Source organism: Haloarcula sp. MBLA0163 (assembly GCF_055632435.1).
In genome coordinates, this window is sequence record NZ_CM145745.1 from 2,990,682 (window position 1) to 3,319,941 (window position 329,260).

Sequence of the window (329,260 nt, forward strand, 5' to 3'; positions counted from 1 at the left end):
CTCCGGACGGTGTCGTTCGTCGACGCCCCCGGCCACGAGACGCTGATGGCGACGATGCTGTCGGGCGCGGCCATCATGGACGGCGCCGTCCTCGTCGTCTCGGCGACCGAGCCCGTCCCGCAGGCCCAGACCGAGGAACACCTCTCGGCGCTGGACATCATCGGCATCGACAACATCGTCATCGCCCAGAACAAGGTCGACCTCGTCGACGAGGAGCGGGCGATGCAGAACTACGAGCAGATACAGGAGTTCGTGGAGGGGACCGTCGCGGAGGACGCCCCCATCGTCCCCATCAGCGCCCAGCAGGAGGCCAACATCGACCTCCTCATCGACGCCATCGAGCGCGAGATTCCGACCCCCGAACGGGACCCCGACGCGGACGCCCGGATGATGGTCGCCCGCTCGTTCGACATCAACCGTCCCGGCACCACGTGGGAGGACCTGCTGGGCGGCGTGCTCGGCGGGTCGCTCGTCCAGGGGAAGCTCGAGGACGACGACGAGATAGAGCTCCGCCCCGGCCGCGAGGTCGAGGAGGGCGGCAAGACCGAGTGGCGACCCGTCACCACGGACGTCCGCTCGCTGCAGGCCGGCGGGGACTTCGTCGACGAGGTCACGCCCGGCGGTCTGCTGGGCGTCGGCACGGGACTCGACCCCTCCATCACGAAGGGCGACGCGCTGGCCGGCCAGGTCGCCGGCCCGCCCGGCAGCCTCCCGCCGACCCACGAGCAGTTCACGATGGACGTGGACCTGCTCGAACGCATCGTCGGCGACGACGGCGGCGAGGTCGAGGAGATATCGACCGGCGAACCGCTGATGCTCACCATCGGCACCGCCACCACCGTCGGCTCTGTCACCAGCGCCCGCGACGGCGAGTGTGAGCTCGCCCTCAAACGGCCGGTGTGTGCCGAGGCCGGTGCGAAGATAGCTATCAACCGGCGTGTCGGGGCCCGATGGCGACTCATCGGCGTCGGCACGCTGCGTGGATGATAGTCCTGGACACGAACGCGCTCATGATGCCGGTCGAATGTAACGTCCGCGTGTTCGAGGAGCTCGACAGGGTGCTGTCCGGGGCGGCCGACCGCGACTACGTCGTCCCCCGGGCAGTCCGCGACGAACTGGAGAAACTGGCCGACGGCGCCGGCAACGAGGCGACGGCCGCCGGGGTCGGACGGGACCTGCTCGAACGGTGTTCGGTCGTCGATACCGAGGCCGACTACGCCGACGACGCCGTCCTCGAACTCGCCACGCGACCGGACGCGACACACGCGGTGACGAACGACAAACCCCTCAAACGCCGCCTGCTCGACGCAGGCGTTCCAGTAATTAGTTTAAGGGGCCGGAACAAACTCGGTATCACTCAACCATAATATGTACAAACGGGTACGCCTACGCGATACGGTCGAAGTGCCGCCACGCCACCTCGCGGACGTCAGTCCGGGGATGGTCAAGAAGCTCCTGCAGGACAAGCTGGAGGGCCGGATGGACGAGGACGTCGGCAGCGTCGTCTCCGTCATCGAGGTCCACGACATCGGAGACGGGGCCGTCCTGCCGAACAAGCCCGGCGTCTACTACGAGGCCGAGTTCGACGCGCTCACCTTCGACCCGCAGATGCAGGAAGTGGTCGACGGGGAGGTCGTCGAGGTCGTCAACTTCGGGGCCTTCGTCGGCATCGGACCGGTGGACGGGCTGCTGCACGTCTCCCAGATCTCCGACGAGTACCTCGCCTACGACGAGGAGAACCAGCAGCTCGCCTCCCGGGAGTCCAACCGGACGCTCACCGTCGGCGACGCCGTCCGGGCCCGCATCGTCACGAAGAGCATCGACGAGCGCAACCCCCGCGACTCGAAGATCGGCCTCACGGCCAAGCAGGTCGGGCTCGGCAAACACGGCTGGCTCCAGGAGGAGCGCGAGAAACGGGAAGGCACGGCGGAAGTCGGTGATAGCTGATGGCGGACCGACTCGTCTGCCGCGACTGTCACCGGGTGCAGGGCGCCGAGATAGAGAGCCAGTGCGAGGCCTGCGGTGGCACCTCGCTCACCGAGGACTGGGCGGGCTACGTCGTCATCGCCCACCCCGAGCAGTCCGAGATCGCACGGGAGATGGAAGTGACCGAACCGGGCCAGTACGCGCTGAAAGTCCGCTAACGTGTCCGACGTCGTTCTCGAACTGCCAGACGCGTTGCGCGCGGACCTCAAGGAGCCGATGGGACGGCTCTACACCGACCCGGCGGCGTTGCTGGCCGACGCGGGCGACCCGCTCGTCGCCGTCGGCGACATCGTCACCTACCACCTGTTGGAGGCGGGCCGGGTCCCGGACGTGGCACTCGTCGACGAGCGCACCAAACGCTCGGCCGTCGACACCGAGGTCACCGCCGCCATCGAGGGGTTCGACCGCCGCGTAGACGTCGCCAACCCGGCGGCGACGCTCACTGGGGCGCTGCTCACGGCACTGCGCGAGGGACTCGACAGCGGCGCGACGACCCTGCTGGACGTCGACGGGGAGGAGGACCTCGCGGCGCTGCCGGCCGTCCTGGCGATACCCGAGACCGGGAGCGTCGTCTACGGTCAGCCCGACGAGGGGATGGTGCTGGTCACGCCCGACGAGGCGACACGGGAGCGAGTGCTGTCGCTACTCGACCGGATGGACGGCGACACAGAAGCGGCGCTCGACGCGGTGCGGTAGCTACTCGGGTCGCGGGACGCTGAGGTTCTGCATCTGTTCGTCACACCGGTCGCAGGTCACCGTCGAGAGCTCGCTGCAGAGTCGTTTCCCGCAGGACGGGCACTCGAACAGTTGCTCGTCGTCGTCACAGGGTGCTGGGTCTGACCATCGTGGCATCCGTGTGGCTGTATGGTCAGTCTGCTCGCTTAAGCCTTGTTACCACGTCACAACAGTGAACGCATGTCCAAGAAAACTGGACGTACGGTCACTCCAGCACGTGGACGTGGCGGACGAGCGACCGGTGGACCCGTCGCTCGAACCGTTCGACGACGGTCCAGCCGGCGTCGCGGGCGGCGTCGCCCCAGTCCCGGTCGGCGACCAGCACACAGCGCGGTGCGACGCGGTGGGCCTCGGCGAGCGCACCGGAGACGAGGGGGCGCAGTTCGCCCTCGATGCGCGACTGTCTGCCGTACGGCGCGTCGAAGACGACGGCGTCGGCCGCGTCGTCCGCCAGCGGCAGTCGGGCCGCGTCCGACCGACAGACGTCCCAGCGGCCGGCCTCGGGGTAGGCCGTCCTGTCGGGGTGGCCCTCGCCGTCCAGCGCGTACGCGAGGTTCTCGCGGGTCCCCCGCACCATCTTCGCCTGTGCGTCGCCGCCGACCACGCGCGCGCCGACCAGCCCCGCCTCCAGCAGGATACCGCCGGTGCCACACATCGGGTCGACGACGGTGGCCCCGGGCCGCGCGCCGGCGACGTTGACCAGCGCGCGGGCCTCCAGCGGGTCCATGCTCCCGGGCTGGAAGAACGGCCGGTTCGTGGGCTGTCGGTCGCCGAAGTCCCGGACGCTCGCGAGGTGTTCCCACCCGAGCGCACAGCAGGCCTCGCCGGCGCCGGCCTCCTCGTCGCCGGCCGGGTCGGCGAAGTACGCGTACAGCGTGTGGTCGGGCGCGTCGAGGTCGACGGCGAACCCGCGATCGGTGAGGACGCCGCCCAGCGCCCGCTCCGCGCGCTGGGTGTCGACCCCCGAACTCGCCCGCACGTCGACGGCCCGCACGGCCACGGTCCCCTCGCGGTCGAGGCTCGCGGCGTCGAGCAGCGCCCGCGCGCTCTCGACCGTCGGGTCGCCCGTCCCCACCAGTTCGCAGGCCCGGTGGGTGAACGCGAGGTGTCGCGCGCGCGCCGTGACGCCGCGCGCGGTGGCCAGTCCCGGCGCGAGCGTGGCGACGTCGCTGGCCGCGCTCGCGGCCTCCGTGCGCGCGAAGGCGTCGTCCTGTCCGCCTAGTTCGAGGACGTACACGCCGGTACCGTGCGTCCGTGCCGGTAATAGCGTGCCGGTCGGTGGCCGTCACGCACCCCTACTTAGGCCGAAGTAATCAGCTCAGCGACGTTTTAGCTGTGCGACCTGTCAGTCGATGCCATGAACCTTTATAAGCCTTAAATACGTGATTTAAATCGAGACATGGTTGACCCCAAGGAGACCATCAACATCGAAAACGTCGTCGCCTCGACCGGTATCGGCCAGGAGCTCGACCTTCAGAGCGTGGCGATGGACCTCGAGGGTGCCGACTACGACCCCGAGCAGTTCCCCGGACTCGTCTACCGCACACAGGACCCGAAGTCCGCGGCGCTCATCTTCCGTTCCGGGAAGATCGTCTGTACGGGCGCGAAGTCGACAGACGACGTCCACCAGAGCCTGCGCATCGTCTTCGACAAGCTCCGCGACCTGAACATCCAGGTCGACGATGACCCGGAGATCGTCGTCCAGAACATCGTCACGTCCGCGGACCTCGGTCGGAACCTCAACCTCAACGCCATCGCCATCGGCCTCGGGTTGGAGAACATCGAGTACGAGCCCGAGCAGTTCCCCGGCCTCGTCTACCGCCTCGACGAACCCGACGTCGTCGCGCTCCTCTTTGGCTCCGGCAAGCTCGTCATCACCGGCGGCAAGAAGCCCGAGGACGCCGAGGAGGCCGTCGACAAGATCGTCTCCCGCCTCGAGGAGCTCGGCCTCCTCGACTAGGGACCCGCCGCGGGACCGTCTACGCAGTCGGGAACACAACGCATTAGCGACGCCGCGACCAACCACGGGTATGCTCCAGGCCGGTACGCCGAGTCTGACCGGCGGCGGCGTCCTCGCCGTCGTCGTCACCCTGTTGCTCACCTGGTTGTTCTACGCCATCACACTCCATCTGGCAGCGACGTTCTTCATCGGGGAGACGCCGAGCCAACTGGCCGCGAAGGCCGCCATCGTCCCCACCGTCGTCTCCCTCCTGCTCCAGCGGTGGGGCGTCGAGTCGGGCTTCGTCTCGCCCAGCGTCGGCGTCCTCGTCGTCGTCGCCGCCACGTTGCTGGCCGACGGCATCGCCATCAGTTCGGTGTATCGACTGTCGACCCGGTCGACCGCGCCGCTGGTCGCCCTGCACTTCGCCTTCGCGGCGGTGCTCGGGTTCGCGCTGAACAACATCTTCGGGCTGGTGTAGATGCGAGACAACGACCGCGCCATCGTGACGTTCACCGGGCTGGCACACGGCCTCGTCCACACCTACGAGCTCTCTATCCCCATCTTCGTCGTCGTCTGGCTCACCGAGTTCCCCGTGACGACGGCGCTGCTCGGGACCGTCGTCGCCGTCGGCTACGGCCTGTTCGGTGCGGGCGCACTGCCCGGAGGCGTGCTCGCGGACCGCTACGGGTCGAACCTGCTCGTGACGGCCTGTCTGGTCGGGATGGGGGCCTCCTTCCTCCTGTTGAGCGTCGCCCCCGGCGTCCTCACCATCGCCCTCGCGCTGGGGCTGTGGGGGCTGGCGGCCAGCGTCTACCACCCCGCGGGGCTGGCGCTCATCTCCACCGGCGTCGAGGAGCGGGGCACCGGCTTCGCCTACCACGGGATGGCCGGCAACGCCGGCATCGCCCTGGGGCCGCTCCTGACCGCGCTCCTCCTGCTCGCGTTCGACTGGCGCGTCGTCGCCGCCCTGCTGGTCGTCCCGGCCGTCGCGGCCGTGGCGTACGCGCTCACCGCGGAGTTCGACGAGACGGCGGCGGTCAGCACCGACGGGGGCGAGGCGAGGGACGGCGACGACGGCCCGCCGGCCTCGGTCGGCGAGTTCCTCGCGGACAGCCGCGCCCTCTTCACCACGGGCTTCGCCCTCGCGATGCTCGTCGTGACGACGAACGGCCTGTTCTACCGCGGGACGCTGACGTTCCTGCCCGACGTCCTCGGCGGCTTCCTCCCACCCGTCACCGAGTTCGTGCGGGTGTTCGAACCCGGGAGCCCGCTGGCCGAGGAGTTCGACCTCGCCTTCTACCTGTACTCGGGCCTGCTGACCGTCGGCATCGCCGGCCAGTACGTCGGCGGGAAGCTCACCGACCGCATCGAGACGACGACCGGGCTCGCGGCGGTGTTCGGCGGCCTCGCCGTCGTCGCCCTGCTGTTCGTCCCCGCCGCCGAAGCGGGGCTGGCGCCGCTGCTCGCGGTCAGCGTCCTGCTGGGCTTCCTGCTCTTCACCCTCCAGCCGCTGTATCAGGCCACCATCGCCGAGTACAGCCCACCCGGCGACCGGGGGCTCTCCTACGGCTACACCTACCTGACGAACTTCGGCGTCGGCGCCGCCGGCGCGGCGATATCGGGCTATCTCCTCTCGGCCGTCGGCGTGAGCGGCACCTTCCTCGGCCTGGCCGCCTTCCCCGCGCTGGGGCTCGTGTTCGCGGTGACGCTCTGGCGACTCGACGAGTAGGGCCGGCCAAACAGTTTTCAGCGCCAGCCACCGGGTTCGTCTATGGACAGCAAGCCGAACCTGGACCGGTTCACCTCCCGTCGGTCGACGGCCTACGGGACCCGCGGCGTCGTCGCGACGAGCCAACCACTCGCCGCCGAGGCGGGCATCGACGTCCTGCGCGAGGGCGGGAACGCCTTCGACGCGGCGGTGGCGACGGCGGCGACGCTGAACGTCGTCGAGCCGATGAGTACGGGGCTGGGCGGGGACGCCTTCGCGCTCTACCGCACCGCCGACGGCGACGTGGGCGCGATGCGGGCCTGCGGCGGCGCGCCGGGAGCCGCGACGCTGGACACCGTGCGGGAGCGCGTCGCCGACCGCGAGGGGTGTGCCCCCGACGAGGCCGAGATGCCCGACCGCGGCCCGCTGGCGGTGACGGTGCCCGGCGCGCCCCGCGGCTGGGAGGCCACCGTCGAGCGGTTCGGGCGCCTCTCGATGGACGCCGTCCTCGACGACGCCGTTCACTACGCCACCGAGGGGTTCCCGGTGAGCGAGGTCATCGCGTCGGCGTGGGCCCTCTGCGAACCGGAACTGCGCAACGACGCGGCCCGCGAGCAGTACCTCGTGGACGGCGAACGAGCGCCCGAGGTGGGCGAGCGGGTGCGCCTGCCGGAACTCGGGTCGACCCTCGAGACGCTGGCCGCGGAGGGCGCCGACCCGTTCTACGAGGGCGCTATCGCCGACGCCATCGCCGAGACGGTCCAGTCCGAGGGCGGCCTCCTCGAGCGCTCGGACCTCGCCGGGTTCGAGGTGGAGTACCCCGACCCCGTCTCGACCACCTACGGCGGGAGCGAGGTGTACGAACTCCCGCCGAACAACCAGGGGCTCGTCGCGCTCGAGGCGCTGAACATCGCCGAGGCCGTCGGCGTCCCGGAGACCGAGGACCCCGTCGAACGGACCCACCTGCTGGCCGAGGCGACCAAACTCGCGTTCACCGACGGCCACCACTACATCACCGACCCCGAGTACGAGGACGTGCCGCCCCTGGAGTCGAAACAATGGGCCGAACAGCGGGCCACGGAGGTCGGCCCGGAGGCCATCGAGAACGCGGAAGTCGGGATGCTCGACTCCCCGGCCGAGGACGCCGACACCGTCCTGCTGACCGTCGCCGACGGCGAGGGCAACGTCGTCTCCTTCATCAACTCGCTGTTCAACGGGTTCGGGAGCGGCCTCGTGGCGGGCGAGACGGGCCTCACCCTCCAGAACCGCGGCGCGTCGTTCGCGCTGGACGCCGACCACCCGAACGTCGTCGCACCGGGCAAGCGGCCGTTCCACACCCTGATTCCCGGCCTCGCGCGCTTCGGCGACGACGACTGGGCGGCCTTCGGCGTGATGGGCGGGTACATGCAACCGCAGGGCCACGTCCAGGTGCTCTCGAACCTGCTGGACCGCGGGCTGCCGTTGCAGGCGGCGCTGGACGAACCGCGCTGGCGCTACTGCGAGGACGGGACGCTGGCGACGGAGGCCCGCTTCGACGAGGACGTGGCCTCGAAACTCGCCCGCCGCGGGCACGAGGTGCGCGTGGACGTGCCGCTGTACTTCGGCGGGGCACAGATAGCGCGGTACGAGGACGGGACGCTCTCGGGGGCGACCGAACCGCGGAAGGACGGCACCGTCGACGTGTTCTGAGCCGGCTCAGGTCACTCGACGAGGCGCTCGATCTCGGTGACGAGGACGTCGCTCGCGCCGACGCTCTTGAGGTCGTTGATGGTCTCGAAGACGGCCGACTCCTCGACGACGGCGTGGACGGCCACGTCGTCGGCGCCGGCGATGTCCATCACCGTCGGCCCGCCCATCCCCGGCAGGACCTCCTTCACGTCGTCTAAGGCGTCCTCGGGCGCGTTCATCATCAGGTAGCGCTTGTCCTCCGCGGAGAGCACCGACCCCAGCGCCATGTCGACCTGCTGGACCTTCTCGGCGTCGGCGGTGTCCTCGCGGGCGAACAGGCGCACGGAGCTCTGGAGCACCTCGGCGACGACTTCGAGGCGGTTCATCCGCAGGGTCGTCCCGGTGGAGGTGATGTCGACGATGCCGTCGGCGATGTCGACGTGGGGAGTCAGCTCCGTGGCCCCGGAGACCTCGGTGATGGCGACGTCGACGCCCTGTTCCTCGAAGAACCGCCGGGTGACGTTCGGGAACTCCGTGGCGACCCGGCCCCCCTCGAAGTCGGCGACGGAAGTGACGTCGTCGTCCTCTGGCGCCGCCAGCACGAGGCGACAGCGGCCGAAGTCGAGGTCGCGCAGGTCCACGAGGTCGACCTCGGCCTCCCGCACCTGGTCCAGTCCGGTGATGCCGATGTCGGCGGCGCCGTCGGCGACGTACTCCGGGATGTCGGCGGCGCGGGCGTAGAGGACGGTGACGTCGGGGTCGACCGTCTGGGCGTACAGTTGGCGGTCGGCCCCGTCGACGAGGTGGAGGCCGGCCCGTTCGAGTAGTTCGACGCTCGGGTCGTGCAGGCGGCCCTTGTTGGGGACGGCGATGCGCATACCCACTCTCCCACCCGGCGGGCCAACTGTCTTTCCCTCGCGGGTCACGCCCGATGGGGGAGCGCGAGGTAGGCCACCGCCGCCAGCGCCGTCAGCGCGGCCATCAGGTAGAACGCGGCGTCGAACAGGCCGGCGTCCGCGAGGAGGCCGACCAGCGTCGACCCGAGCGACCCGACGGCGAAGAAGGCGGAGCGCAGGAGGCCCCAGCCGGTCCCCTGCACCTCGTCGGGGAGGACGTCGACGATGTAGGCGTTCGAGAGCGGCCCGGCGCTCATGCGGATGCCGACGGCGGCCGCGCCGGCCGCCAGCGCGAGTCGCCCCCCGAGATGTGGCAACAGCGCCAGCGGTACCGCGCTCACGAGCGCCACCGCGGTCAGCACCGGCGGCGACCCGTAGCGGTCGGCCAGACGGCCGGTGGCGAACTGGGAGACGGCGCCGCCGACGAACAGCGCCGAGAGAATCGCGCCGGCGGTGGACTGGTCCAGCGTCTTCACCGTGACGAGGTACGTCGTCAGGAACGCCGTCGCCGCCTGGAAGACGAACAGCATGACGGTCGCGCCGGCGACGGCCAACAGGAGCCGCCGCTGGCGAATCCCGGCCAGCGCCGCCCGGAGGTCCTCGCGGAGTCGGCGCCCGTCGGTCGCCGTCGGACGGTCCGAAATCGAGAGCCAGAGGGCGACGGCGACGACCAGGAAGAGTGGCGCGACCCCGCCGAGCGCGACGCGCCAGCCGTACCGGGCGGTGGCGACGCTGGCGACGAACGGGAGCGCGGCGGCGCCGACGGAGCCCGCAGCCATCACCGCGCCGAAGGCGGTCCCCTCGTTGGCGTCGAACGTCCGCGAGAGGACCGTCCCCCGCGTGGGCCCGTACAGCCCGGTCCCGAGGCCGAACGCGGCCGTCGCCAGCAGGAAGAGGGCGTAGGTCGCCGAGACGAAGTACGCCAGCAGGCCCGCCCCCGAGAGGACGGCCGCGGCCACCAGCAGGGTGCGCTCGCCGACGCGGTCGATGAGCGCCCCCGTCGGGAACTGCATCGCGGCGTAGGTGAGCCACAGCACCGTCACCGCCAGCCCCGCCGCCGCGTTCGAGAGGCCGAACTCCTCGCTGATGGCCGGGAGCACCGCCGGGACGACGAACCGCATCCCGAGGACGAGGAACCACCCGGCCGCGACGGCCCCGAGCAGTCTGCCGGGATGGCCCTCGCGGAGGCCGCTGACGGCGCGACGCACGGTGTCGGTGACGACCATCGGAGTACGAGTCGAACGCGCCGGACCGGTAAGACGGTGACGGAGTCGGCGACCGCGGACCCGGCCGAACTAAGACCGGGGCCACCCAACCCCGGGCCATGAGCGAACTCCTCGTGAGCGGCGGACGGGTCCTCCGTCCGGACCTGACAGTCGAACGCGCCGACATCCTCGTCGACCAGCGCGCCGGCGAGATACTGGCCGTCGAACCCCCCGGCGAACTGTCCGGCGACGACGAACTCGACGCCAGCGACGGCCTCGTGCTGCCGGGACTGGTCAACGCCCACACCCACGTCGCGATGACGCTCCTGCGGGGCTACGCCGACGACAAGCCGCTGGACGCGTGGTTGCAGGAGGACATCTGGCCCGTCGAGGCCGAACTCACCGCCGAGGACGTCCGCGTCGGCGCGGAACTCGGCCTCGTCGAGATGGTGAAGTCGGGGACGACGGCGCTCTCGGACATGTACTTCCACGTCGACGAGATAGCCGAGGCCGTCGAGCAGGCGGGCGTGCGGGCGGTGCTGGGACACACCGCCGTCACCGTCGGGAAGGACGACGCGGGCGCTCGCGCCGACGTGCAGGAGAGCCTCGACGTGGCGCTGGAACTCGACGGCGCGGCCGACGGCCGGGTTCGGACCACGTTCCAGCCCCACAGCCTCACCACCGTCGGCGAGGAGTACCTGCGCGAGTTCGTCCCCGAGGCCGTCGAGGCGGGCCTGCCGATACACCTCCACGCCAACGAGACCGAAGACGAGGTCGAGCCACTCGTCGACGACCACGAGCTGCGCCCGCTCGAATACGCCGACGACGTCGGGCTGCTCGGCGAGGACACCTTCCTCGCGCACTGCGTCCACGTCGACGAGACGGAGATAGACCTGCTGGCCGAGACTGGGACCGGCGCGGTCCACTGCCCGGCCTCGAACATGAAACTCGCCAGCGGGATGGCGCCGGTCCAGCGGCTGGTCGACGCGGGCGTCACGGTCGGGCTGGGCACCGACGGCGCGGCCTCGAACAACGACCTCGACATGTTCGACGAGCTGCGCGACGCGGCGATGCTCGGGAAACTCGCGGCCGAGGACGCGGGCGCCGTCGCCGCCGAGACAGCCGTCCGGATGGCGACCGAGAACGGCGCCGACCTGCTGGGGTTCGACGGCGGCCGCGTCGAACCCGGCGCGAACGCCGACCTCGCGGTCCTCGACCTCGACGCGCCCCACCTCACGCCGGCCCACGACCTCGTCTCGCACCTGGCCTACGCCGCCCGCGGGAGCGACGTCCGACACACCGTCTGTGACGGCGACGTGCTGATGCGGGACCGTGACCTGACGGTGTTCGACGAGGCGGCGGTCCGCGAGCGAGCGAGCGAGCACGCGGCGGCGCTCGTCCGACGGGCCGAGGAGAGTTAAACGTTCAGAGCAGGCTTTGAACCGTATCGGTCGTTCTACGCCGGTATATTCGAACATGGGAATCGGACTGAACGGTGTGAACGAGAGGGGGGTTTAGAGGGGTATCCGGTGAACGACTGGTACGTAATGCGAAACAAAGTGATTGCCCTCCTCACGGTCGCCGCACTGTTCGGCGCTGCGCTCGCGCCGGCGGCGGCCGCCGCCGACACCGCCGACGAATCGCTCGCCGTGACCGTCACACAGGACGACGACGTGACCGTCGAAGTAACACGGAACGGCTCCACGGTCGAGAACGCGACGGTGACCGTCGCCGCCGTCAACGACAGCTACGCCGGGTCCGGAAGCTACGAGACGGACGCGAACGGCACCGTCGCGCTCCCGACGCCCGACGAGCGCGTGAACGTCACCGTTACCGCCAGCGACGACGACGGGACCGCGGCGACGACGGTCGAGCTCGACCCCGACTTCGAGGTCGACGTCGAACAGAACCGTGACGTCGTCGTGACGGTCACGCGGGACGACGCCGCCGTCGAGAACGCGACGGTCAACGTCAGCACGCGCGAGGCCAACAGCGACTACGACGGCGCCGGGAGCTACGAGACCGGCGAGAACGGCACCGTGGTCCTCCCGACGCCCGAGGACGACGAACCCGTCACCCTGACCGTGACCGACGGCGAGACCGCCGAACTGAACGTCACGCTGGTCGACGGCATCGACGTCTCGGCGGCCCAGAACGACGACGGGACCGTCACCGTCGACGTGACGCGCAACGACACCGCCATCGAGGACGCCAACGTCTCGGTCTCGACCGACGGCAACGCCACCTACGAGGGGACCGGCGACTACGAGACCGACGCCGACGGCGAGGTGTCGCTGGCCGCCCCCAGCGAGAACGTCACCATCGAGGTGAACGCCAGCGCCGACAACGCGACCGACTCCACCACGCTCGCGCTCGACTACGTCAACCAGACCGCCGAGGACGAGGAGTTCGCCGGCGTCTCCGACTTCGTCCACTACCTGCTCGAGAACGGTGCCACCGGCATCGGCCCGGAGGTCTCCGAGTACGTCACCCAGAACAACCCCGGGAACGCCCCCGACGACGCGGGCCCGCCCGAGGACCGCGGCCCTGACGGGGACGACGAGGACGAGACCGAGAGCGACGACGAGGACGAAGCAGACGACGAAGACGAAGAGGAGACCGAAGACGAAACTGAGGACGCCGAGACCGAGGACGAAGAGCCCGAGCAGGACGACGACGAGGATGCCGACGAGGACGGCGAGAGCGGACCGCCGGACCACGCGAACGGGAACGCGAAGGGCCGATAACCGAGCGCCTTCGGTAGCGTTTTAGGAACTCTCCGCTTTCTGTCGGGCATGACCACGCCCATTTCGGAGCGACTCGACGACGTCGAGGCGGCCCGCGAGTCGGGCCGGCGGAAGATGGACTGGGCAGCACAGCACATGCCCATCTGTGCGTCGCTGCGCGAGGATTTCGAGGCCGACCAACCCTTCGCGGGCGAACGCATCGGCATGGCGATGCACGTCGAGGCGAAGACGGCCATCCTCGCCGAACTGCTGGCGAAAGGCGGCGCGGAGGTCGCCATCACCGGCTGCAACCCGCTCAGTACGCACGACGACGTCTCGGCGGCGCTGGACGCCGTCGAGGGCGTCACCTCCTACGCCGAACGCGGCGTCGACGACGAGGCGTACTACGCCGCCATCGAGGCCGTCATCGACCACGAGCCCACGATCACGGTCGACGACGGGATGGACCTCGTCGCGGCCATCCACGAGGACTACCCCGAACTCGTCGACACCATCGTCGGCGGGTGCGAGGAGACGACCACCGGCGTCCACCGCCTGCGCGCGATGGACGAGGACGGCGAGCTCGACTACCCCGTCTTCGCGGTGAACGACACGCCGATGAAGCGCCTGTTCGACAACGTCCACGGCACCGGCGAGTCCTCGCTGGCGAGCATCGCCATGACGACGAACCTCTCGTGGGCCGGCAAGACCGTCGTCGTCGCCGGCTACGGCCACTGCGGCAAGGGCGTCGCGAAGAAGGCCAGCGGCCAGAACGCCGACGTCGTCGTGACGGAGGTCGAACCTCGCCGCGCGCTGGAGGCCCACATGGAGGGGTACGACGTGATGCCGATGGCCGAGGCCGCTGCGGAGGGTGACGTGTTCATCACGACGACGGGCAACCGGGACGTCATCGTCGAAGAGCACTTCGAGGAGATGCAGGACGGTGTCCTGCTGGCCAACGCCGGCCACTTCGACGTGGAGGTCGACCTGGACGCCCTCTCGGAGCTGGCCGTCGACACCTACGAGGCCCGCGACGGCGTGCAGGCCTACGAGATGGAAGACGGCCGCCGCCTGAACGTCCTCGCGGAGGGGCGCCTCGTCAACCTCGCGACGCCCATCGCGCTGGGCCACCCCGTCGAGGTGATGGACCAGAGCTTCGGGATTCAGGCCGTCTGCGTGCGTGAGATGCTGGAGAACGGCGACGCCTACGACGCCGGCGTCCACGACGTGCCCGACCGACTCGACAAGGAAGTCGCGGAGATCAAACTGGACGCGGAGGGCGTCGAGTTCGACTCGCTGACGGACGCGCAGGCCGAATATATGGACTCCTGGCAGCACGGGACGTAGGGCGGACCACGAGCGCAGCGAGTGGTCCGCCAGATGCACAGCGGGGAACGCAGTGGCCCGCGAGCAGGAGCGGTATCCGAGCGAAACGAAGATATCGGGACACGCGCAGCGGCGACCGCGGGAACCCGCGAGCAAGAGCCGAGAACGTCTTTTCTAAGCCGCCTACGCTGCCACGGCGGCGTCGCTCGTCTCGCTCTCATCGGACTCCTCGTCGATGACGTCCTCCAGCCAGCCGCCGCGCAGGAAGAAGGCGGCGCCGGCGACGGCGGCGGCGACGTTGGAGGCGGCGATGCCGTACCACGCGCCGGGCGCGCCCATCCCGACCACGACGACGAGCGTGGCGGCGACCACGATGCGGAAGCCCCACAGCGTCAGCAGGCCCAGTCCCATCGAGAGGCGGGTCGACCCGGCGCCGTGGAACCCGCCGTTTATCATGTGGAAGACGGCCATCACGGCCCACGTCGGCGCGACGATGCGGAGGAACGCCGTTCCGTGGTCGACGACGGCGGCGGCGCCCTCGCCGGTGATGAACACGCCGACGATGGCCGGCGCGAACCGCGTGACGACGAGGCTGGCGAGGAGGAACACCGCGACGAGGATGCCGCTGGCGAGGAGGACCGTCCGACGGGCGCGGGCGCGCTTCCCGGCGCCGAGGTTCTGGCCGACGACCGTCTCGACGGCCATCCCCATCCCTATCATCGGGAGCCACACCAGCGACGTGAGGCGGCCGCCGATGCCGTAGGCGGCGACGGCGTCCGACCCGACGAGCGCGACCAGGGCGGTCATCACCGTCACCGACAGCGCCTGCGTGCTCGTCTCGACGCTGAGGGGCGCGCCGACGCCGACTATCTTGCGGATCTCCGGCAGGTCGGGCCGGAGGTCCGACAGCGAGAGTTCGATGCCGACCCGGCCCGAGAACAGCAGCCACAGGCCCACGGCGGCGGCCAGCCCGCGCGAGACTATCGTCGCGATGGCGGCGCCCTCGACGCCGAGGCCGGTGAAGCCCGTCGCCGCGAGCGCGCTCGCGGCGACCCCCTCCAGTCCGAGCCACGCGAACAGGGGGTTGTCGGCGAAGCCGAGGATGAGTATCGGGTCCAGCACGACGTTGAGCGCGACGCTCCCGACCATCAGGTACATCGGGGTCTTCGTGTCGCCCCAGCCGCGCAGGAGCGCCTGGAAGACGAAGAATCCCAGCATGAAGTACAGGCCGAGGAAGACGTAGCGCGTGTACGTGACGGCCATCTCGTGGATGGGCGTGCCGGCCTCGGTGCCGATGACCTGCAACAGCGTCGGGGTCAGGAGGTAGCCGACGACGGAGATGGCCACCGAGAGGGCGGTGACGAACACCAGCGTCTGGCCGGCGACGTGGCTCACGCGGCCGTCGTTCTCCGCGCCCGTGTGCTGGGAGATGAGGATGGTGCCGGCGCCGGTCATCCCGCCGCCGACGCTCACCAGCAGGAAGACGATGGGCCACGAGAAGGAGAGGGCGCTCACGGCGTCCTGCCCCAGACGGCCGACCCAGAAGGTGTCGGCGAGGTTGTACAGCGTCTGGAGGAGTTGCGTGGCGACCAGCGGGGCGGCCAGCGCCAGCAGGGGCCAGAGGAGGGTGCCCTGCGTGAACCGCTCGGACTGCTCGCTCGTCGCCGTCACCGCCGACACCTCCGGGGAGGGAGAGAGAAGGGGACCGACATGGTACTGACTGGTCGGTCAGTCAGTATAGCCGTTCCGTGAGTCTGTTACACTCCCCCACACAACCGATTTAGTCGGCGGTAGCGGCCGCCTCGTCGTCCGACCGGTCGTCCTCGTCGACGACGGACTCGTCCCAGTCGCCGACGAGGAACCAGACGCCGACGAGCGCCGCGGCGGCCACGTGTGAGACGGCGATGCCCCACCAGACGCCCGCCGCGCCCATCCCGACGACGGTTATCAGGACGAGCGTCGGCGGGATGCGGAAGAGCCACTGCGAGGCGACGGAGAACCCCAGCGCCGTCCGCGTGCTGCCGGCCCCGCGGAACGCGGCGTTCAGGAGGTGGAAGAGGCCCATGAACACGTACGTCGGGCCGATGACGCGGAAGTAGTCGGCGCCCATCGCCAGCACCTCTGGCGCGGTCTTGCTCACGTCGAAGAACAGCGCGACGATGGCGGCGGCGAAGGCGTAGGCGCCCAGACTGGCCAGCAGGAAGACGCCGCCGCCGAGGCCCACCGCCAGCAGGACGGCCCGCCGGGCGCGGCCCGACTGGTCGGCCCCGAGGTTCTGGCCGACGGCCGTCTCGACGCCCTGTGCGAGGCCCACCGCCGGGAGGTAGACGAGCGTGTTGATGCGGTTGCCGACGCCGTAGGCCGCGACGGCGTTCGTCCCGACCATCGCCACGAGGACGGTCATCCCGGTGTAGGCCAGCGAGTCCGCCGAGCGTTCGAGGCCGGCGGGGCCGCCGACGTCGAGAATCTGCCGGACCGTCTCGCGGTCCGGAGCGAGGTCCGACAGCGAGACGGCGAACCCGAGGCGGCCAGAGAAGAGGAGCCAGAAACCGGCCAGTGCGGCCCCGCCCCGCGAGATGACGGTGGCGACGGCCGCCCCCGCGACGCCCATCCCCGAGAAGCCGGTCAGCCCGTACAGCGTCGCTTCGAGGCCGCCCAGACCCAGCAGCGAGAAGACGACGTTGCCGTCGAAGCCGAGGACGAGGAACGGGTCCAGCACCGCGTTGGCGACGACGCTCCCGAACATGAGGTACATCGGCGTCCTCGTGTCGCCCCACCCGCGAAGGATGGCCTGGAACGCGAACGCGCCGAACATGAACGCCGTCCCCGCGAACACGATGCGGGTGTACTCGACGGCCATCGCGTGGATCGCCGTCCCCGATGTCGTCCCGATGTACGGCAGGAGCGTCGGCGCGAGGAGGTAGCCCGCGACCGACAGGAGCCCCGAGACGACGGCGGTGACGGCGATGGTCTGGCCGGCGACGGCCCGCACCCGGTCGTCGTTGCCGGCCCCACGGTGCTGGGAGACGAGGACGGTGCCGGCGACGGTGAGCCCGCTCCCCAGCGAGATGGTGAGGAAGATGAACGGGAGCGAGTAGGTCAGCGCCGCCACGGCCCCGTCACCAAGTCGGCCGACGACGAACGTATCGACGAGGTTGTACGCGACCTGCAGGAGCTGTGTCCCCACGAGCGGCAGGGAGAGGGCGAGCAGTGGCCCCAAGAGCGGCCCCTCTGTCAGGTCGACTGAGCGGTCGGTCGCTGGCACGTGGCGGGGTCAAGGATATACGAGGTGATAATTCATCGGGATTCGAGGCGGGGCGGAACGGGGATTTTATTCGGCCACACGCGCAACGCCAGTCCATGCAGCCGCTCCACGCACGCTACCCGTTCCTCGCCGCCGCCCGCGAGGCCGTCGAGGCCGCCGCGGTCGACCTCGGTGAGGTCGTCGCCACCGACGAGGCGGTCACCCAGCGTGCGCTGGAGCGGGTCGAACACGCCATCACGGACGGCACCGTCGGCGAGCCACACCGCCGGACCCGCGTCGAACTGCTGTCCTATCCGGTGGCCCGCGTCCTCGTCTCGCTGGTCGACCAGCACGTCTGCACCCGCAAGTACGCCCGTGCGGAGGCCGAGACGGCCCGCGAGCGGTTCAGCGAGGAGTTCGAGGCGACGACGGAGTTCAAGTCGACCCAGAGCGAGCGCGTCGAGCTGCGGGACCTGCTGGCGGAGTTCGACCTCGCGGCCGCGGTCGACGAGGCCGAGACGGGCTACTGGGTCGACGTCGGTGCGTACCTCGACCTGGCGGCCGACCAGCGGGGCGACCAGTGGCGGTTGGTCAACCGACCGCTGGCCGACGGCCGCGTCCGCATCGCCGCCGAAGAACTGCACGTCCTGCTGAAACAGGCCATCCGGCACCGCGTCGCCGACGGGCTGCCGTTCGACGTGCCCGACGCCATCGCCGACGAACTCGACGAGGAGGTCGAGCGACTACAGGAGATACTCGCCGAACTCGACCTGACCCGGGAGATAGACACCGTCGTCCCCGAGATGTTCCCGCCCTGCATGCAGGCGCTGCTGGACAAGGTCCAGAAAGGCGACCACCTCGAACACCACTCGCGGTTCGCCATCGCCGCCTTCCTCACCAGCATCGGGATGACGACCGACGAGATCGTCGACCTCTTCCAGGTGAACCCGGGGTTCGGCGAGGAGGCCACCCGCTATCAGGTCGACCACATCCGCGGCGACACGAGCCCCACCGAGTACTCGACGCCGGCGTGTTCGACGATGGTGTCCTACGGCGACTGCGTCAACAAGGACGACCTCTGCGAGCGCATCTCGCACCCGATGGCCTACTACGAGCAGAAGTTGGACGACGCCGAGGACGACGAACTGGTCGACTGGCGCGAGGAGAACGGCGAGAGCGGCGAGGACGAGGCCGACGCTTAGAACTCCTGTCGCTCCATCCAGATGCCGGCGGCGAGCATCACGACGATGAACAGCCCGATAGCGCCGATTATCGCGATGCCACCCTGGTCTGTGAGCCCGCCGTTGCTGGAGTAGTTCAGCGAGACGAAGACGGCGGCGGCGACGAACGTCACGAGCGCGATGGCCGAGACCACTATCTGCACGATGGCCTCCCGGTCGATTTCCATGTGGCGCGATATCGGTGGCCCGGCCAAAAGGGTGTCGAAGCGGCCCCAGACGACCCACACAGCGGCGTCCTGGCCGAGACGTTTACCTCCGTGGAGGCCCTACGTTTCCACTGGACACACCGAGAAACACAGCCGTGTCCGCCCGCTATGACACTCATCGAGCCATCCGCCGACTCGGAGCGCACTGCACTCGCACCGGACCCCAGCAAGCTCGACTCCCGGGCCGTCCGGGCCTGGACCGAGCGCATGGCCGTCCGGCCGCGCGACGGCAGCACCTACGCCGTCACCTCCGAGAGCGGCCACACGTACCTCGTCGACCTCGCAGACCGCTCCTGTACCTGTCCCGACCACCGGATCCGCGGCGAGCAGTGCAAGCACCTGCGCCGCGTCGCCATCGAGATCACGGCCCGCCGCGTGGCGCCGCCGGGCCACGAGCGCGCCCGGTGTGACGTCTGTGGCGACGTCACGTTCGTCCCCGAGGCCGTCGACCCACCGCACCTCTGTGACCGCTGCCGGGTGTCGCCGGGCGACGTCGTGGTCGACCGCGAGACGGGCGACAGCCTCGTCGTCGCCGACGTGGCCGACGAGCGCGCCGACGAGTACGTCATCGCGGCGACCGGCCGGACCGTCGCCGCCCACGACACCAACGAGGGCTACCCCGAGGACGACGTCGTGGTCGAAGTGACGTACCTCGCGGACGCGACCCGGCGGGACGACCCGCGCCGGTACGCGTTCCCGTACAGCCGGCTCTCGCGGACGGACCAGCAACTCGTCGAGTGAGGGCGGCGTCTCGTGCCGCTCGGGGGCCACGGCCCCGTCGCGTCCCTCGCTACTCGAGCATCGCCGCCGCTTCCTCCTTCTCGAGGTCGCCCCGCTCGAACGCCGAGAGGACGTCCAGTACGGCCTCGTCGGGGCCGTCGTCGGCCACCTCGTCCAGCGTGACCTTCTCGGAGTGGCCGACGAACTCCTCGAAGTCGGTGCCCTCGGAGAGGGCTTTCTCCTTCTTGACGCGGTAGTTGCCGCCGTCGGTCGTGTAGAGGTCCCCGGGGTGGAAGAAGTACCAGTCCTCGCGGTCGAAGCGGACGCCGATGCGGGGTTTCGCGCCGAAGTTCCGCGCGAAGAAGAGCAGGGCCTCGACCTCCTCGCCGGTCAGGTAGATGGGGGCGCCGGCGCTGGATTTGGCCTCGATGGCGTAGAACGTCTCGCCGTCGCCGGTGAGCACGTCCGGCAGTTCTCGCTCGGTGGCGCTGCCGCTGGCCGGCGCACGCATCACCGCGAACCCGGCCTCGTCCAGCGCGTTGACCAGCTCCCGCTCGCGGCGGTCCCCCTTCGCGTTCGAGTTTGCCATTGCCCGGTGGTAGGCCCTCCGCGGTAAAACCGTTCAGGTCCGTCGTTCATTCCGTTCATCCGCCGGCGAGCGGCTGAACGAACGGGCCTTTATATGCAATGGCAGTCCCGACGGTGGGTATGGACAGACGGACATTCATCACCACGACCAGCGCGCTCGGAGCCACGTTCGTCGCCGGTTGCGGCGGGACGGGTGGCGGCGGGGGGACCGACGGCGGCGCGACCGACAGTGCGACGACGGCCGAGTCGACGACCGGGACGTTCCGGTTGCTCGTCAGCGACCGGCCGGCCGCCATCGGCGACTTCGACTCCCTCGACGTGACCTTCGACGAGGCACGCGTGTTCAGCGCCGAGTCGGTGACGGAGACTGAGACCGAATCCGAAACGGAGACCGACGAGGCAGAATCGGAGACCGACGAGAACGTCGAAGCCGACGAGGCAGAATCGGAGACCGACGAGAACGTCGAAGCCGACGAGGCAGAATCGGAGACCGACGAGACCGACGAAGCCGACGACAGCGACGACGACGAGGGCAGCTTCGAGGTGTTCGACCTCGACGACCCGACGGTCGACCTGACGGAGGTCGTCGGCGACAAGGCCGTCGGCGTCCTCGACGGCGAACTGGAGGCCGGCCGGTACGCGAAGGTCGAGCTCTCCGTCTCCGACGTCGAGGGCATCGTCGACGGCGAGACGGTCCCGGTGAAGGTCCCCAGCGAGAAGCTCCAGATCGTCAAACCGTTCGAGGTGACCGCCGGCGAGGGCGTCGAGTTCGTCTTCGACATCAACGTCGTCAAGAAGGGGCCCAACGGCTACAACCTCCTGCCGGTCATCAGCGAGAGCGGTGTCGCCGGCGAGGACGTCGAAGTGGAGGAGGTCGAGGCGTCCTCGGACGCCGAGACGGGTACGGCGACCGACGGTGGCACAGAGACGGCCGTGGCCTCCGAGACCGACGACGGGGCCGCCGGCGAGTCTGGCAACCGGACGCAGGGACAGTCCGGGAACTGAGTCAGTCCTCGGCTCGCGACTCTATCTCGCGGATGATGGCCTCGTTCTCGCCGCCGTCGCTCCGGATGGCCTTCGCGTAGCGCTGGTACTCCTCGGGGGAGACCTGCACCGTCTTCGACTCGCCCTGGTGGGTGAGTTCCAGCCGGACCATCCCCTGAGGGTTGTTCCGGGCGCGGAAGCTCGCCATCGCGGTGAAGACGAACCAGAAGGCGAGGCCGGCCCCGAGGAAGTACGCCATCGTCGTCTCGAAGGCCATCGTCTCGGCCCCGGTCGTCCAGCGGCCGGGGTACGCCCGCTGGAACAGGGCGATGCCGACCAGACAGAGGCCGGTGCCGAGGACGACGCCGGCCTGTTCGCGCTTCGACGAGGGGAGGACGGCGACGACCGAGAGGAACATCGCGGGGATGCCCAGGCCGCCCAGCGTCCCGGCGAGTTTCTCGGCGGCCCGGAGGTCGTTCGCGCCGAAGACGGCCGACAGCGGCGTCGTCACCACGAGGATGGCGACGACGACGGCCAGCGCTCCCAGGACGCCGAGGGCGGCGCCGGCGTAGACGCGGCGGGGGTCACGCCCCGCGAAGCGGGAGTCACCGCCGTATGCGTCTCCGAGACTCTCCATGCCTCTCCGTTCGGTCTGCCCCCACAAAACGATACGTCAGACGCGCGTCGGACCCGAGACGGCCGGAGCGGCGGTCTCAGGGGCCCACGGACCATCGCGGGCGTCGGGCGTCACCCGCGTTCGCCGGCGACGTTACTCGCTCTGGATGCGTGGCGCGAGCATGTACGTCACGCGGCCCTCGCCCTCGGCGAAGTTGAAGTGCATCTTGACGGGGAACTCCTCGCCCAGTTCCATCTCGACCTCGGCGTCCTTCGGGATGGCCTTGTTCATGTTCTTCAGGTAGTCCAGCGAGAACAGCGAGTGGGCGTTCCCGGCGGTGAGGTCGATGAGGTCGTCCCGGGTGAGTTCGAGGTGGACGTCGTCGGTGTCGCCCTCGGCGTCGACGTAGAACAGTTCGTCGGTGGCGTCGACCCCCAGCGCGATGTGGTCGCTGACCATGTCGGCGGCCGTGACCGCGCGGTTGATGTCCTTCCCCTCGATGACGATGTGCGCCGAGAGGTCGAGGTCAGGGAGGTCCGGTTCCTGCCGGATGGAGTCGGGGTCGATGAGGGCCAGCGTGTACTCCAGCCCGTCGATGGCGATGTGGAGTTTCCGGGTCTCCTCGTCGAGTTCGAGGTGGACCAGCTGGCCGGCGTCGGCCATGCCGGCGATGTCCTCGAGCCGCGAGAGGTTGACGCCGATGAGACCGCCGTCCGTCTCGTAGGACTCGAAGGCCGCCGCCTCCAGTCGCAGGTCGACCATCCCGACGTTGGCGGGGTCCACCGCCCGAATCTCGAGGCCGTCCTCTTCGAGGTGGATCTTGCACTCGTCCACCAGCACGCTCACTGAATCGAGAGCCGACTGGAGCGTGTCCGCACTCACGATGGCGTTGAACATCTTGAACCGGGCTACGCCCCCATGCATTAAAAAGTCCCTCATTGACTCCGCGTGCGCGTGCGACCCTCGGTGTGCCCGACAGCGGACCCACACCCGAGGAGCGGTCGGGGCGCCGACCCGGACCGGCGAGGGAGTCGCTTGTATTTGCAAGCCATCGCCTCAGGGGCACGGCGGCCGACGTCGTCGACACGATGACGGCACCGGACGGAGCCTCGAACGCGTACTCCCGACGGGCAGTGCTGGGTGCGAGCGCGTCGGTTCTCGGCGGGTCGTTGCTCGCGTCCACCAGCGCGTCGGCACGGACGACGACGAAGGCGGTCGTCGCCGACGGGTCGGAGGCGGGCGACCTGACCGGCTTCTTCGTCCACTTCGGACAGACGACGGACCCCGTCGAAGCGCAGACGGCGACCGACTGTGCGTTCGCCGACTGGCCCGACGACGAGACGACGGCCTACGACGCGACGCTCATCGACCGTGCGAGACCGGACTACGAGCAGTACGAGCGGTCGGTGTACGTCCCCGACTCGACCGACTTCCAGCCGGGGTCTCTGTACGTCGTCAACTCACAGGAACGGTGTACGACCGGCTACGTCGGCGTCCGACTCGTCCAGCTCGGTTCGCGACAACTCGAAGCCGCCGTCAGCGGCGACGCCGCGACGGCGACGAGCGGCGGGAGTGGCGCAGGGTTCGGCGTGCTCGCGGCGCTCCTGGCCGCACTGGGCGTCGGTGCCCACCGTGGCAGACGGGACGACTGAGACGGGTCGCAGCCCGGCGCTCAGACCTCGGGCTGGAACACGTCGGGGTTGGCCTCGCCCTCGCGGTTGATGACCGCCATCATGCCCTTGCGGGCGACCCGGGAGAGGGCGTGGTCGACCAGTTTGATGGGGCCGGGCACCTCGGCGTGCAGGGTCGCCACGACGGTCGACCCGGGCTTGACCGGCGTCGTCTGGACGAACCGGTGGGGGTCGCTGGCGATGGACCCCTGGGGCCAGACCTCGTCCCAGACGGAGCCGATGGGGTGGAAGCTGGAGTCGAGGTTCGGGCCGCCGACGGCGAAGTACACCCGGGCCGTCTCACCGGTCCGCATGCTCGGGACGCCGTAGCCGTCGGGCGTGATGGCGTACTTCTCGCCGTTCATGAGGACGTAGGTCGGGTCCTCGGCCTGCATCGCCTCCATGTCGAAGTCGTGGTGGCCCTTCTCGCCGGCCTCGCCCTTGGTGTAGAGTTCGTGCTGACCGAAGTAGAACTCGTGGTCCACCTCCGGCAGGCCCTCCTTCGGTTCGACGAGTATCATGCCGAACATCCCCGAGGAGATGTGCATGTCGAGGTTCGGGACCGCACAGTGGTAGATGAAGCTCCCGGGGTAGGTGGCCTTGAACCGGAAGGTCTTGGTCTGGCCGGGGGTGACCATCGACGCCTCGGCGCCCCCGCCCGGCCCCCGCACGGCGTGGAGGTCGACGTTGTGGGGCATGGAGTTGCTCTCGTCGTTGGTGATGGTCAGCTCGACGGTGTCGCCGCGGCGGACCCGGATCATCGGCCCGGGGATCTGCCCGTCGAAGGTCATGTACGTGTACGTGACGCCGGGTTCGACCTCGGCGACCTGCTCTTTGGTCGTCATCTCGACCGACACCGTCTTCGGCGTCGAGCGGTCGATGGGGTCCGGGATGTCGGTCGGGTCGGCGGCGATACGGTCGACGTCGGTCGGCTTGGCGGGGTTCATGCTTGGCTCCTGTGGGGTGGTCCGTTCGGTCGGCTGTTCGGTCTCGGCACCGGGAGCACCGGCACAGCCCGCGATGGCTGCCGTACCGACGCCCAGCGCCTGCAGCACGCGGCGCCGCGTCGCCGTCGGGATGGATGACATGAGTGGGACCTCCGTTACAAGTGTATCTCTGCCCCGGACACACATATACCAGAAAGGGGACTCTCAGGACCTGAGACGGGTTCTCACGGCGTAGGAAGACGAGTGAACGTGTTCGGGTGAGGAAGGGGACCCAGGCTCAGCCCGCCGTGGCGGCCGACCCGCCCGCGGTCGGGTCCCTGTCGGTGTGGCCGCCCAGGACGGCGTTGACGACGGCGCCCAGCAACAGGACGACACCGCTGAAGTACAGCCACGTGAGCAGCAGCATAATGCCGGTGAGGACGCTCACCCCGCCGCCGCCGGTGGCGAGGACGACGTACACCTGGAAGAGCCCCTGCAGGAGCGCCCAGCCGACCGCCGAGACGAGGACGCCGGGCAGCACCTCCCGGGCCGTCACCTCCGTGTTCGGGAAGACGTAGTACATCGGGAGGAACGCGACGACGAGGCCGGCCGCCAGCACCAGCGGGAACAGCACGCCGAGGACGGGGACCTCGGTGGCGACGGCGCTGAACGCGGTCGTGACCGCCACGGTCGCGCCGACCGAGAGGACCAGCGAGACGAGGACGACGACGCCGTCGCGGAGTTGCTGGACGAGCGAGCCGTCGGCGTCCACCTCGTAGATCTCCTCGAAGGCGGTGTCCAGCCCCCGGAAGAGCTTCAGCGCCCCCCAGACGAGGACGACGACCCCGACGAGCGAGGAGGGGCCGGCGCTCCCGGCCCGGCTCTGGAGGAGTCGGTCGATGAACTGGCCGATGACCGGCGAGACGTTCGCCGAGACGAGCGCGAGGAAGCGCTGTTCCCAGCCCGCGCCGACGAGCGCGAGCGCGAGGACGACGAACAGCAGGAGCGGGACCAGCGAGACGAACGCGGTGTACGCGATGCTCCCGGCGAGGAACGTGACGTTCTTCTCGCTGAACTCGGCCCCGACGGTGCGGAGAACCGACGTGACGTCCGCGGTGGAGACCATGCCCCTCGGCGTTGGGTCTCGACGTGGAAAAGGCACGTCGTCGCGGTCGATGCCGACGCCGGGGACGCGATTCGGCACGCCTTTCCGCGTCGGCCACCTCGTCCTTGTATGACCGAGACGACGTGCGAGACAGCCTCGCGACGCGTATCACGCCGGACGGTGACCTGACCATGTCCGGGAAAGACGACTACTACAACCGCGCCAAACAGGAGGGATACCGGGCCCGCTCGGCCTACAAACTCCAGCAGCTGGACGAGACGGCCGGGCTGCTGGGCGAGGGCCGCACCGTGGTCGACCTCGGCGCCGCCCCCGGCGGCTGGCTGCAGGTGGCCGCCGAGCGCGTCGGCGAACGGGGCACCGTCGTCGGCGTCGACCGCCAGCGCATCGACCCTCTCGAGGACCCGGCGCCCGCCGTCGAGTACGTCCGCGGGGACATGACCGAGGCCGACACCAAAGCCGAGATCCGGGACGTTGTCGGCGGCGACGCCGACGAACTCGGCGGTCCCGTCGACGTGGTCCTCTCGGACATGGCGCCGAACATGACCGGCGAGTACGACCTGGACCACGCCCGGTCGGTCCACCTCGTCAGGCAGGCCTTCGAGGTGGCGACAGACCTGCTCGGGTCGGGCGGGGACTTCGCCGCGAAGGTGTTCGACGGACAGGACCTCGAGGACCTGAAGGCCGACATCGAACCGGAGTTCGAGTACGTCCGGGAGGTCCGGCCCGACGCCTCGCGTGACTCCTCCTCGGAGCTGTACCTCGTCGCGAAACACCGCCTCACGGCCCCCGTCCGCGAGGGCGAGGTGGTCGAGGTGACCATCGAGGACGTCGGCGACGAAGGAGACGGCATCGCCAAGGTGGAGAACTTCACGCTGTTCGTCAGCGGCGTCGAGGAGGGTGAGACGCTGGACGTGCGCGTCGACGACGTGAAACCGCGGTACGCGTTCGCGCAGCCGGCCGAGTGAGCGGCACCTACTGGACCGCCGGCGTTGCCTCGTCCTCGATGCCGGCCAGCGCGACGACGGCGTAGACGAACGGCGTGTCCAGCAGGGCGATGAGCAGTTTCAGGAGGTACTGCCCGACGACGAGCGACAGCGCCGCCGACAGCGGGACGCCCTGGAAGAGGATGAACCCCACGCCGATGAAGATGACCGTGTCCACCAGTTGGCTCGTGGCGGTCGACCCGACGTTCCGGAGCCACAGCGCCTCGCCGTCGGTGGCGTCCCGCAGCGCGTGGAAGACGAACACGTCGAGGTTCTGACTGACCACGTACGCCGAGAGGCTGGCGGCGACGATGCCGGTGCTCGCCGCCAGCACGTTGCGGAACGCCGCCGGGTCGACCGGCTGGGCTTCGGCGGGCAGGCCGGGGGCGAGGATGGTGCTCCAGACCAGCGCCAGCAGGACGAAGTTCATCAGGAAGCCGACGTTGACGACGACGGTGGCGGCCCGGCGGCCGTACAGTTCGGCGTAGCAGTCGGAGGCGAAGAACGTCAGCGCGTAGGCCAGCGCCGCGCCCGGGAGGACGAGCGTCTCGCCGGCCACGGGCAGGGAGAACGGGAGGTCGAACGCCAGCAGTTTCGACGCCGTCACCTGCGAGACGACCAGCGCCGTCACGAACAGGGCGACGAGGCCGACCCGGACCGGGTGCTCGCCGCTACTGCTCATCCTCGAGTCGCCCCTGTCGCTCGTCGATGTCGTCCAGTATGTCGAGCGTCTTGCGGACCGAGGCGCGGATGGCCTCGCTCCGGTTGACGAACTTCCCCTCTTCGCCCACGTGGGCGTCCAAGTCCTCGAGAAGCTCCGCGGGCACCTCGACGCTTATCTTTGGCATATTCACAGAATACCGACACCGCCGCTTAAATCGGTCGCCTCGTCGCCTCAGTCGGCCGGTTCGCTCCGACCCTTCGGCGTCCGCCGGCCGCCGAGCGTGTACACCCAGAGGATGCCAAGCCCCAGCAGGTAGGCCGCCGCCGTCGGGATGCCGACGATGAACATCGTGAAGATGCCGTTCGGCGAGAGGACCGCCGAGAGGGCGACGATGCCGATGACGACCTCGCGCCAGCGCTCGTACATCAGGTGGAACGGGACGATGCCCGCGCGGTGGAACAGGAACATCGTCACCGGGATCTCGGCCAGCAGGCCGATGCCGATGGTGAGGAAGAACACCAGCCAGCCGAACTTGCTGATGCGGTAGGCGATGACCATGTTGGCCTGCAACTGGTCGTAGGCGATGGCCGAGATGGTCATCGGCGCGACGTAGAGGAACCCGAGCAGGCTCCCGCCGATGAGCGCCGCGAACAGCGTCCCGCCCCAGACGAGGAGGACGTCGCGGTCGCCGACGACGAGGCCGCGTTCGCGCATCGCCGGCCACGCGAAGTACAGCAACAGGGGCACCACCGAGATGGCCCCGAGGATGGTCGAGAACTTCACGATGAACACGAGGTGTTCGACCGGGTGGAGCGTCACGATGTTGACGCCCTCGGCCATCCCCTCGGGGAGGCGGCTGACGAAGACCCGCTGGATGCGGCCGATACCGCCCTGGTAGAGGAACAGGAACGCCGCCGAGAGGACGACGCCGAACACGCCCAGCACCCAGAACGCCTTCGAGGCGATGGCGTCGAAGATGAAGCGGATGTCGTAGTAGTAGCCGCCGATGTCGTCCTCGGTGGTCTCGTCGTCGGTGAAGGCGTTGACCATCCCGGCCGTCGTCGAGGTGAGGACGTCCTCCTCGGCGTCCGACTCGGCCTCGCCATCGGCGCTCTCCGTGGCCCCGCCCTCCGGCCCGTCGTCCTCGTGGGCCATGTCCCAGCGGTCGAGGATCAGCTGGGCTTTCTCCTGGTTCTCCTCGGAGAGGGCGCGGTCGGCGTGGGCCAGCGCCTCCTCCTCGGTCATCTCCTCGAAGGCCTCCGGCGGGGCCACCTCGATGGCCGAGGCGCTCAGCTCGTCGACGTCGATGGCCGTCGGGTCGCCGTGGCGACGGCCGGGCCCGACCGCGTTCTGGTCCAGCGCCTGCAGGACGTGGTAGTAGACGACGGCGACGGTCGCGAACGACCCGAACACCGCGGCCAGCAGGACGGCCGTCCCCTCGACGGAGAGGCCGAACAGCTCGGGGCGGGCGAGGTCCCCGGTGAGCCGGGTCGAGTACTGCGCGGCGACCGCCTCGACGGCCTGTACGTACTGGAACGCGCTCGTCGTCAGCACGTAGTAGGTCAGCCCGCCGACGAGGACGGCCGCCCCGAGGACGGTGTTCCAGTGCTCGACGGCGACCCGGCGGGTGCTGACGAGGTCGCTGGAGCGTTTGACCGTCACCGCGAGCTTCGAGAGCGCCAGACTCAGCGCGTAGAGCCCGCACAGCGGCGCGGCCCACATGATCTGCGTGAAGGGGTCCGGCGGCGAGAACAGCGCGCCGAACCCGAAGATGGCGATGACGGCGTAGCGCCACTTGTCGCGGAACGTCTCGTAGGGGACGATGCCCGTGTACGAGAGGACCGTCATCAGCAGCGGCAACTGGGCGGCCAGTCCGAACGAGGCCGCCAGCAGGAAGACGAACTGTGCCCACTTGACGATAGAGTACTGGGGCACGAACCCCGCGGCGTCGGCGTTGCCGGCGAGGAAGTTGAACATCAGCGGGAAGAACAGTTCGTAGGCGTAGGCGACGCCGGCGGCGAACAGGCCCAGACTGATGACGACGAACAGCGCGCCCTTCCAGAGCGGGATCTTCTCGGCGGGCCACCACCCGCGGCGTCGCAACCCGTCGCGGCCGAAGTAGATGAGCAGGGGGACCGACATGAGGATGCCGACGACGGCCCCTATCTTCACCTGGAGGAGGATGACGTCGAAGGGGGTGACGGCGACGATACTGGTCGCTTCCTGCGTGGTGAGGTCCATCTGGGAGTACAGCAGGTCCTGTTTGAGCCGTTCCCAGGCCCCGTACTGGAGGGCCAGGATGGTCCCCATCATCCCGACGACGAAGACGATGAACACCTTCTGGAGGTGGGTCTGGGCGGTGCTGAGCATCGCACCCAGCGTCGCACGGCCACTCTGGACCGTCTGGACCGTGTCCTCGTCGATTGCACTCGCCATCGTCCGTGAGGGTAGCCGATTCTGCGTTATCAATTTGTTCATCACACGGGCGCGTTCACGGGCCGAGCGCGGCCGCTCGAAAAGAAAGTTTACAACCACCAACCGCCAAACCGCTTCCAGATAGATGGTGGACGGGGACGCAGACGACGACCGCCCACGGCCCGAGGACCCGGTCCTGTCCTCGGACGACCGGAGCGACAGCGACGTCCACCAGGCGGACCGCGACCGCGGCTCCGCCGGCCGCCCCGACCAGATGGGGCCGGCAGAGCGCGATGCGGGAGCCGACGGCTCCCAGGACGACGGTACCGACGACACGGGCGGCGTCAGTGCGCCGGGGGACAGGCCGGTCGGGGGCCACGAGACGACGGCGGGCGCCCACGGCCTCCCGGGGCCGACCAGAGGGGGCCTGTTCGACCGCGACCCGGACGAGATCAGCGCCGCGACGCCCGCCGACGTCCCGACGGACTGGGGCATCCCGGCGACGCCGTCGCCGACCGGGGCCACCGGGCCCGGTGACCCGGGGTACGACCCCGACGGCGAGGCGGGCATCGGCGGCGCGCCTGACGACCAGGAGATGCCGCTGGCCGACCACGTCGAGGAGATGGCGACGCGGCTGTTCATCGTCGTCGGCGTGATGGCCGCCGTCGCCGTGCTGACCCTGCCGGCGTCGGACGAACTCATCAACTTCCTCTGGTACTCCTTCCTCGACGGGCCGGCCGAGGCGTGTGGCCAGTTCGCCGTCGACGCCCAACCCGGCGGCGAGAGCACCGTCGCCGGCGCGGACTGCCCGCACGTCTACAGCCCGCTCGCGCTGATCCTCGCGCGCCTGAAGGTCGCGTCGTTAGTCGGCTTCATCGCCGCCTTACCGGTGTTCGTCTACGAGACGTACCTGTTCATGCGCCCGGGGCTGTACCCCCGCGAGCGGCGCTACTACCTCGCGGCGGTCCCGACGAGCCTGGTCCTCGCGGCCATCGGCGTCGGCTTCGCGTACTTCGCGGTGCTGCGGGCGATGTTCGACTACTTCATCACCTACTCCGACCGGGCCGCCGACCTCGCCTTCGGCCTCGGGGAGACGTTCAACCTCATCATCCTGATGCTGGGCTTCTTCGCGCTCGTCTTCCAGATTCCGCTGTTCGTGATGCTCGCCATCATGATGGGCGTCACGACGAGGCGGTGGCTGGTCGACCGGCGCCTCTACTTCTGGGGGGCGTTCGCGGCCATCGCGTTCGTCTTCAGCCCCGACCCGACGGGGATGGCGCCGCTGATGGTCGCCGTGACCATGATCGGGCTCTTCGAGGGGACGCTCCTCCTCCTGAAGTGGACCGGGAGCAGTTCGCCCGTCCCGACCGCCGAGGACCTCGCGAACCGGCGGCCCTACGCCTACGCCCTGTTCGCGCTGGTCGGCTACGTCCTCAGCCCCGCGCCGGTGCCGACCGGCTACTACGGGCAGCTGCCCGCGAGCGTCACGGGCGCGCTCGCCGAGGTCGGGCTGGCCCCGCCGATACTCGTCGGCGGCGGTCTCATCGTGCTGTTCGAACTGACCGCGTACGTCAACAAGAACTACTACGGCAGCGTGAGACTGTGGCGCGGCCTCCGGACGGCCCGCCTGCCGGTCTGGGCGGTGGCCATCGTCGTCGGCTACCTCTCCAGTCCCGACCCGACGCTGTTCCGACTGGTGAACCAGTTCGGGCTGGCGACGACGGCCGCCGCGGGCGTCGCCGTCGCACTCGTCGTCCTCTTCGAGGGGAGCCTGCTGGTCGCACGCTACCGCCGCGGCGACGACGCCGGTGGCGAGAACGCCGTCGAGGCGCGGGAGTGAGCGGTCGTGGCGACCGTCCTCGTCGCGCGACACGGCGAGACGCACTGGAACCGCGAGGGGCGGGTGCAGGGGTGGGCCCCGACGCGACTCACCGACCGCGGCCGCGAGCAGGCGCGGGCGCTGGGGGCGTGGCTCGCCGACGAGCGGGCGGTAGACCGTCTCGTGACATCCGACCTCCGGCGGACCCGCGAGACGACCGAGCGGGTGCGTGAGACGGCAGCGGGACTGCCCGACCCGACCGTCGACGGCGCGTGGCGCGAGCGCGGGTTCGGGGTCTACCAGGGCTTTCTGGCCGAGACGCTGTTCGAGCGCCACCCCGACCACGACCCCGAGGCGAGCGTGTCGTCGCTCGACGCCGCGCCGGAGGACGCCGAGAGCGTCGAGGCGTTCTGTGACCGCGTCGCGTCGGCGTGGGCCGACCTGCGGGCGACGGTCGGCCCGGACGAGACGGTGGTGCTGGTCACGCACGGCGGCGTCGTCAAGGTGCTGCTCGCCGCGGTGACCGAGCGCTCGCTGGACGCGACCATCACCGCCCACTCCCCGCCGAACTGCTCGGTGACGGAGCTACGGCTGGACGGGTCGGGCGCGGAACTCGTCGCAGAAGGCGTGCGGCCGTGGCGCGAGTGAGCTACTCGGCGGTCGGGTAGTCGGCGTCGAAGACGTTCGCGACGACGTCGTCCTCGTCGTCCTCCTCTTCCGGGCTGACGCTCCCGGTCTGGTAGCCGTGGAGGTCCAGCGTCACGTGGTCGAACCCGCAGTCCTCGACGTGGTCGCGGGCCGCCCGGACGAAGTCGGGGTCCAGCGCCGTCTCCAGTTCGTCCTCGCCGACCTCGATGCGGGCCAGCCCGTCGTGGTCCCGGACCCGGAACTGCTCGAAGCCCCACGTCCGCAGGAGCCGTTCGGCCTTCTCGACGCGGGAGAGGCGGTCCTCGGTCACCTCGAGCCCGGTCGGGATGCGCGAGGAGAGACAGGCCATCGAGGGCTTGTCGGCCACCGAGAGGTCGTACTCGCGGGCTATCTCCCGGACCTCCGCCTTCTCGATGTCCTGTTCCAGCAGAGGGGAGTAGGCGTCGAGTTCGTCGACGGCCCGGAGGCCGGGCCGGTGGCCCTCGCCCACGTCGGAGGCGTTGGTGCCGTCACAGACGACGTCGATGCCGAGTTCGCGGGCGCGGTCGTACATGGCGCCGAGCCGCATCGAGCGGCAGTGGTAACAGCGCATGTCGTCGTTCTGGACGAACTCGTCGCTGTCGAGTTCTGAGAACTCCACGATCTCGTGACGGATGCCGATCTCCTCGGCGACGCGGGTGGCGTCCTGGAGTTCCTCGGCGGGCAGGGTCTCTGACTTCGCGGTACAGGCGACGGCGTCGTCCCCGAGGGCGTCGTGGGCCAGCGCCGCGACCACGCTCGAGTCGACGCCGCCGGAGAACGCGACCACCACGCCGTCTCGCGACGCGAGGTCCTCGCGGGCGGCAGCCATCTTCTCCGCGACAGCGGACATAGCGACGACTACTGGGTCGACGGTCAAAACGGCTTCGTGTCGGGTGTCAGCTACCCACCGGTGAAGCGGTGGGCTTGCCGGTGGACTCCCGAGTCTCGCGCTGCCAGTGGAACGCCCCACACCCCTCCCTTTCTAAGAAGGGGCTTTCTCAGGAGACGTTCCAACTGGGAGTCGGAGGGACTCGTTCAGCATCCCCGACTTCGGGGCTGGCTGACAGACAGCCCGTCTCACCGACCACTTCAGGGTCTATGAGACGTATTTTGGCTTCGTGTTGAAGTCACGTACCGTTGACGTGCTTCCTCCCACGGCTGAACCGTGGGCTTCCGCGCTGTATCGCTGTGACGACCGCCTGCCGGAGACACGAGACATTTACCGTCGCCTCGGGAACACCCGGACGATGCCCTCCACCAGTCAGCGTCTCGCCGCGGCAGCGGTCGCACTCGCGGTCCTGCCGGGCGTCGCCGCCGCACAGCAACCGCCCGACCAGGTCACCCTGTCGCCGCTCGCACAGTTCGTCGCGGCCGGCGGGTACAGCCTCGTCGTCGGCGCCATCCTCCTCGCTGCTGCCCCCGACTGGACCGGCACCGCCGTCGACGACATCTTCGCGGACCCCGGGGTCGTCGTCGCCACCGGCACGCTGGGGTATCTCGCGGTCATCGTCGGCCTCGTCCTGCTGGCGCTGACCATCGTCGGCCTCCTGATAACCATCCCGGGCCTGCTCGCGCTGCTCGTCGTCGCGCTGGTGGGGACGCCGCTGGGCGCGTACGCCGTCGGCCGGTGGCTCACCGGCGTCGGCGGCGTCGACGACCGCTGGGCGGCGCTGGCCGTGGGTGCCGTCGTCGTCGGTGCGGTCAGCGCCGTCCCCGTCGTCGGGGACCTGCTGAACGCGCTGGTCGCCAGTCCCGGTATCGGTCTCCTGCTGCTGCGCGGGAAGGCCGGTCTGCTGGACTGAGGGACGGCGACAGGGCCGCCGAACGAGCGGAGCCTTCTTGCCGCCGACCCACGGAGTGCGGATATGGACATGACACGTCGCCCCCGACGGCTGCGGACCGACGGGGTTCGCCCGCTGGTACGAGAGACCGAGGTCTCGGCGTCGGACCTCATCGCGCCCGTCTTCGTCGACGCGACGGCGGACGAACGGGTCCCCATCGAGACGATGCCGGGCCACGAGCGCGTCCCCGTCGAGGAGAGCGTCGCCCGCGTCGAGGAGGTCCTCGAGACCGGCGTCGAGGCGGTTATGGTCTTCGGCATCCCGGAGTCGAAGGACGAACGCGGGAGCCGAGCGTGGGCCAGCGACGGCGTGGTACAGACGGCGGTCCGGCGAATCACCGACGAGACGGACGCCTACGTCATCACGGACGTCTGCCTCTGTGAGTACACCGAGCACGGCCACTGCGGAGTGCTGGAGGAGACGGCCGCGTCGGACCCGGACCTCACCGTCCGCAACGACGAGACGCTGGACCTGCTGGGGAACGTCGCGGTCAGTCACGCACGCGCGGGGGCCGACATGGTCGCGCCGTCGGGCATGATGGACGGGATGGTCGGCGCCATCCGCGAGGCCTTGGACGAGGACGGCCACACCGAGGTACCGGTCATGAGTTACGCGGCGAAGTTCGAGTCGTCGTTCTACGGCCCCTTCCGCGACGCCGCCGACGGCGCGCCGGCCTTCGGCGACCGGCGACACTACCAGATGGACCCCGCGAACGCACGCGAGGCCCGCCGGGAGGTCGAACTCGACGTCGAACAGGGGGCGGACGTGCTGATGGTCAAGCCGGCCCTGCCGTACCTAGACGTGGTCCGCGACGTGCGAGAGACCTACGACCACCCGGTCGCCGCCTACAACGTCTCCGGCGAGTACGCGATGCTGCACGCCGCCGCGGAGAAGGGGTGGCTGAACCTAGAGGAAGTCGCCCACGAGTCCCTGCTGTCCATCAAGCGGGCCGGTGCCGACCTGATTCTCACCTACTTCGCGGAGGACGTGGCCGACCGGCTCTGAGTGCGGCGGCCCCGCGACCGACCACTCCGTTCGTCGGTATCTCACCAACCGTCCAGTGACGAGTGCCGACAGTAGACGCGCGTCCAGAGCGGGCGGTATCGGGAGCGCGCGCAAGCGAAACCGGCCGGTTTCGGCCCGTTCGGCCGGATTCGCGGTCGACATTCGTCCAAAATCCCGGCAGACAGCTGCCGAGTTTCTTGACGGAGAACAACCTTATATCCATAATATCATACTGTAATCTGGACGGTCGTCTACCTGTTACCCCTGAATCTTCGATTTCATAAACCCAATCCTTATGTAGTGTTGTTGCCAGAGATTTCTCCGTGAACGAGTTGACAAAGACGGCACCGAATACGATAAAGTTGGACGTTCAAACGCAATAACCACAACACGATACAAATCATGGTACTCGAACCTCTGCAAACCTCACCGGAAACGCTCGAAACGTTGGTCACGGGAGTCAACCTCCTGTGGGTACTCGTCGTAACGTTCCTCATCTTCTTCATGCACGCCGGCTTCGCCATGCTCGAGGCGGGGCAGGTGCGCTCGAAGAACGTCGCGAACCAGCTCACGAAGAACCTCCTCACGTGGTCGGTCGGGGTGTCGGTGTTCTTCCTCATCGGCGCGGGCGTCTCGTCGCTCGTCGGCGGTAGCGGCTTCTCGCCCGCCTTCGTCGCCGAGAACCCGAACGACTGGGTCGGCTGGCTGTTCGGCGCCGTCTTCGCGATGACGGCGGCGACCATCGTCTCCGGCGCCGTGGCCGGACGCGCGAAGCTCCGCGCGTACGTCACCTACACGTTCCTGCTGGCGGCGGTCATCTACCCGGTCGTCACCGGCATCACGTGGGCCGGCGCCTACATCAGCTTCGGCGGCGCCGCCTTCCACGACTTCGCCGGCGGCATGATCGTCCACGGCATGGGCGGCATCGCCGGCCTCACCGCCGCCTACGTCCTCGGCCCGCGCATGGGCCGGTACAACGAGGACGGCTCGGTGAACGTCATCCCCGGCCACTCGCTGACCTTCGCCGTGCTGGGGACGCTCATCCTCGCGTTCGGCTGGTACGGCTTCAACGTCGGCACGGCCGCGAGCGTCTTCGTCTTCACCGACGGCTCGCTCCAGCTCGGCGCGTTCTCCTACGTCGGCCGCGTCGCCATGACGACGACCATCGCGATGGCCGCGGGCGCCATCGGTGCCGCCGCCGTCGCGTGGGCGAAGACCGGCAAGGTCGACACGCTGTACGTCGCCAACGGACTGCTCGCCGGTCTGGTCGGCATCACCGCGATTCCGGACACCACCTCGTGGTGGGGCGCCTTCCTCGTCGGCGGCCTCGCGGGCGCACAGCTCCCGCTCGTGTTCAGCTTCGTCGAGAAGCGCCTCCAGATCGACGACGTCTGTGCGGTCTTCCCGGTCCACGGGAGCGCCGGCGTGCTGGGGACGCTCATGTTCCCCTTCGTCGCGGCCGAGGCACCCGCGGGCGGTATCGTGAACGCCTTCATCGCACAGGTCATCGGCGTGGTCGCTATCGCCGCGTGGACCATCGTCGCGACGGCCGCGGTGTGGGGCGTCCTCAAGGCCATCGGACAGGCCCGCGTCACGCCCGAACACGAGCAGGAGGGCCTCGACGTCAGCGAACACGGCGTCGAGACCTACCCCGAGTTCGGCTCCGGCGACAGCGTGGTCGCCGACGGTGGCATGGTGAGTGAGAGCGTGCGTACTGACGGAGGTTCCAAAGATGACTGAAGACACGGACATCAAGATGGTTGTCGCAATGGTTCGACCGGACAAGCTCGGCGACGTCAAGCAGGCGCTCGCGGAAGTGGGCGCGCCCTCGCTGACAGTCACCAACGTCTCCGGCCGCGGCTCACAGCCCGCGAAGAAGGGGCAGTGGCGCGGCGAGGAGTACGTCGTCGACCTCCACCAGAAGGTCAAGATAGAGACCGTCGTCGCAGACATCCCCGCCGACGAGGTCGTGGAAGCCATCGCCGAGGGCGCCCACACGGGCGAGAAGGGCGACGGCAAGATATTCGTCATCCCGGTGGAGGACGCCTACCAGGTCCGAACAGGCAAGACGGGCCCAGAGGCAGTCTGAGCGGCACGCGATGGTCGACGACATCGACAGGCAGGTCGTGAACGCTCTGCTCCGGGACGGCCGGGCGAGCGCTCGTGACGTCGCCGCCGAGACCGGCGTCGCGGCCACGACCGTCTCGCGCCGGATGGACCAGCTGGTGGAGTCCGGCGTCATCGAGGAGTACACGCCCCGACTCGACTACCAGGAGCTGGGCTACGAGGTCACCGCCGTCTTCCAGCTGTCGGTCGACGGCAGTGGTCTCGTGGACGTGACCGAACGCCTGCGCGACCTGAAGAACATGGTCGCGGTGTACGAGGTCACGGGCAGCCACGATATCGTCGCCGTCGGGAAGTTCCGCGACACGAACGAGATGAACGCCCGCATCAAGGACCTGCTCACCGACCCGGACGTCGAGAGCGCGTCCACCTCGGTCGTGCTGAACACCGTCCGCGAACACGAGCAGTTCCCGGTCGACGACACCGACGCGTAGTCGGGCCGTCGGGGCCGCCCTTTCTCCCACTTTCAATACTGCCGAGCCCGTGGCTCGCCGTCCGCCGTCGGTTCGCCCACGGCGCTACCGTCGACGCCGGTGCCAGCCAGTGTGCGGTGGCGTTAAGCCGGTCGCGCCGTTCGAGTGGGTATGGGCCTGCAAGTCGACGTGCGGAAACTCGACCTCTTCAACCAGATGGCCAAAGAGGGGTCGGGGACCGTCGCGGACAACCTCGGCCAGCTGACCGGTCTGAACGCGTCGGTACACACGTCACAGATCAACTTCCTCGACATCTCGGACGTGAAGACCCACATCGGGAACGAGCGACAGGTCGGCATCTTCGTCGAACTGAACGAGGCGCCCTACGGCTACGTCCTGTTCATGCTCGACCCGGCCGACAGCAAGCGACTGGCCGGCGCGATGATGGGCGGGATGGGCGACCCGAGCGACGGCGACGGCTTCTCCGACATGGAACGGTCGGCCATGCAGGAGATCGGCAACATCATGACCTCGGCGTTCATCGACGGATGGGCGAACGTCCTCGATACGACCATCGACATGGGGACGCCGAACTTCGTGTACGGCCCGGCGAGCGGCATCGTCGACAAGATGGGCGGGTGGCCGGAGTCGGAGTTGGTCTTCGTCATCGACTCCCAGATTACCGTCGAGGACGGCGACCTCGGGATGACCGTCTACACGTTCCCGGAACTCGAGTCGCTCGTCGCGCTCATCCAGGACATCGACGCCGACACCGACGTGGCCGTGGATACGAACGCCGGCGACGTGCTGTAGTCAGTCGTCGAGGTGCTGCTCGCCCCAGTCCTGCAACGCCTCGATGGCCGGCGCCAGCGCCTCGCCGTCGTCGGTCAGCGAGTACTCGACGCGGACGGGGCGGTCGTCGACGACGGTCCGGTCGACGACCGCCGCCGCCTCGAGGTCGGCGAGCGTCTCCGAGAGGACCTTGTTGGTGACAGCGCCGATGTCGTCGGCCAGCTCGCCGAACCCCATCGGTCCGCGCGCGAGCAACCGGTGGACGACGACCGGGTGCCACTTGTGCCCCAGCACGTCCACGGCGCAGGTCAGGCCACACCACGGGTCGTCGACACACCACGACGCCGCACAGTCGGTGTCCGAGCGAGTGTCGCTCATACGGTCACTACGCCGGCCAGCGACCAAAAGGACCGGGACGGGTTTCCGTACGGTAACCCGGTTTCTAGCGTCGTACAGTCGTTTTACGGCCCGCCGGACCCACGTTCGACGCGTGTACGTCGACATCGAGTACTGTGTCCCCTGTGGACTCCGCGACAGCGCTATCGACCTCCAGACGGCATTGCTCGACGAGTACGGCCGTGACCTCGACGGCGTCAGCCTGACGCCGGGCCACGGCGGCGTCTTCCGCGTGACCGCCGACGGCGAGACGGTCTGGGACAAGGACGAGGCCGGCGGTATCGACGTGGACGCGATACTCGCCCGCGTCGGCGAGTGACAACGCCCAACTGGCCGGCCCACCCACGTCGAGACGTGTCTCTCGCCGACGTCGTCGAAGAGTACCTGCTGGGGTGGGTCCTGCTGGCCGTCGCCGTCGGCGTCCTCGTCCCGGGGGTGGCCGTCGTCACGCGGGCCGCGACGCCGATGCTCGCCGTGATGGTCGGGAGCGTCTCGCTGACGCTGTCGGCCGACCGCTTCCGAGCCATCGACCCCCGGCCGTTGGCGACGACGCTTCTCGCCCACCTCGCGATGCCGATAGTGGCGTTCGGCCTCGCACGAGCGCTCTCGCTGTCCCCGGCCCTGACCGTCGGATTCGTGCTGCTGGGGGCGGTGACGCCCGAGCTCGTCACGCCGACGATGACCGAACTGGCCGGCGGGAACACCGCCCTGTCGTCGGTCGTCCTCGTGGTCGCGGGCGTCGGGAGTACCGTCGTCGTCCCCGTCGCCACGGGGCTGTTCGCCGGCGGCGTCACCGTCGACACGTGGCCCGTCGTCGAACAGTTGCTCGTCGCGGTCGTCGGGCCGATGGCGCTGGCTATGGCCGTCCGCGCGCGGTTCCCGGTGCGAGTCAGCGCACGCGAGGACGTCTACCCGGCCGTCTCGGCGGTGATGGTCGTCCTCGTCATCGGGGGCGTGACAGGAGCCAACGCCGCGCTGTTGCGGAGCGACGGCGCGGTCCTCGCCGTGGTCGCGGCCGGGGCGCTGGCACTCAACGGCGTGGGGTACGGCCTCGGATGGCTCTCGACGAGTGGGAGCGACCGCCCGACCCGCATCGCCGGCGCGCTCTCGGTGGGGATGCGCGACTTCGCCGTCGCGGCGGCGCTGGTCGTCGCGGCGGGGTTCCCGCCGGACGCCGCGCTGCCGGCCGTCGTCTTCGGCGTCGTGGAGATGGCGACGAGCGCGGGGCTGGCGCGGTGGCTCTGAGGCGAGCGAACGCAGAACGAGCCGACGGGGGTGACAGTGGACACGAACAGGTCCCCCGTCGGGGTGCCGACTCCGGGCCGGCGGCCGCGGGTAGTAGCTCGGCGGTCGAACGACGGCCGCTGGCTACTCTACGAGTTCCGGTGCCGCGTCGTAGGCCACCGCCTGTGTGCGGGACGCCGCCTATTCGACCCGCTGCTCGTCCGTCTCGGACATGGTCAGTCGTCCGCCGACAGCGGTTCGCCGCTGGCGTCCGTCGGCGCCGGGCTCTCGCCGTCGTCGAAGGGGTACCACGACTGCTTCCCGTCGGCCAGACAGGGGTCGGTGTACCCCTCGACCTCGTGGGGTTCGGCCAGTTCCACGATGGTCTCGTGACCGGTGGCGTCGACCCACTCGCCGAAGGTCTGGCCCTCCGAGCGCAGCGCCGCGTACGCCTCGACGATGTTGGCTATCATGCCGGGCACCTCGTCGGCGGGCACGCGCTGGCGCACCCACTCGATGAACGAGGGGTCCTCGCCCATGCCGCCGCCGACGCCGACGTCCATCGCCTCGACCATCTCGCCGTCCTTCCGGGCGCGCATCCCCTGCAGACCGATGTCGGCGGTCATCGCCTGCCCGCAGTCGGCCGTACAGCCCGAGAAGTGCATCTTGATGCGGTCGACGTCGTCGGGCACCTCGACGTTGTCGCCCAGCCACCGCAGGAGGCGGGCCATCCGGGCCTTCGTCTCGGTGAGCGCGAGCGAGCAGAACTCCGTCCCGGTACAGGCCATCGCGCCCTGCACGAACGGGTTCGGCTCCGGCGAGTACGTGTCGAGCAACGGTTCGTTCAGCAGGTTCGCGAGGTTCCCGTCGGGCACGTCCATGATGAGGGGGTTCTGCCGGCGGGTCAGTCGCACCTCCCCGGAGCCGTAGGCGTCGGCGAGGTCGGCCAGTTCGACGGCGTCCTCGGCCGGGAGGCGACCGACGGGGACCGAGAGGCCGACGTAGTTCTTGTCGTCTCGCTGGTCGTAGACGCCGACGTGGTCGTGGGCGCCGTGCTTCGCGTTCTTCCCGGCGTTGTACGTGTACTCGCCGCGGAAGTCCGTCCCCGCGGTCTCGAACTCGAAGTCGAGGCGGTCGGCCAGTTCCTCGCGGATGGCGTCGGTCCCGTGTTCGTCGACGAAGAAGCGCGCGCGGTTCTTCGACCGGTTCTGTCGGTTCCCCGCCTCGTGGTAGAACTCGACGAAGGCCCGGACCGTCTCGACGGCGTGGTCCGGCCGGACGAACAGGTCCAGCGAGCGGGCTTCGCGCGGTTCGCGGCCGCCGAGGCCGCCGCCGACGCGGACGTTGAACCCCTCGACCTCCTCGCCGTCGATTATCTTGTGGGCCGGTTCGAGGCCGATGTCGTTGATGGCGTCCTGCGCACAGCCCTGCCGACACCCCGACACCGAGATGTTGAACTTCCGGGGCATGTTCGCGAGGTCGTCGTCCCCGCGGATCGTCTCCTGGATCTCGTCGAGGATGGGGCGAGACTCGACGTACTCCTCGGCCTTGCCGGCGACCGGACAGCCCGAGATGTTGCGCATCGTGTCCCCGCCCGCGGAGCGAGAGGAGACGCCGACGGCCTCGAGCTTGTCCCAGATTTCCGGGATGTCTTCGAGTTTCAGCCAGTGCAGTTGGATGGACTGGCGGGTCGTGAGGTCTATCCAGCCGTTGCCGAACTCGGGGTTCTCCGCGGGACCCCTCGCGTAGTCGCGGGCGACCTCGCCGATCGTTCGGAGCTGTTCGGGCTCCAGCACCCCGCCGCAGTTGGTGAGCCGCATCATGAAGTACGACTCCTGTCCGCCGCGGTGGTGGAAGACGCCCCAGAACTTGAACCGCGAGAACCACGCCTCGCGCTCGTCCTCGGGGATGGACTCCCAGCCCCGCTCGGCGAACTCTTCGAGCTTCTCGCGTACCTCGTCGCCGTACAGTTCGCCTTTGACGTCCTCTTTCTTGTGTGCCATCGTCAGACTCCCTCGGTTACGAAAGTTCGTTTACTTTTGTCGTGCATATATTGTCGAACGTCCGCTAATTCACGTTTTGGCGTTGTATCCAGAACCCTAAAACGGTAGTCCTTGACAAAACCGCCATTACAATCGCTCCGGCGGACGACCGTCCAGAACGCCCTCGCGGGTACGGCGTGAGGACGCCGACTTTGACGAACGTAACATTCACCTCCTTGGGGCGGACGACCGTTCAGAACCGCTCGGGTGTGACGGACCCGGGACGGGACAGGGAGCGACGCGCGAGGACGGCGACTACGGGACGGTCACGTCGACCGCGACTCGGCGGCTCGCAGGCCGGCGCGCGTGTCGATGTCGCTGACGGCACGCGCCGGCGCGGGCCCGGGCACGACCGTCATCGTCAGGCGGTCGAGCAGGTCCCTGAGCGCGCCCGACCCCAGACCGAGCGTGGTGTCCGCGGCCTCGACGGCGGCCCGCGTGTCGTAGACGGCCGCCAGCGGTCGGAGGCGACCGCCGATACGGGGGACGGCACCGTCGCCCTCGCTGGCCTCGAACAGCCGGTCGGCCAGTCGCGGTCGGACGAAGGGCATGTCACAGGCCGTGACGAACGTCTCCTGCCCGCGAGCGACCCGGCAGCCGGCGCGGACCCCCGCGACCGGGCCGCCGTCGGGAACCGGGTCGACGGCGAGGCGGTAGTCGTGCCCGTCCAGCGCGTCCGCGATGGCCGCGCGCTGTCCGCGCCGGCAGTTGACCACCACCTCGTCGACGGCCGGTGCGACGCGGTCGACGACCCGGCGGACGAGCGGCGTCCCGTCGAGTTCGGCCGTCGCCTTGTCGTCGGCACCGAAGCGGGTCGAGTACCCGCCCGCGAGGACGACGCCACTGCGCATCAGTCGTCCCCGGACGCCACCGTCTCCGTCGCGCCGCTGTCGCCGACGAAGCCGGCCGTGTTGGCGACGCTCGCTATCTCCGGGCGGAACACCCACGCGGCCAGCAGGACGATGGGAACCATCGACGCCCCGACGATGGAGTAGCCGAGGTGGAGGTTCGCCAGCCACGGCGCGGAGTAGACCAGCGGGTAGAGGATGCCACCGACGGTGCCGACGCCGCCGACGACGCCCGCGACGGCGCCGGAGCTGTTGGGGAACATCGAGGGGACCATCGCGAAGATGGAGCCCTCGGCGAAGGCACAGGCCGTGCCGACGAGGAAGCCGACGACGACGGCGTTCAGCAGGACTCCGGAGAGCCCGGCCAGCGTCATCCCGAACATCGTCACGACGATGAAACACAGCGTGACGAACGTCCACTGCTCGCGGTAGCGGCCGTGGAAGAACGGCAGGATGTCCAGTTCCTTGCGGGCGAGCACGTCGCTGACGTAGCCGCCGATCGGCCGGAGCAGGCCCGCGGCGATGGAGAAGGTGGCGGCGAACGTGCTCGCGAGCACGAGGTTGTTCTGGTCGAACGCCTCGCGGTAGTAGGTGGCGAGCCAGCCGTTCATCGACAGTTCGAGGCCGAACGACATGATGTACGCCAGCGCGAGGACGACGGTGCCGTAGCGCGTGGCCGTGTGGATCCAGTCCTTGAAGCTCGCGTTGTCCTTCGTGGCCTGCCGCTTCTCCTCGCTCTTGGCGGCCTCACCGAGCGCGTAGTACGCGACGGCGAGGAGGATGGAGACGATGCCGGTGTAGAAGAAGGCGGCGCGCCAGTTCGTCGAGAACAGCGGGCCGCTCCAGTCGCTACCGAACACGCGTGGGAGGACGAGCGCCCCGCCCGCGGCCCCGGCGTTGCCGACGCCAGCGTAGATGCCCTCTGCCAGCCCGAGGTTCTCCTCCTCCCACCACTCGGCGACGTGCTGGATGCCGATGACGAACGTGATGCCGGCCGTCGCGACGATGATGCGGGTGGCGAAAAAGAGGGAGTACGTCTCGATGAACGCGCTCGCCATCGAGAACACGCCGACGTAGGCGAGCACGATGGCGAAGATGGTCGGGGCGCCGAACTTATCGGAGAGCCAGCCGGTCAGCATCCGACCGAACGGCGCCATCCAGATGGCCGAACTCGCGAGGATGCCGATCTCGGCCGTCGTCAGGCCGAACTCCTCGGCCATCGGCCCCGTGAACGGGGCGAAGGAGAACCAGATGAGGAAGGAGAAGTTGAACCCGATGGTCGCCAGCAGCAGCGTCCGGTACTTCGTCATCCGGATCAGCCCCATCGGCCCACCTCCGCGGACGTGGTCAGTTGCCCACTGCCGGCCAAGACTGCTCGTACATCATGAACTTTTGCGCTTTTTTCTCCTACGTTCGCACACATTGATACAGAATGGCGTAACGAACGCGGCATAATAACCCTACCCGTTTACAAAATCGTAACTTTTCGGCTGTGCGCGCACATCCCACCAATCCGGTGGTCGGTGTCCCCCTGGGACGAGCGTTTTTTGCCAACACCGGCGGAGCCGGTGCCGCGACTGTGCAATCGTCAATCCGTCGCGGCGGCGGCGCAGGTTCTCGGACGCGGCGGAGTGCTCGATATCGGCCGTTGCACTCGCTCTCGGGCCGTACCGGGACATATACTCGGTGCCGCGAGTGCCGATATTTTCGGGCAACGAAAGCGTTATTCGTACAGTTGTACGAGACTAGAACCGATAAATCGCCGTCGATAGCGCGCACTTATGAGAGAAGACAGGAGAGGTCCGGCAGAATAATGTACGTACGTCAATCGCAACTTCGACGCACCGACGTCGACCGTCCGGAGGCCCGGCGCCCGCGGCCGGACCGAGTGAGGACCCGTTTCGACAGATGACCTACTGGAAACCGACGACGTGTATGCGGTGTGCGGTCGGCTGTGGCCAGCAGCAGCGCGGCGTCGACGAGGGGTACGGCGTCGACAAGGTACGGGGCGACTACGACCACCCGGGGACCAGGGGACTCGCCTGCGAGCGCGGCATCAGGGAGACGGCGGACCCGGCTGGCGAGTGGCTCACGGAGCCGCTGGTCCGTCGCGGCGACACGCTCAGACCCACGTCCTGGGAGACGGCGCTGGGCCTCGTCGCCACGGAGCTCATCCAGGCGATAGCCGAGGACCCTCACTCCGTGGCGGTCCTCGGGAGCGGCCAGCAGACCAACGAGGCCGCCTACGCCCTCGGCAAACTCGCCCGCGGTGGCATCGGGACGAAACACTTCGACGCCAACACGACGCTGTGCATGTCCTCGGCGGTGGCCGCGTACTACGACGCCTTCGGGAGCGACGCCCCGCCGCCGACCTACGACGACGTCCCCGAGGCGAGGACACACGTCGTCTGGGGTGCGAACCCGGCCGCGGCCCACCCCGTGCTGTACCGCTGGATTCTCGACAGCGCCGGCGACGACGACAGCCGGCTCGTCGTGGTCGACCCAGTCGAGAGCGAGACGGCGGTCGACGCCGACCAGTTCGTCCAGCTCGAACCCGGGACCGACCTCGAACTCGCCCGGGCGGTCCTCGCCCACGTCGTCGACACCGACGGCGTCGACCGGGCGTTCGTCGACGCCCACACCGACGGGTTCGACGAGTTGGTGGCGTCGCTCCCGGACGTCGACGCCGCGGCGAGCACGGCCGGCGTCGACACCGACGCGGTCGAGACGCTGGCCGCGGCGTTCGCCGACCCGACGCTGCTGTACTGGGGGATGGGCGTCAACCAGAGCGCCAGCGGGACCGACGCCGCGCGGATGCTCGTCAACCTGTGTCTCGCGACGGGCAACGTGGGTCCGGGGTCCGGCCCGTTCTCGCTGACCGGACAGGCCAACTCGATGGGGGCGCGCGTGGTCGCCTCGAAGGACACGTGGCCCGGCCACCGGCCGTTCACCGAGCGGGAACACCGGGAGACCGTCGCCGAGGCGTGGGACGTCCCGCTCGGTCGGTTGCCCGAGTCGTCCGGGCCCGGCCCGGTCGGCATCGTCGACCAGATGAACCGGGGCAACGTCGACATCTGCTGGACGGTCGCCACGAACCCCGTCGCGGGGATGCCAGACGCCAGCAACGTCGCGCGCTCGCTCGAGGACGTCTTCCTCGTCGCACAGGACGCGTTCCGTTCGGAGACGGTCGAACACGCCGACGTCGTCCTGCCGGCGGCCACGTGGGGCGAGACGGAGGGGACGACGATGAACATGGAGCGGCGCGTCTCCAGGGTGACCGCCGTCAGCGACGTCGTCGACACCGTCCGGCAGGACCTCGACATCATCGCCGCCGTCGGGAACCGCGTCGACGACACCCTGTTCCCGGACCCGACGCTGGACCCCGAGGCGGTGTTCGACGAGATCCGCGACCTCACCGCGGGGACGCAGGCGGACTGCTCGGGCATCACCTACGACCGCCTCGACGCGGAACTGGCCGTCCGGTGGCCGGCCCCGGACACGGCCACGCAGGGCGGCTACCGGTACTACGACGACGGCGACTGGTCGTTCCCCACCGACTCGGGCAACGCGCAGTTCAGGGCGGCGACGTTCGACGGGCTCCCGGAGCCGACCGACGCCACCTATCCGCTCCTCCTGACGACCGGCCGCCGGGCCGAGGCGTACAACACGGGCGTTCGGACCCGCACGGAGAGCGGTGGGGTCCCGACGGCGCGCATCCACCCCGAGACGGCCGGCCAGTACATCGACCTCCTCGACCGTGGTCGGACCGTCGTCGAATCGCGCCGGGCGCGCGTGACCGTCGACCTCGCGCCGGACGACAGCATCCCGCCCGGCGCCATCTGGATGGACGTCCACAACCCCGCGGTCAACGAACTGACTCTACCAGTCGTCGACCCCGAGTCGAACGAACCGAACTACAAGCAGTGTGCCGTCAGGCTGTCGTCGCCGGACACCTCCACGACGGTGACCCGAAACGGCCTCCCTCGGACGGGGACGTACGGCGACGACTGAGCGGTCGCCGTCCGTCGCCGCGTGACCGAGGCGTCGAGTCAGTCGGCCGCCGCCGGCGGCAGTTCGACGTCGGGTGCGCCCAGACGCACCGCACACTGCTTGAAGTGCGGTTCCTTCGACTGCGGGTCCCGTTCGGAGAGGGTCAGCCGGTTGGTCGCCGGGTGGTGGATGGGGAGCCACACCATCCCGCGCGGGACCCCCTCGTCCTCGTCGACGAGGACCGTCGCGGACCCGCGCCGGGAGGTCACCGTCAGGCGGTCGTCGACGACGCGGTCGGCGTGGGCCGCGACCGTCTCGGGATGGATGCGGGCCACGAGGTCACCGGCGACCCCGCCGCGCGAGCGGACGCCGGTGTTGTACCCGTCGGCCTCGCGGGCGGTGGTCAGGGTCAGCGGGTAGTCGTCGTCGGTCGGTTCCGGCAGGTCGCCCTGCCGGCCGGTCGAGAACTGGGCGTTGCCGCTCGCGGTGGGGAACGCCCACGACTCCGCGCCGTCCGCTTCGGCCTCGTAGTACCGGTAGCCGCCCGAACTCTCCGCGTCGGGGGCGGGCCAGCGCACGGCGTGGGCGTCCTCTAAGCGGTCGTAGGTGATGCCCGAACAGTCCGCGACGGTGCCCTCGGTGAGTGTCGCGAACTCGTCGAAGACGTCGCTCGGGTCCGGCGACGTGCTCTCGAAGAGGCCGGGAAACAGGCGGGACCCGATGGTGGCGACGATGTCGAGGTCCTGATGGACGCCGCTGGGGACCGCCGTCGCCGCGCGGACCCGCGAGATGGTCCGCTCCATGTTCGTCGTCGTCCCCTCCGACTCACCCCACGTTGCCGCGGGCAACACCACGTCGGCCAGTCGGGTGGTCTCCGTGTGGAAGGCGTCCTGTGCGACGAGGAAGGTGTCCGCGAGCGTCTCGCGGGCGCTGTCGGCGTCGGGCATCCCCGCGACGGGGTTCGTGGCGACGGCCCAGACGGCGTCGGGGTCGGCTTCGAGCATCCCGACCGGCCCCGGACCGGTGTCGTCGGGCAGCCGGTCGACCGGGACGTCCCAGTGGTCCGCGACGGCCCGGCGGTGGTCCGGGTCGCCGAAGGCGCGCTGGCCGGGCCAGGACCCCTTCGAGGAGCAGATTCGGGTGCCCATCGAGTTGGCCTGCCCGGTCAGCGAGAACGGGCCGCCGCCCGGCCGGAGGTTGCCCGAGGCCAGCGTGAGGTCGACGAGCGCGCGGGCCGTCTCGGTACCTTGCACGTGCTGGTTGATGCCCATGCCCCAGTACAGGAGGGCGCGCTGGGCCATCGCGTCGGCCAGCAGGTCGACCGCGGCCATCTCGACGCCGGCCTCCTCGGCCGCCTCAGCGGCGGTCGGCAGCGTCGCCAGCAACTCGTCGAACCCGTCGGTCGCCTCCGCGACGAACGCCTCGTCGACGCGGTCCGTCTCGACCAGTCGCGCGAGGACGGCCCGCGCCAGCGCGAGGTCCTTGCCGGGGTCGGGCGCCACGTGGTGGTCGCTGTTCTCGGCCGTCTCCGAGCGTATCGGGTCGACGGTGAGCAGTTCGACGCCCTCGGCGTCGGCCGCCTGTCGAATCCAGCGGAACATCACGGGGTGGGCGACGGCGGGGTTGGCTCCCCAGACGACGTGCCGGTCGGCGTCCTCGATGTCGGCGTACGTACAGGGCGGGGCGTCGCTCCCGAACGCCTTGTAGTACGCCGTCACGGCACTGGCCATGCATAGCGTCGTGTTGGCGTCGTACAGTCGGGTGCCGAAGCCGCCGCGAGCGACCTTCCCGAGGGCGTAGGCGGCCTCGTTGGTCTGCTGGCCGCTCCCGAGGACCGCCACGGAGTGGGGGTCGTTCTCGTGGGCCACCCGCAGGCCCTCAACGGCGCGGGCGAGCGCCACGTCCCACGTCGTCTGGCGCAGCTCGCCGTCGTCGCGGACCATGGGCCGCGTGAGCCACTGGCCGTCGGGGTCGCGGCTCTCCTGGATGCCGCGAGCACAGGCCAGGCCCTGATTGACCGGGTGGGCGGCGTCGCCGCGCACCGTGTCGATGCCGTACCCGATGTCGGCGGCCCGGTGCATGTGCCCGCAGCCGACCGCACACCGCATACACGTCGTCGGGACCCAGTCGCTCATGCGCCATCACGCGCCCGCTGGGCGCACGGCCGTCCGACCGGGACCGAGAGACAAACACGTTCGGCAAACATTTCTCTGTGTATCCGAAAGGTGAGGCAATACAAAACGCTATCTCTTGACGAAATTCTATCTTTCACGAATTTCAGACAGTGTTCGTCCAGTACCAGTAGGCCGGACGGCGTGACCCGTCAGGTTCTTTCTGACAGCGTTCGAACCCCGCGCCATGAACCACGAGCAGTCGCGAGCGCTGTACGACCGCGCGCTGTCGGTGATGCCGGGTGGCGTCAACTCATCGGTCCGGGCCGTCCGCCCGTACCCGTTCTTCGTCCAGAAGGGCGACGGCGGCCACGTCGTCGACGCCGACGGCAACCGGTACATCGACTTCGTGATGGGGTACGGCCCCCTCCTGCTGGGCCACGACATGCCCGAACAGGTCCAGTCGGCCGTCCAGCGACACGCCGCCGAGGGGCCGATGTACGGCGCGCCCACCGAGGTCGAGGTGGAACTCGCTGAGTTCGTCACCCGCCACGTCCCCAGCGTCGAGATGGTGCGGTTCGTCAACTCCGGGACGGAGGCCACCGTCTCGGCAGTGCGACTCGCGCGCGGGTACACCGGCCGGGACAAGATCGTCGTGATGCAGAGCGGCTACCACGGCGCCCAGGAGTCCACGCTCGTCGAGGGCGAGGGCGACCACACCCACCCGTCGAGTCCGGGCATCCCCGAGAGCTTCGCCGAACACACGCTGACGGTGCCGTTCAACGACCCCGAGGCCGCCCGCGCGGTGTTCGACGAGCACGGCGACGACATCGCCGCCGTCCTCACCGAACCCATCCTCGGGAACTACGGCATCGTCCACCCCGTCGACGGCTACCACGAGACCCTCCGGGGCCTCTGTAACGACCACGAGTCCCTGCTCATCTTCGACGAGGTCATCACCGGGTTCCGCGTCGGCGGCCTCCAGTGTGCACAGGGGAAGTTCGACGTCGACCCGGACATCACCACCTTCGGCAAGATAGTCGGCGGCGGGTTCCCCGTCGGCGCCATCGGCGGCAAGAGCGAGATAATCGAGCAGTTCACGCCCGCCGGCGACGTGTTCCAGTCCGGCACCTTCTCCGGCCACCCGGTGACGATGGCGGCGGGGCTGGAGACGCTGCGGTATGCAGCCGAACACGACGTATACGACCACGTGAACGGACTGGGCGAGCGGATGCGCTCGGGCCTGCAGGACATCCTCGAGGACCAGGCCCCGGAGTACAGCGTCGTCGGGACGGACTCGATGTTCAAGGTCGTCTTCACGCGCGACGGGCCCGATACCTTCGAGGGTCACTGCGAAGCGGGCTGCCAGCAGCGGCCCGAGTGTCCGCGCTACGACCACTGCCCGAAGGACGGCAGCGACGTCAAGCAGGCCGAGACCGAGCGGTGGGAGCGCCTGTTCTGGCCCGCGATGAAAGACCGGGGCGTGTTCCTGACGGCGAACCAGTTCGAGTCACAGTTCATCTGTGATGCCCACACAGCGGAAGACGTAGACGATGCCCTCGAAGCGTACAAAGAGGCGATATGAGGTGAGCGACGACGACATCGCCCTCTCGGAGAAGCGGATGTACGGGGAGAAACGGCCCGAGACCCACGCCTACGTCGCGTCGGGCCTCGGGGTGACCCGGGTCGAGACGGCCGGCGGACAGGTCGGCCGGTTCAGCCTCGAACGGCGCTGTACCGCCCGGGACGTCGCCGGCGCGAACGGCGAGGTGGCCGTCGCCACCGACGAGGCCGTGCTGGTCTCGACCGCGGACGGGTTCGCCCCGACCGGGTTCGGCCCGGCGACGGCCGTGGGCTACGAGGCCGACGGGTTGCTGGCGGCGGGCGACGGGCGCGTCGCCCGGTACGCCGACGGCGAGTGGGTGAGACTGGGGGCCGTCGACGACGTGCGGGCCATCGACGGCGACCTGCTGGCCGCCGAGAGCGGCGTCTACCGCCTGCCGGACTGCGAGCGGCTGGGCCTCGCGGACGTGACCGACGTGGCACCGGGCTACGCCGCCACGGCCGACGGCCTCTACGCCCGCGACGGCGGCGAGTGGACCGAGGTCCGGTCGGGCCGCCACGGCGCGGTGGCGAGCGACGGTGCGCGGACCCACGCGGCGGACGACGACAGCCTCTCCGAACTGGTCGACGGCGACTGGCGAGCGTGTGACCTCCCGGTGCGCGAACGGGTCGTCGACGTGACCTACGGCCAGGACACCTACGCGATCACCGAGGACGGCACCTTCCTCGTCGACACCGCCGACGAGGCCACCGCCGACGGCCGCGGGGGGTGGCGCCAGCGCTCGCTCGGCGTCCCCGACGTCGTCGGCGTCGCCGTGGCCTGACGAACGTCCTTCCTGCTGGCGCGACAGCCGGGGGGTTCAGCCGCCGAAACAGACGGCCACGGACAGCAGTCGACACAGCCGACCGGGCGGACCGAAAGGGGCGACGTGCTCGGCGACGCAAGCACTGGAGCGAGTGCAGCGAGCGCATGGTTCGAGAGCGCGCCGCTCTGTCGTCGTCTCGAGACGCTCTGATTTTCGGAGACAGCGAGGCGCCCGAGTCGAGCGCGTCGGGGCTGTCCGGCGGATACGCTCGACAGCGCCGGTACGTGCCAGAACCACCCGTACGAGCCCGAGAATCGAAAAGCGGTTTAGCCCGGCCAGCCACCCCTCGCACATGATTATCCCCGGGGCGGACACACAGGCGTTCGCGGCGGCGCTGGCCGAAGAGACGGGCGAGCGACTGGGGCGGGTCGAGTACGAACGGTTCGCCGACGGCGAACACGTCGTCCGTGTGCCTGAGGCCGTCGCGGGCGAGCGTGCCGTCGTCGTCGCCTCCACCGTCGATAGCGACGCGCACGTGCAGGTGCTCCAGTTGCAGGACGCGGTCCGCGAGGCCGGCGCCAGCGAGGTGGTCACGGTCCTGCCGTACATGGGCTACGCGCGACAGGACGAGGCGTTCCGGGCGGGCGAACCGGTCTCCTCCCGGGCGATGGCGCGGGCCATCTCGACGGGCACCGACCGCGTGCTCACCGTCAACCCCCACGAGCCGTCGGTGTGTGACTTCTTCGACGTGCCGACGGCCCACGTCGACGCCGCCGGCGTCCTCGCGGACCCGCTGCCCGAGGACCTCGCGGACCCCCTCTTCCTCTCGCCCGACGAGGGCGCCATCGACCTGCCGATAACCGCCAGAGACGCCTACGGCGAGGGGGAGGCGGACTACTTCGAGAAAGAGCGCGACTACGACAGCGGCGAGATAGAGATCACGCCGAGCGACGCGCCCGTCGCCGGTCGGGACGTGGTGCTCGTCGACGACATCATCGCGACGGGGTCGACGATGAGCGAGTCCGTCGAGGTGTTGAAAGAGCGGGACGCAGGGCGCGTGTTCGTCACCTGCGTCCACCCGATGCTGGCGAGCAACGCACTGACGAAGCTCTCCGCGGCCGGCGTCGAGGCCGTCTACGGCACCGACACCCTGGAGCGCGTGGTCAGCGAGGTCAGCGCCGCGCCCGCCGTCGCCGCCGAGCTCTGACTACCACTGGGCCAGTCCGGCGCGACCGTGCCGGAGGGTGAGGATACCGAGGAACGCCGCGACGCCGGTGAACGCCGCCGCGGCGCCCAGATAGAACACCCACTGCATCCCGACGTTCGTCGTCAGCCAGCCACCGGCGAGCGGCGCGAGGACCGACCCGGGCCGCCACACCAGGTCGCGGACGCCGAAGCTGGAGGCGACGCCGCTGCCGCTCCCCTCGTCGGCGAACAGCGCCATGCTCGCGGGTTCGCGAAGCGAGTCGGCGACGCCGAGGAGGCCGTTCAGCGCGACGAGCGGGAGAAACGCCGGCGAGAGGTTCCCGAAGTAGGGGAACACCGCCGGCAGCCCCAGCGCCGCCCCGATGGCCGGGGTGAACGGGACGACGAGCGCCACCAGCCCGTAGCAGAGGCCGCCGACGAAGACGAAGCGGGCGCGACCGAAGCGGTCGGAGAGGCCGCCGGTGTAGGGCTGGACGAGCATGTTGGTGAACTTCTCGGCGGCGAGGACGACGGCGACGGCCGTCGCGCCGTGTACCGCCGCGTTGTAGCCCAGCCCCCCGCGAGCGGCCGCCACGCCGGCGAAGATGGGCACCCACGTCCGGACGAGCGTGACGGCGACGGCGTACTGCGCGCGGAAGCTCGTGATGGTGAGGACGCGGCGGTTCAGCGCGAGGTCGGTGAACGCGAACCCCTCGGTGGTCGTCTCGTCCGGGTCGACCCAGACGAGCACGCCGAGGAAGGCGAGGCCGCTGATGGCCATCAGGAGGCCGAACACCGCGTCGAAGCCGAACGTGTCGTACAGGATTCCCGCCGACAGCGACCCGCCGATGGCCGCCGCGAATCGCCAGGAGTTGGACATCCCGATGGTGGTCCCCCGTTCGCTCTCGCGAGCGAGCTGGCCGACCAGCGCTAGCCCGAGGAGGCCCGCGACGGTGGCGGCGACGCCCTGCAACCCGCGGACGAAGACGAACCCCCAGCTGGACCCGACCAGCGGGAACAGGCCGTAGACGGCGGTGGCGAGCGCCAGCCCCACCAGCAGAATCGTCCGCTTGTCGAACCGGTCGCCCAGATACGACACCGGGACGACGGTGCCGGCCTGTGCGAGCGTCAACCCCGTGGCGAACATCCCGAGGACGACCCCCTGCGGGTCCAGCAGGTCGATGTACGTCGGCAGGAGCGTCAGCAGCGTCACGATACCGAACGAGTTGGCGAAGCGAGTGAAGAACAGCGCCTGCAGTTGCCGTCGGTCTGTCACTGCCCGGTAGCAGTCTGGTCCCAATCAAACACGTTACGGTCTGGCGAAGATGTAACCGCGAACACGACGAAACAAAAGCGAGCGACAGCTCGGCCCGTCAGTTCTCCGGCAGGTCGACAGCACCGACCTGTTGCATGAGGCCGAGCATGTCCGGCTGGACCCAGCGTTCGGCTATCTGGTCGCCCTCGAAGCGGGTGAACACCATGTTCTCGATCTCGACCTCGCGGTCCGTCGCCGGGACGCCCATGAACTCGCCGACGTGTCGCCCGCGCAGAGTCAGCCGCATGGCGACAGTGTCACCTTCGGCTACGATGTCCTCGACCGTCGCCGAGAAGCCCTCGAACGCCCCGCGGACGCCGCGCATCTGTGCTTTCAGGTCTTCTCGGCCCCGCACCGTTCCCAGCGGACTGCGATCGACGACGTCCTCGGTGCAGATGTCGTCGATACGGTCGATGTCCCCGTTCGTCGCGACGTCCTCGGGGAACTGGCGTGCGATGCGCTTCTCCTCCTGTAGTGGTGCTGTTGCTGCCATCGGTGTCTCCGTGCGCTCTGTGCGACGTGTCCCCCCGGACTGCGTGACTTCGTAGTGAGCGCTACGTACTACTACGTCGTGCGAGACGGTAGCAGTTGTTACCGGATGCTCACGGTGACTGCTCCGAGAGCGTCGCCGAGGGGAGAGCGGCGGGTCAGTCGGACGCTTCCGCCGCCGTGGCTCGCGGCTCCCGTCAGTCGCCGCTCGCCTGTTCCGAGGCCTCCCGTTGGTCGGCCTCGCAAGGCGAAATGGCTATCTCCATCTCGACGCCTTCGACGTCCCACGTCTTGCGGTGGCCGTCCTCGACGTCACCGAACTCGTCGGCGCGGACCTCCTCGGCGACGAGGGCCTCGTGCTCGCGGACCAGCGAGTCGACGCGGTCGTCGGCGATAGCGAGGTCGACGACGATGCGGGCCTCGATGTCCAGTTCGAGGTCCTTGCGCATCTCCTGGACCCGGCGGATGACCTCGCGGGCGTACCCCTCGCTCTCGATGTCCTCGGTGAGCGTGGTGTCGACGTAGACGACGCCGCCGCCGTCCAGCGCCGAGAACTCGGTCCCGGTGACGCCGTCGGGCGTCTCGCGGCGGAACTCGACCATCTCGTCGGTGAGTTCGACAGCCTCCCCGAGCGCGTCCTCGACGGCGGCCTCGAGGGCGTCGAGCGAGGGCTCGTCGAGGCGGGCGTCGTTCATCGCGTTCATCACGCGGCCGGCGTCGTCACCGAACGCCGGGCCGAGTTCGCTCATGTCGGCCTCGGCCGAGTAGTGGAGTTCCCCCCACGCCTCGTCGGGGCCGACGACATCGACCGTGCGGGCGTTGAGGCGGTCGCCGACGATGGCCGCCTGTGCGCGCACCGCGTCGGCGACGGCGTCGCTGTCGGTGTCGACGACGACCCGCGTGACCGGCCAGCGGAGCTTGCGCTCGGCCTGCTGACGGGCGTTCGACCCGGCCTCCTCGACCTCGCGGACGACCTCCATCTCGTCTTCGAGGGCGGGGTCGTGGAGGGCCTCGGTCGGGTCGGGCCAGTCGCACATGTGGACGGTCGGGTGGCCCGCGTCGCCGGTCAGCGAGCCGTAAATCTCCTCGGCGACGAACGGCGTGAACGGGGCGAAGAGGGCGGCGACCTTCTCCAGCACGCGGTAGAGCGTGGCGTAGGCGGCCTGTTTGGAGTCGCTGTCCTCCTCCTCCCACATCCGCTCGCGGACGACCTGGATGTAGAAGCGGGAGACGTCCTCGACGACGAAGTCGAGCAGTTCGTGGGCAGCCTTGTCGTTCTCGAAGGCCTCCATGTGTTCGGTCATCGCCTGCTCGACGCTCTGCAACCGGGAGAGAACCCACTCGTCGGCGAGTTCGAGGTCCTCGCGCACAGACTCGACCGTCGTCGTCTCGGGGTCAAAGCCGTCGGCCCGCATGTACGGCAGCGGGAAGCGGGCGACGTTCCAGAGGATGTTGAGGCGGCGCTGCATCTCCTGGGTCTCCTCCCACGAGAAGTTCATGTCCTCGCCCTGTGCGGTCACGGAGAGCAGGAACAGGCGCATCGGGTCCCGGCCGTGCTTCTCGATGACCTCGTGGGGGTCGATGAGCACGCCCTTCGACTTGGACATCCCGCGGCCGTCCGGCATGTTGGCGTAGCCGTGCATCAGCACCTCCTCGTACGGCGATTTGCCGGTGGCGGCGGTGGACATGCCGAGCTGGGACCAGAACCACCCGCGTGTCTGGTCGTGGGCCTCCATGATGAGGTCGGCGGGCCACAGGCGCTCGAAGTCCGCCTCGTTCTCGGGGTAATCGAGGGTGCCCCACGTCGCCACCGAGGAGTCCAGCCACACGTCGAAGACGTCGCCGACGCGGCTGTAGGTGGTGCCGTCCTCCGTGATGGTGAGGTCGTCGACGGTGCCCTTGTGCAGGTCGACCGTCTCGGGGTCGACGTCCTGGTCGACCCGCTCGGCGAGTTCCTCGCGGTCGCCGACGACGATGGCGTCGTCCATCGACCCGTCCCAGTCGTCTGGGAGCCAGATGGGGATGGGGATGCCCCAGTAGCGCTGGCGGGAGACGTTCCAGTCGGGGGCGTCCTCGACGAAGTCCCGGAAGCGGTTGTCCCGGGCCCACTGCGGGTGCCACTCGCTGTCCTCGATGTTGTCGAGCAGTTCCTCCTTGATGTCGGTGACCGTGATGAACCACTGGTCGGTGACGATGCGGACGATGCCGGTGTCACAGCGCCAGCAGTGGCCCTCGTTGACGGTGTAACCAGACTCGCTGGCCAGCAGGAGCCCCTTCGCGTCGAGGTCGGCGACGACGTCGTCGTTGGCGTCCCGGACGAACGTGCCGGCGTACTTCCCGCCCTGTTCGGTGTAGACGCCGTCGCCGCCGACGGGACAGAAGATCTCGAGGCCGAGTTCCCGGCCGCGCTCGAAGTCCTCCTCACCGTGGCCCGGCGCGGAGTGGACCAGCCCGGTCTGGTCCTCGGCGTCGACGTAGTCGGCGGTGTACACCTGTCCCGACCCCTCGCCGCTGGCGTGGTCGGGCACCTCCTCGGCCAGCGGGTGGTCGTACTGCCAGCCGACCATCTCCTCGCCGGTGACCTCTTCGATTACCTCGTAGTCCTCGTAACGGCCCTTCGAGAGGACGTCCTCGACGCGGGGTTGGGCGACGTACAGGACCTCGCTCTCGCCCTCTTTCTCGGCGCGGACGCCCTGATAGGTGACCTCGCCGTCGACGGCGACGAAGGTGTTGGCGGGGATGGTCCACGGCGTCGTCGTCCAGATGACCAGCGACCCCTCGCGGTCGGCCAGGGGGAACTTCACGTAGATAGACGGCTTGCCGACCTCCTCGCGTTCGACCTCGTTGTTGGCGATGGCGGTCTCACAGCGGGGACACTGGTTGATGGAGCGCTGGCCCTGCTCGACGAGTCCGCGCTCGTGGGCCTTCTCGAACCCCCACCACGCGGCCTCCATGTACTCGGGGTCGACCGTCTTGTAGGGGTCGTCCCAGTCCATCCAGACGCCGAAGTCCTGGAAGTCCGTCTGGAGGCCCTCGAGTTGCTCCTCGGCGAAGGCCTTGCACTCCTCGATGAAGTTCTCCTCGCCGAACTGCTCGATGTCCTTCTTGTTCTCGAAGTCCAGGCGCTCCTCGACTTTGGTCTCGATGGGCAGGCCGTGCATGTCGTAGCCCGGCCGGTCCGTGACGTCGTAGCCCCGCATCCGCAGATACCGGATGTAGAGGTCCTTCAGGGTCTTGTTCCACGTCGTCCCCATGTGGGCGGCCCCGGAGGTGTAGGGCGGCCCGTCGACGAAGAAGAAGTCCTCGCCGTCGGCGCGGTGCTCTTTCGTCTGCTCGTAGGCGTCGACGTCGTCCCAGTACTCAAAGACCCCGTCCTCGATCGACTCGGGGTCGTACTGGTCGTCGACCGCGGCGAACCGTTCCATATCGGTCACATTCGCCGCCGGCATTAAAGGGCAATCGGTTGTCAGCGTGGCCGTCGGCCGTCAGCGCTCGCGCTTGAGCAACAGGCCGGCGGTCTGGCCGCTGTTCTCGGTGATGGGGGCGACGACCTCCCACCCCTCGGCGCCGAGTTCGTTCAGTCGGTCGACGGGGACGCTGCTCCCGCCGAACATGCCGGTGTCGACCTCGAACAGTCTGTACTCGTAGGAGGGCATACGTCCACGGGTCCACGCGGCGGCCATACCAGTCTTGTGGCGGCGTCGCCCGGCCGTGCGAGATGAAAACACAATTAGTCTCTCCGTCTCGTCCGGTTGACTAGAGACTATGGTACGTACGTGTGTCATCGGCTGCGGAAACATGGGCAGCGCCCTCGTGAGAGGGCTCTACGCGTCGGGGAACCACTCGGTCGTCGCCTGCGACCTCGACCCGGACGCGCTGGCCGCCGTCGCCGACTACTGCGACGCGACGACCGACGACGTCGGCCGGGCCGAGGACGCCGAGGTCGTCTTCCTCGCGGTCAAGCCGGACATCGTGGAGGCGGTGCTGGACGAACTCGACCTCTCGGCCGACCAGACGCTCGTCTCCATCGCGGCCGGCGTCCCGACGGCGTTCGTCGAGGCCCGGACCGACGCGCGGGTCGTGCGCATCATGCCGAACCTCGCGGCCGAGACGCGGGACATGGCGGCCGCGGCGACCGGCGAGGTCACCGACGAGGTCCGCGAACTGCTGGACGACGTGGGCGAGTTCGCCGAGATCGAGGAGGCCCAGATGGACATCGCCACCGCGGTCAACGGGAGCGGCCCGGCCTTCGTCTTCTACTTCATCAAGGCCATGACCGAGGCCGGCGTCGCCGGCGGACTGGACCACGAGGAGGCGCAGGTGCTCGCCGCCCAGACGTTCAAGGGCGCGGCCGAGACCGTCCTGCAGGACGACCGCACCGCCGACGAGCTCATCGACGCGGTCTGTTCGCCCAACGGGACGACCATCGAGGGGATGGAGGTCCTCTGGGACAGCGACGCCGACGCGGCGCTGGCCGACGCCGTCGCGGCCGCGGAGCGGCGCTCGAAGGAACTGGCGGCCGCGTTCGAGGATGACTGAGCGCGTCGACGGCGCCGCGCTCTCCCGCGCCCGCGAGCAGGCCGCCGCGGCCGAGCGCGTCATCGTCAAGGCCGGGACGAACTCGCTGACCGACGCGGCGTCGAACTTAGACGACGCGAAGCTGGACAAGCTCGTCGACGACATCGAGGCGCTGCTGTCGCGGGGCAAGGAGGTCATGCTGGTCTCCTCGGGGGCCGTCGGCGCCGGCATCGGCCGGGTCGACCACGACACGGAGACCGTCGAGAAGTCACAGGCGCTCTCGACGGTCGGCCAGAGCCACCTGATGCACCGCTACACGGAGAGCTTCGCCCGCTACGACCGCAAGGTCGCCCAGATACTCATCACGGAACACGACCTGGAGAACCCCGAGCGGTTCACCAACTTCCGCAACACCGTCGAGACGCTGCTGGACTGGGGTATCGTCCCCATCATCAACGAGAACGACGCCGTCGCGACCGAGGAGCTCCAGATAGGCGACAACGACATGATATCGGCCTCCATCGCCATCGGCATCGGCGTCGACCTGCTGGTGACGCTGACCGACGTCGGCGGCGTCTACACCGGCAACCCGAAGGAGGACGAGGACGCCGAGCACATCCCGGTCGTCGGCGAGAACTACGGCGAGGTCGAGGACGTCGTCACGGCGAGTTCGACCGGCGGCTTCGGCGGCATCCAGACGAAGGTGCGCGGCGCGCGCGACGTCAGCGAGCACGGCATCCCCGCCATCATCGCGGAGTCGACGGAGCCCGACGTCCTCCGGAAGGTCGCCGAGGCGGAATCGGTGGGCACAATATTCGTCCCCATCAACGGTGAGACAGATGACTGAGACGACCGAGCGACAGGTGACCGCTGCACAGTCCGCGGCCCTGCGGCTGGCCAACGTCGACGCCGCCGAGCGCGACGCCGCGCTCGCGGCCATCGCCGACGCCATCCGCGACAACAGCGACGCCATCCTCGCGGCCAACGAGGAGGACGTCGCGGCCGCCGAGGAGATGCTCGCCAAAGGCGAGTACACGCAGGCGCTCGTCGACCGCCTGAAACTCGACGCGGGCAAGCTAGAGAGCATCGCCGAGATGGTCGAGTCCGTCGCCGAGCAGGACGACCCGCTGGGGGAGACGCTGGCGGCCCGCGAACTGGACGAGGACCTCGAACTGTACAAGGTCGCGGTCCCCATCGGCGTCGTCGGGACCATCTTCGAGTCCCGGCCCGACGCGCTGGTCCAGATAGCCGCGCTCGCGCTGAAGTCCGGCAACGCCGTCATCCTGAAGGGCGGCAGCGAGGCCAGCGAATCCAACCGCGTCCTCTACGAGACCATCGTCGAGGCGACGGCGGACCTCCCCGACGGCTGGGCGACGCTCATCGAGGCCCACGAGGAGGTCGACGCCCTGCTGGAGATGGACGACAAGGTCGACCTCGTCATGCCGCGCGGCTCCTCGGAGTTCGTCTCCTACATCCAGGACAACACCCAGATTCCCGTGCTGGGCCACACCGAGGGGGTCTGTCACGTCTACGTCGACGAGGCCGCCGACCTCGGGATGGCCGAGGACGTCGCCTTCGACGCGAAGGTGCAGTACCCGGCGGTGTGCAACGCCGTCGAGACGCTGCTCGTGAACGACGCCGTCGCCGACGAGTTCCTCCCGGAGATGGTCGCGCGCTACCGCGAGGCCGGCGTGACCCTGCGCGGCGACGCCGCGACCCGCGAGGTCGTCGACGTCGACCCCGCGACCGACGACGACTGGGAGACGGAGTACGGCGACCTCGAGCTGTCCATCAAGGTCGTCGACGACGTCTACGAGGCCGTCGACCACGCCAACACGTTCGGCTCGAAGCACACCGAGTCCATCGTCACCGAGGACGCCGAGGCCGCCGAGACGTTCATGACCGGCATCGACGCCGCCAGCGTCTTCCACAACGCCTCGACCCGCTTCGCCGACGGCTACCGCTACGGCCTCGGCGCCGAGGTCGGCATCTCGACGGGCAAGATTCACGCCCGCGGCCCCGTGGGGCTGGAGGGCCTGACGACCTACAAGTACTACCTGGAGGGCGACGGCCAGCTCGTCGCCACCTACGCCGGCGACGACGCCCTGCCGTTCACCCACCGCGAGTTCGACGGCGCGTGGCGTCCCGGCCACCTGTCCGACGAGTAGCGTGCCACGGTTCCCTGACGACGGGGCGCGACACGCACTCGCCGCCGACTGTCGCCGCTGTCCCGCACTCGCTGAGAGCCGCGAGTGCATCGCGTGGGGCAACGGCCCGCTGGACGCCGAGGTCGTTGTGGTCGGTGAGGCCCCCGCCGCGGGCGACCCCGACGCCGAGCAGTGGCGCGGCGGGAACCTGACCGGGATGGCCTACACCTCCCGCGCGTCGGGCCGGAAGGTGCGCGACCTGCTGGCCGACGCCGGGTTCGGCCACGAGGACTGCTACTACACGAACGCGGTGAAGTGCCACCCGCCCGGGAACCGTGACCCGACCGCCGAGGAGCTGGCGAACTGCCGGCCCTACCTCGTTCGGGAGGTCGAGACGGTGGCGCCGCGGGCGGTCCTCACCACCGGGCGACACGCCACCGAGACCGTGTTGGCGCTGGACGACGACGCGCTCGAGGGCTTCCTCGACAGCGTCCTCGCGCCGTTCGAGAGCGCCGCGCTGGGCCGTCCGGTGGTGCCCCTGTTGCACCCCAGCTACCAGGAGGTGTGGCTCTCGCGGCTCGGCTACGACTACGAGGAATACGCGACGGCGCTCGGCGACGCCGTCGCGGACGTTCGACCCCCGAAGGACGACGGGGACTGACCGGCGGGACAGCGCCGCATCCCGACCGCTCTTTTCGAGGGCTGTGGTGGCGTTCCACGACCGCTCACGGACTGAGCCGGCGGCTCACTCCGCCGGCGGTACCGTCGCCTGATGGTGCCCGGCGACCGCCTCGGGGTCCAGCCTGACCGCGAGTACCTCGGCGGTGACCGTCGTCTCCTCGTCGGGACCGAGTTCGCACCGGACCGTCGTCCGTCGACCCACCTCCCCGTCGACCCACGCCGCGAGGTGGACCGGGCGGTCCAGCGGCGTCGGCCGGCGGTAGGTCACGTCCAGTTCGCCGGTGACGTAGCCGATGCGCGGCGCGCTGCCGAGCGGGCGGTCCTCGGCGCGGTACGCGAACGTGATGGCCGTCCAGATGGCGTGACAGTCCACGAGCGAGGCGATGTGGCCGCCGTACATCACGTTCGGCGCGCCGGCGTTGAACAGGTCGTCGGGCCGGACGGTGGCGACGAGGCGCTCGCCGTCGGCCGAGAGGTAGCTCTCGAGGTGCAGGCCGGCCTCGTTGGCCGGGCCACAGCCGTAGCAGGTGAGGTCGGGCCACGAGTGCTGGACCGGGTCGGTTCGGGGGTCGAACGAGTCGTCCATGCACGCTAGTCGGTGCGGCGACACATCACTCTGCGTGGGTTTCCGCGCGCCGGTCGGGGAGCGACGACGCGCCAGTCGAACGCTCGGTCCGGGCGGTAGCCCACGTCGTCGCGGGCCAACCTTGATGTGAAAACCGGACGACTACACGGGCATGGACGACTGCATCTTCTGCCAGATAGTCGCCGGCGACATCCCGAGTCGAACCGTCTACGAGGACGACACCGTGCTGGCGTTCCTCGACGCGAACCCGCTCGCACGGGGCCACACGCTGGTCATCCCGAAGGCCCACCACGAGCGCGTGGGCGACATGCCGGGCGACGTGGCCGAGGCGGTGTTCGCGGCGGTCAACGACCTGACGCCGGCCGTCGAGGCGGCCGTCGACGCGCCCGCCAGCACCGTCGCGTTCAACAACGGCGAGGAAGCGGGCCAGGAGGTCCCCCACGCTCACTGCCACATCGTCCCGCGCTTCGCCGACGACGGCGGCCGGCCCATCCACTCGCTGTTCGGCGACCGACCGGAGCTCTCGGACGACGAACTGGACGACATCGCGGCGAACATCGGCGACGGGGCCTGAGTCAGCGGACGACCAGCGCCTCGTCGGCGGCGGCGACGGTCGCGCGGTAGCGGTCGAGTCGGTCCCGGGAGAGGTAGCCGTCCGCACCGACGAGCGGCCGGTCGGGGTCGACGACCGCGGACCCGTGGACGCCAGCGCTGAGGACGACGTTGCCGTCGCTCTCGACGCGTGCGAGGTGGAGGTAGACGGCGCTGGGGTCCGCCCCGGCGAGGACGCCGGCGTGGGTCTCCATCGCCACCGAGTCACCCAGCATCGTCGTCGTCCCGCTGCCGAGTCGGGTCGGCCCGCGTGCCCACTCGACGCCGCCGTCGCCGACGCCGGCCGAGACGAGGAACGGCTCCGCTCGGCCGTCGGTCGCCAGGTCGGAGAGGCCCACGGTCGCGAGCGTGTCGAGCGACTGGCCCGCGACGCTGGCGACGGGCGTGCTGAGGACGGCCAGACCGAGCGGTGCGGTGGCCGGTGCGGCTCCGCGCTGTGTCCCGGCCGCCGAACGGGTGTCCGTGACCGTCGTCCCCGCGGATTCGAACAGTCCGGGCGAGAAGCCGACGTCGCCGGGGAGGTGCAGTACCCCGGTCGGCGAGAACGTCCCGTCGGGCACGAACACCGACCGCGGGAACGAGGCCGGGAGGTCGGTGCGCGTGGCGGGGTGCCCGTTCGTCGCCATCGAGAGGACCACGTCGTCGGGGAACAGCGGGCCGTCGGGCCAGAACACCGAGTCCGGCCACGAGAGCGACGGGGGAGCGTACACGCCGCTCGGATAGAGCGGCGACTCGGGGACTCCGGCGGTGTCGGCGCCGCCGACGGCGGCCGGCGCGGTCGGGAAGAACAATAGCACACCCCTAGGCGAGAGGTCGGCGTCCGAGTCGACGACGGTGAAGGGCTCGGGGACCGGAGAGAGCGGCTCGGCCGGGAAGAACAGCGCCAGCGACTCCGGGTTCAGCAGCGACCCCGAGAGCGGAGCGCCGTCCGGGAAGAACGTCTGGTCGCGGAACAGGTCGCCGAGCGACGCGGCGAGTACCTGCCCCCCGGCGGCGAAGAGCGCGTCGGGGACGAACGTCGACTCGGGGAACAGCGTCTCGCCCGGGACGTACGCGAACGGGACGCCGCGCTCCCGGTCGGCGAAGACGACGACGCCGGCGTCGGCTATCCTCCCGTCGGGACCGGCCGCACCGAGTCCGCGAGCGTCCGTGCCGAGGACCGTCCGCGTCCGTTCGGAGTCGACCACCGAGACGCCCGCGTCGAAGAACACGTCCGCCGGAGCGGCGACGTACGCCGCGTCGAGGGGCGCCCCGGCCTCGAACGGGTGCGCCCCGGTCCCGCCGCTCTCGACGCCGGCCCCCGGGAACACCGCCACGGTCGACCCCGTCCCCTCGTCCGGCGGTGTCCAGTGCCGGTCAGGGAACCACCCGGCGTCGACGTCGAACGCCGCGCGCGGGAAGAACGCCGAGTCGGGGACGGAGACGCCGCCGCCGGCGGCCACGAACCGGTCCGCGGAGACCGCCGAGCGGTGGACGACCGCGAGGACCCGGTCCGCCGCGAGTCCCGTGTCGGACAGCGCCCGCTCCGGGGCGAACAGGACCACGCCGCGCGGGTCGACGACGCCGTCCCGGAGCACCGGGAGCGTGCCGCCGACCGTGCCGAACGCCGTCGCTGGCGCGGCGAGCAGTCGGTCTGACGACGCGCCACAGCACCGGAACAGGAGCGGTGCCGGCGGGCCCACGGACGACGTCTCGCCGCCGGTCCGTGCGTACACCGAGCGGAAGCTCTCGACCGTCGCCGTGACGTCCCGCCCACCGACGGTCCCCTCGACCGCCCGTCGGCGCGACTCCTCGGCGACCGGGGAGAACCCCAGCGACGACTGCGCCGCCGCGGGCAACACGACGGGGTCCGCGACGAACGCCCGCCCGGTGAGGCTCCCGCACCCGGCGAGCGCCGCAGTCGTGGCTGTCAGTCCCAGCGTCCGGAGCAACGCACGCCGGTCCCACAGCGCACGACCGCCGTCCCGTGTCATGCAGCCACCTAGTAGGTCGTACGTAACGCCGCCGGACAGCATAACTATTTTCGTCGGCCGAGCGACTGAATTTCAGTCCGGTTCGTCTAGAACTTTTTATTTCGTCGCGCGGGAGAGTGGTCGTATGGGGTGTCCGACACTCGCACTCGCAGGGGTGACCGGTGGCGCCGGGACGACGAGAACCACGGTCGAGATGGCGGCGACGCTGGCCCGCGCCGGCCGGTCGGTCGCCGTCGTCGACGCCGCGTTCGCCACGCAGGGACTGGCGACGCACGTCGAGGGGCGACTCGAGGCCGACGTGACCGCCGTCGTGACCGGAGAGGCGTCGCTCGGCGAGGCGCTGTACGACGCCGGGTACGACGTCCCCGGTCGGGTCGCGTTCTGTCCCGCACACGCGCCGTTCGAGCGCCTCGCTCGCGCGAAGACGGCCGACCACGCGCGGGCCTTCGAGACGGTCGTCGACGACGCGGCCGCGCGGTTCGACCACGTCCTGCTCGACGTCCCGCCGGTCGCGGCGAACCAGTCCGTCGCGGCGCTGACGACCGCCCGACGCCGGGCGCTCGTCGTCCCGGCGACCCAGCGGGGGCGGGACCTCCTCCCGCGACAGCAGGGCCGGTGTCGCGACCTCGGCGCGCCGGCGGACGCCGTCGTCGCCACGCGGACCGACGCCGACGGGGCAGTTCCCGTCGAGGCCGCCGACTACGCGGTTCCGGCCGCCGACCCGACCGCGCCGGTCCCGACGGCGCTGGACCCCGAGTCGGCCCTCGCACCGGCCGTCGCCGGCGCCGCCGAGGGACTGCTGGACGCGGCCCTCGACCTCGAGTTCCCCGACGAGGGGTTGCTCGACCGCGTCGGCCCCTAGAGGTCCCGGAGCGGCACGACCACGACCGGTCGGTTCACGCGGGCCAGCAGGTCGGTGACCGTCGTCCCGACACCGTCGGCCCCCTCGGTGCCACGGTTCGCGCCGAGGACCACCACGTCGGGGTCGTGGTCGTCGACGGCCGCGAGCAGTTCCGTGACGGGGTCGCCCGCTCTGGTCTCGGTCGTCGGCATCGCCGCCGCGAGGCGCGACCGAGCGACGTTGGCGGCGTCGCCGGCGTCCCGCGACGGCGCGTCGGGTTCCCTGACGCCGACGACCACGACGCTGTCCTCGCTGGGGTCGAGACGGTCCTGCAGGTAGTCCGCGGCCGCCGCGGTGACGTGGACCGACGACGCGCCGACGAGATAGTCAGTCATACCCGTAGGTTGGGCGCGGGTGGCTTCGGCGTTTCGGGGTCGCTTCCCGTCGGTCGCCGCCACACCACCGGTCTGTGGGACCGACAGCCGTCGGTCCCCCGCTACCCGACGAACTTACATACGCCGCCCCCGCTACCGTAGCGCGTGCGCGTCGAGAACAGTTTCATCGGGGTCGACGGCGTCGGCGAGAAGACAGAGCGGTCCATCTGGGAGCAGGGGGTCACCCACTGGGACGAGTTCGACCCCGGCGTCGTCGGCGGGAAGCGCGGGGACCGCATCCAGCGGTTCATCGACGAGGGGCGCGACCACCTCGACGCGGCCGACGTCGCCTTCTTCGACGAGCGGTTCCCCAACAGCGAGCAGTGGCGCCTCTACGAGACGTTCCGCGACCGGGCGTGTTTCTTCGACATCGAAACGACGGGGCTGGACGAACGGCGCAACCAGGTGACGACGGTGAGCCTCCACCAGGACGGCGACACGGAGACGCTCGTGGCCGGCGACGACCTGACCGCCGAGAACCTCCGGGCGGCGTTCGCCGACGCCGACCTGCTGGTGACGTTCAACGGCAAGCGCTTCGACGTCCCCTTCCTCGAAGCGAACTTCGACGTCGACCTCCAGCGCCCCCACCTGGACCTGATGTACACCTGCAAGAAGATCGGCCTCTCGGGCGGGCTGAAGCAGGTCGAGCAGGATATCGGTATCGAGCGCGACCGGCCGGACATCTCCGGGCGCGACGCGGTCCGCCTCTGGCGGGAACACGAGCAGGGCCGCGACGGGGCCCTGGAGACGCTGGTGTCGTACAACCGCGAGGACACCGTCAACCTCCGGACGCTGGCCGACGAGGTGACGGGCAGCCTCCACGACGACGTGTTCGTGGGCTAACTCAGACGTCGGCGGGGTCGGCCTCCGGCGCGGTGTCGGCGGGCCGCAGCAGGTGGGCCCGACCGGCGAGGAAGCCCAGCAACAGGCCGGTGAAGTGCGCGACCAGCGCGACGCCGGGGTTGGCCGTCAGCAGGGTTATCGCCGCCGCGAGGACGCCGCCCAGCGCCAACTGCGCGCGGGCGGGGAGTTCGAACCCGCCGACGACCGTCTCGGTGAAGCGGTTGGCCGCCAGCAGGTAGCCGAAGAGGCCGAAGATGGCGCCGCTGGCCCCGAGGACGCTGACGCTCGACGGGATGCCGGGGAGCAGCGGGCCGAGCGTCCCGACGAGGGCGACCTGTGCGACCCCGGAGAGTGCGCCGACGGCGACGAAGAAGCCGTGGAAGCGCGCGCTGGTCGTCGTCCGCTCCAAGAGGAGTCCCGCGAGCGCCAGCGCCGCGGCGTTGGCGAGCAGGTGCGAGGGGCCGGCGTGGGCGTAGACGCTCGTGACCAGCGTCCACGGCCGGTCGAGCAGCGGGTTCGACAGCGCGAAGAGGTGGCGCTGGCGGGCGACGAGGCCGACGACCTGCTGCAGCGCGAACGTACCGAGGACGAGGAGCAGCGTCACGAGCGTCGGGCTCTCGGCGGGACGGCGCATGGCGTAGTGTTGTCGAGCAGCGCACAAGAAAGGTCCGGGTACCCCGGTCGTCGGAGTCCAGAACGCATACGTGACCGCGTACCGTTCCGTCACACATGTCCGACATCAGCGAGACGCTCGCCGACGCCTTCGGGGAGGAGACCGACGCAGACACCGCGGCGGCCGCCGCCGAGAACGTCGCCGCCTTCGCCGAGCAGTACGACGAAGACCTCACGGCCGACGCCGTGCTGGAGACGTTCGCGGACGCCCCCTACGACGGGTTCGAGCGCCGCTTCAACTGGCTCGTCGGCGAACTCGCCGCCGCGAACGACGACTGCACCGACTCCCGGGAGTTCCGCCTCGACGGGTTCGGCGACCTCGCCGCGGACCCCGAGATCGGCGCCTGAGGGATGGACGGCGGGACGTACACGCTCGTCCTCGAACGCGACAGCGGCGGGACCGTCCCGGTGGGTTCGCTCGGCGACCTGTCGCTGCCGGCGGGGTGGTACGCCTACACTGGGAGCGCGCTGGGGGCCGGCGGGTTCTCGCGGGTCGACCGCCACCGCGCCGTCGCCAGCGGCGACAACGACGCCCGCCACTGGCACGTCGACTACCTGCTGGGCGACGACGCCACGCGGGTCGCCACCGTGGTCACGACCCGCGCCGACGTGGAGTGTGCCGTCGCCGAGCGCTTACAGGCCCACGGCGCGACCGAGTCGGTGCCCGACTTCGGCTGTTCGGACTGTGGCTGTCGCTCGCACCTGGTGTGCAGCGATACGCGAGACACGCTCCTGACGGCCGTCGAGACGGCCCACGCCGCGGTCGACGACTGACTACCCGACGACCTCGTAACCGGCGTCCGCGATAGCCGACGCGAGTGCGTCGCCGTCGACCGCGCCGCTGGTCTCCACGACGAGGGTGTCCGCCTCGTGGTCCGCGGTGGCCGCTTCGACGCCGGCGACGCCGAGGACGGCGCCCTCGACCGACTCCTCGCACCCTGTGCAGGACATGCCACTCACCGAGAGCGTCTGTTGCTCCATAGCCGCCGATAACGACTGCGGGGAAAAAACGGCTTGGCTCCAGCGCGTCGGCACCGCCGAACGGGTGCCGGACTCAGCAGTCCGGTGGCACGACGTGCGTCGTCGGCGGTTCGCCGTCGGGGACTGCGAGGAACAGCGCGTAGGCGACCGTTCGCTGCGTGTCGCTCGGGTTCCGCGCCACTTCCTCGTGGCCGCCGGGGTCGACGAACGCCTCGCCGGCCGCGTAGGTGTGGGTGGTGCAGGTGTGTGCGAAGACCACGTCGAGAGTCCCCTCGGCGACGTTGACGACGACCGGTCCCGGGTGGGTGTGCCAGCCGGTCGTCCCGCCGGGTTCGAGGGTGACCCGAGCGATGACGATGGTCGATGGGTCGCGGACGAACGCCGCTTCCTCGCCGCCCTGTTCGAAGGTGACGCCGAGCGCCACCCCTACGTCGTCGGTGAACGTCGCGTGCGGGGCGAGCACGTCGACGCTCAGCCCTTCTGGCTGGTCGACCTGTCCGCCCTCGGTCTGCCCGTCGTCCGTCTGCCCGTCGTCGGCCTGGGCGGCGGCGCCGCCGGTAGCGGAGAGCGCGAGCGCGCCGGCGCCGAGTTTCGCGGAATCGGAGAGGAAGTCGCGCCGCAGGAACGGCAGGGCCCTGAAGCGGTCCGTGCCGGTGTCCCGGTCGGACGAGTCGGTCCCCGTCTGTGTCGGTGGTCCGTCGTCTCGTGTCATGGCATGTTCCGGGCGAAGACGCCCGTCTAGAGTCCCGCGACGGTCGAGCGTAGTTATGTGCCGGCAGAGACACCACCGTCGGAAGTTGGCACACGGTACCAATCGACAAGCCCCCGTGACCGTCGCTAAGGCGGGGTTACCGTGGCCACGAGGGACACCGCGACCGACGACCGGAATCCGGGCGGCCGCGTCGGCTTCCGCTCAGGAGATGTGGATGGCCGGCTTGTTGGGCCGGGCTTTCCGCGCCAGTTCGTCGTCGCCGTCGGCCCGCCGCACCATCACGTCGGCGCCGAACTCGTCCTCGAACAGCCACGCGGCCTGCGAGAGCACCTCGAGTTCCCGGTCGCCGTCGACGACCGGTTCCAGGCCCGCACCGTCGTCGGCGAGGCTGGCGGCGTAGTCTGCGGCGGCGTCGCCGTGGGCCTGTATCGCCGCCTCGCCCATGATTTCGCCGACGACGGCGTCGCCGGGGTCGGCGTCCTGCGCGATGCCGTAGGCCCGGTACTTCCAGTCCTCGGCGACCACCACCTCGATCTCGTCGGGGTCCGCGATGTCGACCACGTCGGTGATGTCGCGCACGTCGTCGAGCGTGGTCCGGACCAGCTGGCGCTCGATGCGGAAGTCCGCGACGTCCCGTAACGATTCGGGCCACGGCGCCTCGACGACGAGGCCGTCCTCGTCGAGCAGGTGCCACAGCTCCTCGGCGAGGTAGGGCGCGATCGGCGCGACCAGTTTCGTCAGCACCCGCAGACCCCGGCTGTACGCGAAGCGGTAGGGCGTGTCGTAGCCCGCGTACCGGCGGAGCAGGCGGGCGAACCGCTGGAGCTCGCCGACGACGCGGTGGAACCGGAACCGGTCGTACTCCTCGGTGACGGCGGCGATGGTCCGGTCTATCTCGCGTTCGAGGTAGGCGTCGTGGGGGGCGCTCTCGGTGCGCGTCTCCAGCCCCGCCGTGTACTCGTCGACCATCCCGTAGAGGGTCTGCTGGAAGTCGTAGGCCGCCGAGACGTCCTTGACGGTCCACTCGAAGTCCTGTGCGGGGTGGGCCGCCGAGAGGACGAACAGCCGGGTCGTCTCGGCGCCGTACTCGTGGGGCGCGACGGCGTTGCCCTTCGACTTGGACATCTTCTCGCCGCTGTGGAGCACCGTCCCCTGATTGATGAGGCGGTCGACGGGTTCCCGGCGGTTCAGCAGGCCCAGGTCGGCGAGCGCACGGGTGAAGAAACGGATGTACAGCAGGTGGAGGACGGCGTGTTCCTCCCCGCCGACGTAGACGTCGACCGGGAGCCACTCGTCGGCGGTCTGCTGGTCGAACGGGGCGTCCTCGAAGTGCGGCGAGAGATAGCGCAGGAAGTACCACGAGGAGTCGACGAACGTGTCCATCGTGTCCGTCTCGCGGGTCGCCTCGGCCCCACAGTCGGGGCACTCGGTCCGCTTCCACGCCTCGGCGGCGTCCAGCGGGTTCCCCGTCGTCTGGACGTACTCCGGCAGTTCGACGGGCAGGTCCTCGTCGGGGACCGGCACCCGGCCGCAGTCCTCGCAGTGGACCATCGGAATCGGGGTGCCCCAGTAACGCTGGCGGGAGATGAGCCAGTCCCGCAGGCGGTACGTCGTCGCTTCGGCGGCGGCGTCGTTCTCCAGCAGCCGGTCACGGGCGGCCGTACTCGCGAGGCCGTCGTACGCGCCGCTGTCGGTGAGCATCCCGTCGTCGGTGTAGGGCTCGTCGGGCAGGTTCGTCCCGGTGCCGTCGACGGGTTCGACCACCTGTTCGACGGGCAGGTCGTGCTCGGTGGCGAACGCGTGGTCGCGCTCGTTGTGGGCGGGCACGCCCATGACAGCGCCCGTGCCGACGTCGTCCAGGACGTAGGCGGCGACGTAGACCGGTATCTCATCGCCGGTGTACGGATGCGTGGCAGTGAGGTCCGTCTCGACGCCGCTGAGGCCGGCGTCGTCCGTGCTGGCGACCGACTCGACGTACTCCGCGACGCGCTCGTCGTCCTCGGCCAGTTCGCGGACCACCTCGTGGCCCGGGGCGAGCGCGAGGTACGTCGCGCCGTAGACGGTGTCCAGCCGCGTGGTGAAGGCGTCGACCTCGTGGCCGTCGACGTCGAAGGTGACGCGGGCGCCCGCCTGTCGCCCGATCCAGTTGCGCTGGCTGTCGCGGACGCCCTCGGGCCACCCGTCCAGGTCGTCGAGGCCGTCGTACAGTTCGTCGGCGTAGTCGGTGATGGTGAGGAACCACTGGTCCAGCTCGCGCTGTTCGACGGCGGTGCCACACCGCCAGCAGACGCCGCCGTGTGAGTGGTCGTGGCCGCCGTCGGCGTCCGTCTCGACCTGCGCGTCCGCGAGGACGGTCTCGCAGTCCGGACACCAGTTGACCGTCGCCGAGTCGTAGGAGACGAGGCCGGCCTCGTGCAGGCGGGTGAACAGCCACTGGTTCCAGCGGTAGTACTCGGGGTCGCAGGTGGTTATCTCCCGAGACCAGTCGTAGCCAAAGCCCATCTCCTCTAAGTCGCCGCGCATCCGTTCGATGCAGGCCCGGGTCCAGGACTCGGGGTCCGTGTCGCGCTCGTAGGCCGCGTTCTCGGCGGGGAGGCCGAAGGCGTCCCAGCCCATCGGGTGGAGCACGTCGTCGCCGGCCATCCGCCGGTACCGGGCGTAGGCGTCGGTGATGGCGTAGTTCCGGATGTGGCCCATGTGCAGCGAGCCGGAGGTGTAGGGGAACATCCCCAGCACGTAGGTCGGGTCGTCGGCGTCGTCGGGGCAGTCGTAGACGCCCTCCCGGTCCCAGACGTGCTGCCAGTACTCCTTGACCCGTGCGTGGTCGTAGCGGCGCGACATTCGATACCTCGGAGTGGGACGGCGTGACACATGAGTGTTCGGCTAGCAACGACGGATTGCGGGGCCGTCGAGACCGGTGCGGCGCCCCGCCAGCACGGCTCTGTGCCGGCCGAGCGACGGCACCGACGTCGGCCTACTCCTCGCCGGACTCGTAGTACTCGCCGGCGGCCTCCGGGAGGCGCGTCTTGCCGACGAACGCGAGGACGACGACGACGGCGACGAACGGGATGGTCTGCACCAGCGAGTCCGGGAAAGCGTAGAGGTCCGTCGTCTGGAGGCGCAGCTGGACGGCGTCTAGCCCGGCGAACAGCGCCGTCGACAGCAGCGCGCCGACCGGGTTGTAGTTCCCGAAGAGATAGGCGACGATGGCGATGAACCCCTTCCCGTTGACCATCGTCGGGCCGTTGCCGGTGAACTGGCCGATGCTGAACGCCAGCGACGCGCCGCCCATGCCGGAGAACGTCCCCGACAGCAGGACCGCGGCGTACCTGACCCGCGAGACGTCGACGCCGGCGGTGTCGAGCGCCTTCGGGTTCTCGCCCGCGGCCCGCACCCACCGGCCGAACGTCGTCCGGTTGAGGGTGTACCACCCGACGGCGACGGCGAGGAACATCAGGTAGACGGCCGGCGAGGCGTCGAACAGCGCCCCGAAGAAGGGGAGGTCGGACAGCACCGGTACCGTGATGGTCCCGAGCGTCCCGACGCTGTCGGTGTTGGGTCCGCCGTAGATGACCTGGGACCCGAACGGCGCCAGTCCGAGCGCGATGAGCCACACCGCGAGCCCGGCGATGATCTGGTCGGCCCGGAACTCGATGCAGACGACGGCGAACAGACCGGCCAGCGCCGTCGACGCGACGACGGCGACGAGGTAGCCCAGCCACAGCGACCCCGTCAGGTCGGCGCCGAACACCGCGGTGAACGCCGAGATGATGAGCAGCCCCTCCAGGCCGATGTTGATGACGCCGGACTTCTCCGCGAAGATGCCCCCGATGGCGGCGAACACGATGGGGACCGAGAGACGGAGCGTGGCGGCGAGCGTCGAGGCGGAGACGAGGATACCGAACAGGCGCCCGACCTGCGAGTCGGGCGCGACGGCGGCGGCGACGCCGAGCGCCAGGACCACCAGCGCCGCCACCCCAGCGACGAGGAGACGCCCGGAGGGGCGCCCGTCCAGCAGGTCAGTCATCCGCGCCACCTCCGACGGGGGTCGCCCCGGGCTCGTCATCGCGGGCGGCCAGTCGGCGACCGATCAACCGGAAGAACTCCGGCATGGCGACGAAGAGGATGATGAGCCCCCGGAGGACGCCGACCAGTTGTGGCGGGACGTTCGTCGCGAACGCGACGACGGTCGACCCGGACTTGAGGACGCCGAACAGCGCCGCCGCGAAGACGACGCCCAGCGGGTTGTTGCCCGCCAGAATCGAGACGGTGATGCCGTCGAACCCGTAGCTCGGGACGCCGGTCTGGAACTTGCCGAGTATCATCATCACGTAGACCGCCCCGCCGACGCCGCCGATGGCGCCCGACAGCGTCAGCGACGCGACGATGGTCCGGGCGGCGTCGACGCCGCCGTACTCCGCCGCGGTGGGCTGGATACCCGCCGTCCGGAGGTCGTAGCCGAAGGCGGTGTACGCGAGCAGGTAGTACAGGCCGCCCACGAAGACGAAGGCGAGCAACAGCGCGAACAGCGAGAAGTCGGTTCGCGGGTCGAACACGACCGACGGGAACTGCCCGACCTCGGGCAGCGGCGGCGTCTGGTTGGCCTGACTGTTGGGGTCGCCGAACGGCCCCGTCACCAGATACCGCGTGACCAGCACCGCGACGAAGTTGAGCATGATGGTCGTGATGACCTCGTTGGCCTCCGCGTAGGCCTTCAGCGCGCCCGGTATCGCCCCGTACGCGCCGCCGCCGACCGCGCCCGCCGCGACGCCCAGCGGCACCAGCAGAACGGCCCCGAGGCCGCCGCTCAGCAGCGGGGCGGCCCACAGCACCGTCAGCGCCGACAGCAGGCCGCCGACGACGAGCTGGCCCTGCGTCCCGATGTTGAAGATGCCGGCCCGGAACGCGAGCGCCACCGAGAGGCCGGTGAACACCAGCACCGTCGTCTCCCGGAGCGTGAGCGCGAACTGCGGGTTCAGCGGCGACCAGCCGCCGGACAGCGGGTCGCCCAGCGCCCCGAGGAACAGGCGGTCGAAGACGAAGAACGGGTCGTAACACAGCGTCGTCCCGCCCATCGTCAGTACGGGGTCCCGGCAGGTGGCGACGAGGCCGGCGACGAAGACGATGACCGTCCCGACGAACACCGACAGCGCCAGCGCCGAGGCGGCGATGAGCACCCGTTCGCCCGCCGACGTCTGCCCGAGGGCGATGAGTCGTCGGCGAGCGGTGTCGACCCACTCGCGGTCGGCGTCGCTCATCGGTCGGCGCCTCCGTCCGTGGGCGTGGCCCGCGGGACGTCGTCGGGTCGCTCGCCGGCCATCAGCAGGCCGAGTTCCTCCTCGGTGACGGCGTCGGGGTCGACGACGTCGACGAGGTCACCCTCGTACATGACGCCGAGACGGTCCGAGAGCGACGTGACCTCGTCGAGTTTCGAGGAGACGAGCAGGACGCCGACCCCCGCCGCTCGGAGCGCGTCGATGCGGTCGTGGATGAACTCCATCGACCCCACGTCGACGCCCCGCGTCGGGTGAGAGGCGACGAGGACGGTCGGGTCGCGGGCCAGTTCCCGGCCGACGACGAACTTCTGCTGGTTCCCGCCCGAGAGGTCCTCGGCCGTCGCGTCGGCGTCCGGTGGTCGGACGTCGTACTCCTCGACGATGGACTCGGCGTGGTCGCGGGTCCGCTCCCAGTCGATGCGGCCGGCGTTGGCGTAGGGCCGGCTGTGTTGGCTCCCGAGCAGCCCGTTGCTCACGAGGTCGAAGTCCATCACGAGGCCGCGTTCCTGCCGGTCCTCGGGGATGTAGGCCATCCCGGCCTCGATTCGGTCCCGGCGGCTGGCGTCGGTGACGTCGGTCCGGTCCAGCGCGACGCCGCCGGACCGCACCCCGCGGAGGCCGGTGATGGCCTCGACGAGTTCCGACTGGCCGTTGCCGTCGACGCCGGCGATACCGAACACCTCGCCGGCCCGGACCGAGAACGAGACGTCGTCGACGGCCCGGACGCCGCGGCCGTCATCGACGGCGAGGTCCGCGACGCGGAGGCGTTCGTCGCCGACCTCGGCCGTCCGGCGGTCCACGTCCAACAGGACTTCCCGGCCGACCATCAGCTCGGCCAGTTCCTCGCGCGTGACCGCGTCGGCGTCGACCACGCCGACGTTCTCGCCGCCGCGCAGGACGGTTATCTCGTCGGCGGCGGTCATCGCCTCGCCGAGCTTGTGCGTGATGAAGATTATCGTCTTCCCCTGTGCAGTGAGCTCCTCGAACACCGAAAAGAGGTCCTCAACCTCCTGTGGCGTGAGGACCGCTGTCGGTTCGTCGAGGATGAGGACGTCCGCGCCCCGGTACAGCGCCTTCAGTATCTCGACGCGCTGCTGGACGCCGACGCCGATGTCCTCGACGATCGCCGTCGGGTCCACGTCGAACCCGTAGCGGTCGGCCAGCTCGCGGACCTCGCGGTCGGCGCGTTCGCGGTCGACGGTCAGTCCGAGCCACTGCCGCGGCTCGTTGCCCAGCGTGATGTTCTCGGCGACGGTCATCGGGTCGACCAGCATGAAGTGCTGGTGTATCATGCCGACGCCGGCGTCGATGGCGTCCCGCGGCGAGTCGAACTGTCGGGCCTCGCCGTCGACGACGACGCGGCCCTCGTCGGGCTGGTACAGGCCGTAGAGGACGTTCATCAGCGTCGTCTTGCCGGCCCCGTTCTCGCCCAGCAGCGCGTGGACCGTCCCCCGCTCGACGGTCAGGTCGACCTCGTCGTTGGCGACGACGCCGGGGAACCGCTTCGTGATGCCATCGAGGTGGACGGCCCTGCTCATTATCGGGAGTCGTCGAGACGACGACGCTTCAAGCTAGCGAAGCGGGTCACGACACCTGGTTGGGGTCGGTCGGCACGGATATCTCGCCGGCGATGATGTCCTCGCGGGCCGTGCTCATCTCGTCTTTGATCTCCTGTGGGACGTCGCCGCCGAGGTCCTGTCCGTAGACGGCCTCGACGCCGTTCTGTTCGAGGCCCAGCGCGTTCGTCTCGCCGCCCGCGAACTCGCCGTCGACGACCGACTCGACGGCCGAGTAGACGGCGTTGTCGACGCGCTTGACCATGCTCGCCAGGATGACGTCGCTGTAGGAGGACTTCGTGACCGACTGGTCGCGGTCGACGCCGATGGCGAACCGACCGGCCTCCTGTGCGGCCTGGAAGACCCCGGTGCCGGTGTTCCCGGCCGCGTGGTAGACGATGTCCGCGCCGGAGTCGTACATCGAGATGGCCGCCTCCTGCCCCGCGGCGGGCTTGTTGAACCCGCCGGCGTAGGCCGTCTGGACGTCGACGTCGTCGCTCGCGTACTTCACGCCCGCGGTGAAGCCGGCCTCGAACTTCTTGATGAGGTCGGACTCGACGCCGCCGACGAAGCCGACGTTCGTCGAGTCGCCCGCGGTCGACCCCGCGCCCGCCGAGAACGACATCGTCGTCAGTCGGCCGGCCATCAGGCCCACGAGGAACGACCCCTCGTGTTCCGCGAAGACGTAGGAGCCGACGTTGGATGCGTCGACGACGGAGTCGACGATCATGAACTGCTGGTCGCCGTACTGGCTGGCGTTCTCCGTCAGCGCGTCGGCCTGCAGGAAGCCGATACAGCAGACGAGGTCGTAGTCGGGGTCGCCCGACTGGGCGTACTGCTGCTGGAGCGTCCCGAAGTCCGACGTCGACTCCGGCTGGGACTCGTCGTAGGCGATGCCCAGTTCCTCCTCGGCCCGGACGATGCCGGTCTGGGCCTGGTCGTTGAACGACCCGTCGCCGAGGCCGCCCGTCGCGTACACCATCCCGATGCGCGCGGCGGCGTCGCTGCCGCCACCGCCACCGATACAGCCGGCGAGGCCGGTCGCAGTTGCGGCACCGAGGCTCCCAAGTAACGTCCGACGCGAGAGTTGCATGCTCTACGAGGTGCGGGCACGGCCGTTAAAGACTTCGGTGGGTGCAGTTTCCGCGCGCCGACGTCTATATAGACGGCCGCCGCTCCGCCGGCGAGGCCGCCACCACCGTCTCACCGTCGCGGGAACGTTTATCGGTCGTGCCCGTGAACGCTCGACAATGAGTACGACGCGACTGCACCGGGAGGGCTGAGTCGTCGGTGGCGGGACTCGTCTTCTGGGCACTGGTCGTCCTGGCGACGCTCACCGGCCTCGTGACCGCGTGGGCACTCGGTGCCAACAGCAACTCGCCGCCCTTCGCGCCGGCCATCGGCGCCAACGCCATCTCGACGATGCGGGCGGCCTTCCTCATCGGCATCCTCGCGGCGCTCGGTGCGCTCACACAGGGCGGGAGCATCTCCGAGACGGTCGGGGCCGGCCTCATCGGCGGCGTCCAGATAACGTCGCTGGCGGCGACGGCGGGCCTGCTGACGGCGACGCTGTTCATGGCCTTCGGCGTCTACAGCGGCTACCCCGTCCCCGCCGCGTTCGCGACGACGGGGGCGATGATAGGCGTCGGCCTCTCGCTGGGCGGCACGCCCGTCTTCGACACCTACCAACGCATCGCGACGTTCTGGGCGCTCGTCCCGCCGGTCTCCGGCGGCCTCGCGTACCTCACCGCCACCATCCTCCGCCGCGACGACATCCCCGAGACGGTCGGCGTCCCGCTGCTGGCGGCCGTCGTCGGCGGCATCGTCGCCAACGTGGAGTTGAGCGTCATCCCCGCCCCGGCCGACGCCACGCAGAACTCCATCGCGGGGTTCGCCGCGATGCTCGTCCCCCTCCCCGGCGTCGTCGTGGTCGTGACGGCCCTCGCGGCGGCGGCGAGTTTCCTGTTCATCCGCCGGCGCACCCAGCAGTCCGTCGACAGGGGCATCAAGACGTTCCTGGTCGTCCTCGGGAGCGTCGTCGCCTTCTCCAGCGGCGGGAGCCAGGTGGGGCTGGCGACCGGTCCCCTGGAGAACCTCTACCGGGTGGAACTGGGCCTGCCGGGCCTCCTGTTGCTCGGGCTCGGCGCCGTCGGCATCCTCGGCGGCGCGTGGATGGGCGCCCCGCGTCTGTTGCAGGCGACCGCCCGCGAGTACGCCCAGCTGGGGGTCCGACGCTCCATCGCCGCGCTCGTACCGGGCTTCATCATCGCCCAGACGGCCATCGCGCTGGGCATCCCCATCTCGTTCAACAACATCATCATCTCCGGCGTCATCGGCGGCGGCCTCGCCGGGGGGTCGGCGGGCGTCTCCAGACGGAAAATCGGGGTGACGATAACGTTCTGGCTACTCACGCTCGTCAGCTCGGTGGCCGTCGGGTTCGCCCTCTACCGGGCGTTCGCGACGGTGCTGGCCTAGCGGACGACGGTCACCGTCACCGGCGCCTCGCCGACGACGGCCGTCGCGACCGTCCCCAGCAGTCGTCGCGCGAGTTCGTTGCGCGTCCCGCCGTGACCGCCCATCACTATCTGGTCCACGTCGTTCGCGGCGGCGAAGTCGAGAATCGTCTCGGCGGGGTCGCCCGTCTCCACCGCCGTCTCGACGGTACGGTCGGCGTCGGCGGCGCGGCGTTCGGCCTGCGCGACGAGGCGGTCGGCCCGGTCCATCGCCTCCGAACGGCGCTCCTCGCCCGGTTCGAGGATGCCGCCCTCGCTCATGGCGGTGTCGAGCGGCGCGACGACGTTCAGCACCGTGAGCCGACAGTCGAAGGTCTCCAGAGCGTGGACCAGCGCCTCGTCGGCCAGCGGCGAGCCGTCGAGGGGGACGAGGACGTGTTCGGGCGCCATACCCCACCTCGTGTGTGCAGCGACAAGTAGCCGGGTGGTGACGGCGCCGTCGCTCGCGAGTCGGTGACCGGAGGAGAGTAGTCCATCCTGGATTCGAACCAGGGTCGAAGCCCCCAGAAGGCTTCAGGATTGGCCACTACCCCAATGGACTGTTGCACTCCTCTGTAGCCATCGGTCCCTTGTAAGCGTTGCGCGATTGAGCGGGGTTGCGAAACGACAGCAGGGGTCACAGCGACTTCTCGTAGAACAGCAGCGTCGCGTCGGCCGCGTCGACGTACTCCCGCCCGACGCGCTCGTAGCCGTGGTGTTCGTAGAAGGCCACGGCCGCCGACTGGACGAGCGACGTGTCGAGTTCGACGCGCTCGAAGCCGCGCTTCCTGGCGCGGGCCTCCAGGTCGTGGAGGAGGCGGGTGCCGTAGCCGGACCGCTGGTGGGCCGGGGCGACCCGCATCCGGCGGAGGACGACCGCCTCGGTCGCCAGCTCGTGGGGCTGGAAGCCGCCCATCGCGACGACGTCGCCGTCGCGGCGGCCGACGAGGAACTCCCCGCCCGAATCGAGGTACTCGCCGGGAACGTCCCGCAGGTCGGCGTCGGGACGGGCGAACGCCTCGTCGTAGCCGCCGGCGTCACGGAGCGCACGCTCGTGGAGGTCCCGGACCGCGTCGGCGTCGGCCGGGTCGAACCGGCGGACCGTGAGGTCGCTCACGGCGGCTGTTCGGCCAGCCGACACTTCAACGGGGGTGACAGCGGCAACCGTCACCGCCGGAACATCGACACGGCTTTGCCACGCTGGCCGCCCATGTCGGGTATGTACGTCGGACGCTTCGTCGTCGTCGGCCCCGAGGTAGGCGCGTATCGGGTCTCCTCGCGGTCGTTCCCGAACCGGCAGGCAGTACAGCGAGACGGTACGGTCACCGTCGAACCGACCCCGGACGCACCGGAGACGGACAACCCCTACATCTCCTACAACGGCGTCCGGGTCACCGAGCGCGGTGCCGTCGTGGGCAACGGCTCGCACGTCGACCCCATCGCCGAGAAACTCGAGCTGGGCTACCCCGCGCGGGACGCGCTCGCCGAGCCGCTCCTCGCGCTGGACTTCGAGAAGGACGACTACGACACGCCCCGCATCGCTGGCATCGTCGGCGTCGACGGCGACGACCCGACGACGACCGCCGAGGGGCCGGGCGCGGTCGTCGGCACCGTCCGGCGGGACGCCCTCATCGTCGAGGAGGTCACCGAACCGACGCTGGTGGCCACCTACGAGGAGGACAGCCCGACGGCGTTCGACCTCTCGGCGACGGCGGCCGACGCTGCCGCCCGCGAGGTGTACGACCACGAGTTCGAACACGCCGTCTGTGCGGCCGGCGTCAGCGGCGCGGCCGGCGAGTTCGACGTCTCGGTGTACAACGGGGAGTGAGCACCGACGGCGGTGTGCGATAGTTGGCGCGGTGCTGACACTCAAGACCCCTCACCCGTTAGGACCACACGATGAAGGTAGGCGTTCTCTCCGACATCCACGGCAACCGGGTGGCGCTGGCCGCGGTGCTCGCGGACATGCCGCCGGTCGACCGGCTGGTCTGTGCGGGCGACGTCGTCGGGTACAACCCGTGGCACGCCGACTGCGTCGACGCGATGCGGGGACTGGTAGACGGCGCGGACTGGCCCGACGCCGAGGTGCCGACGGTGATGGGCAACCACGACCGGGCCGTCGCGGCCACGACCCCCTTCGCGTTCAACGGGATGGCCAAGGCCGGCGTCGACCACGCCCGTGAGCAGCTCGACGAGGCGCAGCTCGACTGGCTCGCGGGCCTCCCGGACGAGCGTCGGGCGTGTGACGGCCGGGTGAAGCTCGTCCACGGCCACCCCGACGACCCGGACCACTACACCTACCCCGACGAGTTCGGCCCGGACCTGCTGGGCGAGGAGGACGTCCTCGTGATGGGCCACACCCACCACCAGCACCACGAGGTGTACGACGACGGCGTCGTGATGAACCCCGGGAGCGTCGGCCAGCCCCGCGACGGCGACCACCGCGCGGCCTACGCCGTCCTCGACCTCGACGCGACGACCGTCGAGGACCGCCGCGTCGAGTACGACACGAGCGAGGTCATCCACGCCGTCGAGGACGCCGGCCTCCCCCGGGAGATCGGCTTCCGACTGACGCAGGGGCGGTAGGCCGGGAGCGAGCGGCCGCGACGCTAGTCGGTGTCGCGCAACCGAACGCCGTCGAGGACGCCGGCGTGAGGCGGCTCAGAAGGTGCTCTGTACCAGTTCGAGCGCCTGCTCGCGGTCGTCCCACGGGACGAACACGGAGACGGACGTCGCGGAGGTGACGACGTCGTAGAGGTGGATGTGCGCTTCGGCGAGCGGTTGGGTGACGCGGTATGGCAGCGCGTGTTCGCTCGGGTCGCCGCCGGTGACGCGGATGACGGCGATGTCGTCCTCGACGGTGACCGACGAGAGGGTGTCGTCGTCGACGATCTCGTCGTGGAGCAGCGCCTCCACCTCGTCGGCGTCCTCGGCGTCGACGTAGAAGGTCAGCGAGTCCATCCCCGAGGAGTTGGCCTCGATGTTGATGCCCTCGTCGCCGATGGCGCTGGACAGTTCCGCGAGGATGCCCGGGCTGTTGCGGATGGCGCGCCCGGCGACGGTGACACAGGCCAGCGGTTGCTCCTGCAGGTCGATGAGGTTCTGGAACTCGCCCTCGATGGAGGTGCCGCCGGTGAGCAGGTCGCCGTGCTGGTAGTGGGTGACCCGCACCCCGAGGTCGGCGTTCTTGTACGACAGCGCGGAGGGCGCGACGACCTCTGCGCCGCGGAAGGAGAGCGACCGGAGCTCGTCGACCGATATCTCGCCGACGTTCCGGGCGCCTTCGACGACGCGCGGGTCGCCCGTCATGACGCCCTCGACGTCGGTGACGATGACGACCTCGTCGGCGTCCATGTAGTTGCCGAGCATCACCGCCGTCGTGTCGGAGCCACCGCGGCCGAGCGTCGTCACGTTGCCCTCGTGGTCCTCCGCGAGGAACCCGGTGATGACCGGGACGACGTCTTTCATCTGGCCGGCGAGCGCGTGGGCGCGCTTCCGCGTCTCCTCGACGTCGACCTCGCCGTACTCGTCGGTGATGATGGGCCAGTCCTCGCTGCCGGGTTCGAGGAAGACCGCCTCGATGCCGCGGGCCGCGAGCGCGCCCTTGAGCATCCGGACGGAGGTCCGCTCGCCCATCGAGACGATTTCGGCCCGGTCCTCGTCGGCGGCGTCGTACTCGATGCCCTCGAGGAGTTCGTCGGTCGTGTTGCCCATCGCCGAGGCGACGACGCCGACCTCGTGGCCCTGCTTGACCGCGGCCGCGATGGAGTCTGCGGCCCGGTTGATCCGGTCGCCGCTGCCGAGGCTCGTCCCCCCGAACTTCGCGACTACGCGCATCGTACCACCTGCGCCGTGCGTGATTGAGTCATGCCCCCGCGTTCGCCGTCACTCGGGATAACTGTGTTCATCTGCCCCGATTCGCGGCCCGGATGGTACTGTCCGACACACCGTTTATTTGCGTGGGGCACACAGTCACAGGCATGGAGATACGTGACGCCGTCGAGGCCGACGCCGGGCGTCTCGCCGACCTCGCGGACAGTCCGCCGGACGTGATGCGCAACCTCGTCCACGACCGGACGGTACGAGTGGCCACGAGCGGGGCGGCGGACGGCGAGAGCGGGGCCGAAGAGGGTGACGGCGAGGCCATCGTCGGGTTCGTCAGCTACGACGCCAAGCGGGGGACCGTCCACGTCACGCAGCTCGCGGGGTCGGCCGACGCCTGCGAACGGCTGCTCGACGAACCGATCGCCTTCGCCGAACGGGAGCACATGAACGTCGAACTGCTCGTCCCCGACGGCGAATCCGCCGTCGAGTCGGCCGTCGAGGCCACCGGGTTCACACGCACGGGACAGGGGCCCCGCTTCGAGGGGCGACCGACGGCGCGGTACCGGCTCGAACCCGGTCGCCCGGAGCAGTAGCCCCGAGGCGACGCAGTGCGCCCGACGGTGACGGTCCGCTCACCGTCCTCGTCGCCGTGGTCGGCCTCCTGTTTCTCGCCCCCTCGGGTGGGCGCTGGCCGTGTTCGTCGTCCCCCAGCGCGGCGCTCGGCGGCGCCGTCGACGGCGCGGCGACGACCGACAGGACTGCACGAGGGGTCTGACGGGCGACCGGCGTCTCAGACGTCGCCCGTCGGCACCTGCAGTCGCCAGCCGACCGCCCCGAGCAGGCCGAACCCGTAGGCGTTGAGCGAGCCGTGGAGCGCCACCATCGTCGCGATATCCAGCCCGAGGTCCACGCCACCGAACCTGGCGACGCCGTACCCCAGCGCCAGCGCCATCGACGCCGGGAGCGCGAGGGCCGACCCGCCGAGCAACAGTCCCTGCACTCCCGACCGGGCCGGCGCGACCCGGGCGAGGACGTACCCGCCGAACAGCGCGACGGCGGCGGTGAAGCCGCCGACGGCGACCACCTCGACGAGCGGCGAGGCGGAGATGCCGACGGCGACGACCGCTGGCCCGACCAGAATCGCGCCGACGAGGGCCGCGAACGGCCCGGACGGCGGCGACAGGACGCGGCCCGTCAGCCCCACCACCACCGGGAGGACGAACCCGGCGTAGTGGAAGTGGACCGCCGTCAGGAGGACGATGGTCCGGCCGAACCAGAACGTGAGGTCCAGCTGGTACAGCAACAGCGCCACGGCGCCGACCGAGATGTACGCGAGGCCGGCGTCGACGGCCGTCTCGGGCAGTGCGAGGCCGCCCCGCAGTCGCGTGCGAGCGACGGCGGCGACGCCGAGGAGGCCGGTCACGAGGAGCCACGGCGCGGCCAGCGCGGTGGCGGCCACCCGCCCGACGGGGAGCGCCAGCGACGCCGTGAACAGGACGGCACCGACCGGCTGGAGCCAGACGGCGGCGCGGACGAGGGAGCCGACGACGCCCTCGAACGGCGGCCTCGCGGCCATGCCGACGCCGAGGGGGACGAGGACGAGCGGTGCGAGCGCGAGGGCGCGTTCGACCGGTCCGAGCCCCCCGAGGACTACCGCCGCGACCCAGACCAGCGCGCCGGAGCCGGCGCTCAGGTCGGTCACGGCGATGCCGGCCACGGTCGGTCGCGACGCCGCGGCCGCCGCCGTCGACCCCCGACCGACCGCCCCGGTCATCGCGGCGGGAGCGTCGGGAGGTGGCGAATCGGGCGGAGGTCCGCCACCTCGTCTCGGCCGGTCAGTTCCTGCGTGAACGACCCGCGGTAGCTGAGGACGTGGCCCGCGAGCGCGTTCTCGACGGTGGCGAGGACGTAGTAGCACTCGCCGGCCTCGTCGTAGCGGTCGCGTACCTCCACGTCGGCGACGAGGGGGCCGGGAAGGCGGACGTAGCGGTCCCCCCAGTGGACCCACTGGCGGCCGGCCTCGACGACCAGCGCGCCGTTCTCGGCGCGCGGGTGGAGTTCGGTGGCGATCGGGCCACCCCGCCCCAGGAAGTCGAGCAGTCGCTCGCCGTCGCCGTCCCACACGGTCACGGAGTCGAAGCGTCGGGTCTTGCCGTCGAACTCGAAGGCCCGGCGGGTCGTCATCGCCTCGCGTCCGTCGAGCTCGTAGCCCACCGTCGTCACCGAGAACGGGACGTCGTGGCCGGCCTCGGGGAACAGCATGTCCTGGGCCGTCATCGCGTACAGCGCCGGGAGGACGTGCGTGCCGCGGGCGATGTCCATCTCGCCGCGACCGACCGTGACCCCGTCCTCGGGGCCGATGCTGTACCGCTCGCGGACCTTCGGGTGCAACTCGTCGGCCGCCTCGCCCAGCGCCCGTTCGTAGACGCCGGTCATCGGTTGCCCCCGTGACGAACGGTGGTCCTCGACGCGGTGCGACCCAGTGTAGGGCGGCGGAACCCGACCATACCGTCTCGACGTCCGTCCCCCGGGAAGTAAGCACTTCCCGTGCCTGCCTCGCGGCCGACGGTCGCTCGTCGGTCGCCGCGCTCCGGGGTTACTCCTTCGAGCGGAGTTTCCGGTAGAGGTACGCGACGCCGAGCCCGCCGGCGATCAGTGCCGGGACCAGCGGCGAGTCGGCGGCCTTCGACGTCTGGCGGCGAACCGTCTCGGCGACCGAGGAGGAGGCGCCGATGTGCTCCAGGATGGCGTCGGTGTCGTTGGGCACCGGCTCGGGCTCGGCGCCCGCCTCGGCGGCCGCGTCTGGGTCTTTCAGCAGGTGGCCCGTGGTCAGGCAGACGACGGACTCGTCCTCGGTCACGACGCCCTGCTCGCGGAGCTTGCGCAGGCCGGCGATAGAGGCCGCGGAGGCGGGTTCGACGCCGACGCCCTCGCCAGCGAGGTCGCGCTGGGCCTCGGTTATCTCCTCGTCGGAGACGGCGACGGCCGTCCCACCGGTCTCGCGGATGCCCGGCAGCGCCTTCGGGGCGTTGACGGGGTTGCCGATGCGGATGGCGGTCGCGCGGGTCTCGACGTCCTCCCAGCGGCGGGTCTCGTCGTGGCCCTCCTCGATGGCCTCGACCATCGGGGCGGCGCCCTCGGCCTGGGCGCCGGTGATCTTCGGCACCTCGTCCTCGGTGATGGCGCCGGCCTTGACGAGTTCGCGGAAGCACTTGTACAGCGCCGCGGTGTTGCCGGCGTTGCCGACCGGCAGGACGATGCGGTCGGGGTACTCGCCGTAGTCCGCGTAGTGCTCCTCCATGATCTCGAGGCCGATGGTCTTCTGGCCCTCGAGCCGGAAGGGGTTCAGCGAGTTCAGGAGGTACGCCTCGCCGCGCCCCGCGAGGTCCTGCACGCGGTCGAGACACTGGTCGAAGTTGCCGTCGACCTCGAGGATGCGGGCCTGGTGGAGCGCGGCCTGGGCGATCTTCCCGGCGGCGACCTTCCCCGCGGGCAGGAGCACGAGCGTCTCCATCCCGCCGCGGGCGCCGTAGGCAGCCAGCGCCGCCGAGGTGTTCCCGGTCGAGGCACAGGCGAGCCGGTCGACGCCGACCTCCTTGGCGACCCGGACGCCGACGGTCATGCCGCGGTCCTTGAACGACCCCGTCGGGTTCATCCCCTCGTGTTTGACGCGCAGACTGTCGACGCCGACCTCGTCCTCGATACGCGGGACCCGGTGGAGCGGCGTGTTCCCCTCGGGGAGGGTGACGCCGACGTCGAACGGCAGGGCCTCGTGGTAGCGCCAGACGCCGGAGCCCTCGCCCTCGAAGTCCTCGAAGGTGGGGAGGTCGGCGTAGCGGACCTCCAGCAGGCCGTCGCAGTGGTCGCAGGTGTAGCGAACCGCGTCGAAGGGTGCGAACGACTCGCCGCACTCGATACAGGCGAGCCAGACGCCGTCGTCGGCCGCCGACGGCACGTCGTCGGTGAGTTGCAGGTCAGCCATTGTTCGACGTGATGGTCCGCCCGGGCAAAAGTCGGACGGTTACGGCCAGCGAGGAATCGGGTGGCTGAGCCGGCGATGACCGCGTTCTCGAGGCGCTCAGACGTCGGTCGCGTCGAACTCGTCGATGCGCTCGTGGACGGCCGCGGTCCACTGGTCCAGCGTCTCGTGCATCAGCTCGCGGGCGTCGTCGAGCGGCGTCGCGGTGTACTGGTAGACGTGGCCGCCGCCGTCCAGCAGCCGTCGTTCGCGCTTCGCGAGCCCCTTCTCGCGGAGCGTCGACAGCGAGCGGTTGACGTTCGAGCGGTCGCGGTCGAGTTCGGCGGCGAGTTCCTCGACGGTGCTGCCCGGGGTGTCTAGGAGGGTCCGATAGGTCCGGACCTCGTGTCGCTGGACGCCGAAGACGCAGGCCATGACCTCGTCGAGCGACGGCTCGTCGTCGACCATGAGTTCGCGGAAGGCGTCGGGCGCTGGGTCGATTGCCATGTACCGACGGATAGGCACGCGCCACGCATAAACGGAGCCGTTACCTGTGGCTCACCGGGTGAAACCGGCGTCACCGGTCACTGCTGTCCGTACCCCTGTCGCTCGAGACAGGTCCGCATCTCCTCGCGCGAGTCGTGTTTGTGCAGCCGGGTCGGCGTGTCACAGTACCAGACGCCGTCGTAGCGCAGCGTCACCTCGTGGGCCTCGCCGAGGAACTGCGTGCGGACGACGACCCGCCGGCCGTCCTCGAGCGCGTCGAGCAGGGTTTCGACCTCGGCTTCGCCGGCGTCGACGACGAGTGGGTCCATCGCGTGCCGGTACCAGCGCCACGGGCTTATACTGTCGGGGGACCGAGCCTGCTCCCTCGGCCGGCGTGAGCGAGTGTGTGACACACAGCCGCACGACCGGGGAACAGGTATCCGTCCCGGCCGCTCCTCGTATCTAACCGTTGCCCGTCGGTGTGTCGGCGCCACGCTGGCGAGGTACCGCTATGCCCTGCAGTCAGGTAGCACGGGACACGATGCACGACAGACGCACGGTCCTCGCGGGGACGTTCGGCACGCTGGCGGCGCTGGCCGGGTGCCAGGGCCTCGGCGGGACCGACTCGACGTCGACAGAGACGGCGACGGACGCCTCGACCGGGACACCGACGGGGACGGCCACAGAGACCGGCAGCGGCAGCGACATCGACTACGGCGGCTGGTTCGCCGACACCAGCAACTTCGACGGGACCGTCGACGCGCGCGGGCAGTCGTCGGTCGCCGTCGCCGTCGGCGCCGAGGGCAACGGCGGCGCGTTCGCGTTCGACCCCCCGGCGGTACACGTCGACCCCGGCACGACGGTCGTCTGGCAGTGGACCGGCGAGGGCGGGAGCCACAACGTCGTCGCCGAGGGCGGGGGCTTCGAGAGCGGCGACCCGGTCGGGGAGGCCGGGGCGACCTACGAGCGGTCGTTCGACGGGGAGGGCGTCCACCTGTACTTCTGTAACCCCCACCGCTCGCTGGGGATGAAAGGCGCCGTCGTCGTCGGGGACCCGTCGGCGGGCGGCGAGGACGGGACGGCCGCCTACGACTTCGGCGCGGCCACCTTCGACGCTTACTGGTACTCGCTGTACAACATGAGCACGAACATCGCCATGAGCGGCAACGGCGTCCCGTTCCCGCTGAACGACCAGATGGAGACGCTGGCGGCGGAGCGCCTCCCCGCGATGCTCGAACGCGCGGCGGTCGAGCGCCCGCCCATCACCGACCCGAACCTCTCGCTGGCGGCGTTCACCGAGGGTGACCCCCACTTCACCCAGCGGCCGGTGTTAGAGGACGACACCGGCCGACCCGACGCGACGACGCTGGCGTGGGACAAGGGCCAGTCCTCGGGCGTCGTCTCCCCCTCGTCGGTGGGGTGGACCCACCTCAAGGGCGTCACCTGGGCGAAGAACTTCCAGAAGCACTTCGACCGCCTGCCGACGGAGATGGCCCCCCGCTTCCGGGCGCAGTTGCTCTCGACGCTGGCACAGGTCGGCATCAACGCGGCCATCATCTCGGGCGGCTCTCGGGGGAACGGCGCGCTGACCCACGGCGACACCTTCGAGTTCCGCTCCGAGTACCGGCCCAGCGCGGGCGAGATCGTCGACGACACGCGCCGTCCGCACCACCACGCCGCGATGACGTGGTTCCTCGCGGACATGGCGAGCCTGGCCCGGAACGGCTGGTTCGGCTACGTGAACCCGCGACCGCTGCTCCCGGAGGAGTCCGGGGCCGACGCGGTCTTCGACTCGCCGGTGGGCATCCAGGAGATAGCCGACGGCGTCGCGGAGGCGACGATGGACCTGTTCAGTCCCGCCGACGTGGTCCGGCAGGAGTCGACCCGCTCGGTCGGGCTGTTGCTCGGTGCCATCGGCTACTACGGCCCACAGGCCGGGAGCGACGACCGGCGCTCGGCCGCCGCCGACTACGCGAACGGGCTGGCCGACGCCGTCCGGTCGAACCTCGCGGGCAACGGGAAGGTCCAGAACGGCGCCCCGAACCAGGCCGCCACGCAGGGGGTCGTCACCCAGGGGCTGCTGTGGGCCTCCCAGCTCGACGGCGTCGACCACGCCGACCTCGCCGGCGACGTCTACGGCTACATGGTCGACGAGCTGTGGGACGACGACGCGGGCACGTTCGCCTCCGGACGCGGCGACGCGACCTACACGTTCTCGGCTCGCGACGCCGGCGACGTCACCGGCGGGCTGAACGCCGCCGACGCGGTGCTGGGCGACGGCGACGCCCGGCCGCTGTTCGCACGGTTCTTCGACAGCACGTTCAACACCGGCCGCCTCCAGCGCGCCCAGCGGCCGCCGTCGGTGAGCCAGTCGAAGGCGAACGAACCGCCGCTCCCGCCGGCCGCCGGCGGCGAGTTCGGACAGGCCGCCGTCTACAACGGGGCTGTCCAGTACGACACCGACACCGGCACGTGGACCGTGACCGACGACCGGTTCTACACCGGCGAGGCGCTGTATCTGGCCAACCAGGACATCTGGGTCGGCAACTGGGGCGGTGACTTCTACCAGGGGCGCGGGGTCCCAGGTCAGAGCGACGAACCGCCGAACTGAGCCGCGCCCGCCACCGGGCGTCGAGCAGGCCGGCGTCCGGGACGTACGGTGCCAACTGTTGGCGAACGTAGCGAAAAGGGTAGCGTTTCGGGTGGAGCCGGACGATTCAGGGACCGCCACTCCCGTGGTAACTATTGGCGAACGTAGCGGAAAGGCCACCGTTTCGGGTGGAGTCGATGGGTTTACTCGCCGCCGAGTTCGTGAGCGAGGGTTGGCCGGAGCCACGCTCGTCGGCACAACGTCTAAGCCCCGTTCGGACGGGGTGTCACGTATGACGAACGCGACACTCTCCGGAGAGACGGTGCTCGTCACGGGCGCGAGTGCGGGTATCGGCGCGGCGACGGTGCGGCGCGTGGCCGAGGACGGCGCTGACGTGGCGTTGCTCGCGCGGCGCGAGGACCGGCTGCGCGACCTGGCCGCCGAGGTGGCAGAGACCCACGGCGTCGAGACCCACGTCGTCCCGGCGGACGTGAGCGACTCGGCGGCGGTGGCGGCGGCCGTCGAGTCCACCGCCGAGACGCTCGGGTCGCTCTCGGGCGTCGTCGCCAACGCCGGCCTCGCCCGCGGGAGCGACGTCGAGACGATGACCGACGAGGCGTTCGAGACGATGCAGTCCGTCAACGTCGCCGGCGCGTTCTACACCGCCCGCGAGTCGCTCCCGCACCTCCGCGAGACGACGGGCAACCTCGTCTTCATCGGCAGTTTCGCCGGACAGTACCCCCGGCCGTTCAACCCGGTCTACGCCGCCACGAAGTGGTGGGTCCGCGGGTTCGCGATGAGCCTCGCGGGACAGGTCGGCGGCGACGACGTGGGCGTCACCGTCGTCAACCCGACGGAGGTCCGCTCGGAGTTCGGGAGCGAGGAGGGGACGCCCTTCGAGGAGCGGTTCGACCCCGGCGAGGTGACCGAACCCGAGGAGGTGGCCGACGCCGTGGCGTTCGCGCTCTCGCAGGAACCGCCGACGACGGTCAACGAGCTCGACGTCTACCGACGCGACAAGTTCGGCGGGTTCTAACCACCGGTTTGGCACTCGTCGGTGTCACCCGGCCCCCCAGCGGAGTGGTTTTGGTCATTCGGCCGTATTTTCGCTCTCTGAATGGTCGTTCGTGTTTTTCTGAGAGTTTTTCCGATGGTTCGAGCTAGTGTGTGCCACAGAATGTTTAATACCTAGCACTGCAATCCTCCGACCGTCGAGAATGTCATCCAAGTCCCTCACGACGGCGCTGACGCTGTACCGCAGCGAGACGTACACGCTGGAGCAGGCCGCCGACTTCAGTGGGCGGTCGACCGGCGAACTGGCCACCGCGCTCCGGTCGCGCGGTATCGCCGTGCGCGAGGCCGACGAGCAGTCGCTCCCGGAACGCGTCGGCAGATAGAGCCGCCCCGCTCACGGTAGCGCGCGAGCGTGGTGAGAAGTAGTCGCTCGCTACGCGCCGTCGTTCGCTAACCACGCCAGCAGCCCCTTCTGGGCGTGGAGGCGGTTCTCCGCCTGGTCCCAGACGACGGCGTTGTCCGACTCGATGACCGCGTCGGTGACCTCCTCGCCGCGGTGGGCGGGCAGGCAGTGCATGAGCATGCGGTCGCCCAGCAGGTCCGTCGTTATCTGGAAGCCGTCGAAGTCGTCCAGTTTCTCGTGGCGGCGGTCCTCCTGCCCCATGCTGACGAAGACGTCCGTGTAGACGACGTCGGCGCCGTCGACGGCCGCCTCGGGGTCGGTGGTGGTCGCGGGCGCCTCGCCGACCTCGGCGGCCCGGTCGAGCACCGCCTCGGACACCTCGTACCCCTCGGGCGTGGCGACGGTGAGGTCGATACCCGTCATCGCCGCGCCGAGCACGAACGACTGGCAGACGTTGTTACCGTCGCCGACCCACGCCACGTCCACGTCGAACCCGTCGAACTTCTCGCGGATGGTCAGCAGGTCGGCGAGCGTCTGACAGGGGTGGGCGTCGTCGGTCAGCGCGTTGATGACCGGCACGTCGGAGTAGGCGGCCAGTTCCTCGACGTCCTCGTGGTCGAAGACGCGGGCCATCACGAAGTCGACGTAGCGGGCCAGCGCCCGCGCCGTGTCCTTGACCGGTTCGCCGTGGCCCAGGTGGATGTCGTCGGGCCCGAGGAACAGGGCGTGCCCGCCCAGTTGTGTCATCCCCGTCTCGAAGGAGACCCGCGTCCGCGTCGAGGGCTTCTCGAATATCATCCCCAGGGTCTGCTGGTCCAGCAGGTCGTCGTACGCGTCGGGGTCGGCTTTGATCTCGGCCGCGCGAGCGAGCACGGCGGACAGTTCGTCGGTCGTGAGGTCGTCGACGTCGAGCAGGTGCATGGTTACAGGAGGCGTTCGGTGACGTCCGTGAGGACGCCGACCGCGCGGTCGTACTCCGCGAGGTGGAGGTGTTCGTTCGGCGCGTGGTCCAGGTCGGAGTCGCCGGGGCCGTAGGTCGCCATCGGGCAGTCCCACGCCTTCGCGAAGACGTTCATGTCGCTGGTGCCGGTCTTGCGGAGCAGGGTGGGGTCGCCGCCGTGCTGACGGATGGCGGCCCGGAACGCCCGCGCGACGCTGGTCCGGGGGCTCTGCATCACGGGTTCGACCCGGTCGTCCCAGTGGACCGTGCCGTTGGTGAGGTGGCCGTCGGCTATCTCGCGAATCTCGTCGGTGGTGTACTCCGGGGGGACCCGTAGCTGGACGTCCATCGTCGCCTCCACCGAGAGGCCGTCCTCGGAGATGCCGCCGTCGATGTCGACGGGCTTGCAGGTCACCCGCTCGAACACCGGGACCCAGTCGTCGGGTTCGAACTCGTCCTCGACGGCGGCCCACCAGTCGATGGCGTCCTGGATGGCGTTGTTCTCCGGGCGCGAGGAGTGGCCGGACTCGCTGGTGGCGACGTAGGTGCCACCGAGGAGGCCGCGGTACCCCAGCGTGATGCCCTCCCAGCCGGAGGGCTCGCCGTTGACGACGGCGTCCGGTTCGGCGTCGCGGTCGGAGACGAGGTACTGGGCGCCCCGGGAGTCGACCTCCTCGCCGACGACGCCGACGAAGGAGGCCCCGGTGCGGACGGCCGCGACGGCCATCGAACACAGCGGCCCCTTCGCGTCGACGCTGCCGCGGCCCCACAGCACGTCGCCCTCGTCGGTCTCCTCGATGCGAACCGGGATGTCGCCTGGTACGGTGTCGATGTGCGACGTGAGGAGGACGCCGTCGTCGGCCGGCGCGCGCACGTTGCCGACGTCGTCTATCCACACCTCGCGGCCGTGGGCCTCGAAGAACGCCACCAGGCGTTCGGCGGCCTCGCGCTCCTCTGGGGTGACAGAGGGGATGCGCACGACGTCTTCGAGCAGGTCGCGGGCCTCGGTGTCGGCCTCCTCGACGGCCGCTTCGCTCATCCCACCACCTCTGCCATGGCCTCGACCACCTCGTCGGCGTGGGCCTCGTCGATGGTCAGCGGCGGGAGCAGTCGGACGACGGTCCGGCCCGCCGGCAGGGCGAGGACGCCGTGGTTCAGAGCCAGTTCCTTCAGCGCCTTGTTCGCGCCGCGGCCGACCTCGACGCCGATCATCAGGCCCTCGCCGCGGATGTCGCGCACGTCGTCGCCGATGGCCGCCGCCAGTTCGGTCTGGAGGTAGTCACCGACGACGGCGGCGTTGCCGGGGACGGAGTCCTCGATGAGCGTCGAGACGGTGGCGCCCGCCGCGGCGGAGATGACCGGGCCGCCGGAGAACGTCGAGGCGTGCGAGCCGTAGTTCTCGGCGATCCAGTCCCGGCACAGCGTCGCGCCGACGGGGAGGCCGTTGCCCAGCCCCTTCGCCGCGGTTATCATGTCGGGGGCGACGGCGGCCCGCTGGGAGTTCCACAGCGCGCCGGTCCGGCCCATCCCGGTCTGGACCTCGTCGAAGATCAGCGCCGCGCCCGCGTCCTCGGTTATCTCCCGGGCGGCGTGCAGGTACTCGCGGGCGGCGGGGTTGATGCCGCCCTCGCCCTGAACGGGTTCGACGATGAACGCCGCGGTGTCCTCGTCGACGGCGTCGTCGAGTGCCTCGGCGTCGTCGTAGGGGACGAACTCCACGTCGCCGATGAGCGGTTCGTAGGGCTTCTTGTACTTGTTCTTCCACGTGGTGGCGAGCGCCCCCATGGTGCGGCCGTGGAAGCCCTGCATCGTCGCGACGATCTTGGAGTCCCCCGTCGCCGAGCGCGCGAACTTCAGCGCCGCCTCGTTGGCCTCGGTCCCGGAGTTACAGAGCCACGTCTTGTCGATTGGGTCCGGGGCGGTGTCGGCCAGCAGGTCGTACAGCGCCGTCCGCTCGGCGTTGGGGTAGGACGCCTGTACGTAGGTGAGCCGCTCGAGCTGCTCGGTGACCGCGTCCTGGACGGCCGGGTGGCCGTGTCCCAGCGGGACACAGGCGTAGGACGCGCCCATGTCGAGGTACTCTGTGCCGTCGTCGCCGTAGACGTAGGCGCCGTCGCCGCGCTCTATCTGGATGGGTTTCTCGTTGAAGACGAATCCGCTCATTGGTCAGCCTCCTGAACTGCGCTCGCTTGCACGTGTGTCCCGTCGCCGGAGAGCGCCGAGAGAATCGGGTCGTCGGCGTTCGCGTCGGCCACCACCACTTCGGGTGCACCGCCGGCGAGCGCCTCCTCGGCGGCCATTATCTTCCGGCCCATGAACCCCTCGGCGGCGGCTTCGAGGGCGGCCCAGTCGTCGCCCGTCTCGACGGACTCGATGAGCGTCGAGGGGTCGTCGGGGTCCTCGTAGACGCCCTCGACGTCCGTGAGGAGGACGAGCGTCGCGTCGAGTTCGCCCGCGATGGCCGCCGCTGAGCGGTCGGCGTCCGTGTTGACCGGGATAATCTCGTCGTCGTCCTTCCCGGCCATCGGCGGCGCGGCGACGGGCGTGTAGCCGTCGGCGAGCAGCGACCGCAGGAGGTCGCCGTTGACCTGCTTGATGGTCCCCGAGTGGTCGCCGCGCTTTATCTTCTTCTTGCCGTCCTCGACGACGCGGACCGCGGACTTGCGGGGACCGTAGAGCAGTTTCCCGTCCACGCCGTTCAGCCCGACGGCGTCGACGCCCTCGCTCTGGAGCCCCGCCACGAGCTGCGTGTTGAGGTGGCCGAAGGCCATCTCGAACACCTCCATCGTCGTCTCGTCGGTGAAGCGGCCGACGACGCCGCTGGGCGTCTCGACGTACTCCGGCTCGATGCCGAGTCGCTCCAGCGTCTCGTCGACCTTGGTCGAGCCGCCGTGAACCACGACGACCTGCTCTCCGTCCGCTACGAGTGATGCCACGTCCGCGAGCGCCCCCGCTGGGTCGACCGCGCGAGCGCCACCGACTTTGATAACTACTGTCATGAAAACTACGGTCAGGGGTTACGGTGCGCCGACGGGGTGGAGGCCCTGGAACTCCAGTCCCGCCGTCTCCTCGATGCCGAGGGCGACGTTGGCGGCGTGGACCGCCTGTCCCGCCGACCCCTTCATCATGTTGTCGATGGCCGAGAAGACGACCAGCCGCTTGTTCGCGGGGTCGAGTTCGAAGCCGACCTCCGCGCGGTTCGTCCCCGCGACGGCCTTCGGTTCGGGGTAGCGGTAGACGCCGCCACCGCCGGCGACGAGTTCGACGAACGGTTCGTCCTCGTACTGGCCGCGGTAGGCGCCCCAGAGGTCGCCCTTCGAGACCGGCCCGTCGGGGAAGACGTGACAGGTCGCGCTCGCGCCGCGGACCATGTCCACCGCGTGGACGGTGAAGGAGACGTCGACGCCGAGGAACTGCTGGATCTCGGCCTCGTGACGGTGGCCCGTCGGGGCGTAGGGGCGGACGACGCCCGAGCGCTCGGGGTGCGAGGAGGCCTCGCCGCCGCCGGCCCCGCCCTCGCTGGACCCGACCTTCACGTCGACGACGATCTGCTCGTCGCCCGAGAGCACGCCGTGTTCGAACAGCGGGAGCAGGCCCAGGATCGTCGCCGTGGCGTTACAGCCGCCGGAGGCGACGAGGTCCGCGCCTTCGAGGTTGTCGCGGTTGAGTTCGGGCAGTGCGTACTCCGACTCGGCGAGGAGTTCGGGGCGCGTGTGCCCGTCGTACCACTCGTCGTACTGCGCCTCGGAGTCGAGGCGGAAGTCCGCCGAGAGGTCGACGACCGTGTCGGCGGCGTCCTGGAACCGGTCTATCTGCTCCATCGAGACGCCGTGGGGCGTCGCGGCGAACAGCACGTCCACCGATTCGAGGTCCTCCGGCGAGGAGAAGCGCAGGTCCGAGTGCCGGAGGTTCGGGTGCTGGTGGCCGACGGTCTTGTTCTCCTTCGAGCGGCTCGTGGCCTGCGCGAGTTCGAACTCGGGGTGGCCGTCGAGGATGCGCAGGAGCTCCCCGCCGGTGAACCCGGAGCCGCCGACGACGCTGGCGGAGTAAGTCATGCCGTGACCTCCGCGTCGCTCTCGCTCGCCGCCTTCGATTCGAGCCAGTCGACGACCGCCGCGGGGACGTCCACGTCGGTGACCTCGTTGAGCGCCTTGAACTCGACGGTGTGGTTGACCTCGTGGACCGTGTAGTCCTCGAACTCGCCGGTGTCGGCGTCGTAGCCGACCTCCATCAGGTCGACACCGAGCAGCCCGCCGCCGACGGCGTCGGAGGCCTTCTCGACCAGTTCGAGCGCGCGGTCGTCAAGTTCGAAGGTGTCGGTCTCGGCGCCCTTCGCGGCGTTGGTGAGCCAGTGGTCCGAGGAGCGGACCATCGCCGCTATCGGCTCGCCGTCGACGGCCAGCACGCGGATGTCGCGGCCGGGCTTGTCGACGAACTCCTGGACGTAGAATATCTTGTGCTCGTAGTGGCCCAGCGTCTCCTTGTGCTCCAGTATCGCCTCGGCGGCCGAGCGGGAGTCGATCTTCGCCATCAGGCGACCCCACGACCCGACGACGGGCTTCAGCACGCAGGGGTAGCCGAACTCCTCGATGGACTCCAAGGCGGCGTCCTTCGTGAACGCCACGTCGGTGTCGGGCGTCGGGACGCCCGCGTCGACCAGCGCGAGGCTGTTTTTCACCTTGTCCGCGCAGGTCTCGGCGACCTCGGGGCCGTTGACGACCGGCACGTCGTAGGCCTCGGCGAACTTCGTCGCGTAGACGCTGCGGGAGGTGGCCAGACAGCGGTCGACGACGATGTCGAGGTCCGCGAACGACTCGGGGGCCTCGCTGATGTTGAACTGCTGTTTGCGGACGTCTATCTTCACTACCTCGTGGTCGCGGTCGCGCAGTTCCGAGAGCAGGAGCTTCTCGTCCCGGCGGATGCGCGAGTAGAGTATTCCGACTCTCATGCTGTCTCCTCCGTGTGCTCGCGGGTCGCGGCGTCAGGGGTCACGGGCGACGCGACGGGCCGCGCCACCGCGGCCACCTCACTCACCCCAGTCCTCTTCGAGCTCGGGTGCGCTGTCGAGCTCGACGGGGTCGGTGCCGACGACTTCGAGTTCGGCACCACAGGTGGCACAGTCGACTATCTCTCCGACTTCGAGGGTGTCGTGCAGGGAGACTTCCGCCCCGCACTCGATGCAGTCTGCCATTGTACCTCTCTCTCGCGGCCGCACCCACTTAAAACCTCCGAACTTATCAGAATAGAATAGTAACGCACACTACCGCCTAACGCCGTCTAAATCCATTATACCGCACGTGGCTGATTTCCGTATCAGATTTGTGGTACAATCGCCCCCGACGGGGCTCGTCGTCGCTCACACATAGCGGTCGACCTCCGAGTGTCGGCGTTCGTGTGCGCGCTCGACGGTGTCGGCGGCCGTCTGGACCGCCTCGCCGTGGCCGGCCAGCACCTCCTCGGCGACCGACAGTTGGTCGGTGACGGCCGCCGGGGCCGGGCCGCCGCGGGAGTCGCGCATGGCGACGCTCTCGGCGGGGTCGAGCGCGTCCTCGACGGCCTCCCGGTCGACGTACGCCGAGAGCGGGTCGCCGAGGACGTCCTCGGCGACGGCCGAGATGGCCTCGTAGTCCGGGGCGTCCTCCTCCGGACCGAGACCCGCGGCCACCTCGGCGACGACCTCGTGGGCCGTGCGGAACGGCACCCCAGCCATCGCCAGCAGGTCGGCGACGCCGGTCGCGGTGGCGAACCCCTCCGTCGCGGCGGCTTCGAGCGTCTCGGCGGGCCAGTCGGCCGTCGCCACCGCGCCGGCGGCGACCTCGACGCTCTCGGTGACGCTGTCGATGGCGTCCCACGCGTGCCGGCCCGCCCGCTGTAGGTCGCGGTTGTACGCGCGGGGCTGGCCCTTCAGGTTCGTCAGCAGGCCGTTCAGCCCCGCCGTCGCGTCGCCGGTACGACCACGGACGAGTTCCAGCGTGTCGGGGTTCTTCTTCTGGGGCATGATGGAACTCGTGGAGGCGTAGTCGTCGTCGAGTTCGACGTGGCCCTTGCTGGCCATCACGACCACGTCCTCCGCGAGCCCGGAGAGCGTCGTCGCCAGCGTCGCGACGGCACCCGTGACCTCGACGAGGAAGTCCCGTGCGGCGGAGGCGTCCATCGAGTTCTCCGCCACCGAGTCGAAGCCGAGCAGTTCGGCGGTCCGCTCGCGGTCCACGTCGAACGGCGTGCCCGCGAACGCGGCCGACCCCAGCGGGTTCTGGTTGACGCGCTCGTAGGCATCCAGCAGGCGCGCGGTGTCGCGCTGGAGCGCCTGTTCGTAGGACAGCACCCAGTGGGCCACCGTGGTCGGCTGTGCGGGCTGGAGGTGGGTGTAGCCGGGCATCACCGTCTCGCGCTCCTCGCGGGCTACCGCGAGCAGCTGCTCGCGGGCGCCGACGACCGTCTCGAGGAGTTCGAGGACGTCCTCGCGCAGGCGGTAGCGGATGCAGGCGGCCACCTCGTCGTTGCGCGAGCGGGCGGTGTGCATCTTCCCGCCCTCGGGGCCGACGCGGTCGATGACCGCGCTCTCGATGGCCTCGTGGACGTCCTCGCCGTCCGGCAGTTCGGCGTGCCCGGCCGCCTCGACGTCGTCCAGCGCCGCCAGTATCTCGCCGGCCGTCTCGCGGTCGACGACGTCCTGCTCTTCGAGCATGACGAGATGAGCGCGGTCGACCGCGAGGTCGGCCGCGAAGATGCGCTCGTCGTCGGCGAGCGAGGAGAGGAACGAGCGCGCGGGGCCGCCCGCGAAGCGGTCGCGGCGGACCACCGTCTCGTCGTCGGCGTTCCCGTCGTGGTCCTCCCCGTCGCTCATCGGCTTACTCCTCCGTATCCTCGCCGTGGTCGTCCTCGCTCTCGCCGCTCCCGTCGGGGACGGCCGTGCCCTTCTTCGCGTTCTCCAGGATGCCGTTGGCGAGGCGGGACTGGAAGCCGTGGTACTTCGCGACGCCGGTGGCGTCCTGCTGGGTGATGCCGCCGGTGACGTCCTCCTCGTCGAAGGAGGCCGCGGACTCGCTGTAGACGGCGTAGTCCGACTCGCGGGAGACCGGACGGCAGTGCCCGCCTTCGAGCTTCACGGTGACGGAGCCGGTGACGCGCTCGTTCGTGTCGTCGATGAACGCCTCGAGCGCGCTCACGAGCGGCGCGTCCACGAGGCCCTCGTAGGCCTTCTGGGACCACTGCTGGTCGACCTGCGCCTTGAACGCGCGCTCCTCCTGGGTGAGGACGAGGCCCTCGAGCGCCTCGTGGGCCGTCAGCAGGACGGTGGCCGCGGGGTGCTCGTAGTTCTCGCGGACCTTCAGGCCGAGCATGCGGTCCTCCATCATGTCCGTGCGGCCGATGCCGTGGGCGCCGGCCTGCTCGTTGAGCTGCTGGACGAGTTCGACCGAGCCGAGGTCCTCGCCGTCGACGGCGACCGGTTCGCCGGCTTCGAACTCGACGTCGACGAGTTCGGCGTCCTTGCCCGAGGGGTTCTCGGTCCACTTGTAGATGTCGTCCTCCGGGATGGTCGAGGGGTCCTCGAGTTCGGAGCCCTCGATGGAACGGCTCCAGAGGTTCGTGTCGATGGAGTAGCGGCCGCCGTCGCCGCCCTCGACGGGGAGGCCCTTCTCCTGGGCGTACTCGTTCTCCCACTCGCGGGTCAGGCCGAGTTCGCGCACCGGGGCGATGACCTCCATGTCCGAATCGCGCCAGATGGCCTCGAAGCGCAGTTGGTCGTTGCCCTTGCCGGTACAGCCGTGGGCGATGCCGTTACACCCCTCCTCCTCGGCCACCGAGAGGATGGCCTTCGCGATGACCGGGCGGGCGAGCGCGGTGCCCAGCGGGTAGCCCTGGTAGTCGGCGTTGGCCTTGACGGCCTTGAGACAGAGGTCCGCGAACTCCTCTTTCGCGTCGACGACGTGCTGCTCGACGCCGAGCGCCTCCGCGGTCTCCTCGGCCTCCTCGAACTCGTAGTCGGGCTGACCGACGTCGACGGTGACGCCGATGACCTCGTCGTAGCCGTACTCCTCTTTCAGCAGCGATACGCAGACTGTCGTGTCGAGCCCGCCGGAGAAGGCGAGCGCGACGGTTCCGTTTCCTTCTGGCATAGGTGTGTACTGTGTGGGTTCCGTGGTGTGACTGTCGGTTTGGACTGACACGCCGGACAGCCGACCGGCGGTGCTCGGAGTCGAGACGGACCGTGAAACGAAGTGAGGATAGTAGTGGGCCTAGCAGAGGGCCCGTCGTCGTCGCCGTCGCGGAGTAAAGCGGACGGACGCCCCGCTGGTGGCGGCGAGCACACCGGTGACGAGGGTCCGCGTCATGTACCAGTGGCTACTGTCGGTTTCGTACTAATAGCTTCCGTGTTGGAGAAGGCGTGTCTAGCAGTCACACGGTGACCGTTGCCGGGCCGTCGTCAGTAGTCGCCGTCCGGCGAGGGCTCGGTCTCGTTGGTCGCCGTGGTGTTGGTGTCTGGCAGGTCGCCGGCCGCTGCCTCGACGGTCGTGTTGACCGTCGTGTTCACGGTCGTCTCGGTGTCGGTCGTCTCGGCGTCGACCGTGTCGGCGCCCGTCTCGTTGCGAGCGCCGCGGTCCGCTCGGTCGTCGGGGCGGCGGTCCTCGGCCGGACCGACGCCCTCGCCGACGTCGTTCCCGGCGATGCTACGGGCGATCTCGGCCACTTCGGGGCCGGTCAGCTCCTCGGAGCGCTGGGCGAGCGACCGGACGGCGTCCATGTCGACGCCCTCCGCCTCGAGCGCCTCGGCGGGCAGGGTGCTCGCCGTCTCGTTGTTCTGGGTGGCCAGTCGCTGGGCCGTCCGGGTCTCGGCGTGGAGCTGGGCCATCCGAGCGCGGTACTCGCCCTCGCTCATCGACCCGTTCTCGCGGGCCTGCTGGAGGGCGGCCTTGCGCTGGCGGAGTTCGTCGAGGCGGGCCTCCAGGTCGCCGGCCTCCTCGGCGACGACGGCGGCGCGGGCGGCGTCGGTGTTGGCCTTCGCGACGCTGATGCCGTAGGCGCGGGCCTCGACCTCGCCGCCGAGTTCGGCGCCCTGCACGCCGACGGCGCCGGCGAACTGCGCGCCGGGGGCGACGGTCGCGTTCTCGCTGCGCTGTTCGGTCTGGGTCGACGTCTCCTGTGCCATCGTGGCCGCTGGCACCGCGGCCAGCGCGCTCGTCACGAGCAGGAGCGCCAGCAGTGCCGGAGTGGCTCGTCTCATCGTATCCACTGCTTGGCCCCATACCCACGTATAAACCCCACACCGTCAGCCCGGTTCGTCGCCGATTAACTCGGATTAAACCGCCAGATGACGGCGTCGTACCCCGTCATCGGGGGGTGAAACGCCGGAACGTTTATGAACTGTCGTTCTCGTCGCCGCCGTTCGTCTCGGTCACGTCCGTATCGGGGAGGGTGACGACGTTCTCGCGGCCGATGCGGAACGTCTCCAGTTCGTCGTCATCGCGGAGGCCGCCGATGACCTGGCTCGTCTTGGCGTCGGTCCAGTCCAGCCGGCTCGCGACCTCCTGCTGTTTGATGCGGCCGCCGTTCTCGTTCAGCAGTTTCAGCACCTGCTCCTCGTTGCTGAGCAGGTCCTCGGGGGGAGCGGACGCGCCGTTGCCGGCGGCCCCGGCGCTGGCGGCGTCCCCGGCGGCGTCGGTCGCGTCGTCGGTCGTCGGCTGCCCCGGCGCCTCGCCGGCCGTCGACGGCTGGACCGTCTCGTCGGCCTCGCGGTCGCCGCCATCGCCGCCGTCGTCACCGGTGAGGAGCCCCGACCGGCGCGCCCAGTACGCGGCCCCGACGAGGACGAGGACGACCAGCACCGCCCCGCCGAGGAGCGCCGTGTCGGGGCCGCCGTCGCCGCCCCCGCCGCCCGACTGCGCGAGGACGACCCGCGGCTCGTCGGTGCCGAACTGCTCTTGCCCACGCCACGTCGCCGACGTGTTCGACCGGTCGTCCGGTCGGGGCGTGACGCTCTGGGCGCCGTAGCCCGCCGGCCACGACAGCGTCAGCGACGTCTCGCTGTCGAGAAAGAGACCGGAGAGCGCGTCGCCGGCGGTGATTCGGCCGTCCTCGGTAGCGGCGAAGTTCGTCCACCGGAAGCGGTAGGTGACGACGCCGTACGTCTGGCCGAACGACTCCTGCGTGGCCGCGACGCTGACGTTCTCGATAGCCATCTGTCGCCCGGTCGCGTTCTCGGCGGCGCGGGCCGTGCCGGCCATCCGGTCGCCGAACCGGTCGGTGTAGGCCGTCTCGTCGGCGCGGATGTCGGCCTGTAGCTCCTCGAAGGCCTGCGTGTCGTTGTCGGTCTCCAGCCGGATCCGGTAGGCGACGGTCCACTGCGCGTCGCCGTCGGCCTGCACGTCGGCGGTCATCACGACCACGTCCGGGTCGACCGACTGCTGGGAGAGACCGCCGAAGGCGGCGCCCGCCGCCGTCGGGGTCAGCATCGCGGTCACGAGCAACAGAGCGACCAGTAGGCTACCGATTCGTCGCATTCTGTCGGCAGTTTATGCTCGGCGACAATATGACTTGTTGCCGAGCGCTGGCCACAACTGGTTTCACCCGCCGACGGGAACCGGGAGGCATGAACCGCGGGAAGATCGACGTCGACACGCTGCTGAAAGTACTGCTCGTCCTCGTCATCGTCTGGATCGGGCTGGAGGTCCTCGAAGGCGTCCTCGGCGTCCTCGGGTGGTTGCTCGGGCCGCTCCAGCCGGTGCTGGGCATCGCGCTCATCGTCCTCATCGTCCTCTACCTGACCGACCGCCTGTAGGACCGCGCCCCTTTTCCCGACTGCCCGACTCGCTAGCGGCGTGTACAGCCTGAACGTCGCCCTGCCGTCGTCGGTGACGGCGCTCGCGGGCCGCCTCGCGAGGGAACTGCCGCGTGCGCAGGCCCGCCCCCGCGGCGAGCACACGCTGGTCGCCAAGCGACTGGGGGGCGGCGACCACGCGGCCTACGCCCGCATCGAGGGGCGCGCCCGGGACGCTCTGCGGGGGACCGACCCGTTCGCGGTCCGAATCACCGGCCTCGGGCAGTTCGAGTCGGCGGTGACCGGTCCCTCTCCCGTCGTCTACCTCGCCGTCGAGAGCCCCGGTCTCCGGGCGCTCCACGAACGGCTCTGTGCCGAGTTCGACCCCGTCGAGGGGATGGAAGGCGACGCGTACGTCCCGCACGTCACCGTGGCGCGGGGCGGCGACCCCGCGGCGGCCGACCGACTATGCGACCAGGAGATAGACCCTATCGAGTGGACCGTCGAGGAACTCGTCTTCCACGACGCCGACCGCGGGCAGTCGGTCAGTCGGGTCTCTCTGCCGGCGTAGGGGGCTGCGAGTCAGGGCGGTACGTTTTTGCCGTCGCCTACCGTCGCGTTCCAGTATGGATTATCGGGAGGTCGACACCGCCTCGGAGTTCGTCTGCCGACTGGACCACGGCGCCGACTGGCGAGCGCAGATAGAGTCGTTCGCCGGCGACGAGGAGATCGACGCGGCCTTCTTCTACGGCCTCGGCGCGGTACAGGACGCCGAGATATGGTTCTACGACCAGGACCGGACCGAGTACGACGCCATCACCTTCGACGAACCGCTGGAGGTGGCCGCGTGCGTGGGCAACGTCTCGTGGCTGGAGGGCGAGCGGTTCGCACACACCCACGCCGTCCTCTCGCGACCGGACGGCGAGGCGCTGGCCGGGCACCTGAACGGCGGCACGGTCTGGGCGGGGGAACTGTACGTCCGCGCGTTCGACACCCACCTCGAACGCGACCACGACGAACCGACGGACCTGGACCTCTGGGAGCTGTAGATGCGCGAGGCCGACGAACAGTACTTCGAGACACTCGAGACGGAACTCGAGTCGGCGATGGACGTCGCCCGGCGCGCCCGCCAGCGCGGCGGCGACCCCGAGCCCGAGGTGGAGATTCCGACCGCGCGGGACATGGCCGACCGGGTGGAGAACATCCTCGGCATCGAGGGCGTCGCCGAGCGAGTCCGGGAACTGGAGGGCGAGATGTCCCGGGAAGAGGCCGCCCTCGAGCTCGTCGACGACTTCGTCGAGGGCACCGTCGGCGACTACGACACCCGCGAGGGGAAGGTCGAGGGCGCCGTTCGGACCGCCGTCGCCCTCCTGACCGAGGGCGTTGTCGCCGCGCCCATCGAGGGCATCGACCGCGTGGAGCTGCTGGAGAACGACGACGGGACGGAGTTCATCAACGTCTACTACGCCGGTCCCATCCGCTCTGCGGGCGGGACCGCACAGGCCCTCTCCGTCCTCGTCGCCGACTACGCCCGGGCGCTGCTGGGCATCGACCAGTACAAGGCCCGCGAGGAGGAGATCGGCCGCTACGCCGAGGAGATAGACCTCTACGACAAGGACACCGGCCTCCAGTACTCGCCGAAGGAGAAGGAGACGAAGTTCATCGCCGAGCACATGCCCATCATGCTGGACGGCGAGGCCACCGGCGACGAGGAGGTATCGGGGTATCGGGACCTCGAACGGGTGGACTCGAACTCCGCCCGCGGCGGGATGTGTCTCGTCCTCGCGGAGGGCATCGCGCTGAAGGCCCCGAAGATACAGCGGTACACCCGCAATCTGGACGAGGTCGACTGGCCGTGGCTGCAGGACCTCATCGACGGCACCATCGGGAAAGACGAGGGGGGCGAGGCCGACGAGGCGGCCGCGGTCGACGCGGGCGACGACGCCGCGAGCGAGAGCGAGGGCGACGGTGACGAGAGCGACGACGGCGAGGAGGCAGCCGGCCCGCCCCGCGTCGACCCCGCGAAGAAGTACCTCCGGGACCTCATCGCCGGCCGGCCCGTCTTCTCGCACCCCTCGAAGTCGGGCGGGTTCCGCCTGCGCTACGGCCGGGCGCGCAACCACGGGTTCGCGACGGCGGGGGTCCACCCCGCGACGATGCACCTGGTCGACGACTTCCTCGCGACCGGGACCCAGATAAAGACCGAACGGCCCGGGAAGGCGGCGGGAGTCGTCCCCGTCGACACCATCGAGGGGCCGACCGTCCGGCTGGCCAACGGGGACGTCCGGCGCATCGACGACGCCGAGGAGGCCCTCGAAGTCAGGAACGGGGTCGAGAAGATACTCGACCTCGGCGAGTACCTCGTCAACTACGGCGAGTTCGTCGAGAACAACCACCCGCTGGCCCCCGCCTCCTACACCGTCGAGTGGTGGGAGCAGGACTTCGAGGCCGCCGGGGCGGACGTGCAAGCGATGCGGGACAGCCCGTCGGTCGACCTCGCGGACCCCAGCGCCGAGGAAGCGCTGGAGTGGGCCAGCGAGTACGACGCGCCGCTCCACCCGAAGTACACCTACCTCTGGCACGACGTGAGCGTCGAGCAGATGGCGGCGCTGGCCGACGCCGTCGACGACGGGCGGGTCGCACACACCGACGGGGCGGTCGTCGAGGGGCCGGGTGGCACCGCCGCCGACGGCGACCTCGTCCTCCCGCGGACCGACGACGCAGAGACCGCCCTCGAGCGGTTGCTGGTCGAGCACACCCAGGAGGAGGACCGCCTGGTGGTCCCCGACTGGCTCCCGCTGGTCCGCACGCTCGGTTTCGACCGGTCACTGGAGCGGGCGTGGACCATCGACGACCTCTCGGACCGCGCGAAGACCTACGGCGAACAGGAGGCGGCCGACGCCATCGGCTACGTCGACGACGAACTGGGCGAGGAGGCGGGTCGGAACGCCGTCCTCGCGGTCGACGAAGTGTCGCCCTTCGAGATACGGGAACGGGCCCCGACCCGCATCGGCAACCGGATGGGCCGACCCGAGAAGTCAGAGCGCCGGGACCTCTCGCCGGCGGTCCACACGCTCTTCCCCATCGGCGAGGCCGGCGGGGCCCAGCGCAGCGTCGCCGACGCGACCAAACACGCCGACTCGATGAGCGAGACGCCGGGCCGGGTCGAGGTGGAGGTGGCCCGCCGGCGCTGTCCCGACTGCGACACGGAGACCCACGAGGCCCGCTGTCCGGAGTGCGACGCCGTCGCCGAGACGGTGTACGTCTGCCCGGACTGCGAGGCCGAGGTCGAACCCGACGAGTCCGGCCGCGCGGAGTGTGACCGCTGTGAGACGCTGGCCTCGCCCACCCAGTACGCGGAACTGGACGTCCGGGAGATATACCGCGACGCCCTCCAGCGCGTGGGCGAGCGCGAGACGGCGTTCGACACGCTGAAAGCGGTCAAGGGGCTCACCTCCGAGGAGAAACTGCCCGAGCCGATGGAGAAGGGGATTCTGCGGGCGAAACACGACGTCTCGGCGTTCAAGGACGGCACCGTCCGCTACGACATGACCGACCTGCCGGTGACGGCGGTCCGACCGGCCGAACTCGACGTCGAGCCCGACCGGCTGCGCCACCTGGGCTACGAGACGGACATCCACGGCGACCCGCTGACCCGCGCCGACCAACTGGTCGAACTGAAGGTGCAGGACATCGTCCTCTCGGACGGCGCGGCCGACCACATGCTCCAGACTGCGGCGTTCGTCGACGACCTCCTGGAGCAGTACTACGGCCTCGAACCGTACTACGAGTTCGACGACCGCGAGGACCTCGTGGGCGAACTCGTCTTCGGGATGGCGCCCCACACCTCCGCGGCGACGGTCGGCCGTGTCGTCGGGTTCACCTCGGCGGCCGTCGGCTACGCCCACCCGTACTTCCACGCCGCGAAACGGCGGAACTGCTTCCACCCGGAGACGCGCCTCTGGCACCGCGGGGAGGACGACGAGTGGGCCTATGGCACCATCGAGGAACTGGTCGAACCGCGGCTCGACGACCCGGCGACGGACGACTTCGGGACGCTCACGCAGGACCTTGACGGCGACCTCGCGGTGCCGTCGCTGGGGGCGGACGGCCCCTGCCGCAGACCGGTCGAGGCCGTCTCGAAACACCCCGCGCCGGACCACCTCGTCCGCATCGAGGTCGGCGACCGGACGCTGCGGGTCACCCCGGACCACACGATGCTCCGGGCCGGGGCCGACGGCGTCGAGGAGGTGCCGGCCAGCGACATCGACGTCGGCGACGACCTGCCGGCCTACGACGGCGGCGAGACGACGATGACCGGCGCGGGGGCGGCCGTCCCGGTGACCGACGGCGCTGGGGTCCCGACGGACTCGGTGAGCGCTGTCGAGTACGAGCGAAGCGACGTCGACCACGTCTACTGTCTCACCGTCGCCGACACCCACCGGGTCGCCGTCGAGGGCACCTACGTCGGCCAGTGCGATGGCGACGAGGACTGCGTGATGCTGTTGATGGACGGCCTGCTCAACTTCTCGAAGTCCTACCTCCCGGACAAGCGCGGGGGCCAGATGGACGCTCCCCTCGTCATGTCCTCGCGCATCGACCCGAGCGAGATCGACGACGAGGCCCACAACATGGACATCATGGAGCGGTACCCCCGGGAGTTCTACGAGGCCACCCGCGAGCTGGCCGACCCCGCGGCGGTGGAGGACATCATGAAAATCGCGGAGGAGACGCTGGGCACCGACCGCGAGTACACCGACTTCCGGCACACCCACGACACCACCGACCTCGCGGCCGGGCCGGATCTCTCTGCGTACAAGACGCTCGGGTCGATGGAGGAGAAGATGGACGCCCAGCTCTCGCTGTCCCGGAAGCTCCGGGCCGTCGTCGAGTCCGACGTCGCCGAGCGCATCATCGAGTACCACTTCCTGCCGGACCTCATCGGCAACCTCCGGGCGTTCTCCAGACAGGAGGTCCGGTGTCTGGACTGCGGGGAGTCGTTCCGCCGGATGCCCCTGACCGGCGACTGCCGGGAGTGTGGCGGCCGGGTGAACCTCACCGTCCACGAGGGGTCGGTGACGAAGTACATCGACACGGCCATCCGGGTCGCCGACGAGTTCGGCGCTCGCGACTACACGAAACAGCGGTTGAAGATTCTCGAACGGTCCATCGAGTCGGTGTTCGAGAACGACCACAACAAGCAGTCCGGCATCGCGGACTTCATGTAGCCCGGCCTGCGCTCTCAGGCCGCCGCCGACCGCATGACGGGCGTGTGACGACCGTCCGATGGGTGCTTTTGACGGTCGACACCAATCGTGGTGTGTGACCACACGACCCACCCAAGTGGCGACGCCCGAGTCCGGGTCGGACGTCGACCGCACGTCTATCGGGGCCACCCCGACGAGCATCGCGCAGTTCGAACTGACCGTCCTGTACTGTCGCATCGCCGCGCTGGAGGCGGCGCTCGAGTCCGAACGCGAACGCCGACGGGCGGTGGTCGAGCGGTACGAGCGGTTGCTCGACGAGCGCTGATCACCGGGTGGACGCGTCTCGGACCTCGAACCGTGCGCCGCCCGTGTCGCTCTCGGCGACCGCCACCGACCACCCGTGTGCCTCCGCGATGGTCTCGACGATGTAGAGCCCGTACCCCGTGCCGTCCTCGCTGTCGGTGTACCCCATCTCGAACACGGCCTCGCGGTCGCCTTCGGGGATGCCGGGGCCGTCGTCGGCGACGTAGAACCCCTCGCCGTCCGGGAGCATCCCGACGGTGACGGTGACCGGGGCGTCGCCGTGGCCACCGTCCTCGACGGCGTCGCCGGCCGGGGCTCGAGTGCCCGTCGAGCCGTGCTCCACGGCGTTCCGGAGGAGGTTCTCGAGGAGTTCGACCAGCCGCGAGGCGTCGGCCTCGACGGTGCCGAGGTCGGCGGTTCGGACCGCGAGACGGTCGGTGTCGACTGAGGTGCGGGCCTCGTCGACGGCGGTCGCCAACTGGACGGTCGTCGTCTCGCCGACGGCCTGGCCCTTCTTCGCGAGCGTCAGCAGTTCCTCGGTCAGCTGGGCCATCCGGTCGAGGGCGTCGTCTATCTTGTCGAAGTGCTCCGGTCGCGGGTCCTCTCTGGCGAGTTCGGCGTGGGCGTCGGCGACGGTCAGCGGGTTCCGCAGGTCGTGGCTGACGATGCTGGCGAACTCCTCCAGTCGCTCGTTCTGGCGTTCGAGGTCGCGCTCGCGTTCGGCCCGGTCGAGTGCGGCCTCGACGTTGGCCGCGAGGATCTCCGCGAGGTCCAGCGTGAACTCGTCGACGGTCCCCTCCCCCGTCGTGACGCCGAAGACGCCGTGGTCACCCACGGGGATGAGGGCGGCGGCGGGCTCGTCGGCGGCCGTCCACTCGACCGTCGCGTCGGCCCCGTCGGCGGTGACGAACAGCGTCTCGCCGCGGTCGAAGGCCCGGTCGTACCACCCCGCGTACTGGTCGTATATCTGCCCCCCGTCGTCGGGGTCGACCGGGCGGAGGGCGCCGCCGTCGGCGTCGACGAGGGCGACCTGTACCCGCGGGAGCGCCGGGATGTCCTCGGCGATGGCGACGGTCACCTCGCCGATCTCGGTCCGGTCGCCCGCCCGCACGAGGTCGCGGCTGGCCTCGTGGACCGCCCGGACCATGTGCTCCTGTCGCTTCTCGTCGGTGACGTCCCGGGCGCTGCCGACGATACCTATCGGGTCGCCGTCGGCGTCGAACCGGGGCGCTTTCGCCGTGTTGACCCAGCGACTGCGGCCCTCGATGTCGACGTAGTGTTCGACCTTGTGCAGCATCGGTTCGCCGGCGGCCATGATGCGCTGTTCCTCCGCGTAGAGGTCGTCGGCGAGGTCGTGCGGGAGGAGCTCGTAGTCGGTCAGCCCGACCAGTTCGTCCCGGTCGAAGTCGTACTCGCTGGCCGTGACCGCGCTGGCGTCGACGAACCGGCCGACGTCGTCCTTGACGAACAGCTGGTGGGGGAACGAGTCCAGTAGCGAGTCCAGCAGGTCGGGGTCGGACTGAAAGTGTGTCTCGCGGCCGGCGGCCTGCCTGACCCGGCGGACGATGAGTTCGGGGCGGTCAGCCGTCATCGTCATCGCGGCGTCGGCGTTCGCCTCGATCACCCGGTGGGTGAACGCCCGCGTCGTCGTCGCCATCGACCCGATGTCGTGGCCGTAGACGGCGACCGACACGTCGGGACGGGCGTCGGCGAGCGCGTCCAGTTGGGCGAAGGCGTCGACGGCCGGGTGCGACGCCGTCGCCGGCGCGTGCAACAGGACACAGCAGTCCGCCGTCGCCGGCACGTCGGCCACGGTCTCGACGGTCGTGACCGCCACGTCGTCGGCCCCCCGGAGCGCGCCGACGACCGGGTCGAGTCGCCCGTCCGGGTCGACGCAGGTGACCGCCAGCGGGTCGGGTCCGGTCATCGTCCCTCCAGGCCGGTTATCTCGAACCGGACGTGGTCGCCCTCGGTGTCGACCGCGGTCACGTCCCAGCCGTACGCTTCCGCGATTGTCGAGACGATGTACTGGCCGTACTGCGTCCAGTCCTCCGTGTCCAGCGGGGACGCGGCCAGCGGGTCGCCCGCGGCGTCCGGCGTCGTCCGCTCGGCGTGTTCGATGTAGAGCCCGCCCGCGCCCAGCGACCCGACGCGGACGGTCGGGTCGTTCGCCGCGCGTTCCAGCAACACCCAGAGGAGATTCTCGAACAGCTCCTGCAGGCGGTCGCGGTCGGCGACGACGGTGCCGGGGTCCTCGAGCGTCAGCGTCGCCTCGCCCGTGTCGACGGCGCTCCACGCGGCGCCCGCGAGGGTCGCGACGTCGACGGGGACCCGGTCACCGACGATCTCGCCCCGTCTGGCCAGCGTCAGGAGCTCGTCGACGAGGCGGTCCATCTGGTCCAGCGCCGTGTAGATGCGGTCGACGTGGTCGGACTCCTCGTCCAGCAGCTCCGTGGCGCCGAGCGCGACCTGCAGCGGGTTCCGCAGGTCGTGGCTCACCATCGTCGTGAACGCCTCCAGCCGTTCGTTCTGTGTCTCCAGCTCGCGTTCGTGTTCGCGCAGTTCCTGTTCGCGCTCGGCCCGGTCCAGCGAGGCCTCGACGGTCGCCGCGAGCACGTTCGCGAGGTCCAGCGTGAACTCGTCGACGCTGTCGTCGGGCGAGAGCCCGAGCGCGCCGTGGTCGCCCAGCGGTAACACCACGACCGCTATCTCGGCCGGGTCGGCGCCGTCGGTCCGCGTCGTCCGCCCGTCGGGCCCGGTCGTGACGTACTGCGGGTCCCCCGTCTCGAAGGCCCGCCAGAACCAGCGCTCGTGGGCCTCGAACAGGGCGGGGCCGTCGTCGTCGACGTCGACGGGCGTGAGGCGGGTACCGTCGTCGAGGACCACCTGTGCCGACGGGAGCGCATCGATGTCCGCGGCGAAGGCGGCCGTCAGCCGGCAGATGTCGGCGGCCGTCTCGGTGCGCATCAGGTCGCGGCTCCACTCGTTGAGCGAGGCGACGAGCTCCTCTCTGCGGCACAGGTCCGTCACGTCGCGGGTCCCGCCGACGATACCGGTCACCGCGCCGTCCTCGTCGTACCGCGGGACCTTCGTCGAGGACACCCAGCGGTCCTCGCCGTCCTCGACGTAGTGCTCGACGACGTTCACCTGCGGGTCGTCCTCCTCGCGGATGCGCCGCTCCTGTTCGTACAGCGCGTCGGCGAGGTCCGGGTGGAACAGTTCGTAGTCGGTCAGTCCGACCAGCTGGTCGCGGTCGTACCCCTGTGGCTGGGTCGTCTCGTGGCTCCCGATGGCGATACGGGAGCTGTCATCCTTGACGAAGACGTCCTCCGGGTAGTGCTCGAAGAAGTCGGCCAGCAGCGCCTCGGGCGGGTCGAAGGAGCGCTCGTCGGTCGCCGCACAGCGGAAGCGACGGGCCAGCAGGTCGGCGCGTTCGGGCGGGACGTACACGGCGTCGGCGGCCCCGGCCGCGAGAGCGTCGATGGCCACGTCGGCCCCCGGGAAGCCGACGGCGTACAGGACGACCGGGCAGTCGACGGCGGCCACCGCCGTCTCGACGCCGGCGACGCCGTCCCGTTCGGGCGCCGTCGTCTCGTCGTGTGCGACGACGACGAGGTCGTAGGCGTCGGTGTCGGCCTGTTCGAGGGCGGCGGGGCTCTCGACGTGGTCGACGTCGAACCCGCGTTCGGCGAGGACCGCCCGGACCGCGCCGAGTCGCTCGTCGTCGGCTGCCAGGACCCGGACCTGTCGGCTGTCGTTCGTGTCCATCCCACCAACTCGTTACCCGAGAGAGATTAGCGGAACAGATAACGGTTCCCCAAAAGATTCAGAATCGAGAACGGGCCTACGCGTCGCCGAGCGCGACGTACGTGGTCTCGATGATGCGGCCGTCCTCGGCCAGGCGGTCGAACACCTCGGCCGTCGGCGGTTCGTCGAGGTTGTAGACGGACATGGCTTCCCCGCCGATGGTCTCGCGGCCGTTGAACATCCCCGCGATGTTGATGTTCGACTCGCCCAGCACGGTGCCGATGAAGCCGATGGTACCCGGTTCGTCCTTGTTGCGGACGACGAGCATGTGGCCGTGGGGCACCGCTTCGATGCGGTGGTCGTCGATGCGGACGATGCGGGACTCCTCGCCCCCGAACTGGGTCCCACAGACAGAGACGGACTCCTCGCCGTCGGAGACGGTGACCGTGATGAGGCTCTGGTAGTCCTCGGCGGCGCTCGTCTTCGACTCGGTGACGTTGATGCCGCGTTCCTTCGCGACCTGCGGCGCGTTGACGGCGTTGACCTGGATGTCGGAGGGCGCGAAGACCCCCTCCAGCGCGCTGGCGGTGACGTACTCGACGTCCTCGTCGGCGATGTCGCCGGCGTAGGTGACCTCGACCTCGGACATGTGGCCGTCGAACAGCTGGACGGCGATGCGGCCCGCCGTGCTCGCCAGTTCGAGGTACGGCTCGACCTGTTCGAAGGTGGCCCGGTCCAGCGACGGCGCGTTCAGGGCGTTGGCGACCGGTTCCTCGTTGAACGCGGCGATTATCTGGTCGGCCGTGGAGGTGGCGACGTTCTCCTGTGCGGCCTCCGTGGAGGCGCCCAGATGGGGCGTGACGATGATGTCCTCGACGTCCAGCAGCGGCGAGTCCTCGGGGAGCGGTTCCTCGCCGAAGACGTCCAGCGCCGCGCCCTTGAGGACGCCGTCCTCGACGGCCTCGGCCAGCGCGGGCTCGTCGATGATGCCGCCGCGGGCGCAGTTGACGACGTAGCCGCCCTCGAGCTGGGCGAGCTCCTCCTCGCCGATCATGTTCTCGGTCTCTGGCGTGAGCGGCGTGTGGATGGTGACGAAGTCGGCCTTCTTCAGACACGCGTCGAGTTCGTCGACGAGTTCGGCGCCGAACTGCTTGGCGCGCTCCTCGCTGATGTAGGGGTCGAACGTGACGATGTCCATGCCGAGGTTGCCGAGCCGCTTGGCGACCTCCTGACCGACGCGGCCGAAGCCGACGACGCCCAGCGTCTTCTTGTTGACCTCGGTGCCGAGGAAGGCGCCCTTCGCCCACTCGCCGCCCTTCAGCCGGTCGTGGGCCTGCGGGATGGAGCGGGCGGTGGCGAACGCCATGGCGACGCTGTGTTCGGCGGCGGCCCGGACGTTGCCCTCGGGGGCGTTGGCGACGATGACGCCGTGTTCGGTGGCGGCGTCGATGTCGATGTTGTCGACGCCGATGCCGGCCCGGCCGACGATGACGAGTTCGGGGGCGGCCGAGAGCACCTCGTCGGTGACCTCGGTGCCCGACCGGACGATGAGCGCGTTCGCGTCGGCCACGGCGTCCAGCAGCGCGTCGCCCTCGACGTCGTAGGCTGTCTCCACCTCGTGGCCCGCCTCACGCAGCCGTTCGAGGCCGGCGTCGGCGATGGGGTCCGTGACGAGTACCTTCATATCGAGTGGAACCGAGTCAGCGTGTATAACATTTGTTTTCTCGTCCCGGAGACGAGGTGGCCGGCGGGCCGTAGTCGTATAAACACCTGTAGTATCGAACACCACCGTTCTTGTGAGGGCGACTCGACCGGTCGCCGACGCCCGTTACACATATGTTGTAAAACCTCAACGTTTATTCAATCAGTCTCCCAACACCCGCCCATGACAGGCGACCGCACGGCGCTGACCAGACGCCACCTGCTCCTCTCCGCGGCGGTGGCGGGACTCGCCGGGTGTCCCGGCGAGGCCGACGAGACACCACCGACCGACGACGGGGTATCGACGGCCACCGACGGCGGGACGCCGACCGGTACGGGACCCGGCGTCGCGGACGCGCCGCAGGCGGCCGTCGACGGGTCCCACGCGCCGGGCCCGCCCGTGTTCACGAGCGTCGGCGAGACGGTCCGAGCGCCGGAGTTCGCCGGCGTCGAGAGCAACCTCGCGCCGTGGCACCCCGACCGCGACGGCGCCTACGCGTGGTCGGTCGTCGACGCGCCGGCGGGGAGCGAGGCGACGGTCGGTGACGGGGCCGCCGTCGAGTTCGAACCGGACGAACCGGGCACCTACACGCTGGAACTGGACGCCCCCGACGGCTCCCACGCGCTCACGGTCCGGGCGTTTCCCCGACAGACGGCGGGCGGACCCCGGCCGACGCTCACCCTCTCGGCGGACGACGAGCCGGGCAGCGACGAGGTACTGCTCCGCGCGGACGCTCGTGCGCCCCCGAGCAGCGACGAGTCCGACGACGCCCTCACCGTCGAGTACGTAGTCGACGACCGGGACCGGGACGCGTTCGACGGGTCGCTCGCCGTCGAGGGTCGTGAGGCACGCCTCAGCCCGGTGGACCTGTCGGAATCGGTCCGAATCCACGCGGCCGCCGCCGGACGGACCGGCCGGAGCGTCACCGACACCGTCCGGGTGGACCCGGACGGGACGGTCCATCACCCGACGGAACCGCCGGCGTGGGCCGAAGACGCCGTCGTCTACGAGATATTCGTCCGGCGGTTCGGCGCGGACGTCGACTTCGAGTTCCTCGAGTCGAAGGTTGCGTACCTCGACTCGATGGGCGCCGACGCGGTGTGGCTGACGCCGATACTGGACGCCCACAGCCACCGGGACGAGACCCAACCGGGCGGGCCCCACGGCTACGACGTCATCGACTACTTCGAGACGGCCGACGCGCTGGGGTCCCGCGAGGCCTTCGAGTCGTTCGTCGACGCGTGCCACGAGCGAGACATCAAGGTGATATTCGACCTCGTGGTGAACCACACCGCCCGCGAACACCCCTACTTCCAGTCCGCGGCGGCCGGCGAGGACGCCCCGTTCCGCGACTGGTACCGCTGGGAGGGCGACGAGGCCCAGTACTACTTCGGGTGGCGCGGCATCCCCGTTCTGGACTTCGACGAACCCGCCGTCCGGTCGTGGGTGCTGGCCGTCGCCGAGGAGTGGGCCGAGGTGGTCGACGGCTTCCGCTGTGACGTGGCGTGGGGGATTCCACACAGCTTCTGGAAGGAGTTCCGTGCCCGCATCAAGCGCCAGCACCCCGACTTCCTCCTGCTGGGCGAGTGTGTGCCGTGGGAGGACGACCATGCCGACTTCGCCGAGGACGAGTTCGGCCTCCACTACGGCGAGGGGCTGTTCGAGACGCTCGGCGCGATAGGGGCCGGCGAGGAACCGGCCGGCGCCCTCCACGACGTGACGGCGTGGCGTCGCGACGCCGGCTACCCCGACCACGTCGGCCTGCTGAACTACGTCGAGAACCACGACACGGACCGCTATCTGGCCGGGGCGAGCCGGGGTGCACAGATGGCCGCCGGCGCCGCGACATTCACGCTCCCCGGCGCGCCGATGGTCTACTACGGACAGGAGACCGGCCTGACGGGGATGCGCGAGCAGATGAACTGGGACGACGCCGACGAAGGGTTGCGAGCGTTCTACCGGAACCTCGCAGACGTGCGCCACGCGGAACCCGCGCTCCAATCGGATGCCGACGTGGTGCCGCTCTCCGTCGCGCCCGGGACCGACCGCGTGACCGGGTACGCCCGCGAGGCCGACGGGCGACGGGTCCACGTCCTCCTGAACTTCGGCGAGGAGCCCGTCGAGGTGGCCCAGCATCCGGCCGTCGCCCGGACCGACCGCATCACGGGTGCGGACGTCGGCACCGACGACGGGGCCGTCGCCGTCGACGCGGCCGTCGTCCTGCGGGCCGACGCACTCGCCGGTCGGGGGGCGCCGCTGGCGACGTTCTCCGACCCCGGGGGTGACGCCACCGCGCCGGACGGGACGCCGGCGTCGGCGCTGGACCTCCGGGGACTCGACGTGTACGAGGGCGACGACGCCCACCAGTTCGTCTGGTCGTTCGAGCGGCTGCCCGAGGACGGTGCGAGCCAGCACCTCCAGCTGTACCTCGGTGACCCCGACGCCGACGGCGGGACGACGGCCACCCGGACGGGCGTCGACGCGTCGCTGGCCGACCCCGCGCAGTATCGGGTCGTCGTCACGCCCGAGACGGCCGTCCTCGAGGCGAGCGACGGCGAGCGGGTGGCCACCCTCGACACCCACGTCGTCGGCGACCAGATTCGGGTGGACGTACCGGACCGGTACCTCCCCGCGGACCCGCGTGACCTGCGGTTCGCGGCGCTCGTCGCCGGCTACGACCCCGACGCGCCCGGCGACGTGGCCCGGACCGGCGGGTCGAACGTCGCGGACCTGCTGGTCGGCCCGCTGGACGACGAGTCCGCGGTCCGGTCCGGTGCGGGCGCGACGCTGCCGTCCGTCGCCGTGTCGACCGGCGTCGGGAACCGCCTGCTCGGCGCCGACCTCGTGGCCGCGTGGGACGACCCGACCGGTGACGACCACGGCCCCGGCACGTACACATACCCCGACTCCTCGCGGTGGCCCGACGGGGCGCTGGACCTCACCCGGTTCGCCGTCTTCGAGGGCGAGGACCGCTACCGCGTCCAGTTCGCGTTCCGCGGTCCCGTGGAGACGGACGGACCGGGGAGTCGGCCCCAGCACCTCCAGCTGTACCTCCGCTATCCCGATGCGAGCGGCGGCGCGACGGAGGCCCGCGAAGGCGTCGGCGCGACGCTGGCGGCCCCGTACCACAGGCGGGTCGTCGCGAGCGAGACGACGACGGCCGTCGAACGGTCCGACGGGACCCTCGTCACCGACGACGTGACCGTCGACACTATCGACGGCACGCGAGGCCTCTGGCTGTCGCTGCCGAGAGCCGCGGTCGGCGACCTCTCGACGACCGAACTCGTGCCGCTGGTGCTGGGCAACGCCCTGACCGGGACCGGCGGCGTCGCCCGAATCGAGCGCGAACGGGACGTGCGGGACTTCGGCGGCCGCGAGTCCGAGCGCCAGTCGAACGTCGTCGACCTGGTGACGCCCGACGGCGTGGACCAGTCCGAAACGCTGGCCGCCGACGGCGAACCGCCCTCGATACCGCTACTCGACTTCGGGAGCGGGACCTGACCGTCCGCGGCCCGACCGGGCGCCGCGGACGTGCGACCCAGCGACGGCTACGGGGTGCGTACGGCGAAAAGGTGAGATCGTCGGGTCGAACCGCGGTGACCCGGACCGCGCGTTACCGCCACTCCGGCAGCGAGGCGGCGTCTACCAGCGGGAGTGTCATATACGCCTCGTCGGTCGAGACGTCCGCGATGACGAACGTGTCAGTCGTGCCTTCCTCGACGGAAGCCATAACCTGCGTGTCCTCAGCAACCTCCGCTGGGGCAACCGTGTCCGGCTCCATGCATGACAATATGTAACACCCATATATAAACGTAGCGAAATCCCCAGAAGGAGTCGGGCCGACTGTCAGACATCTGTCTGCCGCATGTTGGTTTTCTGTCCCTTCTATCGTCCCGGCTGTCGGCAGGATATCCGGTTCCCGTCTGGTGGTTGGTCGCGCCGTTCGGTGGGGCCGTCGACGGTACGGCCAGCCTACCGGCTCGGTCGGGTAACGCATGTGAACGTATCCGTTCGTGAGAAGGACGAGCGGGGGCGACGTCGGCCCGGACCTCGCCCGCACGGAGGGTGCATCGGCCCGGCGTCCCGCCGGCACGCGCCCTCGCCGAGGGGGCGGCGTCGGGGGGTGAAAACGGTGGATGTTAAGGACTTAGTAGGTGCGGGCAGGAAGTTTTGGCAGTATGAACGTCGCAGACGCCATGACGCCGCGCTCGGAGGTCGTCACGGTCGAGATTCCGGGCACCCGTGACGACGTGCTGGAGTACCTCCAGGAGCGGGCTTTCTCGTCCGTCCCCGTCATCAAAGAGACCGACGACGGCGAGGAGTTCCGCGGACTCATCTCGCGGGACGCCCTCATCGACCAGCCCGACGAGGACCAGTTGGCCCTGCTGGTCGAGGAGGTCCCGACCATCGGCGCCGAGGCCACCATCCAGGAGGCCGCCGAGCTGATGCTCACCGCGGGCGAGCGCCGCATCCCCGTCGTCGACGGTCGCCTCGAGGGTATCGTCACCATCACCGACGTGGTCCACGCCATCGCGAACGGCGACGTCGACGGAAGCGCCGTCGTCGGCGACCTCGCGCGCAGCGACATCAACTGCATCTACGTCGAGACGCCGCTGACCGTCGCCGAGCGCGAGCTGTCCCACGCCGAGGTGCCCTACGGCGTCGTCCTGGACGACGAGGGCGAGATGACCGGCATGCTCACGGAGGTCGACATCATCGAGGTGGCCCGCGTCGTCGAGGGCGAGGACGACACCGGCGAGTCCATCGCCAACGAGGACGACGAGTGGGCCTGGGAGGGCATCAAGGCCGTCGGCGGCCGCTACATGCCCACCCGGAACGTCGAGATCCCGGCCGAACCCGTCCGCGAGTTCATGACCGCCGACGTGGTGACGGTGAGCAAGCGCCTCACCGCCGAGGAGGCCGCCCAGTTGATGATAGAGCACGACATCGAACAGATTCCGCTCGTCGCGGGCGACGAGCTCGACGGCATCGTCCGCGACGTCGACCTGCTGGAGGGCCTATGAGCGAGGGCGAGCGCCTGACGGAACTGGCCAAGCGCCGGGGCTTCTACTTCCCCGCCGCCGGCGCGTACGGCGGCGCGGCCGGCTTCTGGACCTACGGCCCGCAGGGTGCGGCGCTGAAGTCGAACGTCGAGGAGGCGTGGCGCGACCGGTTCGTCGTCCGGGAGGGCCACCAGGAGATCTCGGCCCCCGACGTGATGCCCGAACCCGTCTTCGAGGCGTCGGGCCACCTCGACGGCTTCGACGACATGATAATCGAGTGCGCCGAGTGTGGCGCGACCCACCGAGCGGACCACCTCGTCGAGGACAACACCGACATCGAGGAGGCCGAGTCCCTTCCCAACGAGGAGGTCATGGACATCATCGCCGACCACGACATCGCCTGTCCGTCCTGCAACGCCTCGCTGGCCGGCGAACCCGTCGACAACTTCAACCTGATGTTCGAGACGAACATCGGGCCGGGCACCTCTTCGCCGGGCTACCTCCGCCCGGAGACGGCACAGGGCATCTTCGTGGAGTTCCCGCAGCTCTCTGAGTACGCCCGCAACCAGCTCCCCTTCGGCGTCGCCCAGATCGGGAAGGCCTACCGCAACGAGATTTCCCCGCGGAAGTCGCTGGTGCGCGTCCGCGAGTTCACGCAGGCCGAACTCGAGCACTTCGTCGACCCCGAGACGGACGACCCGCCGCTCTCGGAGGTCGAGGACGTCACCCTGCCGCTGTACGCCGGCGAGAGCCAGCAGGCCGACGACGGCGACGTCGAGCACCTGAACGTCGGCGAGGCCGTCGCGGACGGCGTCGTCACGAGCGACTGGGTGGCCTACTACCTCGGCGTCGCGAAGGGGTGGTACGAGCGCATCGGCGTCGACATGGACCGGTTCCGGTTCCGCCAGCACCTGCCGGGCGAACTCGCCCACTACGCCTCGGACTGCTGGGACGCCGAGGCCGAAATCGACGGCGACTGGATAGAGATCACCGGCTTCGCCTACCGGGGCGACTACGACCTCAAGAAGCACGCAGAGCACTCCGGCGAGGACTACACCGTCTTCAAGCAGTACGACGAACCGGTCACCGTCGAACGGCCGACGGTCGACCCCGACATGAGCTACCTCGGCCCCGAGTTCGGCGGCGACGCCCAGCGGGTGGCCGACGCGCTCGCGGCGCTGGCCGAGCGGAACCCGGAGGCCTTCGACGGCGACGAGGTGACCGTCGAGGTCGACGGCGAATCGTACGCCGTCCCGGTCGCGGAGACGAACTTCAGCGTCGAGGAGGTCACCGAGAACGGCGAGCACGTCCGCCCGCACGTGGTCGAGCCCTCCTTCGGCGTCGGCCGCCTCGTCTACACCGTGCTGGCACACGCCTACACCGAGGACGAGGTCGACGGCGAGGCGCGGACGTACCTCGACCTCCCGCCCGAACAGGCCCCGACGACCGTCGGCGTCTTCCCGCTGATGGACAAGGACGGGATGGCCGAGTACGCCCGCGAGATAGCCGGCGCGCTCCGCGAGGCCGGCCACTCGGTCACCTACGACGACTCCGGCGCCATCGGCCGCCGCTACCGCCGGCAGGACGAGATCGGCACGCCCTACTGCGTGACCGTCGACTACGAGTCCCTCGAGGAGGACACCGTCACCCTCCGCGAACGGGACAGCACCGACCAGAAGCGCGTCTCCATCGACGGCCTCGCGGAGACCCTAGAGCGCCTCACCGAGGGCGAGACGACCTTCGACGCCCTGTAAGATGGCCGACGAGGTCGCCCGCCGACTCGTCCACGTCACCGGGTCGGCGGTCCCGGTATCGCACCTGCTCGTGCCCGACCTCGTCACGTGGCGGGTCGTACAGGCGTTCCTGTCGGTGTGTCTGGTCGCCGTCGTCACGCTGGAGTACCTCCGTCTCTCGGTCGGCCTCGACTGGGCCATCTACGACCGTCTCACCCGCGAGTACGAACAGGACAACCCCGCGGGCTACGCGCTGTACATCGTCGGGATGGCCGTCGTCGCCGGTGCCGTCGCCGTCGGCCTGCCGACCACCGTGGCGGTGCCGGCGATGTTCATGCTCGCCATCGGCGACCCCATCAGCGGACTGCTCGGGTCCGCCGAGGCCAGCAACGTCAAGCAGGCGTGGGTGTTGCTCGTGATGTTCGGCGTCTGTACGCTGCTCGCGGCCCCGTTCGTCCCGCCGGCCGCGGCGGTGCTGGGCGGCGTCGCCGCGACGTTCGCCGACGGCGTCAAGCCCACCGTGGCGGGCTACGTCGTCGACGACAACTTCTCCATCCCCGTGCTCTCGGCCGCCGCGATGTGGGCGGGGCTGGCCGCCGTCCCGGTCTAGGCGAGGGCGAGTGCGACCAGTCCGAGCAGGAGGTACTCCCCGTCTTTGGCCAGACACAGCAGGTTCACAGCGTTCGTCTGCCCGAGAGACCACGTTATCGACAGCGAGAAGCTCACCACGGCGAGGCCGAACACCGCCGGGAGCGACGCGTCGGCGACCGGCGTGAGCGCGACCAGGACCGCGAGCGAGCACCCGTCGAGCGTCGCGAGCAGGCGGCGCGTCCGGCCGACCCCGAGGACGACCGGGAGCGTGTCGACGCCCGTCACGGCGTCGCCGACGACGTCGCGGACGTTGAACACCTCGACGGAGACGACCGACCGCAGGACGAAGAACAGACAGACCGCCGCCGCGAGCGGTCCGGGGGGCCGACCCGCGAGCACGAGCGGGAGCAGCGTCACCGTCACGCCCCACGCGACCGCCACGAGCGCGGTGTTGACGAGGAACACGTCCTTCAGTCGCCGCCGCCCGGGGGCCACCGGGACGCTGTACAGGACGGCGGCGCCGACCGGCACCAGCGCGACGGCGAGAGCGGCCGGGCCGCCCGCTGCGAGCGCCAGCGCGGCACCGACGAGGAGGCCGACGACGGCGAGGGCCGCGACCGCGGCCCAGTGGTCGGAGACGAACGCGGACCGCTCGGGACAGTTGATGCCGTCCTCGGCGACGTCGGCGAGGTCGTTGGCCGTGTAGATGGCGAAGGTGACGAACCCGACGACGACGGGCGCCGCCGGCGCGACCACCCCGAGGAGCGCCATCGCGAACGCCGTCTTCGCGGCCGCGACGACGCTCTGGACGACGCTGAGCTGCTGTGCCCACCACAGGCACCGGACGGCGGCGTCCCAGAGCGACGTGGTGCCGCGGTGACTGTGGGTGGACATGCGCGTCGACTACGCCCCCGGCGATGCGGTGGCCCGTACCCGGCGACGCGGGTCGGGGACCACGTGTCACGCCTCCAGTTCCGCCGGCGCACGGTCGAGCGTGAACGACACTTCGCTCCCGCCCGCCGGGCGCAGCTCGAAGGTCAGGTCGCGGCCGGACTGTTCGACGAAGCAGTAGACGAGCCACAGCCCGACGCCGGAGCTGTGCTGGAGCGGCGTCTCCCCCTCCTCGAGGATGCGCCGCTCCGTGTCGGGGATGCCCGGCCCCTCGTCGGTCACGGTGACGGTCACCGCGTCGCCGTCGACGGCGACGCTGACGGTCACCGACGGGTGAGGGTCCGGGTCGTGTTCGATGCCGTTCTCGACGAGGTTCTCGAGGGCCGCCTGGAGGCCGACCGTCGACCGGACGAACACCGGCTCGGGACAGGCGGCCGTCACCGTCGCCGCCGGGAACTGCTCCGAGTACCGGTCGACGACGGCCGCGACGGTGGCCGAGACGTCGGTCCGCGTCCGGTTCCGGTCGCTGGTGACGATGCGCTGTATCGTCCGGAGCTTCGCGCTCGTCTCCATGATGGAGCTGGCGCTGTCGTCGATGGCGTCCAGATGGGTCCGCCCGCGTTCGTCGACGAACTCCGCTAACACCTCCGCGTGGCCCATGATGGTGTTGATGCGGTTGGCCATGTTGTGTCGCAGGACCCGCGAGACGAGCTGCAGGTGGCGCTGTCGGCGCTCCTGGTCGGTGATGTCCGAGAGGACGACGGTCCAGCCGAGGTGGTGGGGTCCGTCGGTTATCGCGGACGTCTGGACCGAGAGGAACCGGTCGTCGTCGGTCCGAGGGGCGAACTCCGTCCGCCCGCCGTCGGCGTCCTCGAACCACTCGTCGGCGTCCTCGACGACCCGTTCGAGCGGGTCGTTCCGGTGGTCGGCGAGCGACGGCAGGAACGCCGCGGCCGTGGGGTTGAAGTCGCGGATGCGGCGCTCGGCGTCGAGGATGACCATTCCCTCGCTGCTCTGCTCGACGGCCGTGTCGCGGGCCAGCGGCACGATGTCGAAGAAGTCCAACTGGATGGACCACGTCGTCGCGATGCCGAACAGCGCCAGCCCGATGGGGGTGTAGTCGAGCCCCGGAATCGGGGCACTGTCCAGGAGCGAGACGACGTTGACGAACAGCGGGAGCGCACTCCCGAACGTGACGAGCAACACCGACTCGGTGCTGTACCGGCTCCGGAGGTGGATGCCGAGCAGCGCGTACACCGCGAGGCAGTACAGCCCGTACGAGAGGAAGACGTAGAGGAAGTACAGCGGCCCCAGTCCCGTGTGGACGAGGTGCGGGAACACCGCCGTCGACAGGTCGATCCCCTCCCAGAACAGGTGGTGGAGCGGGTTCGTGAGGATGCCGAGCCCGAGACCGACCAGTAGCATCACCGCGTACGCGACGAAGACGGAGCGGCGATGCCAGTCGCGGCCCGTGTACTGGGACGCGAACACGAAGAAGACGAGGACGAACAGCACCCCCAGCGGGAGTTCGAGCGCGACCAGCAGGCGTTCGACCGGGGCCGGCGAGACGATCTTCGCGGCGGCGGCGAACGACCACACCGCCGTCAACGCCAGCAGGGCGGTGAACGAGCGGACGCCCCGGATGCCGGTCGGATAGGTCCGGAGATACAGCGTGAGCGCGGCGAGGGACAGCCCCGAGACCGCGAAGAACGCGACGAGTGCGATCTCGACCGGGCCGGTCACCGTCATGCCGTATTGATTATCAGAAGATGAAATAATACCTTCGTCCACGCCGTTTCACTTCCACCACGCTACCTGAACCCTTAACCACCGCCGGGGCCAACGCCACGCCAATGGCGACCACCGACGCCAAGTCCGGTGGCGAGTACGTCACGGAACCGCTGGTCACCGACGGCCTGCTCGAGAACCGTCGGTACCAGGTCGAACTCGCCGACACCGCCGACGACACCCACGCCCTCGTCTGTCTCCCCACCGGCCTCGGCAAGACGACCGTCTCGCTGCTCGTGACCGCCCGACGCCTCCACGCCGTCGGCGGCACCGCGCTCCTGTTGGCGCCGACGAAACCGCTGGTCCAGCAACACGCCGAGTTCTACCGCGAGGCGCTGACCATCCCCGACGACGAGATCGTCGTTTTCACGGGTGAAGTCAGGCCCGACGACCGGGCGGAGCTGTTCGAGAGCGCCCGGGTCGTCATCGCGACGCCGCAGGTCGTCGAGAACGACCTCGTGGGCAACCGCATCGACCTCTCGGGGGTCACGCACTGCACGTTCGACGAGTGTCACCGCGCGACCGGCGACTACGCCTACAACTACATCGCCGACCGCTACCACGCCGACGCCGACGACCCGCTGGTCACCGCGATGAGCGCCTCGCCCGGCGACGACGAGGAAGCCATCCTCGAGGTCTGTGAGAACCTCGGTCTCTCGGAGGTGACGGTGATGACCGAGGACGACGCCGACGTCGCCGAGTACACCCACGACACGAGCGTCGAGTGGCAGCGCATCGAGCTGCCGGAGGTGGTGATAGAGATACGCGACGCCGTCAACGAGGTGGTCGCGGACCGCCTCGAGCAGTTGAAGGAACTGGGCGTCACCAACAAGTCCTCGCCGGACCTCTCCGAGCGGGAGATCCAGGGGATGCAGGCCGAATTGCGGAAGCTCATGGACAACGACCAGAGCGAGGGGTATCAGGGGATGAGCCTGCTCGCGGAGATCCGGAAGCTCCGGACCGCGGTCACCTACGTCGAGACCCAGAGCGTCGAGTCCCTGCGGCGGTACTTCGAGCGCCTGAAGGAGGCCGCCCGCTCGTCCGGCGCGTCGAAGGCCGACCAGCGCCTCGTCAGCGAACCCAAGATCCGCGAGGCGATGCGCAAGGCCAACGCGTACGACGACCTGCACCCGAAGTTCCGCCAGACGCGGATGTTGCTCGCCGAGACGCTCGGCATCGAGAACGGCGAGCGAGTCATCGTCTTCACCGAGTCACGGGACACCGCCGAGACGCTTGTGGACTTCCTCTCGGACCACTTCCAGACCGAGAAGTTCGTCGGGCAGTCGGACACCGACGGCAGCGAGGGGATGACCCAGACCGAGCAACAGGACACCCTCGACCGCTTCCGGAACGGCGAGTTCGAGGTGCTCGTGTCGACCTCCGTCGCCGAGGAGGGCCTAGACGTGCCGGAGGTCGACCTGGTGATGTTCTACGAGCCCGTCCCGACAGCCATCCGCGCCATCCAGCGGAAGGGCCGGACCGGCCGGCAGGCCGAGGGTCGTGTCGTCGTGTTACTCGCCGAGGATACCCGTGACGAGGCGTACTTCTGGAAGGCTCGGAACGACCAGAAGCGGATGAAACGAGAGTTACAGAACCTCAAGAGCGTCGCCGGCGAACTGGAGGCCGAACTCGGCCAGACCGGCCTCGACGAGTACGAGGACGCCGAGGGTGGCGGGGCCGCCAGCGAGACGCCCAGCGAGCGTGAATCAGCTGAGGCAACGGAGGACGGTCCGGCCGGAGCCGGGGGCGAGAGCGACCCCGGCGACAGCGCCGGGAGCACGGCCGACGACGGGCAGGCCGGCCTCGACGCGTTCGCCGGCGAGGACGTGGCCGAGGAGACCGGGACCGACGCCGACGACATGGAGGGAACCGTCGCGACGGCCGACGGCGACGCGGAGACCGTCGAGATAGTGGCCGACCAGCGCGAACTCGACTCGACCATCGCCCGTGACCTCTCGACCCGTGACGGCGTCGAGACGCGGCTGGAGACGCTGGCGGTCGGGGACTACGTCCTCTCGGACCGGGTGGTCGTCGAGCGAAAGACCGTCGCCGACTTCATGGACACGCTGACCGGCGGCGACCGGTCGATGTTCGAGCAGGTCGGCGACGCCACCCGCCACTACGCCCGCCCGGTCGTCGTCGTCGAGGGCGAGGACCTCTACGGCGCCCGCAACGTCCACCACAAGGCCATCAACGGGGCGCTGGCCTCCCTCGCTGTCGACTTCGGCGCCAGCGTGATGCGCACCGCGGACGAGGCCGAGACGGCCGACCTCCTGGAGGTCATCGCCGGCCGGGAACAGGACGAGGGCGACCGCGAGGTGAGCGTCCACGGCGAGAAGCAGTCGAAGACGCTGGCCGAGCAACAGGAGTACGTCGTCACCTCCGTCGCGGAGGTCGGCCCGGTGACCGCCCGGAACCTGCTGGCCCACTTCGGGAGCGTCGAGGCGGTGATGACCGCCGACCGCGAGGCCCTGCTGGACGTCGAGGGCATCGGCGACGTGACCGCCGACCGGATCCGTGACGTCGTCGGCGGCGACTACGAGCCCTGACCACCGACGGGAACGGGACCGCCGTCCGGTACACGGATAGAAACGTTGAAGCAATTGTACATCAACCCTGTATCCGGGGGAGAGACTGGTGACAGACCCGACGTTCCGTAGCGACCGCGCCTTCGAGTTCGAGTGCGACAACGTGGGTGAGGGGAGCGAGACGCTGACCGCCGAGTCCCTCGCGGCCGACCACGAGTACGTCCTGATGGTTCTCCTTCGCGACCACTACTGTCCGCTGTGCCGGGACCTAGTCGGCCGTCTCGCCGACCGGTACGCGGAGTTCGCCACGCGGGGAGCCGTCGTCGTCCCGGTGTTGCCCGACAGCCACGAGCGGGCGCTGGTGTGGCACCGGCGCTACGACCTCCCGTTCCCGATGCTCGCGGACCCGGACGACGACGTCCGGACCGACTGCCCGAGGGGGGACCCACCCGACGAGTACGACACGTTCGCGCCGCTCCAGCGGGCGCTCCCGGGTCTGCCGGGCGTCGCACTCTTCGCGTGTGTGGACGAGAGTCTCCGACTCGTCGCCGGATACACCGGAGCGAACCAGCGGGAGGCACCGTCCATCGACTCGCTTCTCGAGGGCGTCGACGCCCGCCGGAATGGGGACGCCGTCGACCCCGTCGACGGACTCCGCGCCGACGACTGACCGCCCCGACGGCCGACCCCGCTCAGAACGTCGCCGCGTCGAGGGCCTCTGCGGCCTCGCGGGCGGCCGCGAGGTGTTCGCGTGCCTCTCTCGGGTCGTCTGCCGCCGCCGCCCGTTCGGCGAAGCGCCGGACCGTCTCGGCCAACAGCGACTCCGCGGCGGCGAGGTCCGCGCGGACGTCGCTCCGGGACCCGCCACCGGGCGCGGTTCGAGTGGAAACGTCCGGGTCAGACCGCTGGCCCGAGCGTTCCTCGCGGTCGGGAGACCGCCGCGACGGGGACGCTGGCTGGCGTGTGGCGGCGCCACGCTCGTCCGCGGCTCGGTCGCCCCCCGCTTCGTCTGGAGTCCGGGCGGGGTCGGCAGAGGGCACCTCGCGCCGCGGCTCTGTCGACGGCTCCGTCTGCCGGTCGGCGGGACGGGTCTGGCCCGAAGGCTCTGTGTCCGCCCCGGCCTCGGCCTCGTTCCGGGCCTGTTCGTCCGCCTGGGCTCCCGAGTCGCTCGCCGCGTCGTCGGCACCGAACTGGACGCGGGCCTCGTCGCTCGGGTTCGCCACCTCGATGTGGTCGCCCGACTGGCCGTCGGCGGACTGGTCGCCCTCGTCGTCGGTCCCGTCTTCCGCCTCGCTTTGCTCGCGTGTGATGGGCTTCTGGCAGGTGGGACAGAACTCCTGCCCGTCGTAGCGGAAGATGGGGTCCCCACAGTCCGAGCAGTGGGCGTTCGTCATCGTGGCCCCCTTCAACAGGAGTTCGCTCATCTGCTCGGTGGCCGCGCGCTGTTCCTCCTCTTCCTCGAACTTCTCGCGGAGTTTCTCGCGTTCGGCTTCCTTGTCGAAGTCGCTCATACGCGTACCAACGCCGTGGCGCTGAAAACCGTTTTCGGGTGCGGTCAGCGACCCGTGGAGGGGGGTTTCGACACGTTTAACGTTCGCGCGAGAGGCGTTCCGAATGGTATGACAAAGGTAAGCGTAGTCGGCGCGGCCGGAACGGTCGGCGCCGCGGCAGGGTACAACATCGCGCTCCGCGACATCGCGGACGAAGTCGTCTTCGTCGACATCCCGGACAAGGAGGAGGACACCATCGGGCAGGCCGCCGACACGAACCACGGCATCGCCTACGACTCCAACACGACGGTCCGTCAGGGCGGCTACGAGGACACCGCCGGCTCCGACGTCGTCGTCATCACGGCCGGCATCCCGCGCCAGCCCGGTCAGACCCGCATCGACCTCGCGGGGGACAACGCCCCCATCATGGAGGACATCCAGTCCTCGCTGGACGAGCACAACGACGACTACGTCTCGCTGACCACCTCCAACCCCGTCGACCTGCTGAACCGCCACCTCTACGAGGCCGGCGACCGCTCGCGCGAGCAGGTCATCGGCTTCGGCGGTCGACTCGACTCCGCGCGGTTCCGCTACGTCCTCTCGGAGCGCTTCGACGCCCCGACCCAGAACGTCGAGGCGACCATCCTCGGCGAACACGGGGACGCGCAGGTCCCCGTCTTCTCGAAGGTGCGCGTCGACGGCACCGACCCCGAGTTCGACGGCGACGAGCGCGAGGAGATTCTGGGCGACCTGCAGGAGTCCGCGATGGACGTCATCGAGCGCAAGGGCGCGACCGAGTGGGGTCCGGCCCGCGGGGTCGCCCACATGGTCGAAGCCATCGTCCGCGACACCGGCGAGGTCCTGCCCGCCTCCGTCAAGCTACAGGGCGAGTTCGGTCACGAGGACACCGCCTTCGGCGTCCCCGTCCGACTCGGCTCGAACGGCGTCGAGGAGATCGTCGAGTGGGACCTCGACGACTACGAGCAGGACCTGATGGCCGAGGCGGCCGAGAAGCTCTCCGACCAGTACGACAAGATCGAGTAAGCCGCGTTCGCAGTCCCGCTTCCGTCCCCGCTCGGGACTCAGGCGTGCTCGGACTGCTCTTCCAGCACGTCGGTCTCGTCGGCGTGGTTCCGCGACTCCTCGGCGATGTCCGCACCGAGGAGCGACGCCCACTCGTCGAGATGTGTGCCCGTCCGTCGGTAGTTCCGGTGTGTCATGGTCGTACGCGATTCATCTCCGCGGCGTTATATAACGATTGTGCCGGGTGCGACCCGAAGAATGAGGGGGGTTACTCGCGGAACGACTCCGGGACCTGGATGGAGTAGCGCCCGTCCTCCTGTAGCGCGACGATGTACTCCTCGCGGTCGTACAGCTCCATCAGGTTGAGCTCGTACTGGCCCGGTTCGAGGACCTTGATGGACTCGAACTGGTCGTTGAGCTCCTCGCGGAGTTCCTTGAGGTCCGGGCGCTCCGTCTCCTCGGGTTCCTCCGGCGGGTCCGGGTCGGCGCCGACGGGCTGGAAGTGGTGTTCGTCTTCGGCGTCCGACTGTGGCTCCTGTGGGAGTTCGTCCGGCGTCACCACGTCCGCGCGGGCGCTCGCCTGCGCGGCGTCCTCGGTGTCGGGCCGCTGGGCCTCGACCTCCCGACGCGTCGCCGCCTCGCTCCGGTCCGTCCCGGCCGACGTCTCCTCGGTACCGGCGGTTCCAGTGGAACTGGCGGCCCCGTGGTCGGCACCGGCGCTCGGGTCGTCGCCCCCGTTACCGCCGACGATGTCACGGACCGTCGCTGCCGTCTTTCCGACGGTGCGGGCGACGGTGCTGTCGGCCCCCGGCGGCTCCGGTGGCTCCGGTGGCTCCGCGTCCGGGTCCGGCGGACTCGAACTGTCGACGCCGTCGGGCCGGAACTGGAACTTGTTGCCGCCACAGTCCGGACACCCCGACAGCATCTCCTTCGAGCCGTCGTCGAACGCGCGGCCGCAGTTCGTGCACTGGTGTGGCATTATTTCCGGGAGACGAGCGCGCTGATGAGGGTTTCGTCCTTGTGGAGCGTCTCTATCTGGTTGGCCGGACCGATGACGGTCAGTTTCTTCGTCGACTCCTTCCCCATGATGCGGTCCAGGATGCTCTGGTCCGCCGTCTCCGATTTGGGGTAGGTCTCTATCTCGATGCCGTTGAACTCGTCGGGGCTTATCTCGGTCATCGTCACCTCGATGAGACGGGACTCCTCGTCGGGGGAGAGCCCCTCTTCGAGGATGACGATGTTGCCGTCACGCACCCCGTCTAGGATGACGCGTATCTTCTCCATCGAGGCGAGGCCGTCCATCCGTTCGCCGCTGATGAGGTCTATCTGCACGCCGTCGTCGGGGCCTTTTATCTCTGGCATGGAATCACCCGAAGTACTCCGCTATCTTGTCGTAGACCTCGTCCATGTTGTCGCCCTCGAGCGCGGAGAGCGGGATGGTCTCGTGTTGCGGGTAGGCGTTCCGGATCCGCTGGACCGACGACTCCTCCAGGTCTATCTTGTTGGCGAGAATCAGCACCGGGAGGTCCTGACTCTCGATGATGCCGATGAGCATCGTGTTGACCTGCGTGAACGGGTCCGTCGCCGAGTCGAGGACGTAGATGACGCCGTCGACGTCCTCGCGAAGCCAGTGCATCGCTTCCGCCACCCCTTCGGTGGCTTCGCGGGAGCGACGAACGGCGTCGTCTTTCTCCATGTCGTGTTCCAGGAACTCGGTGTAGTCGACCTTCGTCGTCACGCCCGGCGTGTCGACGATGTCGATGGTCACCTTCTTCCCGTCCCGTTCTATCTCGACGTTCTCCTTCCGGCGCGCGCGGCGGGTCTCGTGTGGCACGTGACTCTCCGGGCCGACGGCGTCGCCGGTCCAGTCGCGTGCGATACGGTTCGCGAGCGTCGTCTTCCCCGCGTTCGGCGGACCGTATATCCCGATGCGCTTCGGGTCTTCTTCGGAGAACAGCGTCGATGCTGCCCGTGAAATGCTGTCTTTGAGGTTTGTTAGCAGTCCCATCCTATCCTCCCGCCGCCCGGACTTGCCGGTTTGGCGGCTTCTGCCCGTAGAAGAAAGGCGAATTCACTTAAGGCTACGTCAGACAAGCATAAATTTTTAGAGAGGATGTGGAAGGGTACTATGAACGTCTAGCTGACACGTAGTCGGTCGTCCGAGTAGGACATCGGAGCGAGACGTGACGACTCGTCCGTCGTGGTGCTGTGGATTACGCGTGCACGGGAAACGGAGGCGGTCGGGCACGGAGAGATAGCAGCGCTCCCCGCGGCCACGGCAAGTACCCGCGACACACCCGAGCGGTCGAACGGAGCTCGACGAACGGCCGGTGAGGAACGGAGGGGAAGCGGTGGGGAGGAGGTAGCCCCCCACCCCTTCGTTTCAGGTGGAACCGCGAACACGCCCGGGGTGGACGGCGACGAGCGGGCACGCGACGGGAGGGAGTGGGCCATCCGCGAGGAGCGAGACTAGTGTATTCCCGGCCGAGCGGCGTCTAGACACCACTCTAGAACAGATGTAACACTCTAGTTGTTTCTTTGTCTAGGGTGCGGCTTTGGTTTTTGTGTATATGTATTAAATCTTTCCTAGTCTAGAGCGGTCCCGTCCGACCGCTCACCCCCCACCCTGCCTCTTAGGCCGTTCCACCCGAAACGAAGGGGTGGGGGGGTCCATCCGAACTGTCGCCTCCTAGCCAGGTCGTCGGACTGTACTGTCGGAACGAGACACTTACTCGCGCGCTCGTCCACTGTGCCCGTGGCCCATCCCCTACCGCTGACCTCCCCCGAGTTCGCCTGCAACCGCGTGCATCCTCGCTACCGCGCCGGTGCATGGATGGGGTACATCGAGGGTAAGCCGTGATTATCTCGGTACCTGACCGGCCTGGACTGGAGCCGCTCGCTTGGTGTGGAGGGGGTCTCTTCACGTGGACCCACGGCCACGATGCGACCGAAATGTTTAATATCGCCTCACCCACGGGTTCATGTGGTTCAACTGGACGCACCCGAGAGCGTTGACACTCGCTATCGATAGCGAAGACGTGGTCTTCACGTCCGCTCTTCGGGAGTCTCCGTCGCGCTCCACTCGAAACAAGGGGGTTGTGCTCTCGACTATGACCGACTCACTCGACGACTCGGACGCCGGGCCCGACACATCGGAGGACTCGGAGTACGAACTCTCGTCCGACGACGACGCGGCCGACGCCCCGTCCTCTCAGACGCCGGACCTGGACGACGTCGTGCTCGACAACCTCGAGACCGGGAGTAGCGACGACTCCGACGAGGCCTCCCGTGGCCTGTTCGACGACCTGCTCGAGGGCGAGCCCATCTTCGAGAACAAGGAGGTGCTGCGCCCCTCCTACACGCCGCACAAACTCCCGCACCGCGAGGAGCAGATAAACAACATGGCGACCATCCTCGTCACGGCACTCCGCGGTGACACCCCCTCGAACATCCTCATCTACGGGAAGACGGGGACGGGGAAGACGGCCAGCGCGAAGTTCGTCAGCGAGGAACTGGAGACCACCTCCCAGAAGTACGAGGTCCCGTGTGAGGTCGAGTACATCAACTGCGAGGTGACCGACACCCAGTACCGCGTCCTCGCCCAGCTCGCGAACAAGTTCATCAACAAGAACGTCGACGTCATCGACGACCGCATCGAGACGCTCGAGGACACGCTCTCTCGCGCACGCGAGGACGCCGCCGCACTCGAGGGGACGGAGTTCGACAGCGTCGACGCGCTCGAGGCCGAGATCGACGCGCTCGAAGCCGACAAGGAAGACTTCGAGGAGGTCCCGATGACCGGGTGGCCGACCGACCGGGTGTACTCCTCCTTCTTCGACGCCGTCGACTACCACGAACGGGTCGTCGTCATCATGCTCGACGAGATCGACAAACTCGTCGAGAAATCGGGCGACGACACGCTGTACAACCTCTCGCGGATGAACTCTGAACTGGAGAACTCCCGCGTGTCCATCATGGGCATCTCCAACGACCTGAAGTTCACCGACTTCCTCGACCCCCGCGTCAAGTCGAGTCTCGGCGAGGAGGAGATCGTCTTCCCGCCCTACGACGCCAACCAGCTGCGCGACATCCTGCAGGCCCGGGCCGACGTCGCGTTCAAGGGGAGCGCCCTCTCGGACGACGTCATCCCGCTGTGTGCGGCCTTCGCCGCACAGGAACACGGGGACGCCCGCCGGGCGCTCGACCTCCTCCGGACGGCCGGGGAACTCGCAGAACGCGACCAGACCGACCAGGTCGAGGAGGACCACGTCCGACAGGCCCAGGAGAAGATAGAGCTCGACCGGGTCGTCGAGGTCGTCCGCACCCTGCCGACCCAGTCGAAGATCGTCCTCTTCGCCATCATCCTCCTCGAGAAGAACGGGGTCCGCAACATCAACACCGGCGAGGTGTTCAACATCTACAAGAACCTCTGTGAGGAGATCGACGCCGACGTGTTGACCCAGCGCCGGGTGACGGACCTCATCTCCGAGTTGGACATGCTGGGTATCGTCAACGCGGTAGTCGTCTCGAAGGGTCGCTACGGCCGGACGAAGGAGATCTCGCTGTCGGTGCCGACCGAGGAGACCGAAGCGGTGCTGCTCTCGGACTCGCGACTCGGCGACATCGACGACGTCCAGCCGTTCGTGCAGGCGCGCTTCGACAACTGACGGCGGGCGGCTACGCGCCGGCGACGGTCTCGTTCTCCGCGTCGACCGACGCCTCGACCGCGGAGACGCGTGCGGCCTGGTTCCAGCCGAGTCGGATCTCCCCGAGCAACGGCACGCGCCACTCCGCGGTGCCGATGACCCACGCGGGCCTGACCGGGTCGCTGATGGGACTGGACCCGACCTGGTCGTAGCGCCGGTTGTTGTCGCCTTTGGTGATGAACCCGTCGTGGGGGGCCGGACAGTTGGTGAGCTCGCGGCAGTCGTCCGCGACGCCGATGGCGTCGGGGTCGGCGCGGTCGTACCAGTTCTCGCCGTCCTCGACGTACAGCATCGCCCGATGGATGATGGGTGTCGTCCCGTTGTTCCCGTCGGGCGCGTAGACGATGACGTCGCCCGGGCGGCTGAACCGGACGTAGCGCTCGCCACGCGCGGCGGTGACGACGCCGTCCTGTGCGTTGGCCCCGGCGAACCGCTCCTCCTCCATGACGAAGACGAGGTCGCCCTTCTCGATGTGGGGGTCCATGCTGGGGCTCTCGATGGCGACGAGCGGGGGCCAGACGCCGCTGACGGCGAACAGCAGCAGGCCGACCAGCAGGACGGCGCCGGCGCTCCCGACCATGTCGGTCACGTACACCAGTACACCCGCGCCGTCGTCGCCACCGTCGTCGCTCGCCGACGGACGGTCGTCGCCGGACATGCTACCGGGACTACCGGGAGGCGGACAATCAACGTTCCGTTGTGTGACCTACGCCCCCGTCGGTCGCGGTCCGGCGAGCAGGTGGCCGGACTGGAGTCGAAGCCACCCGAGGCCCGGAATCCGGAGTTCGGCCGTGCCGACGACCCACTCCGCGCGGACGACCGTACTGGTCCCCGTCGCCTGGTCGTAGGCCCCGTTGAAGTCCCCCTTCGTCACGAACCCGTCGTGCGGGGCGGGACAGTTCCGGAGGTCGGCACAGCCGTCGGCGGTGCCGACAGCGTCGGGGTCGGCGCGGTCGTACCAGTTCTCGCCGTCCTCGACGTACAGCATCGCCCGGTGGATGACGGGGGTCCGCCGTGGGTCGCCGTCGGGCTCGAAGACGATGACGTCGCCGTGTTCGCCGAAGGTCACGTAGTCCGCCTCGCGCCCGGCCTCGGCGGTGACCACGCCGTGCTGGGCGTCCGGGCCGGGGAACCGGTCCTCCGCCATGATGAACACCATGTCACCGGTGTCGATGTTCGGGGTCATGCTCCCGCTCTCGATGGCGACCAGTGGAGGCCAGACGCCGCTGACGGCGAACAACAGCAGGCCGACGAGGAAGACGGCGCCGACGCTCGTCCCGACGTCGCGGACGTACGCCGAGAACCGGACGCCGTCACCGCCGTCGTGGCCGCTCCGAGCGCTCGGGCCGCTCGTCGGAGGGTCGTCGTCGTCGGCCGACACGTCGGGGTCCATCCGTACCTCGGCTTGTCAGCACCACGGCATCAATGTTGTGTCGGCCCGCGTCGTCTGTCGGTCCGCTACGTTTTTGCCCGCCGACGCGGAGTAGCTAACGTGCCGCTCTCGACGCCGGCCCGCATCGTCAGCGAACTCGCCAGCCGCGGCTACAACGCGGAACGCGACGCGGTGACGAAACTGGCCGACGCCCCGGAGCCGGAGCGCGCGCTCGACCGCGCACTGGAAACGATGCCGGACGACGCGCTGAAACTCACCGCCGACCACGTCGACGCGGCGCTCGACCGCGGCGAATCGAGGGCCGACGCGACGGCGGCCGGTCGCCCGACGGCCGACGGAACGACCGACCCGGACGCTACGGCAGACCCCTCTGTTTCGACTGGAACAGACGCTCCCTCGTCGCCGGACACGGGCGGGGACGTTCCACTGGAAACAGGGGGGTCTCGCGACGTCGACCTCTCGAAGCGGGCCATCGAGGTCGCCAACGACATGACCGGCAACTCCACGGGCACCGGGGAGTACAGCGACTTCGTCTCGGTGTTCCGGGACCGCTACGAGAAACTCGCGAGCAAACTCCGGGGCCGCGTGAACCACCGCCCGACCGACGCCATCCAGAACATGAGCGGCGGCAGCGAGGCCGCGCTCATCGGGATGGTCTCGGACATCCGCTCGACGGCCAGCGGCCACTGGCTGGTCGAACTCGAGGACACGAACGGCACCTTCCCCTGCCTCGTGATGAAAGACCGGCCTATCGCGGACCTGGTCCAGCAGCTCCTCTTAGACGAGGTCATCGCCGTCGACGGGACGCTGGCCGACGACGCCGGCATCCTCTTCGTCGACTCGCTGCACTTCCCGGACGTCCCCCGGACCCACTCGCCGTCGACGGCCGACCGCCACGTGCAGGCGGCGCTCATCTCCGACGTCCACGTCGGCAGCCAGGAATTCATGGCCGACGCGTGGCACCGCTTTACCGACTGGCTCCACAGCCCCGAGGCCGAACACGTCGAGTACCTCCTCGTCGCCGGCGACATGGTCGAGGGCGTCGGTATCTACCCCGACCAGGACGAGGAACTGGACATCGTCGACATCTACGAGCAGTACGAGCGGTTCTCGGAGTACCTCAAGGAGGTGCCCGGCGACATGGAAATTCGGATGATTCCGGGCAACCACGACGCCGTCCGCCTCGCGGAGCCACAGCCGGGCTTCGACGAGGAACTGCGAGACATCATGACCGCCCACGACGCGCAGGTCCACTCCAACCCCGCTCTCGTCACGGTGGAGGGGGTCACCGTCCTGATGTACCACGGCGTCTCGCTGGACGAGGTCATCGCCGAGCTCCCGGACGAGGAGGCCAGCTACGACGAACCCCACAAGGCGATGTACCAGCTCCTGAAGAAGCGCCACGTCGCCCCGCAGTACGGCGGCCACACGCGACTCGCACCGGAGGACCGGGACTACCTCGTCATGGAGGAGGTGCCCGACGTGTTCCACACCGGCCACGTCCACAAGCTCGGCTGGGGGAAGTACCACAACGTCCTCGCGCTGAACTCGGGGTGCTGGCAGGCCCAGACCGACTTCCAGAAGTCCGTCAACATCGACCCCGACGCCGGCTTCGCCCCGATTCTGGACCTCGACACGCTGGACATGACGGTTCGGAAGTTCACCTGACGCCCGCTCGCTCGCGGGCCACGCGCCCCGGCTCGACGAGGGACGCAGACGGACGGTCGGCGCGGGTCGCCCGACGGTGGGTCGCGACACGGCAGCGGCGGCGGGTCGGACGTTCGTACCAGATACGTACCAGTACACCCCCTGTTTCCACTCCAACCTATTTGCCTCGGGCGGTGGACACGCAGCCATGGACGTCGTCGAGAACACGCTCGACACCTCGCTGGAGGAGTTCCTGGCTCGCCCGCTGTTCTGCTTCCTCGCGCAGTCGTCGCCGACCGGGCCCCGCGTCTCGCCCCTGTGGTTCCACTGGGACGGGGAGGCGGTGTGGCTCGTCGCCATGGAGCACGGTCGCTCGTACCCCGACCGAGTCCGCGAATTCCCCGACTCGGCCCTCGCCGTCGTGGACTTCGACCCGGCATCGGGGGGTGTCGAACACGTCGGGATGCGCGGGACGGCGACCCTCGAACCGTTCGACGCCGACGTGGCCGGGCGGCTCCTGGAGGCGTATCTCGGACCCGACCGGGACGCGTGGGACGAGCGGTTCCGCGACCTCGACGGCGACGGCTACGGCCTCGTCAGGTTCGACCCGGCGACGGTCGTCGCCCGCGACCAGTCGTACGCAGGGTCACTCGACCGCTGAGGGGTCGGCGTCGGGCGTGGTGACGTCGCCGAACTCGAACCGGGCGCCGCCCTCGTCGCTCTCTCCGACAGTGACGGTCCAGCCGTGTGCGTCCGCGATGGTCTTGACGATGGCCACGCCGAACCCGGCGTCGTCGCCCGTCGCGGACTCGAACAGGGTGTGGCGCTGGTGTTCGGGGATGCCGGGGCCGTCGTCGGTGACGTAGAACCCCTCGCGGTCCGGGAGCGGTCCGACGGTGACGGTCACCGAGGGCGCGCCGTCGTCGGCCTGCGGACCTGTCGAGCCGTGCTCGACGGCGTTCCGGAAGAGGTTCTCGAACGCCTGTCGCAACCGCGTCTCGTCCGCGAGGAGCGTGCCGACGCCCGGTTCGACCTCGAGTGTGGCGGCGCCCGTCTCGGTCGTCTGCCACGCCGCCCGGGCGACCACCGCGACGTCGACGGCCACCGTCTCCCCGACGACCTTCCCCTCCCGGGCCAGCGTCAGGACGTTCTCGGCGAGCTCCTCGGCCCGTTCGAGCGCGTGTTCGGCCGCGTCGAGGTGCGTGGCGTCGCCGTCCTGTCGGGCGAGTTCGACGTGCGCGGCGGCGATGCTCAGGGGGTTCCGGATGTCGTGGGTCACGACGCTCGCGAACTCCTCGAGCCGTTCGTTCTGGCGCTCCAGTTCCTCCCGATAGGCGGTCCGGTCGGTGACGTCGCGGAACACGGTGACGGTGCCGGCGAACGTCCCGTCGTCGAGCGGGAGCAGGCCTATGTGGGTGTCGAAGAGGCGCTGGTCGCCGTCCGCGGTCTGTACGGGGACGGCGTCGATAGTCGCCGTCTCGGCGTCGGTCTGCGAACTCAGGAGCCGGCTGACGATGTCGTCGTAGGCGTCGGGAATCCACTCGGGGACGTGTCCCGCCTCGATGAGGGGCTCGTACTCCGTCCCCTCTATCTCCTCGGGCGTCGCTCCCATCACGTCCGCGAACACGTCGTTGACCCAGAGGAACGTCCCCGTCTCGTCGAGGACGTGGATGCCCACCGGCACCGTCTCGACGATTCGCTCGTACAGCTCCAGTTCCGACTTCCGGGCCTCCCGTTCGGTGACGTCCCGGGAGTTGATGACGATGGCCTCCAGCTCCGGGTCGTCGAGCCGGTTCCGACCGATGGATTCGAGGGTCCGGTAGTCGCCGTCGGCCGTCCGGAACCGATAGGTGACCCGGCGCGTCTCGCCGGCCGAACTCCGCAGCGCGTCGAAGAAGTCGGCGACCCGGTCCCGGTCGTCCGGGTGGACCTTCGCTATCGGGTCCTCGCCGACGACGTCGCCAGGCTCGTACCCCAGGGTGTCGGTCACGGAGTCGTTCACGTGGCTCAGGTGGCCCGCCGGGTCGTACGTCGCGATGATGTCCGAGGAGTACTGGACCAGCTTCTCGTGGTGGTCCATCGACGCCGTCTCCTCGGCCGGTTCGACGACCGCGGAGACCGCCTCGGCGACGTCCTCGGCGGCCGGGTCCGGCTCGTCCGCCGGGACGTACCGGTCGACCCCCGCCGCGACGGCCTCGGCGGCGAGGGTCTCGCCCCCGTCGAAGGCCACGAGGACGAACGGCTCGGTACACGCACCCCCGCTGTGGCGCCGCAGCAGGTCCAGCCCGCTCCCGTCCGGGAGGTCGACGGTGCTGACGACGCAGTCGATGCCATCGTGGAGGTGTCGCTCCGCCGCCGTCACCGAGTCGACGTCCCTGACAGTCACCGCAGGCGACGCTCGGAGTCGCCGGCCGACCCCGGCCTGTGACGGCGCCGAGACCAGGAGGACTGTCGTCTCCCGGGGGACAGTCATACCGTACGCATCGCACTACTGAGTGATAACTCTTTGAATAATCATGCTGGTCGAACCGGGACCGAACCAGTTCGGACCGGGGCGGGAATATCACCGCTATCTCGGATTCGAGGGGTGTCTCGCCGCCGTAGACTGGACTTAAGAGGGTCGCCCGTTACTACTCCGGTGTATGAGCGACGACGACCGCGGATTCGAGACAGACGCCCTCCACGTAGGGCAGGAAGAACCGGACGCAGAGGCCCGTGCTCGGGCACCGCCGCTGTACCAGACCACCTCGTACGTCTTCGAGGACGCCGAGGACGCCGCCGCACAGTTCGCGCTCGAGAAGCCGGGCCACATCTACTCCCGGCTGATGAACCCCACCGTCGGGATGCTCCAGGAGCGACTCGCCGCGCTCGAGGGCGGTGTCGGGGCCGTCGCCACCGCCTCGGGGATGGCGTCGCTGAACCTCGCGACGTTCCTGCTGGCGGACGTGGGCGACAACGTCGTCACGGCCTCCTCGCTGTACGGCGGCACCTACACCTACTACACCCACACCGCACCTCGCAACGGCGTCGAGACCCGCTTCGTCGACACGCTGGACTACGACGCCTACGAGGAGGCCATCGACGAGAACACGGCCTACGTCCACTGCGAGACCATCGGCAACCCCGCGCTGGTCACGCCCGACTTCGAGCGGCTCGCGGACATCGCCCACGACCACGGTGTCCCCTTCTTCGTGGACAACACGTTCGCGACGCCGTACCTCTGCAACCCCATCGAACACGGCGCGGACCTCGTCTGGAACTCCACGACGAAGTGGATCCACGGCCACGGCACCACCGTCGGCGGCGTCCTCGTCGACGGCGGCTCGTTCCCGTGGGACGAGTACGCGGAGAAGTACCCCGAGATCGCCGGCGACAACCCCGCCTACCACGGCGTCAACTTCCGCGAGCGGTTCGGCGACGCCGCGTTCACCTACGCCGCCATCGCCCGCGGGCTCCGGGACCTGGGCTGCCAGCAGTCCCCCTTCGACGCCTGGCAGACGATGCAGGGCCTAGAGACCCTGCCGACCCGGATGGACCGCCACTGCGAGAACGCGATGGCCGTCGCGGAGTTCCTGGACGACCACCCGGAGGTGTCGTGGGTCACCTACCCCGGACTCGAGGACCACGAGACCCACGAGATGGCGTCGAAGTACCTCGACGGCGGCTACGGCGGCATGATCACGTTCGGCCTCGCGGACGGCTACGACGCCGCCCGGACGACCGTCGAGTCCACCGAGATCGCCAGCCTGCTGGCGAACGTCGGCGACGCGAAGACGCTGGTCATCCACCCGGCCTCGACCACCCACCAGCAACTGACCGACGAGGAGAAGGCAGCCGCGGGCGTCACCGACGACATGGTGCGCCTCTCGGTCGGGACCGAGTCCGTCGAGGACATCAAGGCCGACCTCGACCAGGCCATCGCGCAGGCGACCGAGTAACCAGTCGCCAGCCCCGCTCGACCCGGCACGGACGGGCACGCGGTGCTGTGTCGCGTCCGACGGGTCGCGAGCAAGATGCTGCGCGGCGGTGCGAGCGCTGCCGTCGGCGTGACCGCCGCTGTCGGGACTGAACCTCGGGTAACGGCCTACAGAATCCCCCTCTCCTCGAAGAGGTCCTGCAGCTCGGCCATCGTCGAGGCCGTCACGTCACACGCAGGTTCGACGGCTGGTTTCGGTTCGAACCCGACCGCGAGGCCGGCGACTTCCAGCATCGGTAGGTCGTTGGCGCCGTCGCCGACGGCGACGGTCCGGTCGCGGTCCTCGCCGACGATGGCCGTCGCCACCTCCAGCGCGTCGTCTTTCGTCCCCTCGATGAGCGGCCCCTCGACGGTGCCGGTGAGCTTCCCGTCCGCGACGGGGAGGCGGTTGGCGACGATGGCGTCGACCTCGACCCCCTCCTTCGCGAGTGCGGCCTCGACGCCACGCTCGAACCCGCCGGTGAGGATGGCGACGTAGTGGCCCGCCTCCCGGAGCGCGGCGATGACGTCGGCCGCGCCGGGGCGCAGTTCCACCTCGTCGAAGGCGGCCTGGGCCTGCTCGTCGGGCAGGGCCTCCAGCAGCGCACAGCGCTGGCGCAGGCTCTCGGCGTACTCGATTTCGTCGTTCATCGCTCGCTCGGTGATAGAGGCCATGTCCTCGGCAGTGCCGTTCTGGTTGCCGAGCAGGACGGTCATCTCGGAGTCCGAGAGGGTCCCGTCGAAGTCGAACGCGACTAGCATTGCTCGGGTGTTCTACGCGGGGGGTTTTCTAACCCACCTTTTCGGTCGGAACCCGGGCTTAGGGCGTCGGCGTGGCTCCGCGAGTCAGGCTTGCTCGGTCGGTCGGAAGGGGTCACCGGTGTCGGTGAGGACGGCCCCGACGCGACGGAGGCCGACGCCGAGGAGGAAGCCACAGACCGCGAGGGGCACGCCGAACACGACGCCGACGGAGACGGCGTACACGACGGCCTCGGGCAGCGAGACCACGGCCGTCCCGCCGCCGTACGTCCCGACGGTCGTCCCGTAGCGCGTGAGCGCCGCGCCGAAGACCGGGGCAGTGACCAGCGCGCCCGTCGGGAGGAGTCCGGAGTTCACCCCGGCGCTCACCGCACCGAGCCCGACGAGCGCGGCGGCGGCGAGGAAGACGCCGAACGCGGGGTCCGTGCCGTCCCACGTCCCCGACACCAGGTCGACGAGGGCGCCGTAGCCGACGTTCGCGCCGACCCACCACGCCGACCCGAGCGCCAGCGGCACCGCGAGCAGGGCCACCGACAGCGAGAGCGACGGGCGACGGCCGAGCAGTGCGTCCCGAACCGGCCCGGCGACGACCTGCCGGACCGGTCCGGCGAACAGGCGACGGCCGCGACAGAACCCGGTTCGGGTGGCCGAGCGGAACCGTTCGGTGGCGGCGAGGAGCGCGTTCCAGGCCACCGCCGTCGCCGCGCGGGCCGTCGTGACGACCAACGAGAGGGCGGCGAGCGAGAACTTGCGAGCGGTCGCACAGCTACGTCGGAGGGAGGACCGTGGAGGGCACATCACGCTCCACACGTCGAAGCATCGACATGTTAAACTTTCCGTCCATCCCGCCTATGACGCTTCCGGACCGGGTCAGGGCTTCGGCGGCGGGCCGTCGTAGGCGTCCATGTCCTGATAGAAGTTCAGCAGGGCGAACTTCAGCTTCTCCGGGCCGATGTCGACCATCTCGCGGCGCTCCTCGGGTGGGAACGTCCCGCGGACCGCGTAGTCGTGCATCTCCATCTCGGCGCCTTCGGTGTAGCGCTTGTCCAGCAGGACCCGGGCGCCGAAGTCCTCCGGCGAGCGGACGACCCGACCCAGGGCCTGTCTGGTCTTGCGCACGGTGGGGATCTCGACGGCGTAGCGCCACCCGGCCTCCTCGGTGTCCTCGTCGCCGAACGCGGTGGCGTAGGCGTCCTGTACCGCCTCCATCCGGTCGTCGAGATGCGGGTAGGGGACGCCCAGGACGACGACGGTGCGGGCGTCGTCGCCGTCGTAGCTCACCCCCTCGCCGAGGGTGCCCCACAGCGAGGTGAAGAGGACGGCGCCGTCGTCGTCGGTGAAGGCCTCGCGGAGGTCGCGGGCCTGCGTGCCGGGTTCGTCCAGATAGCGGGTGCCGCTGACGGCGACCATGTCGTGGTACCGCTCGGCCTCGCTGTAGGACGGGCAGAACACGAGGGTGTTCCCCGGCGTGAAGCGGATGACGTCCTCCAGCGTGCGGGCGATGGTCCGCTGTGTCTCGGGGTCGTCACGCTCGCTCGAGAAGAGCGCGGGCCCGTCGACGGCGTAGGTCCGCCGGTGCGCCTCGGGGAACTGCGCGCCGTAGGCCATCGTCACCGGGTCCTCCAGCCCCACCACGTCCTCGGTCACCTCGAACGGTCGCAGGGTGGCGCTCATCAGGATGGCCGCGTGCAGGTCGTCGAACAGGTCGCGGGTCACCTGCTCGGGGATACAGGTGTACAGTTCCGCGCGGCCGTAGACGTCGCCGCTGCTCTCGTCACGGCGGACGCTCACGACGGGGTACTGCCCGGCGGCGTCCGACTCGGCCAGCCAATCGGAGAGGAAGGCGGCGGCCTGCAGGGTCTGACACTCCTTGCGGGTGTCGAGTTCCCCCTCCTTGAACTGCTCCTCGTAGGTCGCGTCGAGTTCCCGGCCCAGTTCGACGGCGTGGTCGACCTCCTCGTGGAAGCCGGGGCCGGTGTACTGCTGGAAGAACGCGAGGGTGAGGTCGTCCTTCCTGTCGTCGTTGGCGACGGTGACGTCGTCCCAGTGCTCGTCGACGGCCTCCCGGTCCCCGAAGCCGAACGAGTCCTCGTAGGTCTCCACGAGAGCGTCCCGGAACGTCTCCAGGACGTTCGCCGCGTTCTCGGCGCGGGCGTCGTCGGCGTTCTCCAGTTCGTCCAGCGCCTGGTCCAGCGTGTTCTCGGTGAGGGTACGCCGGGCGTGGTCGCGGGCCGCCGACTCGACGTTGTGGGCCTCGTCGAAGACGGCGACGACGTCCTCGGGCTCCCGGCCCAGCCACCGGAAGAACTGCTCGCGGATGGTGGGGTCCAGCAGGTGGTGGTAGTTACACACCACGAGGTCGACCCCGTCCATCCCCTCTTTCAGCAGTTCGTAGCCGCACATCCCCTGCTGTTCGGCGTACTCGTAGACGTCGTCGGGGGTGCGTACGTCGTCGTACAGCCACGCGTAGAAGTCGGTGGTGTCGACGGTGAGGTTCCGGTAGTAGTGGTCGCAGGTCGACCGCTCGCTCTCCAGTTCGTCGCGTTGCTCCTGTAGGTCCCGCAGTTCCTCGATGACGGCGCTTCTGGCCTCCATCGCCTCGCCGTCGCCCGACTGGCCCGCTTCGAGCAACTCCCCCTCGCGCCGTTCGAGGTCGGCGATGTCGCCCTCGACGTCGACCAGTTCCCGGGTGGTGTCCCGCAGGGCCTGACACTCCTCGTAGTCGACGTCGATGTGACACATCGACCCCTTGCCGCGGAAGACGACCGCCCGCAGGTCCTCGTGGTCGGTGATGGCGCGGGCGTCCTCGACGAACTGGCGCATCTGCTGGTGGACGTTCGTCGTGATGACCACCGTCTTGTCCGTCTCGCGGGCGTGTTCCAGCGCCGGGACGAGCGAGGCCAGCGTCTTGCCGGTGCCACAGGCCCCCTCGAAGAGGACGTCCCGGCCGTCGTCGAGGGCGTCGTAGATGGTGGCCATCGCCTCGCGCTGGTGGTCGTACGGCTCCTCGTAGGGGAAAAAGCGGAGGTAGCCGTCGTCTGTCGTCGCCACGGGGGTCCGTTGGCCGTTCTCGGGCAAAAGGGTTCGCCCCAGTAGCTATGCCGCTCGCGTCCGTCTGGCCACCCATGTGGCGCGCGGCACTCGTCGTCGCGGTGGTCGCGCTCGCGGGCTGTTCGGGGCTGTTCGCGAGCGCCGACACGTCCTCGCCCGAGCGCACGCTGACGCCGGCGCCGGTGCCGGGGGCGGACGCCGACGCCGTGGACCTCCCACGGACCGACGGCCGCGTCGACATGGCCCGCCTCATCGACCGCCACGAGGCCGCCCTCGCCGACCGGAGCTTCCACCGCCACGTCGAGCGGAAGGGCGCGTACAACGTCCGGGACGTGTGGGTCGACTCCGAGGCCGGTATCCTCCGGGTCCGCCGGCGGTTCGGCCCGATGACCGACGACGCCGTCCTCGTCGGCGGGCGACGCTACGAGAGCGCCCAGGACGCCCCGTCGACCGACTACACCGTCACCGACAGCGACGGCGAGGTGCCGTACCTCCTCTCGCGGACCGGCGCCCCGAAACTCCGGGTCCTCCTCGACGCCGAGGGGTACGACCGCCTCGGGACGGTCCAGCGCGACGGGCGCTCGCTCGCCGTCGTCGGGTCGAACGACACGGAGGTCCCCGTCAGCGGCGCCGACCCCGACCAGACCGTCGCGGTCCGCTCGCGGCTGTACGTCGACCGCTCCGGCGTGGTTCGCTACGTCGACCACTGGGAACGGCGCTCGGACGGCGCGACACTGGTCTACCGGATGCAGGTCACGACCGGCATCGGCCGGGTCCCGATTCCGTGGTGGGCCGACGATATCGGCCTGTACGGCTGATTCAGACCGTCTCGGGCTCGATGTACACCTTCCGGATGTCGCCGTTGAGTGCCTTCAGCGACTCCTCGATAGCGGTGATGGCGTCGTCTATCTCTCCGGTGTCGAGGCCCTCGTCGAACACCACGTCGGCCGAGACGACCACGTCGTTCGGGCCGAAGTACACGGTCCGGAAGTCGACGATGTCGCTGACGTGTTCGTGGTCGATGACGGCGGCGCGGAGCTCCCGCCCGACGTCCGCGGGGAGGCTCTCGCCGAGGATGAGACGCTTGTTCTCCCACGCGAGCGCCAGCGCGAAGCCCATCAGCATGATGCCGATGAGCACCGCCGATATCTGGTCGAACACCGGGTTGCCGGTCTGCTGTTCGAGGAACAGGCCGACCAGCGCGATGACGATACCGGCGAGGGCGATGGTGTCCTCGGTCAGGGCGGTCAGCGTCGTCACGTCGCTGGTCTTGCGGAACGCCTCCCGGTAACTGCTCCAGTCGTTGCGTTTCATCTGGCGCTGCATCTCGGCGCGCGCCTTCACCAGTGCGTACGTCTCGAAGGCGAACGCACCCAGCAGGACGGTGTAGTTGACCCAGAGCGGGTCGAGCCACGTCGGCGGCGTGAAGCTGATGAACAGGAACTCGACGGTGCCGTGTGCGGCCTCGCCCCCGTGGCCGCCCGATGTGAGCTCGCTGTACCCGTGTTTCAGACTCTCCCACCCGGCGATGCCGAAGAGAAACACGGAGACCAGAAAGCTGTAGAAGAACTGTGCCTTGCCGTAGCCGAAGGGGTGCTCTCGGTTCGCCTCCCGGCCGGAGAAGCGGATGCCGATGAGGAGGAACACCTGGTTGCCGGTGTCGGAGATGCTGTGATACGTCTCCGACAGCATCGCGGCGCTCCCGGTCAGGAGGAACCCGAAGAACTTCAGGACCGCGATGGCCCCGTTGGCGACGAGGGCGGCGAGGACGACTGATTTACTGCCTGCCATGTCCGGGCAGTCACGAGGCTGGCGGAAAGTGGTTCTGGATTTACGGCTGGAGACGAAATCGGGGGTATGCTCACTGTCGTCTCCGATACGCACGGCACCGACGGCCACCGACTCGACGGCCACACGCTCGACGCGGTCAGGACCGCGGACCACGTCGTCCACGCCGGCGACTTCACCACCGAGTCGGTCCTCGACGCCGTCGCGGCCGAAGCGTCGGCGCTCACCGCCGTCTACGGGAACAACGACACGACGGCAGTCCGGACCCGGCTCACCGACGCCGCGACACTCTCGTGGGCCGGCCTGACGGTGCTGGTCGTCCACGGCCACGAGCACTCGGAGACGGCGCTGGGGATGCTCGCCCGGCAGGAGGACGCCGACGTGGTGGTCGTGGGCCACTCTCACCGGCCCGAGATCGGGACGCTCGACGACCGGTTGCTCGTCAATCCGGGGAGCTACGCCGACCCGAGACGGTATCGACCCGCCCACGCGGAACTAGAAGCGACTGACGGCGAGGTCCGGGTCAGCCTCCGGTCGCCGGATGGAGCGGTGTTCTCGACCGCGACCCGAGAACGGTGAGCGGGAGTGGGGAGTGCCGGCCGCGCCGTCGCGGGAATGCCAGATGGGAGTGTCGACTGCGGACCGTAGCGCGCCGAGCGGTTCGGCGCACGTGGTACGTTGCCACCGCACAATAAAGGGCCTATTGGAGAGTGAAACGCCGGTTTGACACTTACTGGCGGACGTACCAGGCGGCCCCGAGTACGGCGAGGACGAACGCGCCACCGGCGAAGAAGGCGAGTCCCGGCGGCAGGCCCCCGAGCAGTTCCGCACCCCCCTGTGTGGCGGCGTCCGCCGTCTGCGTGACGACCTCGCCACCGTCGGCGACGGTCCCGTTCTCGAGGTAGTAGTTCGGGTCGGGGTCGGCCGTGTCGGCGCTGCCGCTTCGCACCGTGGGGCCGAACAGGCTCCCGAGGCCGCGCCCGAACACCTGTTGGACGACGAGGCTCGCCAGCCCGACGACGGCGAGGGCGCCCAGCAGGTTCGACAGCGCGGCCCGCAGGCCGGACGTCTCCTGCTCGTCGCCGGCACAGATGACCAGCGGCTGGTTCGCGGGCGCGAACACGTCCATCTCGCGGCCCTTCTCGGAGTAGGCGGTGTCGACGACCTCGACGGCACCGGCGTTCTCGAGCTTCTGGAGGTGGTACTGTGTGTTCTGGAGCGAGGTCCCCACCCGGTCGGCGAGTTCCGCGGGCGGCGCTGGGTCGCGGTTGAGTGCCGCCAGTAACTCGCGGGCAGTCTCCGAGGAGAGTGCCGAGAGGACGTCGTCCGCGTCCTCGCTGTCGACCCCGATGACCCGGGGTTCCGCGTCGGGAATCGCCGGGTCCCGAGAGGGCAGCAACGACATGCAATACGGTATGTACTATGGTGTTATGAGTCTTTGCCAAGGTACGACGTGCATTGCACATATCGCTCAAAGACGGATTTCACTCTTCGAAATCGCCAGTTTCGAGCCCGCTCCGCCGGGGTGGCGAAACCTCTTTGTCTCGTGCCCGTCAACCGGCGGGTATGCAGGATATCCTCATCTACGGACTGCTGGCCGCGGTGCTCGCGTTCTTCTTCTTCATGTACCTGATGCTCCGCCGGACCTTCCAGGGGTTCAGAGAGGGGTTCCAGCAGAGCAAGGAGAAATGACATCCTCCCCGCCGTGAACGGCGAGGTTTCCTCCGTGGGAGTCTCAGTCTGTCTACGACTCGCCGGAGGCAATATTCCCGTCGTAGTAGACGGTACTCGGGTCTGTGCGCTGTTCTTTAGGACGGTGAGAGCGTGGTGACTCCGACCAGTTATGGTCGTCCCACTCGAACCGCACGGGCCGTGCCATCGGCCTGACTGCCTGTTCTGTGTGCCGTTTCAGGAACGTTGCTGATGCCGTGAGGTCGGCGTGGCCCTCAAACCCACACGGACAGGTGAGCGTGTCCTGCTGTCGTGCCGTTCGGTCTGTCGTACCGCATTGGGGGCACTCTTGGCTTGTCCACGCTTCCGACCGAACCTCCACTGAGATACCGTATTCCTCGGCGGTACAGACCAGTCGCTCGGTGAATTGCTTGAACGCCCAGAAGTTATGCGTCTTGGCGTTGGTTTCGACCGACCAGTGCGTGTCCAGCACGTCGGTTAAGCCGCCGATATACACCATGTCCACACCCTCGGCGTACAGTCGTTTCAGCAGGTCACGACACAGTGTCTCTTGCGCGTGGTCGCGGCGGCGGGTTCGCTTGCGGTACAGCCGCCGGATACGCTCGCTATTGTATCTGCCTTCTTCGAGTTTCGACTGTAGCCGGGCGATTTCTCGTGTCGTGTCGTGGAATCGCTGGAACAACTCGCGGCCCTCGTACAGATATTGCTCGCCGGTCGTGGTGGTACAGGCAACGAGATTGTTTGCACCAATGTCCAGAGCGGCCGTTTCGTCGGCCAGTGGAGTGGCCCGTGTATCGTCAGAAACAGTCACGGGTTGCGAAGCTCTGAACGTGCAATCTGTCTCGTCGTACCACAGATCCAACCGGCCCTGTTTCTCGTAGTCGGGCCAATTCGGGTCGCCAGCGATTTCCAGGCAGAGACGTCCAGTGTGGTCGTATCGGTCTTTCAACTCGCTCCCGACCAGTATCTCAAGTCGGGACCGCTCACCCCATGCGACGGTGTAGGCATCGTTGCGAATGACGGTTTTGAGTTGGCGTCCATCGTCCTCGTTACCACGGAAGCCTGGCGGTTCCGGGTGATCCGTAACCGACGTGTTCGACTCGTCGTGATACTGGTCTTTCAGCCGGAAGAACGCTCGCCACGCTTCGCTGTTCTTCCGTATTACCTGTTGGGCGGTGGACGCGCCTAGAGCGCCTTTGTACTGCCCTTCGAGACTACCAGTATCAGCGTCCCACACGTCGCCCTTGAAGCCGTCTTCGTCGTTGTACCGCATGAGGCGCTGGTATGTGACTTCGTTCCAGAGAGCGGCGGAAGCGTCCAACAGGTCCCGCAGCAGTTGCTCTCCGGTATCAGAGAGCGGTCGCACGGCGAACGTGTTGGTGCGCTTCATCAGCCACTTCAGTATCTGTTCGCTTCGGGCTTGAACGTCAGCCATCCACAGTGAAAGTATAGAGTGGCCCGACCGGTTGGAGACTCAACACCAGCAGTAACACGGCAGTTGCTCACCAGAGCGTACGCGATTCACGCCCACCCTGTTCAGTCCCCGGTTCCGACAGCGCGTCGGAACACTCGTCCCTCACGGGAAGGGCGGGACTCTCTCGCTATTACAGGTAGCCGACGGCGAAAGTGGTTTGAGCCCGTCGCCGGACCCTCCTGTATGGACCCGCGTATCCGCGAACACGCAGAGGTCGTCGTCGACCACTCCATCGACCTGAGCGAGGGCGACGACATCGTCATCGACGCCCACCCCGTCGCAGAGGACCTCGTCGTCGCGCTCCACGAACTGGCCGCCGACCGCGGCGCGAACCCCCTCGTCGTGCAGGAGCGACTCGGCGAGCGGTTCAACCGCGCGTTCCTGCGCAACCGCGAGGAGTTCGAGACGCCCGGCCACCTCGAGGCCCTCTACGAGGCGATGGACGCCTACATCGCCATCCGCGGCAACGCCAACGTCACCGAGGCCAGCGACGTCGACCCGGAGACCACCGCCGCCTACCAGCAGGCCCAGCAACCCCTCCTCGAGGAGCGCCTCTCGAAGACGTGGTGTCTCACGCAGTACCCCGCGCCGGCCAACGCCCAGCTCGCCCAGATGTCCACCGAGGGCTACGAGAACTTCGTCTGGGACGCCGTCAACAAGGACTGGGACGCAGTGCGCGACCACCAGTCCCAGATGGTCGAGATTCTGGACCCGGCCGACGAGGTGCGCATCGTCTCCGGTGACACCACCGACGTCACGATGTCCATAGCCGGCAACGTGACGCTGAACGACTACGGCGAGAAGAACCTCCCCGGCGGCGAGGTGTTCACCGCCCCGGTCCCCGACAGCGTCGAGGGCGAGGTGCTGTTCGACAAGCCGCTGTACCACCAGGGCCGGGAGGTCACCGACGTCTTCCTCCGGTTCGAGGGCGGCGAGGTGGTCGACCACAGCGCCGCGAAGAACGAGGCCCTGCTGACGGAGGTGCTGGAGACCGACGAGGGCGCGAGTCGGCTCGGCGAACTCGGCATCGGGATGAACCGCGACATCGACGAGTTCACGTACAACATGCTGTTCGACGAGAAGATGGGCGACACCGTCCACATGGCCGTCGGCCGCGCCTACGACGAGACGGTCGGCGAGGACAACGAGCAGAACGACTCGGCGGTCCACGTCGACATGATAGTCGACATGAGCGAGGACTCGCGTATCGAGGTGGACGGCGAGGTAGTCCAGCGGGACGGGACGTTCCGGTTCGAAGAAGGGTTCTAGGACCGAGTACCGCACCGAGCGAAGCGAGGTGCGGCCGTTTTCATCGACGTTTTTCGAGGAGCGGTGGGCGAGCAGAGCGAGCGCACCCGACGACGAAAAAGGTCGGTCGATACGAGCGAGGACTCGCGTATCGAGGTGGATGGCGACGTGGTCCAGCGGGACGGAACGTTCCGGTTCGAAGAGGGCTTCGAGGGGTAGCGAGGACCCCGAACCGGAGCGGCGAGCGGAGAGCCGTGGCGACGGGTGCGAGGCCGGGCGGCGTCGGCCGTTTCAGTCCCTCTTCTCCAGCCGCGCCACGTACAGCGCTCCCTCGCGCTCCACCTCGGCGACCGACCACACGGTGTCGGCCACCAGGTCCCGCATCGTGTCGGGGGCGACGTGGAGGTAGTCGTGCCACGGGCCGGTGTACCGGCGGTAGCGGGTCCGGATGCGGAGGCGGCCGGGGAGCCACCCACGCTCGCGGTTGCGCTCCTGGTAGTTCAGGTGTGCGGGGTCGTCGGTGTCGAGGGGGTCGAGACTCGAGGCGACGAGCGTGGCATCGTCGGTCGTCGCGTCGGCCAGCGCCCCGAGCACCGCCGGCGCTCGCTCTCTGCTCTCGACCAGTCCGAAGTTGTTGCCGAGCATGAGGGCGGTGTCGAACGCCCCGTCGAGGCCGTCGGCGTCGACGACGTCGCACTCGCGGACGTCCTCGACCCCGCGCTCGCGGGCGACCGCCATCGCGCCCGGCGACAGGTCGATGCCCGTCACGTCGTGGCCGCGCTCCTGCAGCGCGAGCGCGTGCCGGCCGGGGCCACAGCCGACGTCGAGGACGCGCCCCTCGGCCCACGACACCGCGGTGTGTTCCCGGTCGTCCCACGCCTCGGGCGGCGAGAAGTACACTTCCGGGCCGGCCGGGCAGTCGACGAACCCGTCGTCGCGCTCGACCACCTCGAAGGCGTCGCCGTGGTCGTGGTAGTCCCGACACATCGCACCGAACGCGTCGGTCTCGGGGAGGTCTGCCATGCGTTTCGGCTCGGCCAGCCTGTACAAAAGTGTTGCTCGGCTGTGAGAGGATGTGGTAACCCTCCTACCGGAGATTCTGTCGGCTCCGACTGGACAGGAAGCTTATGTCGCGCGGTGGGGTAGTGTCGGCTATGAGCGACCAACGTTCCCTGCTGGTGCGGGCGGTGTGGTTCCTGCTGGTCGGGTGGTGGCTGACCGGCGTCTGGCTCTCGATCGCGTGGCTGCTTAACGTCACGATAATCGGCATCCCGCTGGGCATCAAGATGATAAACCGGGTGCCGCTGGTGCTGTCGCTGAAACGGCGGAGGACGCTGGTCGAGGAGAGTGACGGCGGCAGCCAGCACTCGCTACTGGTACGGGCGGCTTGGTTCCTGCTGGTCGGGTGGTGGGCCAGCGGTCTCTGGACGGGCGTCGCGTACGCGCTGACGCTGACCGTCGTCGGCATCCCGCTGGCCGTCTGGATGTACAACCAGCTCCCGTACGTCGTCTCGCTGTACAACTACTGACGGTGTCGAAGGGTTCTCGGCGTTCCAACGCCATGTGTGTGTATGGCAATCAGCCAGCTAGAGCTGGCGTTCCGGCTGGCGTCGGCGCTGTTCGTCATCGTCGCCCCGACGGCGCTGTTTCTGGCCCTGTGGCGCGGGCTGGAGGCGATGCGGGACGACGAACTCGTCGAACGCGCCCGACAGCGCGCCGAGACGATGGACCAGTCCGGGTCGGAGTGGAGCGTCGACGCGACCGCGGTCACGGCGACGCTGACCGGCGGCGACCCGGTACCAGACGAGCTGGTCGCCTGCCCGAGCTGCGGCGCGACGAACCGGGTGGACGTGACCTACTGCCAGCAGTGTCTGCACGAACTCGACGACTGAGTCAGTTCCACCGCAGGTCTTCCTCGCCGACGCTCACGACCAGCGTCGGGGACTGCCGGTCGACGGTGCAGTCGCGCCCCCGCTCGATGGCGTAGGTCGTCGACCCGGTCTGGTTCACGTCGACCGGGATACCGGCCTCGACGCCGAACTGGCGCGTGACCCCGCCCCCGATGGTGTTGTCGCGGCTGTAGTCGACGTCCCGGTAGGAGAGCCAGACGTCCCGCCGTGGTACGTCCTCGACGCCGACCAGACACCCCTGGATGCGCGGGAGCGACATGGCCCGCGTGAACACGAACTCGTTGCTGACGGTCAGCGTCCCGATGCGCGCCTGTCGGTCGATGTACTCCGGTCGCGGGTCCGCCGCCGGCGCGTCGACGGTGACCGACTGCTCGGTCTCCAACTCGTAGGTGACGCCGCCGCCGACGGCGTCGACGCCGACGAGGACGGTGCTCGCGAGGACCAGCGCGACCACGACGCCGGTGGCGGTCCGGACGGGGAGCCGTACGTCTCGCTCACGGAGCGCGTAGCCCAGCGCGACGAACAGGGCCGCCGACAGCGCGAGCAACAGGAACGTCCCCGTCTCGCCGGGCTGGTAGCGCAGGACGACGTAACCGACGAAGACGACGTACGAGACCCCCGAGAGGGCGAACGCCACCACGTCCAACACGTCGCGCTGGACGGTGACGCCGGCGACGAAGAAGACGACGAACGCCGCGAACAGCAGGGCGGCTTTCACCGTGATCGAGAGGCCGAACACCACGTCCCGGACGAAGTACACGAACGCCGCCGCGGCGAACACCACACCGAGCGCGTACAGCAGTTTGCCGCTGTCGATGTCGAAGTTCATGGAGGGCAACGGGTGGACACACTCGACACACCGACATGAATCTTGGTCGGGACTGGGCCCCTCGGCGGGTCAGTCGTCGTTCTCGGCGCGGACGACGACCCGACTCGGGTCGGCCATGTACGGGTGGCCGTACCCGCAGTAGACGGTACACGCGAAGCCGAACGACCCGGTCGTGTCGACGACGAAGCCCAGCTCCGCGGGCACTGTCGCGTGGTGCCAGAGGTACGTCGTCGGGGCGAGCGTCCCGCCGAACGCCGGCCCCCAGCAGCCGCCGGATCCCATCGGCCCCTGTCCCCCGCCGGGGCCGTAGGGCCCACCGCCCTGCCCGTATCCGCCGCCCGGATCCTGACCGCCGGGACCGTACGGCCCGCCATGTGGCCCGTGATGCCCGCCCCACGGACCGCTCCCCGGGCCGTACGGTCCGCCACCGGGCCCCTGTGGTCTCTGTCCCTGCCCCGGTCCCCCTTCTCCTCGCCCGCCCGTCCGGAGGAACGCGTCGGCGACGAGCGCGAGGCTGTGGTCGGGATACGCCGCCTCGGCGGCCTCGTGCAGGGCGTCGAGCGTCGTCCCCTGCGGGACGGGGATTGCCTGCTCGTTCCGCCGGGCGCGTTCCCCGGAGGCCGGGATGCCGGTCCTTACCGCCTGCGGCAGGCGCTCGACGGCGGTCTCGGCCTCGACGTTGAACAGCGTCAGTCGGAGTTCGTCGCCGGGCGACAGCGTCAGCCGGTCGACCTCCGTGCCGTCGGCGTCCAGCAGGAAATACCCCCAGTGGTAGGACCCGACGAAGGCGCGGACCGTCTCGCCGGTTCGGGCCGTTCCCTGGTCGTCCCCACCGGCGTCGGTCGGCGTCTCCTGTTGGTTCACCGCTCCCGTGGCGCTCTCTCGGCCCGTCGGTAACAACCCCGAACACCCGGCGAGCGACGTGCCGGCCGCGAGTGCCAGCACCTCCCGGCGCGTAACCGCTGGATACTGCCTGTCCATGGCTCTCCGGTCGGCCGGTCGGCAGATTGCTATACTCGCCTTACACTACTCGGTCGCTTGCCCACTCCAGACCCCATGCTGGCCGGGTGTCCGAGGCGTCGCCAGTGCGTGCTCAGTCGTCGGCGGTAGCGCGGTCGCCGCCCGTCCCGCCCGACAGCGGCGTCCGCTCGACGACCGTCCCGTCGTAGGTCGGGTACTGCTCGACGATCTCGCCCTTCGGGACGTCGCCCTCCTCGACCATCTCCTCTAAGAGCCACCACGCCAGTTCGACGTGGTCGGACTTGACCGTGTAGAACTCGCCGGGCACGCCCAGCTCTTCGAGCCGGGCCTCGCTCACCCACGCCTTCCCGTAGACGAGGGTGCCGTCCTCGGTGACGTCGTCGAACTCCCGGCGGATGTTGCGGGCCATCCGCTTGAGTCGGGAGCGGTGCTGGGCGGCGTCCTTGAAGACGCTCGTACAGAAGTACACCTTCTCGTGGTCGCCCATCGTCTCGAGGATGTCGTGGCTCCCCTCGACGGCGCTCATGTGGTCCTCTTTGAGCTCGAAGCCCGCCTCCTGCATCCGGCGGTAGTTGCCGTCGGACATCTCGAACTCGTTGATGTTACAGAAGTCGGCCGCGCCCTCGTCTAGGAACTCGAGGAACTCCTCCTCGGCGCGGATGCCCGGAATCTCGAAGGCGGGGGTGAGCCCCTCCTCGCGGGCGATGTAGAGTATCTCCTCCCACTCGGTGCCGTGGAGGTCGCCCCACAGTTCCAGCGGGGGGTGGAAGCGGATCTCGTCCAGGCCCGCCTCCGAGAGGCGGCGCATGTTCTCGCGGCCGCCCGTGATACCGGTGTAGAGGTGCGTGTGGTGGTCCTCGCCGAACTCGTCTTTCAGCAGTTCCAGATAGTGACAGGTCCGGTCCAGCGCTTCCTGCGGTTCGCCGCCCGTGATGGAGGTGCCCAGCGCGCTCATGCGCTTTGCCTCCTCGATGACGTCGCTGTCGTCCTCGACGGGCCGCTCGTTGGCGTACATCTGGGTGACGTTCTTGCGGTTCTCCCCGAGGGGACAGTAGAAGCAGTCTCGCTGGTCGCAGTAGCCGTAGACGAACAGCACCATCTTGCCGCCTTTGGCGCACTGTTCGCAGCCCTCGGAGATCATCGTGTACGGCTAGGACCGCGTCCAGCGGGAAAAAGCGTGCGCATCGTCCGCGCCGTGGTGTGGGTCGGCATGGACTGGACCCCGGCGACGCTGCCCACGCGTTTATCCCGTCGCCCGCCCCACTCCCTGCAATGTCGGACGCTGGCCGCCGTCGTGGCCTCGCTATCGTCTTCGCCGTCGTCTTCCTCGACCTGCTGGGCTTTGGCATCGTCATCCCCATCCTCCCGTTCTACACGCGGTCGTTTCCGGGCGGGACGGAGTTCGTCATCGGGCTGCTGGCCGCGTCGTACTCGGCGATGCAGTTCGGGTTCGCGCCGCTGCTCGGGTCGCTCTCGGACCGCGTCGGCCGGCGGCCCGTCCTCGTGCTCTCGCTGTGTGGCTCCGTGCTTGCGTGGACGGTGTTCGGACTCGCCGACGCGCTGTGGCTCCTCTTCGCCTCGCGGATGCTCGCCGGCGCGATGGGCGGGAACCTCTCGACGGCACAGGCCTACGTCGCCGACGTGACCCCGCCCGAGCGACGGGCCGCCGCGCTCGGGTTCATCGGCGCGGCGTTCGGTCTGGGGTTCATCTTCGGGCCGGGTATCGGCGCCGTCCTGAGCTTCGACGCCACCGTCGCCGCCGTCGACGCACTGCTCCCGGCGGCCGTCCCGATAACCCGCTTCTCACTGCCGAGTTTCGCCGCCGCGTTCGCCAGTCTCTGTGGCGTCGTCGTGGCGCTCCTCTTCCTCCCGGAGTCCCGGACGCCGGACGCCGACGGCGAGGCGACCGACCGAGTCTCCGCGCTCGCGCAACTGCGCGCCGCCGTCGCCACGCCGGGCCTGCGGGACCTGCTCGTCGCGTTCTTCCTCGTCTCCTTCGCGTTCTCCGGGGTGCAGATAATGTTCATCCCCTACGTCGCGGACGTCTACGGCTACACGGCGGCCCAGAGCGCCGTCCTGCTGACCTACATCGGGCTGCTCGCCGTCGTGACGCAGGGCGTCCTCGTCGGCCGCCTCACCGCGCGATACCGTCCGGTCACCCTCTCGCTGGTCGGGACGGCGCTGCTGGTCGTCAGCGTCGGGGCGCTCCCCTTCTCCCGGTCGCTCGCCGTCGTCCTCCCGGACCTCACCGCGCTGGCGCCGTTCCTCACCGACGAACTGCTCGGCCTGCTGGCCGTCCTGACGCTGCTGCCCGTCGGGAACGGCATCCTCTCGGTGACGCTGACGGCGCTGGTCTCCCAGCGGGCCAGCGCCGACGTCCAGGGGAGCGCCTTCGGCGTCACGCAGGGGGCCGGCAGCCTCGCCCGCACCGTCGGGCCGCCGGTGATGGGCGGGCTCTACGCCGCCGTCGGCTTCTGGTCGCCCTTCGTCGTCGGGAGCCTCCTCCTGCTCCCGGTCGGCCTGCTCGTGGCCCGACTCGGCCGCCCGGAGGAGGCCCCCGAGCCACGGCCGGCCGACCCGGGTCACATCAGATAGGGACGAGTTTGATGTGACTCGGTGCACAGGTTTACCTATGCCCGAGGACGGCGACGACCCCGTCGGTGGTTCACTCACCCCCGCGGACACGCTCGACGAACAGGTGTTGGCCCGCAGCGAAGACCTGATGCGCTACGTCGAGGTCGTCGCGGCACTCGTGCTCGTGGTGCTGTTCGCCATCGGCGTGTTCGACCTCGGCCTCCAGATCCTCGGGAGCGCGTTCGCCGGCGACATCACCGACCCGCTGGTCGTCGTCGGCTTCATCGACACCGCGCTGCTCCTGTTCATCATCGTCGAGGTGTACCAGACCGTCGTCGCGTACACGCGCGAGAGCGAGACGCGGCGCATCGTCCGACTGGTCATCTACACCGGCGTCATCGCGATGGTCCGGAAGGCCATCATCTTCCGCACCGGCGAGTACGCCAACGAGCAGGCGGCCCTGTTCGCGGCGGCGTCGTACACCCTCATCATCCTCGGACTGGCGGCCCTCCTCGTCGTCGAACGCCGCACCCGCGAGGCGGCCGCCGAGGCCATCTAACCACAGGCCCGAAGACAGATAAACGCGGCTGGCGTACCCTCGCACGATGCTGCTGGTGCTGTGCGTGGACCTGGACGACGACCTCGGCCGCAAGACGGACGTCGAGACGCCGGTCATCGGGCGGGACGCCGTCGTCGACGCCGCCGTCGCCCTCGCGCAGGCCGACCCCGAAGACTCGGACGTGAACGTCCTCTTCGAGGGGGTCCACATCGCCGACGACATCGACGACGAACCCGTCGAGGTAGCCGCGGTGACCGGCGTCGACGCCGGCGACGTGGCCGCCAACCGCGCCGTCGGCGAGGAGGTCGACACCGTCCTCGCGTCGCTGGCGGCCAGCGAGGACGTCCGCGCGCTCGTCGTCACCGACGGCGCACAGGACGAGTCCGTCGTCCCCGTCATCCGCTCGCGCATCCGCATCGACGGGGTCCGTCGCGTCGTCGTCCGGCAGGCACAGGACCTCGAGTCGATGTACTACACCATCAAGCAGGTGCTCGACGACCCGGAGACCCGGGGGACGATTCTGGTGCCGCTGGGCATCCTGTTGCTCATCTACCCGCTGACCATCGCCGTCGACTCGCTGGGCCTGCCCGGGTCCGCGCTGGGCATCATCTCCGGGCTGCTGGGGCTGTACGTCCTCGCCCGCGGTCTGGGCGCCGAGCGACTGCTGGACGAGGCCGTCGACCGCGCCACCGCCGGGTTCTACGCCGGCCGAATCACCATCATCACCTACGTCGTCGCCGCCGCGCTGCTGGCCATCGGCGGCGTCAGCGGGGTCAACACGCTCGAGGCCCGGCCGTCGCCCCTCTCGCCCGTCGAGGTGCTGGCCGCGCTGGTCAACGGCGCCGTCCAGTGGTTCGCCGCCGCCGGCATCACCTCCAGTCTGGGCCGGGTGACCGACGAGTACCTCCACGACTCCTTCGAGTGGCGCTACCTCAACGCCCCCTTCTACGTGCTGGCCATCGGCGCCGTCCTCCACGGCCTGAGCGCTTTCTTCCTCGGGACGCAGGACCTCGAGTACCTCGCCGTCGTCCTCACCGGCGGCACGCTGCTGGGGCTCGCGAGTACCCTCGCGTTCGCTGTCGCGGAGTCCCGTCTGGAGACGGCCGAACGGCACAACCAAGGCCCCGGCGGCCCATCCTCCGAGTGATGTACGTCTCCCGCGCCGTCGAGAGCATCCGTGCGGACCCCATCGAGGGCGAGTCGGTCGCACTGGCACTGGAAACGGCCGCCGACGCCGACCCCGAGGCCGTCGCTGCCGCCGTCGAGGACGCCGGCGGCACGGTCGAACGCTACCTCCAGTTCGACGACCTCGCGGTGTCGGTCCCCCACGACCGGGTCGACGCCGTCTGTGCCGTCGACGGCCTCGCCGCCGTCGAGACGACGGACGCCATCGCCATCACGACGGCCGAGGCGACCGACGAGGACGTGGAGTTCGACGGCTAATCCACACGGCTTTTGAGAGTGCCCTACTACCTGTGGGTGAGGGCACGTAGCTCAGTCCGGATAGAGCGTCGGACTTCTAATCCGACGGTCGTGGGTTCGAATCCCACCGTGCCCGTACAAAAACCGGCGGTTTAGTACTTCTACGCGGAAGTTACGATACCCGTCGAGTTACTGCGTCTCCGTTCCGTTCTGAGTTTGAATCTCAGACTGGGATTTCGGAGTTCGTTCATCACCTGAACGGCCACCGCCGTCGGCTGTCGGTTTCCGTTGTTCTATCTGAACTGAGGGGGTGTTCGGCGTGATCTTCCGGCCGCGCGTCGAATTCGACCTCGACCACTATCCTCGGGTTCGCGTTTGGGACCCCAACGCTGGACACGACCGCTACCTGTACCTCCATCGGCTCACCGCCTACGCCCACGGAGAGATTGACGACCTCTGGTCGGACCTCCACGTTCACCACGTCGACGAAGATCGGTGGAACAACCAGCCGGGCAATCTCGAAGCTCGCCTTCCTGAAGAACACTCCAACTATCACCTGAACGGGGGTGTCCTCTCGTGACGGACACTCCTTCCCCTGAGAACTGGCCGTATCCTCGCGATGAATTCATCCGTGCGTCTCGACTCCTGGAGGCGACCGATGAGGATGTTCGTCGAGCTATCGAGCGCGTCGAGGACCCAGTGAACGGAACCGCCTACCTCTGTGATGAGTGCAGTGTCAAGATTGTCGAGCGCAATCCCGACCGGACTGACCTCTGCCCAGTCTGTCGGACTGGTGGTGATCCTTCGAACTATCCGCCACTCAACGAAGAGCGGGGTGACTACCGATGACCCGGTGGTCCCAGTACCGTCATTATGACTGTGAGAACTGCGGCTCGATCTGCATCAATCGTTCCAGTACCGACCCTGCCCAGCTGAATATCTGTGTCGACTGTTACGACGATCTTCCTGAAACAGTCCTGAAATCCGCCACAAGCGAAGGAGGGAGGGAGTCGCCCCCCTCACATGGGGGGCCGACTGACCGAGTGAGCGCACGGGACGACCGTAGGGAGGACCCATCCCAACGCGAAAGCCCGGCCGAAGGCCCGGAACGTGGGTGCGGTGTGCGGTCGCGGTTGACTGCTTCTTCTTCTACTGGCTCCGATGAGTAAAGGTGAACAGGAGGATGGCGGCTCTTGGCCCACCAACTCGAACAACTCTGTAACGTCGTCTCAGACCGCTAACTCCGCAGATTGTGAATCGGAGTTACCATCGGTCGACGAATGCGTTTCAGAGTTCTACGCCGAGTACCCCGAGCGTGCCTCGATGCCGATTTCCCAGTGCCATGGCCAAACACTTCGGCGTGAGTACGTTCACGAGAGATACGAGAGCTACACCAGTGAGGAAGCTCATGAAACGGATTCTTCTGTCTCAGGCGATGAACTTGTAGAGCGTAAACCCGTAACCTGGGCTGAAGCTCTCGAAACGACCCTTGAAAGCTACGAGGACACTCGTCGAACCACACTAAATCTCGAACTCGGAGTTCCTTCTGATCCGGAGTACACTGAGTTCTCTGTCGATGTTGCCACCCGCTGGTTCCCCTCCTATCAAAAGAGCTACTATGCTCAAATGAAAGCGTGGCTCCGTGAGATATGTGGTGGTGAACGTCCGTCTGGTGGAGTTTCCGAACCGCTCTACACTGATCCGCATATCGCTCTTATTACTCTCTCTGCGTCATCGGTTCCTGATGGTGACCGTGTTGGTCCGGTCGATCACGTCTCTGAGCGTCGAGAGGCTTGGTCGGATGGCTGCTACGATACGCTCAGGAATACCATGCGCCGGCTCGGTCTCGACTGGCAGTATGATAGGCGGAGCGAACCTCATACTGGTGAACGCGGTGGTTCGACGAATCACTGCTACGGGCATGACCATCTCGTCCTGGTCGTCGACGGTGAAATCCGAGCAAGTGACCTCCGCCCCGTCGTAGACAAGTGGGTCGAACAATGTGATTGGGCCGGCGAGTCTGCTCACCGGAACTCCCCCTGTTCCGAACATAGTGACTCAGCTGTCAATCCGTGGGACGCCGCTGAACCAGGTTGTGAGAACTGCGATACTGTCATCTCTGTTCGGGAATACGACGAAGTTGACGATCTCGCTCGCTACGTAGCCAGTTACGCAGCCATTCGACCGGTTGATCTCTTCGAGCGTTCGACCGAGTACATTGCCTGGGCAGCTGCTTGTGACGCCGCTAATGTTCGGACGATTTCTCGCTCTGACGCTGCAAAGTGGGCCTCAACAGCCGATGCGTGCAAGCAACGGTACGAGTCTGCCCAGAGCCAGCAGGAGCATAATCACGGCGAGCGAATACGCCCTTCTACAACACGTGGGGTAGAGTACGAGTGTAGCGAGTGCGGTAGCCCCCACGGTATCGATCAAGATCACGATACGCTAACCTCTGCTCGATGTGCAGCCGCAGATGGTGGAGTAGATCGACAGGAACGCCTTCGTGACCAATGGCCCAGCGCACGAGCCGCTGCCAGTGTCGGAGAAGGTATAACGCGCACGAAGTGGCGAAATCAGATAGAACAGTATCTCGAACTGAATCCCGGTGCCTCTCCTGGTGAAGTCCTCGGCTCACTTGGGTTACCTCCTGAAGCAGAGGATATTCTGGACGAACTCGACGCCGACGTTGATCCGTCTGAACCAGTTTCTTTCAAAGACGGTCCACAGTGGCGCGTCAAATCTGTCGAAATAGGCGACGAGGAATATCCCGCATCTGCCGGTAATGGAATCGATATGGTAGAGACAATTATGCCTGTAGACCGGCTACTCTCGGAGTCAAAGCTTGGTTCTTCCGATGCTGAAGGCATCTATTGGCGCTGTGAACGTAGTGACGTTTCCATGTGGGGAGGTGAGGCAATGGCTCAATATCTTGTTAAACACGGCATCGAACATCCACAGGTCGTTGATGAGATTGTCACTGCTGTTCGTGTCCCTGATCCAGATGGCTCTGGTTCGATTCCTGCACGTAACGCACCTGACCATCTGATATCCGGCTAAAACTCCTATAAAAAAGTTCACCGGATTGCCTCTGGTGAACTGGCTTTCCAATATATCTAGTATCTAGTAATGTAGCATGGCAACCAACGATAGCGGAACGGCGGAAGTAACGTTCGATGAACTTGACGAACCCGCAGAAGTTGACAACAACTCTGAGTGGATTAACCCGGATGCTGGCGAACAGTTCGGTGGGCAGATCACCGATATCCGACTTGACGCGCAGGATCACGGTGTTGTCGAGATTGATGGACGACCCTACAGCCTCAACTGGTCCCAGCGGCAGCAGTTGGTCAACGAGCTGGTCGTCGGCTCGCTCATGGCTGTCAAGACCTCCGAAGACACTGACTCGTTCACGAACGATGACGGCGAAGAGATTGAATACCACCCGAAGGCAGTCCGGTTCAAGCGGGGTGACGCTGAGTGAGCTACCAGAGCAAGGCCAGCGGGATGATGAACGACTATCTGAACGTTCGCAACGTCCCGATGGTCCTCTCGGGCGCGTTCCTGCTGGCGTCCCTCTACCAGTTCGGTGGTATCGGGACCATCACGCTGGAGTGGCTTTCGTACACGCTCACCGCCGATCACGCTATCATGGTGTCGCTCGGTGCGTGGGTCGTCGCCTTCGCTAGCTCAGAGACAAAACAGTTCCAGTACTACGACGACGTGGAGAAGCTCGCAATCGCTCTCGGGCCGCTCGTCATTCTCGGCGACTATTTCACTGTCGAGGTCACCGATCTCCTACTACAGATTGGCGACCCGCTCGGGATGCAGATCGCGTTCCTCCTGACCGTCGTCAGTTGGGGAGTCGCTGTTAAGTAAGATGACGCGACTCCGTTCCCTCGCACTGTCCGCGCTGTTGATCTGGTCCGCCGCTCTCGTGGGCGTCGGGCCATCACTCGTCGGCCCCGCGGCCGCACAGACTGACGCGCAGACCCACACCTTCGACGGGAGCAAGCAGGGCGCGGAGAAGCCCCGCGTCGTCGCCGTCGACGTGAGCAACATGACCGGCACCGTCACCGTGGAGTGGTCCACCGGCGACACCGGTAGTCCGTCGACGTACGTGCTGGAGCGCCGGACCGTGTCCGCGCCGTTCTCTGCCAACGAGTTGGCCATCTCGAATCAGGGCGCGTATAGCACCGTCAACGTCACCGTTACCGGTGGGAGCGGCAATGCCTCGTTCAACGGCTACGAGAATCGCCTCACCATGCCGGATGACGTGAAGACCTTTGGCGGGACCGGCGGCGACCGAAACCGTATCTGTAACCTCCACGAGAAGATTTCTGCCACGGTTGACCCCGGATTCACTATGCTGGATTGTCAGGCCCAGCCTGAAGGCCAGACTGTGAATACTACCGGTCTTGATGCCTCTCAGGTCAAAACTGACATCTACCAGTCCGGCCTCGATGAGCGTGCCGACATCAACAACACACAGGCCGTTCTCTCGAATCGCCTTGAGGACGCTAAGACTGTGGCTCGTGTCAAAGGCAAAAACGCCTATATCAGGGCGCTCAACAACGGGTCGTCCAAATCTGCCGCTACGAACGCCGCAAAGGAGGCCGTCGAACAGTGGTACGTGACTGTTCAGGTGAACTATCTCAAAGAGTTGGAGGCTACCTCCGCTCAGATGGAGTATCTTGAACACGTCAGCAACAACGAAACCGGTGTCTCTGACTCGTTCGTCCGGTACGAGCGTATCACCGACTCCACCTCGACAAACAACACTGTCATCACTCGCACTGCGACCATCACGCTCGTCGACGGTACTACTCGGGATGCAGACCTGCTCGCCTACGACGACGGGGTGAGCCCGACGATTATTGCACCCATCCCGCAAGCTGACATGAACGTCACTGATAGCTACTGGTCCCCTACGATAAACGGCACGTCAACCTCTGAGACGATCCATATCTGGGACTCCGAGGATAAGTACGAGTGGAAGGAGATTGGCAATCAGAGTTCCGAAGTGCAGGCTGAGATGGATACTCTGGCGAACAACACGTATGACGCCTACCAGAACGGTGAAATCAACAACACCGACCTCGTGGACCCATACGTTCTATCTGCGGAACGCTCGCCTGGTGAGCAGTTCCAGGGATGGGCGGCCAGTCAACTCACGCTGCTCGGCCAGAACAGCCCGAGTAACTTCGACACGACTGGGGCCTTCGAGGTGACGACTGACAACGAGACTTACGAGGGTATCGTCTTCAGCCCCGAGAACCCTTCGAGCGGTCAGTTCGAGGCGAATACGACCTACGACGCCGCGAATATCTCGGGGACGCAGTACCTTGTGACCGCCAACCGGACCCGTGAGCTAACCGGAACCTTCTCCCTCGGGAATATCACCACTACGGACGGCGAACGGATCCAGAACGTCACCATACAGAAAACCACGTACAAGACGACGAACGTCACAGAGCTCAAACAACTGTACGAAGATCTCGCCCTTCGCCGGGCACAGATTGAGGCCCGCGAGCAGAACCTTCGTGCCTCCGGAGGTGGTGGCCTGCTCGGTGGCTCGAACTCTACTCTGCTAATCGTCCTTGTGGTAGCACTTGCAGGAGCAGCCTACGCATCTCGTGAGGACAGGGGGCGACGCTGATGGTCTGGTGGCTGCTCCTCTCACTCGTACCCCGCGACCCCCGACTGTACCTGTTCGGCGGCGTCTTCGTCGCCTTGCAACTGTCGGGCGTCGACGTGTTGGGACCAGCCATCGACCTCCTGTCGACGACCATCCTCGACCCTACGATTAGTTGGATAGAATCCCAGCTCGTCGATTTGTGGACGTTCTGGTGAACTGACCTTCCCTTCTCGCCATGAAATCACACATCGTCATCATCCTCGTCCTGAGTAGCATCGCCTTCGCTGGTGTCGCCAGCGCACAGCAAGCGACCTCGACGCCGACCGCAACTCCCTCAAACTCGACAGTCTCGGCTCCGTCCGGCGCGCCGAACGCCGAACTCGTCGTTGACTCGGACGTGGTGGTCACGTCGTACCGCTATGAGGACGGCCAGATGATCATCAAGTTCTGGTCCTCGGAATTCAAATCGATTAGCATCGCACCACGTGCCGATAGTTCCGACAGCGGTACTGTCACGGCTCGCGCGTTTGTCCTCGACAAGGACAAAATCACCACGGTTCGCATCGCGTCCCCTGGTGGCGTCTCCTTCTGGACTTCGGAGTCGATGGAGGAAAACAACCAGTGGCACTACCTGCGCAAGCCCAACACGTTCCTGATCACTGGCCCGTGGTCCGGCGCAGACGTTCGTGACGCTGGTCTCGGCGGCGCTCTCGGCGTCGTGATAGCTGTCCTCTACGAAGCAGTCTCGGCTAAGATCGGCGCGACCGAACGAGGTGAGCGCGTGGCATGACTGACGAGAATCCCGACCTCGACCGCGACGAGATGCAACACAATCCGGAACCCGGTCCGGACCACTCGCGGACCTACCGGACGTTCCGCTGGCTCACCGAGAATCTGCTACTCGTTGGGGCAGGTATCGGTATCTCGCTGTTCGTCGTGGCCGCTGTCCTCGGCTACGATCTCCCCCGGAACCTCCGTCTCATCGGCGTCACTGGACTGATTACAGTCGCTCTCATCGGACGCCCGACCGCGAAGAAAGTCCGGTCGCTCCTGTGGGACCCGAACTACATCTGGCTCGTCGACATCGACGCTCGACGCACGAAAGGCGGTATCTTCCGGATGCCCGGCCAACGGTTCCGAGAGTGGTCCATCGAGGACGGCCAACTCGACTGGGTGAGTCCGAACCTCGCGTTCGGAAAGCGCGTCGATCTCGCGGAGCAAACCGTCGAAGGCTGCTGGCGTGGGACGCTCACCGACCGTGAACTACTGCGCACGCTCCAGGCCGTCGAGGAGTGTCGCGGCCAGCTGGAGGACGACGCAAAGCGTGGCTTCGCCATCGAGACGCAGGCGTTCGCCATCATCCGCAACGCGACTCGGAAGGCTGTTCTCCGAGTCGTCTCGACCTTCGAGCGCAACACGCTTCCAGACGAAGGAGAGGGATTGACCGAGGAGATCGACAACGCCATCGAACAGTTCGGACTCGAACGGAAGATTCGTCGCTCGGAGGACGACGAGTCACCAGCGTCCGACGTCCCCGGTGTTCGCATCGACCTCGACGAAGATCTTGCCGACCTCGCTGGTGCCGGTGACGGAGATGTTCAAGCGGATGACTGAATCCCTCGAACTCCTCGGTGCTGCCCTGGTCGGTGTCTCGTCTCTCGCTGCGTGGCTCCAGCTATGGAGGGCTGGTTACCTATGAACGGTGACGTAGACGAACACCTCCTGACTGCGGCGAAGCTCTACGAACAGGTGCGCGGCGACCTCGACGGTGACGACCGTCTCCTTCCGCACACTGGTATCGTCGAGGACGCCCAGGACCGCGCGGCGCTGTCGTTCGTCGAGACTGCGATGCAGGAAACCGACCGGTTACCGGTAGGTAGCTCTACGTTCGAAGGCTCCGACCTCGGCTTGGTGATCTCTCAGAAGGTCCTAACCGACACAGCGACCGAAGCCGTCGCCACCGGAAACGGCTCGGTTATGTCCCACATCGTCGGTGTCACGGAACAGGACCTCGACGCCTCGGCGCTGCGGCTCCCGATGATGCTCCTGAACGAGATTGAAAACAACGGCGCTCCGGCGTTCGTCACGGCCGCTGGCAACCCGAACACGGGCAAGACCAACACGGCCATCCTCCTGATCACGCTGCGGGCGCTCGATCTCGATGACCTCCTCGTTCTCTCGAACGTCCGGACGTGGGAGGCAACGGATATCGTCGTCACCTCGGCGCACGACCTCGCGGTGCAGCTGCTTGAACACCGCGACCGACCGAAGGCCATCCTGATCGACGAAGGCTCGACGCACTTCGACGCCCGGACTAACCGGCGAGAAGTGGCCGAACAGTACACGCCGCTGGCGAAGCGATACGCGAAGCTCGGCGTCGATATGGAGGCCGTCGTAGTTCACACCGGGAAGGACCTCCATCCTGAACGGAAGCGATTGTCGACGCTGGCGATGTACAAGGCCGCAAAAAAGAGTGCCGAGTTCTTCGAAACGTGGCCTGCTGACGCTGATACACCGACTGACCGATTATTTGGCGGCAGTCTCGAAGAGATTGAGAAGGCTGTCGGTTACGATCCCGATGACGCCGCGCCTTGGGCATGGAACCTTCGAGCAGGACTTTTCGAGAAAGATGTCGAATGGAGTGAATTGCTTAATCTCCTCCACAACCGCGGTCCCTCCACATAAATAGTTCCCTCTTGTTCAATTCTTTTCGATATATTCGCTGCCCTTGAACTTGTAAACTGGTTTTTCAAGTTCTTCTGAACATCCTGCACAGACTGCATCCCATTCCTCTATTGACTCAAGATCTATTCGATCACTACCACACGCAGGACAGCCTCTGATCCGTTCCCATTCGCCGCCATTGACTCCCCTTCGCTTGATTTGTATAGACGGTGTAGTGAAGCCTGTCTTACTTCGATAGTCTGATCGAACTGCGTGTGCTACCTCTCGTAATTCAGTGATGTTATTTAATTCATCAGGCGCTTTTCTGACGTGAACATGGCCGGTACTCAGTCCACCCCATTCTGAAAGTGCAAAGTTGGCGATATCTTTCGTTCTCTGTGTGATCTTCTCCTTGTTCCACCCTTCTTCCGGAGATGGGAGTTCTTGTAAGGACAACATTGAGGACTTTGAATAGACCTTCTCATGTTTTTCTTTATAACCAGCATTGCTTGCTATCGAATTATCTTCTGGCCCAAGGAGAACGAGATTCCCCAATTTATTAGTCATCTCAGAAAGCTCACCATCTTTTGTTTCGGGGTTCTGTGGATGAATATGCTCGATTGTTACTCCTTCTTCCTTCCACTGTGAGAACGGCGGTATCTGTGAGATTGAAGAATTTGACCCCGAGTCTCGTAGATGTTTCTCATATCGATACAAAAGGTATCTCAGTGCATCATTATTTCTGACGCCCCGCCAACCATCATTTCGATCAGATCCTTCTACAATATCATCCCTCATCAAACAATCCGCGAAATATGTATCCGGTGAATTTTCACCAATCTCAGATTCAATTCTCTGAGCAGATTCTGGAATCGATTTCTTCTTCTGACTAAATCTCAGTGACTTCTCCTCATTATTGAAGACCTTTTTTGCCTCTTCTCCCATTCCTGCCCATTCAATCCAGTAGCCATGTCGTTGTAGCGCTGCTCTGCCTGCATCAGTCCTCCTCCCAGCCAAATTATAAACTCTAAATGATAACTTTTCACACAGTGATACCATATCTCGGAATTCTTTCGAAATGCCGAATCTGTGATATGTTGCCATCAATAATGGCAAGAAATTATTAGTAACCGGTAGCCTGCTTAACCCATCAAGACGATCAATTATTTCATCAGCATATCGATTAGATGAATCAATCTTATTTGGATTGCGTATCTTTTCAAATCCCTCAGAACAACTCACTGCACTGGAAAGATAATATTGAATCCAGGTCCTCATCTTTTCCGAATCCTGGGCTAGCGCAGCATGTTTATCCAGATTTTTGATTCGTCGGTGGACTTCTGTATACTCAGAATCTGATTGTCTTGCTAAGACCAGCTCACCCGTAAATAACATCCAGTGATATCGTACAAATGCTTCTATTGCTTCATCTCCCTCACCGTTCTCTGTTATATTGCGAACTACATCCCCCATCTTTTGGTAGACTGTGACGGAGAGGTTCTTATCATCAATTCTCGCTGCACAGTAGACCAGATAGCTCTTGATTTTGTCCAGAGAGGTTAGATCTTTACCTCGATCATTTACCACCTCGAAAAGACGCCCTGCTTCCGTCTCATCATCTATCTTATATGTAGTTATCTCTAATCCGTTCTCTACTATCTTTCCAAAATTTCTGAGATAGGTATAATATTCATCCAAATTCCCGTCATCGTCCCTCTTTCCTTCTCTCTTATTTTCGAACCAATCTTGAATTATCTCTTTAGCCTTAACCAAACGACGCTGTGTGACGTTTGTGGTATTTATATTTCTGAGCGAGTCATCGTGCTTTGTTATTTTGATGAAAACAGAGTTGTTGATATCATCAAGTACGACTCGGTCCTCATCATATTTAGAAACAAATTCTTCTCGATAATCTTCTGCCAGCTTAGCTGGTTCTACAGAGTATTCTTTCCACAGCTCTTCGCTTGGGATTCTCTGTAGCTCCTCAGCAACGACACTCATTAGAATTGAGATTGTGGTCAAGCGCTGTTGACCGTCAATAACGTCATACTTGTCATAGTCGCTTGCTTCTGTCTGACGGACCCCTTTGTCTAATAAAACGACTGTTCCGAAATAATGTGAGAATTCTTCGTTTCCAGACTCGTGACGCTGTTCGAACGTATAATTTATATCTTGCAGTAGGTCATTAATCTGCAGTTCATTCCATGAATAGCCACGCTGATATCGGGGGATATTGAAGACAGACCCTTGGAAAATATCACCTATCTTGGTCTGCTTTACGTCTGCCATATCCTGTCATTAACTTTCCTACGTTTATCACTTATGGTGACTTTCATAGCAGTATTCATAGCACTAATTCATAACTACCCACCCACCGACCCACCCACCGGTGGCCGTTTTTACTTTCACTTTCACTATGCAGACGAGGCTCTGATTTTTATCCCACACGGGTTTACTTTAGACTCCATGCCGCTTGATGATTGGATACGTTGCCCTGCTGGATGCGATTCCAGCATCAACGCCGTGACCCTCCCGAACAGTCGGATAGGCTTCCAGTGCGTAGCCTGTGGTCGGAAGATCGAGTCGCCGGTCCAGCGCGTCGAGGACGATTACCGAACCGTCGACGGCTGACTCACTCGCTCGCGATAAATTCCAGTTCGTCGCGTGAATAGCTGTAGATCGACAGCTCCTCCTCTTCACAGTGGTCCTTTAGATTTGCCGGTGATACCTCGTCTCCACGCGGGCCTTCGTAGACAATACTCACTTCCTCGCCGTCGACGTCGACCACGACCGCCGGATTCGGATCGTCGTGAGACGACTTGATGACGTAGTCACCGACTGTGAACGGGTTATCTGCAAATTTCAGATTCGCGTGTTTGTAGGTGTAGAGATTCACGTCCTGGTCGTCACAATACGAGGAGAACAGCGCCGGGTCGATGTCTCGCCAGTCTCCAGGTCCCTCGTCGAGTGAGCTGGGGAATGTCACTCTGACTCCTTCACCGTCGAGTTCCTGTCCGTACAGTTCTATCTGTGTCTCCGGTGGTAGCACCTCGACGACGACGCCGACCGATGCCTCTTCTTCGCCTCGTTTCTCGACACGATCTCCCGGCTGAAACGGGTTCTCGGGTTTCTGATTCATGTTCGCCGTGTTCGGTCCGAGATCCCGAAGTTCGTTCATCGGGCGCGTCGCTAAGTGTTCGAGCTTTTCAGGAGAATTGCCCGAGAACTGTTGCTCAGTCTCGACCTTCGATTTCAGCGTCTCAACCCGCTCCCATCCCAGCATGATTAGACTGTCCTCGTTGTCTCGGTGCCACACCATCACCAAAATATCGTCATCTGAATCGTTCTCGACCAGTGTCTCGGGATGGAAGGCAGACACGTCACGCGAGGTTTTCACGTCGATTTCGTACCCGAAGACTTCGAAATCGTGTCCGGAGAAACTTTCAGGGTTGCATCTCCGAATTGCGTCCTCATTCTTCCACTCCCACATCTCTGCTGGGAGATACTCTCGACAGAACTGCTCGAAAGCGATTTCACCGAGGTTCCCAATCCGTTTGGCGTCGATGTCGTCAGCCCCCTGTTTGACGGCCTGGTGGTTGGCACGCTTTCGGTCGATCTCGTCTGGCGTGAACTGATACACACATCATTTCGCTGTCTCTATTGGTATGAATATTACTGCTAATTAATCGAAATTAGTCTGGTATCGACGGGCATGTTCAAGAGTAGATTACTAGACCAAGTATACTCTGGGTATACTTAGACCAAAGATTTATTTAGGTCCTAATGTATGTTAGAGTATGCGACCCAATGTCGATATTCCGTGGTCGATACACGGAAAAATCAAGCAGCACGCCGAACAGACTGACCAAACGATTGAGGAAGCGTATATTGAGGCACTTGAGAAAGGAGTCAGCGATCTCCCGGAACAACAAACCAATGTTACTCTACCTAAGTCGGGTTACAACGATTTCGGACCACGACTGATTCGAACTCAAGGGTCTGAATCGCACGACATTAACAATTCGGTGACGTGTCACCCGTTCTTCCGTCTTGGTGAGGACTCAATGGAAATCAGAACACGGAATGATGACATGTCTGCTGACGATTTCATCAACCGACTGGCGAGATTACATAATGTGGGGAGACTCAGCACGTCTTGGTTCACAGTTCATCAACTGGGCGGTGCGCTTGTTGGGCGTGGTCCTGCAAATCTCGCCACGGCTATCAGAGAGGCGCGTACTACATTCGCTGATGAAGAAATTCCGACGTACAAAAACGGCCATCTTCTTTATATAGCCAACCTCGCTTATGAGAGCGAGTATCTAATTATCAGAGCCGAATTGCCACAGATGCCCGGTAATAAACAGGTTCTTTCGAACGTTGAACTTCGATTCATAACCGAAGGCGTACCGGTCACTGGAGCACTTTATCAGCGTCTCGCACGGGCCTTCGGGTTCAATGAACTATTCAATGCTACGGAGTTCACACTTCCACGAACCGGGTTTAATGCGCCGGAAGGAAGTTCACTAACAGTCACCGAGCAAATCACCACAGGAGAAGAGAATTATGACGACCCGAGTGTGACTGGTTTAATCGTCGAGAACCCTATGCAGAGTGACGATAATCTCTTAGACTATCTGAAAAATGAACTTAGCGGTTCAGGAGCAAAAGATGCTGCACACCAAATCGATGTGCTCGCGAATTACGATGAACTGTATTGTGATCTCACCCACAACCACGGACTTGCTGATGACCGTGAGTACGAGTTCAGAGGGTTAAGCGCGACGTACATTCAGCCTCTATTTAACCGAAATAGTACTTGGAACATTACAATCGATATTGACTGGTGATTCATGGTAATGAATTGAATGTAGAAGCCGGCCTTCCAATTTACAGAAATCGACTTTCCTACCACATCGACTAAACCCAGGGACGCGAACCTGTTTCTGCCTGAATTGTTGGCTTAAACAAAACCGATTCAGTCATTCGCTCTCGACTGCTTCACGGACAACTTCGACGACGAACTCTCTCCGCTCCTCCTCAGACAATTCCTCATCTTGTTCGTCCAGCACTTCCAGCACCTCCAGTTTCAGTTTGATCGCGTCACGAACCCACTCCGATCTGGAATCACCGTACGTGAGCGTACTGTCGAGTTCGTCTAGAAGTTCCTGCTCCATGCTGAAACTGGGTTGTGCCATCTTGCTACGTTGGTGCATTGCCAATTAGTTAATTCCTCACTTGCTTAGTTGCTAATCAGCTAATTTGCTAAAGATTTATTAGCATCAAGCTAAATTAGCAATTCGTATGATAGCCGCCCAACTGACGGAGGTGGTGCCTCCGTGAAGGACCTCGATCCTATCTCGCCGGTCGACGCCGTCGAGATGTTCATCGACGCGATGCGCGACGAACACGCAGAATCGACACGCAAGGCCGAACGACACCGGCTCCGCGCCTTCGTCCAATTCTGTGATGAAGAGGGAATCGAGAACCTGAACGAACTCTCCGGTCGTGAACTATTCCAGTACCGTATCTGGAGACGGGAGGGACAGGGCGACGGTCGAGAACCAATCAAACTGGTCACGCTGAAAGGCCAACTGGCGACACTCCGCCGGTTCCTCCGGTTCGCCTCGAACATCGACGCCGTCCCGCCCGAGCTGTACGAGCAGATCACGCTGCCGACGATGAAGAACGGGGAAGACGTGTCGGATTCGACGCTTTCTCCTGAGCGTACCGTCGAAATTCTCGACTACCTGGAAGGCGCGCAACCGGGTACCCGTGACCACATCATCCTCCTGCTCCTGTGGGAAACTGGTGCTCGGACAGGTGCGATTCGCGGCCTCGACCTCGATGACCTCGATCTCGACGGAACCCATCCTCGGTTCTCCGGTCCTGCTCTCCAGTTCGTCCATCGTCCGGATCAAGGGACTCCGTTGAAGAACCAGCAGAAAGGAACTCGCTGGAACCGAATCAGTGAGAAAACCGCTCGCTATCTCGAGGACTACATCGAGTATCACCGGGATGGGGTGACGGATGACTACGACCGTCGACCACTGATCACTACTGAGTACGGCCGACCGGCAGGTAACACGTTCCGGACGACACTGTATCGAGTCACACGCCCATGTTGGCGCGGGGAAGAGTGCCCGCACGACCGCGACATCGAGGAGTGCGAAGCGACCCACCTCGACAAAGCGAGTAAGTGTCCTTCCTCCCGTTCGCCGCATGACGTTCGTAGTGGCCGGGTGACGTACTATCGTCGAGAAGACGTCCCTCGGCGCATCGTGAAGGATCGGCTCAACGCGAGCGAGGACATTCTGGATCGCCACTACGACCGACGTTCTGACCGAGAACAGGCTGAACAGCGAAGCGACTTCCTTCCAGACCTATGAAACGAACTGTTGCCAGTAATCGAGTCGCACAGACCCGAAAATTCCGCTCCCACCGTGCCCGTGAAGCCGCCGAGCGACAGCGAAGCGTGCTCAACCGCAGCACGCAGGGGTTTCGAATCACGGTCGACCGAGCGAAGCGAGGTCTAGCATCGGGTGAGAATCCCACCGTGCCCGCTTCTGCGAGGCGGCGCTCGGCCGATAGGAACTGCCCCCGACCTTTTGGGGGTGCGATTGCTACGCAGGCGCATGATCGACCTCCGGAGCGACACCGTCACCCGGCCGAGCGACGCGATGCGCGAGGCGGCCCGCGACGCCGCCGTCGGCGACGACGTCTACGGCGAGGACCCGACGGTCAACGAACTGCAAGCGCGGGTCGCCGACGTGCTCGGGACCGAGGCGGCCCTGTTCGTCCCGTCGGGGACGATGGGGAACCAGGTGGCCGGACGGACACACACGGAGCGGGGACAGGAGGTGCTCTGTGAGCGCGAGAGCCACATTTACAAGTGGGAACTCGCCGGCCTCGCACAGCACGCGCAGGTCCAGCCGCGCACGCTCGACGGCGACGCCCGGGGCGTCGTCGGGCCCGAACAGGTCCGCGAGGGGTACGTCGAGGCCGACGGTCACCGGGCCGGCACCGGGTTGCTCACGCTGGAGAACACGCACAACAGCAAGGGCGGCACCGCCATCGCCCCCGAGCGCATCGCCGAGACCGCGGCGGCGGCTCACGACCTCGGCGTCCCGGTCCACCTCGACGGCGCGCGCCTGTTCAACGCGGCGGCGGCCCACGACGTCCCCGCCGCCGAGTTCGTCGCCCCCGTCGACACCGTGATGTGCTGTCTCTCGAAGGGGCTGGGCGCGCCGATCGGGTCGGTGCTGGCCGGCCCCGAGTCCTTCGTCGAGGCCGCCCACCGCAACCGGAAACTGCTCGGTGGCGGGATGCGGCAGGCGGGCATGGTCGCCGCCCCGGGCCTCGAAGCGCTCGCCAACCGGGACCGACTGGCCGAGGACCACCGCCGGGCCGAGCGACTGGCCGCGGGGCTGGCCCGCATCGACGGCCTCTCGGTGGAGTCGCCGGAGACGAACATCGTCCTCGTCGAGACGGACCGGCCGGCCGAGGCGTTCCTCGAGGACTGTGCCGACGCGGGCGTCCAGGGGGTCCCGTTCGACGACCACGTGGTGCGCTTCTGTACCCACTGGGACGTCGACGACGACGACGTCGACGCGGCTATCGCGGCCGTCGAGCGGGCGGTCTAGCGCGGCCGGTCCCGCCAGAGGGCCCCCGCGAGGACGAGCCACACGGCGAGGACGGCGAGCCAGAGCGGCACCGGCGGCACGTCCGAGCCCCCGGGGGCGTCGCGGTCGCCACCGGTTCCGGACCCGCCGGCGACGCCGACGCGGTCCGTCGCCGCCCGTCCAGTCGCCGCGTCGCTCTGCCCTCCCACCGCGTCGGCGACCCGGGTCTCGGTGTCGTCGGCCTGCTTGTCGGCCATCGCCGACTGGTACGGGTCGGTGCCGCGCTGTCGCTCCACGTGTGTCGGAACGCCGTCACCGTCGGGGTCCGCGGGGACCGGCGGTGCGGGGCCGGTGACGGCCTGCCGCACGAACGCCTCGAGGTCCTGCCCTGCGACGGCCGAGACCGTCTCGGCGAACAGCGAGAGGGTGACTCGCTCGTCGTTCCGCGAGAGCCGTCGGAGGACGGTCGCGAAGGTGTGCTCGCCGCCGGTCGCCTGCCGGATGTGGACGTCGAGGGCGGCGACGACGCGCGTCCCCTTGTCGTACTGGACGTCGGGCGACGGCCACGTCCCCGGGCGGGTGAGGTTCGCGTCGTGGTACCGGTCGTTCGTCACCCGCTGTCGGTAACGGTCGTAGCCGATGCGGCCCTGCAGATACGTCAGCCGGGCGGCGTAGTAGTCGGCGCTCCCCTCGTCGAGCCACGTCATCCCGGCGCTGGTCCGGTAGGTCTGGCGCGTGTGGCGGTACTCGTGGACCCAGACGTTGGTCGGCACTCTGACGGGTTCGCCGGCGTTGACGAGGGCGACGGGCGCGCCGTTCGACGGCGTGTACCCGCCGACGGCGATGTCGTTCGGTGTGGCGATGATTGTCACGGTGTCGTGGCGCTCGCCGATGGTGGTCCGCCGCTGTGCGTCACTGACGGTGTCGAGGACGACCGCCGGGTCGGGTTCGAGGGTCGCCGCGTCGGGGACGACCAACCGGACGGTACCGTCCGGCGTCGTCCGAGTCATCGTTTCGTGGGGACCGACGAAGACGGCCGTCTCGCCGCCGACGCCGCGTTGTCCGGCCGCGACGGCCATCGTCTCGTTCCAGCCGGGGTCGGGGCCGGCCTGCCAGCGCCACCGGGCGTGGAGCGCGACCTCGCGACGGACGACCAGCGACCACTCGGCGGTGTCCGCGGTCCGCTGGCCGTACGCCGTCCGCAGGCCGACCGGCACGGTGTAGGTCACCGAGACGGTGTCGCCGTCGCCGTCCCAGCGCCAGCGGCCCCCGGTCGAGGCGAGACCGTCGGCACGCAGGACCGTCGCGTTCGCCGGTGGCCGGACCGAGAGCCCGTTCACGCGGTCCGGGACGTCGACGACGGCCGTGACCTGGACGCGACCCACCGCCGACGGGAGGCGGTCGACGACGTAGCGGACGTCCATCGTCCGGGGGTCGTCGCCGTCGTCCACCTGCGGCTCGGCGGCCAGCACCGACGGCGCGCTGACCAGAATCACGAGACAGAGGAGGGCTGCCACGGCGCGGGTCCCCATGCGTGTTCGTTCCTCGCTATCGTGTGACACGTTGTCGGGCCAGTGTGAAAAGCGTTCGGCGGACGGCGCCGCGTTCGAGACGGCGCACTGCCGCCCTCTGGCAGGTCGCAAGCGTTTTGCCGGCGGCCCATCTACCGGTTGCTATGCCCGACTGTCCGCTCGCAGACGAGTGCCCCAGTTTCACCGAACGCATCGAGGGCATGGGCTGTACGCACTACGGCGACCGAGGTGGCGCCGAGTGGTGTAACCACTACAACCAGCCCATCTCGGACCTCAAGAGCCAACCCGTCAAACCGGGTCAGGAGGTCGTCGTCACCGTCGACGACATCCACGAGAGCGGCGCCGGCGTCGGTCGGACCGAGGACGGCTTCATCGTCATGGTCGACGGCGTCCTGCCGCCGGCCAAATCGAAGGTCCAGATCACCAAGGTCCGCTCGAACCACGCGCGGGCGGAGGAACTCGAACGCCTCGAACTCGACGAGGAAGAAGACGACGAGGACGACGACGAGGGCGGCTATCAGGGCGACGACGATGACGAGGAGGACGAACGGCTCGGCAGCCGCGACAACTTCTGGGGCAGCTAGGACAGTCACCACGGAGCTTTTTGGGTCACTCGACCGTCGGGTCGGCTATGGACCTCGAACTCGACGGCAATGCCGCACTGTGTACCGCCGCGACGAGCGGACTCGGACTCGCGAGCGCGGAGCGACTGGCACGCGAAGGCGCGGACGTCGCCGTCTGCGGGACGACCCCCGACCACGTCGACCGGGCACGCGAGCGGTTGGACGCGGCCGGCGACGGCGACGTACTGGCCGTGCAGGCCGACATCACCGACCGCGACGCGGTCGAAGCGCTCGTCGAGGAGACCGTCGAGACGTTCGGCGGGCTTGACCACGTCGTCACGAGCGCCGGCGGCCCCGCACCGGGGCCGTTCCTCGACACGACCGAGCGGGAGTGGTACGGCGCCTACGACGTCCTCGTGATGAGCGTCGTCTGGACCACCCGTTTTGCCTACCCGTACCTGCGCGAGTCCGAGGCCGGCACCATCGTCAACATCACCTCCCGGTCGGTCGCGGAGGTCATCGACGACCTCGTCCTCTCGAACGCCGTGCGCCGCGCCGTCATCGGCCTGATGAAGACCCAGGCCCGCGAGTTCGCTCCCGAGGTGCGCGTCAACGCCGTCCTCCCGGGCGCCCACGAGACGCCCCGCATCGAGGAACTCGTCGAGGACGCCGTCGAACGCGGGGAGTACGACTCCTACGAGGCAGGCATCGAGTCGTGGTCGGACGCGCCACTCGGGCGGGTTGGACAGCCGGAGGAACTCGGGGACGTAGTCGCCTTCCTCTCGTCGGCCCGATCGTCGTACGTCACCGGGACGTCGGTGCCGGTCGACGGCGGGTCGATGCGGAGCTAGCGACCGGGCCGCTCGAACCGGTCCCTGCTGGACCCGCCCCCGGCCGCGAGTTGCCAGACGAGGAGCCCCAGCGAGACGAGCGCGACGGCCGCCGTCGCGACGTAGCCGACGCTCCCGACCGGGAACAGGTGCTCGGGAAAGAGCGCCGCGAACACCAGGAGCCCGACGGCCGAGAAGCCGGCCAGCAGCGGCACGACCGTGAGCCAGAACCGCCGCGCTATCCCGTCCATACTGCCCGCGTCACCGCCGACGGTAATGACACTTTCCCCGACACTGTACCGGTGGTCCCCGCCGGTAACCCCGCCGTCGCCGTCCAGTCGAAACGCCCCTTCGACACCCCGGCCACACCGACACGCGCTCACACGACGCCCGGAGATGGTCGAAAAGCGCCGCCTCGGCGGCCGAAACGGCGGAGGCGACACGTCACACGGCCCGCGTGACCGACTCCCAGACCCCCTCGTTTCGACTGCGAACCGACCCGCCGCTGGTAGGTCCGTCGGTTGTCACCTTCACGATTGTCGCGCGCCGCCTCGCCGTCGGCCCGGGCGCGGTCACCACGTCTCGACGGTGCCGTCCCGGATGTCCTCGACACAGCCCTGACAGTCGGGGTGGTCGGCGTCGAAACAGTCGGGGCGGGAGACGGGGTCCAGCGAGACGGCGCGGCGCTCGGCGTGGCGTCGACAGACGATCCGCGCCCGTCCGTCCTCGTCGCGGGGGAGGCCGGCGAGTGCGGCGCGCTTCCCGTCGCTGTACGCGCGCTTGGCCTCCGAGAGCTGGTTCCCGACCGACCGGAGCGTCCCCTGGATGAACCGCCCCAGTCTGGCGTCGTCTCGCTCGTCGCCGTCACCCATACCGCCACGTAACGACTGCCGTCAAATCAATCTTCTCGCGTGCCGCGCTCCCGCGGCGGACCGCGCTCGGGGACCTCGGTGGCGGAAACGCGGTGTCGATGCCGACTCTGTTCGTTCAAGCCGGATTAAAACGACGGGTAGACGGCCTAAATCGATTGAATCCGCGTTAATCCGCGTTTTCGGCTTGGCCCCTTGAAGTGGTGTCGGCCTACAGAGTCGGGTGGAGTCAACGCACGATGAAGCTCACTAAAATCGCTGGCGCGCTGCTGGCCGTCCTCGTCGTCACGGGGTCGGCGGCGGCGCTGCCCGCGGCGGCAGGCGCACAGGCTTCGGACAACGCGGACGGCGCACAGGCCGACGAGTACGCCAACGAGACGGCGGCCGACGCCGAAGATAACGCCGCCGACAGCGAGGAGATGGCGGCGACGAACCAGACGAACGAGTCGGACGCGGCGGCGAACGCGAGTGAGGCCGCCGACAGTCAGGGTCCGCCCGCCGACGTCGGCCCCGACGGCGAACGCGGCCCGCCCGCGGACCTGCCCGAGCAGGTGCCGGACTTCGTCAGCGAGATCCACTCGCTGGTCCAGCAGCACATGGCCGGTGACCTCGAGGGCGACCTCGGCGACCAGATCAGCGACGTCACCCCTGACGACGCCGACGACAGTGATGCCGAGAACGAAGACGAGAACACCGAGACCGAGGATAGCGACGAGTCCGACGACGAGACGACCGAGACCAGCACGGACAGCGACGACGAGACGACCGACAGCGAGCAGTAACCCGTCTGCTTCTTCGCCCGTTCCCACACCCGACGCACGTAGCGACGCGTGTCGGACCGACTCGCCGGTGACACGCCAGAGTCGCCTCGTTCGGTCCCCGACACCAGAGCTACAGCAACGGTCTGTCTGCCCACGTTCCTCTCGCCGTTCCAGTCACTCCTGGCGTCGCTGTCGACCGGTTTCACTTCCACCGCGCCGGGGGAGGGTTTATACCTGAAGCCGACCAAACGTCGACTGTCTCCCATCGAAAACAAGGCGGAGACAGTGACAGCACATGACTGCATCAGATTTGCGTACCCAAGCGGAAGAGATACACGAGCAGTTTGCCGACCAGCTGGACCTGGACGTCGACGACGTCGAGGAGCGCCTCGACACGCTGGTCAACGAGTACAAGGTCCCCCTCAACGAGGCCCGCCGGAGCGTCACCAACACGTACCTCGACGAGGCCGGGATGGACCGCGACCAGCTCGGCGGCGGTGGCGGCGGCAACGAACAGGTCGAGGTGGCCGACGTCGACTCGCCCGAGGAGTGGGTCGACATGCGCGTCACCGTCGTTGAACTGTGGGACCCGCGCGCCGACGCCGTCGCGCAGGTCGGGCTGCTCGGCGACGAGACGGGCACCATCAAGTTCACCAAGTGGTCGAAGTCCGACCTCCCCGAACTGGAGGAAGGGAAGTCCTACGCCCTGCGGAACGTCGTCACCGACGAGTATCAGGGCCGCTTCTCGGTGAAGCTCAACCGGACGACCACCATCGAGGAACTGGACGAGGAGATAGAGGTCGGCGACGACAGCGTCGAGGTCGAGGGCGCACTCGTCGACATCCAGTCGGGGTCGGGCCTCATCAAGCGCTGCCCCGAGGAGGAGTGTACCCGCGTCCTCCAGAACGGCCGCTGTAGCGAACACGGCGAGGTCGAGGGCGAGTTCGACCTCCGCATCAAGGGCGTCCTCGACGACGGCGAGGAGGTCACCGAGGTCATCTTCGACGAGGCGGCCACGGAGCAACTCACCGGCATCACCCTCGAGGAGGCCAAGGAGATGGCGATGGACGCGCTCGACACCACCGTCGTCGCCGACGAGATGCGCGAGGACATCCTCGGGCGCTACTACCGGGTCACCGGCCCCACGTTCGGCCGGTACGTCCTCGCGGACGACCAGGAGCGACTGACCGGGACCGTGGACGCGGACGAAGTACTCATCAAAGCGAGGTCGATATAGATGGCGAGCACCCCCACCCGCGAAGTCGCCCGGCGCGTCTTCGCCCGCGAGTTCAACGACGCGAGTTACACGTTCAAGGAATCCGACGACGACCGAGCGCCGGTGTACGTCCTGTTGCCGACGGGCCAGCGCGCCAACCGCGTGTTCCTCGTCGGGACGCTGACCGAGACGGAGGACGTCGGCGAGGACAGCGAGTACTGGCAGGGCCGTGTCGTCGACCCCAACGGCGACACGTTCTTCATGTACGCCGGGCAGTACCAGCCCGACGCCGCCTCGATGCTGCGCGAACTGGAACCGCCGGCGTACGTCGCCGTGGTCGGCAAGCCACGCACCTACGAGACCGACGAGGGCGACGTGAACGTCTCGGTCCGGCCGGAGTCCATCTCGCAGGTCGACGAGGCCACGCGTGACCGGTGGGTCGTCGAGACGGCCGAGCGCACCTTAGAGCGCATCCGCCGGTTCGGCGACGCCGACCCCGAGGACCCCGACGTCGACGAGTACATCCAGATGGCACACGAGGAGTACGGCGGCGACGTCGAGCGGTACCGACAGGCCGTCGTCGGCGCCCTAGAGAGCATGCAGGACGAGCAAGCGGAAGCCAGCGCCGACTGAGTCGGTCCCGACGGCTTTTTTCGCGCTACGTCTCCAGCAGTTCGACCAGCGTCCCCGCCGGGTCCCGCAGGAAGCAGATGCGCGTCCCGCTCTCTGTCGTCTGTGGCGCTGAGAGGGTCTCCACGTCCTCGGGCAGCCCCTCGTACACCGCGTCGAGGTCCTCGACTGCCAGTCCGAGGTGGGTCGCGCCGGGCTGGTTCAGGGCCGCCTCGGGGCGGTGCTCGCCTTCGGGCGTGTACTCGACGAGTTCGACGCGTGCACCGCCGGCGTCCAGATGCGCGAACTCGGCGCTCGCGCCCGGGACGTCGACGCCCGTGGCGAACGCGTCACCGCCGACGGAAAAGCGGGTGAGCACGTCCAGTCCGAGGACGTCGCGGTAGAACTCGACGGCGCGTTCGAGGTCGCTGACGGTCACGGCGTGGTGGTGTGCGGTCGCGTCCATGTCCGGGGCGGGGAGCGGGGCGGGCTAAACCGCTTCGCTCTCGGCCGCGTTTATTCCGGTGACCGTTCGAGCGTGCGAGCGTCTGACAAACGATTAAATACGATGAGTCACGAGTAGGACACAACGATGGGGAACAAGAACAAGACCATCTCCTTCCGCGTGAGCGAGGACAAGTTCGAGACGCTGCGCGAGATCGCGGAGGAGCGTGACATCTCCCTCTCTGCGGTCTTCCGGGACTACGTCGACACGCTGGTGGCCCACGACGGCCAGGTGAAGGTCGCGCCGGAACACGAACTGGAAGACGCGGCCGAGGAGAGCAGTACCGAGAGCTTCCCGCCGAAAGTCGAGGTGCCCAAGAGCTTCGTCCGCGAGCACGAACGCCTCGAACTGGAGGCCGAACACCTGCGCGAGCAACTGGAAGAACACAAGCGCTACGTCACCAAACTGCGCCAGCAACTCGACGAGATGGACCAGGACGAGGTCATCCACCTCGAAGACTTAGACGAAGGCGAGGAGGAGGACGCCTCCTACCGCATCGGCAGTTTCGAGGACGTCTGAGCTACACCAGCCGGTTGCGCCGTCGCTGCACTTCTTCTGCCACCTCGCGGTTGCCGTCGACGTCCGCCAGCGTCTCGACGGCTTCGAGGGTCCGCACGCTGTCGTCGAGGAACGAGAGCACGTCGCCGGGATACGCGTACAGCATGTAGTCGTCGCTCATCACGTCGACGATGGCGTCCGGACCCAGCCCCTGTTCGCGCAGTTCCAGCAGGTACGCGACGAACTTCCGCTCCGGACAGCCACAGTGGGGTGCGGCCTGACAGTCACAGTCCATGAAGTCCTCGGCGAAGTCGAGCACCCGCTCACGCGAGGCGTCGTCGAGTTTGGCCAGCCCCTCGCCCTGAAAGAGGATGTCCAGCGTCGCCCCCTTGAACGCGCCTTTGGGGAAACTCGTCTCCAACTGGGAGACGAGCTGCTGGTGGTTCTTGACGTAGATCTTGTCGGTGATGGCCACGCTTGGGCCTGTGTACGCCGTGACCGTGTAAAAGCGTCTCGGCACGGTCCGGCCTGTACTCACACAGTGTTCGAACTGACGCGTGAGCCGACACTGTGCCTCGTTGTCGCCCCGCTATGGTCTCGAGAGTCGTAACGTATTTCTGTGACAGCAGGGTATCTACGGATGCCTCAACGAGCGTGTCCGGGTTGGGGTAGTGGTATCCTTCAGCCTTGTGGTGGCTGAGACGTGGGTTCAATTCCCGCACCCGGACCTCGACTCTCTACTACCGAACCTCGACCGGAGAGCGGTGCGGCCGGCGGTGGCCGTCACGGCTCCGGCCGCAGCGTCCGTGACTCGGACCCGCCGATGGAGCCGTACTCGCTGCTGGACTTGATGATGGAGAGCGCGGTCATGATGTCCGAGCGGGTGAGCAGGCCGAGGAACGCGCCGTCCGCGTCGGTGACGACCAGGCGGCCGACGGAGTTCTGCTGGAGCTGGGTGAGCGCGTCCATCACGTCGGCGTCCGGCGAGACGGTGTAGAGGTCGGTGGTCATCACGTCGCCGACGGTGTAGGCGTCGCGCTCGACCTCCCGCACCGCGCGGGCGTCCTCCAGGGTGACGAGGCCGACGACCTCGCCGTCCTTCTCGACGGGGTAGCCGGTGTGGCGTTCCTCGAACATCGTCCGGATGAGCTCCCGGACCGAGAGCCGCGGGGTGACCGACGTGACGTGGTCGGCGGGGGTCATCACGTCCCGGACGGTCACCCCCTCGAAGGCGGCGGCCATCGTCGTCTGGCGGGACTCGCCCTCGGCGCCGATGTAGATGAAGAAGGCCAGCCCGGCCAGAAAGATGTTGCCGGCGACGAACAGGCCGAACAGGCCGAGCATGACGGCGAATATCTTCCCCACCTCGGCGGCGATCTTCGTCGCCCGGGCGTACGGACGGGTACGGGCGAGCAGGGCGCGCAGGACACGCCCGCCGTCCATCGGGAACCCCGGGAGCATGTTGAACACCGCGAGCGCGAGATTCATGACGGCGAGGTAGGCCAGCACGAAGCGGGCGGCTTCCACAATCGTCGACTGGGTGCCGGGGAGGACGACGAACGCGACGTACGATAGCCCGCCCAGCGCGACGCTGACGGCGGGGCCGGCGACGGCGATGGCCAGTTCCTGCTTCCAGTCCTCGGGCGTCTCGGTCAACTGGGCGATGCCGCCGAACAGCCACAGCGTGATGGAGTCGATGGGGTAGCCGTAGCGGATGGCGACCAGCGAGTGGCCCAGTTCGTGCAGGACGACGCCGGTGAAGAGGCCGACGGCGGCGACGACGCCGAGCACCCAGACCAGACTCCCGTCGGTCAGTACGGCGGGGTCCAGCCCCGCCCCGAGCGAGTCGTTCAACAACGCCGTCGTTTGCTCGACCTGCGTCCCGATGATCCACGCGAACAGCGGCAGGACCAGCAGGAACGTCAGGTCGAGCTGGATGGGGATGCCGAAGGCGCTCCCGATGCGGAACCGACGCATGTGATACTGTTGTCGGCCGACCGACTTAAACGCGCTGTGGCTAGCAATCTGTCGAACAGCGTCCGTCGCAACCACTGCAGACAGCCAGAAAGCCCCAGCCGTCTGCAGTCCCGCGACTCGCTGCGCCCTGCCCTCGCTCACTCCGTTCGCTCGGTGCAGTGCTCTCGTCGTCGGGGGTCCTGCAGACGGCTGCCCCTTTCAGTCCCTCCCGGTCGGCTGTTCCACGGGGCGGGACTGAAAGCAGTCGGGGGCTTGCTGGCTGTGCTGAACCGTCCTCGCTGGTGACTCTCTCGGGTGTTCCGTGTTCGCTTCCGTGTCGAGTGACTGAAGTAGGTGCCACGTCGTACCTACAGGCGTGTCGCAGCAGGCCGCGAAGGTGGATACGCTGTTCCTCCACGAGCACGGCGAGGACGTCCGGGTGGTCGCCCAGCGAGACGGCGGGCGCCTGTTCCACGGCGTCCTCGAACTGAAGGAGACGGACGCGGGGCCGCGACCCCGCCGCCTCCGCATCAAGGACGGCTCCGGGGAGGACCTGCGCGCCCCCGACCAGTTCGTCGAACTGGCGCGCCGAGCCACGCGTATCCGCATCTCCGAGCAGACGTCGCCGCTGGCCCGCGAGCGCATCCGCGAGATGCTCGACGGCTACCAGCTAGAGGCGAAGGTAGTCCGGACCTGTCGGTACTGCTCCTCGGCGGGCCGGTACTCGCCCATCACGAGCGAGACGGCCATCGAGGCCGACGGGGAGACCATCTGCCCCGACTGCGCCCGCGAGGAACTCGACCGGGAACTGGCCTTCGAGGGGGACATCACCGGCGACGCCCGGAAACGCCTCGAAGAGCTCCTGCTGGAGGTGCAGGATCTGGACCGCATCACGAACCTCCTGTCGGGCCAACTGGACCCGGACCTGACGAAGTTCGACGAGATATCGGCGACCGTCGACGACATCGACCTCGTGCCGACCGAGACGCTGAACCTCCATCCGGGCATCCAACAGCACGTCGAGTCGCGGTTCGACACGCTGCTGCCGGTCCAGAGCCTCGCCGTCGACCACGGCGCGATGGACGGACAGGACCAACTCGTGGTGTCCGCGACGGCGACGGGGAAGACGCTGGTCGGCGAGCTCGCCGGACTGGACCGCGTGCTCAACGGCAAGGGGACGATGCTGTTCCTGGTGCCGCTGGTCGCGCTGGCCAACCAGAAGTACGAGTCGTTCAAGGAGCGCTACGGAGACATGGTCGACGTCTCCCTGCGCGTGGGTGCGAGTCGTATCGCCGACGAGGGCGGCCGGTTCGACCCCGAGGCCGACGTCATCGTCGGCACCTACGAGGGAATCGACCACGCCCTGCGGACGGGCAAGGACCTCGGCTCCGTGGGCACCGTCGTCATCGACGAGGTGCACACGCTCGGCGAGGACGAACGCGGCCACCGACTAGACGGCCTCATCTCGCGGCTGAAGTACTACTGCGAGCGCGGGACGACAGAGGCCGCCCGTCACGATCGGGGCGGTGGCGAGCAGGCCGACGGGGACACCCAGTGGATATACCTCTCGGCGACGGTGGGCAACCCCGGCGAACTGGCCGCGAAGCTGGGCGCGCAACTCATCGAGTTCGAGGAGCGCCCGGTGCCTATCGAACGCCACGTCACCTTCGCCGACGGCCGCGAGAAGATAGACACGGAGAACAAACTGGTCAAACGGGCGTTCGACACGAAATCGAGCAAGGGGTACCGCGGCCAGACCATCATCTTCACCAACTCCCGGCGGCGCTGTCACCAGATATCGCGCAAACTGGAGTACAGCTCCGCGCCCTACCACGCCGGGCTGGACAACCGCAAGCGCCAGCAGGTCGAGAAGCAGTTCGCCGACCAGGAGCTGGCCGCCGTCGTCACGACGGCCGCCCTCGCTGCCGGGGTGGACTTCCCGGCCTCGCAGGTCGTCTTCGACTCGCTGGCGATGGGCATCGAGTGGCTCACCGTCCAGGAGTTCGAGCAGATGCTCGGCCGTGCGGGCCGGCCCGACTACCACGACAAGGGGACGGTGTACCTGCTGGTCGAACCCGACTGCTCGTACCACAACAGCATGGAGATGACCGAGGACGAGGTGGCGTTCAAGCTCCTGAAGGGGGAGATGGAACCGGTCATCACCCGCTACGACGAGGGCGCTGCCGTCGAGGAGACGCTGGCGAACGTCACCGTCGCGGGCACGCAGGCCAAACGGCTCAACGACCGGATGGTCGGCGAGGTGCCGACGAAACACGCGCTCGGCAAACTGCTGGAGTACGAGTTCATCGACGGCCTCTCGCCGACGCCGCTGGGGCGGGCGGTCACCCGACACTTCCTCGCGCCCGACGAGGCGTTCCAGTTGCTCGACGGCATCCGGAAGGGGCTGGACCCCTACGACATCGTCGCCGAGATGGAGCTGCGCGAGGAGCAGTAGGGGCGTACCTTCTTGTAGACAGGCCGTCTTGCGGTGGCCATGGGGCTGTTCGACAGCCTCCGCCGTGCCGTCGGCGGGGGCGACGACGGGGCGGACGAGACCGAGGCGCGACCGGACCTGGTCGACGTCACCGCACTCGGTCCCGACGCGTTCCGTGACCGTGCCGAGAACGCCGCCAGCGACGGCGACCCGCTCGACTTCTCGGTGGCCTCGCTCGAACGGCTCGACGAGGCCATCGCGGCCAAGGACGACTGGACCGAGCGCAGGCCGTCCGACGGGACCGCCTACTCCCCGAAGACCGTCCAGTTCGGGAGCTACCTCGGCGAGGTGCTGGTCCGGACCCACGACGGCGAGTGGACGGCCGACGACGGCTGGAGCGTCACCGTCACCGGTCGCGAGGGAGACGTGACCGTCGCCGTCTTCGAGGTGGCCGCCCGGTCGGTTGCCGGCGACCCGGTGTTCGCCGCCGTCGCCGAGCGGTTGGCGGCCGAACTCGACCTCGCCGAGGAGGACGGTTCGGCAGGGGCCGAGTCCGTACCCGGCGACGACGAGACAGCGCCCGGTCCGGCGGATGACCAGCCCGACGAGGACCCGGTCTCCACCGCGTCCGAGGCCGACGGACGAGTTGCGGACACGCCAGCGGACGCGCCGGCCGAGGCGGCCGACGACGCGCGCGACGAGGCGGTGCCCGGCGAGGTGTACCCGACGATGGACGCCGTCGAACCCGGGGACGGAGGCGACGACGAAGCGGCGACTGCTGTCTCCGAGGCCGACGAGACCGTCGCCGACGGGGTGTTCCCGACGATGGACGCTGCCGACCCGACGGCCGAGAGCGAGACGACCGACGCGGCCGAGACCGAGCAGTCGGACGTCGACCTGCTCGGGTCGGGTGCGGCCGAGTCCGACGCCGAAACCGCCGTCGACCGGTCCAGCGAGAGCGACACGACCCCGGCCGTCGAGGAGGGCACTGCCCCCGCCGACGCGGCGACCGACGGCGACGTCGAGACGGACACGCCGACCGCCGCCGACCCGACCGCTGGGGCCGGCGCCCCACCTTCGACGACGGACGGGAGAGGCCCAGCCACGGAGACCGCTCCCACGGCGGGCGACGGCCTCCGCGCCGAGTACGCCGCGACGGCAGCGGAGTTCACCGACTTCTGGACCGAGCACGACCTCGACTTCACGCCGGCGTCGCTGGCCCGCCTCGACGACCTGGTCGGCGCCGAGTGGGACGACGACCGGTTCGAGGACGCGACGTTCGGGAGCGAGGCCACCTTCGACGACCGCGCGTTCACCAGCGTCACCACCGAACTCGGGAGCTACTTCGGCGAGGTGCTGGTCCGCGCACTCGACGGCGAGTGGTCAGCCGACACCGACCACGAGGCCGTCGTGGTCGTCGAGGGCGCCGACGGGCCCCTCGCAGTCCCGGTGTTCCAGGTGGCGGCCAACTCCCTCCGGACGGTGCCGGTGTTCGCCCGGAGCTACGAGGCCCTACTCGCCGACCTCGGTCGGGACGCCTGACGCAATCCGCAATCTTTTGGCACCCCCGGTCTACTCACCGGTGTGTCGTTGCCTCCGGTCACGCCCGCCATGGCGTTCGTGTTCGCGCTGATTCTCGTCGCCCTCGCGCTGTTCGCGACGGAGGCGGTGCCGGTCGACGTGACGGCCATCGCCGTGATGGTCGCGCTGATGCTGGCCGAACCCGTCACGGCGACGCTCGCCGACGCCGGCCTGCTGGCCGAGCCGCTGTACGTACTCCACCGACCGGGCGACGACGTCTCGCCGCTGACACAGGGGCTCTCGGGCTTCGCCTCGACGGCTACCGTCACCGTGCTGGCGATGTTCATCCTTTCGGACGGCGTCCAGCGAACCGGCATCGTCCAGATTCTCGGGCGGAAACTCGCCTCGCTGACCGGCGACAGCGAGACGCGCCAACTGGGCGCGACCGTCGGCCTCGTCGGCCCCATCTCCGGCTTTATCAACAACACCGCCGCCGTCGCCATCCTCCTGCCGATGGTGACCGACATCGCTCACAACGGCAAGATTTCGCCGTCGAAGCTCCTCCTGCCCCTGTCGTACGCCTCGATGTTCGGCGGGATGCTCACGCTCATCGGCACCTCGACGAACATCCTCGCGTCGCAGCTCTCCGCCGAGTTGCTCGACCACCCGTTCGGGATGTTCGAGTTCACCCAACTGGGCATCGTCGTCACCGTCGTCGGCACCGTCTACCTGATGACGGTGGGTCGCTGGCTCGTCCCCGGCCGCATCGAGGCCCGCGAGGACCTCACCGACGAGTTCGAGATGGGCGAGTACCTCACCGAGGTCGTCGTCCGCGAGGACTCCCCCATCGTCGGCCAGACGGTCCGGGAGGCCCTCTCGGAGACGGAGTTCGACGTCGACGTCATCCAGCTCGTCCGGGGCGACCGGGTCTTCCTCGAACCGCTGGACCCGAAGTCGATCCAGCCCGGCGACGTGTTCGCGGTCCGGACCGACCGGGACACGCTGGTGGAGTTGCTCGACGCCGAGGGGCTGGACCTCATCCCAGAGGTCGACGTCGACGACGCGGAGCTCGAGAGCGCCAGCGAACAGCAGAACCTCGTCGAACTCGTCGTCGCGCCGGGGTCCTCGCTCGTCGGCGAGACGCTGGTGTCCTCGAACTTCCGGCAGCGCTACGACGCGACGGTGCTGGCCCTGCGCCGCGGGCGCGAACTGTTCCGCCAGCGGATGGACCGCGTCAGCCTGAAGGTCGGCGACACGCTCCTCGTGCAGGCGACGTCCGACAGCATCGAGCGGCTGAACGTCAACCGCGACTTCATCGTCGCACAGGAGGTCCAGCGGCCGGACTTCCGCCGGTCGAAGATTCCCGTCGCCGTCGGTATCGTCGCCGCCGTGGTCGGCGTCGCCGCCCTGACCCCCATCCACATCGTCGTCTCGGCACTGGCCGGCGCCGTGGCGATGGTGCTGACCGGCTGTCTCCGCCCGCAGGAGCTGTACGACGCCGTCCAGTGGGACGTCATCTTCCTGCTCGCCGGCGTCATCCCGCTGGGCATCGCCTTACAGGAGACCGGCGGCGCGGACCTGCTGGCAGACCTGTTCGTGCTCGCGGCGCCCGGCTTGCCCGGCATCGTCGCACTGGGACTGATGTACGTCGTCACGGCCGTCCTCACGAACGTCATCTCGAACAACGCCTCCGTCGTGCTGATGATTCCCGTCGCCGTCGAGGCCGCCCAGCAGCTGAACGCCAACGCCTTCGCGTTCGTCCTCGCGGTCACGTTCGCCGCGTCGACGGCGTTCATGACGCCGGTGGGCTACCAGACGAACCTCCTCGTCTACGGCCCGGGCGGCTACCGCTTCACCGACTACCTGAAGGTCGGTGCCCCCCTGCAGGCGGTGTTCGCCGTCGTGACCACCCTCGGCATCGCCTTCTTCTGGGGACTTGCGCCCGCGTGACACGGGGCGACGGCCAACGAAACCCTTTACTCGGTGACGGGCGCACGGTGAGGTACGGGATCGTGGGGTAGCTTGGTAACCTTCGGGCCTTGGGTGCCCGTGCCCCTAGTTCAAATCTGGGCGATCCCACTTCTTTACGACTGACACCCCGAGCGTCGCGGCCGGTCCGGCGGTGTCCGGGGCGACGTCGTACTGACGCACGACGCCCTGCCCACCCCCAGTGAGGTCGTCGTCGAGTGCCTCTGAGGGCGGCTCCACGACGCCGTCGGCCGCCGACCGAACCTTCTTGCTGGCCCCGGACGTCTCGCCGACATGCCCGACTACACCGACTCCGACTGGCTCCGGGACCGGATGCGGGCGGTACTGGACTTCTACTACCCGACCTGCGTCGACGAGACCCACGGCGGGTTCGTCGCCCAACTCGACGCCGACACCGGCGAGGTGTACGACCCCGACACCAAGCACCTCGTCGCGGCGGCGCGGTTCACCCGCAACTTCGCGCTGGCCGGCGAGGTGCTCGGCGAGGTCAAGTGGCGCGAGGCCGCCGAGCGCGGCGTCGAGTTCCTGCAGGACCACTTCCGGGACGCCGAGCGGGGCGGCTACCACTGGCTGCTCGACGGCACGACGCCGACGGACTCCCGGCGGGTCTGCTACGGACACGCCTTCGTCGTGCTCGCGTACGCTCGCGCGGCCGACGCCGGCGTCCAGAACGCCGGGAAGTACCTCGACCAGACGTGGGAACTCATGGACGAGCGGTTCTTCGAACCCGAGCAGGGGCTCTACCGGAGCGGGTGGGACGCCGACTGGCGCGACCCGGACCCCTACCGCGGGCAGAACGCCAACATGCACGCCTGCGAGGCGGCGCTGGTCGCCTACGAGGTCACCGGCCAGCAGCGCTACCTCGACCGGGCCGCCACCGTCGCGAAGCGGCTCTGTGTCGCCCTCTCGACCGACGACGGTCGCCTCTGGGAACACTTCGAGACCGATTGGACGCCTGACTTCGAGTACAACCGCGACGAGCCGGCCCACCAGTTCCGTCCGTGGGGGTACCAGCCCGGCCACCACGTCGAGTGGGCGAAGCTCCTCTCGATACTCGACCGGCATCTGGACGCCCGGTGGCCCGGCCAGCGCGCGCCCGAGCTGTTCGAGACGGCGCTGGACGGGTGGGACGACGACTCGGGTGGGTTCTACTACACGCTCGACGAGGACGGCGACCCCGTCGTCGACGACAAGTACAGCTGGGAGGTCGCGGAGGGTATCGGCGCCGCCGCGGCGCTGGCCGAACGGACCGGCGACGACTGGTACCGGGAGTGGTACGACCGCTTCTGGGCGTACGCGCTCGACACGATGGTCGCGCCCACAGGCGGGTGGTACGAGCGGGTCGACGCCGACGACGAGGCCTACCCGACCGGCGGCGGGCCCGCCGTCGAACCCGGCTACCACCCCATCGGGGCGTGCTACGAGGGTCTGCGGAGCATCGGCGAGTGACCGACCCCACCCCGTCGTTTCGCGCCCGGACCGGACGACGGCACGGGTACGGACCGTCGGACCGACCACTTTCACCAACCTTTGCGAACCTTCTTAGGCCAGTGGGCGTAACCTCTGTGCACTCAGATGGCGACCGCCGAGAACACCGAACTCATCGACCGTTTCGAGGAGTTCTACCGCAACTACTACCGCAACGAGATCGGTGAGCTCGCCCAGAAGTACCCGAACGACCAGAAGTCGCTGTACGTCGACTGGCAGGACCTCTACCGGTTCGACCCCGACCTCGCCGACGACTACCGCACGAAACCCGAGCAGCTGCAGGAGTACGCCGAGGAGGCCCTCCGTCTCTACGACCTCCCGGTGGACGTCTCGCTCGGGCAGGCCCACGTCCGCGTCCAGAACCTCCCCGAGTCCGAGGACATCCGGGACATCCGCCACGAACACCACGGCAACCTCATCTCCGTGCAGGGCATCGTGCGCAAGGCGACGGACGTCCGCCCGAAGGTCCTCACGGCCGCCTTCGAGTGCCAGCGCTGTGGCACCCTCACCCGCATCCCGCAGGCCGCCGGCGACTTCCAGGAACCCCACGAGTGCCAGGGCTGTGAGCGACAGGGCCCGTTCCGCCTGAACACCGACCAGTCCGAGTTCATCGACGCCCAGAAGATCCGCGTCCAGGAGTCCCCGGAGGGTCTCCGCGGCGGGGAGACGCCACAGTCCATCGACATCAACGTCGAGGACGACATCACCGGCACCGTCACGGCCGGCGACCACGTCCGCGCGACGGGCATCCTCAAACTCGACCAGCAGGGCTCCGACCAGGACAAGTCCCCGATGTTCGACATCTACATGGACGGGGTCAGCATCGTCATCGAGGACGAGCAGTTCGAGGACATGGAGATCACCGACGCCGACAAGAAGGAGATCGTCGAACTCTCCAACGAACCCGACATCTACGACCAGATGGTCGGCGCCATCGCCCCCTCGATCTACGGCTACGAGAAGGAGAAGCTCGCGATGATGCTCCAGCTGTTCTCCGGGGTGACCAAGGACCTTCCTGACGGCTCTCGGATACGTGGCGACCTCCACATGTTGCTGATAGGCGACCCTGGGACGGGGAAGAGCCAGATGTTGTCATACATCCGAGAAATCGCACCACGCTCGGTGTACACCTCCGGCAAGGGCTCCTCCAGCGCAGGTCTGACCGCCGCAGCCGTCCGCGACGACTTCGGCGACGGCCAGCAGTGGACGCTCGAAGCGGGGGCGCTCGTCCTCGCGGACCAGGGCATCGCCGCGGTGGACGAACTCGACAAGATGAGCCCCGAGGACCGCTCGGCGATGCACGAGGCCCTCGAACAGCAACGCATCAGCGTCTCGAAGGCCGGCATCAACGCCACGCTCAAATCGCGGTGTTCGCTGCTGGGCGCGGCGAACCCGAAGTACGGCCGGTTCGACCAGTACGAACCCATCGGCGAGCAGATAGACTTAGAACCCGCGCTCATCTCCCGGTTCGACCTCATCTTCACCGTCACGGACCAGCCCGACGAGGAGTCTGACCGGAACCTCGCCGAGCACATCATCCAGACGAACTACGCGGGGGAACTCCACACCCACCGCACGCAGAACCCGACCTCGAACTTCTCCGAGGAGGAGGTCGACACCGTCACCGACGAGGTGGCCCCGACCATCGAGCCGGACCTCCTGCGGAAGTACGTCGCCTACGCGAAGCGCAACTGCTTCCCGACGATGACCGAGGAGGCGAAGTCGGTCATCGAGGACTTCTACGTCGACCTGCGCCTGAAGGGCCAGGACGACGACGCGCCGGTGCCGGTGACCGCCCGGAAGCTCGAGGCGCTAGTCCGTCTGGCCGAGGCCTCCGCCCGCATCCGCCTCTCGGACACCGTCGAGGAGGCGGACGCCGACCGGGCGGTCGACATCGCCCACTACTGTCTGAAGGAGATCGGTGTCGACCCCGAGACCGGCGAGTTCGACGCCGACGTGGTCGAGACCGGCACCTCGAAGAGCCAGCGCGACCGCATCCAGAACATCCGGGGCATCATCGCCGACATCGAGGACGAGTACGACGAGGGCGCGCCCATCGACGTCGTCGTCGAACGCGCCGAGGAGGTCGGCATCGACGAGTCGAAGGCCGAACACGAGATAGAGAAGCTCAAACAGAAGGGCGAGGTGTACGAACCGCGCACCGACCACCTCCGGACGACGTAGATGGACCGCATCTCAGCCCTGCGGAACGTCGAGGAGGCGCTGGCCGCCTTCGAGGCCGGCGAGTGCTCGCTCTCCGACCTCGAGACCGACGTCCGCGGCGTGTTGCGAACCTACGCCGCCGATTTCGAGGGCGAACTGCGGGCCTATCGGGCCAGCGGTGACGGACCGGCCGACGGCCTCGTCGTCCTCGCCGCCTCGGCACCCGAGGCCCGAGAGCGCGTCGCGGACCTCGTCGAGGACTCGGTGACGTTCTCGGTATCGGCGGTCGACTGATTCGACCCGAGAGACCACCATGTGTGACCTACCAGACGCGCTCGCGGACGCCGGGACGACGCTGCTGTGTCGCGCGCCGGCCTCCGACGAGCGTGGCCACGTCGGGAGCGAGACCTGTCTGGGCCTGCTGGCCGCCGCGGAGTCGGACGCGACGGTCGTCGTGGTGACGTGTACACGACCGCCGGCGGCGTGTCTCGACGCCTACCCCCACGCAGTCGAGGCGGCCGACGCCCCCTCGCTGACCGTCGTCGCCGTCGGCGACGCGTCGACGGCGGCCGACCCGCCGGTCGCGGGCATCGACGTCGACACCGTCGCGACGCCGAGCGACCTGACCTGCCTCGGCATCACGCTGAGCCAGACGCTGTCGGCGGCCGACGACGTCGTCCTCTGTTTCGACTCGCTGACGGCGCTGCTCGAGACCGTCCCCGTGGAGACGGTGTACGAGTTCCTCCACGCCGTCGTCGGCCAGCTCGACGCGGCCGACGCCGACGCGCACGTCCACCTCGACCCGACCGCCCACGACCGCCAGACGGTCGACAAACTGGCGCCGCTGTTCGACACCGTCGTCGAGGTCGACGACGACGGTCGAACGGTTCGGACGCGAAAGTTTTCTGAGCTACGATAGCATAAATTTTTTAGACTATATAGAAAAAGTATGCGGCAGTGCTGCTGGTCGTGGCCCACTCCCGCCCCGCTCGTCGTGACCTGCGCAACGTCTGTCGAGCGCACGAGGACTGCGTCGTCAGGCGGTTCGGCCGGGCGGCGCTGCTGCCGTGGACGGAGTTCGCCGCGTTTCAGGCCCTCCGCCTCCACGAGAAACACGGCCTCGACGTCCAACTGGAGCGCGTCGTGCCGTTCGAACCCGCCGACGCGCCCGACCACGTCCGGGCGGCGGCACGCGCCTACGAGGACCGGGAGGCCCCCTCGACGCCGTACGCGCGGTTCGCGTCGGGGCGGGACCTGCCGGACCCGGCGGAGATGCGGGGGACCGACCTGTGAGGCTCACCGTCCGGGGGACGACCTACGAGGGGCGGGCCGTCGACCTCCGGGGGAAGGGCGTCGACGGTGCGACGCTCGCGGCGGCCGTGCGCGGCGACCGCTGTCTCCCCGCCGTCGCACCGACCGCTCCGCCGTCGGTGTACGACCACTGCGGACACGTCCACCCGGAGATGGGGCTTCGGACCCGGACGGCCCTCGCCGCCGCCGGCCGCTCCCGCGGCCGCGAGACGCCCCACGACGACGCGATAGCGGACCTCCGCGAGCGACTGGCGTCGCTGGACCCGACGCCCCCGTCGCTGCCGCCCGCCAGGGACCGCGTCCCGGAGTCGACGCTCGCGGACCTCAGGGAGAGGGCCGCCACGGAGCGCGGTCGCCTGACCGCCCGGGAGGCCCTCGACGGCGACACTGACGCCGCCGAGCAGGCGGTCCGCGAGGCCACCCGGACGCTCAGCGAACGGGAGACCGAGCAGGTCGCCGCCGAGGAGAGCCGGCGCCGCCGGCGCGAACTGGCACGGGCGTACCGGGACCGGATGGCAGAGCGGCGGCGACTCGCCGACGCCCTCGCGAACCGTCGACGCGACGCCCGCGAGTGGCTCGTGGCCCGGCTCCGCGACCGGTACGCCGCGGCGCTCGACGCCGTCCCCGGACCGGTGCCCTCCGACCCGTTCGAGGCGCCGCCGGTGGCGGCGGCGCTGGCCGTCCTCCGCGTCGCCCGGACCGCCGCCCCGGTCGTCCTCGAAACTGGACGGTTCCCGGACCCGGCGACGGCGGCGGACACCCTCGACGCACCGGTCGTCCGGTGCTGAGGTTTAAACCAGAACGGGCGGCCACGTCGGGCCATGGTTACGCTCGACTGCACGACCAGTCGCCACGACGGGGTGACGCTGGTCACGCTCCGCCTGCGGGACCTCGACGCGCCGACTCGGGTGACCGTCCGCAACTGCCTCGACGGCCCGGTGTGGCCGCCACGCCGCGAGGGACTCCCGGTCACCGGCTGGACCGAGGCGGGGTTCGAAGCCGTCGTCGGCCCCGGCGACCACGCGCTCGGCTACGCGACGCCGGCGTCCCCGGCCGACCCGCCGGCGGTTCTCGACGACACGACGCCGGCACCGGACGCCGACTGCACGCCCGCCGGGAGCGCCACCGACGTGGTCCGCGACCTCGGCGACCCATCGCCGCCCGCGGACGCCGTCCCGGCCGGTGTAGCGACGACCGACGCGGAGCCACGTGACGCTCCCACCGGACCGGGTCGCCCTCCGGCCGAGTCGACCACCGCGAGGCCGAGGTGCCGAACCGCCAGTCGGACGCCGTCGACGGCCGACCCGTGGCTGGAGGCGATGACTGCCCGGGTCGAGGTGACGGAGTCGCTGGCCGACGCCGACACGCTCCCGGCGGCGACGGCGGCGGTACGCGAGGCCGGCGGACTGGCCGCGGTGCGGGCGCTCGCCGCGTCCGGGTCGGCCGACGAACGCCGGCTCAGAGAGTTTGCGCGACGCGCGGAGACGCTCGCCGACCGCCGTGCCGCCGCCACCGTCCCGGTCGAGACGCTGGCCCGCATCGCATGATCCTGGCCGTCACCGGCGGGAAGGGCGGCGTCGGGAAGTCGACGGTCGCGTACAACCTCGCGGCCGAACTCGACGGCGTCGTCGTCGACGGCGACCTCGCGATGGCGGACCTGCCGGCCGGTCACGGCCCGGACCTCCACGACGTGCTCGCGGGCCGAGCGACCGTCCACGAGGCGGTCCGCGCCGACGGGCCGGTGACGACAGTGCCCTGCGGGCGGACCCTCGCGGGAGCGCGGGCCGCCGACCCGCGGGCACTGACCGACGCGCTGGCGACGCTGGACCGGACCTACCGCTGGGTCGTCGTGGACTCGCCGGCGGGTCTGCGCGCCGACGTCGGGCTCCCCCTCACGGTCGCCGACGCGGCGGTGGTGGTGACGACGCCGTCGACGGCCGCCATCGCCGACGCGCTCCGGGTCCGGGCACTCGCCCGCGAACTGGACGCCGGCCTCTGCCGCGTCGTTCTCAACCGCACCGGGCCGGCCCCGGCGACGCGGCCGGTCGCCGACCGCTTCGGCGCGCCGGTCGTCACGATACCCGACAGCGACGCGCTGGCGACGGCCCAGCGCCACGGCTCGCCAGTCCGGCAGACCGCGCCGGACTCGCGCGCCTGCGACGCCTTCGAAGAACTCGCGGCCGCCGTCTACGACTGTAGTTCCGTGTAGGTCCCCCGGAGCGTCACCGGGGTCACGTCGCCCACCTCGGCCGCGTCGGCCTGTGTCAGCGCGACGTCCCGCTCCTGTGCCGCCGTGTAGAGACACGCCGCGGCGACGCCGGCGGGGTTGCGCCCGCCGACGATGTTCCGCTCGCGCGCCTCCGCGACCAACTCCTCCGCGCGACTGCGAACGCCCTCGGAGAGGTCCAGCTCCGTCGCGAACCGGGGGACGTACTCGCGGGGGTCGATGGGGCCCGTCGGTAGCCCGAGGTCGCGGTTGAGCGCGTCGTACGCGGCCCGGAGCTCGTCCGGGTCGGCGCGGGCCGCGCGACACAGTTCCTCGACGGTGCGGGCGACGCCCTCGGTGCGGCAGGTGGCGTACACCGCGGCGGCGGCGAACCCCTCCAGCGACCGCCCCTGCAGTAGGTCTTCGTTCTGTGCCGACTCGAAGAGGACACAGGCCCGGTCGCGGATGGCGTCGGAGAGGCCGAGCGATCCGACGACGCGCCGGATCTCGGTGAACGCGTATATCTGGTTGCGCTCGCGCTTGGAGCTGACCTGCGCGCGGCGGTGCTGGCGCCGGAGCCGGGCCATCTGCCGGCGCTTCCGCCCCTTGAGTCGCGTCGACCGGCCGATGTCCGTCGAGAGGCCGCGGTCGTGGCGCGACCGGGTCAGCGGCGCCCCGGTCCGGGCCCGCTGGGTGTCGTCGTCCGCGAAGCTGCGCCACTCGGGCCCCCGGTCGATGGCGTCCTCGCCGACGACCAGTCCGCAGCGGTCACACACCGTCTCCGTGCCGTCCTGTTGGAGCGCGCCGTCGCACTCGGGGCACCCCGTCGTAGTCGTGCTCATCGTAGTTCGACCTACGGCCGGATGGCGGGTTAAAAAACCGATGGATACGCCCGTCTGCGGTCGGTTTCGGACGCAACTACCGACCGGTCACCAGTACGTACCGTACGGCTGCGGGCGTCGACCGCGACGGAGTCACCACGTTTAAATTTCGACGCGCAGATAGCGATACCAATGGGGTTGGCAGACATTGCCGCCGGCATCGAGGTGACCGAGCGGCAACGCGACTGCGGGGTGGCGGCCGTCGACGACACCGACGCGCCACTGGCCGAGCGGTTGGGGCCGTTCGCAGAGGCGTTGCCGTGCTCGGCCGAGGCGGCGGCGACGGTGGTCGAGTCGTACGCCGCCGGCGACGCCGTCGACGACTGCGGGCACGCGGCGGGCGTCCCGCCGGTGACCGCGGCGAAGACGCTCCACCGACTCGGCGAGCAGGTGTCGCCGCTCGGACCGCGGGGCCGCGATATCGTCCGGGACTGGCTCTCGGGGGACCTCGCCCGCGGCGACGCCCGGACGCTGGCCGGCGTCGGCGAGCGAACCTTCGCGCTGGCGGCCTACGTCGAGAGCCACGACCCGCTTCCGGCGGCCCGGGACGCCGTCGAGGGGGCGCTGTCGATGCCCGACGGGGACCCGCTGGCGGAGACCCACAGCGACGTCGACGAGCTGCTGTGAGCGGCGTCGAACCGGTCGACGTACCGCACTCGCGGCGACTGGACCACACTTAACACGTCCGGACGTGAACCCGCGTCCATGTCGGCATCGGAACTGGCTGCGGCGGTCGCGCGGGCGCTCGACGTGGACCCCGAGGCGTTCCACGCGAACGCACGCGAGGAGGCCGAACAGCTCAAAGACGAGGTCCGGTCGGGGACGTTCGACAACACGGAGGCCATCGTCGGAATGGAGCTGGAGCTGTACGCCGTCGACGACCAGACCGACGCCCTCCGGCGGGTCCCCCGGCAGTTGCTCGAGCTCATCGGGTTCGAGAAGGAGCTCGGACTCCACAACGCGGAGATGCAGACCAGCCCGCAGCCACTGAACTCCCACGGACTGGCGGCCCAGCGCGACGAACTGAAGGCGTCGCTGATGCCGGCCCAGCAGCGACTCGGGACCGAGGGGATCCGGCTCGTCTCCGACGGGATGTGGACGGTGCCGCCGAACGGCGAGACGGCCGAGAGCTACCTCTGTGACGCCGTCTCCGAGGACGGCGTTCGCATCGGGACCAACATGTCCGACGCGGTGCGGTACCACACGATGGCCAACACCGACTACCCCTCGGCGTTCGAACTCGACGCTCCACACGTCTCCCTCCAGGCAGAGACGGTGATGCCCGAGGCGCTCATCACCTCCATCCAACCGCACTACCAGATCCCCCACGCGCCGGACCTCCCGGAGTACTTCAGCTACGCCCTGCGCGTCGCCGCGCCCGTACTCGCGCTGGGGGTCAACGCTCCGTTCTTCCCCCGGACCTCTACGACGACGCGCCGGCCGAGGAGATACTCGAGGACGCCCACATGGAGCACCGCATCGGCGTCTTCGAGTCCGTCCTCAACCCGCCCGAGGACGACCCGACGCCACCGAAGGTGTGTTTCCCGCCGGACTTCGACACCGTCGAGGACGCCATCGACGACATCGTCGCCGACGACACCATCGTCCCGATGGACGTCCAGTCCGGCACCCGCTTCGACGACGCGTTCGTCCACCTCCGACACAAACACGGCTCGTACTGGCGGTGGATCCGTCCGGTGTTCGAGGGGGCGACCCGCTCGGCGGCCAACGCCCGCATCGAGTTCCGGCCGCTGCCGGCCCAACCGACCGTCGACGACGCCATCGCCTTCGAGGCACTGTTCGCGGGCCTGATGGAGAGTCTGCCGCGACTCGAACACCCCATCCAGTCGCTGGACTGGGCGACGGCCAAGGAGAACTTCTACGCGGCCACTCGCGAGGGGCTGCGGGCCGACATCGAGTGGATAACGGCGGACGGCGCGACGACCACCTCGACCGACGAGCTGTACGGCGAACTGTTCGAACACGCCCGCGAGGGGCTCGAACAGCGCGGCCTCTCCGCCGAGGAGGCCCACGGGTACATCCGCCCGCTCCGCGAACGGGTCGACCGTCGACTCACGCCGGCCCGCTGGAAACACGACTACGTCCGCCGGCGCGTCGAGGAACACGTCCCGCTACCGGAGGCCATCTGGGGGATGCAGTCCACCTACATCCACCGGCAGAAGGAGACGCTCCTCGACGGGAGCTTCGTCGACTGGTTCGAGTGAGGGCTCGGTCGCTCGCTGCCCGTGGCGCATCCGCGGCCGCCTTGGGGTAGCCTCGGCGCCGACGGCGGGCCGCTGTGGCACGCGATTCCACTCCCGGGGGTCCACTTTTGCGCGCGGCGCCCCTTCTCACCGCTATGGAGTTCAGCGAACGTGAGCGCCGCCTCGCCGTGGTCGTCACCGCCCTCGTCGGCCTCGCCCATCTCGCGGTTCCCGGCGTCCTCCTGCGGACCGCCCGCGTCGGGTACGCCCGACTGTTGGCCGTCGAGTTCCGCCCGACGTCGGGAGCCCGTCGCCGGGTCCGCGCGGTCGGAGTCACCTTCCTCGCGCTGGCCGCGGCGCTGTGGCGCTACACTGCCGTCTCGACGTAATCGACCGCGTCGGCGGCCGTCTCGACGTGTTCGACGCCGTCGACGCCCGCGACCGAGTGTGTCCCTATGCCGGCGACCGGCCGCCCCATGTCGAGCGCATGACCCAGCTCGGAGAGCGTCCCGGTGCCGCCGTCGACGGCGACGACCCCTGCGCCGTTCATGACGACGAGGACGTTGCGGGCGTTGCCCATCCCGGTGGCGATGACGGTATCGACGTAGTCGTTGGCCGCCGCCCGGTGCTCGCCCGGGAGGATGCCGATGGTGTGGCCGCCGGTCTCGCTGGCGCCCTTGCACACCGCTTCCATGACGCCGGTCAGGCCGCCACAGACGACCTCGTGGTCCCGCTCGCCGAGCAACCGCCCGACGGTCCGTGCCTGCCGGTACTGTTCGTCTGTCACCTTCGATCCGCCGATGACGGAGACGCGCATAGCGACGTTTCGGCGGCCAGTGCGAAAAGGTATCGCCGGGCTAGAGCTGGTCGAGCCAGTCCCGTGCGCGGGACTCGGTCGTCTCGGCGATGTCCGCGAGTTCGGCCGCGTCGTACCCCGCGAGGTCGCCGACGGTCTCGACGCCGGCGGCGCGCAGGCGGTCGGCGTAGGTCGGCCCGATGCCGGAGACGGTCTCGACGTCGGCGCCGGCCTCGGCGCCGAACTCCTCGGTCTCGACGGCGTCTTCGGTCGCGTCGACGACGTCCTCGGCGACCTCTTCGACGGCCTCCGCGGCCGTCTCGCCGGGGGACTCGACCTCGATGTCGACCTCGTCGGACGGGTTGCGGTCGCTGTACCACTCGGCCACCTCTGGCCAGAGGTCCGCGTGCGTCGAGGAGGACACCGAGAGGCCGATGTGGCCCGTCGAGAACTCGATGGTCTTCGTGTCCTCGCTCGGGATGACGTCGGTGAACGGCTTCGAGGCCTCCGGCGGGATGAGGTGGTCGTACTCGCCCATGAGCTGGAGGACGGGCATGTCGATGTTCTCGAGGTCGACGTGCTTGCCGTCGAGTTCCAGCTCGTTCTTGTAGAGCTTGTTGTCCTGATAGACGTCCTCGAGGAACTGGACGTAGGCGTCGCCGGCGACGTCGATGCCGTCACCGAGCCACTTCTCCATCCGGCCGAAGTTCTCGACGAACGACTCGTTCTCTAAGTTCTCCGCGAGACGGATGTACTTCGAGACGTAGTTGTCGACGGGGTCCATCAGCGCGAAGCCGATGTCGAGCATATCTGCGGGGACGTTGCCGAACGTGTCGACCACGTCCTGGGGGTCGTAGTACTCGTCGGAGCCCCACTCTTCGAGCACACCGCCGGTCTGGTCGAAGCAGAGGCCGGCGGCCATCAGGCCGAGCGTGTTGACCTTCTCCTTGTGGAGTGCGGTGTACATCACCGACATCGTCCCGCCCATGCAGTACCCGAGGATGTTGATGGCGTCCTGGCCGGAGCGCTCCCGGACCACGTCGACGCAGTTGTCCATGTAGCGGTTGACATAGTCGTCGAGCGTGAGGTGCTGGTCGAGCCGCGATGGCTCGTTCCAGTCGATGAGATAGACGTCGTGGCCGGCCTCGAGCAGTCGGCGCACCACGGAGCGCTCTTTCTGCAGGTCGAGGATGTACGGCCGGTTGATGAGCGCGTAGACGATGAGGATGGGCACGGCTTCCTTCTCGTCCTCGTCGACCTCGATGCCGGCGGCCTCGGCGTCGTAGTGGAGGAGTTCGAGCTTGTTCTCCTCGTAGACGACCTCCGATGGGGTCTCGCCGACCTCGACGGACTCCATCAGTTCGAGCCGCTCGTCGGCGACCTGGCTCGTCTCGGCGGCCTCGGACATGGATTCCAGCGTCTTGGTCTGCCAGTCGAGCGCGGCCTTGAACGGGTTGAATGGGTTACTCGACATGGCTCACTCCTCGAGGTGTTCGAGGACCCGGTCGAGCTTCTCCTCGACGGCGTGCTGGCGGCGCTCGACCTCGACGAGGCGCTCTGCGACCTCGTCCATGTCGTCGCGGGTCGGGAACCCCATCTGGGCGATGGCGTCCTGGTTGAGCTCGTCGGCTTCCTGTTGCATCTCCATCATCGACTCGACGAGCTGGCCGTTGGCCGCGGCGAACGCCGACGTACCCATCACGTGCTTGAACGCCTCGTTGGCCGACTGGAGCCAGATGTCGCGGAACTCCGCGGGGTCGACGTCCTCGCCCTGTGCGGCCTCGGTCGAGCGTTCGACCATCTGCTCGGCCGCGTCGATCCACTCCTCGTAGGCTGCGTTGTACCCCTGCAGCCCTTCGGAGAGCTCGTTCTCCTCCGGGATGGAGTCCTCGACGGCGTCGGCCCACGACTCGACGAAGGCCGCCTGGGCCTTCATGTTCTGTTCCATCGAGTCGGCGACGGCGTCGTTCATCTGTTCGACCATCTCTGCCCATTCGTCCTGCATCTGGTTTGTATCGCTCATGTATCTAGTAATTCGCGCTGTCGCGCACAAAAAACGGCTGGTTCGTTACGCTTCGACGGCGTCAGCGGCCTGGGCCTGCACTTCCTCGACCTGCGCCTGCATCTCCTCGACCTGCTCCTGGACCTCTTCGAGCTGGTCGCTGAACTGCTCGGCGACCTCCACGGACTGGGACTCGAGTTCCTCGTGAGCCTCGACGAGCATCTGGACCTGCTCGTCGACGGCGTCGACGTAGTCGGCGGTCATCTCGTCGTAGGACTCGACGCCCTCGACGAGCTCGCTCTCGATGTTGTCGAAGACCTCGGCGTGGTTCTCGAGCAGGAAGTCGTACTGCTCGTCGACGGCCTGACGGACCTCGTCGACGGTGCCGGCCATGCCGGGGACCGTGCTCTCGACGGCGTCGAGGTAGCTGTGGAAGACGGTCTTCGAGAGCTCGACACCGCGGCGCTGGGCCGACTCCTGGGTGTCGAGGCTACCGATGAACGCCTCGCTGACGTTCTGCTGGAACGAGACGGTCTGCTCGAGGGCCTTCTGGCTCTGTTCGATGGACGCGCGCTGCATTTCGAAAGCGGTCGTGACGGGGGTTGTGTAGTCTACCATTGTTGTATTACTCGCTGTTGTTGTTGCTGACCGGGAGGACGACTGTCTGGACGATATCGCCTTCTTCGATTCCGAGCGCTTCACGCTCGGCGTCGGGGATGCTGATTCGTCCACCGCTCTGGACGCGGGTCTTGAACGTCGCCATCTGGCTCATCGCACCGAGCTGATTCATATCGAAGCTCGGCATGCCGCCGCTCGCGAACATCTGCTTCATCAGCTGCTGCTGCTGTTCCATCGCGTTCTCGCTCGCCTGCTGCATCCCCTTGAACATCGGGGGCCACATCAGACCATCGTCCTCGTCGGCCATCTGTACTCCCTACTACACTGTTCAATGACTTAAAACTTCCCCTCGTTTACCATCTGATACCATTGAGTACCATTGAATGGTATGAAAGGCTGAGAGGTGGTGAGCGACGCGTTCGGCGCCGCTGGAGTGGTCATCGAATCGCCATTATGCCGTTGTCGGTCGGTAGAAGCCGTCTCGTGGCCATCGAGGACGAAATAACACCAAGATTTAATAGCCGGACCCCTAAATACGTCCCATCGATGAGTTCTGAATCACATCGGAATCCGCTGCTCGATACGTGGACCGAGACTTCTTCCCACATGTTCAACAGCGTCGTTGCGGCGAACCGAGCAGCGTTTGCGGCGTTCGGCGTCCAGCAGGAGGAGGGGGACGCTGCCCCTCCCGCCGAGCGTATCGAACCGAACGAGGACCTGCCCGAGTGGCACGTCACCATCTCCGAGGACCACCCAGACAACCTGGGCGTCGGCGACCGCGTCGAGTTCACCAAAACCATCTCCGACGGCGACGTCAAGCAGTTCGCCGCCGCGAGTGGGGACACGAACCCGCTCCACCTTGACGACGAGTTCGCCGAGAAGACACGGTTCCGCGGCCGCATCGCCCACGGGACGCTGGTCGGCAGTCTCATCAGCGCGGCGCTCGCGCGCCTCCCCGGACTGACAATCTACCTCTCGCAGGACCTCGAGTTCCACAACCCCGTACGTATCGACGACCGTCTCACGGCCGAGTGCGAGATCGTCGAGGACCTCGGCGACGACCAGTACCGCCTGACGACGCGGGTCAAGAACGAGTCGGACGTCGTCATCGACGGCGAGGCCGTCGTGCTCATCGACGACCTGCCGAACTAACAGAACGAGCGCAGCGCCCGGTTGAACCGCTCCGGCCGCTCACGCGGTGGGCAGTGCCCGCAGTTCTCGACTATCTCTAACTCGCTCTCGTCCAGCGCCGCTGCCGCCCGCTTCGACCACGACCTGGGGAGGAGCGGATCGGCCTCACCGTGGACCAGGAGGGTCGGTACCGACAGTTCGTCGAGGCGGTCGGAGTAGTCCGTCCGGAATCCCGTCCGCCGGAACTCGCTGCGCTGCCAGCGGCGCATCGCCCGCACGGTCTGCCGGTCGACCACCGCGTCCACGTCGTCGACGAGTTCCTGCGGGGGTTCGGTCGCGCCCATGCTCCGCAGCCCCGTCCTGATGGCCGGTTTCGAGGCGCTGACGCCCTGCCAGAGCATGTTCCCGAGGACCGGCGTCTGCAACACGCCGCTGGCGGCCGTCCGCCAGTAGGCGTCGGCGCCCAGTCCGTAGCTGTCGACGAGGGCGAGTCGCTCGACCTCGCCCCCATCGAGCGCGTGGCCCAGTGCCAGTGCCCCACCCATCGAGAGACCGGCCATTGCCGGGGCCTCGATGTCGAGTGCGTCGAGGAACGCCTCGACCGTCTCCAGATAGTACGCCGTCGTGTACGCGCGGTCGGGTTTGTCGCTCTCGCCGTGGCCCGGCAAGTCCGGTGCGTAGACGGTCCGCTCCTCGGCCAGTTCGGGGAGCGCGTGGCGCCACGAGACGGTGGCGGCGTCCAACCCGATGCCGTGCAGGAACACCATCGGCGGCCCCTCGCCACCGGTGCGGTAGTGTACGTCCACGTCGTCGCCGTCGACGGTGAGGTCGAGGCGCTCCGACGTAATCTCGGCAGTCATCGCCCGGCAGTCAGTGTTCGAGGGGGATGAGGCTTTCTCTCGGGGACGTCGGCCGCCGAATAAACTGTAGACTGAGCGACGTTTCGGGCAGGCGGGACGCGACGCCGAACACGGTTCGACGGCTCTCGACTCACTCCTCCGGTTCGTTTCGCTCGTAGGCACCAGATTTCGAGAGCCGTGCCTGTGCCCGCACGACGGAGGGCGTCCGGCACCGACCCGGTTCGCCGGTCACCTGCGGGACGGTGCAGTTGTTGCAACTCGCACACAGGGCGTCGTGGCCGTCCAACAACCGGGCACCGAGACGCGGTTCGGCGTAGAAGGGCCGCGCCATCCCGACCAGGTCGGCGGCGGGGTCCCTGTCGTCGGCGCCCAGATACCGGTCGCAGTCGGCCCGCGTCCGCAGGCCACCCTCGAGCAGCACCGGTACGTCGACGCGCTCGCGGACCCGACGGCAGAAGTCGGCGTTCCAGCCCGGTTCGTGGTCGAACCGGCGTGCCTGCAGTCGGTTGAGGACCGCCACCGCTCGCGCGCGCGTTCGACCACCGAACGCCGCCGCGTAGTCGTCCTGTAAGTCGCTGGCGGCCCACGCCCGGTCCGGGAACGCGCCGCGGACGATGCTCATGTCCCAGAACGTCGACACCTCGACGGGAACCAGTGCGTCGTAGCCGATGGCGGCCAGCCGCTCGGCGACGTCGACGCCGTCGGACAGCGTCAGATACCTTCGAACGAAACTTGGGGCGACGGTCTCCGCAGGCACCTTCGTCACCAGCGGCACGTCCCCGGCGTGGTCCCGGACCGCGTCGTGAACCGCTTCGAGGAACCGCACGCCGTCGGCGAACTCGTCGCTCCGGTGGTTGTAGAAGGGCGAGAGGAACTGCTGAATCAGGCTCATGTTCGCCGCCGAGAGGTGGATGCCGTCGTAGCCGGCGTCGACGGCGTAGCCCGCACACCGCCCGAACTGTGTGGCGAGGTCGTACACCTCGTCCGTCGAGAGCACGACCGGGTCGAGCGAAATCAGTCCCAGTCGGTCGAGCGCACGCAGCTGCCACGGCGGCCGGGAGACGGCCAGTTGTCGCTCGTCGGGGTGGCGCTCCCGGTAGCCGGCGTGCCACGTCGCCATGCTCCGCAGGCCGCCGTGAGCGAGCTGGAGGAATATCTTGCCCTCGTGTGCATGAACCGCGTCGGTCAGTCGTTCGAGGCGCTCGACGAAGTCGGGGTCGTGGACCCGGGTCATGTTCGGGGCGGCACAGCCACCCTCCGGCGTGACGATGCTGGCGCCCTGACAGACGAGGCCGACGCCGGAGGCGGCGGTCGGTTCGAGCTCGTCGACGAGGGTGTCGACCGCACCGTCGTCGTTGCCGGCACACTCCAGCACCGGGGCGCGGTAGAGGCGGTTCGGCAGCGTGAGGCCACCGACGGTCACGGGGTCGGTGAGGGCGCTCATGGTCGTCCCCATCTGCGCTGCTGCGGGTCCATGTGTTCGCCTAACGGACGATTCGGCAAAACGATGGTGCTCGATTCCTCGCTACTGCTCCGCGGTCCGTTCCGGTCACCGCATCGCTTCGAGGATTCTCGCGGTGCTCGATTCCTCGCTACTTCTCGACCGGCAACAGCGCTACGCGCTCGCGGACGGCGTCGGCAAGCGATCCGTCCGTGGCCGCGAGTTCGGTGTCGGTCACGTCGAAGAACGTCCGAACCCGCTCGGGGTCGTACGCGCCGAGGACGTCGGCGGGGTCGAGGAGCGACCGCAGGTCGTCGGCCGCCCCGGCCTCGTCGCCGCCGACCACGACGGCGACGACCCGACACTCGCCCTCGGTGACGCCCAGCTCCAGCGCGCGGTTGATCTGCCGGCGGCCGGCCGCGTACAGCAGTATCTCGACCCCGAAGTCGTCGGCGATGGTGTCGTCCCGCCGTCGGGCCCGCTCGGCCAGCGCCACGGCCCGTTCGAGGTGCGCGCGGTCGACGATGTAGCGGGCGTCGAACGCCTGCACCGTCGCGCCGTGTCGGTCACCGACGGCCTCCAGGTCCGCGACGAACCCGCCCACGTCCACGATGGTCGCGGAGCCCTCGACGACCCGCATCAGAAATCACCCAGACTGGACTGGTCCTCGCCCGTCTCGGCGCCGTGGTCGTCCTCGTCACCGTCACGCGGCTCCGTCTCGAGGACCTCGACGTCCGGGTCCGGTTCGACGTCCGCCATCGAGGGGTCCCGGTGCCCGGCGTTCTCGAGGACGTTCTCGGCGGTCTTCCGGCGGCCCCGGAGCGCCGCCAGCACCACCGGCTTCGCGGCGTCCCGCAGTTCGGCGCGGTCGGTGATGCCCGCCTCGAACAGGCGGCGGGCGCGCTTCCGGCCGACGCCGCGCACGCCCGCGAGGTCGACCAGTTCCTCGCGCACGCCGTGTTCGACGCGGATGCGGGCCTCGCTGACCGCGCGGGCGGCGTCCGTGTCCAGCTCGCTGGCCAGCGACTCTGCGGCGCCGAGCAACCACTCGGCGGTCTCGACCTTCCCGCGGATGTCGCCCGGACCGACACCGTAGCGCTCGGTGATGGTGTCCTCCTCGACCTCGTCGGCCCAGTCCTCCAGCAGGCGGGCGGTCTTCAGCGCCGACAGCCAGTCCTCGAAGCGCTCGTCCTCGAACTCCGAGGGTGTCGGCCCGAGCAGCTCGTCCTCCCGTTCGTACAGTTCCATCTCGTACTCTTCGCGGTCGCCCGAGCGCAGGTAGAGCTGGTACATGTCCGGCGTCCGCGAGACGAGGTGGTACAGGCCCAGCGCGGAGATGTCGTCGGGGTCTGCCTCGCCCGCGGCGGCCTGTCCGTCGGCGAGTTCGCTGGCGGTCGTGAACCCGCCCTCCGTCGCCGCCTCGGCCGACTCGGCGGCCGACCGCTGCCAGTCCCGCAGCCCGTCGATGATCTCGGCGGCGCTCATCGGGTCCAGATAGAGGCTGGAGACGGTGTGGCCCAGCGACGTCGCGTCGAGTTCGCCGCCGTCGACTTCCAGGAACCCGTTCCGTTCGAGGTAGGTCAGCATGTCGTCGACCACGCGCTCCAGCCGGCCGGTCTCGTCGGTCTGGCTGGCATAGAGCGTCTCCTCGAGGAACTCGAGCAGGCCCGACCGGGAGCGGGCGAACCCCGAGGCGACGGTGGCGAGGATGTGGGTCCGCATCGCCGGCTCGGCCGCGAGCTTCGACCGGACCGGCTCCGGGTCGGCCCAGACGTAGCGCTCGAACAGCTCGTCCAGTTCGTCGTGGCTGTTGGCGACCAGCACCGCCTCGCCGTAGGGGTCCAGCCCCGGCCGGCCCGCACGGCCCATCATCTGGTGGACCTCCAGCACGGACAGCGGTTGCATCCCGCCCGCGGTCCCGTCGTAGCGGCGCCAGTCCCGGACGACGACGCGCCGGGAGGGCGTGTTGACCCCGGCCGCGAGCGTCGGCGTCGCACAGACGACCTTGACGAGGCGGTCCCGGAAGGCGTCCTCGACGAGTTCGCGGTGCCCCCGGGCGAGGCCGGCGTGGTGGAACGCCGCGCCCTGTTCGACGGCGTCGGCGAGGTCGTCGCTCGTCTCCGTGTCGCTGACGTCCCGAATCTCCGCGGCCACGTCGGCGAGTTCGGCTTCCTCCTCGCCGGTGAGGTGGGGTCGGACCGTACTCCCCAGGCGCCCGGCGGCGGCCTCGGCGTTACGCCGGGAGTTGACGAACACGAGCGACGACCCACCCTCCTCGACGAGGTCGCCGTCCTCGTCGTAGTCGTCCTGCAGGGTGTCGCGGACGACGGCGGCGGTCGGCTTCTCGTTGTTCTGGACCGCCAGCCGGCGCTGGCTCCCGTCTTCTAAGTGTAGGGCCTGTCCGTAGTGGACGCCCTTCTGCAACTCGATGGGGCGCCAGTCCGAGTCGACGAGTTCGGCGTCCAGCCACGTCGCCAGTTCGTCGGCGTTGCCGATGGTCGCCGACAGCGCCACGGTCTGCAGGTCGGGGTTCAGTCGGCGGAGTTTCGCCAGCGTCACCTCCAGCGTCGGGCCGCGCTGTCCGTCGTCGACGAGGTGGACCTCGTCGCTGACGACGCAGGTCAACTCCTCGAGCCACGGCGCGTCGTTTCGCACGAGGGAATCGACCTTCTCGCTGGTGGCGACGACGATGTCCTTGTCGCCGAGCCACCCGCCGTCGGACTCGTAGTTGCCCGTCGAGACGCCCACGTCGAGGCCGTACTGTTCGAACTGCTCGAACTCGGCCTGCTTCTCGCTGGCGAGTGCCCGCAGGGGGACGATGTACAGCGCCTTGCCGCCGCGGGCGACGGCCGAGAGCATCGCCAGCTCGGCGACGAGGGTCTTGCCGCTGGCGGTGGGTATCGCGGCCACGATGTTCTGTCCCTGAGTGACCCCCGCGTCGACGGCCTCGGCCTGTGGGGGGTACAGTTCCTCGATACCGTCGTCGCGCAGGTGGTCGGGGAGCCAGTCGGGGACTCCCGGCAGGTCCGCAACGTCCATTACACCCCCGTTGGACCCCGTTCCGATTTAAACTGTCGTCATCACCTGCCGGCCCGAGGGGAACGCCTTTGACCGTCACGGGCCAACGCGACCGTATGTACGTCGAATACGACCGTGACACCTGTATCGGGATGTTCCAGTGTGTCGCGGAGTGGGACGCCTTCGAGCGAGACGAGGACGCCGGCAAGGCGGTGCTGGCCGACAGCGAGGAGGAGTCCGAGGACCTGTTCGTGCGCGAGATACCCGAGGACGCCGAGTTCGACGCGAAGTTCGCGGCCCGGGCCTGCCCCGTCGAGGCCATCACTATCTACGACGAGGACGGCGAGCAGCTGGTCCCCTGACGCCGAAACTGACAGGGGTCTGCCGTCCTCACTCCCGGTAGATGGTCCGCTGGCTCCTCCGCCGACTCGTACAGGGCGTGCCCGCCCTCCTCGCGCGTGCCGGACTGGTCGACCGACAGAAGGCCACCGAGGCCACCGACCTCGCCGCGCCGGTGATGGTCACCGGCGGCCTCCGCATCCTCCTGCGACTGGCCGACTTCCTGATGGTCGGCGTCGCGCTCGGCGACGCCGCCATCGCCGGCCTCGAGCTGGGCTTCCAGTACTACTTCGTCGGCTTCGGCCTCTCGCTGGCGGTGTCCTCGGGCACCATCAGCGTCGTCTCCCGGCTGCAGGGGAGCGACAGACCGGCCCGCGCGAACCTCGCGGTCAAGCAGTCGCTGTGGATCGCCCTCCTGCTGTCGGCGCCGCTGACGGCCGTCTCGTGGCTGTATCCGGACGTGCTCGTCGGCGTTCTCGCCGACGACGCCGCCACGATCGACTTCGGCGCGACCTACCTCTCCATCGTGATGCTGTCGATGGCCCCGCGCTTCTGGAGCATGGTCGCCTCGCGGGCGCTGGCCGGCAGCGCGGACACCCGCACCCCGATGTACGTCCGCCTCCTGACGCTGCCGACGAACGTCGTCCTCAACGCCGTCCTCATCTTCGGCCTCGGCCCGTTCCCGCGGCTGGACATCGCCGGGGCGGCCATCGGGACGGCCGTCGCCAACACGCTGGCGGCGACCATCTTCCTCGGCCTGCTGGTCTCGGGGCGGTACGCGGTGCGCTTGCCCCTGCGGGGCCCGCAGTTCGACCTCGGCCTGCTGACCGAGATCGTCCGCGTCGCCCTGCCGCTGTCGGGGATGCGCCTGCTCCAGACGTTCGCGCGGTTCCCCTTCCTGTTCGTCCTCGGGGTGCTGGGGACGCCGACGCTGGCGGCCTACGCCATCGGTCGGCGGGTGATGCTGCTGGCGCTGATGCCCGCGTGGGGGTACGCGACGGCGGCGTCGACGCTCGTGGGCCAGCACCTCGGGTCGGGCGAGGAGTCCTCGGCGGCCGAGTACGGCTGGCAGACTCTTCGGGTGGCGCTGGCCGTCCAGCTGGCCATCGGCGCCGTCCTCGTCGTCTTCGCCCGCCCCGTCGTCTCGCTGTTCGGTACGGAGTACCCGGCACTCGCGGCGCAGTTCGTCCGGGTGTTCGGCCTCATCGTCGCCGGCTTCTCCGTCTCGCGGACGATGCGGGGGAGCCTGCGCGGGGCCGGCGACACCCGCTGGCCACTGTACGGCACGGTTCTCGGCGGCTACTGCTTCCGTCTCCCCGTGGCGATGCTCGCGCTCCCGGCGTCGTTCGTCGCGACGGTGCCGCTGGTCGGGGTGAGCGTCTCGCCCGGCCTCGGCCTCGGCCTGCCCGCCATCTTCGTCGCCCTCGTCGGTGACTTCTACCTGAAGGCGGCGGTCAACACCGGCCGTTTCTGGACGGGCAAGTGGCGCGACGTGGCCCGCCGCTCCGGCGTCGGCGTGGCCGACGACTAATCGACTATTGCCTCTGCTTCCACCTCGACGACGGCCCCCTCGGCGGCGAGGCCCGACACCTCGACCATCGTCGCCGCCGGCCGCACGTCCCCGAATACCTCCTCGTGGGCGCGGCCCACCGCCGTCTGGTGGCCCATCTCGGTGACGTACAGCCGGGTGGCGACGACGTCGTCGGCGCTCGCTCCGAGGTCCTCCAGCGCGTCCGTGACGATGTCCAACGCGTGTTTCGTCTGCTCGTAGGGCCGGCCGGGTGCGACCACCGCCCCGTCGTCGTCCGTCGCGATGGTCCCGGCGACCCGGACGGTGTCGCCGGCCCGTACCGCCCGCGAGTAGCCGACCTGCGATTCCCACTCGGTCCCGGTCGAGACGCGCTGTCTGTCCATACCGAGGCAGGGGTGCGGCAAGCGGATAGTCGTTTCTCAAGGTTTAATGCGGGGCCTGCGATAGACTCGGCTATGAGCACGGCAACGAAACTCGTCCTCGGGACAATCGCTGCGTCGGCACTGCTGTCACTCCTCATCGTCGCCAACCTGATTCTGTTCTCGGCCTGATGTTCACCGAGCGCTCGCTGGACGGCGAACTGTCGGCGGTCCGGGAGGCGTACGCCCCCGACGCGCTCGTGTTGAACTGCCAGCGGGACTTCGAGACGCTGGACTCGGCCGTCGCCGAGGAGCTCCTCCTCGTGACCGACTCGGTCGACCCGCTCTCGTACGACCCCTCGTGGGTCCCCGAGAGCGCGCCCGACCAACTCCACCGCCTCGCCGGGAGCGACCTCACCATCGGGATGCCCGGCGACGGCGGCGTCGCCTGGACCCACCAGACCGAGCCACCCTGCGTGTTCGTCAAGCCGCGACTGGAGACGTCGCCATCGGACTTCGTCGACTTCCTCGTCGCCGAGGCGCTCGTCGAGGTGGCACTGGACGAACCCGAACACTTCCTCGGGTTCTTCGGTGAACGCTACCCCGAGTTCGCCCGCGTCACCGACCCGCGACTCGGCCCCGCAGACACCTACCAGCTGGCGGCGGCGCTGTACGACGCCTACCTCGGCCGCCAGACCCGCGCCGCCTTCCGCGAGTGGGCCGAGGACTACCCCGACCTGTACGACGCGTGGGCCGACGCCGGCGAGCGCCTCGAGCCCCGCCTCTCGGACCTCCCGGGCGAGCTCGCCCGCGGCCAGACCGGGTTCGCCGCGGCCGCGGAACTGGCCTGTAGCGCGGTCAAACACGGCGTCGACCTGCCGGCCCCCTTCGCCGCGCTCGACACGGAGGCCTACCGCGAGTACGGCGCCGACTACGCCATCCAGTGGGCCGAGACGACCTTCGAGCAACTCGACTGACGGCGCCGACGAAGTTGGAAGAGAGTCGATACTGATTCCCCCCGGACCCGGTACGGAGTCGACCCGGAGTTCGAAAAACGGCCTTTTATCCCCGTCACGTCGTCTCGACCGGGAGGTGCCCACCTCCCGTGACTCCCATGGACGAGCCAACTCCCACCCGACGACGACTCCTCCGCACGACCGGGGCCCTCGCGACGGCCGCGGTGGGTGTGGGGACCACCGGCGCCGCGGCCGCCGGTGCGGGCAACGACAACGGCAAACAGTTCGGACGCGTCTACGCCAACGACGTCCTGTGGCGGACGAACGTGGTCCACGTCCTCGACGACCGACCGGACCCCGAGGACCGGATCTACTTCCTCCACGACGGCACGCAGCCTATCGTCGCCAACGGCGAGGCGAGCGACGAGCAACTGTCACCGTTCGTCTCCGAATCGGCGCCCGGTGACCAGGACTGGAACGGCGGTCAGTGGACCCACTTCGGCGCGGAAGTGACCGACGTCGACGCGTTCAACGCGGACGCGCCGCTCACCAGCGCCGCGGACGTCCTCGCCGCAGACTACGTCGAGGTGGAACTCGGCCGCCCCGGCTTCGGCCCGCCGAACTACTTCGTCTGTCCACTGAACGGCCGCGCGTAGGCCGTTCGGCCCGCTCTCGTCGCGGCGCGTTTACGATGACAGACGACGTGTCACAGCCGCTCCAGCACCGCGTCGGCGTCGTAGTTGAGGCGCAGTTCCCGCGAGCGCCCCCGGCCCTCGACGTCGGTGTAGTCGGCGTCGATGATGCCCAGCTGGTCGAGTTTGTTGATGATCTCCGAGTAGCGGGTGTAGCCCAGTCCGCTGGTGTCGTTGAACGCGTCGTAGATGTCGCCGGCGCGCTTGCCGTCGTGGTCGGCGATGACCTCCACGAGCGTGGCCTCCGAGTCGGACAGTTCCTGCAACCGCCGCGAGAGGTGGACGTACTTCGACTTGTCGTAGGCCGACTCGACGTCCTCGAGTTCGACCGACCGCGAGGCCCGCATCTCGGCGTTCATCCCGGCCCGGCGCAGGAGGTCGATGCCGACCCGCAGGTCCCCGCCCTGTTCCTCGGTGAGTTCGGCGACCCTGTCGAGGACCGCGGGTCCGACGACGCCCTCGTTGAACCCGCGCTCGACCCGTTCGTCGAGGATGTCGACGATCTCGGTCTGGTCGTACTTGTTGAAGTACACCTCCTCGGGGCGGAACACCGACTGCACGCGCGTGTCCAGCGCCTCGATGACGTCGAGTTCGAGGTCCGAGGAGACGCAGATGACGCCGATCTTCGCGCCGGAGTGGGCCTCGTGGGCCCGCAGCAGCGAGTACAGCGTGTCGCTGGCCTCGGACTCGTAGAAGAGGTAGTTCACGTCGTCCAGGGCCACCACCAGCACCTCGTCCTCCTCGACGAGCTTGTCGGTTATCTGTGAGAACAGCTTCTTGAAGGAGATACCCGAGGAGGGGGGTTCGTAGTCGAATATCTCGGCGAACAGCCGCGAGAAGACGGCGTAGCGCGTCGAGTCAACCTGGCAGTTGACCCGTACCGCGCGCACGTCCGTCTGGGCGGTCAACTCGTCGAACAGTATCTGTGTCGCCGTCGTCTTGCCGGTGCCGGGCGGACCGCGAGCGATGACGTTGAGCGGCCGCGACCCCCGGACGGCGGGGCGAAGCGAGTACTTGAGCGTCTCCATCTGGGTCTCCCGGTGTTTGAACGTCTCCGGGAGCCAGTCTATCTCGAAGACGTGCTCGTCCCGGAACACGGACTCGTCCCAGCCGAGCATCCCCTCCTCGGGGTCGTCGCTCATCACTTTCACCGAGCTTCCCGGACCACTTAACCATTTGCCACCGATAGTGAAAGTGAAACTGCCGGTGGGCGCCGGGCCGCCCCTGACCGGCGTGTTCGGGGGCTGTCGCAGTGTGCCGTCGTAGGCCCGCGGGTGCTCGTTCCCTGGGACCGCTGTCTGCGGTGCACCGCGTCCAGCGGGCGGCACCGCCGCTCAGTCGAACTTCCCGAGCAGCCCGGCGTAGAAGCCGTCCTCGCCGTCGTCGTCGGCCAGCTTCTCGACGATGAGCTCCGGGGTCGACCGGGCGAGTTGCCCCTTGACCGGCGAGCGGTTCACCCGGAGTTCGCCGTCGACCAGCCCCTCCGCCTGGATGCCGTCGATAGTGAGGTCGGCGTCGGACGCCGCCACGATGTCCTCGGCGAGGTGCGAAACGAACACCCCGGTCGCCTCGCGGTCGGTCAGCGACTCGAGGATGCCGGCGATGATGGTCGCCGCCGCGCCGGGTTCGGTGATGGACTCCAGTTCGTCGACGAGTACCATCACCGGCCGGTCGGCCGTGATGTCCGTGACCAGCTCCCCGAACTCCCGGAGCGTCGACTCGAAGGCGCCAGCGTCGAGGGTGCCCTGCGTCTTCGCGTGGTAGTGCAGCTCGGCGACCCGGCCCACCCGGGCCGACTCGGCGGGGACGGGCAGCCCCATGTGTGCGAGCGTCGTCACCAGCGCCACCAGGTCGAGCGTGGAGGTCTTCCCGCCGCTGTTGACCCCCGAGAGGACCGTGACACCGTCGACGGCGTAGTCGACGGGTTCGACGGCCTCGAAGGGGACGTCCAGCAGGGGCGAGCGCCCGCCCTCGATGTCGAACCCGCCGTCGTCGGTGACCTCGGGCATCGTGCACTCGAACTCCGCCGCGAAGCGGGCGACGGCCAGTTCCACGTCCAGTTCGAGGGCGTCGGCGACCAGCCGCTCGGCGTCGCCGCGCACGTCGGCGAGGTCGTCGGCCAGTTCGCGCTTCTGTCGGGTCGCGCGCCGGTCCCGGGCGGCGGTCAGTTCCTCGCGCAGGCGGCTCACCACGTCCTCCTGTCGCTCGACGGGGTACGTGGGTTCGTCGGGGAACGCCCGGCGGGCCATCGCCTCGGTGTCTCGCAGTTCGAGGGCGTCGACGAGGTGGTCGCGGGCCTGTTCGACGGCGGCGGCGTACTCGTCGGCCAGCTCCCGGCCCAGCAGCGAGTCCACCCCCGCGCCGCGCTCGACCAGCGAGAGGAGGTCGGTCCCCTCGATGGTGACGTCCCGCTCCTCGATGGCCTCCCGGAGGTGGTCGTTGGCGACGCTCTCGGCCGTCGAGACGGCCGCGTCGAGGTCGTCGACCGCCGTCGCCAGCCGGTCGAGTTCGTCGTCGCCGCGCACGCTCCCGTCTTCTTCCAGCCTGTCGAGCGCGTCGGCGAGCGTCTCGAGGTCACAGGGTGCCTCGAGGCCGGCGGCGCGGTGGACCTCGGCGGCCGCCCGCACCCGGTCGCGATTGCGCGCGAAGAAGGTGAGAACGCGTTCGGGGACGACCGACGCGGGTTCGTCCAGCGCGTCCGGTTCGACGCGGACGTCGCCCTCGACGTCGACGCCGGCGAAGGCCTCGTCCAGCGCGACCACCGTCGAGTACGAGCGGGCCAGTTCCGCGAGCTGGCGGGCGTCGTCGACGACTTCGACGCTCACCTCGGGGATGGCCTCCTGAGCCTCCGCGTAGCGTTCGGCGTCGCTCGTGGCGAGACAGCGGTCGCGGACCCGCACGTCGCCGGGGTCGGCCAGCGGTTCCACGCCCGACAGCGCCTCGCGGACGGCGGGGTCGGGGTCCCGGGCCATCGCGCGCTCGCTGAACTCGCGGACCTCCTCGATGCGGCTTCGGACGCCGCTCGGATAGAGGGTCTCCAGTCGCTTCGCGGCGTAGTCGGTGACGGTCCGCTCCTGCAGGAGGCCGAGCGCCGCACCGAATATCTCCCGGGCACGCGGCGTCGCAGCGAACCCGCCGGGGTCGTCGTGGTCAGCCCGGATGGCGCCCCGTGCGATGCGGGCGGCCCGCCCCTCGCTGATACCCGGTGCCTGCGAGAGGGTGGCGACGTCGCCGTCGCGCAGGGCGCGTTCGGGGTCGTCCAGTTCCCGAAGCGCCGTGGCCGTCTTCGCCCCGACGCCCGGCACCGATTCGAGTTCCATCTGTCGGCTCATTCGACGCCGACGAGAAAAAACCTCGCGTCGCTGGCACCGCTCGCCGCCGTCTGTGGCCCGCCCCGAACGAGAAAGGTTATAGTGTTTAGGCCAACCTAAACAGAATGTCGAAGATGGAACCGCAGGCAACGACTGTCGCTGCCGACACGCCGGCTCGTGACGCGGACTCGTCGCCGCAGGTGACGGCGCAGGAGACCGTTCCGGGCCGCACGGTGTTCACGGCGACCGACAACCCGGACGGGTGGATAGCGACCGACCTGACGGTCGACGCCGCGGACGTCCGGTGAGGCGAACAGCACGACAGCCGCTCGACGATTCGACAGCGAACGACCACCGATGACAGAGCCTACAGACGATACGACCACCGACGCGGAGAAGACCACGATCACGACCGGGCGGAACTTCGAGGAGGAGTACCGACTGCGCGCGGCCGACGCCGGCGAGTTCCTCGTCGCCCTCGGCGAACAACTGCAGGCGACCGACGAACTCACGCTCGAGGGCGACGAGTGGGAACTGCCCTTCGCCTTCGGTGAGCCGGTGCGCCTCGAGATCGACTTCGAGGGCGTCGACGACCCGGAACTCGAAATCGAGGTCGAAATCCCGGGCCGCACCGACGAGACCGCGCCCGACGTCAGCTAACCGCCGCCGTCCTTTCGCCTACCGTATCGCGGACTCGAGGACGAGCGTGTCGTCTTCGAGGTAGTGGTCGATGACGTGGGCGTGTTCCTCCAGGTCGACGAGTTGCTGCCGGAGCAGCTCGCCCGTGGCGTGGTCGCCGAGGTTCTCGGCGAGGCTGATGTGGTCGCGGTAGCTCTCGATGATGTCGCCGTACATCTCCAGATCGTTCCCCAGCGACGTCCGGATGTCGTAGACGTCCTCGTCCTCGGCCTCGACGGTCGCGGCGTCGGCCAGGGCCGGCATACTCGCGTGCGGGACGCCGCCGAGCGCCTGGATCCGCTCGGCCACGGCGTCGGCCGCCGCCTCGACGTCCTCGTAGGCCTCCTGTAACCAGACGTGGATGTCGTGGTGTTCGGCGCCCTCGACGTTCCAGTGGTGCTTGTGGAGCTGGTGGTAGAGGACGTACGCGTCCGCGAGGTCGCGGTTCAGTGCGTCGATGATCTGTTCGGCCTTGTCCGTGTCGAGACGGACGGGGTTGTCCTCGACGGTGCCTGCCGTTCGACGGGTCAGTTGCTCTGTCGCCATGCCAAGTGTTACCGACACTACCGGTCTACTAAACGGTTCTGTGCACCTCGCTTCTTGCGGTTTCTCCGCTCGACCCCGACTCCATGTTCGATACGTACGCTTGCTCGTCACGGGGCCGGTCGATAGTTCCCGTCTCCGAACTGACCGGTGGGGATGCAGAAAACCTATGGTCGCGTTGGCCGCCTTCCGAGATAGATGGCGACAGACGCCACCGACGTTCGCGGCCCACTGCGGACCTTCGCCGAGGACTACGGTCTGCTCGTCGTCGCCGGCCTCTTCGCCGTCCTCGGGGTCGCCGGCATCGCGCTGTACGTCTTCGGCGATACGGCCTACGCCCAGCGGCTCCTCGAGCGGTACGGCCTGCTGGCGCTGTTCTTCGTCTTCGTCCTCGAGGGCGCGATGCTGCTCTACTTCGCGCCCAGCGAGGGGCTCGTCCCCGCGGCCGTCGCGGTCCTGGCGCGGACCGCCGGCGGCTACGACCTCCCGGCCGTCGCGGCCATCCTCCTCGTGGCCGTCCTCGGCGCCACGGCCGGCCAGACGGCGCTGTTCCTGCTGGCGAAACGCGGCGGCCGCGAGTGGCTCCTGGACCGGCCGTGGTTCCGCGTCGACGAGGCCCAGATGGACCGCTTCGGCGCGATGTTCGACCGCTTCGGCCTGCTCGCGGTGCCGCTGTCGAACACGCTGTTGTTCACCCGCGGAATGTTGACGGTGCCGGCCGGCGTCGCCGGGATGGAGACACGCCGGTTCGTCCCGCTGTCGGCGCTGGGCACGCTCTCGTTCGAGATTCTCCTCGCCGCGGCGGCGATGGGCGTGCTGGAACTGCTCTAGTCGACCGTCTCGATGCGCTCGCGGAGCCACGCCGCGGCCCGTTCGACGGATTCGGCGTCGTCGCCCGTCACCTTCACCCGGCCCGGCGTGTCGTCCTTCCGGGGGTAACTGCCGACGGCGACGCCGAAGGACTCGCGGGCCTCCGTGACGACGCCGACGACGGCGCCCTCCGGGGCGGGCGTCTGGATGGTCTCCGTGGTCCGGTCGCCGCCGAAGTCGTCGGCGACGGTGGCGAACATCGCCTTCAGCTCCTCGGGGATGCCCGGCAGGACGTAGACGCCGTCGAGGACACAGCCGGCGGCGAAGCTCTCGTCGGTCAGCAGCGGCTCGGCCCCCTCGGGGACGCCCGCCCACGCGTCCAGGTCGAGGTCCATGTCGTAGCGGTCGACCATCTCGGGGTTGTTCTCGGCGAACCGCTCGGCCTTCGCTTCGAGGTGGGCACGGACGTCCTCGGGGACGACCATCTCGCGGTCGAACGCCCGCGCGACCGCCGCCTTCGTCACGTCGTCTGGCGTGCCGCCGATACCTCCCGTCACGAGGACGGCGTCGAAGGCGTCGCGGTAGCGGGCGACGGCGTCGGCGATGACCGCCTCGTCGTCGGGGACGGTCAGGATCCGTGTGACCGTCGCGCCAGCGTCGCTCAGCCGACGGGCCAGCCACGTCGCGTTCGTGTTCTCGGTGTCGCCCGACAGTAGTTCGTCGCCGACGGTGACGAGTGCGACTTGCATACCCGACTCCGAGGCGACTCGGACGGATAACCGTTCGGTCGGCGCCGGCTCACGCCGTCGGCGGGTCGACCGCGGCCTGTACCCCGAGCCAGTTGTGTATCATCCCGCTGTCGTCCGGCACGGGGACGACGGTGACGCGGTTGCGAAAGCGGCTCCCGTCCCGGCGGTAGTTCCACAGGTCGACGGTCGCCCGCTCCCAGATGTCGACCGCCTCGTGGAGCCGGGCGACGGCCGCGGGCTCCGTGTCGGGCCCCTGCAGGAGCCGGAGGTTCTCGCCGCGGAGGTCGGCCAGCGAGTAGCCGGTCAGCGCTCTCGTCTGCCGGTTCGCGTAGACGACGGGGTTGTCCCGGTAGGCCGGCCCCGAGAGGACGAGCCCCAGCGGCCCGTCGTCGAAGTGCCTGACGCGCCGGACGAGGTCGCGGTCGCGGGCGTCGAGGTCGCCCGCGGCCTCGTCGGGCACCGTCCCGGGGTCGGCCGCGGCGACACCGTCGAGGTCGTACCGCTCGTGGAGTCGCTCGTGCCGACGCTCGAAGGCGCCGCCGTCGGCCAGCAGGCAGTCGACGAGGTCGTCCCTGAGCGACATCGGGCGGTGGTCGGGTGCGTGGCCACAAATCGCTACCGGGTCAGGCGGCGACGGCCTCGGCCAGCAACTCCGTGAGACCGACGACCTCGAGGTCGTCCTCGAAGCCGCCGGTCTTGCGGCCGTCCTCGTACATCGTCATGCACATCGGGCAGGCGACGACGAACTTCTCGACGCTGCCGCCGGCGTCCGTGTCTTCGAGGGCCTCGCGCAGGCGCTCCTCGCTGGGTTTGGGCTCCTCGTCGAAGTCCATCCAGAGGCCGCCCCCGCCGCCGCCACAGCAGAACGAGTCGGCGCGGTTGCGCGGCATCTCGTGGCGGTCACACCCCGTCGCGTCCACCAGCTCTCGGGGAGCCTCGAACACGTCGTTGTACCGCCCGAGGTGACAGGGGTCGTGGTAGGTGACGGTGTAGTCGAGTTCGTCGCCCGAGAGCCCGAGCGCCCCGGACTCCGCGAGGTCGGCGACGACCTGCGTGTAGTGGCACACGTCCGACCCGTCCCACTCGCAGGCGTCGAACTCGGGGTACTCGTTCCGGAAGGTGTTGAACGAGTGGGGGTCGGTCGTCACGATGGACTCGAACTCGCAGTCCGCGATGGCGGCGGCGTTGTCCTCGACGAGCATCTCGTAGAGGCCCTCCTCGCCGACCCGGCGCACGTCGTTCCCGTCGGTCTGTTCGGCCTCGTAGAGGATGCCGTAGTCGACGTCGGCGGCCTCGAACACGCGGGCGAGGGCCTTCGCCACCTGCTGGTTGCGCTCGTCGTAACTCGGGTAGTCGCCGACGTACCAGAGGTACTCCACGGGCTGGTCGCGGGCGTCGGGCACCTCGAAGTCGAGGTCGTCGGTCCAGTCCGGGCGCTTCCGTTCGGGGTCGCCGAAGGTGTTGCCGTGCTGGAACACGTTCATCATCGCGTCCTGCACGTGTTCGTCCATCTCGCCCGACTCGGTGAGCCGCCGGTTCATCTCCGTGAACTGCGTGACGTGTTCGATGTCGACCGGGCAGGCGTCCATGCACGCCATGCAGGACATGCACGACTCCATCGTGTGGGCGTCGATGACGCTGGTCCCGCCGTCGGCGACGATGGGCACGTCCTCGCCGCCGGCGTCCCGCTGTTCGCGGTAGCGCTTCAGGTCCAGAATCACGTTCCGCGGGTCGAGCGGCCGCCCGGACGCCTTCGCGGGGCAGACCGACGAACACCGGCCGCACTTCGTGCAGGCGTCGTGGTCCAGCAACTGCTTCCACGAGAAGTCGTCTATCTCGCTGGGGCCGATGTCCTCCGGTGCGGCGTCGTCGGGCACGCCCGGGAGGCGGACGCCGGCCTTCTCGTCGCGGGCCACGAGGTTCCCGAACGACGAGAGCATGTGGAACGGCTTGGCGTAGGGAATCCACGCGACGAACCACAGCGCCACCAGCGCGTGGCTCCACCAGACGAACGGGTAGGCGGCGGCGGCCGCCTCTGGGGTCACGCCCGCGAGCAGGAGGACGTCCCTGACGAACCACCCGACGAAGCTCACCGTCTCGAAGGAGACGTCGCGGACCGTCGACGTCCCCAGTATCCGGACGCCCTCGGTGAGGTAGCCGCCGACGCCCAGCACGAACAGCGCCCCGAGAAACAGGTCGTCCTCGCGGGACGTGTGTCGGTCGTGGAGTCGCTCCATGCGGCGGCCGTACCGGCGCCAGAGGGCCACGCCGACGCCGACGACGAACAGCAGGCCCATCGCGTCCATCACGAAGGAGTACGAGAGGTAGAAGCGACCGACGAAGAACGACTCGCCGGTCAGCGGCCGGTAGAGGTCCATGTCGATGCCCAGAATCGTCGTCCCGATGAGCAGCGTCAGGAAGCCCCAGACGACGAAGGCGTGCATCACGCCCGCGACGGTGTCCCGGTCGAGTTGCTTGCGGTTCGAGAGCGCCAACCGGGCCGCCGTGAACACCCGGTCGGGGAGGCCGTCCAGTCTGTCGAACGGGTCCTCGCTCGCCCGCGCGTACCGCGCCACGCGGGCGTAGACGCCGTAGAGGAACACGAGGATGGCCAGCGCGGCCAGATAGTAGAAGACGGCCTTCCCCACGGGCCCGATGCGCCAGAACGTCGGCCGTGTGGTCGTCTGCAGCGCGATTGACATACTCTACCACGTGTCACGATGGCACTTGAAACTTGGCACGAACCGTCGCCGTCCCCGAGAATTTATGAACGGTTGAAAGTTTCTGGCAGTATCGCGTCGCCCACCCAACACCTATATACGTCGGCGATGGAAGGTACCGGTCCGATGGACGAGAAGACAGAGGAACTCCGTGACATCTTCATGGACGTCGCCGAGGAGGGGACGGTCACGGAATCACAGGAGGCCGCACGCGGGTCGCTGACCGACGTCGACGAGTCGACGGTCGCGGAGCGACTCCGGGACGTGGTCGCCCGGATGCGGGACCGCTACGAGTTCCGCACGGCGCTCGACGACGACGCGCTCGTGACGGTCGTCCGGGCGTTCTACGAGGGCCGCGAGGACGACGCTATCGCCGACGACCTCGGGGCCGACGCGTCGACGGTGTTCGAGGCCCGCCTCGACCTCCACCTCCTGCGTGAGGGCGACGACGACGCCGGGTTCGACATGGCGGCGTTCCGCCGGCGGACCGTGGCCGGCGCGACGACCGACGAACTGGCCGAGCGCTTCGATGTCGACGCCGACACCGCCGCCCACTACCGCCGCGTCGTCGAGGCCCAGGCCGCCGCCCGACGGGTGAGTCACCGCTTCCAGAGCGCGTTCGAGGACGTCCTCACGGAGGCCGGTCTCGCGACCCAGATGACCGCCGCCGTCCGCGAGAGCGGCCTCGAAGAGGCGACCGAGGACATCGACTCGCTGGATTCGGACGCCGACGTCTCGATGTGACCCGGCGAAGGTTTTTGACCGAACGCGGGGCCAGCGGCGGCCATGGCAGCCCACACCTTCCGCGAGCTGGAGACCGCGGCCTACTGCCCGCGTAAACTGTACTACCGCCGCCGGGACGGCCCGCCGGACGTCCCCGAGGGCGTCGGCGCGATACGCGACCTCGCGTTCGACTACGAGCGGCTCCTGACCGACGACGCCGCCCTGCTGACCGCCCCCATCGAGGCCGACCCGACCACCGTTCGGGAGCGCCTCCGCGACGCCCGGGACCGGCTCGACGAGTGGGACGCGCTCGCCGACCCGGCCGACCGGGACGTCTACCTCTCGGGGAAGGACGCTCGCGGGGTCGCCCACAAACTCGTCAGGACGGACGCCGGCCCGGTCCCGTCGCTCGTCTTCGCCGGAAAGCCCCCCGAGCAGGGCGTCTGGGAGCCACAGACGGTCAGACTGGTCGCGGCGGCGAAGGCCCTCTCGTGGGGCTGTGAACGGCCCGTCGAGCGAGCGTACGCGGAGTACCCCGCCCACGGCGTAGTCCGGGACGTGGAACTGACGGCCCGGCGGGCGGGCGTCTACCGGCGAGCGCTCCGCACCGCCGAGAGCATCGACGGGCCGCCGGCGCGGGCCGACAGCGACGCGAAGTGCGAGCCCTGCGAGTACCGCGAGGACTGCGGGGTGCGGACGCGCTCGCTCCGCTCGCTCCTCTAGGTCAGTGCTCGGCCAGCCACGCCTCGACGGCGTCGGCGTCGGTACCTCGCCGGTGGATGGTTCCGGCCCCCACGTCGACCACGGTCGACCCGGTGCCGCCGGGCGTCTCGCCCGCGTCGAGGACGACGGCGGCCTCCGCCCGGACCGCGTCCAGTTCGTCGACGGTTGTCGCACTCGGGTTGCCGGAGACGTTCGCGCTCGTGGCCGTCAGCGGGGCGACCCGCTCCAGCAGCGCGAGCGCGACCGGGGCGTCGGGGACGCGCACCCCGACCCGCGACCCGCCGGCAGTCAGCACGTCCGGCACCCCCTCGCGGCGCTCGACCACGACGGTGACCGGGCCGGGGAGGAACTCGCGCATGAACCGCTCCTCGCGTTCGGTGGGCCGGGTGTACTCGAGGGCGGCGTCCACGTCGGGGACCGCCATCGAGACGGGCTTGTCCCGCGCCCGCCCCTTCGCCTCGAACACCCGCTCGACGGCGGCGGCGTCGGTCGCGACGGCGGCCAGCCCGTACACCGTCTCGGTGGGGTACACCACGAGGTCGCCCTCGCGGAGCGCCGCCGCCGCGGCCTCGAACTCGGCCTCGTCCGGGTCCGCCGGCCCGGTCACAGCTGGGCTTCCACGGCGTCGTAGTCGGGGAAGGCGGGCCACTCCTCGCCGACCCACGCGTACTCGATGGTCCGGTCCGAGTCGAGGACGAAGACGGCGGGCCGCGGCTCCGCGAGGCCTGCCATCCCGTCGAGGTCCATGGCGATGCCGTACCGCTCGGCGACGCCGTTGGCCGGGTCCGAGTAGAGCCGGTAGTCGCCCTCGATGTCGCGCTCCTCGAGCAGGTCCTTGTGGGCGTACGGCGTCGAGATGGAGAGGCCGACGACCGTCGCGTCCTCGTGCCACCCTCGGTCGCGGATCTCGTTCCAGACGTACGTCGCCGGGAACGCGCCGTCCATCGCGTGGAACACGAGGACGACGGGGTCGTCGCGCTCGGCACACAGCTCCGAGAGGGCCACGTCCTCCCAGAACTCGTCGTTGACCAGCGGCCGGGTGAAGTCCGGTGCCCGCTCGCCCTCCGCCGGGTGGTCGGCCTCGCCGAGGTCGACGATGTCGAATTCGAGCTCCATCGTCACGCGGCCTCCCCGTACGTGTTCTCGATGTACTCGACGATGTTCGCGCTCTCGCTCATCGTCACGCCCGTGTTCTCGTCGACGATGGCGGGGACGGTCCGCTTGCCCGAGAGGCGCTTGACCACGTCGCGCTCGGAGTGCATCGGTTCGACGAACCGCGAGCGGTACTCCAGCCCGTGTTCGTGGAGTTTTCGCACGACTCGCTCGCAGTACGGACACGCCTGCAACCGGTAGAGTGTGATGTCGGGGTCGCTCATACGCCCGTTCGTACGCCGGAGACGCTGGTAAGGGCTTCGGCGGTCCGGCCATGACAAGCCTTAATCCCCGGCGATTACAACTTCGACCGTTGATGGCTCTGGACCCACCAGCGACGTTCGAGCTGCCCACAGCGATGCTGCAGGCCGTCGAGGTCGTCGGCATCGCCGTCCCGCAGAGCGCCGTGTTGTTCGGTGGAATCGCTCTCATCGTCTTGCTCATCGTGCTGTCGGCGTTTTTCTCCTCCTCTGAAATAGCGATGTTCTCGCTGCCCTCTCACCGGACCGAGGCGCTGGTCGAGGACGGCGTGCCGGGCGCGAAGACGCTCAAACAGCTCAAGTCCGACCCGCACCGGCTCCTGGTGACCATCCTCGTCGGCAACAACCTCGTCAACATCGCCATGTCCTCCATCGCCACGGGACTGCTCGCGATGTACCTCACGCAGGGGCAGGCCGTCGCCGTCGCCACCTTCGGCATCACCGCCGTCGTGTTGCTGTTCGGCGAGAGCGCCCCGAAGAGCTACGCCGTCGAGAACACCGAGTCCTGGGCGCTGACCATCGCCAAGCCGCTGAAGGCCGCCGAGAAGTTCCTGCTCCCGCTCATCCTCCTGTTCGACTACCTCACCCGCATCGTCAACAAGATAACCGGCGGCCGGTCGGCCATCGAGACGTCCTACGTCACCCGCGAGGAGATACAGGACATCATCGAGACGGGCGAACGCGAGGGCGTCCTGGACGAGGAGGAACGCGAGATGCTCCAGCGGACCCTCCGGTTCAACGACACCATCGCCAAGGAGGTCATGACGCCGCGGCTGGACATGACCGCCGTCGCGAAGGACGCCACCGTCGAGGAGGCCCTGGAGACCTGCATCCACAGCGGCCACGCGCGCGTCCCCGTCTACGAGGGGAGCCTGGACAACGTCATCGGCGTCGTCCACATCCGGGACCTCGTGCGGGACCTCAACTACGGCGAGGCCATCCCCGAGGACATCGTCTTAGAGGACCTCATCGAACCGACCCTGCACGTCCCCGAGTCGAAGAACGTCGACGACCTGCTGACCGAGATGCGCGCCGAGCGGATGCACATGGTCATCGTCATCGACGAGTTCGGGACCACCGAGGGGCTGGTGACGATGGAGGACCTCACCGAGGAGATCGTCGGCGAGATCCTCGAGGGCGAGGAGGAGGAACCCATCGAGTACGTCGACGACGACACGGTCACCGTCAAAGGCGAGGTCAACATCGAGGAGGTCAACGAGGCGCTGGAACTCGACCTCCCGGAGGGCGAGGAGTTCGAGACCATCGCCGGCTTCATCTTCAACCGCGCCGGCCGCCTCGTCGAGGAGGGCGAGACCATCACCTACGACGGCGTCGAGATCCGCGTCGAACAGGTCGAGAACACGCGCATCATGAAGGCCCGGGTCGTCCGCCTCGCCCAGGAGGACCCGGAGGCGACCGAGCCGGACGGCGACGCCGAAGAGGCCCAGCCGGAGTGACTCAGAACAGCGCGCTGACGCCGAGGAACAGGCCGTAACTCACGCCGAACGCCAGCACGAGCGACCCGACCCACGCCAGCACCGTCTTCCCCATCTTCTCGCGACTCACCTCGCCGCCGCCGGCGGCCGCGCCGGACCCGACGATGGCCGAGACGATGATCTCGTTGAACGAGACGGGGATGCCGAAGAAGACGGCCGTCTGGGCGATGAGGAAACTCGGGATGAGCGCCGCGATGGAGCGGCGCGGCCCAAGCGAGGAGTAGTCCTGCGAGAGGGCCTTTATCATCCGCGGCGCGCCGGTCCACGACCCGAGGAGCAGGCCGAACCCACCGAACAGCAGGACACCCGTGAGTGGGACGACAGCGGCCGGCCCCGAGTCGAGGAGCGGCAGCAGGGGACCGAGCGCCAGTCCGACCTGACTCCCGCCGGCGGAGAAGGCGACGAGGCCACCCAGCACCAGCAGGAAGTGGCGCTGGCCGGCCGCCTCGTCCGCGGCCACGTCCCGGTAGAGCAGCCCCCCGCCGAGCACCGCGGCGAGCACCGTGAGGGCGGCTATCGTCGGGAGCGTCGGCGTCCCGAGGGTGTCGGCGAGCGACCCGGCGACCGACGCCTGAGCGGCGCCGGGCGCCAGCAGGACGAACCGGACGTTCGCCAGCAGCGCCGCGACGAGGCCGCCGAGGGCAGGCACCAGCAGCCGCTCCGGCACCGACTCGTGTCGCAGGAGCCACGCCGTCGTGAAGGCGATGCCGCCGCCGACGAACGGCACCGCGACCCACAGCGAGACGATCTCGACGTACTTCGCGGTCGCCGGTTGGCCGCCCATCGCGAGGCCGACGCCGACGACGGCGCCGGTGACGGTGAAGGCCGTCGCGATGGGGTAGCCGGTGAAGATGCCGATGGCGACGAGGACGGCGGCGGTGACCAGCGCGACGATGGCGGCGATGGCCGAGAGGCCACCGCCATCGGGGAAGAGGACGAGGCCGCTCCCGACCGTCTCGGTGACGTTCGCACCCTGCAACACCGCGCCGGCCAGCCCGAGGATGCCGACGAAGAAGCCGGCCCGCATCACGGAAATCGCGTTCGCACCCACTGCTGGTGCGAACGGTGTCGACCCCGAGGACCCCGCACCGATAGCCCACGCCATGAAGAGACTCGCCGCCGACGCGACCACCAACGTCACCAGCAGACTCGTCGCGACCATCTACACCCGCTTTTGCCCTTCCCCGCAATGAGGGTACCGCTCGCCGCGTCGCCTATCTCCACCCGAAGCGGAGGGGTATGGTAACTATACACATGGTGGGTGAGCGGCTTCGTTACTTTCCACACGTAAGCGAAATCCCGGCTGGACACCGTCGGCGTTCGACCTATGGTGCCCTCGTGGGTACGGTCAGTGGTCCGCGACGACGGCGTCGGCGGTGTGTTGCCCGCTGATGAGACACATCGGGACGCCGACCCCGGGCGTCGTGAACGACCCGGTGTAGTAGAGGCCGTCGAGCGCCGACGACCGGTGGCCGGGTCGGAGCGGCCCGGTCTGGCGCAGAGTGTGTGCCAGTCCGAGCGCGGTGCCCTGCGGGTCGTCGTAGCGCTCGGCGAACTCCGAGACGCAGGCCTCGTGTTCGACGACGATGCGGTCCCGCAGGTCGACGCCGGTGTGGGTCGCGAGGTCCGAGAGGACCCGCTCGCGGAACCACCCTCGGGTCCCCTCGTCGTCGTCCAGTCCGGGCGCGACGGGGACGAGGACGACGACCGTCTCGTGGCCGTCGGGGGCGACGCCGTTGTCGGTGACGGAGGGGACGTTGACGTAGTAGGCGGGGTCCTCGGGCCAGCGCGGGTCCTCGAAGATGCTCTCGAAGTGTGGCTCCCAGTCCTCGGGGAGTATCAGCGTGTGGTGTGCCAGCGGGTCGACGCTCCCCTCGACGCCCAGATACAGCATGTACGCCGACGGCGCGTAGGTCCGGTCGTCCCAGTACCCCTCGCGGTACTCCCGGGTGCCGTCGGGCAGGAGGTCCCGGTCGACGTGCGCGAGGTTGGCGTTCGCGACGACGACGTCGCGCGTCGCGGCGCCGTCGGCGGCGGTGACGGTGACGCCGTCGCTCGCGCGCGCCAGCCCAGACACCTCGCAGTCGGTCCGCACCGAGACGCCGAGCTCCTCGGCGAGGGCGACCAGCCCCTCGACGACGCTGTAGAGCCCGCCCTCGGGGTAGTAGACGCCGAGTTCGAAGTCGACGTGGCTCATCAGGTTGTACAGCGCCGGCGTGTTGTACGGCGACCCGCCCAGGAACACGAGCGTGTACTGTAGCAGCTGGCGGAGCTTCGGGTGGTCGAAGTAGTCCGCGACGTGGTCCTGCATCGACCCGAGGAAGGTCAGTCCGCGGGCCGACCGGAACACGTCCACGTCGAGGAAGTCGCGCAGGCGCTGGCGGTCCTCGTAGACGAACCGCTCCATCCCCACCTCGTAGGTGTGCTCGGCCTCCGCGAGGTAGCGGTCCAGTGCCTCGCCCGCGCCGTCCTCGTAGGACTCGAACACCGCGCGGTTGTGCCGCATGTCGGGCCGCATGTCCACGCTGTCACAGACGTCGTGGTCCTCGCCCTCCTTCCAGATGACGCGGTAGTGGGGGTCCAACTGGACGAGGTCGTAGTAGTCGCTCGGCTCCCGGCCGAAGTGGCCGAAGAACCGCTCGAACACGTCGGGCATGAGGTACCACGACGGGCCCGTGTCGAAGGTGAACCCGCCGTCCTCGATGCGGTTGGCGTGCCCGCCCGGGCGCTCGTGTCGCTCCAGCACCTCCACGTCCGCGCCGGCGTCCGCGAGGTAACACGCCGTCGCCAACCCCCCGAACCCGGCGCCGACGACCGTCGCCGTCCGTCCGGCCAACGGCGTCCTCGTCGTGGGCGTCTGCGTGGGTGTCATCGGCGGCCCTAGGGACAGTCCCCCGGTAGGTCGTCACCCGCTGTTCTGTGGGTTCTTAGACCGGCCCGGTGTCTCGGCCGTGACGGACCGTCCGCGCCGACTCGACGACGGCGAGCGTTCCGTCGACCGTCACCCGGAGTTCGTCGCCGTCCCGGCGGAGCGTCTGTGTCACCCGTATCGGGTCCCGCGAACGCACTTCGACGTCTGCCGCCGACAGACACCACGGGAACTCCCAGAACGGCGTCTCTCGGACGTCGACGCCCCGCTCCCAGAGGAAACCCCCGACCGCCGGCGTGTCGTACAGTCGGAGCCCGACCGGCATCTCGATGTGGGCCGAACAGGAGGGACAGTCCGACACCGCACAGACGTCGAGGTACCAGCTCGGGTCGAGGTCGACCGTGCCGACGGTCGTCCCGCCGCAGTACGGACAGGTACCGTCAGCGGCGAGTGCGAAGTTGGTCCGGACCCAGGCGGCGTAGCTCTCGAACAGCGCGTCGACGTCCCGGACCTGTGCTCCCCGTGGCGGGAAGGTCCCGTAGTGGGGGGTCACGCCACAGTCCGGGCAGCGGACGTCTACCCGGCCCTCGTCGTACACCCCTTCGAGGCCGGCGCCACACTCCGGACAGTCGCCGTCGAGCGCGACCGACGACACCGCGTGGCCGCCGACGAATCCGCCGGAGGCGGCGACGTTGAGCGCCCGAAGACCCGCCGGACGGAGGCGGTAGCCATCCCCCGACTTGAAGATGAACTGGTCGGTGAGCTCGCCCAGATGGTAGTTGAAGCGGCCGCTGTCGTCGACGCCGACAGCCGACTGGAGCGTCGAGAACGACGCTGGACCCAACTGTCGAACGGCACAGAGGATCTCGACGCGAACAGGGTCGGCGAGGAGCCCGAACGCCTCACCCGCCCGGTCCGAGTCGACGTGTTCGAGTGACTCGGGCATAGCCGCCATCTCTCGGGGCGGCGAGGTCAGTGTACCGGTCACCGGCCGACAGAAGATTTCTTCTGGAGAGCGGGTCGCCCGTCCTCGGGGACCGGGTTCCGAGGCGGCGACAGCGGCGAGCGAACTCGGACCGGTATTCGCCGACAGAGTGGCGGGAGCGTCCGTCTCCGCCCCGAACGACGCGACGGCGTGCCGCCCCGAAGTCGACGACGCGTTCGTCCGACCACAGAAATATAATTCTGATTACACTTATCGGGGAACGTCGTCACCGAACGAGTATGATGCCCGACCGAACACAGCCGCGCTCGGACGGCCGAATGGACGGCGTGTCGATTCGCTCCGGCTCGCGACGCCCGAGTCGTATCACGTTCCGAACAGTCGTCGCCCTGTGGGTTGGCTGTTTCCTGTCGCTCCCGCTCGTCGTCGACCACGTCCTCGTCCACCTGCTGTGGTGGGCCGTGGTGGTCGCCGTCCTCGCCGGCCTCGCCTACAGGCGCGTTCCCGTCACGCCGACTGTGCGACCCCGCTCGGGCGAACCCGAGCGGTAGGCCGACGGACGACCCGGCGAGCCGACACCGGCGGCTCGGTGGTTGCCTCCGCATCTCGGACGCCAAACCGACGCCGCTCGCACGACGGCGGGCTTAGTTCGTCTTCGCATCGGTCTCCTCGCCCGGTTCGACCGCGTCGACACCTTCGGCGGCCTCGACGGCCTCGGTCACTTTCTCGGTGTCGACGTGCCAGCGGTCGACCGACTGGTCGTAGTCGGCCAGTCGGTTCGAGACGCGCATCTTCAGGTCGTCGTCGTTGACGTTGACCTCGAAGACGTACTCCGGGCGGTCCTCGTCGCCGATGCGCCGGAGGTTCGCGCTGACGAGTTCGTTGTCGAAGTAGTAGGGCGCTATCTGGGTCATCACGTTCTTGTAGACGGCGTCCTCGACCTTCCGGAGCGCCTTCCGGCCGGCCGAGTCGGCCGCGCGGGCGACGTAGTCGACCGATTCGCCCCACTTGTCGATGGCCTCGTCGGGTTCGTCCAGGTTCTCGTAGGACTCGCTCAACTTCTCGCCGGCCTTCTGGAGGTCCTCGTCGGGGTTCTTGCCCGCCTGTTCGCCTTTCCCCTCGTCGACGCTGGCCTGCTCGGCGGTCTTCTCGTTGACGTCCTCGTCGAGTCGCTCGTGGCTCTTGGGCCGCCACTCGTCGAACTCCGAGAGGGCGCCGTCCTCGAAGTCGGTCGCGACGTCGTCGTCCGCGACGAGGTCTTTCAGTGCCTGTGTGATTCGCTCGCCGTGCTCGACGACGTCGACCCAACCACCCTGTGTCTTGAATCCGGAGACGCTCTCTTCGATGTCTGCCATTGTAGAACGAGTTCGTGGTAACGACGGTCTGTTACCTCAGTTGAAATGTGTTGTCGCTCCGTCCGGTTAAGCGTTTCCGCCCCGACGAGCGGCGGCCACTTATCAGGGTCCACCGTGTACTATCCGTCGATGCCATCCGCACTATTCGTAGTCAGCGAGCACGGCTACTGGGGCGAGGAGTGTATCGAACCGCTGACCACGCTGTCCGACGCGGGCGTCGACGTCACCGTCGCCACGCCGACGGGCGACAAGCCGGTCATCGACGAGCGCTCGGTCGACCCGGACGAGATCGGCGAGGAGGCCGCCGAGCACATCATGGACGTCCACGAGAACGACGAGCGACTGAACGACCCGACACCCATCGCGCGGGTCGACGCCGCCGACTACGACGCCGTCGTCTTCCCGGGCGGTCACGGCACCGAGTGGGACATCAACCAGGACTCCGACGCGCGCCGGCTCCTGCGCGACGCCGTCGAGAGCGACGACGGCAAGGCCCTCGTCGTCTGTCACGCCGTCGGCATCCTCGCGTTCACGCGGGACAGCGACGGCGGGTTCCTCGCGGCCGGCCGGTCGGTCACCGGGTTCCCGAACGCGTGGGAGGAGGGCATCGTCGACGAGGACGACCTGATGCCGGACGGTCGGAAACTCCCCTACTGGGTCGAGGACGAGGTCAAGGCCGTCGGCGCCGAGTGGGACGCCGAACTCGACGCCGACACGAGCGTCACCGTCGACGGTGACCTCGTCACCGCTCGTGGCCCACCCTCCTCGGCGGCGGCCGCCCGCACGCTGCTGGACGAACTGGGCGTGGAAAGCCCGGCCTAACGCGACTCCGGTTCCGACTCCGTCGTTCGGTTTCGCGCCCTCTGCGTCCGTCCGCAGAGCGTCGTTTTTTCGCCAGCTGACCCCGCTGTAATCTGTGTATATCTTAGTGTGTCGGATGGGAGTTTTAGTGGACGTATGTCACGAAAACACACACGGGAATCCACTCGACGGCGGTTCATCCGAGCCGCTGGACTGACAGGTGTCGTCGCACTCGCCGGCTGTGGCGGCGACGGTGGCGACGGCGGCGACGGTGGTGCCGACACCGAGACGACTGCGAGCGGCGACGGCGGTGACGGCGGTGGCGACGGAACCGAGACGACCGGTGACGGCGGCGACGGCGGGTCGGGAGAGACGCGCCTGTCGTGGCACGCCGGCGGGACCGGCGGGACGTACTTCCCGCTCTCGAACGAGTTCAAGACCATCGTCGAGGCCAACACGGACTTCACGCTGAACGTCCAGTCGACCGGCGCGAGCGTCGAGAACGTCGGCAACCTCGCCAGCGGGGACGCGGACTTCGCGCTCATCCAGAACGACATCGCCTCCTTCGCGAAGAACGGGACCGGTATCGAGGCGTTCCAGGGCAACCCCATCGAGAACCTGATGGGCGTCGCGACGCTGTACCCCGAGACCATCACGGTCGTGACGCTCGCCGACACGGGCATCACGCAACTGTCGGACCTCTCGGGCGCGACGATCAACACCGGCGACCTCGGGTCGGGGACGCAGGTCAACGCTCTCCAGATCCTGGAGGCCGTCGGCATCTCCGACTTCAACGAGCAGAACGCCTCCTTCTCGCAGGCGGCCGACCAGCTCAGGAACGGCGACATCGACGCGGCGTTCGTCGTCGGCGGGTGGCCCGTCGGCGCCATCGAGGACCTCGCGAACACGAACGACCTCGTCATCGTCCCCATCCGCGGGCAGAACCGGGAGGCCGTCAAGGAGGCGGCGTCCTGGTTCGCCGACGACACCATCCCGGGTGGCACCTACACGGGCATCGAGAACGACGTCCAGACCGTGGCCGTGCAGGCGATGATAGCTACCCGCAGTGAACTGTCCGCCTCGACGGTCGAGACCGTGACCGCCGCCATCTTCGACAACGTGGACCAACTCACCATCAAGACGGACTTCATCAGCAAGGAGTCGGCACAGGACGGCATGTCCATCGAACTGCACCCCGGCGCGGCGGCGTACTTCGAGGGCTGACCCGACCCGTGGTGCCCGTATCGCCCGCCAACCGCGTTCGCCGGATGCCCACGACATGAGTCGGCGCGTCGCCGTCGCGCTCGCACTGGTCGCGGTGCTCGCACTCGGGACGGCCTCGGCGGTGCCCGCCCAGCGCGTCCTCGTCGTCGAGGACGCCGAGACCGGGGCGCCGTATCTGACCGTCCCGGTCGAGAACGGGACGACCGTCGCGCTGGAGTACACCCACAGCGTCGAGAAGACCCGGGTCTACGACGGCTACACCGTTCGCGGTGACCGCCTCGTCATGACTCGGATGGAGTTCGAATCGTACGGGTGGGGGCTCCCGAGCCGCGCGAACGTCTCCCACGAGAACGGGACGCTGGTCTACGACCCGGCGGGGGCCTACAGCCGGCTCACCGTCGCGCCCGGCTCGGTCGCCGGGCACCGACTCCACGTGGGCGACCGGACCTACGATCTGGTCGCACTGACCGACGAGCGCTCGGTGACCCTCCACCTCACCCGGCGGTCGGCGCTCGCGGCCGCCACGGACTCGCTCGAGACATGACTACGACACCACCTGACGACGGCGGCTCGACGGAGGACGCGGCCGTCTCCGACGAAGAGGTCGAGGAGGTCCTACAGGAGATAGAGCGCAAACGGTCCCTGCAGGGGGCCGCGGCGGTCGTGGTCGCCGTCATCGGCGTCTCCTTCTCGCTGTTCCAGATGTGGCTGGCGGCGAAGGGATTCGTCCTCTCTATCGACCTGCCGGGCCTCGGCACCATCCAGTTCGCATCGCTCCAGCTGCTCCAGATAAACGCCATCCACGTCGCCTTCGGGCTGGTACTCACCTTCTTGCTGTATCCGACATCGACCGGCGACGGGCCGCTGTCGCGGCGCGCTATCACGCTGACGGGCCGGCTCGACGACCGACTCGGCGCCGACCACCCCGTCACGCGAGCGGTTCGCGGCGTCGGCGGCGTGCTCGCGTGGGTGTTCGTCGACCCGGACTTCGACCGCGTGACGCCGTTCGACGTGGCGTTGATCGGCGTCTCGGTGCTCGCGGCGGCGTACTTCATCACCGACTTCAGCGAGATACAGCGGATGCGCGCGCTCGGACTGGAGTCCGGCCGGCCGATACAGGAGGTGTTCACGTTCCTCGAACCCGTCGCCGGCCTCCTCGGACCGCTCGCCGACACCTCCTACGCGTTCGCACTGGGCGTCGTCGGCGTCCTGTTGGTGCTGGAGGCGACCCGGCGGGCCATCAGCCTCTACCTGATGGTCATCGTCGCGGCGTTCGTCGTCTACGCCCGTTTCGGCTTCCTCATCCCGCAGGAGACGGCCTACGTCGGCGTCCTCTCCATCCCGCCGCTGGACTGGACCTCCATCGTCCAGAACCTCTGGTACAACACGGAGAACGGCGTGTTCGGTATCCCGGTCACCGTCTCCGTGCAGTTCATCTACATCTTCATCCTGTTCGGCGCGTTCTTGGAGATGTCCGGCGCCGGCCAGTGGTTCATCGACCTCGCGTACGGCGCGACGGGGACCCGACGGGGCGGGCCGGCGAAGGCGTCCATCCTCGCCAGCGGCTTCATGGGGACCATCTCCGGGTCCTCCATCGCCAACACCGTCACGACGGGCGCGTTCACCATTCCGCTGATGAAACGCTCGGGCTACCGGCCGGAGTTCGCCGGCGGGGTCGAGGCCTCGGCGTCGTCGGGCGGTCAGATCCTCCCGCCGGTGATGGGCGCCGCGGCGTTCCTCATCGTCCAGTACACCGTGACGCCGTTCCGCGACGTCATCATCGCCGCGGCCATCCCCGCGGTCGTCTTCTTCTTCGGCGTCTGGGTGATGGTCCACTTCGAGGCGACCAAACGGAACATCGGCGGTCTCGACCCCTCCGAACTGGTCGACATCCGCCAGCACCTCAAGAGCGGGTGGTTCTACCTCGTCCCCATCGGCCTCCTGCTGTACTACCTCATCATCGAGCGCCTCTCGGTCGCCCGGTCGGCGTGGTTCACGCTCATCGCCATCGGGGCGCTCGTCGCCCTCGTGGCGGCGTACAGCGACGAGACGCGGGGGCGACTCGCCGCCGTCTTCGGTGCGCTGTTCGTCGCCAACTTCCTCGCCCAACTGCTCGCCGGCGTCGGGTTCCTCGGGGCACTGCTGGGCGACGGGACGGGCGGCCAGTCGGTGCAGGCGGCCTTCGCGGCCACGGTCGGGGGCCTCGGCGGGATGGCCATCGTCGCGGGCGTCGTGACGCTGGCGACGAAGCCGTCTCTCGACTCGCCCATCCTCTCGTTCGACAACGCCGTCGACGACGCCGCCGAGACGACGGCCGACGCCGTCGGGCAGTCGGAACTGGCACAGAACGGCCTCTACCGGCTCACCGTCTTCCTCGGGAAGTCCATGGAGAGCGGCGCGCGGACGGCGGTGCCGGTGGTCATCGCCGTCGCCGCGGCGGGCATCATCCCCGGGGTCATCAGCGTCTCCGGCCTCGGCCCGAACCTGGTGGCGCTCATCCGCGCCGTCGCCGGCGGTTCGCTCGTGTTGCTGTTGCTGGTGACCGCCGTCGCCTCCATCATCCTCGGCATGGGGATGCCGACGACGGTGACGTACATCATCCTCGTCTCGCTGCTCGCGCCGGCGCTGGTCGGGTTCGGCGTCCCCGAACTGGCCGCCCACCTGTTCATCCTCTACTTCGGCGTCATCGCGGACATCACACCGCCCGTGGCGGTGGCCGCCTACGCGGCCTCGGGGGTGGCCAAGTCCGACGCCTTCCAGACGGGCATCGAGGCGTTCTCGCTGTCGCTGAACAAGGCCATCGTCCCGTTCGCGTTCATCCTCGCCCCCGGCATCGTCCTCCTGCGGCGCAAGGAGAACGCGGCCGAACTCCCGCTGGGCGAGCAGTACCGCGTCGTCCAGCTGGCCGACTTCCTCGACCCCGGATTCGCAATCCTCGAGGTGTTCGTCCCGGTCGCTGGGGTGTTCCTCGGCGTCGTGGCGCTGGCGGCGACGGTCATCGGCTACGTCGCCGCGCCGGTCTCCCGGAGCCAGCGGGTCGCCTTCGCGCTCAGTTCGCTCCTGCTGATGGCGCCCGGGTTGGCCGTCTCGGGGCTGTTCGACCTCGTCGGACTGGTCGGCTTCGGCGGCGCCGGCGAGGTGACGCTGGTCGTCGACGTCAGTCTCCGGGCGGTCGGGTTCGTGCTGTTCGTCGCGCTCATGCTGGAGAACCGCCGCCGTGGCGAGGCCGTCGCGGACTCCGCACCGAGTCCCGAACCGGCGTGACCCGGCGGCCCGTCGCCGGCGCGGCCCACGCGCATGTCGTCACAGTTTAATCGGCGCGCGCCGACGGGCCGGGTATGACTATCGAAGAGCGCGGTGACGCCTCGCTCGTCACGCACGCCCTCGCGAAGGACGAACTGTCGCGGCTGCGCGACGTCGAGACCGAACAGGTCGAGTTCCGGAAGGGGCTGGTCCGACTGGGCCGCATCTGCGGCTACGAGATCATCGACGGCCGGATGGAGACGGAGTACACCGAGATTCAGACGCCGCTGACGACGACGATGGGCGAACGGGTCAAAGGGCTGGACGACGTGGTCATCGTCAACGTCCTCCGGGCCGCGACGCCGTTCGTCGAGGGCCTGCTCAAGGCGTTCCCGCGGGCCCGACAGGGCGTCATCTCCGCGAGTCGCGACGAGTCGGCGGGGATGAACGAGGACGGCGAGTTCCCCATCTCCGTCGAGTACGAGAAGATGCCCGACATCGGCGAGGAGGACACCGTCATCGTCGCCGACCCGATGCTCGCCACCGGGTCGACGATGTGTACCGTCCTCGACCACATCACGAGCGACGGCCCCGACCCGGAGCGGCTCATCGTCCTCTCGGCCGTCTCGGCCCCGCCGGGCGTCGTCCGCGTCGCCGAGGCGTTCCCCGACGTGGACCTCCTGACCGTCGCCATCGACGACGAACTCGACGACGACGGCTTCATCGTCCCGGGCCTGGGGGACGCCGGCGACCGGGCGTTCCGCACGGACTGAGCGCGACCCGAAATCGGTTTACGTCGGGTCACACAACAGGCGTGACACCGCGGTACCGGCGATTCCTTCGTCGGTTGTCGAACCCCCTTCTTTCGGTTGGAGAAACGACAGACAGAGGCGGCTTTCCACCTCCACACGAAACGCCGTCGGACGCACGCATGACGGGTCAGGGTCCACCCCGCTCTAGTCGCCTGTCGAACTGTCACTCGTTGGACGCGTCGCCGTCGGCGGTCGACAGGCCGGCGTCTCCCGGTCGCTCCAGCGCCGGGTCGGCGTCGTGGTGGGCGGAGTAGCCGTCGAACCACCGGGCGATGCGCTCGATGCGGTCGACGACGTGGCCGGGTTCGCCCGACCGGGAGAGTTCGTGCCCCTCGCGGGGGTATCGGACCAGCCGCGTGTCGACGCCGTGCTTGCGGAGGCCGCGGTGGAACAGCTCCGCCGTGTTGGCCGGCGTGCGGTAGTCGTCGTCCGAGTGGAGGACGAGCGTCGGCGTGTCGACGGCGTCGGCGTGGGCGACTGGCGAGTGCTCCCAGAGCAGTTCGGGGTCGTCCCACGGCGTCGTGTCGAAGTCGCCCTCGACGAGCTTGTAGGCGGCGTCGGTCGACCCGTAGAACCCCGTGAGGTCGTAGACGCCGCGCTGGGAGACGGCGGCCCGGAAGTAGTCGGTGTGGCCGACGGCCCACGCGGTGAGGTAGCCGCCGAAGGAGCCTCCGGTGAGGAAGACGTTCTCGGGGTCGACGTACGGCCGGTCGGCCACCGCGCGGGCCACGGCCAGCACGTCGGTCAGGGTCACCGCGCCCCAGTCCCGCTCGATGGCCTGCATGAACGCCTCGCCGTAGCCCGTCGACCCGCGCGGGTTGCACCACACGACGACGTACCCCCGCGCGGCCAGCGTCTGGAACTCGTGCCACATCGTCCCGCTGTCGGTCCACATCGCGTGGGGGCCGCCGTGGACCTCGACGACGAGCGGGTAGCTCTCGTCCGGGTCGAACGAGGGGGGCGTGAGCACCCATCCCTCGACGCGGCCCTGTTCGGACTCGACGGCGAGCGGCTCCGGGTCGGCGACCGCCACCGACTTGAGGTAGTCGGCGTTCAGGTCGGTGAGGCGCCGCGGGCCCTCCTCGTCGCCCACGAGGAACACGTCGCCGGGGTGGTCGGCCTCGCTCCGCGTGAGCGCCACCGCGTCGCGCCCGGCGTCGAGGCCGTCGACGTCGCCGCCACGGTGGAGGCGCTCCGGGGCCTCGCTGGCGTCGCCCGGGGCGCGCCAGACGGCGGTCTGGCCCTCGTCCGGCGTCGCGAAGTACAGCGTCTCGCCGTCTGGCCCCCAGACCGGCGCGGCGTCCAACGCCAGCGAGCGGTCGATGGGTGCGGTCACGTCGTGCAGTGTCTCGCCAGCCCGGTCGTAGACGTGGAGCTCGGTCGGTTGCATCGAGGAGCGCTCGCGTTCGGTGTGGAGGTGGGCGATACGGCCGTCGGGGGTGGCTGCGAGGCCGGCAGCCCAGCCCGACGAGCGGTGGACGTCCGTCCGCTCGCCGGTCCCGGTGTCGTGGGCGACGACGTCGTAGCGGACGTCGTCGTCGGGGTCCGAGCCGACCTTCTGTGCCGCGACGTACAGCGTCTCGACGCCGCCCCACGTCGGACTCGCGTGGTCGTGGTCGCAGTCGGTGATTCGCCGGACCTCGTCGTCGTCGGCCACGTCGACGACGTACACCTGCGGTCGGCCGCCGTCGAAGTACTGCTGGCCGGCCCGGTACACCGTCCGGTCGACGACGCGCGGGTCGGGCTCCTCGGGGTCGTACTCCTCGGGAACCGACAGGTCACGGTCGGCGTCCCTGTCCTCGGGCGTGACTCGCTGGACGAACGCGATGCCGGTGCCGTCGGGGCGCCACTCGATGTCCGAGACGCCGCCGACCACGTCGGTCACCTGCCGGGCCTCGCCGCCGTCGGTCGGGAGGACCCACAGTTGCTGTCGGTCGTCGTCGGCCCCGCGGGTCGACGTGAACGCGAGGCGGTCACCGGCGGGCGACCACCGGGGTTCGGCGTCCTCGCCCTCCGCGAGCGTGAACCGCCGCGTCGGGCCGCCGTCGGTGGGGACGACGTGGACCGTTCGCTCGTAGCGCTCCTCGTCGATGGGGTCCCGCCTGACGAACGCGACGCGTTCGCCGTCGGGCGAGAGCCGCGGGTCCTCGGGCGTCGCGACGTCGTGGTAGTCCGCCGCCTCGATGGGTCGGCCGGTCATACCCCACCCTACGGTCGGTCGGTGAAAGTCGTTCGGGCCTCAGCGGTCCGCGTCGGTGTCGATGGTCGCCCGGCCGCTGGTCGCACTGCGGATGCGGTCGCGCAGACCGGCGCCCGCCTCGGTCGGCACCCTGACCGCGAAGGTGACCTCGGCCTCGTAGTCGGCCTCGAACTCGACGCCGGCCGATTCCAGTATCCCGCGGACGCTCCCCGAGTCGTCGTACTCGACCGCGACGGTAAAGCGCTCGTGGGGGACCGACTCGACGACGCCCGCGGCGTCGACGCCGTCCTTGACCGCTCGCGAGTACGCCCGAGCGAGTCCGCCGACGCCGAGGTTCGTCCCGCCGTAGTAGCGGGTGACGACGGCGACGACGTTCTCTATCTCGCGTTGCTGGAGGACGTTCAGCGCGGGTTTGCCGGCGCTCCCGCTGGGTTCGCCGTCGTCGCTCGAGTACTCCCGGAACGGCGACGCGCGGACCCGGTAGGCCGGGACGTTGTGGGTCGCGTCGGCGTACTCCTCGCGGACGTCGGCGACGAACGCCTCGGCGGCCGCGACGGTCTCGACGGGCGCGACGCGGCCGACGAACTCCGAGCCCTGCACCTCGAAGCGGGCCGCCGCCCGTTCCCCGACGGTCCGATAGCGCTCTGGCACGCCCGTCGGTACTCCCGGCGGGCGAATAGCCCTTATCCTTCGTCGGTCTCGCGGCCGCCCCACACGCGCTTATCGAGCACCTGCACCCGCATCCCGTCGCGGACCCGTAGCTGACAGGACAGGCGGGGGTATCCGAAGCGGTCGGCGAGGTCGTCGTGCCAGTGGTCGGGGTCCGGCGGGTCGGCCAGTCGGACGCCGCAGGTCGCACAGAGCCCGCGGCCGCCGCAGTTCAGCCGCCGGGCGTAGTGGCCGTGCGGCGAGATGCCGGCGTCGAGGAGGGCGTCACGGAGGACGGTCTCTGCCTCGGCGACGACCTCGCGGACCTCGCCGTCGGGCGTCTCGACGGTGACCGTCACGGGGTAGCTCATACCACGTCGTCGGCCCGCTCGCGGAAAAACGCTCAGGCCAGTTCGATGGTCCGGACGAACGGCATCTCGCGGATCTCGTTGATGAGGTCGCCCGGCAGCGCCTCGTCGGTGATGACGTAGAGGCGCGGTTCGTCGGTGAACTCCGGGTCCTCGGAGAGCACCTGTCGGATGGAGATGCCCCGGTCGGCGATGGCGCCGGTCACCGTCGAGACGATGCCGGACTCCTCGGCCGACCGCACGGAGACGGTGATGGCGGTGAGGTCGAGCACCGGCGCCAGGTCGAGCAGACTCGGGACCGAGGAGATGTTGCGGAAGATGCGCCGCAACTCCTCGTCGGCCAGGATGGCGTCCGTCGTCGCGTTCACGACCCGGCGGTCGACGTCGGCCTCGCGGGCGATGCCGGTGTTCGGAATCTCGATGCCGCCCGAGACGACGCGGCCCTCCTCGTTGACCGAGAACCCCCGCTCCAGCAGGAGGCGGATGACCGCCTGCTGGCCCGGCGAGTCCTCGAACTTCGCCATTATCTCGTCGAACATCGGCGCTACAGCTCGCCCTTCGTGCTCGCGACGTCCGACCGCCGCTCGTCGATGCGCGTCGCGTCGTCGAGCGCCCGCGCCAGCCCCTTGAACAGCGCCTCTATCTCGTGGTGGGCGTTCTCCCCGTCGACGCCACAGTGGAGGGTCAGGCCGGCGTTGGTCGCCAGCGAGCGCCCGAAGTGTTTCGCCATGTGGCTGGTCAGCCCGCCGACCTCGGCCTGGGAGAACTCGCCGTCGAACTCGTAGTAGGGCCGGCCCGAGATATCGACGACGACGCTGGCGACGGCCTCGTCCAGCGGCACCTTCCGGTCGGCGAAGCGGACGATGCCGCGCTTCTCGCCCAGCGCCTCGTCGAACGCCTCGCCGAGCGTGATGGCCACGTCCTCGACGGTGTGGTGGTCGTCGATTTCGAGGTCGCCGTCGCAGTTGACGGTGAGGTCGAACAGGCCGTGCGTCGAGAAGGCGTCGAGCATGTGGTCGAAGAAGCCGATGCCGGTGTCGACGGTCGAGTCGCCGTCGCCGTCGACGTCGAGCGTCACCTCGATGTCCGTCTCGGCCGTCTCGCGCGTGACGGCCGCCGTGCGGTCGCTCATACGTTGACTCTGACGGGCCGCCTATATGGGGATTGTGTCCGCTGTGTGTGCCAGAGGTCCGCGTCCGCGCGCCCACCGTACCCGGTCCGGCCGCTTCGCCGGGGCGGAACCGCATCCGGTCGGGGCGGTGCCGGACGTCGCCCGTCGAGACCGGACTTGGAGCCCTGCGCCCGGCCGTCAGGCGTCCCGGACGCCGCCGGCGACGTACCACGTCACGAGCAGGAGCGCGAGCAGCACCAGCAGTGGAACCGCCAGCAGGCGCATCGCGCGGACGATGTCCGACCCGCTGATGACGAACCCCATCGCGGCAGGGACGGCGGCGATGCCGGCCGAGGAGGTGACGGCGGCCATGGCGTTGACCGGCGCGCTGTGTTCGGGCACCGCCTCCGTCGCGTACGCCAGCATCGTCGGATAGAGGCCCGACAGCGTCAGCCCGATGGCGAAGTAGCCGACCAGCAGGCCGTAGCCGTCGGCGAGGAAGAACGTGTAGGCGAACGTGGGGAGGGTCAGCGCGGTCAGCGCCACGCTCAACCGGACGTAGCCGAAGCGCTCGGAGAGCCGACCGGAGAGGAAGCGACCGGGGATGTACCCGACCAGCAGTACCGACAGCGACGCCGTCGCCAGCGCGTCGGGCAGGCGCCCCTCGGCGAAGGTGGTCAGCCACGTGAACAGGCCCCCTTCGAAGCCCGCCGAGAGGAAGAGGCCGACGGCCGTCGCCAGCACCTCGGGTCGACGACCGATGCGGCGTAATTCCGCGAGGTCCAGCGGGTCGTCGCTGCCCTCGACGTCAGGCGCCGGGAGGACGAGGACCAACAGCGTGAGGGGGACGAACGCGAGACCGAGCGCGTAGTAGGCGTAGCGCCAGTTGTTCGCGGCAACGGCGGCGGCGACGAGCAGCGGGCCGAACACCGCGCCGACGGCCCACATCATGTCGTAGTATCCGAACAGGCGGCCACGTTGGTTCGGATAGAGGTGGCTCAACAGCGGGCGGTCGGTCCCGCGACCGACCCCGCTGAACACCCCGCGCCCGAGCAACGCCGCCAGAAAGAGGACGAACGACGGCACGAGTCCCATGGTGAAGATGCTGACACCCGTGCCGGCAACACCGATGAGGAGTAGTCGGCGGGTGTCTAACCGGCCCGCGACGGCCCCGACGAGCATCACGACGGTGAGAAAACCGAGGGTCCCCGCTGGCGCGACTAACCCGAGTTGCCACTCCGGGACACCGAATGCCTGGCGGAGCGACGGGATGACCGCCCCGCGAATCTGGAGTGCCGCCCCCAGCAGTGCGACGTAACCGAAAGTGACCACCGTCCACCACCGGCGACTCGTCCGCTGGGCGTCGCTCTCGCCCCCCGTCTCCGTCGCCGTCTCGGTGACCGTCTCGCTCATACGTGGGGCTGTGCGCACTGGTGGAAAAATATTTTGTATCCAATAACACAATCTTCGACCATGTCTGCGGAGACGCTACGCGAGCACCTCGCGACGTTCGGCCTCTCGGAGAAGGAGATCGCGGCGTATCTGGCGGTGCTGCGGGCCGGCGAGGCCACCACTGGCGAGGTGTCCGCGGCCGCAGACGTCTCACAGGGGTACGTCTACGAGATAGCGGCGGCACTCACCGACCGGGGACTGGTGACCATCGACGAGACAGCCAGCCCGACGGTCCTGCGGGCGCGGCCGCCGGAGGAGGCGCTGGGCTCGCTCGCCTCGCGACTCGACGAACTCCGCGAGAGCGTCGAGTCGCTGTACACCGCTCCCGCCGACGAGGGGGCGACACTCGAAGTGGTCCACTCGCGGGCGACGGTGCGAAAGCGGGCCGCCGGCTACCTCGAGCGCGCCGACCGGGAGGCGTTCCTCGTCCTCCCGGCCCCCGAGGTGAGCCACCTCCGCGACGCGCTCGCCGCCGCACGGGACCGCGGCGTGTTCGTCTATCTGCTCGCCGCCGCCCCGCTCTCGGCCGAGGCCCTCGACCTCGACTGGGCCACCTGTGCCGACGTGGTGCGGACGTGGGACGCCGCGCCGCCGGTCCACGTCCTCGTCGACGATACGACCGGGCTGTTCGGTTCACACGGCATCCTCTCCGGCCGGCACGGCGAGGAGTACGCGCTGGCGTTCGCCCAGCGAGAGGTCTGGAGTGGCTTCTTCGGCAACGCCGTCGCCAACTTCTGGCCGATGGGCGAGGACCGCTACGTCACCGACCCGGACCCGCTTCCGACGACGTACGGTCACCTCCGGACCGCCGCGACCAACGCCGCGCTCCACCGGGCGGCCGGCCGGGAGCTGCTGGCCGACGTCGCCCTCGAAGACGTCGCCGACGGCACCGAGCGACGGTACGACCGGGTCCCGGTCGTCGACGTCCGCCAGAACCTCGTCGGCGACCCGACCAACGACTTCCCGATGGAGAACAGCCTCGTCTTCGAGACGCCGGACGGCCGCGTCGCCGCGGGCAACGCCGACGGCGGTATCGGGCCGTTCTACGAGGGGTTCGGGGCGACGTCGGTGACGCTGTACGAGGGCTAGCGAGGGCCGCTCCCTTCGGTCGCGCTCCGCACCGCACTTCCTGCTCGCGGTTCCCTGCGGTCACCGCTGTGCTTCTCCGAGGGCCGCTCCCTTCGGTCGCGCCCCTCGCTACTCCACGGCGGCCATCGCCGATTCGAGCGTGAACCTTCCCTCGTAGAGGGCGCTCCCGACGACGACGGCCGCCGCGCCCGCGTCGTCGAGGGCCACCACGTCTTCGACGGTGGCGACCCCACCGCTGGCGACCACGGGGATGTCGACGCTCTCGACGAGACGGCGCACCGGTTCGGTACGGACTCCCTCCAGTTGCCCCTCGACGTCGACGTCCGTGAAGAGGATGCCGCCGGCACCCAGGTCCTCGTAACGCCGGGCGGCTTCGGCGGGGTCCAGTCCGGTCCCCTCGGTCCACCCAGAGACGACGACCTCGCCGTCTCTCGCGTCGAGACTGACGAGGACGCTCTCGGGGTGGGACGCGCTGATCTCGGCGACGAGGTCGGGGTTCTCGACGGCGGCGGTGCCGAGGATGACCCGGTCGACGCCGCGGTCCAGCAACGCGACGGCGTCCTCTGCGGTGCGGATGCCGCCGCCCAACTGCACGTCGACGTCGTCCCCGACGGCGTCCAACACGGCGTCGATGGCGTCGGCGTTCTCGCGCTCGCCCTCGAACGCGCCGTCCAGGTCGACGAGGTGGAGGGTCCGGGCGCCGGCCGCGACCCAGCGTTCGGCCGCCTCGACGGGGTCGCCGTACGTCTTCTCGGTGCCGCGCTCGCCGCCCACCAGTTGCACGACCTGCCCGTCCTGCATGTCGACGGCCGGCACGACCTCGAACTCTGGGAACATGGGCGTGGCTGGGTCGGCGGCGGGCGAAAGCGTGTCGGTCCGGCGTGCGCGGCGCCGACCGGCGTCCAGAGAGTCGACAGGACGCGACCCCACGTTTTTACCCCGGCGTGGGAAACGTCAGCTATGGCCACTGGAATCCCGCTGCTCTCACCGCTGGCCCGTCGGCTCGAGGCCGTCATGTTCGGGAAGTACGAGGACCAGTACCGAGTGTTCGCACAGGCCGTGCTGGTCGTCGCCGTCGGGCTGTCACTCGCGTGGGGGGCGACCGCCCTCGGTCTCGTGTCCCTCTCGGCCGGCGTGACCTCGGCGCTCGCGATGGCCGCCAGCATCGCCGTCTCGGCGTTCGTCGTCGTCGGCCTCCTGCAGTTCCTCGTGCTGGCGAACGTCCTCGAACGCACGAACGAGGACGTCGCCACGAAGGCGGCCGAACTGGAACAGGCCGCAGCGCAACTCGAACAGACCGCCGAGGAACTGGAGACGACCGCCGACTCGGTCGAGGACGCCGCCGAGACCGTCGACGAGGCGGCCGAGGACGTCGAACGGACGGCCGACGAGGTGGAACGGACCGCGGACGAGGTCGAACAGACGGCCGACGAGGTCGAACAGACCGCGGCACGGACCGGGGACGAGGACGCCGCCGAGACGGTCACCGAGGTCAAGGACAGGACCACGGAGGCGAAGGACAGGACGACCGAGGTCAAGGACAAGACGACGGAGGTGAAAGACAGGGCCACCCGGGCCAAGGACAAGACCAGCGAGGCGAAGGAGACCGCCGAGTCGGTCACCGAGGAGGTCGAGGCTGCCAAAGAGACGGCCAGCGAGGTCGAGGAGACGGCAGCGGAGAAACGGGCACGGCTGGCCGACGCCGACGACGACGCCGGCAGTGACGACCGCAGCGGGCAGTAGGACGGCGCCCTCGGACCCCGCGTCTGCGGTCGGTACCCTTTAACGGACGCCCGGCTTGCATCGTGTATGGTCGAGGTTCTCTTCGCGCTCGGACTCGTCGTCGCCGTCTTCGTCGGTTTCAACATCGGGGGCTCCTCGACGGGCGTCGCCTTCGGCCCGGCCGTCGGGAGCAACACCCTCACGAAACTCTCTGCGGCCGCGTTGATGACCGTCTTCGCCCTCGCGGGGGGCCTGCTCGTCGGCCCCGCCGTGGTCAAGAGCCTCGGCAGCGACCTGGTGGCGACCCAGTTCTCGCCGCTGGTCAGCATCGTCGTCCTCTTCTTCATCGGCACCGCGCTCTTCCTCTCGAACGTCGCGGGCGTGCCGGCGTCGACGTCGATGACCGCCGTCGGAGCGATCGCCGGCCTCGGGCTGGCCGAGCAGACGCTCAACGAGGGGCTGATGCTCGAGATCGTCTCGTGGTGGCTCGTCTCGCCCATCATCGCCTTCTGGGTCAGCGGCGTCATCGGCCGGTACTTCTACCCCACCCTCGTCGAGTGGTTCGCCGTCTCCCAGAGCGAGGGGGCGCTGGTGACCGTCGACCGCTCGGGGACCCTGCCGCGGCTCCGACTCGGCGAGAACACGACGCCGCGGGAGTTCGTCGGCACCGTCGTCGTCATCGGCATCGGCTGTTACATGGGCTTCTCGGCGGGGGCCTCGAACGTCGCCAACGCCGTCGCGCCGCTGGTCGGGAACGGGTCGCTGGACCTCTACCCGGCCATCCTGCTGGGCGGTGGCGCCATCGGCCTCGGCGCGTTCACCATCGCCCGGCGGACGATGGACACCGTCGGCAACGACCTCACCGACCTCCCCCTCGTGGCCGCCATCGTCGTCGCCGCCGTCGCCTCGACCATCGTCACCTTCCTGTCGGCGCTGGGCATCCCCGCGAGTTTCGTCATCATCGCGACGATGAGCATCGTCGGCCTCGGATGGGGGCGTGCGACGCGGACGACGACCCTCTCGGAGACGGTGAAAGGCGAGGTGCCGGCGGCCTCGGTCGGGTCGCTGACCGCCGACCCCGCGCCGACCGTCGGCGACCGGACGGGGAACCCGCCGCCCGAGGACCACGAGCCCATCGGGCAGGAGTCTCGCGAGGACATCCCGACGGCGTCGGACCTGTTCGAACCCGGGACGACCGCACGGGTCATCTTCCTCCAGAACGTCGTCCCGTCCATCGCGACCGTCGCGGCGTACCTCGTGTTCCGCTACTTACCGGTCGCCTGAACCCGGCGCTGTCCCTCACAATCGTTCATGCGAGCGTCCTGAAGGGCAAAGTCTAACAAGTCGGCCGACGAACCACGCAGTTGATGCCCACGGTAGAGTACCTTAACTACGAAGTAGTGGACGACAACGGCTGGGACATGTACGAGGACGACGTCTTCGGTGAGGCCGCGGACATGGACCTCAGCGACGAGGACTACGGCTCGCTCGAGGTCAACGAAGGCGAGTATATCCTCGAAGCGGCAGAGGCACAGGGCTACGACTGGCCCTTCTCGTGCCGCGCTGGCGCCTGTGCGAACTGCGCTGCCATCGTTCTGGAAGGCGACATCGACATGGACATGCAGCAGATCCTCAGCGACGAGGAGGTCGAAGACAAGAACGTCCGCCTGACCTGCATCGGCAGCCCCGACGCCGACGAGGTCAAGATCGTCTACAACGCCAAGCACCTCGACTACCTGCAGAACCGCGTCATATAACGCTGTTCTGCGGTTTTCACCGCTTTCGCACCGGGTAGCCGCTGCTGTACCGCGGCGGCGCTTCCCTGACCCGGAACCATTAGGGCCGTCGCCGTGGGACCCCAAGGCGTGCTGGGGTCGACACCGGACCTGTTGCGACTGCTCGCGGTCCCCGTGTTCGGGTGGGCGGCGTACCGCGACGTGAAGACCCGCCGGGTTCCCAACCGGGCGTGGGTGCCGCTGGCGGTACTCGCGGTCGTCCTGCTCCTGTGGGACAGTTACGCGGTCCTCACCGGGCCGACGGCCGGCCGTGCGTTCCTGCTCCGCGTGGCCATCAGTCTGGGCTTCGTCGCGCCGCTGGCCTACGGGTTCTGGCTCATCGGCGGGTTCGGCGGCGCCGACGCGAAGGCGTTCATGCTGGTCGCCGTCCTCTTCCCCGTCTACCCCGTCTACTATCTCCCGACGGCGGCGCTCCCGCTGGAACCGTCGGCACTGGGCGTGTTCTCCCTGACCATCCTCTCGAACACCGTCCTCGCCGGCGTCGTCTACCCGCTCGGCGTCGCGGTGACGAACCTCGCCCGCGGCCGCTTCTCGCTGGCGATGTTCATCGGCAGACCGGTCGCGGTCGAACAGGTCCCCGAGGAGTACGGCCGACTGCTGGAGACCACCGACGGGTTCACGCGGAGCGGCCTCGACATCGACGCCCTCAGGATGTACCTCCAGTGGCGCGGCGCGACGCTGGCCGCGGTGCGGGCCGACCCCGACGGCCACCGCGACCCCGACTCGCTCCCCGCGACGTTCAACGACCCCGGCGACGGCTCTATCGCGACCGACGGCGGCGTCTCGACGGACGCACCCGAGTTCGGCACCGCCGACACCGCCGACCCGTGGGGCGCCGAGCGGTTCCTCGAGGACATCGAGGGGTCGGCCTACGGCACCTCGCCCGAGCAGTTGCGCGAGGGGCTCGAAGTGCTGGTCAGCGAGGACGAGGTGTGGATATCCCCCGGTATCCCCTTCCTCGTCCCGATGTTCGCCGGCCTGGTCGTCTCGCTGGTGTACGGCGACGTGCTGTACGCCCTGCTCGGGCTCGTCGGGGTGGCGTGAGTCCGCCCGGGACACGACCCGAACCACCACGACGGCGTCGCCGGTCACGACGGCGGCGTCGCCGGCCCGGTCGCCCACGCGGGCCGAGCGTCGGGTCGGTGAACGCTCGCGGGCCAGCCACGACAAAAGACCTATCTTCGGGACAGGCGACCCATCGGGTATGACAGACGTGGCCCTCGCGTTCGACGAGCAGGAGTACATCCCGGCGGTCGCACAGGACGCCGACTCCGGCGAGGTGCTGATGCTCGCCTACGTCACCGAGGAAGCGCTCGAACGGACCCGCGAGACGGGCTACGCCCACTACTACTCCCGGAGCCGCGACGAACTCTGGCAGAAGGGCGCCACGAGCGGCCACACGCAGGCGATTGAGGAGGTGCGGGTGGACTGCGACGGCGACGCCCTGCTCTATCTGGTCGACCAGTCCGGCGGCGCCTGCCACACCGGCTACGAGTCCTGTTTCTACCGGACCGTCGACGGCGAGACGGTCGGCGAACAGGTGTTCGACCCCGACGACGTGTACTGATGGTCGACGCTGCCGCGACCCTCCGCGCTGCCGCCGAGGAACGCGACCGGGCCAGAGAGCGCGTCGAGGCGGTCGGCGAGGAGCGGCTCCGCGCCTGCCAGCGCGTCCACCAGGAGCTCCGGGACCTGCTGGACCGCTACGAGGATACCGCGACGGGGAGCGGCGACTTCCAGGCGTTCACGGAGTTCCAGGGCGCCGTCGCGACGCTGACCGACGGCCTCGACGAGGACCTGCCCGAGCGCGAGACGTTCGAGGCCATCGACGAGTCCCTCCAGAAGCGACGGCTCACCGAGAGCGACTTCGAGTCCGCGCGGTCGCGACTCGACCCGGTCGCCGACCTCGTCGGCCGTCTCGACGAGTGGGAGCAGGCCCGCGAGGACTACGCCGACGCCCGCCGGACCGCCCGGCGACGGCTGGACGAGATAGCGGAGCGCGTCGACGAACTGGAGCGCCTCCAGCGTCTGGGCGAGGCGGACCTGGACGCGCCGGTCGACGCCCTGCGGGACCCCATCGCGGCCTACGACGACGCCGTCCGCGAGTCGTTCCGCGAGTTCCGGCGCGAGGCGCCCGCTCGCGAGGTGCTGTCGGTGGTCGAACGGGCCGACGCGTTCCCGCTGGTCGAGTTCCGGCCGCCGCCCGAGGAGCTACTGCGCTACGTCCGCGAACACGACGCCGGCACGGAACCGGTGCCGACGCTGCTGGAGTACGCCGACTACTCGGCGTCGAAACTCGACCACTACGTCGACGACACGGCGGCGCTCCAGCGGGCCGTCGCCACGCGGCGGACGTACCTCCGGAACCTGGACGCGGACCCGCTGACGGTGGGGTGGCCGCCCCCGCCCGCAGACCACCTGCCGTGGCTCGTCCGTGAGTACCGCTCCGTACTCGCCGGCTTCGCCGACGACGCGGTGGTCGCGCGCCTGCGGGACGTGCGGGCGCTCGCCGACCGCGAGGACTACGCGACCCTGCGAGAGAGCGCGCTCGCCCGCGAAGAGCTCTCCGCCGCGGAGCGCGAGCGCCTCGAAGACGGCGCCGTCGCCGACGAACTCGAGTCGCTCCGCGCGGAGCGGGACGCCGTCGAGTCGGCGCTCGACGAGCACGGCCCGCTGTGAGTCAGGCGTCGTTCGCAGCCGTCCGGTCCGTGGCCGCGTCGACCATCTGGCCGGCGAGTGCTTCGGCCCGTTCCGGCGACCGGGCCTCGGCGTAGACGCGGACGACCGGTTCGGTCCCGGAGGGACGAGCCAACACCCAGCCGTCGCCGTAGTCCAGCCGCCAGCCGTCGGTCGTGTCGAGGTCGGCGACGGCCGCCTCGGCGTGGGCCTCGATGCCGGCGAGCATCGACTCGCGCTGGGCCTCGTCCTCGACGGTGAGGTTCCGGCGGACGTTGTAGTACTCGTCGTAGGGCGCGACCAGTTCGCGGGCCGGCGTCTCCGCGACGAGCTCACAGAAGCGGGCGGCGGTGTAGGCGCCGTCGCGGGCGATGCGGTAGTCCGGGAAGAGGATGCCGCCGTTGCCCTCGCCGGCGACGCTGACGTGGGTCCCCTCCGCCTCCAGTTCGCGGATGCGACTGACGATGTGGGTCGACCCGATGGGCGTCAACGAGAGGCGCGCGTCGGCGTCGGTCACCGCGTCCACGAGCCGCTGGGAGGCGTTGACCGCCGAGACGACGCCCTCCCCGGCGTCGAGTTCGGCGGCCGCGAGCGCCGCCAGCGCGGCGTCGCCCTCGATGTGCTCGCCGGTGCCGTCGACGAACATCGCCCGGTCGGCGTCCCCGTCGTGGGCGATGCCGAGGTCCGCGTCCGTCGCCTCGACGTAGGCCCGCAGGTCGCCGAGGTTCGCCGCGACCGGTTCGGGGTTCCGGCCGGGGAAGTGCCCGTCGGGTTGGGCGTTGACCGTGTGGACCGTACAGCCCAGTTCGCGGAACAGGTCGGGACTGGTCAGACAGCCCGCGCCGTGGCCGGGGTCGACGACGACGGTGAGGTCGGCCTCGGCGATGCGCTCGCGGTCGACGGCGTCGACGACCGCCTCGCGGTAGGTCCGGCGCGCGCTCTCGACGGGGCGGTCCTCGCCCACGCCGTCCCACGCGGCCTGTTCCACGTCGCCCGAGAGCGCCACCTCGACGCGGTCCAGCGTCGCTCGGGTCAGCTCGACGCCGTCGGCCCCGATCAGCTTCACGCCGTTGTACGCCGGCGGGTTGTGGCTCGCGGTGATCATCACGCCCGGGACCCCCTCTCGGTCGCAGTAGGCCTGCAACCCCGGCGTCGGGACGACGCCGAGCCGGTCGACGTCGAACCCGGTGCCGGTGAGACCGCTGGTGGCGGCGTTGACGTACGTCCGCCCGGTCGTCCGGGTGTCGTGCGCGATGGCGACGCGGTCGTACTCGTCGGTCCAGACGCTCGCGGCCGCCTGTGCGACCCGCAGGACGTACCGCGGGGTCAGCTCTTCGCCCGCGACGCCCCTGACACCGCTCGACCCGAACACGTGCATTCAATCGGGAGTGTGTCGCCGACCGGCTTATGAATGTCGCCGTTACTCGGCGTGTCGCCTGACCCGGCGGTCCCCCAGAGTGATTCCAACAGCCATTAGCCACCGGCCCCGAACCAGCACGTATGGCCAACGACGAACTCATCGCGGCGCTTCGGGACGCCGACGCGGTCAAGTACGGGGAGTTCGAGCTCTCCCATGGCGGCACCTCGAACTACTACGTCGACAAGTACGTCTTCGAGACGAACCCGCGGTGTCTGGAGCTCGTCGCCGCGGCGTTCGCGGAGCGCGTGACGGACACGAAACTCGCCGGCGTCGCGCTCGGCGGGGTGCCGCTGGTGGCGGTCACCAGCGTCGAGACGGGCCTGCCCTACGTCATCGCCCGCAAGCAGCAGAAGGAGTACGGCACCGCGAACCTCGTCGAGGGAGCACTGGAGGAGGGCGAGGAGGTCGTCGTCATCGAGGACATCGCGACGACCGGCCAGAGCGCCATCGACGCCGCCGAGGCGCTGCGGGAGGCGGGCGCGGTCGTGAACCGCGTCCTCGTCGTCGTCGACCGCGAAGAGGGCGCCCGCGAGAACCTCGCCGACCACGGCCTCGAACTGGAGGCGCTGGTGACGGCATCGGACCTGCTGGCCGACGCGCCGGAGGACGTCGACGTCTAACCGCGGGCGGGCGACGGCACGCACCGGCCGCCCGGAACTCGTCGTCCAGCCGACCATTATCGGCCGCTCTCGCCACGCTTAAGCCGGTCTGTACAGAGACTCGGGTAAATGGCGGGAACACTCGAAGAGTTGTTTGGCCTCGAAGCACACGACACGGACGTACGGACCGAGATTCTGGCCGGGATAACGACGTTCCTGACGATGAGCTACATCGTCGTCCTGAACCCGGCGATACTCACGGCGTTCCCGGACGACAACACGCCGGGCGGCATCGCCATCTCCGGCTACGGCCCCGGCGAGATATTCCAGATGCTGGCCGTCGTCACCATCCTCTCGTCGGCGGTGGCGATGTTCGTGATGGCGTTCTACGCAAACCGGCCGTTCGGCCTCGCGCCCGGCCTCGGCCTCAACGCCTTCTTCGCCATCACCGTCGTCGGCGTCCTCGGCGTGCCGTGGCAGACGGCGCTCGCGGCCATCGTCGTCGAGGGTATCATCTTCATCGTCCTCACGGCCGTCGGCGCCCGTGAGTACATCATCAAACTGTTCCCCGAACCGGTGAAGTTCGCCGTCGGGGCCGGTATCGGCCTCTTTCTCGCCATCATCGGCCTGCAGGCGATGGGCATCGTCGTCGACGACCCGGCGACGCTCGTCGGCACCGGCCAGATCGCCAGCGACCCCGTGGCCATCCTCTCGGTGGTCGGCCTGTTCCTCACGTTCGTCCTGTACGCGGCGGGCCTGCGCGGCTCCATCATCGTCGGCATCCTGCTGACGACGGTCGTCGGCGCTATCGCGACGTTCCTCGGACTGGTCGAACCCGGCGTGCTGGCGACCGACGCGGTCCGGAACGGCGGCTTCGACGCCTCCCGCCTCGCCTCCGCACAGTACGACATCACGCCGCTGGCCGGCGCGTTCATCGCCGGGTTCGGCAACGTCGAGGCGTTCTCCTTCGCGCTCATCGTGTTCACGTTCTTCTTCGTGGACTTCTTCGACACCGCCGGGACGCTCGTCGGCGTGGGGCAGGCCGGCGGTTTCCTCGACGAGAACGGCGACTTCCCCGACATCGACAAGCCGCTGATGGCCGACGCCGTCGGCACCACCATCGGCGGGATGCTCGGCACCTCGACGGTGACGACGTTCATCGAGTCCGCGACCGGCGTCGAGGAGGGCGGCCGGACCGGACTGACGGCCCTCGTCGTCGCGCTCCTGTTCCTCGCGTCGCTCGTCGTCGTGCCGCTCGCGAGCGCGATTCCGCTGTACGCCTCCCACATCGCGCTGGTCGTCGTCGCCGTCCTCATGATGCGCAACGTCGTCGACATCCGGTGGGACGACTTCGCCCACGCGGTGCCGGCCGGCCTGACCATCATGGTGATGCCGTTCACCTACTCCATCGCCTACGGTATCGCCGCCGGCATCGTCTCCTACCCCGTGGTCAAGACGGCACAGGGCGAGTTCGACGACGTCCTCCTGGGGCAGTGGATACTGGCCGCCGCGTTCGTCCTCTACTTCGTCGTCCGCACCGGCGGCGTCCTCTCCAGCGCGCTCTGACGGCGCTGTTCGACCGGCACACACCACCGACGCCCTTTTTCGGGTCGAACCGCTACCTCGTGTGAGATGGCGAACCTCGAACTCTACGAACTGGAAGGCTGTCCCTACTGCGCGAAGGTCAAGACGAAACTCGACGAACTCGGCCTCGAGTACGAGTCCCACATGGTCCCGCGCTCGCACGGCGAGCGCACCGAGGTCGAGGCGGTCTCGGGCCAGACCGGCGTCCCGGTGCTGGTCGACAACGACAACGGCATCGAGGGGATGCCGGAGTCCGACGACATCGTCGAGTACCTCGAGGAGACGTACGGCAGCGGCGCGGCCTGAGGCCGGCAGCACCGTTCACGAGCGCAGCGAGTGAACGGCCGTTTTCGCCCACGTTTTGCGACGAGTGGTCCGGGAGCGGAGCGAACGGACCCGAGGACGTAAAAGGTGGGTCTGACATCGTCGAGTACCTCGGAGGAGACGTACGGCAGCGGCGCGGCCTAAGCTACACCGACGTTCTCAGACGTCCCGCCCAGTGACGACTACGCCACTTCCTCGGGTTCCTCGCCGCGTTCCATGATGAGGTCCCGCAGGTCGTCGGCGTCCTCTATCTCCTCCATCTCCCCCTCCTCGATGAGCGCCGTCCCCTCGACGGACTCGCGGGTGAGCTCGTCGACGACGTACACCGAGCGGGTGCGGGTGACCTCGCCGACGGAGGACATGATGCGCGCCCGCTTCTCGGCGGCCTCGGTGAACGCCGAGTGCCCGGTCAGGACCTGCTCGCGCCGGCGCGCGTTCTCGTTGACCGTCTTGAACGGCGCGCGGTCGGTGGGGTGGACCTCGAAGCCGATGCGGGTGAAGACGGTGGCGATGGGTTCGTCCTCGGGGGCCACGTCCGGGTCCTCCGGCGTGGGTTCGTCGTCGCGGATGTCCTCGGTCCCCTCGAGGACGCTGACCGGCGAGGTCAGCGGCGCGTCGAACAGGTCCTCGAGTTCGGCGGCGACGTCGACGGAGGCGTCCATGCCGTCCTCGTACTTCGAGACGGTTCGACGGGAGACGCCGAGTTCCTTCGCCAACCGGCCGAGCGACCACTCCTTCTCCTCGCGGGCGTCCGCGAGCACCTCGGAGTCGATGTTGACGTACAGGCCGCCCGGCGCGGCGTAGATGAGCGGCGGGACCTCCTCGACGAACAGGTCGAGCGCCGTGTCCGGCGAGAGGACCGGGACGCCGTGACGGAAGTAGACGACGCCCGGTTTCAGGTCCTCGTCGCGGGTCCGGAGGCCGACGACGATGGGCGTCGCGTTCAGGTAGGTGCCCAGACGCCGCATCTCGCCGCCGGTACGGGCGTCGAAGGCGTCGATGTTCCCGAGTATCTTCACGAGCAACACGTCCTCGCCGCGGCGGGCCGCGACGTCGAAGCTCTTTGGTCGAATCGCACACCGGTCGCTCACGAGGAACCCGGCGTCCTCGAGCATGGCGGTGACGTTGCCGACCAGTGCCGACCGTGACATAGTACTCGGTACCTCTATTGGGGGTAAGCCATTCACCGGATATATGAGTTGTGCCGCCCGCGCAGTGTCTCTCGCGCGACAAGACACTGCGAAACAGATTTGCCCGACAGTCCGATACGTCCGGTCGTGACAGTCGTCGGGCTCGACGATACGGACTCGCGCGAGACGGGGATGTGCACCACCTACGCGGCGGCCCAGTTAGCCGACGCCGTCCGCGAGGCCGGCGGGCGCGTCGAGCGCCTGCTCCTGGTTCGCCTGAACCCGGCCGTCGAGCACAAGACCCGCGGGAACGCCGCGCTGGCGGTCCACACGGACCTTGACGCCGACCGGGCGACCGCGCTGGTCCGCGAGACGCTCGACCTCGCCCGGACCGACGACCCGAAGACGAACCCGGGGGCCGTCGTCGCCGACTGCGACCCCGCGGCGATCTCGCCGCAGGTGGCCGAGTTCACGGTGGACGCCATCCGAGAGATACAGGACCGCGTGACGGCGACGACACTCGCCGACGTCGCGGGGTTCGCCCGCGTCGACCGCGGCAACGGCCGGGGTCTCGTCGGCGCGCTGGCGGCCGTCGGTGCGTGGGCCGCCCTCGACGACTGGACCTACGAGCACATCGCCTACCGCGAGCAGTCGCGCTGGGGCACCGAGCGGGACGTTGACCCGGAGAGCGTGCGCGCCGCCGCGGACGAGCACTACCCGACGGTGTGGGACACCGTCGACCGCGACTCGGGCTACCCGGTCTGTGTCCCGCGGACGCCGTGTCCCATCCTCTACGGGATCCGCGGCGACGACCCCGACGCGTGCCGGGCGGTCGCCGACGCCGTCGAGAGCGAACCGGTCGCCGAGCGCGCGACGTTCGTGACGAACCAGGGGACCGACGTCCACCTGCAGGACGCGGCTCTCGGCGAGGTCGGCGACGACAGCGCCTTCCGGGTCACCGGCACCGTCGCCGACCCGCCCGAGACGCGACGTGGCGGGCACGTCTTCGTCACGCTGGCGGACGGCGACGACCGGCTCCCGTGTGCCGCGTTCGAACCGACCAAGCGGTTCCGCGACCGGGTGCGTGCGCTCCGGGTCGGCGACCGCGTCACGGCCTGTGGTGAGGTGTCCGACGGGACGCTCAAACTGGAGAAGCTCGCGGTCCGCGAGCTGGTGCGGACCGAACGCGTGACGCCGACCTGTCCCGACTGTGGCGGGTCGATGTCCTCGGCCGGCCGGAACCAGGGGTACCGCTGTCGGGACTGTGACACCAGCGCCGACGGCAAGGTCGAACGGACGGTCGAGCGCGCCGTCGAACCCGGCTGGTACGAGGTGCCGCCGGTGGCGCGACGACACATCGCGAAACCCCTCGTCCGAGGTGGGTTCGACGGGCCGACACATCCGGCGCGGTAGGGGCGGTCGCGTCTCCCGGTAGGGCGGTTCGTGTGGTCGTTCCCGTCGCGGTTTGGCCCGACATACCGACCGGTCGTTCCAATCGAGCGTCAGGTTATGCATGTTATAACAAGGATTACACCACCGTTAGTGGGGGTCATGAGCACCGAGGGGCGTCTCCCGGCCGACGACGGACTGCCACTCCCACAGGACGAGTTCGCGGAGACGACGCTGGTCGCCGAACTGGAACCGACGACCGACGGCGGCCATCGCGCGCTCCTCTACCCCGACGACAGGCCGGGTCACGAGGTGGCGACCCGATGGCTGGCGGTCCCCGCCGACGCCCTCGTGGAACTCGACAGCGTTCGGTAGTCCCTTCTCGGGCATAACCGACTCGTAACAATACTGTCCCTCAGCGACGCCTCTCGGCATGGGCACGGACCACTGGTCCCCGACTGGCGGGACCCCGTCACCCGACCCCGACGAGGGAGTCCTCCCTGCCGTCGTCCGGAGCCGCTCTGACGGGACCGAGCGGTACATCTGCTACGCCGCCGACGTCGACCCGTCCGACGTGGAGTCCCAGTGGATATCTGTCGCCGCTGACACGCCGGTGTCGCTGCGCGTCTGGCGTTAGGCGTTCCGGCCCGTGAGGGCGACCACCACGTCGTCGTCGGGTCCGAGGACGCCGCGCTCGCGAAACGCCGAGAGCGCCGCCGTCGCCGTCGCACAGGTCGGCTCGACGTGGAACCCCGACGCCGAGAGGCGGTCGTGAGCCCGCCGGGTGGCGGCCTCCTCGACGGCGACGGCGTCCCCGTCGGTGGCGTCGACGGCCCGCCGTATCTGGTCGGCGCGCGCCGGCTCCCGAATCTGGATGCCGTCGGCGAGGTCGTTCCGGCCCGCAGACTCGCCGTGTCTGGCGTCGGCGATGGGACTGGCGCCGGCGGCCTGTGCGCCCAGCAGTCGCGGTAGCTCGTCTATCCAGCCCGCCGCTTCGAGCGCCCGGAAGCCCCGATAGGCCCCCAGAAACAGCGTGCCGTGACCCAGCGGCGTGACGACGGCGTCCGGCGCCGTCCACCCGCGCTGGGCGGCCAGTTCGTAGGCGACCGTGGCGGTCCCGGCGAAGAAGGCGGGGTTCCACGCGTGGCTGGCGTACCACCCCTCGCCCGCCTCGACGGCCTCGATGCAGGCGTCGGTGACCGCCTGCCGGTCGCCCTCGACGGCCACCACGTCGGCGCCGGTGCGCTCGATGCGGCGGCGCTTCTCGGCCTTGGCGTCGGCGGGGACGTATATCTCGGCGTCGAGGCCGGCCCGCGCGGCGTAACTGGCGACCGCCAGCCCGGCGTTGCCCGAGGAGTCCTCCAGTACCCGGTCGGCGCCGACGGCCAGGGCCTCCGCGACGACGGTGGCCGCGCCGCGGTCCTTGAAGCTCCCCGTCGGGTGGAGGAACTCCAGTTTGAACGTGGCGTCGTACTCCGGCGCGTCGACCAGCGGCGTCCACCCCTCGCCGAGGGTCACCCGCTCGTCCATCGGGAGGAGGTCTTCGAACGCCCATATGCCCTCCGACCGGTCGACCTCGGACGGGCCGCCCTGGGGCGTCGGTTCCTCGGCGTAGTCGAGCGCGTGTCCGCACGCACAGCGCCACGGCCGGTCCCGGGGGTACTCGCGGCCGCAGGCCTCGCAGTGTCGCATGGGTCGACGGACGGGACTGCGCGACCAGAAAGTGACGGTCGCCGACTTGAACCACCACAGAACTGACCGCGTGGGCTCTCCGCCGACGCGCGTCGACTGGTCGGCATGAACCGTACGACTGCCCTGCACGGCGTGACCTTCGACGCGGACGGCGACGACGACGACGAGACGGCATCCGACGAGTACCGACCGGGCTGGCCCGAATATCTGCAGTAACGCGGTGGCGGCGACCGCTGACGGCCCGGCGGGGTCAGTACGTGTCCAGGTTCGTCCCGACCGAGCAGACGTACTCGCCGGTGGCGACCTGCGGCAGCCGGCGCGACCGCCAGAAGACGCCGCTCGAGTCGGCGGTAATCTCGGCCTTCGACTGGCCGAACACGTCGGTGATTTCGAACAGCGTCTCGCCCCGCGAGACGCGGTCACCGAGGTCGACGTGGAAGTCCACGAGACCGCCGGCGGGCGACCCGTACTGCTCGAAGCCGGTCGCACGCGTCTGGGCGCGGGGGCTGTGCCGGCCGTCGAGGAAGCCGTAGTAGGTGAGGACGTTGAACACGCCGTCGACGCCCTTCTCGATTGAGGTCTCGTCCCAGCCGACACAGCCGCCGAGCTCGGGGTCGACGGTCGGGACGCCCTCGTCGGGCGCGGCCCGGGCGAGCTGGCCGTCTGGCCCCTTCTGGTCCAGGATGTAGCCACAGCCGAAGACCTTCGCGAGCTCGAGGCACTCGCTGTGGAGGCGATGGCGGGTGCCACACCGCACTCGGACCTCGTCTATCATCCGCGAGGTCGAGCCCTGGTGGAGGTCCAGGACGAGGTCGGCGCCGACCGCCGCGTCGTAGGTGGCGGCGGCGATGCGCTCGCTGGAGGTCCCGTTCGCGTCGCCGGGGTAGGCCCGGTTCATCTTCGTGTCGTCGACGGGGTTGCGGTGTTCGGCGACCTGGAAGGCGTGGTAGTTGACGATGCCACACACCAGAATCGTCCCGGAGAGCTCCGTGGGGTCCAGCTGCGGGAGGACCCGCTGGATGACCCCGACCCCGTTCAGTTCGTCGCCGTCGCTCGCCGCCTGCATGTAGAGCGTCTTCCCGTCGGCGGCGCCGTTGACGACGGCCACCGGGAGTCGCACCGGGCTGCCGTCACGGGTCTCGCCGACCGCTAACCGCCCCGTGTCCATCTCACCGGGGGCGGCACTCGCCGTACCGAGAGTTACCATTGCCGTGTCGTTCGGGGCGTTGACCTTTACTGGTTCGGATTTCCCGTGCCGGGGCCGAGAGCGCGCCCCGCACGACGCGGCGCCCGCCCGCGCCGGCGACGGACCGACGGGGCTTTTTGCGGGCGGACCGTACGCTCGGCCGTGTCAGAGTCCGAGCAACGGAGCGGTCCCGCCGCGATGATGGCGGCACTGAACGTCCCGCGGAACGCGAAACTCGGCTTCGGCCTCGCGGTTCTGGTCACGGCGGCCATCGTCGCGGTGTTCGTCCTGCCCGGCACCGCGCGGCCCTCGGTCCTCTACGTCGCGCTGGCGTTCGTGCTGGTCGTCTCGCTCGGCGGCCTGCTGACGACGGTGTTCACGGTCGTCTCGGCGGTCAGGTTGGCTCGTCGGTAGCGGCCGCCAGTTCGGTGAACCGCTCGGCACCGGTCCGTGTCCCCTTCGCGATGAGGACGTCGCCGGCCCGGAGCGGCGTCTCCGGACCGGGCGAGACGACCCAGTCACCGCCCTCGCGCCCGGTGCGCTCGCTCTCGCCGGTGGCCCGCCGGACGGCGATGATGCGCATCCCGGTGGCGGTCTTGACCGCCGCCTCGCCGATGGTCTGGCCGGCGAGTTCGCTGTCGTCGGCGACGGTGGCACGGACGATTATCTCGTCGGACTCACGGACGGCCTCGGCGACCACGGGGTGGGTCGAGAGGCCGCGCAGTACGCCTTCGCTGATCTCGAGGGCGGCGTCGGAGATGACCTCCGTCGACCGGGCCAGATGGACCAGCCCCCGGAGCGAGACCGGGTCGTCGACGTCGGCGGCCGCCCGCAGCGTCCACGCCTCGAACCGGGACTGGAGGGCGTCGACCTCGGCCTCCAGTTCGACGACCTCCTCGGCGACGGCCTGACTGTCGAACAGCACCGCGCCGTAGGCCAGGTCGACCGCGAGCTCGCCCATGTCCTTCATGAGGATGATGGAGTCGATGGCCCGTTCGAGGTCCTTGTCCTCCCCTTCGGGCGGTTCCGGCGGCACGTACGCCTCGCCGGTGGCGTCGGCGTACACCTCGCTGACGCCGGCCTCCGGGCCGCGGAACAGGACGACGTCGTCGGCTTCGAGCCGCGTCTCCCGGTCGGGGTTGAGCAGCCAGTTGCCCTGTCGCCGAATCGCCAGCGCACGGACGCCCGTCTCGGTCTCTAAGTTCAACTCGCCCAGCGTCTCGCCGGCCAGCGGCGAGTCGGCGACGACGGTGGCCCTGACCAGCGTCTCGACGGCCTCCGGCAGGGCCGCCCGGAGGGTGTCCGGCAGCCCGATGTCCTCCAGGACGACCTTCGCGATGTCGCCGGCGGCGTCGCTTATCTTCTCGGCGGCCCCGACCATCCCCAGCACCGGCGCCAGCGCCTCGGCGTCGTCCGTCGACCGGCAGGCCATCAGGAGGCTCATGCGGGCCCGCAACTGGAGGACGTCCATCTTCGCCTCCAGCTCCAGGACCTCGGCGGCCACGTCGTCGCTGCGCAACAGCACCGCCGAGTACGAGAGGTCGATGAGCAACTCGGCGGTGTCTTTCATCTCCGCCAGCACCGCCTTCACGCTCACCGGTTCGTACTCGACGGTTCCCGTCTGCTCCATGCCCACCGCTTCGGTAGCACGTCTCAAAAGCGTTCGCTGTCCCGTGGCACCGGGTCACGAACGGGTGGGTGGGTCACGGTACTACAAACAGTGTGTTTGGTGCCGTATCTGTTCGATATGTTGGGCGCGTCTCCCGATGAGCTGACTGAACGTCCACTTTCACCTCCGACGACCGTGTGTCACAGACGCCCGGAAAGAAAATGCTTTTCCCGGCAGGTCGGGAACCATTGGCGTATGTCCGACGACCTCAAGAAAGGGCTGGAGGGAGTCCTCGTCGCCGAGTCTAACCTCAGCGTCATCGACGGTGACGTGGGCAAGCTCGTCTACCGGGGGTACACGATCGAGGACCTCGCGAACGGTGCCAGCTACGAGGAGGTACTGTATCTGCTCTGGCACGGCCACCTCCCCGACGCCGGGGAACTCGCGGAGTTCGAATCCGAGATGGCCGCAGAGCGGGAGGTCGACGACGGCGTCATGGCGACCGTCCGCGAGCTCGCGGAGGCCGACGAGGAGCCCATGGCCGCGCTCCGGACCGCGGTGTCGATGCTGTCGGCGTACGACCCCGCGCCGGCCGAGGCCGACCCGACGGACGAGACGATCAACCTCGCGATGGGGCGGCGCATCACGGCCAAGATCCCGACCATCGTGGCCGCGTTCACGCGCATCCGCGACGGCGAGGACCCCGTCGAACCCCGTGAGGACCTTGACCACGCCGAGAACTTCCTGTACATGCTCAACGGCGAGGAACCGGACGACGTGCTGGCCGACGTCTTCGACCAGGCGCTGGTGCTCCACGCCGACCACGGCCTGAACGCCTCGACGTTCGCCGCGATGGTCACCGCCTCGACGCTGTCGGACGTCTACAGTTCGGTGACGTCGGCCATCGGGACGCTGGCGGGGCCGCTCCACGGCGGCGCCAACCAGGACGTCATGGAGATGCTCAAGGAGGTCGACGACGCCGACCAGGACCCGCTGGACTGGGTCAAGGACGCGCTCTCCGAGGGCCGCCGCGTCTCCGGGTTCGGCCACCGCGTCTACAACGTCAAGGACCCGCGAGCGAAGATCCTCGGCGAGCGCTCGAAGGAGCTCGGCGAGGCCGCGGGCTCCCTGAAGTGGTACGAGATGTCGACGACCATCGAGGAGTACATGGCCGAGGAGAAGGGGCTCGCCCCGAACGTCGACTTCTACTCCGCCTCGACGTACTACCAGATGGGCATCCCCATCGACATCTACACCCCCATCTTCGCGATGTCCCGCGTCGGTGGCTGGGTCGCCCACGTCATCGAGTACATCGAGGACAACCGCCTGATTCGCCCCCGCGCCCGGTACACCGGGCCGAACCCGGACGAGACGACGTTCGTGCCGCTCGACGAGCGATAGCCCGCCTCTTCTTCGGTTTCCATACCCGCGGACAGAACCGGTCCCGACGCGCCGCGCGTGGTCTCACTCGAACAGCTCGGTGAACCGGTCGACGCCGTCGTCGGTGCCCGCGATGACGAGCTTGTCCCCGTACCTGATCTCGACGTCCGGCCCGAGGTCCGTGAGGACGGTCCCGTCGCGTTCGACGGCGAGGACGGTACAGCCGGTCCGCGACCGGACGTCGGCGTCGCCGAGGGTCTCGCCGGCGAGGCGTCCGGCGTCGGTGCGGACGATCTCGACCTGCTGGTCCATCGAGATGACGTTCTCGTCCTCCAGGATCGTCGAGGCGAGCATCCGGCCGCTGACCGTGGCCAGCGAGAGGACGTAGTCGGCGCCGGCCCGGTACATCTTCTTGACGTTCTCGGTCTCCTCGGCCCGGGCGATGACCTCCACTTCGGGGTTCAGGTCGCGGATGACCAGCGTGGCGAACTCCGTGTCGGTGTCCTCCGAGAGCGCGAGGATGACGGTGCGGGCGTCCTCGACGCCCGCGGCCCGCAGGTCGTCGGGTTCGGTGGCGTCCCCGACCACGTCGACGCCGGGTTTCTCCGTCCGGTCGAGGACCGTGTAGGGGACCCCCGCGACGGCGAGTTCCTCGGCGATAGTGTGGCCCACCTCGCCGTAGCCGACGACCACCGTCTCGCCGCGCCGGAACCCGCGGACGCTGGAGAGGGTCTTCGACTTCAGCGTCTCCAGTTGCGAGGCCGTCCCCGAGACGAGCAGGACCGTACTGCCGTCGAGTTCGGCGTCGGGGTCGGGCGGGCTGACGAACTGGCCGCGGAACCAGGCGCCGATGACGTTGACGCCCGTCTCCTCGCGGATGCCGCTCTCGGCCAGCGTCGTCCCGACGAGGTCGCTCCCGCGGTGGATGGGGAGCTCGGCGATGTCGAAGTCGACGCCGATCTCGAAGTCCTCGCCGAGCGTCGTCGAGACGCCGGTCGTGACCTTGCTCGCCAGGCTCTCGCCGAGCAGTTGGCGGGGCGAGATGACGGCGTCGGCGCCCGCGAGGTCGTGGTACTTCGCGCGGTCGGGTTCCTCGACGACGCTGACGGTCCGGACCCCCTCGTCGACCTCGCGGGCGGTGAGGACGATGCTGGTGTTGATCTGGTCCGAGGCGTCGGCGACGAGCGCTCGGGCACCCGAGAGATGCGCCTTCTCCAGCCCTTCGACGGACTGTGGGTCGGCGTTGATGACGTGGTACCCCTCCGCGTAGAGGTCGTCGGCCCGGTCGTCGTCGGGTTCGACGACGACGTAGTCGACGTCCCACGTCTCCAGTTCGGTCACCAGCGTTTCCCCCCGCGGGGTGAAGTGACAGATGACGACGTGGTCCGAGAGCTCTGTCTCCGTGGCCGTCGGCGCGCGGGTCTCCATCGCCTCCTCGAACAGGGGAAAGAGGAGCACCGGCAGCGCGAGGAAGATGAGGACGACGCCGGTGATGTCCATCACGATGATGAGCAGGCGCATCCCCGTGCTCTCCCACGGCGCGTCGGACCCGAACCCGGTGGTGGTGAACGTCTCGACGACGACCTGCAGCGAGTGGAGAAAGTCCCGCGACCGCCCCTCCCAAGCCGTCATCCCGTAGTCGTAGGCGACGGCGAACCCGACGATGATGCCGGCGAGGCCGACGACGTACCCCAGTGTCCGTCGCTGCCAGGTGTCCATCTACCGGGTAGTGGCCGAGGCGGCGTAAAACAGTTCTGACAGCCGTGACCGCGGTCGGGCCGGTTCGCGTGACACTGCCACAGTGCGACGACGTCTGACGCGGGGCTGACGGCCGATTCACGGCGGCGCAGTCGTGCGGTTACACTTCCGCTCCGCTTCGGCGGAGTTTAAGTGCGCTCGCACGTACCGTTCGATTGCAGTCACACGCTCCCCTCATCCGTTCTCCGCCGGCACCGTCCGACAGCGCCGCGGCCCGACAGTATAACACCCACCAGCGAGTAGGCGGGGCCATGCTCTCTTTCGAGGACGTACTGGCCGCCCAGGACCGGGTCGCCGAGACGGCCCGGCGCACGCCGCTGGACTACTCGCACACGTTCTCCGCGATGACCGGCGCGGACGTCCACCTGAAACTGGAACTGTTCCAGCGCACCGGCGCGTTCAAGATCCGGGGGGCGACCAACCGCATCGCCACGCTCTCGGCCGAGGAACGCGAGAACGGCGTCGTCACGGCCAGCGCCGGCAACCACGCACAGGGCGTCGCACTCGCCGCCACGCGCATCGGCGTCGACTCGACCATCGTGATGCCGAAACACGCGCCCATCTCGAAGGTGAAAGCCACCCGGAGCTACGGGGGCGAGGTCGTCCTCCACGGCGAGGACTACGACGAGGCCGCCGAGCGGGCCCACGCCATCGAACGCGAGGCGGGCCGCACCTACGTCCACGCCTTCGACGACGACTACGTGATGGCCGGGCAGGGGACCATCGGCCTCGAGATCTACGAGGACCTACCCGGCGTCGACACCGTCGTCGTCCCCATCGGCGGCGGCGGCCTCATCAGCGGCATCGCCACCGCGCTCAAGGGCAAGGACGAGGACATCCGCGTCGTCGGCGTACAGGCCGAGGGGGCGTCGAGCGTGGCCGAGTCGCTGGCGAAGGGCCACCGCGTCGAACGCGACGGCGTCGAGACCATCGCCGACGGCATCGCCACCCGCACCGTCGGCGAACGCACCTTCGAGGTCATCCAGGACCGGGTCGACGAGGTGGTCACCGTCTCGGACTCCGAGATAGCGGTGGCGCTGACGACGCTCCTCGAACGGTCGAAGACCCTCGCGGAGGGGGCCGGCGCCGTCGCGCTGGCGGCCGTCACCGAGGAGAAGTTCGACTACGACGACGACGAGACCATCGTCCCGGCGCTGTGTGGTGGCAACATCGACCTCAACACGCTGACGAACGTCATCATGCGGGGCCTCGTCGAGACGGGCCGGTACCTGAAGATCCGGACCGTCCTCAAGGACCGACCGGGCGCGCTGGAGGAACTCGTCGAGGTGCTCTCCGCACAGCAGATAAACATCTACGGCATCGAACACGACCGGACGAACCGCGACGTGGCGATGAACGACGCCGAGGTGGAACTGGACCTCGAGACCCGCGGCCCGGACCACGTCGACCAGCTGCTCGCGGCCCTCCGCGACAACGGCTACGAGGTCGAGGTGCTGGTCTGACGGTCGTTTTATACGGCTGGCGAGACCCCCTCCGGGTATGAGACGGACCGTCCACACCGACGACGCGCCCGCCGCCGTCGGCGCGTACAGTCAGGCGACGACCACCGACGACCTCGTGTTCACGGCCGGCCAGATAGCGCTTACACCGGACGGGGAAATGCGGGCCGACGCGTCGGTCGCCGAGCAGACCGACCAGGCCCTCTCGAACCTCCGGGCCGTCCTCGAGGCAGCCGGGTCCAGCCTCGACGACGTGCTGAAGGTGACAGTCTATCTGGCGGACATCGAGGACTTCGACGAGATGAACGCCGCCTACGGGGCGTTCTTCGACGCGGACCCGCCCGCCCGGTCGGCCGTCGGTGTCGACGCCCTCCCGAAGGGCGCGGCCGTCGAGATAGAGGCCGTCGCCACGACGTGATGGACCCGAAGACCAAATCCAGCCTCCTGTGGGGCGTCGTGGCCGGGTTGGCCTTCCTCGTCCTCGTACAGGGGTACGAACTGCTCTTCGGGGCCGACGTCACCGTCGTCGTGAAAGCCGCCGTCGCCGTCGTCGTCGCCGCGGCCGCGACGGCGCTGACCTACGCGGCGGACGGACGCCTGCCCGGAAACGAAAGTCCTTAACCGACCGACCCCGCACACTCGACTGCGTGCCAGGATGGCCGAACGGTAAGGCGCACGCCTGGAAAGCGTGTTCCCTTTCGGGATTCTGGGTTCAAATCCCAGTCCTGGCGTCTCTTCTGTACCGAGCGCCGTCGCTTACAACTGTTCTACGCACTCCCGACAGTAGGCGAAGTCGGCGTCGTTCTCGGTACCACAGTGGCGACACCGCGGGCGGTCCGAGTCGACCGATTGACCGCGCTCGGGGGCCTCGCCCTCCTCCGGACGGGCCGGCGCCCGCTCACGCAACCGCTCGCGGCCGTCGACGACGATGCGGAGGAGGACCGGAATCGCCACGGCGAGCGCTACGAGCGCCATCGCGGTCACGAGGAGGACGGCCACCTCGCCGGGCGTGACCATGGGTGTGCTACGGGTCGGAGACGGGTAGCCGTGTCGGGGTCACTGGAGTCGGTAGAACTCCAGCGTGTACCCCTCGGGGTCCTCGACGAAGGCGGCGTAGGCACCGGCCGCGTCGATCTCGGTCGGTTCGAGCACCGGCGCGGCGCCGGCGTCGACCGCCGCCTCGAACTGCGCCTCGACGTCGTCGACGGCGAAGGCGACGTGGTCGACGTCCGCCCGGGACGGCGCGATGGGCGTCGTCCGGTCGGCGTCGTAGCGCAACTGGAGCGACGGGTCGCCGTCCCGCCCGAGGTAGACGTTCTCGACGCCGTCGAGCGTGAACCGGTGGGTCTCCTCGAGGCCCAGCGCCTCGTAGAAGCGCATCGCGCGGTCGAGGTCCGAGACGCACAGCGCGGCGTGTGCGAGTTCCATGGCCGGCGGTTCACTCGCCGGGCGAAAGATTGTACCGGTTCGACGGACCGACCGTGGTGCGAGTGTCGCGTTCGTCGCCGGTACTTTGGGTCTGGCGCCGTATCGTGCTGTCAGGATGCACGACTCGGAGCCGACGGCGCTCCTGTTGGACTACACGCAGGACAAGGTCGCGGTGCTCGACGAGTCGGGGACCTACACGTACGTGAACGCCGCCGCCGAACACATCCTCGGGTTCGACCCCGACACCCTCGTCGGGCAGGACGCCTTCGAGTACATCCACTCCGAGGACCGCGCCGAGATGCGGACGCGGTTCGAGGCGCTCGTCCGTACCGACGACGAGTTCGCGGCCGACACCGCGACCTACCGCCACCGCGCCAGCGACGGGTCGTGGGTGTGGCTGGAGAGCCGCATGTCGAACCTGACCGACGCGGAGCTGCACGGCTACGTCGTCAGTTCGCGGGTCGTCACCGACCGCATCGAGGCCGAACGGGAACGCCGCGAGACACAGGAGCGGTTACAGGAACTCGCCGACACCACCGACGACGTGCTGTGGATGTTCGACGGCGACTGGTCGGAGCTCCTGTTCTGTAACCCCGCCTACGAGAGCGTCTTCGGTGCCAGCGTCGAGGAACTGGAGGGGGACCCCCAGAGCTTCCTCGAGGCGGTGTACCCGCCGGACCGGCCGGTCGTGGAGGAGGCGATGGCGTCCGTCTCCGACGGGGAGCCGACCGACCTCGAGATTCGGGTGAACCCCTCGAAAGACTACAACCGCTGGGTCTGGGTGCAGGGCGAACCGATACTCCGCGACGGGGAGGTGGTCCGTATCGCCGGGTTCACCCGCGACGTCACCGACCGGCGCCGTCGGGAACGGCAACTGGTCGTCATCGACAACTTCCTCCGGCACAACATCCGCAACCAGTTGAACGTCGTCCTCGGCAACGCGGAGACGCTGGCGGCGGACGTCGGCGGCGAGGCGGCCGACCGGACCGAGATGATCCGGCGGGCGGGCGAGACGCTGCTGGAGACGGCCGAGAAGCAACGCGACATCGTCGACGTCCTGACGGCGATGCCACGCACCGCGACGGCGGACGCCTGCGAGGCGGTCAGAGACGCGGTCGGGTCGGTGCGCGATCGCTACCCGTCGGCGACCGTCGAGACGGACCTGCCGGCGTCGGTCATCGTCGAGGCCCCGTCGGAACTGGCAGTCGCCGTCTCCGAGCTCGTCGAGAACGGCATCCGGCATGCGCGTTCCGAGCACCCGCGGGTCGCCGTCTCGGTCCGGACGACGCCCGACCGCGTCGAACTCTCGGTCACCGACGAGGCCGCGCCCATCCCCGAGTACGACCGGAAGGTCCTGCTGGGCGACCACGAGATGTCGGCGGTCAACCACAGCCGCGGCTGTGGGCTCTGGCTGGTCTACTGGATCGTCGACCTCGCCGGCGGGAGCATCCGTCACGAGGCCGACGAAGACGGGAACACGGTCACGCTCTCCCTGCACCGCGCCTCGTAGGCCGCGACGGCGTCGGTCGTCAGAACTGTTTAGGCGGGCCGGCCATTGGGTCGGTCCATGGAGTACACGACACTGGGCTCGACCGGCATCGAGGTCAGCAAGGTCTGTCTCGGCTGCATGAGCTTCGGCAGCGACCGCGAGTGGATGCTGGACGAAGACGAGAGCCGCGACCTGATAGAGCGGGCCATCGAACTGGGCGTGAACTTCTTCGACACCGCGAACGTCTACTCGGCCGGCGAGAGCGAGCGGATTCTGGGCGACGTCCTCGCCGACTACGACCGCGACGAACAGGTCGTCGCCACGAAGGTCCGGTTCCCCGGCGCGAGCGACCACCGGAACGCACGGGGGCTCTCGCGGAAGACCATCGAGCAGGAGCTGTCGAACTCGCTCGACAGGCTGGGGATGGACACCGTCGACCTCTACCAGATCCACCGCTGGGACTACGACACGCCCATCGAGACGACGCTCAGCGCGCTTGACGACGCGGTCCGGCGCGGTCAAGTCCGTCACATCGGCGCCTCCTCGATGTGGGCCCACCAGTTCCAGCGCGCGCTCCACGTCAGCGAGCGGGAGGGGCTGGCCCGCTTCGAGACGATGCAGGACCTCTACCATCTGGCCTACCGCGAGGAGGAGCGCGAGATGTACCCGCTCTGCGACCGGGAGAACGTCGGCGTCATGCCGTGGAGCCCGCTCGGCGCGGGCTACCTCACACGCCCGCACGAGGAGTTCAAGTCGACGACCCGCGGCGTCCACGAGACGGAGAACGCGGAGGTGCCCTACGCCGAGGGTCCCGGCAGTCGGGAGATAAACGAGCGCGTCCAGGAACTCGCGGCCGACTACGGCGTGACGATGGCCCAGATTGCGCTGGCCTGGCAGTTCCAGAACGACAACGTCACCACGCCCATCGTCGGGACCTCCAGCATCGAGCATCTGGAGGACGCCGTCGAGGCGCTGGAGATCGACCTCTCGGTGTCGGACGTGGCCTACCTCGAAGACCCGTACGAGCCGGTGGAGGTGTACGGGCACGAGTAGCGAGGGGCGCGAACGGAGCGAGGGACCTCGGTGAAGCGGTGACCGCAGGGAACCGCGGAGCAGTAGCGTGGGTCTGAGCGAAGCGAAGACCCTCGACGGAGCGGGGAGCGGAGCGACCCGCGGAGTAGCGAGGGGCGCGAACGGAGTGACGAACGACGCCCCGGCAACGATTTGCACTGTCGGTGGCTAGTGGCGAGTGCAGGCCCGGTATCTGACATGATTCCACCCCTCGTCCGGCGCTGTCCCGACTGCGGACACCTGAGCTGGAGCCGCCGCTTCGCCGTCGTGAGCGCCGCCGACGGCCCACGACTCGTCGAGTGCCCGTCCTGCGGCCACCGGTTCGAGACGGTCGACGACCCGCGTCTCAACTGACCGCGACGACCGTCCGCCCGGTCCGGGTGGCACGCGGAGTCGCTACGGGTCGAGCAACTCGCCGGTCGCGACCGGCACCACACCGCCGCCGACCTGAACGTGGACGCCGTCATCCCCGGTCGCGTCGGCGTGGAGGTGGAGCAGCGACGGCCGCCCCATCTCGTACCCCTGTTCGACGCGGACGTCGACGACGGGGCCGCCGCGGTACTCGGTCCGGGCGAGGTAGGCGGCGAGACAGCCGTTCGAGGAGCCGGTGGCGGGGTCCTCGACCACGCCGTAGAACGGGGCGAACACGCGGTCCGCGAGGTCGTTCGCGTCGCTCCGGGCGTCGGGCGCGAACGCCAGCACGTTCTTGGCCTCGCGGTCGCCGGTCACCCGGTCGTAGGCCGCGTGGTCGAGGTCGATGCTGGTCAGCGCGTCCCGGTCGGTCAGCGGGACGACGATGGTCGGGAGCCCTGTCGAGACGACCTGCACGGGCCAGCGGTCGTCCAGCGCCTCCCGCGGGAGTCCGAGCACCTCGGCCAGCGCCGCGTGGTCGAGTCGCTCGCCGAACTCGGGGGGCTGTTGGGTCATCCACAGCGTCTCGTCCTCGCGGGCCTCGACCGGGACCTCGCCCACGCCGAGGTCGAGCGTCACCGTCGCCGGCCGGTCGTCGGCCAGCTGCTCCCGAATCACGTGGGCGGTGCCCAGCGTCGGGTGGCCGGCGAACGGGATCTCGCTGTTCGGCGTGAAGATGCGGACCGGCCACGCGCCGTCCTCGGGCGACCCGGTGACGAACGTCGTCTCGGAGTAGTCCATCTCGCCGGCGATGGCCTGCATCGTCGCCGTCGAGAGGTCCCCGGCGTCGGTGACGACGGCCAACTGGTTGCCGGCGTACCGCTCGCGGGCGAACACGTCGACGAGGTGGAAGGGCTGTGACATACGAGAGCCGACGGCGGCGGGGAGTAAGAGCGTGTGGCTCCCCTGTGTCGTGCTCACACGGCACGTCTTTGACGCGCCCGAACGTGGGAGGCCACATGGACACGGTCGCCATCGTCTGCTACGACGGGTTCGACGAACTGGACGCCATCGGCCCCTTCGAGGTGTTCGAGAACGCCGCGCGGTTCGGTGCGACGTGGGACGTGACGCTGCGCACGCTCGACGCCCGGTCGACGGTCACCGCCAGCCACGGCCTCACGGTCGGCGTCGACGGCCCGCTCGCCGACGCCACGCCGGACCTCCTCGTGGTCCCGGGCGGCGGGTGGAACGACCGGAGCGAGGCGGGCGCACGCACCGAGGCCGACCGCGGGGACCTGCCCGACGCCGTCGCGGCCGCCCACGAGCGAGGGGCGACCGTCGCCGGCGTCTGCACCGGCGGGATGTTGCTGGCCCGCGCCGGCGTCCTCGACGGCCGCCCGGCGGTCACGCACCGGGGCGCACTTGACGACCTGCGCGGGACGACCGCCGAGGTGGTGGATGCCCGTGTCGTCGACGACGGCGACGTGCTGACCGCCGGCGGCGTCACTTCGGGGCTGGACCTCGCGGTCCACCTCGTCGAACGCGAGTGGGGCCCTGACACGGCCGACGCCGTGACGGCCGAGATGGAGTACGAGCCACGCGGGTCGGTCCACCGGTCGGACTGAGCGGGTGGGGCGGCACACGGCGATGGATTTATGTTAGAGTGTAAAGTACGTTTTACACGTAAAGCGAGCTTTACGAAAAGGCCGCTTTACGTGGTTCCCGATGACTACGACCGCACACGCCACGACGACGTACCGACGCACGTACTTCGGACTCTGGGCCGCCGCCGGCCTCGCGTTCGCCCTGCTCGTCGCCGCGGGCTCCCCGCTCGTCGGTGTCGGGGCGTTCGCGCTGGCGGCGCTGGCCGCGACGGCCCTGCAGCACCGCTCGTCGGTCGTCATGTTCGACGAGCGCGACACGACCGTCTTCCAGGAGGCCGGCGCCAACACCGTCGCCGCCGTCGGGATGAGTTCGGCCGTCGTGTTCCCGGCGCTGACGGCACTGCGGGCGCTGGGTGTCGTCGACTGGCCGCTGTGGCTGGCGCATCTGGGCTGGTTCGTCGCCGGCCTGTTCGCCCTCTGGGGGCTCATGGTCGCCGTCGCGCGGTCGAAGCGATGAACAACCGCCTGCCCGCCCTCCGCGAGGACCGCGGCGAGAGTCAAGCGGACCTCGCCGCCGCCGTCGGCGTCACCCGGCAGACCATCAACGCGCTGGAACGGGACCGGTACGACCCCTCGCTGGAGCTGGCCTTCGCGCTGGCCGACCACTACGACTGCGCCATCGAGGACATCTTCTCGCCGGAGACCTAGGGCGACTGTCGACCAGTGTTCCGTGGGAAAAAGTCCGCCAGCGAGCCGCTCTCGAACCGGGCCTACGCGCTCTGCCGGGCGTCGTCCAGCAGGCCCTGCACGTCCACGGCCTCGCCGCGCTCGCTGCTCTCGATGGCGGCGAAGACGACGGCCATCGACTGGAGCGTCTCGTCGACGCGGGTCGCCATCGGCTCGCCGCCGTCCAGCCACTCGCAGAACTGTTCGATGAGCCACGCGTTCTCCCACGTGGGCCGTTCCGCCAGCGGGACCTGCTGGCCGTCGCCCTTCCGGACGCCCTCCCAGTTGCCGACGCGCTCCGGGTCGAAGGGGAACCGCTCGACCTCGCGGTTGTCCAGCAGCACCGTCTCGGACTGGCACTCCGCGCGGAACTGCTCGTGGCCCCAGCCGTTGAGGGTCGTCGCGTTGGCGTAACTGCCCTCGTACTGGGCGCGGGTGCCGTCCTCGAAGTGGAGGGTGACCAACCCGGTGCAGTCGCCCTCGTAGTCGGCGCCGTCTGGCACCCACGTCTCGGCGTAGACCCGCTCGACACGGGCGTCGACGAACGACCGCAGCATGTCCAGATGGTGGATGGCGCCGTCGAGCAGCAGCATGTCCTCCATCTCGTGGACGTAGTCGGAGTAGAGGCCGCGCTCGCGGACGTTCCCGGTGTACCGAGCCGTGAGGTAGTCGATGGGGCTGGCCTCCTTGAGCGCCCGCCGGAACGTCGTCTTGTCCTGGTCGTAGCGGTGGCTCATCGTGATGCCCATCTTCGCGTCGGCCTCCCGGACCTTCCGGGCGATGCGGACCGAGCCTTCGAGGGTGTCGGCGATGGGTTTCTCGGAGATGATGTCCAGCCCGTGGGCGAGCGCCGTGTCGACGACCGGTTCGTGGGCCGACGGCGGCGTGACGACCGAACAGAAGTCGGCCTCGCGCTCCGTCAGCGCGGTGTCGAGGTCGGTGTAACAGCGGTCCGGCGAGAGATCGAGTTCGGACTCGGCGCGTTCGAGGCGCTCGGGGGCCTTGTCCACCGCGGCGACGACTTCGACGCGGCCGGCGTCGACGTTGGGAGGAATCGCTTCGGTCACCCAGTGTCGGCCCTGTCCACCGAGGCCGACGTGTACCATCCGATGAGTCATTAGTACGTAGCGACGTCGGACGTCAATAAATGTCGCGCTATCCGGCCGGATTCACTCGCCGTCCGGGAACTGGACGTGTCGTTCCTGTCCGTCCTCGGCGACGAAGACCTCCCCGTCGAAGCGCTCGCGGGCCTCCTCGGCCAGCCGCTGGGCCTGCCCGGCGTAGCGCGTCGAGACGTGGGTCAGCGCCAGTGTTCGGACGTCCGCCTGGCGGGCGACGTCGGCGGCCTCCCTCGCCGTGGAGTGGGCCGTCGCCTTCGCGCGCTCCTCGCGGTCCTCGGCGAAGGTGGCGTCGTGGACCAGCAGGTCCGCGCCCTCGGCGGCCTCGACGACCGACTGCGTCGGCAGCGTGTCGCCGGTGTAGACGAACGTCCGACCGGGCCGGGGCGGACCGACCACCTCCTCGGGCTGGACGGTCCGGCCGTCGTGTTCGACCGGCTCTCCGCGGTGGAGCTTCGAGTACTTCGGCCCCGGCGGGATGCCCAGTTCCTCCTCGGCCGTCTGGCGGTCGAACTCGCCCTTGCGGTCGTCCTCGGCGAGGACGTACCCGACCGAGGCACAGCGGTGGTCGGTGGCGATGGCCCGGACCTCGTACTCCGGGCGGTCCAGCACGGTGTCGCCCGCCGACACCTCGTTGATGCGGACCGGGTAGGAGGGGGTCGTGCCGTTGGCCTCGATGAGCTGCTTGACGTTCCCGCGGGTGCCCGCCGGCGTGTGGATGGCGACGGGGTCCTCGCGGTCGTTGAAGTCGAACGTCTGGAGGAGGCCCGGAATCCCCAGTACGTGGTCGCCGTGGAGGTGGGTGACGAAGAGGTGGTCGACGGCGAACCCGGTGCCGTAGCGCATCATCTGGCGCTGGGTGCCCTCGCCGCAGTCGAAGAGGAGGTAGTCGCCCTCGCGGTTGACGAAGATACTGCTGGTGTTGCGCTGGGTCGTCGGGATGGCACCGCTCGTCCCGAGGAACGTCACTCGCATCGTCCTGTCGTCGGCCGCCGCCGCGTAAACGCGTGTCGAAAGCCGGCCGCCAAAGCCGACCTTTCGAGCGCTAACGTGAGCCTTGCGCTCGGATGGCTCTCTCTTCGGGTCTGAACTGTTGTAGCTGTTTATCCGGTCCCCCCGTGTCCCACCGTCAGCGTCGTCAGCGAACTGACGCTACTGATTCACATGACACGGACTAAATTCGTCGCTGTGTTTTTGGCTGTCCTTGTTACGGGACTGTTCGCCGCGCAGGCAGTGGTTGCGGTGCCCGGCGTGACAGCCCAGCAAGAGACACCGGAGACAGGCAACGAGACACAGGCCGACAACGAGACGACGGCCCCGGGTAACGAGACGGCGAACGAGACGCTGACGCCCTCGGTCACGTTCGACGACCAGGAGTCCGACGGGACGACCGTGACGGTATCCAACGTCACGGTCCCCGACGGCGGCTACGTCGTCATCCACGACGAACTGCTGCAGGACGGTGACGCCCTCAACAGCGTCATCGGCGTCTCGGCGTACCTCGAGCCCGGTCAGCACGACGAAGTGACGATCACGCTGTTCGACGTGCCGGGCGCCGACTTCGGCTCGGAGACGACGGCGGAGACGACCACCGAGACGAACGAGACGACGACTGAGACGAACGAGACGACCACCGAGACGAACGAGACGACGACCGAAACTGCGACCGAAACACAGACTGAGACGAACGAGACGACCACCGAGACGAACGAGACGACCACCGAGACGAACGAGACGACCACCGAGACGAACGAGACGACCACCGAGACGAACGAGACGACCACCGAGACGAACGAGACGACCACCGAGACGAACGAGACGACCACCGAGACCAACGAGACGACCGACGGGAGCGGGCAGGTGACGCTGACCGAGGACCAGACCCTCACGGCGATGCTGCACGTCGACAGCAACGACAACCAGACGTTCGACTACGTCACCACGTTCACGCTGGAGGACGGCCCGTACGTCGTCGCCGGTGAACCGGTGACCGACAGCGCGAACGTGACCGTCGCCGACACCGGGAACGAAACCACCGAGACGGAGACGTCGACCGAGAGCGGTACCGAGACCGCTACGGCGACCGAGTCGGGGACGGAGACTGCTACGCCGACGGAGACACCGACAGAGTCGGGGACCGAGACGGAGACGCCGACCGAGGGCGGCACCGACACCGCCACGCCGACGGGGACGCCCGGCGAGGCCACCGGCTGACGCCGCGCCCCATCCAAAGGCTGCGGTCACCGTCACGTGGGACAGTCAAAGTTCGCCTTTCTTTCGCTAATTCGAGCTTAGCAGTCGGTTGGGCGGGCCTTCGATTCTGAACTGTCTGAGCCGTTTATCGGCGCTCCTACCTACCCATCGTCCGCGTCGTCGACCCACTGACGACGGGAATTAAGCCATGATACGAACCAGAACGCTCGCCGTATTGCTCGCATTGATTGCCACAGGCGGGGTCGCCGCGCAGGTCGGCGCCGTCCCCGGGGTAACAGCACAACAACAGGACGGGCCGACAGCCGAGTCGGCGTCGTTCACCGTCGACATCCTGTCGGCGCCCGATAGCACCGCACCCGGGTCGACCGTCACCGTCGTCGCGGAGGTGACCAACGACGGCACCCAGCGCGGCACGCAGCCGGTGGAGTTCCGCGTCGGTGGGGCCGTCGCCGACAGCGCGGTCCTCACGCTGGACCCCGGCGAGAGTCGGGTCGTCACCTTCGCCGCCGACACCGAGGGTCTCGACCCCGGCGACTACCGCCACGGCGTGTTCACCCGCTCGAACGGCCAGACGGCGCTGCTCGTCGTCTCGGAGTCGTTCACCATCGAGGACTTCGACGCGCCCGACACCGTCGAAGCGGGCGAGACGGTCACTGTCGACGTGGAACTCGAGAACCCCAACGACTTCGACACCACGCAGGACGTCTCGTTCTGGCTCGCCGGCTCGCTGGTCGAGACCGAGTCGGTCACCATCGACGACGAGGACGACGAGGACGTGACGTTCAACGTCTCGACGGAGGGCGTCCCGCCCGGCACGTACGTCCACAGCGTCTTCACCCGTGACGAGGGCGAGTTCGCCGAGATCACCGTCGAGGAGCCCGGTCCGGAGAACGCCGCCGTCGCCATGGACGACCAGGAGTCCGACGGGACGACGGTCACCGTCGACGAACTCGTCCTGCCGAGCGACGGGTACGTCACCATCCACGACAGTAGCCTGCTCGACGGCAACGTCGTCGGGAGCGTCGTCGGCGTCTCCGAGTACCTCGAGGCGGGCGAGTACGAGAACGTCACGGTCACGCTGTTCGACGTCGAGGGCGCCGAGTTCAACGAGACGGAACTGACCGAGGACGGCACGTTCATCGCGATGCCGCACAACGAGACGACGGGCGACGAGACCTACGACTTCGTCGCCAGCGACGGCGCCGACGACGGGCCGTTCCTCACCGACGGGGAACCAGTGGTCGACGCCGCGAACGTCACCGTCGCCGGTGCGGACGAAGACGAGGACGAGAACGAGACGGAGACACCCGAGGACGACGAGACGGAGGCACCGACGGCGAGCGTGACCCTCGCCGACCAGGAGTCGGACGGGACCAGCGTCGTCGTGACCGACGTCTCCGTCCCCGAGGGCGGCTACGTCGTCATCCACGACAGTAGCCTGCTCGACGGCAACGTCATCGGGAGCGTCATCGGCGTCTCGGAGCTCCTCGAACCCGGCGAGTACGACGAGGTGACCGTCGAACTGTTCGACGTACCGGGTGCCGGCTTCGCCGAACCGACCCTGACGGAGGACCAGACGCTCGTCGCGATGCCACACCTGGAGACGACCGGCGACGAGACGTACGACTTCGTCACCAGCGCCGGCGACGACGACGGCCCCTACGTGGCCGACGGCCAACCCGTCGTCGACGCGGGGAACGTCACCGTCGACAACGAAACCGCCGGCTGACGACCCTGTCACACGTTCACATTTTTATCCCTGGCTGTCGTACCCCGCGCCATGAAGTTCGTCATCGTCGGGTACGGTCGCGTCGGTACCCGGACCGCACGCATCCTCCAGAGCGAAGGCCACGACGTCGTCATCGTCGAACGAGAACCCGAGAAGGTCGACCGGGCCAGCGACGAGGGGTTCACCGTCGTCGCCGGCGACGGGAACGAGGAGTCGGTCTTAGAGGAGGCCGGCATCGACACCGCCGACGCAATCGGTGGCCTCACCGGCGACCTGAACACGAACTTCACGGCCTGTATGATCGGCAAGGAACACGGCTGTCGGACCGTCCTCCGCATCGACGCGGACTACCGCGAGGAGATCTACGAGAAGTACGCCGCCGACGTCGACGAGATAATCTACCCCGAGCGACTCGGCGCCGCGGGCGCGAAGACGGCGCTGCTGGGCGGGGACTTCAACGTCCTCGCGGACCTGACCGAACGCCTCTCCATCGCCAGCGTGCAGGTGCCCGAGGGGTCGCCGTTCGTCGGCAAGCGCGTCGTCGAGGTGGAACTGCCGGGCGACGCCCACATCTACGCCCACGGCAGCGGTCACGAACCGATGACGATTCCGCTGCCCCAGACGGTCATCGAGGCCGGCGACAGCGTCGCCGTGATGGCCGCCCCGGACGGGCTCGACGACGTCCGCGCGTCGCTCCGCGGCGAGGCCTGAGACTGCCAGAACTGGGTCGGTCGAGAACGGAAAGGGGTGCGGTGTCCGGGCGCGCGCCGGGAGGATGGGATGCGCTGCAAGCACGCAAGCAGCGGTGTAGATTGCCGTTGCGCGCCCGTGTGGACGAGATGCTCGGACCCGATATAAACTCCCGTCAGACGGACGGCACACGGTACGGCTTTTTGTCCCCGGCGGCGTCCCGTCGACTATGACCTGGGCCGACATCTTCGAGCGAGCGCGGGCACACGAGACCAGCGTCGACGCCGTGCGGGCGCGACTCCGCGAACGCCGCGGGGAGGCCGCGGATGACTGAGGCCGCCCCCGCCCGCGTCGTCGCCGACGCCGACGTCCTCGCGGCGGACGTGCTCTGTGGGGACGACAACGCCGCCCGCGAGGCGATAGACCACGTCCGCCGGCACTCGTGGGTCACGCTCGTCGCCAGCGACCCGCTGCTGGACGAGGCCGAGGCCGTGATCCGGGACCTGAGCGAGGGCGCCCTCGCCGCCGACTGGCGCGCCCGAATCGAGGCCGAACGAGAGCCCGTCGACCACCCCGCGGGCGACCACCCGGCGCTGGCCTCGGCCTACCGCGGCGACGCCGCTCACCTGCTCACGTTCGACGAGGGCCTGCGCAGCGCGAAGACCGGCCTGTCGCTCCAGCCACACATGCAGGTCAGCGTCCGGCCGCCCGACGCCTTCGCGCGCCTGTTCGACCCCGAGTCGCTGTACGAGGCCGTCGAGGGCGGAACCTACCCCGGACCGGACCGGGACCCGCGGGCCTAGTCGTCGGCGCTCGGTGCGACCGCCGTCGTCCGTTCCCGGGTCCGGATGCGGTCGCCGACGTCGAACTCGGTCAGCAGGTCGTGGAGGTCGTCGGTCCGGTCGGCGACGGCACGGACCTCGTCGGACACCTCGGAGATGCTCGCGGTCTGTTGCTGGGTCGCGGCCGCGACGGACTCGGCCTCCGCCATCGTCTGGTCGCTCACCGCCGCCACCTCGTCGACGGCGACGACGACCTCCTGGGTCGTCTCGGCCTGCTGGGCGGTCGCGTCGGATATCTCCTGGATCGCGTCGTTGACCTCGCCGACCACGTCGACGATGTCCTCGAAGTTCCGCAGCGTCGCCTCGATGGTGTCGGTGCTGTCGGCGACTCGCTCGTTCGTCGCCTCCACGTCGCTCACCGTCTCGTTGGCGGCCGTCTGGACCGCGTCGATGCGCTCGGAGACGTCCGCCGCCGCGTCGCGGGTCTCCTCGGCGAGGGCCTTCACCTCGTCGGCGACGACGGCGAACCCGTCACCCTCGGCGCCGGCACGGGCCGCCTCGATGGAGGCGTTCAGCGCCAGCATGTTCGTCTGCTCGGCCACGTCGGTGATGAGGTCGACCACCTCGTCTATCTCGGCTATCTGCTCGACGAGGCCGTCGACCGAGGTGGCGATGGCGTCGATGCGGCCCGCCATCGTCTCCAGTTCCTCGATCGCGGCGGCGGCCTCCTCGCGCCCCTCACGCCCGCGGGTCGCGGCCCGGTCGGCGGTCCGGGCGGCGTCGTCGGCGGTGGCCGCTATCTCCTCGACGGTCGCCGACAGCGTGTTCATCTCCTCGGCGACGCTGTCGTGGCGGTCCGACTGCTGGCTCGCCCCCGCGGAGATCTCCTGCACCGAGCGGGCTATCTCGTCGCTGGCCCGGTCTATCTCGGCGACGCTCTCGGTGACGGTGTCGCCGGATGCGGCCACCTCGTCGGCGAAGGCGGTCACCTCGCCGAGGGTGTCCGCGAGCGTCGTCACGAGGTCGTTGTAGTCGGCGACGACGCGCTGGAACTCCGCGTCGACGTCGTCGAACTCGGCGTCGATGGTCGCCGTGAGGTCGCCGTCCTTCGCCCGTTCGGCGGCGTCGCCGAAGGCCGCCACCAGTTCCGAGAGCGCCTCGGAGCGGCGTTCGAGGTCCTCGGTCATCTCCTGGAGTTCGGTCGTGTACTCGGCCATGTTCGTCGCCATCCGGTCCAGCGACGCCCCGAACGTCCCGGGGACGTCCTCGTCCAGCACCGGGTCGTCGAACGCCTGTCGCGAGAGCGCGTCGGCCTGCCGGGACACCGTCTCCAGCGAGGACTGCATGGCGTCGAAGGAGGCCAGCAGACTCGCCACCTCGTCCTCGCGGTCGCTGTCGGGCACGTCGACGGCCACCTCGCCGGCGGCGATGCGGTCGGCCCGCTCCGAGAGGGTGACGACCGGGTCCACGAGGTCTTCGCGGGTGATGAACACCGTGTTGGCGAAGGCGACCGTGGCGCCGGTCAACAGGAGCGCGGTGAGCGCGAACTGGACGACGCCGCTCAGGAGGAAGGCGACGGCGGCCAGCGCCACCGAGGCCGCGAACTGGAGGCCGACGGCCGTCAGCACCTTCCGCTCGACGGAGCCGGCGACGCCGAAGGCGTCGAGCGACCAGCGTATCAGTTCTTTGTACCGGCGGACGAACGTGTTCGACATACGCCGGTATTCAGCAGTCCGATATTTCAATACACGTCGCCGTTCTCGAAATCCGAAAAGACAACCGCCGGCAGAAACGGGACGTCCTCCCGGTCTCACGCTCGTCGGACTCGCCGTCCGGTCCCGGGACTCAGCGGCCGCCGTTGACCCACTTCGCGACCCGGCGGACGACGGGACGGGGCGTCACCCGCCCCAGCAGGTCCACGACCCGCATCGCACGGCTCGGAATCACCACCGTCTCGCCGGCCATCAGCCCTTCGTAGGCGGCCTCGGCGACGGCCTCGGGCGTGTTCGAGGTGAGGCTCCCGACCGCCGAGTCGCCCATCCCCGCCCGTGACTGAAACTCGGTGTCGACGGGGCCGGGACACAGCAGCGTCACGTCGACGTCGCCGCGCAGCTCCTCGGCGACGGCCTCGGTGAAGCTGTTGACGTAGGCCTTGCTGGCGTAGTAGCCCGCGAGGTTCGGGCCGGGCTGGAACCCGGCGACCGAGCCGACGTTCAGCACCTTCCCGCCGCCGTCGAACTCCTCGAGGAACAGACGGGTCAGTTCGACCGGCAGGACGACGTTCAGCCGCAGCTGGGTGCGCTCGGCGTCGAGGTCGCTCTCGGCGAACGGGCCGTAGGTGCCGACGCCGACGTTGTTGACGAGGACGTCCACCTCGATGCCGCGGTCCGTCACCGTCTCGTGGAGGTCCTCGGCGGCCGACGCCGTGTCGAGGTCCGTCGCGACGGTCTCCGCACTCACCCCCTCGCGTTCGAGGTCGGCAGCAAGCGACGCGAGGCGGTCGGCGCGCCGGGCCACCAGCACCACGTCGTGCCCGTGACCGGCGAACTCGCGGGCCAGCGCCGCGCCGATGCCGGCGGAAGCCCCAGTGATCAGGGCCGTACCGCGCTCGTCGCTTTCGGCGGCCCCCTCGCTCATCGTTCGGCGTGCCACTCCGCGAACTTCGCCAGCGCGCGTCCGCGGTGGGAGACGGCGTTCTTCTCCTCGGTACTCATCTCGGCGAAGGTGGTCCCGTCGTGTTCGAAGATGGGGTCGAAGCCGAACCCGCCGTCGCCGCGCGGCGCGACGATTGCGCCGGGGACCCGCCCCTCGAACAGCTTGACCGGGAGCGACTCCTCGCCGCCGGCCACCTGCTCGTCGGTGGTGGCGGCCCCGCGCTCGTCGCTCGCGAGGTCCTGACCGCGGCGTTCGTCCCTATCGACCGGGTCCGGCGTGGCGGCGAAGTCCTCGCCGTCGCAGTAGGCGATGACCGTCTTGAACGCCGCGGCGTGGTCGTCCTCGGGGTCGGTCATCCGCCAGACGCCCTCGACACCGACGGTGTCCTCGACGTACGAGGAGTACGGGCCGGGAAAGCCGTCGAACGCGTCGATGAACAGACCGGCGTCGTCGACGATGACCGGCCCGTCGGCGGCCCGATAGGCCGCCCGCGCACCGTGGGCCGCCACCGCCCCGAGGTCGTCGGCCTGTATCTCGGGGTAGTCGAAGTCGAACTGGACCACCTCGTCGTCCAGATATTCGGTGGCCTCCCGGACCTTCCCGGGGTTGGTCGTGACGAAGTTGAGCATACCGGCACAGGGGCGGCCGGCGACAAAAGAGGCGTCGGTCCGTCGACAGGCGTGTCTCAGTCGACGACGACCTCGACGGGTTCGTCCTCGCTCTCCTCGTCCTCGAACTCCTCGGACCCGCTGTTGCGTTCGAGGTACAGCATGACGCCGGCCACGAGGAGGACGACCCACGACCGCCAGTTGGCGAGGTTCAGCGTGTAGCCGATGCCGAACGGCTTCTCGACGAGCATCCCGTCGCCCGGCTGCCAGTACGACGACACCAGCCGCTTGAGGCTCGGTCGCTCGAAGTTGTACGGCACGCCGAACAGGGTCCCAGACTGCGGTTTGTCTGCCATACGTCTCTGTACTGCCCCCGCCGTTAAGTCGTTTGTCACTACCCACCTCGCTCGTCGGCGGGCCAGACAGAATGCGCCTCCCCGCCGGCAAGCGGGGCGCTCCGCTCGCAGGCCTCCCGGCCCCAGCGGGGACTCACTCGACGGACGTGAGGTACACGGCCAACACCGCCAGGGCGATGCCGGCGGCCTTCCGCGCGGTCAGGGACTCCTCCAGAAAGAGGATGCCGACGATGGAACTGGTCGCGATGAACATCCCGAAGATGGGGACGACGACGCTGACCGGGCCCGCCGCCAGCGCCCGGTAGTACGCGACGATGCCGACGGTCAGCGCGATTCCGGCGCCGTAGGCGTAGATGGCGTCCTCGTGGGTGAGGTACTCCGTCACCGAGAGGTCCGTGGCCACGACGAGGCCGACGGCGGCGACGACCAGAATCCCGTTCGAGATGAGGAGCACCACGTCGCTGGGAATGTCGGCCGTCGCCAGTTTCGCCAGCGGCGGGACGAGCGTGTAGCCGACGAGCGCGAGGACCGCCCACGCGATGTAGTTCATAGCTACGTCCAGCGCGCCCTCGCCCCTTTGCGTTCCGGTTACTGGTAGCGACCGCGCCCCTCGATGTCGTCGAGGCTGGCGAAGACCGACTCGGCGTGGTCGCTCTCGGCTTGGTAGGCGTCCTCGGCGGCGGCCAGCAGCGTCTCGGGGTCGTCGGCGGTGCCCGACAGCGACTGGGCGAGGACGTGGAGGTCCATCGCGTGGTCCTCCGGTTCGTCGGTGTAGTAGCCCAGGCCGAAGTCGATGAGGAACACGCGGCCGTCCGCGCCGGCGTCGACGCGGACGTTCCTGGTCGTCGGGTCGCCGTGGACGAACCCGGCGTCGTGGATGCGGGCGAGGTGGCGGCCGACGGCGGCCACGCTGTCCTCGGTCAGCGCCTCCCGCAGGTCCGACGCGCCGACCCGCTGGAACACGAGTCGGGCCTCCTCGGGGTCGGTGTCGAGCACCAGCGGCGTCGGGACGCCGTGCCGGCGAGCGTCGCTGGTGAGGCGGGCCTCCTGCCGGGTGCGTTCGACGCGCAGGCGCTCGTCCAGCGCCGGGTGGCGGTAGCTCCGCGGCACGCGGTCCTTGACCACGCGGTCGGCCTCGATGCTGACCGTCGCCTCGGCGCCCTGCACCTCGCTCTCCGTCTCGACGACCCGGTCGACGGACTCCTCGGGGCCGCGCCACGACACCGCGACCTCGTCGGGCCGGAAGTTCGAGTCGATGCCCGATGCCTCGACCGGGAGGATGTCGCCGGCGGCGTACATCTTCGCGCCGAGGGCGGCTATCATCCCGGCGTTGTCCCGCAGGAAGCGGTTCTCGGGTGCGAAGAAGTCGGCGCCGCGCTGGTCGCACATCTCCCGCAACATCCGCTGGAGGCGGTCGTTCTGCCCGACGCCGCCGCCCAGCACCAGTTCGTCGGCCCCTGTCAGCGACAGCGCCCGCTCGGCGACCTCGGTCAGCATCGCGAAGATGGTCTCCTCCAGTCCGCGGCAGACGTCCTCGACGGGCACGCCGTCGTCGGCGGCCTGCTTCGCGGCGCTCATGATGCCCGAGAAGGAGAAGTCCATCCCCTTGACGACGTACGGGAGCGGGTGGAAGTCGCCGTCGCGGGCGTGGCGTTCGACCTTCGGGCCGCCGGGGTGTTGCCAGCCGACGTGGCGGGTGAACTTGTCGATGGCGTTGCCGACGCCGGTGTCCATCGTCTCGCCCAGCACGCGGTAGCGGCCGTTCCGGTAGCCCAGCAGGTGGGCGTTGGCGCCGGAGGCGTTCAGACAGACCGGCGACTCGAACCCCGAGCGGTGGCGGCCGATTTCGAGGTGGGCGACCATGTGGTTGACGCCCACCAGCGGGACGTCGAACCGCTGGGCGACGGCGCGGGCGGCGGTGCCGACGATGCGCAGACACGGACCCAGCCCCGGGCCTCGCGAGAAGGCGACGGCGTCGATCGGCGACGTCGATTGGCTCGACGAGATGCCCTCGTCGGCGTCGATGGGCTGTCCCGACTCACCGGCCGCGGCCGCTCGCTCGCGGGCGTGGTCGATGGCCGCCCGGACCACCTCGGGAATCGCCTCGCCCATGTGCTCGGCGGCCTCGCGCGGGTGGATACCGCCGCTCTCGGGTTGGTAGGCGTCGCTCTCGATGAAGACGTGTTCGTCGTCGGTGGCACGGCTGGGGTCGTCAGTCTCGAACACCGCAGCACTGGCTGCCCAGGCGGTGCCTTCGATACCGAGAACGCGCATGACGCGGCCTTACTTCCACTCGGTGTAGCCGCACTTGCCGCAGTGCTTGCGGTCGTCGTGGTCGGCCAGCACCGTGTCGCCGCAGCGCGGGCAGTTCTCCTTGACCAGTTCGCCGTCCTCGTAGTACTCGTTCCGGGCCATCTATGCTTCCTCCGCCTCTTCCTCGCCGTCGGCGACGATCTTGTTGCGCTCGAGCATGTGGTCCTGCTCGACGTCGCGGGCGTACTCGGGGCTGTCGTAGACCTTCGCGTAGCCGACCGTCTTGCGCATGCCGAACTTCGTGTCGAGTTCGTGGATGACGACCTCTTCGGCGTCCTTGTTCAGCGTCGCCGCGAGGGAGTCACGCACAGAGAGACGGGACGGCGTCGCTTCGTCGTGGACGACCTCGAACCGGACGTCCGTTCGGTGCAACATGGGATTCTGCTCCTCGTCGATGATGTCGATATCCATGGTTCGTTGTCCATAGATTCCCGCCGAAGCGCCTAAAAGGATTTCGAAGCCGCAACTCCCGGTTCTCGGGACTGTGACTGGTGTGCAGTTCCCACGGCTACGTCCGTAGCTGTGCCAGCAGGTGCGAGAGGTGGATGCGCTCGTTGGCCGCGTCTGTCAGCGCCATGTCCGTCTCGCCGGCCAGCCGGTGGACCTCGGCGAGCCGCCGGCCGGAGTACCGCGACCGCGCGACCTCGAGCAGTTCCTCCAGCACGTCGTCGGCGCCGTACCCCTCGTCGACCAGCAGGTCGTCCAGCGTCGAGCGCGCGTCCGAGAAGCGCCCCTCCTCGGCGGCCTCGACCATGTCCGCGACGGCGTCGTCGGCCTCGACGTCGGCCAGCACCTCGTAGGCGGCGTCCATCGTCACCTCGCCGGCCTCCTCGTAGGTCGTCTGGGCGGCGAGGATGGCCTGCCGCAGGTCGCCCTCGGCGTAGCCGGCGACGTACTCCAGTCCGTCGTCGTCGTGGTCGGCGCCCTCGGCGGTGACGACGTCCCGGAGCACGGAGACCGTCTCCTCGTGGGTCGGCGCCCGCATCACGACGGGGAAACACCGCGAGCGGATGGGCGGAATCAGCGCCGAGGGTTGGCGAGTGGCGATGACGAACTGCGTCGCCTCGTAGTACTGCTCCATCACCCGGCGCAGGGCCTGCTGGAAGTCCTCGCGCATCCCCTCGGCGTTGTCCAGCAGGATGGTCTTGTAGCTCCCCGACATCGGCGTGTAGCTGGCCGACTCCTTCAGGACGTGGTTGATGAGGTCGGCCTTCGAGGACTCCCGGCGGCGCTTGCTGTCGATGAACGACGAGAACCGGGGGTCGTTGGCCACCTCCTTCTTCGTCATGTCGAAGACGTCGGCGACGTTGAGTTCGGTGAAGTCGGCGTCGGGGTTGTCGTGGACCGTCTCTGCGAACGCGCGCACCGCGGCCGTCTTGCCGGCCCCCTTCGGCCCGTGGACCAGCAGGTTCATGGGCTCCTCGACGGCGCCCTGCAGGTGCTCGCGGGGCTTCGGCTGCGGGATGTCTTCGAGTGTCGGCGCGTGGGTCTCGGTCCACAACGGCGCGTCCATCTGTCGGGCTGAGGTAGGCGAGGGCCCGACAAGTATCCCCCGGTCCGGGTGCCGGCGTCGGGCGCGGTCCTACGGCGGCGCGCGCCGGTCCGGCGCCGCCATCTCGTCGTCGCTCCGGTCGGCGCCGACGGCGGCCGAGGGGTCGGTGTCCGCGAGCGGCAGGACCAACTCGACGGCGGCACCGCCCAGCGTCGACTCGCTGATTCGGACCTCGCCGCCGTACTGTCTGACCGCCGACGCCGTCAGGAACAGCCCGAGCCCGTCGCCGTCGCTCTCCAGCCCGCGCTGGTTGGCCTCGAACACCCGCTCGCGCGCGCTCTGGGGGATGCCCGGGCCGTCGTCGGCGACGGTCACGACCGCCACGCCGTCGTCGACGGTCGCGCTGACGGCCACCGTCGGTCGGTCGCCGTCGTTGTGCTCGACGGCGTTCTCGACGACGTTGCCCAGCGCCCTGTCGAAGAGGTCGTTCGCCCGGACCGTACAGTCGGGCACCGACTCGACGGTCACGGCCGCCCGCGGATAGCTGTCGCGGGCGGCGGCGACGCGCGACCGGACGACCGCGGGCAACGACCGCGCGTGGAGGTCGGTGTCCTCGGTCAGCGTCCGCGTTATCCGGGCGATCTCCTCGACGGTGTCGGCCATCCGGTCGGTGCGGTCGACGACCGTCGTGGCCCACCGCTCCGGGTCCGCCTCGGTCCGCTCCGCGAGCAGTTCCGCCCGGCCCCGGACGACGGTGAGGCTGTTGAGCAGTTGGTGTCGGAGCGTCCGGTTCAGCAGGTCGTTGGCCTCGCGCTGCCGTTCGAGCAGTTCCTGCCTGACGCGAGCCTGCGTGGCTCGCTCGGCGGACTGGCGTGCCCGGACGCTGTAGACGCCGACGAGCAGGCCGAACAGCCCGCCGGCGATGACCTCCGTCAGCAGGCGGACGCCGACCGGCACCGTCGGCTGCCCGACCGCACGCAGGAGCACCGGCCAGAGCCCGAGACAGGCCATCACCACGAGCCCGCCGGTGAACCACCGGACGACCGTGTCGACGTCCTCGAACCCGTCGTCGCGGCGGAGTCGGAGCCCCTGCCAGACGGCCACGCTGACGAACGCCGTCGGCAGCATGATGTCCAGCAGTGCGTACGCGGGCGTCGACACCTGCACCCAGACGACGGCCGTCAGCGCCCCCAGCGCCATCAGGCTCACCGTCGGCACCCACCACTCTCGGACTGTCCGCCACCGCGTCCGGTCCCCGCCCCGTCCCATCTCTACCCAAATGTCAACTAGGCGTGTAATATACGTTGCCCCAGTGTCAGGATGTGACACCGCCACCCGACGGGGGCCGTTCGCCGTCGCGCTCGAGGGTCTTCGCTGCCGCTCGGGCCCTCGCTACCGCTCATGGCTCCCGCCGCTCCCCGTTCGCTTGTCGAGGTCTTCGCCCCCGCTCAGACCTCGCTACCGTTCGAACAACTCCTCGAACACCTTCTGCTGGGCAGCCCGGAGGTGCTGGTGGTACGTCGGCCGCGAGATGTCCATCGCCGTCGCGAGCTCGTCGCCGTCCACCTCGCGGGGCCACTCGAAGAACCCGCCGAGGAACGCGGTCCGCAGGGCCGTCTCCTGCCGGTCGGTGAACCGCTCGGCCAGCGACGCCCGGAACTCCTGTTGGGTCTGGACCGGTCGCTCGTGTTCGTGGTAGCCGACGAGGTCGGTGTTGCCGTAGTTGTCCTCGACCAGCGAGAACACCGCCCGGGCCTCGGTCTCGTAGGGCAGCTCGATGGTGTACCGGACGATGCCGTTCTCGCCGGCGATGGCCTTCGGCACCGCGCCGTGGTCGACCAGCGTCCCCAGCAGCGACTCGCCGACGGTGACGTCGAACAGCGCGCTCCCCTCGTGCTCGGCGACGCAGGTGGCGCCGACGACCGCGTCGTCGTCGGTCAGTTCGGCCAGAATCGCCTCGCTGTCCCCGCCCTCGACCGTGAGGTACAGCCGGATGGAGCCGTCGTCCTGCGTGACCGCGCCGGCGGAGGTGAACGTCGCCCCCGTCGCGGCCGAGAGACGACTCAGGAGGAGGTCGCGGTCGTCGACGGTGAACTCCAGTTCGACGACCTTGTCCGCCGAGAGGATCTTCCCGCTCTCGATGGCGTTGATGGCGTTGGCGACGGCCCGCCCCAGCGCTTCGAGGACGACCTGCTCGCGGTCGTCGAAGGCGTCCGGTTCGTCCGCGCAGACGTACAGTACGCCGTAGGTCGAGTCCGTGTACGAGAGGGGGATGGCCATCACCGAGGCGACGCCGGCCTCGCGAGCCCGGTCGACCCACTCGCCGTCGGCGGCCGAGAGGTCGTCCAGTATCTCGGTGGTGTGGTCGGTGAAGGCGGCGCTACCCGGCGCGCCGTCGTCCAGCGGGACAGAGAAGTCGTCCATCGCTATCGCAGCGTCACCGGCCCACTCGCTCGGGGTCAGTGCGGTCCCCTGGACGTCGGGGCGGCCGACCCACGCGAAGGTGTAGGGCTCCGTCGCGGCCAGTTGCTCGCAGACGCCGGCCTCGACGGCCTCGCGGGTGGTCGCCTCGACCAGCACCTCGACGGTGTTCTCGATGAGACCGTTGATACGGTCGAGGATGGTCGCGATGCGTTCCCGGGTCTCTCGCACCTCCTGTTCGCGCTTGGCCCGGTTGCACGCCGCCGCGGCGTTGGTCGCGAGCAGGGCGACGACCTGCCGGTCGATGTCGTCGAACGCGTCGGGCTCCATCGACAGCACGCTCAGCGTCCCGTGGACGCCGATGGGGAAGTAGAGGCCGGACTGCACCGTCGGACCGCCGTCGTCGAGTTCGTGGGGCTCGCTCAGCGTCGCGGCCTCGCCCGACGCGAACACCTCTCCCGGCCGGCCCTCGTCGAGCGCGTAGACGGGCCGCTCGCCGAGCCGTTCGACGACCGCGTCGGTCGCTGCCGCGGGCCGTAACACCCGCTCGTCGGCGTCGTAGAGGCGGACGACGGCCATGTCGAGGCCGAGGACCCGCTCGGCGGCGCCCGCGACGATGCTCGCGACCTCCTCTCTGCTGGGGGCCTGCATCAGCGCCCGCGAGGTCTCCTGCAGAGCCGAGAGCAGCTCCTCGCGGCGCTTCCGTTCGGTGATGTCACGGATGACGCCCGCGGTGCCGCGGAACGAGCCGTCCGGCCCGTACAGCACCGTCATGTGGTCCTCGCAGGGTACCCTCTCGTCGTCCGCCCGGCGGAGCTCCAGCTCGAACGTCGTCCCGACCTCGTCGGGCCCGTCCGAGGAGAGCAGCGTGGCGAGTTTCGACTCGGCCAGTTCCACCGTCTCGCGGTCCTTGATGACGCTGGTGTGTTCGCCGAGCAGCTCGTCCACGCCGTACCCGGTGAGCTCGGCCATCCCGTCGTTGACGAAGACGAACCGCCCCTCCTCGTCGAGCGCGTACACCCCGTCGTCGAGCGCTTCGATGACCTCGCCGTGGCGGTCGAACTCGCCGGCGCCGACCGTCGCCGAACCGCGCTCGGCCACCACCCGGTCGATGCGGTGGGCGAGGACGACGTACTGCTCGTCGGTCCCGCGCTGCACGTACTCGACGCCCTCGGACGCCAGCAGCGCGTCCACGGCGTCCGGTGACCCGCGTCCGAAGACGACCAGCGGGACGCCGGGCCGGTCCCGGCGTATCTGTTCGACCAGGTCGGTCACGTCGACGCCGTCGTTCACGATGCAGTCGACCGCTCCGACGGCGCTCGCCGTCGCCTCACTGTCGGCCGTCACGACGTCGAACTGCGCCCCCACCGCCGCCAGTCCACTGGCCGTCTCTGCCACGGCCGCCTCGTCGGTCCCGCAGACGAGGACGGTATCCCCGCTATCCATACCTAACTGGTTAGCAACTCCGCCACAAGAAGGTGTAGGGTCCCGGACCGTTACGCGCCCTCGTTCCGGAGTGTGTCGCTCATCCCCGGGTGACACCGCGCACAGAGCCACTCGACCGTGCGATGTGTCATCGTCTCCGTCGGCCGGCGGTGTTTCCAGACGTGTATCGCCCTCTCTTTGCAATTGGCACACTCTGCCATAGATACACGAACACACGTGCGCTTCTACTGGATAAAACTAGCGTATAGTCGTGTTTAAGGAGATACAATGTGTGCGTTCGTGATTCTGACACCCTGTGTCGACGCCGCCCTCGCTTCGCTCGCCGTCGATGCTCGTCGACGAGACCGTCCGGACGTGTGGTCCGGGCGCGAAGAGCCCGAGCAGCCGCTCGCGGGGTACTGACGACAGGATGCGCCGGCCGGGAATTGAACCCGGGCTATTGGCTTGGGAAGCCAATGTCCTACCACTGGACCACCGGCGCACGACGCTCACTACGCTCACGCACCGTGGGGTTCCGCAGTCCCGCGCACCGCGGCGCGCTCACACGAACCTTCTACGACCGTCGCACTTGAACGTAGCGCTTCCGGCGGACGGCGACCGACTGGACAGCGTGCCCGGACGTCGCCCGTTCGGTGGACACACGTCCGGAAATACGGCGCCGATGGATGGCTATTTGTTCGATTAGGCCCACCGATAGGTATGGCCCAAGCCGACACCGTCGTGCGGGCGGACACCCCGCTCGACCTCACGTTCTCGGAGGCCGAACTGGCGGCGCACCGCGAGCACATCACCGACTTCGTCGAGGCGCAGCTCGACGCCGCGGGCGTCGACCGGGCCGTCATTGGCCTCTCCGGTGGCATCGACAGCACGCTGACCAGTCACCTCGCGGTCGAGGCGCTCGGTCCCGACGCCGTCCACGGCCTCGTGATGCCCAGCGAGGTCAACCGCGCCGACAACATGAGCGACGCCGAACGCGTCGCCGACGAGCTGCTGGGCATCGAGTACGACGTCGTCGAGATCAACCCGCTCGTCGACGCGTTCCTCGACGCCTACCCCGACGCCGCCGACGACCAGTTGGCGGTGGGGAACCTCCGCGTGCGCTGTCGGGCCGTGCTGAACTACCTCGTCGGGAACCACGAGTCGGCCCTCGTGCTGGGCACCGGCAACCGGAGCGAGGCGCTGGTGGGTTACTACACGAAGTACGGCGACGGCGCCGTCGACTGCCACCCCATCGCGCCGCTGTACAAACAGCAGGTCCGCCAGCTCGCGAAACACGTCGGCGTCCCCGACGACCTCGCGGAGAAGACGGCCAGCGCCGAGATGTGGAGCGGCCAGACCGACGCCGCGGAGATGGGGATGGACTACGACACGCTGGACTCGATTCTCGCGCTCCACGTCGACGGCGGCGTGCCGAAGGCCGCCACCGCCGAGCACATCGGCGTCCCCGAGGCCGTCGTCGAACAGGTCCGCGAGATGTACGAGTCGAGCGCGCACAAGCGCGCGATGCCGCCGGGCCCGGAGCCGCTGTACTGACCGCGCTCGCCGGCGTCCGACCGCACCGTCGGCCCCACCGTGATTTAACTGGGCGCCGGTCGTCGGTCCGGTATGTCCCACCGCGCGAACTACGCACGCTGTACGTTCCAGCAACATCTCGGCCCCGACGGCGACTCGCTGGACGTCCCGTGGGCCGAGTTCTCGGGCGACAGCACCGACCCCGTGGCCTTCGAGGTCCCGACCGACACGCCCAGCGAGCCCTACATCGAGATGCAGGTGTACGGCGTCGACGCGTTCACCCACGAGATCTGTCTCAACGACCGGCCGCTGTCGGGGTTCGACATCGCGCCGGGCAGCGGCTGGCAGTACTGGATGGACACCGTCGCCGCCGACCACCTCCACGTCGGCGAGAACACGCTCCAGTTCGAACGCGACCGGGACAGCGAGGACGCCTTCGTCGTCGGGACGGCCATCGTCCACTGGAAGGAGCCCGTAGAATAGGTATATAAAACGCCGGTACGGCCGGGGAGCTGCCGTGGCAAGCTGTCACACGGCTCCCGGCAGTCTGGGTCGCAGTCCGGTGGTTTGGGCGCGTCTCGGTCCACCGATTTCACCCCACCGACTCGCTCCTAACCTGTACTTTTATATAGAACCACATGCAATCTTTCGCTGACTATGAGCCAGCGCCAAATGCAGGGCCAGCCGATGATAATTCTCGGTGAAGACGCCCAGCGGATGAAGGACAAGTCCGCACAGGAGCACAACATCTCGGCCGCACGCGCGGTCGCGGAGTCCGTACGCTCGACACTCGGGCCGAAGGGCATGGACAAGATGCTCGTCTCCTCGATGGGCGACGTCACCGTCACCAACGACGGCGTCACCATCCTCACGGAGATGGACATCGACAACCCGACGGCCTCGATGATCGTCGAGGTCGCCGAGACCCAGGAGGACGAGGCCGGTGACGGCACCACCTCCGCCGTCGCCATCGCCGGGGAACTCCTGAAGAACGCCGAGGACCTCCTCGACCAGGACATCCACCCGACGGCCATCATCAAAGGGTTCGACATGGCCGCGAAGGAGGCCAAGCAGGAGATTCAGGACATCGCGACCGACGTCGACCCCGACGACGAGGAGCTCCTCAAGAAGGTCGCCGAGACGTCGATGACCGGCAAGGGCGCGGAACTCAACAAGGAACTGCTCGCCCAGATCATCGTCGACGCGGTCAACGCGGTCACCGTCGAGGCCGAGGACGGCTCCGTCGTCGCCGACCTCGAGTACCTCAACATCGAGACCCAGACCGGGAGCTCCGCCGGCGACTCCGAACTGCTCGAGGGCGCCGTCATCGACAAGGACCCCGTCCACGAGGAGATGCCGTCCTCGGTCGACGACGCGAAGGTGCTCCTGATGGACACGGCCATCGAGCTCGACGAGACGGAGGTCGACGCCCAGCTCTCCGTCGACGACCCGAGCCAGCTCCAGAACTTCCTCGACAAGGAGGAACAGCAGCTCAAGGACCTCGTCGACAAGGTCGAGGCCACCGGCGCCAACGTCCTGTTCTGCCAGAAGAACATCGACGACATGGCCCAGCACTACCTCGCCGAGAAGGGCATCCTCGCCGTCAAGCGCGCGAAGAAGTCCGACATCGAGTTCCTGAAGGAGGTCCTCGGGGCGAGCATCGTCTCGGACCTCGACTCCGCGAGCGAGGACGACCTCGGCCACGGCACGGTCTCCCGTGACGAGAACGAGGGGCTGTTCTACGTCGAGGGCGGCGAGAACGCCCACGGCGTCACGCTCCTCCTGCGCGGCTCGACCGACCACGTCGTCGACGAACTCGAACGCGGCGTCACGGACGCGCTGGACGTCGTCGCCTCCACCGTCGCCAACGGCGCGGTGCTGGGCGGCGGCGGCGCCCCCGAGATCGAGGTCGCCGCGCGCCTCCGCGACTACGCCGACGGCGTCGAGGGCCGCGAACAGCTGGCCGTCGAGGCCTTCGCCGACGCGCTCGAGATCATCCCGCGCACGCTCGCGGAGAACGCCGGTCTCGACTCCATCGACACGCTGGTCGACCTGCGCGCCGCCCACGAGGACGGCGACGTCAGCGCCGGCCTGAACGTCTTCACGGGTGAGGTCGAGAACACGCTCGACACCGGCGTCGTCGAGCCGGCCCACGCGAAGACCCAGGCCGTCTCCTCGGCTGCAGAGGCCGCGAACCTCGTGCTCAAGATCGACGACATCATCGCCGCCGGCGACCTCTCGACGTCCGGCGACGGTGACGAAGGCGGGCCCGGCGGCCCCGGTGGCGCCCCCGGCGGTATGGGCGGCATGGGCGGCGGCATGGGCGGCATGATGTAAGGCCACCTTTTCGGCACCACCTCTCCTCAGCCGCTTCGCTCGCTGCGGGACCGCTCCTCGAAAAACGTGGGCGAAAGAGACGGGACCTCGCTGCTCACGGTCCCGCCGTTCGCCTCGCGGTCCCCTGAACCGACGCGCTGCGCGCGCCGGATGCTTACTGCAACTCTTCTGTGACCCGCTGTCGTCGGGAGTTCACACCACGAAGCACACGCCAGCACCGACCAGTCTCCCACCCAGAAGCGGAGACATCGCGTCGACGTCCGGGGTGTCGCAGGCGACCGTCGACACCGCGAGCGTCACCCGGAACGGGTCGACGCCCCCGCGCTGGACGGTGACTCGCCGACTACGCCGCGTCGAGGTCCGGCGTCGTCGTCCCGAGGTCGCTGTACCGCATGGACTCGGTCACCCGGAGTCTCGTCCCGTTCCGGACGACCGTGTACTGGGTCCCGTAGCCGTAGACGACGCCGCTGGGGCCGACGAGGGCGGTGAAGCGGACGCCCCCGACCCGGTCGGCGGCGACGACCGGGAACTTCGAACGGTCGGCCGCGCCGTCGGCGGCGACGCGGTACACCGGCGCCCGGTAGGTCTGCATGACCTCCTCGCTGGTCCGGCTGACGCCGGTGACGTTCGCGCCCTCGAACAGCGCGGCGACCCGGCCGTTGTACGTCGGGTCGAAGAACAGCGCCGCCCGCGGCGGGAGCGGTGGCGCGCCGATGCCCCGGCCGTCGGCGACGACTGCCCGCCGGGTCGTCCCGTTTACCGTCGTCCACTGGACCGCACGTCCGTCGGCCCAGCGCGTCCGAATCTCCGTCGGCGGCACCCCGGTCCCGGTGAGCGTCCGGGTCGCGACGTACGTCCGGTAGTTCGCGCCGAACTCGCCCGTGGTGACCTGCCGCAGCCGGACCGTGCCGTTCACCGTCTGGACCGTCCGGCTGTGCCGGAGCGTGTAGGAGACGTTCCCGAGCGTCGCCACGTGGGCCCGTGCGAGCGCTCGCGTGTCGGTGACACCCGCCTCGGTGAGTCCCGGGGCGACCGGCGCCGGCGGCTGTGCGGGCACCGGTGCCGGCGTCACCGTCTCGCCGGCCGACGGCGAGCCCGACCCGACGAGGCCGGTACACCCCGCGGTGGCGAGACAGAGCGCCAACGCCGCGACGGCGACCCCACGGTGCATGTCACGAGAGAGGAACTGTCGACGGATAACGACTCGGGCCACGGTCGTTTCCCACGTGGGACCCGGCGCCGGGAGTATAAGTGCCGCGACGTGCGACGTTTTCGCATGCAGACGCTGCTGCTCGGTCCCGACGACGTGGCGGAACACGCCGACCTGCCCGCGGTCATCGACGCCGTCTCGGCGGCCTTCGCGGCCGACGCCCGCGGCGACACCATCATGCCCGCGAAGTCCTACATCGACCTCCCGGCGTACAACGGCGACTTCCGCTCGATGCCGGCGTACGTCCACGCCGGCGAGTGGGACGCCGCCGCGGTCAAGTGGGTCAACGTCCACCCGGACAACCCCGCCGACCACGGCCTCCCGACGGTGCTGGGGACGCTCATCTACTCGGACCCGGAGACGGCGTTCCCGCTGGCGGTGATGGACGGCACCGTCCTCACGCGCCTGCGGACCGGCGCGGCGGCGGCCGTCGCCACCGACCACCTCGCCGTCTCCGACGCCGACTCGCTGGGACTGGTCGGCGCCGGCACCCAGTCGTACACCCAGCTGGAGGCCATCGCCAGCGTGCGGGACATCGAGACGGTGGTCATCGCGGACCGCGATGAGAAGAAACAGCGGGCCTTCGTCGACCACTTCTCGGACCGCTTCGCGGTCCGGGCGGGGTCAATCGAGGAAGCCGCCGGCTGTGACGTGCTCTCGACGATAACGCCGGTCGAGTCGCCCATCGTCGACCGCGCGTGGCTGGGCGAGCACACCCACGTCAACGCCATCGGGGCCGACGCCGCCGGCAAGCACGAACACGACGACCGGACGCTGCTGGACGCGAAACTCGTCATCGACGATTACGAGCAGTGTACCCACTCGGGCGAGATCAACGTCCCGTGGAGCGAGGGCGTACTCACCGAGGCGGACCTCTACGGCGAACTCGGGCGCATCGTCGCCGGCGAGATACCCGGCCGAGAGCCGGCGGACGGCCTCACCGTCTTCGACTCGACGGGGCTGGCGATTCAGGACGTCGCGGCCGCCCACGTCGCCTATCAGGGCGCACAGGTGGCCGGCGACGGTCTCTCGTTCTCGCTGGTCGGCACCGAGACGCCCTAGTTCGACGGCGCCACGGCCTCGGTCACCTTCGAGATGAGCCAGACGATGAGGACGAACGGCAACAGCGGCAGCAGCAGGACCAGCAGGCCCAGGAATATCCCCCACCCGATGACGTCCATGCTCTCGTCGCGGTGCGGGCCGGTGAGCGGCGTGACGGTTCGCAACGGTTCCGGCAAGATGGAGTCGGTCGACTCGTCGGTTTCTGCCATACTGACCGATAGGTCCGGCGTGAGTATAAGCGTATGCCGCCGGGACGGACCCTCGGGCACCCGGTCCCGAGACGGCCGAACGATACTTCAACAGGCGCCGTATTCGACCTCGAACCCCCATCGTAGCTGGACCCTTACAATGTCTGTATAGTCCTGCGACCCCGCTGGAGGTACCACGATGGTCGATTCACGACGACGACAGTTCCTGCAGACAGTCGGCGGTACCGGCGCGCTCCTGTGCGGGGGCGTCGGCACCGCTGTGGCGAACCCCGGGAAGCGCGGCGGCGCGAGCGCCGGCCCGACGCTGTACGAGTTTGTCGCGGGGAGCGAGGACTTCGACACGCTCGAACTGGCACTCGAAGAGACCGGGCTCGACGCCGAACTCGACGGTCGGAAGCAGTACACGGTGTTCGCACCGGACGACGAGGCGTTCGCGGACCTGCTCGATGCACAGGACGTCACCGCTGCCGAACTCCTCGCCAGAGACGACCTCGCGAACATCCTGCTGTTCCACGTGACGAACGGCCGGCGGTACGCGTCGTCGGTCGTCGACGCGCCGCAGATAACGATGGCCAACGGCGAGACGCTCCCGGTCGACGGGACGGCGCTGAACGGTGGCGGACTGGGCGGTGCCACCATCGAAGCGACCGACATCGAAGCGTCGAACGGCGTCGCTCACCGCATCGACGGGGTGTTGCTCCCGTAGCCGGGCCGGGGGAGGCTCACCGGTCTGTCCCGCGGTCGCTGGCCCCTCGGTAAGCCCGCTGAAGGGAAAGGTATAGCACCGTCCGTGTCCGAAATCACGGTATCATGACCACGACTGGCGAGGAACGCGAGCGTGGGTTCGACCACACCGCTATCGAACCCCGCTGGCAGGCGGCGTGGGAGGACGCCGACGTGTTCCGCATCGACGACGACGCCGAGGACCCCGAGTACGTGCTGGCGATGTTCCCGTACACCTCGGGGAGTCTCCACATGGGCCACGTCCGGAACTACACCATCACGGACGCGTTCGCCCGCTTCGAGCGGATGCGCGGGGAGGACGTCCTCCACCCGATGGGATGGGACTCCTTCGGCCTGCCGGCCGAGAACGCCGCCGAGGAGCGGGACACCAACCCCCGCGACTGGACGATGGACTGCATCGACTCGATGAAGGAACAGCTGACCGAGATGGGCTTTGGCTACGACTGGGAGCGGGAGATAGCGACCTGCGAACCCGATTACTACCGGTGGAACCAGTGGCTGTTCAAGCGCTTCCGCGAGGCGGGGCTCGTCGAGCGACAGGGCGCCGAACTGAACTGGTGTCCGTCCTGCGAGACGGTGCTGGCCGACGAGCAGGTCGAGGGCGAGGACGAACTGTGCTGGCGCTGTGACACCCCCATCGAGCACCGCGAGATGGACCAGTGGTTCCTCACCATCACCGACTACGCCGAGGAACTGCTGGCGGCCCTGGACGACCTCGACGGCTGGCCCAACAACGTCCGGGAGATGCAGCGCAACTGGATCGGGCGACAGGAGGGCGCGAGCGTCGCCTTCGAGGTCGGCGACTACGGCGCGGTGGACATCTTCACGACGCGACTGGACACCATCTACGGGGCGACCTACTTCTCGCTGGCCCCCGGCCACCCGGTCGCACAGGAGATCGCCGCGGACAACGACGAGGTCGCCGAGTACGTCGAGATGGCCGAGCAGGCCGACGAGGACGAGCTGGACGTCACCTCCGGGGTGTTCACCGGCGAGTACGCCGTCAACCCCGCCACCGGCGAGGAGATCCCGGTCTACGTCGCCGACTACGTCCTGACCGACGTGGGGACCGGTGCGCTGTACGCCGTGCCGGCCCACGACGACCGGGACCACGAGTTCGCCGAGCACCACGACATCGACATCGTGCAGGTCGTCGAACCCGGCCCCGAGGCCGAGGTGGACGCCGACGACGTCGACGTGCAGGCGGAGGCCTACACCGAGGACGGCGTCCTCGTCAACAGCGGCGAGTACGACGGCCTCCACAGCGAAGAGGCCCGCGAGGAGTTCGTCGACGTGTTCGACGGCGAGCACCGCACCGAGTACAACCTCCGTGACTGGGGCATCTCCCGCCAGCGCTACTGGGGGACGCCCATCCCGATGATCCACTGCGACGACTGTGGCTACGTCGAGGTGCCCGACGAGGACCTGCCGGTCGAACTGCCGGAGTTCGTCCACACGACGGGCAACCCGCTGGACGCCGCCGAGGAGTGGAAGCACGTCGAGTGTCCCGACTGCGGCGGCGACGCCGTGCGCGAGACGGACACGATGGACACGTTCGTCGACTCCTCGTGGTACTTCCTGCGGTACACCGCGCCGGACCTCGCGGACGCCCCCTTCGACACCGACCGGGCGAGCGACTGGATGCCCGTCGACCAGTACGTCGGCGGCATCGAACACGCCGTGATGCACCTGCTGTACGCCCGGTTCTTCACGAAGGTGCTGGACGACACCGACCTGCTCGAGGGCGTCCGCGAGCCGTTCACGAACCTCACGAACCAGGGGATGGTGCTCGGCGAGGACGGCCACAAGATGTCCAAGAGCCGCGGCAACGGCGTCTCGCCCCAGCGCATCATCGAGGAGTACGGCGCCGACACCGCCCGCCTGTTCATCATGGAGGCCGCCCAGCCCGAGAAGGAGCTGGCCTGGAGCGCCGAGGAGGTCCAGTCGGCCCACTCCTTCCTCCAGAACGTCTACCGGCTGGCCGAGGAGTACGCCGAGGGCGAGATAGAGACCGGTACCGAGGGCGCCGACATCGCCGACTACGTCGCCCGGGAGATAGACGCCACGGCGGCCCGCGCCACCGACGAGTACGGCCAGTTCCGTTTCAACCACGCCCTGCAGGCCGTGCGCGAACTGGTCTCCCTGCTCCGCCGCTACGAGGACGCGACCACGCCGGACGCCGACGTGCTCGAACGCGGCATCACCACCGCCGCGAAGCTGCTCGCGCCCGTCGCGCCCCACGTCGGCGAGGAGATCTGGGACCGCCTCGATCGGGACGGCCTGATGGCCGAGGCCGACTGGCCCAGCGCCGAGGCGCCCGAGGACTACGCCGTCGCCCGCCGGCTGGTCGAGAACACCCGCGAGGACGTCCGGGACATCGTCGACACCGTCGGCATCGAGGACCCCCAGACCGTCACGCTCGTTGTCGCGCCCGCGTGGAAGCACCGGGTCGTGGACATCGCCCGGGAGGCCGACCGGGTCGTCCCCGCGGTGATGCAGAACGAGGAGCTCCAGCAGTACGGCGAGGCCGCCGCCGACTTCGCGAAGGACCTCGCGGGTCGCGCCCAGTACGACGAGACGCTCTCGCCCGAGGGCGAACTGGCGGCCCTCGAACGGGCGGCGTGGCTCATCGAACGCGAGTTCGACGCCGAGGTGGTCGTCCGCTCGGCCGACGAGGCCGACGACGCGCTGGCGACGAAGGCCGAACCCGGGCGCCCCGCCATCGACATCGAGGCGTAACCGTCCGGGCGCGGGTGGCTACTGTTCTGCGGCGTCGAGGAGGCCCGACTCGCCCAGGTCGCGCAACACGTCGGTCGCGTGGCCGTCCGGGCGAACGCCCTCGTAGACGCCGACGACCTGGTTCCGGGCGACGACGAACGTGGTCCGACGGGTTCGGCCGTCGACGAGGGCCACGCCGAACGCCTCGGCGAGGTTCGCGTGGGGGTCGGCCAGCAGGTCGAACGAGAGGTCGTGTGCCTCGGCGAACTCGCGGTGGCTGTCGACGTCGTCCGTGGAGACGCCGTAGACGGCGACGCCGGCGGCGTCGAAGCGGTCGTAGTGGTCCTCGAACTGGCTGGCCTCGGTCGCACACCCCGGCGTGTCGTCCTTCGGGTAGAAGTAGACGACCGTCGGCGTCGCGAAGTCGGGGCGGACCTCCTCGCCGTGCTGGTTCTCGGCCACGATGTCGGGCACCGCTGTCCCGGGTTCGAGCACCATCTCAGTTCACCGGGATGTCCGTGCCGTCGTCGTCCGCCTCGACGTTGACTTTCGGCAGGCGGACGGTGAGGACGCCGTCCTCGTAGGTGGCGCTGGTCCCGTCCTCGTCGACGGCCTCGGGGAGGCTGACCGTTCGGCTGGCCGACTGCCGGCGGCGCTCGCGCTGGACGTACCGGCCGTCGGTCGCCTCGGTCGACTCGCTGTGGTCGGCGCTGATGGTGAGTTTCCGCTCCTCGACCAACTGGACGTCCAGTTCCTCGCTGTCGTAGCCGGGGAGGTCGGCGTGGACGACGAAGGCGTCACCCTCGTCGACGATGTCCGTCGGGACGGCGTCTATGTCCACCCCGAACTGCTCGCTCAGTGTGTCGAACGCGCGTTCTATCTCCGCGAAGGGGTCACGGTCGCTCATGGGCGGGTGTACGCCGCCCCGGGACTTAAGGCTCAGTTCAGGACGGTCACGCTGTCGTACGAGCCGAGGTGTCGGACCCACCCGTTCTCGGCCAGCTCCTCGATGTCGTCGAGCGCGTCCTGCGTGCGCTCCTCGTAGAGGCCGGCGGCCGCGTCGATGTGGAAGACGTAGTCGCCCAGGCGCTCGCCGCTGGGGCGGGACTCGATGCGGGTGAGGTTGATGTCGCGGTCGGCGAAGGCCTCCAGCAGCTCCAGCAGCAGTCCGGGGTAGTCGGCGTTCGGGTAGACGATGAAGGAGGTCTTGCTGCCCGCCTCCGTCCGCTCGCTCGCCGGAGCGACGGCGACGAACCGGGTGGCGTTCGAGGACTGGTCCTGGATGTCCTCGGCCAGCAGCTTCAGTTCCGTGCCGTTGGTGGCGTTCTCCGGGTGGCCGATGGCGGCGACGCTCGGGTCCTCGCGGGCGCGCTCGACGCCGCGAGCGGTCGAGGCGACGGCCTCAACCTCGACGTCGGGGTAGTGCTCGTCGAGCCAGCCGCGACACTGGGCCAGCGCCTGCGCGTGGCTACACACCAGTTCGAACGTCTCGCCCTGTGCCAGCAGGGCGTGGCGGATGGGCGTGATTATCTCCTCGACGACGGCGACGTCGTACTCCGAGAAGGCGTCCAGCGACTCCGTCACCGACCCCTCGATGCTGTTCTCGACGGGGACGACGCCGCGGTCGGCGTCGCCCTCGGCGACGGCCTGGACGATGGCGGTCATCGACTCCGCGAACTCGATGTCGCCGTCCTCGACCGCCTTCGCGGCCCGGTGGGAGTAGGTCCCGGCGGGCCCCAGCGTGATGGTCGTCATACCGTCGGGTAGTTCGCTCGTCATGAAAAGGACCCCGGTCGTCGCTCGCCGGAGCGGGCGCCCCGCTGGTGGCGGTAGAGTTCGGCCAGCGTCCGGAACAGTCCGCCCAGCAGGACCAGCAGACCGAAGCCGACCACCAGGAAGAAGAGCCCGACGGCGCCCGGCCCGGCCATGGGGCCGTCGGGGATGCGCGCGACGACGGCGACCACCGCCGCGACTGCGGCGACGGCCGTCCCGAGTTCGACGGCGCGGACGACCGCGTAGCCCGGGTTGGCGGTGAGTGTCGCCGTCATGGGGCCGTCTGTCCGCGCGGCCCGGTAGCCGGCGTACAGCGCTTCGCCGGTGACGGTCACCGCGAGCGCGAGCGCCATCAGCGGGACGAGAAACAGGGTCGTGATACGCTCGCTCGGGACGACTCGGAGGTAGACGCCCGCCGAGTACAGGAGTGTCAGGACGACGGCGGTGAGCTTCGCGGCCTGGAGGGGCTTTTCGCGGTGGAACTGGCGGAGCATGGGCGCACGCGCTAGCCTCTACACCGCCCGGCAAACCTCTTGTGGTGGGGCCTAGGAGAGTCGGGCCAGTTCGTCCTCGGAGAGGTCGATGGCGCTCGCGGCCACGTTCTGCTCCAGATGCTCGACGCTCGACGTGCCCGGAATCGGCAGGGTCACGTCCGAGTGCTGGAGGAGCCACGCCAGCGCTATCTGGTAGCGCGTGGCGTCGTGGCGCTGGGCTATCTCGTCGATGCCGTCGACGTCGTCGAGGTCGCCCGCGGCGAGTGGGAACCACGGGATGAAGCCGACGTCGTAGTTCTCGCAGGCCGCCAGCACGTCCTCGTCGTCGCGGTTGGCGACGTTGTACTGGTTCTGGACCGTCGCTATCTCGACGATGTCGCGGGCGGCGTCCAGTTGCTCGACGCTGACGTTCGAGAGGCCGACGTGGCGGAGCAGCCCCTCGTCTTTCATCTCGGCGAGTGCGTGGACCGCGTCCTCGAAGGGCGTGTCGGGGTCCGGGCGGTGGTACTGGTAGAGGTCGATGGGGTCCATCCGCAGGCGGTCCCGCGAGCACAGCAGGGCGTTGCGGAGGTAGTCCGGGTCGCCGTGGGGGAGCCAGTCCGCGTCGGTGTTCCGGAGGAGGCCACCCTTCGTCCCGATGACCAGGTCCTCGCGCTCGGTGTCGAGCGTCTCGCCGATGAGCCGTTCGGAGACGCCGGGGCCGTACGAATCGGCGGTGTCGACGAAGTCGACGCCCAGTTCGACGGCCCGTTCCAACACGGCGCGGGCGTTGGCCACGTCGTCGGGTTCGCCGATGATGCCCTCGCCGGTGATGCGCATCGCGCCGAAGCCGAGTCGCCGTACGGTCAGGTCGCCGCCGATGTCGAACGTGTCGCTCTCGTTGTGGACCATCGGCGGTGGGTTGGCGGGCCACCCTGAAAGGCGCCCGGGTCGGTCAGACGTCGGCGCCGCGCTGCCGGATGCGCGCCAGCGCGATGCGGACGGCGAAGTAGCTGCCGGCGTAGAAGACGAGGACGCTGGCGACGAACCCGGCCAGCGAGACGGTGGCGACCGAGAGGTCGAAGCCGGAGGTGGCGTACGGGTTCGCGCCGGCCGCCGAGACGTAGGCGGCGACGGCGCTCTCGCCGCCCAGCCCTATCGCGAACAGACAGACGGTGAGCAGGATGGCGAGGCCGCCGGTCCCGAGACCGACGTAGCGGGCGAAGTCCTCGGCGTCGAGGGCGGCGTGGGCCTGTGCCTCCGTGAGCGGCGCGCGGCGGACCCGGTAGGCGGCCGTGGCGACGAGCAACACTGCTCCGAGTACCTCCAGCAGGCCGCCGAACACGCCCAGCAACAGCACCTTCGGCGACGCCACCTCGGGGTCGGTCGCCGGGAGGAACTGGGCGACGCTCTCGGGGAAGAGGCCGTACATCGGGAGCAGTATCGCGAGCAGTCCGAGGAAGGCACTCTGGAGCGCGAGCGTTCGGGGAACGGTCTGTCGGAAGTACGAGTGTCGTTCGTAGCGGAGGCGTTCGTACGTGTTACCGGAGAGAATCGCGTCGGTGATCTGGTCGTCTTGGGCGGTATCGGAATCCATGTTTTTTGCCGGTTCTTCGTCTGCCGGTATTTTCCCAAGCGGCAATATAACCCTTTCGCGTGGCCCGGGGCCTGCTCGTCGGTACCGAGCGTCGTGCCGGCCGTCACCGCGTGTGGATCGCCTCGCCGCGGGCGGCCTTCGCGGCCTCGTGGACGGCCTCGGAGAGCGTCGGGTGGGTGTGGACGGTGCCGGCGACGTCCTCGAGGCGGGCGCCCATCTCGATGCCGAGTCCGACCTCGGCTATCAGTTCGGAGGCCTCCGGGCCGACGATCTGCGCGCCCAGCAGGAACTCGGTGTCGGCGTCGGCGACGATCCGGACGAACCCCTCCTTCTCGTCGAGCGTGAGTGCCCGTCCGTTCGCGCGCAGGGGCATCTCGCCGACGACGGGGTCGAAGCCGGCGTCGTCGGCCTCGGCCTCGGTCATGCCGACGGTGCCGATCTCCGGGTCGGTGAAGACGGCGGCGGGAATCGCCTGCTGGTCCAGCGCGGCGGGTTCGCCGGCGGCGACCTCCGCGGCCACCTCCCCCTCGGCCATCCCCTTGTGGGCCAGCATCGGTTCGCCGGCCACGTCGCCGACGGCGAAGACGTGGTCGAGGTCGGTTCGGGCCTGGTCGTCCGTCGCGAGGAAGCCGTCGTCGTTCGGCGCGAGGTCGATGGCGTCCAACCCCAGCGTGTCGGTGACCGGTTCCCGCCCGACGGCGACCAGACACTTCTCGGTGTCGTACTCCTCGACGTCGTCGTCGGCATCGGTCGTCCGCACGCGGATGCCGTCGTCGAGTTCCTCCCAGTCGCGGGCGGCCTCGCCGAAGGCGAAGTCGATGCCCAGCGACTCGGCCCGCTCCCGGACCACCTCCGCCACGTCGGACTCGTAGCCCGGCAGGACGTCGTCCAGCATCTCGACGACGGTGACGTCCGCACCCAGCTTCGCGAACACCGTGGACAGCTCCATCCCGATGTAGCCCGCGCCGACCACGAGCAGGTCGTCGGGCACCGACTCCAGTGCGAGGGCGTCCCGCGAGGAGAGGATGTGCTCGCTGTCGAACTCGAAGCCCGGCACCTGGATTGGTCGGCTGCCGGTGGCGACGACGGCGTGTTCGAAGGCGATGGACTCCGAGCCCTGCCCCTCGCCGCCGTGGGCGACCCGGACCGTCTCCTCGTCGACGAACTCGGCGGTGCCCGCGACGAGATTGACGCCCGCGCTCTTACACAGCGACTCGACGCCCTTCGTCAGGCGCGTGACGACCCCGTCCTTCCACTCGGTCATCCCCGCCATGTCGACGGCGGGGTCGGCGAAGACGCCCATGTCCTCGGCGTGTTTGGCGTCGTGGGCCACGTCGGCCGCCGAGATGAGCGCCTTCGAGGGGATACAGCCGTGGTTGAGACAGGTCCCGCCGTAGGCGTCCTTCTCGACCAGCGTCGTATCGAGTCCCAGCTGTGCGCCCCGGATTGCGGCGACGTAGCCGCCCGGCCCGCCGCCGATGACCAGCAGTTCCGTGCCCGTGGTGACGTCTCCTACGACCATAGCGGCCAGTCGACCGGCCGGGTGAAAAACCACGCGCCCTCGTCGCTGGTCGCCGCCGCCCGACCCCGTGGTACGACCCGTGTTACTAAGGGCCAAGCTATGTTACGCCCCCGCTCCAACATCCCGGTATGGCGGACCAACTCAGCGAGACGGAGGACCTGCCCGCGACGCCCGGCCAGTTCGCGAAGGAGAACCCGGCGGTCTGGGAGGCGTACAGCGACCTCGGCGAGGCCTGTTCGGCGGCGGGGCCGCTGGACGACGAGACGAAACGGCTCGTGAAACTCGCGCTCGCGGTGGGCGCACAGTCCGAGGGCGCGGTCCACTCACACGTCCGGCGGGGGCTTGACGAGGGCCTCACCGCCGCGGAACTCCAGCACGTCGCCGCGCTGTCGATTCCGACCATCGGCTTCCCGAAGGCGATGGCGGCCAGAAGCTGGATCGCGGACCTGACCGAGGACTAGTCGAGCAGCAGGCGCGTCGGGTCCGCGAGGTACTCCTTCAGCGTGCTGACGAACCGGGCGGCGTCCGCGCCGTCGATGACCCGGTGGTCGATGGCCAGCGAGAGCGTCAGCGTCGGCTTCGCGACCACCTCGCCGTCCGCCGCGACGGGTCGCTCCTTCAGCGCGCCGACGCCCAGAATCGCCGTCTCGGGGACGTTGATGACCGGGTCGGCGTACTCGCCGCCGATGGCCCCGAAGTTCGTCACGGTGAACGTCCCGCCCTGCATCTCCTCGCGGGCGATGTCGCGGCTCCGCGCCCGGTCGACGAGGTCGTTGACCTCGGTCGCGAGTTCCAGCAGCCCCTTCTCGTCGACGTCCTCGACGACGGGCACCACGAGGCCGTGGTCGGTCGCCGTCGCGACGCCGACGTTCCGGTCGGCCTTGAACACTATCTCCTCGTTCGCCTCGTCGAGCTGACTGGCGAGGATAGGGTGGTCGTCCAGCGCCCTGGCGACGCACTTCAGCAGGAACGGCGTGTAGGTGAGGCGGACGCCGCGCTCCTCGGCGAGCGGCTGGAGGCGCTCGCGGGCCGCCACGAGGTCGGGGACGGCCACCTCGTCGTGGTGGGTCGCGTGGGGCACCTCCCGCCGGGAGCGGGACATCTGCTCGCCGATGGCCCGCCGGACGCCGCGGTACGGTTCCCGTCGGTCGCCCTCGGCCGCGTCGACCCCCGTCATCTCCTCGGCCGCGGCCTCGTCGGCGAGCGACTGCATCTCCGAGACGACCGTCTCGGTCACCTCGCGGACGTCCTCGTCGGTGACCTCGGCCGTCCCGGCCTCGGCGAACGCGCGGACGGCGGCCTCGTCGACGTACGGTTCGCCGTCGCGCGTCTCGTCGGTCGGCACGGCGTCGATGTCGACGTCGAGTTCGCGGGCCAACCGCCGGGTCGCGGGCGTCGCCAGCGTCCGGTCGCGCCGCTCGGCCATCGGCTCCGCCGACACCTTCCGGACGGCCGACCTGACGGCCGGTTCGTCCGCCTCGCCGTCGTCACTCTCGTCCGCGTCGACCCGCGACACCACCGAGGTCGGGCCGTCGTCCTCGCCGTCGTCGACCTTCGAGACGACGCTCGTCGGCCCGTCGTCGCTCTCGCCCGCCTCGGCCGCGGCCTCGACGTCGGCCTCCGTGACGCGGCCGCCGGGGCCGGACCCCTCGACGGTCGCGAGGTCGACGCCCTCTTCGCGGGCCAGACGCCGGACGCTCGGCGCCGCGAACACTCGACCGTCGGCGGTCGTGGCGTCCGCACCGGCCGCGGCCGTCTCGCCGTCGGTGGGCGTGCCCTCGCTCGCGTCCGTCTCGGCGGCCTCGCTCTCGGCGGCGTCGCCGTCCTCCGCGATGGTGACGAGTACCTCGCCGGTCTGCACCACGTCGCCGACCTCGGCGTGCAGTTCGCGGACGACGCCGTCGACGGGCGAGGGGACGTCAACCGCGGCCTTGTCCGTCTCCACCTCGGCCAGCACCTGGTCCTCGGTGACGGCGTCGCCGACGGCGACGTGCCACGCCAGCACTTCCCCCTCGGCGACGCCCTCGCCGAGGTCCGGGAGTTCGAACTCGAACATGCGCTAAAACTCCGCGGCCTCTCTGATACCGTCTTTGATGCGGGCGGGTTCGGGGAGGTAGTAGTCCTCCAGCGCGTACAGCGGGAAGGGGACGTCGAAGCCCGTGATGCGCGTGATGGGGGCCTCCTGATACAGGAGCACCTCCTCCTGAATCGTGGCGATGATCTCGCCCGCGAGACCGCCGGTCTTCGGGGCCTCGTGGACGACGGCCGCCCGTCCGGTCTTCCGGAACGACTCGACGATGGCGTCGGTGTCCATCGGCTTCAGCGTCCGCAGGTCGACCACCTCGACGTCGATGCCCTCCTCCGCGAGGTCCTCGGCGGCCTCCATCGTCGGGCGGGTCATCGCGCCCCACGTAAACACGGAGACGTCCTCGCCCTCGCGACGGACGCTTGCCTCGCCCAACTCGACGGTGTAGGCCTCGTCGGGCACCTCCTCGCGGAACGAGCGGTAGATGAGCTTCGGTTCGAGGAAGACGACGGGGTCGGGGTCCCGGATCGAGGCGGCGAGCAGGCCCTTCGTGTCTCGCGGCGTCGACGGGACGACCACCTTGAGGCCGGGTTCGTGGGTGTAGAACGCCTCTTTCGACTCGGAGTGGTGTTCCGGGGCGCGGATGCCGCCGCCGTAGGGTGCCCGAATCGTCATCGGGCAGGTGTACCGACCCCTGCTTCGGGTGCGCAGGCGGGCGGCGTGACTCACTATCTGGTCGAAGGCGGGGTACATGAACCCGGAGAACTGTATCTCGGGGACCGGGCGCATCCCGTAGGCCGCCATCCCGACGGCGGTGCCGACGATGCCCGACTCCGCGAGCGGCGTGTCGACCACGCGGTCCTCGCCGAACTCCTCGTAGAGGCCCTGCGTCGCCCGGAAGACGCCGCCGTTCTTCCCGACGTCCTCGCCCATGACGACGACGTCGTCGTCCCGGTCCATCTCGCCGTAGAGACCGTCCCTGACCGCCTGTACCAGCGTGAGACTCTGAGCACTCATTCCAGTAGCACCTCGTCACCGTGTCGCTCCCGCAGCGCCTGCAGATAGTCGAGTTGCTGTTCGAGTCGCTTCGGCATCTCCGCGTACACGTTCGCGAACATCTCCTCGGGGGTGGGTCGCTCCGTCGATTCGGCGGCGTCGATGGCGTCGGCCACCTCCTGCTTGATGGACTCGTCGATGGCCGCGATCCGCTCGTCGTCCAGTAGCCCGCGGTCCCGGAGGAACGTCTCCATCCGCGGGATGGGGTCTTTCTGCTTCCAGCGTTCGACCTCGTCGTCGTCCCGGTACACCGACGGGTCGTCGGCGGTGGTGTGGGCGCCGAAGCGGTACTGGACCGCCTCTATCATCGTCGGACGGCGCTCGCCGTCCCCGGGGTCCCGGGCCTTCGCGGCGGCCTCGCTGGTGGCCTGATACACCGCCAGCGGGTCCATCCCGTCGACCTGGACGCCGTCGAAGCCGTAGGCGTTCGCCTTCTGGGCCAGCGTCTCGCTGGCCGTCTGGCGCTCGCGAGGGACCGAGATGGCCCACTGGTTGTTGTTGCAGAAGAACACCGCGGGGACGTCGAAGACGCCGGCGAAGTTCAGCCCCTCGTGGAAGTCGCCCTCGCTCGTGGCGCCGTCGCCGAAGTACGTGAGGAACACCTTCGACTCGTCCTTGAGCTTCGAGGCCCACGCGGCGCCCGTGGCGTGGGGAATCTGGGTGGCGATGGGCACCGCGAGCGAGAACACCTGTACGTCCTCCGGCGGTTCGTTCCCCCACTCGTTGCCCATCCAGTACAGGAGGTCCTCGGAGAGGTCCCAGCCCCGGACGTACAGCGCGAGGTGTTCGCGGTAGCTGGGGAACGTCCAGTCGCCGTCGTCGAGCGCCATCGCGCTCCCGACCTGTGAGGCCTCCTGCCCGGACATCGGTGGATAGGTCCCCATCCGACCCTGTCGCTGGAGACTCACCGCCCGCTGGTCGAAGTGCCGCCCCAGCTTGACGTTGCGGTACATCTCGACGAGCGCGTCGTCGGACAGGTCCGGTACCGTCGCGCCGTCGACGACCTGCCCGTCCTCGTCGAGCACCTGTACTCTGTCCGTGGGGTCGCGCTGGAGGACACTCAGAGAGACCACCTGCCCTGGTGTGACATGTGATAAACCTTGACCCGCGACGGGCTTAGCGTTTGTGTGGTGTTATATTCGCGGGGAGAATATTACTGGTGAGTATTTCCCTCGTGATGAGACAGACGTTCCGTGGGCTGCAGTCCGTGGCCTACGCGTTCCGCGCTCGCTCGCGGGCGTCGGCCACGTCCTCGCCGCGCCGAACCGCCTCGACGAACAGCTCGCCGGCCCGGTAGGAGGACCGCACCATCGGCCCGGACGCACAGTAGAGGAAGCCCAGTTCCTCCTCGGCGACTCGCCGCCACGTCTCGAAGGCGTCGGGGTGGACGTACTCCGAGACCTCCAGGTGCGAGCGCGAGGGTTGGAGGTACTGGCCCAGCGTCACCACGTCGACGCCGACCTGCCGCAGGTCCGAGAGCGTCTGGTACACCTCGTGGGCGTACTCGCCGACGCCGAGCATGATGCTGGTCTTGGTGTAGACGTCGCTCTCGCGGTCGGCCTGTCGCAACACGGAGAGGGACTGCTCGTAGCCCGCCCGGCGGTCGCGGACCGGCCACTGGAGGCGGTCGACCGTCTCGACGTTGTGGGCCAGCACGTCCGGTTCGGCGTCGACTATCCGCCGGACGAGGCGCTTCTCGCCGCGGAAGTCCGGAATCAGGCACTCGACGAGGACGTCCGAGTCCCGCCGCTTGATCTCCCGGATCGTCTCGGCGAAGTGGCCCGCGCCTTGGTCCGAGAGGTCGTCCCGGTCGACGCTCGTCAGGACGACGTAGTCCAGTCCGATGTCGGCGACGGCCTCGGCCACCCGCTCGGGTTCGTCGGGGTCTAACGGCTCCATCCCGCCGGTCTCGACGTCACAGAAGTTACAGCCCCGCGAACAGCGGTCGCCCATCAGCATGAACGTCGCCGTCCCCGGACCGTTCCGACCGCTCCAGCACTCCCCGAGGTTCGGACAGTTGGCCTCCTCACAGACCGTGTTGAGGTCCCGCTCGCGGAGGCTCTGTTTGATGTCGGTGAACCGCTCGCCCGACGGTGGCCGCATCTTCAGCCAGTCGGGCTTGCGCGCACGACTCATGACCCGACAGTTGGGGACTCCGCTCAAAAGAGGTTGCGCTCTGTGGGGGCGTCGTCACTCGTCGATGCGCGCGAGGTCCTCGCCGCCGCACTCCGGACACTGGAACCAGTACGACCCGGGGTCGGCGTCGGACTGGAACTCGTTACCACACTCCTCGCACTCGTAGGACGGTTTCTCGTCGGCGATTCCGACCTTCTGCTTGACGCTCTGAAGTACGGACATGGTATCCGGTCGACGTGTATCCGCGTGAGGCTGTTATAACCCCGCCGGGCGCTTCAGGCTCTGAAACGTCGGATATCGACGACCCGGCTGGCCCGCGCGTGACGGGCACGAATCCGTTCGTTCGCCGCGGTGAACGGTGGGGAGCGCTCTCCAGTGGGGCCGTTTCAGACCACGAAACTCCACAACGGAACCGCCGGACGGCGTCGGTATTCGTCCGGCGTATCTCCCGCTGTTCCGTCGGGGTCACTCCGGGTCGTCGAGCGCCGCCTCGTCGTGGTCGACGTCGGCCACCTGGTCGACCGTCTCCCGCCGGAGCTGCAGGTCGACCTCGAACCCCCCGCCGGCCAGTTCGAAGCACACCCGCTCCAGCGTCGTCTCGTACACCTTGTAGTGGTTCCCGTCGTCGTCGACCCGGTCGGCCTCCCGAAGCAGGTCGTACTCCTGGCAGACGTTCACCCGGCGGTAGACCGTCGGTTCGGAGGCGTCCAGCCCCTCCGCGAGGTCCGGCACCGAGACGGGGTCGACGTTGGCGACGGCGAGGATGCGACGGACCTCCTCGCTCCCCAGCACATCGAAGATGGTCTCTGGCTCCCAGTCCTTGCTCACAGCCACGCTCATCGCTGCCAGCTACATAAACGCGGTGTCACGACCGCCCGGATTCGGTCGGAAAAAGCCTGCTCTCAGCGACTCGCCGCGGGGGCCCGCCGCCACGTCTCGCTGGCGTCGAGGTACGACTCGAAGTCGGTGGTCTCGATGCCGTAGGTCGATTCGAGCGCCGCGACGTCGACGTCGTAGCCCACGTCGTTGAACCACTGGAACATGTCGGCCATCTCGTCGCCGGCCATCTCGCGGTACGCCTCGACGTCGGCGTGGACGGGTTCCACGTCGTGCCCGAGGTGGTCGCCGAAGGCCGCGGCGAACGCCTCTACGGTGAGGTCGTCGCCCGCCAGCGTAATCGTCTCGCCGAGGAACCGGTCCGGGTGGTCGAGCGCGCGGACCACGGTCTGGCCGATGTCGTCGGCGTCGACGACGGCCAGCGAGACGCCCTCCGCGAGGGGCATCACGAGTCGGCCGTCCTCGATGTCCTCGCGCATCATGTACTCGAAGTTCTGCATGAAGAACACCGGGCGGACGACCGTCGCCGGGAGGCCGAGGTCGGCGATGCGCTGTTCGACCGCCCACTTCGACTCGAAGTGCTCGAGGCCGGTGTCCGCGTCGGCGCTCCCGACCGAGCTGTAGACGAAGTGCTCGACGCCCGCGTCGGCGGCCGCCTCCGCGACCGTGATACCCTGTTCGGTCTCGACCGCCGGGCCGTCCTCGAAGAACGTGGTCACGCAGTAGACGGCGTCGACCCCGTCGACCAGTTCGGCCATCCGGTCGGCGTCGGTCATCTCGCCCTCGACGACGGTGACGCCGCGCGATTCGAGGTCGCGGGCCGCGTCGCTCGACGCGTCGCGGGTCAGGCCGTGAATCTCCCAGTCGCCACCGCTGGCGAGGAGGTGGTCGACGACTGTGCCGCCCTGCGTGCCGGTCGCGCCTGTGACGAGAATAGTCTTCATAACGTATGAGTATACAACGGAGATATAGATAAAGCCGTATGGAGCCGTGCTACCTCGGTTCACGGCCGTCCCCGACAGCCAGCGTTCGTCGGCCGTCGCCGCCGCCATGGAAACGCCTTTGCCGTCCCGGTCCCGCCTGTCTGACGTGTCACGCCGAGCCGAGAGTGAGCTGACGGTGGCGGTCGACGAGGTGGTGCCCGACTTCGCCGACGCCTTCCCCTTCGAGCGGTTCAACGAGATGCAGTCGGCGGCGTTGCCCGCCCTGCTGAACCGCGAGGACAACGTCGTCGTCAGCGCGCCGACCGCCAGCGGCAAGACGGCGCTCGCGGAACTGGCCATCTGCAAGACGCTGGCCGAGGGGGGGACCGCGCTCTTTCTGGCCCCGCTCCGCGCGCTCACCAACGAGAAGGAGAGCGAGTGGGAGCGCTTCGAGGAGCTTGGCTACTCGGTGTACGTCGTCACCGGCGAGCGGGACCTCTCTCCCCGCCGGGCCGAACGCGCCGACATCCTCGTGATGACCCCCGAGAAGGCCGACTCCGCCACCCGCAAGCACGACACGGCCCGCTACTCGTTCATCACGGACGTCGACTGCTGTGTCATCGACGAGGTCCACCTGCTGGACTCCGAGCGCCGCGGCGCGGTGCTGGAGGTCACCGTCTCGCGGCTCCGACGCCTCTGTGGCCCGCGCGTCGTCGCGCTGTCGGCGACGATGCCCAACATCGACGACGTCGCCGACTGGCTGGACGCCCCCGACGACACGACGTTCGCCTTCGGCGACGACTACCGGCCGGTGCCGCTGAACGCCGACGTCAAGACCTACTCCCACGGCGAGAACGCCTTCGCCGACAAGTACCGGCGGCTCTACCGCGCGCTGGACCTGGCCGAACCGCACATCCGCGAGGAGGGGCAGGCCCTCGTCTTCGTCTCCTCGCGACAGGACACGGTGCAGGCCGCGAAGAAGGCCCGCGACGAGCTCACCGAGCGCGACATCCCGATGGGCGCACGCGGGGACTACGACTTCCACACCGACGCCGCCGACCTCCAGAACGACACGCTCCGCCAGTCGGTGCTGGACGGGGTCGGATTCCACCACGCCGGCCTCGCACGCGAGGACAAGAACCGCGTCGAGCAGTGGTTCAAGGAGGGGAAGATACAGCTCCTGTTCTCGACGTCGACGCTGGCGTGGGGCGTGAACCTCCCCGCCCGGTGTGTCGTCATCCGCGACACGAAGCTCCACGACCCCCTGGAGGGCGAGGTGGACATGAGTCCGCTGGACGTCCTCCAGATGCTCGGCCGGGCGGGCCGGCCGGGCTACGACGACATGGGCTACGCGTGGGTGGTCTGTGACCGCTCGGACGCCGACAAGTACCGTCGCCTCCTGCGGGACGGCAAGGAGATAGAGTCCCGGCTGGCCGCGGAACTGGACGCCCACCTCAACGCCGAGATAGCACTGGGGACGATTCGCGACGTCGACGACGTGATGGACTGGCTCGGGACCACGTTCTACTACGCCCGGGCGCAGTCGGCCCCCGACGAGTACGACGCCGGGAGCGACCTCCGCGAACGGGTGAGCTCCACGCTCTCGGAGCTGGTCGCCGACGGCTTCGTCGAACAGGACGGCCTCCGCGTCGAGTCGACGCGACTCGGCCAGCTCGCCTCGAAGTTCTACCTCCGACTGGACACCGCCCGCCGGTTCGCCGACCTCGCGGAGCGCTGTGAGGCCGCCGCCGAAGACGGGGACGCCGACGCCGTCGACGCCGACGACCTCCTGACGACCGTCGCGGGCGCGACCGAGTTCGACAGCGTCAGCGCCCGCTCGGACGAGCAGGACGCGGTCCACGCCGTCGTCGGTGACGGCGCGCCCGACCACCTCGACGCGGGCCAGCGGAAGGTGCTCGCCATCCTCCGGTCCGGCATGACCGGGACGACACCCACCGAGCTCAAGAGCGACGCGTGGGTCATCCGCCAGAACGCGCTCCGCCTGCTCGCGGCCCTGCGGGAGTTCCTCGACAACCTCGCGCCCGCCCGGTTCGCCAACCTCGCCTGCCGTGTCGAGGCCCGGGTCGAACACGGCATCAGCGCCGACGCGGTGGGTCTGACCGCCATCGACGGCGTCGGGTCGGGACGGGCGAAGCAACTCGCCGCCGCCGGCCTCTCGACGCCGTCCGACGTGGTCCGGGCGGGCGCCTCGGCCCTCGTCTCGGCCGGGCTCTCGGAGGGCGTCGCCGAACAGGTCGCCTCGAACGCGCGCGACCTCCCGGTGGTCGTCGTCGACTGGGGCGAGTTCCCCGAGAGCGTCGCCACCGGCGACCACGAGATGTGCGAGGTGACGGTGGCGAACAACGCCGGCGGCGCCCGTGCGGGCCTGCGCGTGACGGTCAACGGCCGCGAGATGACCGCGAAACCGGCGTATCTCGGCCAGACGACCCTGCCGGTCGCCGTCTTCGGCGCCGACGCCGACGAACTGGAGTACACCGTCGAGGTGTCGTACCCCGACCTCCCGCTCCCGCCGGTGACGTCCTCCCGGACGGTCGACGTCCGCTGACCGGGCGGACGAACGCCGCCGGCGGATAAACTCCTCAGAGCGCTTTGTAAAACTTCTAACCCGCTCTCGAAACGTCTGGACGCCTCTGAAAACGACGATGAAACCGGATGAAACCGGGCAGGAAGCGTGTAACCTCGCGAATTGTCCGTAAGTATCTGGCGTTTATATGGGGGTATGGGTCCTGCAGTAGCGTGAGGAGGAAACGTATGTCCAGTGTCTCGCCCTTCCAGTCCCCGACCGAAGCGCTCCCCGACAGGAGTACCGACTTTCGAACGCTCGCCTTCCGACCCGTGCAGTTCCTCGGGTTCTGGACCGCGGTTCTGGCACCGCTGGCGTACCCGGTGCTCCTGCTGAGTGGTCTGGACGGACAGACGCTGCTCGTCCTCCTCACGGGCGCCTTCCTCGCGAACCTCCTCGGCCTCGTCCTCGGCCGTGGCTACCGCGCGGACGCCTGACGCCGCCCCGCAGGTCCCTCCGACCCGGTCGGTCCCCGCTCTCTCCTCGCTGACTCACTCGCCGAGCAACAGCGCCCGCAGGTCGCCGGCGTCGTCGGCCAGATGGTGGGTCATCGAGAGGTCCGTCGCGTCGCCGTCGCCGCGGAAGCCGACGGTGGTCATACCCGCGCGCACGGCCGCCCGGGCGCCCGCAGTGGAGTCCTCGACGGCCCAGCACTCCTCGGGGTCGACGCCCAGCTCCGCCGCGCCGCGCTCGTAGATGCCGGGGTCCGGCTTACCCGGCCCGTCGATGTCCTGTGCGCTCACCGCCGCGTCGAAGTGACCCAGCAGGTCGAACCGCTCGTCGATGACGTCTATCCAGTCCCACGGCGCCGAGGTGGTGAGCGCGAGGGCGACGCCGGCCGCGGCGAGGTCGTCGAGCAGGGCGTGGGCGCCCTCCAGAAACGTCGCGTGGTCCCGGTAGATGCGCTCGCCGGCCTCCTCGAACAGGCGTTCGTACTTCTCGCGGGAGACCGCCACGTCGTACTCGGCGGCGATTTCGGGGTAGACCTCGGTGTAGTCGCGACCGGTGATGGCCGACAGCGGGATGTCGTCGTCCGGTGCGACGGTCGGGAGGATGTGGTCGCGCTGGATGCTCACCCAGTGGTCCTCGGACATGACGAGGACGCCGTCCATGTCGAAGCAGATAGCTGTCGGTAGGGCACTCATTGTCCACCCTCAATCGCCCGAGGGATTTGCCTGTTGCGGCCGCCTCACGTACAGCGGACGCTCTCCTCGTAGATCCGCTCGGTGACGACGCGTATCTCCAGTTCCATCCGTCCCTCGTCACACCAGTTGAACCCGTACGAGCGTATCTGCTCGCCGCTTGGGGCCACGAGCGAGAACACCCTCGTGTCCGGCGCGAGTCCGGTGAACGCACCCTCCCGTCGCTCGCCGCTCGTGACGGTCAGCTCCCGCCGGACGACCCCCTCACCCAGCGGCCGGAGTCCGACCGCCCCGTCGATGGCGTCGCTGGGGAGTTCCCCGATATCGGTCGCCTCGACGGTCCGGGTGGAGCCGTCGGCGTAGGTGAACTCGAACCCGGTCACGCCGTTGGGCGTCGCCGCCAGCACGACGTCGTGCGGGCCGCCGTCGACGTTCTCGACGGTGTAGGGGATGTCCTCGGGCGTCGGTGTCTCGTTGTCCGTACCCGTACACCCCGCCAGCGCCGCCGTCCCGACCGCGGTCAACACCGTCCGACGTGAGAGGTCCATGCCCCACCCACCCGTGCCGCGGGCAAAACCCTTGTTCCGAGCCGAGCTTTCATATACCGAGACGGAACCACCCCGGGCTATGCACGACGGAACGCGCGTGATGGCCGGTGAGTGTACGACCGTCTTCGAGGGGTCCCGCGAGCGCGAACAGCGCGGCGACGTACTGGTGGTGGTCAAGCCCGACAACACCGTCCTGGTCCACGACGCCGCGGGCTACCAGCCGGTGGCGTGGCTCACCCGCGCGGAGAGCGTCGCCGTCGAGGACGGCGTCGTGACCGCACGCGACGGCGAGGAGCTGCTCCGCGTGGTCGCCCACGAGGAACACGGCAGCGCCAGGTTCCCGGCCTCCCACGCCGGCGTTCCGGTTGCCGACTGTCCCGACTGTGTCGGGACGCTCGTCCGCGCACGCGGGAGCGTTTCCTGTACCGACTGCGGCTCGGCGTACGGCCTGCCCTCGAACGCCACCGTCACGGGCGGCCGTTGTGACGACTGTGGCCTCCCGACGATGCGCGTCGAGCGCGGCGAGGCCTTCGAACTCTGTCTCGACCGCGACTGCCAGTCGCTGGACGACCGTGTGCGCGCCGCCTTCGACCGCGCGTGGGACTGCCCCGACTGCGACGGCGACCTGCGGATCATCCGCCGGGGCGGCCTGCTGGCCGGCTGTGAGCACTACCCCGACTGCGACACCGGGTTCTCGGTCCCGTCGGGCGTCCTCGTCGACGAGTGCTCCTGCGGCCTCCCGGTGTTCGAGACGGCCGGCGGCCGGCGGTGTCTGGACAGCACCTGCGAGGCGGAGGTGGTCGGCACGCCGTGACGTCGCCCCGGACGACTGCGAGCCCCAACCCACAGAGGATTTGTCCACGCACGAACCACCCAGAGCCATGGACCTCACACTCGACGGCGACGTCGTCCGGGCCGGGGGCCGCGCCCGGGAGCGGTTCTACGACTCGCGGGGGTACGGCCGCGCACGGAACGGCGACCTCGACCTCGCGCCGGTGGAGGCGGCCCACCTCCTCTATCGGGGCGACGTCGAGGCCGTCGACGGGCTGGCCTTCCGCGAACTGCTCGGGTCGTCGGCCGTCTCGATGGCCGACTTCCTCGTCTACAGGGACCTGCGGGACAGGGGCTTCTACCTCACGCCCGCCCGCGAGGGGTGGGTCGACGACCCCGACGGCGTGGACTTCGTGGTCTACCCCCGCGGGCAGGGGCCGTGGGACGACGCGGTCGCCTACCGGGTGCGCGTCGTCGGGGAACGGGACGACGTGCCGGCGTCGTCGCTCGGCGACTGCGTGCTGGCCGTCGTCGACGAGGAGAGCGAGATAACGTACCTCGAGACGGCGACCCGCGAGGTGGGCGGGACCAGCGACGCGCGCGTCCCGGCGGTCGACGGCGAACTGCTCACCGAGCGCGTCGTCTGCTGGGACCCGCCCAGCGAGGTGTACGAACGGGCGTTCTACGGCCAGCGTCTCGACGAGGACGCGGTCCAGCTGTCCCTGGTCGAGGCCGCGTACCTCGCTCGGACGGGCGACCTGCGAGTCGAGGGCGGGCCCGACGCCGTCGCCGAACGCGGCCGCGAGGTGGAGGGCGAGCGGTTTGACCGCCGTCTGACCGTCTACGCGGCCCTGCGCGACGCGGGCGTCGTCCCGAAGACCGGGTTCAAGTTCGGTGCGGACTTCCGGACCTACGCCGACGTCGAGAGCGTCGAGAACCTCGGGCACTCGGAACTGCTCGTGCGGGCGCTGCCGGCCGCCCACCGGTTCGAACCGCGGGACCTCGCGCTGGACGTCAGACTGGCCCACGGCGTCCGGAAGACGATGGTGTTCGCGCTGGTCGGCGACGGCGTCGCGTGGGTCGAAGTACGGCGGCTCACGCCCTGAGCGGCGGGCGGTCGACCGACCCATGGCGACCCGAAGCGAACCCTTTTTGCGCCGACCGGAGCCAACGATGACGTACGCAGCCATCCGACCATGACCGACAGCGACTCCCCCCACGACGACGCATCGCCCGACGAGGACCGCCGCCAGTCGGGAGACTCGTGGCGGGAGTCGGCCGCCCTCCGCGCCGACGGTGGTGAACCGAGCGAAGCGAGGCGAGTCTCGTCGGAGCTCCGCTCCGACGGCGGAACGGACGCCGCCGGCGCCGACGAGGTCAGACTCGACCCGTGGGGCTCCTCGACCATCGCGGACTACCGCAAGCTGTTCGAGCAGTTCGGTATCGAGGAGTTCGACGACGTGCTGCCCGAGGTGCCCAACCCCCACTACCTGATGCGCCGGGGCGTCATCTTCGGCCACCGGGACTACGGGCCGGTCGCCGAGGCGATGCGCGAGGGCGAGGAGTTCGCCGCCCTCTCGGGGTTCATGCCGACCGGCGACCCCCACATCGGCCACAAGATGGTGTTCGACGAGATAATCTGGCACCAGGAGCAGGGCGCCGACGCCTACGGCCTCATCGCGGACCTCGAGGCCCACGCCGCCCGCGGCCTGACCTGGGAGGAGATAGACGACCACGCCCGCAGTTACGTCCTCTCCTTGCTCGCGCTCGGCTTCGACCCCGAGGAGGGCGAACTGTACCGCCAGTCCGAGAACCGAGAACTGCAGGACCTCGCCTTCGAACTCGGCGCGGAGGCCAACGCCTCGGAGCTGCAGGCCATCTACGACTTCGACGGCGAGACGAACATCTCCTACATGCAGTCGGTCGTCACCCAGATGGCCGACATCCTCTACCCGCAACTGGACGAGCCGAAACCGACCGTGATTCCGGTCGGCCCGGACCAGGACCCCCACATGCGGCTCGCCCGGGACCTCGCGGCGCGGATGCGCTACTTCGGCGTGACGGAGGCGTTCGCCAGTTTCGAACTGGCAGACGAGGACGAGCGCGCCCTGCTCAAGTGGTTCTACACCGAGGTCGAGCGGGCCATCGAGGACGGTATCGGGATGGAGAGCCACGGCGCTCAGGGCGAGGTCGGGCACACGAACTGCAAGCAGGCCGCGACGCTGCTCGCCGCTCTCGCCGACCCGGTGCTCTCCGAGTCGATGGACGGCAACCTGCCCGAGCGGGTCGACCCCGAGGAGCTGGCCGCGGTGGACAACGCCGACCTGTCGACGGAGTCGTGGACACAGATACTCGATGCGCTGGTGCCCTTCCAGCGACTCCCGCCCGCGACGGTCACCGAAGCGACGTTCGAATCGCTGACCGACAAACTGTCGTCCGGTGGCCGCGAACCGCTCCGCCGCCGGACGCGCTTCCTCGACCGCAACGCCACCGACGCGGCCTTCGAGGCGCTCATCGAGGCCGTCTCCGGCGAGAAGCGCGTCTACGACGAACACATCGACGCCTTCGAGATGGACCACGCCGAGGCCGAGGAACTCGCCCGCGAGGTGGAACTGGACAACGGCGGCTACGGCTTCCTGCCGCCGTCCTCCATCTACCACCGGTTCATGACCGGCCTCACCGGCGGCAAGATGTCCTCGTCGGTGCCGGCCTCCCACATCTCCCTGCTCGACGACCCCGAGGACGGCTACGACAAGGTGAAGTCGGCGACGACCGGCGGCCGCGCCACCGCCGAGGAACAGCGAGAGAAGGGCGGGAAGGCCGACGAGTGCCCCGTCTACGAACTGTACGCCTACCTCCTGTCGGGCGACGACGACGAGTTCGCCACCGAGGTGTACGAGGAGTGTGTCGGCGGCGAGCGACTCTGTGGCGGGTGCAAGGAACAGGCCGCCGAACTGATGGCGGAGTTCCTCGAGGACCACCAGGAGAAGCGCGCCGAGTGGGCGGAGAAACTCGACGAGCTGGACATCGACCTCGACTCGCACCGAAAACGGTCGTGAACAGTTTGTAGGTCGACACAAACCGTCCTCGTGGCGGAGCGGCCCGCTCGTCGGCGGCTTTCGGTCGGCTTACAACCGCGGTAAGGCTCGCTTCTGTCGACGGCCGACCGTGAACGATACTCCGCCGTTTTACTGTCGGTGTTCTAACTATTGGCTGCCATGCAGCGACGGGAGTACCTCCAGTACACCGGTGCAACGCTCGGCGGTGCCGCCCTCGCCGGCGGCGTGGCGTCCGAGGCGACGGCCATCCCGCTTCCCCTCGGGGACCTCCCCGACGGACCGACGGCCGTCGCGTGGGGCGACGCCGACGACGACGGCCGCGACGAGGTCGCGGTCGCCCTCCGGACCGACGACGGCCCGCGGTTCTGGGTGCTCGACGACGAGGACGCGGAGTTCGAGGTGCTGTTCTCCGGCGGCGACGAGTGGGGCGACGGCGCGTTCGCGACGGCGCTGGCCTTCGGGGACTACGACGACGACGGGGCCGACGAACTCGCGGTCGGTCGGCGGGCCGGCGGGAACGCCCGCTTCTTCGTCTACGACGACGCCGACGAGGACTTCGACCGACTGCTCGCGGCGGGCCGCAACTGGGGCAGCGACGCCGACACGACGGCGCTGGCGGCCGGTGACTTCGACGACGACGGCGTGGACGAACTCGCCGTGGGCCGCTCGGCCAGAACCAACGCCCGCTTCTTCGTCGTCGACTACGAGGACGAGGACGTCCTGCTCCGCGGCGGCCGGAACTGGGGGCGGGGCATCGCGACCTCGGCGCTGGCGGCCGGCGACATCGACGAGGACGGGGTCGACGAACTCGCGGTCGGTCGGCGGGCCGGCGGCAACGCCCGCTTCTTCGTCCACGACGACGCCGACGAGGACTTCGACGTGCTGTTCCGCGGCGGCCGCGAGTGGGGGTCCGACAGCTATCCGACCGACCTCGCCTTCGGGGACGTGGACGACGACGGCTACGAGGAACTGGGCGTCACCCGGCGAGCCCGGTCGAACGCCCGCTTCTTCGTCTTCGAGGACGTCGACGCCGACTTCGAACGCATCCTCGCGGCGGGCCGCAACTGGGGCCGGAACGCCTACGCCACCGGCATCGACTTCGGGGACGTGGACGACGACGGCTACGAGGAACTCGTGGTCACCCGCAAGGCGGAGTCGAACGCCCGTTACTTCGTCCACGAGGACGAGGACGCGGACTTCGAGTTGCTGTTCACCGACGGCGACGAGTGGGACGAGGACGGCTACGCCATCGACGCCGCACTGGGCGACATGGACGGCGACGACTTCACCGAACTCGCGGTGGCACGCACCGGACAGGGGCCCCGCGCCATCCTCCGGGAGGACGAGGGCGTCGACTTCGAGTTCCGCGGCTTCTTCCTGTTCCCGGTGTAGCGTCGTCGCACGCCCCCTCTCGGGGGCCGGTGACACAACGCTTTTAGCGCCGTATCACGACCGCTCACACATGGCACCCGAGTCCCACCGTGCCGGCGCCGCTCGCCAGCCAGCCCGCGCTCCGGGGTTCGGGTTCTTCTTCGCCGCCGCCTGACGGGTGGTGGACTTCGGACGCGTCGAGGGACGCGGCCGGACGAAACTGCCCGCCGAGCGAGGGGACGCGTCGACCCTCGCGGAAAGTGAGAACCGTTAACTGAGCGACCCGCGCTATTCCCCGACAACGACCGAGACACCCGTATGAAACGACCACAGGCACAGGTGGCCGTCCTACAGGCCGCCGACGCACAGGAGGACAGACGAATCGACGAGGTGGCCGCGGAGGCCGACCTCAAACCCGAGGCGGCCACCCGGGCGGCCTTCGAACTCGAAGCCGACGGCCTCCTGGCCGTCACCGAGGAGACGCTCGAACACTACGACCTGACCGAGGAGGGCGACCGCTACGTCCGCGAGAGCCTCCCCGAGCAGGACCTCTACGAGGCCGCCCTCGACGCGGGGGCCGACGAGGGACCGGTCCAGATGGGACAGGTCATCGGGGCCTCCGGCCTCGAAGGCGGGGCCGTCGACATCGCGCTCTCGAACTTCGCCCGGAAGGGGTACGGCCGGATAGACAGCGGCGAGATAACCGCCGACCCCGACGCGGCACCCGGCAAGGACCCGGAGATGCACGCGCTGGAAGCCGTCGCCGACGGCCGGGCCGAGGACGCCGACGCCGACGCGCTCGACCAACTCGAACGCCGCGGCCTGCTGGAAACGAGCGAGGAGACGGTCCGCTCGGTCCGGCTGACCGACGACGGCGTCACCGCGCTGATGGAGGGCGTCGAGGCCGCCGAGACGGTCGACCAACTCACCCCCGAGCTGCTCACGAGCGGCGAGTGGGAGGACGTGGAGTTCACCGAGTACAACGTCGAGGCGGACGCCGAGGACGCCCCCCACGGGAAAGAGCACATCCTCCGCCAGACGGCCAACCGCGTGAAGGACACGCTCGTCGGCATGGGCTTCCAGGAGATGGAGGGCCCGCACGTCGACGCCCAGTTCTGGATCAACGACTGCCTGTTCATGCCACAGGACCACCCCGCGCGGACCCACTGGGACCAGTTCGCGCTCTCCCGGCCGGACGAGATCAGGGACCTCCCCGAGGACCTCGTCGAGCGGGTGCGCTCGGCCCATCTGGAGGGCGTCGGCCCCGACGGCGAGGGCTACCACTCGCCGTGGGAGGAGGAGGTCGCCCGCGGGCTGGACCTCCGGGGACACACAACCTCGCTGTCGATGCGCTACCTCTCGGGCCACGAGGTCGGCGAACTGGAGCCGCCCCAGCGGTTCTTCAGCGTCGAGAAGGTGTACCGCAACGACACGCTGGACCCGACGCACCTGCTGGAGTTCTTCCAGATAGAGGGCTGGGTGATGGCCGAGGACCTCTCGGTCCGGGACCTGATGGGGACGTTCACGGAGTTCTACGAGCAGTTCGGCATCACCGACCTGGAGTTCAAACCGCACTACAACCCCTACACCGAACCGAGCTTCGAACTGTTCGGGACCCACCCCGAGACCGGTGAGGTCGTCGAGGTCGGGAACTCCGGTATCTTCCGCGACGAGGTGCTGGACCCGCTGGGCGTCGACTGCGACGTGATGGCGTGGGGCCTCTCGCTCGAACGACTACTCATGCTCATGTACGGCTTCGAGGACATCCGCGACGTGCACGGGACGCTGTGTGACCTGGAACTGCTGCGGGAGACGGAGGTGATGCGCTGATGCCCGTCGTCGACGTCGACCCCGACGAACTGCGCCACCTCACCGGTCACGAGGAGAAGGACGACGAGGAACTCAAGTCGGACCTGTTCGACCTCGGCCTGGAGTTCGAGGGCCGCACCGAGGACGACGAGTTCCAGCTGGAGTTCGCCCCCGACCGCCTCGACCGCCTCTCTGTCGAGGGCGTCGCCCGGTCGCTGCGCTACCACTACGGCGACGACCGCGGCGTCTACGTCCCGACGACGAACAGCGCCGAGTGGACCATCGAGGTCGAGGACCAACCCGAGGCGCGCCCGTACGTCACCGGCGCCGTTGTCCGCGGGCTCGACATGAGCGAGGACGCGCTGGAGTCCCTGATTCAGGTACAGGAGAAACTCCACGCGACGATGGGTCGCAAGCGCGCGAAGGGTGCCATCGGCGTCCACGACCTGACGATGCTGAAAGGCGAGGCCGCCACGGACGGCACCGGCAAGTCCATCACCTACACGAGCGCCGACCCCGACGAGGCGACGTTCGTGCCGCTGGACGCCGACCAGGAGATGACCCCCAACGAGGTCATCGCCGAGCACGAGACCGGCCAGACCTACGGCGACCTCGTGGCCGACTTCGACCGCGTGCCGGCCATCTACGACGCCATCGGGCTGTTCTCGTTCCCGCCGGTCATCAACGGCCGCCGGACCGAGGTCTCCGAGGACTCGCGGGACCTGTTCATCGAGATGACGGGGACCGACCAGTGGACCATCGACCGGATGTGCAACATCGTCTGCTACGCGCTCGAGGCCCGCGGCGGCAAGGTCGAACGCGTCGAGGTGCAGTACGCCGACGACGCGCCCGGCGAGTACGCCGGCCGGACGCTGGAGCGACCGGACTTCGAGGTGCGGACGAAGACGGTCACGCTCGACCGCATCGAGGGCATCCTCGGCGTCGACCTCGACCCGCGCGAGGTCGTCGACTACGCCGAGCGCGCCGGCCTGGACGCCACCGAGACGCGGAGCGAGGACGGCGTCGCCTTCGAGGTGGAGGTCCCGCCCTACCGCGTCGACGTCATCCACCCGCTGGACGTCATCGACGACATCGGGCGCGCGCTCGGGTTCAACAGCCTCGAACCGACCTACCCGGACGTCTCGACGGTCGGCGGCCGCCACGAGCGGTCCCGACTCGAGGACGCCGCCCGCGACACCCTCGTCGGCCTCGGTTTCGAGGACCTGTTGAACTTCCACATGACCAACGAGACGGAGAACTTCGACCGGATGAACGTCGCCCCCGACGACGACTGCGTGGGCGCCGCGGACCCGGTCACCATCCAGGAGCCCTACAGCGAGGACTACACCATCCTTCGCACGTGGGCACTCCCGTCGCTCATGATGGTCCTGGAGAACAACACCCATCGGCGCTACCCGCAGGACCTCGCGGAGATCGGCCTCGCGGCGTGGCTCGACGACACCGAGAACACGGGCGCCGCGGAACACCGCACCGTCGCCGGCGTTCTCGCCCGGACCGACGCCTCCTACGAGGACGCGAAGGCCCGTCTGCAGGCCATCGCCGAGGCGTTCGACAAGGACCTCCGGACGCCGGCGACGACCCACCCCTCGTTCATCGGCGGCCGGGCCGCCGAGGTGGTACTGGACGGGGACTCGGTCGGCGTCGTCGGCGAGGTGCACCCGAGTGTGCTCGTCGAACACGACCTGGAACTGCCCGTTGCGGCCTTCGAGTTCCGGCTCGACGCTCTAGAGTAGGCCGTTCACTTCCATCTCTCTGCCTACCGGTCGCTCGGGTAGACGTACTCCACGTCGCTCGGCTGTTCGTCTACTTCGCCCGTCTCGACGACGATGGTCGAGGAGAGCTTGTTGAACAGTCGGAGCCCCTCCTTCTCGTAGGCGAGCCAGCCGACGAGCAGGTCCAGCGGGAGCAAGAACGCCTTCCCGAAGCTCTCGATGGCCGCGGTCCCGTAGTCGATGGGGTCTCCGCGCTCGTCGGTCACTGCGATGTCCAGCACCATCTTGCCGGCGGACTGTCCCTGATAGCCTTCCAGCGCCGTCCAGTAGAGGAAGAGCGCGAGGCCGTTCAGGCCAGCGAAGGGCGTCGTCAGCGAGAGGCTGCCGGTCAGGACTGCGAAGACGCCCGCGACCTCGCCGAGGCCGGCGAGGACGGCACCGACGAGTATCACGTCGACGAGCCACGCGAGAAATCTGTCGTCCCAGGAGGCGATGTGGAGGGTTCGAGGGGCGTCGGCCATGCACCGGCTTCAGCCACCCGCCACTTCAACGTTCGCTACAGGTCGGCACCGACGGCCGCTTCGACGCTGTCGAAGCCGTCCGCCTCCAGCAGGTCGAGCAGGCCCCGGTTGATCTCTCGGGCGGTCGACGGGCCGTTGTAGACGAGCCCGGTGTACAGCTGGACGAGGGAGGCGCCGGCGCGTATCTTCCGGTAGGCCCCTTCGGCGCTGGAGACGCCGCCGACACCGACCACCGGCACGTCCACTCGCTCTGCGACGAAGCGGACCATCCGCGTCGACTGGCCCTCGATGGGCTTGCCGGAGAGGCCGCCCTGCTCGCTGGCGTTGGGCGAGCGGAGACTGGCCGGCCGCTCCGTCGAGGTGTTGGTCGCGACGACGCCGTCGAGGTCCAGTTCGGTCACGAGGTCGAGCGTGTCCTCGACGGCGGGTTCGGGCAGGTCGGGCGAGAGCTTCACGAGCAGCGGTGACGCACCGGCGTCTCGCAGTTCCGAGAAGATGGCCGTCATCGCGTCGCGGTTCTGGAGTTCCTCGAACCCCTGTGAGTTCGGACAGGAGACGTTGACGACGAAGAAGTCCCCGCCCTCGGCGACCCGTTCGTACGTGTAGCGGTAGTCCGCGGGGGCGCCGTCGGTGTCGACGTGTTCGCTCTTGGCGATGTTGACGCCCACCGGGACCGGTGTGTCCGTCGACGCGAGGCGTTCGCCGACGACGTCCGCGCCGTCGTTGTTCAGCCCCATGCGGTTGATGATGCCCTCGTCCTCGCGGAGCCTGAACATCCGGGGCCGGGCGTTGCCGGTCTGTGGCTCGGCGGTGACGCCGCCGACCTCGACGAACCCGAAGCCCAACGCCGCGAGCACCGACGGGATGGTCGCGTTCTTGTCGAACCCCGCGGCGACGCCGACGGGGTTGTCGAACGTCTGGCCGAAGGCCTCGACCGCCAGCCGGTCGTCCGAGACGGTGTACTGCCGCGCCATAACGTCGGCCAGTGGCGTCCCCTGTACGGCTTCGAGCAGCGTGTGGACGCCGTTGTTAGCTGTCTCTGCTGGCAGCGAGAACAGTGCCGGTTTCGCGATATCGTAGAGTCTCATGAGCGTTCTCGAACCCCCTCCCGGTGGCGCCGTGGCACCGACGGTGGGTCGTTAGAAGTCGTGTTCGACCTCTTCGGGGTCGGCCTTCTGGATGATGATCTTGTTGTCCCGCACCCGCACGAACACCTCGTCGCCGATCTCCATCCCGGCGACGGCGAGTTCGTCCTCGTGGATGTTGATATGTACGTTGTGGTACTCGCCGTCTTCGTCCTTGGCGCCACTCGGGCTGAGCTTCTTTTTTCGCACCATCGCGCTATCCTATTCCGTGCATCGCCGTAGGATACACTTAAGTCTACCGTGCCGCTCGTCGGCAGACGGCGCCTGTTCGGGGTGCGCGCGCGCCATCACGGGCGCTATTCGGCCCGATTTTGACGTGTATTCCGGTCGATATCTGTCGGAACCGCTCCTAGTATATAAACATACCCCGGGACGGAAGCCGGATTGGGGGGTATATTTATAATGTGCCATGTGCTGAATTGACATGGAGCGGTGAAAACCATGGCACGCGACAGTGACAAGCGCAACTTTGCGCTCCGTGAGGATGGTGACGAATCGAGCGTCTTCTCAGGCGGGACCCCCCGACAGGCTGCGTTGAAGGCAGCCCGACGGCTCGACCCGGCCGATAGCGAAGACGACGCCGACCGACAGGAGATACGACTCCGGGAGAAAGGGACTCACAAGGTCCATATCTACGAGGCATGGGCGTGGGTCGAAGAGGCTCCCGACGACAAACCGGACTGGATGCCAGGCGACATCACCAAAGGGAACGTCTCGAAACAGGGTGTCGAGCACCTCGACGACATCTGAGTCGCCGACCAGCACGGGATTTTTCCGGCCCGACTCGTCCCCAGTCACAACGCTCTCCGGGGTCGGCGGGTGCGCCCGCGGTGTCGCTGGTGTTCTCCCCCGACCGGTGCTCCCACGCATGTCCCTCTCTCACTCGTGTAACCGCCTGACGTAGCGGCCGTGGTTCGACGAGGTTAAGTGTGACACTCCCATCGACTTCGATGTGAACTCGGTACGGGGCGACGCGCCCCTGTCAGGCCGACTCTCGACGACCACTCACATGCAACAACGGGTCCGGACGCGAGGCGACACACGCTCGCCTCGTGCGGTTCGGCACGTCCGGACTCCGACGCAGTTAAGTGGTAGAGGGCGTTCGGAATGAACGCGACCGAGGCCTGGCCGGGGCCGACGAAACCCGGCCGAACTGGACCGCGGCGAGGTCACTCGCCATCGTAACTCGAAGCCTTTAAGATGGCTTCGAGACAACATACAGGTCCGGAGAAATGAGGATTCCA

At 68.8% G+C, this 329,260-nt stretch carries 329 protein-coding genes, 6 tRNA genes and 1 pseudogene (1 of these 336 running past the window's edge); 172 read left to right on the forward strand and 164 right to left on the reverse strand.

Translation table 11 applies throughout. The features are described 5' to 3' along the window. The 5 genes in view from ACV7GQ_RS16035 to ACV7GQ_RS16055 are tightly spaced (at most 1 nt apart) and all read left to right on the forward strand, a layout consistent with a single transcriptional unit that may run on beyond the window. Nucleotides 1–987 carry the 3' portion of a translation initiation factor IF-2 subunit gamma gene (locus ACV7GQ_RS16035; protein WP_470311210.1) on the forward strand. The gene continues 246 nt to the left of window position 1, outside the view, so only the last 987 of its 1,233 coding nucleotides appear in the window; its start codon lies off the left edge, out of view; it ends in the stop codon at nucleotides 985–987. Further along, the gene (locus tag ACV7GQ_RS16040) at nucleotides 984–1,367 is read left to right on the forward strand and encodes a DUF188 domain-containing protein (RefSeq protein WP_470311211.1); all 384 of its coding nucleotides are present in this window, start codon (nucleotides 984–986) and stop codon (nucleotides 1,365–1,367) included. Before ACV7GQ_RS16035 ends, ACV7GQ_RS16040 begins: the two co-directional genes overlap by 4 nt. A 1-nt stretch (nucleotide 1,368) precedes the next feature. Continuing rightward, nucleotides 1,369–1,947: a DNA-directed RNA polymerase gene (locus ACV7GQ_RS16045; RefSeq protein WP_220617639.1), complete on the forward strand. Its 579-nt coding sequence runs from the start codon at nucleotides 1,369–1,371 to the stop codon at nucleotides 1,945–1,947. After that, nucleotides 1,947–2,144, forward strand: a complete 198-nt coding sequence (spt4, locus tag ACV7GQ_RS16050; RefSeq protein WP_220617638.1) for a transcription elongation factor subunit Spt4 — start codon at nucleotides 1,947–1,949, stop codon at nucleotides 2,142–2,144. The genes ACV7GQ_RS16045 and spt4 overlap by 1 nt, the downstream gene beginning before the upstream one ends. Nucleotide 2,145: 1 nt before the next feature. Next, a complete protein-coding gene (locus ACV7GQ_RS16055; RefSeq protein ID WP_470311212.1) occupies nucleotides 2,146–2,682 on the forward strand; it encodes a GTP-dependent dephospho-CoA kinase family protein in 537 nt (178 codons plus the stop codon). On the opposite strand, the gene ACV7GQ_RS16060 is transcribed toward ACV7GQ_RS16055, so the two are convergent. Further along, nucleotides 2,683–2,838, reverse strand: coding sequence for a rubrerythrin-like domain-containing protein (locus ACV7GQ_RS16060; RefSeq protein ID WP_470311213.1), 156 nt, complete (start codon nucleotides 2,836–2,838; stop codon nucleotides 2,683–2,685). An 88-nt stretch (nucleotides 2,839–2,926) separates the two neighbouring features. Further along, nucleotides 2,927–3,958, reverse strand: coding sequence for a TIGR01177 family methyltransferase (locus tag ACV7GQ_RS16065; protein WP_470311214.1), 1,032 nt, complete (start codon nucleotides 3,956–3,958; stop codon nucleotides 2,927–2,929). 162 nt (nucleotides 3,959–4,120) lie between these two features. Between ACV7GQ_RS16065 and ACV7GQ_RS16070 the strand changes: the two genes are divergently transcribed. The 4 genes from ACV7GQ_RS16070 to ACV7GQ_RS16085 all read left to right on the forward strand — a co-directional run bounded on the left by ACV7GQ_RS16070 (nucleotide 4,121) and on the right by ACV7GQ_RS16085 (nucleotide 8,060). Next, nucleotides 4,121–4,681 carry a TATA-box-binding protein gene (locus tag ACV7GQ_RS16070; protein ID WP_166967082.1) on the forward strand — a complete coding sequence of 187 codons (561 nt, stop codon included), beginning with the start codon at nucleotides 4,121–4,123 and terminating at the stop codon, nucleotides 4,679–4,681. Between the two features lie 70 nt (nucleotides 4,682–4,751). Continuing rightward, nucleotides 4,752–5,141: a DUF7473 family protein gene (locus tag ACV7GQ_RS16075; protein WP_470311215.1), complete on the forward strand. Its 390-nt coding sequence runs from the start codon at nucleotides 4,752–4,754 to the stop codon at nucleotides 5,139–5,141. Further along, nucleotides 5,142–6,392, forward strand: coding sequence for an MFS transporter (locus ACV7GQ_RS16080; RefSeq protein WP_470311216.1), 1,251 nt, complete (start codon nucleotides 5,142–5,144; stop codon nucleotides 6,390–6,392). 42 nt (nucleotides 6,393–6,434) lie between these two features. After that, complete coding sequence (locus ACV7GQ_RS16085; protein ID WP_470311217.1) at nucleotides 6,435–8,060, forward strand: gamma-glutamyltransferase family protein; 1,626 nt, start codon at nucleotides 6,435–6,437, stop codon at nucleotides 8,058–8,060. 11 nt (nucleotides 8,061–8,071) lie between these two features. Here ACV7GQ_RS16085 and hisG read toward each other — a convergent pair whose 3' ends face one another. After that, the gene (gene hisG, locus ACV7GQ_RS16090) at nucleotides 8,072–8,917 is read right to left on the reverse strand and encodes an ATP phosphoribosyltransferase (RefSeq protein WP_470311218.1); all 846 of its coding nucleotides are present in this window, start codon (nucleotides 8,915–8,917) and stop codon (nucleotides 8,072–8,074) included. Nucleotides 8,918–8,961: 44 nt separating this feature from the next. Continuing rightward, nucleotides 8,962–10,161 carry an MFS transporter gene (locus ACV7GQ_RS16095; RefSeq protein WP_470311219.1) on the reverse strand — a complete coding sequence of 400 codons (1,200 nt, stop codon included), beginning with the start codon at nucleotides 10,159–10,161 and terminating at the stop codon, nucleotides 8,962–8,964. 98 nt (nucleotides 10,162–10,259) lie between these two features. On the opposite strand from ACV7GQ_RS16095, the gene ACV7GQ_RS16100 reads away from it, so the two are divergent. The 3 genes from ACV7GQ_RS16100 to ACV7GQ_RS16110 all read left to right on the forward strand — a co-directional run bounded on the left by ACV7GQ_RS16100 (nucleotide 10,260) and on the right by ACV7GQ_RS16110 (nucleotide 14,213). Continuing rightward, on the forward strand, nucleotides 10,260–11,561 hold the full coding sequence (locus ACV7GQ_RS16100) for an amidohydrolase (protein WP_470311220.1): 1,302 nt from the start codon (nucleotides 10,260–10,262) through the stop codon (nucleotides 11,559–11,561). Between the two features lie 126 nt (nucleotides 11,562–11,687). After that, nucleotides 11,688–12,887, forward strand: a complete 1,200-nt coding sequence (locus ACV7GQ_RS16105; RefSeq protein ID WP_470311221.1) for a DNA primase — start codon at nucleotides 11,688–11,690, stop codon at nucleotides 12,885–12,887. A gap of 48 nt (nucleotides 12,888–12,935) precedes the next feature. Beyond that, entirely contained in the window at nucleotides 12,936–14,213 is a 1,278-nt protein-coding gene (locus ACV7GQ_RS16110; protein WP_470311222.1) for an adenosylhomocysteinase, read from the forward strand. A 162-nt stretch (nucleotides 14,214–14,375) separates the two neighbouring features. Here ACV7GQ_RS16110 and ACV7GQ_RS16115 read toward each other — a convergent pair whose 3' ends face one another. Further along, a complete protein-coding gene (locus ACV7GQ_RS16115) occupies nucleotides 14,376–15,863 on the reverse strand; it encodes an MATE family efflux transporter (RefSeq protein WP_470311223.1) in 1,488 nt (495 codons plus the stop codon). A gap of 109 nt (nucleotides 15,864–15,972) precedes the next feature. Continuing rightward, on the reverse strand, nucleotides 15,973–17,457 hold the full coding sequence (locus ACV7GQ_RS16120) for an MATE family efflux transporter (RefSeq protein WP_470311224.1): 1,485 nt from the start codon (nucleotides 17,455–17,457) through the stop codon (nucleotides 15,973–15,975). Between the two features lie 95 nt (nucleotides 17,458–17,552). Between ACV7GQ_RS16120 and priL the strand changes: the two genes are divergently transcribed. After that, nucleotides 17,553–18,638, forward strand: a complete 1,086-nt coding sequence (gene priL, locus ACV7GQ_RS16125) for a DNA primase regulatory subunit PriL (protein ID WP_470311225.1) — start codon at nucleotides 17,553–17,555, stop codon at nucleotides 18,636–18,638. On the opposite strand, the gene ACV7GQ_RS16130 is transcribed toward priL, so the two are convergent. Continuing rightward, nucleotides 18,635–18,844, reverse strand: a complete 210-nt coding sequence (locus ACV7GQ_RS16130) for a DUF7472 family protein (protein ID WP_470311226.1) — start codon at nucleotides 18,842–18,844, stop codon at nucleotides 18,635–18,637. The two genes, priL and ACV7GQ_RS16130, sit on opposite strands and share 4 nt — an antisense overlap. Nucleotides 18,845–18,991: 147 nt before the next feature. Here ACV7GQ_RS16130 and ACV7GQ_RS16135 point away from each other — a divergent pair, with 147 nt between their 5' ends. After that, on the forward strand, nucleotides 18,992–19,624 hold the full coding sequence (locus tag ACV7GQ_RS16135) for an SWIM zinc finger family protein (protein WP_470311227.1): 633 nt from the start codon (nucleotides 18,992–18,994) through the stop codon (nucleotides 19,622–19,624). 49 nt (nucleotides 19,625–19,673) lie between these two features. Here the strand turns inward: ACV7GQ_RS16135 and hjc are convergent, their stop codons facing one another. Continuing rightward, on the reverse strand, nucleotides 19,674–20,192 hold the full coding sequence (gene hjc, locus ACV7GQ_RS16140) for a Holliday junction resolvase Hjc (RefSeq protein WP_470311228.1): 519 nt from the start codon (nucleotides 20,190–20,192) through the stop codon (nucleotides 19,674–19,676). Between the two features lie 119 nt (nucleotides 20,193–20,311). Here hjc and ACV7GQ_RS16145 point away from each other — a divergent pair, with 119 nt between their 5' ends. After that, nucleotides 20,312–21,196, forward strand: a complete 885-nt coding sequence (locus ACV7GQ_RS16145; RefSeq protein WP_470311229.1) for a DUF4382 domain-containing protein — start codon at nucleotides 20,312–20,314, stop codon at nucleotides 21,194–21,196. Nucleotide 21,197: 1 nt separating this feature from the next. Here the strand turns inward: ACV7GQ_RS16145 and ACV7GQ_RS16150 are convergent, their stop codons facing one another. Together ACV7GQ_RS16150 and ACV7GQ_RS16155 are read right to left on the reverse strand one after the other, a co-directional pair. Then, on the reverse strand, nucleotides 21,198–21,812 hold the full coding sequence (locus ACV7GQ_RS16150) for a cell division protein CdpA domain-containing protein (RefSeq protein WP_470311230.1): 615 nt from the start codon (nucleotides 21,810–21,812) through the stop codon (nucleotides 21,198–21,200). 132 nt (nucleotides 21,813–21,944) lie between these two features. After that, on the reverse strand, nucleotides 21,945–22,688 hold the full coding sequence (locus ACV7GQ_RS16155; RefSeq protein ID WP_470311231.1) for a DNA polymerase sliding clamp: 744 nt from the start codon (nucleotides 22,686–22,688) through the stop codon (nucleotides 21,945–21,947). Nucleotides 22,689–22,879: 191 nt separating this feature from the next. Here ACV7GQ_RS16155 and ACV7GQ_RS16160 point away from each other — a divergent pair, with 191 nt between their 5' ends. Beyond that, complete coding sequence (locus ACV7GQ_RS16160) at nucleotides 22,880–23,443, forward strand: hypothetical protein (RefSeq protein WP_470311232.1); 564 nt, start codon at nucleotides 22,880–22,882, stop codon at nucleotides 23,441–23,443. A 20-nt stretch (nucleotides 23,444–23,463) separates the two neighbouring features. Here the strand turns inward: ACV7GQ_RS16160 and nirK are convergent, their stop codons facing one another. Together nirK and ACV7GQ_RS16170 are read right to left on the reverse strand one after the other, a co-directional pair. Then, nucleotides 23,464–24,549, reverse strand: coding sequence for a copper-containing nitrite reductase (gene nirK / locus ACV7GQ_RS16165; RefSeq protein ID WP_470311233.1), 1,086 nt, complete (start codon nucleotides 24,547–24,549; stop codon nucleotides 23,464–23,466). 136 nt (nucleotides 24,550–24,685) lie between these two features. Next, nucleotides 24,686–25,513, reverse strand: coding sequence for a YihY/virulence factor BrkB family protein (locus tag ACV7GQ_RS16170; protein WP_470311234.1), 828 nt, complete (start codon nucleotides 25,511–25,513; stop codon nucleotides 24,686–24,688). 170 nt (nucleotides 25,514–25,683) lie between these two features. On the opposite strand from ACV7GQ_RS16170, the gene ACV7GQ_RS16175 reads away from it, so the two are divergent. Next, nucleotides 25,684–26,478: a 23S rRNA (uridine(2552)-2'-O)-methyltransferase gene (locus ACV7GQ_RS16175; protein WP_470313175.1), complete on the forward strand. Its 795-nt coding sequence runs from the start codon at nucleotides 25,684–25,686 to the stop codon at nucleotides 26,476–26,478. Nucleotides 26,479–26,485: 7 nt separating this feature from the next. Here ACV7GQ_RS16175 and ACV7GQ_RS16180 read toward each other — a convergent pair whose 3' ends face one another. Genes ACV7GQ_RS16180 through tatC (ACV7GQ_RS16190) form a run of 3 tightly spaced genes read right to left on the reverse strand, consistent with a single transcriptional unit; the run spans nucleotide 26,486 to nucleotide 29,596 of the window. After that, nucleotides 26,486–27,178 (reverse strand): queuosine precursor transporter, encoded by a 693-nt coding sequence (locus ACV7GQ_RS16180; RefSeq protein ID WP_470311235.1) that lies wholly within the window; start codon nucleotides 27,176–27,178, stop codon nucleotides 26,486–26,488. After that, on the reverse strand, nucleotides 27,168–27,344 hold the full coding sequence (locus ACV7GQ_RS16185) for a ribbon-helix-helix domain-containing protein (protein WP_470311236.1): 177 nt from the start codon (nucleotides 27,342–27,344) through the stop codon (nucleotides 27,168–27,170). Before ACV7GQ_RS16185 ends, ACV7GQ_RS16180 begins: the two co-directional genes overlap by 11 nt. A 47-nt stretch (nucleotides 27,345–27,391) precedes the next feature. Further along, a complete protein-coding gene (gene tatC / locus ACV7GQ_RS16190; protein ID WP_470311237.1) occupies nucleotides 27,392–29,596 on the reverse strand; it encodes a twin-arginine translocase subunit TatC in 2,205 nt (734 codons plus the stop codon). A 124-nt stretch (nucleotides 29,597–29,720) separates the two neighbouring features. Here tatC (ACV7GQ_RS16190) and tatC (ACV7GQ_RS16195) point away from each other — a divergent pair, with 124 nt between their 5' ends. Further along, on the forward strand, nucleotides 29,721–31,415 hold the full coding sequence (gene tatC, locus ACV7GQ_RS16195) for a twin-arginine translocase subunit TatC (RefSeq protein WP_470311238.1): 1,695 nt from the start codon (nucleotides 29,721–29,723) through the stop codon (nucleotides 31,413–31,415). Nucleotides 31,416–31,421: 6 nt separating this feature from the next. After that, complete coding sequence (locus tag ACV7GQ_RS16200) at nucleotides 31,422–32,042, forward strand: histidine phosphatase family protein (protein ID WP_470311239.1); 621 nt, start codon at nucleotides 31,422–31,424, stop codon at nucleotides 32,040–32,042. A 1-nt stretch (nucleotide 32,043) separates the two neighbouring features. Here ACV7GQ_RS16200 and larE read toward each other — a convergent pair whose 3' ends face one another. Beyond that, on the reverse strand, nucleotides 32,044–32,913 hold the full coding sequence (gene larE / locus ACV7GQ_RS16205; protein WP_470311240.1) for an ATP-dependent sacrificial sulfur transferase LarE: 870 nt from the start codon (nucleotides 32,911–32,913) through the stop codon (nucleotides 32,044–32,046). Nucleotides 32,914–33,310: 397 nt separating this feature from the next. On the opposite strand from larE, the gene ACV7GQ_RS16210 reads away from it, so the two are divergent. From ACV7GQ_RS16210 to ACV7GQ_RS16235, 6 genes are all read left to right on the forward strand, one after another. Continuing rightward, nucleotides 33,311–33,865 carry a DUF8173 domain-containing protein gene (locus ACV7GQ_RS16210; RefSeq protein ID WP_470311241.1) on the forward strand — a complete coding sequence of 185 codons (555 nt, stop codon included), beginning with the start codon at nucleotides 33,311–33,313 and terminating at the stop codon, nucleotides 33,863–33,865. A 63-nt stretch (nucleotides 33,866–33,928) separates the two neighbouring features. Further along, on the forward strand, nucleotides 33,929–34,909 hold the full coding sequence (hemB, locus tag ACV7GQ_RS16215) for a porphobilinogen synthase (RefSeq protein WP_470311242.1): 981 nt from the start codon (nucleotides 33,929–33,931) through the stop codon (nucleotides 34,907–34,909). 402 nt (nucleotides 34,910–35,311) lie between these two features. After that, nucleotides 35,312–36,649 carry an ammonium transporter gene (locus tag ACV7GQ_RS16220; RefSeq protein WP_470311243.1) on the forward strand — a complete coding sequence of 446 codons (1,338 nt, stop codon included), beginning with the start codon at nucleotides 35,312–35,314 and terminating at the stop codon, nucleotides 36,647–36,649. Beyond that, nucleotides 36,642–36,998 (forward strand): P-II family nitrogen regulator, encoded by a 357-nt coding sequence (locus ACV7GQ_RS16225; RefSeq protein WP_470311244.1) that lies wholly within the window; start codon nucleotides 36,642–36,644, stop codon nucleotides 36,996–36,998. Before ACV7GQ_RS16220 ends, ACV7GQ_RS16225 begins: the two co-directional genes overlap by 8 nt. 10 nt (nucleotides 36,999–37,008) lie before the next feature. Continuing rightward, nucleotides 37,009–37,467, forward strand: coding sequence for an HTH-type transcriptional regulator Lrp (gene lrp, locus ACV7GQ_RS16230; protein WP_220617606.1), 459 nt, complete (start codon nucleotides 37,009–37,011; stop codon nucleotides 37,465–37,467). Between the two features lie 150 nt (nucleotides 37,468–37,617). Continuing rightward, a complete protein-coding gene (locus tag ACV7GQ_RS16235; protein ID WP_470311245.1) occupies nucleotides 37,618–38,259 on the forward strand; it encodes a chemotaxis protein CheC in 642 nt (213 codons plus the stop codon). Here ACV7GQ_RS16235 and ACV7GQ_RS16240 read toward each other — a convergent pair whose 3' ends face one another. Further along, entirely contained in the window at nucleotides 38,260–38,616 is a 357-nt protein-coding gene (locus ACV7GQ_RS16240; protein ID WP_470311246.1) for a winged helix-turn-helix transcriptional regulator, read from the reverse strand. A 112-nt stretch (nucleotides 38,617–38,728) separates the two neighbouring features. Here ACV7GQ_RS16240 and ACV7GQ_RS16245 point away from each other — a divergent pair, with 112 nt between their 5' ends. Together ACV7GQ_RS16245 and ACV7GQ_RS16250 are read left to right on the forward strand one after the other, a co-directional pair. Further along, nucleotides 38,729–38,953 (forward strand): SelT/SelW/SelH family protein, encoded by a 225-nt coding sequence (locus ACV7GQ_RS16245; protein WP_470311247.1) that lies wholly within the window; start codon nucleotides 38,729–38,731, stop codon nucleotides 38,951–38,953. A 35-nt stretch (nucleotides 38,954–38,988) separates the two neighbouring features. Further along, entirely contained in the window at nucleotides 38,989–39,879 is an 891-nt protein-coding gene (locus tag ACV7GQ_RS16250; protein WP_470311248.1) for a bile acid:sodium symporter family protein, read from the forward strand. Nucleotides 39,880–40,094: 215 nt separating this feature from the next. Here ACV7GQ_RS16250 and ACV7GQ_RS16255 read toward each other — a convergent pair whose 3' ends face one another. The 3 genes from ACV7GQ_RS16255 to ACV7GQ_RS16265 all read right to left on the reverse strand — a co-directional run bounded on the left by ACV7GQ_RS16255 (nucleotide 40,095) and on the right by ACV7GQ_RS16265 (nucleotide 44,073). Then, nucleotides 40,095–41,861, reverse strand: a complete 1,767-nt coding sequence (locus ACV7GQ_RS16255; RefSeq protein WP_470311249.1) for a nitrite/sulfite reductase — start codon at nucleotides 41,859–41,861, stop codon at nucleotides 40,095–40,097. Nucleotides 41,862–42,166: 305 nt separating this feature from the next. Next, entirely contained in the window at nucleotides 42,167–42,751 is a 585-nt protein-coding gene (mobA, locus tag ACV7GQ_RS16260; RefSeq protein ID WP_470311250.1) for a molybdenum cofactor guanylyltransferase, read from the reverse strand. Then, complete coding sequence (locus tag ACV7GQ_RS16265; RefSeq protein ID WP_470311251.1) at nucleotides 42,751–44,073, reverse strand: MFS transporter; 1,323 nt, start codon at nucleotides 44,071–44,073, stop codon at nucleotides 42,751–42,753. The genes mobA and ACV7GQ_RS16265 overlap by 1 nt, the downstream gene beginning before the upstream one ends. Nucleotides 44,074–44,656: 583 nt before the next feature. On the opposite strand from ACV7GQ_RS16265, the gene nasA (ACV7GQ_RS16270) reads away from it, so the two are divergent. Next, nucleotides 44,657–46,759, forward strand: coding sequence for an assimilatory nitrate reductase NasA (nasA, locus tag ACV7GQ_RS16270; protein ID WP_470311252.1), 2,103 nt, complete (start codon nucleotides 44,657–44,659; stop codon nucleotides 46,757–46,759). 38 nt (nucleotides 46,760–46,797) lie between these two features. Here the strand turns inward: nasA (ACV7GQ_RS16270) and nasA (ACV7GQ_RS16275) are convergent, their stop codons facing one another. Further along, on the reverse strand, nucleotides 46,798–48,873 hold the full coding sequence (gene nasA, locus ACV7GQ_RS16275; protein WP_470311253.1) for an assimilatory nitrate reductase NasA: 2,076 nt from the start codon (nucleotides 48,871–48,873) through the stop codon (nucleotides 46,798–46,800). 223 nt (nucleotides 48,874–49,096) lie between these two features. Here nasA (ACV7GQ_RS16275) and hemL point away from each other — a divergent pair, with 223 nt between their 5' ends. From hemL to prs, 3 genes are all read left to right on the forward strand, one after another. Next, on the forward strand, nucleotides 49,097–50,434 hold the full coding sequence (hemL, locus tag ACV7GQ_RS16280; RefSeq protein ID WP_470311254.1) for a glutamate-1-semialdehyde 2,1-aminomutase: 1,338 nt from the start codon (nucleotides 49,097–49,099) through the stop codon (nucleotides 50,432–50,434). Nucleotide 50,435: 1 nt separating this feature from the next. Further along, nucleotides 50,436–51,236, forward strand: coding sequence for an HVO_0234 family beta-propeller protein (locus ACV7GQ_RS16285; protein WP_470311255.1), 801 nt, complete (start codon nucleotides 50,436–50,438; stop codon nucleotides 51,234–51,236). Between the two features lie 334 nt (nucleotides 51,237–51,570). Next, nucleotides 51,571–52,425 carry a ribose-phosphate diphosphokinase gene (gene prs / locus ACV7GQ_RS16290; protein ID WP_470311256.1) on the forward strand — a complete coding sequence of 285 codons (855 nt, stop codon included), beginning with the start codon at nucleotides 51,571–51,573 and terminating at the stop codon, nucleotides 52,423–52,425. Here the strand turns inward: prs and ACV7GQ_RS16295 are convergent, their stop codons facing one another. The 4 genes from ACV7GQ_RS16295 to ACV7GQ_RS16310 form a co-directional block, all read right to left on the reverse strand. Continuing rightward, entirely contained in the window at nucleotides 52,426–53,679 is a 1,254-nt protein-coding gene (locus tag ACV7GQ_RS16295; RefSeq protein ID WP_470311257.1) for an MFS transporter, read from the reverse strand. 97 nt (nucleotides 53,680–53,776) lie between these two features. Further along, complete coding sequence (locus tag ACV7GQ_RS16300; protein WP_470311258.1) at nucleotides 53,777–54,211, reverse strand: ester cyclase; 435 nt, start codon at nucleotides 54,209–54,211, stop codon at nucleotides 53,777–53,779. Nucleotides 54,212–54,404: 193 nt separating this feature from the next. Further along, complete coding sequence (ileS, locus tag ACV7GQ_RS16305) at nucleotides 54,405–57,632, reverse strand: isoleucine--tRNA ligase (RefSeq protein WP_470311259.1); 3,228 nt, start codon at nucleotides 57,630–57,632, stop codon at nucleotides 54,405–54,407. 60 nt (nucleotides 57,633–57,692) lie between these two features. Continuing rightward, complete coding sequence (locus tag ACV7GQ_RS16310) at nucleotides 57,693–57,863, reverse strand: DUF4177 domain-containing protein (protein ID WP_470311260.1); 171 nt, start codon at nucleotides 57,861–57,863, stop codon at nucleotides 57,693–57,695. 109 nt (nucleotides 57,864–57,972) lie between these two features. Here ACV7GQ_RS16310 and proC point away from each other — a divergent pair, with 109 nt between their 5' ends. The 4 genes from proC to ACV7GQ_RS16330 are packed head-to-tail and all read left to right on the forward strand — an operon-like array spanning nucleotide 57,973 to nucleotide 61,533. Continuing rightward, on the forward strand, nucleotides 57,973–58,746 hold the full coding sequence (proC, locus tag ACV7GQ_RS16315) for a pyrroline-5-carboxylate reductase (RefSeq protein WP_470311261.1): 774 nt from the start codon (nucleotides 57,973–57,975) through the stop codon (nucleotides 58,744–58,746). Next, nucleotides 58,739–59,572: a glutamate 5-kinase gene (gene proB, locus ACV7GQ_RS16320; RefSeq protein WP_470311262.1), complete on the forward strand. Its 834-nt coding sequence runs from the start codon at nucleotides 58,739–58,741 to the stop codon at nucleotides 59,570–59,572. The genes proC and proB overlap by 8 nt, the downstream gene beginning before the upstream one ends. Next, nucleotides 59,565–60,893 (forward strand): glutamate-5-semialdehyde dehydrogenase, encoded by a 1,329-nt coding sequence (locus ACV7GQ_RS16325; RefSeq protein ID WP_470311263.1) that lies wholly within the window; start codon nucleotides 59,565–59,567, stop codon nucleotides 60,891–60,893. The genes proB and ACV7GQ_RS16325 overlap by 8 nt, the downstream gene beginning before the upstream one ends. A 1-nt stretch (nucleotide 60,894) precedes the next feature. Continuing rightward, nucleotides 60,895–61,533: a uracil-DNA glycosylase gene (locus tag ACV7GQ_RS16330; protein WP_470311264.1), complete on the forward strand. Its 639-nt coding sequence runs from the start codon at nucleotides 60,895–60,897 to the stop codon at nucleotides 61,531–61,533. Between the two features lie 84 nt (nucleotides 61,534–61,617). On the opposite strand, the gene ACV7GQ_RS16335 is transcribed toward ACV7GQ_RS16330, so the two are convergent. After that, nucleotides 61,618–62,139 (reverse strand): PaaI family thioesterase, encoded by a 522-nt coding sequence (locus ACV7GQ_RS16335; RefSeq protein WP_470311265.1) that lies wholly within the window; start codon nucleotides 62,137–62,139, stop codon nucleotides 61,618–61,620. 151 nt (nucleotides 62,140–62,290) lie between these two features. Here ACV7GQ_RS16335 and ACV7GQ_RS16340 point away from each other — a divergent pair, with 151 nt between their 5' ends. Beyond that, a complete protein-coding gene (locus tag ACV7GQ_RS16340) occupies nucleotides 62,291–62,713 on the forward strand; it encodes an HIT family protein (protein WP_470311266.1) in 423 nt (140 codons plus the stop codon). 1 nt (nucleotide 62,714) lies between these two features. On the opposite strand, the gene ACV7GQ_RS16345 is transcribed toward ACV7GQ_RS16340, so the two are convergent. Continuing rightward, nucleotides 62,715–64,724 (reverse strand): DUF6517 family protein, encoded by a 2,010-nt coding sequence (locus ACV7GQ_RS16345; RefSeq protein WP_470311267.1) that lies wholly within the window; start codon nucleotides 64,722–64,724, stop codon nucleotides 62,715–62,717. A gap of 124 nt (nucleotides 64,725–64,848) precedes the next feature. Between ACV7GQ_RS16345 and ACV7GQ_RS16350 the strand changes: the two genes are divergently transcribed. Beyond that, nucleotides 64,849–65,586: a MinD/ParA family ATP-binding protein gene (locus ACV7GQ_RS16350; RefSeq protein ID WP_470311268.1), complete on the forward strand. Its 738-nt coding sequence runs from the start codon at nucleotides 64,849–64,851 to the stop codon at nucleotides 65,584–65,586. Here the strand turns inward: ACV7GQ_RS16350 and ACV7GQ_RS16355 are convergent. Continuing rightward, nucleotides 65,583–65,960, reverse strand: a complete 378-nt coding sequence (locus ACV7GQ_RS16355) for a universal stress protein (RefSeq protein WP_470311269.1) — start codon at nucleotides 65,958–65,960, stop codon at nucleotides 65,583–65,585. The two genes, ACV7GQ_RS16350 and ACV7GQ_RS16355, sit on opposite strands and share 4 nt — an antisense overlap. 144 nt (nucleotides 65,961–66,104) lie before the next feature. Between ACV7GQ_RS16355 and ACV7GQ_RS16360 the strand changes: the two genes are divergently transcribed. After that, nucleotides 66,105–66,842, forward strand: a complete 738-nt coding sequence (locus tag ACV7GQ_RS16360; protein ID WP_470311270.1) for a ribonuclease H-like domain-containing protein — start codon at nucleotides 66,105–66,107, stop codon at nucleotides 66,840–66,842. Nucleotide 66,843: 1 nt separating this feature from the next. Here the strand turns inward: ACV7GQ_RS16360 and ACV7GQ_RS16365 are convergent, their stop codons facing one another. Beyond that, nucleotides 66,844–67,476 (reverse strand): rhomboid family intramembrane serine protease, encoded by a 633-nt coding sequence (locus tag ACV7GQ_RS16365; RefSeq protein WP_470311271.1) that lies wholly within the window; start codon nucleotides 67,474–67,476, stop codon nucleotides 66,844–66,846. 95 nt (nucleotides 67,477–67,571) lie between these two features. Between ACV7GQ_RS16365 and ACV7GQ_RS16370 the strand changes: the two genes are divergently transcribed. Together ACV7GQ_RS16370 and ACV7GQ_RS16375 are read left to right on the forward strand one after the other, a co-directional pair. Continuing rightward, entirely contained in the window at nucleotides 67,572–67,862 is a 291-nt protein-coding gene (locus tag ACV7GQ_RS16370) for a WNWW family protein (protein WP_470311272.1), read from the forward strand. Between the two features lie 3 nt (nucleotides 67,863–67,865). Next, a complete protein-coding gene (locus tag ACV7GQ_RS16375; protein WP_470311273.1) occupies nucleotides 67,866–68,288 on the forward strand; it encodes a GIY-YIG nuclease family protein in 423 nt (140 codons plus the stop codon). Here ACV7GQ_RS16375 and ACV7GQ_RS16380 read toward each other — a convergent pair whose 3' ends face one another. From ACV7GQ_RS16380 to ACV7GQ_RS16410, 7 genes are all read right to left on the reverse strand, one after another. Further along, complete coding sequence (locus ACV7GQ_RS16380; RefSeq protein ID WP_470311274.1) at nucleotides 68,289–68,495, reverse strand: heavy-metal-associated domain-containing protein; 207 nt, start codon at nucleotides 68,493–68,495, stop codon at nucleotides 68,289–68,291. It lies immediately after the preceding gene. A 73-nt stretch (nucleotides 68,496–68,568) separates the two neighbouring features. Next, nucleotides 68,569–69,207, reverse strand: a complete 639-nt coding sequence (locus tag ACV7GQ_RS16385) for a cupin domain-containing protein (RefSeq protein WP_470311275.1) — start codon at nucleotides 69,205–69,207, stop codon at nucleotides 68,569–68,571. A gap of 201 nt (nucleotides 69,208–69,408) precedes the next feature. Further along, the gene (gene leuS / locus ACV7GQ_RS16390) at nucleotides 69,409–72,048 is read right to left on the reverse strand and encodes a leucine--tRNA ligase (protein ID WP_470311276.1); all 2,640 of its coding nucleotides are present in this window, start codon (nucleotides 72,046–72,048) and stop codon (nucleotides 69,409–69,411) included. A 133-nt stretch (nucleotides 72,049–72,181) separates the two neighbouring features. Continuing rightward, a complete protein-coding gene (locus ACV7GQ_RS16395) occupies nucleotides 72,182–73,234 on the reverse strand; it encodes an ABC transporter permease (RefSeq protein ID WP_470311277.1) in 1,053 nt (350 codons plus the stop codon). Beyond that, nucleotides 73,227–74,465 carry an ABC transporter permease gene (locus ACV7GQ_RS16400; protein ID WP_470311278.1) on the reverse strand — a complete coding sequence of 413 codons (1,239 nt, stop codon included), beginning with the start codon at nucleotides 74,463–74,465 and terminating at the stop codon, nucleotides 73,227–73,229. The genes ACV7GQ_RS16395 and ACV7GQ_RS16400 overlap by 8 nt, the downstream gene beginning before the upstream one ends. After that, nucleotides 74,462–76,021, reverse strand: a complete 1,560-nt coding sequence (locus tag ACV7GQ_RS16405; protein ID WP_470311279.1) for an ABC transporter ATP-binding protein — start codon at nucleotides 76,019–76,021, stop codon at nucleotides 74,462–74,464. Before ACV7GQ_RS16405 ends, ACV7GQ_RS16400 begins: the two co-directional genes overlap by 4 nt. Nucleotides 76,022–76,067: 46 nt before the next feature. Further along, the gene (locus tag ACV7GQ_RS16410; RefSeq protein ID WP_470311280.1) at nucleotides 76,068–77,132 is read right to left on the reverse strand and encodes a BMP family lipoprotein; all 1,065 of its coding nucleotides are present in this window, start codon (nucleotides 77,130–77,132) and stop codon (nucleotides 76,068–76,070) included. A 197-nt stretch (nucleotides 77,133–77,329) separates the two neighbouring features. On the opposite strand from ACV7GQ_RS16410, the gene ACV7GQ_RS16415 reads away from it, so the two are divergent. Continuing rightward, a complete protein-coding gene (locus tag ACV7GQ_RS16415) occupies nucleotides 77,330–78,514 on the forward strand; it encodes an inorganic phosphate transporter (RefSeq protein WP_470311281.1) in 1,185 nt (394 codons plus the stop codon). Here the strand turns inward: ACV7GQ_RS16415 and ACV7GQ_RS16420 are convergent. The 3 genes from ACV7GQ_RS16420 to ACV7GQ_RS16430 form a co-directional block, all read right to left on the reverse strand. Further along, the gene (locus tag ACV7GQ_RS16420; RefSeq protein WP_470311282.1) at nucleotides 78,511–78,942 is read right to left on the reverse strand and encodes a universal stress protein; all 432 of its coding nucleotides are present in this window, start codon (nucleotides 78,940–78,942) and stop codon (nucleotides 78,511–78,513) included. The two genes, ACV7GQ_RS16415 and ACV7GQ_RS16420, sit on opposite strands and share 4 nt — an antisense overlap. 78 nt (nucleotides 78,943–79,020) lie before the next feature. After that, nucleotides 79,021–79,093, reverse strand: a tRNA-Gln gene (locus ACV7GQ_RS16425). A gap of 75 nt (nucleotides 79,094–79,168) precedes the next feature. After that, nucleotides 79,169–79,648 carry a GNAT family N-acetyltransferase gene (locus ACV7GQ_RS16430; protein ID WP_470311283.1) on the reverse strand — a complete coding sequence of 160 codons (480 nt, stop codon included), beginning with the start codon at nucleotides 79,646–79,648 and terminating at the stop codon, nucleotides 79,169–79,171. Nucleotides 79,649–79,750: 102 nt separating this feature from the next. On the opposite strand from ACV7GQ_RS16430, the gene ACV7GQ_RS16435 reads away from it, so the two are divergent. Next, nucleotides 79,751–80,359: an IMP cyclohydrolase gene (locus tag ACV7GQ_RS16435; RefSeq protein WP_470311284.1), complete on the forward strand. Its 609-nt coding sequence runs from the start codon at nucleotides 79,751–79,753 to the stop codon at nucleotides 80,357–80,359. 71 nt (nucleotides 80,360–80,430) lie between these two features. Beyond that, complete coding sequence (locus ACV7GQ_RS16440; RefSeq protein ID WP_470311285.1) at nucleotides 80,431–81,117, forward strand: metallophosphoesterase family protein; 687 nt, start codon at nucleotides 80,431–80,433, stop codon at nucleotides 81,115–81,117. Nucleotides 81,118–81,192: 75 nt separating this feature from the next. Here the strand turns inward: ACV7GQ_RS16440 and ACV7GQ_RS16445 are convergent, their stop codons facing one another. Further along, entirely contained in the window at nucleotides 81,193–82,368 is a 1,176-nt protein-coding gene (locus ACV7GQ_RS16445; protein WP_470311286.1) for an aspartate kinase, read from the reverse strand. Nucleotides 82,369–82,511: 143 nt separating this feature from the next. On the opposite strand from ACV7GQ_RS16445, the gene ACV7GQ_RS16450 reads away from it, so the two are divergent. Beyond that, nucleotides 82,512–82,949 (forward strand): hypothetical protein, encoded by a 438-nt coding sequence (locus tag ACV7GQ_RS16450; RefSeq protein WP_470311287.1) that lies wholly within the window; start codon nucleotides 82,512–82,514, stop codon nucleotides 82,947–82,949. Nucleotides 82,950–83,146: 197 nt separating this feature from the next. Here the strand turns inward: ACV7GQ_RS16450 and ACV7GQ_RS16455 are convergent, their stop codons facing one another. From ACV7GQ_RS16455 to ACV7GQ_RS16475, 5 genes are all read right to left on the reverse strand, one after another. Continuing rightward, the gene (locus ACV7GQ_RS16455) at nucleotides 83,147–84,130 is read right to left on the reverse strand and encodes a YndJ family protein (RefSeq protein ID WP_470311288.1); all 984 of its coding nucleotides are present in this window, start codon (nucleotides 84,128–84,130) and stop codon (nucleotides 83,147–83,149) included. Then, entirely contained in the window at nucleotides 84,127–84,792 is a 666-nt protein-coding gene (locus tag ACV7GQ_RS16460) for a DUF4166 domain-containing protein (RefSeq protein ID WP_470311289.1), read from the reverse strand. Before ACV7GQ_RS16460 ends, ACV7GQ_RS16455 begins: the two co-directional genes overlap by 4 nt. Before the next feature lie 160 nt (nucleotides 84,793–84,952). Further along, nucleotides 84,953–86,338 (reverse strand): threonine synthase, encoded by a 1,386-nt coding sequence (thrC, locus tag ACV7GQ_RS16465; RefSeq protein WP_470311290.1) that lies wholly within the window; start codon nucleotides 86,336–86,338, stop codon nucleotides 84,953–84,955. 96 nt (nucleotides 86,339–86,434) lie between these two features. Then, nucleotides 86,435–86,821, reverse strand: coding sequence for a helix-turn-helix domain-containing protein (locus ACV7GQ_RS16470; protein WP_470311291.1), 387 nt, complete (start codon nucleotides 86,819–86,821; stop codon nucleotides 86,435–86,437). A 77-nt stretch (nucleotides 86,822–86,898) separates the two neighbouring features. Then, nucleotides 86,899–87,129 carry a DUF8001 family protein gene (locus ACV7GQ_RS16475; RefSeq protein WP_470311292.1) on the reverse strand — a complete coding sequence of 77 codons (231 nt, stop codon included), beginning with the start codon at nucleotides 87,127–87,129 and terminating at the stop codon, nucleotides 86,899–86,901. 212 nt (nucleotides 87,130–87,341) lie between these two features. On the opposite strand from ACV7GQ_RS16475, the gene ACV7GQ_RS16480 reads away from it, so the two are divergent. The 3 genes from ACV7GQ_RS16480 to ACV7GQ_RS16490 all read left to right on the forward strand — a co-directional run bounded on the left by ACV7GQ_RS16480 (nucleotide 87,342) and on the right by ACV7GQ_RS16490 (nucleotide 90,787). Beyond that, nucleotides 87,342–89,411, forward strand: coding sequence for a halocyanin domain-containing protein (locus ACV7GQ_RS16480; protein ID WP_470311293.1), 2,070 nt, complete (start codon nucleotides 87,342–87,344; stop codon nucleotides 89,409–89,411). Nucleotides 89,412–89,682: 271 nt separating this feature from the next. Continuing rightward, a complete protein-coding gene (locus ACV7GQ_RS16485) occupies nucleotides 89,683–90,426 on the forward strand; it encodes an SDR family oxidoreductase (protein WP_470311294.1) in 744 nt (247 codons plus the stop codon). Between the two features lie 181 nt (nucleotides 90,427–90,607). Then, entirely contained in the window at nucleotides 90,608–90,787 is a 180-nt protein-coding gene (locus ACV7GQ_RS16490; RefSeq protein WP_470311295.1) for a DUF7317 family protein, read from the forward strand. Between the two features lie 50 nt (nucleotides 90,788–90,837). Here the strand turns inward: ACV7GQ_RS16490 and argF are convergent, their stop codons facing one another. The 11 genes from argF to ACV7GQ_RS16545 all read right to left on the reverse strand — a co-directional run bounded on the left by argF (nucleotide 90,838) and on the right by ACV7GQ_RS16545 (nucleotide 102,249). Continuing rightward, nucleotides 90,838–91,728 carry an ornithine carbamoyltransferase gene (gene argF, locus ACV7GQ_RS16495; RefSeq protein WP_470311296.1) on the reverse strand — a complete coding sequence of 297 codons (891 nt, stop codon included), beginning with the start codon at nucleotides 91,726–91,728 and terminating at the stop codon, nucleotides 90,838–90,840. Between the two features lie 2 nt (nucleotides 91,729–91,730). Continuing rightward, nucleotides 91,731–92,786 carry a [LysW]-lysine hydrolase gene (locus tag ACV7GQ_RS16500; protein ID WP_470311297.1) on the reverse strand — a complete coding sequence of 352 codons (1,056 nt, stop codon included), beginning with the start codon at nucleotides 92,784–92,786 and terminating at the stop codon, nucleotides 91,731–91,733. Continuing rightward, complete coding sequence (locus ACV7GQ_RS16505) at nucleotides 92,783–93,910, reverse strand: aspartate aminotransferase family protein (protein ID WP_470311298.1); 1,128 nt, start codon at nucleotides 93,908–93,910, stop codon at nucleotides 92,783–92,785. Before ACV7GQ_RS16505 ends, ACV7GQ_RS16500 begins: the two co-directional genes overlap by 4 nt. Then, a complete protein-coding gene (locus ACV7GQ_RS16510) occupies nucleotides 93,907–94,746 on the reverse strand; it encodes an acetylglutamate/acetylaminoadipate kinase (RefSeq protein WP_470311299.1) in 840 nt (279 codons plus the stop codon). The genes ACV7GQ_RS16505 and ACV7GQ_RS16510 overlap by 4 nt, the downstream gene beginning before the upstream one ends. An 18-nt stretch (nucleotides 94,747–94,764) precedes the next feature. After that, nucleotides 94,765–95,802 carry an N-acetyl-gamma-glutamyl-phosphate reductase gene (gene argC / locus ACV7GQ_RS16515; protein ID WP_470311300.1) on the reverse strand — a complete coding sequence of 346 codons (1,038 nt, stop codon included), beginning with the start codon at nucleotides 95,800–95,802 and terminating at the stop codon, nucleotides 94,765–94,767. Next, nucleotides 95,799–96,695, reverse strand: a complete 897-nt coding sequence (gene lysX / locus ACV7GQ_RS16520; protein ID WP_470311301.1) for a lysine biosynthesis protein LysX — start codon at nucleotides 96,693–96,695, stop codon at nucleotides 95,799–95,801. Before lysX ends, argC begins: the two co-directional genes overlap by 4 nt. A gap of 78 nt (nucleotides 96,696–96,773) precedes the next feature. After that, nucleotides 96,774–96,938 (reverse strand): lysine biosynthesis protein LysW, encoded by a 165-nt coding sequence (lysW, locus tag ACV7GQ_RS16525; RefSeq protein ID WP_470311302.1) that lies wholly within the window; start codon nucleotides 96,936–96,938, stop codon nucleotides 96,774–96,776. 165 nt (nucleotides 96,939–97,103) lie between these two features. Beyond that, nucleotides 97,104–98,594: an argininosuccinate lyase gene (gene argH, locus ACV7GQ_RS16530; RefSeq protein ID WP_470311303.1), complete on the reverse strand. Its 1,491-nt coding sequence runs from the start codon at nucleotides 98,592–98,594 to the stop codon at nucleotides 97,104–97,106. Nucleotides 98,595–98,598: 4 nt separating this feature from the next. Beyond that, nucleotides 98,599–99,867 (reverse strand): argininosuccinate synthase, encoded by a 1,269-nt coding sequence (locus ACV7GQ_RS16535; protein WP_470311304.1) that lies wholly within the window; start codon nucleotides 99,865–99,867, stop codon nucleotides 98,599–98,601. Between the two features lie 308 nt (nucleotides 99,868–100,175). Continuing rightward, on the reverse strand, nucleotides 100,176–100,973 hold the full coding sequence (locus ACV7GQ_RS16540; RefSeq protein WP_470311305.1) for a hypothetical protein: 798 nt from the start codon (nucleotides 100,971–100,973) through the stop codon (nucleotides 100,176–100,178). Between the two features lie 133 nt (nucleotides 100,974–101,106). Then, the gene (locus ACV7GQ_RS16545; RefSeq protein ID WP_470311306.1) at nucleotides 101,107–102,249 is read right to left on the reverse strand and encodes a helix-turn-helix transcriptional regulator; all 1,143 of its coding nucleotides are present in this window, start codon (nucleotides 102,247–102,249) and stop codon (nucleotides 101,107–101,109) included. Nucleotides 102,250–102,338: 89 nt separating this feature from the next. On the opposite strand from ACV7GQ_RS16545, the gene ACV7GQ_RS16550 reads away from it, so the two are divergent. The 5 genes from ACV7GQ_RS16550 (at nucleotide 102,339) to ACV7GQ_RS16570 (ending at nucleotide 108,038) form a co-directional block, all read left to right on the forward strand. Next, nucleotides 102,339–102,527, forward strand: a complete 189-nt coding sequence (locus ACV7GQ_RS16550; protein WP_470311307.1) for a DUF7554 family protein — start codon at nucleotides 102,339–102,341, stop codon at nucleotides 102,525–102,527. A 40-nt stretch (nucleotides 102,528–102,567) separates the two neighbouring features. After that, complete coding sequence (locus ACV7GQ_RS16555; protein WP_470311308.1) at nucleotides 102,568–103,077, forward strand: 2'-5' RNA ligase family protein; 510 nt, start codon at nucleotides 102,568–102,570, stop codon at nucleotides 103,075–103,077. A gap of 55 nt (nucleotides 103,078–103,132) precedes the next feature. Next, nucleotides 103,133–103,555, forward strand: coding sequence for a PPC domain-containing DNA-binding protein (locus ACV7GQ_RS16560; protein ID WP_470311309.1), 423 nt, complete (start codon nucleotides 103,133–103,135; stop codon nucleotides 103,553–103,555). Then, nucleotides 103,556–107,734 carry a DNA-directed DNA polymerase II large subunit gene (locus ACV7GQ_RS16565; RefSeq protein WP_470311310.1) on the forward strand — a complete coding sequence of 1,393 codons (4,179 nt, stop codon included), beginning with the start codon at nucleotides 103,556–103,558 and terminating at the stop codon, nucleotides 107,732–107,734. Nucleotides 107,735–107,828: 94 nt separating this feature from the next. Continuing rightward, the gene (locus ACV7GQ_RS16570; protein WP_470311311.1) at nucleotides 107,829–108,038 is read left to right on the forward strand and encodes a hypothetical protein; all 210 of its coding nucleotides are present in this window, start codon (nucleotides 107,829–107,831) and stop codon (nucleotides 108,036–108,038) included. Here ACV7GQ_RS16570 and ACV7GQ_RS16575 read toward each other — a convergent pair whose 3' ends face one another. From ACV7GQ_RS16575 to serA, 3 genes are all read right to left on the reverse strand, one after another. Next, nucleotides 108,039–109,943 (reverse strand): PAS domain-containing sensor histidine kinase, encoded by a 1,905-nt coding sequence (locus tag ACV7GQ_RS16575; protein WP_470311312.1) that lies wholly within the window; start codon nucleotides 109,941–109,943, stop codon nucleotides 108,039–108,041. After that, nucleotides 109,940–111,784 carry a PAS domain S-box protein gene (locus tag ACV7GQ_RS16580; protein ID WP_470311313.1) on the reverse strand — a complete coding sequence of 615 codons (1,845 nt, stop codon included), beginning with the start codon at nucleotides 111,782–111,784 and terminating at the stop codon, nucleotides 109,940–109,942. The genes ACV7GQ_RS16575 and ACV7GQ_RS16580 overlap by 4 nt, the downstream gene beginning before the upstream one ends. A 76-nt stretch (nucleotides 111,785–111,860) precedes the next feature. Continuing rightward, a complete protein-coding gene (gene serA, locus ACV7GQ_RS16585; protein WP_470311314.1) occupies nucleotides 111,861–113,447 on the reverse strand; it encodes a phosphoglycerate dehydrogenase in 1,587 nt (528 codons plus the stop codon). 201 nt (nucleotides 113,448–113,648) lie between these two features. On the opposite strand from serA, the gene ACV7GQ_RS16590 reads away from it, so the two are divergent. After that, on the forward strand, nucleotides 113,649–116,966 hold the full coding sequence (locus ACV7GQ_RS16590) for an alpha-amylase family glycosyl hydrolase (protein ID WP_470311315.1): 3,318 nt from the start codon (nucleotides 113,649–113,651) through the stop codon (nucleotides 116,964–116,966). A gap of 112 nt (nucleotides 116,967–117,078) precedes the next feature. Here the strand turns inward: ACV7GQ_RS16590 and ACV7GQ_RS16595 are convergent, their stop codons facing one another. Continuing rightward, entirely contained in the window at nucleotides 117,079–117,246 is a 168-nt protein-coding gene (locus tag ACV7GQ_RS16595) for a DUF7556 family protein (RefSeq protein ID WP_470311316.1), read from the reverse strand. 397 nt (nucleotides 117,247–117,643) lie between these two features. Between ACV7GQ_RS16595 and ACV7GQ_RS16600 the strand changes: the two genes are divergently transcribed. The 3 genes from ACV7GQ_RS16600 to ACV7GQ_RS16610 are packed head-to-tail and all read left to right on the forward strand — an operon-like array spanning nucleotide 117,644 to nucleotide 120,811. Then, nucleotides 117,644–118,489, forward strand: a complete 846-nt coding sequence (locus tag ACV7GQ_RS16600; RefSeq protein ID WP_470311317.1) for a CBS domain-containing protein — start codon at nucleotides 117,644–117,646, stop codon at nucleotides 118,487–118,489. Beyond that, nucleotides 118,486–120,222 carry a glycine--tRNA ligase gene (gene glyS / locus ACV7GQ_RS16605; RefSeq protein WP_470311318.1) on the forward strand — a complete coding sequence of 579 codons (1,737 nt, stop codon included), beginning with the start codon at nucleotides 118,486–118,488 and terminating at the stop codon, nucleotides 120,220–120,222. The genes ACV7GQ_RS16600 and glyS overlap by 4 nt, the downstream gene beginning before the upstream one ends. A 1-nt stretch (nucleotide 120,223) precedes the next feature. Further along, on the forward strand, nucleotides 120,224–120,811 hold the full coding sequence (locus ACV7GQ_RS16610) for a dolichol kinase (RefSeq protein ID WP_470311319.1): 588 nt from the start codon (nucleotides 120,224–120,226) through the stop codon (nucleotides 120,809–120,811). Here the strand turns inward: ACV7GQ_RS16610 and ACV7GQ_RS16615 are convergent. Beyond that, entirely contained in the window at nucleotides 120,808–121,686 is an 879-nt protein-coding gene (locus ACV7GQ_RS16615) for a UbiA family prenyltransferase (RefSeq protein ID WP_470311320.1), read from the reverse strand. The genes ACV7GQ_RS16610 and ACV7GQ_RS16615 overlap by 4 nt on opposite strands. 66 nt (nucleotides 121,687–121,752) lie before the next feature. Next, nucleotides 121,753–123,432 carry a histidine kinase N-terminal 7TM domain-containing protein gene (locus ACV7GQ_RS16620; protein WP_470311321.1) on the reverse strand — a complete coding sequence of 560 codons (1,680 nt, stop codon included), beginning with the start codon at nucleotides 123,430–123,432 and terminating at the stop codon, nucleotides 121,753–121,755. A gap of 104 nt (nucleotides 123,433–123,536) precedes the next feature. On the opposite strand from ACV7GQ_RS16620, the gene ACV7GQ_RS16625 reads away from it, so the two are divergent. Both ACV7GQ_RS16625 and ACV7GQ_RS16630 read left to right on the forward strand, forming a co-directional pair. Next, nucleotides 123,537–126,020: a DEAD/DEAH box helicase gene (locus tag ACV7GQ_RS16625; RefSeq protein WP_470311322.1), complete on the forward strand. Its 2,484-nt coding sequence runs from the start codon at nucleotides 123,537–123,539 to the stop codon at nucleotides 126,018–126,020. Nucleotides 126,021–126,108: 88 nt separating this feature from the next. After that, complete coding sequence (locus ACV7GQ_RS16630) at nucleotides 126,109–126,669, forward strand: redoxin domain-containing protein (RefSeq protein WP_470311323.1); 561 nt, start codon at nucleotides 126,109–126,111, stop codon at nucleotides 126,667–126,669. A 22-nt stretch (nucleotides 126,670–126,691) separates the two neighbouring features. Here ACV7GQ_RS16630 and ACV7GQ_RS16635 read toward each other — a convergent pair whose 3' ends face one another. Then, nucleotides 126,692–127,510, reverse strand: a complete 819-nt coding sequence (locus ACV7GQ_RS16635) for an Sjogren's syndrome/scleroderma autoantigen 1 family protein (RefSeq protein WP_470311324.1) — start codon at nucleotides 127,508–127,510, stop codon at nucleotides 126,692–126,694. 108 nt (nucleotides 127,511–127,618) lie between these two features. On the opposite strand from ACV7GQ_RS16635, the gene mdh reads away from it, so the two are divergent. Beyond that, nucleotides 127,619–128,533, forward strand: a complete 915-nt coding sequence (gene mdh, locus ACV7GQ_RS16640) for a malate dehydrogenase (protein ID WP_470311325.1) — start codon at nucleotides 127,619–127,621, stop codon at nucleotides 128,531–128,533. A gap of 38 nt (nucleotides 128,534–128,571) precedes the next feature. Here the strand turns inward: mdh and ACV7GQ_RS16645 are convergent, their stop codons facing one another. The 4 genes from ACV7GQ_RS16645 to ACV7GQ_RS16660 all read right to left on the reverse strand — a co-directional run bounded on the left by ACV7GQ_RS16645 (nucleotide 128,572) and on the right by ACV7GQ_RS16660 (nucleotide 130,520). Continuing rightward, complete coding sequence (locus ACV7GQ_RS16645; protein WP_470311326.1) at nucleotides 128,572–128,709, reverse strand: hypothetical protein; 138 nt, start codon at nucleotides 128,707–128,709, stop codon at nucleotides 128,572–128,574. Nucleotides 128,710–128,780: 71 nt separating this feature from the next. Continuing rightward, nucleotides 128,781–129,491, reverse strand: coding sequence for an OapC/ArvC family zinc-ribbon domain-containing protein (locus ACV7GQ_RS16650; protein ID WP_470311327.1), 711 nt, complete (start codon nucleotides 129,489–129,491; stop codon nucleotides 128,781–128,783). Further along, nucleotides 129,491–129,874, reverse strand: a complete 384-nt coding sequence (locus tag ACV7GQ_RS16655; protein WP_470311328.1) for a DUF2073 domain-containing protein — start codon at nucleotides 129,872–129,874, stop codon at nucleotides 129,491–129,493. The genes ACV7GQ_RS16650 and ACV7GQ_RS16655 overlap by 1 nt, the downstream gene beginning before the upstream one ends. A 4-nt stretch (nucleotides 129,875–129,878) precedes the next feature. Further along, nucleotides 129,879–130,520 carry an Era-like GTP-binding protein gene (locus ACV7GQ_RS16660; protein ID WP_004590329.1) on the reverse strand — a complete coding sequence of 214 codons (642 nt, stop codon included), beginning with the start codon at nucleotides 130,518–130,520 and terminating at the stop codon, nucleotides 129,879–129,881. A gap of 1,102 nt (nucleotides 130,521–131,622) precedes the next feature. On the opposite strand from ACV7GQ_RS16660, the gene ACV7GQ_RS16665 reads away from it, so the two are divergent. After that, on the forward strand, nucleotides 131,623–133,179 hold the full coding sequence (locus ACV7GQ_RS16665) for a Cdc6/Cdc18 family protein (RefSeq protein ID WP_470311329.1): 1,557 nt from the start codon (nucleotides 131,623–131,625) through the stop codon (nucleotides 133,177–133,179). A 10-nt stretch (nucleotides 133,180–133,189) separates the two neighbouring features. On the opposite strand, the gene ACV7GQ_RS16670 is transcribed toward ACV7GQ_RS16665, so the two are convergent. Both ACV7GQ_RS16670 and ACV7GQ_RS16675 read right to left on the reverse strand, forming a co-directional pair. Beyond that, entirely contained in the window at nucleotides 133,190–133,876 is a 687-nt protein-coding gene (locus ACV7GQ_RS16670; RefSeq protein WP_470311330.1) for a S24/S26 family peptidase, read from the reverse strand. A 48-nt stretch (nucleotides 133,877–133,924) separates the two neighbouring features. Beyond that, the gene (locus ACV7GQ_RS16675) at nucleotides 133,925–134,611 is read right to left on the reverse strand and encodes a S26 family signal peptidase (protein ID WP_470311331.1); all 687 of its coding nucleotides are present in this window, start codon (nucleotides 134,609–134,611) and stop codon (nucleotides 133,925–133,927) included. 99 nt (nucleotides 134,612–134,710) lie between these two features. On the opposite strand from ACV7GQ_RS16675, the gene ACV7GQ_RS16680 reads away from it, so the two are divergent. Continuing rightward, nucleotides 134,711–136,279: a DNA-directed DNA polymerase II small subunit gene (locus ACV7GQ_RS16680; protein WP_470311332.1), complete on the forward strand. Its 1,569-nt coding sequence runs from the start codon at nucleotides 134,711–134,713 to the stop codon at nucleotides 136,277–136,279. Between the two features lie 187 nt (nucleotides 136,280–136,466). Continuing rightward, nucleotides 136,467–136,919, forward strand: a complete 453-nt coding sequence (locus ACV7GQ_RS16685; protein WP_470311333.1) for a pyridoxamine 5'-phosphate oxidase family protein — start codon at nucleotides 136,467–136,469, stop codon at nucleotides 136,917–136,919. Here the strand turns inward: ACV7GQ_RS16685 and ACV7GQ_RS16690 are convergent. After that, a complete protein-coding gene (locus ACV7GQ_RS16690; protein ID WP_470311334.1) occupies nucleotides 136,905–138,731 on the reverse strand; it encodes a sensor histidine kinase in 1,827 nt (608 codons plus the stop codon). The genes ACV7GQ_RS16685 and ACV7GQ_RS16690 overlap by 15 nt on opposite strands. 169 nt (nucleotides 138,732–138,900) lie before the next feature. Here ACV7GQ_RS16690 and ACV7GQ_RS16695 point away from each other — a divergent pair, with 169 nt between their 5' ends. After that, a complete protein-coding gene (locus tag ACV7GQ_RS16695; RefSeq protein WP_470311335.1) occupies nucleotides 138,901–140,196 on the forward strand; it encodes an O-acetylhomoserine aminocarboxypropyltransferase/cysteine synthase family protein in 1,296 nt (431 codons plus the stop codon). A 146-nt stretch (nucleotides 140,197–140,342) separates the two neighbouring features. On the opposite strand, the gene serB is transcribed toward ACV7GQ_RS16695, so the two are convergent. The 3 genes from serB to ACV7GQ_RS16710 all read right to left on the reverse strand — a co-directional run bounded on the left by serB (nucleotide 140,343) and on the right by ACV7GQ_RS16710 (nucleotide 144,023). Further along, nucleotides 140,343–140,975, reverse strand: a complete 633-nt coding sequence (gene serB / locus ACV7GQ_RS16700; protein ID WP_470311336.1) for a phosphoserine phosphatase SerB — start codon at nucleotides 140,973–140,975, stop codon at nucleotides 140,343–140,345. Nucleotides 140,976–141,059: 84 nt separating this feature from the next. Beyond that, a complete protein-coding gene (locus tag ACV7GQ_RS16705; protein WP_470311337.1) occupies nucleotides 141,060–141,770 on the reverse strand; it encodes a DUF8071 domain-containing protein in 711 nt (236 codons plus the stop codon). 72 nt (nucleotides 141,771–141,842) lie between these two features. Then, on the reverse strand, nucleotides 141,843–144,023 hold the full coding sequence (locus ACV7GQ_RS16710; protein WP_470311338.1) for an ATP-dependent DNA helicase: 2,181 nt from the start codon (nucleotides 144,021–144,023) through the stop codon (nucleotides 141,843–141,845). Nucleotides 144,024–144,097: 74 nt separating this feature from the next. Between ACV7GQ_RS16710 and ACV7GQ_RS16715 the strand changes: the two genes are divergently transcribed. Beyond that, on the forward strand, nucleotides 144,098–144,841 hold the full coding sequence (locus tag ACV7GQ_RS16715) for a hypothetical protein (RefSeq protein ID WP_470311339.1): 744 nt from the start codon (nucleotides 144,098–144,100) through the stop codon (nucleotides 144,839–144,841). 1 nt (nucleotide 144,842) lies between these two features. Here the strand turns inward: ACV7GQ_RS16715 and ACV7GQ_RS16720 are convergent, their stop codons facing one another. Then, the gene (locus tag ACV7GQ_RS16720; RefSeq protein WP_470311340.1) at nucleotides 144,843–145,814 is read right to left on the reverse strand and encodes a cation diffusion facilitator family transporter; all 972 of its coding nucleotides are present in this window, start codon (nucleotides 145,812–145,814) and stop codon (nucleotides 144,843–144,845) included. Between the two features lie 66 nt (nucleotides 145,815–145,880). On the opposite strand from ACV7GQ_RS16720, the gene ACV7GQ_RS16725 reads away from it, so the two are divergent. Further along, complete coding sequence (locus ACV7GQ_RS16725; protein ID WP_470311341.1) at nucleotides 145,881–146,390, forward strand: metallophosphoesterase; 510 nt, start codon at nucleotides 145,881–145,883, stop codon at nucleotides 146,388–146,390. Nucleotides 146,391–146,541: 151 nt separating this feature from the next. Here ACV7GQ_RS16725 and ACV7GQ_RS16730 read toward each other — a convergent pair whose 3' ends face one another. Then, nucleotides 146,542–147,216 (reverse strand): ArsR/SmtB family transcription factor, encoded by a 675-nt coding sequence (locus tag ACV7GQ_RS16730; protein WP_470311342.1) that lies wholly within the window; start codon nucleotides 147,214–147,216, stop codon nucleotides 146,542–146,544. A 161-nt stretch (nucleotides 147,217–147,377) separates the two neighbouring features. Here ACV7GQ_RS16730 and ACV7GQ_RS16735 point away from each other — a divergent pair, with 161 nt between their 5' ends. Further along, nucleotides 147,378–147,503 (forward strand): DUF7859 family protein, encoded by a 126-nt coding sequence (locus ACV7GQ_RS16735; protein WP_268899046.1) that lies wholly within the window; start codon nucleotides 147,378–147,380, stop codon nucleotides 147,501–147,503. Nucleotides 147,504–147,555: 52 nt separating this feature from the next. On the opposite strand, the gene ACV7GQ_RS16740 is transcribed toward ACV7GQ_RS16735, so the two are convergent. Beyond that, on the reverse strand, nucleotides 147,556–148,893 hold the full coding sequence (locus tag ACV7GQ_RS16740; protein WP_470311343.1) for an RNA-guided endonuclease InsQ/TnpB family protein: 1,338 nt from the start codon (nucleotides 148,891–148,893) through the stop codon (nucleotides 147,556–147,558). A gap of 267 nt (nucleotides 148,894–149,160) precedes the next feature. Between ACV7GQ_RS16740 and ACV7GQ_RS16745 the strand changes: the two genes are divergently transcribed. Further along, entirely contained in the window at nucleotides 149,161–150,246 is a 1,086-nt protein-coding gene (locus tag ACV7GQ_RS16745) for an aminopeptidase (RefSeq protein WP_470311344.1), read from the forward strand. A 63-nt stretch (nucleotides 150,247–150,309) separates the two neighbouring features. After that, on the forward strand, nucleotides 150,310–150,444 hold the full coding sequence (locus ACV7GQ_RS16750; RefSeq protein ID WP_470311345.1) for a hypothetical protein: 135 nt from the start codon (nucleotides 150,310–150,312) through the stop codon (nucleotides 150,442–150,444). 72 nt (nucleotides 150,445–150,516) lie between these two features. Here ACV7GQ_RS16750 and ACV7GQ_RS16755 read toward each other — a convergent pair whose 3' ends face one another. Continuing rightward, a complete protein-coding gene (locus ACV7GQ_RS16755) occupies nucleotides 150,517–151,248 on the reverse strand; it encodes a class I SAM-dependent methyltransferase (protein WP_470311346.1) in 732 nt (243 codons plus the stop codon). 131 nt (nucleotides 151,249–151,379) lie between these two features. Between ACV7GQ_RS16755 and ACV7GQ_RS16760 the strand changes: the two genes are divergently transcribed. After that, nucleotides 151,380–151,754: a YccF domain-containing protein gene (locus ACV7GQ_RS16760; RefSeq protein ID WP_470311347.1), complete on the forward strand. Its 375-nt coding sequence runs from the start codon at nucleotides 151,380–151,382 to the stop codon at nucleotides 151,752–151,754. Between the two features lie 42 nt (nucleotides 151,755–151,796). Next, nucleotides 151,797–152,117 (forward strand): DUF7577 domain-containing protein, encoded by a 321-nt coding sequence (locus tag ACV7GQ_RS16765; protein WP_470311348.1) that lies wholly within the window; start codon nucleotides 151,797–151,799, stop codon nucleotides 152,115–152,117. A 1-nt stretch (nucleotide 152,118) separates the two neighbouring features. Here ACV7GQ_RS16765 and ACV7GQ_RS16770 read toward each other — a convergent pair whose 3' ends face one another. The 3 genes from ACV7GQ_RS16770 to ACV7GQ_RS16780 all read right to left on the reverse strand — a co-directional run bounded on the left by ACV7GQ_RS16770 (nucleotide 152,119) and on the right by ACV7GQ_RS16780 (nucleotide 155,086). Further along, nucleotides 152,119–152,964: a DUF1109 domain-containing protein gene (locus ACV7GQ_RS16770; protein WP_470313176.1), complete on the reverse strand. Its 846-nt coding sequence runs from the start codon at nucleotides 152,962–152,964 to the stop codon at nucleotides 152,119–152,121. Between the two features lie 69 nt (nucleotides 152,965–153,033). Beyond that, on the reverse strand, nucleotides 153,034–153,945 hold the full coding sequence (locus ACV7GQ_RS16775) for a cupredoxin domain-containing protein (protein WP_470311349.1): 912 nt from the start codon (nucleotides 153,943–153,945) through the stop codon (nucleotides 153,034–153,036). Between the two features lie 112 nt (nucleotides 153,946–154,057). Then, complete coding sequence (locus ACV7GQ_RS16780; RefSeq protein WP_470311350.1) at nucleotides 154,058–155,086, reverse strand: radical SAM protein; 1,029 nt, start codon at nucleotides 155,084–155,086, stop codon at nucleotides 154,058–154,060. A 131-nt stretch (nucleotides 155,087–155,217) separates the two neighbouring features. On the opposite strand from ACV7GQ_RS16780, the gene ACV7GQ_RS16785 reads away from it, so the two are divergent. The 14 genes from ACV7GQ_RS16785 to ACV7GQ_RS16850 all read left to right on the forward strand — a co-directional run bounded on the left by ACV7GQ_RS16785 (nucleotide 155,218) and on the right by ACV7GQ_RS16850 (nucleotide 166,820). Next, on the forward strand, nucleotides 155,218–156,540 hold the full coding sequence (locus ACV7GQ_RS16785; RefSeq protein WP_470311351.1) for an MFS transporter: 1,323 nt from the start codon (nucleotides 155,218–155,220) through the stop codon (nucleotides 156,538–156,540). A 37-nt stretch (nucleotides 156,541–156,577) separates the two neighbouring features. Then, nucleotides 156,578–157,078, forward strand: a complete 501-nt coding sequence (locus ACV7GQ_RS16790) for a phosphate-starvation-inducible PsiE family protein (protein ID WP_470311352.1) — start codon at nucleotides 156,578–156,580, stop codon at nucleotides 157,076–157,078. A 46-nt stretch (nucleotides 157,079–157,124) separates the two neighbouring features. Further along, nucleotides 157,125–158,225, forward strand: a complete 1,101-nt coding sequence (locus ACV7GQ_RS16795) for a DUF373 family protein (RefSeq protein ID WP_470311353.1) — start codon at nucleotides 157,125–157,127, stop codon at nucleotides 158,223–158,225. After that, nucleotides 158,225–158,521 (forward strand): hypothetical protein, encoded by a 297-nt coding sequence (locus tag ACV7GQ_RS16800; protein WP_470311354.1) that lies wholly within the window; start codon nucleotides 158,225–158,227, stop codon nucleotides 158,519–158,521. The genes ACV7GQ_RS16795 and ACV7GQ_RS16800 overlap by 1 nt, the downstream gene beginning before the upstream one ends. A gap of 40 nt (nucleotides 158,522–158,561) precedes the next feature. Then, nucleotides 158,562–158,636 (forward strand) — tRNA-Arg (locus ACV7GQ_RS16805). A gap of 183 nt (nucleotides 158,637–158,819) precedes the next feature. Further along, the gene (locus ACV7GQ_RS16810; RefSeq protein ID WP_470313177.1) at nucleotides 158,820–159,080 is read left to right on the forward strand and encodes an HNH endonuclease; all 261 of its coding nucleotides are present in this window, start codon (nucleotides 158,820–158,822) and stop codon (nucleotides 159,078–159,080) included. 581 nt (nucleotides 159,081–159,661) lie between these two features. Further along, the gene (locus tag ACV7GQ_RS16815) at nucleotides 159,662–161,557 is read left to right on the forward strand and encodes a hypothetical protein (protein ID WP_470311355.1); all 1,896 of its coding nucleotides are present in this window, start codon (nucleotides 159,662–159,664) and stop codon (nucleotides 161,555–161,557) included. A gap of 76 nt (nucleotides 161,558–161,633) precedes the next feature. After that, nucleotides 161,634–161,981: a hypothetical protein gene (locus ACV7GQ_RS16820; RefSeq protein WP_470311356.1), complete on the forward strand. Its 348-nt coding sequence runs from the start codon at nucleotides 161,634–161,636 to the stop codon at nucleotides 161,979–161,981. Continuing rightward, complete coding sequence (locus ACV7GQ_RS16825; protein WP_470311357.1) at nucleotides 161,978–162,376, forward strand: DUF8023 family protein; 399 nt, start codon at nucleotides 161,978–161,980, stop codon at nucleotides 162,374–162,376. The genes ACV7GQ_RS16820 and ACV7GQ_RS16825 overlap by 4 nt, the downstream gene beginning before the upstream one ends. Before the next feature lies 1 nt (nucleotide 162,377). Further along, on the forward strand, nucleotides 162,378–164,156 hold the full coding sequence (locus ACV7GQ_RS16830; protein WP_470311358.1) for an Env/VP5 family phage fusion protein: 1,779 nt from the start codon (nucleotides 162,378–162,380) through the stop codon (nucleotides 164,154–164,156). After that, complete coding sequence (locus ACV7GQ_RS16835) at nucleotides 164,156–164,350, forward strand: hypothetical protein (protein WP_470311359.1); 195 nt, start codon at nucleotides 164,156–164,158, stop codon at nucleotides 164,348–164,350. The genes ACV7GQ_RS16830 and ACV7GQ_RS16835 overlap by 1 nt, the downstream gene beginning before the upstream one ends. 20 nt (nucleotides 164,351–164,370) lie before the next feature. Further along, nucleotides 164,371–164,925: a DUF8063 family protein gene (locus ACV7GQ_RS16840; protein WP_470311360.1), complete on the forward strand. Its 555-nt coding sequence runs from the start codon at nucleotides 164,371–164,373 to the stop codon at nucleotides 164,923–164,925. Next, a complete protein-coding gene (locus ACV7GQ_RS16845) occupies nucleotides 164,922–165,749 on the forward strand; it encodes a DUF8125 domain-containing protein (RefSeq protein WP_470311361.1) in 828 nt (275 codons plus the stop codon). Before ACV7GQ_RS16840 ends, ACV7GQ_RS16845 begins: the two co-directional genes overlap by 4 nt. Nucleotides 165,750–165,830: 81 nt before the next feature. Beyond that, on the forward strand, nucleotides 165,831–166,820 hold the full coding sequence (locus tag ACV7GQ_RS16850) for a hypothetical protein (protein ID WP_470311362.1): 990 nt from the start codon (nucleotides 165,831–165,833) through the stop codon (nucleotides 166,818–166,820). A 15-nt stretch (nucleotides 166,821–166,835) separates the two neighbouring features. On the opposite strand, the gene ACV7GQ_RS16855 is transcribed toward ACV7GQ_RS16850, so the two are convergent. Then, nucleotides 166,836–169,088: a DUF262 domain-containing protein gene (locus ACV7GQ_RS16855; RefSeq protein ID WP_470311363.1), complete on the reverse strand. Its 2,253-nt coding sequence runs from the start codon at nucleotides 169,086–169,088 to the stop codon at nucleotides 166,836–166,838. A 343-nt stretch (nucleotides 169,089–169,431) separates the two neighbouring features. Beyond that, nucleotides 169,432–170,439, reverse strand: a complete 1,008-nt coding sequence (locus ACV7GQ_RS16860; protein ID WP_470311364.1) for a DUF7961 domain-containing protein — start codon at nucleotides 170,437–170,439, stop codon at nucleotides 169,432–169,434. Between the two features lie 157 nt (nucleotides 170,440–170,596). On the opposite strand from ACV7GQ_RS16860, the gene ACV7GQ_RS16865 reads away from it, so the two are divergent. Continuing rightward, complete coding sequence (locus tag ACV7GQ_RS16865; RefSeq protein ID WP_470311365.1) at nucleotides 170,597–171,649, forward strand: hypothetical protein; 1,053 nt, start codon at nucleotides 170,597–170,599, stop codon at nucleotides 171,647–171,649. Nucleotides 171,650–171,781: 132 nt separating this feature from the next. On the opposite strand, the gene ACV7GQ_RS16870 is transcribed toward ACV7GQ_RS16865, so the two are convergent. Then, the gene (locus tag ACV7GQ_RS16870) at nucleotides 171,782–171,976 is read right to left on the reverse strand and encodes a hypothetical protein (protein ID WP_470311366.1); all 195 of its coding nucleotides are present in this window, start codon (nucleotides 171,974–171,976) and stop codon (nucleotides 171,782–171,784) included. Nucleotides 171,977–172,180: 204 nt separating this feature from the next. Between ACV7GQ_RS16870 and ACV7GQ_RS16875 the strand changes: the two genes are divergently transcribed. Both ACV7GQ_RS16875 and ACV7GQ_RS16880 read left to right on the forward strand, forming a co-directional pair. Beyond that, nucleotides 172,181–173,188, forward strand: a complete 1,008-nt coding sequence (locus ACV7GQ_RS16875; RefSeq protein WP_470313178.1) for a tyrosine-type recombinase/integrase — start codon at nucleotides 172,181–172,183, stop codon at nucleotides 173,186–173,188. A gap of 246 nt (nucleotides 173,189–173,434) precedes the next feature. Then, nucleotides 173,435–174,442 carry a threonine aldolase family protein gene (locus ACV7GQ_RS16880; RefSeq protein WP_470311367.1) on the forward strand — a complete coding sequence of 336 codons (1,008 nt, stop codon included), beginning with the start codon at nucleotides 173,435–173,437 and terminating at the stop codon, nucleotides 174,440–174,442. On the opposite strand, the gene ACV7GQ_RS16885 is transcribed toward ACV7GQ_RS16880, so the two are convergent. Beyond that, nucleotides 174,439–175,953 carry a M61 metallopeptidase family protein gene (locus ACV7GQ_RS16885; protein WP_470311368.1) on the reverse strand — a complete coding sequence of 505 codons (1,515 nt, stop codon included), beginning with the start codon at nucleotides 175,951–175,953 and terminating at the stop codon, nucleotides 174,439–174,441. The genes ACV7GQ_RS16880 and ACV7GQ_RS16885 overlap by 4 nt on opposite strands. A gap of 143 nt (nucleotides 175,954–176,096) precedes the next feature. Here ACV7GQ_RS16885 and ACV7GQ_RS16890 point away from each other — a divergent pair, with 143 nt between their 5' ends. Both ACV7GQ_RS16890 and ACV7GQ_RS16895 read left to right on the forward strand, forming a co-directional pair. Next, nucleotides 176,097–176,537: a TRAM domain-containing protein gene (locus tag ACV7GQ_RS16890; RefSeq protein WP_470311369.1), complete on the forward strand. Its 441-nt coding sequence runs from the start codon at nucleotides 176,097–176,099 to the stop codon at nucleotides 176,535–176,537. Between the two features lie 47 nt (nucleotides 176,538–176,584). Next, on the forward strand, nucleotides 176,585–177,367 hold the full coding sequence (locus tag ACV7GQ_RS16895) for an SDR family oxidoreductase (RefSeq protein WP_470311370.1): 783 nt from the start codon (nucleotides 176,585–176,587) through the stop codon (nucleotides 177,365–177,367). Here the strand turns inward: ACV7GQ_RS16895 and ACV7GQ_RS16900 are convergent. Together ACV7GQ_RS16900 and ACV7GQ_RS16905 are read right to left on the reverse strand one after the other, a co-directional pair. Next, complete coding sequence (locus ACV7GQ_RS16900) at nucleotides 177,364–177,597, reverse strand: hypothetical protein (protein WP_470311371.1); 234 nt, start codon at nucleotides 177,595–177,597, stop codon at nucleotides 177,364–177,366. The two genes, ACV7GQ_RS16895 and ACV7GQ_RS16900, sit on opposite strands and share 4 nt — an antisense overlap. Nucleotides 177,598–177,918: 321 nt before the next feature. Then, entirely contained in the window at nucleotides 177,919–178,218 is a 300-nt protein-coding gene (locus ACV7GQ_RS16905; protein WP_470311372.1) for a DUF7091 family protein, read from the reverse strand. Nucleotides 178,219–178,454: 236 nt separating this feature from the next. Between ACV7GQ_RS16905 and ACV7GQ_RS16910 the strand changes: the two genes are divergently transcribed. The 3 genes from ACV7GQ_RS16910 to ACV7GQ_RS16920 all read left to right on the forward strand — a co-directional run bounded on the left by ACV7GQ_RS16910 (nucleotide 178,455) and on the right by ACV7GQ_RS16920 (nucleotide 180,825). Next, entirely contained in the window at nucleotides 178,455–178,997 is a 543-nt protein-coding gene (locus ACV7GQ_RS16910; RefSeq protein WP_470311373.1) for a hypothetical protein, read from the forward strand. Nucleotides 178,998–179,271: 274 nt separating this feature from the next. Continuing rightward, entirely contained in the window at nucleotides 179,272–180,213 is a 942-nt protein-coding gene (locus ACV7GQ_RS16915) for a replication factor A (protein WP_470311374.1), read from the forward strand. Continuing rightward, nucleotides 180,214–180,825 carry an RPA family protein gene (locus tag ACV7GQ_RS16920; RefSeq protein WP_470311375.1) on the forward strand — a complete coding sequence of 204 codons (612 nt, stop codon included), beginning with the start codon at nucleotides 180,214–180,216 and terminating at the stop codon, nucleotides 180,823–180,825. 25 nt (nucleotides 180,826–180,850) lie between these two features. Here the strand turns inward: ACV7GQ_RS16920 and ACV7GQ_RS16925 are convergent, their stop codons facing one another. Then, the gene (locus ACV7GQ_RS16925; protein ID WP_470311376.1) at nucleotides 180,851–181,267 is read right to left on the reverse strand and encodes a VOC family protein; all 417 of its coding nucleotides are present in this window, start codon (nucleotides 181,265–181,267) and stop codon (nucleotides 180,851–180,853) included. Nucleotides 181,268–181,393: 126 nt separating this feature from the next. On the opposite strand from ACV7GQ_RS16925, the gene ACV7GQ_RS16930 reads away from it, so the two are divergent. Continuing rightward, a complete protein-coding gene (locus tag ACV7GQ_RS16930; RefSeq protein WP_470311377.1) occupies nucleotides 181,394–181,825 on the forward strand; it encodes a DUF8146 domain-containing protein in 432 nt (143 codons plus the stop codon). Nucleotide 181,826: 1 nt separating this feature from the next. On the opposite strand, the gene ACV7GQ_RS16935 is transcribed toward ACV7GQ_RS16930, so the two are convergent. After that, nucleotides 181,827–182,279 (reverse strand): DUF5814 domain-containing protein, encoded by a 453-nt coding sequence (locus tag ACV7GQ_RS16935; protein WP_220617486.1) that lies wholly within the window; start codon nucleotides 182,277–182,279, stop codon nucleotides 181,827–181,829. 182 nt (nucleotides 182,280–182,461) lie between these two features. Here ACV7GQ_RS16935 and ACV7GQ_RS16940 point away from each other — a divergent pair. Beyond that, nucleotides 182,462–182,532: transfer RNA gene (locus ACV7GQ_RS16940), tRNA-His, on the forward strand. Between the two features lie 55 nt (nucleotides 182,533–182,587). Here the strand turns inward: ACV7GQ_RS16940 and ACV7GQ_RS16945 are convergent. Then, nucleotides 182,588–183,781: a site-2 protease family protein gene (locus ACV7GQ_RS16945; protein ID WP_470311378.1), complete on the reverse strand. Its 1,194-nt coding sequence runs from the start codon at nucleotides 183,779–183,781 to the stop codon at nucleotides 182,588–182,590. Nucleotides 183,782–184,136: 355 nt separating this feature from the next. On the opposite strand from ACV7GQ_RS16945, the gene ACV7GQ_RS16950 reads away from it, so the two are divergent. The 12 genes from ACV7GQ_RS16950 (at nucleotide 184,137) to ACV7GQ_RS17005 (ending at nucleotide 196,875) form a co-directional block, all read left to right on the forward strand. Beyond that, the gene (locus ACV7GQ_RS16950; RefSeq protein ID WP_470311379.1) at nucleotides 184,137–186,215 is read left to right on the forward strand and encodes a DEAD/DEAH box helicase; all 2,079 of its coding nucleotides are present in this window, start codon (nucleotides 184,137–184,139) and stop codon (nucleotides 186,213–186,215) included. A 39-nt stretch (nucleotides 186,216–186,254) separates the two neighbouring features. Further along, nucleotides 186,255–187,736 carry a hypothetical protein gene (locus tag ACV7GQ_RS16955; protein ID WP_470311380.1) on the forward strand — a complete coding sequence of 494 codons (1,482 nt, stop codon included), beginning with the start codon at nucleotides 186,255–186,257 and terminating at the stop codon, nucleotides 187,734–187,736. A 69-nt stretch (nucleotides 187,737–187,805) separates the two neighbouring features. Then, complete coding sequence (locus ACV7GQ_RS16960; protein WP_470311381.1) at nucleotides 187,806–189,665, forward strand: SLC13 family permease; 1,860 nt, start codon at nucleotides 187,806–187,808, stop codon at nucleotides 189,663–189,665. Nucleotides 189,666–189,721: 56 nt separating this feature from the next. Next, a tRNA-Pro gene (locus ACV7GQ_RS16965) sits at nucleotides 189,722–189,794 on the forward strand. Nucleotides 189,795–189,977: 183 nt separating this feature from the next. Further along, complete coding sequence (locus tag ACV7GQ_RS16970; RefSeq protein ID WP_470311382.1) at nucleotides 189,978–191,153, forward strand: AGE family epimerase/isomerase; 1,176 nt, start codon at nucleotides 189,978–189,980, stop codon at nucleotides 191,151–191,153. 126 nt (nucleotides 191,154–191,279) lie between these two features. After that, a complete protein-coding gene (locus ACV7GQ_RS16975; RefSeq protein ID WP_470311383.1) occupies nucleotides 191,280–193,376 on the forward strand; it encodes a minichromosome maintenance protein MCM in 2,097 nt (698 codons plus the stop codon). Then, nucleotides 193,377–193,649: a DUF7854 family protein gene (locus ACV7GQ_RS16980; RefSeq protein WP_470311384.1), complete on the forward strand. Its 273-nt coding sequence runs from the start codon at nucleotides 193,377–193,379 to the stop codon at nucleotides 193,647–193,649. Between the two features lie 19 nt (nucleotides 193,650–193,668). After that, the gene (locus tag ACV7GQ_RS16985) at nucleotides 193,669–194,274 is read left to right on the forward strand and encodes a DUF7504 family protein (RefSeq protein WP_470311385.1); all 606 of its coding nucleotides are present in this window, start codon (nucleotides 193,669–193,671) and stop codon (nucleotides 194,272–194,274) included. A 38-nt stretch (nucleotides 194,275–194,312) separates the two neighbouring features. Beyond that, nucleotides 194,313–194,648 (forward strand): DUF7855 family protein, encoded by a 336-nt coding sequence (locus ACV7GQ_RS16990; protein WP_470311386.1) that lies wholly within the window; start codon nucleotides 194,313–194,315, stop codon nucleotides 194,646–194,648. Continuing rightward, the gene (locus ACV7GQ_RS16995) at nucleotides 194,645–195,454 is read left to right on the forward strand and encodes a DUF7856 family protein (protein WP_470311387.1); all 810 of its coding nucleotides are present in this window, start codon (nucleotides 194,645–194,647) and stop codon (nucleotides 195,452–195,454) included. The genes ACV7GQ_RS16990 and ACV7GQ_RS16995 overlap by 4 nt, the downstream gene beginning before the upstream one ends. A 33-nt stretch (nucleotides 195,455–195,487) precedes the next feature. Beyond that, nucleotides 195,488–196,213, forward strand: a complete 726-nt coding sequence (locus tag ACV7GQ_RS17000; protein ID WP_470311388.1) for a DUF7857 domain-containing protein — start codon at nucleotides 195,488–195,490, stop codon at nucleotides 196,211–196,213. Then, nucleotides 196,210–196,875, forward strand: coding sequence for a MinD/ParA family ATP-binding protein (locus tag ACV7GQ_RS17005; RefSeq protein WP_470311389.1), 666 nt, complete (start codon nucleotides 196,210–196,212; stop codon nucleotides 196,873–196,875). Before ACV7GQ_RS17000 ends, ACV7GQ_RS17005 begins: the two co-directional genes overlap by 4 nt. On the opposite strand, the gene ACV7GQ_RS17010 is transcribed toward ACV7GQ_RS17005, so the two are convergent. Beyond that, on the reverse strand, nucleotides 196,854–197,714 hold the full coding sequence (locus ACV7GQ_RS17010; protein ID WP_470311390.1) for a transcription initiation factor IIB: 861 nt from the start codon (nucleotides 197,712–197,714) through the stop codon (nucleotides 196,854–196,856). The two genes, ACV7GQ_RS17005 and ACV7GQ_RS17010, sit on opposite strands and share 22 nt — an antisense overlap. A 171-nt stretch (nucleotides 197,715–197,885) precedes the next feature. Between ACV7GQ_RS17010 and ACV7GQ_RS17015 the strand changes: the two genes are divergently transcribed. The 3 genes and pseudogenes from ACV7GQ_RS17015 to ACV7GQ_RS17025 all read left to right on the forward strand — a co-directional run bounded on the left by ACV7GQ_RS17015 (nucleotide 197,886) and on the right by ACV7GQ_RS17025 (nucleotide 200,346). After that, nucleotides 197,886–198,380, forward strand: a complete 495-nt coding sequence (locus ACV7GQ_RS17015) for a DUF7858 family protein (protein ID WP_470311391.1) — start codon at nucleotides 197,886–197,888, stop codon at nucleotides 198,378–198,380. 78 nt (nucleotides 198,381–198,458) lie between these two features. Then, a pseudogene (locus tag ACV7GQ_RS17020) lies at nucleotides 198,459–199,978 on the forward strand (glutamate-cysteine ligase family protein). Between the two features lie 134 nt (nucleotides 199,979–200,112). Beyond that, nucleotides 200,113–200,346, forward strand: coding sequence for a hypothetical protein (locus tag ACV7GQ_RS17025; protein WP_470311392.1), 234 nt, complete (start codon nucleotides 200,113–200,115; stop codon nucleotides 200,344–200,346). Here ACV7GQ_RS17025 and ACV7GQ_RS17030 read toward each other — a convergent pair. The 5 genes from ACV7GQ_RS17030 to ACV7GQ_RS17050 are packed head-to-tail and all read right to left on the reverse strand — an operon-like array spanning nucleotide 200,325 to nucleotide 203,680. Next, a complete protein-coding gene (locus tag ACV7GQ_RS17030) occupies nucleotides 200,325–200,774 on the reverse strand; it encodes a TIGR00725 family protein (protein ID WP_470311393.1) in 450 nt (149 codons plus the stop codon). The two genes, ACV7GQ_RS17025 and ACV7GQ_RS17030, sit on opposite strands and share 22 nt — an antisense overlap. Nucleotides 200,775–200,814: 40 nt before the next feature. Continuing rightward, nucleotides 200,815–202,227, reverse strand: coding sequence for a poly(3-hydroxyalkanoate) polymerase subunit PhaC (gene phaC / locus ACV7GQ_RS17035; protein WP_470311394.1), 1,413 nt, complete (start codon nucleotides 202,225–202,227; stop codon nucleotides 200,815–200,817). A 3-nt stretch (nucleotides 202,228–202,230) separates the two neighbouring features. Next, nucleotides 202,231–202,776 (reverse strand): poly(R)-hydroxyalkanoic acid synthase subunit PhaE, encoded by a 546-nt coding sequence (locus tag ACV7GQ_RS17040; RefSeq protein WP_470311395.1) that lies wholly within the window; start codon nucleotides 202,774–202,776, stop codon nucleotides 202,231–202,233. Nucleotides 202,777–202,821: 45 nt separating this feature from the next. Continuing rightward, on the reverse strand, nucleotides 202,822–203,373 hold the full coding sequence (locus tag ACV7GQ_RS17045; protein WP_470311396.1) for a hypothetical protein: 552 nt from the start codon (nucleotides 203,371–203,373) through the stop codon (nucleotides 202,822–202,824). Between the two features lie 7 nt (nucleotides 203,374–203,380). Then, nucleotides 203,381–203,680, reverse strand: a complete 300-nt coding sequence (locus ACV7GQ_RS17050; protein ID WP_470311397.1) for an AbrB/MazE/SpoVT family DNA-binding domain-containing protein — start codon at nucleotides 203,678–203,680, stop codon at nucleotides 203,381–203,383. Nucleotides 203,681–203,979: 299 nt separating this feature from the next. Here ACV7GQ_RS17050 and ACV7GQ_RS17055 point away from each other — a divergent pair, with 299 nt between their 5' ends. Next, entirely contained in the window at nucleotides 203,980–204,525 is a 546-nt protein-coding gene (locus ACV7GQ_RS17055; RefSeq protein ID WP_470313179.1) for a MaoC family dehydratase, read from the forward strand. Here ACV7GQ_RS17055 and ACV7GQ_RS17060 read toward each other — a convergent pair. The 4 genes from ACV7GQ_RS17060 to ACV7GQ_RS17075 form a co-directional block, all read right to left on the reverse strand. After that, nucleotides 204,522–205,364: an alpha/beta fold hydrolase gene (locus tag ACV7GQ_RS17060; RefSeq protein ID WP_470311398.1), complete on the reverse strand. Its 843-nt coding sequence runs from the start codon at nucleotides 205,362–205,364 to the stop codon at nucleotides 204,522–204,524. The two genes, ACV7GQ_RS17055 and ACV7GQ_RS17060, sit on opposite strands and share 4 nt — an antisense overlap. A gap of 130 nt (nucleotides 205,365–205,494) precedes the next feature. Beyond that, nucleotides 205,495–206,808: an oxidoreductase gene (locus ACV7GQ_RS17065; protein ID WP_470311399.1), complete on the reverse strand. Its 1,314-nt coding sequence runs from the start codon at nucleotides 206,806–206,808 to the stop codon at nucleotides 205,495–205,497. 148 nt (nucleotides 206,809–206,956) lie between these two features. Next, the gene (gene cgi121 / locus ACV7GQ_RS17070) at nucleotides 206,957–207,445 is read right to left on the reverse strand and encodes a KEOPS complex subunit Cgi121 (protein ID WP_470311400.1); all 489 of its coding nucleotides are present in this window, start codon (nucleotides 207,443–207,445) and stop codon (nucleotides 206,957–206,959) included. Further along, the gene (locus ACV7GQ_RS17075; RefSeq protein WP_470311401.1) at nucleotides 207,445–209,844 is read right to left on the reverse strand and encodes an ATP-dependent DNA helicase; all 2,400 of its coding nucleotides are present in this window, start codon (nucleotides 209,842–209,844) and stop codon (nucleotides 207,445–207,447) included. The genes cgi121 and ACV7GQ_RS17075 overlap by 1 nt, the downstream gene beginning before the upstream one ends. Before the next feature lie 95 nt (nucleotides 209,845–209,939). Here ACV7GQ_RS17075 and ACV7GQ_RS17080 point away from each other — a divergent pair, with 95 nt between their 5' ends. After that, a complete protein-coding gene (locus ACV7GQ_RS17080) occupies nucleotides 209,940–210,185 on the forward strand; it encodes a ferredoxin (RefSeq protein ID WP_470311402.1) in 246 nt (81 codons plus the stop codon). 41 nt (nucleotides 210,186–210,226) lie between these two features. After that, nucleotides 210,227–211,693 carry an MATE family efflux transporter gene (locus ACV7GQ_RS17085; RefSeq protein ID WP_470311403.1) on the forward strand — a complete coding sequence of 489 codons (1,467 nt, stop codon included), beginning with the start codon at nucleotides 210,227–210,229 and terminating at the stop codon, nucleotides 211,691–211,693. Here ACV7GQ_RS17085 and ACV7GQ_RS17090 read toward each other — a convergent pair. Then, complete coding sequence (locus ACV7GQ_RS17090; RefSeq protein ID WP_470311404.1) at nucleotides 211,690–212,076, reverse strand: RidA family protein; 387 nt, start codon at nucleotides 212,074–212,076, stop codon at nucleotides 211,690–211,692. The two genes, ACV7GQ_RS17085 and ACV7GQ_RS17090, sit on opposite strands and share 4 nt — an antisense overlap. A gap of 72 nt (nucleotides 212,077–212,148) precedes the next feature. Here ACV7GQ_RS17090 and ACV7GQ_RS17095 point away from each other — a divergent pair, with 72 nt between their 5' ends. The 3 genes from ACV7GQ_RS17095 to ACV7GQ_RS17105 all read left to right on the forward strand — a co-directional run bounded on the left by ACV7GQ_RS17095 (nucleotide 212,149) and on the right by ACV7GQ_RS17105 (nucleotide 213,664). Then, nucleotides 212,149–212,244, forward strand: a complete 96-nt coding sequence (locus tag ACV7GQ_RS17095; RefSeq protein WP_470311405.1) for a hypothetical protein — start codon at nucleotides 212,149–212,151, stop codon at nucleotides 212,242–212,244. Next, a complete protein-coding gene (locus tag ACV7GQ_RS17100; RefSeq protein WP_470311406.1) occupies nucleotides 212,244–213,029 on the forward strand; it encodes a DUF7089 family protein in 786 nt (261 codons plus the stop codon). Before ACV7GQ_RS17095 ends, ACV7GQ_RS17100 begins: the two co-directional genes overlap by 1 nt. Before the next feature lie 137 nt (nucleotides 213,030–213,166). Next, the gene (locus ACV7GQ_RS17105; RefSeq protein ID WP_470311407.1) at nucleotides 213,167–213,664 is read left to right on the forward strand and encodes a hypothetical protein; all 498 of its coding nucleotides are present in this window, start codon (nucleotides 213,167–213,169) and stop codon (nucleotides 213,662–213,664) included. A gap of 50 nt (nucleotides 213,665–213,714) precedes the next feature. On the opposite strand, the gene ACV7GQ_RS17110 is transcribed toward ACV7GQ_RS17105, so the two are convergent. Beyond that, complete coding sequence (locus ACV7GQ_RS17110; RefSeq protein ID WP_220617427.1) at nucleotides 213,715–214,842, reverse strand: ORC1-type DNA replication protein; 1,128 nt, start codon at nucleotides 214,840–214,842, stop codon at nucleotides 213,715–213,717. Between the two features lie 192 nt (nucleotides 214,843–215,034). After that, nucleotides 215,035–217,020 (reverse strand): helix-hairpin-helix domain-containing protein, encoded by a 1,986-nt coding sequence (locus ACV7GQ_RS17115; RefSeq protein WP_470311408.1) that lies wholly within the window; start codon nucleotides 217,018–217,020, stop codon nucleotides 215,035–215,037. Nucleotides 217,021–217,145: 125 nt separating this feature from the next. On the opposite strand from ACV7GQ_RS17115, the gene ACV7GQ_RS17120 reads away from it, so the two are divergent. Both ACV7GQ_RS17120 and ACV7GQ_RS17125 read left to right on the forward strand, forming a co-directional pair. After that, entirely contained in the window at nucleotides 217,146–217,319 is a 174-nt protein-coding gene (locus tag ACV7GQ_RS17120; protein ID WP_470311409.1) for a hypothetical protein, read from the forward strand. A 49-nt stretch (nucleotides 217,320–217,368) separates the two neighbouring features. Further along, a complete protein-coding gene (locus ACV7GQ_RS17125; protein WP_470311410.1) occupies nucleotides 217,369–217,671 on the forward strand; it encodes an amphi-Trp domain-containing protein in 303 nt (100 codons plus the stop codon). An 18-nt stretch (nucleotides 217,672–217,689) separates the two neighbouring features. Here ACV7GQ_RS17125 and dpsA read toward each other — a convergent pair whose 3' ends face one another. Then, nucleotides 217,690–218,235: a DNA starvation/stationary phase protection protein DpsA gene (dpsA, locus tag ACV7GQ_RS17130; RefSeq protein ID WP_470311411.1), complete on the reverse strand. Its 546-nt coding sequence runs from the start codon at nucleotides 218,233–218,235 to the stop codon at nucleotides 217,690–217,692. Between the two features lie 195 nt (nucleotides 218,236–218,430). On the opposite strand from dpsA, the gene ACV7GQ_RS17135 reads away from it, so the two are divergent. Beyond that, the gene (locus tag ACV7GQ_RS17135) at nucleotides 218,431–219,063 is read left to right on the forward strand and encodes a DedA family protein (protein WP_470311412.1); all 633 of its coding nucleotides are present in this window, start codon (nucleotides 218,431–218,433) and stop codon (nucleotides 219,061–219,063) included. On the opposite strand, the gene ACV7GQ_RS17140 is transcribed toward ACV7GQ_RS17135, so the two are convergent. The 3 genes from ACV7GQ_RS17140 to ACV7GQ_RS17150 are packed head-to-tail and all read right to left on the reverse strand — an operon-like array spanning nucleotide 219,060 to nucleotide 222,493. Next, nucleotides 219,060–219,791 (reverse strand): competence/damage-inducible protein A, encoded by a 732-nt coding sequence (locus ACV7GQ_RS17140; protein WP_470311413.1) that lies wholly within the window; start codon nucleotides 219,789–219,791, stop codon nucleotides 219,060–219,062. The genes ACV7GQ_RS17135 and ACV7GQ_RS17140 overlap by 4 nt on opposite strands. A 49-nt stretch (nucleotides 219,792–219,840) precedes the next feature. Continuing rightward, the gene (locus tag ACV7GQ_RS17145) at nucleotides 219,841–220,374 is read right to left on the reverse strand and encodes a PAS domain-containing protein (RefSeq protein ID WP_470311414.1); all 534 of its coding nucleotides are present in this window, start codon (nucleotides 220,372–220,374) and stop codon (nucleotides 219,841–219,843) included. A 40-nt stretch (nucleotides 220,375–220,414) separates the two neighbouring features. Continuing rightward, complete coding sequence (locus tag ACV7GQ_RS17150) at nucleotides 220,415–222,493, reverse strand: (Fe-S)-binding protein (protein ID WP_470311415.1); 2,079 nt, start codon at nucleotides 222,491–222,493, stop codon at nucleotides 220,415–220,417. A gap of 144 nt (nucleotides 222,494–222,637) precedes the next feature. Between ACV7GQ_RS17150 and ACV7GQ_RS17155 the strand changes: the two genes are divergently transcribed. Both ACV7GQ_RS17155 and ACV7GQ_RS17160 read left to right on the forward strand, forming a co-directional pair. After that, a complete protein-coding gene (locus ACV7GQ_RS17155) occupies nucleotides 222,638–223,255 on the forward strand; it encodes a conditioned medium-induced protein 4 (protein WP_470311416.1) in 618 nt (205 codons plus the stop codon). A gap of 42 nt (nucleotides 223,256–223,297) precedes the next feature. Then, nucleotides 223,298–223,957: a CRISPR-associated protein Cas4 gene (locus ACV7GQ_RS17160; RefSeq protein WP_470311417.1), complete on the forward strand. Its 660-nt coding sequence runs from the start codon at nucleotides 223,298–223,300 to the stop codon at nucleotides 223,955–223,957. Between the two features lies 1 nt (nucleotide 223,958). On the opposite strand, the gene ACV7GQ_RS17165 is transcribed toward ACV7GQ_RS17160, so the two are convergent. Genes ACV7GQ_RS17165 through ACV7GQ_RS17175 form a run of 3 tightly spaced genes read right to left on the reverse strand, consistent with a single transcriptional unit; the run spans nucleotide 223,959 to nucleotide 225,333 of the window. Beyond that, entirely contained in the window at nucleotides 223,959–224,564 is a 606-nt protein-coding gene (locus ACV7GQ_RS17165) for an L-threonylcarbamoyladenylate synthase (protein ID WP_470311418.1), read from the reverse strand. Beyond that, nucleotides 224,561–225,073 (reverse strand): redoxin domain-containing protein, encoded by a 513-nt coding sequence (locus ACV7GQ_RS17170; protein ID WP_470311419.1) that lies wholly within the window; start codon nucleotides 225,071–225,073, stop codon nucleotides 224,561–224,563. Before ACV7GQ_RS17170 ends, ACV7GQ_RS17165 begins: the two co-directional genes overlap by 4 nt. A 2-nt stretch (nucleotides 225,074–225,075) precedes the next feature. Beyond that, complete coding sequence (locus ACV7GQ_RS17175; RefSeq protein WP_220617415.1) at nucleotides 225,076–225,333, reverse strand: glutaredoxin family protein; 258 nt, start codon at nucleotides 225,331–225,333, stop codon at nucleotides 225,076–225,078. 92 nt (nucleotides 225,334–225,425) lie between these two features. Here ACV7GQ_RS17175 and ACV7GQ_RS17180 point away from each other — a divergent pair, with 92 nt between their 5' ends. Next, nucleotides 225,426–226,826 (forward strand): hemolysin family protein, encoded by a 1,401-nt coding sequence (locus tag ACV7GQ_RS17180; RefSeq protein WP_470311420.1) that lies wholly within the window; start codon nucleotides 225,426–225,428, stop codon nucleotides 226,824–226,826. 1 nt (nucleotide 226,827) lies between these two features. On the opposite strand, the gene ACV7GQ_RS17185 is transcribed toward ACV7GQ_RS17180, so the two are convergent. From ACV7GQ_RS17185 to ACV7GQ_RS17195, 3 genes are all read right to left on the reverse strand, one after another. Next, the gene (locus tag ACV7GQ_RS17185) at nucleotides 226,828–228,027 is read right to left on the reverse strand and encodes an inorganic phosphate transporter (protein ID WP_470311421.1); all 1,200 of its coding nucleotides are present in this window, start codon (nucleotides 228,025–228,027) and stop codon (nucleotides 226,828–226,830) included. 186 nt (nucleotides 228,028–228,213) lie between these two features. Then, nucleotides 228,214–229,737 (reverse strand): phytoene desaturase family protein, encoded by a 1,524-nt coding sequence (locus tag ACV7GQ_RS17190; protein WP_470311422.1) that lies wholly within the window; start codon nucleotides 229,735–229,737, stop codon nucleotides 228,214–228,216. Between the two features lie 55 nt (nucleotides 229,738–229,792). Beyond that, nucleotides 229,793–230,680 (reverse strand): ArsR/SmtB family transcription factor, encoded by an 888-nt coding sequence (locus tag ACV7GQ_RS17195; protein WP_470311423.1) that lies wholly within the window; start codon nucleotides 230,678–230,680, stop codon nucleotides 229,793–229,795. Between the two features lie 281 nt (nucleotides 230,681–230,961). Here ACV7GQ_RS17195 and ACV7GQ_RS17200 point away from each other — a divergent pair, with 281 nt between their 5' ends. Next, on the forward strand, nucleotides 230,962–231,228 hold the full coding sequence (locus ACV7GQ_RS17200) for a hypothetical protein (protein WP_470311424.1): 267 nt from the start codon (nucleotides 230,962–230,964) through the stop codon (nucleotides 231,226–231,228). A 93-nt stretch (nucleotides 231,229–231,321) separates the two neighbouring features. Here ACV7GQ_RS17200 and ACV7GQ_RS17205 read toward each other — a convergent pair whose 3' ends face one another. After that, nucleotides 231,322–232,032, reverse strand: coding sequence for a DUF5828 family protein (locus ACV7GQ_RS17205; protein WP_470311425.1), 711 nt, complete (start codon nucleotides 232,030–232,032; stop codon nucleotides 231,322–231,324). Between the two features lie 129 nt (nucleotides 232,033–232,161). On the opposite strand from ACV7GQ_RS17205, the gene ACV7GQ_RS17210 reads away from it, so the two are divergent. From ACV7GQ_RS17210 to upp, 5 genes are all read left to right on the forward strand, one after another. Beyond that, nucleotides 232,162–232,854: a type 1 glutamine amidotransferase domain-containing protein gene (locus tag ACV7GQ_RS17210; protein ID WP_470311426.1), complete on the forward strand. Its 693-nt coding sequence runs from the start codon at nucleotides 232,162–232,164 to the stop codon at nucleotides 232,852–232,854. A 135-nt stretch (nucleotides 232,855–232,989) separates the two neighbouring features. Continuing rightward, complete coding sequence (locus tag ACV7GQ_RS17215) at nucleotides 232,990–234,057, forward strand: TAXI family TRAP transporter solute-binding subunit (RefSeq protein WP_470311427.1); 1,068 nt, start codon at nucleotides 232,990–232,992, stop codon at nucleotides 234,055–234,057. A gap of 55 nt (nucleotides 234,058–234,112) precedes the next feature. Continuing rightward, nucleotides 234,113–234,601, forward strand: coding sequence for a DUF1850 domain-containing protein (locus ACV7GQ_RS17220; RefSeq protein ID WP_470311428.1), 489 nt, complete (start codon nucleotides 234,113–234,115; stop codon nucleotides 234,599–234,601). Beyond that, nucleotides 234,598–237,321, forward strand: coding sequence for a TRAP transporter permease (locus ACV7GQ_RS17225; RefSeq protein WP_470311429.1), 2,724 nt, complete (start codon nucleotides 234,598–234,600; stop codon nucleotides 237,319–237,321). Before ACV7GQ_RS17220 ends, ACV7GQ_RS17225 begins: the two co-directional genes overlap by 4 nt. A 74-nt stretch (nucleotides 237,322–237,395) precedes the next feature. After that, nucleotides 237,396–238,073: a uracil phosphoribosyltransferase gene (gene upp, locus ACV7GQ_RS17230; RefSeq protein ID WP_470311430.1), complete on the forward strand. Its 678-nt coding sequence runs from the start codon at nucleotides 237,396–237,398 to the stop codon at nucleotides 238,071–238,073. A gap of 202 nt (nucleotides 238,074–238,275) precedes the next feature. Here upp and ACV7GQ_RS17235 read toward each other — a convergent pair whose 3' ends face one another. The 6 genes from ACV7GQ_RS17235 to ACV7GQ_RS17260 form a co-directional block, all read right to left on the reverse strand. Beyond that, the gene (locus ACV7GQ_RS17235) at nucleotides 238,276–240,312 is read right to left on the reverse strand and encodes a S9 family peptidase (RefSeq protein WP_470311431.1); all 2,037 of its coding nucleotides are present in this window, start codon (nucleotides 240,310–240,312) and stop codon (nucleotides 238,276–238,278) included. Between the two features lie 39 nt (nucleotides 240,313–240,351). Beyond that, complete coding sequence (locus ACV7GQ_RS17240; protein ID WP_470311432.1) at nucleotides 240,352–240,963, reverse strand: IMPACT family protein; 612 nt, start codon at nucleotides 240,961–240,963, stop codon at nucleotides 240,352–240,354. A gap of 32 nt (nucleotides 240,964–240,995) precedes the next feature. Further along, entirely contained in the window at nucleotides 240,996–241,331 is a 336-nt protein-coding gene (locus ACV7GQ_RS17245) for a 2Fe-2S iron-sulfur cluster-binding protein (protein ID WP_470311433.1), read from the reverse strand. A 32-nt stretch (nucleotides 241,332–241,363) separates the two neighbouring features. Then, nucleotides 241,364–241,867 (reverse strand): amino acid-binding protein, encoded by a 504-nt coding sequence (locus tag ACV7GQ_RS17250; RefSeq protein ID WP_470311434.1) that lies wholly within the window; start codon nucleotides 241,865–241,867, stop codon nucleotides 241,364–241,366. Between the two features lie 5 nt (nucleotides 241,868–241,872). Further along, on the reverse strand, nucleotides 241,873–242,460 hold the full coding sequence (gene hisB, locus ACV7GQ_RS17255) for an imidazoleglycerol-phosphate dehydratase HisB (RefSeq protein WP_470311435.1): 588 nt from the start codon (nucleotides 242,458–242,460) through the stop codon (nucleotides 241,873–241,875). 177 nt (nucleotides 242,461–242,637) lie between these two features. Next, on the reverse strand, nucleotides 242,638–243,852 hold the full coding sequence (locus ACV7GQ_RS17260) for an MFS transporter (RefSeq protein WP_470311436.1): 1,215 nt from the start codon (nucleotides 243,850–243,852) through the stop codon (nucleotides 242,638–242,640). A gap of 60 nt (nucleotides 243,853–243,912) precedes the next feature. On the opposite strand from ACV7GQ_RS17260, the gene ACV7GQ_RS17265 reads away from it, so the two are divergent. Then, complete coding sequence (locus ACV7GQ_RS17265; RefSeq protein ID WP_470311437.1) at nucleotides 243,913–244,980, forward strand: TrmB family transcriptional regulator sugar-binding domain-containing protein; 1,068 nt, start codon at nucleotides 243,913–243,915, stop codon at nucleotides 244,978–244,980. A gap of 108 nt (nucleotides 244,981–245,088) precedes the next feature. Here the strand turns inward: ACV7GQ_RS17265 and hisA are convergent, their stop codons facing one another. Beyond that, nucleotides 245,089–245,817, reverse strand: a complete 729-nt coding sequence (gene hisA, locus ACV7GQ_RS17270) for a 1-(5-phosphoribosyl)-5-[(5-phosphoribosylamino)methylideneamino]imidazole-4-carboxamide isomerase (protein ID WP_470311438.1) — start codon at nucleotides 245,815–245,817, stop codon at nucleotides 245,089–245,091. 123 nt (nucleotides 245,818–245,940) lie between these two features. Between hisA and ACV7GQ_RS17275 the strand changes: the two genes are divergently transcribed. The 6 genes from ACV7GQ_RS17275 (at nucleotide 245,941) to ACV7GQ_RS17300 (ending at nucleotide 251,177) form a co-directional block, all read left to right on the forward strand. After that, a complete protein-coding gene (locus ACV7GQ_RS17275) occupies nucleotides 245,941–246,723 on the forward strand; it encodes a hypothetical protein (protein WP_470311439.1) in 783 nt (260 codons plus the stop codon). 66 nt (nucleotides 246,724–246,789) lie between these two features. Next, on the forward strand, nucleotides 246,790–247,986 hold the full coding sequence (locus ACV7GQ_RS17280) for an inorganic phosphate transporter (protein ID WP_470311440.1): 1,197 nt from the start codon (nucleotides 246,790–246,792) through the stop codon (nucleotides 247,984–247,986). Between the two features lie 83 nt (nucleotides 247,987–248,069). Next, a complete protein-coding gene (gene fer1, locus ACV7GQ_RS17285) occupies nucleotides 248,070–248,459 on the forward strand; it encodes a ferredoxin Fer1 (RefSeq protein WP_470311441.1) in 390 nt (129 codons plus the stop codon). 108 nt (nucleotides 248,460–248,567) lie between these two features. Further along, nucleotides 248,568–249,542: an A24 family peptidase gene (locus ACV7GQ_RS17290; RefSeq protein WP_470311442.1), complete on the forward strand. Its 975-nt coding sequence runs from the start codon at nucleotides 248,568–248,570 to the stop codon at nucleotides 249,540–249,542. A 160-nt stretch (nucleotides 249,543–249,702) separates the two neighbouring features. Beyond that, a complete protein-coding gene (gene hisI / locus ACV7GQ_RS17295) occupies nucleotides 249,703–250,065 on the forward strand; it encodes a phosphoribosyl-AMP cyclohydrolase (protein WP_470311443.1) in 363 nt (120 codons plus the stop codon). Beyond that, on the forward strand, nucleotides 250,065–251,177 hold the full coding sequence (locus ACV7GQ_RS17300; RefSeq protein ID WP_470311444.1) for a DUF7118 family protein: 1,113 nt from the start codon (nucleotides 250,065–250,067) through the stop codon (nucleotides 251,175–251,177). The genes hisI and ACV7GQ_RS17300 overlap by 1 nt, the downstream gene beginning before the upstream one ends. A gap of 1 nt (nucleotide 251,178) precedes the next feature. Here ACV7GQ_RS17300 and glmM read toward each other — a convergent pair whose 3' ends face one another. After that, on the reverse strand, nucleotides 251,179–252,552 hold the full coding sequence (glmM, locus tag ACV7GQ_RS17305; protein WP_470311445.1) for a phosphoglucosamine mutase: 1,374 nt from the start codon (nucleotides 252,550–252,552) through the stop codon (nucleotides 251,179–251,181). Between the two features lie 122 nt (nucleotides 252,553–252,674). Here glmM and pyrE point away from each other — a divergent pair, with 122 nt between their 5' ends. The 3 genes from pyrE to ACV7GQ_RS17320 all read left to right on the forward strand — a co-directional run bounded on the left by pyrE (nucleotide 252,675) and on the right by ACV7GQ_RS17320 (nucleotide 255,083). Then, the gene (gene pyrE, locus ACV7GQ_RS17310) at nucleotides 252,675–253,214 is read left to right on the forward strand and encodes an orotate phosphoribosyltransferase (protein ID WP_470311446.1); all 540 of its coding nucleotides are present in this window, start codon (nucleotides 252,675–252,677) and stop codon (nucleotides 253,212–253,214) included. 108 nt (nucleotides 253,215–253,322) lie between these two features. After that, on the forward strand, nucleotides 253,323–254,759 hold the full coding sequence (locus tag ACV7GQ_RS17315; protein ID WP_470311447.1) for an NCS2 family permease: 1,437 nt from the start codon (nucleotides 253,323–253,325) through the stop codon (nucleotides 254,757–254,759). 66 nt (nucleotides 254,760–254,825) lie between these two features. After that, nucleotides 254,826–255,083 carry a glutathione S-transferase N-terminal domain-containing protein gene (locus ACV7GQ_RS17320; protein ID WP_470311448.1) on the forward strand — a complete coding sequence of 86 codons (258 nt, stop codon included), beginning with the start codon at nucleotides 254,826–254,828 and terminating at the stop codon, nucleotides 255,081–255,083. A gap of 200 nt (nucleotides 255,084–255,283) precedes the next feature. On the opposite strand, the gene ACV7GQ_RS17325 is transcribed toward ACV7GQ_RS17320, so the two are convergent. Next, a complete protein-coding gene (locus ACV7GQ_RS17325) occupies nucleotides 255,284–256,252 on the reverse strand; it encodes a transcriptional regulator (protein ID WP_470311449.1) in 969 nt (322 codons plus the stop codon). A gap of 126 nt (nucleotides 256,253–256,378) precedes the next feature. Between ACV7GQ_RS17325 and ACV7GQ_RS17330 the strand changes: the two genes are divergently transcribed. From ACV7GQ_RS17330 to ACV7GQ_RS17340, 3 genes are all read left to right on the forward strand, one after another. Beyond that, nucleotides 256,379–257,644: a TiaS agmantine-binding domain-containing protein gene (locus ACV7GQ_RS17330; RefSeq protein ID WP_470311450.1), complete on the forward strand. Its 1,266-nt coding sequence runs from the start codon at nucleotides 256,379–256,381 to the stop codon at nucleotides 257,642–257,644. Between the two features lie 138 nt (nucleotides 257,645–257,782). Beyond that, entirely contained in the window at nucleotides 257,783–257,995 is a 213-nt protein-coding gene (locus tag ACV7GQ_RS17335; protein WP_470311451.1) for a DUF7511 domain-containing protein, read from the forward strand. 58 nt (nucleotides 257,996–258,053) lie between these two features. Next, nucleotides 258,054–258,257 (forward strand): hypothetical protein, encoded by a 204-nt coding sequence (locus tag ACV7GQ_RS17340; protein WP_470311452.1) that lies wholly within the window; start codon nucleotides 258,054–258,056, stop codon nucleotides 258,255–258,257. Here the strand turns inward: ACV7GQ_RS17340 and ACV7GQ_RS17345 are convergent. Further along, the gene (locus ACV7GQ_RS17345; RefSeq protein WP_470311453.1) at nucleotides 258,254–259,312 is read right to left on the reverse strand and encodes a threonine synthase; all 1,059 of its coding nucleotides are present in this window, start codon (nucleotides 259,310–259,312) and stop codon (nucleotides 258,254–258,256) included. The two genes, ACV7GQ_RS17340 and ACV7GQ_RS17345, sit on opposite strands and share 4 nt — an antisense overlap. 250 nt (nucleotides 259,313–259,562) lie before the next feature. Beyond that, nucleotides 259,563–260,519, reverse strand: a complete 957-nt coding sequence (locus ACV7GQ_RS17350) for a succinylglutamate desuccinylase/aspartoacylase family protein (protein ID WP_470311454.1) — start codon at nucleotides 260,517–260,519, stop codon at nucleotides 259,563–259,565. A 141-nt stretch (nucleotides 260,520–260,660) separates the two neighbouring features. Here ACV7GQ_RS17350 and ACV7GQ_RS17355 point away from each other — a divergent pair, with 141 nt between their 5' ends. After that, nucleotides 260,661–260,912, forward strand: a complete 252-nt coding sequence (locus ACV7GQ_RS17355) for a DUF7536 family protein (RefSeq protein WP_470311455.1) — start codon at nucleotides 260,661–260,663, stop codon at nucleotides 260,910–260,912. Here ACV7GQ_RS17355 and ACV7GQ_RS17360 read toward each other — a convergent pair. Next, nucleotides 260,893–262,128, reverse strand: a complete 1,236-nt coding sequence (locus tag ACV7GQ_RS17360) for a potassium channel family protein (RefSeq protein WP_470311456.1) — start codon at nucleotides 262,126–262,128, stop codon at nucleotides 260,893–260,895. The two genes, ACV7GQ_RS17355 and ACV7GQ_RS17360, sit on opposite strands and share 20 nt — an antisense overlap. A 234-nt stretch (nucleotides 262,129–262,362) precedes the next feature. On the opposite strand from ACV7GQ_RS17360, the gene citZ reads away from it, so the two are divergent. Continuing rightward, nucleotides 262,363–263,508: a citrate synthase gene (citZ, locus tag ACV7GQ_RS17365; RefSeq protein ID WP_470311457.1), complete on the forward strand. Its 1,146-nt coding sequence runs from the start codon at nucleotides 262,363–262,365 to the stop codon at nucleotides 263,506–263,508. Nucleotides 263,509–263,571: 63 nt separating this feature from the next. Here the strand turns inward: citZ and ACV7GQ_RS17370 are convergent, their stop codons facing one another. Then, nucleotides 263,572–265,206 carry a potassium channel family protein gene (locus ACV7GQ_RS17370; RefSeq protein WP_470311458.1) on the reverse strand — a complete coding sequence of 545 codons (1,635 nt, stop codon included), beginning with the start codon at nucleotides 265,204–265,206 and terminating at the stop codon, nucleotides 263,572–263,574. A gap of 290 nt (nucleotides 265,207–265,496) precedes the next feature. On the opposite strand from ACV7GQ_RS17370, the gene ilvA reads away from it, so the two are divergent. The 4 genes from ilvA to ACV7GQ_RS17390 all read left to right on the forward strand — a co-directional run bounded on the left by ilvA (nucleotide 265,497) and on the right by ACV7GQ_RS17390 (nucleotide 267,436). Continuing rightward, complete coding sequence (gene ilvA, locus ACV7GQ_RS17375) at nucleotides 265,497–266,708, forward strand: threonine ammonia-lyase (RefSeq protein WP_470311459.1); 1,212 nt, start codon at nucleotides 265,497–265,499, stop codon at nucleotides 266,706–266,708. Nucleotides 266,709–266,745: 37 nt separating this feature from the next. Then, nucleotides 266,746–267,123, forward strand: a complete 378-nt coding sequence (locus tag ACV7GQ_RS17380) for a Rid family detoxifying hydrolase (protein WP_470311460.1) — start codon at nucleotides 266,746–266,748, stop codon at nucleotides 267,121–267,123. Continuing rightward, the gene (locus tag ACV7GQ_RS17385) at nucleotides 267,123–267,326 is read left to right on the forward strand and encodes a DUF7981 family protein (protein ID WP_470311461.1); all 204 of its coding nucleotides are present in this window, start codon (nucleotides 267,123–267,125) and stop codon (nucleotides 267,324–267,326) included. Before ACV7GQ_RS17380 ends, ACV7GQ_RS17385 begins: the two co-directional genes overlap by 1 nt. Nucleotides 267,327–267,354: 28 nt before the next feature. After that, nucleotides 267,355–267,436: transfer RNA gene (locus ACV7GQ_RS17390), tRNA-Ser, on the forward strand. 25 nt (nucleotides 267,437–267,461) lie between these two features. On the opposite strand, the gene ACV7GQ_RS17395 is transcribed toward ACV7GQ_RS17390, so the two are convergent. Both ACV7GQ_RS17395 and ACV7GQ_RS17400 read right to left on the reverse strand, forming a co-directional pair. Continuing rightward, nucleotides 267,462–267,722: a DUF7577 domain-containing protein gene (locus tag ACV7GQ_RS17395; RefSeq protein ID WP_470311462.1), complete on the reverse strand. Its 261-nt coding sequence runs from the start codon at nucleotides 267,720–267,722 to the stop codon at nucleotides 267,462–267,464. A gap of 39 nt (nucleotides 267,723–267,761) precedes the next feature. Then, nucleotides 267,762–268,133, reverse strand: coding sequence for a VOC family protein (locus ACV7GQ_RS17400; RefSeq protein WP_470311463.1), 372 nt, complete (start codon nucleotides 268,131–268,133; stop codon nucleotides 267,762–267,764). Between the two features lie 115 nt (nucleotides 268,134–268,248). Here ACV7GQ_RS17400 and ACV7GQ_RS17405 point away from each other — a divergent pair, with 115 nt between their 5' ends. The 3 genes from ACV7GQ_RS17405 to ACV7GQ_RS17415 all read left to right on the forward strand — a co-directional run bounded on the left by ACV7GQ_RS17405 (nucleotide 268,249) and on the right by ACV7GQ_RS17415 (nucleotide 271,047). Then, entirely contained in the window at nucleotides 268,249–269,643 is a 1,395-nt protein-coding gene (locus ACV7GQ_RS17405) for a PAS domain-containing sensor histidine kinase (RefSeq protein ID WP_470311464.1), read from the forward strand. A 57-nt stretch (nucleotides 269,644–269,700) separates the two neighbouring features. Continuing rightward, the gene (locus ACV7GQ_RS17410; protein ID WP_470311465.1) at nucleotides 269,701–270,675 is read left to right on the forward strand and encodes an aldo/keto reductase; all 975 of its coding nucleotides are present in this window, start codon (nucleotides 269,701–269,703) and stop codon (nucleotides 270,673–270,675) included. A gap of 216 nt (nucleotides 270,676–270,891) precedes the next feature. Then, on the forward strand, nucleotides 270,892–271,047 hold the full coding sequence (locus tag ACV7GQ_RS17415) for a hypothetical protein (RefSeq protein WP_470311466.1): 156 nt from the start codon (nucleotides 270,892–270,894) through the stop codon (nucleotides 271,045–271,047). Between the two features lie 42 nt (nucleotides 271,048–271,089). On the opposite strand, the gene ACV7GQ_RS17420 is transcribed toward ACV7GQ_RS17415, so the two are convergent. Next, nucleotides 271,090–271,968 (reverse strand): PhzF family phenazine biosynthesis protein, encoded by an 879-nt coding sequence (locus ACV7GQ_RS17420; protein WP_470311467.1) that lies wholly within the window; start codon nucleotides 271,966–271,968, stop codon nucleotides 271,090–271,092. A 95-nt stretch (nucleotides 271,969–272,063) separates the two neighbouring features. On the opposite strand from ACV7GQ_RS17420, the gene ACV7GQ_RS17425 reads away from it, so the two are divergent. The 3 genes from ACV7GQ_RS17425 (at nucleotide 272,064) to ACV7GQ_RS17435 (ending at nucleotide 273,356) form a co-directional block, all read left to right on the forward strand. Further along, nucleotides 272,064–272,669 (forward strand): DJ-1/PfpI family protein, encoded by a 606-nt coding sequence (locus tag ACV7GQ_RS17425; RefSeq protein WP_470311468.1) that lies wholly within the window; start codon nucleotides 272,064–272,066, stop codon nucleotides 272,667–272,669. A 100-nt stretch (nucleotides 272,670–272,769) separates the two neighbouring features. After that, a complete protein-coding gene (locus tag ACV7GQ_RS17430; protein ID WP_470311469.1) occupies nucleotides 272,770–273,165 on the forward strand; it encodes a DUF2178 domain-containing protein in 396 nt (131 codons plus the stop codon). Beyond that, entirely contained in the window at nucleotides 273,162–273,356 is a 195-nt protein-coding gene (locus ACV7GQ_RS17435; protein ID WP_470311470.1) for a helix-turn-helix transcriptional regulator, read from the forward strand. Before ACV7GQ_RS17430 ends, ACV7GQ_RS17435 begins: the two co-directional genes overlap by 4 nt. Before the next feature lie 62 nt (nucleotides 273,357–273,418). Here ACV7GQ_RS17435 and ACV7GQ_RS17440 read toward each other — a convergent pair whose 3' ends face one another. Next, entirely contained in the window at nucleotides 273,419–274,492 is a 1,074-nt protein-coding gene (locus ACV7GQ_RS17440; RefSeq protein WP_470311471.1) for a Gfo/Idh/MocA family protein, read from the reverse strand. Between the two features lie 51 nt (nucleotides 274,493–274,543). Next, nucleotides 274,544–275,467: a ribonuclease Z gene (rnz, locus tag ACV7GQ_RS17445; RefSeq protein WP_470311472.1), complete on the reverse strand. Its 924-nt coding sequence runs from the start codon at nucleotides 275,465–275,467 to the stop codon at nucleotides 274,544–274,546. A 267-nt stretch (nucleotides 275,468–275,734) separates the two neighbouring features. Between rnz and ACV7GQ_RS17450 the strand changes: the two genes are divergently transcribed. From ACV7GQ_RS17450 to ACV7GQ_RS17465, 4 genes are all read left to right on the forward strand, one after another. Further along, entirely contained in the window at nucleotides 275,735–276,706 is a 972-nt protein-coding gene (locus tag ACV7GQ_RS17450) for a DUF7282 domain-containing protein (RefSeq protein WP_470311473.1), read from the forward strand. Nucleotides 276,707–276,893: 187 nt separating this feature from the next. Then, nucleotides 276,894–278,435, forward strand: a complete 1,542-nt coding sequence (locus ACV7GQ_RS17455) for a DUF7282 domain-containing protein (protein WP_470311474.1) — start codon at nucleotides 276,894–276,896, stop codon at nucleotides 278,433–278,435. 51 nt (nucleotides 278,436–278,486) lie between these two features. Further along, nucleotides 278,487–279,146, forward strand: coding sequence for a potassium channel family protein (locus tag ACV7GQ_RS17460; RefSeq protein ID WP_470311475.1), 660 nt, complete (start codon nucleotides 278,487–278,489; stop codon nucleotides 279,144–279,146). 305 nt (nucleotides 279,147–279,451) lie between these two features. Next, nucleotides 279,452–279,928 carry a DUF7384 family protein gene (locus tag ACV7GQ_RS17465; protein WP_470311476.1) on the forward strand — a complete coding sequence of 159 codons (477 nt, stop codon included), beginning with the start codon at nucleotides 279,452–279,454 and terminating at the stop codon, nucleotides 279,926–279,928. Here the strand turns inward: ACV7GQ_RS17465 and ACV7GQ_RS17470 are convergent. From ACV7GQ_RS17470 to ACV7GQ_RS17525, 12 genes are all read right to left on the reverse strand, one after another. Continuing rightward, the gene (locus tag ACV7GQ_RS17470; protein ID WP_470311477.1) at nucleotides 279,925–281,622 is read right to left on the reverse strand and encodes a methyl-accepting chemotaxis protein; all 1,698 of its coding nucleotides are present in this window, start codon (nucleotides 281,620–281,622) and stop codon (nucleotides 279,925–279,927) included. The two genes, ACV7GQ_RS17465 and ACV7GQ_RS17470, sit on opposite strands and share 4 nt — an antisense overlap. Before the next feature lie 130 nt (nucleotides 281,623–281,752). Next, complete coding sequence (locus ACV7GQ_RS17475; RefSeq protein ID WP_470311478.1) at nucleotides 281,753–282,544, reverse strand: SDR family NAD(P)-dependent oxidoreductase; 792 nt, start codon at nucleotides 282,542–282,544, stop codon at nucleotides 281,753–281,755. Further along, complete coding sequence (locus tag ACV7GQ_RS17480; RefSeq protein ID WP_470311479.1) at nucleotides 282,541–283,191, reverse strand: non-canonical purine NTP pyrophosphatase; 651 nt, start codon at nucleotides 283,189–283,191, stop codon at nucleotides 282,541–282,543. The genes ACV7GQ_RS17475 and ACV7GQ_RS17480 overlap by 4 nt, the downstream gene beginning before the upstream one ends. Before the next feature lie 56 nt (nucleotides 283,192–283,247). After that, nucleotides 283,248–283,526 carry a DUF5808 domain-containing protein gene (locus ACV7GQ_RS17485; RefSeq protein ID WP_470311480.1) on the reverse strand — a complete coding sequence of 93 codons (279 nt, stop codon included), beginning with the start codon at nucleotides 283,524–283,526 and terminating at the stop codon, nucleotides 283,248–283,250. 133 nt (nucleotides 283,527–283,659) lie between these two features. After that, nucleotides 283,660–284,076 carry an EamA family transporter gene (locus ACV7GQ_RS17490; RefSeq protein WP_470311481.1) on the reverse strand — a complete coding sequence of 139 codons (417 nt, stop codon included), beginning with the start codon at nucleotides 284,074–284,076 and terminating at the stop codon, nucleotides 283,660–283,662. A gap of 38 nt (nucleotides 284,077–284,114) precedes the next feature. Continuing rightward, a complete protein-coding gene (locus ACV7GQ_RS17495; RefSeq protein ID WP_470311482.1) occupies nucleotides 284,115–285,800 on the reverse strand; it encodes a bifunctional N(6)-L-threonylcarbamoyladenine synthase/serine/threonine protein kinase in 1,686 nt (561 codons plus the stop codon). A 9-nt stretch (nucleotides 285,801–285,809) separates the two neighbouring features. Continuing rightward, nucleotides 285,810–285,941: a 30S ribosomal protein S27ae gene (locus tag ACV7GQ_RS17500; protein WP_135303338.1), complete on the reverse strand. Its 132-nt coding sequence runs from the start codon at nucleotides 285,939–285,941 to the stop codon at nucleotides 285,810–285,812. Continuing rightward, nucleotides 285,942–286,250, reverse strand: a complete 309-nt coding sequence (locus ACV7GQ_RS17505; protein ID WP_470311483.1) for a 30S ribosomal protein S24e — start codon at nucleotides 286,248–286,250, stop codon at nucleotides 285,942–285,944. A gap of 97 nt (nucleotides 286,251–286,347) precedes the next feature. Continuing rightward, nucleotides 286,348–287,352 carry an AAA family ATPase gene (locus ACV7GQ_RS17510; protein ID WP_470311484.1) on the reverse strand — a complete coding sequence of 335 codons (1,005 nt, stop codon included), beginning with the start codon at nucleotides 287,350–287,352 and terminating at the stop codon, nucleotides 286,348–286,350. 69 nt (nucleotides 287,353–287,421) lie between these two features. After that, the gene (locus ACV7GQ_RS17515; protein WP_470311485.1) at nucleotides 287,422–288,600 is read right to left on the reverse strand and encodes an ATP-binding protein; all 1,179 of its coding nucleotides are present in this window, start codon (nucleotides 288,598–288,600) and stop codon (nucleotides 287,422–287,424) included. A 189-nt stretch (nucleotides 288,601–288,789) separates the two neighbouring features. Then, nucleotides 288,790–291,198 (reverse strand): bacterio-opsin activator domain-containing protein, encoded by a 2,409-nt coding sequence (locus tag ACV7GQ_RS17520; RefSeq protein ID WP_470311486.1) that lies wholly within the window; start codon nucleotides 291,196–291,198, stop codon nucleotides 288,790–288,792. A gap of 410 nt (nucleotides 291,199–291,608) precedes the next feature. Further along, nucleotides 291,609–291,679: transfer RNA gene (locus ACV7GQ_RS17525), tRNA-Gly, on the reverse strand. 218 nt (nucleotides 291,680–291,897) lie between these two features. Between ACV7GQ_RS17525 and ACV7GQ_RS17530 the strand changes: the two genes are divergently transcribed. From ACV7GQ_RS17530 to thsB, 3 genes are all read left to right on the forward strand, one after another. Further along, on the forward strand, nucleotides 291,898–292,731 hold the full coding sequence (locus ACV7GQ_RS17530) for an NAD+ synthase (protein ID WP_470311487.1): 834 nt from the start codon (nucleotides 291,898–291,900) through the stop codon (nucleotides 292,729–292,731). A gap of 72 nt (nucleotides 292,732–292,803) precedes the next feature. Continuing rightward, nucleotides 292,804–293,193: a DUF7383 domain-containing protein gene (locus ACV7GQ_RS17535; RefSeq protein WP_470311488.1), complete on the forward strand. Its 390-nt coding sequence runs from the start codon at nucleotides 292,804–292,806 to the stop codon at nucleotides 293,191–293,193. A gap of 189 nt (nucleotides 293,194–293,382) precedes the next feature. Then, a complete protein-coding gene (gene thsB, locus ACV7GQ_RS17540; protein WP_470313180.1) occupies nucleotides 293,383–295,047 on the forward strand; it encodes a thermosome subunit beta in 1,665 nt (554 codons plus the stop codon). A 343-nt stretch (nucleotides 295,048–295,390) separates the two neighbouring features. Here the strand turns inward: thsB and ACV7GQ_RS17545 are convergent, their stop codons facing one another. Continuing rightward, complete coding sequence (locus ACV7GQ_RS17545) at nucleotides 295,391–296,218, reverse strand: hypothetical protein (protein WP_470311489.1); 828 nt, start codon at nucleotides 296,216–296,218, stop codon at nucleotides 295,391–295,393. Nucleotides 296,219–296,323: 105 nt separating this feature from the next. Between ACV7GQ_RS17545 and ACV7GQ_RS17550 the strand changes: the two genes are divergently transcribed. Beyond that, complete coding sequence (locus tag ACV7GQ_RS17550; RefSeq protein WP_470311490.1) at nucleotides 296,324–297,319, forward strand: ornithine cyclodeaminase family protein; 996 nt, start codon at nucleotides 296,324–296,326, stop codon at nucleotides 297,317–297,319. Here the strand turns inward: ACV7GQ_RS17550 and ACV7GQ_RS17555 are convergent. Next, nucleotides 297,316–297,528 carry a DUF7535 family protein gene (locus ACV7GQ_RS17555; RefSeq protein ID WP_470311491.1) on the reverse strand — a complete coding sequence of 71 codons (213 nt, stop codon included), beginning with the start codon at nucleotides 297,526–297,528 and terminating at the stop codon, nucleotides 297,316–297,318. The two genes, ACV7GQ_RS17550 and ACV7GQ_RS17555, sit on opposite strands and share 4 nt — an antisense overlap. A 178-nt stretch (nucleotides 297,529–297,706) precedes the next feature. On the opposite strand from ACV7GQ_RS17555, the gene ACV7GQ_RS17560 reads away from it, so the two are divergent. Beyond that, complete coding sequence (locus ACV7GQ_RS17560) at nucleotides 297,707–298,234, forward strand: fasciclin domain-containing protein (RefSeq protein WP_470311492.1); 528 nt, start codon at nucleotides 297,707–297,709, stop codon at nucleotides 298,232–298,234. A gap of 104 nt (nucleotides 298,235–298,338) precedes the next feature. Further along, nucleotides 298,339–301,011 carry a leucine--tRNA ligase gene (gene leuS, locus ACV7GQ_RS17565; RefSeq protein WP_470311493.1) on the forward strand — a complete coding sequence of 891 codons (2,673 nt, stop codon included), beginning with the start codon at nucleotides 298,339–298,341 and terminating at the stop codon, nucleotides 301,009–301,011. Nucleotides 301,012–301,029: 18 nt separating this feature from the next. Here the strand turns inward: leuS (ACV7GQ_RS17565) and ACV7GQ_RS17570 are convergent, their stop codons facing one another. From ACV7GQ_RS17570 to lpdA, 7 genes are all read right to left on the reverse strand, one after another. Further along, nucleotides 301,030–301,488 (reverse strand): peroxiredoxin, encoded by a 459-nt coding sequence (locus ACV7GQ_RS17570; protein ID WP_470311494.1) that lies wholly within the window; start codon nucleotides 301,486–301,488, stop codon nucleotides 301,030–301,032. 1 nt (nucleotide 301,489) lies between these two features. Continuing rightward, nucleotides 301,490–301,897 (reverse strand): Hsp20/alpha crystallin family protein, encoded by a 408-nt coding sequence (locus ACV7GQ_RS17575; protein ID WP_470311495.1) that lies wholly within the window; start codon nucleotides 301,895–301,897, stop codon nucleotides 301,490–301,492. Nucleotides 301,898–301,929: 32 nt separating this feature from the next. Then, the gene (gene pheA / locus ACV7GQ_RS17580) at nucleotides 301,930–302,745 is read right to left on the reverse strand and encodes a prephenate dehydratase (RefSeq protein ID WP_470311496.1); all 816 of its coding nucleotides are present in this window, start codon (nucleotides 302,743–302,745) and stop codon (nucleotides 301,930–301,932) included. A gap of 20 nt (nucleotides 302,746–302,765) precedes the next feature. Continuing rightward, nucleotides 302,766–303,257 (reverse strand): hypothetical protein, encoded by a 492-nt coding sequence (locus ACV7GQ_RS17585; protein WP_470311497.1) that lies wholly within the window; start codon nucleotides 303,255–303,257, stop codon nucleotides 302,766–302,768. A 51-nt stretch (nucleotides 303,258–303,308) separates the two neighbouring features. Beyond that, nucleotides 303,309–304,148, reverse strand: coding sequence for an aldo/keto reductase (locus tag ACV7GQ_RS17590; RefSeq protein WP_470311498.1), 840 nt, complete (start codon nucleotides 304,146–304,148; stop codon nucleotides 303,309–303,311). A 43-nt stretch (nucleotides 304,149–304,191) separates the two neighbouring features. After that, nucleotides 304,192–304,833 (reverse strand): hypothetical protein, encoded by a 642-nt coding sequence (locus tag ACV7GQ_RS17595; protein WP_470311499.1) that lies wholly within the window; start codon nucleotides 304,831–304,833, stop codon nucleotides 304,192–304,194. 103 nt (nucleotides 304,834–304,936) lie between these two features. Further along, the gene (gene lpdA / locus ACV7GQ_RS17600) at nucleotides 304,937–306,355 is read right to left on the reverse strand and encodes a dihydrolipoyl dehydrogenase (protein ID WP_470311500.1); all 1,419 of its coding nucleotides are present in this window, start codon (nucleotides 306,353–306,355) and stop codon (nucleotides 304,937–304,939) included. A 128-nt stretch (nucleotides 306,356–306,483) separates the two neighbouring features. On the opposite strand from lpdA, the gene ACV7GQ_RS17605 reads away from it, so the two are divergent. Further along, nucleotides 306,484–306,816 (forward strand): carboxymuconolactone decarboxylase family protein, encoded by a 333-nt coding sequence (locus ACV7GQ_RS17605; RefSeq protein WP_470311501.1) that lies wholly within the window; start codon nucleotides 306,484–306,486, stop codon nucleotides 306,814–306,816. Here the strand turns inward: ACV7GQ_RS17605 and ACV7GQ_RS17610 are convergent. The 7 genes from ACV7GQ_RS17610 to ACV7GQ_RS17640 form a co-directional block, all read right to left on the reverse strand. Next, nucleotides 306,813–308,411: a 2-oxo acid dehydrogenase subunit E2 gene (locus tag ACV7GQ_RS17610; protein ID WP_470311502.1), complete on the reverse strand. Its 1,599-nt coding sequence runs from the start codon at nucleotides 308,409–308,411 to the stop codon at nucleotides 306,813–306,815. The genes ACV7GQ_RS17605 and ACV7GQ_RS17610 overlap by 4 nt on opposite strands. Nucleotides 308,412–308,414: 3 nt before the next feature. Further along, on the reverse strand, nucleotides 308,415–309,398 hold the full coding sequence (locus ACV7GQ_RS17615; RefSeq protein WP_470311503.1) for an alpha-ketoacid dehydrogenase subunit beta: 984 nt from the start codon (nucleotides 309,396–309,398) through the stop codon (nucleotides 308,415–308,417). Then, on the reverse strand, nucleotides 309,395–310,501 hold the full coding sequence (gene pdhA / locus ACV7GQ_RS17620) for a pyruvate dehydrogenase (acetyl-transferring) E1 component subunit alpha (RefSeq protein ID WP_470313181.1): 1,107 nt from the start codon (nucleotides 310,499–310,501) through the stop codon (nucleotides 309,395–309,397). The genes ACV7GQ_RS17615 and pdhA overlap by 4 nt, the downstream gene beginning before the upstream one ends. 148 nt (nucleotides 310,502–310,649) lie before the next feature. Then, entirely contained in the window at nucleotides 310,650–311,573 is a 924-nt protein-coding gene (gene lipA, locus ACV7GQ_RS17625; RefSeq protein WP_470311504.1) for a lipoyl synthase, read from the reverse strand. Nucleotides 311,574–311,627: 54 nt separating this feature from the next. Continuing rightward, entirely contained in the window at nucleotides 311,628–311,795 is a 168-nt protein-coding gene (locus tag ACV7GQ_RS17630) for an FmdB family zinc ribbon protein (RefSeq protein ID WP_470311505.1), read from the reverse strand. Between the two features lie 243 nt (nucleotides 311,796–312,038). Further along, nucleotides 312,039–312,401, reverse strand: coding sequence for an ArsR/SmtB family transcription factor (locus tag ACV7GQ_RS17635; protein WP_470311506.1), 363 nt, complete (start codon nucleotides 312,399–312,401; stop codon nucleotides 312,039–312,041). Between the two features lie 74 nt (nucleotides 312,402–312,475). Further along, entirely contained in the window at nucleotides 312,476–313,354 is an 879-nt protein-coding gene (locus tag ACV7GQ_RS17640; RefSeq protein ID WP_470311507.1) for an NmrA/HSCARG family protein, read from the reverse strand. A gap of 175 nt (nucleotides 313,355–313,529) precedes the next feature. Between ACV7GQ_RS17640 and ACV7GQ_RS17645 the strand changes: the two genes are divergently transcribed. Together ACV7GQ_RS17645 and ACV7GQ_RS17650 are read left to right on the forward strand one after the other, a co-directional pair. After that, complete coding sequence (locus ACV7GQ_RS17645; RefSeq protein ID WP_470313182.1) at nucleotides 313,530–315,899, forward strand: DEAD/DEAH box helicase; 2,370 nt, start codon at nucleotides 313,530–313,532, stop codon at nucleotides 315,897–315,899. Nucleotides 315,900–316,006: 107 nt separating this feature from the next. After that, entirely contained in the window at nucleotides 316,007–316,354 is a 348-nt protein-coding gene (locus ACV7GQ_RS17650; protein ID WP_470311508.1) for a DUF8028 family protein, read from the forward strand. Nucleotides 316,355–316,408: 54 nt separating this feature from the next. Here the strand turns inward: ACV7GQ_RS17650 and ACV7GQ_RS17655 are convergent, their stop codons facing one another. Together ACV7GQ_RS17655 and ACV7GQ_RS17660 are read right to left on the reverse strand one after the other, a co-directional pair. Continuing rightward, nucleotides 316,409–317,062, reverse strand: a complete 654-nt coding sequence (locus tag ACV7GQ_RS17655; RefSeq protein WP_470311509.1) for an HAD family hydrolase — start codon at nucleotides 317,060–317,062, stop codon at nucleotides 316,409–316,411. 44 nt (nucleotides 317,063–317,106) lie between these two features. Then, complete coding sequence (locus tag ACV7GQ_RS17660; RefSeq protein ID WP_470311510.1) at nucleotides 317,107–317,607, reverse strand: hypothetical protein; 501 nt, start codon at nucleotides 317,605–317,607, stop codon at nucleotides 317,107–317,109. 79 nt (nucleotides 317,608–317,686) lie between these two features. Here ACV7GQ_RS17660 and ACV7GQ_RS17665 point away from each other — a divergent pair, with 79 nt between their 5' ends. From ACV7GQ_RS17665 to pheT, 6 genes are all read left to right on the forward strand, one after another. Beyond that, a complete protein-coding gene (locus ACV7GQ_RS17665) occupies nucleotides 317,687–318,421 on the forward strand; it encodes a PDDEXK family nuclease (protein WP_470311511.1) in 735 nt (244 codons plus the stop codon). Nucleotides 318,422–318,488: 67 nt separating this feature from the next. After that, complete coding sequence (endA, locus tag ACV7GQ_RS17670; RefSeq protein WP_470311512.1) at nucleotides 318,489–319,484, forward strand: tRNA-intron lyase; 996 nt, start codon at nucleotides 318,489–318,491, stop codon at nucleotides 319,482–319,484. A gap of 90 nt (nucleotides 319,485–319,574) precedes the next feature. Further along, on the forward strand, nucleotides 319,575–321,437 hold the full coding sequence (locus ACV7GQ_RS17675) for a tryptophan--tRNA ligase (protein WP_470311513.1): 1,863 nt from the start codon (nucleotides 319,575–319,577) through the stop codon (nucleotides 321,435–321,437). Between the two features lie 159 nt (nucleotides 321,438–321,596). Then, nucleotides 321,597–322,829: a hypothetical protein gene (locus ACV7GQ_RS17680; protein ID WP_470311514.1), complete on the forward strand. Its 1,233-nt coding sequence runs from the start codon at nucleotides 321,597–321,599 to the stop codon at nucleotides 322,827–322,829. A 297-nt stretch (nucleotides 322,830–323,126) separates the two neighbouring features. Beyond that, entirely contained in the window at nucleotides 323,127–324,638 is a 1,512-nt protein-coding gene (gene pheS, locus ACV7GQ_RS17685; protein ID WP_470311515.1) for a phenylalanine--tRNA ligase subunit alpha, read from the forward strand. Continuing rightward, the gene (pheT, locus tag ACV7GQ_RS17690) at nucleotides 324,638–326,371 is read left to right on the forward strand and encodes a phenylalanine--tRNA ligase subunit beta (protein WP_470311516.1); all 1,734 of its coding nucleotides are present in this window, start codon (nucleotides 324,638–324,640) and stop codon (nucleotides 326,369–326,371) included. The genes pheS and pheT overlap by 1 nt, the downstream gene beginning before the upstream one ends. Before the next feature lie 23 nt (nucleotides 326,372–326,394). Here pheT and ACV7GQ_RS17695 read toward each other — a convergent pair whose 3' ends face one another. The 3 genes from ACV7GQ_RS17695 to ACV7GQ_RS17705 are packed head-to-tail and all read right to left on the reverse strand — an operon-like array spanning nucleotide 326,395 to nucleotide 328,208. Next, entirely contained in the window at nucleotides 326,395–326,871 is a 477-nt protein-coding gene (locus ACV7GQ_RS17695) for an RDD family protein (protein WP_470311517.1), read from the reverse strand. 35 nt (nucleotides 326,872–326,906) lie between these two features. Then, entirely contained in the window at nucleotides 326,907–327,959 is a 1,053-nt protein-coding gene (locus ACV7GQ_RS17700) for a quinone-dependent dihydroorotate dehydrogenase (protein ID WP_470311518.1), read from the reverse strand. Nucleotides 327,960–328,010: 51 nt separating this feature from the next. Next, nucleotides 328,011–328,208, reverse strand: a complete 198-nt coding sequence (locus ACV7GQ_RS17705) for a hypothetical protein (protein ID WP_004516407.1) — start codon at nucleotides 328,206–328,208, stop codon at nucleotides 328,011–328,013. 249 nt (nucleotides 328,209–328,457) lie between these two features. Here ACV7GQ_RS17705 and ACV7GQ_RS17710 point away from each other — a divergent pair, with 249 nt between their 5' ends. Then, entirely contained in the window at nucleotides 328,458–328,766 is a 309-nt protein-coding gene (locus ACV7GQ_RS17710; protein WP_166966927.1) for a non-histone chromosomal MC1 family protein, read from the forward strand. Nucleotides 328,767–329,260 lie beyond the last annotated feature (494 nt).

Bases quoted from the DNA above. Each gene is read 5' to 3' on its own strand.
- ACV7GQ_RS16350 (WP_470311268.1), top strand. From the start codon at position 64,849: ATGGGGTGTCCGACACTCGCACTCGCAGGGGTGACCGGTGGCGCCGGG.
- ACV7GQ_RS16875 (WP_470313178.1), top strand. From the start codon at position 172,181: ATGTTCATCGACGCGATGCGCGACGAACACGCAGAATCGACACGCAAG.
- ACV7GQ_RS16720 (WP_470311340.1), bottom strand. From the start codon at position 145,814: ATGGCAGGCAGTAAATCAGTCGTCCTCGCCGCCCTCGTCGCCAACGGG.
- ACV7GQ_RS16130 (WP_470311226.1), bottom strand. From the start codon at position 18,844: ATGGAAATCGACCGGGAGGCCATCGTGCAGATAGTGGTCTCGGCCATC.
- lipA (WP_470311504.1), bottom strand. From the start codon at position 311,573: ATGAGTCGTGCGCGCAAGCCCGACTGGCTGAAGATGCGGCCACCGTCG.
- ACV7GQ_RS16070 (WP_166967082.1), top strand. From the start codon at position 4,121: ATGGTTGACCCCAAGGAGACCATCAACATCGAAAACGTCGTCGCCTCG.
- argF (WP_470311296.1), bottom strand. From the start codon at position 91,728: ATGCACCTGCTCGACGTCGACGACCTCACGACCGACGAACTGTCCGCC.
- ACV7GQ_RS16620 (WP_470311321.1), bottom strand. From the start codon at position 123,432: ATGACGGTGACCGGCCCGGTCGAGATCGCACTCGTCGCGTTCTTCGCG.
- ACV7GQ_RS17380 (WP_470311460.1), top strand. From the start codon at position 266,746: ATGAGACGGACCGTCCACACCGACGACGCGCCCGCCGCCGTCGGCGCG.
- ACV7GQ_RS16045 (WP_220617639.1), top strand. From the start codon at position 1,369: ATGTACAAACGGGTACGCCTACGCGATACGGTCGAAGTGCCGCCACGC.
- ACV7GQ_RS17205 (WP_470311425.1), bottom strand. From the start codon at position 232,032: ATGGCAGACATCGAAGAGAGCGTCTCCGGATTCAAGACACAGGGTGGT.
- ACV7GQ_RS16730 (WP_470311342.1), bottom strand. From the start codon at position 147,216: ATGTCGTTGCTGCCCTCTCGGGACCCGGCGATTCCCGACGCGGAACCC.
- ACV7GQ_RS17215 (WP_470311427.1), top strand. From the start codon at position 232,990: ATGTCACGAAAACACACACGGGAATCCACTCGACGGCGGTTCATCCGA.
- ACV7GQ_RS16160 (WP_470311232.1), top strand. From the start codon at position 22,880: ATGACGGCACCGGACGGAGCCTCGAACGCGTACTCCCGACGGGCAGTG.
- ACV7GQ_RS16705 (WP_470311337.1), bottom strand. From the start codon at position 141,770: ATGTGCCCTCCACGGTCCTCCCTCCGACGTAGCTGTGCGACCGCTCGC.
- ACV7GQ_RS17335 (WP_470311451.1), top strand. From the start codon at position 257,783: ATGAGCACCGAGGGGCGTCTCCCGGCCGACGACGGACTGCCACTCCCA.
- hisI (WP_470311443.1), top strand. From the start codon at position 249,703: ATGACAGACGTGGCCCTCGCGTTCGACGAGCAGGAGTACATCCCGGCG.
- hisG (WP_470311218.1), bottom strand. From the start codon at position 8,917: ATGCGCATCGCCGTCCCCAACAAGGGCCGCCTGCACGACCCGAGCGTC.
- ACV7GQ_RS16765 (WP_470311348.1), top strand. From the start codon at position 151,797: ATGGCAATCAGCCAGCTAGAGCTGGCGTTCCGGCTGGCGTCGGCGCTG.
- ACV7GQ_RS16395 (WP_470311277.1), bottom strand. From the start codon at position 73,234: ATGACTGACCTGCTGGACGGGCGCCCCTCCGGGCGTCTCCTCGTCGCT.
- citZ (WP_470311457.1), top strand. From the start codon at position 262,363: ATGTCCGACGACCTCAAGAAAGGGCTGGAGGGAGTCCTCGTCGCCGAG.
- ACV7GQ_RS16535 (WP_470311304.1), bottom strand. From the start codon at position 99,867: ATGCCAGAAGGAAACGGAACCGTCGCGCTCGCCTTCTCCGGCGGGCTC.
- ACV7GQ_RS17145 (WP_470311414.1), bottom strand. From the start codon at position 220,374: ATGTCGCTCAGGGACGACCTCGTCGACTGCCTGCTGGCCGACGGCGGC.
- ACV7GQ_RS17425 (WP_470311468.1), top strand. From the start codon at position 272,064: ATGGACACGGTCGCCATCGTCTGCTACGACGGGTTCGACGAACTGGAC.
- ACV7GQ_RS17245 (WP_470311433.1), bottom strand. From the start codon at position 241,331: ATGAGCTACCCCGTGACGGTCACCGTCGAGACGCCCGACGGCGAGGTC.
- ACV7GQ_RS17490 (WP_470311481.1), bottom strand. From the start codon at position 284,076: ATGAACTACATCGCGTGGGCGGTCCTCGCGCTCGTCGGCTACACGCTC.
- ACV7GQ_RS17435 (WP_470311470.1), top strand. From the start codon at position 273,162: ATGAACAACCGCCTGCCCGCCCTCCGCGAGGACCGCGGCGAGAGTCAA.
- ACV7GQ_RS17180 (WP_470311420.1), top strand. From the start codon at position 225,426: ATGGCTCTGGACCCACCAGCGACGTTCGAGCTGCCCACAGCGATGCTG.
- cgi121 (WP_470311400.1), bottom strand. From the start codon at position 207,445: ATGCGGGTCGTCGAGGGCTCCGCGACCATCGTGGACGTGGGCGGGTTC.
- ACV7GQ_RS17505 (WP_470311483.1), bottom strand. From the start codon at position 286,250: ATGGATATCGACATCATCGACGAGGAGCAGAATCCCATGTTGCACCGA.
- ACV7GQ_RS17050 (WP_470311397.1), bottom strand. From the start codon at position 203,680: ATGGCCGACGAGGACGATGGTCTGATGTGGCCCCCGATGTTCAAGGGG.
- ACV7GQ_RS16855 (WP_470311363.1), bottom strand. From the start codon at position 169,088: ATGGCAGACGTAAAGCAGACCAAGATAGGTGATATTTTCCAAGGGTCT.
- ACV7GQ_RS17460 (WP_470311475.1), top strand. From the start codon at position 278,487: ATGAAGTTCGTCATCGTCGGGTACGGTCGCGTCGGTACCCGGACCGCA.
- ACV7GQ_RS17700 (WP_470311518.1), bottom strand. From the start codon at position 327,959: ATGAGACTCTACGATATCGCGAAACCGGCACTGTTCTCGCTGCCAGCA.
- ACV7GQ_RS17545 (WP_470311489.1), bottom strand. From the start codon at position 296,218: ATGCACCGTGGGGTCGCCGTCGCGGCGTTGGCGCTCTGTCTCGCCACC.
- ACV7GQ_RS17185 (WP_470311421.1), bottom strand. From the start codon at position 228,027: ATGGTCGCGACGAGTCTGCTGGTGACGTTGGTGGTCGCGTCGGCGGCG.
- ACV7GQ_RS16180 (WP_470311235.1), bottom strand. From the start codon at position 27,178: ATGAGCAGTAGCGGCGAGCACCCGGTCCGGGTCGGCCTCGTCGCCCTG.
- ACV7GQ_RS17200 (WP_470311424.1), top strand. From the start codon at position 230,962: ATGCCCGACCGAACACAGCCGCGCTCGGACGGCCGAATGGACGGCGTG.
- ACV7GQ_RS17560 (WP_470311492.1), top strand. From the start codon at position 297,707: ATGGTCGATTCACGACGACGACAGTTCCTGCAGACAGTCGGCGGTACC.
- ACV7GQ_RS17360 (WP_470311456.1), bottom strand. From the start codon at position 262,128: ATGGAGCAGACGGGAACCGTCGAGTACGAACCGGTGAGCGTGAAGGCG.
- ACV7GQ_RS16865 (WP_470311365.1), top strand. From the start codon at position 170,597: ATGCGACCCAATGTCGATATTCCGTGGTCGATACACGGAAAAATCAAG.
- ACV7GQ_RS16840 (WP_470311360.1), top strand. From the start codon at position 164,371: ATGAAATCACACATCGTCATCATCCTCGTCCTGAGTAGCATCGCCTTC.
- ACV7GQ_RS17500 (WP_135303338.1), bottom strand. From the start codon at position 285,941: ATGGCCCGGAACGAGTACTACGAGGACGGCGAACTGGTCAAGGAGAAC.
- ACV7GQ_RS16615 (WP_470311320.1), bottom strand. From the start codon at position 121,686: ATGTCCACCCACAGTCACCGCGGCACCACGTCGCTCTGGGACGCCGCC.
- ACV7GQ_RS16475 (WP_470311292.1), bottom strand. From the start codon at position 87,129: ATGGACCCACTCGTCGTCGACGCCGGCGAAGCCGAGGTCGAAACCCTG.
- phaC (WP_470311394.1), bottom strand. From the start codon at position 202,227: ATGTCGAGTAACCCATTCAACCCGTTCAAGGCCGCGCTCGACTGGCAG.
- ACV7GQ_RS16255 (WP_470311249.1), bottom strand. From the start codon at position 41,861: ATGGCACACAAGAAAGAGGACGTCAAAGGCGAACTGTACGGCGACGAG.
- ACV7GQ_RS17385 (WP_470311461.1), top strand. From the start codon at position 267,123: ATGGACCCGAAGACCAAATCCAGCCTCCTGTGGGGCGTCGTGGCCGGG.
- ACV7GQ_RS17135 (WP_470311412.1), top strand. From the start codon at position 218,431: ATGGCGACAGACGCCACCGACGTTCGCGGCCCACTGCGGACCTTCGCC.
- larE (WP_470311240.1), bottom strand. From the start codon at position 32,913: ATGTCCGCTGTCGCGGAGAAGATGGCTGCCGCCCGCGAGGACCTCGCG.
- ACV7GQ_RS16725 (WP_470311341.1), top strand. From the start codon at position 145,881: ATGCTCACTGTCGTCTCCGATACGCACGGCACCGACGGCCACCGACTC.
- ACV7GQ_RS17065 (WP_470311399.1), bottom strand. From the start codon at position 206,808: ATGAGCGCCCTCACCGACCCCGTGACCGTCGGTGGCCTCACGCTGCCG.
- upp (WP_470311430.1), top strand. From the start codon at position 237,396: ATGACTATCGAAGAGCGCGGTGACGCCTCGCTCGTCACGCACGCCCTC.
- ACV7GQ_RS17530 (WP_470311487.1), top strand. From the start codon at position 291,898: ATGGCCCAAGCCGACACCGTCGTGCGGGCGGACACCCCGCTCGACCTC.
- ACV7GQ_RS16975 (WP_470311383.1), top strand. From the start codon at position 191,280: ATGGCGACCGCCGAGAACACCGAACTCATCGACCGTTTCGAGGAGTTC.
- ACV7GQ_RS16485 (WP_470311294.1), top strand. From the start codon at position 89,683: ATGACGAACGCGACACTCTCCGGAGAGACGGTGCTCGTCACGGGCGCG.
- ACV7GQ_RS17400 (WP_470311463.1), bottom strand. From the start codon at position 268,133: ATGGAACTCGCACACGCCGCGCTGTGCGTCTCGGACCTCGACCGCGCG.
- serB (WP_470311336.1), bottom strand. From the start codon at position 140,975: ATGCTAGTCGCGTTCGACTTCGACGGGACCCTCTCGGACTCCGAGATG.
- leuS (WP_470311276.1), bottom strand. From the start codon at position 72,048: ATGTCGCGCCGCTACGACCACGCACGGGTCAAGGAGTACTGGCAGCAC.
- ACV7GQ_RS16635 (WP_470311324.1), bottom strand. From the start codon at position 127,510: ATGAGCGACTTCGACAAGGAAGCCGAACGCGAGAAACTCCGCGAGAAG.
- ACV7GQ_RS17535 (WP_470311488.1), top strand. From the start codon at position 292,804: ATGTCCCACCGCGCGAACTACGCACGCTGTACGTTCCAGCAACATCTC.
- ACV7GQ_RS16600 (WP_470311317.1), top strand. From the start codon at position 117,644: ATGAACGTCGCAGACGCCATGACGCCGCGCTCGGAGGTCGTCACGGTC.
- ACV7GQ_RS16185 (WP_470311236.1), bottom strand. From the start codon at position 27,344: ATGCCAAAGATAAGCGTCGAGGTGCCCGCGGAGCTTCTCGAGGACTTG.
- ACV7GQ_RS16625 (WP_470311322.1), top strand. From the start codon at position 123,537: ATGGCGACCACCGACGCCAAGTCCGGTGGCGAGTACGTCACGGAACCG.
- ACV7GQ_RS16510 (WP_470311299.1), bottom strand. From the start codon at position 94,746: ATGACAGTAGTTATCAAAGTCGGTGGCGCTCGCGCGGTCGACCCAGCG.
- hemB (WP_470311242.1), top strand. From the start codon at position 33,929: ATGGACATGACACGTCGCCCCCGACGGCTGCGGACCGACGGGGTTCGC.
- lysW (WP_470311302.1), bottom strand. From the start codon at position 96,938: ATGGCAGACTGCATCGAGTGCGGGGCGGAAGTCTCCCTGCACGACACC.
- ACV7GQ_RS17250 (WP_470311434.1), bottom strand. From the start codon at position 241,867: ATGTTCGACGAGATAATGGCGAAGTTCGAGGACTCGCCGGGCCAGCAG.
- ACV7GQ_RS16300 (WP_470311258.1), bottom strand. From the start codon at position 54,211: ATGGCAGCAACAGCACCACTACAGGAGGAGAAGCGCATCGCACGCCAG.
- hemL (WP_470311254.1), top strand. From the start codon at position 49,097: ATGAACCACGAGCAGTCGCGAGCGCTGTACGACCGCGCGCTGTCGGTG.
- ACV7GQ_RS17235 (WP_470311431.1), bottom strand. From the start codon at position 240,312: ATGACCGGCCGACCCATCGAGGCGGCGGACTACCACGACGTCGCGACG.
- ACV7GQ_RS17015 (WP_470311391.1), top strand. From the start codon at position 197,886: ATGGGGTTGGCAGACATTGCCGCCGGCATCGAGGTGACCGAGCGGCAA.
- ACV7GQ_RS16110 (WP_470311222.1), top strand. From the start codon at position 12,936: ATGACCACGCCCATTTCGGAGCGACTCGACGACGTCGAGGCGGCCCGC.
- ACV7GQ_RS17660 (WP_470311510.1), bottom strand. From the start codon at position 317,607: ATGGACCTCTCACGTCGGACGGTGTTGACCGCGGTCGGGACGGCGGCG.
- ACV7GQ_RS16815 (WP_470311355.1), top strand. From the start codon at position 159,662: ATGAGTAAAGGTGAACAGGAGGATGGCGGCTCTTGGCCCACCAACTCG.
- ACV7GQ_RS16755 (WP_470311346.1), bottom strand. From the start codon at position 151,248: ATGGCAGACCTCCCCGAGACCGACGCGTTCGGTGCGATGTGTCGGGAC.
- ACV7GQ_RS16450 (WP_470311287.1), top strand. From the start codon at position 82,512: ATGGAGATACGTGACGCCGTCGAGGCCGACGCCGGGCGTCTCGCCGAC.
- tatC (WP_470311237.1), bottom strand. From the start codon at position 29,596: ATGGCGAGTGCAATCGACGAGGACACGGTCCAGACGGTCCAGAGTGGC.
- ACV7GQ_RS16490 (WP_470311295.1), top strand. From the start codon at position 90,608: ATGTCATCCAAGTCCCTCACGACGGCGCTGACGCTGTACCGCAGCGAG.
- ACV7GQ_RS16800 (WP_470311354.1), top strand. From the start codon at position 158,225: ATGTACGTCTCCCGCGCCGTCGAGAGCATCCGTGCGGACCCCATCGAG.
- ACV7GQ_RS17370 (WP_470311458.1), bottom strand. From the start codon at position 265,206: ATGGACACCTGGCAGCGACGGACACTGGGGTACGTCGTCGGCCTCGCC.
- ACV7GQ_RS16560 (WP_470311309.1), top strand. From the start codon at position 103,133: ATGGATTATCGGGAGGTCGACACCGCCTCGGAGTTCGTCTGCCGACTG.
- ACV7GQ_RS17405 (WP_470311464.1), top strand. From the start codon at position 268,249: ATGCACGACTCGGAGCCGACGGCGCTCCTGTTGGACTACACGCAGGAC.
- serA (WP_470311314.1), bottom strand. From the start codon at position 113,447: ATGAAGGTACTCGTCACGGACCCCATCGCCGACGCCGGCCTCGAACGG.
- glyS (WP_470311318.1), top strand. From the start codon at position 118,486: ATGAGCGAGGGCGAGCGCCTGACGGAACTGGCCAAGCGCCGGGGCTTC.
- ACV7GQ_RS17320 (WP_470311448.1), top strand. From the start codon at position 254,826: ATGGCGAACCTCGAACTCTACGAACTGGAAGGCTGTCCCTACTGCGCG.
- ACV7GQ_RS16780 (WP_470311350.1), bottom strand. From the start codon at position 155,086: ATGATCTCCGAGGGCTGCGAACAGTGCGCCAAAGGCGGCAAGATGGTG.
- ACV7GQ_RS17710 (WP_166966927.1), top strand. From the start codon at position 328,458: ATGGCACGCGACAGTGACAAGCGCAACTTTGCGCTCCGTGAGGATGGT.
- spt4 (WP_220617638.1), top strand. From the start codon at position 1,947: ATGGCGGACCGACTCGTCTGCCGCGACTGTCACCGGGTGCAGGGCGCC.
- ACV7GQ_RS16670 (WP_470311330.1), bottom strand. From the start codon at position 133,876: ATGTCCGGCGACGACCGTCCGTCGGCGAGCGACGACGGTGGCGACGAC.
- ACV7GQ_RS17695 (WP_470311517.1), bottom strand. From the start codon at position 326,871: ATGGCCGACGCCCCTCGAACCCTCCACATCGCCTCCTGGGACGACAGA.
- ACV7GQ_RS16400 (WP_470311278.1), bottom strand. From the start codon at position 74,465: ATGAGCGACGCCGACCGCGAGTGGGTCGACACCGCTCGCCGACGACTC.
- argH (WP_470311303.1), bottom strand. From the start codon at position 98,594: ATGAGCGACGGGGAGGACCACGACGGGAACGCCGACGACGAGACGGTG.
- ACV7GQ_RS16500 (WP_470311297.1), bottom strand. From the start codon at position 92,786: ATGAGCGAAGCGGCCGTCGAGGAGGCCGACACCGAGGCCCGCGACCTG.
- lysX (WP_470311301.1), bottom strand. From the start codon at position 96,695: ATGAGAGTCGGAATACTCTACTCGCGCATCCGCCGGGACGAGAAGCTC.
- fer1 (WP_470311441.1), top strand. From the start codon at position 248,070: ATGCCCACGGTAGAGTACCTTAACTACGAAGTAGTGGACGACAACGGC.
- ACV7GQ_RS16925 (WP_470311376.1), bottom strand. From the start codon at position 181,267: ATGGACGCGACCGCACACCACCACGCCGTGACCGTCAGCGACCTCGAA.
- ACV7GQ_RS16985 (WP_470311385.1), top strand. From the start codon at position 193,669: ATGTGTGACCTACCAGACGCGCTCGCGGACGCCGGGACGACGCTGCTG.
- ACV7GQ_RS17410 (WP_470311465.1), top strand. From the start codon at position 269,701: ATGGAGTACACGACACTGGGCTCGACCGGCATCGAGGTCAGCAAGGTC.
- pheS (WP_470311515.1), top strand. From the start codon at position 323,127: ATGAAACGACCACAGGCACAGGTGGCCGTCCTACAGGCCGCCGACGCA.
- lpdA (WP_470311500.1), bottom strand. From the start codon at position 306,355: ATGGTCGTAGGAGACGTCACCACGGGCACGGAACTGCTGGTCATCGGC.
- priL (WP_470311225.1), top strand. From the start codon at position 17,553: ATGCAGCCGCTCCACGCACGCTACCCGTTCCTCGCCGCCGCCCGCGAG.
- ACV7GQ_RS17665 (WP_470311511.1), top strand. From the start codon at position 317,687: ATGCACGACGGAACGCGCGTGATGGCCGGTGAGTGTACGACCGTCTTC.
- ACV7GQ_RS17170 (WP_470311419.1), bottom strand. From the start codon at position 225,073: ATGGAGCTCGAATTCGACATCGTCGACCTCGGCGAGGCCGACCACCCG.
- ACV7GQ_RS16735 (WP_268899046.1), top strand. From the start codon at position 147,378: ATGCAGGATATCCTCATCTACGGACTGCTGGCCGCGGTGCTCGCGTTC.
- ACV7GQ_RS17465 (WP_470311476.1), top strand. From the start codon at position 279,452: ATGACTGAGGCCGCCCCCGCCCGCGTCGTCGCCGACGCCGACGTCCTC.
- ACV7GQ_RS16850 (WP_470311362.1), top strand. From the start codon at position 165,831: ATGAACGGTGACGTAGACGAACACCTCCTGACTGCGGCGAAGCTCTAC.
- ACV7GQ_RS16920 (WP_470311375.1), top strand. From the start codon at position 180,214: ATGGCGAGCACCCCCACCCGCGAAGTCGCCCGGCGCGTCTTCGCCCGC.
- ACV7GQ_RS17575 (WP_470311495.1), bottom strand. From the start codon at position 301,897: ATGAGCGACCGTGACCCCTTCGCGGAGATAGAACGCGCGTTCGACACA.
- ACV7GQ_RS17080 (WP_470311402.1), top strand. From the start codon at position 209,940: ATGTACGTCGAATACGACCGTGACACCTGTATCGGGATGTTCCAGTGT.
- ACV7GQ_RS16890 (WP_470311369.1), top strand. From the start codon at position 176,097: ATGCCCGACTGTCCGCTCGCAGACGAGTGCCCCAGTTTCACCGAACGC.
- ACV7GQ_RS17195 (WP_470311423.1), bottom strand. From the start codon at position 230,680: ATGCCCGAGTCACTCGAACACGTCGACTCGGACCGGGCGGGTGAGGCG.
- ACV7GQ_RS16310 (WP_470311260.1), bottom strand. From the start codon at position 57,863: ATGCCCTCCTACGAGTACAGACTGTTCGAGGTCGACACCGGCATGTTC.
- ACV7GQ_RS16885 (WP_470311368.1), bottom strand. From the start codon at position 175,953: ATGGGGACCCGCGCCGTGGCAGCCCTCCTCTGTCTCGTGATTCTGGTC.
- ACV7GQ_RS16880 (WP_470311367.1), top strand. From the start codon at position 173,435: ATGATCGACCTCCGGAGCGACACCGTCACCCGGCCGAGCGACGCGATG.
- ACV7GQ_RS16745 (WP_470311344.1), top strand. From the start codon at position 149,161: ATGGACCCGCGTATCCGCGAACACGCAGAGGTCGTCGTCGACCACTCC.
- mdh (WP_470311325.1), top strand. From the start codon at position 127,619: ATGACAAAGGTAAGCGTAGTCGGCGCGGCCGGAACGGTCGGCGCCGCG.
- ACV7GQ_RS16550 (WP_470311307.1), top strand. From the start codon at position 102,339: ATGAACCGCGGGAAGATCGACGTCGACACGCTGCTGAAAGTACTGCTC.
- ACV7GQ_RS16740 (WP_470311343.1), bottom strand. From the start codon at position 148,893: ATGAAGCGCACCAACACGTTCGCCGTGCGACCGCTCTCTGATACCGGA.
- nasA (WP_470311252.1), top strand. From the start codon at position 44,657: ATGACCTACTGGAAACCGACGACGTGTATGCGGTGTGCGGTCGGCTGT.
- ACV7GQ_RS16265 (WP_470311251.1), bottom strand. From the start codon at position 44,073: ATGGGGCTGATCCGGATGACGAAGTACCGGACGCTGCTGCTGGCGACC.
- ACV7GQ_RS16690 (WP_470311334.1), bottom strand. From the start codon at position 138,731: ATGACTGTCCCCCGGGAGACGACAGTCCTCCTGGTCTCGGCGCCGTCA.
- ACV7GQ_RS16175 (WP_470313175.1), top strand. From the start codon at position 25,684: ATGTCCGGGAAAGACGACTACTACAACCGCGCCAAACAGGAGGGATAC.
- ACV7GQ_RS17610 (WP_470311502.1), bottom strand. From the start codon at position 308,411: ATGTTCGAGTTCGAACTCCCGGACCTCGGCGAGGGCGTCGCCGAGGGG.
- ACV7GQ_RS16900 (WP_470311371.1), bottom strand. From the start codon at position 177,597: ATGGACGGGATAGCGCGGCGGTTCTGGCTCACGGTCGTGCCGCTGCTG.
- ACV7GQ_RS17475 (WP_470311478.1), bottom strand. From the start codon at position 282,544: ATGAGCGAGGGGGCCGCCGAAAGCGACGAGCGCGGTACGGCCCTGATC.
- ACV7GQ_RS16665 (WP_470311329.1), top strand. From the start codon at position 131,623: ATGACCGACTCACTCGACGACTCGGACGCCGGGCCCGACACATCGGAG.
- ACV7GQ_RS16660 (WP_004590329.1), bottom strand. From the start codon at position 130,520: ATGGGACTGCTAACAAACCTCAAAGACAGCATTTCACGGGCAGCATCG.
- ACV7GQ_RS17100 (WP_470311406.1), top strand. From the start codon at position 212,244: ATGTTCACCGAGCGCTCGCTGGACGGCGAACTGTCGGCGGTCCGGGAG.
- ACV7GQ_RS17555 (WP_470311491.1), bottom strand. From the start codon at position 297,528: ATGGCAGAAACCGACGAGTCGACCGACTCCATCTTGCCGGAACCGTTG.
- ACV7GQ_RS16145 (WP_470311229.1), top strand. From the start codon at position 20,312: ATGGACAGACGGACATTCATCACCACGACCAGCGCGCTCGGAGCCACG.
- ACV7GQ_RS17225 (WP_470311429.1), top strand. From the start codon at position 234,598: ATGACTACGACACCACCTGACGACGGCGGCTCGACGGAGGACGCGGCC.
- hisA (WP_470311438.1), bottom strand. From the start codon at position 245,817: ATGTTCCCAGAGTTCGAGGTCGTGCCGGCCGTCGACATGCAGGACGGG.
- ACV7GQ_RS17040 (WP_470311395.1), bottom strand. From the start codon at position 202,776: ATGAGCGATACAAACCAGATGCAGGACGAATGGGCAGAGATGGTCGAA.
- ACV7GQ_RS17045 (WP_470311396.1), bottom strand. From the start codon at position 203,373: ATGGTAGACTACACAACCCCCGTCACGACCGCTTTCGAAATGCAGCGC.
- ACV7GQ_RS17570 (WP_470311494.1), bottom strand. From the start codon at position 301,488: ATGGTGCTCGAACCCGGGACAGCGGTGCCCGACATCGTGGCCGAGAAC.
- pheA (WP_470311496.1), bottom strand. From the start codon at position 302,745: ATGACGACCATCACGCTGGGGCCCGCCGGGACCTACTCCCACCGGGCC.
- ACV7GQ_RS16410 (WP_470311280.1), bottom strand. From the start codon at position 77,132: ATGCAACTCTCGCGTCGGACGTTACTTGGGAGCCTCGGTGCCGCAACT.
- ACV7GQ_RS16075 (WP_470311215.1), top strand. From the start codon at position 4,752: ATGCTCCAGGCCGGTACGCCGAGTCTGACCGGCGGCGGCGTCCTCGCC.
- ACV7GQ_RS16325 (WP_470311263.1), top strand. From the start codon at position 59,565: ATGACTGAGACGACCGAGCGACAGGTGACCGCTGCACAGTCCGCGGCC.
- ACV7GQ_RS16595 (WP_470311316.1), bottom strand. From the start codon at position 117,246: ATGGAGCCGGACACGGTTGCCCCAGCGGAGGTTGCTGAGGACACGCAG.
- ACV7GQ_RS16575 (WP_470311312.1), bottom strand. From the start codon at position 109,943: ATGACCGGACCCGACCCGCTGGCGGTCACCTGCGTCGACCCGGACGGG.
- ACV7GQ_RS16375 (WP_470311273.1), top strand. From the start codon at position 67,866: ATGGACGGCGGGACGTACACGCTCGTCCTCGAACGCGACAGCGGCGGG.
- hisB (WP_470311435.1), bottom strand. From the start codon at position 242,460: ATGAGCGACCGCACGGCGGCCGTCACGCGCGAGACGGCCGAGACGGAC.
- ACV7GQ_RS17550 (WP_470311490.1), top strand. From the start codon at position 296,324: ATGCAGACGCTGCTGCTCGGTCCCGACGACGTGGCGGAACACGCCGAC.
- ACV7GQ_RS17675 (WP_470311513.1), top strand. From the start codon at position 319,575: ATGACCGACAGCGACTCCCCCCACGACGACGCATCGCCCGACGAGGAC.
- ACV7GQ_RS16650 (WP_470311327.1), bottom strand. From the start codon at position 129,491: ATGCCACACCAGTGCACGAACTGCGGCCGCGCGTTCGACGACGGCTCG.
- ACV7GQ_RS16955 (WP_470311380.1), top strand. From the start codon at position 186,255: ATGGGGCTGTTCGACAGCCTCCGCCGTGCCGTCGGCGGGGGCGACGAC.
- ACV7GQ_RS16155 (WP_470311231.1), bottom strand. From the start codon at position 22,688: ATGTTCAACGCCATCGTGAGTGCGGACACGCTCCAGTCGGCTCTCGAT.
- ACV7GQ_RS16695 (WP_470311335.1), top strand. From the start codon at position 138,901: ATGAGCGACGACGACCGCGGATTCGAGACAGACGCCCTCCACGTAGGG.
- ACV7GQ_RS16435 (WP_470311284.1), top strand. From the start codon at position 79,751: ATGTACGTCGGACGCTTCGTCGTCGTCGGCCCCGAGGTAGGCGCGTAT.
- ACV7GQ_RS17510 (WP_470311484.1), bottom strand. From the start codon at position 287,352: ATGGACGCGCCGTTGTGGACCGAGACCCACGCGCCGACACTCGAAGAC.
- ACV7GQ_RS17650 (WP_470311508.1), top strand. From the start codon at position 316,007: ATGAAACCGGGCAGGAAGCGTGTAACCTCGCGAATTGTCCGTAAGTAT.
- ACV7GQ_RS17125 (WP_470311410.1), top strand. From the start codon at position 217,369: ATGACAGAGCCTACAGACGATACGACCACCGACGCGGAGAAGACCACG.
- ACV7GQ_RS16380 (WP_470311274.1), bottom strand. From the start codon at position 68,495: ATGGAGCAACAGACGCTCTCGGTGAGTGGCATGTCCTGCACAGGGTGC.
- ACV7GQ_RS17630 (WP_470311505.1), bottom strand. From the start codon at position 311,795: ATGTCCGTACTTCAGAGCGTCAAGCAGAAGGTCGGAATCGCCGACGAG.
- ACV7GQ_RS17140 (WP_470311413.1), bottom strand. From the start codon at position 219,791: ATGCAAGTCGCACTCGTCACCGTCGGCGACGAACTACTGTCGGGCGAC.
- ACV7GQ_RS17495 (WP_470311482.1), bottom strand. From the start codon at position 285,800: ATGCGCGTTCTCGGTATCGAAGGCACCGCCTGGGCAGCCAGTGCTGCG.
- ACV7GQ_RS17055 (WP_470313179.1), top strand. From the start codon at position 203,980: ATGTTCAACAGCGTCGTTGCGGCGAACCGAGCAGCGTTTGCGGCGTTC.
- ACV7GQ_RS17175 (WP_220617415.1), bottom strand. From the start codon at position 225,333: ATGAGCGACCCCGACATCACACTCTACCGGTTGCAGGCGTGTCCGTAC.
- ACV7GQ_RS16235 (WP_470311245.1), top strand. From the start codon at position 37,618: ATGGGCCTGCAAGTCGACGTGCGGAAACTCGACCTCTTCAACCAGATG.
- ilvA (WP_470311459.1), top strand. From the start codon at position 265,497: ATGCTCTCTTTCGAGGACGTACTGGCCGCCCAGGACCGGGTCGCCGAG.
- ACV7GQ_RS16210 (WP_470311241.1), top strand. From the start codon at position 33,311: ATGCCCTCCACCAGTCAGCGTCTCGCCGCGGCAGCGGTCGCACTCGCG.
- proC (WP_470311261.1), top strand. From the start codon at position 57,973: ATGGTACGTACGTGTGTCATCGGCTGCGGAAACATGGGCAGCGCCCTC.
- leuS (WP_470311493.1), top strand. From the start codon at position 298,339: ATGACCACGACTGGCGAGGAACGCGAGCGTGGGTTCGACCACACCGCT.
- ACV7GQ_RS16685 (WP_470311333.1), top strand. From the start codon at position 136,467: ATGGACGTCGTCGAGAACACGCTCGACACCTCGCTGGAGGAGTTCCTG.
- ACV7GQ_RS16590 (WP_470311315.1), top strand. From the start codon at position 113,649: ATGACAGGCGACCGCACGGCGCTGACCAGACGCCACCTGCTCCTCTCC.
- ACV7GQ_RS16930 (WP_470311377.1), top strand. From the start codon at position 181,394: ATGGGGAACAAGAACAAGACCATCTCCTTCCGCGTGAGCGAGGACAAG.
- ACV7GQ_RS16870 (WP_470311366.1), bottom strand. From the start codon at position 171,976: ATGGAGCAGGAACTTCTAGACGAACTCGACAGTACGCTCACGTACGGT.
- ACV7GQ_RS17115 (WP_470311408.1), bottom strand. From the start codon at position 217,020: ATGGAACTCGAATCGGTGCCGGGCGTCGGGGCGAAGACGGCCACGGCG.
- ACV7GQ_RS17595 (WP_470311499.1), bottom strand. From the start codon at position 304,833: ATGGATTCCGATACCGCCCAAGACGACCAGATCACCGACGCGATTCTC.
- ACV7GQ_RS16675 (WP_470311331.1), bottom strand. From the start codon at position 134,611: ATGGACCCCGACGTGTCGGCCGACGACGACGACCCTCCGACGAGCGGC.
- rnz (WP_470311472.1), bottom strand. From the start codon at position 275,467: ATGCGAGTGACGTTCCTCGGGACGAGCGGTGCCATCCCGACGACCCAG.
- ACV7GQ_RS16820 (WP_470311356.1), top strand. From the start codon at position 161,634: ATGGCAACCAACGATAGCGGAACGGCGGAAGTAACGTTCGATGAACTT.
- ACV7GQ_RS16980 (WP_470311384.1), top strand. From the start codon at position 193,377: ATGGACCGCATCTCAGCCCTGCGGAACGTCGAGGAGGCGCTGGCCGCC.
- ACV7GQ_RS16470 (WP_470311291.1), bottom strand. From the start codon at position 86,821: ATGGCAATCGACCCAGCGCCCGACGCCTTCCGCGAACTCATGGTCGAC.
- ACV7GQ_RS17515 (WP_470311485.1), bottom strand. From the start codon at position 288,600: ATGGGACGGGGCGGGGACCGGACGCGGTGGCGGACAGTCCGAGAGTGG.
- ACV7GQ_RS17210 (WP_470311426.1), top strand. From the start codon at position 232,162: ATGCCATCCGCACTATTCGTAGTCAGCGAGCACGGCTACTGGGGCGAG.
- ACV7GQ_RS17345 (WP_470311453.1), bottom strand. From the start codon at position 259,312: ATGCGACACTGCGAGGCCTGCGGCCGCGAGTACCCCCGGGACCGGCCG.
- ACV7GQ_RS17315 (WP_470311447.1), top strand. From the start codon at position 253,323: ATGGCGGGAACACTCGAAGAGTTGTTTGGCCTCGAAGCACACGACACG.
- ACV7GQ_RS17110 (WP_220617427.1), bottom strand. From the start codon at position 214,842: ATGAGCGACGACCCCGAGGAGGGGATGCTCGGCTGGGACGAGTCCGTG.
- ACV7GQ_RS17000 (WP_470311388.1), top strand. From the start codon at position 195,488: ATGGTTACGCTCGACTGCACGACCAGTCGCCACGACGGGGTGACGCTG.
- ACV7GQ_RS16655 (WP_470311328.1), bottom strand. From the start codon at position 129,874: ATGCCAGAGATAAAAGGCCCCGACGACGGCGTGCAGATAGACCTCATC.
- ACV7GQ_RS17615 (WP_470311503.1), bottom strand. From the start codon at position 309,398: ATGAGTGCTCAGAGTCTCACGCTGGTACAGGCGGTCAGGGACGGTCTC.
- ACV7GQ_RS16240 (WP_470311246.1), bottom strand. From the start codon at position 38,616: ATGAGCGACACTCGCTCGGACACCGACTGTGCGGCGTCGTGGTGTGTC.
- ACV7GQ_RS17350 (WP_470311454.1), bottom strand. From the start codon at position 260,519: ATGGTAACTCTCGGTACGGCGAGTGCCGCCCCCGGTGAGATGGACACG.
- ACV7GQ_RS16080 (WP_470311216.1), top strand. From the start codon at position 5,142: ATGCGAGACAACGACCGCGCCATCGTGACGTTCACCGGGCTGGCACAC.
- ACV7GQ_RS16795 (WP_470311353.1), top strand. From the start codon at position 157,125: ATGCTGCTGGTGCTGTGCGTGGACCTGGACGACGACCTCGGCCGCAAG.
- ACV7GQ_RS17420 (WP_470311467.1), bottom strand. From the start codon at position 271,968: ATGTCACAGCCCTTCCACCTCGTCGACGTGTTCGCCCGCGAGCGGTAC.
- ACV7GQ_RS17395 (WP_470311462.1), bottom strand. From the start codon at position 267,722: ATGGTCACGCCCGGCGAGGTGGCCGTCCTCCTCGTGACCGCGATGGCG.
- ACV7GQ_RS17160 (WP_470311417.1), top strand. From the start codon at position 223,298: ATGGCAGCCCACACCTTCCGCGAGCTGGAGACCGCGGCCTACTGCCCG.
- ACV7GQ_RS16455 (WP_470311288.1), bottom strand. From the start codon at position 84,130: ATGACCGGGGCGGTCGGTCGGGGGTCGACGGCGGCGGCCGCGGCGTCG.
- nasA (WP_470311253.1), bottom strand. From the start codon at position 48,873: ATGAGCGACTGGGTCCCGACGACGTGTATGCGGTGTGCGGTCGGCTGC.
- ACV7GQ_RS16835 (WP_470311359.1), top strand. From the start codon at position 164,156: ATGGTCTGGTGGCTGCTCCTCTCACTCGTACCCCGCGACCCCCGACTG.
- ACV7GQ_RS17520 (WP_470311486.1), bottom strand. From the start codon at position 291,198: ATGGATAGCGGGGATACCGTCCTCGTCTGCGGGACCGACGAGGCGGCC.
- ACV7GQ_RS17705 (WP_004516407.1), bottom strand. From the start codon at position 328,208: ATGGTGCGAAAAAAGAAGCTCAGCCCGAGTGGCGCCAAGGACGAAGAC.
- ACV7GQ_RS17470 (WP_470311477.1), bottom strand. From the start codon at position 281,622: ATGTCGAACACGTTCGTCCGCCGGTACAAAGAACTGATACGCTGGTCG.
- ACV7GQ_RS16085 (WP_470311217.1), top strand. From the start codon at position 6,435: ATGGACAGCAAGCCGAACCTGGACCGGTTCACCTCCCGTCGGTCGACG.
- ACV7GQ_RS16420 (WP_470311282.1), bottom strand. From the start codon at position 78,942: ATGGCGCCCGAACACGTCCTCGTCCCCCTCGACGGCTCGCCGCTGGCC.
- ACV7GQ_RS17440 (WP_470311471.1), bottom strand. From the start codon at position 274,492: ATGACTCATCGGATGGTACACGTCGGCCTCGGTGGACAGGGCCGACAC.
- nirK (WP_470311233.1), bottom strand. From the start codon at position 24,549: ATGTCATCCATCCCGACGGCGACGCGGCGCCGCGTGCTGCAGGCGCTG.
- ACV7GQ_RS16355 (WP_470311269.1), bottom strand. From the start codon at position 65,960: ATGACTGACTATCTCGTCGGCGCGTCGTCGGTCCACGTCACCGCGGCG.
- ACV7GQ_RS16385 (WP_470311275.1), bottom strand. From the start codon at position 69,207: ATGACACGAGACGACGGACCACCGACACAGACGGGGACCGACTCGTCC.
- ACV7GQ_RS16040 (WP_470311211.1), top strand. From the start codon at position 984: ATGATAGTCCTGGACACGAACGCGCTCATGATGCCGGTCGAATGTAAC.
- ACV7GQ_RS16445 (WP_470311286.1), bottom strand. From the start codon at position 82,368: ATGCGCGTAGTCGCGAAGTTCGGGGGGACGAGCCTCGGCAGCGGCGAC.
- ACV7GQ_RS16220 (WP_470311243.1), top strand. From the start codon at position 35,312: ATGGTACTCGAACCTCTGCAAACCTCACCGGAAACGCTCGAAACGTTG.
- ACV7GQ_RS16545 (WP_470311306.1), bottom strand. From the start codon at position 102,249: ATGCGACGAATCGGTAGCCTACTGGTCGCTCTGTTGCTCGTGACCGCG.
- ACV7GQ_RS17585 (WP_470311497.1), bottom strand. From the start codon at position 303,257: ATGCTCCGCCAGTTCCACCGCGAAAAGCCCCTCCAGGCCGCGAAGCTC.
- thrC (WP_470311290.1), bottom strand. From the start codon at position 86,338: ATGGCTGACCTGCAACTCACCGACGACGTGCCGTCGGCGGCCGACGAC.
- ACV7GQ_RS16225 (WP_470311244.1), top strand. From the start codon at position 36,642: ATGACTGAAGACACGGACATCAAGATGGTTGTCGCAATGGTTCGACCG.
- ACV7GQ_RS16945 (WP_470311378.1), bottom strand. From the start codon at position 183,781: ATGCGTCGGTTCCGCATCGGGAGCGCCTTCGGCATCCCCATCCAGCTC.
- ACV7GQ_RS17190 (WP_470311422.1), bottom strand. From the start codon at position 229,737: ATGACACCCACGCAGACGCCCACGACGAGGACGCCGTTGGCCGGACGG.
- ACV7GQ_RS16335 (WP_470311265.1), bottom strand. From the start codon at position 62,139: ATGGACGACTCGTTCGACCCCCGAACCGACCCGGTCCAGCACTCGTGG.
- ACV7GQ_RS16565 (WP_470311310.1), top strand. From the start codon at position 103,556: ATGCGCGAGGCCGACGAACAGTACTTCGAGACACTCGAGACGGAACTC.
- ACV7GQ_RS16440 (WP_470311285.1), top strand. From the start codon at position 80,431: ATGAAGGTAGGCGTTCTCTCCGACATCCACGGCAACCGGGTGGCGCTG.
- ACV7GQ_RS17280 (WP_470311440.1), top strand. From the start codon at position 246,790: ATGGTCGAGGTTCTCTTCGCGCTCGGACTCGTCGTCGCCGTCTTCGTC.
- tatC (WP_470311238.1), top strand. From the start codon at position 29,721: ATGGTGGACGGGGACGCAGACGACGACCGCCCACGGCCCGAGGACCCG.
- dpsA (WP_470311411.1), bottom strand. From the start codon at position 218,235: ATGGCGACAGAGCAACTGACCCGTCGAACGGCAGGCACCGTCGAGGAC.
- ACV7GQ_RS16150 (WP_470311230.1), bottom strand. From the start codon at position 21,812: ATGGAGAGTCTCGGAGACGCATACGGCGGTGACTCCCGCTTCGCGGGG.
- ACV7GQ_RS17085 (WP_470311403.1), top strand. From the start codon at position 210,227: ATGGTCCGCTGGCTCCTCCGCCGACTCGTACAGGGCGTGCCCGCCCTC.
- glmM (WP_470311445.1), bottom strand. From the start codon at position 252,552: ATGCACGTGTTCGGGTCGAGCGGTGTCAGGGGCGTCGCGGGCGAAGAG.
- endA (WP_470311512.1), top strand. From the start codon at position 318,489: ATGGACCTCACACTCGACGGCGACGTCGTCCGGGCCGGGGGCCGCGCC.
- ACV7GQ_RS17680 (WP_470311514.1), top strand. From the start codon at position 321,597: ATGCAGCGACGGGAGTACCTCCAGTACACCGGTGCAACGCTCGGCGGT.
- ACV7GQ_RS16910 (WP_470311373.1), top strand. From the start codon at position 178,455: ATGAAGCTCACTAAAATCGCTGGCGCGCTGCTGGCCGTCCTCGTCGTC.
- hjc (WP_470311228.1), bottom strand. From the start codon at position 20,192: ATGGCAAACTCGAACGCGAAGGGGGACCGCCGCGAGCGGGAGCTGGTC.
- ACV7GQ_RS16340 (WP_470311266.1), top strand. From the start codon at position 62,291: ATGGACGACTGCATCTTCTGCCAGATAGTCGCCGGCGACATCCCGAGT.
- ACV7GQ_RS16505 (WP_470311298.1), bottom strand. From the start codon at position 93,910: ATGAGCGGATTCGTCTTCAACGAGAAACCCATCCAGATAGAGCGCGGC.
- ACV7GQ_RS16540 (WP_470311305.1), bottom strand. From the start codon at position 100,973: ATGAGACGAGCCACTCCGGCACTGCTGGCGCTCCTGCTCGTGACGAGC.
- ACV7GQ_RS17155 (WP_470311416.1), top strand. From the start codon at position 222,638: ATGGACGAGAAGACAGAGGAACTCCGTGACATCTTCATGGACGTCGCC.
- ACV7GQ_RS16645 (WP_470311326.1), bottom strand. From the start codon at position 128,709: ATGACACACCGGAACTACCGACGGACGGGCACACATCTCGACGAGTGG.
- ACV7GQ_RS17265 (WP_470311437.1), top strand. From the start codon at position 243,913: ATGTCTGCGGAGACGCTACGCGAGCACCTCGCGACGTTCGGCCTCTCG.
- ACV7GQ_RS16345 (WP_470311267.1), bottom strand. From the start codon at position 64,724: ATGACACGGGACGGCGGTCGTGCGCTGTGGGACCGGCGTGCGTTGCTC.
- ACV7GQ_RS16790 (WP_470311352.1), top strand. From the start codon at position 156,578: ATGCCCGAGGACGGCGACGACCCCGTCGGTGGTTCACTCACCCCCGCG.
- ACV7GQ_RS16170 (WP_470311234.1), bottom strand. From the start codon at position 25,513: ATGGTCTCCACCGCGGACGTCACGTCGGTTCTCCGCACCGTCGGGGCC.
- ACV7GQ_RS17275 (WP_470311439.1), top strand. From the start codon at position 245,941: ATGGCCACTGGAATCCCGCTGCTCTCACCGCTGGCCCGTCGGCTCGAG.
- ACV7GQ_RS17260 (WP_470311436.1), bottom strand. From the start codon at position 243,852: ATGAGCGAGACGGTCACCGAGACGGCGACGGAGACGGGGGGCGAGAGC.
- thsB (WP_470313180.1), top strand. From the start codon at position 293,383: ATGCAGGGCCAGCCGATGATAATTCTCGGTGAAGACGCCCAGCGGATG.
- ACV7GQ_RS17120 (WP_470311409.1), top strand. From the start codon at position 217,146: ATGGAACCGCAGGCAACGACTGTCGCTGCCGACACGCCGGCTCGTGAC.
- ACV7GQ_RS16095 (WP_470311219.1), bottom strand. From the start codon at position 10,161: ATGGTCGTCACCGACACCGTGCGTCGCGCCGTCAGCGGCCTCCGCGAG.
- prs (WP_470311256.1), top strand. From the start codon at position 51,571: ATGATTATCCCCGGGGCGGACACACAGGCGTTCGCGGCGGCGCTGGCC.
- ACV7GQ_RS16915 (WP_470311374.1), top strand. From the start codon at position 179,272: ATGACTGCATCAGATTTGCGTACCCAAGCGGAAGAGATACACGAGCAG.
- ACV7GQ_RS17430 (WP_470311469.1), top strand. From the start codon at position 272,770: ATGACTACGACCGCACACGCCACGACGACGTACCGACGCACGTACTTC.
- ACV7GQ_RS17010 (WP_470311390.1), bottom strand. From the start codon at position 197,714: ATGAGCACGACTACGACGGGGTGCCCCGAGTGCGACGGCGCGCTCCAA.
- ACV7GQ_RS17150 (WP_470311415.1), bottom strand. From the start codon at position 222,493: ATGTCAATCGCGCTGCAGACGACCACACGGCCGACGTTCTGGCGCATC.
- ACV7GQ_RS17060 (WP_470311398.1), bottom strand. From the start codon at position 205,364: ATGACTGCCGAGATTACGTCGGAGCGCCTCGACCTCACCGTCGACGGC.
- ACV7GQ_RS17455 (WP_470311474.1), top strand. From the start codon at position 276,894: ATGATACGAACCAGAACGCTCGCCGTATTGCTCGCATTGATTGCCACA.
- ACV7GQ_RS16105 (WP_470311221.1), top strand. From the start codon at position 11,688: ATGCGAAACAAAGTGATTGCCCTCCTCACGGTCGCCGCACTGTTCGGC.
- ACV7GQ_RS17485 (WP_470311480.1), bottom strand. From the start codon at position 283,526: ATGGCAGACAAACCGCAGTCTGGGACCCTGTTCGGCGTGCCGTACAAC.
- ACV7GQ_RS16405 (WP_470311279.1), bottom strand. From the start codon at position 76,021: ATGAGCAGGGCCGTCCACCTCGATGGCATCACGAAGCGGTTCCCCGGC.
- proB (WP_470311262.1), top strand. From the start codon at position 58,739: ATGACTGAGCGCGTCGACGGCGCCGCGCTCTCCCGCGCCCGCGAGCAG.
- ACV7GQ_RS17075 (WP_470311401.1), bottom strand. From the start codon at position 209,844: ATGGACGTTGCGGACCTGCCGGGAGTCCCCGACTGGCTCCCCGACCAC.
- ACV7GQ_RS16135 (WP_470311227.1), top strand. From the start codon at position 18,992: ATGACACTCATCGAGCCATCCGCCGACTCGGAGCGCACTGCACTCGCA.
- argC (WP_470311300.1), bottom strand. From the start codon at position 95,802: ATGACTTACTCCGCCAGCGTCGTCGGCGGCTCCGGGTTCACCGGCGGG.
- ACV7GQ_RS16610 (WP_470311319.1), top strand. From the start codon at position 120,224: ATGGCCGACGAGGTCGCCCGCCGACTCGTCCACGTCACCGGGTCGGCG.
- ACV7GQ_RS17005 (WP_470311389.1), top strand. From the start codon at position 196,210: ATGATCCTGGCCGTCACCGGCGGGAAGGGCGGCGTCGGGAAGTCGACG.
- ACV7GQ_RS16100 (WP_470311220.1), top strand. From the start codon at position 10,260: ATGAGCGAACTCCTCGTGAGCGGCGGACGGGTCCTCCGTCCGGACCTG.
- ACV7GQ_RS16970 (WP_470311382.1), top strand. From the start codon at position 189,978: ATGCCCGACTACACCGACTCCGACTGGCTCCGGGACCGGATGCGGGCG.
- ACV7GQ_RS17325 (WP_470311449.1), bottom strand. From the start codon at position 256,252: ATGTCACGGTCGGCACTGGTCGGCAACGTCACCGCCATGCTCGAGGAC.
- ACV7GQ_RS16775 (WP_470311349.1), bottom strand. From the start codon at position 153,945: ATGGACAGGCAGTATCCAGCGGTTACGCGCCGGGAGGTGCTGGCACTC.
- ACV7GQ_RS16760 (WP_470311347.1), top strand. From the start codon at position 151,380: ATGAGCGACCAACGTTCCCTGCTGGTGCGGGCGGTGTGGTTCCTGCTG.
- ileS (WP_470311259.1), bottom strand. From the start codon at position 57,632: ATGGAACGGTTCGCCGCGGTCGACGACCAGTACGACCCCGAGTCGATC.
- mobA (WP_470311250.1), bottom strand. From the start codon at position 42,751: ATGCGCAGTGGCGTCGTCCTCGCGGGCGGGTACTCGACCCGCTTCGGT.
- ACV7GQ_RS16480 (WP_470311293.1), top strand. From the start codon at position 87,342: ATGCACGACAGACGCACGGTCCTCGCGGGGACGTTCGGCACGCTGGCG.
- ACV7GQ_RS16895 (WP_470311370.1), top strand. From the start codon at position 176,585: ATGGACCTCGAACTCGACGGCAATGCCGCACTGTGTACCGCCGCGACG.
- pyrE (WP_470311446.1), top strand. From the start codon at position 252,675: ATGGCCAACGACGAACTCATCGCGGCGCTTCGGGACGCCGACGCGGTC.
- ACV7GQ_RS17340 (WP_470311452.1), top strand. From the start codon at position 258,054: ATGGGCACGGACCACTGGTCCCCGACTGGCGGGACCCCGTCACCCGAC.
- ACV7GQ_RS16785 (WP_470311351.1), top strand. From the start codon at position 155,218: ATGTCGGACGCTGGCCGCCGTCGTGGCCTCGCTATCGTCTTCGCCGTC.
- ACV7GQ_RS16580 (WP_470311313.1), bottom strand. From the start codon at position 111,784: ATGGACACGAACGACAGCCGACAGGTCCGGGTCCTGGCAGCCGACGAC.
- ACV7GQ_RS16060 (WP_470311213.1), bottom strand. From the start codon at position 2,838: ATGCCACGATGGTCAGACCCAGCACCCTGTGACGACGACGAGCAACTG.
- ACV7GQ_RS16365 (WP_470311271.1), bottom strand. From the start codon at position 67,476: ATGCGCCGTCCCGCCGAGAGCCCGACGCTCGTGACGCTGCTCCTCGTC.
- ACV7GQ_RS16715 (WP_470311339.1), top strand. From the start codon at position 144,098: ATGTGGCGCGCGGCACTCGTCGTCGCGGTGGTCGCGCTCGCGGGCTGT.
- ACV7GQ_RS17105 (WP_470311407.1), top strand. From the start codon at position 213,167: ATGGACGAGCCAACTCCCACCCGACGACGACTCCTCCGCACGACCGGG.
- ACV7GQ_RS16845 (WP_470311361.1), top strand. From the start codon at position 164,922: ATGACTGACGAGAATCCCGACCTCGACCGCGACGAGATGCAACACAAT.
- ACV7GQ_RS16460 (WP_470311289.1), bottom strand. From the start codon at position 84,792: ATGACCGGCGTCTACGAACGGGCGCTGGGCGAGGCGGCCGACGAGTTG.
- ACV7GQ_RS17300 (WP_470311444.1), top strand. From the start codon at position 250,065: ATGGTCGACGCTGCCGCGACCCTCCGCGCTGCCGCCGAGGAACGCGAC.
- ACV7GQ_RS17025 (WP_470311392.1), top strand. From the start codon at position 200,113: ATGGAGTTCAGCGAACGTGAGCGCCGCCTCGCCGTGGTCGTCACCGCC.
- ACV7GQ_RS16770 (WP_470313176.1), bottom strand. From the start codon at position 152,964: ATGAACTTCGACATCGACAGCGGCAAACTGCTGTACGCGCTCGGTGTG.
- ACV7GQ_RS17220 (WP_470311428.1), top strand. From the start codon at position 234,113: ATGAGTCGGCGCGTCGCCGTCGCGCTCGCACTGGTCGCGGTGCTCGCA.
- ACV7GQ_RS17655 (WP_470311509.1), bottom strand. From the start codon at position 317,062: ATGAGTGCCCTACCGACAGCTATCTGCTTCGACATGGACGGCGTCCTC.
- ACV7GQ_RS16960 (WP_470311381.1), top strand. From the start codon at position 187,806: ATGGCGTTCGTGTTCGCGCTGATTCTCGTCGCCCTCGCGCTGTTCGCG.
- ACV7GQ_RS17480 (WP_470311479.1), bottom strand. From the start codon at position 283,191: ATGCTCAACTTCGTCACGACCAACCCCGGGAAGGTCCGGGAGGCCACC.
- ACV7GQ_RS17415 (WP_470311466.1), top strand. From the start codon at position 270,892: ATGATTCCACCCCTCGTCCGGCGCTGTCCCGACTGCGGACACCTGAGC.
- lrp (WP_220617606.1), top strand. From the start codon at position 37,009: ATGGTCGACGACATCGACAGGCAGGTCGTGAACGCTCTGCTCCGGGAC.
- pheT (WP_470311516.1), top strand. From the start codon at position 324,638: ATGCCCGTCGTCGACGTCGACCCCGACGAACTGCGCCACCTCACCGGT.
- ACV7GQ_RS17090 (WP_470311404.1), bottom strand. From the start codon at position 212,076: ATGGACAGACAGCGCGTCTCGACCGGGACCGAGTGGGAATCGCAGGTC.
- ACV7GQ_RS17030 (WP_470311393.1), bottom strand. From the start codon at position 200,774: ATGCGCGTCTCCGTCATCGGCGGATCGAAGGTGACAGACGAACAGTAC.
- ACV7GQ_RS17590 (WP_470311498.1), bottom strand. From the start codon at position 304,148: ATGGTCCACAACGAGAGCGACACGTTCGACATCGGCGGCGACCTGACC.
- ACV7GQ_RS16370 (WP_470311272.1), top strand. From the start codon at position 67,572: ATGTCCGACATCAGCGAGACGCTCGCCGACGCCTTCGGGGAGGAGACC.
- ACV7GQ_RS16905 (WP_470311372.1), bottom strand. From the start codon at position 178,218: ATGGGTGACGGCGACGAGCGAGACGACGCCAGACTGGGGCGGTTCATC.
- ACV7GQ_RS17640 (WP_470311507.1), bottom strand. From the start codon at position 313,354: ATGAAGACTATTCTCGTCACAGGCGCGACCGGCACGCAGGGCGGCACA.
- ACV7GQ_RS16830 (WP_470311358.1), top strand. From the start codon at position 162,378: ATGACGCGACTCCGTTCCCTCGCACTGTCCGCGCTGTTGATCTGGTCC.
- ACV7GQ_RS17605 (WP_470311501.1), top strand. From the start codon at position 306,484: ATGGCGGACCAACTCAGCGAGACGGAGGACCTGCCCGCGACGCCCGGC.
- ACV7GQ_RS17095 (WP_470311405.1), top strand. From the start codon at position 212,149: ATGAGCACGGCAACGAAACTCGTCCTCGGGACAATCGCTGCGTCGGCA.